The 449,204-nt window shown below is 62.8% G+C and carries 437 protein-coding genes, 8 tRNA genes, 1 other RNA gene and 2 pseudogenes (2 of these 448 cut by a window edge); 208 read left to right on the forward strand and 240 right to left on the reverse strand.

What is annotated here, in order from left to right; all coding sequences use genetic code 11:
* From nusA to AC1RNA_RS03700, 8 genes are all read left to right on the forward strand, one after another.
* Positions 1-199 carry the final stretch of a transcription termination factor NusA gene (gene nusA, locus AC1RNA_RS03665; RefSeq protein ID WP_009338797.1) on the forward strand. It extends 1,409 nt beyond the left edge of the window, so 199 of the gene's 1,608 nt are visible here — the last part of the coding sequence; its start codon lies off the left edge, out of view; it ends in the stop codon at positions 197-199.
* A 15-nt stretch (positions 200-214) separates the two neighbouring features.
* Positions 215-892, forward strand: a complete 678-nt coding sequence (locus AC1RNA_RS03670) for an RNA-binding protein (RefSeq protein WP_009338796.1) — start codon at positions 215-217, stop codon at positions 890-892.
* A 41-nt stretch (positions 893-933) separates the two neighbouring features.
* Positions 934-3,528, forward strand: a complete 2,595-nt coding sequence (infB, locus tag AC1RNA_RS03675) for a translation initiation factor IF-2 (RefSeq protein ID WP_009338795.1) — start codon at positions 934-936, stop codon at positions 3,526-3,528.
* A gap of 152 nt (positions 3,529-3,680) precedes the next feature.
* A complete protein-coding gene (gene rbfA, locus AC1RNA_RS03680) occupies positions 3,681-4,103 on the forward strand; it encodes a 30S ribosome-binding factor RbfA (protein WP_009338794.1) in 423 nt (140 codons plus the stop codon).
* The gene (truB, locus tag AC1RNA_RS03685) at positions 4,103-5,194 is read left to right on the forward strand and encodes a tRNA pseudouridine(55) synthase TruB (protein ID WP_492950304.1); all 1,092 of its coding nucleotides are present in this window, start codon (positions 4,103-4,105) and stop codon (positions 5,192-5,194) included. Before rbfA ends, truB begins: the two co-directional genes overlap by 1 nt.
* Positions 5,195-5,206: 12 nt before the next feature.
* Positions 5,207-5,476: a 30S ribosomal protein S15 gene (gene rpsO, locus AC1RNA_RS03690; RefSeq protein ID WP_009338792.1), complete on the forward strand. Its 270-nt coding sequence runs from the start codon at positions 5,207-5,209 to the stop codon at positions 5,474-5,476.
* 296 nt (positions 5,477-5,772) lie between these two features.
* Positions 5,773-7,917 carry a polyribonucleotide nucleotidyltransferase gene (gene pnp, locus AC1RNA_RS03695; protein WP_048757691.1) on the forward strand — a complete coding sequence of 715 codons (2,145 nt, stop codon included), beginning with the start codon at positions 5,773-5,775 and terminating at the stop codon, positions 7,915-7,917.
* Between the two features lie 148 nt (positions 7,918-8,065).
* On the forward strand, positions 8,066-8,806 hold the full coding sequence (locus tag AC1RNA_RS03700) for a superoxide dismutase (protein ID WP_048757692.1): 741 nt from the start codon (positions 8,066-8,068) through the stop codon (positions 8,804-8,806).
* Positions 8,807-8,839: 33 nt separating this feature from the next.
* On the opposite strand, the gene AC1RNA_RS03705 is transcribed toward AC1RNA_RS03700, so the two are convergent.
* A complete protein-coding gene (locus AC1RNA_RS03705; protein WP_492950305.1) occupies positions 8,840-9,763 on the reverse strand; it encodes a LysR substrate-binding domain-containing protein in 924 nt (307 codons plus the stop codon).
* Between the two features lie 184 nt (positions 9,764-9,947).
* Between AC1RNA_RS03705 and katG the strand changes: the two genes are divergently transcribed.
* Positions 9,948-12,137 (forward strand): catalase/peroxidase HPI, encoded by a 2,190-nt coding sequence (gene katG / locus AC1RNA_RS03710; RefSeq protein ID WP_492950306.1) that lies wholly within the window; start codon positions 9,948-9,950, stop codon positions 12,135-12,137.
* Between the two features lie 130 nt (positions 12,138-12,267).
* The gene (locus AC1RNA_RS03715) at positions 12,268-12,858 is read left to right on the forward strand and encodes a glutathione S-transferase family protein (protein WP_492950307.1); all 591 of its coding nucleotides are present in this window, start codon (positions 12,268-12,270) and stop codon (positions 12,856-12,858) included.
* 3 nt (positions 12,859-12,861) lie between these two features.
* On the opposite strand, the gene fabI is transcribed toward AC1RNA_RS03715, so the two are convergent.
* The 3 genes from fabI to fabA all read right to left on the reverse strand — a co-directional run bounded on the left by fabI (position 12,862) and on the right by fabA (position 15,563).
* Positions 12,862-13,671: an enoyl-ACP reductase FabI gene (gene fabI, locus AC1RNA_RS03720; RefSeq protein ID WP_492950308.1), complete on the reverse strand. Its 810-nt coding sequence runs from the start codon at positions 13,669-13,671 to the stop codon at positions 12,862-12,864.
* A gap of 48 nt (positions 13,672-13,719) precedes the next feature.
* On the reverse strand, positions 13,720-14,943 hold the full coding sequence (gene fabB / locus AC1RNA_RS03725; RefSeq protein WP_048757697.1) for a beta-ketoacyl-ACP synthase I: 1,224 nt from the start codon (positions 14,941-14,943) through the stop codon (positions 13,720-13,722).
* Between the two features lie 89 nt (positions 14,944-15,032).
* Complete coding sequence (fabA, locus tag AC1RNA_RS03730) at positions 15,033-15,563, reverse strand: 3-hydroxyacyl-[acyl-carrier-protein] dehydratase FabA (RefSeq protein WP_009338784.1); 531 nt, start codon at positions 15,561-15,563, stop codon at positions 15,033-15,035.
* Between the two features lie 212 nt (positions 15,564-15,775).
* Here fabA and irrA point away from each other — a divergent pair, with 212 nt between their 5' ends.
* Positions 15,776-16,270 carry an iron response transcriptional regulator IrrA gene (gene irrA / locus AC1RNA_RS03735; protein WP_009338783.1) on the forward strand — a complete coding sequence of 165 codons (495 nt, stop codon included), beginning with the start codon at positions 15,776-15,778 and terminating at the stop codon, positions 16,268-16,270.
* A 97-nt stretch (positions 16,271-16,367) separates the two neighbouring features.
* Here the strand turns inward: irrA and AC1RNA_RS03740 are convergent, their stop codons facing one another.
* Positions 16,368-16,859, reverse strand: a complete 492-nt coding sequence (locus AC1RNA_RS03740; RefSeq protein ID WP_433994122.1) for an SH3 domain-containing protein — start codon at positions 16,857-16,859, stop codon at positions 16,368-16,370.
* 297 nt (positions 16,860-17,156) lie between these two features.
* Between AC1RNA_RS03740 and AC1RNA_RS03745 the strand changes: the two genes are divergently transcribed.
* Complete coding sequence (locus tag AC1RNA_RS03745; protein ID WP_009338781.1) at positions 17,157-18,155, forward strand: 2-hydroxyacid dehydrogenase; 999 nt, start codon at positions 17,157-17,159, stop codon at positions 18,153-18,155.
* Between the two features lie 6 nt (positions 18,156-18,161).
* Here the strand turns inward: AC1RNA_RS03745 and AC1RNA_RS03750 are convergent, their stop codons facing one another.
* A complete protein-coding gene (locus AC1RNA_RS03750) occupies positions 18,162-18,962 on the reverse strand; it encodes a HesA/MoeB/ThiF family protein (protein WP_492950309.1) in 801 nt (266 codons plus the stop codon).
* A gap of 12 nt (positions 18,963-18,974) precedes the next feature.
* Positions 18,975-19,856, reverse strand: coding sequence for a bifunctional DNA-formamidopyrimidine glycosylase/DNA-(apurinic or apyrimidinic site) lyase (gene mutM, locus AC1RNA_RS03755; protein WP_492950310.1), 882 nt, complete (start codon positions 19,854-19,856; stop codon positions 18,975-18,977).
* A 77-nt stretch (positions 19,857-19,933) separates the two neighbouring features.
* Between mutM and ubiE the strand changes: the two genes are divergently transcribed.
* The 11 genes from ubiE (at position 19,934) to trxA (AC1RNA_RS03810) (ending at position 36,863) form a co-directional block, all read left to right on the forward strand.
* Positions 19,934-20,698 carry a bifunctional demethylmenaquinone methyltransferase/2-methoxy-6-polyprenyl-1,4-benzoquinol methylase UbiE gene (gene ubiE, locus AC1RNA_RS03760; RefSeq protein ID WP_492950311.1) on the forward strand — a complete coding sequence of 255 codons (765 nt, stop codon included), beginning with the start codon at positions 19,934-19,936 and terminating at the stop codon, positions 20,696-20,698.
* Positions 20,695-22,263, forward strand: coding sequence for a 2-polyprenylphenol 6-hydroxylase (gene ubiB, locus AC1RNA_RS03765; protein WP_492950312.1), 1,569 nt, complete (start codon positions 20,695-20,697; stop codon positions 22,261-22,263). Before ubiE ends, ubiB begins: the two co-directional genes overlap by 4 nt.
* Before the next feature lie 55 nt (positions 22,264-22,318).
* The gene (gene coaBC, locus AC1RNA_RS03770; RefSeq protein WP_492950313.1) at positions 22,319-23,740 is read left to right on the forward strand and encodes a bifunctional phosphopantothenoylcysteine decarboxylase/phosphopantothenate--cysteine ligase CoaBC; all 1,422 of its coding nucleotides are present in this window, start codon (positions 22,319-22,321) and stop codon (positions 23,738-23,740) included.
* Positions 23,737-24,195: a dUTP diphosphatase gene (dut, locus tag AC1RNA_RS03775; protein ID WP_492950314.1), complete on the forward strand. Its 459-nt coding sequence runs from the start codon at positions 23,737-23,739 to the stop codon at positions 24,193-24,195. The genes coaBC and dut overlap by 4 nt, the downstream gene beginning before the upstream one ends.
* Positions 24,196-24,325: 130 nt before the next feature.
* Positions 24,326-26,830: a sensor histidine kinase gene (locus AC1RNA_RS03780; protein WP_048757703.1), complete on the forward strand. Its 2,505-nt coding sequence runs from the start codon at positions 24,326-24,328 to the stop codon at positions 26,828-26,830.
* On the forward strand, positions 26,827-28,356 hold the full coding sequence (gene tsaE / locus AC1RNA_RS03785; RefSeq protein WP_492950315.1) for a tRNA (adenosine(37)-N6)-threonylcarbamoyltransferase complex ATPase subunit type 1 TsaE: 1,530 nt from the start codon (positions 26,827-26,829) through the stop codon (positions 28,354-28,356). Before AC1RNA_RS03780 ends, tsaE begins: the two co-directional genes overlap by 4 nt.
* Positions 28,357-28,457: 101 nt before the next feature.
* Positions 28,458-28,790 carry a PilZ domain-containing protein gene (locus tag AC1RNA_RS03790; RefSeq protein WP_009338772.1) on the forward strand — a complete coding sequence of 111 codons (333 nt, stop codon included), beginning with the start codon at positions 28,458-28,460 and terminating at the stop codon, positions 28,788-28,790.
* Positions 28,791-28,941: 151 nt separating this feature from the next.
* Positions 28,942-29,664, forward strand: coding sequence for a nucleotidyltransferase family protein (locus AC1RNA_RS03795; RefSeq protein ID WP_492950316.1), 723 nt, complete (start codon positions 28,942-28,944; stop codon positions 29,662-29,664).
* 65 nt (positions 29,665-29,729) lie between these two features.
* On the forward strand, positions 29,730-32,897 hold the full coding sequence (gene addB, locus AC1RNA_RS03800; RefSeq protein WP_492950317.1) for a double-strand break repair protein AddB: 3,168 nt from the start codon (positions 29,730-29,732) through the stop codon (positions 32,895-32,897).
* Positions 32,894-36,385, forward strand: a complete 3,492-nt coding sequence (gene addA / locus AC1RNA_RS03805; protein WP_492950318.1) for a double-strand break repair helicase AddA — start codon at positions 32,894-32,896, stop codon at positions 36,383-36,385. The genes addB and addA overlap by 4 nt, the downstream gene beginning before the upstream one ends.
* Positions 36,386-36,542: 157 nt before the next feature.
* Entirely contained in the window at positions 36,543-36,863 is a 321-nt protein-coding gene (gene trxA, locus AC1RNA_RS03810) for a thioredoxin (RefSeq protein ID WP_002717684.1), read from the forward strand.
* A 63-nt stretch (positions 36,864-36,926) separates the two neighbouring features.
* Here the strand turns inward: trxA (AC1RNA_RS03810) and AC1RNA_RS03815 are convergent, their stop codons facing one another.
* The 11 genes from AC1RNA_RS03815 to aroA form a co-directional block, all read right to left on the reverse strand.
* Positions 36,927-38,255: a bifunctional folylpolyglutamate synthase/dihydrofolate synthase gene (locus AC1RNA_RS03815; RefSeq protein ID WP_492950319.1), complete on the reverse strand. Its 1,329-nt coding sequence runs from the start codon at positions 38,253-38,255 to the stop codon at positions 36,927-36,929.
* Positions 38,252-39,184 (reverse strand): acetyl-CoA carboxylase, carboxyltransferase subunit beta, encoded by a 933-nt coding sequence (accD, locus tag AC1RNA_RS03820; protein ID WP_492950320.1) that lies wholly within the window; start codon positions 39,182-39,184, stop codon positions 38,252-38,254. Before accD ends, AC1RNA_RS03815 begins: the two co-directional genes overlap by 4 nt.
* Before the next feature lie 78 nt (positions 39,185-39,262).
* A complete protein-coding gene (gene trpA / locus AC1RNA_RS03825) occupies positions 39,263-40,099 on the reverse strand; it encodes a tryptophan synthase subunit alpha (RefSeq protein WP_492950321.1) in 837 nt (278 codons plus the stop codon).
* Positions 40,096-41,313, reverse strand: a complete 1,218-nt coding sequence (gene trpB / locus AC1RNA_RS03830; RefSeq protein ID WP_492950322.1) for a tryptophan synthase subunit beta — start codon at positions 41,311-41,313, stop codon at positions 40,096-40,098. The genes trpA and trpB overlap by 4 nt, the downstream gene beginning before the upstream one ends.
* Before the next feature lie 84 nt (positions 41,314-41,397).
* Positions 41,398-42,075 carry a phosphoribosylanthranilate isomerase gene (locus tag AC1RNA_RS03835; protein WP_492950323.1) on the reverse strand — a complete coding sequence of 226 codons (678 nt, stop codon included), beginning with the start codon at positions 42,073-42,075 and terminating at the stop codon, positions 41,398-41,400.
* Between the two features lie 45 nt (positions 42,076-42,120).
* Complete coding sequence (locus tag AC1RNA_RS03840) at positions 42,121-42,495, reverse strand: LapA family protein (RefSeq protein ID WP_009338763.1); 375 nt, start codon at positions 42,493-42,495, stop codon at positions 42,121-42,123.
* A gap of 55 nt (positions 42,496-42,550) precedes the next feature.
* Positions 42,551-42,862, reverse strand: coding sequence for an integration host factor subunit beta (locus tag AC1RNA_RS03845; protein ID WP_009338762.1), 312 nt, complete (start codon positions 42,860-42,862; stop codon positions 42,551-42,553).
* Positions 42,863-43,021: 159 nt separating this feature from the next.
* Entirely contained in the window at positions 43,022-44,002 is a 981-nt protein-coding gene (sppA, locus tag AC1RNA_RS03850; RefSeq protein ID WP_009338761.1) for a signal peptide peptidase SppA, read from the reverse strand.
* A gap of 247 nt (positions 44,003-44,249) precedes the next feature.
* Positions 44,250-45,950, reverse strand: coding sequence for a 30S ribosomal protein S1 (gene rpsA / locus AC1RNA_RS03855; protein WP_009338760.1), 1,701 nt, complete (start codon positions 45,948-45,950; stop codon positions 44,250-44,252).
* A gap of 405 nt (positions 45,951-46,355) precedes the next feature.
* Positions 46,356-46,985 (reverse strand): (d)CMP kinase, encoded by a 630-nt coding sequence (cmk, locus tag AC1RNA_RS03860; RefSeq protein WP_492950324.1) that lies wholly within the window; start codon positions 46,983-46,985, stop codon positions 46,356-46,358.
* Entirely contained in the window at positions 46,982-48,313 is a 1,332-nt protein-coding gene (gene aroA, locus AC1RNA_RS03865) for a 3-phosphoshikimate 1-carboxyvinyltransferase (protein ID WP_492950325.1), read from the reverse strand. The genes cmk and aroA overlap by 4 nt, the downstream gene beginning before the upstream one ends.
* A gap of 152 nt (positions 48,314-48,465) precedes the next feature.
* Here aroA and AC1RNA_RS03870 point away from each other — a divergent pair, with 152 nt between their 5' ends.
* The 5 genes from AC1RNA_RS03870 to ilvD all read left to right on the forward strand — a co-directional run bounded on the left by AC1RNA_RS03870 (position 48,466) and on the right by ilvD (position 52,069).
* A complete protein-coding gene (locus tag AC1RNA_RS03870) occupies positions 48,466-48,882 on the forward strand; it encodes a TIGR02300 family protein (RefSeq protein WP_009338757.1) in 417 nt (138 codons plus the stop codon).
* Between the two features lie 125 nt (positions 48,883-49,007).
* Positions 49,008-49,083, forward strand: a tRNA-Ala gene (locus AC1RNA_RS03875).
* A 218-nt stretch (positions 49,084-49,301) separates the two neighbouring features.
* On the forward strand, positions 49,302-49,727 hold the full coding sequence (locus AC1RNA_RS03880) for an Hsp20 family protein (protein WP_009338756.1): 426 nt from the start codon (positions 49,302-49,304) through the stop codon (positions 49,725-49,727).
* Between the two features lie 48 nt (positions 49,728-49,775).
* Positions 49,776-50,048, forward strand: a complete 273-nt coding sequence (locus AC1RNA_RS03885) for a BQ00720 family protein (protein WP_009338755.1) — start codon at positions 49,776-49,778, stop codon at positions 50,046-50,048.
* Between the two features lie 179 nt (positions 50,049-50,227).
* Positions 50,228-52,069 (forward strand): dihydroxy-acid dehydratase, encoded by a 1,842-nt coding sequence (gene ilvD, locus AC1RNA_RS03890; protein ID WP_492950326.1) that lies wholly within the window; start codon positions 50,228-50,230, stop codon positions 52,067-52,069.
* A 75-nt stretch (positions 52,070-52,144) separates the two neighbouring features.
* Here ilvD and ptsN read toward each other — a convergent pair whose 3' ends face one another.
* The 7 genes from ptsN to AC1RNA_RS03925 all read right to left on the reverse strand — a co-directional run bounded on the left by ptsN (position 52,145) and on the right by AC1RNA_RS03925 (position 58,737).
* Positions 52,145-52,606, reverse strand: a complete 462-nt coding sequence (ptsN, locus tag AC1RNA_RS03895) for a PTS IIA-like nitrogen regulatory protein PtsN (protein ID WP_009338753.1) — start codon at positions 52,604-52,606, stop codon at positions 52,145-52,147.
* 175 nt (positions 52,607-52,781) lie between these two features.
* A complete protein-coding gene (gene hpf / locus AC1RNA_RS03900) occupies positions 52,782-53,387 on the reverse strand; it encodes a ribosome hibernation-promoting factor, HPF/YfiA family (protein ID WP_009338752.1) in 606 nt (201 codons plus the stop codon).
* A 57-nt stretch (positions 53,388-53,444) separates the two neighbouring features.
* Positions 53,445-55,070 (reverse strand): RNA polymerase factor sigma-54, encoded by a 1,626-nt coding sequence (gene rpoN / locus AC1RNA_RS03905; protein ID WP_492950327.1) that lies wholly within the window; start codon positions 55,068-55,070, stop codon positions 53,445-53,447.
* A 140-nt stretch (positions 55,071-55,210) separates the two neighbouring features.
* A complete protein-coding gene (gene lptB / locus AC1RNA_RS03910) occupies positions 55,211-56,377 on the reverse strand; it encodes an LPS export ABC transporter ATP-binding protein (RefSeq protein WP_048757710.1) in 1,167 nt (388 codons plus the stop codon).
* A gap of 135 nt (positions 56,378-56,512) precedes the next feature.
* Complete coding sequence (locus tag AC1RNA_RS03915; protein WP_492950328.1) at positions 56,513-57,265, reverse strand: LptA/OstA family protein; 753 nt, start codon at positions 57,263-57,265, stop codon at positions 56,513-56,515.
* Between the two features lie 31 nt (positions 57,266-57,296).
* Positions 57,297-57,998, reverse strand: coding sequence for an LPS export ABC transporter periplasmic protein LptC (lptC, locus tag AC1RNA_RS03920; protein WP_492950329.1), 702 nt, complete (start codon positions 57,996-57,998; stop codon positions 57,297-57,299).
* 124 nt (positions 57,999-58,122) lie between these two features.
* Entirely contained in the window at positions 58,123-58,737 is a 615-nt protein-coding gene (locus AC1RNA_RS03925) for a ribonuclease D (RefSeq protein WP_492951175.1), read from the reverse strand.
* Between the two features lie 263 nt (positions 58,738-59,000).
* On the opposite strand from AC1RNA_RS03925, the gene AC1RNA_RS03930 reads away from it, so the two are divergent.
* Together AC1RNA_RS03930 and AC1RNA_RS03935 are read left to right on the forward strand one after the other, a co-directional pair.
* On the forward strand, positions 59,001-61,505 hold the full coding sequence (locus AC1RNA_RS03930) for a glycogen/starch/alpha-glucan phosphorylase (RefSeq protein WP_492950330.1): 2,505 nt from the start codon (positions 59,001-59,003) through the stop codon (positions 61,503-61,505).
* Between the two features lie 92 nt (positions 61,506-61,597).
* Entirely contained in the window at positions 61,598-62,335 is a 738-nt protein-coding gene (locus AC1RNA_RS03935) for an NYN domain-containing protein (protein WP_009338745.1), read from the forward strand.
* Here AC1RNA_RS03935 and AC1RNA_RS03940 read toward each other — a convergent pair.
* The 3 genes from AC1RNA_RS03940 to AC1RNA_RS03950 all read right to left on the reverse strand — a co-directional run bounded on the left by AC1RNA_RS03940 (position 62,332) and on the right by AC1RNA_RS03950 (position 64,324).
* Entirely contained in the window at positions 62,332-62,724 is a 393-nt protein-coding gene (locus AC1RNA_RS03940) for a DUF930 domain-containing protein (protein WP_492951176.1), read from the reverse strand. The two genes, AC1RNA_RS03935 and AC1RNA_RS03940, sit on opposite strands and share 4 nt — an antisense overlap.
* Positions 62,725-62,872: 148 nt before the next feature.
* On the reverse strand, positions 62,873-64,057 hold the full coding sequence (chrA, locus tag AC1RNA_RS03945; RefSeq protein ID WP_492950331.1) for a chromate efflux transporter: 1,185 nt from the start codon (positions 64,055-64,057) through the stop codon (positions 62,873-62,875).
* 182 nt (positions 64,058-64,239) lie between these two features.
* Positions 64,240-64,324: transfer RNA gene (locus AC1RNA_RS03950), tRNA-Leu, on the reverse strand.
* Positions 64,325-64,485: 161 nt separating this feature from the next.
* Here AC1RNA_RS03950 and AC1RNA_RS03955 point away from each other — a divergent pair.
* Positions 64,486-65,451, forward strand: a complete 966-nt coding sequence (locus AC1RNA_RS03955; protein ID WP_492950332.1) for a complex I NDUFA9 subunit family protein — start codon at positions 64,486-64,488, stop codon at positions 65,449-65,451.
* Between the two features lie 4 nt (positions 65,452-65,455).
* On the opposite strand, the gene AC1RNA_RS03960 is transcribed toward AC1RNA_RS03955, so the two are convergent.
* The gene (locus tag AC1RNA_RS03960) at positions 65,456-66,262 is read right to left on the reverse strand and encodes an undecaprenyl-diphosphate phosphatase (protein ID WP_492950333.1); all 807 of its coding nucleotides are present in this window, start codon (positions 66,260-66,262) and stop codon (positions 65,456-65,458) included.
* Between the two features lie 203 nt (positions 66,263-66,465).
* On the opposite strand from AC1RNA_RS03960, the gene AC1RNA_RS03965 reads away from it, so the two are divergent.
* Positions 66,466-67,158: a glutathione S-transferase family protein gene (locus AC1RNA_RS03965; RefSeq protein ID WP_492951177.1), complete on the forward strand. Its 693-nt coding sequence runs from the start codon at positions 66,466-66,468 to the stop codon at positions 67,156-67,158.
* Positions 67,159-67,264: 106 nt separating this feature from the next.
* Here the strand turns inward: AC1RNA_RS03965 and AC1RNA_RS03970 are convergent, their stop codons facing one another.
* A complete protein-coding gene (locus AC1RNA_RS03970) occupies positions 67,265-68,056 on the reverse strand; it encodes an alpha/beta hydrolase (protein ID WP_009338700.1) in 792 nt (263 codons plus the stop codon).
* 23 nt (positions 68,057-68,079) lie between these two features.
* Between AC1RNA_RS03970 and AC1RNA_RS03975 the strand changes: the two genes are divergently transcribed.
* The 3 genes from AC1RNA_RS03975 (at position 68,080) to infC (ending at position 70,171) form a co-directional block, all read left to right on the forward strand.
* Positions 68,080-68,229 carry a hypothetical protein gene (locus AC1RNA_RS03975; protein WP_156786858.1) on the forward strand — a complete coding sequence of 50 codons (150 nt, stop codon included), beginning with the start codon at positions 68,080-68,082 and terminating at the stop codon, positions 68,227-68,229.
* Between the two features lie 88 nt (positions 68,230-68,317).
* Positions 68,318-69,520: a glycosyltransferase gene (locus AC1RNA_RS03980; RefSeq protein ID WP_492950334.1), complete on the forward strand. Its 1,203-nt coding sequence runs from the start codon at positions 68,318-68,320 to the stop codon at positions 69,518-69,520.
* A 111-nt stretch (positions 69,521-69,631) separates the two neighbouring features.
* Positions 69,632-70,171 carry a translation initiation factor IF-3 gene (gene infC / locus AC1RNA_RS03985; protein WP_156186952.1) on the forward strand — a complete coding sequence of 180 codons (540 nt, stop codon included), beginning with the start codon at positions 69,632-69,634 and terminating at the stop codon, positions 70,169-70,171.
* An 82-nt stretch (positions 70,172-70,253) separates the two neighbouring features.
* Here infC and AC1RNA_RS03990 read toward each other — a convergent pair whose 3' ends face one another.
* Positions 70,254-70,379, reverse strand: a complete 126-nt coding sequence (locus tag AC1RNA_RS03990; RefSeq protein ID WP_283804987.1) for a hypothetical protein — start codon at positions 70,377-70,379, stop codon at positions 70,254-70,256.
* A gap of 405 nt (positions 70,380-70,784) precedes the next feature.
* Between AC1RNA_RS03990 and rpmI the strand changes: the two genes are divergently transcribed.
* The 4 genes from rpmI to pheT all read left to right on the forward strand — a co-directional run bounded on the left by rpmI (position 70,785) and on the right by pheT (position 75,070).
* Complete coding sequence (rpmI, locus tag AC1RNA_RS03995; RefSeq protein WP_002717744.1) at positions 70,785-70,985, forward strand: 50S ribosomal protein L35; 201 nt, start codon at positions 70,785-70,787, stop codon at positions 70,983-70,985.
* A gap of 66 nt (positions 70,986-71,051) precedes the next feature.
* Positions 71,052-71,411, forward strand: coding sequence for a 50S ribosomal protein L20 (rplT, locus tag AC1RNA_RS04000; RefSeq protein WP_009338696.1), 360 nt, complete (start codon positions 71,052-71,054; stop codon positions 71,409-71,411).
* Between the two features lie 159 nt (positions 71,412-71,570).
* Positions 71,571-72,653, forward strand: coding sequence for a phenylalanine--tRNA ligase subunit alpha (gene pheS, locus AC1RNA_RS04005; RefSeq protein WP_492950335.1), 1,083 nt, complete (start codon positions 71,571-71,573; stop codon positions 72,651-72,653).
* Positions 72,650-75,070 (forward strand): phenylalanine--tRNA ligase subunit beta, encoded by a 2,421-nt coding sequence (gene pheT / locus AC1RNA_RS04010; protein ID WP_492950336.1) that lies wholly within the window; start codon positions 72,650-72,652, stop codon positions 75,068-75,070. The genes pheS and pheT overlap by 4 nt, the downstream gene beginning before the upstream one ends.
* A gap of 20 nt (positions 75,071-75,090) precedes the next feature.
* Here pheT and AC1RNA_RS04015 read toward each other — a convergent pair whose 3' ends face one another.
* From AC1RNA_RS04015 to AC1RNA_RS04025, 3 genes are all read right to left on the reverse strand, one after another.
* The gene (locus AC1RNA_RS04015; RefSeq protein WP_492950337.1) at positions 75,091-76,029 is read right to left on the reverse strand and encodes a hydrolase; all 939 of its coding nucleotides are present in this window, start codon (positions 76,027-76,029) and stop codon (positions 75,091-75,093) included.
* Positions 76,030-76,074: 45 nt separating this feature from the next.
* Positions 76,075-78,510 carry a porin gene (locus AC1RNA_RS04020; protein ID WP_492950338.1) on the reverse strand — a complete coding sequence of 812 codons (2,436 nt, stop codon included), beginning with the start codon at positions 78,508-78,510 and terminating at the stop codon, positions 76,075-76,077.
* A 246-nt stretch (positions 78,511-78,756) separates the two neighbouring features.
* Complete coding sequence (locus tag AC1RNA_RS04025; RefSeq protein WP_009338691.1) at positions 78,757-79,692, reverse strand: LysR family transcriptional regulator; 936 nt, start codon at positions 79,690-79,692, stop codon at positions 78,757-78,759.
* 145 nt (positions 79,693-79,837) lie between these two features.
* Here AC1RNA_RS04025 and AC1RNA_RS04030 point away from each other — a divergent pair, with 145 nt between their 5' ends.
* From AC1RNA_RS04030 to AC1RNA_RS04050, 5 genes are read left to right on the forward strand one after another with little or no spacing between them, the layout of a single operon-like run.
* Complete coding sequence (locus tag AC1RNA_RS04030) at positions 79,838-81,421, forward strand: ABC transporter substrate-binding protein (RefSeq protein WP_492950339.1); 1,584 nt, start codon at positions 79,838-79,840, stop codon at positions 81,419-81,421.
* Between the two features lie 11 nt (positions 81,422-81,432).
* Positions 81,433-82,350 (forward strand): ABC transporter permease, encoded by a 918-nt coding sequence (locus AC1RNA_RS04035; protein WP_492950340.1) that lies wholly within the window; start codon positions 81,433-81,435, stop codon positions 82,348-82,350.
* 7 nt (positions 82,351-82,357) lie between these two features.
* Positions 82,358-83,284: an ABC transporter permease gene (locus AC1RNA_RS04040; protein WP_009338688.1), complete on the forward strand. Its 927-nt coding sequence runs from the start codon at positions 82,358-82,360 to the stop codon at positions 83,282-83,284.
* A 4-nt stretch (positions 83,285-83,288) separates the two neighbouring features.
* The gene (locus tag AC1RNA_RS04045; RefSeq protein WP_492950341.1) at positions 83,289-85,163 is read left to right on the forward strand and encodes a dipeptide ABC transporter ATP-binding protein; all 1,875 of its coding nucleotides are present in this window, start codon (positions 83,289-83,291) and stop codon (positions 85,161-85,163) included.
* A 14-nt stretch (positions 85,164-85,177) separates the two neighbouring features.
* Entirely contained in the window at positions 85,178-86,014 is an 837-nt protein-coding gene (locus tag AC1RNA_RS04050) for an alpha/beta fold hydrolase (RefSeq protein ID WP_492950342.1), read from the forward strand.
* Here AC1RNA_RS04050 and AC1RNA_RS04055 read toward each other — a convergent pair.
* Positions 86,011-87,453, reverse strand: coding sequence for a flavin monoamine oxidase family protein (locus AC1RNA_RS04055; RefSeq protein ID WP_009338685.1), 1,443 nt, complete (start codon positions 87,451-87,453; stop codon positions 86,011-86,013). The genes AC1RNA_RS04050 and AC1RNA_RS04055 overlap by 4 nt on opposite strands.
* A 197-nt stretch (positions 87,454-87,650) precedes the next feature.
* Between AC1RNA_RS04055 and AC1RNA_RS04060 the strand changes: the two genes are divergently transcribed.
* The gene (locus tag AC1RNA_RS04060; RefSeq protein WP_492950343.1) at positions 87,651-88,559 is read left to right on the forward strand and encodes a C40 family peptidase; all 909 of its coding nucleotides are present in this window, start codon (positions 87,651-87,653) and stop codon (positions 88,557-88,559) included.
* Positions 88,560-88,688: 129 nt separating this feature from the next.
* A complete protein-coding gene (locus tag AC1RNA_RS04065) occupies positions 88,689-89,447 on the forward strand; it encodes a sulfate transporter family protein (RefSeq protein WP_492950344.1) in 759 nt (252 codons plus the stop codon).
* Positions 89,448-89,449: 2 nt separating this feature from the next.
* On the opposite strand, the gene nth is transcribed toward AC1RNA_RS04065, so the two are convergent.
* Positions 89,450-90,274, reverse strand: coding sequence for an endonuclease III (nth, locus tag AC1RNA_RS04070; RefSeq protein ID WP_492950345.1), 825 nt, complete (start codon positions 90,272-90,274; stop codon positions 89,450-89,452).
* A 23-nt stretch (positions 90,275-90,297) separates the two neighbouring features.
* Here nth and AC1RNA_RS04075 point away from each other — a divergent pair, with 23 nt between their 5' ends.
* Positions 90,298-90,816, forward strand: a complete 519-nt coding sequence (locus tag AC1RNA_RS04075; RefSeq protein WP_009338681.1) for a DUF2244 domain-containing protein — start codon at positions 90,298-90,300, stop codon at positions 90,814-90,816.
* A 71-nt stretch (positions 90,817-90,887) separates the two neighbouring features.
* A complete protein-coding gene (locus AC1RNA_RS04080; RefSeq protein ID WP_492950346.1) occupies positions 90,888-91,802 on the forward strand; it encodes a methylated-DNA--[protein]-cysteine S-methyltransferase in 915 nt (304 codons plus the stop codon).
* Here the strand turns inward: AC1RNA_RS04080 and AC1RNA_RS04085 are convergent.
* From AC1RNA_RS04085 to dnaK, 7 genes are all read right to left on the reverse strand, one after another.
* Positions 91,799-92,422, reverse strand: coding sequence for a 2,3-bisphosphoglycerate-dependent phosphoglycerate mutase (locus tag AC1RNA_RS04085; RefSeq protein ID WP_492950347.1), 624 nt, complete (start codon positions 92,420-92,422; stop codon positions 91,799-91,801). The two genes, AC1RNA_RS04080 and AC1RNA_RS04085, sit on opposite strands and share 4 nt — an antisense overlap.
* A 28-nt stretch (positions 92,423-92,450) precedes the next feature.
* The gene (gene dapB / locus AC1RNA_RS04090) at positions 92,451-93,263 is read right to left on the reverse strand and encodes a 4-hydroxy-tetrahydrodipicolinate reductase (protein ID WP_009338678.1); all 813 of its coding nucleotides are present in this window, start codon (positions 93,261-93,263) and stop codon (positions 92,451-92,453) included.
* 88 nt (positions 93,264-93,351) lie between these two features.
* Entirely contained in the window at positions 93,352-94,059 is a 708-nt protein-coding gene (pyrF, locus tag AC1RNA_RS04095) for an orotidine-5'-phosphate decarboxylase (protein WP_009338677.1), read from the reverse strand.
* 9 nt (positions 94,060-94,068) lie between these two features.
* Entirely contained in the window at positions 94,069-94,641 is a 573-nt protein-coding gene (locus tag AC1RNA_RS04100; protein ID WP_492950348.1) for an NADPH-dependent FMN reductase, read from the reverse strand.
* Positions 94,642-94,701: 60 nt separating this feature from the next.
* The gene (locus AC1RNA_RS04105; RefSeq protein ID WP_492950349.1) at positions 94,702-95,298 is read right to left on the reverse strand and encodes a class I SAM-dependent methyltransferase; all 597 of its coding nucleotides are present in this window, start codon (positions 95,296-95,298) and stop codon (positions 94,702-94,704) included.
* A 97-nt stretch (positions 95,299-95,395) separates the two neighbouring features.
* Positions 95,396-96,526, reverse strand: coding sequence for a molecular chaperone DnaJ (gene dnaJ, locus AC1RNA_RS04110; protein WP_009338674.1), 1,131 nt, complete (start codon positions 96,524-96,526; stop codon positions 95,396-95,398).
* 99 nt (positions 96,527-96,625) lie between these two features.
* The gene (gene dnaK / locus AC1RNA_RS04115) at positions 96,626-98,539 is read right to left on the reverse strand and encodes a molecular chaperone DnaK (protein ID WP_040297911.1); all 1,914 of its coding nucleotides are present in this window, start codon (positions 98,537-98,539) and stop codon (positions 96,626-96,628) included.
* A 299-nt stretch (positions 98,540-98,838) separates the two neighbouring features.
* Here dnaK and AC1RNA_RS04120 point away from each other — a divergent pair, with 299 nt between their 5' ends.
* Entirely contained in the window at positions 98,839-99,792 is a 954-nt protein-coding gene (locus AC1RNA_RS04120; RefSeq protein WP_492950350.1) for a hypothetical protein, read from the forward strand.
* A 17-nt stretch (positions 99,793-99,809) separates the two neighbouring features.
* Here AC1RNA_RS04120 and grpE read toward each other — a convergent pair whose 3' ends face one another.
* Positions 99,810-100,409: a nucleotide exchange factor GrpE gene (grpE, locus tag AC1RNA_RS04125; protein ID WP_009338671.1), complete on the reverse strand. Its 600-nt coding sequence runs from the start codon at positions 100,407-100,409 to the stop codon at positions 99,810-99,812.
* Positions 100,410-100,497: 88 nt separating this feature from the next.
* Positions 100,498-101,589, reverse strand: coding sequence for a heat-inducible transcriptional repressor HrcA (hrcA, locus tag AC1RNA_RS04130; RefSeq protein ID WP_492950351.1), 1,092 nt, complete (start codon positions 101,587-101,589; stop codon positions 100,498-100,500).
* Positions 101,590-101,792: 203 nt separating this feature from the next.
* On the opposite strand from hrcA, the gene rph reads away from it, so the two are divergent.
* The 3 genes from rph to hemW are packed head-to-tail and all read left to right on the forward strand — an operon-like array spanning position 101,793 to position 104,294.
* Positions 101,793-102,509, forward strand: coding sequence for a ribonuclease PH (rph, locus tag AC1RNA_RS04135; protein WP_009338669.1), 717 nt, complete (start codon positions 101,793-101,795; stop codon positions 102,507-102,509).
* Positions 102,509-103,147: an RdgB/HAM1 family non-canonical purine NTP pyrophosphatase gene (rdgB, locus tag AC1RNA_RS04140; protein ID WP_492950352.1), complete on the forward strand. Its 639-nt coding sequence runs from the start codon at positions 102,509-102,511 to the stop codon at positions 103,145-103,147. The genes rph and rdgB overlap by 1 nt, the downstream gene beginning before the upstream one ends.
* Positions 103,137-104,294: a radical SAM family heme chaperone HemW gene (gene hemW, locus AC1RNA_RS04145; protein WP_009338667.1), complete on the forward strand. Its 1,158-nt coding sequence runs from the start codon at positions 103,137-103,139 to the stop codon at positions 104,292-104,294. Before rdgB ends, hemW begins: the two co-directional genes overlap by 11 nt.
* 9 nt (positions 104,295-104,303) lie before the next feature.
* Here the strand turns inward: hemW and AC1RNA_RS04150 are convergent, their stop codons facing one another.
* Entirely contained in the window at positions 104,304-105,515 is a 1,212-nt protein-coding gene (locus AC1RNA_RS04150) for a penicillin-binding protein activator (RefSeq protein WP_009338666.1), read from the reverse strand.
* A 243-nt stretch (positions 105,516-105,758) separates the two neighbouring features.
* Between AC1RNA_RS04150 and rsmI the strand changes: the two genes are divergently transcribed.
* The 8 genes from rsmI (at position 105,759) to olsB (ending at position 114,631) form a co-directional block, all read left to right on the forward strand.
* Positions 105,759-106,691 (forward strand): 16S rRNA (cytidine(1402)-2'-O)-methyltransferase, encoded by a 933-nt coding sequence (gene rsmI / locus AC1RNA_RS04155; protein ID WP_492950353.1) that lies wholly within the window; start codon positions 105,759-105,761, stop codon positions 106,689-106,691.
* Entirely contained in the window at positions 106,688-107,077 is a 390-nt protein-coding gene (locus AC1RNA_RS04160; protein ID WP_492950354.1) for a YraN family protein, read from the forward strand. The genes rsmI and AC1RNA_RS04160 overlap by 4 nt, the downstream gene beginning before the upstream one ends.
* A 30-nt stretch (positions 107,078-107,107) precedes the next feature.
* Positions 107,108-108,049 carry a glutathione synthase gene (gene gshB, locus AC1RNA_RS04165; RefSeq protein WP_492950355.1) on the forward strand — a complete coding sequence of 314 codons (942 nt, stop codon included), beginning with the start codon at positions 107,108-107,110 and terminating at the stop codon, positions 108,047-108,049.
* Between the two features lie 117 nt (positions 108,050-108,166).
* Complete coding sequence (locus tag AC1RNA_RS04170) at positions 108,167-108,985, forward strand: hypothetical protein (protein WP_492950356.1); 819 nt, start codon at positions 108,167-108,169, stop codon at positions 108,983-108,985.
* Between the two features lie 103 nt (positions 108,986-109,088).
* Positions 109,089-110,627: a YifB family Mg chelatase-like AAA ATPase gene (locus tag AC1RNA_RS04175; protein WP_492950357.1), complete on the forward strand. Its 1,539-nt coding sequence runs from the start codon at positions 109,089-109,091 to the stop codon at positions 110,625-110,627.
* 85 nt (positions 110,628-110,712) lie between these two features.
* Positions 110,713-111,192 (forward strand): hypothetical protein, encoded by a 480-nt coding sequence (locus AC1RNA_RS04180; RefSeq protein ID WP_009338627.1) that lies wholly within the window; start codon positions 110,713-110,715, stop codon positions 111,190-111,192.
* A gap of 118 nt (positions 111,193-111,310) precedes the next feature.
* Positions 111,311-113,548, forward strand: coding sequence for an ATP-binding protein (locus AC1RNA_RS04185; RefSeq protein ID WP_492950358.1), 2,238 nt, complete (start codon positions 111,311-111,313; stop codon positions 113,546-113,548).
* Positions 113,549-113,668: 120 nt separating this feature from the next.
* A complete protein-coding gene (gene olsB / locus AC1RNA_RS04190; protein WP_492950359.1) occupies positions 113,669-114,631 on the forward strand; it encodes a l-ornithine N(alpha)-acyltransferase in 963 nt (320 codons plus the stop codon).
* 3 nt (positions 114,632-114,634) lie between these two features.
* On the opposite strand, the gene coaA is transcribed toward olsB, so the two are convergent.
* The 7 genes from coaA to hisB all read right to left on the reverse strand — a co-directional run bounded on the left by coaA (position 114,635) and on the right by hisB (position 119,366).
* On the reverse strand, positions 114,635-115,591 hold the full coding sequence (gene coaA / locus AC1RNA_RS04195; protein ID WP_009338624.1) for a type I pantothenate kinase: 957 nt from the start codon (positions 115,589-115,591) through the stop codon (positions 114,635-114,637).
* 82 nt (positions 115,592-115,673) lie between these two features.
* On the reverse strand, positions 115,674-116,006 hold the full coding sequence (locus AC1RNA_RS04200) for a phosphoribosyl-ATP diphosphatase (protein WP_009338623.1): 333 nt from the start codon (positions 116,004-116,006) through the stop codon (positions 115,674-115,676).
* Positions 116,007-116,093: 87 nt separating this feature from the next.
* Positions 116,094-116,870: an imidazole glycerol phosphate synthase subunit HisF gene (hisF, locus tag AC1RNA_RS04205; RefSeq protein WP_009338622.1), complete on the reverse strand. Its 777-nt coding sequence runs from the start codon at positions 116,868-116,870 to the stop codon at positions 116,094-116,096.
* Entirely contained in the window at positions 116,871-117,608 is a 738-nt protein-coding gene (hisA, locus tag AC1RNA_RS04210; protein ID WP_048758010.1) for a 1-(5-phosphoribosyl)-5-[(5-phosphoribosylamino)methylideneamino]imidazole-4-carboxamide isomerase, read from the reverse strand.
* Positions 117,605-118,255 (reverse strand): imidazole glycerol phosphate synthase subunit HisH, encoded by a 651-nt coding sequence (gene hisH, locus AC1RNA_RS04215; RefSeq protein WP_492950360.1) that lies wholly within the window; start codon positions 118,253-118,255, stop codon positions 117,605-117,607. The genes hisA and hisH overlap by 4 nt, the downstream gene beginning before the upstream one ends.
* Complete coding sequence (locus AC1RNA_RS04220; RefSeq protein WP_492950361.1) at positions 118,252-118,743, reverse strand: DUF2628 domain-containing protein; 492 nt, start codon at positions 118,741-118,743, stop codon at positions 118,252-118,254. The genes hisH and AC1RNA_RS04220 overlap by 4 nt, the downstream gene beginning before the upstream one ends.
* Before the next feature lie 29 nt (positions 118,744-118,772).
* The gene (gene hisB, locus AC1RNA_RS04225; protein ID WP_492950362.1) at positions 118,773-119,366 is read right to left on the reverse strand and encodes an imidazoleglycerol-phosphate dehydratase HisB; all 594 of its coding nucleotides are present in this window, start codon (positions 119,364-119,366) and stop codon (positions 118,773-118,775) included.
* A 194-nt stretch (positions 119,367-119,560) separates the two neighbouring features.
* Between hisB and hslV the strand changes: the two genes are divergently transcribed.
* From hslV to hslU, 3 genes are read left to right on the forward strand one after another with little or no spacing between them, the layout of a single operon-like run.
* A complete protein-coding gene (gene hslV, locus AC1RNA_RS04230) occupies positions 119,561-120,112 on the forward strand; it encodes an ATP-dependent protease subunit HslV (protein ID WP_492950363.1) in 552 nt (183 codons plus the stop codon).
* Positions 120,109-120,717 (forward strand): DUF2585 domain-containing protein, encoded by a 609-nt coding sequence (locus tag AC1RNA_RS04235; RefSeq protein WP_009338610.1) that lies wholly within the window; start codon positions 120,109-120,111, stop codon positions 120,715-120,717. Before hslV ends, AC1RNA_RS04235 begins: the two co-directional genes overlap by 4 nt.
* Before the next feature lie 40 nt (positions 120,718-120,757).
* Positions 120,758-122,059 carry an ATP-dependent protease ATPase subunit HslU gene (gene hslU / locus AC1RNA_RS04240; RefSeq protein WP_492950364.1) on the forward strand — a complete coding sequence of 434 codons (1,302 nt, stop codon included), beginning with the start codon at positions 120,758-120,760 and terminating at the stop codon, positions 122,057-122,059.
* Positions 122,060-122,176: 117 nt separating this feature from the next.
* Here the strand turns inward: hslU and AC1RNA_RS04245 are convergent, their stop codons facing one another.
* The 3 genes from AC1RNA_RS04245 to AC1RNA_RS04255 are packed head-to-tail and all read right to left on the reverse strand — an operon-like array spanning position 122,177 to position 124,849.
* Positions 122,177-122,779, reverse strand: coding sequence for a Smr/MutS family protein (locus tag AC1RNA_RS04245; RefSeq protein ID WP_492950365.1), 603 nt, complete (start codon positions 122,777-122,779; stop codon positions 122,177-122,179).
* On the reverse strand, positions 122,776-124,167 hold the full coding sequence (gene mltA / locus AC1RNA_RS04250) for a murein transglycosylase A (protein WP_492950366.1): 1,392 nt from the start codon (positions 124,165-124,167) through the stop codon (positions 122,776-122,778). The genes AC1RNA_RS04245 and mltA overlap by 4 nt, the downstream gene beginning before the upstream one ends.
* Positions 124,145-124,849 (reverse strand): Tim44/TimA family putative adaptor protein, encoded by a 705-nt coding sequence (locus AC1RNA_RS04255; protein ID WP_492950367.1) that lies wholly within the window; start codon positions 124,847-124,849, stop codon positions 124,145-124,147. The genes mltA and AC1RNA_RS04255 overlap by 23 nt, the downstream gene beginning before the upstream one ends.
* Positions 124,850-125,113: 264 nt before the next feature.
* On the opposite strand from AC1RNA_RS04255, the gene secB reads away from it, so the two are divergent.
* Positions 125,114-125,590 carry a protein-export chaperone SecB gene (gene secB / locus AC1RNA_RS04260; RefSeq protein ID WP_009338600.1) on the forward strand — a complete coding sequence of 159 codons (477 nt, stop codon included), beginning with the start codon at positions 125,114-125,116 and terminating at the stop codon, positions 125,588-125,590.
* A 43-nt stretch (positions 125,591-125,633) separates the two neighbouring features.
* Here the strand turns inward: secB and dnaQ are convergent, their stop codons facing one another.
* Genes dnaQ through AC1RNA_RS04280 form a run of 4 tightly spaced genes read right to left on the reverse strand, consistent with a single transcriptional unit; the run spans position 125,634 to position 128,435 of the window.
* Positions 125,634-126,326, reverse strand: coding sequence for a DNA polymerase III subunit epsilon (gene dnaQ / locus AC1RNA_RS04265; RefSeq protein WP_492950368.1), 693 nt, complete (start codon positions 126,324-126,326; stop codon positions 125,634-125,636).
* Between the two features lie 19 nt (positions 126,327-126,345).
* Positions 126,346-126,945: a dephospho-CoA kinase gene (coaE, locus tag AC1RNA_RS04270; protein ID WP_492950369.1), complete on the reverse strand. Its 600-nt coding sequence runs from the start codon at positions 126,943-126,945 to the stop codon at positions 126,346-126,348.
* A gap of 9 nt (positions 126,946-126,954) precedes the next feature.
* The gene (locus AC1RNA_RS04275; RefSeq protein ID WP_492950370.1) at positions 126,955-127,563 is read right to left on the reverse strand and encodes a Maf family protein; all 609 of its coding nucleotides are present in this window, start codon (positions 127,561-127,563) and stop codon (positions 126,955-126,957) included.
* Positions 127,564-127,583: 20 nt separating this feature from the next.
* Positions 127,584-128,435, reverse strand: coding sequence for a pyruvate, water dikinase regulatory protein (locus AC1RNA_RS04280; protein ID WP_048757751.1), 852 nt, complete (start codon positions 128,433-128,435; stop codon positions 127,584-127,586).
* 531 nt (positions 128,436-128,966) lie between these two features.
* Between AC1RNA_RS04280 and hemJ the strand changes: the two genes are divergently transcribed.
* Both hemJ and rho read left to right on the forward strand, forming a co-directional pair.
* Positions 128,967-129,389 carry a protoporphyrinogen oxidase HemJ gene (gene hemJ / locus AC1RNA_RS04285; RefSeq protein ID WP_492950371.1) on the forward strand — a complete coding sequence of 141 codons (423 nt, stop codon included), beginning with the start codon at positions 128,967-128,969 and terminating at the stop codon, positions 129,387-129,389.
* A gap of 289 nt (positions 129,390-129,678) precedes the next feature.
* A complete protein-coding gene (gene rho / locus AC1RNA_RS04290) occupies positions 129,679-130,944 on the forward strand; it encodes a transcription termination factor Rho (protein WP_009338589.1) in 1,266 nt (421 codons plus the stop codon).
* 59 nt (positions 130,945-131,003) lie between these two features.
* Here the strand turns inward: rho and AC1RNA_RS04295 are convergent, their stop codons facing one another.
* Positions 131,004-133,055 (reverse strand): thioredoxin domain-containing protein, encoded by a 2,052-nt coding sequence (locus AC1RNA_RS04295; protein ID WP_492950372.1) that lies wholly within the window; start codon positions 133,053-133,055, stop codon positions 131,004-131,006.
* A gap of 101 nt (positions 133,056-133,156) precedes the next feature.
* Here AC1RNA_RS04295 and mnmE point away from each other — a divergent pair, with 101 nt between their 5' ends.
* From mnmE to AC1RNA_RS04320, 5 genes are all read left to right on the forward strand, one after another.
* A complete protein-coding gene (gene mnmE / locus AC1RNA_RS04300) occupies positions 133,157-134,476 on the forward strand; it encodes a tRNA uridine-5-carboxymethylaminomethyl(34) synthesis GTPase MnmE (protein ID WP_492950373.1) in 1,320 nt (439 codons plus the stop codon).
* Between the two features lie 184 nt (positions 134,477-134,660).
* Positions 134,661-136,535, forward strand: coding sequence for a tRNA uridine-5-carboxymethylaminomethyl(34) synthesis enzyme MnmG (mnmG, locus tag AC1RNA_RS04305; RefSeq protein WP_492950374.1), 1,875 nt, complete (start codon positions 134,661-134,663; stop codon positions 136,533-136,535).
* A gap of 69 nt (positions 136,536-136,604) precedes the next feature.
* On the forward strand, positions 136,605-137,228 hold the full coding sequence (gene rsmG, locus AC1RNA_RS04310) for a 16S rRNA (guanine(527)-N(7))-methyltransferase RsmG (protein ID WP_492951178.1): 624 nt from the start codon (positions 136,605-136,607) through the stop codon (positions 137,226-137,228).
* Positions 137,225-138,073: a ParA family protein gene (locus tag AC1RNA_RS04315; protein WP_009338579.1), complete on the forward strand. Its 849-nt coding sequence runs from the start codon at positions 137,225-137,227 to the stop codon at positions 138,071-138,073. Before rsmG ends, AC1RNA_RS04315 begins: the two co-directional genes overlap by 4 nt.
* Positions 138,074-138,224: 151 nt before the next feature.
* The gene (locus tag AC1RNA_RS04320; RefSeq protein WP_156786854.1) at positions 138,225-139,136 is read left to right on the forward strand and encodes a ParB/RepB/Spo0J family partition protein; all 912 of its coding nucleotides are present in this window, start codon (positions 138,225-138,227) and stop codon (positions 139,134-139,136) included.
* Positions 139,137-139,208: 72 nt separating this feature from the next.
* Here AC1RNA_RS04320 and AC1RNA_RS04325 read toward each other — a convergent pair whose 3' ends face one another.
* The 5 genes from AC1RNA_RS04325 to AC1RNA_RS04345 all read right to left on the reverse strand — a co-directional run bounded on the left by AC1RNA_RS04325 (position 139,209) and on the right by AC1RNA_RS04345 (position 147,033).
* Positions 139,209-140,912, reverse strand: a complete 1,704-nt coding sequence (locus AC1RNA_RS04325) for a glycosyltransferase family 39 protein (protein WP_492950375.1) — start codon at positions 140,910-140,912, stop codon at positions 139,209-139,211.
* 123 nt (positions 140,913-141,035) lie between these two features.
* Positions 141,036-142,064, reverse strand: a complete 1,029-nt coding sequence (holA, locus tag AC1RNA_RS04330; RefSeq protein WP_492950376.1) for a DNA polymerase III subunit delta — start codon at positions 142,062-142,064, stop codon at positions 141,036-141,038.
* Positions 142,065-142,073: 9 nt separating this feature from the next.
* Entirely contained in the window at positions 142,074-142,628 is a 555-nt protein-coding gene (gene lptE, locus AC1RNA_RS04335; protein WP_009338569.1) for an LPS assembly lipoprotein LptE, read from the reverse strand.
* The gene (gene leuS, locus AC1RNA_RS04340; RefSeq protein ID WP_492950377.1) at positions 142,615-145,236 is read right to left on the reverse strand and encodes a leucine--tRNA ligase; all 2,622 of its coding nucleotides are present in this window, start codon (positions 145,234-145,236) and stop codon (positions 142,615-142,617) included. The genes lptE and leuS overlap by 14 nt, the downstream gene beginning before the upstream one ends.
* 105 nt (positions 145,237-145,341) lie before the next feature.
* A complete protein-coding gene (locus AC1RNA_RS04345; RefSeq protein WP_048757759.1) occupies positions 145,342-147,033 on the reverse strand; it encodes a diguanylate cyclase domain-containing protein in 1,692 nt (563 codons plus the stop codon).
* Between the two features lie 111 nt (positions 147,034-147,144).
* On the opposite strand from AC1RNA_RS04345, the gene AC1RNA_RS04350 reads away from it, so the two are divergent.
* Entirely contained in the window at positions 147,145-147,834 is a 690-nt protein-coding gene (locus tag AC1RNA_RS04350) for a YggS family pyridoxal phosphate-dependent enzyme (protein WP_492950378.1), read from the forward strand.
* A 71-nt stretch (positions 147,835-147,905) separates the two neighbouring features.
* Here the strand turns inward: AC1RNA_RS04350 and AC1RNA_RS04355 are convergent, their stop codons facing one another.
* Complete coding sequence (locus AC1RNA_RS04355; RefSeq protein ID WP_492950379.1) at positions 147,906-148,475, reverse strand: L,D-transpeptidase family protein; 570 nt, start codon at positions 148,473-148,475, stop codon at positions 147,906-147,908.
* Between the two features lie 121 nt (positions 148,476-148,596).
* Here AC1RNA_RS04355 and AC1RNA_RS04360 point away from each other — a divergent pair, with 121 nt between their 5' ends.
* Entirely contained in the window at positions 148,597-149,283 is a 687-nt protein-coding gene (locus tag AC1RNA_RS04360) for a response regulator transcription factor (RefSeq protein ID WP_002717819.1), read from the forward strand.
* A gap of 65 nt (positions 149,284-149,348) precedes the next feature.
* Positions 149,349-149,789: a cyclic nucleotide-binding domain-containing protein gene (locus AC1RNA_RS04365; protein ID WP_009338556.1), complete on the forward strand. Its 441-nt coding sequence runs from the start codon at positions 149,349-149,351 to the stop codon at positions 149,787-149,789.
* A gap of 108 nt (positions 149,790-149,897) precedes the next feature.
* On the opposite strand, the gene AC1RNA_RS04370 is transcribed toward AC1RNA_RS04365, so the two are convergent.
* Both AC1RNA_RS04370 and AC1RNA_RS04375 read right to left on the reverse strand, forming a co-directional pair.
* Entirely contained in the window at positions 149,898-150,713 is an 816-nt protein-coding gene (locus tag AC1RNA_RS04370) for an exodeoxyribonuclease III (protein WP_492950380.1), read from the reverse strand.
* Positions 150,714-150,726: 13 nt separating this feature from the next.
* Positions 150,727-151,353: a TetR/AcrR family transcriptional regulator gene (locus AC1RNA_RS04375; RefSeq protein ID WP_009338552.1), complete on the reverse strand. Its 627-nt coding sequence runs from the start codon at positions 151,351-151,353 to the stop codon at positions 150,727-150,729.
* Positions 151,354-151,433: 80 nt separating this feature from the next.
* Between AC1RNA_RS04375 and AC1RNA_RS04380 the strand changes: the two genes are divergently transcribed.
* Positions 151,434-152,345 carry an alpha/beta hydrolase family protein gene (locus tag AC1RNA_RS04380; protein ID WP_492950381.1) on the forward strand — a complete coding sequence of 304 codons (912 nt, stop codon included), beginning with the start codon at positions 151,434-151,436 and terminating at the stop codon, positions 152,343-152,345.
* On the opposite strand, the gene AC1RNA_RS04385 is transcribed toward AC1RNA_RS04380, so the two are convergent.
* The 8 genes from AC1RNA_RS04385 to tesB all read right to left on the reverse strand — a co-directional run bounded on the left by AC1RNA_RS04385 (position 152,342) and on the right by tesB (position 162,116).
* On the reverse strand, positions 152,342-153,172 hold the full coding sequence (locus AC1RNA_RS04385; RefSeq protein WP_048758013.1) for an outer membrane lipoprotein carrier protein LolA: 831 nt from the start codon (positions 153,170-153,172) through the stop codon (positions 152,342-152,344). The genes AC1RNA_RS04380 and AC1RNA_RS04385 overlap by 4 nt on opposite strands.
* 112 nt (positions 153,173-153,284) lie before the next feature.
* Positions 153,285-155,726 carry a DNA translocase FtsK 4TM domain-containing protein gene (locus AC1RNA_RS04390; protein ID WP_492950382.1) on the reverse strand — a complete coding sequence of 814 codons (2,442 nt, stop codon included), beginning with the start codon at positions 155,724-155,726 and terminating at the stop codon, positions 153,285-153,287.
* 9 nt (positions 155,727-155,735) lie between these two features.
* Complete coding sequence (locus AC1RNA_RS04395; RefSeq protein WP_492950383.1) at positions 155,736-156,968, reverse strand: aminotransferase class I/II-fold pyridoxal phosphate-dependent enzyme; 1,233 nt, start codon at positions 156,966-156,968, stop codon at positions 155,736-155,738.
* A gap of 253 nt (positions 156,969-157,221) precedes the next feature.
* Positions 157,222-158,697: an ammonium transporter gene (locus AC1RNA_RS04400; RefSeq protein ID WP_492950384.1), complete on the reverse strand. Its 1,476-nt coding sequence runs from the start codon at positions 158,695-158,697 to the stop codon at positions 157,222-157,224.
* A gap of 40 nt (positions 158,698-158,737) precedes the next feature.
* Positions 158,738-159,076 (reverse strand): P-II family nitrogen regulator, encoded by a 339-nt coding sequence (locus AC1RNA_RS04405; protein ID WP_009338541.1) that lies wholly within the window; start codon positions 159,074-159,076, stop codon positions 158,738-158,740.
* 342 nt (positions 159,077-159,418) lie between these two features.
* Positions 159,419-160,729 carry an ammonium transporter gene (locus AC1RNA_RS04410; protein ID WP_492950385.1) on the reverse strand — a complete coding sequence of 437 codons (1,311 nt, stop codon included), beginning with the start codon at positions 160,727-160,729 and terminating at the stop codon, positions 159,419-159,421.
* Between the two features lie 44 nt (positions 160,730-160,773).
* Positions 160,774-161,112 (reverse strand): P-II family nitrogen regulator, encoded by a 339-nt coding sequence (locus AC1RNA_RS04415; protein ID WP_009338536.1) that lies wholly within the window; start codon positions 161,110-161,112, stop codon positions 160,774-160,776.
* A 119-nt stretch (positions 161,113-161,231) separates the two neighbouring features.
* A complete protein-coding gene (gene tesB / locus AC1RNA_RS04420; RefSeq protein WP_048757766.1) occupies positions 161,232-162,116 on the reverse strand; it encodes an acyl-CoA thioesterase II in 885 nt (294 codons plus the stop codon).
* Positions 162,117-162,258: 142 nt separating this feature from the next.
* On the opposite strand from tesB, the gene AC1RNA_RS04425 reads away from it, so the two are divergent.
* Positions 162,259-163,491 (forward strand): ubiquinone biosynthesis hydroxylase, encoded by a 1,233-nt coding sequence (locus tag AC1RNA_RS04425; protein WP_009338533.1) that lies wholly within the window; start codon positions 162,259-162,261, stop codon positions 163,489-163,491.
* Position 163,492: 1 nt separating this feature from the next.
* On the opposite strand, the gene AC1RNA_RS04430 is transcribed toward AC1RNA_RS04425, so the two are convergent.
* Genes AC1RNA_RS04430 through trxA (AC1RNA_RS04440) form a run of 3 tightly spaced genes read right to left on the reverse strand, consistent with a single transcriptional unit; the run spans position 163,493 to position 165,345 of the window.
* Entirely contained in the window at positions 163,493-163,696 is a 204-nt protein-coding gene (locus AC1RNA_RS04430; RefSeq protein ID WP_492950386.1) for a Trm112 family protein, read from the reverse strand.
* A 36-nt stretch (positions 163,697-163,732) separates the two neighbouring features.
* Positions 163,733-164,407: an LON peptidase substrate-binding domain-containing protein gene (locus AC1RNA_RS04435; protein WP_009338528.1), complete on the reverse strand. Its 675-nt coding sequence runs from the start codon at positions 164,405-164,407 to the stop codon at positions 163,733-163,735.
* Between the two features lie 29 nt (positions 164,408-164,436).
* Positions 164,437-165,345 (reverse strand): thioredoxin, encoded by a 909-nt coding sequence (trxA, locus tag AC1RNA_RS04440; protein ID WP_492950387.1) that lies wholly within the window; start codon positions 165,343-165,345, stop codon positions 164,437-164,439.
* A gap of 43 nt (positions 165,346-165,388) precedes the next feature.
* On the opposite strand from trxA (AC1RNA_RS04440), the gene AC1RNA_RS04445 reads away from it, so the two are divergent.
* The 4 genes from AC1RNA_RS04445 (at position 165,389) to AC1RNA_RS04460 (ending at position 166,665) form a co-directional block, all read left to right on the forward strand.
* Positions 165,389-165,532 (forward strand): hypothetical protein, encoded by a 144-nt coding sequence (locus AC1RNA_RS04445; RefSeq protein ID WP_009338524.1) that lies wholly within the window; start codon positions 165,389-165,391, stop codon positions 165,530-165,532.
* A gap of 35 nt (positions 165,533-165,567) precedes the next feature.
* Positions 165,568-165,642 (forward strand) — tRNA-Gly (locus AC1RNA_RS04450).
* 121 nt (positions 165,643-165,763) lie between these two features.
* Entirely contained in the window at positions 165,764-166,198 is a 435-nt protein-coding gene (locus AC1RNA_RS04455; protein WP_009338522.1) for a DUF1810 domain-containing protein, read from the forward strand.
* Positions 166,195-166,665, forward strand: a complete 471-nt coding sequence (locus AC1RNA_RS04460; protein ID WP_009338520.1) for a secondary thiamine-phosphate synthase enzyme YjbQ — start codon at positions 166,195-166,197, stop codon at positions 166,663-166,665. Before AC1RNA_RS04455 ends, AC1RNA_RS04460 begins: the two co-directional genes overlap by 4 nt.
* On the opposite strand, the gene AC1RNA_RS04465 is transcribed toward AC1RNA_RS04460, so the two are convergent.
* The 3 genes from AC1RNA_RS04465 to ggt form a co-directional block, all read right to left on the reverse strand.
* Positions 166,662-167,246, reverse strand: a complete 585-nt coding sequence (locus tag AC1RNA_RS04465; protein WP_492950388.1) for a DUF2239 family protein — start codon at positions 167,244-167,246, stop codon at positions 166,662-166,664. The genes AC1RNA_RS04460 and AC1RNA_RS04465 overlap by 4 nt on opposite strands.
* 72 nt (positions 167,247-167,318) lie before the next feature.
* Positions 167,319-168,200: an SDR family oxidoreductase gene (locus AC1RNA_RS04470; RefSeq protein ID WP_492950389.1), complete on the reverse strand. Its 882-nt coding sequence runs from the start codon at positions 168,198-168,200 to the stop codon at positions 167,319-167,321.
* Between the two features lie 13 nt (positions 168,201-168,213).
* Complete coding sequence (gene ggt, locus AC1RNA_RS04475; protein WP_492951179.1) at positions 168,214-169,896, reverse strand: gamma-glutamyltransferase; 1,683 nt, start codon at positions 169,894-169,896, stop codon at positions 168,214-168,216.
* Positions 169,897-170,033: 137 nt separating this feature from the next.
* On the opposite strand from ggt, the gene AC1RNA_RS04480 reads away from it, so the two are divergent.
* Positions 170,034-171,431, forward strand: coding sequence for an MFS transporter (locus AC1RNA_RS04480; RefSeq protein WP_492950390.1), 1,398 nt, complete (start codon positions 170,034-170,036; stop codon positions 171,429-171,431).
* Here the strand turns inward: AC1RNA_RS04480 and purH are convergent.
* The 3 genes from purH to AC1RNA_RS04495 form a co-directional block, all read right to left on the reverse strand.
* The gene (purH, locus tag AC1RNA_RS04485; RefSeq protein WP_492950391.1) at positions 171,428-173,020 is read right to left on the reverse strand and encodes a bifunctional phosphoribosylaminoimidazolecarboxamide formyltransferase/IMP cyclohydrolase; all 1,593 of its coding nucleotides are present in this window, start codon (positions 173,018-173,020) and stop codon (positions 171,428-171,430) included. The two genes, AC1RNA_RS04480 and purH, sit on opposite strands and share 4 nt — an antisense overlap.
* A gap of 175 nt (positions 173,021-173,195) precedes the next feature.
* Positions 173,196-174,944: a heparinase II/III family protein gene (locus AC1RNA_RS04490; protein ID WP_492950392.1), complete on the reverse strand. Its 1,749-nt coding sequence runs from the start codon at positions 174,942-174,944 to the stop codon at positions 173,196-173,198.
* Positions 174,945-175,059: 115 nt separating this feature from the next.
* Positions 175,060-176,400, reverse strand: coding sequence for an RsmB/NOP family class I SAM-dependent RNA methyltransferase (locus AC1RNA_RS04495; protein ID WP_009338510.1), 1,341 nt, complete (start codon positions 176,398-176,400; stop codon positions 175,060-175,062).
* A 172-nt stretch (positions 176,401-176,572) separates the two neighbouring features.
* On the opposite strand from AC1RNA_RS04495, the gene AC1RNA_RS04500 reads away from it, so the two are divergent.
* Positions 176,573-176,821, forward strand: a complete 249-nt coding sequence (locus AC1RNA_RS04500) for a DUF1674 domain-containing protein (protein WP_492950393.1) — start codon at positions 176,573-176,575, stop codon at positions 176,819-176,821.
* 475 nt (positions 176,822-177,296) lie between these two features.
* A complete protein-coding gene (locus AC1RNA_RS04505; RefSeq protein WP_492950394.1) occupies positions 177,297-177,863 on the forward strand; it encodes a thermonuclease family protein in 567 nt (188 codons plus the stop codon).
* A gap of 43 nt (positions 177,864-177,906) precedes the next feature.
* Here AC1RNA_RS04505 and AC1RNA_RS04510 read toward each other — a convergent pair whose 3' ends face one another.
* From AC1RNA_RS04510 to tsaD, 5 genes are all read right to left on the reverse strand, one after another.
* Positions 177,907-178,431 carry a L,D-transpeptidase gene (locus tag AC1RNA_RS04510; RefSeq protein WP_492950395.1) on the reverse strand — a complete coding sequence of 175 codons (525 nt, stop codon included), beginning with the start codon at positions 178,429-178,431 and terminating at the stop codon, positions 177,907-177,909.
* Positions 178,432-178,737: 306 nt separating this feature from the next.
* On the reverse strand, positions 178,738-180,693 hold the full coding sequence (acs, locus tag AC1RNA_RS04515; RefSeq protein WP_009338506.1) for an acetate--CoA ligase: 1,956 nt from the start codon (positions 180,691-180,693) through the stop codon (positions 178,738-178,740).
* Positions 180,694-180,896: 203 nt separating this feature from the next.
* Positions 180,897-181,310 (reverse strand): EVE domain-containing protein, encoded by a 414-nt coding sequence (locus tag AC1RNA_RS04520; protein WP_009338505.1) that lies wholly within the window; start codon positions 181,308-181,310, stop codon positions 180,897-180,899.
* A 55-nt stretch (positions 181,311-181,365) separates the two neighbouring features.
* Complete coding sequence (locus AC1RNA_RS04525) at positions 181,366-182,406, reverse strand: NAD(P)H-dependent glycerol-3-phosphate dehydrogenase (RefSeq protein WP_492950396.1); 1,041 nt, start codon at positions 182,404-182,406, stop codon at positions 181,366-181,368.
* Complete coding sequence (tsaD, locus tag AC1RNA_RS04530) at positions 182,403-183,476, reverse strand: tRNA (adenosine(37)-N6)-threonylcarbamoyltransferase complex transferase subunit TsaD (RefSeq protein WP_492950397.1); 1,074 nt, start codon at positions 183,474-183,476, stop codon at positions 182,403-182,405. The genes AC1RNA_RS04525 and tsaD overlap by 4 nt, the downstream gene beginning before the upstream one ends.
* Positions 183,477-183,640: 164 nt before the next feature.
* Here tsaD and AC1RNA_RS04535 point away from each other — a divergent pair, with 164 nt between their 5' ends.
* The 4 genes from AC1RNA_RS04535 (at position 183,641) to AC1RNA_RS04550 (ending at position 187,456) form a co-directional block, all read left to right on the forward strand.
* Entirely contained in the window at positions 183,641-184,393 is a 753-nt protein-coding gene (locus tag AC1RNA_RS04535; protein WP_492950398.1) for a uroporphyrinogen-III synthase, read from the forward strand.
* Positions 184,394-184,409: 16 nt separating this feature from the next.
* Positions 184,410-185,621: a COG4223 family protein gene (locus tag AC1RNA_RS04540; RefSeq protein ID WP_492950399.1), complete on the forward strand. Its 1,212-nt coding sequence runs from the start codon at positions 184,410-184,412 to the stop codon at positions 185,619-185,621.
* A 24-nt stretch (positions 185,622-185,645) separates the two neighbouring features.
* Positions 185,646-187,283, forward strand: coding sequence for a heme biosynthesis protein HemY (locus AC1RNA_RS04545; protein WP_492950400.1), 1,638 nt, complete (start codon positions 185,646-185,648; stop codon positions 187,281-187,283).
* Between the two features lie 97 nt (positions 187,284-187,380).
* A tRNA-Thr gene (locus AC1RNA_RS04550) sits at positions 187,381-187,456 on the forward strand.
* Positions 187,457-187,696: 240 nt separating this feature from the next.
* Here AC1RNA_RS04550 and AC1RNA_RS04555 read toward each other — a convergent pair.
* On the reverse strand, positions 187,697-188,269 hold the full coding sequence (locus tag AC1RNA_RS04555; RefSeq protein ID WP_492950401.1) for an NADPH-dependent FMN reductase: 573 nt from the start codon (positions 188,267-188,269) through the stop codon (positions 187,697-187,699).
* Positions 188,270-188,531: 262 nt separating this feature from the next.
* Here AC1RNA_RS04555 and AC1RNA_RS04560 point away from each other — a divergent pair, with 262 nt between their 5' ends.
* Together AC1RNA_RS04560 and AC1RNA_RS04565 are read left to right on the forward strand one after the other, a co-directional pair.
* Positions 188,532-189,806 (forward strand): M20 family metallopeptidase, encoded by a 1,275-nt coding sequence (locus AC1RNA_RS04560; protein ID WP_492950402.1) that lies wholly within the window; start codon positions 188,532-188,534, stop codon positions 189,804-189,806.
* Between the two features lie 130 nt (positions 189,807-189,936).
* Entirely contained in the window at positions 189,937-190,611 is a 675-nt protein-coding gene (locus tag AC1RNA_RS04565; protein ID WP_492950403.1) for a trimeric intracellular cation channel family protein, read from the forward strand.
* Between the two features lie 142 nt (positions 190,612-190,753).
* On the opposite strand, the gene AC1RNA_RS04570 is transcribed toward AC1RNA_RS04565, so the two are convergent.
* Genes AC1RNA_RS04570 through AC1RNA_RS04580 form a run of 3 tightly spaced genes read right to left on the reverse strand, consistent with a single transcriptional unit; the run spans position 190,754 to position 193,959 of the window.
* Positions 190,754-191,653: an efflux RND transporter periplasmic adaptor subunit gene (locus AC1RNA_RS04570; protein WP_492950404.1), complete on the reverse strand. Its 900-nt coding sequence runs from the start codon at positions 191,651-191,653 to the stop codon at positions 190,754-190,756.
* Between the two features lie 30 nt (positions 191,654-191,683).
* The gene (locus AC1RNA_RS04575; protein WP_009338496.1) at positions 191,684-191,881 is read right to left on the reverse strand and encodes a DUF1656 domain-containing protein; all 198 of its coding nucleotides are present in this window, start codon (positions 191,879-191,881) and stop codon (positions 191,684-191,686) included.
* Positions 191,878-193,959: an FUSC family protein gene (locus AC1RNA_RS04580; protein ID WP_492950405.1), complete on the reverse strand. Its 2,082-nt coding sequence runs from the start codon at positions 193,957-193,959 to the stop codon at positions 191,878-191,880. The genes AC1RNA_RS04575 and AC1RNA_RS04580 overlap by 4 nt, the downstream gene beginning before the upstream one ends.
* Positions 193,960-194,151: 192 nt before the next feature.
* Here AC1RNA_RS04580 and AC1RNA_RS04585 point away from each other — a divergent pair, with 192 nt between their 5' ends.
* A complete protein-coding gene (locus AC1RNA_RS04585; protein WP_492950406.1) occupies positions 194,152-194,631 on the forward strand; it encodes a tellurite resistance TerB family protein in 480 nt (159 codons plus the stop codon).
* A 33-nt stretch (positions 194,632-194,664) separates the two neighbouring features.
* On the forward strand, positions 194,665-195,444 hold the full coding sequence (locus tag AC1RNA_RS04590; RefSeq protein WP_492950407.1) for an SDR family NAD(P)-dependent oxidoreductase: 780 nt from the start codon (positions 194,665-194,667) through the stop codon (positions 195,442-195,444).
* 3 nt (positions 195,445-195,447) lie between these two features.
* Here AC1RNA_RS04590 and AC1RNA_RS04595 read toward each other — a convergent pair whose 3' ends face one another.
* Positions 195,448-196,665, reverse strand: a complete 1,218-nt coding sequence (locus AC1RNA_RS04595; RefSeq protein WP_492950408.1) for a bifunctional alpha/beta hydrolase/OsmC family protein — start codon at positions 196,663-196,665, stop codon at positions 195,448-195,450.
* Positions 196,666-196,771: 106 nt separating this feature from the next.
* Positions 196,772-196,847, reverse strand: a tRNA-Ala gene (locus AC1RNA_RS04600).
* Between the two features lie 199 nt (positions 196,848-197,046).
* Between AC1RNA_RS04600 and AC1RNA_RS04605 the strand changes: the two genes are divergently transcribed.
* The 3 genes from AC1RNA_RS04605 to folD are packed head-to-tail and all read left to right on the forward strand — an operon-like array spanning position 197,047 to position 198,583.
* A complete protein-coding gene (locus tag AC1RNA_RS04605) occupies positions 197,047-197,337 on the forward strand; it encodes a YggT family protein (protein ID WP_009338491.1) in 291 nt (96 codons plus the stop codon).
* 24 nt (positions 197,338-197,361) lie between these two features.
* Complete coding sequence (locus AC1RNA_RS04610) at positions 197,362-197,688, forward strand: DUF167 domain-containing protein (protein WP_009338490.1); 327 nt, start codon at positions 197,362-197,364, stop codon at positions 197,686-197,688.
* A gap of 10 nt (positions 197,689-197,698) precedes the next feature.
* Positions 197,699-198,583: a bifunctional methylenetetrahydrofolate dehydrogenase/methenyltetrahydrofolate cyclohydrolase FolD gene (gene folD / locus AC1RNA_RS04615; protein ID WP_492950409.1), complete on the forward strand. Its 885-nt coding sequence runs from the start codon at positions 197,699-197,701 to the stop codon at positions 198,581-198,583.
* Between the two features lie 23 nt (positions 198,584-198,606).
* Here folD and ppa read toward each other — a convergent pair whose 3' ends face one another.
* Together ppa and AC1RNA_RS04625 are read right to left on the reverse strand one after the other, a co-directional pair.
* Positions 198,607-199,143 (reverse strand): inorganic diphosphatase, encoded by a 537-nt coding sequence (ppa, locus tag AC1RNA_RS04620; RefSeq protein WP_009338488.1) that lies wholly within the window; start codon positions 199,141-199,143, stop codon positions 198,607-198,609.
* 87 nt (positions 199,144-199,230) lie between these two features.
* Positions 199,231-199,740: a GNAT family N-acetyltransferase gene (locus AC1RNA_RS04625; protein WP_009338487.1), complete on the reverse strand. Its 510-nt coding sequence runs from the start codon at positions 199,738-199,740 to the stop codon at positions 199,231-199,233.
* A 186-nt stretch (positions 199,741-199,926) separates the two neighbouring features.
* Between AC1RNA_RS04625 and AC1RNA_RS04630 the strand changes: the two genes are divergently transcribed.
* The gene (locus tag AC1RNA_RS04630) at positions 199,927-200,790 is read left to right on the forward strand and encodes an alpha/beta hydrolase family protein (protein ID WP_009338486.1); all 864 of its coding nucleotides are present in this window, start codon (positions 199,927-199,929) and stop codon (positions 200,788-200,790) included.
* On the opposite strand, the gene AC1RNA_RS04635 is transcribed toward AC1RNA_RS04630, so the two are convergent.
* From AC1RNA_RS04635 to AC1RNA_RS04645, 3 genes are all read right to left on the reverse strand, one after another.
* Entirely contained in the window at positions 200,765-202,015 is a 1,251-nt protein-coding gene (locus tag AC1RNA_RS04635) for a flavin monoamine oxidase family protein (RefSeq protein ID WP_009338485.1), read from the reverse strand. The two genes, AC1RNA_RS04630 and AC1RNA_RS04635, sit on opposite strands and share 26 nt — an antisense overlap.
* A gap of 93 nt (positions 202,016-202,108) precedes the next feature.
* Positions 202,109-203,932 carry a translational GTPase TypA gene (typA, locus tag AC1RNA_RS04640; RefSeq protein WP_009338484.1) on the reverse strand — a complete coding sequence of 608 codons (1,824 nt, stop codon included), beginning with the start codon at positions 203,930-203,932 and terminating at the stop codon, positions 202,109-202,111.
* 169 nt (positions 203,933-204,101) lie between these two features.
* Positions 204,102-205,427, reverse strand: coding sequence for a TAXI family TRAP transporter solute-binding subunit (locus AC1RNA_RS04645; protein WP_009338483.1), 1,326 nt, complete (start codon positions 205,425-205,427; stop codon positions 204,102-204,104).
* A 256-nt stretch (positions 205,428-205,683) separates the two neighbouring features.
* Here AC1RNA_RS04645 and AC1RNA_RS04650 point away from each other — a divergent pair, with 256 nt between their 5' ends.
* The 8 genes from AC1RNA_RS04650 to argG all read left to right on the forward strand — a co-directional run bounded on the left by AC1RNA_RS04650 (position 205,684) and on the right by argG (position 212,805).
* A complete protein-coding gene (locus tag AC1RNA_RS04650; RefSeq protein WP_009338482.1) occupies positions 205,684-205,986 on the forward strand; it encodes a 4a-hydroxytetrahydrobiopterin dehydratase in 303 nt (100 codons plus the stop codon).
* 83 nt (positions 205,987-206,069) lie between these two features.
* Positions 206,070-206,447: a YkvA family protein gene (locus AC1RNA_RS04655; protein WP_040298127.1), complete on the forward strand. Its 378-nt coding sequence runs from the start codon at positions 206,070-206,072 to the stop codon at positions 206,445-206,447.
* Between the two features lie 141 nt (positions 206,448-206,588).
* Complete coding sequence (locus AC1RNA_RS04660) at positions 206,589-207,227, forward strand: invasion associated locus B family protein (RefSeq protein ID WP_009338480.1); 639 nt, start codon at positions 206,589-206,591, stop codon at positions 207,225-207,227.
* A 134-nt stretch (positions 207,228-207,361) separates the two neighbouring features.
* Complete coding sequence (rlmN, locus tag AC1RNA_RS04665) at positions 207,362-208,573, forward strand: dual-specificity RNA methyltransferase RlmN (protein ID WP_009338479.1); 1,212 nt, start codon at positions 207,362-207,364, stop codon at positions 208,571-208,573.
* Positions 208,574-208,579: 6 nt separating this feature from the next.
* The gene (locus AC1RNA_RS04670) at positions 208,580-209,062 is read left to right on the forward strand and encodes a hypothetical protein (RefSeq protein ID WP_009338478.1); all 483 of its coding nucleotides are present in this window, start codon (positions 208,580-208,582) and stop codon (positions 209,060-209,062) included.
* Positions 209,059-209,841 carry a phosphatase PAP2 family protein gene (locus AC1RNA_RS04675; protein ID WP_009338477.1) on the forward strand — a complete coding sequence of 261 codons (783 nt, stop codon included), beginning with the start codon at positions 209,059-209,061 and terminating at the stop codon, positions 209,839-209,841. Before AC1RNA_RS04670 ends, AC1RNA_RS04675 begins: the two co-directional genes overlap by 4 nt.
* A complete protein-coding gene (locus AC1RNA_RS04680; RefSeq protein WP_009338476.1) occupies positions 209,838-211,337 on the forward strand; it encodes an ArnT family glycosyltransferase in 1,500 nt (499 codons plus the stop codon). The genes AC1RNA_RS04675 and AC1RNA_RS04680 overlap by 4 nt, the downstream gene beginning before the upstream one ends.
* Before the next feature lie 130 nt (positions 211,338-211,467).
* Positions 211,468-212,805: an argininosuccinate synthase gene (gene argG / locus AC1RNA_RS04685; RefSeq protein ID WP_009338474.1), complete on the forward strand. Its 1,338-nt coding sequence runs from the start codon at positions 211,468-211,470 to the stop codon at positions 212,803-212,805.
* A 61-nt stretch (positions 212,806-212,866) separates the two neighbouring features.
* Here the strand turns inward: argG and AC1RNA_RS04690 are convergent, their stop codons facing one another.
* From AC1RNA_RS04690 to AC1RNA_RS04700, 3 genes are all read right to left on the reverse strand, one after another.
* Positions 212,867-213,652, reverse strand: coding sequence for a class I SAM-dependent methyltransferase (locus tag AC1RNA_RS04690; RefSeq protein WP_492950410.1), 786 nt, complete (start codon positions 213,650-213,652; stop codon positions 212,867-212,869).
* Positions 213,653-213,759: 107 nt separating this feature from the next.
* Positions 213,760-215,544: an OmpA family protein gene (locus AC1RNA_RS04695; protein ID WP_492950411.1), complete on the reverse strand. Its 1,785-nt coding sequence runs from the start codon at positions 215,542-215,544 to the stop codon at positions 213,760-213,762.
* Between the two features lie 228 nt (positions 215,545-215,772).
* Positions 215,773-216,012 (reverse strand): hypothetical protein, encoded by a 240-nt coding sequence (locus AC1RNA_RS04700; protein WP_492950412.1) that lies wholly within the window; start codon positions 216,010-216,012, stop codon positions 215,773-215,775.
* A 127-nt stretch (positions 216,013-216,139) separates the two neighbouring features.
* On the opposite strand from AC1RNA_RS04700, the gene AC1RNA_RS04705 reads away from it, so the two are divergent.
* Entirely contained in the window at positions 216,140-216,517 is a 378-nt protein-coding gene (locus tag AC1RNA_RS04705; protein WP_048758020.1) for an MAPEG family protein, read from the forward strand.
* A 9-nt stretch (positions 216,518-216,526) separates the two neighbouring features.
* Here the strand turns inward: AC1RNA_RS04705 and AC1RNA_RS04710 are convergent, their stop codons facing one another.
* The gene (locus AC1RNA_RS04710; RefSeq protein WP_492950413.1) at positions 216,527-217,003 is read right to left on the reverse strand and encodes a MarR family winged helix-turn-helix transcriptional regulator; all 477 of its coding nucleotides are present in this window, start codon (positions 217,001-217,003) and stop codon (positions 216,527-216,529) included.
* Between the two features lie 154 nt (positions 217,004-217,157).
* On the opposite strand from AC1RNA_RS04710, the gene AC1RNA_RS04715 reads away from it, so the two are divergent.
* Positions 217,158-217,592, forward strand: a complete 435-nt coding sequence (locus AC1RNA_RS04715) for an organic hydroperoxide resistance protein (RefSeq protein ID WP_009338461.1) — start codon at positions 217,158-217,160, stop codon at positions 217,590-217,592.
* 83 nt (positions 217,593-217,675) lie between these two features.
* A complete protein-coding gene (locus tag AC1RNA_RS04720) occupies positions 217,676-218,728 on the forward strand; it encodes an alpha/beta fold hydrolase (RefSeq protein WP_492950414.1) in 1,053 nt (350 codons plus the stop codon).
* Positions 218,729-218,813: 85 nt separating this feature from the next.
* On the opposite strand, the gene AC1RNA_RS04725 is transcribed toward AC1RNA_RS04720, so the two are convergent.
* The 4 genes from AC1RNA_RS04725 to sdhC form a co-directional block, all read right to left on the reverse strand.
* Positions 218,814-219,596 (reverse strand): succinate dehydrogenase iron-sulfur subunit, encoded by a 783-nt coding sequence (locus AC1RNA_RS04725; RefSeq protein ID WP_009338458.1) that lies wholly within the window; start codon positions 219,594-219,596, stop codon positions 218,814-218,816.
* 72 nt (positions 219,597-219,668) lie between these two features.
* The gene (sdhA, locus tag AC1RNA_RS04730; protein WP_009338456.1) at positions 219,669-221,489 is read right to left on the reverse strand and encodes a succinate dehydrogenase flavoprotein subunit; all 1,821 of its coding nucleotides are present in this window, start codon (positions 221,487-221,489) and stop codon (positions 219,669-219,671) included.
* 3 nt (positions 221,490-221,492) lie between these two features.
* Complete coding sequence (gene sdhD / locus AC1RNA_RS04735; RefSeq protein ID WP_492950415.1) at positions 221,493-221,900, reverse strand: succinate dehydrogenase, hydrophobic membrane anchor protein; 408 nt, start codon at positions 221,898-221,900, stop codon at positions 221,493-221,495.
* Positions 221,897-222,292 (reverse strand): succinate dehydrogenase, cytochrome b556 subunit, encoded by a 396-nt coding sequence (sdhC, locus tag AC1RNA_RS04740; RefSeq protein ID WP_040297882.1) that lies wholly within the window; start codon positions 222,290-222,292, stop codon positions 221,897-221,899. The genes sdhD and sdhC overlap by 4 nt, the downstream gene beginning before the upstream one ends.
* Positions 222,293-222,587: 295 nt before the next feature.
* On the opposite strand from sdhC, the gene AC1RNA_RS04745 reads away from it, so the two are divergent.
* Entirely contained in the window at positions 222,588-222,818 is a 231-nt protein-coding gene (locus AC1RNA_RS04745) for a hypothetical protein (protein ID WP_009338450.1), read from the forward strand.
* Between the two features lie 81 nt (positions 222,819-222,899).
* Here the strand turns inward: AC1RNA_RS04745 and AC1RNA_RS04750 are convergent, their stop codons facing one another.
* Positions 222,900-224,426: a malonate--CoA ligase gene (locus AC1RNA_RS04750; protein ID WP_009338448.1), complete on the reverse strand. Its 1,527-nt coding sequence runs from the start codon at positions 224,424-224,426 to the stop codon at positions 222,900-222,902.
* A gap of 241 nt (positions 224,427-224,667) precedes the next feature.
* Between AC1RNA_RS04750 and AC1RNA_RS04755 the strand changes: the two genes are divergently transcribed.
* Both AC1RNA_RS04755 and AC1RNA_RS04760 read left to right on the forward strand, forming a co-directional pair.
* Entirely contained in the window at positions 224,668-225,330 is a 663-nt protein-coding gene (locus AC1RNA_RS04755) for a cytochrome b/b6 domain-containing protein (protein WP_009338446.1), read from the forward strand.
* A 12-nt stretch (positions 225,331-225,342) separates the two neighbouring features.
* Positions 225,343-226,131 carry a molybdopterin-binding protein gene (locus AC1RNA_RS04760; RefSeq protein ID WP_009338444.1) on the forward strand — a complete coding sequence of 263 codons (789 nt, stop codon included), beginning with the start codon at positions 225,343-225,345 and terminating at the stop codon, positions 226,129-226,131.
* A 6-nt stretch (positions 226,132-226,137) separates the two neighbouring features.
* Here the strand turns inward: AC1RNA_RS04760 and AC1RNA_RS04765 are convergent, their stop codons facing one another.
* Positions 226,138-227,328, reverse strand: a complete 1,191-nt coding sequence (locus tag AC1RNA_RS04765) for a YbfB/YjiJ family MFS transporter (protein WP_009338442.1) — start codon at positions 227,326-227,328, stop codon at positions 226,138-226,140.
* Between the two features lie 125 nt (positions 227,329-227,453).
* Between AC1RNA_RS04765 and leuB the strand changes: the two genes are divergently transcribed.
* The gene (gene leuB / locus AC1RNA_RS04770) at positions 227,454-228,566 is read left to right on the forward strand and encodes a 3-isopropylmalate dehydrogenase (protein WP_009338440.1); all 1,113 of its coding nucleotides are present in this window, start codon (positions 227,454-227,456) and stop codon (positions 228,564-228,566) included.
* Between the two features lie 73 nt (positions 228,567-228,639).
* Here leuB and AC1RNA_RS04775 read toward each other — a convergent pair whose 3' ends face one another.
* A complete protein-coding gene (locus tag AC1RNA_RS04775; protein ID WP_009338439.1) occupies positions 228,640-229,014 on the reverse strand; it encodes a hypothetical protein in 375 nt (124 codons plus the stop codon).
* Here AC1RNA_RS04775 and AC1RNA_RS04780 point away from each other — a divergent pair.
* Both AC1RNA_RS04780 and AC1RNA_RS04785 read left to right on the forward strand, forming a co-directional pair.
* Positions 228,983-229,273: a hypothetical protein gene (locus tag AC1RNA_RS04780; RefSeq protein WP_156786853.1), complete on the forward strand. Its 291-nt coding sequence runs from the start codon at positions 228,983-228,985 to the stop codon at positions 229,271-229,273. The two genes, AC1RNA_RS04775 and AC1RNA_RS04780, sit on opposite strands and share 32 nt — an antisense overlap.
* A 60-nt stretch (positions 229,274-229,333) precedes the next feature.
* A complete protein-coding gene (locus AC1RNA_RS04785) occupies positions 229,334-230,368 on the forward strand; it encodes an aspartate-semialdehyde dehydrogenase (RefSeq protein WP_009338437.1) in 1,035 nt (344 codons plus the stop codon).
* Positions 230,369-230,430: 62 nt separating this feature from the next.
* Here AC1RNA_RS04785 and AC1RNA_RS04790 read toward each other — a convergent pair whose 3' ends face one another.
* Positions 230,431-231,120, reverse strand: coding sequence for a carbonic anhydrase (locus tag AC1RNA_RS04790; protein ID WP_009338436.1), 690 nt, complete (start codon positions 231,118-231,120; stop codon positions 230,431-230,433).
* Between the two features lie 115 nt (positions 231,121-231,235).
* On the opposite strand from AC1RNA_RS04790, the gene AC1RNA_RS04795 reads away from it, so the two are divergent.
* Positions 231,236-232,123, forward strand: coding sequence for an HpcH/HpaI aldolase/citrate lyase family protein (locus AC1RNA_RS04795; protein WP_009338435.1), 888 nt, complete (start codon positions 231,236-231,238; stop codon positions 232,121-232,123).
* A gap of 66 nt (positions 232,124-232,189) precedes the next feature.
* Here AC1RNA_RS04795 and leuD read toward each other — a convergent pair whose 3' ends face one another.
* Positions 232,190-232,795 carry a 3-isopropylmalate dehydratase small subunit gene (gene leuD, locus AC1RNA_RS04800; RefSeq protein WP_009338434.1) on the reverse strand — a complete coding sequence of 202 codons (606 nt, stop codon included), beginning with the start codon at positions 232,793-232,795 and terminating at the stop codon, positions 232,190-232,192.
* Positions 232,796-232,972: 177 nt separating this feature from the next.
* On the opposite strand from leuD, the gene AC1RNA_RS04805 reads away from it, so the two are divergent.
* The 3 genes from AC1RNA_RS04805 (at position 232,973) to AC1RNA_RS04815 (ending at position 234,214) form a co-directional block, all read left to right on the forward strand.
* Positions 232,973-233,287 (forward strand): hypothetical protein, encoded by a 315-nt coding sequence (locus AC1RNA_RS04805; RefSeq protein ID WP_009338432.1) that lies wholly within the window; start codon positions 232,973-232,975, stop codon positions 233,285-233,287.
* 197 nt (positions 233,288-233,484) lie between these two features.
* Positions 233,485-233,712, forward strand: a complete 228-nt coding sequence (locus AC1RNA_RS04810) for a hypothetical protein (RefSeq protein ID WP_009338430.1) — start codon at positions 233,485-233,487, stop codon at positions 233,710-233,712.
* A 130-nt stretch (positions 233,713-233,842) separates the two neighbouring features.
* Positions 233,843-234,214, forward strand: coding sequence for a hypothetical protein (locus AC1RNA_RS04815; protein WP_009338428.1), 372 nt, complete (start codon positions 233,843-233,845; stop codon positions 234,212-234,214).
* A gap of 84 nt (positions 234,215-234,298) precedes the next feature.
* Here AC1RNA_RS04815 and leuC read toward each other — a convergent pair whose 3' ends face one another.
* A complete protein-coding gene (leuC, locus tag AC1RNA_RS04820) occupies positions 234,299-235,711 on the reverse strand; it encodes a 3-isopropylmalate dehydratase large subunit (protein ID WP_040297880.1) in 1,413 nt (470 codons plus the stop codon).
* Between the two features lie 139 nt (positions 235,712-235,850).
* On the opposite strand from leuC, the gene AC1RNA_RS04825 reads away from it, so the two are divergent.
* On the forward strand, positions 235,851-236,261 hold the full coding sequence (locus AC1RNA_RS04825) for a VOC family protein (RefSeq protein WP_009338424.1): 411 nt from the start codon (positions 235,851-235,853) through the stop codon (positions 236,259-236,261).
* Between the two features lie 71 nt (positions 236,262-236,332).
* Here AC1RNA_RS04825 and rplS read toward each other — a convergent pair whose 3' ends face one another.
* The 5 genes from rplS to ffh form a co-directional block, all read right to left on the reverse strand.
* Positions 236,333-236,722, reverse strand: a complete 390-nt coding sequence (gene rplS, locus AC1RNA_RS04830; protein WP_009338423.1) for a 50S ribosomal protein L19 — start codon at positions 236,720-236,722, stop codon at positions 236,333-236,335.
* Positions 236,723-236,825: 103 nt separating this feature from the next.
* A complete protein-coding gene (gene trmD, locus AC1RNA_RS04835) occupies positions 236,826-237,545 on the reverse strand; it encodes a tRNA (guanosine(37)-N1)-methyltransferase TrmD (protein ID WP_009338420.1) in 720 nt (239 codons plus the stop codon).
* Positions 237,542-238,084: a ribosome maturation factor RimM gene (gene rimM, locus AC1RNA_RS04840; protein WP_009338418.1), complete on the reverse strand. Its 543-nt coding sequence runs from the start codon at positions 238,082-238,084 to the stop codon at positions 237,542-237,544. Before rimM ends, trmD begins: the two co-directional genes overlap by 4 nt.
* Before the next feature lie 8 nt (positions 238,085-238,092).
* Positions 238,093-238,422: a 30S ribosomal protein S16 gene (rpsP, locus tag AC1RNA_RS04845; RefSeq protein ID WP_009338416.1), complete on the reverse strand. Its 330-nt coding sequence runs from the start codon at positions 238,420-238,422 to the stop codon at positions 238,093-238,095.
* Between the two features lie 41 nt (positions 238,423-238,463).
* Positions 238,464-239,996 carry a signal recognition particle protein gene (gene ffh / locus AC1RNA_RS04850; protein ID WP_009338415.1) on the reverse strand — a complete coding sequence of 511 codons (1,533 nt, stop codon included), beginning with the start codon at positions 239,994-239,996 and terminating at the stop codon, positions 238,464-238,466.
* A 333-nt stretch (positions 239,997-240,329) separates the two neighbouring features.
* On the opposite strand from ffh, the gene AC1RNA_RS04855 reads away from it, so the two are divergent.
* The gene (locus tag AC1RNA_RS04855; RefSeq protein ID WP_492950416.1) at positions 240,330-241,304 is read left to right on the forward strand and encodes an MBL fold metallo-hydrolase; all 975 of its coding nucleotides are present in this window, start codon (positions 240,330-240,332) and stop codon (positions 241,302-241,304) included.
* A 13-nt stretch (positions 241,305-241,317) separates the two neighbouring features.
* Here AC1RNA_RS04855 and AC1RNA_RS04860 read toward each other — a convergent pair whose 3' ends face one another.
* Positions 241,318-242,010: an SIMPL domain-containing protein gene (locus tag AC1RNA_RS04860; RefSeq protein WP_009338412.1), complete on the reverse strand. Its 693-nt coding sequence runs from the start codon at positions 242,008-242,010 to the stop codon at positions 241,318-241,320.
* Between the two features lie 10 nt (positions 242,011-242,020).
* The gene (locus tag AC1RNA_RS04865; protein ID WP_009338411.1) at positions 242,021-242,839 is read right to left on the reverse strand and encodes a GyrI-like domain-containing protein; all 819 of its coding nucleotides are present in this window, start codon (positions 242,837-242,839) and stop codon (positions 242,021-242,023) included.
* 140 nt (positions 242,840-242,979) lie between these two features.
* Here AC1RNA_RS04865 and dapF point away from each other — a divergent pair, with 140 nt between their 5' ends.
* Complete coding sequence (dapF, locus tag AC1RNA_RS04870) at positions 242,980-243,852, forward strand: diaminopimelate epimerase (protein ID WP_009338410.1); 873 nt, start codon at positions 242,980-242,982, stop codon at positions 243,850-243,852.
* 1 nt (position 243,853) lies between these two features.
* Positions 243,854-245,107 carry a tRNA (N(6)-L-threonylcarbamoyladenosine(37)-C(2))-methylthiotransferase MtaB gene (gene mtaB, locus AC1RNA_RS04875; protein ID WP_009338409.1) on the forward strand — a complete coding sequence of 418 codons (1,254 nt, stop codon included), beginning with the start codon at positions 243,854-243,856 and terminating at the stop codon, positions 245,105-245,107.
* Here mtaB and AC1RNA_RS04880 read toward each other — a convergent pair.
* Positions 245,096-245,830 carry an RluA family pseudouridine synthase gene (locus AC1RNA_RS04880; RefSeq protein WP_009338408.1) on the reverse strand — a complete coding sequence of 245 codons (735 nt, stop codon included), beginning with the start codon at positions 245,828-245,830 and terminating at the stop codon, positions 245,096-245,098. The two genes, mtaB and AC1RNA_RS04880, sit on opposite strands and share 12 nt — an antisense overlap.
* A gap of 69 nt (positions 245,831-245,899) precedes the next feature.
* Between AC1RNA_RS04880 and ftsY the strand changes: the two genes are divergently transcribed.
* Together ftsY and AC1RNA_RS04890 are read left to right on the forward strand one after the other, a co-directional pair.
* Positions 245,900-246,856 carry a signal recognition particle-docking protein FtsY gene (ftsY, locus tag AC1RNA_RS04885; protein ID WP_009338407.1) on the forward strand — a complete coding sequence of 319 codons (957 nt, stop codon included), beginning with the start codon at positions 245,900-245,902 and terminating at the stop codon, positions 246,854-246,856.
* 8 nt (positions 246,857-246,864) lie between these two features.
* The gene (locus AC1RNA_RS04890) at positions 246,865-247,467 is read left to right on the forward strand and encodes a septation protein A (RefSeq protein ID WP_009338406.1); all 603 of its coding nucleotides are present in this window, start codon (positions 246,865-246,867) and stop codon (positions 247,465-247,467) included.
* Positions 247,468-247,479: 12 nt separating this feature from the next.
* On the opposite strand, the gene AC1RNA_RS04895 is transcribed toward AC1RNA_RS04890, so the two are convergent.
* Positions 247,480-247,965: a MarR family winged helix-turn-helix transcriptional regulator gene (locus AC1RNA_RS04895; RefSeq protein WP_009338405.1), complete on the reverse strand. Its 486-nt coding sequence runs from the start codon at positions 247,963-247,965 to the stop codon at positions 247,480-247,482.
* A gap of 109 nt (positions 247,966-248,074) precedes the next feature.
* On the opposite strand from AC1RNA_RS04895, the gene AC1RNA_RS04900 reads away from it, so the two are divergent.
* From AC1RNA_RS04900 to AC1RNA_RS04930, 7 genes are all read left to right on the forward strand, one after another.
* A complete protein-coding gene (locus AC1RNA_RS04900; RefSeq protein WP_009338404.1) occupies positions 248,075-249,862 on the forward strand; it encodes a chloride channel protein in 1,788 nt (595 codons plus the stop codon).
* 83 nt (positions 249,863-249,945) lie between these two features.
* Positions 249,946-250,389 carry a PAS domain S-box protein gene (locus AC1RNA_RS04905; RefSeq protein ID WP_009338403.1) on the forward strand — a complete coding sequence of 148 codons (444 nt, stop codon included), beginning with the start codon at positions 249,946-249,948 and terminating at the stop codon, positions 250,387-250,389.
* A gap of 120 nt (positions 250,390-250,509) precedes the next feature.
* Positions 250,510-251,205, forward strand: coding sequence for an RNA polymerase sigma factor (locus AC1RNA_RS04910; RefSeq protein WP_009338402.1), 696 nt, complete (start codon positions 250,510-250,512; stop codon positions 251,203-251,205).
* A gap of 63 nt (positions 251,206-251,268) precedes the next feature.
* A complete protein-coding gene (gene folE / locus AC1RNA_RS04915; protein WP_009338401.1) occupies positions 251,269-251,895 on the forward strand; it encodes a GTP cyclohydrolase I FolE in 627 nt (208 codons plus the stop codon).
* 186 nt (positions 251,896-252,081) lie between these two features.
* Positions 252,082-253,608, forward strand: coding sequence for an FAD-dependent oxidoreductase (locus AC1RNA_RS04920; protein ID WP_009338400.1), 1,527 nt, complete (start codon positions 252,082-252,084; stop codon positions 253,606-253,608).
* A gap of 121 nt (positions 253,609-253,729) precedes the next feature.
* A complete protein-coding gene (locus AC1RNA_RS04925; protein WP_009338399.1) occupies positions 253,730-254,251 on the forward strand; it encodes a DUF4142 domain-containing protein in 522 nt (173 codons plus the stop codon).
* A gap of 35 nt (positions 254,252-254,286) precedes the next feature.
* Entirely contained in the window at positions 254,287-254,604 is a 318-nt protein-coding gene (locus AC1RNA_RS04930) for a cupredoxin domain-containing protein (protein ID WP_009338398.1), read from the forward strand.
* Positions 254,605-254,610: 6 nt separating this feature from the next.
* Here the strand turns inward: AC1RNA_RS04930 and AC1RNA_RS04935 are convergent, their stop codons facing one another.
* The 7 genes from AC1RNA_RS04935 to AC1RNA_RS04965 all read right to left on the reverse strand — a co-directional run bounded on the left by AC1RNA_RS04935 (position 254,611) and on the right by AC1RNA_RS04965 (position 259,308).
* Positions 254,611-255,069 carry a group III truncated hemoglobin gene (locus AC1RNA_RS04935; protein WP_009338397.1) on the reverse strand — a complete coding sequence of 153 codons (459 nt, stop codon included), beginning with the start codon at positions 255,067-255,069 and terminating at the stop codon, positions 254,611-254,613.
* Positions 255,070-255,135: 66 nt separating this feature from the next.
* Positions 255,136-255,609 (reverse strand): redoxin family protein, encoded by a 474-nt coding sequence (locus tag AC1RNA_RS04940; RefSeq protein ID WP_009338396.1) that lies wholly within the window; start codon positions 255,607-255,609, stop codon positions 255,136-255,138.
* Between the two features lie 59 nt (positions 255,610-255,668).
* Positions 255,669-256,103, reverse strand: coding sequence for a YeeE/YedE family protein (locus AC1RNA_RS04945; RefSeq protein WP_040297874.1), 435 nt, complete (start codon positions 256,101-256,103; stop codon positions 255,669-255,671).
* Positions 256,094-256,501 carry a YeeE/YedE family protein gene (locus AC1RNA_RS04950; protein ID WP_009338394.1) on the reverse strand — a complete coding sequence of 136 codons (408 nt, stop codon included), beginning with the start codon at positions 256,499-256,501 and terminating at the stop codon, positions 256,094-256,096. Before AC1RNA_RS04950 ends, AC1RNA_RS04945 begins: the two co-directional genes overlap by 10 nt.
* Positions 256,498-256,842 carry a sulfite-sensing transcriptional repressor BigR gene (gene bigR, locus AC1RNA_RS04955; protein WP_009338393.1) on the reverse strand — a complete coding sequence of 115 codons (345 nt, stop codon included), beginning with the start codon at positions 256,840-256,842 and terminating at the stop codon, positions 256,498-256,500. The genes AC1RNA_RS04950 and bigR overlap by 4 nt, the downstream gene beginning before the upstream one ends.
* Positions 256,836-258,128, reverse strand: a complete 1,293-nt coding sequence (gene blh, locus AC1RNA_RS04960) for a bifunctional sulfur transferase/dioxygenase Blh (RefSeq protein ID WP_009338392.1) — start codon at positions 258,126-258,128, stop codon at positions 256,836-256,838. Before blh ends, bigR begins: the two co-directional genes overlap by 7 nt.
* 223 nt (positions 258,129-258,351) lie before the next feature.
* Positions 258,352-259,308: a glycoside hydrolase family 3 N-terminal domain-containing protein gene (locus AC1RNA_RS04965; protein ID WP_492950417.1), complete on the reverse strand. Its 957-nt coding sequence runs from the start codon at positions 259,306-259,308 to the stop codon at positions 258,352-258,354.
* A 135-nt stretch (positions 259,309-259,443) separates the two neighbouring features.
* Between AC1RNA_RS04965 and AC1RNA_RS04970 the strand changes: the two genes are divergently transcribed.
* Complete coding sequence (locus AC1RNA_RS04970; protein ID WP_009338390.1) at positions 259,444-260,052, forward strand: YdcF family protein; 609 nt, start codon at positions 259,444-259,446, stop codon at positions 260,050-260,052.
* Positions 260,053-263,985 (forward strand): UDP-N-acetylmuramate--L-alanine ligase, encoded by a 3,933-nt coding sequence (gene murC / locus AC1RNA_RS04975; RefSeq protein WP_009338389.1) that lies wholly within the window; start codon positions 260,053-260,055, stop codon positions 263,983-263,985. It abuts the gene before it with no gap.
* A 14-nt stretch (positions 263,986-263,999) separates the two neighbouring features.
* Here the strand turns inward: murC and AC1RNA_RS04980 are convergent.
* The 4 genes from AC1RNA_RS04980 to AC1RNA_RS04995 form a co-directional block, all read right to left on the reverse strand.
* Positions 264,000-264,076, reverse strand: a tRNA-Arg gene (locus AC1RNA_RS04980).
* 51 nt (positions 264,077-264,127) lie between these two features.
* The gene (locus AC1RNA_RS04985) at positions 264,128-264,532 is read right to left on the reverse strand and encodes a YccF domain-containing protein (protein ID WP_009338379.1); all 405 of its coding nucleotides are present in this window, start codon (positions 264,530-264,532) and stop codon (positions 264,128-264,130) included.
* A gap of 30 nt (positions 264,533-264,562) precedes the next feature.
* A complete protein-coding gene (locus AC1RNA_RS04990) occupies positions 264,563-264,826 on the reverse strand; it encodes an Ada metal-binding domain-containing protein (protein ID WP_009338378.1) in 264 nt (87 codons plus the stop codon).
* An 11-nt stretch (positions 264,827-264,837) separates the two neighbouring features.
* Positions 264,838-265,938, reverse strand: a complete 1,101-nt coding sequence (locus tag AC1RNA_RS04995; RefSeq protein WP_009338377.1) for an NADH:flavin oxidoreductase/NADH oxidase — start codon at positions 265,936-265,938, stop codon at positions 264,838-264,840.
* A 94-nt stretch (positions 265,939-266,032) separates the two neighbouring features.
* On the opposite strand from AC1RNA_RS04995, the gene AC1RNA_RS05000 reads away from it, so the two are divergent.
* Complete coding sequence (locus AC1RNA_RS05000; protein ID WP_009338376.1) at positions 266,033-267,181, forward strand: DUF3095 domain-containing protein; 1,149 nt, start codon at positions 266,033-266,035, stop codon at positions 267,179-267,181.
* 6 nt (positions 267,182-267,187) lie between these two features.
* Here the strand turns inward: AC1RNA_RS05000 and AC1RNA_RS05005 are convergent, their stop codons facing one another.
* The 5 genes from AC1RNA_RS05005 to AC1RNA_RS05025 form a co-directional block, all read right to left on the reverse strand.
* The gene (locus tag AC1RNA_RS05005; protein WP_009338375.1) at positions 267,188-267,853 is read right to left on the reverse strand and encodes an MBL fold metallo-hydrolase; all 666 of its coding nucleotides are present in this window, start codon (positions 267,851-267,853) and stop codon (positions 267,188-267,190) included.
* Between the two features lie 61 nt (positions 267,854-267,914).
* Positions 267,915-268,472: a biliverdin-producing heme oxygenase gene (locus AC1RNA_RS05010; RefSeq protein WP_009338374.1), complete on the reverse strand. Its 558-nt coding sequence runs from the start codon at positions 268,470-268,472 to the stop codon at positions 267,915-267,917.
* 19 nt (positions 268,473-268,491) lie between these two features.
* Positions 268,492-268,722: a hypothetical protein gene (locus tag AC1RNA_RS05015; protein ID WP_009338373.1), complete on the reverse strand. Its 231-nt coding sequence runs from the start codon at positions 268,720-268,722 to the stop codon at positions 268,492-268,494.
* 107 nt (positions 268,723-268,829) lie between these two features.
* Positions 268,830-269,402, reverse strand: a complete 573-nt coding sequence (locus AC1RNA_RS05020) for an ActR/PrrA/RegA family redox response regulator transcription factor (RefSeq protein WP_040298113.1) — start codon at positions 269,400-269,402, stop codon at positions 268,830-268,832.
* A 91-nt stretch (positions 269,403-269,493) separates the two neighbouring features.
* On the reverse strand, positions 269,494-270,825 hold the full coding sequence (locus AC1RNA_RS05025) for an ActS/PrrB/RegB family redox-sensitive histidine kinase (RefSeq protein WP_009338371.1): 1,332 nt from the start codon (positions 270,823-270,825) through the stop codon (positions 269,494-269,496).
* A 150-nt stretch (positions 270,826-270,975) separates the two neighbouring features.
* Between AC1RNA_RS05025 and AC1RNA_RS05030 the strand changes: the two genes are divergently transcribed.
* Together AC1RNA_RS05030 and AC1RNA_RS05035 are read left to right on the forward strand one after the other, a co-directional pair.
* The gene (locus tag AC1RNA_RS05030; RefSeq protein ID WP_492950418.1) at positions 270,976-272,301 is read left to right on the forward strand and encodes a polyhydroxyalkanoate depolymerase; all 1,326 of its coding nucleotides are present in this window, start codon (positions 270,976-270,978) and stop codon (positions 272,299-272,301) included.
* Between the two features lie 254 nt (positions 272,302-272,555).
* The gene (locus AC1RNA_RS05035) at positions 272,556-273,395 is read left to right on the forward strand and encodes a M48 family metallopeptidase (RefSeq protein WP_156786850.1); all 840 of its coding nucleotides are present in this window, start codon (positions 272,556-272,558) and stop codon (positions 273,393-273,395) included.
* Between the two features lie 15 nt (positions 273,396-273,410).
* Here the strand turns inward: AC1RNA_RS05035 and AC1RNA_RS05040 are convergent, their stop codons facing one another.
* On the reverse strand, positions 273,411-275,681 hold the full coding sequence (locus tag AC1RNA_RS05040; protein WP_009338366.1) for a transglycosylase domain-containing protein: 2,271 nt from the start codon (positions 275,679-275,681) through the stop codon (positions 273,411-273,413).
* Between the two features lie 103 nt (positions 275,682-275,784).
* Positions 275,785-278,616 (reverse strand): [protein-PII] uridylyltransferase, encoded by a 2,832-nt coding sequence (locus AC1RNA_RS05045; protein ID WP_040297847.1) that lies wholly within the window; start codon positions 278,614-278,616, stop codon positions 275,785-275,787.
* A 178-nt stretch (positions 278,617-278,794) separates the two neighbouring features.
* Here AC1RNA_RS05045 and AC1RNA_RS05050 point away from each other — a divergent pair, with 178 nt between their 5' ends.
* The 4 genes from AC1RNA_RS05050 (at position 278,795) to AC1RNA_RS05065 (ending at position 282,172) form a co-directional block, all read left to right on the forward strand.
* A complete protein-coding gene (locus tag AC1RNA_RS05050) occupies positions 278,795-279,769 on the forward strand; it encodes an aliphatic sulfonate ABC transporter substrate-binding protein (RefSeq protein WP_009338362.1) in 975 nt (324 codons plus the stop codon).
* Between the two features lie 146 nt (positions 279,770-279,915).
* Positions 279,916-280,761 (forward strand): ABC transporter permease, encoded by an 846-nt coding sequence (locus AC1RNA_RS05055; protein WP_040297845.1) that lies wholly within the window; start codon positions 279,916-279,918, stop codon positions 280,759-280,761.
* A 3-nt stretch (positions 280,762-280,764) separates the two neighbouring features.
* The gene (locus AC1RNA_RS05060; RefSeq protein WP_009338358.1) at positions 280,765-281,547 is read left to right on the forward strand and encodes an ABC transporter ATP-binding protein; all 783 of its coding nucleotides are present in this window, start codon (positions 280,765-280,767) and stop codon (positions 281,545-281,547) included.
* Between the two features lie 112 nt (positions 281,548-281,659).
* Entirely contained in the window at positions 281,660-282,172 is a 513-nt protein-coding gene (locus tag AC1RNA_RS05065; RefSeq protein WP_009338356.1) for an OsmC family protein, read from the forward strand.
* 9 nt (positions 282,173-282,181) lie between these two features.
* Here the strand turns inward: AC1RNA_RS05065 and mutS are convergent, their stop codons facing one another.
* Positions 282,182-284,911 carry a DNA mismatch repair protein MutS gene (gene mutS / locus AC1RNA_RS05070; protein WP_009338355.1) on the reverse strand — a complete coding sequence of 910 codons (2,730 nt, stop codon included), beginning with the start codon at positions 284,909-284,911 and terminating at the stop codon, positions 282,182-282,184.
* Between the two features lie 87 nt (positions 284,912-284,998).
* Positions 284,999-286,105 carry a patatin-like phospholipase family protein gene (locus AC1RNA_RS05075; RefSeq protein ID WP_009338354.1) on the reverse strand — a complete coding sequence of 369 codons (1,107 nt, stop codon included), beginning with the start codon at positions 286,103-286,105 and terminating at the stop codon, positions 284,999-285,001.
* Positions 286,106-286,311: 206 nt separating this feature from the next.
* On the opposite strand from AC1RNA_RS05075, the gene AC1RNA_RS05080 reads away from it, so the two are divergent.
* Together AC1RNA_RS05080 and ispG are read left to right on the forward strand one after the other, a co-directional pair.
* Positions 286,312-286,800, forward strand: a complete 489-nt coding sequence (locus tag AC1RNA_RS05080; protein ID WP_040297842.1) for a Fur family transcriptional regulator — start codon at positions 286,312-286,314, stop codon at positions 286,798-286,800.
* Between the two features lie 205 nt (positions 286,801-287,005).
* A complete protein-coding gene (ispG, locus tag AC1RNA_RS05085; RefSeq protein WP_009338352.1) occupies positions 287,006-288,298 on the forward strand; it encodes a flavodoxin-dependent (E)-4-hydroxy-3-methylbut-2-enyl-diphosphate synthase in 1,293 nt (430 codons plus the stop codon).
* Positions 288,299-288,374: 76 nt separating this feature from the next.
* On the opposite strand, the gene AC1RNA_RS05090 is transcribed toward ispG, so the two are convergent.
* Genes AC1RNA_RS05090 through AC1RNA_RS05100 form a run of 3 tightly spaced genes read right to left on the reverse strand, consistent with a single transcriptional unit; the run spans position 288,375 to position 291,671 of the window.
* On the reverse strand, positions 288,375-289,982 hold the full coding sequence (locus tag AC1RNA_RS05090; RefSeq protein ID WP_009338351.1) for a Na+/H+ antiporter: 1,608 nt from the start codon (positions 289,980-289,982) through the stop codon (positions 288,375-288,377).
* A 23-nt stretch (positions 289,983-290,005) separates the two neighbouring features.
* Positions 290,006-290,710 (reverse strand): DUF1345 domain-containing protein, encoded by a 705-nt coding sequence (locus tag AC1RNA_RS05095; RefSeq protein WP_492950419.1) that lies wholly within the window; start codon positions 290,708-290,710, stop codon positions 290,006-290,008.
* Between the two features lie 22 nt (positions 290,711-290,732).
* Positions 290,733-291,671: a polyprenyl synthetase family protein gene (locus tag AC1RNA_RS05100; RefSeq protein ID WP_009338349.1), complete on the reverse strand. Its 939-nt coding sequence runs from the start codon at positions 291,669-291,671 to the stop codon at positions 290,733-290,735.
* A gap of 159 nt (positions 291,672-291,830) precedes the next feature.
* Here AC1RNA_RS05100 and mtgA point away from each other — a divergent pair, with 159 nt between their 5' ends.
* From mtgA to AC1RNA_RS05115, 3 genes are all read left to right on the forward strand, one after another.
* Entirely contained in the window at positions 291,831-292,502 is a 672-nt protein-coding gene (gene mtgA / locus AC1RNA_RS05105) for a monofunctional biosynthetic peptidoglycan transglycosylase (RefSeq protein ID WP_040298111.1), read from the forward strand.
* Positions 292,503-292,634: 132 nt separating this feature from the next.
* Positions 292,635-292,820 (forward strand): 50S ribosomal protein L32, encoded by a 186-nt coding sequence (gene rpmF, locus AC1RNA_RS05110; RefSeq protein ID WP_002718196.1) that lies wholly within the window; start codon positions 292,635-292,637, stop codon positions 292,818-292,820.
* A 113-nt stretch (positions 292,821-292,933) separates the two neighbouring features.
* The gene (locus AC1RNA_RS05115; protein ID WP_009338347.1) at positions 292,934-293,668 is read left to right on the forward strand and encodes a hypothetical protein; all 735 of its coding nucleotides are present in this window, start codon (positions 292,934-292,936) and stop codon (positions 293,666-293,668) included.
* A 10-nt stretch (positions 293,669-293,678) separates the two neighbouring features.
* On the opposite strand, the gene AC1RNA_RS05120 is transcribed toward AC1RNA_RS05115, so the two are convergent.
* Positions 293,679-293,831, reverse strand: a complete 153-nt coding sequence (locus AC1RNA_RS05120) for a hypothetical protein (RefSeq protein ID WP_245258125.1) — start codon at positions 293,829-293,831, stop codon at positions 293,679-293,681.
* A 428-nt stretch (positions 293,832-294,259) separates the two neighbouring features.
* On the opposite strand from AC1RNA_RS05120, the gene AC1RNA_RS05125 reads away from it, so the two are divergent.
* A complete protein-coding gene (locus AC1RNA_RS05125; RefSeq protein ID WP_009338346.1) occupies positions 294,260-295,981 on the forward strand; it encodes a bifunctional diguanylate cyclase/phosphodiesterase in 1,722 nt (573 codons plus the stop codon).
* A 15-nt stretch (positions 295,982-295,996) separates the two neighbouring features.
* Here AC1RNA_RS05125 and AC1RNA_RS05130 read toward each other — a convergent pair whose 3' ends face one another.
* Positions 295,997-296,794 carry an FkbM family methyltransferase gene (locus tag AC1RNA_RS05130; RefSeq protein ID WP_009338345.1) on the reverse strand — a complete coding sequence of 266 codons (798 nt, stop codon included), beginning with the start codon at positions 296,792-296,794 and terminating at the stop codon, positions 295,997-295,999.
* Positions 296,795-296,932: 138 nt separating this feature from the next.
* Positions 296,933-297,526 (reverse strand): polyhydroxyalkanoate synthesis repressor PhaR, encoded by a 594-nt coding sequence (gene phaR / locus AC1RNA_RS05135; protein ID WP_009338344.1) that lies wholly within the window; start codon positions 297,524-297,526, stop codon positions 296,933-296,935.
* A 275-nt stretch (positions 297,527-297,801) separates the two neighbouring features.
* Between phaR and AC1RNA_RS05140 the strand changes: the two genes are divergently transcribed.
* From AC1RNA_RS05140 to yddG, 3 genes are all read left to right on the forward strand, one after another.
* A complete protein-coding gene (locus tag AC1RNA_RS05140) occupies positions 297,802-298,980 on the forward strand; it encodes an acetyl-CoA C-acetyltransferase (protein ID WP_009338343.1) in 1,179 nt (392 codons plus the stop codon).
* A 148-nt stretch (positions 298,981-299,128) separates the two neighbouring features.
* Positions 299,129-299,854: an acetoacetyl-CoA reductase gene (phbB, locus tag AC1RNA_RS05145; protein WP_048757885.1), complete on the forward strand. Its 726-nt coding sequence runs from the start codon at positions 299,129-299,131 to the stop codon at positions 299,852-299,854.
* A 60-nt stretch (positions 299,855-299,914) separates the two neighbouring features.
* On the forward strand, positions 299,915-300,787 hold the full coding sequence (gene yddG / locus AC1RNA_RS05150; RefSeq protein ID WP_009338341.1) for an aromatic amino acid exporter YddG: 873 nt from the start codon (positions 299,915-299,917) through the stop codon (positions 300,785-300,787).
* 3 nt (positions 300,788-300,790) lie between these two features.
* Here yddG and AC1RNA_RS05155 read toward each other — a convergent pair whose 3' ends face one another.
* Together AC1RNA_RS05155 and gloB are read right to left on the reverse strand one after the other, a co-directional pair.
* A complete protein-coding gene (locus AC1RNA_RS05155) occupies positions 300,791-301,234 on the reverse strand; it encodes a cupin domain-containing protein (RefSeq protein WP_009338340.1) in 444 nt (147 codons plus the stop codon).
* Entirely contained in the window at positions 301,234-302,001 is a 768-nt protein-coding gene (gloB, locus tag AC1RNA_RS05160) for a hydroxyacylglutathione hydrolase (protein ID WP_009338339.1), read from the reverse strand. The genes AC1RNA_RS05155 and gloB overlap by 1 nt, the downstream gene beginning before the upstream one ends.
* A gap of 113 nt (positions 302,002-302,114) precedes the next feature.
* Here gloB and AC1RNA_RS05165 point away from each other — a divergent pair, with 113 nt between their 5' ends.
* Positions 302,115-302,858, forward strand: coding sequence for a class I SAM-dependent methyltransferase (locus tag AC1RNA_RS05165; RefSeq protein ID WP_009338338.1), 744 nt, complete (start codon positions 302,115-302,117; stop codon positions 302,856-302,858).
* 13 nt (positions 302,859-302,871) lie between these two features.
* Here AC1RNA_RS05165 and AC1RNA_RS05170 read toward each other — a convergent pair whose 3' ends face one another.
* The 6 genes from AC1RNA_RS05170 to AC1RNA_RS05195 form a co-directional block, all read right to left on the reverse strand.
* Positions 302,872-303,558, reverse strand: coding sequence for a DUF4167 domain-containing protein (locus tag AC1RNA_RS05170; protein ID WP_009338337.1), 687 nt, complete (start codon positions 303,556-303,558; stop codon positions 302,872-302,874).
* Positions 303,559-304,031: 473 nt separating this feature from the next.
* Positions 304,032-304,910 carry a peptide chain release factor N(5)-glutamine methyltransferase gene (gene prmC / locus AC1RNA_RS05175; RefSeq protein ID WP_009338336.1) on the reverse strand — a complete coding sequence of 293 codons (879 nt, stop codon included), beginning with the start codon at positions 304,908-304,910 and terminating at the stop codon, positions 304,032-304,034.
* Positions 304,907-305,989, reverse strand: a complete 1,083-nt coding sequence (gene prfA, locus AC1RNA_RS05180) for a peptide chain release factor 1 (RefSeq protein ID WP_156786849.1) — start codon at positions 305,987-305,989, stop codon at positions 304,907-304,909. The genes prmC and prfA overlap by 4 nt, the downstream gene beginning before the upstream one ends.
* A 46-nt stretch (positions 305,990-306,035) precedes the next feature.
* Positions 306,036-308,303, reverse strand: a complete 2,268-nt coding sequence (gene ptsP / locus AC1RNA_RS05185) for a phosphoenolpyruvate--protein phosphotransferase (protein WP_009338334.1) — start codon at positions 308,301-308,303, stop codon at positions 306,036-306,038.
* A gap of 116 nt (positions 308,304-308,419) precedes the next feature.
* A complete protein-coding gene (locus tag AC1RNA_RS05190; RefSeq protein WP_009338333.1) occupies positions 308,420-309,100 on the reverse strand; it encodes a MarC family protein in 681 nt (226 codons plus the stop codon).
* A gap of 15 nt (positions 309,101-309,115) precedes the next feature.
* Positions 309,116-310,372 carry an aspartate kinase gene (locus AC1RNA_RS05195; RefSeq protein ID WP_009338332.1) on the reverse strand — a complete coding sequence of 419 codons (1,257 nt, stop codon included), beginning with the start codon at positions 310,370-310,372 and terminating at the stop codon, positions 309,116-309,118.
* A gap of 140 nt (positions 310,373-310,512) precedes the next feature.
* Between AC1RNA_RS05195 and AC1RNA_RS05200 the strand changes: the two genes are divergently transcribed.
* The 3 genes from AC1RNA_RS05200 to AC1RNA_RS05210 all read left to right on the forward strand — a co-directional run bounded on the left by AC1RNA_RS05200 (position 310,513) and on the right by AC1RNA_RS05210 (position 312,745).
* Complete coding sequence (locus tag AC1RNA_RS05200) at positions 310,513-310,980, forward strand: PH domain-containing protein (protein ID WP_009338331.1); 468 nt, start codon at positions 310,513-310,515, stop codon at positions 310,978-310,980.
* Between the two features lie 12 nt (positions 310,981-310,992).
* On the forward strand, positions 310,993-311,745 hold the full coding sequence (gene ubiG / locus AC1RNA_RS05205) for a bifunctional 2-polyprenyl-6-hydroxyphenol methylase/3-demethylubiquinol 3-O-methyltransferase UbiG (RefSeq protein ID WP_009338330.1): 753 nt from the start codon (positions 310,993-310,995) through the stop codon (positions 311,743-311,745).
* Positions 311,746-311,848: 103 nt separating this feature from the next.
* Positions 311,849-312,745, forward strand: a complete 897-nt coding sequence (locus AC1RNA_RS05210; protein WP_009338329.1) for a DMT family transporter — start codon at positions 311,849-311,851, stop codon at positions 312,743-312,745.
* Between the two features lie 4 nt (positions 312,746-312,749).
* Here the strand turns inward: AC1RNA_RS05210 and AC1RNA_RS05215 are convergent, their stop codons facing one another.
* The 4 genes from AC1RNA_RS05215 to AC1RNA_RS05230 are packed head-to-tail and all read right to left on the reverse strand — an operon-like array spanning position 312,750 to position 315,215.
* A complete protein-coding gene (locus tag AC1RNA_RS05215) occupies positions 312,750-313,220 on the reverse strand; it encodes a DUF1178 family protein (protein WP_009338328.1) in 471 nt (156 codons plus the stop codon).
* A complete protein-coding gene (locus AC1RNA_RS05220) occupies positions 313,217-314,104 on the reverse strand; it encodes a carbon-nitrogen hydrolase family protein (RefSeq protein WP_009338327.1) in 888 nt (295 codons plus the stop codon). Before AC1RNA_RS05220 ends, AC1RNA_RS05215 begins: the two co-directional genes overlap by 4 nt.
* Entirely contained in the window at positions 314,101-314,376 is a 276-nt protein-coding gene (gene grxC / locus AC1RNA_RS05225) for a glutaredoxin 3 (RefSeq protein ID WP_009338326.1), read from the reverse strand. The genes AC1RNA_RS05220 and grxC overlap by 4 nt, the downstream gene beginning before the upstream one ends.
* A 38-nt stretch (positions 314,377-314,414) precedes the next feature.
* The gene (locus AC1RNA_RS05230; protein ID WP_009338325.1) at positions 314,415-315,215 is read right to left on the reverse strand and encodes a ComF family protein; all 801 of its coding nucleotides are present in this window, start codon (positions 315,213-315,215) and stop codon (positions 314,415-314,417) included.
* 89 nt (positions 315,216-315,304) lie between these two features.
* Here AC1RNA_RS05230 and AC1RNA_RS05235 point away from each other — a divergent pair, with 89 nt between their 5' ends.
* Positions 315,305-316,153 (forward strand): methyltransferase domain-containing protein, encoded by an 849-nt coding sequence (locus AC1RNA_RS05235; protein WP_009338324.1) that lies wholly within the window; start codon positions 315,305-315,307, stop codon positions 316,151-316,153.
* A gap of 13 nt (positions 316,154-316,166) precedes the next feature.
* On the opposite strand, the gene mutT is transcribed toward AC1RNA_RS05235, so the two are convergent.
* From mutT to AC1RNA_RS05250, 3 genes are all read right to left on the reverse strand, one after another.
* A complete protein-coding gene (mutT, locus tag AC1RNA_RS05240) occupies positions 316,167-316,583 on the reverse strand; it encodes an 8-oxo-dGTP diphosphatase MutT (protein ID WP_009338323.1) in 417 nt (138 codons plus the stop codon).
* Positions 316,583-317,818, reverse strand: a complete 1,236-nt coding sequence (gene argJ / locus AC1RNA_RS05245) for a bifunctional glutamate N-acetyltransferase/amino-acid acetyltransferase ArgJ (protein WP_040298110.1) — start codon at positions 317,816-317,818, stop codon at positions 316,583-316,585. The genes mutT and argJ overlap by 1 nt, the downstream gene beginning before the upstream one ends.
* A 185-nt stretch (positions 317,819-318,003) precedes the next feature.
* Entirely contained in the window at positions 318,004-318,900 is an 897-nt protein-coding gene (locus AC1RNA_RS05250; protein ID WP_009338321.1) for a peptidylprolyl isomerase, read from the reverse strand.
* Between the two features lie 355 nt (positions 318,901-319,255).
* Between AC1RNA_RS05250 and secA the strand changes: the two genes are divergently transcribed.
* Positions 319,256-322,090 carry a preprotein translocase subunit SecA gene (gene secA, locus AC1RNA_RS05255; protein ID WP_009338320.1) on the forward strand — a complete coding sequence of 945 codons (2,835 nt, stop codon included), beginning with the start codon at positions 319,256-319,258 and terminating at the stop codon, positions 322,088-322,090.
* Between the two features lie 80 nt (positions 322,091-322,170).
* Here secA and AC1RNA_RS05260 read toward each other — a convergent pair whose 3' ends face one another.
* The 4 genes from AC1RNA_RS05260 to AC1RNA_RS05275 all read right to left on the reverse strand — a co-directional run bounded on the left by AC1RNA_RS05260 (position 322,171) and on the right by AC1RNA_RS05275 (position 325,991).
* Positions 322,171-323,598: a L,D-transpeptidase family protein gene (locus tag AC1RNA_RS05260; RefSeq protein ID WP_009338319.1), complete on the reverse strand. Its 1,428-nt coding sequence runs from the start codon at positions 323,596-323,598 to the stop codon at positions 322,171-322,173.
* A gap of 192 nt (positions 323,599-323,790) precedes the next feature.
* Positions 323,791-324,753 carry an acetyl-CoA carboxylase carboxyltransferase subunit alpha gene (locus AC1RNA_RS05265; RefSeq protein WP_009338318.1) on the reverse strand — a complete coding sequence of 321 codons (963 nt, stop codon included), beginning with the start codon at positions 324,751-324,753 and terminating at the stop codon, positions 323,791-323,793.
* Between the two features lie 116 nt (positions 324,754-324,869).
* Complete coding sequence (gene xerD, locus AC1RNA_RS05270; RefSeq protein WP_492950420.1) at positions 324,870-325,829, reverse strand: site-specific tyrosine recombinase XerD; 960 nt, start codon at positions 325,827-325,829, stop codon at positions 324,870-324,872.
* Positions 325,830-325,844: 15 nt separating this feature from the next.
* Positions 325,845-325,991, reverse strand: coding sequence for a hypothetical protein (locus tag AC1RNA_RS05275; protein WP_009338316.1), 147 nt, complete (start codon positions 325,989-325,991; stop codon positions 325,845-325,847).
* 175 nt (positions 325,992-326,166) lie between these two features.
* On the opposite strand from AC1RNA_RS05275, the gene AC1RNA_RS05280 reads away from it, so the two are divergent.
* From AC1RNA_RS05280 to AC1RNA_RS05290, 3 genes are read left to right on the forward strand one after another with little or no spacing between them, the layout of a single operon-like run.
* A complete protein-coding gene (locus AC1RNA_RS05280) occupies positions 326,167-326,781 on the forward strand; it encodes a shikimate kinase (protein WP_009338315.1) in 615 nt (204 codons plus the stop codon).
* 11 nt (positions 326,782-326,792) lie between these two features.
* Positions 326,793-327,959: a 3-dehydroquinate synthase gene (gene aroB / locus AC1RNA_RS05285; protein ID WP_009338314.1), complete on the forward strand. Its 1,167-nt coding sequence runs from the start codon at positions 326,793-326,795 to the stop codon at positions 327,957-327,959.
* Between the two features lie 5 nt (positions 327,960-327,964).
* Positions 327,965-329,275, forward strand: a complete 1,311-nt coding sequence (locus tag AC1RNA_RS05290; RefSeq protein ID WP_040298107.1) for an HlyC/CorC family transporter — start codon at positions 327,965-327,967, stop codon at positions 329,273-329,275.
* A 21-nt stretch (positions 329,276-329,296) separates the two neighbouring features.
* Here the strand turns inward: AC1RNA_RS05290 and AC1RNA_RS05295 are convergent, their stop codons facing one another.
* The gene (locus AC1RNA_RS05295) at positions 329,297-329,563 is read right to left on the reverse strand and encodes a BolA family protein (RefSeq protein WP_009338310.1); all 267 of its coding nucleotides are present in this window, start codon (positions 329,561-329,563) and stop codon (positions 329,297-329,299) included.
* A gap of 149 nt (positions 329,564-329,712) precedes the next feature.
* On the opposite strand from AC1RNA_RS05295, the gene AC1RNA_RS05300 reads away from it, so the two are divergent.
* Positions 329,713-330,354 (forward strand): J domain-containing protein, encoded by a 642-nt coding sequence (locus AC1RNA_RS05300; protein ID WP_009338308.1) that lies wholly within the window; start codon positions 329,713-329,715, stop codon positions 330,352-330,354.
* An 8-nt stretch (positions 330,355-330,362) separates the two neighbouring features.
* Here the strand turns inward: AC1RNA_RS05300 and AC1RNA_RS05305 are convergent, their stop codons facing one another.
* Positions 330,363-331,004 carry a DedA family protein gene (locus tag AC1RNA_RS05305; RefSeq protein WP_009338306.1) on the reverse strand — a complete coding sequence of 214 codons (642 nt, stop codon included), beginning with the start codon at positions 331,002-331,004 and terminating at the stop codon, positions 330,363-330,365.
* Positions 331,005-331,291: 287 nt separating this feature from the next.
* On the opposite strand from AC1RNA_RS05305, the gene cobS reads away from it, so the two are divergent.
* The 7 genes from cobS to AC1RNA_RS05340 all read left to right on the forward strand — a co-directional run bounded on the left by cobS (position 331,292) and on the right by AC1RNA_RS05340 (position 339,024).
* Positions 331,292-332,290, forward strand: a complete 999-nt coding sequence (cobS, locus tag AC1RNA_RS05310; protein ID WP_156186940.1) for a cobaltochelatase subunit CobS — start codon at positions 331,292-331,294, stop codon at positions 332,288-332,290.
* Positions 332,291-332,299: 9 nt separating this feature from the next.
* Entirely contained in the window at positions 332,300-332,710 is a 411-nt protein-coding gene (locus AC1RNA_RS05315; protein ID WP_009338302.1) for a GNAT family N-acetyltransferase, read from the forward strand.
* A complete protein-coding gene (gene cobT, locus AC1RNA_RS05320) occupies positions 332,707-334,608 on the forward strand; it encodes a cobaltochelatase subunit CobT (RefSeq protein ID WP_009338300.1) in 1,902 nt (633 codons plus the stop codon). The genes AC1RNA_RS05315 and cobT overlap by 4 nt, the downstream gene beginning before the upstream one ends.
* A gap of 7 nt (positions 334,609-334,615) precedes the next feature.
* Positions 334,616-335,656: an esterase-like activity of phytase family protein gene (locus AC1RNA_RS05325; protein WP_009338298.1), complete on the forward strand. Its 1,041-nt coding sequence runs from the start codon at positions 334,616-334,618 to the stop codon at positions 335,654-335,656.
* Between the two features lie 214 nt (positions 335,657-335,870).
* Positions 335,871-336,887, forward strand: coding sequence for a Bug family tripartite tricarboxylate transporter substrate binding protein (locus AC1RNA_RS05330; RefSeq protein ID WP_009338296.1), 1,017 nt, complete (start codon positions 335,871-335,873; stop codon positions 336,885-336,887).
* 73 nt (positions 336,888-336,960) lie between these two features.
* Entirely contained in the window at positions 336,961-337,461 is a 501-nt protein-coding gene (locus AC1RNA_RS05335; protein ID WP_009338294.1) for a tripartite tricarboxylate transporter TctB family protein, read from the forward strand.
* Positions 337,462-337,512: 51 nt separating this feature from the next.
* Positions 337,513-339,024, forward strand: coding sequence for a tripartite tricarboxylate transporter permease (locus AC1RNA_RS05340; RefSeq protein ID WP_009338292.1), 1,512 nt, complete (start codon positions 337,513-337,515; stop codon positions 339,022-339,024).
* 139 nt (positions 339,025-339,163) lie between these two features.
* Here the strand turns inward: AC1RNA_RS05340 and rpmB are convergent, their stop codons facing one another.
* Positions 339,164-339,457, reverse strand: coding sequence for a 50S ribosomal protein L28 (gene rpmB, locus AC1RNA_RS05345; RefSeq protein ID WP_009338290.1), 294 nt, complete (start codon positions 339,455-339,457; stop codon positions 339,164-339,166).
* Between the two features lie 281 nt (positions 339,458-339,738).
* Here rpmB and AC1RNA_RS05350 point away from each other — a divergent pair, with 281 nt between their 5' ends.
* The 5 genes from AC1RNA_RS05350 to AC1RNA_RS05370 all read left to right on the forward strand — a co-directional run bounded on the left by AC1RNA_RS05350 (position 339,739) and on the right by AC1RNA_RS05370 (position 345,942).
* Positions 339,739-340,575 carry a DUF3108 domain-containing protein gene (locus tag AC1RNA_RS05350; protein ID WP_009338288.1) on the forward strand — a complete coding sequence of 279 codons (837 nt, stop codon included), beginning with the start codon at positions 339,739-339,741 and terminating at the stop codon, positions 340,573-340,575.
* 318 nt (positions 340,576-340,893) lie between these two features.
* On the forward strand, positions 340,894-344,079 hold the full coding sequence (locus AC1RNA_RS05355; protein ID WP_009338286.1) for a helicase-related protein: 3,186 nt from the start codon (positions 340,894-340,896) through the stop codon (positions 344,077-344,079).
* Between the two features lie 9 nt (positions 344,080-344,088).
* Complete coding sequence (locus AC1RNA_RS05360; RefSeq protein WP_040297828.1) at positions 344,089-344,358, forward strand: RNA-binding S4 domain-containing protein; 270 nt, start codon at positions 344,089-344,091, stop codon at positions 344,356-344,358.
* Between the two features lie 92 nt (positions 344,359-344,450).
* The gene (gene fdxA, locus AC1RNA_RS05365; protein ID WP_009338285.1) at positions 344,451-344,789 is read left to right on the forward strand and encodes a ferredoxin FdxA; all 339 of its coding nucleotides are present in this window, start codon (positions 344,451-344,453) and stop codon (positions 344,787-344,789) included.
* A 217-nt stretch (positions 344,790-345,006) separates the two neighbouring features.
* Positions 345,007-345,942, forward strand: a complete 936-nt coding sequence (locus AC1RNA_RS05370; protein WP_083801640.1) for a CarD family transcriptional regulator — start codon at positions 345,007-345,009, stop codon at positions 345,940-345,942.
* Positions 345,943-346,029: 87 nt separating this feature from the next.
* On the opposite strand, the gene AC1RNA_RS05375 is transcribed toward AC1RNA_RS05370, so the two are convergent.
* The 5 genes from AC1RNA_RS05375 to AC1RNA_RS05395 form a co-directional block, all read right to left on the reverse strand.
* Entirely contained in the window at positions 346,030-347,517 is a 1,488-nt protein-coding gene (locus AC1RNA_RS05375) for a M48 family metalloprotease (protein WP_492950421.1), read from the reverse strand.
* 3 nt (positions 347,518-347,520) lie between these two features.
* Positions 347,521-348,270, reverse strand: coding sequence for a thermonuclease family protein (locus AC1RNA_RS05380; protein WP_492950422.1), 750 nt, complete (start codon positions 348,268-348,270; stop codon positions 347,521-347,523).
* A gap of 67 nt (positions 348,271-348,337) precedes the next feature.
* Positions 348,338-348,607, reverse strand: coding sequence for a GlsB/YeaQ/YmgE family stress response membrane protein (locus AC1RNA_RS05385; protein ID WP_009338278.1), 270 nt, complete (start codon positions 348,605-348,607; stop codon positions 348,338-348,340).
* A gap of 40 nt (positions 348,608-348,647) precedes the next feature.
* The gene (locus tag AC1RNA_RS05390; protein ID WP_009338276.1) at positions 348,648-349,244 is read right to left on the reverse strand and encodes a YidB family protein; all 597 of its coding nucleotides are present in this window, start codon (positions 349,242-349,244) and stop codon (positions 348,648-348,650) included.
* A 161-nt stretch (positions 349,245-349,405) separates the two neighbouring features.
* Positions 349,406-349,708 carry a DUF6496 domain-containing protein gene (locus AC1RNA_RS05395; protein WP_492950423.1) on the reverse strand — a complete coding sequence of 101 codons (303 nt, stop codon included), beginning with the start codon at positions 349,706-349,708 and terminating at the stop codon, positions 349,406-349,408.
* Positions 349,709-349,959: 251 nt separating this feature from the next.
* On the opposite strand from AC1RNA_RS05395, the gene AC1RNA_RS05400 reads away from it, so the two are divergent.
* Positions 349,960-352,332 (forward strand): efflux RND transporter permease subunit, encoded by a 2,373-nt coding sequence (locus AC1RNA_RS05400; RefSeq protein ID WP_009338273.1) that lies wholly within the window; start codon positions 349,960-349,962, stop codon positions 352,330-352,332.
* A gap of 89 nt (positions 352,333-352,421) precedes the next feature.
* On the opposite strand, the gene AC1RNA_RS05405 is transcribed toward AC1RNA_RS05400, so the two are convergent.
* Complete coding sequence (locus AC1RNA_RS05405; protein WP_009338272.1) at positions 352,422-352,925, reverse strand: hypothetical protein; 504 nt, start codon at positions 352,923-352,925, stop codon at positions 352,422-352,424.
* 241 nt (positions 352,926-353,166) lie between these two features.
* Positions 353,167-353,577, reverse strand: a complete 411-nt coding sequence (locus tag AC1RNA_RS05410; protein ID WP_009338271.1) for a VOC family protein — start codon at positions 353,575-353,577, stop codon at positions 353,167-353,169.
* Positions 353,578-353,832: 255 nt separating this feature from the next.
* Here AC1RNA_RS05410 and AC1RNA_RS05415 point away from each other — a divergent pair, with 255 nt between their 5' ends.
* The 4 genes from AC1RNA_RS05415 to AC1RNA_RS05430 all read left to right on the forward strand — a co-directional run bounded on the left by AC1RNA_RS05415 (position 353,833) and on the right by AC1RNA_RS05430 (position 359,098).
* A complete protein-coding gene (locus AC1RNA_RS05415; protein WP_009338269.1) occupies positions 353,833-355,794 on the forward strand; it encodes a methyl-accepting chemotaxis protein in 1,962 nt (653 codons plus the stop codon).
* A 298-nt stretch (positions 355,795-356,092) separates the two neighbouring features.
* Entirely contained in the window at positions 356,093-357,109 is a 1,017-nt protein-coding gene (locus tag AC1RNA_RS05420) for an outer membrane protein (protein WP_492950424.1), read from the forward strand.
* A gap of 127 nt (positions 357,110-357,236) precedes the next feature.
* Positions 357,237-357,313 (forward strand) — tRNA-Arg (locus tag AC1RNA_RS05425).
* Between the two features lie 159 nt (positions 357,314-357,472).
* On the forward strand, positions 357,473-359,098 hold the full coding sequence (locus tag AC1RNA_RS05430) for an FMN-binding glutamate synthase family protein (RefSeq protein ID WP_040298103.1): 1,626 nt from the start codon (positions 357,473-357,475) through the stop codon (positions 359,096-359,098).
* A 4-nt stretch (positions 359,099-359,102) separates the two neighbouring features.
* Here the strand turns inward: AC1RNA_RS05430 and AC1RNA_RS05435 are convergent, their stop codons facing one another.
* Both AC1RNA_RS05435 and AC1RNA_RS05440 read right to left on the reverse strand, forming a co-directional pair.
* Positions 359,103-361,016 (reverse strand): carbohydrate porin, encoded by a 1,914-nt coding sequence (locus tag AC1RNA_RS05435; RefSeq protein WP_245258146.1) that lies wholly within the window; start codon positions 361,014-361,016, stop codon positions 359,103-359,105.
* A 352-nt stretch (positions 361,017-361,368) separates the two neighbouring features.
* Complete coding sequence (locus AC1RNA_RS05440) at positions 361,369-362,181, reverse strand: creatininase family protein (RefSeq protein ID WP_492950425.1); 813 nt, start codon at positions 362,179-362,181, stop codon at positions 361,369-361,371.
* A 113-nt stretch (positions 362,182-362,294) separates the two neighbouring features.
* Between AC1RNA_RS05440 and AC1RNA_RS05445 the strand changes: the two genes are divergently transcribed.
* The 5 genes from AC1RNA_RS05445 to AC1RNA_RS05465 are packed head-to-tail and all read left to right on the forward strand — an operon-like array spanning position 362,295 to position 366,595.
* Positions 362,295-363,320 (forward strand): ABC transporter substrate-binding protein, encoded by a 1,026-nt coding sequence (locus tag AC1RNA_RS05445; RefSeq protein WP_009338258.1) that lies wholly within the window; start codon positions 362,295-362,297, stop codon positions 363,318-363,320.
* A complete protein-coding gene (locus AC1RNA_RS05450; RefSeq protein WP_009338256.1) occupies positions 363,317-364,084 on the forward strand; it encodes an ABC transporter ATP-binding protein in 768 nt (255 codons plus the stop codon). Before AC1RNA_RS05445 ends, AC1RNA_RS05450 begins: the two co-directional genes overlap by 4 nt.
* A gap of 29 nt (positions 364,085-364,113) precedes the next feature.
* Entirely contained in the window at positions 364,114-364,911 is a 798-nt protein-coding gene (locus AC1RNA_RS05455; protein WP_048758049.1) for an ABC transporter permease, read from the forward strand.
* Between the two features lie 5 nt (positions 364,912-364,916).
* Entirely contained in the window at positions 364,917-365,897 is a 981-nt protein-coding gene (locus tag AC1RNA_RS05460; RefSeq protein WP_009338252.1) for a 2-hydroxyacid dehydrogenase, read from the forward strand.
* A complete protein-coding gene (locus AC1RNA_RS05465) occupies positions 365,894-366,595 on the forward strand; it encodes an AprI/Inh family metalloprotease inhibitor (RefSeq protein WP_009338251.1) in 702 nt (233 codons plus the stop codon). Before AC1RNA_RS05460 ends, AC1RNA_RS05465 begins: the two co-directional genes overlap by 4 nt.
* Positions 366,596-366,608: 13 nt before the next feature.
* Here AC1RNA_RS05465 and radC read toward each other — a convergent pair whose 3' ends face one another.
* From radC to AC1RNA_RS05480, 3 genes are all read right to left on the reverse strand, one after another.
* Positions 366,609-367,328 (reverse strand): RadC family protein, encoded by a 720-nt coding sequence (gene radC, locus AC1RNA_RS05470; RefSeq protein ID WP_492950426.1) that lies wholly within the window; start codon positions 367,326-367,328, stop codon positions 366,609-366,611.
* Between the two features lie 86 nt (positions 367,329-367,414).
* Complete coding sequence (gene map, locus AC1RNA_RS05475; RefSeq protein ID WP_009338079.1) at positions 367,415-368,242, reverse strand: type I methionyl aminopeptidase; 828 nt, start codon at positions 368,240-368,242, stop codon at positions 367,415-367,417.
* A 98-nt stretch (positions 368,243-368,340) separates the two neighbouring features.
* On the reverse strand, positions 368,341-369,690 hold the full coding sequence (locus tag AC1RNA_RS05480) for a mechanosensitive ion channel family protein (RefSeq protein ID WP_009338078.1): 1,350 nt from the start codon (positions 369,688-369,690) through the stop codon (positions 368,341-368,343).
* A 232-nt stretch (positions 369,691-369,922) separates the two neighbouring features.
* Here AC1RNA_RS05480 and AC1RNA_RS05485 point away from each other — a divergent pair, with 232 nt between their 5' ends.
* On the forward strand, positions 369,923-371,716 hold the full coding sequence (locus AC1RNA_RS05485) for a potassium/proton antiporter (RefSeq protein ID WP_009338077.1): 1,794 nt from the start codon (positions 369,923-369,925) through the stop codon (positions 371,714-371,716).
* A gap of 18 nt (positions 371,717-371,734) precedes the next feature.
* Here the strand turns inward: AC1RNA_RS05485 and AC1RNA_RS05490 are convergent, their stop codons facing one another.
* A complete protein-coding gene (locus AC1RNA_RS05490) occupies positions 371,735-372,520 on the reverse strand; it encodes an ABC transporter ATP-binding protein (RefSeq protein WP_009338076.1) in 786 nt (261 codons plus the stop codon).
* Entirely contained in the window at positions 372,517-373,524 is a 1,008-nt protein-coding gene (locus AC1RNA_RS05495; RefSeq protein WP_009338075.1) for a FecCD family ABC transporter permease, read from the reverse strand. Before AC1RNA_RS05495 ends, AC1RNA_RS05490 begins: the two co-directional genes overlap by 4 nt.
* 94 nt (positions 373,525-373,618) lie before the next feature.
* On the opposite strand from AC1RNA_RS05495, the gene AC1RNA_RS05500 reads away from it, so the two are divergent.
* Positions 373,619-374,461, forward strand: coding sequence for an ABC transporter substrate-binding protein (locus AC1RNA_RS05500; RefSeq protein ID WP_009338074.1), 843 nt, complete (start codon positions 373,619-373,621; stop codon positions 374,459-374,461).
* Here the strand turns inward: AC1RNA_RS05500 and modC are convergent.
* From modC to AC1RNA_RS05565, 13 genes are all read right to left on the reverse strand, one after another.
* On the reverse strand, positions 374,458-375,123 hold the full coding sequence (gene modC, locus AC1RNA_RS05505) for a molybdenum ABC transporter ATP-binding protein (RefSeq protein WP_009338073.1): 666 nt from the start codon (positions 375,121-375,123) through the stop codon (positions 374,458-374,460). The two genes, AC1RNA_RS05500 and modC, sit on opposite strands and share 4 nt — an antisense overlap.
* 1 nt (position 375,124) lies before the next feature.
* Positions 375,125-375,820: a molybdate ABC transporter permease subunit gene (gene modB, locus AC1RNA_RS05510; RefSeq protein WP_009338072.1), complete on the reverse strand. Its 696-nt coding sequence runs from the start codon at positions 375,818-375,820 to the stop codon at positions 375,125-375,127.
* A gap of 17 nt (positions 375,821-375,837) precedes the next feature.
* Positions 375,838-376,650, reverse strand: a complete 813-nt coding sequence (gene modA, locus AC1RNA_RS05515) for a molybdate ABC transporter substrate-binding protein (RefSeq protein WP_009338071.1) — start codon at positions 376,648-376,650, stop codon at positions 375,838-375,840.
* 257 nt (positions 376,651-376,907) lie between these two features.
* A complete protein-coding gene (locus AC1RNA_RS05520; RefSeq protein WP_009338070.1) occupies positions 376,908-377,411 on the reverse strand; it encodes a hypothetical protein in 504 nt (167 codons plus the stop codon).
* The gene (locus AC1RNA_RS05525) at positions 377,411-377,620 is read right to left on the reverse strand and encodes a TOBE domain-containing protein (protein WP_009338069.1); all 210 of its coding nucleotides are present in this window, start codon (positions 377,618-377,620) and stop codon (positions 377,411-377,413) included. The genes AC1RNA_RS05520 and AC1RNA_RS05525 overlap by 1 nt, the downstream gene beginning before the upstream one ends.
* Before the next feature lie 195 nt (positions 377,621-377,815).
* On the reverse strand, positions 377,816-378,739 hold the full coding sequence (mepA, locus tag AC1RNA_RS05530) for a penicillin-insensitive murein endopeptidase (RefSeq protein ID WP_009338068.1): 924 nt from the start codon (positions 378,737-378,739) through the stop codon (positions 377,816-377,818).
* Between the two features lie 134 nt (positions 378,740-378,873).
* Positions 378,874-379,056: a YegP family protein gene (locus tag AC1RNA_RS05535; protein ID WP_009338067.1), complete on the reverse strand. Its 183-nt coding sequence runs from the start codon at positions 379,054-379,056 to the stop codon at positions 378,874-378,876.
* A 151-nt stretch (positions 379,057-379,207) separates the two neighbouring features.
* A complete protein-coding gene (lepA, locus tag AC1RNA_RS05540) occupies positions 379,208-381,013 on the reverse strand; it encodes a translation elongation factor 4 (RefSeq protein ID WP_009338066.1) in 1,806 nt (601 codons plus the stop codon).
* Between the two features lie 103 nt (positions 381,014-381,116).
* The gene (locus tag AC1RNA_RS05545; RefSeq protein WP_009338065.1) at positions 381,117-381,413 is read right to left on the reverse strand and encodes an HPr family phosphocarrier protein; all 297 of its coding nucleotides are present in this window, start codon (positions 381,411-381,413) and stop codon (positions 381,117-381,119) included.
* Positions 381,414-381,416: 3 nt separating this feature from the next.
* On the reverse strand, positions 381,417-381,818 hold the full coding sequence (locus AC1RNA_RS05550; protein ID WP_002718288.1) for a PTS sugar transporter subunit IIA: 402 nt from the start codon (positions 381,816-381,818) through the stop codon (positions 381,417-381,419).
* Positions 381,819-382,029: 211 nt separating this feature from the next.
* Positions 382,030-382,473, reverse strand: coding sequence for an HPr kinase/phosphorylase (locus AC1RNA_RS05555; RefSeq protein WP_009338062.1), 444 nt, complete (start codon positions 382,471-382,473; stop codon positions 382,030-382,032).
* Positions 382,470-384,302, reverse strand: a complete 1,833-nt coding sequence (locus AC1RNA_RS05560; protein ID WP_009338059.1) for a sensor histidine kinase — start codon at positions 384,300-384,302, stop codon at positions 382,470-382,472. Before AC1RNA_RS05560 ends, AC1RNA_RS05555 begins: the two co-directional genes overlap by 4 nt.
* 74 nt (positions 384,303-384,376) lie before the next feature.
* Positions 384,377-385,081: a response regulator transcription factor gene (locus AC1RNA_RS05565; RefSeq protein ID WP_009338058.1), complete on the reverse strand. Its 705-nt coding sequence runs from the start codon at positions 385,079-385,081 to the stop codon at positions 384,377-384,379.
* Positions 385,082-385,304: 223 nt separating this feature from the next.
* On the opposite strand from AC1RNA_RS05565, the gene AC1RNA_RS05570 reads away from it, so the two are divergent.
* Positions 385,305-386,042 carry a HugZ family pyridoxamine 5'-phosphate oxidase gene (locus AC1RNA_RS05570; protein ID WP_009338056.1) on the forward strand — a complete coding sequence of 246 codons (738 nt, stop codon included), beginning with the start codon at positions 385,305-385,307 and terminating at the stop codon, positions 386,040-386,042.
* A gap of 159 nt (positions 386,043-386,201) precedes the next feature.
* On the forward strand, positions 386,202-387,818 hold the full coding sequence (locus AC1RNA_RS05575; protein WP_009338054.1) for a phosphoenolpyruvate carboxykinase: 1,617 nt from the start codon (positions 386,202-386,204) through the stop codon (positions 387,816-387,818).
* Between the two features lie 60 nt (positions 387,819-387,878).
* On the opposite strand, the gene AC1RNA_RS05580 is transcribed toward AC1RNA_RS05575, so the two are convergent.
* A complete protein-coding gene (locus AC1RNA_RS05580; protein ID WP_009338052.1) occupies positions 387,879-388,100 on the reverse strand; it encodes a tautomerase family protein in 222 nt (73 codons plus the stop codon).
* Positions 388,101-388,274: 174 nt separating this feature from the next.
* Between AC1RNA_RS05580 and AC1RNA_RS05585 the strand changes: the two genes are divergently transcribed.
* Together AC1RNA_RS05585 and AC1RNA_RS05590 are read left to right on the forward strand one after the other, a co-directional pair.
* Entirely contained in the window at positions 388,275-388,976 is a 702-nt protein-coding gene (locus AC1RNA_RS05585) for a winged helix-turn-helix transcriptional regulator (RefSeq protein WP_009338050.1), read from the forward strand.
* A 157-nt stretch (positions 388,977-389,133) separates the two neighbouring features.
* On the forward strand, positions 389,134-389,577 hold the full coding sequence (locus AC1RNA_RS05590) for a YbgA family protein (RefSeq protein ID WP_009338048.1): 444 nt from the start codon (positions 389,134-389,136) through the stop codon (positions 389,575-389,577).
* 21 nt (positions 389,578-389,598) lie between these two features.
* Here the strand turns inward: AC1RNA_RS05590 and AC1RNA_RS05595 are convergent, their stop codons facing one another.
* The 4 genes from AC1RNA_RS05595 to polA all read right to left on the reverse strand — a co-directional run bounded on the left by AC1RNA_RS05595 (position 389,599) and on the right by polA (position 395,668).
* Positions 389,599-390,399, reverse strand: a complete 801-nt coding sequence (locus AC1RNA_RS05595) for a DUF2865 domain-containing protein (RefSeq protein ID WP_009338046.1) — start codon at positions 390,397-390,399, stop codon at positions 389,599-389,601.
* A 120-nt stretch (positions 390,400-390,519) separates the two neighbouring features.
* Entirely contained in the window at positions 390,520-391,932 is a 1,413-nt protein-coding gene (locus AC1RNA_RS05600; protein WP_009338044.1) for a sodium:proton antiporter, read from the reverse strand.
* A gap of 31 nt (positions 391,933-391,963) precedes the next feature.
* Positions 391,964-392,524: an orotate phosphoribosyltransferase gene (gene pyrE / locus AC1RNA_RS05605; protein WP_009338042.1), complete on the reverse strand. Its 561-nt coding sequence runs from the start codon at positions 392,522-392,524 to the stop codon at positions 391,964-391,966.
* Between the two features lie 117 nt (positions 392,525-392,641).
* Positions 392,642-395,668, reverse strand: a complete 3,027-nt coding sequence (gene polA, locus AC1RNA_RS05610; RefSeq protein WP_492950427.1) for a DNA polymerase I — start codon at positions 395,666-395,668, stop codon at positions 392,642-392,644.
* 127 nt (positions 395,669-395,795) lie between these two features.
* On the opposite strand from polA, the gene AC1RNA_RS05615 reads away from it, so the two are divergent.
* Positions 395,796-396,389: a hypothetical protein gene (locus AC1RNA_RS05615; RefSeq protein ID WP_492951180.1), complete on the forward strand. Its 594-nt coding sequence runs from the start codon at positions 395,796-395,798 to the stop codon at positions 396,387-396,389.
* Between the two features lie 6 nt (positions 396,390-396,395).
* Here the strand turns inward: AC1RNA_RS05615 and AC1RNA_RS05620 are convergent, their stop codons facing one another.
* Positions 396,396-397,457, reverse strand: coding sequence for an acyltransferase family protein (locus AC1RNA_RS05620; protein ID WP_009338037.1), 1,062 nt, complete (start codon positions 397,455-397,457; stop codon positions 396,396-396,398).
* Between the two features lie 181 nt (positions 397,458-397,638).
* Here AC1RNA_RS05620 and AC1RNA_RS05625 point away from each other — a divergent pair, with 181 nt between their 5' ends.
* The 3 genes from AC1RNA_RS05625 (at position 397,639) to AC1RNA_RS05635 (ending at position 402,165) form a co-directional block, all read left to right on the forward strand.
* The gene (locus AC1RNA_RS05625) at positions 397,639-398,949 is read left to right on the forward strand and encodes a UDP-glucose dehydrogenase family protein (RefSeq protein WP_009338035.1); all 1,311 of its coding nucleotides are present in this window, start codon (positions 397,639-397,641) and stop codon (positions 398,947-398,949) included.
* Positions 398,950-398,982: 33 nt separating this feature from the next.
* A complete protein-coding gene (gene hrpB / locus AC1RNA_RS05630; protein WP_492950428.1) occupies positions 398,983-401,457 on the forward strand; it encodes an ATP-dependent helicase HrpB in 2,475 nt (824 codons plus the stop codon).
* 177 nt (positions 401,458-401,634) lie between these two features.
* Positions 401,635-402,165: a TIGR02281 family clan AA aspartic protease gene (locus AC1RNA_RS05635; RefSeq protein ID WP_492950429.1), complete on the forward strand. Its 531-nt coding sequence runs from the start codon at positions 401,635-401,637 to the stop codon at positions 402,163-402,165.
* 10 nt (positions 402,166-402,175) lie between these two features.
* On the opposite strand, the gene AC1RNA_RS05640 is transcribed toward AC1RNA_RS05635, so the two are convergent.
* The gene (locus AC1RNA_RS05640; protein WP_492950430.1) at positions 402,176-402,778 is read right to left on the reverse strand and encodes a DUF938 domain-containing protein; all 603 of its coding nucleotides are present in this window, start codon (positions 402,776-402,778) and stop codon (positions 402,176-402,178) included.
* Positions 402,779-402,918: 140 nt separating this feature from the next.
* Here AC1RNA_RS05640 and AC1RNA_RS05645 point away from each other — a divergent pair, with 140 nt between their 5' ends.
* The gene (locus AC1RNA_RS05645) at positions 402,919-404,418 is read left to right on the forward strand and encodes a phosphomannomutase/phosphoglucomutase (protein WP_492950431.1); all 1,500 of its coding nucleotides are present in this window, start codon (positions 402,919-402,921) and stop codon (positions 404,416-404,418) included.
* Between the two features lie 7 nt (positions 404,419-404,425).
* Here AC1RNA_RS05645 and AC1RNA_RS05650 read toward each other — a convergent pair whose 3' ends face one another.
* The 5 genes from AC1RNA_RS05650 to AC1RNA_RS05670 form a co-directional block, all read right to left on the reverse strand.
* Complete coding sequence (locus AC1RNA_RS05650) at positions 404,426-405,313, reverse strand: LysR family transcriptional regulator (protein ID WP_492950432.1); 888 nt, start codon at positions 405,311-405,313, stop codon at positions 404,426-404,428.
* An 8-nt stretch (positions 405,314-405,321) separates the two neighbouring features.
* On the reverse strand, positions 405,322-406,359 hold the full coding sequence (locus tag AC1RNA_RS05655; protein WP_492950433.1) for a YeiH family protein: 1,038 nt from the start codon (positions 406,357-406,359) through the stop codon (positions 405,322-405,324).
* A gap of 168 nt (positions 406,360-406,527) precedes the next feature.
* Positions 406,528-407,043, reverse strand: a complete 516-nt coding sequence (locus AC1RNA_RS05660; RefSeq protein ID WP_009338023.1) for an Lrp/AsnC family transcriptional regulator — start codon at positions 407,041-407,043, stop codon at positions 406,528-406,530.
* A gap of 85 nt (positions 407,044-407,128) precedes the next feature.
* A complete protein-coding gene (locus AC1RNA_RS05665; RefSeq protein ID WP_009338020.1) occupies positions 407,129-408,067 on the reverse strand; it encodes a PfkB family carbohydrate kinase in 939 nt (312 codons plus the stop codon).
* A gap of 100 nt (positions 408,068-408,167) precedes the next feature.
* On the reverse strand, positions 408,168-408,584 hold the full coding sequence (locus tag AC1RNA_RS05670) for an HIT domain-containing protein (RefSeq protein ID WP_009338016.1): 417 nt from the start codon (positions 408,582-408,584) through the stop codon (positions 408,168-408,170).
* Positions 408,585-408,772: 188 nt separating this feature from the next.
* On the opposite strand from AC1RNA_RS05670, the gene ffs reads away from it, so the two are divergent.
* From ffs to recR, 4 genes are all read left to right on the forward strand, one after another.
* An RNA gene (ffs, locus tag AC1RNA_RS05675) (signal recognition particle sRNA small type) lies at positions 408,773-408,869 on the forward strand.
* Between the two features lie 93 nt (positions 408,870-408,962).
* Positions 408,963-410,813: a DNA polymerase III subunit gamma/tau gene (locus AC1RNA_RS05680; RefSeq protein WP_009338014.1), complete on the forward strand. Its 1,851-nt coding sequence runs from the start codon at positions 408,963-408,965 to the stop codon at positions 410,811-410,813.
* A gap of 20 nt (positions 410,814-410,833) precedes the next feature.
* Entirely contained in the window at positions 410,834-411,151 is a 318-nt protein-coding gene (locus AC1RNA_RS05685) for a YbaB/EbfC family nucleoid-associated protein (RefSeq protein WP_009338013.1), read from the forward strand.
* Position 411,152: 1 nt separating this feature from the next.
* Entirely contained in the window at positions 411,153-411,758 is a 606-nt protein-coding gene (recR, locus tag AC1RNA_RS05690; RefSeq protein WP_009338012.1) for a recombination mediator RecR, read from the forward strand.
* 3 nt (positions 411,759-411,761) lie between these two features.
* Here the strand turns inward: recR and AC1RNA_RS05695 are convergent, their stop codons facing one another.
* The gene (locus AC1RNA_RS05695; RefSeq protein WP_492950434.1) at positions 411,762-413,114 is read right to left on the reverse strand and encodes an AmpG family muropeptide MFS transporter; all 1,353 of its coding nucleotides are present in this window, start codon (positions 413,112-413,114) and stop codon (positions 411,762-411,764) included.
* A gap of 48 nt (positions 413,115-413,162) precedes the next feature.
* Positions 413,163-414,368: a DNA recombination protein RmuC gene (locus tag AC1RNA_RS05700; RefSeq protein WP_009338010.1), complete on the reverse strand. Its 1,206-nt coding sequence runs from the start codon at positions 414,366-414,368 to the stop codon at positions 413,163-413,165.
* Positions 414,369-414,527: 159 nt separating this feature from the next.
* Between AC1RNA_RS05700 and def the strand changes: the two genes are divergently transcribed.
* Genes def through truA form a run of 3 tightly spaced genes read left to right on the forward strand, consistent with a single transcriptional unit; the run spans position 414,528 to position 416,724 of the window.
* A complete protein-coding gene (gene def, locus AC1RNA_RS05705) occupies positions 414,528-415,043 on the forward strand; it encodes a peptide deformylase (RefSeq protein WP_040297801.1) in 516 nt (171 codons plus the stop codon).
* Positions 415,044-415,054: 11 nt separating this feature from the next.
* A complete protein-coding gene (gene fmt / locus AC1RNA_RS05710; protein WP_492950435.1) occupies positions 415,055-415,987 on the forward strand; it encodes a methionyl-tRNA formyltransferase in 933 nt (310 codons plus the stop codon).
* Complete coding sequence (gene truA, locus AC1RNA_RS05715; RefSeq protein WP_492950436.1) at positions 415,987-416,724, forward strand: tRNA pseudouridine(38-40) synthase TruA; 738 nt, start codon at positions 415,987-415,989, stop codon at positions 416,722-416,724. The genes fmt and truA overlap by 1 nt, the downstream gene beginning before the upstream one ends.
* A 39-nt stretch (positions 416,725-416,763) precedes the next feature.
* On the opposite strand, the gene AC1RNA_RS05720 is transcribed toward truA, so the two are convergent.
* From AC1RNA_RS05720 to rpmH, 10 genes are all read right to left on the reverse strand, one after another.
* Positions 416,764-417,327 (reverse strand): phosphorylase family protein, encoded by a 564-nt coding sequence (locus AC1RNA_RS05720; protein ID WP_009338006.1) that lies wholly within the window; start codon positions 417,325-417,327, stop codon positions 416,764-416,766.
* A gap of 10 nt (positions 417,328-417,337) precedes the next feature.
* A complete protein-coding gene (gene dapE / locus AC1RNA_RS05725) occupies positions 417,338-418,492 on the reverse strand; it encodes a succinyl-diaminopimelate desuccinylase (RefSeq protein ID WP_492950437.1) in 1,155 nt (384 codons plus the stop codon).
* A gap of 2 nt (positions 418,493-418,494) precedes the next feature.
* Complete coding sequence (gene dapD / locus AC1RNA_RS05730; protein ID WP_009338003.1) at positions 418,495-419,340, reverse strand: 2,3,4,5-tetrahydropyridine-2,6-dicarboxylate N-succinyltransferase; 846 nt, start codon at positions 419,338-419,340, stop codon at positions 418,495-418,497.
* 100 nt (positions 419,341-419,440) lie between these two features.
* The gene (locus AC1RNA_RS05735) at positions 419,441-420,133 is read right to left on the reverse strand and encodes a pyrimidine 5'-nucleotidase (protein WP_492950438.1); all 693 of its coding nucleotides are present in this window, start codon (positions 420,131-420,133) and stop codon (positions 419,441-419,443) included.
* A 35-nt stretch (positions 420,134-420,168) separates the two neighbouring features.
* Positions 420,169-421,056 (reverse strand): acetylglutamate kinase, encoded by an 888-nt coding sequence (argB, locus tag AC1RNA_RS05740; protein ID WP_009338000.1) that lies wholly within the window; start codon positions 421,054-421,056, stop codon positions 420,169-420,171.
* An 85-nt stretch (positions 421,057-421,141) separates the two neighbouring features.
* Positions 421,142-421,528: a DUF423 domain-containing protein gene (locus tag AC1RNA_RS05745; protein WP_492950439.1), complete on the reverse strand. Its 387-nt coding sequence runs from the start codon at positions 421,526-421,528 to the stop codon at positions 421,142-421,144.
* A complete protein-coding gene (yihA, locus tag AC1RNA_RS05750) occupies positions 421,525-422,190 on the reverse strand; it encodes a ribosome biogenesis GTP-binding protein YihA/YsxC (RefSeq protein ID WP_492950440.1) in 666 nt (221 codons plus the stop codon). The genes AC1RNA_RS05745 and yihA overlap by 4 nt, the downstream gene beginning before the upstream one ends.
* Positions 422,191-422,268: 78 nt before the next feature.
* On the reverse strand, positions 422,269-424,104 hold the full coding sequence (gene yidC / locus AC1RNA_RS05755) for a membrane protein insertase YidC (RefSeq protein ID WP_048758240.1): 1,836 nt from the start codon (positions 424,102-424,104) through the stop codon (positions 422,269-422,271).
* 22 nt (positions 424,105-424,126) lie between these two features.
* Positions 424,127-424,504 (reverse strand): ribonuclease P protein component, encoded by a 378-nt coding sequence (gene rnpA, locus AC1RNA_RS05760; protein ID WP_048758255.1) that lies wholly within the window; start codon positions 424,502-424,504, stop codon positions 424,127-424,129.
* Between the two features lie 29 nt (positions 424,505-424,533).
* Entirely contained in the window at positions 424,534-424,668 is a 135-nt protein-coding gene (gene rpmH / locus AC1RNA_RS05765) for a 50S ribosomal protein L34 (protein ID WP_082157116.1), read from the reverse strand.
* 405 nt (positions 424,669-425,073) lie between these two features.
* On the opposite strand from rpmH, the gene AC1RNA_RS05770 reads away from it, so the two are divergent.
* Positions 425,074-426,507, forward strand: a complete 1,434-nt coding sequence (locus AC1RNA_RS05770) for an ATP-binding protein (RefSeq protein ID WP_492951181.1) — start codon at positions 425,074-425,076, stop codon at positions 426,505-426,507.
* Between the two features lie 176 nt (positions 426,508-426,683).
* Positions 426,684-426,760: transfer RNA gene (locus tag AC1RNA_RS05775), tRNA-Arg, on the forward strand.
* Between the two features lie 36 nt (positions 426,761-426,796).
* Here AC1RNA_RS05775 and AC1RNA_RS05780 read toward each other — a convergent pair.
* The 6 genes and pseudogenes from AC1RNA_RS05780 to AC1RNA_RS05805 all read right to left on the reverse strand — a co-directional run bounded on the left by AC1RNA_RS05780 (position 426,797) and on the right by AC1RNA_RS05805 (position 432,660).
* Positions 426,797-427,186, reverse strand: coding sequence for a hypothetical protein (locus AC1RNA_RS05780; RefSeq protein ID WP_492950441.1), 390 nt, complete (start codon positions 427,184-427,186; stop codon positions 426,797-426,799).
* A 26-nt stretch (positions 427,187-427,212) separates the two neighbouring features.
* A pseudogene (locus AC1RNA_RS05785) lies at positions 427,213-427,334 on the reverse strand (integrase core domain-containing protein); the annotation flags it as partial.
* Between the two features lie 327 nt (positions 427,335-427,661).
* A complete protein-coding gene (locus AC1RNA_RS05790; protein ID WP_009337676.1) occupies positions 427,662-428,081 on the reverse strand; it encodes an EF-hand domain-containing protein in 420 nt (139 codons plus the stop codon).
* Between the two features lie 242 nt (positions 428,082-428,323).
* Positions 428,324-430,924 carry a cation-translocating P-type ATPase gene (locus AC1RNA_RS05795; protein WP_492950442.1) on the reverse strand — a complete coding sequence of 867 codons (2,601 nt, stop codon included), beginning with the start codon at positions 430,922-430,924 and terminating at the stop codon, positions 428,324-428,326.
* Positions 430,887-431,732 carry a universal stress protein gene (locus AC1RNA_RS05800; protein WP_009337674.1) on the reverse strand — a complete coding sequence of 282 codons (846 nt, stop codon included), beginning with the start codon at positions 431,730-431,732 and terminating at the stop codon, positions 430,887-430,889. Before AC1RNA_RS05800 ends, AC1RNA_RS05795 begins: the two co-directional genes overlap by 38 nt.
* A gap of 259 nt (positions 431,733-431,991) precedes the next feature.
* On the reverse strand, positions 431,992-432,660 hold the full coding sequence (locus tag AC1RNA_RS05805; protein WP_244469007.1) for a CBS domain-containing protein: 669 nt from the start codon (positions 432,658-432,660) through the stop codon (positions 431,992-431,994).
* 194 nt (positions 432,661-432,854) lie between these two features.
* On the opposite strand from AC1RNA_RS05805, the pseudogene AC1RNA_RS05810 reads away from it, so the two are divergent.
* Together AC1RNA_RS05810 and AC1RNA_RS05815 are read left to right on the forward strand one after the other, a co-directional pair.
* Positions 432,855-433,003: pseudogene (locus AC1RNA_RS05810) on the forward strand (LuxR C-terminal-related transcriptional regulator); the annotation flags it as partial.
* A 50-nt stretch (positions 433,004-433,053) separates the two neighbouring features.
* On the forward strand, positions 433,054-433,461 hold the full coding sequence (locus AC1RNA_RS05815; protein ID WP_492950443.1) for a response regulator: 408 nt from the start codon (positions 433,054-433,056) through the stop codon (positions 433,459-433,461).
* 83 nt (positions 433,462-433,544) lie between these two features.
* Here the strand turns inward: AC1RNA_RS05815 and AC1RNA_RS05820 are convergent, their stop codons facing one another.
* Together AC1RNA_RS05820 and AC1RNA_RS05825 are read right to left on the reverse strand one after the other, a co-directional pair.
* On the reverse strand, positions 433,545-435,137 hold the full coding sequence (locus AC1RNA_RS05820) for an MBL fold metallo-hydrolase RNA specificity domain-containing protein (RefSeq protein ID WP_492950444.1): 1,593 nt from the start codon (positions 435,135-435,137) through the stop codon (positions 433,545-433,547).
* Positions 435,138-435,146: 9 nt separating this feature from the next.
* Complete coding sequence (locus tag AC1RNA_RS05825; protein ID WP_492950445.1) at positions 435,147-436,706, reverse strand: thymidine phosphorylase family protein; 1,560 nt, start codon at positions 436,704-436,706, stop codon at positions 435,147-435,149.
* Between the two features lie 208 nt (positions 436,707-436,914).
* On the opposite strand from AC1RNA_RS05825, the gene AC1RNA_RS05830 reads away from it, so the two are divergent.
* Complete coding sequence (locus AC1RNA_RS05830; protein ID WP_492950446.1) at positions 436,915-438,141, forward strand: cyclic nucleotide-gated ion channel; 1,227 nt, start codon at positions 436,915-436,917, stop codon at positions 438,139-438,141.
* Positions 438,142-438,148: 7 nt separating this feature from the next.
* Here AC1RNA_RS05830 and AC1RNA_RS05835 read toward each other — a convergent pair whose 3' ends face one another.
* Together AC1RNA_RS05835 and AC1RNA_RS05840 are read right to left on the reverse strand one after the other, a co-directional pair.
* Positions 438,149-438,610, reverse strand: coding sequence for a baeRF12 domain-containing protein (locus AC1RNA_RS05835; protein WP_009337666.1), 462 nt, complete (start codon positions 438,608-438,610; stop codon positions 438,149-438,151).
* Positions 438,611-438,659: 49 nt separating this feature from the next.
* On the reverse strand, positions 438,660-438,902 hold the full coding sequence (locus AC1RNA_RS05840) for a lipoyl domain-containing protein (protein WP_009337665.1): 243 nt from the start codon (positions 438,900-438,902) through the stop codon (positions 438,660-438,662).
* Positions 438,903-439,047: 145 nt separating this feature from the next.
* On the opposite strand from AC1RNA_RS05840, the gene AC1RNA_RS05845 reads away from it, so the two are divergent.
* Complete coding sequence (locus AC1RNA_RS05845) at positions 439,048-439,401, forward strand: c-type cytochrome (protein WP_492950447.1); 354 nt, start codon at positions 439,048-439,050, stop codon at positions 439,399-439,401.
* 46 nt (positions 439,402-439,447) lie between these two features.
* On the opposite strand, the gene AC1RNA_RS05850 is transcribed toward AC1RNA_RS05845, so the two are convergent.
* From AC1RNA_RS05850 to AC1RNA_RS05860, 3 genes are read right to left on the reverse strand one after another with little or no spacing between them, the layout of a single operon-like run.
* Positions 439,448-440,560 (reverse strand): ABC-type transport auxiliary lipoprotein family protein, encoded by a 1,113-nt coding sequence (locus AC1RNA_RS05850; protein WP_492950448.1) that lies wholly within the window; start codon positions 440,558-440,560, stop codon positions 439,448-439,450.
* Between the two features lie 8 nt (positions 440,561-440,568).
* On the reverse strand, positions 440,569-441,348 hold the full coding sequence (locus tag AC1RNA_RS05855; protein WP_009337662.1) for an ABC transporter ATP-binding protein: 780 nt from the start codon (positions 441,346-441,348) through the stop codon (positions 440,569-440,571).
* Between the two features lie 2 nt (positions 441,349-441,350).
* Positions 441,351-442,484 (reverse strand): MlaE family lipid ABC transporter permease subunit, encoded by a 1,134-nt coding sequence (locus tag AC1RNA_RS05860; RefSeq protein WP_492950449.1) that lies wholly within the window; start codon positions 442,482-442,484, stop codon positions 441,351-441,353.
* A 166-nt stretch (positions 442,485-442,650) separates the two neighbouring features.
* On the opposite strand from AC1RNA_RS05860, the gene AC1RNA_RS05865 reads away from it, so the two are divergent.
* On the forward strand, positions 442,651-443,046 hold the full coding sequence (locus AC1RNA_RS05865; protein WP_492950450.1) for a hypothetical protein: 396 nt from the start codon (positions 442,651-442,653) through the stop codon (positions 443,044-443,046).
* Positions 443,047-443,112: 66 nt separating this feature from the next.
* Here AC1RNA_RS05865 and AC1RNA_RS05870 read toward each other — a convergent pair whose 3' ends face one another.
* Positions 443,113-443,586 carry an Hsp20/alpha crystallin family protein gene (locus AC1RNA_RS05870; protein WP_492950451.1) on the reverse strand — a complete coding sequence of 158 codons (474 nt, stop codon included), beginning with the start codon at positions 443,584-443,586 and terminating at the stop codon, positions 443,113-443,115.
* Positions 443,587-443,713: 127 nt separating this feature from the next.
* Between AC1RNA_RS05870 and AC1RNA_RS05875 the strand changes: the two genes are divergently transcribed.
* Together AC1RNA_RS05875 and AC1RNA_RS05880 are read left to right on the forward strand one after the other, a co-directional pair.
* On the forward strand, positions 443,714-444,697 hold the full coding sequence (locus AC1RNA_RS05875; protein WP_492950452.1) for a zinc-dependent alcohol dehydrogenase family protein: 984 nt from the start codon (positions 443,714-443,716) through the stop codon (positions 444,695-444,697).
* Between the two features lie 82 nt (positions 444,698-444,779).
* On the forward strand, positions 444,780-445,508 hold the full coding sequence (locus AC1RNA_RS05880; protein ID WP_009337657.1) for a CBS domain-containing protein: 729 nt from the start codon (positions 444,780-444,782) through the stop codon (positions 445,506-445,508).
* A 126-nt stretch (positions 445,509-445,634) separates the two neighbouring features.
* Here AC1RNA_RS05880 and AC1RNA_RS05885 read toward each other — a convergent pair whose 3' ends face one another.
* Together AC1RNA_RS05885 and AC1RNA_RS05890 are read right to left on the reverse strand one after the other, a co-directional pair.
* The gene (locus AC1RNA_RS05885; RefSeq protein WP_492950453.1) at positions 445,635-445,907 is read right to left on the reverse strand and encodes a hypothetical protein; all 273 of its coding nucleotides are present in this window, start codon (positions 445,905-445,907) and stop codon (positions 445,635-445,637) included.
* A 124-nt stretch (positions 445,908-446,031) separates the two neighbouring features.
* Positions 446,032-447,234 (reverse strand): acetate/propionate family kinase, encoded by a 1,203-nt coding sequence (locus tag AC1RNA_RS05890; RefSeq protein ID WP_492950454.1) that lies wholly within the window; start codon positions 447,232-447,234, stop codon positions 446,032-446,034.
* Positions 447,235-447,443: 209 nt separating this feature from the next.
* Here AC1RNA_RS05890 and AC1RNA_RS05895 point away from each other — a divergent pair, with 209 nt between their 5' ends.
* Both AC1RNA_RS05895 and AC1RNA_RS05900 read left to right on the forward strand, forming a co-directional pair.
* Positions 447,444-448,124, forward strand: a complete 681-nt coding sequence (locus AC1RNA_RS05895; protein WP_492950455.1) for a helix-turn-helix domain-containing protein — start codon at positions 447,444-447,446, stop codon at positions 448,122-448,124.
* A gap of 133 nt (positions 448,125-448,257) precedes the next feature.
* On the forward strand, positions 448,258-449,204 hold the 5' portion of the coding sequence (locus AC1RNA_RS05900) for a phosphoketolase family protein (protein WP_492951182.1). The gene runs 1,423 nt beyond the window's last position; the window shows 947 of its 2,370 coding nt (coding positions 1-947); its start codon is at positions 448,258-448,260; its stop codon lies beyond the right edge, outside the window.

Raw genomic sequence — 449,204 nt, forward strand, 5'->3', positions numbered from 1 at the left:
CGATCTGGTCGGCTGGGTGGAGCGCAAGGACGGCGAAACCGTCAAGCATGCGGGCTTCCTCGATGCGAGCGAAACCTCGCGCGACGAAGCGGAGGCGATCATCATGCAGGCGCGTCTTGCGGCTGGCTGGATCACCGAAGCCGATCTCGCCAAACCTGCGGAAGCGGAAGAAGCCGCGTCCGAAGATCATCCGGCATAAAGGACATGCCCATCGATGTTTGCCACCTCCGAGACAACGGACCTCGATCGCGGTCCCCGGGCCAAGCCCGGGAGCGCGCGGACGTGCGTCGTCTCGCGGCAGGTGAAGGGCACCGATGAGCTGATCCGCTTCGTGCTCTCGCCTGCGGGCGAGGTGGTCCCGGACGTGCGGCGCAAGCTGCCGGGCCGGGGCCTGTGGGTGTCGCTGTCGCGGACCATGGTCGCCGAGGCCGCGAAGCGCGGCCTGTTCGCCAAGGCCTTCAGGCGCGCCGTGATGCTGCCGCCCGATCTGGCGGCGCAGACCGATATCCTGCTGGCGCGCAGCGTGCTCGATGCGCTCGCGATGGTGGGCAAGGCCGGCGAAATCGTCTGTGGTTTCGGCAAGGTCGACGACGCGATCGCGGCCGGCGAAGCCGTGGCGCTGATCCATGCCAGCGACGGCGCCGACGACGGAATCCGCAAACTCGACGCAAAATGGGCCTCCGCTGCGGGGAAAAACCCGCAAATGGCGGATTCACCTAGGATTCAGGGCTTCAAAACCGATGAATTGGATTTGGCCCTTGGGCGGTCAAATGTGGTACATGCAGCCCTGCTTTCAGGGCCTGCGACGAAAACCTTCCTTTCCCGCTGGCGAACCCTCGACCGTTTCCGCACTTCGGACGGCGCGATGGACAGCAAGACGGGTAGCAACTAACGGGCCGCGTCGCGGCGCACCGAACGAGATTGGACTGTTGAATGCCTGATACGAAAAATCCTGGCGACAAGCCGCTGAGCGTCGGTTCGAAAACTCTGTCGCTGAAACCGCGCACAGAGACCGGCGTGGTGCGCCAGAGCTTCAGCCACGGCCGCAGCAAATCGGTAGTGGTCGAGAAGAAGACCAAGCGGCGTCTCGCGGGCGATCCCGCGCCGGCTCCCGCAGCCGAAGCACCTGCCGCTCCGGCAGCCGCTCCTGCCGCGCCGCGCGCGCCCGCGCCGAAGGCCCCGGCCCGCCCTTCCGGGATGGTATTGCGCACGTTGACCGAAGACGAGCAGAGCGCGCGTGCGAGCGCGCTCGCCGATGCGCGCGTCCGCGAGGAAGAAGAACGCCGCGCCGCGGAAGCAGAAGCCGCCCGCCGCAACACCAAGGAATACAAGGAACAGCAGGAGCGCGAGGCCGCCGAGGCACGCCGCAAAGCTGAGGAAGAACGCCATCGCGTCGAAGCCGAGGCCAAGGCCAAGGCCGAGCGCGAAGCCAAGAAGCGGTTCGGCGAAGCTGAAGCCAAGCCGGCGACCGCTGCGGCTCCCGCCGCACGCGCCAGTACGCCGGCCGCGCGCGCGCCTGTCGCCGCCGATGGCTCCGATGAAGACGAGGCGCCGCGCGTCCGTCGCGGACCCGGCGGTGCGATCCGCGCCGTTACGCCACCGAAGACCACACAGAAGCCCGGCCCTGCCAAGCAGCGCGGCCGCCTGACGCTGACCACCGCTCTGAATGCCGACGACGTACGCGAGCGTTCGATCGCCTCGTTCCGCCGCCGCACCCAGCGCCTGACCAAGGGCCACCAGTCGAACGAACCGAAGGAAAAGCTCGTCCGCGAAGTCATCATTCCGGAAGCGATCACGCTGCAGGAACTGGCGAACCGCATGGCGGAGCGCTCGGTCGATCTCGTCAAGCTGCTGATGAAGCAGGGTCAGCTCGTCAAGATCACCGACACCATCGACGCCGATACCGCGCAGCTCATCGCGGAAGAAATGGGCCACACCGTCAAGCGTGTCGCTGCGTCTGACGTGGAAGAAGGCCTGTTCGATGTCGCCGAGGATCGCGCCTCCGACACCACGCCGCGCGCGCCGGTCGTCACCGTGATGGGTCACGTCGACCACGGCAAGACGTCGCTGCTCGACGCGCTGCGTCACGCCAACGTGGTGAGCGGCGAAGCCGGCGGCATCACCCAGCACATCGGCGCCTATCAGGTGACCTCGCCTTCGGGCGCCAAGATCACCTTTATCGACACGCCCGGCCACGCCGCGTTCACCGCGATGCGCGCGCGCGGCGCCAAGGTCACCGACATCGTCATCCTCGTCGTCGCTGCCGATGACGGCGTGATGCCGCAGACCATCGAGGCCATCAACCACGCCAAGGCGGCGAAGGTTCCGATGATCGTGGCGATCAACAAGATCGACAAGCCGGATGCCAAGCCCGAGCGCGTGCGTACCGAACTCTTGCAGCACGAAGTGCAGGTCGAATCCTTCGGCGGCGATGTCGTCGATGTCGAAGTCTCGGCCAAGAACAAGACCAACCTCGACAAGCTGCTCGAGATGATCGCGCTGCAGGCCGAACTGCTCGAACTTAAGACCAACCCGGATCGTCCGGCCGAAGGCACCGTGATCGAAGCCAAGCTCGATCGCGGCCGCGGTCCGGTCGCGACCGTGCTCGTGCAGCGCGGCACCCTGCGCGTCGGCGACATCATCGTCGCGGGCGCGGAGATGGGTCGTGTCCGTGCGCTGATCAACGATCAGGGCCAGACCATTCAGGAAGCCGGTCCTTCGATGCCGGTGGAAGTCCTCGGCTTCAACGGCCCGCCGGAAGCCGGCGACCGTCTCGCCGTAGTCGAGAACGAAGCGCGCGCCCGTCAGGTCACCGAATATCGCGCCCACCAGAAGCGCGAGAAGTCGGCGGCCACCTCGGCCGGCATGCGCGGCTCGCTCGAACAGATGATGAGCCAGCTCAAGACCTCGGGCCGCAAGGACTTCCCGCTGGTGGTGAAGGCCGACGTGCAGGGCTCGCTGGAAGCCATCATCGGCTCGCTCGACAAGCTCGGCACCGAGGAAGTCGCCGCGCGCATCCTGCATGCGGGCGTCGGCGGCATCTCGGAATCGGACGTCACGCTCGCGGAAGGCTTCAACGCCGCGATCATCGGCTTCTCCGTCCGCGCCAACAAGGAAGCGGCGGCGCTCGCCAAGCGCGACGGCATCGAAATCCGCTACTACAACATCATCTACGACCTCGTGGACGACGTGAAGAAGGCAATGTCGGGCCTGCTCGCGCCGACCTTGCGCGAAACCATGCTCGGCAACGCGCAGGTGCTCGAAGTCTTCCACATCTCCAAGGTCGGCAAGATCGCCGGTTGCCGCGTGACCGACGGCACCGTCGAGCGCGGCGCCAATGTCCGCCTGATCCGCGACAACGTCGTGATCCACGAGGGCAAGCTGTCACAGCTCAAGCGCTTCAAGGATGACGCCAAGGAAGTCGTCGCCGGTCAGGAATGCGGCATGTCGTTCGAGAACTATCAAGACATGCGCCCTGGCGACGTGATCGAATGTTATCGCGTGGAGACCATTCAGCGCTCCCTGTAAGTCCAAACCTTACGGGCGCGCTGGAATAAAAGAGGCTGTCATTGCCGGGCTTGACCCGGCAATCCATTGCCTGAAAAGCGGCACTTAAACGGAGAAGATGGATGCCCGGGTCAAGCCCGGGCATGACGCTTCTCATATCAGGAATTCAGCTCATGCCCCGTCATCAGCGCGGCAATTCATCATCGGGACCGGCCGGCGGTTCGCAGCGTCAGTTGCGCGTCGGCGAACTGATCCGGCATGCGATCTCCGACATCCTCTCTCAGGGCGGTGTGCATGACGACACGCTGAGCGGTCACATCATCACCGTGCCCGAAGTGCGGATGTCGCCCGATCTCAAGCTTGCGACGGTTTATGTGATGCCACTCGGTGGGCACGATACGGATGCTGTGATCGCAGCACTTGCGCACAACAAGAAATTCCTGCGTGGCGAGGTTGCGCACCGCGTTAACCTGAAATTCGCACCTGATCTTCGCTTCCGCGCCGACGAGCGATTCGACGAAGCGGAACGGATCGAGAAATTATTGCGAACGCCTGCGGTCCAAAAAGATCTCAACCATGATTCGGATGACACTTGATGACTGCAACACCCGCTCAGGGCACGCGCGAGACGCCACATGGCGATTCTCATGCGGCTTCTGAAAAAAATATTTTGGCGGATACGCCTGCTCATGATCGCACTGACGCAGGCGGGAATCGCCCGCGCCAGAAGAAACAGCAGTTCAAGCGCGACCGCCGCGACGTGCACGGCTGGGTCATTCTCGACAAGCCTGTCGGCATGACCTCAACCCATGCGGTCGCGGTGCTGAAGCGGCTGTTCAACGCCAAGCGCGTCGGTCACGCCGGCACGCTCGATCCGCTCGCCTCAGGCGGGCTGCCGATTGCGCTGGGCGAAGCCACCAAGACCGTTCCCTTCGTGATGGATGGCCGCAAGCGCTATCGCTTCACGGTCCGCTGGGGCGAGGAACGCGACACCGATGACGTCGAGGGCCGGCCAACCCAGACCTCCGATGCCCGGCCCACAGCCGAGGACATCCGGATGATCCTGCCCCGCTTCACGGGCGTGATCCAGCAGACCCCGCCGCAGTTCTCGGCCATCAAGATCCAGGGCGAGCGGGCCTATGATCTTGCCCGTGACGGCGAAACCGTCGTCCTGCAGCCCCGCGAGGTCGAGATTCACGAATTAATCTTTACGGAACAATCGGATAAGGATCATTCGGTGTTCGAGACCGAATGCGGCAAGGGAACCTATGTCCGGGCGCTGGCCCGCGATATGGGCCGCCTTCTGGGCTGCTACGGGCATATTTCGGCACTCCGGCGCACCCAGTGCGGCCCGTTCACTGAGGACGACATGATTCCGCTGGCGGAATTGGAGGCTTTGTGCGATAGAGCCGCGTCTGGCGAGGGCAGCCTCGCCGACGCGCTTTTGCCCGTTGAGACCGCGCTGGACGACATCCCGGCACTGGCCGTCACTCGGGCGGATGCCGCAAGGCTTGCAAGAGGCCAGGCGGTTTTGTTGCGCGGACGGGATGCGCCAATTCTAAACGGCACAGTCTATGTCACCGTCGGAGGAAGGCTTCTGGCCCTCGCCGAGCTTGGCAATGGCGAACTCATCCCCAAGCGTGTGTTCAACCTCACCGGGCTCGTTGCGAACCCGGACCGCAGTTAAGGATATTTGACGATGTCGATTACCGCAGAACGTAAAGCGGAAGTCATCAAGACCAATGCCAAGAAGGCCGGCGACACGGGTTCGCCGGAAGTTCAGGTTGCGATCCTCTCCGAGCGCATCGCCAACCTCACCGAGCATTTCAAGACCCACAGCAAGGACAACCATTCCCGCCGTGGCCTCCTGAAGCTCGTCTCCACGCGCCGTTCGCTTCTCGATTATGTGAAGAAGAAGGACGAGGCGCGCTACAAGGCGCTGCTTGAGAAGCACAACATCCGCCGCTAAAGCCGCGCTACCGGCCGCCACCGGCGCGAACATGGATTCGCATCCGGAGACGGCCGACACTGTACGAACACGCAAAGCATGGCTTGCTTGCGTGAAACCCAGCAGCAATCCGGCGGCTGGGCACGACGGGCAAGGTGCCCGCACCATCGGAAGGATGGCAGCCATCGCAAAATTCAGAAGCCATGGCAGGATCGCCGGACGCTGAAGCCCTCGCGCTCAACGTCTCGCAATCTTGCGCATGGCTTTTGCATTTTCCGGCCAGCCTGATTTTCCGAAAACGATGAAAGAACACTCGAATGTTTAATACCCATTCCGTCGAACTCGACTGGGGCGGACGCCCGCTCAAGCTCGAAACCGGCAAAGTCGCGCGTCAGGCCGACGGCGCCGTAATCGCCACCTATGGCGAAACCGTCGTCATCGCGACTGTCGTCTCCGCGAAGACCCCGAAGGAAGGCATCGACTTCCTGCCGCTCACCGTGAACTACCAGGAAAAGACCTTCGCAGCCGGCCGCATTCCCGGCGGTTACTTCAAGCGCGAGGGCCGTCCCTCCGAGAAGGAAACGCTGGTTTCCCGCCTGATCGACCGTCCGATCCGCCCGCTGTTCATCAAGGGCTATCGCTGCGACACTCAGGTGATCGTCACCACCCTGTCGCACGACATGGAAAACGATCCGGACATCGTTGCGATGGTCGCGGCCTCCGCCGCGCTGACGCTCTCCGGCGTGCCGTTCATGGGCCCGATCGGTGCGGCCCGCGTCGCCTTCGTCAACAACGAGTTCATTCTCAATCCGACGCTGGATGAGATGGCCGACACCCAGCTCGACCTCGTCGTTGCTGGCACTGCCGACGCCGTGCTCATGGTCGAATCCGAAGCCAAGGAATTGCCTGAAGAGGTGATGCTCGGCGCCGTGATGTTCGGTCATCGCCACTTCCAGCCGGTGATCAAGGCGATCATCGACCTCGCCGAGAAGGCCGCCAAAGAGCCGCGCGAGATCGAGACGATCGACAATTCCGAAATCGAAAAGGACATGCGCGCCGTCGGCGAAGCCGAACTGCGTAAGGCCTACGCGATTCCGGTGAAGCAGGATCGCTATGCGGCGGTCGGCGCGGTGAAGAAGAAGGTCATGGACCACTTCTTCCCCGAAGGTCAGGAGCCGAAGTTCGACAAGCTGCGCGTCGCCGGCGTGTTCAAGGAGTTGGAAGCGGACGTCGTCCGCAACAACATCCTCGACACGGGCCTCCGCATCGACGGCCGCGACGTCAAGACCGTCCGCCCGATCGTGGCGGAAGTCGGCGTGCTGCCGCGCGCCCACGGTTCGGCGCTGTTCACCCGCGGCGAGACCCAGGCGCTGGTCGTGACCACGCTCGGCACCGGCGAGGACGAGCAGTACATCGACGCGCTCTCGGGCACGTACAAGGAAACCTTCCTGCTGCATTACAACTTCCCGCCCTTCTCGGTCGGTGAAACGGGCCGCATCGGCTCGCCGGGCCGCCGCGAAATCGGCCACGGCAAGCTGGCTTGGCGCGCGATTCATCCGGTCCTGCCGGCGCACCACGAGTTTCCGTACACGCTGCGCGTGGTCTCGGAGATCACCGAGTCGAACGGCTCGTCCTCGATGGCGACGGTGTGCGGCTCCTCGCTCGCGCTGATGGACGCCGGCGTGCCGCTGAAGCGGCCGACCGCGGGCATCGCGATGGGCCTGATCCTCGAAGGCTCGCGTTTCGCGGTTCTCTCCGACATCCTCGGCGACGAGGATCATCTCGGCGACATGGACTTCAAGGTGGCAGGCACCGACAAGGGTGTCACTTCGCTGCAGATGGACATCAAGATCGCCGGCATCACCGAAGAGATCATGAAGATCGCTTTGACGCAGGCCAAGGACGGCCGCATCCACATCCTCGGCGAGATGGCGAAGGCCCTCACCGCCGCGCGTGCGGAGCTTGGCGAACATGCGCCGCGCATCGAAGTGCTGCAGATCCCGACCGACAAGATCCGCGACGTGATCGGCACCGGCGGCAAGGTGATCCGCGAGATCGTCGAAAAGACCGGCGCCAAGATCAACATCGAGGACGATGGCACCGTGAAGGTCGCTTCCGCCAATGGCGAATCGATCCGCGCGGCGATCAAGTGGATCAAGTCGATCACCTCGGAGCCGGAAGTCGGCCAGATCTACGACGGCACTGTCGTCAAGGTGATGGAGTTCGGGGCGTTCGTGAACTTCTTCGGCCCGAAGGACGGCCTCGTTCACATCAGCCAGCTCGCGGCGAACCGCGTGCAGAAGACCTCCGACGTCGTCAAGGAAGGCGACAAGGTCAAGGTCAAGCTGCTCGGCCTCGACGATCGCGGCAAGGTCCGCCTGTCGATGAAAGCGGTCAACCAGGAGACTGGCGAGGACCTCGAGGCCAAGCAGAAGGCCGAGAACGCCCCCGCCGCCGAGTAAGGCGGTCAAGCGACCAATCAAAAGTTTGCGAAGAGGCGGCATTTTGCCGCCTCTTTTTTGTTGGGATAGCGCGACGCCCGCAGCAGCGCTGGCGTAGCCTCAGCAATCGCGCGACGACTCGCGCACGACCCATCAGGGAGACGTTCGTATGATCAGCCTTTCCCGCCGCCATCTGTTCACCGGGGCTGCCGGCCTTATCGCCACAGCCGCATTGCCCCGCATCACGCTCGCACAGGCTCCCACCGCACCGGCCGCAGCCGAGGGCCCCTTCAAACTGCCGCCGCTGTCTTACGCGACCAACGTGCTTGAGCCGCATATCGATGCGAAGACCATGGAAATCCACCATGACAAGCATCACGGCGCTTATGTCGCCAACATGAACAATTTCGCCAAGACCGCGCCGCAGCTCGGCCAGACGCCGATCGAGACCATCCTCGCCAACCTCGTCAACGTGCCGGACGGCATCCGCGTCGGCGTCCGCAACAATCTCGGCGGCCACGCCAACCACACGATGTTCTGGGAAATCATGGGGGCGAATGGCGGCGCACCGGAGGGCGAGGTTCTTGCGGCGATCAACCGCGACTTCGGCGATCTCGACAAGATGAAGACGGCGTTCAACACCGCAGGCGCCGGCCAGTTCGGCTCCGGCTGGGTGTTCGTCACCGTCAACAAAGAGGGCAAGCTCAGCATCGAGGCGCTGCCCAATCAGGACACGCCGCTGATGTACGGCAAGCGCGTACTACTCGGCAACGACGTGTGGGAGCACGCCTATTATCTGAACTACCAGAACCGCCGCGCCGACTATCTCAAGGCGTGGTGGAACGTGGTGAACTGGCAGAAGATCGGCGAACGCTATGCCGCCGCGAAGGCCGGAACGCTGACGCTCTGAAGTGTTACGTCACATTCCAAAAGGCGGCTGATTTCAGCCGCCTTTTCTTTTGTCGCGGCGAGGCGCGAAGCACTCCTTCACCAGATCGCTGAGAACCTGAAAATCCTGCTTGCGCGGCGAGGTGCGGCGAAACACCAGGCCGATGCTGCGCCCCGGCTGCGGCTCCTTGAACCGCAAAATCTTCACGCGCTCGTCCCGCAATTCGACATCGGCGGCGATTTGCGGAATGAGCGTGATGCCATAGCCGCTCGCGACCATCTGCATCACCGTCGCAAGGCTGCTCGCGCCGAAGGTCATGCCGCCCGCATTGCGGCCGCCGGAAGCGGTGGCACAAAACGCCAGCGCCTGATCGCGCAGGCAATGGCCGTCTTCGAGCAGGATCAAGCGCTCCTGCTCGATGTCGCCTGCCACGACGCGCTTTGTCTCGTCGCGCGGATCGTTCGCCGGAACCGCCAGCAGGAAGGCATCGTCGAACAGGGCAATGCTGTCGATGTCGTTCTCCTGCACCGGCAACGCCAGCATGGCGGCATCGAGCGCCCCGCTTTTTACCTCATCCAGCATTTGCCGCGTCTGCGTCTCGCGCAATTCGAGTTGTAGGTCGGGGAACCGCGCCTGCAGGAGTGGCAGGAATTTCGGCAGCGCATAAGGCGCGAGCGACGGAATCATGCCGAGCGTGAGCCGACCGGCCAGCGGTTGTGCGCGATGGTGCGCAAAATCCACGAGGTCGCGCGCCTTCGCCAGCACGTCCTCGCCCCGTCTCGCGATGTCCCGTCCGGCATCGGTCAGCGTCACCGCCCCCGGGCGGCGCTCCACCAGCGCCAGCCCCAGTTCGCCCTCCAGATCGCGGATCTGCATCGAGAGCGCGGGCTGCGTCACCGCACACGCCTCTGCCGCACGGCCAAAATGCTCGTGCTGCGCCAAGGCAGCCAAATATCGCAGTTGTTTCAGGGTGATCATGTCGATCAGATTATCTTATCGGAGGCCAAAGGCAATTCGACTAGACCTGATATTGGAATAAATCCAAACTCCGGTCACATCCACTCGCCAGACTGACCCTTGGGTCAAAGCGCGGAGGCTGCGGCACGGATCGCAGCCGGGCAGCGCGGCGGACAATCAAAATCAAAGCAATCGGAGAGAATCCATGGACGCCAAAACCGACGACAAAGGCGCGGGCAAATGCCCCGTAATGCACAGCAAGGGCCGCAGCAACCGTGACTGGTGGCCGGAGCATCTCGATCTGAGCATTCTGCACAGCCATACGCCCGCCGCCGATCCGATGGGCGAGGGCTTCGACTACATCAAGGAATTCGAGAGCCTCGATCTCGATGCCGTCATCAAGGACCTGCATGCTCTGATGACCGACAGCCAGGACTGGTGGCCGGCCGACTTCGGCCACTACGGCGGCCTGATGGTCCGCATGGCGTGGCATTCGGCGGGCACCTATCGCATCACTGACGGCCGCGGCGGCGCGGGTGCCGGGCAGCAGCGTTTCGCACCGCTGAACTCGTGGCCGGACAACGTGCTGCTCGACCGGGCGCGCCGGTTGCTCTGGCCGATCAAGCAGAAATACGGCCGCAAGATTTCGTGGGCCGATCTCATCGTCCTGACAGGCAACGTCGCGCTGGAATCGATGGGCTTCAAGACGTTTGGATTTGCAGGTGGCCGCGCCGATGTGTGGGAGCCGGAAGAACTCTATTGGGGTCCCGAAGGAACGTGGCTCGGCGATGAACGCTACAGCGGCGAGCGCCAGCTCTCCGAGCCGCTCGCCGCCGTGCAGATGGGTCTGATCTACGTCAACCCGGAAGGCCCGAACGGCAAGCCGGACCCACTGGCGGCAGCCAAGGACATTCGCGAAACCTTCTTCCGCATGGCGATGAACGACGAAGAAACCGTCGCGCTGATCGCCGGCGGCCACACTTTCGGCAAGACCCATGGCGCAGGCGATGCGTCACTGGTGGGTCCCGCGCCGGAAGCCGCCGCAATCGAGGATCAGGGCCTTGGCTGGAAAAGCAGGTTTGGCACTGGCAAGGGTAGTGACGCAATCGGTAGCGGTCTCGAAGTCACCTGGACCCAGACGCCGACGAAGTGGGACAACAACTTCTTCGAGACCCTGTTCAAGTTTGAGTGGGAGCTAACCAAGAGCCCGGCTGGTGCGCACCAGTGGAAGGCGAAGAACGCTCCCGCCATTACGCCGGACGCTCACGACCCGTCGAAGAAGCATGTGCCGACCATGCTCACCACCGACCTGTCGCTGCGCTTCGACCCGATCTACGAGAAGATTTCGCGCCGCTTCCTTGAGAATCCGGATCAGTTCGCGGACGCGTTCGCCCGCGCCTGGTTCAAGCTCACCCACCGCGACATGGGCCCGCGCGTCCGCTATCGTGGAAAGCTGGTGCCGAAGGAAATCCTGATCTGGCAGGACCCGATTCCGGCCAACGATCGTGCGGCGCTCGGCAGCAAGGACATCGCCGACCTGAAGGCTAAGATTCTCGCCTCCGGCCTCACCGTGCCGCAGCTTGTCTCGACGGCATGGGCGTCGGCTTCGACGTTCCGCACCTCCGACAAGCGCGGCGGCGCCAACGGCGCGCGCATTCACCTTGCGCCGCAGAAGGACTGGGAGGTCAACCAGCCGAAGCAGCTTGCAACGGTACTCGCCAAGCTTGAAGCGATTCAAAAGGAGAGCGGCAACAAGATCTCGCTCGCCGACCTGATCGTGCTGGCTGGCAATGCCGGTGTGGAGAAGGCGGCAAAGGATGCCGGCGTATCCGTCACCGTGCCGTTCGCGCCGGGCCGGATGGACGCCACGCAGGAGCAGACGGATGTAGCCTCCTTCGGGCCGCTTGAGCCGCGTGCCGATGGCTTCCGCAACTACATCGGCAAGACGCATCAGTTCATGCGTCCCGAGGAAGCTCTAGTGGACCGGGCTCAACTGCTGACGCTGACGGCTCCGGAGATGACGGCGCTCATCGGCGGACTCCGCGTGCTCGGCGCCAATTTTGGCGATTCCAAGCATGGCGTCTTCACGCAGAAGCCCGGCACGCTGACCAACGACTTCTTCGTCAACCTGCTCGACATGGGCACGGAATGGCAGCCAGCCGGTGACACCTATGAAGGCCGAGACCGCAAAACCAAGGCCGTGAAGTGGACCGCGACGCGCATCGATCTCGTCTTCGGCGCACACTCGCAGCTTCGCGCTCTGGCGGAAGTCTATGGAAGCGCGGATGCCAAGGAGAAGTTCGTGAAAGACTTCGTCAAGGCATGGGCCAAGGTGATGAATGCCGACCGCTTCGATCTCGCGGACCGGCCGCAGACGCTGCAGGCCGCCGAATAAACTCGGCAGCAGACCGATCAAAAACAAACCTCCGCGATTTTCGCGGAGGTTTTTTATTTTCACCCTCGCTCTTGCCCTTTTGGGACGATTGCCTCAAAGCAGTCGCCAAATTTTGCTTCGGGAGGTTCGCATGAAGCTCTATTGGTCGCCGCGCTCACGCTCCTTCACCACGCTCTGGCTGATGGAGGAAACCGGCGAGCCCTACGAACGCGTGCTGACCGACATCTCCACCGGCGCGAACAAGACGCCGGACTATCTTGCGATCAACCCGATGGGCAAGGTGCCTGCGCTGGCCGATGGCGATGCCGTGATGGCGGAATCAGCCGCGATCTGCACCTATGTCGCGGACCATTATCCGCAGGCGAAGCTTGCGCCACCCATCGGCGATCCGCGCCGCGCCAAATATCTACAATGGATGTTCTTTGCGCCGAGTTGCATCGAGCCTGCTATCCTGCAGGCCTACCTCAAGCTCGAAATCCCCGCTGTCAGCGCTGCATGGGGCAGCACGACGCAAACCTTCGACGTTCTGGATCAGGCTCTGGAGAAGGGACCGTGGTTGCTGGGCGACGATTTCTCCGCTGCCGATGTCGCCATCGGCGCGGGCATCAATTACGCCATCCGCATGTTCAAGATGGTTCCGACACGGCCGAATTTCGACCGCTATCTCGATGCGTGCGCCGCGCGGCCCGCATTCCAGACCGCTGCGAAGCTGACGACCTGAGGCTTAGTCGGCGTTGCCGTTATCCTTCAGCGCATCGGGGTGCGGCATCGAGATGATGTTGTAACCGGCGTCGACGAAATGCGTCTCGCCGGTGACACCACCCGACAGATCCGACAACAGATACAACGCCGTGCCGCCCAATTCGTCGAGCGTCACGCCGCGGCCGAGCGGCGAATGCTTCTGCTGGAACGCAAACATCGCGCGCGAATCGCCAATGCCGGCGCCCGCCAGCGTGCGCACCGGCCCCGCCGAAATCGCGTTGACGCGAATGCCATCGCGGCCGAAATCGGCGGCGAGATAACGAGTCGAGGCCTCCAGCGCCGCCTTGGCGACGCCCATTACATTGTAATTCGGCATCACGCGGGTCGAGCCGCCGAATGTCAGCGTCACCATCGCGCCGCCATCGGGCATCAGCTTCGCCGCGCGCGCCGCCACTTCTGTGAAGGAGAAGCAGGAGATCACCATGGTGCGCGAGAAGTTCGCGCGCGTGGTATCGACATAGCGGCCCTTCAATTCGTTCTTGTCCGAGAAGCCGATGGCATGGACGAGAAAATCCATCTTGCTCCATGCGTTCTTGATCGCATCGAACGTGGCGTCAACGCTGGCGATATCCTCGACATCGCAAGGCAGAACGAGCTTGGCGCCGAGCGATTCCGCGAGCGGTTTCACCCGCTTGCCAAGCGCCTCGCCCTGATAGGTGAAGGCTAGCTCCGCGCCATGCGCGGCAAGGGTTTTAGCAATTCCCCAGGCAATGGAGTGATCGTTGGCGACGCCCATGATGAGCCCGCGCTTGCCATGCATCAATCCCGACATCGGTTCGTCCTAGCAAATGAAAACCCGTCCGGGCGGACGGGTTGAAGATCAGGCATCCAGTCGCTTGAACACCAGCGTGGCGTTGGTGCCGCCGAAGCCGAACGAGTTCGACAGCACAGTGCCGACCTTGGCATTGTCGATGCGCTTGCGCACGATCGGCATGTCGGCGAACACCGGATCGAGTTCCTGAATGTTGGCACTCTCGCAGATGAAACCGTTGTTCATCATCAAGAGCGAATAGATCGCTTCCTGCACGCCAGTCGCACCCAGGGAATGTCCGGTCAGCGATTTGGTGGCGGAGATCGGCGGGCACTTGTCGCCCACGCCGAACACCTTGCGGATGGCATTGATTTCCGGCGGATCACCCGCGGGCGTCGAGGTCGCGTGCGGATTGATGTAATCGATCGGCCCCTTCACGGTGGATAGCGCCATGCGCATGCAGCGCTCCGCGCCTTCGCCTGAGGGCGCGACCATGTCGTAACCATCAGACGTCGCGCCGTAGCCGACGATCTCGCCGTAAATCCTCGCGCCGCGCGCCTTGGCGTGCTCCAGTTCTTCCAGCACCACGACGCCGGCGCCGCCGGCGATGACGAAACCATCGCGATTCACATCGTAGGCCCGCGAAGCGGTCGACGGCGTGTCATTGTATTTCGAGGACATCGCGCCCATCGCATCGAACAGCACCGAGAGCGACCAGTGGAGTTCTTCGCAGCCGCCCGCGAACATCACGTCCTGCTTGCCGTACTGAATCATCTCGTAGGCATTGCCGATGCAATGGTTCGAGGTCGCGCAGGCCGAGGAGATCGAATAGTTCACGCCCTTGATCTTGAACCAGGTCGCCAGCGTTGCGGACGCGGTCGAGGACATCGCCTTGGGCACCGCAAACGGGCCGACGCGCTTCGGTCCCTTGGTACGCGTGGTGTCGGCGGCTTCGACGATGGTGCGCGCGGAAGGGCCGCCCGATCCCATGATGATGCCGGTGCGCACGTTGGACACATCGGATTCCTCAAGGCCGGAATCGCGGATCGCCTGTTCCATCGCGACATGATTCCACGCCGCCCCTTCCGCGAGAAAACGCATCGCGCGGCGGTCCACCACCTCGGCCGGATTCAGAGTCGGCGCGCCCTGCACCTGCGAACGGAATCCAAGCTTGGCATATTCCTCCGCGCGCGTGATGCCCGGCTTCGCCTCATGCAGACTCGCCAGAACTTCCTGAGTGTTGTTTCCGATGGACGAGACGATCCCCATCCCCGTGACGACAACTCGTCGCATGATTTTGCCTCACTCGATTCCGTGTTGTGGCCTTGTGTCCGGCCGTTCACCGGGCCTGGAAGTTTAATCCAGGCACCTCCCGCACTGAATTACTTTCCGGCCTGTGCCGGCGCGTCCTGTTGAAAAAGCCCGACCTTCAGATCGCTTGCGCGATAGATAATCTCGCCATCGGTCGAAAGCCAGCCATCGGCCACGCCGAGCACGAGCTTGGAGCGCATCACACGCTTCATGTCGATGTGATACTGAACCTTGGTGACATTCGGCAGCACCTGACCGGAGAACTTCAGATCGCCAAGGCCAAGTGCCCGCCCGCGTCCGGCGCCGCCAGTCCAGCCAAGGAAGAAGCCGACCATCTGCCACAGCGCATCGAGGCCGAGGCAGCCCGGCATCACGGGGTCGCCTTTGAAGTGGCAGCCGAAAAACCACAGGTCGGGCTTAACGTCGAGCTCGGCCCGGATGACCCCCTTGCCGAATTCGCCACCGGTGTCCGAGATTTCGGTAATCCGGTCGAACATCAGCATCGGCGGCAAAGGCAATTGGGCATTGCCGGGGCCGAATAATTCGCCGCGGCCACAAGCCAGCAAGTCCTCGTAATTATAGCTGTTTTGCCGCTCGCGCATCGAATCTCCCCCAATCGGCCCGATGCCGGTTGCGAACCGGTCCTAACATAGCCATTTCAGCCAGGCAAAGCAGCGATTGGTTTTCCGGAACCCCCGATCAAAGTCTTTGATCCAGTTGCGAAAAACTTGCATGTAGTTGCATCCTTCGCTACGATATGGCATATCTTTGGAAACTTAGTTTCCAAGCGTTGCGTATTTCAGAGGTCCGAAAAGTGAGCGAGATCGACAGCACCGAGGGGCACACCGATGCCGGTCACGTCCATGGATATGTTCATGGCCATGCGCCGGTGCTCACCGGCTGCCCGTGGCATGACGTCAACGAAATGTTGCAATCCGTCGGACTGCGCCCCACCCGCCAGCGCATGGCGCTCGGCTGGCTTTTGTTCGGCAAGGGTGACCGCCACCTGACCGCGGAAATGCTGTACGAGGAAGCGACGCTTGCCAAGGTCCCGGTATCGCTCGCAACCGTCTACAACACGCTGAATCAGCTTACCGAAGCCGGCCTGTTGCGTCAGGTCAGCGTCGACGGCACCAAGACTTATTTCGACACCAACGTCACCGCGCACCACCACTTCTATCTCGAAGGCAATCACGAGCTGGTCGACATTCCCGACCAGAACCTGATGCTGCAGCAGATGCCGGATGTGCCGGAAGGCTACGAAATCAGCCGCGTCGATATGGTCGTGCGGTTGCGCAAGAAGCGCTGAACGGCGCGCTGCGCCGCATCGACAATTTTCAAAAAAACGCCGGCCGGATGATCCGGCCGGCGTTTTTTATTGCGCCTGATTATTTATTTGCTGGCGATCAGTTCACCTTCTCGTCGGCATAAACGCCCCATAGCCGCTGCTGCTCGATCCAGCCGTCAAATCCTTCGCCGGTGATACGGCACCACTTCCCGGTGCAGCGCTTCACCTGCGCGATCACACCGGCCTGCAGGCGCGCCGACACCGCGCTGTCCTCGCTCGGATCATCCCGCAGCGCAGCAAGCTCGCCCTTTGTCTTCATGGTGACGACCGCAGTACGGCGGCCGGACAATAGCGAGTGATACACCCAGCCTTCCGAGCCTTCGGAATCGCGGACGCGCCGCCAGTTCTCGAATTCCGCCGTCACTTCCACCGGCAGCCCCGCACGGGTGTAGATCCAGCTCACGTCCTGATCCTTGGTCGGGCCAACCCGGACATTGACGTGATCGGACTTCAGGCTGACGTAACGCGGCACCGGCAACCCGCTCGTGGTCTGCACATCCTTGGCCGCATGCCCGGTTCCGCCCGTCATTCCCCAGGTTGCGAGCGCCATCAGCATTGCCCAGATCGAAGACCGTAATTCCATCATCCGCATTCCGTAATTTAACCGCAGCACCATGGCCTTAGACGTTCGGACGAGACGCGGGCCATATCCCGCCGCAACTGCCTTCGCCGGGCCATCCTGGTTCTTGTCTTGATCCGGCCTTCTGATAGAGAGGACCGAAGCTTTCAACGCGGGACACCTTGGGCACAGGAACGGGAAACCTTGCAGCCGGAGTCCAATTCGTACATTCGAACACGCCGGTTAATGCGGACTGAACGCCGGGCAATCCGGTCTTAAGGATGAGCAATGTCGGGTAAGAAAAAGCCGCTGATCGTCGTCACGCGCAAATTGCCGGACAGCACCGAAACGCGCATGCGCGAACTGTTCGACACCCGGCTCAACATCGACGATGTCCCGATGACGAAGGCCCAGTTGATCGACGCGGTCCAAAACGCGGACGTGCTGGTGCCGACCGTCAGTGATGAGATCGACGCCGACATTCTCAGCCATGCCAACGGCAAGCTGCGCCTGATCGCTCATTTCGGCAACGGCGTGGACAATCTCGATGTCGCCGCCGCCGTCGCGCGCGGCATCACAGTCACCAACACGCCGAAGGTGCTCACCGAAGACACCGCCGACATGACCATGGCGCTGATCCTCGCCGTGCCGCGGCGACTGATCGAAGGCGCGGCCATCCTCACGAGTGGCGACTGGGCCGGCTGGTCGCCGACCTGGATGCTCGGCCATCGGATCGGCGGCAAGCGGCTCGGCATCATCGGCATGGGCCGCATCGGTCAGGCGCTGGCGCGGCGCGCGCACGCTTTCGGCATGCAGATCCACTACCACAACCGCCGTCCCGTCAGCCCGGCGATCGAGGAAGAACTCGGCGCGACCTACTGGGAAAGCCTCGACCAGATGCTGGCGCGGATGGACTTCATCTCGGTGAACTGTCCGCACACGCCCGCGACCTACCACCTGCTTTCGGCCCGGCGCCTCAAGCTCATCCGCAAGGACGCCTACATCATCAACACCGCGCGCGGCGAGATCATCGACGAGGCGACGCTGGTGAAGCTGATCGAGGACGGCGAGATCGCCGGTGCCGCGCTCGACGTGTTCGAACACGAACCCGCCGTGCACCCCAAGCTGGCGCGCCTCGCCAAGGCCAACAAGGTCGTGCTGCTGCCGCATATGGGCTCTGCCACGATCGAGGGCCGCGTCGACATGGGCGAGAAGGTCATCATCAACATCCGCACCTTCCTCGACGGCCACAAGCCGCCGGATCGCGTGCTGCCGAACATGCTATGATCCACCTCAGCGGTGCGCCGACAAATCCCTGATCGTCGGATGATCGCCGTTGAGCGGATTGACGGGATCGCGCGCATAGCGCAGCGTCTCAAAGCGCATCGCGCGCGCATCGATCATCAATAGGCGGCCGACCAGCCCTTCGCCGAAGCCGACGATCTCGCGAATTGCTTCCAGCGCCATCATCGAACCCAGCACGCCCGCGAACGCACCGACAAGTCCCGCTTCCTCGCAGGTCGGGATCGTGCCCGGCGGCGGCGCTTCCGGAAACAGGCAGCGATAGGTCGGATTGAATTCGCCATCCGCATTCTTCTCATGCGCGCGGATCGTCGTCAGCGAGGCGTCGAAAATCCCGAGCGCGCCTGCAATCAGCGTCTTTCCAGCAAGGTAGCAGGCATCCGAGACGAGATAGCGCGTGGTAAAATTGTCGGAGCCATCGACGACGATGTCATAGCCGCCGATGATCTCCATCGCATTGGAAGCATCAAGCCGCGTCTCATGCGTAACGAACGCGACATGCGGATTGAGCGCGCGAACGCTATCAGCAGCGCTCTGCGTTTTCAGGCGGCCGACATCGGACGTGGCGTGAATGATCTGACGCTGCAAATTCGACAGCGTCACGGTGTCGTCGTCGACGACGCCGAGCGTGCCGATACCGGCGGCGGCCAGATACATCAGGGCCGGTGCGCCAAGCCCGCCCGCGCCGATCACAAGAACCTTCGCGGCCTTGAGCGCGGCCTGCCCCTGCCCGCCGACTTCGCGCAGGACGATGTGGCGGGCATAGCGTTCAAGTTCTTCGGAGGTCAGCATGATATCGGGAACCTACTTCTGACAGCTCGGACACCAGAAGGTCGAGCGGCCGTTCTGAGTAAAGCGTTTCACGGTGCCACGGCAACCTCGCGTGCGGCATGGCTCGCCCTCGCGATCGTAGACTTGAAACGAGTGCTGGAAATAACCGAGTTCGCCCGAAGTCTGGCGGTGATCACGCAGCGACGAGCCACCTGCTTCAATGGCTGCGTTCAGCACCGCGCGAATCGCGGCAACAAGCCGCACGGCATGATCGGTCGGCGCGCCGCTTTTCGTTGCGAGCGTGGACGCCTGACGCTTTGGCGACAGATGCGCGCGAAACAACGCCTCGCAGACATAGATATTGCCAAGCCCCGCGACAACGCGCTGGTCGAGCAGCGCGGCCTTCAAAGATGTCTTCTTGCCCGCGCAAGCCTGCGCCAGCATGGCCGCGTCGAACGCATTGCCGAGCGGCTCCGGGCCGAGCGCCCTGAGGAATGGTTCGCCCTCAAGATCCGCGCGGGGCACGATCTTCATGTAGCCAAAGCGGCGCGGATCGTTGAACGAGATCACCGCGCCGTTGCCCATCTCGAACACGACGTGGTCGTGGGTGCGGTTCTCGCTGCGCGGATGATGAAACACGCCCGGTATCTTGCCGTTGTCACCCTGCATGACGCGAAACGAGCCCGACATGCCCAGATGCATCAACAGCACATCGCCGGAATCGAGGTCAGCCAAAAGATATTTGGCGCGGCGGCCAAGCCCGGTAATGACGTGGCCGTTCAGGCGGGCCGCAAAATCCTTTTGCAGCGGAAAGCGCAGGTCACCGCGATGGGCCGTGACGCGAGCGATTCGCACGCCCTCCATGGCCGGGATCAGACCGCGGCGGACCGTTTCAACCTCGGGTAATTCGGGCATTTCGGATTCACCTTGAGCGCCCAAGGTGATAGCGCCATTGCGCCCGCCACGCTATGGTGCCCGCCGGAGAGCCCAACATGAGCCAAGCGCCAGATAATTCGACACATTTCGGCTATCGGGAGGTTTCGCCCGGCGAAAAGCAGGGCCTCGTCAACGAGGTCTTCCACAACGTCGCGAAGCGCTACGATCTGATGAACGACCTGATGTCGGGCGGGCTGCACCGGGTCTGGAAGAACCTGATGGTGGAAACGCTCAATCCGCCGCGCGGGGAAGCCCCCTTCAGAATGCTCGATGTCGCGGGCGGCACTGGCGACATTTCCTTCCGCGCGGCCAAGGCGGCAGGCCCCAACTTCCATTCCACCGTCTGCGACATCAACACCGACATGCTGGCGGTAGGCCGCGAGCGGGCACAGGCCCAGGGACTGGATGATCGCGTCGATTTCGTCGAGGGCAACGCCGAGGCGCTCGCCTTCGCCGACAACAGCTTCGACGCCTACACCATCGCGTTCGGCATCCGTAACGTGCCGCAGATTCCGCTGGCGCTACGCGAGGCCTGGCGCGTGCTGAAGCCCGGCTCGCGTTTCCTCTGCCTCGAATTCTCCTCGGTTACCATGCCGGGCCTCGACAAGATCTACGACATCTTCTCGTTCAACATCATTCCTCAGATCGGCAAGGCCGTGACGGGCGATGCCGAATCCTATCGCTATCTGGTCGAATCGATTCGCCAGTTTCCGAAGCCCGACACCTTCGCGGAGATGATCCGCGATGCCGGGTTCTCGCGCGTGACCCATGAGATTTTTTCAGGCGGCATCGTCGCGCTGCATTCAGGCTGGCGTCTGTGATTTCTTCGCTCACGCACATCACCCGGCTTGCGCACGCCGCTTTCGTGTTCGCGCGCGAAGGCGTGTTCGGCGTCGTCGACCCCTCGCCCTTGCCTCCACCCGCGCAGGCCGCGATCCGCGCCGCGCGCTTGATCGAACGCCGGGGTACGAAATCCGGCGCGCGGCTGTCGCACGCGTTGACGCGATTAGGTCCCACTTACGTCAAGCTCGGACAATTTCTCGCAACACGCCCCGACGTCGTCGGCGTCGCGATGGCGCGCGACCTCGAGAGTCTTCAGGATCGTCTGCCGCCGTTTCCGCAGGACCAGGCCATCGCCGTGGTCGAGATGGGCTTGGAAAAGCCCATTACATCAGTATTTTCGCATTTCGGCGAATCCGTTGCCGCCGCTTCCATCGCACAGGTGCATCGCGCCGAGGTTTCGGACATCAACGGCACGCGCCCCGTCGCCGTCAAGATTCTGCGCCCCAATGTCGGCGCGCGCTTCAACCATGACCTCAATGCATTCCGCTACGCCGCGCGCAAAGCGGAGGGCGTTTCATCCGAAGCGCGGCGGCTGCGCCTGACCGAGATCATCGAGACGCTGGCGCGCTCGGTCGCCATGGAAATGGATCTGCGCATCGAGGCAGCGGCGCTCTCGGAGATGGCGGAAAACACGCGCGAGGATTCCGACTTCCGCGTGCCAACCGTCGATTGGGACCGCACCAGCCATCATGTCCTGACGATGGAGTGGATCGAGGGCATCGCGCTCAACGACCGCGCCCGGTTAGAGGCCGCAAATCTCGACCTGCCCGCGCTCGGTCGCAAGGTGATCCAGAATTTCCTCCGTCACGCGCTGCGCGACGGCTTCTTTCACGCCGACATGCATCCGGGCAACCTGTTCGTCGACAGCAACGAACGACTCGTAGCCGTCGATTTCGGCATCATGGGCCGGCTCGGGCTGAAGGAGCGGCAGTTCCTCGCCGAAATTCTCTACGGCTTCATCACCCGCAATTATCGCCGGGTCGCGGAAGTACATTTCGAGGCGGGTTACGTGCCCTCGCATCATTCGGTGGAGAATTTTGCACAAGCCATTCGCGCCATCGGCGAGCCGATCCACAACCGCGCCGCCGACGAAATCTCGATGGCGAAATTGCTCACACTGCTGCTCGAAGTCACCGGCCTGTTCGACATGCGGACGCGGCCTGAACTGATCCTGCTGCAAAAGACCATGGTGGTGGTGGAGGGCGTCGCGCGCTCCTACGACCCCAAACTCGACATCTGGAAGACCGCCGAACCCGTGGTGCGTGAGTGGATCGAGCGCAACCTCGGCCCGCTTGGCCGCATCCAGCAGGCCGCGAGCGGCGCGGGTGACCTTGGCCGCATTCTCTCCGGTCTGCCCGCCATTGCCGCGCGCTCGGTCGCCGCGCTGGAGCAATTTGAGGCCATGACCCGCGATGGACTGGTGCTGTCGCCAGATACGATAGCTGCCTTGGAGCGATCGGAGCGGCGCGGGCGGCATTGGGAGACAGTGGCGCTCTGGATCATCGCATTGAGTTTGCTTGGATTTCTCTGGCTCTCCTTCTAAATGCAATCACTCTAAGAAAGTTTGATTGCATTGCAATCAAATGCTAGATTGGCGCATGGCCAGCCTCACCGTCCGCAAGCTCGACGACGACATCAAGACCGCGCTGAAGCTGCGCGCGGCCCAGAGCGGCCGTTCGGTTGAGGACGAGGTTCGGGTGATCCTGCGGCAAGCCGCGGCGCAAGGCGAGGCTTTGCCGGTACGACCCAACTCATCTGTTTTGGAAGTCCCGCACCCTGAGCCGGGACAGGCACGCCACCGCGTCACCCTCATCATCGGCGGCGGCATTGCCGCCTACAAGGCGCTCGACCTGATCCGCCGCCTGAAGGAGCGCGGCTGTGAGGTCCGTTGCGTGCTGACGCGGGCGGCGGAAAAATTCGTCACCGCATTGAGTGCCAGCGCACTCGCGAACAGTCGCTGCTACACCGACTTGTTCGATGCCGAGAGCGAGTTCGACGCCGGGCACATTCGCCTCGCGCGCCATTGCGATCTCGTGGTGGTCGCACCCGCGACTGCTGACCTGATGGCGAAGATGGCGCAGGGCCTGGCCGACGATCTCGCCAGCGCCATTCTGCTTGCAACCAATAAGCCAGTCCTGCTCGCGCCCGCGATGAATCCGGCGATGTGGAACAACGCCGCCACACAGCGCAATGTCGCCCAGCTTGTCCGCGACGGTCGCATCCTCATTGGCCCGAACCGCGGCGAGATGGCGGAAGCCAACGAAGCAGGCCTTGGGCGGATGGCAGAGCCCGTGGAGATCGCGACGCGCGCGCTCGCTTTGCTAAAGCCTGCACACCCTCCAATTTTGCAGGGCCGGCGCGTGCTGATCACGGCGGGGCCCACGCACGAGCCGATCGACCCGGTGCGCTACATCGCCAACCGATCCTCCGGCAAACAGGGCTACGCCATTGCCGCAGCAGCCGCAGAGGCTGGCGCGGAGGTGGTGCTGGTGTCCGGCCCGGTGAACCTGCCCGACCCGCAAGGCGTCAAAACCATTCGCGTCGAAGCCGCACGCGACATGCTGGCCGAGGTCGAACGCGCTCTTCCCGCCGATATCGCGATCTTCGCCGCCGCCGTCGCGGACTGGCGCGTTGCCAGTGCAGGCCCGCAGAAGATCAAGAAAACCGCGCACGGCATGCCGCCGCTCGAAATGGTGGAGAATCCCGACATCCTCGCCACCGTCGCCAAACGGACATCGAACCGGCCGCCACTGGTGATCGGCTTTGCCGCCGAAACCGAGCATGTCGCGGAAAACGCCGCTGCGAAACTCGCGCGCAAAGGCTGCGACTGGATCGTCGCCAACGACGTGTCACCCGCAACCGGTATCATGGGCGGCGACAGCAACGCTGTACAGATTTTCATGAAGGACCGGGCCGCGCCGGAAAGCTGGCCCGCCATGAGCAAGGACGATGTCGCAACGCGCCTGATCGCCCGGATCGCGGACACATTCTCACCCACGGAAAGCATTGCACGCCCATGACCGAGCCGCTGCGGATCGCCGTCACCCAACTCCCGCATGGCGAAGGCCTTGCCTTGCCCGCCTACCAGACCGAGCACGCCGCCGGTCTCGATCTGCTTGCCGCCGTGCCGGAAGACAAGCCAATCCAGCTTGCGCCCGGCGACCGCGTGTTGGTTCCGACGGGCCTCGCGATCGCATTGCCTGTGGGCTATGAGGCGCAGGTGCGCCCGCGCTCCGGCCTTGCCATCAAACATGGCCTGACCGTTCTGAACTCGCCCGGCACCATCGACGCCGACTATCGCGGCGAGATCGGCGTGCCGCTCATCAATCATGGCCGCGAAACCTTCACGATCCGACGCGGCGAACGCATCGCGCAGATGGTGGTGGCACCGGTGGTACAGGTGGCGTTTGAATCTGTCGGGGAACTTCCGCCGAGCGCGCGAGGCGCGGGCGGTTTCGGCTCCACGGGCCGCTGATTCGCGGTTTTCATCCCCGCCGCACGCCTTATTGCCGTTCCTTCCCCACGTTCACGGTCTGGACTCTTACCCCCCGAGTCCCCGGGAGGTTATTGTGTTTTGATTCGCGGGCGGTGGTTGAGAATCAAGAATGTCAGGCGTCCTCCGGACGATGCGTCGAAGCTTGTTGTCATGCACGTCGATCGTGCAGGGCGGCTTCGCCATCCTCGCAGGAACGCTGCCTGCACATGCCGCGGGGAATGGCGCCATCGACACCACACTCGCCATCCTCGGTAACCTGAACCGGCCTGAAATTACGGGGCTCGCGCTGTCGGCCTCCGTGCTCTGCTTCTCGGTGGTGTCAGCGATCCTTTTGATGCGTACGCGGCTGCGCGCGGAAGCGATGGAGGCGCAACTGCGCGCCGACAATCAATCGCTGCAGCATGAATCCGATCGCCTGCGCGCCTTGCTGTTTGCCGAGCCGCAGGTGCTGATCGCGTGGTCCGCCGGCGACGAGCGGCCCGACATCACCGGCGACATCGCGCTGCTGATGCCACAGGGCCAGGCTACGTCCGCCCAGCGCGTTCTGGCGTTCGGCACCTGGCTTTTGCCCGAGCAGGCGCTTGCGATGGATCATGCCGTCGATGCTCTGCGCGAGCGCGGCGAAAGCTTCCTGCTGACAATGTCGGCCTCGAACGGCCGCGCCATCGAGGCGATAGGGCGTGCGGTCGGCGGACAGGCCATCGTGCGCATTCGCGAATTGAGTGGCGTGCGGCTCGAACTCGCGGAGATGACGCAGCGTCATCTGCATCTCATCGAAGAAACCGACGCATTGCGCGCCTTCGCCGCCGAAATCCCGCAACCTCTGTGGGCGCGGCGCGCCAACGGCACGCTGCGCTATGCGAATGCCGCCTACGCCCGAGCGGCGGAAGCAGCAAACCCCTCCGACGCCATTGAGCGCGGTGTCGAACTACTCGACAGCGAGGACCGCGCCGCGATGCGCCAGGCGCTTGCCGAGGGCAAGCCTTATCGCGCGCGTCTGCCGGTCGCAATCGGCGGCGAGCGGCGCATCTTCGATGTGTTCGCCTACAACGTCACCGATGGCAGCGTCGGCGTGGCGATCGATTGCAGCGAGACCGTCGCGTTCAAGGACGCACTGATGCGCATGGCGGATGCGCACCGGCGGATGCTCGATCAATTGTCGTCCGGCGTCGCCGTGTTCGATGCCGACAAACGCCTCGCCTTCTACAACGATTCCTATCGCAGGCTGTGGGATCTCGACCGCGCTTTCCTCGATTCCAACCCGAGCGATTCCAGCGTACTGGAAAAGCTGCGCGCCGAGCGCAAGATTCCCGAGCAGCCCGATTTCCGCGCCTGGAAGGCTCGCCTGCACGAAGCCTACCGCGCCATCGAACCCGCCAAGGAAACCTGGTACTTGCCGGACGGGCGCGCGGTCAGCATCGTCACCACGCCCAATCCCGAAGGCGGCGTGACCTACCTGTTCGATGATGTCACCGAGAGCCTCAAGCTGCAGCGCCAGCACGACGGGCTGCTGCGCGTCCAGCGCGAAACGCTAGACAATTTGTCCGAAGCGGTGGCGGTGTTCGGCGGCAATGGCCGCGCGCAGTTGTTCAACCCGCCATTCGCGCAGCTCTGGAAACTCTCAACCGAAGCGCTTCAGCAGCAGCCTCACATCGAGACCATCGAGCAATGGTGCAGGCCGCTGTTCGAGGATGCCGCAACCTGGCAAGCCATTCGCGCCGCTATCACCGGCATCGACAGCCGCACCGCGCTGCAAACCCGGATCGAGCGCAAAGACGGCAGCGTGCTCGACTGCACCACGATTCCGCTGCCTGACGGCGCCACCATGCTGGCCTTCCAGGACGTCACCGACAGCGTGAACGTGGAGCGCGCGTTGCGTGAACGTAACGATGCGCTGGAGGCCGCCGACCAGATGAAGGTGGATTTCGTCCACCACGTTTCTTACGAACTGCGCTCGCCGCTGACCACCATCATCGGCTTCGCCCACTTCCTCAGCGACCCCGCGACCGGGCCGATGACGGTGAAGCAGAGCGAGTATCTCAACTACATTACCACCTCGACCAACGCGCTGCTCGCGATCATCAACAACATCCTCGATCTCGCCACTATCAATGCGGGCGCGATGACACTCGACCTCGGGCCAGTCGATCTGCGCAAGACCGTCGAGGAAGCGACCGCCGGGCTGCAGGATCGCCTGGTGCACGACAACATCCGGCTCGTGATTGATATCGATCCCTCCGCCGCAGGCTTCATCGCCGATGAGCGGCGCATCGTGCAGATTTTCTACAACCTGCTCGCCAACGCGATCGGTTTTTCGCCCACCAATGGCACAGTCCGCCTCAACGCATGGCGTGAGAACGGCCTCATCTGCTGCGCCGTCGCCGACGCTGGTCCCGGCATTCCGGATGACGTGCGCGACAAGGTGTTCGACTGGTTCGAGAGCCGCGCCAACGGCTCGCGTCACCGTGGCGCAGGGCTTGGCCTGTCGCTGGTGCGCTCCTTTGTCGAACTGCATGGCGGCCGGGTGAGGGTTGACTCGGTGGTGGGTGAAGGCACTACGGTGACGTGCGAATTTCCCGCCGACCAGACCGCCCATCGCAGCGCTGCCGAATGAACGAACCATCATCCTTCTCGGTTGCCCTTCCCAATGAGATCGCGACGGCCCACCTGATGGCCGATCTCGCGCTGCTGGTCGGCCCCGGCGATACCATCACGCTGTCCGGCGATCTCGGCGCGGGCAAGACGACCGCGGCGCGCGCGATGATCCGCTATCTGGCGGGCGACGAGGCCTATGAAGTCCCGAGCCCGACCTTCACGCTGACGCAAACCTACGATCTGCCGCCCTATCCCGTACTGCATGCGGATCTCTATCGCATCGCCGACGCGACAGAGCTGGAGGAGATCGGCCTGTCGCCGCTGCCTGAAGGCACTCTGGCGCTGATCGAGTGGCCCGAACGCGCTCCCGAAGCGATGCCGGACGACCGCATCGACATCGCCTTCAGCCACAGGCCTTCGCTCGGCTCGTCGGCGCGCGCCGCCGAGATCACCGGGCACGGCGAGGCCATCGCCAAGGTCGCGCGCCTCGCCGCGCTGCGGCGTTTCCTCAATCTGTCCGGCCATGCTACCTCTGACCGGCAGCGCATGGCGGGCGATGCCTCGACGCGCTCTTATGCGCGCGTGATTGGCGACCAGGGCTCGCTGGTACTGATGAATTCGCCGCCACGCCCCGACGGCCCCGCGATCCACAACGGCAAATCCTACAGCGCCGCCGTGCATCTCGCCGAAGATGTCCGTCCCTTCGTCGCGCTCGCCAACGGCCTTCGCCGTCAGGGTTTCTCCGCGCCCGCGGTGTATCACGCCGATCTCGACGCGGGTTTTCTGCTGCTCGAGGACCTCGGTGGCGCGACCTTCGTGCAGGGCGAACCGCCCGCCCCCATAGTCGAACGTTATCAGGCCGCCGCCACGATGCTGGCCGCACTTCACGGCATCGACCTGCCCGACACGCTGCCGCTCGCACCCAAGATCACTTATCAGATCCCGCAGTTCGACTTCGAGGCGATGATGGTCGAAGTCGGATTGATGCTGGACTGGTATCTCCCCGATCACGGTGTGACGCTGAGCGGCATGATGCATGCCGACTTCCTCGTGATCTGGAAGGACCTGCTCGGCCGATTTGATACGACGCGCAAGACCTGGATGCTACGCGATTTCCACTCGCCGAACCTGATCTGGCTGAGCGGACGCAAGGACACCAGTCGCGTCGGCCTGCTCGACTTCCAGGACGCGGTGATGGGGCCGGAAGCCTATGATCTCGTGTCGCTGCTGCAGGATGCGCGGATCGACGTGCCCGATACCGTGGAAATTCCGCTGCTCGGCCGCTACGTCGCCGCACGGCGTCAGACAAATCCGGCATTCGACGCCGCAAGCTTCGCCGAGCAGTACGCCATCATGTCCGCGCAACGGAATACGCGCCTGCTCGGCACCTTCGCACGGCTCAACCGCCGTGACGGCAAACCGCAATATCTGCGGCATCAGCCCCGGATATGGGGCTATCTACAGCGGGCTTTCGCTCACCCCGCCCTGAACAGCCTTAAGGATTGGTTTACGGCGAACGTCCCGCCCCCTATCGATCGCATTTGAAACGAAAATTTACGCGCCATTAGGTCGCCTGACGGTATTTTTGGCGGCATCGTCTTGCTGCTGTCATACCGGCCGCAAGACACAACGGGCGGAGACCCCGAATGGCAACAGAACGACGCAAAGGCGAGCGAGTCGTTTTCGAACGCGGCTTTGCAGCTCATATGATGGGCATCGACGGCACATGGCGCCGAAGCTGCCTCGTCGAGGATATTTCCGAATCCGGTGCAAAGCTCACGGTGCAAGGCAACGTGGAAGGACTGGCGCTGAAGGAATTCTTCCTGCTGTTGTCTTCGACCGGCCTTGCCTATCGTCGTTGCGAACTCTGCTGGGTGAACGGCGAACAGATCGGCGTGCAGTTCCTCAAGCAGGACCCGAAGCGCCGCGGCGCCACCACGCGCAAGAACAGCAACAGCAATCAGGTCGTCGAAATCTGATCCTGCGCATCCTCCGCGCAGGAGTCGCATTGCCGTCACAGAAGCGAATTACAGCGGTTCAACGCCCTGCGTCACGCTTGGTGATGACAGGCCGCGCTGCGATGCTCTAGGCTTCGCCCAGATCATCCGGCGATTCGCTTGAGAGACGACGATGCCTTTTCAGCCTCATACCGCCATGGTGCTTGCCGCTGGTTTCGGCACAAGGATGCGGCCGCTGACCGACCACAAGCCAAAGCCGCTGGTCGAGGTCGCGGGCAAGCCGCTGCTCGATCATGTGCTGGACCGCCTCGCAGAAGCAGGCGTCGATAAGGCCGTCGTCAACGTGCACTATCTCGGCGAGCAGATCATCGCGCACACCGCCGCGCGGCAAAAGCCGAAGGTAGTCATCTCCGATGAGCGCAACGAAGTGCTCGGCACCGGCGGTGGCGTGGTCAAAGCACTGCCGCTGCTCGGCACCGATCCGTTCTTCCATCTCAACGCCGACACGTTGTGGATCGACAGCGTCACCCCGAATCTCCAGCGCCTCGCCGATGCCTTCGATCCCGCGCGGATGGATATTCTGCTGCTGATGGCGCCGACCACCGGCAGCATCGGTTATGACGGGGCTGGCGATTTCACCATGCTGACGGATGGCCGCCTGCAACGGCGCAGGGAGCAGCATGTGGTGCCGTTCGTCTATGCGGGTGTCGCGATCCTCTCGCCCACGATCTTCAAGGGCGCGCCACAAGGCGAATTCTCACTCACAAAGCTGTTCGATGAAGCGGCTGCGCGGGAGCGGCTGTTCGGCCTGCGGCTGGAGGGCGTGTGGATGCATGTCGGCACGCCGGACGCCATCGCGGCGGCGGAAAAAGCGTTTTTGGCCAGCGCGGCCTGATTTCCTATATTCTCTCGACAAACCCTGCCCGGCCGTGATCCGCTTGGCCGTCAGTGGAATCCTTCATGCGCGTTTCCAACATTCCCTCATCGGCACCATTTCTGCGCACGCTTTTGAGCGCGCTGGTCGACGGTCGCCTGATCGATGGCTTTCGCGCGCGCGAAGCACCCGAACGCCTGGCACAGGCAACGCTCTATCTGCCGACCCAGCGCGCCTGCCGCATGGCGCGCGAGATTTTTCTCGACGTCATGGGACAGGATGCCGTGCTGCTGCCGCGCATTGTCGCCCTCGGCCATGTCGACGAAGACGAACTCGACTTCGCGCGAGGTGAGGCCGTCGAATTTTTCTCGCTCGCCGTGCCGGAAGCGCTGGATGGCCTGCCGCGCCGGCTGGTGCTGATGCGCCTTGTGGATGCGTGGGCCAAGCGGCTCGGCTCGCGTGAGCTTGCAGCCGCACCTCTGGTCGCGGGCGGACCTGCATCGACGCTCGCTTTGGCCGACGATCTTGCACGTCTGATCGACGACATGACCACGCGCGGCGTCGACTGGAGCGCGCTCGACAATCTCGTGCCGGACGATCTCGACCGGTATTGGCAACTCACGCTCGACTTCCTCAAGATCGCCAAGGACGCGTGGCCTGCTTATCTCGGTGAACAGAACCTCATTGAGCCAGCGCGCCGCCGCGATCTTTTGATTGAGACGGAAGCCGCGCGGATCGCGACATTACCCGGCCCGTTCATTGCCGCAGGCTCGACCGGCTCGATGCCGTCCACCGCGAAATTCCTGCATGCCATCGCGAAACATCCGCAGGGTGCTGTCGTGCTGCCGGGACTCGACATCGATCTCGACAGCGAGTCATGGCGCGCAATTGGCGGCATACGCGATTCCGAGGGACGCTTCACCGAACATCCCTTGTCGAGCCATCCGCAGTATGCGCTGCATGGCCTGCTGGAGTTGCTCGGACTGGAACGGCGCGACGTGATCCCACTCGCCGAACCTGCCTCGCATGGCCGCGAGTTGCTCGCGTCCGAAGCGATGCGGCCTGCCACCGAGACCTCGCAATGGCATGATCGCCTTGCCGAGCAGGACGTTGCCGCGCGCATCGCAAGCGGTTTTGAAACTCTCACCATCGTCGAGGCCGCCAATCCGGAAATGGAAGCGCTCGCCATCGCGGTCGCGATGCGGGAAGCGCGGCAGAAAAACAAAACGGCTGCGCTGGTGACGCCGGATCGCGCGCTGGCACGCCGCGTGATGGCCGCGCTCGGCCGCTGGAAACTGACGTTCGACGATTCCGGCGGCGACTCGCTGATGGATACGCCCGCCGGCATCTTCGCGCGCATTGCGGCGGAGACGATCACAACCGGGCTGTCGCCGCCGACGCTGCTCGCCTTGCTCAAACATCCACTGCTGCGGCTGGGGCAGGCGGAAGGCACATGGACCAAAACGGTCCACGATCTCGAACTCGCGGTGCTGCGCGGCACCCGTCCGGCGCCCGGCTGCGAAGGATTGCAGGCGGCCTTTGCGTGGTTCGTTGATGAATGGGGCAAAGCACGACGTAAGGAGCACTCCGCGCTGCATCGCTCCGAGCCGCGCTGCCGGCTGACACAGGACGACATCGATGGCATTGTGCGCCTTCTCGTTGCGCTTACGGAAGCACTCACGCCGCTGGAAAACATCGCGCGTGGCGCGCATGACCTCGCGACACTGGCGCAGCTCCATCGCGAAACGCTGATCCGTCTGTCCACGTCTGACGATAGCCGCATCGCTGTCTTCGACGGCCATGACGGCCAGCAACTTGCGCAAGCTTTCGACGAACTGCTTCTGCCCAGCGAAGATGCGACTTCCCCCGCGCAAACGCACATCACGCTTGAGATTGCAGATTATCCCGATTTGTTCGCGACCGCTTTTGCCAGTGGCGTGGTGCGGCGGCCGCAAAACGAAGATGCATCGTTGCGGATTTACGGTCTCTTGGAAGCGCGCCTCACGCAATGCGACCGCGTGATTCTCGGCGGCCTTGTTGAAGGCGTGTGGCCACCTGCACCGCGCATCGATCCGTGGCTATCGCGGCCGATGCGCCACGATCTCGGCCTCGATCTGCCGGAACGGCGCATCGGCCTCACCGCGCACGATTTCGCGCAACTGCTCGGCGCGGAGGATGTGATCCTCACTCACGCCGCCAAGGCTGGCGGCGCGCCATCGGTCGCCTCGCGTTTCCTCCACCGGATGAAGGCAATTGCAAAGCCGGAGGCGTGGGACGCAGCGCTTGAACGGGGCGCGCGTTATATCCGCTACGCCGAAGCGCTCGATCATCCCGATAGTATTCAGCCGATTGCACAGCCTGCGCCAAAGCCGCCGGTGACGCTGCGACCGTTGCAGATGTCGGTGACGGAGATCGAGGACTGGCTGCGCGATCCTTATACGATCTTCGCCAAGCGCATTTTGAATCTCACGCCACTCGATCCGATCGATCTTCCTCTGACCGCTGCGGATCGCGGCTCCGCGATCCATAATGCACTCGGGGATTTCACCGAAGCGCACAGCAAAAACCTGCCGGGCAATATTGCGGCAGAACTGCGGTCTTTCGGGGAACGGCATTTCGCGGCGCTGATGGAGCATCCCGAGGCCCGGGCGCTGTGGTGGCCGCGCTTCCTGCGCATCGCGGAATGGTTTGCCGGATGGGAAATCAAACGCCGCGAGGACATCACCGAGATCGCCGCCGAGTTGCGCGGCGAGATTCCGATTCCGCTCGCGAACGGACGCCGCTTCATTCTGAGCGCACGCGCCGACCGCATCGAGTATCGCAGCGATCGCACCTTCGCAATCGTCGATTACAAGACGGGCACGCCGCCGAGCGGCAAGCAGGTGCGGCTTGGTCTCGCGCCGCAGCTCACGCTGGAGGCCGCGATCCTGCGCGGCGGGGGATTCAAACCGTTCCCGGCTCGCGCCAGCGTCAGTGAACTTGTCTACGTCCGGCTCAACGGCAACAACCCGGCCGGCGAAGAGAAGATCGTCGATCTGCGCATCGCGCGCGGCGACGAACTGCAATTGCCGGACGATGCCGCCGACGAGGCGCTCGCGAAGCTGACGGCGCTGATCAAAAAATTCGAGAACCCCGAGCAGGCCTATACCTCGCTCGACCTTGCGATGTGGTCGAACCGCTACGGCACCTATGACGACCTCGCGCGCATCAAGGAATGGTCGGTCGCGGGCCATCTCGGCGGAGGTGGCGAATGAGCAAGCCGCGCGCCAATATTCCGGAAGCCGTCCGCGAAGCGCAGTTGCGCGCCTCGCACCCGCAATCCTCCGCCTTCGTCGCCGCCAATGCGGGGTCGGGCAAAACTTACGTGCTCGTCAACCGCGTGATCCGCCTGCTGCTCGACGATGTCGCGCCGGAAAAGATTCTCTGTATCACCTTCACCAAGGCCGCCGCCGCCAACATGGCGCAGCGCGTGTTTGACACCTTAGGGAAATGGGTCGCTCTCTCCGACGATGAGCTGGACGCCGCGATCCGCAATTCCGGCGCACAGGTCACGCGCGACGTGCGCGCGCGAGCACGCAAACTGTTCGCCTGCGCGCTGGAAACGCCGGGCGGGCTGAAGGTGCAGACCATCCATGCGCTCTGCACCCGCCTGCTGCAGCAGTTTCCGTTCGAGGCCAACGTGCCCGCGCACTTCGCGGTGCTCGACGAGCGCGACCAGACCGACATGATGGAGCGCGCCAATCTCGCGGTTCTGCTGGAGGCCGCGCGCACACCGGACGGCGCGCTCGGCCGCGCGCTCGCTTTCGCCATGGCGCAGGCCGCCGACGTTACCTTCAAGGAGGTGGTGCATGAGGCGTGCCTGAGCCGCGAGCATTTCATGGCGTGGGCGGACGGCGCGGGCAGCATCGATGCCGCGATGATTCAGGTCTGCCGCGCGCTCGGTGTCACCTCCGACGCGCAGCTTGACGCCATCGAGCGCGAGATGGTCGATGGCCCGCATCTGCCGCGCCGCCGCTGGCTCGCGGCGGCGGAGGCCTTCGAGCAAGGCGGCAAGAGCGACGCCACGCAAGGCGCCCGCCTGCGAGCCGCAGCAGCTTTGTCAGGCGAAGCGCAGCTTGATGAATATCTCAGCCTGTTCATCACAGGCGAAGGCGGCGCCCGCAAAACGCTGATGACCAAGGCGCTCGCCGCCGCGCAAGGTGCGCTGGCCGCCGCGCTCATGCAGGAACAGCCGCGCCTCCTTCAACTCGACGAACAGCGCCGCGCCGTGATCCAGCGCGACCGCACCCATGCACTCCTGGTGATCGCAAGCGCGGTCGCGGCGCACTACCGCCGCGAGAAGCAGGCGCGCGGCCTCTTGGATTATGACGATCTGATCGACAAGACCCACACGATGCTGACCGGCGGCTACGCCTCCTGGGTGCATTTCAAGCTCGACCGCGGTATCGACCACGTGCTGATCGACGAGGCGCAGGACACAAGCCCGCGGCAATGGGACATCATCGAGAGCTTCGTCTCCGAATTCACCGCGGGCGCGGGTGCGCGCGACATTCGTCGTACCGTGTTCGCGGTCGGCGACGAGAAGCAGTCGATCTTCTCGTTTCAGGGCGCGGCTCCGCGCGAATTCGATTTGCGCCGCCGCGCGATGATGACGCGCCACGCCCACGCGAAACTTGCCTTCGAATCGGTGTCGTTCAAGCATTCGTTCCGCTCGGGTGCCGCGATCCTCGACTCGGTCGACTACGTGTTCCGGGAGCAGGCGATCTACAAAAGCATCCATAATGACGACGCCTATCCGGTCCACGACGCGCTGCCCGACGCCGCACCCGCGATGGTCGAATTATGGAATCTGGAAGAACCGGATACGCGCAAGGAGATCGAGGGCTGGGATGCGCCGTTCGATACGATCTCCACCACCAGCCCAGATGTGAAGCTCGCGCGCCGCGTGACCGCCGAGATCAAGGCGCTGATCGACGCGGGCACCATGACCGGCACTACGGGCCACCGCCGCAAATTGCGTTACGGCGACGTGATGGTTCTAGTCCGGCGGCGCGGCACGACCTTCGATGCGGTCATTCAGGCGCTCAAGCATGCGGGCATCCCGGTCGCGGGCGCGGATCGGCTCAAACTCACCGAGCACATCGCGGTGATCGACCTGATGCATCTCGCCGATGCGCTGTTGCTCCCACAAGATGATCTCGCGCTGGCGGTGGCACTGAAAAGCCCGTTGTTCGGGCTCGATGACGATGACCTCCTCGCCATCGCGCCTGCCCGCACCGGCTCTCTGCGCGCGGCATTGCAGGCGCATGCGGACACATTGCCGAAATTGAAATCGGCAAACGATTTCCTCATGCAATGCGAGCAGCGTTTTGCGCGCCTCACACCATTCGCCTTTTTCGCATGGTTGCTCGGCGGTGAAGGCGGCGGCAGCGGAGGGCGGGCGAGCATTTTGCGCAGGCTCGGACCGGAAGCGAACGATGCGCTCGACGAATTTCTCGAACTCGCGCTGAGCTATGAACGCAAGGCCGCGGCCTCGCTGCAGGGCTTCATCGCATGGCTGCGCGCCGCCGACACCGAAGTGAAGCGCGACATGGAGATCCTGCGCGACGAGGTTCGCGTCATGACCGTGCACGGCGCGAAGGGCCTCGAGGCTTCCGTGGTGTTTCTGGTCGATACCACCACCTCGCCTTCGGATACGCAGCGCCTGAAGCTGATCCGCATGGCGCACGGCAATGCCGGGCCTGGCGACGTCGTATTGTGGGCTGGCGCGAAGCGCGACGACACAGAAGCCGTAGCGCAGGCGCGCGCCGCGATGCGCGACGACACCGAGCACGAATACCGCCGCCTGCTCTATGTCGCGATGACGCGCGCCGCCGAACGGCTGATCGTCGGCGGCTGCAAGCCCGGTAATCGCAACAATGTGCGCGAGCTGTCATGGTACGATCTGATCGACAAAGGGCTTGGTGCCTCGCCCCTTGTCATGACGGAAATCGAAACGCCCTTCGGTCCCGTCAGGCGCTACACCCGCGCGGGCGATGTCGAGCCCAAGGCCACAGAGGACGTGGCGGCAAAGCCCGCCGCGCCCGCGCCGCTGCCGGACTGGCTGCGCGCGAACGCGCCGCTGGAGATTCCGCGCGAACGATCAATCGCGCCATCCGATGCGAGCGACGATGTGTCCCTGCCCACGCTGGCGCCCGAAGCGGCGCTCCTGCGCCAGCGCGCACGACTGCGCGGCCAGTGGGTGCATCGGCTGCTGCAATCGCTGCCGGACATCGCGTCCGATCAGCGCAAGGCGGCGGCGGAGCGTTTTCTCGCCCGCCATGCGCAGGATGGATTTAACCAGGACGACCTCAATCAGCTCGCGCAACAGGTCGTCGATCTGATCGGAGAGTCGCAATTTGCCGCGCTGTTCGCGCCGGGCAGCCGCGCGGAAGTCTCGATCGCAGGCCGGATCGATATCGGGAACAAGATCGTGCGGGTGTCAGGGCAGATCGACCGCCTCGTGATTACGCCACACGATATTATCATCGTCGATTACAAGACCGGTCCCGCGCCGCGCGCGGAAACACCGCCGCATTATGTCCGCCAGCTCGCGCTGTACCGCGCGGTGCTCGCGAAACTCTATCCCGACAGGACCATTCGCGGCGCGCTGCTGTGGACGGAAACCGCGCGGATGGTCGAGGTCCCATCTGCGACGTTGGACTCAGGGCTGGCGGCGGCCTTGTCCGGGGATACAACCTAGCCATTGATATCATTACACAATATTACGCCCGGCGATTCGGCATAGCAGCAACACGGACGCTTTGCCAGCCTTGACCGGGTTGAAGGGCATTCATACGTTTGCGCCAATCAAACGGGCGCCGATTCTCAATTCGGCGCCTTCATCAACGAGGCAGATCATGGGCGTAGGCAAAGTTTCGGATACCGACTTCGAGGCTGAAGTTCTCAAGGCGGAAGGTCCGGTCGTAGTGGATTTCTGGGCGGAGTGGTGCGGCCCCTGCCGCATGATCGCTCCGGCGCTCGACGAGATCGCAGGCGCGATGGGCGACAAGGTCAAGATCGTCAAGCTCAACGTCGACGAGAGCCCGAAGACCGCGTCGAAGTATGGCGTGATGTCGATTCCGACCCTGATGATCTTCAAGGGCGGCGAGATGGCCTCCCGTCAGGTCGGCGCCGCGCCGAAGCAGAAGCTGCAACAGTGGATCACCGCTGCGGTGTAAGCCGCGCGCATATCCGGATTAAAACAACGGCCGGTGATTTCACCGGCCGTTTTGTTTTGCGGTTTAGGTCGGCAGCGTGCCGTTCTCCGCCAGCACATGGCCCGCGAGATAGAGCGAGCCGGTGATGAGGATGCGTGGCGGGGTCTCGTAGGCCATCGAGGCAATGAAACTCAATGCCTCGGCCACGCCGGGCGCGACATCGGCGCGCATTTCCTGCGCGCGCGCGACGGCCGCGAGTTCCTCCGGCTCCATCGCATTGTCATTCTCAGGAATGGGCACCGCGACCACATGACGGGTCAAGCCCGAGAAGTTCGCGAGAAAGGCCCGCGCGTCCTTGTTGCCCATCATGCCGACAATCAGCACCACGGGACGCTCGATGCGCTCGCCGAGGTCGGCCAGCGCCGCCGCCGTGACGCGCCCGCCATCGGCGTTGTGGCCGCCGTCGAGCCACAACTCGCAGCCTTCCGGCGCGTGCGCGAACAACGCGCCTGCGGGCAGCCGCTGCATTCGTGCGGGCCACTCGGCGCGCGCAATGCCCTGCTCGAACGCGGCAGGCTCGATGGTCAAGGAATCGATGGCGCGCAGCGTGGCAATCGCAAGCCCGGCATTGTCGAACTGGTGGCGGCCGAACAGGCGGGGGGCCGCGAGATCGAGCAGGCCGCGCTCATCGTGATAGACAAGCCGCCCGTGCTCGACGCCGACATGCCATTCTTGTGTCGCGGAAAATAGCGGCGCGCGCATCTTCCGCGCGGTCTGCTCGATCACGGCCTGCGCTTCAGCCTGCTGCTCGGCCGAGATCACCGGCACGCCGCGCTTGATGATGCCTGCCTTCTCGCCCGCGATCTTGATCAGCGTATCGCCGAGGAATTCGGGATGATCCATACCGATGGGCGTAATCACACTCGCCAGCGGCTCATCGACAACATTGGTCGCATCCAGCCTGCCGCCGAGGCCGACCTCGAGCAGGACCAGATCCGCGATGTGCTGCGAGAACAGCACGAAGGCTGCGGCGGTCTCGATTTCAAACAGCGTGATCGGCGCGCCGCCATTGGCGCGCTCGCACTGGGCAAACGCATCCTCGAGCTGCGCGTCGGTCGCAAGCACGCCCGCGATGCGAAAGCGCTCGTTGATGCGCACCAGATGCGGCGAGGTGTAGACGTGGACGCGCAGGCCCGCCGCCTCACAGATCGCGCGCAGGAACGCGACCGTCGAGCCCTTACCGTTGGTGCCCGCGACATGGATCACCGGTGGCAGGCGGCGCTCGGGATGATCCAGCGCCGCGAGGATGCGCTGGATACGCGACAGATCGAGATCGATGCGCTTGGGATGCAGCGCCGTCAGCCGCGTCAGGAGATTGTCGAGCTCGCGGCGCGCAGGTGCGGCGGCGCTCACGCTGATGACGGCACCGCCGAATCCGGCGGCAGCACTTCGACATCCGGCAGCCGCGGCGCGGCGGCCTGATCGGCCTGCGGCGCGGGCGCCTTCATCAGGAGGCGGCACAGCCGCGCCAGCGTGGCGCGCATATCATGGCGGTGCACCACCATGTCGACCATGCCGTGGTCCTTGAGATATTCGGCCCGCTGGAAGCCTTCCGGCAATTTCTCGCGGATGGTCTGCTCGATCACGCGCGCGCCGGCGAAGCCTATCAGCGCGCCCGGCTCGGCGAGCTGCACATCGCCCAGCATCGCGTAGGACGCGGTAACGCCGCCGGTGGTCGGGTTGGTCAGCACCACGATGTAGGGCAGCTTGGCTTCGCGCAGCAATTGAATGGCGACCGTCGTGCGCGGCATCTGCATCAGCGACAGGATGCCTTCCTGCATCCGCGCGCCGCCGGAGGCTGCGAACATGATGAAGGGCGCATGCTTCTCGACCGCGAGCTGCAATCCCTTGACGATGGCCTCGCCCGCCGCCATGCCAAGCGAGCCGCCCATGAAATCGAAATCCTGCACCGCGACCACGGCGGGCGTACTTTCGATCCGGCCATAGCCGACCTTCACCGCGTCGTTCATGCCGGTCTTGGCACGCGCGTCCTTGATGCGGTCGGCATATTTGCGCTCATCACGAAACTTCAGCGGATCGGCCGCGACATCCGGCAGCGCCACATCGAACCACGTCTCGTTGTCGAACACCGACTTCAGCCGCGCGGTCGCACCCATGCGCATGTGATAGTTCGAGCCGGGAATGACGAACTGGTTCGCCTCGACATCCTTGTAGAACACGAGCTGACCTGAATCCGGACACTTGATCCAGAGATTCTCCGGCGTCTCGCGACGGATCATGTTGCGGATTTTCGGACGGACGACGTCGGTCAACCAGTTCATGGGCGGGCTCCCGCTTCAATTCAGCCGATATATGGACGCCCGGCGCGGGCCGGGCAACCCGAACATTTTCAAATAAATCTATTGCGCGGCGGCCTTAAACCCGCGCACGCCGGCGGCCAGCGCCGCCACGAGGTCCGTGACCGCAGGTACCGTCTTCGCGCTCGCCTTGCCGTCGGCGTCGAGTGTGGCGCGCAGCGCATCGATCAGCGCGGAACCGACCACCGCGCCTTCACAGTGGTGCGCGATGCGCGCCGCAGCCTCGGGCGTGCGGATGCCGAAGCCGACGCAGACCGGCAGCTTGGTATGGCGCTTGATCCGCGCCACCGCCTCGCCGACCTGCTTGTCGTCGGCGGAGGCCGAGCCGGTGATGCCGGTGATCGAGACGTAATAGACAAAGCCCGAGGTGTTGGCGAGCACCGCAGGCAGGCGCTTGTCATCGGTCGTCGGCGTCGCGAGACGGATGAAGTTCACGCCAGCCTTCAGCGCCGGAATGCAAAGCTCTTCGTCTTCCTCCGGCGGCAGATCGACCACGATCAAGCCATCGACGCCAGCGGCTTTTGCATCCACCAGAAACTTGTCGACCCCGTAGATGAAGATCGGATTGTAATAGCCCATCAGCACGACAGGCGTCGCGGGCTCGGTCGCGCGGAATTCGCGCACCACCCGCAACGTCTTCTTCAGCGTGGTGCCGGCCTTCAGCGCGCGCAGGCCCGCCGCCTGAATCGCGGGGCCGTCCGCCATCGGATCGGTAAATGGCATGCCGATCTCGATCACGTCGGCGCCCGCCTTCGGCAGCGCCTTGAGAATTTCGAGCGAGGTGGCGAGGTCCGGATCGCCGCACATCACGAAAGTGACGAGCGCGGCGCGGCCCTCTTTCTTCAGTTCGGCGAAACGGGTGTCGAGGCGCGTGGTCATGACTTGCGCCCCCGCAGAATATCGCCGACCTGCGGCACGTCCTTGTCGCCGCGTCCGGAGAGATTGACGACCATCAGATGATCGCGCGGCCGCTTCGGCGCAAGCTCCGAGAGCTTGGCGATGGCGTGCGCGGATTCCAGCGCCGGAATGATGCCTTCCAGCCGCGACAGCAACTGGAACGCGGCCAGCGCCTCCTCGTCGGTCGCGGACAGATAGGTGACGCGGCCGGTCTCGTACAGCCATGCATGCTCGGGGCCGATGCCGGGATAATCGAGGCCCGCCGAAATCGAATGCGCGTCCTGGATCTGGCCGTCGTCGTCCATCAAGAGATACGTGCGATTGCCGTGCAGCACGCCGGGGCGGCCACCCGCGAGCGAGGCCGCGTGCAGATTGGTGAGGCCATGGCCTGCCGCCTCGACGCCGAAAATCTCGACGGAAGGATCGTCGAGGAACGGATGAAACAACCCCATCGCGTTGGAGCCGCCGCCGATGCAGGCGACCAGCGAATCCGGCAGGCGGCCTTCGGCTTCCATCATCTGCGCGCGGGTCTCAACGCCGATCACCGACTGGAAGTCGCGCACCATCATTGGATAGGGATGCGGACCCGCAACCGTACCGATGCAATAGAACGTGGTGGCGACATTGGTTACCCAGTCGCGCAGCGCATCGTTCATCGCATCCTTCAGCGTGCGGGTGCCGGACTGCACCGGCACCACCTTGGCGCCGAGCATTTCCATGCGGATCACGTTCGGCTGCTGCCGCTCGACATCGACCGCGCCCATGTAGACGATGCACTCAAGTCCGAACCGCGCGCACAGCGTTGCGGTGGCAACGCCGTGCTGGCCCGCGCCGGTCTCGGCGATGATGCGCTTCTTGCCCATGCGGCGCGCGACCATGATCTGGCCGAGCACGTTGTTGACCTTATGCGAGCCGGTGTGGTTCAGCTCCTCGCGCTTCAAATAGATTTTCGCGCCGCCGAGATGTTCGGTGAGCCGTTCGGCGAAATACAAAGGCGACGGACGGCCGACATAGTCCTTCAGATAGGCGTTCATCTCCTTCTGAAACGCCGGGTCGGCCTTGGCCTGCGCATAGGCCTTTTCCAGATCGAGGATCAGCGGCATCAGCGTTTCGGCGACGAAGCGGCCGCCGAAAGTGCCGAAATGGCCGCGCTCGTCCGGGCCGGAACGGAAGGAATTTGGTTTTGGAAGACTCATGACTATCCCTGGCGATGACCGAACCCGTTCCGGTCATCCACGTTCTACTTGTTGTAAGCCCCGACCGGTGTCGAGGCCGCGAAATTATCCCGCATTGGCGGTTGCCGTGCGCAGGCTGGCCTCGGCCCCGCGTGCTGCGCCGATGAAGGCGCGGATCATGTTGGCGTCCTTGATGCCGAGCGCGCGCTCGACACCGGAGGACACATCGACGCCGTGCGGCCGCGCGATCCGGACGGCCTGCGCGAGATTGCCCATGTTCAGTCCGCCCGACAGCACAAACGGCTTGGCCAGATCGAGCCCCTCGAGAATGTTCCAGTCGAACGGCACGCCAAGCCCGCCGGGGCGCGTGGCGTCCTTCGGCGCGCGGGCATCGAACAGGATGCGGTCCACGACGGACGCATAGGGCGCCACCTTGCCGAGATCGGCGCGGGCTGCCACCGCAATCGCCTTCATCACCCGCGTATCGTACGTCTCGCGGATCGCCGCCGCGGCCTCGGGCGTCTCAGCGCCATGCAACTGAAACCAGTCGGGGCGAACCTGCTCCGCGATCGCGTCCATGAGCCTGGCGTCGGCATCGACGGTGAGCGCCGCGATCTCCGCGCGCCCGCGCGCCCGCGCTGCCAACTCCGCCGCGTGCGCCAGATCGACATTGCGGGGCGAAGGCGCAAAGAACACCAGCCCGACCATGTCGGCACCCGCATCCAGAGCCGCCTCAAGCGTCTCCGGTTCGGACAGGCCGCAGATTTTCACGATCAGGGACATGGGGTTTGAGCTGATTTTAAGCGATCCAAGCAGTGAAGGCGCGTTCTACAACGTCGCGTGCTGCTTGTCTTGTGCAATGGCCAGCGGCGGGACGCCGGGCCGGGGTGCGGGGGCCGGAAAAGCCGCATTTCGCCGCAGTTCCGCAAGCTCGGCGCGGGTCTGCGCGGCCTCCGCCTCCAGCCGGCGGACCGCCTTGCGGTGGCGGCGCTGCCCGAACCAGACCGCGAGACCACCCGCCAGCACGCCCAGCATCACCGAGGCGATAATGACGACGAACAGCGGCAGGGTCAGCGCCAGCGCGGGATCGCTGGGGTCGAAGGGGTTGAACGACAGGGTGACGAAACGGCGGTTGGCGAGCGCGAAGGCGAGCAACACCAGCGCGAGCGGTACGATCACCACGGTGTTGACGATCTTACGCATCCCGCCCTTTCCGAATGGTCCGGCGTATCAGCGCGCGAGAACGCCGCGCGAACGATCAGGAGGACGCCGCGGCTTCCTCGTCGTGGCCGTTGCGGTTCAGCCGTTCGCGCATTTCCTTGCCGGTCTTGAAGAACGGCACGCTCTTCTGCTCGACGGGGACATGCTCGCCGGTGCGCGGATTGCGGCCCGCGCGCGCCGGGCGGTGCTTCACCGAAAATGCGCCGAAACCTCGCAACTCGACACGATCACCACGCGATAGCGCCGAGACAATTTCCTCGAGGATCGCGTTGACGATGTTCTCCACGTCTCTCTGGTAGAGGTGCGGATTATGCTCGGCAATGCGCTGAACGAGTTCTGATTTGATCATCGGTTCGGGGGCTCGCGGTCGTTGCGGGTGACATTTCCTTGAAAAAGCCTTGAACTGTCAAGTCGCATAACGCCCAAGACGAGAGCGATTTTGCGTGACAATTGAAAGCATTCGCCCCGGCACACAGGCCGCCGGAGCGATGAAACACGATTCAGACATTCAATTCGTGCCTGCTGGCCGCCACAATGCCAGCATGCCTTCGAGTTGCAACTGCTCACTGAGGCTGGCGGCGCCATTTCCGCCGACAAACCGCGCCACCGTGGGCAGCCCGAGCGATTCAAGCGTCGTAGCCGCCGCCGCGCGCAGGAATGTCATGTCGGAAAAGCGCGGTGAGAGCTTGTAATCGCGCACCGGCAGGTCGCCCTTGATCTTGTTCTGGGCTTGCAGCCATTTCACCGCGGTCTTCTCGTCGCCGAGTTCGTCGACCAGCTTCAGCCCCATCGCTTGCCTGCCGGTGAATACGCGCCCGTCGGAGACGGTCTGAAGCGTGGCATCGTCCATGTGCCGCCGCGTCTTCACCAGATCCTTGAACCACGCGAAGGAATCCTTCACCAGCGCGTCGAGCGCGGCGCGCGCTTCCGGCGAAGTCGGCTCGTAGCCGTTCGGCGCGGCCTTCAGCGGTGCCGACTTCACCTCCTCGACCTTGACGCCGACGGTCTTCAACAGATCGGTGAAGTTCGGGAACTGAAACAGCACGCCGATCGAGCCGACCAGCGAGGTCTGCTGCGCGATGATGTGATCCGACGCCAGCGCGGTGATGTAGGCCCCCGACGCGCCAAGCCCCTCGATCACGACGACCAGCGGCTTCTTCGCTTTCAGCCGCGTCAGCGCGTCGAACAATTGCTCGGAGCCCGCCGTGGTGCCGCCGGGCGAATTGATGTGCACGATGACGGCGGCGGCGTCCGACTTCTCCAGCCGCTCCAGTGCTGCGACGCGCTCGTCGTTGCTGCGGATCAGCCCTTCGATTTTGACCCGCGCGATGGCGCTTTTGCCGGTCAGCGCCTGACGTCCGGCAGGCGTGAGCAGCATTCCGCCGCCAACCACCGCCAGGATGACGAGCAGGCCACTGACCACGCGCCAGAACGTCAGCTTGCGGCGAATGCGGCGGCGGTCAACGATCAGGTCGGACTCGAACGACATGCGGTTCTCCGGTGGGCGGCGCGTTATCCCCGCTCAATGCTTGCGATTGAGTGACTTCGATACATCAATTGCCGGGTAATTTGAAGGTATTGAGGCCGCCCGCGATTTCTCGATGTGTCATCACCGGGCTTGTCCCGATCCGGCCACAGTCACCTTCAGCCACGGTGCCGCCCCCAATCACTCAAACAAAAAGGGCCCCGGAAACCGGGGCCCTTTGCAACTGATGGAAGAAACGCCTGAAACAGGCTTACTTCTCGCGCTTCTTCAGCGCGTTGCCGAGAATGTCGCCGAGCGTCGCACCCGAATCCGAAGACCCGTACTGCGCGATGGCTTCCTTCTCCTCGGCCACTTCGAGCGCCTTGATCGACACCTGGACCTTGCGGGCCTTCTTGTCGAACTGGATGACGCGGGCATCGACCTTCTCACCGACGGCGAAGCGTTCGGCGCGCTGGTCGTTGCGGTCGCGAGCAAGCTCGGAGCGCTTGATGAAGGTGGTGAAGTCGGTACCGGCGATCTGCACGTCGATGCCGGCATCCTTGACGTCGAGAATCTCGCAGGTCACGACCGCGCCCTTCTTGACGTCGCCCGGCTCGGCGAAGGGGTCGCCTTCGAGCTGCTTCACGCCGAGCGAGATACGCTCCTTCTCGACATCGACATCGAGCACCACGGCCTTGACCATGTCGCCCTTCTTGAAGTTGTCGATCACCTGCTCGCCCGGCTGCTTCCAGTCGAGGTCGGACAGATGCACCATGCCGTCGACGTCGCCGTCGAGACCCAGGAACAGACCGAACTCGGTCTTGTTCTTGACCTCGCCTTCCACGGTCGAGCCGACCGGGAACTTCTCGACGAACACTTCCCACGGATTGCGCATGGTCTGCTTGAGACCGAGCGAGATGCGGCGCTTGGCCGAATCCACTTCCAGCACCTGCACTTCGACTTCCTGCGAGGTCGAAACGATCTTGCCGGGGTGCATGTTCTTCTTGGTCCACGACATCTCCGAGACGTGGATCAGGCCTTCGATGCCCGGCTCCAGTTCGACGAACGCGCCGTAGTCGGTGATGTTGGTGACGCGGCCGGTGACGCGGGCGTTGAGCGGATACTTCGCCTCGATGCCCTGCCACGGATCGTCCAGCAACTGCTTCATGCCGAGCGAGATGCGGTGGGTCTCGTGGTTAATCTTGATGATCTTGACCTTCACCGTCTGGCCGATGGTGAGAACCTCGGTCGGATGGTTGACGCGGCGCCACGCGATGTCGGTGACGTGCAGCAGGCCGTCGATGCCGCCGAGGTCAACGAACGCACCGTAATCGGTGATGTTCTTGACGACGCCGTCGATCACCTGACCCTCTTCGAGGTTCTGCACCAGCTCCTGGCGCTGCTCGGCGCGGGTCTCTTCGAGAACCGTGCGGCGGGAGACGACGATGTTGCCGCGGCGGCGATCCATCTTGAGGATCTGGAACGGCTGCGGGTTGTTCATCAGCGGCGCGACGTCGCGGATCGGACGGATATCGACCTGCGAGCGCGGCAGGAACGCCACGGCGCCGTCGAGGTCGACCGTGAAGCCGCCCTTGACCTGATTGAAGATGACACCGTGAACCTTCTCGTTGGCGTTGAACGCCTTCTCGAGCTTGCCCCAGCTTTCTTCGCGGCGCGCCTTGTCGCGCGACAGCACGGCTTCGCCGAGAGCGTTTTCGATCCGGTCCAGGAAGACTTCGACTTCGTCGCCGACCTTGAGGGTGTTCTCACGGCCGGGGCCGTTGAATTCGCGAAGCGCCACGCGGCCTTCGGTCTTCAGGCCGACGTCGATGACGGCCATGTCCTTCTCGATCGCCACAACCTTGCCCTTGATGACAGAGCTTTCCTGAAGGTTGCCGCCCGAAAAGGATTCATCGAGCATCGCCGCGAAATCGTCGCGGCTCGGGTTATAGGAAGATGCAGTCGAAGCCATGGATTCTCCAGATGCGGTTGGCCGACAGTGGGTTGATGAACGCATTGCGCATGAAGGGCCAAAGGTTCCGCGACCTTTGACGACCGCCTCGCCAACCTTCACGGTTCACGAGAACGGGCCGGCCGGTGCCTGCACGAGCGATGCGATGATTTTTGTCGCGGGTCTTAAAAAAATTCGACCTCAAAGACCTTCAGAGCGGGCTGTCCTCCAATGACGGCAGGGATCAACCGTGCCGGCCCGCTCGGGAATGGCCTCGATCCTGTCGAGCAACCCGAACCGGGGCGATATAGCCCTCCACGCCTTTTGGGGCAAGGCCGGAATCGCAGCGGATGACCCGGAAACGGCCTTTTGAGCGCGGTTTCGGGCTGTTTTGGCCCTGTGCGGCCCCTAGCGGAGGGAACCGTCTTACCGCGCGGTGCGGACCTTTTCGATGATCGCGATCGCGGCGCGCACGCCGCCTTCGATGTCGAGGTTGGAATTGTCCAGCACATGGGCGTCGGGCGCGCATTTCAGCGGCGCCGTGGCGCGGTTCTTGTCGCGCTCGTCGCGCTTGAGGATGTCGGCGAGCACCAGCGCCTCGTCGGCGGCCTCGCCGCGTCCGCGCGCCTCCAGCGTGCGGCGATGCGCGCGCACTTTTGGATCGGCGACGACGAAAATCTTCACGTCGGCGTCGGGGCAGATCACGGTGCCGATGTCGCGGCCGTCGAGCACCGCGCCGGGCGGGCCGGCGGCGAACTGGCGCTGGAAATTGAGCAGCACCTCGCGCACCTTCGGGATCGCGGACACCACGGATGCGGCATCGCCGACCGTCTGGGTCTTGAGCACGGGATTGCCGAATTTTTCCGGGTCGAGTTCCATCGCCGCCGCGACCGCCGCGGCCTCGTCGGTCAGCGCCGCGCCCGCTTCTAGGAGCGCCTGGGCCACCGCGCGATAGATCACGCCGGTGTCGAGATGGCGGAAGCCGTAATGGTGCGCGAGCCGTTTGCCGAGCGTCCCCTTGCCCGATGCCGCGGGGCCGTCGATGGCGATGATCATGCGAAATCCGCTCCCAGTCTGCGCATCATCGGAATGAAATCCGGGAAGCTCGTGGCGATGAACGCGGTGTCGTCCACTTTGACCGGCGCTTCCGACGCGCAGCCCATCACCAGCGCCGACATCGCGATGCGGTGATCCATGTGGGTTTTGACGAGCCCGCCGCCGGGCACGAAACCTTCGCCATGCACGATCAGGTCGTCGCCGGAAATCTCGACCTTGACGCCGTTGACGCGCAGCATGTCGGCGGTCGCTTCCAGACGGTCGGATTCCTTCACACGCAATTCCTGCAGGCCGCGCATCCGCGTTGTGCCTTCCGCGAACGCGGCGGCGACCGCGAGCACCAGATATTCGTCGATCATCGACGGCGCGCGCTCCGGCGGCACGGTGACGCCGCGCAGTTTTGAGGCACGCACGCGCAGGTTCGCCATCGGCTCGCCGGCGTCACGCACATCGCTCTCCTCGATCAAGGCGCCCATTTCCCTGAGTGTCGTGAAAAGCCCGGTCCGCAACGGGTTTGTCATCACATCGGTGAGGGTCAAATCCGAGTCCGGCACGATCAGTGCCGCGACCAGCGGAAACGCCGCCGAGGACGGATCGGCCGGCACCGCGACGTTTGCCCCGTGCAGCTCGGGCTGGCCGGTGAGCATGATGCGGCGGCCGTGTTCGCCTTCCTTTTCGACGCTGATCTCGGCGCCGAATTGTTTCAGCATCAGCTCGGTATGGTCGCGGCTCGCTTCCGTCTCCATCACCGTGGTCACGCCCGGCGCGGACAGGCCCGCCAGCAGCACGGCGGATTTGATCTGCGCCGACGCCACCGGCGTGCGGTAAGCCATCGGGATCGGATCGCGCGCGCCCGTTAGCGTCAACGGCAGGCGCTTGCCGTCGCCACCCGAGACCTGCGCGCCCATCAGTTCTAATGGGTCGAGAATCCGCCGCATCGGCCGCGAGCGCAGCGAGGCGTCGCCGTCGAAGGTCGCCGCAATCGGCGAGCCCGCGACCGCGCCCATCGCCAGCCGGCAGCCGGTGCCGCTGTTGCCGAAATCGAGCGGCGCGTCAGGGGCCTTGAAACCGCCGACGCCGACGCCGTGCACGGACCACGCGCCCTCGCCGGTCCGCTCGACCTTCGCACCGAGCGCCGCCATCGCCTTGGCGGTGTTGAGGACGTCCTCGCCCTCTAACAGGCCGGTGATCTTCGTTTCGCCGACGGCGAGCGCCCCAAGGATCAGGGCCCGATGGGAGATCGACTTGTCGCCCGGCACCCGGACCTTTCCGGTCAGCGGGCTGGCGCCTCGCGCTTCCAAGGGGGTCGGCTCAACGGACTGGCTCACGGCGGAATTCCTGTACAATTTGAACGGCTCCTACCATGGGTGCCGGGATACGTCACCCGCCCTGCGCGGGCCGCCCAGAGCACTATTGACAGAGCGCTCGCAACCGCCCAAGTGAAGCACCGCTTTTTTCGAAATTCCCAGGATCTTCGCCCGTGGCCAAAGCCGATCTCGGAACCAAACGCACCTGCCCCGTGACGGGCAAAAAATTCTACGACCTCAACAAGACGCCGGTGATCTCGCCCTACACGGGCGAAATCGTGCCGATCGCGCCGGTTGCACCGCCCCGTGGTGCGCGCAATGACGCCGCCGCACGCGCCGCCGCCACCACAGCCTCGCAGGAAACCGAGGTTGCGGAGAACGAGGAGGAATTGGTCTCGCTGGAAGAGGCCGACGCCGAGGAGAATACCGGCAAGGTCAAGGCCGTGGTGCCGGAATCCGAGGACGACATCGAGGTCGACGACACCATCGATGACGACGATGACGATTCCACCTTCATCCCCGATGAAGAGGAAGAAGACGAAGACGTGACCGACATCATCGGCGACGTCTCCGGCGACGAGGAATCCTGAGACAAGAGACTTGAGATACGACCTGAAACGTGGTTTCAGGTCGGTCCTGACGATTCACGGGCACGGCCAGACGGCCGGTTCCGATCGGCAGACGCATCGGACCCATCCGAACGCGGTTTGACTAAGGGGCCATAGCTCAGCTGGGAGAGCGCTTGCATGGCATGCAAGAGGTCGGCGGTTCGATCCCGCCTGGCTCCACCAACCGCCCCTTTCCATCACCCCTCTCTCCATCAAGCAGCTTGTGGTGCATGGCCTGTCCCGCGGGCAGCCACGGTCTTGAACAACTGCCCAAACATCGCCATATCCGTAAAAGCTGGGCGGGCGGGAACGCTCCTCCGGCGAAGGGCGCCGAAAGGGCCCTTGGCGGAAGGTCCATCCGGGCCGGAAGCCGAGCAAAGTCGCTTCGAGAGGACTTTGGAATGTCGCGTGTTCCTTCGTTATCCAGTCCGTTCCTTCTGGGATTCGACGAGATCGAGCGTGCGCTCGACCGCGTCGTGAAAGGCGCCGACGGGTATCCTCCCTACAACATCGAGCGATGCGAGCGCTGTAGCGGCCAGCCCGAAAGGCTGCGCATCACGCTGGCCGTGGCGGGCTTCACCCGCGACCAACTCGATGTAACTATTGAGGAAAATCAACTCGTCATCCGCGGTCGCCAGCAGGACGACAAGACCCGGCAATACATCCATCGCGGCATCGCCGCGCGCCACTTCCAGCGCACCTTCGTGCTGGCGGAGGGGATGTACGTGCTTGGCGCGGACTTGAAGAACGGGCTGCTGTCGGTCGACCTCGCAAGACCAGAACCCGAGCGGATCGTTAAGACGATAGCCATCAATGAACACGAATAATGCAATGGGCGGACTCGACCGCTGTCTGACTTAGAAGGAGTCGAGGACATGGCTACTATTCTGCACCATGAGCCAAGAGACCAATCACCGGTTTCGCTGGAGGCGCTGGCCGCGCTGGGCGAGGGTCATCTCGCCTACGTCAAGCAAATCCGTTCCGAGGATGTGCCGGGCCTGTTCCCGCAGGCACCCGAGATCGCGCCGGGCGTGACGCTGTTCGCGCTGCACGCCGCCGATGGCACCCCTATTATGCTGACCGACAGCCGCGAGGCTGCGATCGCCAACGCCTGGAGCAACGAGCTTCAGACCGTCAGCCTGCACTGACCCCGTTCGACTGAACGGCCTGCTGACAGACCACGAAGCGGCAGCGCGAAAGCGTTGCCGCTTTTTGCTTATCCGGTCTCCTCGCGGCCTTCCGCGTATGGCTGCCATACGGACTTCTTATTGGCTTCCCTCCGGCAGGCGAGTATGGAACCAATCAATTGTCCTTGAGGAATTCCAAAATGCCTCCCTATCGTTCCCGCACATCCACCCACGGCCGCAACATGGCCGGCGCGCGCGGCCTGTGGCGCGCCACCGGCATGAAGACCGAGGATTTCGGCAAGCCGATCATCGCGGTGGTGAACTCCTTCACGCAGTTCGTGCCGGGCCACGTCCACCTCAAGGATCTCGGGCAGCTTGTCGCGCGCGAAATCGAGAAGGCCGGCGGCGTCGCCAAGGAGTTCAACACCATCGCGGTGGATGACGGCATCGCGATGGGCCATGACGGCATGCTCTACAGCCTGCCCTCGCGCGAGATCATCGCCGACAGCGTCGAATACATGGTCAACGCGCACTGCGCCGACGCCATGGTGTGCATCTCGAACTGCGACAAGATCACGCCCGGCATGCTGATGGCCTCGCTGCGCCTCAACATCCCCACCGTGTTCGTCTCCGGCGGGCCGATGGAATCCGGCAAGGTCGTCATCAAGGGCGAGAAGCGCTCCGTTGACCTGATTGACGCGATGGTCGCTGCCGCCGACGACACCGTGACCGACGCCGAAGTGGAAAGCATCGAGCGGTCGGCCTGCCCGACCTGCGGCTCATGCTCGGGCATGTTCACCGCCAATTCGATGAACTGCCTCACCGAGGCACTCGGCCTGGCGCTTCCGGGCAACGGGTCGGTGCTCGCCACCCACGCCGACCGCAAGGGCCTGTTCGTCGAGGCCGGGCATCTGATCGTCGATCTCGCGCGGCGCTACTACGAGCAGGACGACGAGACGACGCTGCCGCGCAACATCGCGAGCTTCAAGGCGTTCGAAAACGCGATGACGCTCGACATCTCGATGGGCGGCTCGACCAACACCGTGCTGCATCTGCTCGCCGCCGCCTATGAAGGCGAAGTGCCGTTCACGATGGCCGACATCGATCGGCTGTCGCGCCGCGTGCCGGTGCTGTGCAAGGTCGCGCCTGCGGTCGCCGACGTGCATCTCGAAGACGTGCATCGTGCCGGCGGCATCATGGCCATTCTGGGTGAACTCGACCGCGCCGGGCTGATCGATACCAGCCTGCCGAGCGTTCACAGCAAGAGCCTGAGGGACGCGCTGGAGCGCTGGGACGTGATGCGCACCAAGAGCGACAGCGTCCGCACCTTCTATCGTGCCGCGCCGGGCGGCGTGCCGACGCAGGTCGCGTTCAGTCAGGAACGCCGTTACGACGCACTCGACACCGACCGCGCCAAAGGCTGCATCCGCGATGCCGAACACGCCTTCCTCAAGGATGGCGGTCTCGCCGTGCTGTTCGGTAACATCGCACGCGACGGCTGCATCGTGAAAACCGCGGGCGTCGACACCAGCATTCTGAAGTTTGAAGGCCCCGCGCGCATCTTCGAGAGTCAGGACGCGGCGGTGGAAGGAATCCTCGGCGGCAAGATCAAGGCCGGCGATGTCGTGCTGATCCGCTACGAGGGCCCGCGCGGCGGACCCGGCATGCAGGAAATGCTGTATCCGACGAGCTACCTGAAATCGAAGGGGCTTGGCAAAGCCTGCGCGCTGATCACCGATGGCCGCTTCTCCGGCGGCTCGTCGGGCCTGTCGATCGGCCACGTCTCGCCGGAAGCAGCGGAAGGCGGCGCCATCGGTCTCGTGGAGGAAGGCGACATCATCAGGATCGACATCCCCAACCGCACGGTGAATGTCGCGGTTGACGATGCCGAACTCGATCGCCGCCGCAAGGCGATGGACGCGCGCGGCAACGAGGCGTGGAAGCCCGCGCCACGCAAGCGCCGCGTCACCACCGCGCTCAAGGCTTATGCCGCGCTCACCACCAGCGCGGCGCTCGGCGCGGTCCGGCGCGTGCGCGACTGAGCGAAGCCGCTTGCGGCCGATCCAGACATTGCAATGAAAAAGAAAAAGCCCGCCGCGCGATCCGCGGCGGCTTTTTTATGCGGCGGTGGCCGGCGGCAGCGCCAGCACCGAATAAAGCGCCTGCGCATCGCTTGAGGCGCGCAGCTTCTTGGCGACTTCCTGATCGCGCAACAGCCGCGCGACCCGCGCCAGCGCCTTGAGGTGATCGGCGCCCGCGCCTTCCGGCGCGAGCAGCAGGAACAACAGATCGACCGGCGCGCCGTCCATCGCCTCGAAATCGATCGGCCGCTCGAGCCGCGCGAACAGGCCGAACAGCTTCTCAAGCTTCGGCAGCTTGCCGTGCGGAATGGCGATGCCGTAACCGACAGCCGTGGTGCCGAGCTTCTCGCGCTGAAGCAACACTTCAAAGATCGCGCGCTCGTTCTGTCCGGTCAGTTCAGCCGCACGCGCCGCCAGTTCCTGCAGCGCCTGCTTCTTGCTGTTGACCTTGAGCGCGGGAAGGATCGCCTCCGGCGCAACCAGATCGGTGATCGTCATGGAGCTGTCCGAGAGTGAAGGGTGAAACCGTAAGCCGTTAAAGGGCATGTAGCCGATTGAGGGCATGGACCGAGCTTGCCCGCCCCTGGTCCGTCGAGGCGGCGGACCATAGGGAGGGCCAAGGAGGGCGTCAAGGTCTTCCTCGGGCTATTTCGGCCCGGAATCCCGACCACGATTACTTCGCCGCGGGCGGATCGATCCAGCCCACATTGCCGTCGGAGCGCCGATAAATGATGTTCACCCGTCCGCTTGAGCCATGCTGAAACACGATGACGGGCGCGCCCGTCATGTCGAGCTCCATGACCGCTTCGCTGACCGAAAAGCGCCGCAGCGTGTGAGTCGATTCCGCGATCACCACCGGATTGAACGCGGTGATCTCGTCATCGTCTTCATCGTAGGAAGGGCCTTCGAGCACATAGCTCGACGCATCGATGCCGTCCAAGGCGATCGCGGCCATTGCTTCGGATTCCGCATGCGCCTTGCGCGCGGAACGATCCTTGAGTCTGCTCTTGTAGCGACGCAGCCGCTTCTCGATCTGGATCAGCGCCTGATCCGCGCTGGCATACGCATCGGCGGCCATCGCGTCGGCCTCCAGCGTCACGCCGGAATCCAGATGCAGCGCGCAGTCCGCCTTGAAACCGAAACCGTCCTTGCTGAAAGTGAAATGCCCCGAATAATTCCCGTCGAAATATTTTCGTAACACCTCTTCCGTTCGACCCGCGACACGACCGCGAATGGCTTCACCGATGTTGATGCTTTTGCCGGAAACTCGAAGCGTCATGGACGCACCTCGTCGTCTTGTTACAACACCACCACAATGCCAAAGCCCGGCAAGCCGTCAAGCGGGAGCTATGTCGCGTGATCGGTCGTTGGAAGAAGGAATTGCACCACCCGAATGGCCAAGCGCGTACCGTTTTTCGCGACGGCGCTGGACGGAAGACGGTATCCGCAGAGCCTCCCGGTACTTCGCGACGGTGCGCCGGGCAATATCAACGCCTTCGGCGCGAAGACGTTCCACCAGCGTGTCGTCGGACAGAACGTCGTTTGCCTCTTCGGCATCGATCAGCTGCTTGATGCGGTGCCGCACGGATTCGGCCGAATGCGCCTCGCCGCCGTCAGCGGAGGCGATCGACGCGGTGAAGAAATATTTCAATTCAAAAATACCGCGATTCGTCGCCATGTATTTGTTGGCGGTGACACGTGACACCGTCGATTCATGCATCTGGATCGCGTCCGCCACCGCCCTGAGGTTGAGCGGACGCAAATGCGCCACGCCGCGCGTGAAGAACCCGTCCTGTTGGCGGACGATCTCGGTTGCAACTTTTAATATCGTGCGCGCACGCTGGTCGAGCGCCCGCACCAGCCAGGTTGCGTTCTGCAGGCAGTCAGCGAAATAGGATTTGTCCTCGTCCTTACGCAGCGTCTTGGTGAGAGTTGCGTAATAGGACTGGTTGACGAGCACCTTCGGCAGCGTGTCGCTGTTGAGTTCCACGAGCGAGCCGCCATCAGGTCCCGGCCGCACATAGACATCGGGCACCACGGTCTGTGTTCGTCCGGTCGCGAATTTCAGTCCGGGCTTGGGATCGAGATGACGAATCTCGCCGATCATGTCGGCGATGTCGTCGTCATCGACGCCGCAGATTTTTTTCAGACCCGCAATATCGCGTTTGGCGAGCAGATCGAGATTCTCGACCAGCGCACGCATCGCCGGATCAAAGCGGTCGCGCTCGCGCAACTGGATCGCCAGGCACTCGCTCAGATTGCGCGCGCAGATGCCCGGCGGATCGAACGTCTGCAACACCGCGAGCACGGCGTCGACGGCTTCCTGCGTGGTGCCGAGCTTGTCGGCGGCCTCGCCGAGATCCGGCGGCAGATAGCCTGCCTCATCGACGAGGTCGATCAGATATTGCCCGGTCATACGCTGCGAGGCGTCGGTCAGCGCGACCGCGAGCTGTTCGGCCAGATGATCCTGCAGCGAGGTCTCGGCGGCGACGAAGGCCTCCAGATTGTAATCTTCATCGCTGGACGCGCCGCCGCCCCATTCGGTGTAGGAGGTCGGCGCGGCATCCTGCGCCGCACGGGTCGCCGTTTCCGAGGGTTCCTCGGTGAAGACGTTGTCCATGCTGGTGTCGAAGGTCTGTTCGATCTCGGCGCGGCTGCCGAGTTCGCGCGACATCCAGTCGTCGGACGGCTCGCCATTGCCGCGACCGCCCTCGCCGCCTGCGCCGCTGTCCGCGCCGTCATCCCCGCCGGAAAAATCCTGTTCCGCCGCCGCGCCTTCGCCGCGCACCGGTGCGTCGTCCTCGCTGCTGCGCTCCAGGAGCGGGTTACGCTCAAGCTCACCCTCGACGAACGCCACCAGATCGAGATTGGACAATTGCAGCAGCTTGATCGCCTGCATGAGCTGCGGCGTCATCACCAGCGCTTGCGATTGGCGAAATTCCAGGCGTTGCGTCAGCGCCATTATGGCATCCAGCTCGAAGAATCGCCCCAATTGGTCCAATTCTTGCTTAGCTCTTTTAGATGCCCCTGTATACGACTTGACGGGACTGAGTTTTTGCCCGCAACGGACAGCCGCATGCCCGCAGGGCGGTACCGCCAGAGCTAGAGGCGGAATTCCTCGCCGAGGTAGAGGCGGCGCACGTCGGGGTCGTTGACGATCTCCTCGGGCTGGCCCTCGGTCAGCACCTCGCCGGCATAGACGATGTAGGCGCGGTCGGTGAGGCCGAGCGTTTCACGCACATTGTGGTCCGTGATCAGCACGCCGATGCCGCGGTTGGTGAGATGACGCACCAACTGCTGGATGTCGCCGACCGCGATCGGGTCGATGCCCGCGAACGGTTCGTCGAGCAGCATGTAGTTCGGCTTGGTCGCCAGTGCGCGCGCGATTTCAACGCGGCGGCGTTCGCCGCCCGACAATGCGATCGACGGCGATTTGCGCAACCGCACGATGTTGAATTCCTCTAAGAGCGAATCCAGCTCGTATTCGCGCTTGCGCCGGTCGGGCTCCGCCACCTCGAGCACGGCGCGGATGTTGTCCTCCACGGAAAGGCCGCGAAAGATCGAGGCTTCCTGCGGCAGATAGCCGATGCCGAGCCGCGCGCGCTGATACATCGGCAGACTGGTGACATCGTAGCCGTCGAGTTCGATGCGTCCCTTGTCGGCCTTGATCAGGCCGGTGATCATGTAGAACGCCGTTGTCTTGCCCGCGCCATTCGGGCCCAAAAGGCCGACCGCTTCACCCCGGCGCACATAGATGTTGATGCCGCGCACAACCTTGCGGGTGCCGAAACTTTTCTCGATGCCGTGCACGGCAAGATAGCCCGCGCGCGGTTGCGAACGCTGCGGCGCGGGCCTGCTTTGCTGTGTCGAACGTTGTTGCGTTTGCCGTTGCTGGGTTGGCCCCGGCTCTGCCTGTCTTGACTCTGTCTGTCTTAACTCTGTCTGTCTTGGCGGCGCGCGGCGCTCCTCGCCCGGCACACGCTGCGGCTCGCCGCGCGGAATCGGCGATGAACGTTCGAACGATGTCGCACCATCATCCGCCAGCATCACGGCCATCTCGCTGTAAGAGGCCCATTGCTGCTGTTGTTCGGTCAACTGAAACGGCTGCCGCGATGCAGGCTGCGGCTGCACGGGCACCTCGCCCTTCGCGCTCTTGAACATGTCGCCCATGCGGGCGCTGAACGAGGTGATGTCGCCGCCGGAGCGGGCAAAGCCCTGCTTGCCCCGCGAAGGGGCACGGCGGCGAAACATGCGCAGGAGATCCACCATCCGCTCGATCGGCCTTTCAAAGGCTGGCTTGCCAGCTTGCGACCCCGCGGCGGAATCGGCGCGCCGGCACCCCGCCTGCACGCCCGCCTGTCAGAATCCGTCCCCGGCCCTTGATATAGGCTCGCGGGCCAAGGTTCAACCGCGCGATCCCGTGCGGCTTTGCAAGTTATTGAGTTTCATCGGCTTTCCGGGAGTACGCGTGGACGGCGCGGTTTCCGTCTTGGGTCCCGAGCCGGGCACGAGGCTGAGCCCGCCGCCATTCTTGTTCGGCGAAGTGGAATTGAACAGCCCGGAGACGCCACGCCCGCCGCTGGATTCGACGCGCGAGACGCCCGTCGTCATGTCCACCACCAGCCGGTCGCCCTTCAGCACGTTCTTGTCCTTGGTCAGCACCACGCCGCCAGTCATCGTCACGGTGTTGGTCTTCATGTCGAAGATGCCGGTCTCGCCCGTCACGGTCTGATCGTTCTGCGTGACGACGACGCCGCCGCGCGCTTCCAGCCGCCGCACGCTCGAATTGCCACCCGGTCCCGGCTGCGCCGTCTTCATGCCGGGCTTCGCGCCCGCCTTGTCCTGATCGTAGAATACCACGAGCGTCTTCGAGCGCATCGTGGTGTCGCCCTGCACCACCTTCACATTGCCGGAGAAGGTCGCGATCTTGTCCTTGTCGCGCACTTCGAGCGACAACGCATCGATCTGGATCGGCTGGCCGCGATTTTTCGAGAAACCCTGCACCGCGTTCGGCACGCCCGACACCGTGCTGGTCTGCGCCTGCGCGGCGGACACACATACAGCGAACGCAAGGAGCGCAGACAGGCCGAGCGTCGCGCGACCGCACACCGCGCGCACCTTCCGACCGCCTGACAGATTGTGTTCTATTACTCGCATCGTGCATCCATATCCGATTTCAATCGTCGCCTCACCGGGATTCCGCCGGCGCATCGGCAGGCGCGCTCCCGGCCGTGGCGTCGGCATTGGTCTTGTCCGCAGGCGGATCGAGCAGCATCGTCACGCCGCCGCCGAACACCGCCGACGCGCCGTGATCGGTGATCCGCAAATTCTGCGAGTTCAGCGTGCCGTTGGTAAGCTTCACTGCCACCGGCTGATCCGAGCTGATGATGCCGGTCGCAAGATCGACGCGCGCCTGCGTGAGCTGCGCCTGATAGCCGGTCGTGGTCTGCAACAGAATCTGGTTGGTGAGATCGAGCAGTTGCGTCTTGGTATCGAAATGGCCGTTCTGCGCATCCACCCGCAGCGTCGACTTGTCCTGCATCTGCACCTGCGCGCGGATGTCGAGCATGTCCACCTTGGTCGGGTCGGTGACGTCCTGCGTCGCCGCCTTCGCCCACACTTCATAAGGCCGCCGATCGGGCAGATAACCCGCAAGATGGGGCGCATCCATCGTGATCTTGGTGCCCGAGACCGACAGCTTGCTGAGATCGATCGGAAGCTTCTTGAGGAAGCGGAACGGATTGAACACCGACGCGCCGATGATGAGTGCCAGCGACAGGATCACCACCGCGGGCACGGCGCGGCGCAGCCAGCGCACGCGGCGGCTGTGGCGTGCGGCGCGCACGAAGCGGGGATCGTCTCCCTGATATGCCGGCGTCTGTGTGGCCACCTTGGTTCCCGGGTTACGCCATCAAGCTTACGCTCTATCGCGACAATATAAGGGCCGCGCCTTGCCGCGCAGGACCCCTGCCCATAACTTTCGGACGTCGCGACTTTCGGACGATGCGCGCTCTTTACGAATGCGCGAAAATATCGGTTTCTTCCCAGCCCTGCAGATCGAGCCTCGCGCGCGTCGGCAGGAATTCGAAGCAGGCCTTCGCCAGAGGCGCGCGGTCCTCGCGCGCGAGCATGGCATCGAGCTTGTCGCGCAGCGCATGCAGATGCAGCACGTCGGACGCAGCGTAGGTCAGTTGCGCTTCCGACAGCGACGCCGCACCCCAATCGCTCGACTGCTGCTGCTTGGAGATTTCGACGCCGAGCATCTCGCGCACCAGATCCTTCAGGCCGTGCCGGTCGGTGTAGGTGCGCACCAGCTTCGAGGCGATCTTGGTGCAGTAGACCGGCTGCGCCATCACGCCGAAGGCATGGTACAGCACGGCAATGTCGAACCGGGCGAAGTGAAACAGCTTGGTGATCGCGGGATCGCCGAGCAGCTTCTTCAGGTTCGGGGCGTCGGTGTGACCCGCCGGTATCTGCACGACATCGGCGCTGCCGTCGCCGTTCGAAAGCTGCACCACGCACAGCCGGTCGCGATGCGGATTGAGGCCGAGTGTTTCGGTGTCGATCGCGACGGAGTGCGTGTAGCGCGAAAGGTCAGGCAAATCGCCGCGATGCAGCCGGATGGTCATCATGCTTTGTTCCAAATCCAATGGCGGGCAGGCTAGCGCGCCAACCCTGAAAAATCCTGAAGCTGAAAAATCCCAATTGGACGAAGAAAGCAAATTTTAGCGGCTATCCGCGCGGAATTTTAAAATAATTCATAATTATCAATAACTTGATTAAGTTTTTCGCCCACAGCTTTCTTCCCCTCACTGGGTCCGATGTCAGCCTATGGCCTTAATCTTTGACTCTGCTGGAACCCATCGCGTGGCTCTCCGGTTTGTTGCGCGGGATGAGTTTGCGATCACGCACCGAGAGTGAGGGTGGCGGCTTGAATATTGCCAAGACTGCGCTCCCCAAGGGCGCGCCCGCGCGGGAGCGGCCGAGCGACTACGATGTGGCGGCCGTTCGCGACGAGATCAGAGCCAAGATCACGCGCGTGCTGGGCCATGAGATCGAGCGCGCAACGCTGCACGACTGGTACCTCGCCGCGGCGCTGAGCCTGCGAGAGCGCATCGCCGCGCGCTGGCTGCCGGACGTGCGAGAGACACGCATTGAGGGAAAAAAGCGCGTCTATTATCTGTCGCTGGAATTCCTGATCGGCCGCCTGTTCACCGATGCGCTGAGCAATCTGCAATTGATGGAAACTTACGTCCGCGCGCTGCGCGACCTCGGCGTGGATTTCGGTGACGTGAAGGACATCGAGCCGGATGCGGCACTCGGCAATGGCGGACTTGGCCGCCTCGCCGCCTGCTTCATGGAGAGCATGGCGAGCCTTGCAATCCCCGCCATCGGTTACGGCATTCGCTACGAGCACGGCCTGTTCCGTCAGGCGATCTCGCATGGCTGGCAGCAGGAATTTCCCGAGCACTGGCTCGAGGGCGACAATCCGTGGGAATTCGAACGGTTTGAGGTGTCCTACGATATCCATTTCGGCGGACGCATCGAACATCATCCGACGCCGCAGGGCGACGCCATCGCCTGGATTCCCGGCGAGACGGTGCGGGCGGCGGCATTCGATACGCCGATCGTGGGCTGGCGCGGCGCGCATATCAACGCGCTGCGGCTGTGGTCGGCGCGGCCGATCACGCCGCTCGACCTCGATGCCTTCAACCACGGCGACTATGCGGGCGCCTCGGAACAGAGAACGCGCGCGGAAGCGATCTCGAAATTTCTCTATCCGAGCGACGAGACCGCCGCCGGCAAGGAATTGCGGCTGCGGCAGGAATATTTCTTCGTCTCCGCATCGCTGCAGGACATCGTCGCGCGGCACCTGCGCGAGCAGGGCAACATCCGCACGCTGGCGTCATATGCCGCGATCCAGCTCAATGACACGCATCCGAGTCTCGCGGTACCGGAACTGCTGCGGCTTCTGATCGATCATCATTATGTGCCATGGCCACAGGCGCGCCGGATCGTGTCGCAGACCATCGCCTACACCAACCACACGCTGCTGCCGGAGGCGCTGGAGAACTGGCCGGTCGAACTGTTCGAGCGGCTGCTGCCGCGTCACCTCGACATCATCTACCGGCTGAACGCCGACAACCTCGCCGCCGCCGAGCGGCAAAGGCCCGGCGACATCCGTTTTCGCGCGGCGACCTCGCTGATCGACGAGACCGGCGGACGCCGCGTGCGCATGGGCCATCTCGCCTTCATCGGCTCGCACCGCATCAACGGCGTCTCGGCGATGCATTCGGAGCTGATGAAGCATACGGTGTTCGCCGACCTCAACACGCTCTATCCCGACCGCATCACCAACAAGACCAACGGCATCACCTTCCGGCGCTGGCTGTATCAGTGCAATCCGGGATTGACCGCGCTGTTGCGCGAGGTCTGCGGCGACCGCGTGCTCGACGACCCCTCGGCGCTGGTGGGGCTTGAGCCCTATGCCAATGATCCGATCTTTCAGGAACGCTTCCGCGCCATCAAGCAGCACAACAAGGTCGCGCTCGCGGGCATGATCGAGCGCACGATGTCGCTGCGGTTCGATCCGGCGGCCCTGTTCGACATCCAGATCAAGCGCATCCACGAATACAAACGCCAGCTCCTCAACGCGCTCGACACCATCGCGCGCTATCTCGCGATCCGCGACAATCCGAACGCCGACTGGGTGCCGCGGGTGAAGATTTTCGCGGGCAAGGCCGCGCCGAGCTACCATCAGGCCAAGCTGATCATCAAGCTCATCAACGATATCGCCGACGCGGTGAACCGCGACGCGACGATCCGCGGCCTGCTGAAAGTGGCGTTCGTACCGAACTACAATGTCAGTGCGGCGGAGGTGATGGTGCCGGCCTGCGATCTGTCCGAGCAGATCTCGACCGCGGGCATGGAAGCCTCCGGCACCGGCAACATGAAGCTCGCGCTCAATGGCGCGCTCACCATCGGCACGCTCGACGGCGCCAATATTGAAATCCGCGATCAGGTCGGCGCGGACAACATCTTCATCTTCGGCATGACCGCCGATCAGGTCATGGAGCGGCGGCGCGCGGGGCTCGATGCATCCGACGCCATCGCGGCCTCGCCGATGCTGGCGCGCGTGATCGAGGCGATCGACCGCGGCACTTTCTCGCCCGACGATCCGGCGCGCTTCGCGCCGATCGCGCACAGCCTGCGCTATCTCGACCACTACATGGTGTCGGCGGATTTCGACGATTACCACCGCACCCAGGCGCTGGTGGACGCGCGCTGGGGACATGCCGCGTGGGAGACATCGGCAATCCTCAACACCGCGCGGATGGGATGGTTCTCGGCGGATCGGACGATCCGCGACTACGCCAACGACATCTGGAAAGTCTAAATTCGTGGCTCCGATCTGGACCCACAGCCACAACGGACTATCCTGAGAGTCTGTTCTTTTGAATCCTACCGCTTTTCACCAAAGGAGTTTTCATGCCCGCCGAATCCCGGCCACCGCGCTTTGCGGTTCTAATCGACGCGGACAATACCTCTCCGCAAATCACTGAAGGCCTGTTCGAGGAGATCGCGAAATTCGGCGAAGCCAGCGTGCGGCGTATTTATGGTGACTTTTCCAGCTCGCGACTCAAATCATGGGCTGACATCTTGCAACGTCACGCTATCGACCCGTACCAGCAATTCGCCTACACGAAAGGCAAGAATGCCTCCGACATCGCGCTGGTGATCGATGCCATGGATCTTCTGCACAGCGGACGCTTCGATGGATTTTGCCTGGTATCATCCGATAGCGACTTCACTCGCCTCGCCTCGCGCTTGCGCGAACAAGGCGCGGACGTTTACGGCTTCGGCACGCAGAAAACGCCCGAGAGCTTCCGCCAAGCCTGCCGCAGATTTGTCTACACGGAAAATCTACTACCTACGCCCACATCGCCAGGCGATTCTACGAAATCGAAACCGCGTGAACCTCTGAGCGCGGCCATCCCAATTCTGATGAAGGCGATTTCGCAAATCGAAAGTGAGGATGGCTGGGTGATGCTCGGCCCTGTCGGCCAGCACATCTCAAATCTGTTTTCGGATTTTGATGTGCGAACCTATGGTTGTTCCAAACTCAGCGATCTCATCCGGAAAACCGGAGCCTTTGAAGTCGAGAAGGTCGAGGGCGGCCACATCCATATGCGCGCCAAGCCGGAGCGGAAATCGCCGTCGCGTTAGCGCCAGAGCCCGTACGACGCCCACTTGGTTTCGGGAATCGGTCCGCCGATCTTGTAGCTGAACGACAGCACCTTGTAGTGGTCCGGCGATCCCTTGCAGACGAAGGAATACGAGTACCACTTGCCCTTGCTGCGGAAGGCGCCGCCATTGCCCTTCACCGTGTCGCCGACATGGCGCGGCGTGCTCAGCACGTCGCTCTTGGCGCGGTCGGGATGATAGGGCGTGGGATCACGATCGATCCGGTTCATCGCCTCGATGTCGCAGACCTGTTCGAGTCTGGTGTCGGGATCGAGCCTCTTCAGGCTGTTATAAAACCGGGCATCGACGGCGGCGGCCGGAGCAGCCCAGAGCGCGGGCACGGCGGCCAGAGCAAGAAGCGCGTATTTCAAAGCCACTCTCAAAGCCACTCCTGGAAGATTCTCTTACAGTAATGTGCTTGCCGAAATCGCGCCCCCAACAACGCATGTCGAGATGGCCCGCAATCAGCGGCGGTGAGGCTCTGTACCCGTTGAACAGAATCTCCGCAACCCCGTCAGTTCACCAATGGGAGAGCCATTGCCCGGCCAGTCCGCAGAGGGCGACCACAAGCCACGGGGGTGCCTTCCATACGAACAGCAGCACGAATGCGCCCAACCCGAGCGCGTAGTCGTAGCTGCTGGTGATGCCCGCGGTCCAAACCGGATCGTAGAAGGCGGCGAGCAGCAATCCGACCACCGCCGCGTTCACGCCCGCCAGCACGGCTTGCGCCGCCGGTTTTCTTCGCAGCGCATCCCAAAACGGCAGCACGCCGATCACCAGAAGAAAGGACGGCAGGAAAATGCCGACAAGACACATGGCCGCGATTGTCCATCCGCCCATGACCGCACCGAGATAGGCGGCGAACGTGAATAGCGGACCCGGAACGGCCTGCGCGGCGCCGTAGCCCGCAAGGAAATTGTCGCCGCTCACAAGGGCCGGGACGACTTCCGCCTTGAGCAGCGGCAGAACGACATGGCCGCCGCCGAACACCAGCGATCCCACGCGATAAAAGATATCGAACAACTTCAGTGATGGGCTGTCGGTTGCCGCCGCGATAAGGGGCAGCCCCGCCAGCAGAACGGCGAACGCAACAAGCATCGCGACGCCAACCCTCCGGCTGACCGGCAGCGGCAGCACGGCCTGATCGGTCGACAATTTTCCCTTGATGCAGAACCAGCCGACACATCCGCCGAGCACGATGCCTGCGATCTGCCCCCACGCCGACGGCAATATGAGCGCCACCGCCATCGCGGCAATCGCAAGCGATACCCGGAGACGATCCGGCGTCAGCGTCTTGGCCATGCCGAGAATAGCCAGCGCCACGACGGCGACCGCGGCAACCTTCAACCCGTGCAGCCAGCCGCCGCCGAAACTGTTCTCGAAGGCCGCGAGCCCATACGCGAAAAGCACGAGCGCGAGCGCGGACGGCAGCGTGAACGCAACCCATGCGGCGAGGGCGCCGAGAGTACCGCCGCGCAACAGGCCGATCGCCATTCCGACCTGGCTCGATGCAGGACCGGGAAGAAACTGGCAGAGCGCCACGAGATCGGCGTAGCTGTCTTCGCTCAACCACTTCCGCCGCTCGACGAACTCGAACCGGAAATAGCCGAGATGCGCGACCGGGCCGCCAAACGAGGTGAGCCCCAGTTTCAGAAAAGCTGAAAATATTTCGGCAGTATTGCTTCCGACCGCGCGACCGCTCATTGCCCCCTGCCCGCTCGCATGCCTCACCTGTCCCTTACCATACAGGCATCAGGCAAACCGCCAGCCCGGCGATTCCATGTTTTGGAGCAAGATTTGCGGAAGCCGCATCGTGTACACCGCAAGGCGGCGGAACAATCCCCCGCGGTGCGGGGAGATCAGCGATAACCGCATGATCTAAAAGATGGTGCCCAGGAAAGGACTCGAACCTTCACGCCTTGCAGCACAGGTACCTGAAACCTGCGTGTCTACCAATTCCACCACCTGGGCGTGGGGCGGTTAGTAAGGATCGGCCGCACGCTTGTCAAATTCCGAGGAAATTTCCCCCGGCGGGTGGCACCATGGCCCCTGTACAGCCAATGGCCGATAGCGTATCGCAAAATTCGCAAATACCCGCGCGGCTTACCCTTAATCGAGGCAGGAATTCGACCATGACAGCCCCCATCGACACCCTCGTCACCGTATTCGGCGGATCGGGTTTCCTCGGCCGTCATGTGGTCCGGGCGCTGGCGCAGCGGGATTACCGGCTGCGCGTCGGCGTGCGCCGGCCCGAACTCGCCGGTCATCTCCAGCCGCTCGGCAAGGTCGGCCAGATCAACCCGGTCCAGGCCAATATCCGCTACCCGGCCTCGATCGAGGCGGCGATGCGCGGCGCACATGTCGTGGTCAATCTGGTTGGCATTCTTTCGGAAGGCGGGGCGCAGCGCTTCAACAGGGTGCATGCGCACGGCGCGCACGCCATCGCGGAAGCCGCCGCGAAAATCGGCGCCCGCATGGTGCATGTCTCCGCGATCGGCGCCGACGTCAATTCCACCTCGCGTTACGCCGTTTCGAAGGCGTTCGGCGAACAGGCAGTGCTGGACGCCGTGCCCGGCGCCACCATCATCCGCCCCTCCATCGTGTTCGGACCCGAGGATCATTTCGCCAACCGCTTCGCCGCGCTGGCGCGGTTGCTCCCGGTGCTGCCGCTGATCGGCGCGGATACCAAGCTGCAGCCGGTCTATGTCGGCGATGTCGCCACCGCGATCGCCGATGCTGTCGATGGCAAGACCAAGCCGGGCGCGGCTTACGAGCTTGGCGGGCCGGAAGTGGTGACGATGCGCGAGGCGATTCAACTGATCCTGCGGATTGCCGAGCGCGATCCGGCGCTGGTGCCGCTGCCGTTCGGGCTCGCGAAACTCAAAGCGGCGTTCCTGCAATTCGCGCCGGGCGATCTCAAGCTGACGCCCGATCAGGTCGAACTGCTCAAGTCCGACAACGTGGTTTCGGATGCGGCCAAGAGCGCAGGCCTGACGCTGGAAGGCCTCGGCATCACGCCGGAATCGATGGCAGCCGTGCTGCCATCCTATCTGTGGCGCTTCCGCAAGACCGGCCAGTTCGCCCACAAGAACGCTTAAAACCTCACGCCCCCAGCGCCAGCGCGATCAGGCCGAGCGTACCGACGATCACGCGCCACCAGGCGAAGAACGTGAAGCCGTTGCGCGTGACGAAATCGAGGAATGTCTTCACCACGATGATCGCGGTGATGAACGATACCACAAAGCCGACCACGATGATCAGCGCGTGATCCATCGTCATGTCGGCGCGGTCCTTGTAGACGTCGTAGGCGAACGCGCCGATCATGGTCGGGATCGCAAGGAAGAACGAGAACTCCGCCGCCGAGCGCTTGTCGGCGCCGAACAGCATCGCCGCCACGATCGAGGCGCCGGAGCGCGACACGCCCGGAACCATCGCCGCGCATTGCGCGATGCCGATGCCGAGATACATCGGCAGCGGAAACGTCATGGCGTTGTGATGGCGCGGATTGACGTCCTGCTGATCGACCCACAATAGCACCGCGCCGCCCGCGATCAGCGAGAAGCACACCACCCACGGATTGAACAGCACTGCCTTGATGAAATGGCCGAAGATCAGGCCGAGCACCACGGCGGGTAAAAATGCGACCAGCACGCCGATCACGAACCGCCGCGCGGCGGGATCGGTGAACATGTGGGTCGCGACATGCCACAGCCGCTGGAAGTAGATGACCAGAATGGCCAGAATCGCACCGAGCTGAATCAGCACCGCGAACGTCTTCCAGAAATTGTCCTGGTCGAGATTGAAAATACGCTCTGCCAGCAGCAGATGGCCGGTGGATGAGACCGGCAGGAACTCGGTGACGCCCTCCACGATGCCGAGGAACAGCGCCTTCAGAAGATCAGCCAACATTGGGAAAATCCATCGTGCCGGGAGGGCCCGCGCGTTTGTGACTTATTCGATGCCCCCCCGCAATGCGGAAAACACGCAAAGATACCTTGCCCCCGGCTCGCGCTCGGTTAGGTTCGACACCTTGCTCGCGGGCCGCCAACAAGCGAGAGCAGAAAGCCTTTTTTAAGGCTCTCTTTAAGAATCTTCCGGCTAACACGGTGCCTATGATTACCCTTTTCCATCACGCCTTCTGCCCCCATTCACGTTTCATCCGTCTCGCGCTCGGCGAATACGGACTGGAATCCGAACTCGTCGAAGAGCGGATATGGGAGCGCGACGAGGCGTTTCTGGCGATGAACCCGGCAGGCACCACGCCGGTGATGATGCTGGACGGCCAGCCGCCAATTCCGGGCGCCGCGATCATCGCCGAATATCTCGACGAGACGCATGGCGAGCGGCTTGGCGAGCGCCGCCTGATGCCCGCCACCTCAACCGGCCGCATCGAAGTCCGGCGGCTGATGTCGTGGTTCAACGACAAATTCTATGACGAGGTCAGCGGACCGCTCGTCACCGAGCGCGTCTACAAGCGCTTCATGACCGCCGAACAGGGTGGCGGCGCGCCTTCGACCGAGGTGATGCGCGCGGCGCGCTCCAACCTGCGCTATCATCTGGCCTATATCGGCTGGCTCGCGCGGACGCGGAATTTTCTCGCCGGCGACCGGCCGACCTATGCCGACCTCGCCGCCGCCGCGCATCTGTCGGCGATCGATTATCTCGGCGACGTGCCGTGGACCGAGGATGACGCCGCGAAAGCCTGGTATGTGCGCATCAAGTCGCGCCCCTCGTTCCGCCCGCTCCTGAACGAATGGCTCCCCGGCCTGCCCGCGCCCGCGCATTACATCGATCTGGATTTTTGACAATCGTCATTCCGGACGGCGAGCGAACGCGAGCCGATCCGGAATCCAGACATGAGAAAAAAGATTCCGGGTTCGCTCGCCGTCCGGAATGACGCTTAAACCAACCTCACCCTTCCGCTAATTCCGTCACTGCCGCGAGGATGCGCGCGATGTCCTGCGGCCGCGACAGGCGGTGATCGCCGTCCTGCACCAGCGTCAGCACCACGTCGTCGCTCGGCAAACAGTGCGTGAGCTTGAAGGCGTGCTGCCAGGGCACATCCTCGTCCTGCACGCCTTGCAGGATGCGGATGGGACAACCAAAATCGAGCATGCCGTCGAGCAGGAGATGATTGCGTCCCTCCTCGATCAGTCGTTTCGTAATCGGATAGGGATCACCGTAGTCGGACGGGCGATACCACACGCCGTTGCGCGCGATCTCCTCGCGCATCTGCGGCGTGAAGCGTGCCCACATCAGATCTTCGGTAAAGTCCGGCGCGGGCGCGATCAGCACGAGGCCCTTCAGCTTCGCGCGTGATTTGGCTTTTTGCGCCGTCATCGCACGCGCGGCCAGCAGCGCCATCCAGCCGCCCATCGAGGAGCCGATCAGAACCTGCGGGCCATCACAGCAGGCCTCGATCACGGCGAGGCTTTCCTCCAGCCAGGCACCGATGGTGCCGTCCTTGAAGTCGCCGCTGGATTCGCCATGGCCGGAATAATCGAACCGGATACAGGCGCGGCCGTGGCTTGCCGCATAGGCGTCGAGTTCGCGCGCCTTGGTGCCCAGCATGTCCGATTTGAATCCGCCGAGCCAGACGAGGCCGGGGCCGCGGCCTTCGCGGCGGCGCACCGCGATCCGGCGCTCGCCATGCGACGTTCTGACATCGATAAAGTCAGGCGGAAGATCGGCGGAAGGGGTCATCGGACAGCCATCATGAAAATTTTGTGGTTCGGTTCTATCGTGCCATCATGATTGGCCGTGTTATTGATGGTGCGATCATGTTCGTCAACGCCCCGGTCACCCTTCCTTCGCATTGCTTCAATCCGCCGCCGGCCGCGCTGCGCGCCCGCCGCGCGCCGATTGCAGTGGTCTGAACGAGACATGCCTCCGATGCCGGACCCTTCCACGGCCAGACAGCACTTTTTGTCCAGTGCGCCCGACGGGACCGCAGATCGGGACGAAATGGCCCGGCCTTCCGGACAAAACTCTCAAACCCGCGCACTCACCGTTCTGATCGCCGTGCCGACGCTGGAATCCGGCGCGTCCGATCTCAATGCGCTGGCGCTCACGCAATATCTCGCCAGCCACGGCCATCACCCGATCGTGGTGTCACAAGGCGGCCGCCTCGTGCCTGAACTGCTGGCGGCGGGTGGCGAATTCATCGAGATGGATGTCACGAGCCGCAATCCTTACCGGATGCTGCATTGCGTGCGGCAATTGTCGCGGCTGATCGCGAGCCGTCGCTGCGACATCGTCCACGCGCTCGGCCGCGCGCCGGGATGGAGCGGCTATCTCGCCGCGCGCGCGCAGCGGCGTCCGTTCGTCACCACATGGTTCAAAGGTTTCCGCGAGCAGAACCGGCTCAAGCGATTCTACAACAGCGTCATGGTGCGCGGCGACCGCATCATCGCCGCGAGCGACGATCTCGCCGACCTCATCCGCGACCGTTATCCAGCCGTACGCACGAGGATCACCACGCTGCCGCTCGGCTTCGATGCAGCCACCTTCGATCCCGACAGCGTCACCGCGGAGCGCATCGCGCACATCCGCCACGCCTTCGGCGCGGGGCCCGACACCCGCATCATCCTCGCGCCGGGCCGCATGGTCCGCCGCAAGGGCCACCACCACATCGTACAGGCCGCCGCATGGATGAAGGCCGCCGGGGTGAAGGATTTCCTGATCGCCTTCACCGGCGAGGATCAGGGCCGCACCCATTTCACCGGACAATTGTGGGATCTCGTGCTCTCGACAGGGACCACCGACGTGGTGCGCTTCGCGGGGCTCAGCGACGATCTCCCGGCGGCGCTTGCTGTCTCCGCGGCGGCGGTGTTCGCCTCGACCCAGCCGGAAGGCGCGTTGCGCACCATTCTCGCGGCGCAGGCGATGGGCGTCCCGGTCGCCGCTTCCGACCTCGCCGCCGGTTCCAGCCTGATGCTGTCGCCGCCGGCCGTCGGCGAGGATCGCATGACAGGCCTGCGTTTCCCCTCCGGCGACATCGAGGCCATGGCAACAGCGTTAACGCGCCTTCTGAACCTGTCGGAGCCGGAGCGGCAGGCCATGGGCGCGCGCGGCCGGGCGTGGGTTTCCGACCTGCAGGAGCCCGCGGCAGTTGCCGAACAGACCCTTCGCCTCTACATGGAACTGACACAGGCACGCGCACCGTGACTGGAATGCGGCTCTCCGGGTTTTTCGCGTGAGCCGTCCTCCGTCGCCTTGCTCGCGCCGAAGAATTCCTTCAAAATCACCGCTTCTTTCAACAATCGTGGAGACCTTCCCATTCGCCGTCCCAACAGAGCCCCGCCCACAGTCGCCAAAGACGGGCCCCGCACCAATGATGAGATCCGCAATCTCGAAGTCCAACTGATCGACCAGCACGGCGTCAACGTCGGCGTCACCGAGACATCGGTCGCCGTGAAGATGGCGATGGATGCCGGCATGGATCTCGTGGAGATTTCGCCGAACAACAACCCGCCAGTCTGCAAGATCATGGACTACGGGAAGTACAAGTTTCAGGCCCAGAAAAAGGCCGCCGAAGCGCGCAAGAAGCAGAAGATCGTCGAGATCAAGGAGATCAAGCTCCGCCCGATGATCGACGACCACGACTACGACGTGAAGATGCGCGCGATGCTTCGCTTCTTCGAGGAAGGCGACAAGGTCAAGATCACGCTGCGTTATCGCGGCCGTGAAATGGCTCACCAGGAGATCGGCACCAAGCTGCTCGACAAGGTGAAGGCCGCCGTCGCCGATATCGCCAAGGTGGAGCAGGACGCGAGGTTCGAAGGCCGTCAGGTCGTGATGGTGCTTGCGCCGCGCTGAGCATCGGACTTCAAGCCGCCGAGACAAGAAAAGGCGCCCAATGGGGCGCCTTTTTCAGTGTGGGGAACTCAAAACGGTCCGCTCAGAAGCCCCGCGCGATCAGCGCTCCGATCACCAGCGCGCCCGCGCCGAGCCATGCGGCCAGACGGGCGGTATCGGCTTGAATCGCGGCAACCTTGGCCCTGGAGCGGCTCCTTGTCTTCGGCATTTCAAATCCTTCCGTCTCGGTGACACCGAAAATATGGGGTTTCGGGGCGATTCTCCAATGCGGCATAACATGCGCAGGCCTCATGGCAGGATGGCGGCAGACGCCGGTTCGTAGCGTTTTCAAGCGAAGTGGAACCCGGTTCGCGTGAAGAAAACGCGTCACCCCAAAAGCGTAGAGTCTGCCGCCGTTTCCATGAAACGGCGGCAGACTCCAGCGTTGCAAATGGGGCCTTCCTCTGCCATAAGCCCCATCTCATCGCCCGGCTGATCAAGGGCTGCCGTGGCGATGTTTTTGCTGGCTTTGCCATACGGGCAAATATCCCAAGCAATTCAACGCTCTAACGAGCATTTAGCCGCTCCGGCGAGCCGTTTCGGCGCGCGGATGGCGGTATCTAAGGAGAGCCAAATGCCCAAGCTGAAGACCAAGTCGGGCGCCAAAAAGCGCTTCAAAGTGACCGGAACAGGCAAGGTGGTGTCGGCCCATGCGGGCAAGCGCCACGGCATGATCAAGCGGACCAAGAAGCAGATCCGCCAGTTGCGCGGCACGCGCGTCCTGTTCAAGACCGACGGCGACAACATCAAGCAGTACTTCCTGCCAAACGCCTGATCCACTTACGCCGCGTCCGCGCGGCGGTCTGTCACCACTCACATTTTCAGATTTAGGAGATCAGTCATGGCACGCGTCAAACGCGGTGTGACGGCTCACGCCAAGCACAAGAAAGTCTACAAGGCCGCCGAAGGTTTTCGCGGTCGTCGCAAGAACACCATCCGCGCCGCAAAGGCCGCCGTCGACAAGGCCGGCCAGTACGCCTTCGTCGGCCGCAAGCTGAAGAAGCGCAATTTCCGCGCACTCTGGATCCAGCGCATCAACGCGGCGGTTCGTCCGTTCGGCCTGACCTACAGCCGATTTATCAACGGCCTCGCCAAGTCGGGCGTCGTTGTCGATCGCAAGGTGCTGTCGGATCTCGCCATCCACGAGCCGGCGGCGTTCCAGGCGATTGCCGAAAAGGCCAAAGCCGCTCTCGCGGCGTAAGGTGGCCTCGGCCGTGCGCGGCCAAGGTCAGCCTGAAGGCTTGCCCCTCTTGCACGAGGCCGGGATGACCGGGACGCCCTGAGGCGTCCCGCTCCGTTCGGCTGGGCCGATTGCACCCCGCCGGGCGGTTTCAAATGAACCGTTCTGCTGGGGCTCTGCATGTCCAATCTCGCCGCACTCGAATCCGAAATCCTGAACCAGATCGCAGCCGCTTCCGATGAAGCTGCTCTCGAAGCCGTGCGCGTCGCCGCGCTCGGCAAGAAGGGATCGATCTCCGCGCTCTTGTCCACGCTCGGCAAGATGTCGCCGGACGAGCGCAAGACCGAAGGTGCTGCGATCAACGCGGCCAAGGACAAGGTGACGGCGGCGCTCACCGCGCGGCGCGACGTTCTGAAAAACGCGGCCCTCGATGCGCGGCTTGCGTCGGAAACCATCGACGTCACGCTGCCGACCCGCGAGACGCCCGCCGAGCAGGGCCGCATCCATCCCATTTCGCAGGTGATGGACGAACTCACCGCGATCTTCGCCGACATGGGCTTCTCGATCGCCGAAGGCCCGGACATCGAGACCGACGATTACAACTTCACCAGGCTGAATTTCCCCGAAGGCCACCCGGCGCGGGAGATGCACGACACCTTCTTCTTTAATAGGAAAGAAGATGGCTCGCGCCCGCTGTTGCGCACCCACACCTCGCCGGTGCAGGTGCGCACCATGCTCTCGCAAAAGCCGCCGATCCGCGTGATCTGCCCCGGCCGCACCTATCGCTGCGATAGCGACCAGACCCACACGCCGATGTTCCATCAGGTCGAAGGCCTTGTCATCGACAAGGGTTCGCACCTTGGTCACCTGAAATGGATTCTCGCGGAGTTCTGCAAGGCGTTCTTCGAGGTCGATAACGTCAACATGCGCTTCCGTCCCTCCTTCTTCCCCTTCACCGAGCCATCGATGGAGGTCGATATCCAGTGCCGCCGCGGCAAGAACGACATCCGTTTCGGCGAAGGCGAGGATTGGCTGGAGATTCTCGGCTGCGGCATGGTGCATCCGAACGTGCTGCGCAACTGCGGCATCGATCCCGATGAGTATCAGGGCTTCGCCTGGGGCATGGGCATCGACCGCATTGCGATGCTGAAATACGGCATCAGCGATCTGCGGCAGATGTTCGAGGGCGACGTGCGCTGGCTCAACCATTACGGCTTCAGGCCGCTCGATGTGCCCACGCTGGCCGGAGGGCTGTCGTCATGAAATTCACCCTCTCCTGGCTGAAAGAACATCTCGACACCACCGAGCCGGTCGAGAAGCTCGCCGAGACGCTGACCATGATCGGCCTCGAAGTCGAACACCTCGAGGATAAGGCGAAGGCGCTGGCGCCTTACGTCATCGCCAAGGTCATCACCGCCGAACAGCATCCCAACGCCGACCGTCTGCGCGTGTGCATGGTCGATACCGGAGAAGGTGCGCCGATTCAGGTGGTCTGCGGCGCGCCGAACGCGCGCGCGGGATTGGTCAGCGTGTTCGCGCCGCCGGGCACCTACATTCCCGGCAAGGACATCACGCTCGGCATCGGTAATATTCGCGGCGTCGAGAGCCGCGGCATGCTGTGCTCGGCCGCCGAACTTGAACTCTCCGAAGATCACGACGGCATCATCGAACTGCCTGGCGATGCGCCCGTCGGCAAGCCTTACGCGGAATGGGCCGGCCTCGGCGATCCGGTGATCGAAATCAACCTGACGCCGAACCGCGCGGACGCGACCGGCGTGCACGGCATCGCGCGCGACCTCGGCGCGGCTGACATGGGCAAGTTTCACAACGATGCGCCGAAGCCGATCAAGGGTACATTCGCAGCACCCGCGGCGGTGACGGTTGAAGACGCCACGCTGTGCCCCGGCTTCGCATTGCGCCTTGTGCGTGGCGTGAAGAACGGTCCGTCGCCGGAATGGCTGCAGCGGCGTCTGACGTCCATCGGACTGCGTCCAATCAACGCGCTGGTCGACATCACCAACTTCATGACCTTCGACCGTGGCCGCCCATTGCATGTGTTCGACGCCGCTAAGGTGAAGGGCAGCCTCGTCGTGCGCCGCGCCAAGGCGGGCGAGAGCCTTGTTGCGCTCGACGGCAAGACCTACGCGCTCGACAACACCATGTGCGTGATCGCCGACAACGCCGGTGTGGAGTCGCTCGCCGGCATCATGGGCGGTGAGGCGACCGGCTGCGACGAACACACCACCGACGTGCTGATCGAATCGGCGCTGTGGAACGAGATCAACATCGCCCAGACCGGCCGCAAGCTCGGCATCAATTCCGATGCGCGCTATCGTTTCGAGCGCGGCGTCGATCCGGCCTTCATGGTGCCGGGGCTGGAGTTGGCCACCAAGCTCGTGCTCGACATCTGTGGCGGCGAGCCGTCCGAGATCGCGCTCACGGGCAAGCCTTACGGCGACGACCGCATGATCGAATTCCCGATCGACGAGGTGAAGCGCCTCTCCGGGATCGACGTGCCGCTCACCGACATCAAGCGTCACCTCACTCATCTTGGCTTCATGGTCGCGGGTCAGGGACCCGTGGTGAAGATCGCGGTGCCATCGTGGCGCGCCGATGTCACCGGCAAGGCCGACATCGTGGAGGAGATCGTCCGCATCATCGGCGTCGATCGCGTGCCGCTGACGCCGTTTCCGCGTGGCGACGCGCCGCGCAAGCCCGTTCTGACCGCGCTGCAATTGCGGACCCGCCGCGCCAAGCGCGCGCTGGCCGCGCGCGGCATGGTCGAGGCCGTGACGTGGTCGTTCCTCTCCAAAACACAGGCCGAGTTATTCGGCGGCGGCAAGCCTGAACTCGCGCTCGCCAACCCGATCGCGTCCGATCTGTCCGATATGCGGCCTTCCCTGGTGCCGGGCCTGATCGCGGCGGCACAGGCCAACGCGGATCGCGGCTTTGGCGATGTCGCTTTGTTCGAGGTCGGACAGGTGTTTCTCGGCGACCAGCCTGAGCAGCAGCTCACCGCCGCGACCGGCGTGCGCCGCGCGATGGCGTCATCCAAGGGCTTTGGCCGCGCGTGGTCCGGTTCGTGGACCGTTGACGCGTTCGATGCCAAGGCCGATGCGCTCGCCGTGCTCGCCGCCTGTGGCGCGCCGATGCAGGCGTTGCAGATCGTGCCTTGCCGCGAAGCAAAGAACGCGCCGCAATGGCTGCATCCGGGCCGCTCAGCCACGATCCAGATCGGACCGCAGAACGTGCTCGGCCATTTCGGCGAACTGCACCCGCGCGTGCTGGATGCGCTCAAGGCCGATGGGCCGCTGGTCGCGTTTGAAGTGCTGCTCGACCGCCTGCCGGAGCCGAAGGCGCGCGCCACGCGCGCCAAGCCGCAGCTTGAACTCGCCGCATTCCAGCCGGTGTCGCGCGACTTCGCGTTCCTCACCGACCACAGCGTCAAGGCTGCCGACATCATCCGGGCCGCGCAGGGTGTGGACAAGAAGCTCATCACCGATGTGACGCTGTTCGACGTCTATGACGGCAAGGGCATTCCCGAAGGCAAGAAGTCGGTCGCGATTGCGGTGACGCTGCAGCCGCGAGAGAAGACGCTCACCGATCAGGACATCGAGGCGGTGGCCGCGAAGATCGTCGCGGAAGTCACCAAGAAAACCGGCAGCACGCTGCGGGAATAATTCCCGCAGCCGATGCGCGTTCAGCGTCGCTCCATCATGGCCGCGGCGGCCGCCGGAGCCATGTCCGCGTCGTCGTGTCCCGCGCCGGGCACTTCGCGCAAATGCCAGGCGAACTTTGCGCCGATGCGCTTGGCGTCCGCAGCCGCGCGGTTGAAGTAGAAATGGCCGCGCGCAAAACGGGTCGTGCCCTGCACGCTGGTTTCCTTGTTGTTGCGGATGATGCCGCCGGTCTGCACGTCGGCCTGTCCGAGCAGCAGCACGAAATCGGTCGCGAATGCGCCGCGCAGCGTCGCCGGGGTAATCGACGTGCCCTGAATGCCGTAAGGATATTTGAATTCGTCATCCGGCAGCATGTACCAGCCGGGGTTCGCCGCAACCGCGCGCGCGATGTAACGGCCGCCGCTGTGGAGCACGTAACGCTGCACCCATTGCGCGCCGCCGCCATGCCCGAAAATGGAAAAGCGCTGGCGATGGCTGCCGGTCATGGCGACCGCGCGCTTGAACGCCATCTCGACCACGGCGAAACCTGAATCCTCCCAGGGCACCGGCTTCAGCGATTTCGTCATGACGTTGCCGAACTGGAATTGCCAAGAGGTCGGCCACGACTGCTCGACGAATTCCGGCACCAGCAGCAGCGCGCCTGCCTTTTCGGCCAGCGGCGCCCAGGTATCGTAATAGTCGAACGCGCTGTGCTCGGCGACATCGCGCTTCTGGCCGTGGATCACAACCCAGATCGGGCTGTTCGGCGTGAAGGATTTCGGACGGTAGGTGAAGACGTTCACCGGTCCGCGCTTGACGACGAGCCTGAACTCGCCCTCGCCGACCGGAATGGTCTTCTTCTCCTGCACGAAGGCATCGCTGGTCTGCGCGGCGGCGCTGCGCACCTGCACCATCCCGCCGATGCATGACGCCAGCACAGCGACGCAGGCGGTGGAAACCAACTTCTTTGTCTTGATCATGTCTCTGCCCTGACTCAAACGGTGCCGCTGCTGGAGATTGTCCGGTTAGAATTTGATCCGTATGCCGGAGAACACAAGGTTGATGTCCTTGATCGGCGCCGGCGATGCGATGGCTCCGCCCGGCGCGCTGCTGCTGTCGCGCAGGCCCTGGATGTTGAAGGAATAGTGGCGATAGCCGAGATAGACCTGCGTGTTGTAGGCGTCGATATCCTGCATCACGCCTGCGCCGACCATGTTCAGCTCGCTCGAGGTGACGACCTTCGGGCCGCCTTCGCGCAGGCCGGTCAGACCATCCTTGGCGAGCGCCGTTTCCGCATAGAACTTGGTATCGCCGAGCGAGGTGAACTCCCTGCGCAGGCCGGTCTTCAGATATCCATAGTTCAGGTCCGGACGAACGGTTCCGGGAATGACGTTGCCGAGAACGTCGACCATGTTCTCGCCGAACACCGCCTGGTTCGATGTATCGAAGCCGCCATACTGGCGCTTGACGAAAGCCGTGGTCAGGAACAGGCCCGTCGGATTGTGAAGGAGGCTGGCGCTGCCTTTCACCTCACGCCGGTCCTGCGTGAAGCCGAGCACCGCACGCGAGCCTGCATCGGTGTCGCGCAGATAGCCAACGCCTGCGCGGAAACGCCAGGTGGGAAGCTCGACGTGATAATTCAATGCCACGTCCCAGAACCGCTCCCAGCCCGCCACGCCGAAGCTGAAGCCTTTGTACTCCGGCGTCTCGTAATGCACGGCGCTGCGGCGCAGAGTATCGATCGTCGCGCCGCCGACGAAATCGCCGATCGAGGTGCGGGTGATGAGACTACCCGTACCAGTATCGAGCGCATCGGCCGCGCGCAGCATGAGGTTGCCGCCGATCATCGCGATATTCGCCGACGCCGCGCCGTTGGTTTCGCTGAGATCGTTCAGGACGACGCCGTCGGTTGCTGTCGAGGTATGACCGACAGTGATCTTGCCATAGCGATTGCTGCGGATGAACCAGTCGAGATAGCGCAGATCAGGCGCCCAGCTGGTTTCGCCGCCGGGCAGATCCTGACTGACTGAAATGGAGCGGGCCTGAAGAAAACCCATCTCCGCGTGGAAACCCGTGGTCCAGCCGCGCGCGATCTCGGCAGCGCCGCGCGCGCCGAAGATGGAAGGCGCCGAATAGTTATCGACGACGCGGGTCTTGCTCTGAACACCGTCGTCCCACGACAAGGCCATGCGGTTGATTTCACCGTAGACCATGAAGGGCAGCGGCGTCGCGCCCTGACTCTCCAGCATCTTCGTTTCCAGATAGCGCTTGCGCATCGGCGGCGGCGAGAACTTCGCGAGCGTATCGAGATCGACGCTCACACCCGCCTGCAGGCCGTAATAGAAAATGCGGTCCTTCGCCCGCACATTACGGTCGCTCAGATCCGTGACGGTCGCATATTGCGGAAACGCGGTGCTGACATTGTTCAGCCAGAGAAATGTGCCGCCCGCGGTGAGCTTCACGCCTTGCATCAAAGGGACTTCGATGCGCGGGTTGAGTTCGTAGCCTTGCGCGAACGCGGTGTCGTTGGTGAAGTTCTGCAGGGCGCGCGACTGGGTCTGGTTGCGCGAAATGTACGAGCGCTCGCGCTCGACCATGTTGGCGAAAAGCCCGACCTTGGCGCTGCCGCCGATCTTGATGCCGCCGCCAATGTCGAACATGCCCTCGAACCCGATCTGCGGGCCGAGCAGGAAGTTGCGGGTCTGCACCGTGACGGCATCGATCGCCGTCGTGGAATTGAACTTCGTGGTGACCGAGTTGAGGTCATCACCGAGATAGATGGACCTCACGCCGAGCATCAGGCCGGGAATACCGAACACGGACTTCGCGTTCGCCTCGGCGCCGAACAACTGGCTGCTGTGGTTGAGATAAAGCTTATCGATCGTTTGCGAGTTGGTGTAGTTGAACGGCGCGCCACCGGGATTGAGACTGGGATCGGCGTAAGTCGTGTTGGTGCGGATCGAAGACGTGCCGCTGCCGGTGCTGAGTCCGCTCAGCGTCAGCTCATTCCGGAATGGCGCGGAATAGAACGCGGAAAACTCGACCGGCGTATCGAAAAGCTCGGCGTCGATGGTGGCTCTAAATCCGGGCGTCGTCTTGTTTCCGCTGTCGACGATGGACGACGACACCGGCACGAAGCGCGAGGGGCCGTTTGCCACCGTCAGCGCAGTCCCTCCCGGTCCCTTGCGCTGAAGCATCAGGTATTCGATGCGCAACCGGGTCGCAGGATCGTCGGTCCAGAGCTTTGGCGCTTTATAGATGCCCGCTTCAACCCCGGGCTGAGGAGTCGTGCTGAAATTCAGGGTCGGAAGCGTGAACCAGGACGGCGGCAGGGTCGCGCCGTCCTGCGCTTGCGCGAAGCTCGTCGTGTTCAGCAGGCCGAGCGCGGCCACCAGACTGCCGGCCGCAACGCCACACCGATAATTCGCGCGAGTTCTGGCGAATTTTGCCTTGGTACGCATGCCCCTCATCCCCGCCTTGGATGCCTGTTAAAACAGCACCCGCTTCCCCCCGAAGCGTTCTTTTGTTGGGGTCATTGTCCGTGAGGGGTTTTCAAAAGAAAATTTGAAATAAGGCAATACTTGCTACGAAAAGCGGAATGGTTGCCTAAATATACAATAATATCAATTATTTGGTGATTACGATAAATATTGCCAAAAGGGTAAATGGCGCTGCCGGGCAGTTACAAGCCGGCATCCGCCTGAGCCTCAATCGAGCGCCTCGATGGAATTGGCGTAGTCCGGGCCTCGCGCGCGCAATTGGGCGACGATCCGCTTCAGGCAATCGAGAAAATGCAGCGCATGCGGTGAGAGCGTCGCGCCACGCTGATAGATGCAGCCGAACGAAATCCAGCGCGCGGGCTCGATCGGCCGCAGCGTGAGGCCTTTCAGATCGATCGCCTGCGCGCAGACACGATCCAGCACCGCGATGCCCGCACCGTCGCGCACCATCTGGCACGCCATCAGCGAGGAGCGTGTCTCCACCGTGTAACTCGGCACCGCGCCGCCTGAGCGGAAGAAATCATCGACCTGCTGACGCCAGATCTGGTTCGGCCATAGCCCGAGCATCGGATAGGGCGCAAGATCGGATGCCGTGAGCTGTTCTTTTTCAGCGAGCGGATGGTCTTCCGGCAGCAGCGCTTCGGCGCGAACGCGCATCAAAGGCTTGTTGTCGATTTCGATCAGCGAATGCGAGACGGGAAGCGAGACGATGCCGAGATCGTAGCGCCGCGTGCCGATGCGGTTTTCGAGATCGAAGCGCGACTGGATATCGACGATGCAGCGAACGCCGGGCGCTTCCTTCTGCATCAAGGCGAGCGCGGGCGACACCAGCCCCTGCCCGATGCGCGGCGCGGTGACGAGACGGAAATTGCCGCCAGTCTTGGCCTTGATGTCTTCGATGATGCGCGGGATTTCGTCGAACCCAGCGAGCAGATGTTCGGCCTGCCGGTAGAAAGCCTCGCCTTCCGGCGTCAGTGTCAGCCGACGCCGCGTGCGATAAAACAGTTGCAGCTTGGCTTCATGCTCCAAAAGCGAGATCAGGCGGCTGACCGCGGGCTGGCTGAGGTGCAATGATTGAGCGGCGGTCGCGAGCGAGCCGTTGATGACGATCAGCCGGAATGCCTTCAGCGCCTTGATATTCATGCCGCCTCGATCCCATCAAGATATTGATATTACTTGATAAGCCTTCGAATCATCATAAACACGAAACCGTTCATTCGTTATTTCACATTTTGTTTCTTATCCGGCCCGCTAACATGGAGGAAGCCCGACAACAAGAGCGGACACCATGCGGAGAGGCGAAACCAGGGAGCGCGTGCGCGCGGCGATTGTCGCTGCGTGCCTGACGATCATCGGCGTGCAGGCCGCTTATGCGGGCCGCGCGGACGATACGCTTGTCGTCGCCATCGAAGGCGAGATCCCGACCCTCGATCATCTCTACACCACCGCGCGCGACACCATCGTCGTCTCCGAACTGACGGATGACGGGCTGTTCTATGTCGATCCCGACACGCTGGCCTATGTGCCGCTCGTTGCGGAGTCGTATGTGCAGGTCGACGACAAGACCATCGACGTCACGATCCGGCCCGGCGTGCGCTTTCACGACGGCTCGCCGCTGACCGCAGACGATGTCGTCTACACCTACAATTGGGTGATCGACCCTGCGACCAACACCAACCGCGGCCGCCTGATCGCGAACTGGCTCGGCAGCGTGGAACGCACCGGCCCGATGACCGTGCGCTTTCATCTAAAGCATCCCTATCCGCTGGCGATCCGCGACATGGCTTTCAGCGTGCAACTGCGCAAGGCGGGCGCTTATCAGGGCGCCGACGGCAAGCCCGATCCGAACGCGGAAGCCTTGAAGCTCAACGGAGTCGGCCCCTACAAGGTGGTCGATTTCCAGCCCGGCAAGAGCGTGACGCTGCAGCGGTTCGAGGACTATTACGCCGCAAGCCCGAAGGGCCGCCCGGCGATCGAGACCGTGATCTTCCGCACCATTCCGGACCTCTCGACGCAGCAGGCGGAGCTTGTCAGCGGCACGGTGGACTGGATGTACAACGTGCCCGCCGATGTCGCGGCCAATATCGGTGCGACCGGTTATGCGGTTCACCTCACCGGCCCGACGCTGCGGGTGAATTTCATTCCGCTCGATGCCGCGGGCCTCACCGGCGCCGACAATCCACTGACCAAGCTCGACGTGCGCCGCGCCATGATCCACGCCATCAACCGGCAGGACATCGTCAAATATCTGGTGCAGGGCGACGCCGAGGTGATCGATTCCGCCTGTCACCCGTTGCAGTTCGGCTGCGAGCAAGACGTGCGTAAATATCCTTACGATCCCGCCGAAGCCCGCCGCCTGCTCGCCAAGGCGGGTTACCCCGACGGCTTTGAGTTCGAATTGTGGGCCTATCGCGAGCGTCAGGTGGCGGAGGCGATCGCCGCCGACCTCGCCAAGGTCGGCATCCGCGCGAAGCTGCGGTTCGTGACGCTGACCACGCTCAACCAGGCGCGCAAGAAACATCGCGTGCCCGCGTTCTTCGCGAGCTGGGAATCCGGCAGCACCGCCGACACCGCGACCATCGCCGAGACGCACTGGTCACTGAAGTCGGATCGTAACTTCTCGAACGATGCCGCCGTGGCGCGCAACATGGAAGCCGCCGCCAGGACCATCGATCCCAATGAGCGCAAGCGCCTCTACAGCGAAGCGCTGCGCCGGATTGCCGACCAGGCCTACTGGATTCCGCTCTACACCTATTCTCAGAATTATCTCGTCTCGAAGGACCTCGCCTATCCGGTGCCGAAGGACGGACTGCCACGGCTGTTCCGCGCGCATTGGCGCCCAGCCAAAACTTCACCAGCCAAAGCCTCGTAAGGGACCATTCGATGCTTCGCTACGCATCCAAGCGCGTTGTCCTGGCCATCCTCGTGGCGCTCGCGGTGTCGTTCGCGGCGTTCCTGCTGTTGAGCGTCGCAACCGATCCAGCCTCCGCCATCGCGGGCGAAGGCGCGGAGCCCGAGGTGATCGAGCACATCCGCGAGCAGTTAGGGCTCAACCGTCCGCTGCTCGTGCAGTATGGAAGCTGGCTGCTGCATGTCTTCCACGGCGATTTCGGCACCAGCTATTACTGGCACCAGCCGGTGGGCATGCTGATCCTGCATCATCTGCCGGTGACGCTGACGCTGGCGCTTTCTGCAATCTTCGTCACGCTGATCGTCGCGATCCCGCTCGGCACCGTCGCGGCGCTCTATCCGAATTCGCTGATCGACCGCCTTTCGCTCGGTATCGCGGTATCGGCGCAGGCGATGCCGTCGTTCTGGCTGGCGCTGGTGCTCATCATCCTGTTCGGCGTGATGATCCCGATTTTTCCGATTTCCGGCGATGCCCATGCCTGGAACTACGTGCTGCCCGCCATCGTGCTCGGCGCGCATTCCGTGCCCGCGGTGATGCGGCTGACGCGTGTGGGTGTGATGGATGTGATGGCGTCCGACTACATCCGCACCGCGCGCGCCAAAGGTTTCTACGGCTACCGGCTGTTGTCGCGGCAGGTGATGCGCAACGCGCTGCTTCCTGTCGTCAGCGTGCTCTCCGTGCAGCTCGGCTACAAGCTCGGCGGCTCGGTCGTCACCGAAACCGTGTTCGCGATGAACGGGCTCGGCCGCTTCGCGCTGCAATCCATCGTCGGCGGCGACATCCCCACCGTGCAGATGCTGGTCGTGCTGTTCGCGATGACCTTCATCGGGCTGACGCTGCTCGCGGACCTCCTCAATGCGTGGCTCGATCCGCGCATCCGGCTGGCATGAGGCCGCGATGACCGAGATGGACCTCTCCTTCAAGGCCGCTGCCGCTTCCGAGACAGGCGGCGAATTGCTCGACGCCGCGCCCGCGCAGCCGAAGATCTGGCGCAACATCCTGCACCACCCCGGCCTCATGCTCGGGCTTGTCATCCTTGCTAGCCTCGTGATCCTCGCCGCCTTCGCGCCGTGGATTTCGCCCTACAACCCCTACGACCAGCAACTGCCGCAGCGGCTGCTGCCGCCGGTCTGGGTGCATGGCGGCAACGCCGCGCACCTGCTCGGCACCGATCACCTCGGCCGCGATTATCTCAGCCGCTTGATCTATGGCGCGCGCGTCTCGCTGCTGATCGGCTTCGGCGCGGCCAGCATCGGCTGCGTCATCGGCGTGACGCTCGGCATGTGCGCGGGCTTCTTCGGCGGCATCATCGACCGCATCGTCTCCTTCATCCTGACCTGCCAGCTCGCGCTGCCGGGCCTGTTGCTGGCGATGGCGCTGGTGTTTTTGATCGGCCCGTCGGTCGGCGTGGTGATCTGCGTGATCGGCTTCCTGCACTGGAGCTATTATTTGGTGGTGACGCGCGCGGCGACGCAGAAGATCCGCGATCTCGAATACATCACCGCTGCCCGCGCCATCGGCTCCAGCCGGCTGCAGATCATGGTCACGGAAATCCTGCCGAATCTATTTAGCGAGATCATCGTGATCTTCTCGCTGGAAGTCGGTGTCGCGGTGCTGGCGGAAGCGGCGCTGTCGTTCCTCGGCGTCGGCATCCAGCCGCCAACCTCCTCGTGGGGCCTGATGATCGCGGAGGGCAAGGTGTCGGTGTTTCTGCGGCCCTGGCTCGTGATCCTGCCGGGCATGTTCATTTTCCTGCTGGTGCTCGCCGCCAATCTCGTCGGTGACGGGCTGCGCGATCTCATGAGCAACGAGAGCAGAAGGTAGAGCGATGGCCGATCGTCCGCTTCTCGAAGTCCGCAACCTCTGCGTCACGCTACCTGTGGGCGAGCGCAAGCTCTATGCCGTGCGCGATGTCAGCTTCGCGCTGGAGCGCGGCGAGGCGCTCGGCGTCGTCGGTGAATCCGGCTCGGGCAAGTCGATGACCTCGCTGGCGCTGATGAACCTGTTGCCGCGCAATGCGATCCGTGAGGCGGACACGCTGCGGCTCGGCGGGCACGACCTGCTCGCCATGAATAGCCAGGAGTTCTCCCGCTCGCTCGCGGGCAAGCGGATGGCGATGATCTTCCAGGAGCCGATGACCTCGCTGAACCCGGTCTACACCATCGGCCAGCAGATCATGGAAATGACGCCGCCGGGCCTTGCGAAAAGCGCGAAGGATATTCGCGACCGCGCCGTCTATCTGCTCGAGCGGATCGGTATTCCCGATGCGGCGGGTCGCCTCAAGCAATACCCGCATGAATTGTCAGGCGGCCTGCGCCAGCGCGTGATGATCGCGATGATGCTGATGAACGAGCCGGATCTGCTGATCGCCGACGAGCCGACCACCGCGCTCGACGTCACCGTGCAGGCGAGCATCCTCAAGCTCCTGATGGAGCTGCGCAAGGAGCTCGGCATGGCGCTCATTCTGGTGAGCCACGATCTCGGCGTCGTGTCGCAGAGCATGGACAAGATCGCGGTGATGTATGCGGGCGAACTGGTCGAGACGGGACCAGTCGCCGAAGTGCTCGGCTCGCCGCAGCACCCGTACACACAGGGCCTGCTCGCTTCGATCCCCGCCGCGCGCGAGGGCGGCGCGCGGCTGCCGAGCATTCCCGGCACCGTCCCCGCATTGTTTGCCGAGCCGAAGGGCTGCGTGTTGGCGCCGCGCTGCATCCATGTGCAAGCCGGGTGCCACACCTCGCGGCCGCCGGAACAATCGTCGGGCAAGGCTCATCTTTATCGCTGCATCATGATGCCGGATTCGCACCGCCTCTCTCTCGCAACTCCACCATCCGCACACGCCATCGCATCGAAGGCGGCATCCGGCACGTTGCTCTCCGCGCGCCATGTCGGCTGCACCTTTGCGATCCGGACAGGACTTCTTGCCAAGAGTCGTGCGCTCACCGCCGTCGATGACGTCTCGCTCGACATCACCGAAGGCGAGATCGTGGCGCTGGTCGGTGAATCGGGCAGCGGCAAGAGCACGCTGGCGCGAATTCTGCTCGGCCTGCAAGCGCCCGATAAAGGCGAAGTGCTGATCGCGGGCACCCCGGTGCAATCCGTGCCGCCGTTCGAGCGCGCCAAGCTGGTGCAGCCGGTCTTCCAGGACCCTTATTCCTCGCTCAACCCGCGCAAGACCATCGGCCAGAGCATCGGCCGTCCGCTCGAATTGCACGGGCAGGATTCGACCGCCGAACGCAGAAAAATCATCGAGCGGACCATGGAGCTGGTCGGCCTGCCAAGGCGGCTGTTCAACAATTATCCGTCGCAACTCTCCGGCGGCCAGCGCCAGCGCGTCGCCATCGCGCGCGCGATCATCCTGAAACCCAAACTCCTGATCTGCGACGAGCCGACCTCGGCGCTCGACGTCTCCGTGCAGGCGCAGATTCTCAATCTGCTGCTCGACCTGCGCGACGAACTGGGGCTGTCGTATTTGCTTATTACGCACGATCTCGCGGTCGTGGACTGCGTGGCGACGCGGATCGCGGTGATGCATCGCGGCCGGATCGTCGAATTGGGAAGCAAGGACGATGTCCTTTCGGCGCCGCGCGATCCCTATACGCGGACGCTGCTTGGCTCCGTTCTGAAAATCGATATGCCTGCCCTGAAGGCGCGCGCCGGTCACGCGCCGGGCTTGCAGGATCACGAAGGATTATTGCGTTAATTTCGAGGGATGACATGAATCAAGTCACGATGGGCGTTCTTGAACAGCCGCTTCCGGAGCGGAAGACGGTTCAGACGCCGGGCGGCATCATCAGCTATCGCGAGGCCGGGCGTGGGCCCGCGCTATTTCTGCTGCACGGGATGAACGGCAATTCGCGAAGCTGGGCGCAACAGCTCAAGGCACTGTCGGATTCCTATCGCGTTATTGCATGGGACGCGCCCGGCTACGGCGAGTCCGATCCGGTCGCGCCCGATGCCGATGCCTATGCCGCGCAGGCCGCTCATCTTCTCGATCAGCTCAAGATCGAGCGTGCCCATGTCGTCGGCCACTCGATGGGTGGCGTGATCGCCGAACGGTTCTGCGCCCGTCATTTGAAACGCGCGACATCGCTCGTGCTGTCCGGCACGCATTGGGGTAACGCCGCACCCGAAGGCGCGCCGCTTGCCGCGAAGTACGCACGGCGGCTGCAGGAGCTCGAGGACATGCCGGCGGAAGAATACGGCAAGGTCCGCGCCGAAAAGATGCTGCCGTCCTCGCCGCAGCCCGATGTGTTCGATCAGGTCGCCCATGTCGCCTCGGAAATGCGCCGCGAAGGATTGCTCAACGGCGGGCAGATGGTCGAGAAGACCGACAACCGTCCGTTTCTTCCCGCGCTCAAGCTGCCCGTGCTGATCATTACCGGCGACCGCGATCCCGTGGTGAAGCCGCAGCGTTCCGAAGCGATGATGGACTATCTGCCGTCCGCGCGCGCTGTGAGCCTGCCGGGCGTCGGCCATGCCGCCTATCTGGAAGCGCCGGATGTGTTCAACCGGGCGGTCCGCGAGTTCTTCACATCAATTGAACAGGCTTAGCGGCCAAAGCCCGGCCAGCGCATGCCGCCAGACGGGGCGGGATGCGCGGGCGCTTGATGATGCTTCTGGCGGGGCGCGCGTTTTCCGCCCTTCGCAGCCGCGGGCCGCTCCGCCTTGCCGCTCGTGACCTTGCGGAGCGCGGCATCCGCCGCCCGCTCGCCCGAGATCCACGCGCCGCCGACTGTGCCGCCAAGCTGCTCGTGCAACGCCTCGCCCGCGAAGAACAGCGGCCCCAGAGGCTCAGCGAGAATCCGCCGTGCCGGTTGTCCGCCGGGCGACGCCACCGACATCGCGCCCATCACATAAGGCTCGGCGTTCCAGCGCGTCACGCTGGAACGCGTCACCGCTTTCTGGACATCCCCGCCGAACAGATCGCGCAGCCATGTTTGCGCGAAGTCCACCATCGCGGCCTCGCCCTGCGCCGACAATTCGCGGCCGAACGCGCCGCCGACATCGACCTGACACAATGACGAGCCGCCGGTGTTGGCAAGCAGAAGGCCGGTGCGCGGCCCGCTGCTCTGCTCAATAAACACTTCGTCGCGGCCAAGTCCGAGCGGATTGCCGGGCAGATCGAGCGCGATGTGGTCGTAGCTGCCGAGCGTGAGATGCGACAACGCCTCCGCCTGCCGCTTTGGCAGCTCGGGCGTGAACTTGATCTTGCCTGCGTTGAGCACATTCACCGACGCGGTGACGATCACCGCGCGCGCGCTCAAGGTCCCGGATCGCGTTTCGAGCTCCGCGTCGCGGCCGTTCCAGCGCACGCTCGTCACCGGCGTCTCCAGCGCGACCGGCAATTGTCCCGCGAGGTGTGTCATGAACGTACCGAGCCCCTGACGGCAGACCATCGCCGGATCGCGCGGCGCGAAACTCAATGTATCCGCGGTCGATATGCGGTCGAGCTGGCCGCCATTTGTCAGCGGGCCGAACTGGAACTCCACAGTGCCGCGCCATTCGCGCAGATCCTGCGGCAACGCCTGAGCAACCGCGAGATCCCCCTTGCCGCGCACGGCTTCGCCCATCGCGCGATTGACGCGCACCATCAGCGCCAGAAAATCTTCCGTCTCGCCCGCACGCGCATTGCGCCGGCCGACGCGGATGCGTTGCCCGCGCGCGGCCTGCGTGACCTCCATTCGTTCGAGGCGTGCAAGCCCGACGAGCGGATTGAAGCTGCTATAGAGCCATCGCGCACCACGGTCGAACGGCACGCCGAAGGTCGTTGCATCGGTGACGCAGCGCCCGCCGAGCCGGGACGATGCTTCCAGCATCAGAACCGAACGGCCCGCGGCCGCGACCTTTCGCGCGGCGGCGATTCCGGCGGCCCCGGCACCGATGATCGCGACATCGACCTCGCGCGGCAAGCCGGCGGCGAATGCACGGCGCGGCGTTGTCACTGCCAGCAAGGCCGCCGCCGCCATCAGCTCGCGGCGCGTCAATTTCATTGTCATGGTTTCCGAAACTTCAATCGCGCGGGGAGGTCTGACCGCAACTTGCCGCAATGACACGGCTTTCGCAACGGTCATGGTGAATTGTGCGTGAACCTCGGACCCTGTGTCATCAACGAAGTTGCAATCGCTTTCCGCAACACTTACGACCGAAACTGGCTGGCATGAGCGCATCATGCCCGGGGGAGACCAGAATGGGCTTCGTGCTCGATACTGTTGGCAAGCTGCTTGCGCGCTACCTGCAAAAGGAAGCGCCGGGCGCCGAGCCATTTACGTCGAGCGATCCGGAGCGGCTGCGCAATCTCCTGCAGGAAGGCGACGTGCTGCTGATCGAGGGCAGCAACCGCATCGCCGGCATCATCAAATACCTGACACAATCGACATGGTCGCACTCGGCGCTGTATGTCGGGCCGATCGAGGGCGCGATGGAGCCGAACGGCGAGCCGCATGTGCTGATCGAGGCCTATGTCGGCGAGGGCGTCATCACCGCGCCGCTGTCGAAATACGACACATACCACACCCGGGTCTGTCGCCCGGTCGGGCTGTCCTTCGAGGACCGCAACACGGTGTGCCGCTATGCTATCAACCGCATCGGCTTTGGTTACGACACCAAGAACATCATCGATCTGCTGCGCTATCTGTTTCCGTTGCCGGTGCCGCAGCGCTGGCGGCGGCGGATGCTGGCGCTCGGCTCAGGCGATCCGACCAAGATCATCTGCTCGGCGCTGATCGCGCAGGCTTTCGGCGCGGTACGCTATCCAATCCTGCCGCGCATCGCCCGTGCGGGCAGCCGTCAGGCGCGTCTCGAGATCCTCTACATCCGGGATTCCTCGCTCTATACGCCGCGCGACTTCGACATCTCGCCCTATTTCGAGATCGTCAAGCCGACCATCGAATACGGCTTCGACTACACCAAGCTGCACTGGGCCGACACGCCCAAACCGCCCCGGGAGGTGGCGGCTGAAGACGATCCCTTTCCAGAGGGAGTCTTCGAAGGCCCCCAAGGTGCACCGGCCCTACGGCTTGCCGTAGACGGCGAACTGGCGACGCTGGTGCCGGCGAACGAAAACGCGGCAGCGACCGTCCCGGAAGCAGCCGAATAACGCGCGGCTGCGGCCTTTTCACAAAACCAATCATTTTGAATATCGCGCGGCTAGCCTCAGGGTTTGCCTCGACACTTGCTCTCGCACGTGCGCGTCGCCATCTTTCCCCACGAGGAGAGGGAGACAGCCATGCTCGATGCCGCCATCCGCGCGCTCGCGGAGATTTTCTCGAAGCCCATGCGCGCGATCCTGTGGAAGTCCATCGGACTTGCGCTGATCCTGATCGTGGTCGGCGCCATTGCCCTGCAGCGCGTGCTGAACTGGCTCGCGGGCGCGGGCGAGGCCTGGGCCGAGCAGATGGCGGGCGGAAGTTTTCACGGCACGCTGGAAGCATTGTCGTGGATCGTGTCGATCGCCGCCGGTTTCGGCGTGGTGTTCGGCGCGGTCTTCCTGATGCCGGCGGTGACATCGCTGGTCGCCAGCGTGTTCGTCGATGACGTCGCCGACCATGTCGAGCGCAAGGACTATCCCGCAGAGATGCCGGGCAAAGCCCTGCCGATCGTGCGCGCGCTGATCGAAGGCGGCAAGACCGCAGGGCTCACGGTGCTGGTCTATCTGGTGGCGCTGCCGTTCTTGTTCTTTGCGGGCGTCGGCCTCGTGGTGTTCTTCCTCGCCACCGCATGGCTGCTCGGCCGTGAATATTTCGAGCTGGCCGCGATGCGCTTCCGCTCACCAGCCGAGGCCAAGGCGATGCGCAAGCATCACGGCACGCAGGTGTTCATCGCCGGGCTGTTCATCGCCGCGTTCGTGTCGATTCCAATCGTGAACCTCGCGACACCTTTGTTCGGCATGGCCTTCATGGTGCACATCCACAAGCGGCTGTCCGGGCCGCGGCCTGAGCTGCTGGAGCCGGAACGTAAGGCGCGGCTGCAAACCTTCACCGAATAGGCTTAGGCGTTTTCTGCCGCTTCCATGAACGTGGTCTTTTCCGGCCAGCGGCACAGATCGTTGATGATGCACACTTCGCAGCGCGGCTTGCGCGCGATGCAGGTGTAGCGCCCGTGTAGAATCAGCCAGTGATGGGCGTGGCGCATGAACTCGTCCGGCACCACGCGCAATAATTCCAGTTCGACCTCCAGCGGCGTCGCGCCCGGCGCGAGATAAGTACGGTTGCCGACACGAAACAGATGCGTGTCCACCGCGATGGTCTTTTCACCAAAGGCGATGTTGAGCACCACATTCGCGGTCTTGCGGCCGACGCCGGGCAGCGTCTCCAATTCCTCGCGCGTTCGCGGCACCTTCCCGCCATGCTGCGCGATCAACTGCTCCGACAGCGCGATGACGTTCTTCGCCTTCGCGCGGTAAAGCCCGATGGTCTTGATATGCTCGCGCAGGCCGGCTTCGCCGAGCTCCAGCATTTTTTCCGGCGTGTCGGCGATCGGAAACAGATTGCGCGTCGCCTTGTTGACGCCCGCATCGGTTGCCTGCGCGGACAGCACCACCGCGACCAGCAGCGTGAAGTGATTGAGGTGTTCGAGTTCGCCTTTCGGATCGGGGTTGGCCGCACGGAACCGCGCGAAGGCGGTGTGAACCTCCGCCTCACTCCAGCGTTTGAGCTTTGGAGCGGATGTCTTCGCAGCCGATGTCTTCACAGCCGGTTTTTTCAAAGCCTTGGGCTTCTTTGCCGTGGGCTTCGATTTGGCCTTCTTGGCAGCGGCCTTCGCCGTTGTGCCGGGTTTACGAAGGTGTGAGGCGTGCGCCGCTTTTTTTGCCATGAAGAGGGATATACTGAACAGCCATGAGAGACGGCAACGATTTTCACGACGCCTTCGAGAAGCCGATTTTCACGGCCGAGTTGACGCCGCATCGCTCGCTCGGGCGCAGCGGCTTTCTCGCGCTGATGCTGTTTCTGAGCATCGTCAGCTTTATTGCCGGCGTCGTCTTCCTGCGCATGGGCGCATGGCCGGTGTTCGGTTTCTTCGGCCTCGACGTGCTGATGATCTACTGGGCGTTCCGCGTGAACTATGCCCGCGCCCGCGCCTCCGAGCATCTGGTGTTAACGCCGCATGAATTGCGGCTGCGCCGCGTCAGCCATCGCGGCCATGTCATGGAGTGGACCTTCAATCCGCACTGGGTGCGGCTCGACCAGGAGGAGCACGAGGAATTCGGCATCGAACGGCTGTATCTGCGGTCGCACGGCCGCAGCGTCGCCGTCGGCAGCTTTTTGAGTCCCGATGAAAAGGCAAGCTTTGCCAAGGCCTTGCGTCTTGCGCTGCAGGACGCCAGACGCGGCCCGACCTACAATCCATTGACTTGAGTGTTTTCAGGAATCGGGTGGATAGCAGGCTGCGGCGCGCCTAGCTTTCCCCGATGATGATACAAAACCCCATGACTGCATTCGAGCCGGCCTCCGCAAAATCGCTGCGCGCGCAGATCGCGCAGGCACCCGCTGCCAGCGAGAGCTTGCGCGATTACGAGACCGTCCACCGCGCCATCGCCTTCATATCGGAGCATTGGCGCGGCCAACCGACCATCGAGGAGATGGCGGAAGCCGTCAGCGTCACGCCGGATGAGCTGCATCACCTGTTCCGCCGCTGGGCCGGGCTGACGCCGAAGGCGTTCATGCAGGCGGTGACGCTCGACAACGCCAAGCGGCTGTTGCGCAAGTCCGGCAACATTCTCGATGTCGCCTACGATTCCGGGCTGTCGGGCCCGAGCCGCTTGCACGATCTGTTCGTGACGCACGAAGCGATGTCGCCGGGCGAGTGGAAGAAAGGCGCGGCGGGCCTGACGCTGCGTTACGGCTTCCACCCCTCGCCATTCGGCACCGCCGTCATCATCGCCACGGAGCGCGGGCTTGCGGGACTGGCCTTCGCCGATCCCGGCGAGGAGATCGCGGCGCTGGAGGACATGCAGGAACGCTGGAGGCTCGCGACCTATATCGAGGATCACGCAGGCACCGCCGCGCTGGCGAGACGCATCTTCGAATCATCACAATGGCAGGCGGAGCGGCCGTTGCGCGTGGTGCTGATCGGCACCGATTTCGAGATCCGGGTGTGGGAAACGCTGCTGCGCATTCCGATGGGCAAGGCCACCACTTACTCTGATATCGCACGCACCATCAGTGCGCCGAAGGCCTCGCGCGCGGTCGGCGCGGCGGTCGGCAAGAATCCGATCTCGTTCGTGGTGCCGTGCCATCGCGTGCTCGGCAAGAGCGGCGCCATCACCGGTTATCACTGGGGCCTGACGCGCAAGCGCGCGATGTTGGGATGGGAAACCGCGCGCACCAATAGCTGCGATTAGCCAGCGAGATCGGTCTTCGATTCTACCGTCGCATCGGCCCTGAGCCGATAGATGATCGGCACGCCGGTGCCGACCTCGCGCTTGAGGATTGCCTCCGGCGACAGCTTCTCCAGCACCATGATCAGCGCACGCAACGAATTGCCATGCGCAGTCACCAGCGTCCGCTCGCCGCGCAGAACGCAGGGGAGAATCTCCTGCACGTAGTAAGGCAGCGTCCGCGCCAGCGTGTCCTTCAGGCTTTCGCCGCCGGGCGGCGCAACATCGTAGGAGCGGCGCCAGATATGCACCTGCTCGTCGCCCCATTTCTTGCGCGCCTCGTCCTTGTTGAGACCGGAGAGATCGCCATAGTCGCGTTCGTTCAGCGCGATGTTCTTCGTCACCGGAATGCCGGTCTGCCCAAGCTCATCAAGCATCAGCGACAGCGTGCGCTGGGCGCGCGTCAGTTCCGAGGTGAAGGCGACATCGAAGACGAAGCCTTTCTCCTTGAGAAGCTTGCCCGCGCGCTTGGCTTCCTCGACGCCCTGCGCGGTAATGTCGGGGTCCTTCCAGCCGGTGAAGAGGTTCTTCAGATTCCACTCGCTCTGACCGTGGCGGACGAGCACGAGAAGACGATCACTCATACCTTTTGACTCTCATTCCGGGATTTCATCAGCCGCCGATGCCGAGCACGTCGGCCATCGAATAGTGACCGGGCTTGCGGCCGCGCGCCCAGCACGCGGCCTTGATCGCACCGCGCGCGAAGATCATGCGGTCCTCGGCGCGATGAGTCAGTTCGATGCGCTCATAGGGGCCCGAGAAGATGACGGTGTGCTCGCCGGTGACGGTGCCGCCGCGCAACGTCGCGAAACCGATGTCGCCACGGTTGCGCGCGCCGGTGTAGCCGTCGCGCGAGCGCACCGACTTGCCTTCGAGCGCAATGCCGCGCCCCTCCGCCGCCGCCTGGCCGAGCAGATAGGCTGTGCCGGACGGCGCGTCGATCTTGGCGCGATGGTGCATTTCCAGAATTTCGATGTCGAAATCGTCGTCGAGCGATTTCGCGACCTGCTTCACCAATGCTGCGAGCAGATTGACACCGAGGCTCATATTGCCGGACTGCACCACGATGGCGCGCGAGGTGACGCTCTTGATCACCGCGTTGTCGGAGGCCGACAGGCCGGTGGTCCCGATGACATGCACAAGGCCGCGCTCGGCCGCGATCGCGACATTGGCGATGGTCGCCGCGGGGACGGTAAAATCGAGAATGCCGTCGGCATCTTTCGACAGGGTCCACAGGTCGGCCGACAACGGAATGCCGTTCGGCGCAAGCCCGGCCAGCACGCCGGAATCCTCGCCGAGCAGTTCGGAATCCGGCGCTTCCAGCGCACCGACCACCGTCGCGCCCTCGGTTTCGTGCAGCGCGCGAAGCAGCGTCCGGCCCATCCGGCCGCCCGCACCTGCAACGATCAAACGCATATCCGACATATCTCGGCCTCACATTGCTTTCGGGGTATAGCGGGGGCGGATGGCGTCGGCAATCCGCTATCCGGCGCAGGTATTTCGGGAAATCGGCTCAGGACGCCGCAGCGATCTCCGCGACGATGGCCTGCGCCGCCGCTTTCGGGTCGGCGGCCGCAACAACCGGACGGCCGACCACGAGGTAATCGGACCCGGCGGCGATGGCACGGGCGGGCGTCATCACCCGCTTCTGGTCGCCGGCGGCGCTTCCGGCAGGACGGATACCGGGCGTCACCAGCGCGATGTCGCGCCCCAGGATGGCGCGAAGATTGGCCGACTCTTCGGCCGAGCAGACGATGCCGTCGACGCCGATCGCCTGCGCCTGCCGCGCACGCTGCGCCACCATCTCGGCCACGCCCAGCGTGTAGCCCGCTTCCTTGAGATCATCGTTGTTGTAGGAGGTCAGCACCGTGACCGCGAGGATCTGAAGACCGGAGCCCCGGCTCGCCTCGACCGCCGCCTTCATGGTCTGCGGATAGGCGTGCACCGTGAGGAATGTCGCGCCGAGTTTTGCGATGCCCGCGACGCCGTTCGCCACCGTGTTGCCGATGTCGTGCAGCTTGAGGTCGATGAACACCTTCTTGCCGGCGCGAACGAGATCGTGCGCCATCGGCAGCCCGCCCGCATAAGCGAGCTGATAGCCGATCTTGTAGAAGCTCACGGTGTCACCCAGGGTGGCGACGAGTTTTTCCGCCTCCGCCACGCCCGGCACATCGAGCGCCACGATCATCCGGTCGCGCGGATCGGTCGGTGTCTTGGTCACGTCATCTCCTCACATCATGCGTTGCGCGGCGTCGATCAACGCCCGCACCAGGTTCTGCATCGCGGCAAATTCGTTATCGTCCTGCAAGCGGTCCATCCGGTCGAAAGCCTCAACGCCGCGCGCCACGATCAATTGCGGCGCGATCACATCCGCATTGAAGCCCGCCGTCAGCATCTGGCGTAGCGTCAGCGCGGCGTAGATGCCGTCATTGCGGTCCGAGACGGAGGCGATGGCGAACGGCTTGCCGCGAAATGCCTGCAACGGCGATTCATTGCGCTCCCGCACCGACGCAAGCCAGCTCATCGCGTTGAGCAACAGCGGCGGCGGCAGCGCATGACGTTCCGGCGTCACCAGCATCACCGCATGATGCGCGCCGATCATGCGCTTGAGATCGAGCGCGGCGGGCGGCGTTTCGCCATTGCCCAAATCCTCATGCAGCGGCAGCATAAAGTCCGCGAGCGAGATTCGCGTCGCCTCGTGATCGCTGAGCGCGATCTCCTTGACGATGGCGGCGGCGAGACGCACATCAGCCGCGCTTTCGCGAACCGAGCCCGGAATGACGAGAATTTTGACGGCTGCCATATGCGCAGCCCTAAAGTGTTTTGACAGAGAGGAAAAGCCGAGCGGAGCGCGGGCGCGGCCTCATGCCTTGCGATAGACCCAGACGCGGGCCGGCGGCACATTCATCCAGATCCGCTCGGAGGCCTGCGTCAGCACGCCCGGCAACGATTTCGGAATCGGCGGCGCGACGGAATAAGTAAACTGCACGAAGGGCGCGCCGGGGATCAGCTTCATGAAGGCTTCGCGCATCAGCCGCAGCCGCGTCAGCATCGGCTTGGTGACGAGCGGCAGGCCCGACACCACCGCGCTCGCTGGCTGTACGATCGCAGCGAGCGTCTTGTCGAGCTGATAGGCATCGCCCTGCACCACGGTCGCCTGCGGATAGCGTTCACGCAACAGCGCGCAGAAACCGGGATTGAACTCGACGAGGACGAGACGTTTCTGTTCGATGCCATGCGCCACCAGCGCGTCGGTGATCGCGCCGGTGCCCGGACCAAGTTCGATGACAGGCGCCTCGGAATGTTTGTCGACGTAGCTCGCCATCGTGCGCGCGAGCATCCTGCCCGATGGCATCACCGCGCCCATGTGCAGCGGCTTTTCAATCCAGGAGCGAAGGAAACGAACCTCATCGTCGAGACGGAGAGGTTTTTTGAGAACGCGCGCGGACTCTGCAGCCATGGCGGGGGTACCAGCGGGGAGCCCGACGAGCCCGGGCTTTTTCAAATTTTCTTCATAAAGACGTACAGGAGACAGGCCAGAACGGTCAAGTTCCGGCTCAGGCCGTACCCGCCCTGTTGCCGAAGAAGTCCTTGACCATTTTGAAGAAACCCGCAGCCTCGGGTTGGGTTTCACCGGACGACAGTTTTTCGAACTCCGCCAGCAATTCCTTCTGCTTTTTGGTCAGATTCTGTGGCGTTTCGACCACAACCTGGACGTACATGTCGCCCGTCTGGCGCGAGCGAAGCACCGGCATCCCCTTGCCAGCGATGCGGAACCGGCGGCCGGACTGGGTGCCGGAGGGAACCTTGACTCGGGCCTTGGTGCTGTCGATCGCAGGAACCTCGAACTCGCCGCCGATGGCCGCGGTCACCATCGAAATCGGCACCCGGCAATGCAGATCGGCGCCGTCCCGCTGGAAAAGCTGATGCGAGCCGACGGACAGGAAAATATAGAGGTCGCCCGCCGGGCCGCCCTGCACACCCGCCTCGCCCTCGCCGGAGAGGCGGATGCGGGTGCCGTCCTCGACGCCGGCGGGAATATTCACCGACAGCGAGCGGTCTTTCTGGACGCGGCCCTGACCCGAACAGGACGGGCACGGCGTGTCGATGCTCTGGCCTCGGCCATGGCAACTTGGGCAGGTCCGCTCCAGCGTGAAGAAGCCCTGCGCCTGCCGCACGCGGCCGGCACCGCCGCAGGTCGCGCAGACTTTCGGCTTGGTGCCGGGCTTGGCGCCCGAACCCGAACAGGCCTCGCAGGCCACCGCGACCGGAATGTTGATCTGCGCGGTCTTGCCGAGGAAGGCCTCCTCGAGCGTGATTTCCATATTGTAGCGCAGGTCGGCGCCGCGCTCGCGGCCACCACCCCTGCCGCGCCCGGCCATGCCGAACAGGTCTTCAAAAATATCGGAGAAGGATGAGGCAAAGCCCGCGCCGAAGCCGTGGCCACCGCCGCCCATGCCCTGCTCGAACGCGGCATGGCCGTAGCGGTCGTAGGCGGCGCGCTTCTGGCCGTCCTTGAGAATCTCGTAGGCTTCGGAGATTTCCTTGAACTTGTGCTCACACGCAGGATCGCCCGGATTCTTGTCCGGGTGCCATTTCATCGCGAGCTTGCGGAATGCGGTCTTGAGACCAGCCTCATCGACCGTGCGATCGACTTCCAGGGTCTCGTAGTAGCAAGTCTTAGCCATGAGCGATCAAATGCATGGGTATCTGAGTCTGAGAAACCTGAGAACAGGAACTCTCCCTGCAAAAACCTCCCCGCAAGGGGGAGGTTTTCCGTGAAGCGCTTACGCTGACTTCTTGTTGGTCTTGTCGTCGTCGACTTCGGTGAACTCCGCATCGACAACATCATCGTGGGCGGCGTCCTTCGCCGCGTCGGCCTTGGCATCGGCTTCGGCCTGCTGCTGATACATCGCCTCGCCGAGCTTCATCGAAGCCTGCGCCAGCGTGTTGGACTTCGCCTTGATGGCTTCCGAATCGTCGCCCTTCAGGGCTTCCTTCAGATCGGCCAGCGCATCCTCGATCGCCTTGCGGTCGCCTTCGGACACCTTGCCGCCATGCTCGGCCAGCGCCTTCTCGGTGGAATGCACCAGCGCGTCGGCATGGTTCTTGGCGTCGACCGCCTCGCGGCGCTTCTTGTCCTCGGCGGCGTTCGCCTCGGCATCCTTGACCATCTTCTCGATCTCGGATTCCGACAACCCGCCCGACGCCTGGATGCGAATCTGCTGTTCCTTGCCGGTCGCCTTGTCCTTGGCCGAGACGTTGACGATGCCGTTGGCGTCGATGTCGAAGGTGACCTCGATCTGCGGCATGCCGCGCGGCGCCGGCGGAATACCCATCAGGTCGAACTGGCCGAGCGCCTTGTTGTCCGCGGCCATTTCGCGTTCGCCCTGGAAGACGCGGATCGTCACGGCGCCCTGATTGTCCTCGGCTGTCGAGAACACCTGGCTCTTCTTGGTCGGGATCGTAGTGTTGCGCTCGATGATGCGCGTGAACACGCCGCCCAGCGTTTCGATGCCGAGCGAAAGCGGGGTCACGTCGAGCAGCAGCACGTCCTTGACGTCGCCCTGCAGCACGCCTGCCTGAATGGCCGCGCCGATGGCGACGACTTCATCCGGGTTGACGCCCTTGTGCGGCTCCTTGCCGAAGAACTGCTTCACGATCTCCTGGATCTTCGGCATGCGGGTCATGCCGCCGACCAGAACCACCTCGCCGACTTCGCCAGCCGAAAGACCGGCATCCTTCAGCGCCTTGCGACAGGGTTCGATCGTCTTCTGCACGAGATCGTCGACCAGCGCCTCGAACTTGGCGCGGGTGAGCTTCATGGTCAGATGCTTCGGGCCGGTCGCATCCGCCGTGATGAACGGCAGGTTAACTTCGGTCTGCGTCGTCGAGGACAGCTCGATCTTGGCTTTTTCCGCAGCTTCCTTCAGGCGCTGCAGAGCGAGCTTGTCGTTGCGCAGGTTGATACCCTGCTCCTTCTGGAATTCGTCGGCGAGATAGCCGACGAGGCGCATGTCGAAATCTTCGCCGCCGAGGAAGGTGTCGCCGTTGGTCGACTTCACCTCAAACACGCCGTCGCCGATCTCAAGGATCGACACGTCGAACGTGCCGCCGCCGAGGTCGTACACCGCGATGGTGCCCTGCTTCGACTTGTCGAGGCCGTAGGCGAGCGCTGCAGCGGTCGGCTCGTTGATGATGCGCAGCACTTCGAGGCCGGCGATCTTGCCGGCGTCCTTGGTGGCCTGACGCTGGGCATCGTTGAAATATGCGGGAACAGTGATGACCGCCTGATCGACCTTCTGGCCGAGATGGGCTTCAGCGGTCTCTTTCATCTTCTGAAGGATGAAAGCGGAAACCTGCGAAGGCGAGTAGGTCTGGCCCGAAGCCTCGACCCAGGCGTCGCCGTTCGATGCCTTCATGATCTTGTAGGGGACGAGCTTCTTGTCCTTTTCGACGGTCGGATCGTCGTAGCGGCGGCCGATCAGGCGCTTCACGGCGAAAATCGTATTTTCCGGATTGGTGACGGCCTGGCGCTTGGCCGGCTGACCGACGAGGCGCTCGCCGTCATTGGTGAAGGCGACGATGGACGGGGTCGTCCGCATGCCTTCCGCGTTCTCGATAACTTTCGGCGATTTGCCATCCATGACGGCAACGCACGAATTGGTGGTGCCGAGATCGATCCCAATGACCTTTCCCATTGTCCCTCTATCCTTCTTTTGCGGCGGATTGGCCGGGCCCTGACGGCGCACCGCACCCAACCCCCTGAGAATCCAAGCGCGCCGCTCTGCGACGCTCCGCCTCATATAGGAGGGGCGGTAGGGGCCGCAAGGACCGAAGGGGGTGAAAGCCGTTATTCGGCGGCATTTGTTTTCACCGGTTAACATCCCGGAGAGGCCATTCCGGGAACGGCGCGCCGGGCCTGTCGGCGCATCCTGGAAGCTGCTATCGAACCCCCCATCCATCGATCCGCCTCAATCGCGCGTCAGGGAGCTTAGCGATGATGACCCTTTCCATGACCCTCCGCCGGGCGGTGCTGGCGCTCCCTGCTCTCCTCGTTCTGGCCCTCCCCGCGCGCGCCGCCGAAGCCGTTTTCCCGGCGGGAGTCCGCGTCGGCCTCGTGCCGCTGGAGGGACTTGCGGCCTCGACCCAGTTTTCCGGCTTCATCAGCTCCGACCAGAAGGTGCGGGTCGGCCTATCGGAAATCCCGGAGGCCGCGTTCACGGCCGTCGAGACCGCGCTGAAGAACAACTCCACGCCGGCGGGCTCACCAAAGCCGCAAGCCTTCTCCACCACCGCGCGGCAGGGTTATCTGCTGACTGAAACCGGCAAGGACGGCGACACCGAGGTGTCGAACTACACGCTGCTGCTGCCAGGCAACAAATTCACCGGCTACGTCATCGTGCAGGTGCGCGGCGACGCGGGCGACGCCTATTCCGAGGCCAATATCCGCAAGATGCTCGCGAGCACGGTGACGCGCGCCGAAATTCCGGTCGAGGAGCAACTGTCCCAGCTCAACTTCAAGCTCGGCGATCTCGCGGGCTTCAAGCATGTGCGCACCATCGCACCGCGCTCGGCGGTGCTGCTCAGCGATGGCGGCGACGATGCCAAGCTCGACAGCTCCGCCTACATTATGGTCGGCATCATGCAGGGTGGACCCACTCAGGTGGAAGATCGCGGCCGCTTCGCGCGCGATCTCGCCGCCAACATCGCGGGCCTGCGCGACGTCAAGATGACCAACAACGAGCCGCTGCGGATCGACGGCAGCCCCGGCTTCGAGACTCGCATCGAAGGGGTCACCGGCAAGAATAACACGCCGGTGCGGGTGGTGCAGTGGCTGCGCTTCGGCTCAGGCTCCGCGACTCTGCGCATTGTCGCCAGCGCCCCGCAGTCCGAGTGGTCGGAGGCGTTCACGCGCTTCCGCACCGTCCGCGACGGCATCAGCGCAAAGTAAGAGTCGGAACGCTTCGATCAGTTGGCGGGTTTGGGCTCGGCCTTAGAGACCCCGACCAGTGCCGGACGGAGCATCCGGTCGCCGATCATGTAGCCGGTCTGGATCACCTGCACGACGGTGCCGGGCGCAACCGAATTATCCGGAACCTCGTACATCGCCTGATGCACATTCGGATCGAACTTCTCGCCCATCGGATCGAACTTCTTGACGCCGTTCTTCTCGAGCGAACGATGCAGCGAGCGCTCGGTCAACTCGACGCCTTCGATCAGCGCCGTAAGGCCTGCATCCGCCGTGGCACGCGCTTCCGCAGGCACCGCGTCGAGCGCGCGCTGCAGATTGTCGGCGATTTCCAGAATATCGCGCGCGAAACCGGCGATGCCGTAGGCGCGCGCGTCCGCGACCTCGCGCTGGGTGCGCTTGCGCAGATTCTCCATCTCCGCCAGCGTGCGGAGCATCTTGTCCTTGGCTTCAGCGGCTTCCTTGACGAGCGCCTCGGAGGGCGTCTCCTCCGGGTCGTCGGGCATGATGTACGGCTTGGAGACGCGCGGTTCGCCGGGCTTGCTGCCCGCGTTCTCCGCCGCTTCAGAAAATTCCTTCCGGCCGTCGTTATCGGTCATCACGCTTCCACTGTCTGATTAAGGGTGTACGGCTGGCATATCGTCGTTTGGCCGCCAAAAATCAAGCGCGGACGCCCGCCCAAAATACCTATTTGCCGAGCATCTGGCTGACGATGCGCGCCGCATAATCCACCATCGGGATGACGCGCGCGTAGTTCAGCCGCGTCGGGCCGATCACGCCGAGCACGCCGACGATGCGGCCGGAACTGTCGCGATAGGGCGCGGTGATGGTCGAGGAGCCCGACAGCGAAAACAGCTTGTTTTCCGAGCCGATGAAAATCCGCACGCCGTCGCCGCGTTCCGCAAGGCCGAGCAGGTCGGCGACGCCCTTCTTGGTCTCCAGGTCGTCGAACAACAGCCGTACCCGCTCCAGATCCTCCATGGCGTGAAGGTCTTCGAGCAGATTGGCATGGCCGCGCACGATCAAACGGCGCTCGTCGTTTGAGCCGCCCGACCATGATGCGACGCCGGCGGAAATGATCTTCTGCGTGAGCTGATCTAGCTCGTTGCGGCTCTGCGCCAATGCCGCTTCCAGATCGGCGCGCGCCTCGCTCAATGTGCGGCCACGGATGCGGGCGTTGAGGAAGTTCGAGGCTTCCACCAGCGCCGAGGACGGCACGCCCGGCGGCAACGCGAGAATACGGTTTTCGATCTGGCCGTCTTCGGCGACCAGCACGACGAGCGCCTGCTCGGGCTCCAGCCGCACGAACTCGATATGTTTGAGCCGCGTGTTCGATTTGCCCGTCAGCACCACGGCGGCGGCGCGCGTGAGGCCCGACAGGCGCGTCATCGCATCGCTCAGCGTGGCTTCGATCGATTGCTGCTTGCCGATGGCGGCCAACTGCGCCTGGATCGATTGCCGCTCGTCCTCGGTCAGGTCGCCGACCTGCATCAGCGCATCGACGAAAAAGCGTAACCCAAGCTCGGTCGGCAGCCGTCCTGCGGACGTATGCGGCGCGTAAATCAGGCCGAGATGTTCGAGGTCCGCCATCACGTTGCGCACGGAAGCAGGCGACAGCGGGACCGAGATCATTCGCGAGATGTTGCGCGAACCGACCGGCTCGCCGGTGGCGAGATAATTCTCGACAATTTGCCGAAAAATATCGCGGGAACGCTCGTTGAGCTGGGACAGCGCCGCGCTCGGGGTAATCAGCGAGCCTTTCGGATCGTGGTGAGACAACCTTTGCTCCTGTGGAGACATCAATCCAAGAACTTATCAGTTCAAGGCTTAATGTGTTCCCGCCGCGCGCGGCTGACAAGCACCTTGCACCCCCCCTTGCACCGCCTGTTCGGCCTTGCCGCGCGCGGCGGGCGCCCCTAAAAGCAGCCCAAGATCGTTCTTAAGATCATTCACAAGATCATTTCCTGCTTTTGGAGAAAAACATGCGTCCCAGCGGCCGCGCGCCCGACGAACTGCGCCCCGTCTCACTCGAGCGCGGCGTGGTAAAATACGCCGAAGGTTCCTGCATGGTGAAATTCGGCGACACCCATGTGCTCGTCACCGCGACGCTGGAGGAGCGGCTGCCGCCATGGCTCAAGGGCCAGGGCCGAGGCTGGGTCACCGCCGAATACGGCATGCTGCCGCGCGCCACCCATGACCGGGTCCGCCGCGAGGCTTCGGCCGGCAAGCAGAGCGGGCGCACCGTGGAAATCCAGCGCCTGATCGGCCGCTCGCTGCGCACCACCGTCGATCTCGTCGCCCTTGGCGAACGCCAGATCACCGTCGACTGCGACGTGATCCAGGCCGATGGCGGCACCCGCACCGCGTCCATCACCGGCGCATGGGTCGCGCTCGCCGACTGCCTGCAATGGATGAAGGCGCGCAACATGCTCAAGAACGACAATGTGCTGCGTGACAACGTCGCCGCGATCTCGTGCGGCATTCACAACGGCACCCCGGTGCTCGACCTTGACTATGCCGAGGATTCGGAAGCCGAGACGGACGCGAATTTCGTCATGACCGGTGACGGCCGCCTCGTCGAGGTGCAGGGCACTGCGGAGCGCACGCCGTTCTCGCAGGATGAATTCCTCAAACTGATGGCGCTGGCGCAAAGCGGCGTCGGCCGTCTCGTGGAATTGCAGAAGATCGCGATGGCGTAATGCCCAATCACCGCCACATCACCGGCCGCCTCGTCATCGCCACCCACAATTCCGGCAAGCTCGCCGAGATGCGCGAACTGCTCGCGCCTTACGGCATCGAGGCCGTATCGGCAGGCGAATTGAATCTGCCCGAGCCGGAAGAAACCGGCACCACGTTTGCCGCCAATGCGCGCATCAAGGCGGAAGCTGCGGCGAACGCAACCGGCCTGCCAGCCTTTGCCGACGATTCCGGCCTGTGCGTCGATGCGCTCGACAGCCAGCCGGGAATCTATTCGGCGCGCTGGGCGGGACCATCGAAGGATTTCATGGCGGCGATGGCGCAGATCGAGCGGCTGTTGCAGGAGCGCGGCGCGACCGCCCCGGCGCAGCGCAAGGCGCATTTCGTCTCCGCGCTGTGCGTGGCGTGGCCTGACGGGCATCTCGAGGAAGTCGAGGAGCGCGTCAACGGCGCGATGGTCTGGCCGCCGCGCGGCGACGCCGGTTTCGGCTACGATCCAGCCTTCCTCCCGGACGGCCATGGGCGTACCTTCGGCGAGATGACAAGCATCGAGAAGCACGGCCTGCCGCCACTCGGCTTGGGCCTGTCGCATCGCGCGAAGGCCTTCGTGAAGCTTGCGGAGATCTGCCTTGCCCGCTGACGCGCAAAATGCCTTTGGCGTTTATGTGCACTGGCCGTTCTGCCTGTCGAAATGTCCGTATTGCGATTTCAACAGCCACGTCCGCCACACCGCGATCGACGAGGAGCGTTTTGCGCGCGCTTTCGCGCGCGAGATCGCTACCACGGCGGCGCGCACGCCCGGCCGCACGGTAACGTCGATTTTCCTCGGCGGCGGTACGCCGTCGCTGATGAAACCGCAGACGGTCGGCGCGGTGCTCGATGCCATCGGACAGCACTGGAATGTCGATAAGGGCGTCGAGGTCACGCTTGAAGCCAACCCCACCAGCGTCGAGGCGACGCGCTTTGCGGGTTATCGCGCAGCGGGCGTCAACCGCGTTTCGCTTGGCGTGCAGGCGCTCGACGACGCTTCGCTGAAAGCGCTGGGCCGCATGCACAGTGCCCGCGAGGCGCTCGATGCGGTCGCCATCGCGCGCCGTTCGTTCGACCGCTATTCGTTCGACCTGATCTACGCGCGCCCAGACCAGAGCGCGGACGCATGGACGCGCGAACTTAAAGTGGCAATCTCGGAAGCCGCCGAACATCTGTCGCTGTATCAATTGACCATCGAGGAAGGCACGCCGTTCTTCGGCCTGCACCGCGCGGGCAAATTGAAAACACCTGACGAGGACCTCGCGCGCCAACTCTACGACGTGACGCAGGAGGTCTGCGCCGCGCATGGCCTGCCTTCTTACGAGATTTCCAATCACGCGCGGCCCGGCGCGGAGTGCCGCCACAATCTCGTCTACTGGCGGGGCCAGGAATATGCCGGTATCGGCCCCGGCGCGCATGGGCGGCTCGATATCGGCGGCATCCGTCACGCGACCGCAACCGACAAGCGGCCGGAAGCATGGCTCACGCGCGTGGAGGAAGACGGCCACGGCATCGCGACCGAAGATTTGCTCGACAGCGAACAGCGCGCCGATGAATTTCTGCTGATGGGCCTGCGCCTTGCGGAAGGCATCGATCCGAAGCGCTATGCGGCACTCGCCGGACGCCCGCTCGATCCACACCGCATCGCCGCGCTCAAGGAAGACGGCGCCATCGTGATGGACGAGAGCGGGCGACTGCGCGTGACGCAGGACGGCTTTCCTCTGCTCGATGCCGTGGTCGCCGACCTCGCGGCGTAATCCGAAAAATTACGCCCCGAAACTTTTCGGCGAGGCCGACGCAATCTGTCCACCGCTCGCCGCCACGCGCAGCACGGCGAGACCGCGCTCGTTGGTGCCATTGGGACGAAAGCGAAACAGCCCGTCGATGCCGGTGAATCCCGACACATTCGTGAGCACTTCGGCCGAGAAGCGCGGCCCGCCGCCGGAATTCACGCGCGACAGCGCCGCCACCAGCGCCACCGCATCATAGGCCAGCGTCGCGGTGCGCACCGGGTCCTGCCCGTATTTGCCGCGATAGCGCTTGGCGAAGGCGCGATAGCCGGACGGATCGGGAGCCGCGTAATAGCCGCCCTGCAGATGCTGATCGGCGAATACTTTCGGGTTGTCCCACAGCCCGGTGCCGAGCAGTTGCACGCGCTTGAGATCCGCACCCGCACCGGCAAGTTGCGATGACAGTTGGACCAGCACGTCGCCGTCATCGGCGAGCAGCAGCGCGTCTGCGCCGCCCAGCGCCTGCGCGACGTTGCGTACGGCGGTCTGCACCTGATTCGGATCGCTCGTGTACTTTTCAAAAGCGATCATGCGCGCGCCCTTGCGCGCCACCGCCTGCTTGAACGCGGCCTCGACAACGTTGCCGTAGGCATTCTCCGGCAACAGCGCCGCGAAGGAGCGCTTGCCGGTGCTGGTGGAATAATCGGTGATGCGGTTGACGTCGGATTCCGGCAGGAAGCTCAACAGATAGACGCCCTGCCCGGCAACGCTGGCGTCGGTGGAAAACGCGATCACCGGAATGTTGCGCGACCGCGCCTGCTGCGCCACGCCCGCGACCGAAAGCCCGAACAGCGGCCCGAGAATGATCTCCGCGCCTTCGCCCAGCGCCTGTTGCGCGGCGGTTTGCGCGCCTTGCGGGGTACCGGCATCGTCCTTGATGAGAAGCTGGATGTCGGGATTCTGGAATTCCGCCAGTGCCATCTCGGCGGCATTCTTCATCGAATTGCCGGCGATGCCCGCATTGCCCGCGCCCGACAAAGGCAGAATCAGCCCGACCTTGACCTGCCCCTTGCCGACGGCAATCGCTTCCTGCTGCGGGCCCGAAGGGCCCGGCGGCGGCTGATCGGTGCCTGTCAGCCCGGACATGCCCGCGCATCCGGCGAGCAGCGGCGCACCGAGGATCAGCCCGACAGCGCTGCGGCGGGTGGTCAGGAGGCTGGATTTTGAAGGATGGGTCGGGACCGTCATCAATTCTCTTTCAGACCGGCTCCTTGATCGGCCCGGACACCATGACGGACCGATCTGGAGCCAAATTCAGACTTCTTGGCGACCACCATACGGGAAAACGAAGAATTTGTGACCCCTGCGAATTTCCAAGCCTTTGGAATTCTAAGCTTTGGATTCTGAAGCTTTTGAAATTCTGAAGTCTGGATCGTTCATTCCTTGCGCGTGCAGCAAGACGATTCCGCGCGGACAGGCTACACTGACCTCATGTCTCGCCCGTCCCCCCGCCCGGATACCGACACCACCGCCGTTTCGCGACAGATTCTGGTGGCGGGGCACGCCATCATCGTTCCGAAAGCGCCACCGGGACTGTATCTCGCCGCCACGCCGATCGGCAATCTCGGCGACATCACGCTGCGCGCGCTGGAGACACTGGCGGGCAGCGACGTGATCTGCTGCGAGGACACCCGCGTCACCCGCAAGCTCCTGGACCGCTACGGCATCACCGTGCCGCTGTCGCCCTATCACGAGCACAACGCGGCAGCGATGCGGCCGAAGATTCTCGCGCGCCTCGCGCAAGGGGAGTCGGTCACGCTGGTGTCGGATGCCGGCACGCCGCTGATTTCCGATCCTGGCTTCAAGCTGGTGCGCGAGGCCTGCGCCGTGGGCTTCGCGGTTCACGCGCTGCCGGGCCCTTCCTCAATTCTCGCAGCGCTGTCGGTCGCGGCATTGCCGACCGACCGTTTCTTCTTCGAGGGCTTCCTGCCCGCCAAGGAAGGCGCGCGCCGCAACCGCATCACCGAGCTGGCGCGGATCGGCGTCACACTGGTGCTGTTCGAATCCGGCGCGCGGGTGCAGGACTCTTTGCGCGATCTCGCCGACATTCTTGGGGCCCGCGATATCGCGATCTGCCGCGAGATGACCAAGCTGCACGAGGATATCCGCCGCTTCTCGCTTGCAGATGTCGACGCGCAGGCTGCCCAACTGGAAACGCGCGGCGAATTCGTGCTGGTGATCGGCCCGCCCTCGGAAGACACCGGACGCATGAGCGAGGATCAGCTCGACGCGCTTTTGCGCGAGCAGCTTGCGCATGGCAGCGTCAAGGATGCGGTTGCCGCCGCGGTCGAACTGTCGGGCCATCCGCGCCGCGAGGTTTATGCGCGCGCGCTGGCGCTGGCTCACAAGGATGAGCCCGAATGAGCGCGCCGCCCGACAATCCTGCAGCCGAGCGCGTCACCGCATTTCAGACCGGCCTGTCCGCCGAGCGGCGCGCTTGTCTCTATCTCAGTGCAAAAGGCTACCGCGTCCTGGCGCGGCGCTACCGCACGCCGCATGGCGAGATCGACGTGGTGGCAAAGCGGCGCGCAACGCTGGCGTTCGTCGAGGTGAAGGCGCGCAACACGCTCGACGATGCCGCCTATAGCGTCACGCCGCGCCAGCAGCAGCGCATCGCCGCCGCAGCCTCGCTCTGGCTCGCCGCGCATCCCGACCATGCAAATCTGGACTGCCGTTTCGACGTGATATTGATTGCGCCGAGGCGGCTTCCGCGCCATCTGGAAGCAGCGTTCGAGACTTCCTCTTTCTGATTATCGATTCATCCCACAGCCGGACCGACCATGACCTTGAAAGTTGCCGTTCAGATGGACCCGATCGCGCGCATCAACGTGCGCGGCGATTCGACCTTCGCGATGTTGCTGGAAGCGCAGAAGCGCGGGCACGAATTATTCTATTACACGCCCGAGCGTCTCTCGCTGTCAGGCAAGGATGTGGTGGCCTTCGTGCAGCCGCTTCAGGTGCGCGACGAACCCGGCAATCATTTCACGCTCGGCGAAGCCAAACGCACCAACATGCAATCCTTCGACGTGGTGCTGTTGCGGCAGGACCCGCCGTTCGATCTCGCCTACGTCACCACCACGCATCTGCTCGAGCGCATCCATCCCAAGACGCTGGTGGTGAACGATCCCACGAGCGTGCGCGATGCGCCGGAAAAAATCTTCGTGATGGAATTTTCCGACCTGATGACGCCGACGCTGATTTCGCGCGACAAGGAGGAGATCGAGCTGTTCCGCAAGGAGCATGGCGACGTGGTGTTCAAGCCGCTCTACGGCCACGGCGGTGCGGCCGTGTTCAGGATCGCCGCGCAGGACATGAATTTCGGTTCGCTCTACGACCTGTTCTCGGTGACCTTCCGCGAGCCGTGGGTGGTGCAGAAATTCCTGCCCGGCGTGAAGGCAGGCGACAAGCGCATCATCCTCGTGGACGGCGAATTCGCGGGCGCCATCAACCGCGTCCCGGCGCCGGATGACCTACGCTCGAACATGGTGCGCGGCGGTGCCGCGAAGGCGACCGACCTCACCCCCCGCGAGCGCGAGATCTGCGAGCGCGTCGGCCCCAGCCTGAAGGAAAAAGGCCTGCTGTTCGTGGGCCTTGACGTGATCGACGGCCATCTCACCGAGATCAACGTCACCTCGCCCACCGGTATCCGCGCCATCGCCAATCTCGGCGGGCCGGACATCGCCGCCCATATCTGGAATGCCATCGAGGCCCGGCGACGATAGGTTTTTTCGATCCCCCTTTAAGGAATTACTGATAATCATCTGCCAGATTGTTGCCCGCCTTTACCTTGGGTTTATTGCTGGTAAGCGGCGTCGTCTTCAATTGCAGATTGTTGATTTATGTCCCTCGAGGTTTTCAGCGGCACATCGATTCCGCGCGAGCTCACGACGGCCGCGATGGAATTCCTGTGGGCCAAATGGAAAACCCTGCAAGCCACCGGCGACCTGACATTGCAGCGTCTCACCGAGGAATCGAGTTATCCGCTGCGTGAGAACCTCGTTTACCTGATGACCGCGGGCGACGACTTCGTCTACACCTATGTCGGCGAAGCCGTGCAAAAGGCGATCGGCCGCGACCGCGCCGGGGTCCTGTTGTCGGCCAGCGGCAATCCGATGAGCCGCGAATATGCACAGGTCTATCGCAAGGTCGCCGACAGCCTGATCCCCGCCTGCCTGCGCTACACGCTGCCGACCTCGCAGAACGGCAAGATCTGGCAGCGCCTGGTGCTACCCGTGCCGGTCGGCGACGCCGCCGTCTGCATCGTGGTCTATTCGGAACTGATCGATCATCACCGGGAAGTCTACGACCAGCTTTTCAAGACCGCGCCGGACGCCATGGTGGTGGCCTGCCCGATTGCCAACGATGTCGGCCACACCAAGGATGGCTGGGTCATCATGATGAATGATCGCGCTCGCGAGATGCTGAACTTCACCGGCAGCATCGGCAATCTGCGCCTCTCCCAGGTGCCGCAATTCGCCAGGATCGACGTCTGGGGCCGGCTCTATGGCCCCAAGGCTGCCAGTGAGGCGATCCCGATTCCCGCCGCCGATTTCGATATCGAGCTGATGCGCTTTCCGCACGTCTTTGGGCTGAAACTGCGGCCCAAGGTGCCGAACCTCGCGGCAGGGAATGTGACTCTGGCGCCTGCCCTGACCTGAGCCTTTTAGGTCACACAATCCACATTTGTTCTTTTAATGTTCTTGCACTGATCTACCAAAAGGGTAGAGTTCCACCAGCTAGTCCCGGCGAGGTGGGCTTCTGATGGTTCAGCACGTCTCCACCATGGCGTTTGAGGGCATCGAGGCGAGCGCCGTCGATGTGCAGGTTCAGGTCGCGCCGGGGCTGCCCGCTTTCTCCATCGTCGGGCTGCCGGACAAGGCCGTCTCCGAAGCCCGCGAGCGGGTCCGCGCGGCGCTGATCGCCTCGGGCCTTGCGCTGCCCGCGCGCCGCATCACCGTCAATCTCGCCCCCGCCGACCTGCCGAAGGAAGGCAGCCATTACGACCTTCCCATTGCACTCGGCCTGATGGCGGCAATCGGCGCGATCCCCGCCGACGCATTGTCGGATTTTACCGTGCTCGGCGAGCTCGGCCTCGACGGCTCAATCGCGCCGGTCGCGGGCGTACTGCCCGCCGCGATCGGCGCCAATGCGCGCGACCATGGCCTGATCTGCCCTGCGGCCTGCGGCGCGGAAGCCGCGTGGGCGAGCCCCGAGCTTGAGATCATCGCCGCCGCCTCGCTGATCCAGATCGCCAACCACTTCAAGGGCACGCAGGTGCTGTCGCGGCCCCAACCCAGAATCGCCGAACAGGCGAGCGAGACGCTCGACCTGCGCGACATCAAGGGCCAGGAAAGCGCGAAGCGTGCACTCGAAATCGCCGCCGCGGGCGGGCATCATCTCCTGATGATCGGTGCCGCCGGTGCGGGCAAGTCGATGCTCGCCGCGCGTCTGCCCTCGATCCTGCCGCCGCTGTCGCCATCCGAGCTTCTGGAAATTTCGATGATCGCTTCCGTCGCCGGACAGATCAACGGCGGCGCGCTGACCTCAAAACGGCCATTTCGCACGCCGCATCACTCCGCGAGCATGGCAGCCCTCACCGGCGGCGGCATGCGCGCGAAGCCCGGCGAGATTTCGCTCGCCCATCACGGCGTGCTGTTTCTCGACGAGCTGCCGGAATTCGACGCGCGCGTGCTCGACTCGCTGCGTCAGCCGCTGGAAAACGGCGAAGTCTCGGTGTCGCGCGCCAATCATCGCCTGACCTATCCCGCCCGCTTCATGCTGGTGGCGGCAATGAATCCGTGCCGCTGCGGCCATGCCTATGAGCCGGGTTATTCCTGCAAGCGCGGGCGCGTCGATCGTTGCAGCGCCGATTATCAGGCACGTCTGTCGGGGCCGCTGCTCGACCGCATCGATCTGCGCATCGAAGTGCCTGCGGTGACCGCCGCCGATCTGATTTTGCCGCCGCCTACGGAGGGATCGCGCGAGGTCGCGGCCCGCGTCGCCGCCGCGCGCGACATTCAACTCAAGCGCTATGCGGCGCTCGGCCTGCCGCACATCCGCACCAATTCGGAAGCGCCCGCGTCCGTGCTGGAGGAGATCGCGACGCTCGATACACAGGGTAGCACGCTGCTGCGCGAAGCCGCCGATAGCATGCGGTTGTCCGCGCGCGGCTATCATCGCGTGCTGCGGGTGGCGCGCACGCTCGCCGACCTCGACGGCGCGGACAAAATCGGCCGCGTGCATCTCGCCGAAGCGTTGTCGTACCGCATGCTGGCCGAAGATCTGCAGCGCGCCGCCTGATAACGCGAAAGTAACGATCGCTCTTTACAGTTTGCCAACCATGGCCGCAGTCCGGCCTGTTGTTTTGTAAGCGTTGAGTAGCGTCATGTTGCACTTCCGGATGCTGGCGTCAGCCATTCCCCTTCTTGCCGTCGGCATTCTGGCTGGCGGGCAGTTCACCTCCGCCTCGCAGCCCTGTATCGCGCTCGGCCGTTCCTCCGTGCAGCTCGCCACCGGGCCATGGCAGTCACCGCAGCATGTCTCCTTCACCGACGATGCAAGCCGCGCCACCGTGCGCGTGCAGCTTGTCGACCGCCCCGAGCTTGCGGATTTCACGGTGGCCGACGATGTCGACGCCTCCGATGATGCCGCACCAACACGGAAGGGCTGCCCGATCACGGCGGCGACGCGTTACGTCACCATCGCAGCCCATGAAAAATCATCCGATCCGGTCATCTATCTGTCGGAACAGCCCGGCGATTATCGCCTCTACGTGAACTCGGCCAAGATCTCGGTCCGTGATGCCGCAGCTCTTCTGGTCGGAGCCGCGCCGCGCCCCGGCAAGCTGGTCCTGTCCCAGCTTTAAGACTTCATTAGCCATCTTCTCATCTCGCGTAGCGGGAGTCTGCCGCCTCAAGCCATTCGCAAGGGAGGAGCGGCAGTCTTTCACCGGGTGATCGGGGTGACAAAACGGGGATGCTGCCATGAACACTGCGATGGGCGGGATGAAGCGTTTGAAAGCGCGGCTGCGTAGATTCTCCCGCCGCCACCGCCGGATCGCGAGCGCCATCCGCTCATTCCTGATCTTCTCTGCGACTTTCGGCGGCGGTTACGGCTTCGTGCGCGGCAGCCTCTCGCCATCGGCGAATTACGACCCGCAGACGTTCGCTGTCGGCATCAGTTTTCTGTTCGCGCTCGCCTGCCTCGCGCTCGCCACCTTGAGCATGCGGATGCGCTGGCTGAAGAAGAGCATGCGCAAAGTCGCGCTTCACAACGAAGCGCTGATCGACCGCAACTGGGAACTGAAGGAAGCCGAAGAGCGCGCACGCAGCCTGTTCGAATCGCAAAGCGATCTTGTCGTGCTGCGCGACGCGAGCCAGCGTCTCACTTTCGTCAACGATACCTTCTGCGCCTATGCCGGCAAGCCGCGCGCGGAGCTGATCGGCACCCCCTATCTTCTGCCAGTGATCGAACAGGGCGACGACGCCACCGAGCCGGGCGGCACCCGCATCCACGACCAGAAAGCGCAGACCGCGTTCGGCCCGCGCTGGATCGCCTGGCGCGAGACTCTCGTCCGCCCTCATGCCAACGAGCCCGCGGAATTCCAGTGCGTCGGCCGCGACGTCACCGACCGCACCGAGAGCGAGCACGCACTCGGCCTTGCCCGCGATCATGCGGTCTCGGCCAACCGCGCCAAGTCGAAATTCCTCGCGGTCGCCTCGCACGAAATCCGCACGCCGCTCAACGGCATTCTCGGCATGAGCACCTTGCTGCTCGACACCCCGCTCAACCCCGAGCAGGCCGCCTACGCCAAGGCGGTGAAGACCTCTGGTGAAGCGCTGATGTCTCTCGTCGAGGAGCTACTGGATTTCTCCAAGATCGAGGCGGGCAAGATCGATCTCGAACATCGCCCCTTCCATCTCGCCGGCATGATCGAGGAGATCACCGAATTGCTGGCGCCGCGCGCACAGGCACGGCAGATCGAGATTGCCTGCTATATCGACGAACGCCTGCCGCTCGAAGTGGCGGGTGATGCAGCGCGGCTGCGGCAGGTGCTGCTGAACCTCGCCAGCAACGCCGTGAAGTTCACCTCGCGCGGCGGGGTCGCCTTGATCGTCGAACCGGGAATCTGGCCGAACGAAATCAGCTTCATGGTGCGCGATACCGGCATCGGCATCGCGCCGGATGCGCAGCAACGGATTTTCCGCGAATTCGAGCAGGCCGACGAACACATCGCCCGCCAATATGGCGGCTCGGGGCTCGGCCTCGCCATCAGCGAACGCATCGTGCGCCGGATGGGCGGCCGCATCGCGCTGGAAAGCGTGCCCGGCGAAGGCACGACGTTCGAGGTCTCGATTCCATTGCAGGCTTCCGACACTTCGGCGATAACCACATGGCGCACGCCGGACCTCACCGGCAAGGCGGTGATGGTGGTGATGCCGCAGACAATCGGCGCATCGCTGGTGACGCGGCGGCTCGGGCGCTGGGGCGCACAGACCTGCGAAACATCCGATCTCACCGTCGCCGAAGCGCTGCTGCCCGAGCGCGCCTGGCACGCCGTGATCATCGATCATGCCCTGGGCGCAGACGCCGTGCAGGCTTTCGGCGAACGCGCGATCCCCCACGCCACACACCGCCTTGCGATGTTCACGCCCGCGGAGCGCCACGATCTGCGGCCCGCCGAAATGGCGGCCTTCACAGGCTATCTCGTCAAGCCGGTGCGCGCGGCCTCGCTGGCGGCGCGGCTCTTGCCGGAAGCACCGCTTGCGCCGGAGCTGCCGGACGATTCCGACGTGACCCGCACGCCTGCAGCGGCCAAGAAACTTTCGATTCTCGTCGCCGAGGACAACGAGATCAACGCGCTGCTGATGCGCTCGCTGCTGACCAAGCTCGGCCATCAGCCGGTGATCTGCATCAACGGCCGCGAGGCGCTGGAATCCTGGATCGCGGCTGAGACGGCGGGCGCGCGTTACGACGTCGTGCTGATGGACGTACAGATGCCCGAGATGAGCGGCATCGCGGCGACGCGGATGATCCGCGCCCGCGAATCAGAGCGCGGCCTGTCGCGCACGAAAATCCTGGCGCTGACCGCCAACACGCTGGTCGAGGATCGCTATGCCTGCTTCGAGGCGGGAATGGACGGCTTCCTCGTCAAGCCGCTGGATCGCGAGAAACTTGCGCAGGCGCTAAGCGATATATCACCCGCGCATCTCGCGGCCTGAAACGTCATCGAAACGTCGCATGCGGACTTGCCCGCCGCTGTCATAAAACCATTGGGCTAGGCGTGCTTAATCCGCCGCGAAACCGCTTCTGACCGATTCGAAGCGTCGCGGGGAAGAAGGATGCGTGGCGACAATGATGCCGGGTTGATACCCGGCGCGGTCCAAAACTGGTTCAAGCCTGAACTCGCGCGCACTGCGGCGCTCGCCGCTGCGAACTGGCTGAAACCCGCCCGCCGCGGCATCGACATCCTCCGCCCCGATTTCGCGGCACCACACTTCGATACGCTCGGGCGCCTCGGCTCGCTTGAGGTCCGGCTCGCCACATCGCGGGACGACATCAAGCGCGCACAGAAACTGCGCTACAAGGTTTTCTACCGGGACGGCACCGCGATCGCGGATGCACCGACGCTGCTGGCCCGACGTGACAAGGATATGTTCGACAAGATCTGCGACCATGTCCTTGTTATCGATCACGACGCGCCGCTGACGCGGCGCGGCAAACAGCAGGTGGTCGGCACCTATCGCCTGCTGCGCCAGGAGATCGCGCGGCCCCATGGCGGCTTCTACACCGACGAGGAATTCGACATCTCCGCTTTGATGGAACGCCATGCGGGGCTGCGCTTTCTTGAACTCGGCCGCTCCTGCGTACTGCCGCCCTATCGCACCAAGCGCACGGTGGAATTGTTGTGGCACGGCATCTGGACCTATGTCCGCCGCCACCGCATGGATGTGATGATCGGCTGCGCGAGCCTGCCCGGCACCGATCCGAACCGTCTGGCGCTGCCGCTGTCGTTCCTGCATCACTATGCGGCAGCACCCGAGGAATGGCGCGCGCGGGCGCATGCTTCGCGCTATGTCGCGATGAACCGGATGGCGAAGGATGCGATCGACGCCAAGGCGGCGTTGCGCGAACTGCCGCCGTTGATCAAGGGTTATCTGCGGCTCGGCGCCTTTATCGGCGACGGCGCCGTGATCGACCATCAGTTCGGCACCACCGACGTGCTGGTGGTGATGCCGGTCGCCGCGATCGCCTCGCGCTACATCGGCCATTTCGGCATGGATGCGAGCCGTCACGCGGCCTGAGGCTTAAAGCCGCCGCAGCGAGACTTTCTCCACCACATGATCGCTGCCCTTCTTGAGGATCAGCGTCGCGCGCGGCCGTGTCGGCAACACGTTTTCATGCAGGTTGACGCGGTTGATCGTATTCCAGATCGAGAGCGCCTTCTTGCGCGCCTCCTCGTCGTTCAGTCCCGCGTAGCGGTGGAAATAGGATCGCGGATCGTTGAACGCGGTGTCGCGCAACCTCAGGAAGCGCGTGACGTACCACTCGCGGAGCATGTCCTCGTCGGCATCGATAAACACCGAGAAGTCGAAGAAGTCGGACACGAACGGAATCGCTTGGCCGTCGGCGGGCAGCCGGCCGGTCTGCAGCACATTCAGTCCCTCGACGATCAGGATGTCCGGCTGGTCGATCTCGACGGTCTTATTCGGCACGATGTCATAAGTCAGATGCGAATAGACCGGCGCGCGCACGTTGGGACGGCCGGCCTTGATGTCGGACAAAAACGCCAGCAGCGCGCCGAGATTGTAGCTTTCGGGAAAGCCCTTCTTGTCCATCAAGCCTTCGCGCTCAAGATACGCGTTGGAATGAAGGAAGCCGTCGGTGGTGATGAGATCGACCTTCGGCTTCGGCGACCAGCGCGCCAGCAGCGCCTGCAGCACACGAGAGGTGGTGGACTTGCCGACCGCAACCGAGCCCGCAACGCCGATAATGTAGGGCATCTTGCGATCGCGGATGCGCAGGAAGCGGCGTTCGGATTCGAACAGCCGCTGGGCCGAGCTGACGTAATAGGACAACAACCGCGACAGCGGCAGGTAGATTTCCTCGACCTCCTTGATGTCGAGGCGGTCGAGCATCGAGTGCATCCGCTCGATCTCCGCCGCCTTCAACGTCATCGGCGTATCGTCACGCAGTTTCGCCCATTGCGCGCGCGTGAACGACCGATAAGGATCGTATTTCTGTAGTTCGGCCCCCGTCGTCATGGCCCCGGTCTCTTTTCTCTCTCATTCCGGAACGGCGAGCCGCGACGGATACGCAAACAAGTTTGGCGCGCTTCACTCAGCCTTATCGGTCCGGCTTGCGCGACGCCTTTTCTTCCAGCCCCGACATCTGTGTGCGGCGGGCAAGCTCAGCCTCGACTTCGGACAGCGCGATGCCGCGCGACTTCAGCAGCACCAGAAGATGGAAAAGCAGATCGGCGCTCTCCGCCACGATATGTTCGCGCGTACCGCCACTCTCGACCGACGCGATCACCACCTCGATCGCCTCCTCGCCGAGCTTCTTGGCGCAGTGCTCGGGCCCCTTGTCCAAGAGCTTGCGCGTATAGGACACGTCTCCGCTGGAGGCGGCGCGGGCATCAATGACGCCAGCCAGATCGTGAATGGTGAAACCGCTCATCGCATTATCCCTGGGGCTTTCCCGGTGTCCGACCGGCCAGCCAATCTCATTTTACCGTCTGCCATCCTAGCAAAGACCCGACGGCGCTCATGGGTCAAGCCGCATCGGCAGCCCGGCGCGAGCCATGTGCTCCTTGGCCTGCCGGATGGTGAACTCACCAAAATGGAAAATCGAAGCGGCGAGCACGGCGGTGGCGTGACCCGAGCGGACGCCTTCCACCAGATGATCGAGATTGCCGACGCCGCCCGAGGCAATCACCGGCACGGAAATGCTGTCGGCGATCTGCCGTGTCAGCGGAATATCGAAGCCCTGCCGCGTGCCATCGCGGTCCATCGAGGTCAGCAGGATTTCGCCAGCACCAAGCGAAACCACTTCCTGCGCGTATTCGATGGCGTCGATGCCGGTCGCCTTGCGCCCGCCATGGGTGAAGATTTCCCAGCGGTCGGAATTGCCCGCGCGCGGCACGCGCTTGGCGTCGATGGCGACCACGATGCATTGATTGCCGAACTTCTCCGCTGCCTCTTTTACGAATTCGCGACGGCTGACGGCGGCGGAATTGATCGACACTTTATCGGCGCCGTGATTGAGCAGCGTACGGATGTCATCCACCGTGCGCACGCCGCCGCCGACGGTCACCGGCATGAAGCAGGCTTCCGCCGTGCGCTTCACGACGTCGAGAATTGTGCCACGGTTCTCATGCGTCGCGGTAATGTCGAGAAAGCAAAGCTCGTCCGCACCCGCCGCGTCATAGGCGATCGCCGCTTCCACCGGATCGCCGGCGTCGCGCAGATCGACGAAGTTGACGCCCTTGACGACACGGCCGTCCTTGACGTCGAGACAGGGAATGACGCGGGCCTTGAACATCTAGGCCGCCTTTGCTGCCGCGATCAACGCCAACGCCTCTGCCGGATCGATCCGCCCGTCATAAAGCGCACGGCCGGAAATCGCGCCTTCAAGCTTTTTGGCGCGCGGCGTGAGCAAAGCCTTCACGTCATCAATCGAAGCGAGACCGCCGGAGGCAATCACCGGAATTGAAATGGCTTCCGCGAGCGCAATCGTCGCATCGAGGTTGAGGCCCTTGAGCAGGCCATCGCGCGCAATGTCGGTGAAGATGATCGCGGCAACGCCCGCATCCTCGAACCGCTGCGCGATCTCGAGCGCGGTGACGGTCGAGGTTTCCGCCCAACCCTCCACCGCGACCTTGCCATCGCGCGCGTCGAGCCCGACCGCGACGCGGCCGGGATATTTTTTCGCAGCTTCCTTCACAAAGGAAGGATCACGCACCGCCGCGGTACCGATGATCACGCGCGCGATACCCTTGCCGAGCCAGGCCTCAAGAGTGGCCATGTCGCGAATGCCCCCGCCAAGCTGCACCGGCATTTTCACGACCTTCAGGATCGCCTCGACCGCCTGAGCGTTCTGCGGCTTGCCCGCGAACGCGCCGTCGAGATCGACGATATGCAGATACGCGAAACCCTGCCGCTCGAACGTCGCCGCCTGCGCGGCCGGATCGAGGTTGAACACGGTGGCGCGCGCCATGTCGCCCTGCTGCAGGCGCACGCACTGGCCGTTCTTCAGATCGATGGCGGGAAAAAGGATCACGGCTTCCACTTCAGAAAATTGGCGATCAGAGCGAGCCCGAAACGCTGGCTCTTCTCGGGATGAAACTGCGTGCCGAACATGGTGTCCTTGGCGACGATCGCGGTGAGCGGCCCGCCGTAATCAGCGCGCGCGATCACATCGCCCTCGCTCGTGGCGTTGAGGTGATAGGAGTGCACGAAATAGGCGTGGCGGCCCTTGTCGCCGAGCGGCAAGTTTTCCAGCACCGGATGTTCGCGGATAAGGTCGAGCGTGTTCCAGCCCATGTGCGGGATCTTCAGGCTCTCATCCCGTGGCGCGATTTTTTCGACATCGCCGGAAATCCAGTCGAGGCCCGGCGTGGTGACATGCTCCTTGCCCTGTGTCGCCATCAACTGCATGCCGACGCAGATACCGAAGAACGGCCGCGCCTTGCTGCGCACCGCTTCCGTCATCGCATCGACCATGCCGTCGAGCGCATCGAGCCCCTTGCGGCAATCGGCGAAAGCACCAACGCCGGGGAGAACAATACGATCCGCACGATAGACCGTTTCCGGATCGCGGGTGACGACGACCTTCTCCGGCAATTCAAGCGCACGCGCGGCCCGCTCGAAAGCCTTCGCCGCCGAGTGCAGGTTGCCGGAACCGTAATCGATCAGAGCGACGCTCACCGTGAACCATCCGGCATCGGAAAGAATCCCGCCGCGTCCTGCGCGACGATGGACGAGCGTGGCATCGGGACGACGGAGGATGTCTTTGCGGGATAGGCAAAGCCATCCTGCGAAATTTGCTCGAAGAACCGCCGCTCGGCGGCTTCCTCGTCATCCGCCGCGACAAGACCAATCTGCTGCCACTTGCGGCGCGACAGCGTCCAGCGGCGCAGCGAGCCTGCTTCGCTGCCCAGGAACAGCGCGATCACCAGCATCACCACGAAATGCGCGAAGCTGGAAGCATGCGCGAGACGCAGCATGATCTCGGCCCCGATCTGCACCACGATGTAGCCGAGCAGCACCCGCCACAGCCTGCGATAGATCAGCCAGATGAAACCGAGCAGGAAAGCCCAGACGTGAAAGCCGTCGCGCACGAACACGACCTTTTCCGGCGCGGCACGGACATCGTTGCCGAGGCTTTTCGGGGCGTGAACGGTGTAGACCGGCATGACTCTTCTCCGGCGGCGCGCTTAAAGCGCTATCCGCCCAACTGACCCTTGGTCGAGGGCACCGCGCCGTTGGCGCGCGGATCGATCGCGACCGCGGCGCGCAGCGCGCGCGCAAGCCCCTTGAAGCAGGACTCCGAGATGTGATGGCTGTTCTCACCATACAAGGTCTCGACATGCAGCGTGATGCCCGCATTCATCGCGAACGCGTGGAACCACTCGCGCACCAGCTCGGTGTCGAACTCGCCGATCTTGTCGCGCGGAAACTCCACCCTGAACACCAGCACCGGGCGGCCGGAAATATCGATCACGACGCGCGACAGCGTCTCGTCCATCGGCAGGTGCACGCCGGCATAGCGGGTGATGCCCGCCATGTCGCCCAGCGCCTGCTTCACCGCCTGGCCGAGCGCGATGCCGACATCCTCGGTGGTGTGGTGGTGATCGACATGCAAGTCACCCTGCGCCTTCACCGTGATGTCGATGCCCGAATGGCGCGCCAAGAGATCCAGCATGTGGTCGAAGAAGCCAATGCCGGTCGCTACATCGGAGACGCCCTTGCCGTCGAGATTGACGCTGACGGCGATATCGGTCTCCTTGGTCTTGCGCTTGATCGTGGCCGTGCGCATGAAATTCGCTCCAGAACCCAATTTTGAGCGCCTTTTAACAGGCAGATGACGCCTTCGCTACTGCAACAGTGGCCAGGAGGCCTCCCAATCGCGTCTATGGTGACCGGATTTTTCCGGATTCCGGGCTTCCCTGGCCGCCGTTTGCATCCAAGGCTGGAGCTTCCTAAATGGGAGCCTGTCAGGGGATAGATCATATGCAGAATTCGCAAGCCGAGAGCTGGCACGGCACCACGATCCTCACCGTCCGCAAAGGCGGAAAGGTGGTGGTGGGCGGCGACGGCCAGGTCTCGATCGGCCAGACCGTCATCAAATCCAACGCCAAGAAGGTCCGCAGGCTCGGCAAGGGCGACGTGATCGGCGGCTTCGCCGGCGCCACCGCCGACGCCTTCACGCTGTTCGAGCGGCTGGAGAGCAAGCTCGAACAATATCCGGGACAACTGACGCGCGCCTGCGTCGAACTCGCAAAGGACTGGCGCACGGATCGTTACCTGCGGCGACTGGAGGCGATGATGATCGTAGCCGACAAGGACGTCTCGCTGGTGCTCACCGGCACCGGCGATGTGCTGGAGCCCGAAGACGGCATCATCGCGATCGGCTCCGGCGGCAATTATGCGCTTGCCGCCGCGCGGGCATTGTCCGACTCCTCACAGGATGCCGAAACCATCGTGCGCCGCTCGCTCGAGATTGCAGCCGACATCTGCGTCTACACCAACCGTAACCTGACCATCGAAACACTCCTCGCATGAGCGCGGCGAAAGTCGCAACGACGTCTGCGACAGTCGGATTGTCGATACGTCAGGGACTCCTTCTAGGCGCGCTTCTACTCGCTCTGCAGGCGGCAGGACTTTACGCGATGGGCCGCGTGCCGATCTGCACCTGCGGTTATGTCAAGCTGTGGCACGGCGTGGTGCAGAGTTCGGAGAACTCCCAGCACATCGCCGACTGGTACACCTTCTCGCACCTCATTCATGGCTTCCTGTTTTATGCCCTGACATGGTTGATGCTGCCAAAGACACCCTGGATCGCGCGGCTTCTGATCGCAATGGTCGTCGAAGGCGGCTGGGAACTTCTGGAAAACTCGCCGATCATCATCGAGCGCTACCGCGCAGGCACGATTTCACTGGACTACTATGGCGATAGCATCGTCAATTCGGTGTCGGACACGCTGGCGATGGTTCTGGGCTTTGTGGCCGCACGGACAATGCCTCTCATGGCGACAGTCGCCATTGCCATCTTGTTCGAAATCGCGGTCGGCCTGCACATTCGCGACAACCTGACGCTGAATATCATCATGCTGACTCACCCGTTTGAGGTAATCAAACAGTGGCAGGGCGGCCCGCCGATTATCTAGCTCGCTTGCGAAACCGATCATTCAACCTAACTGAAATGCCATGACCGACTTCTCTCCTCGCGAAATCGTCTCCGAACTCGACCGCTTCATCGTCGGCCAGCACGACGCCAAGCGCGCGGTCGCCATCGCGCTGCGCAACCGCTGGCGGCGGCTGCAACTCACCGGAAGCCTGCGCGAGGAGGTGCTGCCGAAAAACATCCTGATGATCGGCCCGACCGGCGTGGGAAAGACCGAGATCGCGCGGCGGCTCGCGAAACTCGCAGGCGCGCCGTTCATCAAGGTGGAAGCTACGAAATTCACCGAGGTCGGCTATGTCGGCCGCGATGTCGAACAGATCGTGCGCGACCTTGTCGATGTCGCCATCGCGCAAACCCGCGAGAAGAAGCGCAAGGATGTCGAGGCGCGTGCCGAACTGGCCGCCGAGGAACGCGTGCTCGATGCGCTGGTCGGCGCCAATGCCTCCGCGAGCACGCGGGATTCGTTCCGCCGCAGGCTGCGCGCGGGCGAACTCAACGACAAGGAAATCGAAGTCGAGACGCAGGCCGGCGGCGGGCCTTCGATGTTCGAGATTCCTGGCATGCCCGGCGCGCAGATGGGCGCGATCTCGCTCGGCGATATTTTCGGCAAGATGGGCGGGCGCACCAAGATGCGGAAGCTGACGGTCGCCGATTCCCATGAAGTGCTCGTCAACGAAGAGTCCGATAAATTGCTCGATGACGAAGCGCTGACGCGCGACGCCATCCATGCGGTCGAGAACAACGGCATCGTGTTCCTCGACGAGATCGACAAGATCTGCGTGCGCGAGGGTGCGCGCACCGGTGACGTGTCGCGCGAAGGCGTGCAGCGCGACCTGCTGCCGCTGATCGAAGGCACCACGGTGTCCACCAAGCACGGCCCGGTGAAAACCGACCACATCCTGTTCATCGCCTCGGGTGCGTTCCACATCGCCAAGCCGTCCGACCTGCTGCCGGAATTGCAGGGCCGCCTGCCGATCCGCGTCGAGTTGCAGGCGCTGGTGCGGGACGATCTCCGCCGTATCCTCACCGAGCCGGAAAGTTCGCTCATCAAGCAATATGTGGCGCTGATGGCCACCGAGGGCGTGACGCTCGATATCACCGACGATGCCATCGACGCGCTGGCCGATGTCGCGGTCGCGGTGAACGCGAGCGTGGAGAATATCGGCGCACGCAGGTTACAGACCGTATTGGAACGGGTGCTCGACGAGACCTCGTTCCACGCGCCCGACATGCACGGCCAGACCGTCACCATCGATGCCGCTTACGTGCAGAAGTACATCGGGGACCTCGCGAAGAACGCGGATCTTTCAAGATTTATTTTGTGAGGTACGTCATTCCGGGGCGCGCGTAAAACGTGCGAACCCGGAATCTATCCCGAACAATACAAAGTTCCGGATCATCCCGCTCCACGGGATGTCCGGAATGACGCCTGCGTTGGCAGCCTACCTTGCCCGCCGCAACCGGACATAGAGCGCGCCCGCGCCGCCATGGCCGATGGAGGCTTCTTCAAAGCCGACGACGAGGCTGCGGAATTCCGGCAGGCCCAGCCATTCCGGTACCTGACGCCGCAACACGCCGCGCTCGGAATCAAGCGCGCCGCTGCGGCCCTTGCCGGTAATCACCAGCACGAAGGTCAGCCCATCCTCGCTGGCGCGCGACAGAAACGCAATCAGCGCGCGGTGCGCGCGCGCTTGCGTCATACCGTGCAGATCGAGCCGCGCCTCGATTTCCTTGCGGCCTCGCGCGAGATGCGATCGCTCGCGGCGGCCGAACGGAGCCAGCGGCGGCGGTGAATTCTTCGGCCGAGGCGCGACTGTGGTTTGTTTCGGTGAAGCAGCAGGCCCTGACGGGCGACCCGCGACTTCTTTTGTGACGGCGTCTTCTTCGCCCTGCGCACTACTCTCGGACTTTTCGACTTTGGGCCGCCGGCGCAGCGGCTTGATCTGTTTTGTCACCGTCTCCCACAATTCGCGCTCTTCGGAATCGAGAGCGCGGCGGCGGCGCGAGGGCGGTGGCGACAAGTCCGGCTGGCGAGAGCGCTTCATGAGTTGTCCGCCTGACGGCGGACGCGCCGTTTGGGCCTGGGCTTCTCCTCGGCCGGGCGGGCATCCGGCAGCGGCACGGTTCTGCCGTGCGCGACCGGGTCCAGAGACTTCGGCAGCAGGATGGTGAAACGCGCCGCGTTCTTGATGCGACCCGCGATCTTGCCCGCCTCCGTGCCCGCGCCGAAATAGAGATCGGCGCGCGCGGGGCCGACAATCGCCGAGCCGGTATCCTGCGCGATCATCAGCCGGCGGAACGGCGTATTCGAGGTGTCGCTTTCGATCGGCAGATCGCCGTCGATGAAGAACGGCGTGCCATAGACATGCAGCGCCTTGTCGACCGCAATCGAGCGGCCCGCCGTCAGCGGTACGCCCTGCGCGCCGATCGCCTCATCATCCGCCTTCAGCGGTACTTCGTGGAAAAAAATATAGGAGCGGTTCTGCCGCCGCAATTCATCCGCCGCGCCGGGATTCTGCTCCATGTATTCACGGATGCGCTGCATCGACATCTGGTCTTTGGGAATGATGTTGCGCTCGATCAGCACGCGCCCGATCGGCGTATAGGGAAAACCATTATGCGAATCGTAATTGATCCGCACCATCGAACCATCCGGCAACTTGATCCGGGCCGAGCCCTGAATCTGGATGAACAGAAGATCGGTCTGGCTCTTCAGCCAAACGATTTCCAGCCCGCGGCCAGCAATCGCGCCATCCTCGATCTGGGCGCGGTCATAGTACGGCACCAGCTTGCGGCGGCCGATCTTGCGGAACACATCGCCCTTGTTTGGCAGGCTCGGCGAAGCCTGACTGTATCCGCGCACGAACAGATTCGAGGGACGGCGATAGACCGGCACCGTGTAGACATCGGTCTTGGTACGCGAGCCTTCGACGATGGGTTCGTAATAGCCGGTGACGAAGCCTGCATCCTCGCCAAGACGCGAGATCGTCACCGGCGCGAACTGCTCCTCGAAAAATGCGCGCGCGGATGCGGCATCATGAACCTTCGCTCCGCGTGCAGCGAGACAGGGTTCGCGCAGCGCATCGCCCAGAAATTTGTCGGGGGTATCGTCCGGCTTCTTCGTCTTGCGCGCGAGGACAGGCGCGCAGCTTGCCTTGAATGTCTTGAACGCCTTGAACTGGTCGTCATCCGCCCAGCCGCGCAGATCGCTCCAGGCGACGGGATTATATTGCACGCCTGGTATAACAAGCGGCCAGTGGATGCTTTCGGGGCGCGGTCGCACATGGTGCGTGGCCTCGACCTCTGGCCGGGAAGCGCGACGGTGACTGCGGGCATCCGCGACCGCGCTGCATGTCAGAACCGCCGCCGCGAATACCAATGCCGCGGCGGAGCCGAAGGGGAAGCGTCCGTCAGTGTCCGCTTTCCGTTCCAACCAGCTTCCAATTCGGATCGCGGGAGGAAACGTCACGTGAGAACGTCCAGACATCGGTGACATCGGTGAGTTTTTCAGGGTTGCCATCGATGACCGCACCGTCCTTGTCGCGCGTGGCGGTGATCATCTGCGAAACAAACCGAACGGTGAGGTGCGCGAGCTTGTCCCGGACACCGGCACTGACGAGTTCAGCCTTGTCGATCGAAGCAAACTTGGTCTCGACCTTTTCGCCCTGCTGTTCGCGGCCCTTGATGACGGCTTCAAACCCATCATAGACATCGGAGGACAGCAGGTCCTTCAGCGTGCGGCGGTCGCCATTGGCGAAGGCCAGCACGATCATCTCATAGGCGCTTTTCGCGCCGGAAATGAAATGTTGCGCATTGAAGGACGGATCGGCGGCGGCAACCTGATCGAGGCCGCTGGCCAGCTCCGAATCGGGAGCAGCGATGCCCTTCCAGCGCTCGCGGGGCGAAACCGGATCGGCGGAAGGTGCCAGGGTCGCTTGATCGACGGCGGCGCCGGGCATGCGGACCACATTATTGTCGTTGCCCGTCGGTGCGACATCGCGCGTCACGCGGTCATAAGGCGGCCGCTCGCTGCCGGTGCGCTGTCCAAGAACGTTGCGCAGCCGCAGGAAAATAAAGACGGCCAAGGCCAAAAAGATGATGGTGTAAATGTCCACGTTACGTCACTTCCGATCTGGCGTGTTCCCGTCCGGTACGGGGTTATGTAAGCACGAAAGATAGCCGCGCCACCGTGTCTTAAATCCTTAACGTGGCGGCCGTCCGGCTCCCGATTGCGGTAATTGTTGCGATTCTAGCCCAATCCCTTGCTCCCAGCCAAGCTTTTGGCCCTGATTCGGACAGCCGTCCTTGTCGAGAGCGGCAGCCCTATGATAGCCACTGCGCCCAAACCAGCTTCCCAAACGAGATTGCAGGAGAGATCGATGACTGACACCAATGCCGCTCCGGCCGAGGCCGCCGGTCCTCCGCAGCTTGGCGTTCTGACGCAATATATCAAGGATCTCTCCTTCGAGAATCCGAATGCACCTGCATCATTGTCGCAGCAGGACAAGCAGCCGGAAATCTCGATTCAGATCAATGTCGGCGCCACCAATCTCGGCGGCACCGATTTCGAGGTTCTGCTCGCCATCGAAGGCAAGGCCATGAATGGCGACAAGGTGCTGTTCGCATTCGAACTGGCCTATGCCGGCGTGTTCCGGATCGAGAACGTGCCGCAGGACAGCCTGCATCCATTTGTAATGATCGAATGCCCCCGGCTTTTGTTCCCGTTCGCCCGCGAAATCGTCGCGACCGCAACCCGCAATGGCGGTTTCCCGCCTCTGATGCTCGATCCGGTGGATTTCGTCGGCCTCTATCGCCAGAACATGGCGCGGCAGGCCGAGCAGGCCAAACCGAACTAAGCCTAACCAGGCTGAAGAAAAGCGGGCCATGTGGCCCGCTTTTTTATTCCGCGTCGGAAAATTCCCGCCAGATCGGATTATCGCCCAGCGTGGCAACGAAGGCGCGATGCGCTTCGATCTCTTCCGGCGTCATGCGCGGCGGCAGCGGTACCTCACGCACACGCCGTTCGACCTCGACCACGCGGATCGATGTGGTTCGCGTTTCCGCGAGAATGAGCGAGGACTGCCGCGCGCCGATCAGATCGATATAGACTTCGGCAAGCAGTTCGGCGTCGAGCAACGCGCCGTGCTTGGTGCGCCGCGAATTGTCGATCGCATAGCGCGAGCAAAGATCATCGAGCCTGTTGGAGACGCCGGGATGCTTGCGGCGCGCCAGCAGGAGCGTATCGACCAGACGCTCACGCGGAATGGCCGCGCGCTTGACGCGCTCCAGTTCCATGTTGATGAAACCGATATCGAATGACGCGTTGTGAATGATGAGCGGCGCGTCGCCGATAAAAGTCAGAAAATCTTCCGCGACGGTGGCGAACAGCGGCTTGTCCGCGAGGAACTCGGAGGACAGGCCATGCACCGCGAAGGCTTCCTGCGGCATGTCGCGCTCGGGATTGATGTAGACGTGATAGGTCTGCCCGGTCGGCATGTGGTTGAGCATCTCGACACAGCCAATCTCGACCAGCCGGTCGCCGCGCAGCGCATCGAGGCCGGTGGTTTCGGTATCGAGAACGATTTCGCGCATCTCTCAATATCTCTTGGAATCAGGAACGCCGTCGCGGCATGGTAGCGACTTTCGCAAGCACATGGCGGATTTGTTCGCGCGCGGACTCAAGCCCGTTCGACGTATCCACCACAAAATCCGCACGCGCCCGCTTGTCGGCATCGTGCATCTGCCGTGCTAGAATCGTCTCGAGCTTGGCAGCCGTCATGTTCGGCCGCGCAAGAATGCGCGCATGCTGCACCTCTTCCGGCGCGCTCACGACCAGCACCGCATCGACACGATTTTCGGCACCGGTCTCGAACAGCAGCGGAATATCCAGCACCGCAACCGGCGCGCCGGCCTGTTCTGCACCGGTCAGGAACTCTTTTTCGTGCGCTCGCAGCATCGGATGCACGATCGATTCGAGCCGCTTCATTGCCGGCGCGTTGCCGACGACATGCGTGGACAGTTTCTCGCGGTCCACGCCTTTGGTGCCGGTCGTTCCCGGAAAAGCCTGTTCGATCGCCGCAACTGCTTCACGTTCATACAGGCGATGCACGGTCGCATCCGCGTCATAGACTGGCACGCCCAGCTCAGTGAACAACTGCGCCGTGGTAGACTTGCCCATTCCGATCGATCCGGTCAATCCGAGCACGAACATCGGTGAACCTCAGGGCAGCGGCGCGAGGCCAAGCCCGCGCAGAAAACCGAGCAATGGCAGCAGCGGCAGGCCGAGTATGGTGAAGTAATCGCCTTCGATCCGCTCGAATAGATGCACGCCTGCACCCTCAAGCTGATAGCCGCCGACGCTGGCGGTGACCGCTTCGCCCGCAAGATCGAGATAGGCTTCCACCTGAGCGTTGCTCAGGGGCCGCATGGTCATGCGCGCGGTCGAGATGGATTCGAACAAGATCTGATCGCCTTTCGCGACAGCCACCGCCGAATGCAGATCGTGCGTGCGGCCGCACATGGATTTCAACTGCGCGCGCGCCTGTGCCCGATCTTCGGCCTTGGCAAAAATCTGTGGCCCAAGCGCCAGCGTCTGATCGGCTCCGATCACGTAAGCGCCAGGATTCGCGCGGCTGATATGCAGCGCTTTTTCTCTTGCAAGCAATGCGGCAACGGCGGGCGCATCGGCAAGTCGGGACGATTGCTCGATTGCGCGCTCATCGATGTTTGCGGGCAGCGCCTCGAATTCGACTTTCGCCCGGCGCAACAAGGCCTGCCGCGCGGCACTCTGCGAGGCGAGGATCAGCCGGGATGATGGATTGTCCGCCATATCTTACGTGCACTCATGTCTTATGTGCGCTGACGCTGCCGATCGGCGTGAAGCTTCATCACCGCGGCGGCCGTCTCTTCGATGGAGCGGCGGGTGACATCGAGCAGCGGCCAATCGTATTTGGCGCTGAGCTTGCGTGCGAACGCAACCTCCTCTGCCACCGACTGGCGCTCGACATAAGCATCCTCGCCGATCCGGCCGAGGCCGCCCGCCGCGCCCATGCCGAGCAGTCGGTTCTGCCGGACCTGCACCAGCCGCTCCGGCGTGGCGTGCAGACTGACCACCAGCGGCTTTACCAGCGTCTCAAGCTGCGGCGGAATCGGAATGCCGGGCACCAGCGGCACATTGGCCGTGCGGATACCGCGGTTGGCGAGATAGATCGAGGTCGGCGTCTTCGACGTGCGCGACACGCCAACCAGCACGACATCGGCCTCCTCCAGGCCTTCGACGTGCTGTCCGTCATCATGCATCATGGTGTAGTTCAAGGCGTCGATGCGCTTGAAATAATCCGCATTGAGCATGTGCTGCGCGCCGACGCGCTGGGACGTTTCGCGTCCAAGGTAGGCGCGGAACAATTCCATCACCGGCCCGATGATCGACAAGCTCGGAATGTTGATTTCCTTGCACTTGGCTTCCAGCCGCTCCACCAGATCCTTTTCCAGGAGCGTAAACAGCACGATGCCCGGCGCTTCCTCGATCTCGGCGAGCACACGGTCGAGCTGCTTCTGGCTGCGCACCAAGGGGTAGACATGCTCCACCGGCGTGACGTTGGAATATTGAGCAGCCACCGCACGCGCCACCATGATGATCGTCTCGCCGGTGGAGTCCGAGATCATATGAAGATGAAAATAATTATTGGCGGTCGCCGGCATCGTGTTTCAGTCCCCCACCCTGTTCGCGGTTTTCGCTCTGTGCATTGCTGTGAATCCGTGTGGGCAGATCGGCCTGTTGGTTGGTCACCCGAGAGGGCCTGCGTAAAACCCTGCCGGTTGTTCACACCACTGTTTTCGGGATGTAACCGGCCGGTCTGAAAAAGTGTAACGGGGTTATGTGGATTTGTCTCGAACAATGCGGCTGGAATAATCTCGCAAAGCCTTGCGATGAATACTGTTTTATCAACCGCTACCGATAACGCTGGAATCGGGGACAATATTTGCGGGTGTTGAAAACAGACTAAGAAACACAGGACGGTTTTGAACCGTCGCAATCCACTGTTACGCAGACTCAAACCTTAAGAATCTAAAAGATTGATAGAGGAAGGGGTGGATACGGAAAGAGCTGTTTTGCGGCTCCCTCCGTAACAGCCTTGCGATGGGATCATCCTGGAAAATCACGATGAGCGGTTGCAGGGTATCGGATTTTTGGCGATATCAAGCCCTACTCTCCCGACGAAGGCTGTCCCGATGTATGAGTGGATCAAGGCGCTGCATATCCTTGCGGTGATTTCCTGGATGGCCGGGATGCTCTATCTGCCCCGGCTGATGGTCTATCACTGTGCTGCCGAGATCGGCTCGAAGCAGTCCGAAACCTTCAAGGTCATGGAGTGGCGGCTTCTGAAGATCATCATCAACCCCGCGATGGTGGTCACCTGGCTCGCTGGATTATGGCTGGTCTGGCAAGGGAGCTGGTACATGTCGGGATGGTTTCAGGTTAAATTCGCTCTCGTCATCGTGATGTCGGGGATTCACGGCATTCTGGTGCGCCGGGTGAAGGATTTCGCCGCCGACCGCAATACGCGCAGCGGCAGATATTTCCGGATAATCAACGAAGTGCCGGCCGCCTTGATGATTGGTATCGTCATTCTAGTGGTAGTGAAGCCATTTTAAGGTTTTCTCCGCCTTTTCGCCTTCATCCTGCGCAAATCCGTGGCTCTGTTGCCTCAAGGATGTTCTTGCGCGGCGGGGACTGATTTTCTATATTCGTCCCATCCTTCCGAACGCAGGCGGATGTGACGCGCTCCGGTTCTCGCCGGCCGCCACATCAAGCTCGAAGCCGCCCGGCACCTTTCTCAGCCCAAGTCTTTCAGACAGGCCCTGCGCTAACCGAGACCTTTCCTTTCGCATTTCGCAGGCGAAAACCCCCTTCTTCTCTCTACTTCTTCATCAGGATACTCCCATGCGGGAAATGAAACTTCAGGACCTCAAGGCCAAGACGCCGGCTGAACTCGTCTCGTTCGCCGAAGAACTTGGGGTCGAAAACGCCAGCACCATGCGCAAGCAGGAGCTGATGTTCGCCATTCTCAAGCTGCTGGCGAGCCAGGAAACCGACATCATCGGCGAAGGCGTCGTCGAAATTCTCTCCGACGGCTTCGGTTTCCTTCGGTCCTCCGACGCCAACTATCTGCCCGGCCCGGACGACATCTATGTCTCGCCATCGCAGATCCGCCGCTTCGGCCTGCGCACCGGCGACACCATCGAGGGCCAGATTCGCTCGCCCAAGGAAGGTGAACGCTACTTCGCGCTGCTCAAGGTCAACACCCTCAATTTCGAAGATCCGGAAAAGTCCAAGCACAAGGTCAATTTCGACAATTTGACGCCGCTGTTCCCGGACGAGCGATTCAAGCTCGAGCTTGACGATCCGACCCGCAAGGATCTGTCGCCGCGCGTGATCGATATCGTCGCCCCCATCGGCAAGGGCCAGCGCGCGCTGATCGTGGCGCCGCCACGCACCGGCAAAACGGTGCTGATGCAGAACATCGCCCACGCCATCACCACCAATCACCCGGAATGCTACCTGATCGTGCTTCTGATCGACGAGCGTCCGGAAGAAGTCACGGATATGCAGCGCTCGGTGAAGGGTGAGGTTGTGTCCTCGACCTTCGACGAACCGGCAGTGCGTCACGTTCAGGTCGCCGAAATGGTGATCGAGAAGGCCAAGCGTCTGGTGGAACATGGCCGCGACGTGGTGATCCTTCTTGATTCCATCACGCGTCTGGGCCGTGCCTACAACACGGTGGTGCCGTCATCCGGCAAGGTGTTGACCGGCGGTGTGGATGCCAACGCGCTGCAGCGGCCGAAGCGCTTCTTCGGCGCCGCGCGTAACATTGAGGAAGGCGGCTCGCTGACGATCATCGCGACCGCGCTGGTCGATACCGGCAGCCGTATGGACGAAGTGATTTTCGAAGAGTTCAAGGGCACCGGCAACTCCGAGCTTATCCTCGACCGCAAGGTGTCCGACAAGCGCACCTTCCCGGCGATCGACATCGCGCGCTCCGGCACGCGCAAGGAAGAGCTCATCACCGATCCGCAGCTTCTCAAGAAGATGTACGTGCTGCGGCGTATCCTCAACCCGATGGGCACGATGGATGCAATCGAGTTCCTGCTCGACAAACTGCGCTCGACCAAGAACAACGCAGAGTTCTTCGATTCAATGAACACCTGAACAGCATCGGGCTGTTCGTTCTCAAGGCCCGGCCTCGCGCCGGGCCTTTTGTTTTGGGATTATTGCAGACGATGGTTTGCGGAAGACGCGTCCTCGCGAAGAACGAGCGCGGTCAATGCATCCGGCTCCATCACTGGCAGCGAGCAGGTTTGTCCACGGCAGACGAAGGCAGCGCCGCCGCTCGGCGCAACCTTGTCGGCTGCCGGATGATGTGGCGGCAGCTTTGCGGGATCGGGCACATGCAGGACGATGGTGGTGGCATGCGGCAAGGCGCGCGCGGCTTTTAAGAGCGCCTCAACGCCCTCCCCCTGTCCTGTCACCACGATCTCGCTGCCTGCGAGATACAGATCGAGCGCATTGAGCAGCGACAAGTGCCCGAACATGTTGGCGGCCGCGACCGGCAGCATGTGCTTGAACAACATGTCGAGTTGTCGCCGCCAGCGCTCATCCCCGGTGAGCACGGCGAGGCGCGCGAGATTCTGCGCGGTGAGGCCAACGTGGTTGGGGATGGCGTCGTCCACGGTGGAATGCGGACGCAGGATCAAACCCTCCGCATCGTCCGAGGTGAGAAAATAACCGCCATGCTGCGGGTCGCCATAGTGTGTGTCGAGATCGGCCTGCCACAGGATCGCCTGATCGAGAAACAGATGGTCGCCGGTGGCTTCATACAGCGCCAGTGCGGCGCGGATCATCGCCGCGTGGTCGGATGCCAATGCTGGCTGCAGCAATTTTCCCGCGCGCCATGAGTGACCGAGACGATCGCGCCGGCTCATGGTGGTGGTGACGAACCCGAACGCGGTCGCGGCCAGCGTCAGCCAGTCGGGCCGATTGAAGGCGTTGGCGGCGTGCGCCAGCGCGGCGATGGTTAGTCCGTTCCAGTCGGCCAGCACCTTGTCGTCGAGGCCGGGGTGGACGCGCTTCTCGCGCGCACGGAACAGGATCGCACGCAACGCGGCCAATTGTTCGGCTTCCGTCGCGGTCTCGCTTCCGTCATCGAGCCGATTGAGAATGTTGTGGCCCTCGAAATTGCCCTCGGCGCTGACGCCGTATTTCGCGGCGAAGAATGTCGCGTCATCCGGGCCCAGCAGATGCGCGATCTCCGCCTGTGACCAGACGTAGAATTTTCCTTCCTCGCTTTCGCTGTCGGCGTCGAGCGAGGATGCGAAGCCGCCCTCTTTCGTCAGCATCTCGCGCTTGAGCCAGCCGACAGTCTCTTCGGCGCGCTGGCGATAAAGTTCATTGGGCGCGCGCGCGTGCTCCAGCGCCAGCATGTCGAGGATCTGCGCGTTGTCGTACAGCATCTTCTCGAAATGCGGCACCAGCCAGCGCGCATCGACCGAATAGCGTGCATAGCCGCCGCCAAGATGATCGTAGATGCCGCCCTGGCTCATCTGCGTGAGAGCGAGATTGGTGGTGATGAAATAGCGCTCGTCGCCGGTGCGCGCGCCAGCACGCCAGAGAAATTCGAGCATCGAACATTGCGGAAATTTCGGTGCGCCGCGCAGCCCGCCATTGGTCGGGTCGGTTGCACGCGCGATCGATCCCGCGGCGTTGTCGAGTTCGTTGAGGCCGATGGACGCGGCATCGGCGCTGCTGCGCTGGCTCAGGCTTTTTTCGATCGCGGCCTTGTTGGCGGCGATCTTGTCGGGCTCGTCGCGGAAAATCCGGGCGAGTTCGCGCAAGACCTCAACGAAAGCAGCGCGGCCATATTGCGCGGTTTTCGGAAAATAAGTTCCGCCCCACACCGGTGCGCCATCGGGTGTGAGAAACATCGTCAGCGGCCAGCCGCCCTGCTCGCCCAACAGATGCAGCGCGTTCATGTAGATCTGGTCGATGTCGGGCCGTTCCTCGCGGTCGACCTTGATCGGGACGAACAGTTCGTTCATCACCGCCGCGGTGGTTTCGTCCTCGAAGCTCTCATGCGCCATGACGTGGCACCAATGGCAAGCAGCATAGCCGACGGAGAGCAGGATGGGTTTGCCGGTCCTCTGGGCCTCGGCCAGGGCTTCTGGCCCCCACGGCCACCAATCGACAGGGTTGTGCTGGTGCTGAAGCAGATAAGGGCTGGTTTCACCGGCCAAACGGTTTATGTGCAATGCAACATCACTCATGCTGCGGCTCCTTCAGCAATATGTTGCGCCGCAGCAATACGGCGAAACCCCTCGAACGCGGTTTTTGGTTGCCCTCCCCCGCCCTGTCGAACAAATAAGCCATGCCGTTCCAACTACCAACCATTTACGCGCTGGCCTCGGGCCGCCCGCCTTCCGCCATCGCCATCGTCCGCGTGTCGGGTTCGCGCGCGGCGGCGGCACTTGAGAGTTTGTGCGGCCGCCTGCCTCCCCCGCGCATGGCGACCCTCACGACCCTGATCTCGCCCGAGACCGGGCCGATCGATCAGGCGGTGGCGCTGTGGTTTCCCGCGCCCCACAGCGCGACCGGCGAAGACGTCGCCGAATTCCAGCTTCATGGCGGCCGCGCGGTGATCGCGGCGCTGTTCGCAGCACTGGAAAAAATCGAAGGCTTGCGTCCGGCGGAGCCCGGCGAGTTCACGCGCCGCGCATTCGAGAACGGCAAGCTCGATCTGACCGAAGCCGAAGGCCTCGATGATCTCATTCACGCCGACACCGACCGGCAGCGGCGGCAGGCATTGCGTCATCTGCAAGGGCTGCTTGGCCATCGCGCGCAGACCTGGCGCAAGCAGATCATCGAGGCGATGGCGCTCGTTGAAGCGGGCATCGATTTCTCCGACGAAGGCGATGTGTCGGCGGAGTTGATGGCGCCAGCCATGCAACGTGTTGCTGCGCTGAAAAGTGAAATTCAAGAAATACTTGCGGCATCGGCGCAAAGTGAACGCCTGCGCGAAGGCTTGCAGGTCGCGATCGCGGGTCCGCCGAACGCAGGCAAATCGACTCTGCTCAATCGCTTAGCGCGGCGCGAGGCCGCGATTGTTTCGCCGTACGCCGGCACGACGCGCGACGTGATCGAGGTCCATCTCGATCTCGACGGCTATCCGGTGACGCTGATCGACACCGCAGGCCTGCGCGAGACCAACGATCCGGTTGAGCAGGAAGGCGTGCGCCGTGCGCGGGCGCGCGCGGAATCTGCCGATCTTGTTTTGTGGATGTGCGAGGCGGGCGACGACGCGCCGCCGCCGCTTGCGGACGGTGCGCCGCTTTGGGTGGTCCGCAACAAGATCGACCTGGCGGCAACGCCAACCAAGGGCGAGGGCGGCTTTGCTATTTCGGCGGCGACCGGGCAGGGCGTCGATGCGGTGGTCGGATCGTTGGTCGATTTTGCGCGGGATACTTTCGGCGGCGGTGAGGCGGCGCTGGTCAGCCGCGCCCGGCACCGCGCCTTACTGACGGAAACGGTCGAGGCGTTGGAGCGGGCGGGCCAGCGGGGGGGCGAGGGCGATGAGATCCTCGCGGAGGAGCTCCGAATCGCGATTCATGCACTGGGACGGCTTTTGGGCCGCGTTGACGTCGAGGAGATTCTGGATTCGATCTTTCGGGAGTTCTGCATTGGTAAATGAAGGGTTGTTTCACGTGAAACGATATAACGTCCTGGGGCTGATTCATGCGTGACAAATGGGAACTGCCCCCTGTTTCACGTGAAACAGATGGAACCGGACCCTCGTTTCACGTGAAACAGGCTTCCAACTCCTGAAATCAATATTGTTTTGGACGGTTTTCCGCTCTCGCTGTAGAAGGGGCGCCATGCGCGCGACATTCGACGTCATTGTGGTGGGAGGGGGGCATGCCGGCTGCGAGGCGGCCGCGGCTTCCGCGCGCTTTGGCGCCAAAACTGCGCTTTTGACCCATCGTTTCGCGACCATCGGGGCGATGTCGTGCAATCCGGCGATCGGCGGGCTCGGCAAGGGCCATCTGGTCCGGGAAATCGATGCGCTGGACGGCCTGATGGGCCGGATGGCGGACAAAGGCGGCATCCAGTTCAGGGTTTTGAACCGCAGGAAGGGTCCGGCGGTGCGCGGCCCCCGCGCCCAGATCGACCGCGCGCTCTATACGGCTGCGATGCAGGCGGAAATCCGAGAAACGCCCAATCTCACGGTGGTCGAGGGCGAGGCGGACGAGCTTTTGCTGGAAAATGGCCGGATCAGCGGCCTTCGGCTGGCCGATGGCCGGGAGTTCGCTTGCGGAGCGGTGGTCATCACCACCGGCACGTTTTTGCGCGGGATCATCCACCTCGGCGAAAAGAACTGGCCGGCTGGGCGTATCGACGAGGCCCCGGCAGTGGGGCTTTCGGGGTCGTTCGAGCGGATCGGCTTTACGCTCGGGCGACTGAAAACCGGCACCCCGGCGCGGCTCGACGGCGCCACCATTGACTGGAATGCGGTCGAGCGGCAGCCTGGCGACGATCCAGCTGAGCCGTTTTCGACGCTCACCGACAAAATCACGACCCCGCAGGTCGAATGCGGTATCACCCGCACCACGGCGGCGACCCATGAGCTGATCCGGGCCAATGTCCACCGCTCGCCGATGTATTCCGGCCAGATCAAGAGCACGGGCCCACGTTATTGCCCGTCGATCGAGGACAAGATCGTCCGCTTCGGTGACCGCGACAGCCACCAGATTTTCCTCGAACCTGAGGGACTTACGGATTCCACGGTCTATCCGAACGGAATTTCGACCTCGCTGCCGGAAGAGGTGCAGAAGGCTATTCTGACGACGATTCCGGGGCTTGAACGGACGCGGATGATCCGCCCGGGTTACGCCATCGAATACGACCACGTCGATCCACGTGAACTCGCACCGACGCTGGAGACAAAACGCGTGCCGGGCCTTTTCCTGGCCGGGCAGATCAACGGCACCACGGGCTATGAGGAAGCGGGAGCGCAGGGCCTTGTGGCGGGCCTGAATGCGGCGCGGATGGCCGGAGGCGGCGAGGGCGCGGTGTTCGACCGGGCCGACGGCTATCTCGGGGTGATGATCGACGACCTGACCTCGCGCGGCATCACCGAGCCGTACCGGATGTTCACCTCGCGCGCCGAATATCGCCTGACATTGCGGGCGGATAATGCCGACCGGCGGTTGACGGAGCGCGGCATCATGCTCGGCATCGTCGGATCAACCCGCCAGACCAGCTTCGCTGCGAAGATGCAGACGCTCAACGCCGCCAAAGACGCCGCGAAGTCATTGTCGCTGACGCCGACCGAGGGCATCCGCCATGGTCTTGCGCTCAACCGCGACGGCCAGCGCCGCAGCGCCTTTGAGCTTCTGGCTTATCCGGAAATCGGCTGGGTGGAGGTCGCGCGAATCTGGCCGCAACTGGCCGAAGTGCCGCCCGCCATAGCCGAACATGTTGAAATCGATGCGAAATATGACGTGTATCTGGCCCGCCAGGCGGCCGATGTCAGCGCCTTCCGCCGCGATGAGGCGCTTGTCCTGACTGGCGTCGATTACGCCGAGGTGCCGGGGCTATCCAACGAGGCGAGGCAGAAGCTGCAAACCGCGCAACCGCGCACCATCGGGCAGGCCGCGCGCATCGAGGCGATGACCCCGGCGGCGCTGGGCATTCTCGCCGCCTATCTGCGGCGGCAGTCCCGTCATCGGCGTGACGCCAAAGCCGGATAGGGGTTTGCCGTGAGCAAGGCCAAGCTCCCAGAGCTTAACTCCGCGGACAAGGCCGCCGCGCTGGCGCTGATGCCTGTTTCACGTGAAACACTGACGCGGCTGGAAGCCTATGTCGATCTACTGCTGCAATGGCAGGCCGTGACCAATCTGGTTGCGCCCTCCACGCTGCCGACCCTGTGGACCCGGCACATCGCCGATTCGCTGCAGCTTCTCGATCTTGCTCCCAACGCCAAAACCTTCGCCGATCTCGGCAGCGGCGGCGGCTTTCCCGGCATCGTGCTGGCCTGCGTGCTGGCGGACCGGCCTGGTGCCCGGATCGATCTCGTCGAGCGCAACGCCAAGAAGGCGGCCTTCCTGCGGGAGGCGTTGCGAATCACCGGCGGTGCCGGTGAAGTTCACCACAGGGACATCGTGGATTACGTGGATAGCCGCACCGCCCCTGTCGATTGCGTCACCGCACGGGCGCTGGCCCCGCTACATCAGTTGCTCGGCTTCGCGGAACCCTTGGTCCGGAACGGTGCCAAAGCCTTGTTTCTCAAGGGTCAAGATGTAGAGAGCGAATTGACTGAAGCCACTAAATATTGGACAATTAAAAGCACCTTGCACCCAAGCCGCACCGGCGGCGATGGGTGTGTGGTCGAGGTGACGGGAATTGTGCGTCGCAACATAGCTGCGACGGGAGGGGCGAGATGAACGGGATCGACGGGATTTTTCAGGACACGCCATCGGATCGCGCCGGGCAGCCGCGAATCATCGCCCTCGCCAACCAGAAGGGTGGCGTCGGCAAGACCACGACCGCGATCAACCTCGGCACCGCCCTCGCCGCGATCGGCGAGCGGGTGCTGATCGTCGATCTCGATCCGCAGGGCAACGCCTCGACCGGCCTCGGCATCGATCGCCGCAACCGCAACTGCTCGACCTATGACGTGCTGATCGGCGAAGCGAGGCTCCGCGAGGCCATCGTGCCGACCGCCGTTCCTCGCCTGCATATCGCCGCCTCGACGATGGATCTGTCCGGCCTCGAGCTTGAACTCGGCACCGCGCGCGACCGCGCCTTCCGCCTGCGCGATGCGATCTCCGATCTCAACACCGATGCGCCTGAGGGAGCCGACTACACCTATGTGCTGGTCGATTGCCCGCCGTCGCTGAACCTCATCACCGTCAACGCGATGGCGGCGTCGCACGCGATCCTGGTTCCTCTTCAGTGCGAGTTCTTCGCGCTCGAAGGTCTGTCGCAGTTGCTGCAGACCGTGGAGCAGGTACGCTCGACGCTGAATCCGACGCTGTCGATCCATGGCATCGTGTTGACCATGTTCGACTCGCGCAACAATTTGTCCAATCAGGTTGTCGCCGACGTGCGGCAGTTCATGGGCGACAAGGTCTACGACACCATGATCCCGCGCAATGTGCGCATTTCCGAAGCACCGTCCTACGGCAAGCCGGTGCTGGTCTACGATCTGAAGTGCGTCGGCAGCGATGCGTATCTCAAGCTCGCGACCGAGGTGATCCAGCGCGAGCGCGCGCTGCGGGTGCATTGAGCGACAAGGCGACGTCATTCCGGGGCGCGAGCTGCGCGAGCGAACCCGGAAACTCGAAAGTGAATTTGGAAGCGTTGATGTCGCCGCGAGATTCCGGATTGATCCGCAAGGGTGCGGATTGTCCGTAATGACGGTGCAAGGAGTGCGTGAGATGAGTCCGAGGGAGGCAGCGATGGCCGAGGAGCGTTCGCGACTGGGTCGCGGTCTGGCAAGCCTGATCGGCGATGTCGGCGGGGAAGCCGCGCATGTCGAGCGTCCCTCGCGCGCCGCTCGCAAGGTGCCGATCGAATTCATCAAGGCCAATCCGAACAATCCGCGCCGGACGTTTGCCGATGCCGAGCTCGATGAGCTGTCGGCTTCGATCAGGCAGCACGGCGTGATCCAGCCCATCGTAGTGCGCACGGTAAAGGGCGCGACGGACCGGTTCGAAATTATCGCCGGCGAGCGGCGCTGGCGCGCCTCGCAGCGCGCGGGCCTGCATGAGGTGCCGATCGTCACCGTCGAGGCCAGCGACAGTGCCGCACTCGAGATCGCGATCATCGAGAACGTACAGCGTTCAGACCTGAACGCGATGGAAGAGGCCCTCGGCTATCACGCCCTCGCCACCACCTACAATCACAGCGCCGACGACATCGCCAAGCTTGTCGGCAAGAGCCGCAGCCATGTCGCCAACACTATGCGGCTGACGAAGCTGCCGGATAGCGTGCAGGCGCTGATCTCGGAAGGCAAGCTCTCGGCCGGCCATGCCCGCGCGCTGATCAACGCCAAAGACCCGGCGGCCGCCGCGAAGCAGGCGGTCGAGCAGGGCCTGTCGGTGCGTCAGGTCGAGGCGCTGTCGCATGAGGAGGGCGTACCCTCGCGCGGGGCGCAGAAGGCGCGCGGCAAATCGTCAGGTGCTGCGAAGAAAGACGCCGACACACTGGCGCTGGAAAAGCGCATCAGCGACGTGCTCGGGCTCAAGGTCAGCGTCGATCACCGTAATCCCGGCGGCAGCGTGCATATCGCCTATCGCGACCTCGACCAGCTCGACGAGATTTTGCGCCGCCTCGAAAGCGGCGGCTAAGAAGCATTCAATATCGGAAGTGGAAAAGGCCCGGTTTGCGGGCCTTTCTGTGTTGGTCTCCAATGGAGGCTATTACTCGGCTTCCACCAAAGCGGGCCGGGTGATGCGGCGGCGGTCCTTCACCACGCCGATCAGCGTGTTGTCTCGCTCGATGGTGGCGATGGTCCGGCCCTTGAGAAGCTCGTCGCAATTGCCGTGGGTCGGAGCGATGAAGAAGTCGGCGTGGTCCCAGTCGTCGGTCCAGCGCAGGCGCTGGGTCAGATGCTGTACCCTGAGTTCGCGCTCAAAGGCGTGACGGTCACCGCAGACATCGACATTGTAGACAGGCGGCACCGGCTTGCGGTTGCCCTCGGTGCGGTTGAGGAACGCGGCCAGTTGCGCGACCGAGGCCGGCATTGTCTCGACCCAATAATCCATCACATAGCGTCGCGCCGCGCCGTGCACACCGCCGACCAGCCGGTTGTAATAGAGATATTCGTAAGGATGCAGCTCATAGAGCTGCCGCGTGTTCCAGCCGGCATTCGCCACCACCAGCGTAAAGGCGGCTGCGGCCAAAGCGAGATGTTTACGTCCCAGCGAAGCGATCACCGCGTCAAGCGCGATGGCGGCCAGCACCGCGAGCAGGGGCACCACGAACAAAAAGTGCCGCATGCCGGTGAAGGCCGGGCCGTGCCCGATCACCTGGCAGGCTAGCGGAAACAGCACCATGAAGATCACCATGGCGGTTTCACGCCGCCGCTGTTGCGGCAGCAGGCGTGCCACGGCCTGCGGCAGCATCACGAAGGCGAGCGAGAGTGCGGCGGCGCCGAGCACCAGCAGCGGAAGGCGGATCGCGAGATAGATCGGCACATAGAGGCGCGGCGCGGTCGCCATCTCGTAGCGCTGGCCGTCGAGCCACGTCTCGATGTGGTAGTGGAATTCGGCGAACTGAAACAGGCCGCGGACCGGATTGAGAGGGGACAGCGCGGCCCAGGGCCATGCCGCGAGCATGATGGAATAAGCGATCAGCAGCGCGGGCAGGAAGCGCAACACACAGCCGCCGACGAAGCGGAAGCCCTCGCGGGCGGTTGTCGGGCGCGGGATGCTCGTCAGGATCAGCACGCCGGCATAGCCAATCAGCAACAGGCCCAGCACCTTGATGCCGAGCGCGAGCCCGGTAAAAAGGCCGAGCCCGATCACGTCGCGCCAGCGCGGCTTCGGCAGATCGCGCGCGGTGCGGATCAGGAACCAGCTCGCCGTGGTCATCATCGCGGCGAGCGGAATGTCCTTGGTGTGGTTGAACATGGTACCGTACCATGCTCCGCAGGTCGCGAGCAGCAAGGCGGCGAGGAATCCTGCGCGCGGCCCGGCGATCTGCCGCGCAAGGGCGGCCGCCGCAGCAATGCCGCCGATGCCGCACAATCCCGTCATCAGATGGCGCAGGTCATAGACCTCCAGCGGCACGACATGGCTCAGCGCCACCGCGACGATGTCGAACAGCCCGCCATACAGATAGAGATTGTCGAACTGAAACATGGCGCGGTCGGTGAAGCCGCTTTTGTAATAATTGAGGATCAGCTCACCGTAATGATGCTGCACCCACTCGTCGTTGGTGACGGCGTAGACGTGGAAGGTCATCACCACGAGGACGAACAGTGTTGCGAGCAGCGCCAGCGTGGCGAGATCGAAGCGGGACAGGTTGACGCGAGGCAGAGACGGCTTGGCGTTCGGCGATTTATCGGCTCGCCGCAGCAACACACCATCACTCTCTTGCCGGTCCCTTTCGAGAACGGTCATCAATGCACACAGGCAGACAAGGGGATCCCCGGCAGATCTGCAATCAGGCGCGCGCAGCCAATCACAGCGCGGGAACCCTGACAATTCCTTTGATGTGTTCGTTTCAGGGTGACAGACGAAAGGTTAATGCCGCTGGCGTGCGTTCACCGCGATCGCCATCAGGGCACGCTGGCCGATGGTGGCCGCGAGGTCGGCCTGCCGGCGCATCTCGAGGGCGGCATCAGCCAGAAGCGTGATGATCCGCAGCAGCCGCTCGGAGGAAAGATTTCGCAATGCGGCCTCGACGGGTGTGCGGCGCGAAAAATGCAACCTGGGAAAGCCGCCATCGAGCGCATCGCTGTCGCTGCGGCCGTCTTCGAGGGCGAGGCGCGCCTTGTGCAGTTGCGCGGCATGGCGCTGGGCGGAAGCGATGATCTGGCCGGGATAGGTGCCTGCCGCGATCGCCTTGGTGTAGGCCGCTTCCATCACCGCGGCCTTCCCCGCGAAGGCGCCGTCGATGATCGGATCGAGCGCCAGCGCGGAAGCGTCAGTGACCACGGCCGCGACATCGGCCAGCGTCACTTCCTTGGCGCCATGGGCGTAAAGCGCGAGCTTGCGGATTTCGTTGCGCGAGGCCTGCCGGTCGCCACCGAGCAGGCCGACGAGGGCGGCACGAGCGTCGGACGAGATGGTCGCGCCGATCGGCCGCAGTTCTTCGTCGATCAGGCGGGCGAGGTCGCGCTCGGTGTCGGCATAGCAGGCGATCGCAACAGCGGTGCGCGAGCGTTCGCAGGCCTTGCGCAGAGGCGCGTCGGGGCGCAATTCGCCTGCCTCGATGACGATGCGGCAATCCTTCGGCGGCATATCGGCAAGCGTGTCGATGCCGCTTGCGAAATTGCGAGAGCCCGCGCGAATGCGAATTGCACGGCGGCCGCCGAACAGCGGCACCGTCATCGCTTCATCGACAAGGCGCGAAGGATCGGCGGCGAGCTCGTCGCCGTCCATCTTCACCATCGAGAACGGATCGTTGGGATCGTCCACGGCGGAGGCGAGCAGCGCATCGGCGCGCTCGCGCACGAGGCCCGCGTCAGGCCCATAAAGCAGGATCACGGGTCGCGCGGGATCTGGCCGGGCGAGGAAGGAATCGATCTCTTTGCCGCGCAGCGCCGTCACGGCTGCGAGTTACATGTTCGAGAAGAAGTACGAGGCAAGGCGCGTGGAAATATTGTCCGCGATTTCCTTGGCTGCACGATCCTCGGCGTCACGCTGGGCGCGTTGTTGGGCGAACCGCTGCTCCTGGCCGGGAATATCGTAGGAGACGCGTGCCGTCGTGTTGCCGTTCACCAGCGGTTTGTTGGTCTCGATATCGCGCAGTTCGTAATAAGCGTCGATGCCGTAGTTTTCGACATCGGGCCGCGCTGTGTTCGGATTGATGATGATCGACAGCCGCTGCGTGGAGAGGCGGAGCGTCAGCTTGTAGCGCGGCGGCAGGCCGGTGGCGGCGCCATAGGCATTGAACATCATGGCGTTGCGGATCGCGACGCCGATGCGCGCCTCGCGCGAACCGTTGCTGACGTTGAGCGGTACGAACTCGACTTCCTGCAGCTTCTCGCGCAGGCCGGGTCCGCCATTGGCGGTATGTTCCGCATACATCGGCTGGAAACAACCGGCGGTCAGCGCCCCGAGCAGGGCAACAGCCGCGAGCCGCGCGGCGATGCGGGCGTTAAACCACGACATTCACGATCCTTTGCGGAACCACGATGATCTTGCGGGGAGTGGCCCCGGCAAGGGCGGTTTTTACCGCATCGAGGGCCAAAACGGCAGCCTCAATTTCCGGATTCGGCGCATTTCGGCCGACCGTGACATCGGCGCGCTTCTTGCCGTTGATCTGGACCGGCATCGTCACGGTGTCCTCGACCAGCAGCGCCGGGTCCGCTTCCGGCCAGGCGGCTTCGGAGACGAGCCCGTGCCCGCCTAACGCTTCCCAGCATTGCTCGGCGAGGTGCGGCATCATGGGGGAGATCATCCGGATCAGGATGTCGAGCGCCTCGCGAACGGCGGCGGCCCATGCCGGATCGGTTTTCAGCCGGGGATTATCGATGGCCTCCGCCAGCGTGCCCACGAAGGTATAAAGCTTGGCGATGGCGGTATTGAAGCGCAGCCGCTCGATGGCCTGCGAGACATCGGCTAGCGTGCGGTGGGCGCTCGCGCGCAACGGTTTGACGTCGCCATTCCCGCTGGGGACGGCCGATGCTTTCGGCAGATGCGGCGCGGCGAGATTGACCAGACGCCATACCCGCTGCACGAAGCGGTTGGCGCCCTGCACGCCTTCCTCGCTCCAGATCACGTCGCGGTCGGGCGGCGAATCCGACAGCATAAACCAGCGCGCGGTATCGGCGCCGTAGGTGCCGATGATGTCGTCGGGATCGATGGTGTTGCGCTTCGACTTCGACATCTTCTCGATCGAGCCGATCTCGACCGGCGCGCCGCCGTCGAGCAGCGTGGCGCGGCGGTCAGCGCCCATGCCTTCGATCGCAATTTCGCTCGGCGCAGCCCAGCTACCATCCGCTTTCTTGTAGGTCTCGTGCACCACCATGCCCTGCGTGAACAGGCCGGCGAACGGCTCGTCGATACCGACATGGCCGGTCGCCTTCATCGCGCGGGTAAAGAAGCGGGAATACAGCAGGTGCAAAATCGCGTGCTCGATGCCGCCGATATATTGATCGACCGGCATCATCTTGTCGGCGACCGCGCGCGTGGTCGGCGCGGTCTCGTTCCACGGATCGGTGAAGCGCGCGAAGTACCACGACGAATCGACGAAGGTGTCCATGGTGTCGGTTTCGCGGCGCGCCTTGCCACCGCACTGCGGGCAGGCGACATGCTTCCATGCCGGATGGCGGTCGAGCGGATTGCCGGGGCGGTCGAATTCGACATCGTCAGGCAGCTTTACCGGCAGATCCTTGATCGGCACCGGCAAGACGCCGCAGGTCTCGCAATGGATAATCGGGATTGGACAGCCCCAGTAACGCTGACGCGAGATGCCCCAGTCGCGCAGGCGATAGTTCACCTGGCGCTTGGCGACAGCACCATTGCCGAGCGTCGCCGTCTCCAGCCGCTTCGCCACTTCCTCCTTCGCTTCCGCGATGGTCATGCCGTCGAGAAAGCGCGAGTTAATCATGCGGCCATCGCCATCATAGGCGGTGTCGGTGATGACGAAGGTCTTCGGGTCCTGCCCGTCGGGGCAGACCACGGGCGTATTGCCGAGCCCGTATTTGTTGACGAAGTCGAGGTCGCGCTGATCGTGCGCGGGGCAGCCGAAGATCGCGCCGGTGCCGTAATCCATCAGCACGAAGTTCGCGACATAGACCGGCAGTTGCCAGTCCGCATCGAACGGATGCTGCGCGCGGATGCCGGTGTCGAAGCCCATCTTCTCGGCGGTGTCGATTTCCGCCTGCGCGGTGCCGTGGCGGCGGCATTCCTCGATGAAAGTCGCGAGCGCGGGATTGGTTTTCGCCGCTTCCGCCGCGAGCGGATGATCCGGCGACAGCGCCACGAACTTCGCACCGAACAACGTGTCGGGGCGCGTGGTGAAAACCTCAACCTCGCTCTCGCCGTTCGGCGCAGTTTTGGAATCGAGCGCGAAGCGCACCAGCAGGCCTTCGCTGCGGCCGATCCAGTTGCGCTGCATCAGGCGCACCTTGTCCGGCCAGCGGTCGAGCGTATCGAGCGCGCTCAGCAATTCCTCGGAATAGTCGCTGATCTTGAAGAACCATTGCGTCAGCTCGCGCTGTTCGACGAGCGCGCCAGAACGCCACCCGCGGCCGTCGATCACCTGCTCGTTGGCGAGCACGGTCTGGTCGACCGGGTCCCAGTTCACCTTCGACTGCTTGCGCTCGACCAGTCCCGCCTTCAGGAAGTCGAGAAACATCCGTTGCTGGTGCTTGTAGTATTTCGGATCGCAGGTCGCGATTTCGCGCGCCCAGTCGAGCGACAGCCCCATCGACTTGAGCTGCTTCTTCATCGTGGCGATGTTGGCGTAAGTCCACTTCGCCGGATGGGTCTTGTTCTGCATCGCGGCGTTTTCCGCCGGCATGCCGAACGCGTCCCAGCCCATCGGGTGCAGCACGTTGTGGCCCTTGGCGCGGCGGTAGCGCGCGACCACGTCGCCCATGGTGTAGTTGCGGACGTGGCCCATGTGGATGCGCCCTGACGGGTAGGGAAACATCTCAAGCACATAGTATTTGGGCCGGGGATCGTCGTTTCGGGAGGCGAAAACCCCTTTTTCGTCCCAAATCTGTTGCCAGCGAGATTCGGCCTCGCGGGCGTTGTAGCGTTCAGTGCTCATAAGGATAAGACGGCCTGGATCGGAGGAGAAAACCTGACCATCTCATAAAGGGTTTCGGCGGTTGAGGAAACCGCCTCAAACCGGGTCGCGGAACTGTTCGGAGGGCTAGCTTGCCAGCGACAGCGGCTTTTCGTCCGACCGGATCAGGGCATGGGCGACCACATTGTTGCGGCCGCGATGCTTGGCGACATAAAGGGCGGCGTCCGCCGCTTCGATCAGGTCCTGCACCGAGGCCGCCTGTCCCGGCGCCACGGCCGCCATGCCCGCACTGACGGTGACCTGCTGGAACGCACTCATGCTATGCGGAATGTTCAGGGCTTCGACCGCCGCACGGACCCGCTCGCCGATTTCCATCGCGGCGATGCCGTTGGTCTTGGGCAGCAGCAGACAGAATTCCTCGCCGCCGTAACGCGCGGCGAAGCCCGTGACCTCGCCCGCGATCGCCGCCAGCGCCTCGCCGATCTGGCGCAGGCACTTGTCGCCTTCGAGATGGCCGTAGGTGTCGTTGAACAGCTTGAAATGATCGACGTCGATCATGATGAGCGACACCGGACCGCCGGTCTGTTCGGCTTTCCTCCATTCGAATTCGAGCCGGTTCTGCAATCCGCGACGGTTGGCGAGGCCGGAGATCATATCCACCGAGGCCATCACCTGAAGACGGTCATTGGTGGCAACGAGCTCGCGTTCGCGCTCGCGCAACTGCATCGCCATACGGCCGAAGGACCGCGCGAGGGGCTGGAATTCAGGCGGCAGCCGCATGTCGGATTCCGGCGAGGACAGATCGCCCTGCCCGAACCGGTCGGCGAGGCTGGTGATGATGCTGATCGGACGGATAATCAGCCGTTCGCCCGCGAGCCAGCCGCCGAGAAGGGCGAACAGCACCAGAAGCCCAAGCTGCATGTAGGCGGTGCGGATACTGCGGTCGATATCGCCGAGCAGTTCGGTTTCGTTGATCGAGACGATCATGCGCGCCTGCGTGCCGTCGACTCGGGCGAATGTAATTTCCTGCTTTCCGTGCTCGGACTGAAAGAGAAGTGAACCGGAATCCTTTGCCGTGTCGATCTCGTGATTTGTCACCGCCGTCAGCAGTTTCTTTTCCTGAAGCGGCTTTCCGATCAGGGATGCATCCTGCGGGCGCGACGCAGCCAGAACGACGCCGTCATTGCCGACAAGCAGGGCGGAGAGACCGGCACGCTCGGTGCGGCGCCTCATCAATTCGGAGATCCATTTCAGATCGATCGCGGCGATCATCACCGAATGCTCGCCGGTTATCGAATTGGCTGCCGGAAGCGCGGCCATGATGGTGGGAAGATTGGCGGCCCGACTGAAGATGTAGTCGCTGACTACGAAGCTGTTCGCACTCCGTGCGCGGATAATATAATTGCGATCGGCCAGATCGAGGCCGACGATATGATCGGAGGTCGAGCAGGAGACGGTTCCCGAATCGCCGACGACTGAAATGCTTCTGATCCAGGGCAGGTCCGAACGCATGCTGGCGCGCAGGATGGTGCAGGCGCGATCTGGCGAGCGGGCCGAGCCGTAGATGAAGGCTGACGATTTCAGGACGGCCTGTACGGTGAGAATGATTTCGCGTTGCGCGTCTGCAGTGTGGCGCGCAAGCTCCGCGAGTTCGTTGCTGGCGATTTTGACCTGTTGCTGGCGGCTTTCCTCAAGCAGCCGCACGCGGTCGAACATCATCGGCACGATGAGGATGAGCGCGAACAAAATCAGGCGTGCACGAATGCCGACGAGCGCCTTTATTTTTGACGTGCCGCCGGTGAAACTGGTAATCGACATGACCTTCCCTGCCCCAGATAAAGACTCTAGGGGCAAAGGCCTCAAGAAGAGTTTCCCCGATCCGATAAAATTTGAGCTAACTCTTGCTTGTCGTCGGATTTGCGAGGACTGATGACCGATCATAAAGCATCTTCGGTAACGCCGGATTCACCAGAGGGCCTTGCGTCCGTCGAGCAGGAGATTTTGCGTGCTTGCGCCGATGCACGGCGCGACCGTGCTTCGGTGGAATTGATTGCCGTCTCCAAGACATTCGATGCGGCCGCGATTTCTCCCGTCATTTCAGCGGGGCAGCGCGTGTTCGGTGAGAACCGCGTGCAGGAAGCGAAAGCGAAATGGCCGGAGCTTATGGCGGCGACGTCCGGTCTCAGGCTGCACTTGATCGGACCCTTGCAATCCAACAAGGCGCGCGAAGCGGTGATGCTGTTCGATGCGATCCATTCAGTGGACCGCCCGAGCATTTGCGAAGCGTTAAGCAAAGAAATCAAATCGCGGGAACGAAATCCTCTATTGTTCGCGCAGATCAATACTGGCGAGGAGCCGCAAAAGGCCGGTGTCATCCCGCAGGAGGCAGATAGCTTTCTCGCCGCTTGCCGCGATCGCTACGGGCTGACCATTTCCGGTCTGATGTGCATTCCGCCGGTGGATGAAGCGCCTGCGCCGCATTTCGCGCTCACCGCGAAAATCGCGAAGCGCAACGGCCTGAAACTGTTGTCGATGGGCATGAGCGCCGACTTCGCGGTGGCGATACAATTCGGTGCGACCCACATTCGCGTCGGCTCGGCGATTTTCGGACACCGGTGAAAGTCATTCCGAGGTGAGAGCAAAGCGAGCGAACCCGGAATCTTTTTCAGTCGTGCGGGGTGACACGGGTTTTAATCGATCACGATTCGCGTTTCCGGCCCGAGACGCGTCAGCAGTCGTAGCATCGCGCGTTTCGTCATGCCGACGCATCCGGCGGTGGCCGCGAAATTGTCGCGCGCCAGATGCAGGAACACGGCGCTGCCGCGCCCGGGAATCCGTGGCCGGGTGTTGTGGTCGATCTCGATGATGAAGTCATAGAGATGATCTTCGCGCTTCAAGCGGTCGCCCGGTTCGCCATCCCTGATCTGGATCGGCTGGTTGTAGCGCCGGTCGGCGGGATCTTCCGACCAGGCGTCCACGACGGTGATGCGGCGGACCGGCAAAGCCGTACGTGGCCGCGCATGCCGGTCAGCCCGCCACCATAGCCGCACCGGATGAAACACCCCGCGCGGTGTCCCGCCGTCCCCCTCGCGCTTGTCGGTCAGGATGCCGCCGCGCCCGAGCGCCACCGGAATGGCCCGGCCATCAAGCTGGAGCCAGCCGCGCTGCCGATTCCCGGCCGCCGTCCGGATGGTAATTTCCCGCACCGGACAATCACGCGGGATTGTCTGATAAGTGTATGTATTGGCTCGGCTTCTCATGAATACGCCGAACTCCTATCTTGCGTCGTGAGCGCCAAATGCTATCCCGGACATTGTTTTGCCCCGGTTCAGCGTCTTTGGTCGAGCTTCTAATTTTCATTAGTCTCAAAGGATTGAATGTATGCCCACCGCTCGCAAGATCCTGATCGTGGACGATGACAACGATCTGCGCGAGGCGCTGATGGAGCAGCTCGCGCTGCATGAGGAATTCGAGCCGACCGCCGCCGAGACCGGGGCGAAGGGCGCGCATGCAGCAAAGACCGAAGCGCCCGACCTCGTGCTGATGGATGTCGGCCTGCCCGACACCGACGGCCGCGAAGTGGTTCGCGGCCTGCGCAAGAGTGGCTTCAAGGCGCCGATCATCATGCTGACCGGGCATGACGGCGAATCCGACACCATTCTCGGGCTGGAATCGGGGGCGAACGACTATGTCGCGAAGCCCTTCCGCTTTGCCGTGCTGCTGGCGCGAATCCGCGCGCAACTGCGCCAGCACGAGGCGAGCGAGGATGCGGTGTTCACGGTCGGGCCTTACAGCTTCCGCCCCGGCTCGAAGATGCTCACCGGCGCCAACGCCAAGAAGGTGCGGCTGACGGAGAAGGAAACCGCGATCCTGCGCTTTCTCTATCGTGCCGGTCAGCAGCCGGTGACGCGCGAGACGCTGTTGCAGGAAGTGTGGGGCTACAACTCCGGCGTCACCACGCACACGCTGGAAACCCACATCTACCGGCTCCGCCAGAAGATCGAGAAGGATGCCGCCAATCCCGAAATTCTGGTGACAGAGTCCGGCGGCTACAAACTTGTCCCCTGATTTGTGGCATAGCATGATGCGGGGTTCGCATCGCGGCCCCGCAGGCCGCCAGTGTCCGGGACCTCATGTCGATTGAAGACGATATAGCTCTGCTTGCCCGCGTGCCGGCGCTGAACCTGCTCGGCATGGCCGCATTGCAGGTGCTGGCGATCGGCGCGGAGCAGCGCGACTATGGCTATGGCGATGTGTTGTTTCACCAGAACGATATTGCCGATGCCGGCTATGTCGTGCGGCGCGGTTCGTTCCGCGTGGCTGCGGAAGATGGTCCCGAGGTGGTGGTGGGCGCTGGCGAATTGATCGGCGAGCTTGCGCTGATCGTCGACATGCGCCGTCCCGCGACTGCGACCGCGCTGGAACACTCGACGGTGGTGCGCGTGTCGCGCACGCTATATCAGCGTGTGCTGGAAAGCCATCCTGAAGCGGCGCGGCGCATTCGCGACGATCTTGCCGCGCGCACCAACGCGGCGGCGACTGCGATCGCGCGGCTGACATCGAAACTGGTGTGATTGAAATGCTTGGAGTGTCATTGCTGGGCTCGACCCGGCAATCCATCTTCTTTTAAAAAGATGGATGCGTGGATCAAGTCCGCGCATGACGAACATGAGATGGTAGCCCTAAATATCCAGCACCGCCGTCACTGGTACATGGTCCGAGGGCCGTTCCCAGCTTCGTGCGTCACGCATGATCTTGAAGTCGCTGACCTTGTCGCCGAGCGCGGGCGAGACCCAGATGTGATCGAGCCTGCGGCCGCGATTGCCGACGGTCCAGTCGGCGGCGCGATAGCTCCACCACGTATAGACCTTCTCATCCATCGGAATGCGCTGGCGCGCGATATCCACCCAGTTGCCCTGTGACTGCACGGCGAGCAACTTCTCGCATTCCACCGGCGTGTGCGAGACGACGTTGAGCAATTGTTTGTGCGACCACACGTCATGCTCGTGCGGCGCGACGTTGAGATCGCCGACCAGGATGTGCCGCGCATCGCCCTGCGGATGCAGCGGTCCGCAGTCGCGCATCTCATCAAGAAAGGAGAGCTTGTGCTCGAATTTCGGATTGGCGGCGGGGTCGGGAATGTCGCCACCCGCGGGGACATAGAAATTATGCAGCACCAGCGGTGCCGAGAGGCCCGCGCTTTCGCCGAATGCGACGGAGATATGGCGCGAGTCGATCTTGCCGCAGAATGTGCGCACGTCCTTGGAGACGAACGGCCGCTTCGAGACGATGGCGACGCCGTGATAACCCTTCTGTCCGTTCAGCGCGATGTGCTCATAGCCGAGCCGCTGAAAACGCTTCAGCGGAAAGGCATCGTCGATGCACTTGGTTTCCTGCAGGCACAGCACATCGGGCCGCCGGCTTTTCAAAAACTTGGCGACCAGATCGATACGCAGGCGAACGGAATTGATATTCCAGGTGGTGAGCGTGAAGGGCATGAGTGCATGCGATCTATCGGATTGCGCGGGGCCGGGCAAGCGCCTGCCGTCCTTTTGGCTTGCCAGAGATGACGGCGGCCTGCCGGATGAGTGTATGAGCTGCGTTGCCTGCGGCCTCCATGTAAGAGGCATCGCGATGCAGAAGTCCGTCCGCGAATGCGCCGTCGAGCAGCAGCACGATCTGGCGCGCCAATTCGGCAGAGCGTCGCGCCAGCCCGTCTTGCGCCAAAACATCGGCAAGCCACGTCTCGACTCGTTTCTTGTGAACGCGGCTGGCGAGCAGGGCGGGGTGCCCGGGCATGTTGATGAGTTCGGCCGAAGTGCGCAGAAAGCCGCAACCCCTCCACTTCGGATGGCGCAGACTTTCCGTCAGGCGTGAAAAGATAGCGCGGATTTTGTCTGCGGTGTCGCCATCCGCTTGCGCGAACCAGTCCTGAAACAGAGTGAGGTTCGGTTGATCGCGGGCCTCGAGATAAGCCGCGATCAGATCGTCCTTGCTTCTGAAATGATAGTACAGCGTCCGCTTGGTGACACCAGCTTTCCTGGCAACCGCGTCGACACTCACGGCACGAATGCCCTCGCTGTAGAAGAGCTTTGCCGCCGCTGAAAGAATGCGTTCCCGTGTCGCTGATTGCGTCATGACTTATGTATACCGAACAGTGAATATACCGGGCTGGTGCCCGATGTTACGCCGTCTTTCTCCAGGGAAGAAGGACTGGCGTGACCGTCGAGAGTGGAAATATCGTCCGGATCGTCTGCGACGACGATGTCGTGCTTGGTGGTCACGTGTGGCGTGGCGCGGCGCCGGTTTGCGGCGCGGTTGCCATCAATTGCGCGACCGGCGTTCTCGCCAGTTATTATCACTACTACGCCAGATTTCTTGCGGATCGCGGGTTCGTCGTCCTCACCTATGATTACCGGGGGATCGGCATGTCCCGGCCAGAACGGCTGCGCGGTTGCGGTTATCGCTGGCGCGATTGGGGCGAAAAGGATTTCGACGCGGCATTGCAGTTTCTGCGTCAGCAGGCGCCGAACCTCCCGCTGCATGTCGTCGGTCATAGTTTCGGCGGCTATCTGCCGGGACTTGCCGGGCATGCGGCGCTCATCGACAGAATGCTGACCGTTGGCGCGCAATATGCGTATTGGCGCGACTATGCGGCTCGCCGTCGCGCGGCGCTTTTTCTGAAATGGCATGTGGTGATGCCGGCGATGACGGCTTTATGCGGCTATTTTCCGGGACGCAGACTGGGTTGGCTCGAGGATTTGCCGGCCGGCGTCGCCAATGAATGGAGCTTCCGGCGCGCACGTATGGAGATGGGTCACCCGCGCAGACAAAGAATGGAGGTGCAGCGCCGGTTCGCGGCCGTGAACGCGCGGATCGTTGCGGTTTGCGTCGAGGATGATGAACTGGGAACACCGGCCGCGATCCGCCGCTCGCTTGCTTATTACAAGAACGCGAAGGTGATGGAGGCTGCCCTGACGCCGGCGGATTACGGTTGCGATCGGATCGGCCATTTCGGCCTTTTCCATGCGCGTCACAGCGGCGATTTTTGGCTCGACACGCTGTTGTGGCTGCGAGATGGCATCAATCCCTGGCCCGACCGGCGATTTAGGTGCGATGCAGGCGTTTAGTTACTCCCCCCCTGGTAGTTGGTGTAGTCGATCTTAAACAGCGCCGGATCGAGCTTCTTGGTGGTGTCGAGATTGTAGACCGCGACGGTGGTGTCGTAGCCCTGCGGATCGGTCACGGTCCACTGTTTGAGCTTGCCGTCCTTGGCGCCGACCATCAGTGTCAGGCGGCTGGTGCCGGTCACCGCCTGCTTCTCCTCGATGGTGATGCTGATGTAGAGATCGTCGGCGCTGATGCTGGTGACGTTGGTGTCGCGCAAGAGATCGAGCTTCGAGGCAAGCAGGTAGCGCAGCGGCGTCTGCGACAGCGGATAGACATCCTGCGTCGCGAGACGGCGGTCGCGCACGATCACGCTGGTGCCGTCAGCAACGAGCGCGATCGGTGAGGGATCGTCATACTCGAAACGGATCTTGCCGGGCTTCTGCAGATAGAAATTGCCGGTGGTGCGGCTGCCGTCGGGGCCGACCTGCACGAAATTCCCCGACAGGTTTTGCAGCGACGACAGATAGGCGCTGACCTTGTCCGCGAGCGCACGCTGGTTGGCGTCGAACGCCTGTAGCTTGGGCGCCGGACTGTCGCCGCCGAACAGCTTTTTCAGCGTCGGCATGATCGGATTCGGCATCGGTTCGGATGCCGGCTGCCGTGGCGCGTTGTTGATTGCGGCGGGCGGAGCAGGCGCCGCCGGTTCGGATGCTGCGACCTGCATATCGCGGGCTTTCGGAGCGGGTCGTGGTAGCGGCACGGCCTGCGCCTGCGCGATGGACGCGGCCACAAAAACGGCTGCGAGTGCAACGCGCTGCCAGTTCGCAAAAGCAGGAATGCCGGGCATGAAAAGGAGGCCGTTCTGGTGTTTCAAGGAAGGTCCTGCTGGACGGTGGATATTGGTCACATTCATCTAGCAGCGAGTAATGGCGTTTTCACGGCCCATTGTCCCGCTACGCTCAAAAACCTTCCTCCTCGGGCACCAGAATCTCACGTTTTCCGGCGTGATTGGCCTGCCCCACGATACCGGCTTCCTCCATCCGCTCCATCAGCGTTGCAGCCTTGTTGTAGCCGATCTGCAACCTGCGCTGGATGTAGCTCGTGGAGGCCTTGCGGTCGCGTTTGACGATGGCGACGGCCTGCTGGAACAGATCGCTCTCGCCGCCGCCCATGCTGGTGTTGTCGAACACCGCGTTGCCGTCCTCGTCGGTTTCTTCCTCGGCCGTGACGGCTTCGAGATATTCCGGGACGCCTTGCGTCTTGAGGTGACGGACGATCTTCTCCACCTCTTCGTCCGACACGAATGGGCCGTGGACGCGGCTGATGCGTCCGCCGCCCGCCATGTAGAGCATGTCGCCCTGGCCGAGGAGTTGCTCGGCGCCCATTTCGCCGAGAAGCACGCGACTGTCGATCTTCGAGGTGACCTGGAAGGAGATGCGGGTCGGGAAGTTAGCCTTGATGGTACCGGTGATGACGTCGACCGAGGGACGCTGCGTGGCGAGAATGACATGCAGGCCCGCGGCGCGCGCCATCTGCGCGAGGCGCTGCACCGCGCCTTCGATGTCCTTGCCCGCGACCATCATCAGGTCAGCCATCTCGTCGACGATGATGACGATATAGGGCAGCGGTTCGAGGTCGAGCCGTTCCTCCTCGTAGATCGCCTTGCCGGTTTCCTTGTCGAAGCCGGTCTGCACCGTGCGGGTCAGTTCTTCGCCTTTTGCCTTGGCTTCGGCGACGCGTGTGTTGTAGCCGTCGATGTTGCGCACGCCGAGCTTCGCCATGTTCTTGTAGCGTTGCTCCATCTCGCGCACCGCCCATTTCAGCGCGACGACCGCCTTCTTCGGGTCTGTCACGACGGGTGTCAGCAGATGTGGGATGCCGTCATAGACGGAGAGTTCGAGCATCTTCGGGTCGACCATGATGAGGCGACACTGGTCGGGCCTCAGCCGGTAGAGCAGCGACAGGATCATGGTGTTGATGCCGACCGACTTGCCTGAGCCGGTGGTGCCGGCGATCAGCAGATGCGGCATGCGCGCCAGATCGACGATGACCGGCTCGCCGCCGATGGTCTTGCCAAGGCACAGCGGCAGCTTGGCGGTGCTGCCGGTTGCCTCCTTGGATGTCAGAAGCTCGCGCAGATAAACCGTCTCGCGCTTGGCGTTCGGCAGCTCGATGCCGATGGCGTTGCGGCCGGAGACGACGGCGACGCGCGCGGAAACCGCGCTCATTGAGCGCGCGATGTCGTCGGACAGGCCTATCACGCGTGACGACTTGATGCCTGGCGCGGGCTCGAGTTCGTACAGCGTCACCACCGGTCCGGGGCTCGCTTTCACGATTTCGCCACGTACGCCGAAGTCCTGCAGCACGCCCTCGAGCGAACGGGAATTTTCCTCCAACTCATCCTTGCTGAGCGTGAAGCGGTCGGACGCCTTGGGCGCGGTGAGCACTCCGATCGGCGGCAATGCGAAGGCGGAGGATCTGCGCGAGGAGGTTTTAGCGACGCGCTTGCGCGGCGCGGGTTCCTCTTCCTCTTCTTCCTCCTCCTCCTCTTCGTCCTCGTATTCTTCGTCGTCTTCTTCCTCGTCCTTCGGCACCAGCGGTGGGCTTGCGCGGCCGCGCAAGCTCGGCTCGGTACGCTCGAAGGAATGACCCCGCGCGGATTCGTTACGGCCGACCGCAAGCGAGAACAGCGCCTTCAGAAAGCGGCCGATCCGCGCCTTGGTGCTGATCGCGGCGTGCAGGAAGAAGCCGAGCGAGAAAAGGCCGGGCGCGGCGTCTTCCTCGAATGCTTCCTCGTCGTCATCGATGGCAACATCGTCTTCCGGATCGGCTTCACGCGCACCGTAGCCGCCCGCGATGGCGCAGGTGAAGATGACGCCGATGCCGAGCAGCAGCCCAAGACACATCCGGTACAGAAGGCCGGGCGGCCCGAAGATCACGGCGGGCACGCGCACGATGGCGTCGCCGACCACGCCGCCGAGGCCGGTCGGCAGCGGCCATGACATGCTGTGCGGCCAGCAGCTTGCGAAGCCGGACGCCAGCACGGCGCACAAAATCCAGCAGCCGATGCGCACCGCCTCGCGGTCGAACGGCCGGTGCGTCAAGAGCCGCCAGCCCCACACCGCGACCGGTAGCACGAACATGATGGTGCCGAGGCCGAGAATCTGCATCAACAAATCGGAGCCGATCGCGCCGGGCCAGCCGATCAGGTTGCGAATCTTGCCGGAGGTCGCGTGGCTGAGGCTCGGATCCTGCACCGACCATGTCATCAGCGCAGCGGCGACGACACCGGCGAAGACAATCACCGCAAGGCCGATCAGCTCGCGCAGACGCCGCATCAGCATCTCGCGGATGGGGTCGGAGAGCTGTCCGACCAAAGGAGCGACGCGTTCGATTGCCATATCCCGCCCTCAACCCCGCGGTTCGTGATCGTTCAACACAGCCACCATGCGCGTGAGCGCCTCTTTGGTGGCGTCGGCGGCCTGTACCAGCGCAAGGCGGATATAGCCCGCGCCGGGATTCGAGCCGTCGGCACCGGGCCGGGCGAGATAGCTGCCCGGCAGCACTCGCACCCCGCCGTCCCGGAAAAGCCGGATCGCGGCCTGCTCGTCGCCGCCATGGGCGGAAACATCGAGCCAGGCGCAGAAACCGCCCGCCGGCCGCTGATAGCCGAAACGCGTGCCGAGGATGGCGTCGGCGTGATCGAACTTCAGGCCGTAGAGGCGGCGGTTTTCGTCGACATGCGCTTCGTCACCATAGGCGGCGATGCCGACATGCTGCAGCGGCACCGGCACCTGAGGGGCCGCGATGTTGCGCCATTCATGGAAGCGGCGGATGAACGCTTTGTCGCCCGCGACGAAGCCAACGCGCAGACCCGGCAGGTTCGAGCGTTTCGAGAGCGACTGGAAGGCGACGACGTTTTTGAAATCGGCGCCCGCGTTCTCAAGAATGCTGCCGGGCGGCGTGCGAGTGTAGATCTCCGAATAGCATTCGTCGCTCAGCACCATGAAGCCGTGGCGGTTGGCGAGTTCGCTCAACCGCGCGAAGTAGGCGGGCGTTGCGACCGAACCTTGCGGGTTCGCGGGTGAAGCGAGATAGAACGCGACCGTACGCGACAGCAATTTGTCGTCGAGCGCGTCGAGGTCGGGAAGAAAGCCGTTCGCGCGCACGGCCGGCAGGAATATCGATTCGCAGCCCGCGCCGCGCGCGCCTGCGGCGTAAGCCGGATAGAACGGGTTCGGCATGAGGATCGCGGGCGCGCCGTTGCGTTTGCCGACATAGGCTGCGGCCGCGATCGCAGCGTGAAACAGCCCCTCGCGGCTGCCGTTCAGCACCAGAACCTCGCTGTCGGGATCGACCGCGCGCGGCAGGCGGTAGCGCCGCGACAGCCAGCCGGCGGCGGCGGCGCGGAAAGCGGGAATGCCGTTCGACGCCGGATAGTGACCGAAATCGGCAAGGCTTTGCATCAGCACCTCGCCGAGAAACGGCGGCATCGGATGCTGTGGCTCGCCGAGCGACAGGTTGATGAGCTTTTGACCGGGCTGATAGGGCGCAAGCAGCTCCGTCAGCCGCGCAAACGGAGAGCGTTCGCCGGCCGCGGGCGCGGCGGCGGTCTCCGGGCGGGAGGAAGCGGACGAGACCATTACGAAAAGCCCAGCACTTTCAATCAGTCAGCCATCACCGGCAGATAGGGAAATGGATCGTCCCACCATAGCGGCGGTGAGGTTAAGGCGCGATTAACCATCGGGCGGCGCAGCGATTTTAGGCCAAACAGGAAAGGCGGCCGGAAGACGTCCGGCCTGCGGCAAAAGAGAGAGGGCCCCGGTTTTAAGCCGGAGCCCTCCGCAGTCGGGGCGTTGCCGGGAAACAGGCCCCGACCGTGTCAGTGGCGTGCGCTTACATGTTGTAGGCGCGCTCGCCGTGGTCGGTGATGTCGAGGCCTTCGCGCTCGGCATCGACCGGCACCCGCAGACCGACGATCAGGTCGACGACCTTGTAGAGGATCGCCGAACCGATACCCGACCACAGCAGCGTGGCGATCACCGCCTTGCCCTGCGCGATCATCTGGGTGACGAGGTCGTAGGTGCCGGCATTGTTGCCGGTGATGTTGGTGTAGTCGGTGATGCCGACGCCCCCGAGCGCGGGGTTGACCAGGATGCCGGTCATCAGCGCGCCGAAGATGCCGCCGATGCAATGCACGCCGAACACGTCGAGCGCGTCGTCATAGCCGAGCGCGTTCTTCACGGTGGAGACGAAGAACAGGCAGATCGGCGAGACCAGAAGACCGAGCACCAGTGCGCCCATCGGACCGCAGAAGCCCGCCGCGGGCGTGACCGCGACGAGACCTGCGACCGCGCCCGAACAGATGCCGAGCAGCGAGGGCTTGCCCTTCGCCATCCATTCCACCATCAGCCAGGAGAACGCAGCGCCTGCGGTCGCGACCATGGTGTTGACGAAGGCAAGCGCAGCGCCGCCGTTGGCTTCGAGGTTGGAGCCGGCGTTGAAGCCGAACCAGCCGACCCACAGCAGCGAGGCGCCGATCATGGTCATGGTCAGCGAATGCGGAGCCATGATCTCGCGGCCGTAGCCGACGCGCTTGCCGACCATCAGGGCGCCGACAAGACCGGCGATGCCGGCGTTGATGTGAACCACGGTGCCGCCCGCAAAGTCGAGTGCGCCAGCGCCTGCAAGCCAGCCGACCGAACCGGTGACGCTGTCGAGTTTCGCCTGTGCCGCAGCCTTTGCCGCGTCACCGCTTGCCGCTGCAAGCGCCTTGGCGGCGGCAGCGATATCGTCAGGCGCCGCGACGTACCAGACCCAGTGCGCCAGCGGGAAGTAGATGATGCTCACCCACAGGAACACGAACAGCAGCGCCGCCGAGAACTTGATGCGTTCGGCGAACGCGCCGACGATCAGCGCGGGCGTGATCATCGCGAACGTCATCTGGAACACCATATAGGCGTATTCGGGAATCACGACGCCGTTGGAGAAGGTGCCCACGGTGGAGTTCGCATCGACGCCTGCGAGGAACGCCTTCGAGAGGCCGCCGACATAGTTGGTCAGGCTGCCGCCGTCGGTGAAGGCGAGTGAGTAGCCGTAAAGCGTCCAGATGATGCCGACCATCGCGACGATGGCGAACACCTGCGTGAGGATCGACAGCATGTTCTTGGCGCGCACGAGGCCGCCATAGAACAAGGCAAGACCGGGGATCGACATCATCAGCACGAGCAGTGAGCTGACGAGCATCCAGGCGGTGTCGCCCTTGTTGGGAACGGGTGCGTCAGCGGCAAAGGCTGCGCCGGTGCATCCGATCACGGCAATTGCTGCGATCAGTGCGGCCGATCCCAGACGTGCGGGACGGTGAAAACTCATGGTGAAGACTCCTGATTGAATGGGATGGAAGGCGTGGAAATCAGAGGGCTGCGTCATCGGCTTCGCCGGTGCGGATGCGCACCGCGTGCTCGAGGCTGGTGACGAAAATCTTGCCGTCGCCGATCTGGCCGGTCTTGGCGGCCGAGGTGATGGCCTCGATGGTGCGGTCGACCTGGGCATCGGCGACCGCGACCTCGATTTTGATTTTGGGCAGGAAACTCACGGCGTATTCAGCACCGCGATAGATTTCGGTATGGCCCTTCTGGCGGCCGTACCCCTTCACTTCCGTCACCGTGAGGCCATGAACGCCGATGGCGGTCAGGGCATCGCGGACCTCTTCCAGCTTGAACGGCTTGATGACAGCCATCACGATCTTCATGTCTGTTCCCCGCTTGGCCCGGCGTGCCGGGCGCTTTTGATCGGGACTCACCGCGCGAAGAAGGACACTTCGCGGGCACCCGCCGGAACATGACGAATCAAAAGCTGTGCCAGAGCGCAGCTACGGCCTATCTATTTGATAAAACACGTAATTCCTTCGCCGCCCGGTGCGGTCGGAATGCGCTGCACAAACCGCCGCTTAAAATGGCGACAGCGCCGCCTGCAAAATAGGCAGGACAGGAATTTGCCGCAAAGCTGCCCATGAGGCGGGCAGCAGGTTACGGCATCCTTAAAAAACCATCCGCAGCCAAGGCATGGTCTGGGGAAGTCGCAGCCCAGGGAATTACTGCAAGGCTTCGCCGTGCTGGGTGATGTCGAGGCCCTCGACCTCGTGCTCGTGCGAGACCCGGGCGCCGACCCGTGCATCGATCAATTTCAGCAGCACGTAGGTCGCGCCGCCCGACCACACGATGGTGACGACGATGCCCACGATCTGCGCCAGCAGAAGATGGGGATTGCCTTCCAGCAGTCCGGCAACGCCGCCGATGGATTGTGTGGCGAAGATACCGGTCATCAGCGTGCCGATCATGCCGCCGATGCCGTGAATGCCGAACACGTCGAGCGTGTCGTCGTATTTGTAGCGATGCTTGAGGCTGGTGCAGGCCCAATAGCAGATGCCGCCCGCGATCACGCCGATCAGGATGCCTTGGCCCGGCGTGACGAAACCTGATGCTGGGGTGATGGTGCCGAGGCCCGCGACCGCGCCGGAGATCATGCCGAGCACGGACGGCTTGCGGCGCTTGATCCATTCGATCGCGCTCCAGGTCAGCGCGCCCGCGCAGGCGGCGAGATGCGTCGAGAGGATCGCCATCACCGCGCGCGAATTCGCCTGCAGCGCCGAGCCGCCGTTGAAGCCGAACCAGCCGACCCACAACAGGCCGGTGCCGATCACCGCGAGCGACAGGTCATGCGGCGCGAGATTTTCCGAGCCGTAACCGCGCCGGCTGCCGAGCATCACGGCGGCGACAAGACCGGCGCTGCCCGCGCTCAGATGAATGACAAGACCGCCCGCGAAATCCAGCACGCCGAGTTGCGCGAGAAAACCGCCGCCCCAGATCCAGTGCGCCAGCGGAATGTAGGCGAGCGTGAACCAGCCTGCACAGAACAGCATGTAGGATGAGAAACGCATGCGGTCTGCGACCGAGCCCGCGATCAGCGCCACCGCGATCACGCCGAACGTCATCTGGTAAAGCACGAACAGCGATTCAGGAATCGTCTTGGCGAAGGGATTGATGCTGTCCATCGTCATGCCCGAGAGCATGAAACGATGCAGTGTGCCGAGGCCGCCGCCACCACCCACGAATGTCAGGCTGTAGCCGTAAGCCACCCACAGGATCGAGATCGCGGCGACAGCGCCGAGGCTTTGCGCCATCGTCGCCAGCACGTTCTTCTTGCGCACCATGCCCGCGTAAAACAATGCGAGGCCGGGGACCGTCATCATCAGCACGAAAGCGGTGGCGACGATCATCCATGCGGTGTCGGTGGGGTTGATCCCGGTCGCGCTATCTTGCGCGAAAGCCGGGCTTGCCAGTGCGGAAAGGATCAGCGCGCCAAAGCCTGTTGCGGCGGTGCGGTTACGAAGCCAAGTCGTCATGGGAAAATTCCGGCAATCGTTGGAAATAAAACAGGGCGGGCGGCTTAGAGGGCGTCGGCGTCGGTCTCGCCGGTACGGATGCGTACCGCGTTTTCGATGGGCGTCACGAACACTTTGCCGTCACCGATCTGTCCGGTGCGTGCGCTGCCCGTGATGATCTCAACCGTCTTGTCGGCGAGGTCGCTGGTGACCGCGACCTCGATCCGCAGTTTCGGCAGAAAGTTCACGGCATATTCGGCGCCGCGATAAATCTCGGTATGGCCTTTCTGGCGGCCGTATCCCTTCACCTCGGTGACGGTCATGCCGTGGATGCCGATATTGGTGAGGGCCTGACGGACCTCGTCGAGCTTGAAGGGCTTGATGATCGCGGTAACGAGCTTCATGGGCGCGCCGGTCCTTCTGCTGCAAGCGGCTTCGCGTCTTTATAAAAACGCGGGCAACTCTGCCATCGATTTCATCAGGCCGGGCGAAAAAAGAGCAGTCGGGGAGGGTGTCTTCCGGCTCAACCGGCAGGCTTGGGCCGCCGTACCCGGACGGAGCCTTCCTGCGCCACGGAAGCGACCAGCGTGCCGTCGGCCCGGAAGATCTCGCCGCGGGAGAAGCCGAGCCCATCATGGGCGTTCGGGCTGTCCTGAGAATAGAGCAGCCATTCGTCGGCCCGGAACGGGCGGTGAAACCACAGCGCATGGTCGAGGCTCGCGCCGCTGATGCCGTTCTCGAACACGGTCCGGCCATAGGAGGCCAGCGAGGCGTCGAGCAGCGAGAAGTCGGAGGCATAGGCCAGCGCGCACATGTGCAGGGCCGGATCGTCCGGCAGCGGCTTTGCCGCTTTCAGCCAGATGGTGACATGGCCGTCGTCGATTTTTTCGCCGACATATCGTTTCAGATTGGTCGGGCGCAGTTCGAACGGCATCTCGGCCTCAAAAAAACGGCGGATGAAGTTCGGCATCTCGCTTTGCTGCTTTTCGTCGAGCACCTGATGGAGATCGAGCGACCTGACCTCATCCGGCGATGGCACCGGCGGCATCGCGGCCTGATGTTCGAAGATGCTGTCCTCATGCGCATGGAATGAGGCGATCATGGAAAAGATTTCGGCGCCCTTCTGCGAGGCGATGACGCGGCGGGTGGAGAAGCTGCCGCCGTCGCGCAGCCGCGCCACGTCATACTCGATCGGAACGGCGGGGTCGCCGGGCAGGATGAAATAGGCGTGCAGCGAATGCGGCAGCCGGCCCTCCACCGTGCGGCAGGCCGCGACCAGCGACTGGCCGACGACCTGACCGCCGAACACGCGCTGCCAGCCGCTTGGCGGACTGAAGCCACGGAATCTGTCGCTCCCCAGCGTCTCGAGATCGAGAATGGAGATCAGATCGGCGAGGGAGGCGGGCATTGCTTTACCTTCTGCGCGTGTCCGGCGCGGGTGACGGGGCCGCGGAGGTATCCGCAGGGGAGGCAAAACGTTATAAAACGCTCAAAGCCGGGCTCCGCAAGCGGTCTCGTGCGTTGAGGTAACGGTATTTGTTGGAGTGGCGATGACGAAACCGCAGGGCATCGTGCAAGGCATCGTAATCGGCGGCGGTGGGCTGACAGGGTTGTCGCTCGCGCTCGCATTGCGTCAAGGGTTGGGCCCGGACATTCCGGTGATCGTCGCCGATCCTGCTTTCGCGGTGCGCCCGAGCCGCGACCAGCGCGCCTCCGCGATCGTCGCGGCGTGCCGCAGGCTGTTCGAGACGCTCGGCGTGTGGAGCGAGGTCGCGCCGGATGCGCAGCCGATCCTCGACATGGTTGTGACGGATTCCAGATTGCACGATGCGACACGGCCTGCGTTCCTCACTTTCGCGGGCGAGGTCGCAGGCGGCGAGCCGTTCGCGCATATGGTGGAGAACCGCCATCTGATCGACGCACTGACCAATCATGCCGAGGCCAGCGGCGTAGAATTGCGCAGCGACACCGTGGCGACCTATGAAGCGAACGACAACGGCGTGCAGGTTGCGTTCGGCAGCGGCGACATCATCACGGCGCGGCTGCTTGCCGCCGCCGACGGTGCGCGCTCGAAATTGCGCCAGCGCGCGGGCATCGCCACCCATGGCTGGGATTACGATCAGGCGGCGATTGTCGTCACGGTAGGGCATGAGCGCGATCATGAGGGGCGCGCGGAAGAACATTTTCTGCCCGCGGGCCCGTTCGCGATCCTGCCGCTCACAGGCAAACGCTCGTCATTGGTCTGGACCGAGCAGCCCAGGGAGGCCGCGCGGATCGTGGCGCTCGGCGCGGAGGATTTCAAAACCGAACTCGAGACGCGCTTCGGCCTGCATCTCGGAGAGCTTGAGGTGCTCGACAAGCCACGCACCTTCCCGCTCGGCTATTTCGTCGCGCGCTCCTTCATCGCGGATCGGCTCGCGCTGGTCGGCGATGCGGCGCACGTCATCCACCCCATCGCCGGGCAGGGCCTCAACATGGGTCTGAAGGATGTTGCGGCGCTGGCGGAAGTCGTGGTCGACGCGGCACGCCTCGGCACGGATTTCGGCGCGGCCGACGTGCTTGAGCATTATCAGCGCTGGCGGCGGTTCGACACCATGGCGATGGGGCTTGCCACCAACGTCCTGAACGGAATGTTCTCGAACGATTTCGCGCCGTTGCGCGCGGTGCGCGATATCGGGCTCGGTCTCGTGGACCGGATGCCGCCGTTGAAAGGCGCATTCATCCGTCAGGCGGCGGGCCTCACCGGCGAAGTGCCGCGGCTGCTGCGCGGCGAGGCGCTGTAGGTCAGTCGATCTTGCGCGCCTCTTCCGGCAGCATGATCGGAATGCCGTCGCGGATCGGATAAGCGAGCTTCGCACCGCGCGAAATCAATTCCTGTTTCACAGCGTCGTATTCCAGCAGGCCTTTGGTCACCGGGCACACCAGGATTTCCAGAAGCTTCGAGTCGACGGGATCGGAATCGCGCGCGGGCGGAATGTTGGTCGTCATCTTCAATCCATCGTTAAAAGAAAAGCCTCGATTTTTTTACTGCACCGGCGGATCGCCCGAGGTCTGTTTCTTGGCGAGGTCCATTTGCGTCACCGCGATCAGGATTTCGGCACGCGTCTTGAGGTCGGGGGCTTCCAGCAGCGCCTGCTTCTCGGCGGGGCCGTAAGGCGACATCATCGCCAGCGCGTTAACCAGCGCCTCGTTGGGTGCTGCGCGAATGCCGTCCCAGTCCACCTTCAGCGAGTTGGCCTTCAGGAATTTGGTGAGTGTGTCGAGGACGGCGTCGCGGTCGACGTCTTCCTCGCCCTTGCGCGCGACGAAATCGTCGACGAAGGGAAAGAAGTCGACCTTGCACTGACGATACGGCGTCAGCACGGTCAGCTCCTCAACCACCTGAAAGCGCGCAATTCCCGTGAGCTCGAGAATGTAGCGCCCGTCACCGGTCTCGCCGAACTGCGTGATCCGGCCGACACAACCGATGCGAAACAGCCTCGGGTGCTCCTCGCTTTGCGAATGCGCGGCGTCGGGCTGGATGATCCCGATCATGCGGTGCCCGTCGCGCAGCGCGTCATCCACCATTTCCAGATAACGCGGCTCGAAAATATTCAGCGGCATCTGCCCGCGCGGCAGCAGGAGCGCGCCGGGCAGCGGAAACACCGGGATGGTCTCGGGCAGATCGCCGGGCCCACGATATTCGGAATTGATGGCCATTCGATGTAATCCCCGATGGCTTTAAGCGATCACGAGAACAGAATGGTGGAGAGGCGCTTGCGGGCCTCCACGGTGGCCTCATCCTCGCCGCCCCATGCCTCGAAGAACTGCAGCAGCTGCTTGCGCGCGCCGTCGTCGTTCCATTTGCGGTCGCGCCTGACGATCTCCAGCAAATGATTGGCGGCGTCGCTGCGCGCGTGCTTGGCGTTCAGCGCGATGGCGAGGTCGTAGCGGGCCTGATGGTCGAGCGGGTTTGCGGCAATCTTTTGCTCAAGCTCCGCGACCGGGCCGACTGACTGTGCCTGCTCGGCGAGATCGAGCATCGACTGCACGGCAGTGACGGAGGCATCGCCGCGCTTGGCCTCCGGCACCATCGCCAATGTCTGCTTGGCCTGCTCGAGCGAGCCCGCGACCACGTAGCAGCGCGCGAGACCCGCCATCGCCGGAACATTGGTGGCATCCTGCGCCAGCACTTCGGCGTAGATCTCGGCGGCGGTGGCCGCATCGCCCTCGGCGAGATGAGCTTCGGCCTCCGTTATCAGGTCGGCATCGCCGCCCGGCATGCCCTTGGTCAGTTTGTCGATGAAGGCGTTGATCTGGGCTTCCGGCTGCGCGCCCATGAAGCCATCGGCCGGCTGGCCGTTGACGAAGGCGATCACGGCCGGAATCGACTGGATGCCCATCTGGCCGGGGATCGCCGGATGCTCGTCGATGTTCATCTTGACGAGCTTGACCTTGCCCTTGGCGGCTCGCACCGCCTTCTCGATGATCGGGGTGAGCTGTTTGCACGGGCCGCACCAGGGCGCCCAGAAATCGATCAGCACCGGCTGGTGCTTGGATTCCTCGATCACGTCCTTCACGAAGGTCTGTGTCGTGGTGTCCTTGATGAGGTCTGGCGCAACGCTGCCCGCGGCGGCGTCATTGTCGAGTATCGTCACGTCGTTTCATCCCGGCTGATTGCTGCATTTGCGGACATTTACCATGCCCGGCCCTAAAATGGCGGCGAAAGTGACGATTTCAATCGCGGAAGCGCTTGAAATCGTTCCCGAACATGAACTTAAAGCCGATCCGGGGGTGAAAAAGGCCGCCTTTCTCTGTTGCATTGCCGCGCCGGGTTTGGCATAGGTTGCGCCCGGCGGCGCAAGCCGCCCATTTCTGATGCGGGTGTAGCTCAGGGGTAGAGCACGACCTTGCCAAGGTCGGGGTCGAGGGTTCGAATCCCTTCGCCCGCTCCAGAATCTTCAAACAACGAAGAAAATTGGCAACCACGCAAGCCGCCGCAAGGCGGCTTCGTCGTGTCTGGCCTCAACTTTTGGTTCCCTTCGGCGTTATCCTCCACGGGACTGAGGAGGCAGCATGACGGGACGAGATGCGGGAGATCTGCAGCGCTTCATCGACGCGCAGAGGCCGCTTTACGACCGGGTGCTCTGTGAACTGCGCGGCGGACAAAAGCGTACACACTGGATGTGGTTCATCTTTCCGCAGATCGAGGGCTTGGGCCACAGCGCGATGGCGCAGAAATATGCCATCGCCTCGCGCGAGGAAGCGGCGGCCTATCTCCGACATCCCCTGCTCGGCGGGCGGCTGGAGGAATGCACGGCGCTGGTCAACGCGATCGCGGACAAATCCGTCTACGAGATTTTCGGTTCTCCTGACGACATGAAGTTCGGCTCCTCGATGACATTGTTCGCGCAGGTCGCGAAAGGGCACAGCCTGTTCAAGGAGGCGGTTGAAAAATATTTCGGCGGACGCTTCGATGATGCGACTCTCGCAAGGATCGAAAGGTCATGAAAATCAGCGGACACCGCTCGCGGATTCCCAGTGCCAGGCCCGAACTCATCGCGACATCGACGCTGACGGTGACGACGCCGCGGCGCGGCTTCTTCGACATCACCACGGAAGCCCGGGATTTCCTGCAGGAGGCGCAGGCGGCGGTCGGCGCGCTGACGCTGTTTGTCCGGCACACCTCGGCATCGCTGACGATTCAGGAAAATGCCGATCCCGACGTGCTGACTGACCTCACCGATGCGCTCGACCGTCTTGCGCCGGAAAACGGCGGCTGGATTCACGGCAGCGAAGGCCCGGACGACATGCCCGCGCATATCAAGACCATGCTGACGTCATGCAGCCTGCAGGTGCCGGTGGAGAGCGGCGAGATGATGCTCGGCACTTGGCAGGGCATCTATCTCATCGAGCACCGTGCGCAGCCACACCGCCGCGAGATCGTGCTGCAATTCATCGGCAGCGTATCGTCCTAGATCGTTGTGGTGACGTAAGCTCCGTCGAACAAATCCGACGCCAGCCGCTCGAGATGGCGGCGCACGTCTGTCGGCCAGTCGGCAATCAGCGCATGAAAGCGCGCGCCGTCATTGGCGTAGAGCGCGCGGAGCACATCCTCGTAATGCGGCTTGTTGCCCGCGATGGCCGACAGAAAACGATGCACCGATTCCTGCCGCTCGCGTGCTTCATCCTTGGCGGCGGTTTTGCGCCGCGCGTCCTCGATCAACTTTCGCAGCGTCACCGACGCGCCGCCGGGTTGGGCAGCGAGCCATTCCCAGTGTCGTGGCAGCAAGGTCACCTCGCGGGCGACGACGCCGAGCTTTGGCCGGCCGGGACCGCGTGGCGCCGGTTCGGAAGACAATGAGTTTTTGAGGCGGGTGGTGACGTCCGCGACCGAGCCGCGAAAGTCGATTTCGACCGGGCGGCTGGTCTCAAGGTCGAACAGCAAGATCTGACTTTGGGGCGAGAGGACCTGTTTGACCCGCGCCGCCACGTCCGCGATGTCGCCGGAGGCGATGCAATGGTCGCCGTCGAAGGCGATAATCTGGACGGAAGGCATGACAAACCAATGGGTTGTGACGATGCCAATAATATACCCGGGTAAAATTAGTCTGTCAATATTACCCGGATATTATTTGGAGAAGCCCGGCAGCTTGCCCAGCGTGACGCCCGGCGGCGGCACATCATCGTCAGGCACGAAAATATCCGGCATCAGCGGCACCGAGGGATCGACCCGATAGGGCTGGAAATCGGTCACGCCTTCGGCGGCGAGAATTTTGTCGTCGATGCAGAACTGCCCGGTGAAGTCGCGCGACGACTTGGTGAGAATGATGTGCGCCGCGTCCGCGACGATCTCCGGCTTGCGGCTGGCGCGGATCATCGCCTCGCCGCCGAGCAGGTTGCCGACCGCGGCGGTGGCGATCGTCGTGCGCGGCCACAGCGCGTTCACCGCGATGCCGTCGCCTTTCAGTTCACCGGCGAGACCGAGCACGCACATGCTCATGCCGAACTTCGCCATGGTGTAGGCGGTCGAGGGCGCGAACCATTTCGTTTGCATGTCGAGCGGCGGCGACAGCATCAGGATGTGTGGATTCTCTGCTTTTTTCAGATACGGGATGCAGGTCTTGGAGACGAGGAACGTGCCGCGCGTATTGATCGCCATCATCAGGTCGAAACGCTTCATCTCGGTCGCCTGCACCGGCGAAAGGCTGATCGCGCTGGCATTGTTGATTGAGATGTCGATGCCGCCGAATTCCTTCACCGTCTGATCGACGGCGGCGATCACCTGCGCCTCGTCACGGATGTCGCAGGCGATGGGCAGCGCGCGTCCGCCCGCATCCTCGATCTCTTTCGCGGCGGTAAAAATCGTGCCTTCGAGTTTCGGCTGCGGCGCCGTGGTTTTCGCGGCGATGGCGATGTTGGCGCCGTCCCGCGCCGCGCGCTTGGCGATCGCAAGGCCGATGCCGCGGCTGCCGCCGGTGATGAACAGCGTCTTGCCTTTGAGGGATGTCATATAGCCTCCCGTATTAATAACCTGCCGCTTCCGCGCCGCGCGTGCGCGGGTCGGCTGCGCCCAGCCAGCCGTCCTTCGTGGCGGCAATCGAATTCGCCGAGGTCTGGCCCATCGGCGTCACGAGCGTGTGGCCCATGGCGCGCAAGGCGTCGCGCGTCGCCTGCGGAAAGCCATGCTCGATCCGCACTTCATCCGGCATCCATTGATGATGCAGCCGCGGGATGCTGACGGCCTGCGCGATGTTCAAGTGATAGTCGAGCGCATTGACGATGACTTGAAGGGTGGTCGAGATGATACGGCTGCCGCCCGGCGAGCCGGTGACGAGCACGGGCTTGCCATCCTTCAGCACAATCGTCGGTGTCATGGAGGACAGCGGCCGCTTGCCGGGGCCGGGCAGGTTCGCTTCATAACCGACCAGCCCATAGGCGTTGGATGCGCCCGGCGCGGCGGTGAAGTCGTCCAGCTCGTTGTTGAGCAGCACGCCGGTGCCTTCCGCGATGAGGCCGACGCCGTAGCTGAAATTCAGCGTGTAGGTGTTGCTCACCGCATTGCCTTGTGCGTCCACCACCGAGAAATGCGTGGTGTTGGTGCCTTCGTGCGGCTGCGCGGCGGCGGCCGCCTTCACCGGCGTCGATGTGTCGAGGCTGATGTCCGCGCGCAGTTGCGTGGCGTAATCCTTCGACAATAATCGTGTCAGCGGCGCTTTGCTGAAAGCTGGATCGCCGAGGTAGCGTGCGCGGTCGGCATAGGCGCGCTTCATCGCTTCGATCAGCACATGCAGCGAGGCGGGCGTCTGCGCACCCATTCTGTGCAGGTCAAATCCTTCCAGGATGTTCAGCGTCTCGATCAGTACCGTGCCGCCGGATGACGGCAGCGGCATCGACACGATGTCGTAGCCGCGATAGGTGCCGCGTACCGGCTTGCGCCAGACCGGGCGATAGGATTTCAGGTCGTCGCGGGTGATGATGCCGCCGGCGGCCTGGATGCCTGCGGCGAGTTTGTCCGCGACCGGGCCATCGTAAAATCCATCTGCGCCGTGATCGGCGATAGCCTGCAGCGTGTTCGCAAGATCAGGCTGAATGAGTTTGTCGCCTTCGCGCAGCGGCGTGCCGTCCGCGCGTGCGAGGAGCTTGGCACTCGATGGCCATGGCGCAAACCGCTGCCGCGCATCGGGCAGCGTGTCGGCGATGTCGTCGGTGATGATGAATCCGTCGCGCGCAAGTTTGATCGAAGGCGCGAGCAGATCCCTTAGAGAGAATTTTCCCGAGCCATAGCGATGCAGGGCTTCGGCCAGTCCGGCCACGGTGCCTGGCACACCGATACCGAGCGCACCATCGCGCGATTTCTCAGGATCAGGCTTGCCGTCCGGCCCCAGAAACATCGTCGGCGTCGCGGCTTTAGGTGCAGTCTCGCGATAGTCGAGCGCGATGTCTTTGTTCTTGCGCGCCAGATGGATCACCATGAAGCCGCCGCCGCCGAGATTGCCCGCGCGCGGATAGGTCACCGCCATCGCGAACCCGGTCGCGACCGCCGCATCCACGGCATTGCCGCCACGTTTGAGCACGTCGGCGCCAATCCTCGTGGCGATCTTTTCCTGCGCGACCACCATGCCGTGGCGTGCGAACACCGGCTGTGCGTGAGTCGGCAGCGACGAGATGCGGGCATCCTGTGCCAATCCGGCGGCAGGCAGCAGCATCAGCAGCAAGGCAAGAGCAAAACGGTTCAAAAGCAGGCTTTCCTGTTTCGGAGGAATGGTGGAGCGCGATAATCATCGCGAATTGATCTATAAGATGGCGACAAGCTAACCCGCCCGCCGCGTTCCCGCCAACGAACATGAAGGTGAAGATGACGTCCCTTGCGCCAGCCATGCAGCGTACCTATCCGCCGCGTTCGGCGGTGATCGGCTGGATCTTCTTCGACTGGGCGGCGCAGCCTTATTTCACGCTGATTACCACCTTCGTGTTCGCGCCCTATTTTGCAACCCGCGTTGCGCCCGATCCCGCCACCGGCCAGTCGTTGTGGGGCTTCGCCACCTCGATCGCCGGATTCCTGATCGCGTTTCTGTCGCCGGTGCTGGGCGCCATCGCCGATGCGGGCGGGCGGCGCAAGCCGTGGATCGCGGCGTTCGGCGCGCTGCTGGTGATAGGCTCATCCATGATGTGGATCGGCAGGCCCGGAGATCCATCTGTGATCGTACCGGTGCTGATCGCGTTCGGCATCGCCACCATCGGTGCGGAATTCGCCACCGTGTTCAACAACGCGATGATGCCGTATCTGGTGCCGCCGGAGAAAATCGGCCGCCTGTCCGGCACCGGCTGGGCCACGGGCTATATCGGCGGCATAGTGAGTCTTGTCCTGGTGCTGGGCTTTCTCGCTGCCAACGAGGCGACCGGCCGCACATTGTTTGGTCTCACGCCGTTGTTCGGGCTCGATCCGGTGATGCATGAGGGCGACCGCATCTCGGGGCCGCTGACGGCGGTGTGGTTCGTCATCTTTGTGCTGCCGATGTTCCTGTTCACGCCGGATCACGCCTCGAAGAAACCCGCGCTCGGTGCGGTGCGCGAAGGTCTGCGCGAATTGCGCGAGACGCTGCGCGCGCTGCCGTCGCAACCCAACATGGCGACATTCCTGATTGCCAACATGGTCTACACCGACGCACTGGTCGCGCTGTTTGCGTTCGGCGGCATCTATGCGGCGGGCACGTTCGGCTGGCAGACCATCCAGATCGGCACGTTCGGCATTCTGCTCGCGGTGAGCGGCACGCTCGGCGCGTGGGTCGGCGGCAAGCTCGACGACCTGCTGGGGCCGAAGACCGTCATCACCGGCGCGATGGTGATCCTGCTGCTGGCGATCCTCGCGATCCTGTCGATCGACCGCGACACGCTGTTCTTCGTCATTAAAGTCACCCCTCCCGCGCCGGGCGGCGGGCTGTTCGCGGCGCCTGCCGAGAAGGCCTATCTCGGGCTCGGGTTGTTCATCGGCTTTGCGGCGGGGCCGTTGCAGGCGGCGTCGCGCACGCTGCTCATTCGCCTCGCGCCGCATGAGCGCATCACGCAGTTCTTCGGGCTGTTCGCGCTGTCGGGAAAAGTCACGTCATTCTTCGCGCCGCTTGCGGTCAGCATCGTCACCGCCGTCACCGCCAGCCAGAAGGCCGGCATGGCGGTGCTGATCGTGTTCTTCGTCGCGGGACTTGCGCTGCTGTCGCGGGTGAAGGAGCCCGCGCGGCCTTAATGCTTGAAGTGCCGCGTGCCGGTGAACACCATGGCGATGCCATGTTCATCGGCTGCCGCGATCACTTCCGCATCGCGTACCGAGCCGCCCGGCTGGATCACCGCCGTCGCACCGGCCTCAATGGCAACCAGCAGACCATCGGCGAACGGGAAGAACGCATCGGACGCCACGACCGAACCTTTGGTCAGCGGATCTGAGAGGCCGAGTTCTTTCGCCGCGTCTTGCGCCTTGCGCGCGGCGATGCGCGCGGAATCGACCCGGCTCATCTGGCCCGCACCGACGCCGACGGTGGCGAGGTCCTTCGCATAGACAATCGTGTTCGACTTCACATGCTTGGCGACGCGGAAGGCGAAGCGCAGGTCCGCGAGCTCGGCATTGGTCGGTGCGCGCTTGGTCACGGTGGTGAGCGTCATGTCGTCGACCACGGCGTTGTCGCGTGACTGAACGAGTAGGCCGCCCGCGACCGTCTTGGCGATGAAACCCTTCGCGCGCGGATCGGGCAGTTTGCCCGCGAGCAGCAGCCGCAGATTCTTCTTCGCCGCGATGATCTTGATCGCTTCCTCGCTGGCATCGGGCGCGATGATGACCTCGGTGAAGATGCCGGTGATCGCGCGCGCGGCCTCCGCATCGAGCGGGCGGTTCACCGCGACGATGCCGCCGAACGCGGAGGTGGAATCGCAGGCCAGCGCCTTCTTGTAGGCGCTGACGATGTCATCGGCTTCCGCCACGCCACACGGGTTGGCGTGCTTGACGATGACGCAAGCCGCGCTCTTGGCCGGATCGAATTCAGCGACGCATTCGTAAGCCGCGTCGGTGTCGTTGATGTTGTTGTAGGAGAGCTGCTTGCCCTGCACCTGGCGCGCAGTGGCGACACCGGGGCGCTGTTCGGCGCTGACGTAGAAGGCCGCACTCTGATGCGGGTTTTCGCCATAGCGCAAGGCTTCGGCAAGCCGCCCGCCGATGGCGCGGAAATCCGGCGCGTCGATTTTCAGTTCGGCCGAGAACCAGTTCGAGATCGCTGCGTCATAAGCGGCGGTGCGCGCATAGGCCTTCGCGGCAAGCCGCTTGCGCAATGAAAGTGTCGTCGCGCCCTTGTGGGCTGCGAGTTCATCGAGCACGGCCTGATAATCCGAAGGCTCGACGACGACGGCGACATCGCCGTGGTTCTTCGCGGCGGCGCGGATCATCGCGGGGCCGCCGATGTCGATGTTCTCGATGCAGTCTTCTTCGCTGGCACCCTTCGCCACCGTCGCTTCGAACGGGTAGAGGTTGACGACGAGGAGATCGATCGGCGCGATGCCGTGGTCCTTCATCGATTTGGCGTGCTCGGCATTGTCGCGGATCGCGAGCAGGCCGCCATGCACCTTCGGATGCAGCGTCTTCACCCGGCCGTCCATCATCTCCGGAAAGCCGGTGAGGTCGGACACGTCCATCACCTTCAGGCCCGCATCCGCGATCGCCTTGGCGGTACCGCCGGTGGAGACGAGATCGACGCCATGGGCGGCGAGAGCTTTGGCGAAGTCGATCAGCCCGGTCTTGTCGGAAACGGAAAGCAGGGCGCGGGTCACGCGGCGCGGATGGTCGGTCATGCGATGGTCCAGGAGCAGGAAAATGATGGCCCGTGAGCGGTATTCCGCAAGGGAAAACCCACTTTGAGCCTGCGCCTACGCGCTAACATAGTTTGCGCGCCGGCAAAACCTCGCTCATAGCGTTTTCAAGCGAAGTGGGGACCGGTTCGCGTGAAGAAAACGCATCAAAACAAGCCTACAGCGGTAATTCCGGTTCGCGGCGCGGGTCGCGCTTGGCGTTGGCCGCGGCCGAACTGGCGGATTTGGCGAAACTCCAGTGCACGGTCGCCACCTGCCGCGCATGCTGGCGGATCACGATCTGGGTGGTCCGGCGCGGGCCGTCCGATCCGGCCAGAAACACGCTGTCCTCAAGGTCGATTTTCTGGTCAGGCGCCTCGAAGGTCCAGACGTCGCGGTTGGGCAGCATCAGCATGGCACCGCGGCCGTCGGTCAGGCGGCTGACCTTGACGGAGGGATGCAGGTGAAAGCGGATGGCGTAGTCGTCCATGCTGCCGCGAAATGCCGAGCCGGGCTCCTTCGCCAATTCGTCCTCGCCGTCGATGCGGCCGCCATCGGCGGCGACGGTCAGGACGCGGCGATGGATGAAGCCGAACTGCTTGCGGTAGCCGTCATGCGACATCGTCAGCGTGGTGCCTTCCGAGGTGACCTCGCGATAGGATTCGACGGTCTCCGGGCCCGCGACGATCGGCGAGCCTTGCAGCATCCGTTTCATCGCCGACCGTTCGACGAACTGGCAGGACGATGTTTCGGCATAGGTCAGCGTCGAATGCGCGGCCGTGGAGCGCGCGAAGCTGCGCCAGTTGTCGCGCCCGGTCGAAGGCATGCCGCAATTGATGACGATGCGGTTGGCGCCGCTCGACATCTCGAACGACAGGCATCCTGCATGCGCGTCGCGGCTGAGCGAGGGCGGTGGCGGCGGGCCGGTGTCGGCGATGATGGTAAGCGTGCCTGCGTCGAGCCGCTGGAAGCCGGTGTGTGGCATGTGCGGCATCGGCGTGCCGTGGGTGTCGTCATAGGCGAGCAGCGTGGCCAGCACGCCGGGGGCCGCCGCGTTCATGCCGTTGAACAGCGCGAACGAGCCGTCGTCGTGGCGGAAGAAGCGCAGCATCGGCATCATCCGGTCGATGGCGTTGAGCAGCGCGGGCGGCGGGGCGATGTTGCGCGCCGCGAAGGTCTGGCGCAGCGGCAGAAGATCGAGCAGCAGTTCGACCAGTGCGTCCGGGTTGCGCGAGATGTGGCCGCCGTCCGGCAGGATCTGGCGCTGCAATTCGTCGGAAAGCTTTTTCGTGGCGCCTTTGATGTGCTTGGCCTGATTGGCGAGGCAGAGCGAGGCGTAGCACAGCGCGATCAGAACCTGCAGCCGCGCAAGGCCATCGGGGATGTCGGCCTTGGTGTAGCGCAGGAAGCGGATTTCGCGCGTGAGGTTTTTCAGGAAGCGGCGATAGAAGCGCGCATCGGCATCGTGCAGCACCAATGGCGCCTGCGACAGCAGCGAGATGATGCGGCGCCCCACCACATCGGCGCGCTTCGCCACGGCACTCTTGCGCGGATGCGCGAGCCAGTCATCCAGCAGCGCGCGGGCGTTGGCGCGTGTGATCGCCGAATCCGCCGCGCGCAGATGGCGCAGCCAGCCAAAGCCGAGCAGGGAGACTTCCCATTCCTCGGAAGGCGGATCGAGTTCGAACACCGAGCGGCCGTGGCAGGTGACGATTTTCCCCGCGAACACGAAGCGGCCCGAATAGATTTCGGCGGCGCGGGTGGCGTCGGTGGTGCGCAGATCGTGCGGAGCGATCAGCAAACGGTCGGAGCGGCCGGGCAGGAGGCGCGTTAGAGCTACCGATGTACCGCTGGCGCGCGCCATCACCTTCCGCCCGACTCGTCCGAGCAGAAGTCCCGATATGCGCCTTTGTCCGGTAACCGACATCGTCCCCGTGCCGGAGGGAATCTCCGTGTCTCCTTTTTAGTCTGGAATTCCAGACAAGGCACGTCCGCATGGGGACAAAAGGCGGGAGGCGTCTGTGTGAAAAGGAGAAATCAGGTCAGGCCTTGACCAGGCGGGCGGCGTAAAAGCCGTCGAGCCCCGACAGCTTCGGATCGGCATGGGGCAGGTGGCAGGGCAGCGTGCGGACATCGCCATCGGCGGTGATGAGTTCCGACAGCCCGGCGAGTTCGCCGGGCGTGACGGGCATCCGCTTCACCTGCGGTTCGGAGGCGAGCAGCGATGCGATCGCCTGTTCGCCTTCCTCGGGTTCCAGCGAACAGGTGCAGTAGACCAGCATCCCGCCGGGTTTCAGCAGCGTCACGCTTTTCTGCAACAGGCGTTTTTGCAGGGCGTTGAGCGCGCCCATATCGGCTTCGTTCTTCAGCCAGGCGACGTCGGGATGACGGCGGATGGTGCCGGTCGCCATGCAGGGCGCATCGAGCAGGATCGCATCGAACGGGCCGCCGTCCCATTCGGTCGCATCCGTCGCCACACAACTGGCTTCGAGCGAAAGCCGCGCAAAATTGTCTTTCAGGCGCGCAAGCCGTCCGGCGGAGCGGTCGACCGCGGTGACATGGGCGCCCGCCTGCGCGAGCTGCGCGGTCTTGCCGCCCGGCGCCGCGCACAGATCGGCGACGGATTTGCCGGTGATGTCACCGAACAGCCGCGCAGGGATGGCGGCGGCGGCGTCCTGTACCCACCATGCGCCCTCGGAAAAGCCGGGCAGCATCGTGATCGGCCCATGCAGTTGCGTGCGCACGGTGCCGGTCGGCAGCATTTCGCCGTGGAGCCGCGTCGCCCAGCTTTCGGAATCGGTTTTTACCGTGAGATCGAGCGGCGGCTCGTGGCCGATGGCGCGGGCCATCGCGCGTGCATTATCTTCGCCGTAGGCCTTGATCCAGCGCGCCACCAGCCACGGCGGCAGGTCGATCATGCCATCCTTGACCTCTTCGACCAGCGGCAACCCTTCGCGCGCGCAACGGCGCAGCACCGCGTTGACGAGTCCCGCATACTTTGCCGCGCGACGGTCGGCCTGTACGAGACGGACCGACAGATCCACGGCGGCGTGATCGGGCACGTCCATCCACAGAATCTGCGCGGCGCCGATCAGCAGCGCACTCTGCGCGCGGGGTGCATCGCTTGGAATCCCGCGATCGAGCAGCCGCGACAGCAGATGGCCGAGCGTGCCGAGACGGCGCAGCACGGTCGCGACGAGACGGCGCATCAGCGCGCGGTCGCGGTCGGACAGCGTCTTGAGAACGGGATGGGCGGCAGGACCTTCAAGCTGATCGTCCAGCGTGCGCCGTTTGTGGAGAACGCCGTCGATGATATCGGCGGCTATGCGGCGCGCGGCGAGGCCGGGCACCTCGGTCGGCGGAACGAATCGCGAAGGCTTCATGGAATACTGTACAACCAAAGCAGGGAAGAGCGGGCATGCCGCAACGAAGACGCAGGGATGACATGCGAATATGCCAAATGTAAGAATCGTGACGCGGCTTAAATAAGACGCGGGACGATTATGAAGCGGCCATGTGCATCGCCGCTTCGCACTGAGTGATATGGAGGCGGATATGGCGGACGAGCCGAAGACAGACAATGCGGATGCGATGCCGCCGCGTCGCCCCTTGCCACCAGCCGCCCAGCGCGCGTTGGCCGAAGCCGAGGCCCGGAGGGCGGAAGCCGTGAAGGCCAAGGAAAAGAATAAGGAAAATGATCCCGCATCTGACCCCAACGATCCGAAAGAGATCAATGGACCGAAAGGCCCGGAGCCCACGCGCTACGGCGATTGGGAAATCAAAGGGATAGCCTCGGATTTCTGAGGGTTGAGGTCGCGGTGAGATCGGTTCAAATTATTTGAATGTAACTTGCCACAATGGCTTGCGGCGCATGTACACTAGATGCACATTCTGCCTGTAACCGTAACGGTTACAAATTGACAAAGGCTCGCCGGGGTGAACCGACGAGCCTTTGCTAAAACCCTCAAGTTCGCGAACGAGAGGGAGTGCGAAATTCCGGTGTGGCTGATCCAAACTTGCAGGCAAGGTCAGTCATCCGACTCGCACCATAATCGTGCTGCCCTTGCCATGTTGGTGCAAAGGTTTTCGACCTACTACAGCTAGTTGTACCCAATACTCACAAGGCACTGTGAATAAGCCAAATATGTCGGAAAACCCCCATAGAGTTTCGAGTCATCCCTTGACTCTGCTCATCGGCGGTTCCAGCGGAACGTATTGTCCCCCTACGTAGAACCGCTCATACGCTTGCTCGACAGAGGATCGCGCGGTATCTAGGGATATGTTCCTAGATACGCCGAATCGCATGGCAACCCGCTCCGCGCAGCGCCGCGACCGCCTGTGGGCGGGGACGCTGCTCGCGCTGATGTTCAGCGCGGGGCTCATTGCAGGGGCATGGCTTCCGCACAGCAGGTTCAACACATCGGCGGGCGATACCGAGCGGGCGGACCGCGACCGGCTGGTGGAAGCCTCGCGCAGCGGCGACGCAGGCGTCCGACAGTCCGCGCAGGTCATGTATGTGATCGACGGCGATACCTTCGAGGCGCGGGTGCATCTGTGGCAGGGGCTCGACATCACCACGCGCGTGCGGCTGCGCGGCGTCGATGCGCCGGAACTGAAGGCGCGGTGTCTCGCTGAATCACGCATGGCGCAGGCGGCGCGTGAGGCGCTCACCACATTCCTCAAGGAGGGCAGCGTCACGATCTACAACGTCGGACCCGACAAATATAACGGCCGTGTGGTTGCGGACGTTGCGACGCGCACGACGCCGAATGTCTCGGCCGCGCTGATCGCCACCGGGCACGGCCGTCCCTATAACGGGGGCCATCGTGCCGGATGGTGCGGTTAGCGCACCATCGCTCATGATATGAAAAACGCCGGAACGGCAGGCCTTATCGCGATGTGACCACGACCGGCGTGCCGACCGAGACGCGCTCGAACAGGTCGGTGATGTCGGGATTGTACATCCGCACGCAGCCATAGGAGACGTAGCCGCCGACCGACTTCGGCACGTTGGTGCCGTGGATGGCGTACTGGCCGCCCGCGAGCGTCATCGCCGCGACGCCCATCGGGTTGCGTGGCGAACCGCCTTCGATCACATCGGGAATGTTCGGATGATCGCGCTTCACATCATCGGGCGGCGACCATGCGGGATTACGGTACTTGCCGCTGATGCGCGTCTCACCCGCCCATTCCTTGCCGCGCTTGCCGACGCCGACCGGGTAACGGATCGCGTGCTGCTCATCGAGAATGAGATAGAGGCGGCGCTCGCTGGTCTTCACCACGATGGTGCCGGGCGAATAGCCCGCCGGTGCGCGGACCATGTCGGGATGCGCGAAGGCCGGCGCGGTGCCAGCGGCGAGAATAAGCGAACCGGCGGCAAAAGCGGCTGCAACGAATGAGGCGAACGGGCGCATGGCAATCAGTCTCCGCAAAATCCATTCAGGCGGCGCGGCGTCCCAAAACCTGCTTCTCAAGGCTTGTTTTTCAAGGCCCGCGCTTAGCCTACGCCGCACAAATGAGCGAACCGTTTCCGCTCGCCGTGCGACTGCGCGCCATAAAGGAAAAATCGGCGGCGGTGTAAATGTCCGCAAAACAACAGTTGCGGTTAAACCGCCGCGTGGCGGCGGGGGTTGCCTAACAATGCCGTGATGCCGCGCGCGCCCAAGAAAAAGGCCTCTCCCCGAAGGGAGAGGCCTGGATGCGAACGGCTTGAGGCCGGATCAGGCGTGAGCGGCCTTCTTGTTCTGGCGGTTGTTGACGAGGTCGGTGACGACGCCGGGATCGGCGAGCGTCGTGGTGTCGCCGAGGCTCGACGGTTCGTCCTCAGCGATCTTGCGCAGGATGCGGCGCATGATCTTGCCTGAACGGGTTTTCGGCAGGCCCGGCGCGAACTGGATCAGGTCCGGCTGCGCGATCGGGCCGATGTCCTTGCGCACCCACGCCACCAGTTCCTTGCGCAGCGCCTCGCTCGGCTCCACGCCGGCCATCAGCGTGACGTAAGCGTAGATGCCCTGGCCCTTGATGTCGTGCGGATAGCCGACGACGGCGGCTTCCGACACGCTCTCATGCGCGACCAGCGAGCTTTCGACTTCCGCCGTGCCCATGCGGTGACCGGAGACGTTGATGACGTCATCGACGCGGCCGGTGATCCAGTAATAACCGTCGGCATCGCGGCGGCAGCCGTCGCCGGAGAAGTACTTGCCCTTGTAGGCGGAGAAGTAGGTCTTCTCGAAACGTTCGTGGTCGCCGTAGACGGTGCGCACCTGGCCCGGCCACGATTTGGCGATGCACAGGTTGCCGCTGCATTCGCCGTCCAGCACCTTGCCGTCGGCATCGACGATCTGCGGCACCACGCCGAAGAACGGCTTGGTCGCCGAGCCCGGCTTCTGTGCGATGGCGCCCGGCAGCGGCGAGATCATGATGCCGCCGGTTTCGGTCTGCCACCAGGTATCGACCACCGGGCAGCGGGAATCACCGACCACGCGGTAGTACCATTCCCAGGCTTCCGGGTTGATCGGCTCGCCGACCGAGCCGAGCAGCCGCAGCGATTTACGCGAGGTCTTCTTCACCGGCTCGTCACCGGCCTGCATCAGCGCGCGGATCGCGGTCGGCGCGGTGTAGAAGATGTTGACCTTGTGCTTGTCGATGACATTCCAGAACCGCGAATTGTCCGGATAGTTCGGCACGCCTTCGAACATCATCGTGGTCGCGCCGTTGGCGAGCGGCCCGTACAGAATGTAGCTGTGGCCGGTGACCCAGCCGACGTCGGCGGTGCACCAGTAGATGTCGCCGTCGTGATAGTCGAAGACGTATTGGTGCGTCATCGACACGAAGATCAGATAGCCGGCGGTGGTGTGCAGCACGCCTTTCGGCTGTCCGGTCGAGCCCGACGTGTAGAGGATGAACAGCGGATCTTCCGCGTTCATCGGCTCGCACGGGCATTCGCTTTCGACCACGGCGGCGGCCTCGTGGTACCAGACGTCGCGCTTCGGATCCATGTTGACCTTGCCGCCGGTGCGCTTGACGACGACCACCCAGTCCACCTCGCCGTTGACCTTCTCGATCGCGGCATCGACGTTGGCCTTCATCGCGATGGTGCGTCCGCCGCGCAGACCCTCGTCGGAGGTGATGATGACGCGCGACTTGCAGTCGCGCAGGCGGCCGGCGATGGAGTCGGGCGAGAAGCCGCCGAACACCACCGAGTGGATCGCGCCGATGCGCGCGCAGGCGAGGATCGCATACGCCGCCTCCGGGATCATCGGCAGATAGATGGTGACGCGGTCGCCCTTCTTGACGTTGCGCAGCCGCAGGATGTTGGCCATCTTGCAGACTTCGTCGTGCAGTTCGCGATAGGTGATGTGGCGCGATTCAGACGGATCGTCGCCCTCCCAGATGATGGCGGTCTGGTCGCCGCGCTTCTCCAGATGCCGGTCGATGCAGTTGTAGGCGGCGTTGAGAACGCCATCCTCGAACCATTTGATCGAGACCTTGCCGAGTTCGAACGAGGTGTTCTCCACCTTGGTGAAAGGCTTGATCCAGTCCACCCGCTTGGCCGCCTCGCTCCAGAACCCGTTCGGGTCCTTGATCGAGCGCGCGTACATGTCGTTGTACTTTGCCTCATCGACATAGGCGCGTTTGGCCCACTCTGGCGTGACTGGATGGATAGTCTCGGACATTGTCTTCTCCCGGATCGCCCATGAACGCGGGCGGTTAATCTTATTGACCGGGATTATGCGCCCCCCGAGGGGAGGGGGACAAGTTGGAAGATTTAGGACTTTTGTCGAGACACGATTGAAATCTTTCAAGCGTTTGAGCGGCGAAGCCGGACGAAACGCCGCAGACCAGGAAACATTCGGAGAAAATGGCGTGGTTGCGGGCGTCAGACGCCGCCCATTTTGCATACGATCGCCCATTGTTGAGGAGTCACGGCCTGCACTGACAAGCGTGACAACCGCAACAACTCCATGTCGGCGAGCTTGGCCTCGGCTTTTACCGCGACCAGCGTCACCGGCGTCTTCAATGGCTTCCTGGCGGCGATATCGACGCAGACGAATTTGCCGGATGCATCGGTCGGATCGGGATAATGCTCGCGCACGATCTCGACGATGCCGACGATCTCCTTGCCCTCGTTGGAATGATAAAAGAAGGCCAGATCGCCCTTCTTCATCTTCATCATGTTGAGCTTGGCGGAGTGATTGCGCACACCGGTCCAGGCCTCGCCTTTGTTGCCTTTGGCGACCTGCTGGTCCCACGACCATGTCGAGGGTTCGGATTTGACGAGCCAATAATTCATCGTACTTCCTGTACAATCGCCGATGAGCAAAAGCGATGGTAGCAATCGAGATTGCCTATCCTTCCGCCTTGAAGGGGCGGGTCAGCAGCATCTCGATCGCCTCGTTGATCGTGATCGCGCCGCCAAGCACATGCGCGACCGCCTGCGCCACCGGCATTTCGATTTTCTTGTCACGCGCGATCTCGATCAGCACCGGCGCGGTGAATTGCCCTTCGCTCAGGATGCCGGGAGAAAATGTTTCGCCACGCCCGAGCGCCATGCCGAAGGCGAAGTTGCGCGACTGCGGGCTCGAGCATGTCAGGATCAAATCGCCGAGACCGGACAAGCCCGAAATCGTCTCGCTGCGCGCACCGCAGGCGAGGCCGAAGCGCATCAGCTCAGCGAAGCTGCGCGTGGTCAGCGCGGCAAGCGCCGACGCGCCGAGCTGTTTGCCGGCGGCAATGCCTGCCGCGATCGCCAGTACGTTCTTCACCGCGCCGCCGATCTCGACGCCGCGCACGTCGGTGGTGTGGTAGGGCCGCAACGATGGCGAGCCGAGCGCATGCGTCAATGCGACGGCAAGCGATTCCTCCGCCGCGGCGAGCGTCACCGCCGTCGGCAGGCCGCGTGCGACGTCGCTGGCGAAACTCGGACCCGACAGAATCGCGGGCCGTGCTTGCGGCAACACTTCCGCTGCGATCTCGGTCATGAATTTATGGGTGCCGCGCTCGATGCCCTTGGCGCAGATCACGACGGGCGTTCCTTGCGTGACGTATGGCGCAAGCCCCGTCATCGCTGCGCGCAGGCTTTGCGCCGGTGTGACCAGCAGAAGAATATCGGCCTTCGCGCTGTCTCCGAGATGGCCGGTCAATTGGATGGCCTGATCGAGCTTGATGCCGGGCAGGCGCGGGTTCTCTCGGCTCTGTTTCACCACATCGAGCGCGGCCGCGTCGCGGCCAAACAGCGTCACCGCGCGGCCCGCGCGCGCGCAGGCGTTGGCCAGCGCCGTGCCCCATGCGCCTGCGCCGATGACCGAGATGGTGTTGAAGGGTGCCATGAGCCTGCTTTGGCGTTGTGTGGAGTGCGATTGAGGAACAGTTTCGCGGCGCCGCGTCAATGCCGCGCGCGGGTGTTGATGAATTTTGTCGGTGTCTCGGTGGCTTCGTCTAGTTTCCAGCGCGCACGCGGCGGCGCCGCCATGGCGTCGGTGAGGCCGAGCGCGAGCCGCTCCGCCCCCGCCCATGCGATCATCGCGCCGTTGTCGGTGCAAAGCTGCGGCGGCGGCACGATCATGGTGATCTGGTCGTTGGCGGCGATTTCCTGCAGCGCGTTGCGGATCGCGACATTGGCGGCGACGCCGCCGGCCGCGACCAGCGCGCGCGGCGCGCCGAACTGTTCGCGAAACAATCTCAGGCCTGAGCGAATCCGGTCGGCGGTGGATTCGAGCACCGCGGCCTGAAAACCCGCGCACAGATCGGCGACGTCCTGCGGCTCGAGCGGTTCAAGCCGCGAGGCCTCGTTGCGCACGGCGGTCTTCAGCCCGGACAGCGAGAAATTCGCATCTTTCCGTCCGAGCATCGGGCGCGGAAATGAAAACCGCTCCGGGTCGCCGTCGCGCGCGGCGCGCTCTACCTGCGGCCCGCCGGGATAGGGCAGGTCGAGCATTTTCGCGACCTTGTCGAAAGCTTCGCCCATCGCATCGTCGACCGTGGTGCCGAGCCGGACATATTCGCCGACGCCCAGTACGGCGACGATCTGGGTGTGGCCGCCGGAGGCGAGAAACAGGCAGTAGGGAAACGCCAGCGGCACCGTGAGGCGCGGCGTCAGCGCATGCGCTTCGAGATGATTGACCGCGATCAATGGCGTGTCGTGCACAAGCGCGATAGCCTTGGCGGTGGTGAGGCCGACGATGACGCCACCGATCAACCCCGGACCGGCCGCCGCGGCCACGCCGTCGAGTTGCGAAAATTCAACGCCTGCCTCGGTCATGGCTTTTTCAACCAGCACGTCGAGCATTTCGACATGGGCGCGCGCCGCGATTTCCGGCACCACGCCGCCGAACGGCGCATGTTCGGCGATTTGGGAGCGTACGATATTGGAAAGAATCCGGCCCGAACCGTCCGCATGGCGTTCGATCACGGCGGCTGCGGTTTCGTCGCAGGTCGTCTCTATTCCCAAAACCAGCATTGCGGAGTCTTGCGCCAAAATCAGCCTTCAAGCCAAGTGTAAGCCATGTCGCCGGGTGGATCGGCCGGAGCACTTGCGTTTACCGCCAAAGCGGCGTTCTGCTTGGTTCTCGGGTAGCATTAGCGGGCGTCCGGTAAAAGTGGGTTCCGCAGATTGAGGTATGAATGGCGATACTGGTGATGCGGCCTTTTCCGGACAACGAGGCGACCGCGGCGGCCCTGCGCGAGGCCGGATACGGCGTTTTGCTGTCGCCCGCGCTGCGGTTCGAGCCGATCGCCATCCGCGACGAGCCGGATGCACATTATAATGCGGTCATCGTCACCAGCGCGAATGCCTTGCGCGGCATCGTCGGGCAGCCGCTGCTGGAGCGGTTGCGCGACACGAAGGTGTTTGCCGTCGGCGATGCCACCGCGGAGGCCGCCCGTGCCTTCGGCTTTTGCGATGTCGAAAGCGCGTCCGGTGATGCTGTGGCCCTTTGCGAACTGGTGGAGGCGCGGCTGCGTGGCTCGGGTCAGATTTGCTATCTCGCGGGCGCCGACCTCAGCCGCGATCTGGGAACGGATTTGGGTACGCGCGGGTATAACGTCACCACGCTGACAACCTATCGGATGACGCCGCTCGTGCATTTTTCGGAGGCCGTCGAGGCGGCCTTTGGCGCTGGCGACGTCGAGGCCGTGCTGCATTACTCGCGGCGCAGCGCGCAATCGTTTGTCGGCGCGGTGAAAGCTGCGGGGCTGGAGATTTCCGCGCTGGCCTTGCCGCAATGCTGTATTTCGGATGTGGTGGCTGCGGTGTTGCGCGAAGCCGGTGCGTCGCGGGTGCTGGCCGCGGCGTCACCTGACGAAAATGCAATCTTCGAGACGCTTTATCGGGCGATTCCGGTGAAGCGGCGCGCGGCCAAATCTGGTAAAGGATAGGAAAACCGGGCGGACCATGGCCACAGACGACGATCAGCGTGAGACCGACGAGGCCGCCGCCCGCAAGCGTGCCGCGCCGACCATTGATCTTGATCCCTCCGAGGTGACCGACACCACGCCCGGCGCTGAAGAGAAAGTCGAGGCAGACAAGCCGCGGGCTGGCTGGCGCGCCCGCTTCGGCGGCGGGCGTTCATCGAAAGACAAATCTGAGTCGGGAGAGGCCGCGGCCCCGGCGGCCGTCGTGCCGTCGCGGATCATTCTGGCCGCAATGTTCAGCGCCGCCGTGGTGGCGCTGCTGGTGAGCGGCTTGTGGAATGTTATCTCGCCGGGCAATTCCGATCCGGACATTCCTCCCGCGCAGACGTCAACCATCGAAAATCTGAATACGCGCGTAACCAACCTCGAAGACAAGCCGGCCGCGCCTGTCGATGTCAGCGCGCTGACGAAACGCCTCGATGCGCTCGATACGTCGCTGACCACGATCCGCAAGGATGTGACGGCGCTGCGCCAGCAGGTGCAGGATGCGTCCGCCAAGATCGCGGCTCTGGAAAAGGCCGCTGCATCGGCAGCGCCTGCCGAGAAGGCCGCATCCGCGCCGGATATGTCCGGCATCGAAGGCCGTCTCTCGAAGCTCGAACAGCAGCTTGTCGCCGCTGGTGCTGAAGCGGCGGCGGCAGCGAAGCCTGCTGCGCCGAAGCTGCCGGACGATACCGCGCTGCGCCGCGCACTCGCGGCCTCCGCGCTCGATCAGACCGTGCAGCAGGGCCTTCCCTATGCGACAGCGCTGGCCACCGCCGCGCGGTTTGGTGACGGTGCGGTCGATACGCTGAAGCCGCTTGAGGCCTTTGCCGCGACCGGCGTGCCGGGTGCCGACGCCTTGAGCCGCGAATTGCTGGCGCAATTGCCGCGTCTTGAGGCCAAGCGCGAGAGTGCGCCGGCGGCGAGCGGATGGCTCGACCGCTTGCGCAACAGCGCCGCGCATCTCGTGCGCGTGACGCGGATCGATGACGCAGGCTCGGATCGCGCGGCGTTGCTGTCGCGCGCGAAGACGGCGGCGGAACGCAGCGATCTGCAGGAGGCGCAAAAGATCGTCGCGCAATTGCCGGAGCATGATCGCGGCGTGTTGCAGGGCTGGATCGACAAGGTTCATGCGCGCGCGGCCGCGCTTGCGGCTTCGCGTGCCTTCAATCAGGCCGCGACGGCGGCGCTGCCGTCATCGTCCCATTGATGTAGCGTTGCGATCGGAATCCGTATGGTTCGCATCTTCTCCTTCCTGATCCTGCTGACGGTGGCGGCGCTGGGCGCGACATGGGTCGCCGATCAGAGCGGCGGCGTTGTTCTGTCGTGGAACGGCTGGCGGGCCGAGACCTCGCTCCCGGTTCTTGCGCTCCTCGCCCTCATCCTTGTCATCGCGGCGATTCTGGTATGGACGATTGTTCGTGCATTCTGGAAGACGCCTGCGCGGTTGCGCCGTTACCGGCACGAGAAGCGCGAGGCCAAGGCGCGTCACGCCATCACGCAAGGCTTGATCGCCGTCGGCACCGGCGATTCATCGCTCGCGCATCGTCATGCGGGAACGGCGAAGCGGCTGGCGGAGCATGATCCGCTGACGTTGCTGTTGCAGGCGCAGACCGCGCAACTGGAGGGTGATCGCCCCGGCGCACAGCACGCGTTCCATGCGATGGCCGAGCGGCAGGACATGCGCCTTCTCGGCCTGCGCGGGCTTTTCATCGAGGCGCAACGCAACGACGATCTTCATACGGCGGTCGCGATGGCGGAAGAGGCCCTGAAGATCGCACCGAGTTCGCCCTGGGCCTCGCATGCGGTGCTCTGCTTCCGCTGCGCGCAAAGCGATTGGGACGGCGCGCTTGCTCTCCTCGACAGCAATTATTCGGCAAGCCTGATCGAGAACGCGCCGTATCGCCGCCAGCGGGGCGTGCTGCTGACGGCGCGTGCGCTCGAGCTGGAGGAACGCGATCGCGATCTGTCGCGCAAGAGCGCGATGGAGGCGATCAAGTTCGCGCCGCAACTCGTGCCTGCTGCTGTATTGGCCGCAAAGTTCTACAGCGAGGACAATCAGGTTCGCCGCGCCATGCGCACCATCGAAGTGGCGTGGAATGCCAACCCGCATCCCGATCTTGCCGATGCTTACGCGCATGTCCGGCTCGGCGATTCCGCGCGCGAACGCCTTGCCCGCGTCGAGCTCCTTGCACAGAAGGCGCCCGATCATCGCGAGAGCCGGCTTGCGATTGCGCGCGCCGCGATCGAGGCGAGCGAATTCGGCCGTGCGCGCGAAGCGCTCGCGCCGCTGCTCACAACCATGACGCAACGCGTGGCGCTGTTGATGGCGGAGCTTGAGCGTGCCGGAAATCATGATGAAGGCCGCGCCCGTGAATGGACGGCGCGTGCGGTGCGCGCAGCACCCGATCCGGCGTGGACGGCGGACGGCTATGTGTCGGATCGCTGGCGGCCGGTGTCGCCGGTCACCGGACGGCTCGATGCCTTCCAGTGGGTCACGCCGGTGGCGGCCCTGACCTCCGATCATGTGGACGTCGCGGCGGAAGCGTCCCATCTTCCGGAAAAGCTGCCTGAGCCGGCCTCCGTCGCGATCGAATCGAAAGTCGCCCCCGCCGAGCCAGAACCCGCTGTCGAAAAGGCACCCGTGGAAGCAGCCCCCGCGCCGGTCAAGCCGGACAATGTGGCCCCGCCGGTGTTCCGGGCGCGTCCGGCAGGTGAGGCCCGCAGCCCCGCGCCGTCCGCCATTATTCCGCTGGTGCGCGCGCCCGACGATCCGGGTGTTCCCGAGGACGATTTTTCGGATGATCCGGATGCCGCCCATGACCGTCAGCCCGGCGGCTGGCGGGGATTCGTGTCGCGGCTTGGGGGCTGACCTGGCGGCTAAACCGGCCCGGAAATCTTGCAAAACCGGGCTGCGACCGATAAACACGCGCCTGTTCGCACCGGATTCCGGCCAGCGATCAGGGTTCGCCGCAATAGCTCAGTTGGTAGAGCACGTCATTCGTAATGACGGGGTCGGGGGTTCGAGTCCCTCTTGCGGCACCACCTTCCTCACAATCAAAAATTGGTCTGGATGGTAACGGGAGCGTACTCCCGTGCAATCCGGGATTGCAGCGCGTGGCATTGGCCGTGCAGACCGGCAGTCGTGGTTACACGGTGGTTACCGTTGTTGATGCTCGCCAATAATATTTTGGTGCCATGCCGGGGTTGTCATACGTGGCCCTGACAGAAGAAAAGGCTCGGAAGCCACCTCCAGTGTGACGGCTTTTCGACAACGGGTATGCGCTACGCATCCTTCGGCAGTACAGACCGAACCCGTGCGATGAATGTATGGAACTCCCGCATGAAGTTGCGAAGAAATTCAGCAGTGCTGTCGTTCGTAACTTCCCCATTGTCGGTGATGAGGCCCGGTGTGAACTGGATATAGGCCTCGGGGGCGTTCATCTGGGGCGAGTTACAGAAGCCGAGTACACTACGCAGGTTCTGCTGGGCAACGGCGGTTCCGATTGAGCCCGGAGATGTTCCGATGACCGCCGAAGGCTTGTGCGCGAACGAATTGGTGCCATAGGGGCGGCTGGCCCAGTCGATCGCATTCTTCAGCCCGCCGGGTATTGAACGATTGTACTCGGGAGTGACGAACAGCACGGCATCGACAGCCGCGATGGCATCCTTGAAAGCCTTGCCGGCCGGGGGATAGTTAGCGTCATAATCATAGCTGTATATCGGCAGATCCTTGAACGAAATCTCCGACATCTCAAGTTCCGGCGGGGCGAGCCGTGACAGCGCCTGGGCGAGCTTGCGATTGATTGAGCCCTTGGCGAGGCTGCCGATGAGATAGCCTACCTTATGCGTGGTCATGGGTTCCTCCTCTTCCGTAAACGAGGCAGTCCGCTGCGACCGGATTATACGCCGTGCGATTGTTTCCCTATTCAAGCCGCCTGTCATCTTGATTGTGCTTCGACACCGACAGAGCCTGCCATAAGGCTGCCCGCTTCCGAGAGAATGACCGTCCTTATCCGATTGCGGGATCCGGTTTATGGTCGACCTTGCGGTTGCAGTTGGGGCGCGTGATTATCCTTCACTCTCACGCCAGAGAAGAGCAGCTTGATCGGAGATTGTCATGGCCACGCAGGCTTCGCTTCAAGGAGCTTCAGTCGTCCTACGAGACCTGAGCAAACTGCTACCCGATCTCGAGGCGCTCTATAAGGACGTCCACTCCCACCCCGAATTGTCGATGCAGGAGACGCGAACGTCGGGTATTGCCGCCGATAGACTGAAGAAGGCTGGCTACGAAGTGACAGCCGGAGTGGGTAAGACGGGTGTCGTTGGGCTGCTCCGCAACGGCGAAGGGCCAACGGTGATGCTGCGCGCGGACATGGACGCGCTGCCGATCGCAGAAAACACCGGCCTTGCCTATGCCAGCAAGATCACAGCGATTGATGCTGAGGGAAATAGCGTGCCAGTGGGCCACATGTGCGGCCACGATATGCATGTCGCGTGGCTGGTCGGTGCAGCAACACTGCTATCGCAGGTCCGCAATGCCTGGAAGGGCACATTAATGGCCGTCTTCCAGCCAGGCGAGGAAACCGCGCAAGGTGCGCAAGCCATGATCGATGACGGTCTGCTTAAACGCTTTCCCGCACCCGATGTCGTGCTTGGCCAGCACGTCATGGTCGGCCCTGCTGGTACTGTCGCTGGAAGCGCGGGGCCGATCACTTCTGCGGCGGACAGCCTGCAAATCCGGCTATTCGGGCGTGGCGCGCATGGATCGATGCCACAGGCCAGCATCGATCCGGTCGTCATGGCGGCATCTATCGTCCTGCGGCTCCAGACAATCGTGTCCCGCGAGGTTGCCGCTACCGACGCTGCGGTGGTGACGGTCGGCGTGTTGCAGGCTGGCACGAAGGAGAACGTCATCCCCGACGACGCCATCATTAAACTCAATGTTCGGACCTTCGATGCCAGCGTACGCAAGCACGTCCTTGAGGCCATCGAGCGGATCGTGATTGCCGAGGCTGAAGCCTCTGGTGCCCCGCGTAAGCCGGAGATCACGCCGCTCGACCGCTATCCACTCAATGTGAACGACGAGGCTGCGAGCAACCGTATCGCCGAGGCATTCCGTAACTACTTTTCTCCCGACCGAGTGAGGCATACCGGCCCTGCGCCGGCGAGCGAGGATTTCGGCTGCTTCGGCACCGCGTGGCAGGTGCCATCGGTGTTCTGGTTTGTGGGTGGCAATGATCCCAAGACTTATGCCGAGGCAAAGGCGGCAGGTAAGCTGAACGAACTACCGGTCAATCACAGCCCACAATTCGCGCCAGTCCTGCATCCCACTATGGAGACTGGCGTCGAAGCCCTGGTCGTGGGCGCGCTAGCCTGGCTTGGTACAGGCTAAATTATTTGCATCAGCTGGACACCGAATGCGTTGTGGGTGGTGTCCAACTGGTGGCCAACGGTTAAATTTATCCTGGTTATCACTTCGTAGGCCCGGCTCGATACGGTAAGCTTTCGGGAACGGAGCTGCCATGATCGCCATCGAAACCTTCGTGCATACTCTTGATTTGGGCGGCACATTTGTTTTCGCAATTAGCGGGGCCGTTGCCGCAGTCAATCGCCGGCTCGACATTTTCGGCATCCTCGTCTTGTCTTTTGTTGCGGGGAATTTTGGTGGAATTACCCGCGATTTACTGATCGGCGCAGTGCCGCCGGCCGCCTTGACCGATGGCAGGTATTTGCTGGTTTCTGCCCTGGCCGGGCTCATTACCTTCTTCTCTTATGCGGGCGTCGATCGGCTCCGCACTCCCGTGCTCATATTTGACGCGGTAGGACTGTCATTCTTTGCCGTAGCTGGTGCGCAAAAGGCGATCGCGTTCGGGTTGAGCCCGGTCATGGCTGCTCTCTTGGGCATGCTAACCGGCATCGGTGGCGGCATGATGCGGGACGTTCTCCTCACCGAGATTCCGCAGGTACTGCGTTCCGATCTGTACGCCGTTGCAGCACTGGCTGGCGCCTCCATCGTGGTCGTCGGTCATTTACTGGGTTTCCCCTATGCCGCCTCGGCGTTCGCTGGCGGTGCTTTGTGCTTCGGTCTTCGCTTCATGGCGATCCGATACCGCTGGCATTTGCCGGTCGCTCATCTTTCCGCGCGAGGACGTGCGGCGGTAAGCCCATCGATAGATGAGAAGCCACACTCCAACTGAGGAAGTGAGATTAGAATAAACGGGCTTCGTAACTCGGTCTGCTTACAAACGCGCCCGTGGCGCCGTTGCGGGAGATCTGATGGTCCGGAAGAAGATTTGCGCCAACGGCAAGTTTGTCGTGCTGAACGAGCGACTAAATCGCTCACGGGGCCTTGGATGACGCGCGCTTCGCTTCGCCGGAGCCCGTCACCACCACGGTCGCCGTCATGCCGGCGCTCAGTGTGATGTCTGGTGGCACGTAATCGATTGCGATGCGCACCGGAATACGTTGCGCAAGCCGCACCCAGTTGAATGTCGGATTGACGTTGGCGATCAATTCGCTTCCCGGCAGATTGTCACGGTCAGTGATGGCGCGCGCAACGCTTGCGACATGGCCGCGTAATTCGGGGCTGAAGCCGAGAAGCCGGATCGAGACGTCGTCGCCGATATGGATCGAGCGCAGTTTCGTCTCCTCGAAATAGCCGGCGACGTAATAGGAATCGCTGTCGACCACGGCCACCATCGCCTTTCCTGCCGTGGCGTAGTCGCCCTTGTCGAGCAGCAGGTTGGTGACGTGACCGTTGACTGGCGCGCGCACCTGGGTGCGCGCAAGATTGAGCTTGGCGATGTTGAGGGCAGCCTGCGCCTGATCGTAAGCGGCCTGCGCGGAGAGGGCGGCGCTATGAGCCTGCGCAAGGGCTTCATCCGAGATCGAGGCGGAGGAAAGCCTTTGCCGCCGCTCGTATTCCTGCTGCCGCTGGTCACGCAGGCTCTCGGCTCCGGCGAGGGCGGCTTCGGCGTTCGAGAGCGCGAGCTGGAAACGTGCCTGGTCGATGACGAACAACACGTCGCCCACCTTGACGCTCTGGTTGTCCGTGACGCGGACGTCGATCACGACGCCGGAGACATCCGGCGTCACCTGCACCACATTGGCGCGCACCCGTGCGTCGCGCGTCCATGGACTGTCTTCGTAAGTACGCCACAGGAACCAGCCCGCGACCGCCGCAGCGGCGAGGGTAAGCAAGGTCACGGAAAGACGCAGGATCGGCAGGCGTTCGGACATCCCAACATTTCCAGTTAAATCGGTTTCCGGTTAGAGCGTTGCGACGACAACGATGCTGAGCAAAATGACGTAGAGGGCGGTATTGAACAAAGGTGGATGCCAGATGAAACGATAAAGGCCGGTGCGCGACAGCGCAAAGCGCGTGGCCAGCCAAAGCAATGCGGCCACGAGTCCATATCCCATCAGGGGCGGCAGCAACACGCCTGCGAAGTTGATTTCCTTGATCATGCGGTCACCGTCTCCATTCGTGGAGATTCATCCCTGGGCGGCTGGCCGAAAAACACCGCATGCCGTTTCATCAGCATGTCGATGTTGTAGAGCGCCTCGGCGGCACGCAGCGTCACCGCGCTGCCGTCGCAATGCAGAAGCTCGGCGCTGGCCGCGCCGAGCGAAGGCAACGGCGTTCTACCCGCGCGGTTGCGCGCGGCGCGTGCGAAGTAATCCGATATATCCCTGCAAGCCGCGGTGACGACACGCGCGGCCGACGGCGGCAGATGATGCTGCAGCGAGTGCAGAACCATCACGTTCAGCCCGAGGCGAAGGCTGCCGAGTCCGCCCTGGATCGTTGCGCGTTCGTCCGCCTTCATCGGATTGAGCCGGGCGAACAGTGCATTGTTGCGATCGAACATCCGGCTCTCGAACGCAGCGCGGTCGGCATGCTCGTTCCGGCTGATTGCGGTGAGGTCGCGAAACATGCCCTGCTTGAGCCGCTGCACCGCCCAGTCGGTCCGCAGCGGCCAGAGCAGCCCGAGCGAAGCGACACCGATGGCGATGCCGGTGACATAACCGAGCGCGCTGTTGAAAAAGGTGGCGAAGTCGTAGGTCATGGTGTTGACGATCGGCATCAGGCCACCTGCGGTCAGGATCAGCGGCAGGGTGAAGCGCACCGCCTGCGGGACCGCGAGAAAGGCGCCTGCGATAAGGTAGAACGGCGCCAGCGCAACCGCCAGCGCGATGAATCCGGACAGCGGCGGCAGCACCGCGAACAGATAGAACGCGGCGATGGCGATGCCGGCGAAGCTCATCCAGAGAAACACCGCCGAGGCGGCGGCCGGGTTGTCGCGGCCACCCATGATCGCACAGATGATGGCGGCGAAGGTGACGGCGGTCGGGCCGTTCGGCCAGGCCGAGAAAATCCAGAAGGCGCTCGCGAACAAGACGGCGAATGTTGCGATCGCGCCGCCGAGCAGCGCGGCGGACAGATCGCGGTAGGGACGGAAGGACGGCGCGGGTTGATTGCCGGGAAGGCGGCGCCCGCTGACGATATGGGTGCGCAGCCAGACCGCATCGCGCCAGAGATCGAGCACGTCGCCGAGCCGCAGCAGCATGCTGCGCACGAGGAAAGAGCGGGTGTCGGCGCGCAGGGTGGCGATATCCGGCAGATGGGCGTCGATCTCGCGGTGAAGTTCTGTCTCGTCGAAGCGTTCCGCCTGCGCGTCGGCTGTGGTTTTCGCCCCCGCCGATTGCGCCATGTGTGCTGCCGCCTTCTCCAGTAACGGCCGCAGCGCATCGGCCGTGGCGGGGCGCTCCTGCACCAGCGCGGCGAAACGATCGTATACCGACATCAGCATCGCCAGCAGCGCCAGCAACTTGCCTTCGAGCTGGCGGATCGCCGGGTCGACCACCCGGATCTCGGGCGTATCGAAGATCGCGAACACTCGCAGCGAATCCAGCGACACCACGGCGTTGAGAATGCGGCGGCGGTCGAGCAGACCGGTGATCTCGTTCTGCTGGCCTTGCAGCGCGTCCTGCGCCCAGCGCGCCATGCTCGGCAAGGTCGCGTTCAGCGCCCTGCGCAGCGCGTCGCCGGCACGCTGCGGAAAGATCAGATGATGCATCAACGTGGCGCAGCCGATGCCGATGGAGATTTCCAGACAACGCGACACTGCATAGTCGAAGGCGGTGTCCGGCGCGAGCGCGGCGGGCAGTCCGATGATCGCCGCCGAATAACCCGACAGCATGCCGACATAGGCCTGCGGGGCATCGCGCAGATAGATCGTGATCGTGGTGCCGAGCCCAATCCAGAGCGCCAGAGCAAGGCAGAACAATTCAGGGCTGTTGTTGAAGAGTGCCACGAACACCAGAGAGGCGATGGCGCCGATCACGGTGCCGAGCACCCGGTAAACTGATTTTGACAGCACCATGCCGGCGAGCGGCTGGCTGACGATATAGACGGTCGTGACCGACCATATCGGCTGGGAGAAATTGAGCCGCAGCGAAATATAGAGTGCCAGGACGGCCGCCGCGAAACTCTTCAGCGAGAACACCAATTCGCGCCAGGTCAGGTTTCGAAAGACTTGCAGCATGGCGGGCGGGGCTCGAACCGGAGAGGCCAGAATACGTCTTAATCGGTGAATCGTAGATTCAGAAGGCCTGTCCGGGCGCGGGAAAGCCCTGGAACATGGCTTCATTGCCGGAGTTTCATGTTCCCGCCATGAAATGACAAGACGGCGCGAAATAGGGTAAGAACGCCGTTCCCCATTCGAGGACCACCCCGGATGCTAGATAGATTGCGCCAGTTCATCACCGATGTCGTGTCTCCCACGGGGGCGGGACAAGCCGGTTTTGCCGACGATGACTATCGTCTGGCGGCGACCGCGCTGCTGATTCATGTCATTTCGCTCGATGGCGAGCCGTCGGCCGCCGAGAAGCGCAAGCTGCATGCCCTGCTGGAATATCGCTTCAATCTCGATCCCGGAACCGCTGACGTGCTGGTTCGCGATGCCATGCGGGTCGAGGGCGAGGCGGTCGATCTCTATCATTTCACCAGCGTCATCATGCGTTCGGTGAGCGAAGAGGGGCGGCTGCGGATCGTCGAGATGATGTGGGAACTGGTCTATGCCGACGGCCATGTCAGCGAGTTCGAGGAAAACGTGATCTGGCGTGCCGCTGATCTCCTCGGCGTGTCCACCCGCGATCGGGTCAATCTGCGCCAGCAGGTGCAGGATGGCGCACTGGATTCCGACGCCGTAAGCTGACCCCTGTTTTACCCCTGACAGGCGGAAGCCCGGATGACCGAGCGCGTGACATTGATTACCGGGGCGTCGTCCGGCATTGGGCTTGAGTTGACTCGCATCTTTGCCGCGAAAGGGCACACCTGTGTGCTGGTCGCGCGCCGGGCAGACCGGCTCTCGGAGTTGGCGGAAATTGTTGCGGCCACCGGAGCCAAGAAGCCGGTCGCCATCGCCTGCGATCTTGCGGCGGAAGGCGCCATCGCGCGGCTGGTGGAAGACGTCGCGGCGCTCGGTTTCGAAGTGGAAATTCTCGTCAACAATGCGGGCTTCGGGCTGGCGGGAGCGGCGCTGACGCTCGATCGTGCGCAGCAGCTTGAGATGATCGACCTCAACGTCCGCGCGCTGACTGATCTCACGCTGCGCTTTGCCGACAGCATCATCCGTCATCGCGGCGGCATTCTGAATGTCGCATCGATCGCGGCTTTCCTGCCGGGACCGGGGATGGCGGTGTATTACGCGACCAAGGCGTTCGTACTCTCTTTCACCGAGGCGATGCGGGCCGAACTGCGCAAGAGCGGTGTGCGCGTCACAGCTTTATGTCCGGGTCCGGTGCCGACCGAATTCCAGTCGCGCGCCGGATTCGTTCCGGGAATGGATTCGAAACTGCTGAAGGTGTCGGCCGTTGATGTTGCCCGTGCCGGATATGAGGGTTTGATGGCGAACCGGCGGGTGGTGCTGCCAGGCTTCGCTGTTCGCAGTATTCCGCTGTTGCTGCGGTTTGTTCCGCGCGCATGGGTGCTGGCGGCGGTCGCGAAAGTGCAGCAACGCCACCGCTAAGATTCAATCGGCTGCGATTGTGACGATATCGATCTCCGATGTCAGCGTGCGATGCACCGGACATTTATCGGCGATCTCCATCAGTTTGCCGCGCTGTTCGCCATCGAGCGCGCCCTCGATGGTGATGACACGCTCGATCCGGCTGATCATGCCGTCCCTGGTTTCGCAGTCCGCGCAGTCCTTGGCGTAGATGCGCGAATGTTTGAGTTTCACGGTGACGCGATCGAGCGGCAGCGCCTTACGCTCGGCATACATCCGCATCGTCATCGAGGTGCAGGCGCCTAACCCTGCAAGCAGCAGGTCGTAAGGGCCGGGGCCGCTGTCGAGGCCGCCCACGCCTACCGGCTCATCGGCGATGAGCGTATGACGGCCGGCCGTGACAAGCTGCTGGAAGCGGCCTTCGCCGGTTTCCTGCACGGTGACGCCTTCCTTGTCCGCAAGCGATTCCGTGATCACCGGCGCGGCGTCGAGGTAGCGTTCCGCCCACGCCGCCACCATGTCGGCGACGTAGAGCGCATCTTCCCGCTTGGTCAGCAGATGGTCCGCCCCGGCGAGCGAAATGAAGCTCTTGGGATGCTTGGCCGCGACGAAAATCTGCGTGGCGTTCTCGATGCCGACCGTGTCGTCGGTCGGCGCATGGAAGATCAGCAGCGCGCGCTTGAGGTTGGCGATGTGATTGGCGAGGTTTTGGCTTGCGACATCGTCAAGGAAGCTGCGCCGGATTTTGAAAGGACGTCCGGCGAGAGACACCTCGGCTTCGCCTTCGGCACGGATGGCCTCGACGTGATCCTTGAACAGCCCGGCGACATGAGCGGGATCGGAGGGTGCTGCGATGGTGACGACGGCCTTCGCTTCAGGGATCCGTTCCGCCGCCGCCAGTACGGCCGCGCCACCGAGACTGTGGCCGATCAGCAAAGCGGGCGCGTGATGCTCCGCGCGCAGATGGTCGGCCGCCCGGATCAGGTCCGCGACGTTGGATGAGAAATGCGTGTTGGCGAATTCGCCCTCGCTGTTGCCGAGGCCGGTGAAGTCGAACCGCAGCACCGCGAAGCCGCGCCGCACCAGCTCGCCGGCAATGCGGCTCGCCGCAAGATTGTCCTTGCTGCAGGTAAAACAGTGAGCGAACAGCGCGGTGGCGCGGGGCGTGCCTTCGGGCCTGTCGAGCGCGGCGGACAGAAGCTGCCCCTCCGCGCCCGGAAACTGGAAACGCTCGATCGGCAAGGCAACCTCCATTGTGCGGCAAGTCCGGCGCAGGATGCCAGACAAACGGCATCGGCGCGAGGCAGGTCGATACCGGCGCGGATCAATCTGGAAGGAGGAAGGGAATTGGTGGAGCCAGGCGGGATCGAACCGCCGACCTCGTCATTGCGAACGACGCGCTCTCCCAGCTGAGCTATGGCCCCGTCGGCCGGTGGGTCGAACCCGGCAACGGGCGCCATTTACAGTCCGGGCCAACCCCAAGTCAAGAACTCCGGTCGGGCTTCCGATCTGGCTGAAAAGACCACATTTAAGGCCGTGGCACGGACCGCCGCAGGGCCTTCCAGCTCTCTTGTTTGGTTCCCCCTGAGGCGATATGAGGAGCCTTCAACTGGAAAACTCGCCATGCGCGCCGTTCTCGATATCGTCCTTATCGTTCTCGACCTTTACGTCTGGCTGCTGATCGCCTCCGCCGTCCTCTCCTGGCTGATCGCATTCAACGTCGTGAATACGCGAAACCAGTTCGTCGCCTCGGTCGCGGAATTTCTCTACAAGATCACCGAGCCGGTGCTGCGGCCGATCCGGAACATGATGCCGAATTTCGGCGGCCTCGATATCTCGCCAATCATCGTCATCCTCATCATCATGTTTCTCCAGCGGGTCATCACCTATTACATCTACCCGAACGTGATCTGATCGTTAGCGGGCGATGGCCGACCTATGACGGATCCCTGGCGCTATGCGGCGCACGGCGTCATGGTTGCGGTGCGGGTGACGCCACGCGGCGGGCGCGACGCGGTGGATGGCATCGAAGAACTCGCCAACGGCAAGTCCGTCGTCAAGGTTCGCGTGCGGGTGGCGGCGGAAGGCGGCGAAGCCAACCGCGCGGTGACCGAGCTTTTCGCAGAATTGCTCCGCGTTCCGAAAAGCAAGGTGCGCGTCGCCTCCGGCGTGACCTCGCGCGTCAAGCAACTGACGATCGAGGGCGACCCCAAACAACTCGGCGAGGCCCTGAAGGCTGCAACCGCCGCAACCGACAAGGATTGAAAGGACATCGATGCCGGCCAGTGTGATCGACGGAAAGGTGATTGCGGCGAAGCTGCGCGAGGACGTGGCGGCGGAAGTGGCGCAGCTGAAGCGCTATCACAATCTCACGCCCGGTCTCGCCGTGGTGTTGATCGGCAACGATCCGGCAAGCGAGGTCTATGTCGGCAGCAAGACCAAACAGACCCACGCTGCCGGGATGAACTCGTTCGAGCACAAATTGTCCGCCGACACGCCGCAGGCCGATGTGCTGGCGCTGATCGACAAACTCAACCGCGATCCAAGTGTTCACGGCATCCTGGTGCAGTTGCCATTGCCCAAGGGGCTGGACGCCAACACCATCGTCAATGCCATCGATCCGGCGAAGGACGTGGATGGATTGCACCCGGTCAATGCCGGGCGGCTCGCGAGCGGGCTCTCGGCGCTGACGCCGTGCACGCCGCTCGGCTGCATCATTCTCGCCAAGACCGTACATGCCTCGCTCGAAGGCATGAACGCCATCGTGCTCGGCCGCTCCAATCTCGTGGGTCGTCCCTTGGTGCAGTTGCTGCTCAATGAAAACGCGACGGTGACCATTGCGCATTCGCGCACCCGCGATCTGCCCGCGTTGTGCCGCCAGGCCGATCTGGTGTTCGCCGCCGTTGGGCGTCCGGAAATGGTGAAGCGCGACTGGATCAAGCCGGGCGCGACGGTGATCGATGTCGGCATCAATCGGCTGCCGGGCGAAGGCGGCAAGAGTCGTCTTGTGGGTGACGTCGCCTATGCCGAGGCGATGGAGGTGGCGGGCGCGGTGACGCCGGTGCCGGGTGGCGTCGGCCAGATGACGGTGGCGTGCCTCTTGGTCAACACCGTGCGCGCGGCCTCCGCTATCCACAAGCTGCCGAAGCCTGCGGTCTGACCGCAGGCTTCACATAGTTTCTTTTACTTCTTCTCGTTCTTGGCGCGGGCAATGCCTTCGAGAATGAGCTTCTGCGCTTCTTCCGCGCCGCCCCAGCGCACGATCTTCACCCATTTGCCGGGCTCGAGATCCTTGTAGTGTTCGAAGAAGTGCTGGATCTGCTCCAGCGTGATTTCCGGCAGATCGCTGTAGGTCTTGATGCGATTGTAGCGCTTGGTCAGCCTCGGTACCGGCACCGCGACAATCTTCTCGTCGCCACCAGCCTCGTCTTCCATCAAGAGCACGCCGACGGGGCGTACCGCCATCACCGCGCCCGGCACGATGGCGCGGGTGTTGGTGATGATCACGTCGCACGGATCGCCATCCTCGGACAGCGTGTGCGGGATGAAGCCGTAATTGCCGGGGTAGCGCATCGCGGTGTGCAGGAAGCGATCGACCACCAGCGTGCCTGCGGTTTTGTCGAGTTCGTATTTGATCGGCTCGCCGCCGATCGGAACTTCGATGATGACATTGACTTCGTGCGGCGGGTTGGCACCCACCGAAATGGCGTCGATATTCATGGATAACCTTGGATTAGGAATAAAGGCCGCGAACGGCGCAGCCGATGGGCGCTGTTTAGTCGTTTTTGCGGGCGAGGGAAATGGCGCTCAGTTGCCCCAGGCGAAGGCCACCTTGTCGAGCGCCTTGGCGCCGAACTGTTCCGAGGAACGCGCCACCATGCGGCCGCCGAGGCTCTGGTAGAAGCCGACCGCCGGATCGTTGTCCGACAGCGCCCAGATCACCATGCTTTTCAGCCCGCTCTGGGTCAGGTCGCGCTTGGCAGCGGAGAACAGGCGGCGGCCGAAGCCCAGCCCCTGAAATTCCGGGCGCAGGTACAATTCGTAGATTTCGCCGTCGAAATGCAGGCTGCGGGCACGGTTGCGGCCATAATTCGCATAGCCCGCGATCTTGTCGCCGAACGACAGCACGCTGACGCGGCTGCCCTTGCGGATGGCGCCGTTCCACCATTGCGGGCCGCGCCGGTTGATGAGCTTTTCCAGTTCCGCGCCGGGAATAATGCCCTGATAGGCCGAGCGCCACGCCTCGTCATGGGTGGCAGCAATCTCGGCCGCGTCAGCCGTCCGGGCTGGCCGGACTTCGATCAGGATCGTGCTCATAAGATAATCAAAGCAACTCGCCGGGCGCTCGACAAGGTCTATCGTTAATTATCGGTTAACATGTGGGGTTTTTGCACCACGCCCCCGTGACGTGTCTCGAAACAGGACACTGTTGCCGGTGAAGCGATTGGACCGGCGGCTTGGCGCGCCGCGCCGCAAATCCGATAGTGCGGCAGGGCGGAGCGCATGATCACACGGGCGGTATTGCTTGCAGGTCTGACGGTGGCGGCGGTTGCGGCAAACGCGCAGACGCCCGCATTCGGCCCATCCGGGCCTGAAGGCGAGCCTGCACGGCGGCAGGAGTGGCGCGTGCCGACGCCAGACGCCTCAATCGCCTCGCATGCGCTGCTGCTTCGCCCGCAAGGCGAAGGACCATTCCCTGTCGCGGTCATCGCGCATGCGTCGGTCGAGAACGAAATCCAGCGCGCACGGATGCAGCAGCCGGACTATGTGCATCTCGCTTTGGCATTGGTGGCGCGCGGCTTCGCGGTGCTGGTGCCGCAGCGGCCCGGCCATGGCGCAACCGGTGGTCCCTATCTCGAAGGCCAGGGCGGCTGCGATGCACCGGACTATCTTCGTGCCGCGCAGGCCGCGGGCCGCGAGATCGGCATGGCGCTGGATTTTCTGCGCACGCAATCCTTCGCGCGAAAAAATGGCGCCGTGATCGTGGGGCATTCAGCCGGTGGTTTCGGCGCGCTGGCGCTGGCGCAACGCGATCCGCGCGAGATTGCCACGATCGTCGCATTCGCGCCGGGCCGTGGCGGACATGCGCATGGCCGACCTAACGAAGTCTGCGCACCGGACAAGCTGATCGCGGCAAGCAAGGCGCTCGGGCAAAACGCGCGCGTGCCGGTGACGTGGCTGGTGGCGGAGAACGATTCCTATTTTTCACCAGCGCTGTCGAAGCGCATGGCGGATGCGTTTCGCACAGGCGGCGATCGCGTGACGTTCAGGATTCTGCCGCCGCATGCGCGCGAAGGGCATTGGCTTGCGGAGAGCGGAAGCACGGCGCTGCTCGCTTCGATCATCGCGAACGCAATAAAGCGATAGCCGTCATCACTTCCTTCGCCGCGCGAAAGCCGCTTTCCAGCGCGCCGTGGGCGGTGGAGAAGAAATTCGGCGAGGTGGCTTCGCCCGCGAAGAACAATCGCCCATCGACAGGTGCCGCCAGCACGGCGCGGTCGCCCGCATGTCCGGGCAGCGCGTGCGAATAGGAGCCGCGCGCGAATTCGTCATGCGCCCAGCGCGACGATGCCAGCGGCGTCAGCTTCTTGCGAAAATCATTGCCGAGCAGGCCCGCGATCTCGTCGATTGCCGCCTGCGCCAGCGCGCCGTCGCCAGCATCCTCAAGCTCGCGCGCGTAAGCGCCGCCGAAATAGCCCTCGATGCACGCCATGCCCTGCGGCCGCAGATGATAGGCGCCGGTTTTCACAGTGCCGCTGCGTCCGCGCAGGTTGCCGTCGGCGGGCAGATCATCCGGCGTCGCCAGCGCCAGCATGACCTTGTCGGCGAGCCCGAGCGGCAGCCCGGCAGCGGCATTCACCTTGTCGGGCAGCGCGGGCGTGAAGCGGATTTTTTCCTGCGCCAGGAGATCGGTCGAGACCGTGATGATCACCTTGTCGGTGGTGAGCGTGCCGCGCGAAGTGTGCAGTATGATACGCGGGCCTGAATGATCGATCAGCGTCACGCGCGTGCCGAGCGCGAGATTGCAGACCGCGCCATAGGCCGCGATCAGCGCGCCGTAACCCTTGGCCACACGCCAGTTGATCTCGGTATCCTCATACGCCGCCATGTCGTGGATCGAGACCTGATCGAGTTCGCAGCCGTTGATGTAGGTCGACACCGCATCGATCTGTGCGTTCCAGCGATTGCCGGGAATGAGGACATCGCTCGCCGGACGGTCGGATTTGTCGGCGGCATCTTCTGCGCGCTCGAAGAAATCGTTCATCGCAGCAATGAAGTCCTCGCGCTCCGCGCGCGGGAAACCGGCGTCGAAGGTCTGCTGCTGCCATGGCGGGCGATGTCTGTTGATGGCGAAACCGAGTTTCTCCGCGATCGCCACGAACGGGTTCTTGTCGGCGGAATGCAGCCAGCCGCATCCGACATCGAAGATCACATTGTTGGGGAGAGAAATGGTCTGCGAGCGCCCGCCGATCCGGTCCCTCGCTTCCAGAACAAGTGTCGATTGGCCGGAGCCTTGCAACGCATGCGCCGCGCCAAGCCCGGCCGCACCTGCGCCGATGATCGCGACATCGATATGAGAGGGAAGTGACATGGGGCGGAACCGGTGAGATGCCCTGGACGTATGAGACGAAAATGCCCGGCACAAGGCCGGGCACTTCAGGAATATTCGCAGTGAGGAAGGCGATCAGCTCGCGAGAGCTTCCTTCTGCTTCTCGGCGCGCTTGCGCTCGTTCGGGTCGAGGTGGCGCTTGCGCAGCCGGATCGACTTCGGCGTGATCTCCACCAGTTCGTCGTCCTCGATATAGGACAGCGCCTTTTCCAGCGTCATCTTGATCGGCGGCGTGAGGCGCACGGCCTCGTCCTTCGAGGTGGTGCGGATGTTGGTGAGCTGCTTGCCCTTGAGCACGTTGATCTCGAGATCGTTCTCGCGCGTGTGTTCGCCGACGATCATGCCCTTGTAGACCTTCCAGCCGGGCTCGATCATCATCGGGCCGCGATCTTCCAGCTTGAACATCGCGTAGGCCACGGCTTCGCCCTGCTCGTTGGAGATCAGCACGCCATTGCGGCGGCCCTGGATATCGCCCTTGTAAGGCAGGTAGTTGTGGAACAGGCGGTTCATGATCGCGGTGCCACGGGTGTCGGTCAGAAGCTCGCTCTGGTAGCCGATCAGGCCGCGGGTCGGCGCGTAGAACACCAGCCGCAAACGATTGCCGCCGGAGGGCCGCATCTCGATCAGCTCGGCCTTCCGCTCGCTCATCTTCTGCACGACGACGCCGGAGAATTCCTCGTCGACGTCGATGACGACTTCTTCGACCGGCTCCAGCAACTGACCGTTCTCATCCTTGGTCAGCACCACGCGCGGGCGCGAGACGGAAAGCTCAAATCCTTCGCGGCGCATGTTCTCGATCAGAATGGCGAGCTGCAATTCGCCACGGCCGGACACTTCCATCGAATCCTTGTCGGCAGCCTCGACGACGCGCAGCGCGACGTTGCCTTCGGCCTCGCGCAACAGGCGGTCACGGATCAGGCGGCTCGTGACCTTGTCGCCTTCGGTGCCCGCCAGCGGCGAGTTGTTGACCATGAAGGTCATCGACACGGTCGGCGGATCGATCGGCTGCGCCTGGATCGGCATCTCTACGGTCGGATCACAGAAGGTGTCGGCGACAGTGCCCTTGGACAGACCCGCGATGGCAACGATGTCGCCGGCTTCGGCGAGCTCAACCGGCTGGCGCTCGAGGCCACGGAACGCGAGAATTTTTGAGATGCGGCCGGTTTCCACCGTCTTGCCGTCGCGCGACAGCACCTTGACGTTCTGGTTCGGCTTCACCGAACCCGACGCGATGCGGCCGGTGATGATGCGGCCGAGATAGGGGTTGGCTTCGAGAATGGTGCCGAGCAGGCGGAACGGGCCTTCCTCAACCACCGGCGGCGCGACATGTTTGATGACCAGTTCGAACAACGGCTTCATGCCCTTGTCGTTCTCGGTTTCGCTGTTGCCCATCCAGCCGTGCTTGCCCGAGCCGTACAGGATCGGGAAGTCGAGCTGCTCGTCGGTGGCATCGAGCGCTGCGAACAGGTCGAACACCTCGTTGAGCACTTCGGTGACGCGCGCGTCAGGACGATCCACCTTGTTGATGGCGACGATCGGCTTGAGGCCAAGCTTGAGCGCCTTGCCGACCACGAACTTGGTCTGCGGCATCGGACCCTCGGCGGCGTCGACCAGCACGATGACGCCGTCGACCATCGAGAGGATGCGCTCAACCTCGCCGCCGAAATCGGCGTGGCCGGGGGTGTCGACGATGTTGATCTGGGTCTCGCCCCAATGCACCGATGTGCACTTGGCAAGAATGGTGATGCCACGCTCGCGCTCGATGTCGTTGGAGTCCATGGCGCGCTCGACCTGCCGCTGATTCTCGCGGTAGGTGCCGGATTGCTGCAGCAGCTTGTCCACCAGTGTGGTCTTGCCATGGTCGACGTGCGCGATGATCGCGATATTACGCAGGTTCATAAATCATCCTGGGGCCGCCTTGGCGGCGTTCAATCGGGCGGCCAAATCGCGGCCCGAAAAAGCGGTGCCCGGCTCTGTCGAACCGGGCACGCGTTGCGGCGCAATATAGTCAGGAATCGCTCAATAACAACGAATAATTCGCCAAAACTGGCGGGTATGCGAAAAATGCTTAAGCGACCTGGATGGGGGGTGCGGAACGTGGCCCCCGGGGCTTTTCCGGTAGGTTGATCAGGAACATCTTCCGGTCCGCGACCGCATTATGGAACTGTTCCAGCGCGATGCTGAAGGCCGTGAGCGAGCCCTCCTCGATGGCCCCGTCCTCGAAGCAATGCAGCGTTTCCCGCATGATGGTGTCAGCCTCGGCCTGCATGGCATCGAGTTCCTCGACCGAATTGCTGGTCCGTGCGGCAGTGAGCATTTCAAGGAGCCGTTCGCGCAGGCCCGAATTGGTGATGCGCTCATCCCTGCGCAGATAGCCGCCGAACCAGGCGATGACCGAGCCCATCACCGAGAGCAGCATGATGCCGCCCCACATGTAGTCGCTGTACTTGTCGAGGAAGCTCTTTTCCTCGCCGTCCACGAAGGCGGCGGCACCCGGATGCGCGGGAATGGCGGCATCCTTGTCGGTGTCGGGAGTTTCGATCTTGGCCGATTGCGGGAATTCGTTGATGACGGCCTGCCGCGCGCCGAACAATTGGCGGGCGAATGTGGCGATCGTGGTATCGGGCAGCGAGCGCCGCGCCATGAAGTGATGGCCGACGGTGATGGTGCTTACGGTGTCGTCGGGCCGCGGCGGCGCGGCGTTGAAGGTGCCCGCGGGAATTTCACCGGAATCGTAGGCGGCGAATTTCTGCGCGATCGCATCCGCCGTCTCGAGCGACAGGAAGCGCGGCTCGGCCCCGGCGCGCGATGTCGCCGCGATGGCCTCGGCGGTGATGCGGCTGTTGAGCGGGCCCACCGCCATGTAGGCGTCGAGCTTGCTGTTACGCAGGGCCTCGGAAATGCCGGCGGTCGCGAACTGGGTGACGTTCACCGATTCCGGGGAGACCCCGGACTGATCGAGAATGACGTTGAGTAAATTGATGTTGGCCTTGGTGCGCCCGATCACGCCGATCTTCTTGCCGACGAGCTGCTTGATGCTGGTGATCTTCGGTTTCTTCGAGCTGCCGCCCGGCACCCAGATCACCGCGAAATTCTTGCGCAGGAACGCGACAGCGCCAGCGTTCTTCGGCAGATCGACATCGGCGCGCACGATGGCAAGATCGGTTTTGCCTTGCGCGAGATCGGCCGCGCTTTGCGCGGCACCCTCTGTGATGACCGGCCGCAGGCGGATGTGGGCATGGTCGCGCGCGAACGCCTGGCTGAGCGCCTGAACCACCTTGACGTCGTCGCTGCTCTGGGGTCCGACCGCGATGCGCAATGTAATTGGCCGCAGCACGTAATAGGTGATGCCGCCCGCAAGCGCGAAGAACGCGAGCACGGCGGCGATCGCCATCAGGACTCCGCGCATGCGCCTGCGTGTCCGCGAGGAGGAGACTCCCTGCGGCTGCAACGTCGGCCGTGCCAGCAGATTGTCCTTTACCATGCTCCACCAGGGGGTCGCCGCCCGGGGCTAGGCGTCGAGGACCGTGGACATTATCGTACCAGAGATTGAGGCGGAATACGGCCGGAACCGGGATGTTGGTTAAGTCACGGAACCACCGGGACCACCCCGGGTTCACCGGATGCGGGACAGTCAAGGAGACGTAGGAATGGGCGGTTTGCTCTCGGAGGCGGCACGGAAAGATGCGCTGGCAGGTTTAAGCGGCTGGAGCGAGGCCGCGGACGGCAAGGCGCTGAACCGCACCTTTACGTTCCGCGACTTCAACGAGGCGTTCGGCTTCATGGCCCGCGCGGCGCTGGCTGCGGAGAAAAGCGACCACCATCCCGATTGGCGGAATGTCTACAAAACTGTCGAGGTCAGCCTTTCCACCCATGATGCCGGGGGTGTCACCGCGCGCGACGTCGCGCTCGCCAAGACCATGAACGAGATCGCAATGAGGCTCGGCGTGTGAGGAGCACCGTGCATTGGCGGCTTGCCGCGCCCGCCGCGCATTCCCATCTAACGGATGCGGATGAAGGAGCCGCGGACGTCACCATGGCCCGATCGGAACAGAGCATCGAGTTCGACACCAACGCGCTGGTGAGCAATCCCGAGCGGTTGCGCGAGAGCTTCTGGAAGAAGCTCAAGCGGGTGGCGGCGCAACTGCCTTTCGCCGAAGAATTGCTGGCGGCCTATTATTGTGCGTTCGACCGGGAGACCCCGCGTCATGTGCAGGTGGCGCTGTTAGGGGCCATCGCCTATTTCGTGCTGCCGTTCGATTTCATGCCGGACATGCTTCCGGTGCTCGGTTTTACCGACGATGCGGCCGTGCTCGCGACCGCGATCAGGCTGGTTTCGGGCCATATCACCTCCGAACACCGGCAAGCCGCGCGCGCCGCGCTGGGGCGTGGCGTTGAGGATACACAGCCTTAAGTTTTTCAGCCCCAAAAGCGGCACATTGCTGCGGTTTGGCTGATCGGCGGAATCAGTGCAAACTGCGGGCAATCTTCGCCGATTCCCGTTTTCGACAAGGCCGGGCGGCGCTTTCGCGAAGCCCGATCAAAGAGGTTCTTCATGATGTTGCGGATGCTGGCACCTGTGACCGCGGTCGCGCTCATTGGATGGATGGCCGTGCCTGTTTCGGTGCAGGCCCAGACTCCCAAGACTCAATCGTCCAAGTCTCATTCGTCCAAAGCCAAGCCGGCTGCAAAATCCAGCAAGTCGAAATCGACTGCGAAACCTGCGGCGGCGCATGCCGGTGGCGCAGAACCGACGCTGGTCGGCCAGTATGCGACCTGGGGCGCTTATGTCGCGACACCGAACGGCAAGAAGGTCTGCTTCGCCCTGGCGAAACCCTCGTCCTCGAAAACCAACCCGCCGAACCGGCCGCGCGATCCCGGCTACGCCTTCGTCTCAACCCGCCCCGCCGAGAAGGTGACGAACGAGGTGTCGATCATGATCGGCTACCAGATCAAGCCGGGGTCTGATTCCACGCTCAATATCGGCAACGCGCATTACGCGATGTACGCGCAGGGCGACGGCCTGTGGATCAAGAATGCCGCCGAGGAAGACCGGCTGATCGACGCGATGCGCAAGGGCGCGGACGCGACGGTGAAAGCGACCTCCTCCAGGGGCACCGAGACCACTGACGTGTTCTCGCTGAAGGGACTGTCCCAGGCGCTCGACAAGGTCGCGCAGGAATGCCGGAAATAGGCCGGTTCCCGGGGCCTCCTCCGTCCGGAGGGCGCGGATTTTTGATGTCTCCGGCTAAGAATCTTTAAGCCTGGAGCCTGAATCGCCCCGGCTGCGGCTTTCCTCGGCTGCGTGAAAAGCCTATTTGAAGCGCCATGAACCCGACGACGCCCGCCCTCGCGCGCACCGACGCGCCTTTGGAAAAGACCGCGCTTGAAGTCTATGTCGCGCCCGACAGGCCCTCGCTGATCGGCCTGTCGCGGGCGGAGCTGATGGCGTGTCTGGGCGAACTCGGCGTGCCCGAGAAGCAGCGCAAGATGCGCGCGCAGCAGCTCTGGCACTGGATGTATGTGCGCGGCGCGCAGACCTTCGCCGACATGACCAACGTGTCGAAGGACATGCGCACGCAACTCGAAGCACGCTTCACGGTGGACCGGCCGGAAGTCGTCGCCGAACAGATTTCCAATGATGGCACCCGCAAGTGGCTGCTGCGCCTGCCGGGCGACGGCGTCGGCCGCGCCCATGAAGTCGAGTGCGTCTACATTCCTGAAACCGACCGCGGCACGTTGTGCGTGTCCTCGCAGGTCGGCTGCACGCTGAACTGCTCGTTCTGCCACACCGGCACGCAGCGGCTGGTGCGCAACCTCACCGCCGGAGAAATCGTCGGTCAGGTGATGGTGGCGCGCGACCGCCTGAACGACTGGGTTGATCGCGAGACGCCGAACGGCAACCGCCTCGTCACCAACGTGGTGATGATGGGCATGGGCGAACCTTTGTACAATTTCGATGCGGTGCGCGACGCGCTCAACATCGTGATGGACAATGAAGGCATTGCGCTGTCGCGCCGCCGCATCACGCTCTCCACGTCCGGCGTGGTGCCGAACATCGGGCGGATGGGCGAGGAGACCGGCGTGATGCTGGCGATCTCGCTGCATGCGGTGCGCGATGAACTGCGCAACGAGCTGGTGCCGCTGAACAAGAAATATCCGCTGGCGCAATTGCTCGATGCCTGCCGCAACTATCCCGGTGCGTCGAACTCGCGCCGCATCACGTTCGAATATGTGATGCTGAAGGGCGTCAACGATTCGCTCGACGATGCGAAACTGCTGGTGAAGCTGCTCAAGGGCATCCCGGCCAAGATCAATCTCATTCCGTTCAATCCATGGCCCGGCAGCAAGTACGAATGCTCGGACTGGGAGCAGATCGAGAAATTTTCCGAATACGTCTTCAACGCCGGCTATTCCTCGCCGGTGCGCACGCCGCGCGGGCGCGATATTCTCGCGGCCTGCGGGCAGTTGAAATCGGAGACGGAGAAATTGTCGGTGCGCGAGCGCGACGCGCTGCGTGCCATGGCGATGACGGACTAACCCTCCATGGCCCTGATCGGACGGCTGTTCGCGACCTTCTTTGGTTTCCTTGCGGCCTGCTTCGTCGCGGGAGCGGTGGTGGTGTATGCGCTGCTGTTTCCCGAAATGGATTTGCAGACGCTCGATATCGACAGCGGCACGGTGAACGTGATTTTCGGGATCGGCTTCATGCTGATCAGCGGCTTTGCATTGCTGCCCGCGCTGATCGCGGTGCTCGTCACCGAGGCGTTCTCGATCCGCCATATCCTCGCTTATGCGATCTTCGGCGCGCTCGCGGGGCTTGGCTGCTACCTCGCCTTCATCCCGTTCGACACCGTGACGATGACGTTCGAGGGCATCGTACGGCGTCACGCCGAAGTGATGGTGGGCGCGGGCATTCTTGGCGGCGTGGTCTACTGGCTGATCGCGGGCCGCAATGCCGGAGCATGGCGGGAGCGCCCATCGCCATCCTTCCCCCCTTCAACGCGGTCTGATAGTCAGGCGCGATGAACAGGACGGGCCTTCTGATTGCTCTCGCCGTCGGTGCCGTTGTGGGCGCCGTATTCGGCATATTTCCCCAACTCGATCTGAAGATCGCGTCGCTGTTCTATGATCCCGTGACCCGGCGTTTCCCGATGCAGGCTTCGCATGTGGCCGGCATTGTGCGCGACGCGGCGATGTGGGTGACTTGGGCGTTTGCGCTGCCTGCGCTGGTTTCGCTGGCGCTGAAGATCGTGTGGCCGCGCCGCCGGATGTTGATTTCTCCGCGTGTCACCCTGTTTCTGTCGCTCTCTATCATTCTCACCGCAGGGATCATCTCGAACGCCGGATTCAAGACCTATTGGGGGCGTCCTCGCCCGGTGGCGACGGCCGAGTTCGGTGGGCCATGGCAATTCAAGGCGTGGTGGGATCCGCGCGGCCAATGCCCGCGCAACTGCTCGTTCTATTCGGGCGAAGCGACGACAGCGTTCTGGACCTACGCGCCTGCCGCGCTGGCGCCGCCGCAATGGCGGCCGCTCGCTTATGTCGCCGCCACGATCTTCGGTCTTGTGACTGGCGTTCTGCGCATGTCCTTCGGCGGCCATTATTTCACCGACGTGATCTTCGGCGGGGTGATGGCATTCCTGATCGTGTGGGTGATGCACGGCTTCTACTATCGCTGGCGCACGCAGCAGAGCGATGAGGAGATCGACGCCCGCCTCACGCGCTGGTTTCTGCCGGGCTTCAATGCCGTCAGCGCGCTGTTCAGGCGGCTTCGGGACCGTTCTTCCCGAAAGACCAGCGCATGAGCGTTGCTGCTCAAACGGAGGTTCGCGGCAGGTGGGTTGAACTGTTCGCGGCTTTCGTCGTGGTGCTGACCATTGTCCGCCTCATCGGCCTGCACTTTTCTGTCGTGGATCTGTTCTTCGACGAGTCGCAATACTGGGCGTGGGCGCAGGCCCCGGACTTCGGTTATTTCTCCAAGCCGCCGCTGCTTGCGTGGATCATCGGCGCGTCGCAGGCGGTGTGCGGAGCATCGGAAGCCTGCATCCGCGCGCCGGCGCCGCTGCTGCACGGCGCCACGGCATTTCTGGTTTATGCGACCGCACAAAGGCTGTTCAGCGCCCGCGCCGCCTTCTGGTCGGGACTGATCTACCTGCTTGCGCCCGGCGTCGTGTTTTCGACGCGGATCATCTCCACCGACGTGCCGCTGCTGTTCTGCTGGGCGCTGGCGCTTCTGGCCTTCGTCGAATTGCGCCGCGCGCCGCGCTGGAGCTGGGCTGTCGTGCTCGGCCTCGCGATCGGTTTCGGCATGCTGGCGAAATACGCGATGATCTATTTTGTCGCCTGCGCCGTGCTGGCCGCGATGATGGACGAAGACTCCCGACGGCTGTGGCGCACGCCGCAGCTCTGGGCCGCGCTGGCGATCGCCGTCGTGGTGCTGTCACCCAACCTGATGTGGAATGCGGCGAACGGCTTCGTCACCTTCAAGCACACCGGCGACAATGCCCGTGGTCACGGTCTGGTATTCAGTCTTCCGCAGGTTGCCGAGTTTGTCGCCAGCCAGTTCGTCGTCATGGGCTTCATCACCTTCGGCGTATTCCTCGCGCTGCTGGTGCGTCCGCGCCATTATATGCGTGATGCCGACATGCGGATGCTGATGGCGTTTTCGCTGCCGCCGGTTGCGATCATCGCGGTGGTGGCTTTTCTCACCCATGCCAATGCCAACTGGGCCGCGCCATCGGCCATCGCCATGACCATTCTGGCAACCGCCATTCTGGTGGCGGAGGAGCGCCGCCGCTGGCTGATGGCAAGTGTCGTCATTGGGCTCGTGGTGCAGGCCGTGCTGCTGACCGGCGATCATATCGCCGACCGCGTCACGATTCCCGGCATCCGCAACGGTGACGTTTACGCCCGCACCATGGGGTGGCATCGTCTTGGTGACGATGTTGCCGTCACCGCCAAGGCTCATGGCGCACATGGCATCGCGGCCGACACGCGTGATCTCGTCTCGTCGCTGATCTATTACACGCGCGACAGCGGGCTGCCGGTTTTCGCATGGCCGCCGTCGATCGTGCCGAGTCATGAGTTCGATATTTCCCGGCCGTTGAAGGCGACGTCGCCGGCGCCGATCCTGTTCGTCACGGAATGTCCGCTGCCGGCCCGGCTCACTGCGCAGTTCGGCAGCGTCACCTCTCTCGGGCCGGTGACGATGGTGCGGGGGCCGACCTCGCGGCGGAGCTTCTCGCTGTTTCTGCTGGATCAGCCGAAGGGGGCGCTTGGGCCACTCGCTGGCTGCGGCTAGGCGACCACGCTGGCCGGGACGACGAAAATGAGCCTTTTCGGGGCCTCCCAATCTTTCTATAGAAAGCCGGTCTAATCCGAGCGCGGTCCAGCGCCTCAGCCACTCAACGAAACGGCCCGAAGGAAGTCCCATGAGCACGATTCTGAAAAACCTCCCCAAGGGAGAAAATGTCGGCATCGCGTTCTCGGGCGGGCTCGATACCAGCGCGGCGCTGCTCTGGATGAAGCAGAAGGGCGCGCGCGTGTTCGCCTACACCGCCAATCTTGGCCAGCCCGACGAGGCTGATTACGATGCGATTCCGCGCAAGGCGATGGAGTTCGGCGCCGAGAAGGCTCGCCTCGTGGATTGCCGCACGCAACTGGTTCACGAAGGCATCGCCGCCATTCAGTCGGGTGCCTTCCATGTCTCGACCGGCGGCATCGCCTATTTCAACACCACGCCGCTTGGCCGCGCCGTGACCGGTACGATGCTGGTCTCCGCCATGAAGGAGGACGGCGTCAACATCTGGGGCGACGGCTCGACCTACAAGGGCAACGACATCGAGCGGTTCTACCGCTATGGCCTGCTGACCAATCCGAATCTGCGCATCTACAAACCCTGGCTCGATCAGCAGTTCATCGACGAACTGGGTGGTCGCGCGGAAATGTCCGCGTTCATGACCGCGCATGGTTTCGCCTACAAGATGAGCGCCGAGAAGGCGTATTCGACCGACAGCAATCTCCTCGGCGCGACGCATGAGGCCAAGGATCTCGAACACCTCGACAGCGGCATCAAGATCGTCAACCCGATCATGGGCGTGCCGTTCTGGCGTGACGACTGCGACGTGAAGGCTGAAAAGGTTTCGGTGCGCTTTGTGGAAGGCCAGCCCGTTGCGCTGAACGGCAAGACCTTCGCCGATCCCGTCGCTCTGTTCCTCGAGGCCAATGCCATCGGCGGGCGCCATGGCCTCGGCATGAGCGACCAGATCGAGAACCGGATCATCGAGGCGAAGAGCCGCGGCATCTATGAAGCGCCCGGCATGGCGCTCTTGCACATTGCCTATGAGCGCCTCGTCACCGGCATTCACAACGAAGACACCATCGAGCAATACCGGATCAGCGGCATGCGGCTTGGCCGCTTGCTCTATCAGGGACGCTGGTTCGACTCGCAGGCGTTGATGCTGCGCGAGACCGCGCAGCGCTGGGTGGCGCGCGCGATCACCGGCGAGGTGACGCTCGAGTTGCGTCGCGGCAACGACTACTCGATCTTGAACACCGAGAGCCCCAACCTGACCTATGCGCCGGAGCGGCTCAGCATGGAGAAGGTCGAGGACGCGCCGTTCACGCCGGGCGACCGCATCGGTCAGCTGACCATGCGCAACCTCGATATCTCCGATACGCGCGGCAAGCTGGATCTCTATACCAAGACAGGCTTGCTCTCGGCCGGGCAGGGCTCCCACATCCCCAAGCTCGGCAGCGACAAAAACTGAAAAGAAATCCTCGGTGTCGTCCCGCGAAGGCGGGAATGACTCGTAAGTGAGCGTTGCCGCGCTAGCCCGTCTTGTCCGCCCAGTAGACGACCGTGTCGTAGGGAACGGTCACGCTGTCCTTGCCTGCAAGCTCAGGTGTTGACGCGATCAGGGCACGAATGGCTGCCGCAACCTTGGCTTCCTCGTCGGGAGGCAGTGCTGCGATGAAACTCGTCGAGCGGAAGCGGTTGACGATCACATCCTCCGGCGCGCCGGTATGGCCCGGATGAGGAAAGCGGTTTGCATGCAGCGGTCCGAATCCGTCACATGGAAACACCGAGTTCAGGGTCTTCGCGGTGAAGCGTGGCGTATCTCCCTGATAGGGCGCGAGGATGTCCCTCAACTGGGCGACCCACGGCACGGACTCGTCGCGCCTGTTCCAGACGAGCGCGAGTTTGCCCCGTGGTTTCAGCACGCGATGGAATTCGGCGAGCGTCGCCTTGGTGGCGAACCAGTGAAACGATTGCGCGCAGGTCAGCGCATCGACTGAATTGTCGGGCAGCGGAATTGCGGTGGCGATGCCTTCGAGGACTTCGATCCCGGGCAACCGCTTGGCAAGCTGTTCGCGCATCTGCTTCACCGGCTCCACAGCAATGACGTGCGCACCGGTCTCAACGAGATAGCGGGTGAACTTGCCGGTGCCTGCGCCGATATCCACGGCGGTCTTACCGGCCTCGATGCCGAGGTGCTGCTGTAGCCAGCCCACAATCTCGGGCGGATAATCGGGGCGGCTTTGCGCGTACATCTCGGCTTTGGAGGTGTAGCCCTTGGCGGCGGCGTGGTGGATCGGTCCGGCAATATCGTTCATCGCAAGCTCCTGTCGGCCGCATCATGCGCCCGATCCGCCGGATGAGGCCAGATGCAAAAACGGCCGGGAGAATGTCCCGGCCGTTGTCATGTCGATGATGCCTCGCCTCAGCGCGGGGCCGCGTTGGCCTCGCCGCCGTTGAGCAGCGGCGTGATGTTGCGCACCGTGACGCGGCGATTACGGCGTTCGGGCCCGTCGGACGGGACCTTCAGGTACTGCTCGCCGTAACCCTGCGAGGTGAGATTCTCCGCAGGCACGCCGAACTGCTGCGTGAGCAACTCCGCGGCGGATTCCGCGCGGCGATCCGACAGCGACAGGTTGTCGACGTCATTGCCGACCGCGTCGGTGTGGCCCTCGATCAGGAACACCGTCTGCGGGTTGTGCTGGATGGCGCGGTTCATGCCGTCGGCGATGACCTGCAGTTTTGCGGCCTGATCCGGCGAGATGTCCCACGATCCGGTCTCGAAATTGATGGTGTCGAGATCGATCGACGGCATGCGCTGGCGCACCGATGGGCTGTAGCGGATTTCATCGAGCGAGTAGGGCCGCTCGATGCGCTCCACTGGCGGTGCGGTCAGCGTGTCGTAGATCAGGTCCGGCGGCGCGCCGTCGGCTTCGACGATGTAGCGATCCTGCGGAATGTGCAGCACGGGCGGCGGCAGCGAGACGAAGTAGCCGCCGATAGCGCCTGCCACCATGCCAGCCGCGAGGCCAGCCCCGAAACCGGGGCCGCCGTGACGCCGGTTGTCGATGATGACAACCTCGCGTCCGTCCGGTCCGCGGCGGCTGCGGCGCAGCAGGCTACCACGCTCATCATTGATGGTGATGATCTGCGAGCCGTCAGGCCGCACGACGACAGTGCGGGTGTCGTTGCCCTGCCGGTCGACACGCACATCACGCGCGCCGTAGCGGAAGCGATCGACATCGTTATGCCGCACGAAGGATTGCCCGTTCGGATCGCGCACGATCACGCGGCCCGGTTCGGTGATGATCGTGCGGCCGCCTTCGGTGCGCTCCTGGCGCTTGCTGCGGAAGTCTTCGATCCGTCCGCGCTGCGTCGTCGCATCTCGCGCCGGCAGTGGAGTCGTGGCCGCAGCCGGTGCAGCCGGCAGCGGTGCCGCGATCGGAGCTTTTGCCGGAGCCGCCGGTGTCCCTGCCGGAAGGCCGGGCGGTGGGCCACGCCGTTCGCTGCGTTGTCCATTGGCGCCGGGTGCGGGTGCTGCGTTGGGCGCAGCATTCGGCGCGGGCGGGGTGCCGTTCGGCAATGGATGTCCGCCGGGCGGCGTCTGAATCGCATTGGGACGCGCGTTCGGAGGTGCTGCCGGAGTTGGCGCGGCGTTCGGGGCCGGAGTGGGTGTCGCCGGTGCACGCTGCGGAGTTACATCGCGAACGCTGGGCGCGACCGGCGGGGCGTTCGGCGCGCGCGGGGCTTCGCCGCGTGGCGCAGGCGCCTGTTGTGGAGCAGGTGGTTGTTGCGGGCGTGGAGCCTCACCCCGATGCGGCGGTTGAGGCGCAGCCGCGGGCGGAGTTGGCCGCGCGGGTGCGCCGGGCGGATGCGCTTGCGGCGGCGGCGCGGCATGGGGAGCGGGTGGAGGCGTCGCGGGACGGGCCGCAGGTGCCTGCGGTGCCGCTGGCGGATGCGGAGGTGCGGCCTTCGGAGCCTGAGGCGGCACAGCCCTGGGCGGAGGTGGCGGTGCGGCTTTCGGCGGCGCAGGAGGCGCCGGCCGTGGCGCGACATGCGGCGGGGCCTTCGGTGGCGTCTTGCCTTCCGGAGCCTTCTGCTGATCGGGAGCGGCCTGCGCCATCAGAAATGATGGCGATGGTTCGGCATGAGCGAATTGCGACATGGAAAATGCGGAGGTCGCGAGCAGTATCAATCTCAGCTTGTTCATATCCACCCTTTGATGGTTGTCCGTCAGCAAGGTTCATCGACGTCACGAGACGTCATGCACGATGGATCGATAATGGTGAGGCGGCAATGTGGCGAGACGCGCGGTGAAATGAATTATTGTCATGCCGCGCGATGATATTGCGAAATATCGCGCGCGGAAATGAAGGGCTGTTCATCGGGATGAATTGCTCCTGAACCGAATGCGATACATCGCGCCGTTTCGCTTGCGTCAGTCGTGCAGCGGTTCTGGCGGCAACGGTGAAGGCGGTCCACGCAGCGGCTCTTCGCTCGGGGTGTCGCCGGGCAATTCCTGAGGGGTCTGCGGCGAATCCGGTTCGTGCACCGGCGGGGGGATGTCCGGCTGAGGATTGGCGGGGGGCATCTCGCGCGGCGGCTCTGTCGGCGTGCCCGGTGTTGCGGGTGGCACTTCCGGGGGATCGCCCTGCGGTGTTTGCGGTGTCGGCGCCATTCGGTTTCCTTCGTGTCGGATGAAAGCAACGAACGCCTTTGCCGCATGTTCCGTGCGTGCTGCCGGCGATGCAGTTGACTTTGCGCCTCTGCGCCGACGAAATGCGGCTCTCAAGGGGGAGACAACGATGCCGCTGGCCTATTGGTGCGTTCTGGTTGCCGCGCTGCTGCCGCTGTTCTGGGCGGGATATGCGAAGGCGGGCGGCACTGTCGATAATCACTGTCCGCGCGAATCGACCGGCGATCTGCCGCCGAAACATCGGCGCGCTTATGCCGCCCACTACAATGCCTACGAGAATCTTCCGTTCTTCGCGGCGGCCGTCATCATCGCGGTGACGCAAGGGGCGGCGATCTCGACCGTTAACATGCTCGCGGTGATGTACGTGGCGCTGCGCGTGGTGCACGGCATTCTGTACGTCATCAACCAATCGACCGCGCGCTCGATCGTTTATGGTCTGGCGCTGCTCGCCAACATCGTGATTTTCGTCTTGCCCGTGTTCAAGTAGCGGGGTGTCTCACGCCCGCTGGTTCTTCGCCGCCCTGGCGAGGTTGTTGCGGAGCGCGACGATTCCCTTTTGCAGGTGCCGGAAGTCCTCGGGCGACAGGCCGGTCTCCTTGACGAGGTTCATGCACAGACCTTTCTCCCGCAGGCGGCGGCCCGCCTCGGTGAGATGCACGATGACCTGGCGCTCGTCGGCGGGATCGCGCTTGCGCTGCAGATAGCTCAGCTCCTCGAGCTTTTTGAGGATCGGCGTCAGCGTGTTGGATTCGAGAAACAGTTTTTCGCCGAGCCCGCCCACGGTCTGGTTGTCCTGCTCCCACAGCGCGACGATGGCGATGTACTGCGTGTAGGTAAGGCCGAGCTTTTCCAGAATCGGTTTGTAGGCCCGCCCGAACGCGAGATTGGCCGAATAGACCGCGAAGCACATGAAATCCTCGAGCCGTGGTGTCGGCGCGGCAGGAGTTGTAGCGGGGGCGGTCTTTGCGGTCATGGCGGCGGGCTCCTCACCCGGATGTGATCTCTCGGGCAGTATATATATCGGTTCCGATTAAATCGGAAGGCTTGACACCTCGGTTGGTTGGTTTATTTAGATCGCATCCGATTAGATCGGTAATGATTAAAAAACGACCGCAAAGGACCTCGCCATGACTTCCTCTCAGACCGCCAGCCAGATCGAAAAAGTGCTCTACACCGCCAAGACCCACGCCACGGGAGGCCGCGACGGGGCTGCCCGTTCCTCCGACGGCCGCCTGGAGGTGAAGCTGTCGCCTCCCGGCTCGAACGGCCAGGGTACCAATCCGGAGCAGTTGTTCGCTGCGGGCTGGTCGGCCTGCTTCATCGGCGCGATGGGCCGCGCCGCCAGCGCGCAGAAGGTCAAGCTTCCTGCGGATACGGCGGTCGATGCCGAGGTCGATCTCGGAACGGTGGGCGACGGTTTCCAGCTTCAGGCCCGCCTCAGTGTCAGCCTGCCGGGCCTCGATCGCGAGGTCGCCGAAGCGGTGGTGAGTGCCGCGCACCAGATATGCCCGTACTCGAAACTGTCACGCGGCAACATCAATGTTGAGCTGACCGTGCTCTGAATCGTTGAAGGCTGCTCCGCGCCGCATCACTGGCGCGGAGCAGGCCGCGAGCTTCCCTCACACTGAAATTCCGGAAAGCAGCCATGTCCGATCTCATCAATGCGAACCGACGCAACTTCCTCCAGATCGCCTCGACCGGCGCCGCCGCGTTGACCGCAGAGGGATTTGGATTGCTCCAGCCCGCCCGTGCGCAGAGCGCATCCGCCTCGCGCGCCATTGCTTCCCCGAACAATGCAGCCACTCTCGCTCCGATCCGGCAGATCAAGGCCGGCGTTCTCGACATCGGCTATTACGAAGCCGGTCCTGCGAACGGCCCCGTGGTGCTTCTGTTGCACGGCTGGCCCTACGACATTCACAGCTTCATCGAGGTGGCGCCCTTGCTGACCGCGAAGGGTTACCGCGTCATCGTTCCGCATGCGCGCGGTTACGGCACGACGCAATTCCTCTCAAGCGACACGATGCGCAACGGCCAGCCGGCCGCGCTCGCGGTGGATGCGATCGCACTGATGGACGCGCTCAAGATCGAGAAGGCGCTGGTCGCGGGTTACGATTGGGGTGGACGCACGGCGGGCATTCTCGCCGCCCTCTGGCCCGAGCGCGTCAAGGCGCTGGTCGCCGTGTCGGGGTACCTGATCGGCAGCCGTGCGGCGAACGCAAAGCCGCTGCCGCCGAAAGCCGAACTGGCGTGGTGGTATCAGTTCTATTTCGCGACCGAGCGTGGCCAACTCGGCTACTCGCAGTACACCCATGAATTTGCAAAACTGATCTGGCAGTTGGCTTCGCCGCAATGGAAATTCGATGACGCGACCTTCGCGCGCAGCGCAAAGTCGCTCGACACTCCCGATCATGTCGCGATCTCGATCCACAATTATCGCTGGCGGCTTGGTCTGGCCGAAGGCGAATCGAAGTACGACGCCATCGAGGATCGCCTCGCGCAACTCCCGACCGTCAGTGTGCCGACGATCACGATGGAAGGCGACGCCAACGGCGCACCGCATCCCGCGCCGGAATCCTATGCGAAGAAATTCACCGGCAAGTATCAGCATCGGCTGATCACTGGCGGCATCGGCCACAACCTGCCGCAGGAAGCGCCGCAGGCGTTCGCGCAGGCGGTGATCGACGTCGACAAGTTCTGATGTGAGCCGCAACCGGTCCTGAAATGAAAAGGCCCGCCGCGTTTAGCGGCAGGCCTTTTTAATTGGAGACGATAGTTGTGCCGATTTACACCTGCCGTTCGACCATCTTGGCCTTGAGGTCGGCAATGGCCTTCGCCGGATTGAGGCCCTTCGGGCAGGCCTTGGTGCAGTTCATGATGGTGTGGCAGCGATAGAGTCGGAACGGGTCTTCCAGATTGTCGAGCCGCGCGCCGGTGGCTTCATCGCGGCTGTCGTTGACCCAGCGGTCGGCCTGCAGCAGCGCGGCGGGGCCGAGATAGCGGTCGCTGTTCCACCAGTAGCTCGGGCAGGAGGTCGAGCAGCAGGCGCAGAGGATACACTCGTAGAGTCCGTCGAGCTTGCTGCGCTCCTGAATCGATTGCCGCCATTCCTTCTGCGGTGTCGCGGTGGTGGTGTGCAGCCACGGCTCGATCGACGCATACTGCGCGTAGAAGTTGGTGAGGTCCGGCACCAGATCCTTGACGACCGGCTGGTGCGGCAGCGGGCGGATGGTGATCGGGCCGCTGTCGACTTCGTTCATCGCGCGGGTGCAGGCCAGCGTGTTCTGCCCGTCGATGTTCATCGCGCAGGAGCCGCAGACGCCTTCGCGGCAGGAGCGGCGGAACGTCAGCGTCGGATCGACGTGGTTCTTGATCCAGATCAGGCCGTCGAGAATCATCGGGCCGCAATCGGCGGTGTTGACGTAATAGGTATCCATTCGCGGGTTCTGGCCGTCGTCCGGCGACCAGCGATAGATGTGATATTCGCGCGTCTCGCCCGCGGCCTCCGGCTTCGGCCAGGTCTTGCCGTCCGTGACGGTGGAGTTTTTCGGCAGCGCGAATTCAACCATGACGTAAAGCCTTTGTCCTTGTCAGTCCCGGGCATAGACCGTCTCGGACGGTCGTAAACGCCCGGCAATTGCTCAATACACGCGCGCCTTCGGCGGAATGTACTGAATGTCGTTGGTCATCGTGTAGCTGTGCACTGGGCGATAATCGATCGTGGTGTTGGCCTTGGGGTCGATCCACGCCAGCGTGTGCTTCATCCAGTTCTTGTCGTCGCGCTCTGAGTAGTCCTCGCGCGCATGCGCGCCGCGGCTCTCGGTGCGGTTGACGGCGGAATCCATCGTCACCACCGCCTGCACGATGAGATTGTCGAGTTCGAGCGTCTCGATCAGATCGGTGTTCCAGATCAGCGAGCGGTCGGTCACGCCGATGTCGGCGAGGCCGCCATGGACCTTGTGGATCAGATCCTTGCCCTCGGCGAGCACCTCGCCGGTGCGGAACACGGCGCAGTTGTTCTGCATCACGCGCTGCATCGAATCGCGCAGCTTCGCGGTCGGCGTGCCGCCGGAGGCGTTGCGGAAATGGTCGAGCCGGGCGATCGCCTTGTCGGCGGAATCGGCGGGCAGTTCGGGCTGCTTGCCGTCCGGCGTCAGCTTCTCGGCGCAGCGCAGCGCCGCGGCGCGGCCAAACACCACGAGGTCGATCAGCGAGTTCGAGCCGAGACGGTTGGCGCCGTGCACCGACACGCAGGCGGCTTCACCGACTGCCATCAGGCCCTGCACCACCGCATCGTCGTCGCCATGCTTCTTCACCACCACCTCGCCGTGGAAGTTGGTCGGGATGCCGCCCATGTTGTAGTGCACGGTCGGCAGCACCGGAATCGGCTCGCGGGTGACATCGACGCCGGCGAAAATCTTCGCGGATTCGGAAATGCCCGGCAGGCGCTGATGCAGCACTGCGGGATCGAGATGGTCGAGATGAAGGAAGATGTGGTCCTTCTTCTTGCCAACGCCGCGTCCCTCGCGAATTTCGATCGTCATCGCGCGCGAGACGACGTCGCGTGAGGCGAGGTCCTTCGCGGATGGCGCATAGCGCTCCATGAAGCGCTCGCCTTCGGCGTTGACGAGATAGCCGCCTTCGCCGCGCGCGCCTTCGGTAATCAGGCAGCCAGCCGGGAAGATGCCGGTCGGATGGAATTGCACGAATTCCATGTCCTGCAGCGGCAAGCCTGCGCGCAACGCCATGCCGCCGCCGTCGCCGGTGCAGGTGTGGGCCGAGGTGCAGGACTGATAGGCGCGGCCATAGCCGCCGGTGGCGAGAATCGTGGTCTGGGCGCGGAAGCGATGCAGCGTACCGTCGTCCAGCTTGAGCGCGACCACGCCGCGGCAGACGCCCTGATCGTCCATGATGAGGTCGATGGCGAAGAACTCGATGAAGAATTCCGCCGAATGGCGCACCGCCTGGCCGTACATCGTGTGCAGCATGGCGTGGCCAGTGCGGTCAGCGGCGGCGCAGGTGCGCTGCGCCTGGCCCTTGCCGTAGTCGCGGGTCATGCCGCCGAACGGGCGCTGGAAGATCTTGCCGTCTTCGGTGCGCGAGAACGGGACGCCCCAATGTTCGAGTTCATAGACGGCGGCGGGTGCGTTGCGCACCATGTATTCGATGGAGTCCTGATCGCCGAGCCAGTCCGACCCCTTCACGGTGTCGTACATGTGCCAGCGCCAGTCGTCGGGATGCATGTTGCCGAGCGAGGCGGAGATGCCGCCCTGCGCCGCGACGGTGTGCGAGCGCGTCGGAAACACCTTGGTGATGCAGGCAGTGCGAAGGCCGGCTTCGGAACAGCCAACCACGGCGCGTAATCCCGCGCCGCCTGCGCCCACCACCACCACGTCGTAGGTGTGATCCTCGATCGGATAGGCCGGGCCCGCGGCCGCGGCCGTCTTGCCGGTTGCTGTCATGATTTAACTCCCGAACGAGAGCTTGAGGATCGCGAAGCTCGACGCAAGCCCGACGGCGAACGAAAAGAAATTGTTGGCGATGATGGCGAGAAGCTTGAGCGCTTCGCTGTGCACATAGTCCTCGATCACGACCTGCACGCCGATTTTCATGTGCAGGCAGCCCGCGACGATGAAGAGCGCCAGCAGGATGGCAACGATGGGCGATCCGAGAAGCTGCGCGGCGGCGGCCTGATCGCGTCCGGTCAGCATCAGGACGATGATCGCGACCGGGATGATTAACAGCGCCATCGCAATGGCCGTGACGCGCTGGCGAAAGAAATCGGAGGTGCCGGCATGGGCGGCGCCGAGGCGGCGCACACGCGCGAGCGGGGTGCGCATGGAAACGGTTTTGCCGGTGTCGCGTGCGCTCATCGGCCGGCTCCGATCAGATAAAAGCCGATCCACAGTGCGGCAGTGGCGACAACGCCAGCTATGAGGGCCGCCTGCGTCAGCCGTTCGCGGGCCTCGACGCCGAAACCGTGACCGGTGTCCCAGACAAGGTAGCGCAACCCGCTGAAGGCGTGATGCAAGAGTGACCAGGTGAAGCCGATTTCGATCAGACGACCGATCCAGCTCGCCGTGAAACTCTGCAGGCAGGCATAGGCGGCAGGGCCGGATGCGGTGGCGATCAGCCACCAGGCCAGCAACAGCGTGCCGGCATAAAGTGCGAGCCCGGTGATGCGGTGGATGATCGACATGATCATCGTCAACGTCCACCGATAGGTCATGAAGGGTGAGAGCGGACGTCCTGTCTGTGCGGCCATCGGTGACTTTTCGAGAATTTCGGCGAAGGGATTTCTGCGCGCCCGAGGGTTAGAGATTTTCTATTTACGGACAGGAAGGAATGAGCGCAATGCGAAACTATGATAATTGAGAATATTGATTCAGTTTTTAGTTGTGCCGATTAGTTGTGTATTTTGTATACCAGTACAAATACGCACAATATGAAAATGATCTCGGGTTCACTCCTTCATCCTCCCCGCAGCTCTGGCGGGGACGCGATTTGCTCGCAGCCCCGTTTGTGGCTAACCTGCGACAAATTAACGCAGTAGGTTGTTGATGCCGCTTCCTGAAATCCCGACCAACCCGCCGGCCCGCAGGCCCGACCCGGACTTCAAAAAGGCCCCGTTCATGGGCATCTTTGGCTTCTCCATCGTCGGATTGTTGCTGTGCCTCATCCTGACGAGGATGCCGATCTCGCGGACTTACCTGCCGTTGGAGATTTGTTTGATCTGCATTGCCGGCCCGCTTGCCGCATGGCTCGGCTTTTCCCTTGGCGGTGGCGAGTAGCGCCTCTCGAGACGCAGGCCTTCTTGTTCCGCAGACCGGGCATGCCTCATCTGCGGAACTCACGGCGGATGAACCGCCCGCCTACTTCGCGTCGGCGTAGAGCTTTCCGTATTTGTCGCGCAGGATGTTCTTCTGCACCTTGCCCATGGTGTTGCGCGGCAGCTCATCGATGAACAGCACGCGCTTGGGCAATTTGAATTTCGCGAGTCTTCCATCGAGCGCGCGCAGCACGGCGGCCTCATCCAGCGGCGTCTTCTTGTCGGGCACCACCACGGCGGTGACGCCTTCGCCGAAGTCCGCGTGCGGCACGCCGATCACCGCGCTCTCGATCACGCCGGGAATGGCGTCGATCTCGCTCTCGATTTCCTTCGGGTAGACGTTGAAGCCGCCCGAGATCACGAGATCCTTGCCGCGCCCGATGATGTGGACATAACCGCGCGGGTCGATCTTGCCGAGGTCGCCGGTGATAAAGAAGCCGTCGCGGAATTCAGCCTTGGTTTTCTCCGGCATCCGCCAGTAGCCCTGGAACACGTTCGGGCCCTTGACCTCCAGCATGCCGATCTCGTCGCGCGGCAGCTCGCGGCCGGTTTCGGGATCGGTGACGCGCATGGTGACGCCCGGCAGCGGGAATCCGACCGCGCCCGGCACGCGATCGCCATCATACGGGTTCGAGGTGTTCATGTTGGTTTCGGTCATGCCGTAGCGCTCCAGCACGGCGTGGCCGGTGCGCGCCGACCATTCGCGATGGGTCTCGGCGAGAAGTGGCGCGGAGCCGGAAATGAACAGCCGCATATGCGAGGCGGCTTCTTTCGTCAGGCGCGGATTATGCAGCAGCCGCACGTAGAAAGTCGGCACGCCCATCAGCACGGTCGCGCGCGGCATCAGGTCGATGATGCGGTCGGTGTCGAGCTTCTTGAGGAAGATCATCGTCGCGCGCGCGAACAGGCAGGTGTTGATCGCCACGAACAGGCCGTGGGTGTGATAGATCGGCAGCGCGTGGATCAGCACGTCTTTGTCGGTGAAGTGCCAGTATTTCACCAGCGTCAGCGCATTCGACGCCAGATTGTCGTGCGACAGCATCGCGCCCTTCGAACGGCCGGTGGTGCCGGAAGTGTAGAGGATCGCGGCGAGATCGCTGCCCATGCGCGCGACGGTCTTGAAGTCCGGAGAGGAGTTCACCGCGCCGTCCTTGAGCGAGCCATGCCCATTGGCATCGAGCGTGTCGACCTTGGCATTGATCTTTTGCGCGACCTTGCGAATGTCGTCGGCCTTAGAAGGATCGCAGACGATCAAAGACGGCTCGGCGTCGCCAAAGAAATATTCAAGCTCGTTGAGCGTGTAGGCGGTGTTGAGCGGCAGGAACACCGCGCCCGCACGGATCGTTGCAAGATAGAGAACGACGGCGGCGAGTGACTTTTCGACCTGGACCGCGACGCGGTCGCCGGGCTTGACGCCCTGGGCGGCGAGATAATTGGCCGTTCGCGCCGTGAATTCCTCCAGCTCGCGATAGGAAACTTCGCGGCCCTCGGTTTCGATCGCGGTTTTGAGAGGGTCCTTCAATCCGTCAAACAGGCGGGCGTAGAGATTGGCGTTGGCGGATGAGGTCATAGGCGAAGATCCGGAAAAACAAAGGAGAGTTCGGCTTTACCAAAGCCGCGCTGCACAATGCAATGCAGACCATGGGCGGTTATCCGGCCCGGCCAGAGGCCGTGTAACCGGAATTGCGGATTGAGTGGCCGTTCCTCCCACGTAGTGCGGGCGTAAAATGAAACAATCGCCCGGCTCTGCCGTGTAACAATCGCGCCGCCGTCTACGTTGAGGGATCGAGGCTCAAAAACGAGGGATGCAGATGTCCGGCACCACGGTAAATCCGAGCGACAGCCTGTCAGGCATAAAATCCGCGGGCGGCGGTGCCGAATCCGGCTCCCGCAAGCTTCTGCAACCCGCATGGGTGCGGATCGTGCATTGGGTCAACGCCATCGCGATGGTCATGATGATCATGTCAGGCTGGCAGATCTACAACGCCTCGCCATTGTTTCCGTTTTCGTTCTCGCGCTCGATCACGCTGGGCGGCTGGCTGGGCGGAGCATTGCTGTGGCACTTCGCGGCGATGTGGCTCTTGATGGTGAACGGGCTGGTCTATCTGGTGCTGGGCCTTGCGACCGGCCGCTTCCGCAACAAGCTTCTGCCACTCAGTGCGCGTGGTGTGTTCGCCGACACCAAAGCGGCGCTCGCGGGCAAACTCTCGCATGACGATCTGTCCACCTACAATCAGGTGCAGAAACTTCTGTATGGCGGCATCATCGTCGTCGGAATCCTGATCGTGCTGTCCGGCCTGTCGATCTGGAAGCCAGTGCAGTTTCAATATCTCACCGCATTGTTCGGCGGCTACGATGTCGCCCGCTACGTGCACTTCGTCTGCATGGCGCTGATCGTCGGCTTTCTCGTGGTCCACATCGCGCTCGCGATCATGGTGCCGAAGAGCCTGCGCGCCATGATCGTCGGCCGCTGAGGGAGACGTGCGATGCTGAAATTCAAGCGGACGAAACTTATTCCCGGCGTGGACAGGCAGCTTCTCATCAAGGATGCTGTCCGGCAGATGCCCGACCTCACGCGCCGCCGTTTCATCACGGGTGGTGCGAGCCTCGGCGCGTTGACGCTTTTGACAGGTTGTGATGTCAGCGACAGCGCCTCGGCGGAAACGCTGCTGGCGAAAATCTCCAAATTCAATGACGCCGTACAGGCGGCAATCTTCAACCCCAACACGCTGGCGCCGACATTCGCTGAAAGCGCGATCACGCGGCCGTTTCCCTTCAATGCCTATTACGGTCTCGACGACGCGCCGAATATCGACGCCAAGGACTGGAAGCTCGAGGTGCGTGGCCTTGTCGAGAACAAGAAGCCGTGGACGCTCGAAGAACTCTATCAACTGCCGCAGGAAAAGCAGATCACGCGCCATGTCTGCGTCGAGGGCTGGAGCGCGATCGGAAGCTGGACCGGCACGCCGCTGCGACATTTCCTGAAACTGGTCGGCGCCGACACGCGCGCGAAATATTGCTGGTTTCAGTGCGCGGACATGGACGGCTATAACTCACCGCTCGACATGGAAACCGCGCTGCATCCGCAGACCATCATGGCCTTCAAGTTCGACGACAAGATATTGCCGCGCGCTTATGGCTTTCCGATGAAGATCAGGGTGCCGACCAAGCTCGGGTTCAAGAATCCGAAATATGTCGTCTCGATGGAAGTCACAAACGACTACAAGGGCGGCTATTGGGAAGACCAGGGCTACAATTCGTTCAGCGGAAGCTGAGGGCCGTCATGCGCCGCGACTGAAGGGCAGCGCGCGTTGAAAGAGACTGACCAGTGCGCCCAGCGCCAGCGCCGCCGCGGAGACGGCGAGCGCGGACGACAGCGTCCCGGTGAGATCGGTGATCACGCCGGTGACGAGAGGCCCGAGGATCTGCCCGACGCTGAAGATGATGGTGATGATCGCGATCACGCGCGGCCAGGCCTGTTCGGGATAATTGAATCGCGTGAAGGCGGTGGTCGCGATCGTGGTGGCGAGAAAGCCGTTGCCGAAAATCAGCGCCGACGCGGCGAAAATCCACGGCGAGGAGCCTGCGAGCGGGAGCCCCGCGCCGATCGCGGTGATCCCGATCATCAGCGCCATGGCGAAGCCGCTTTGTCCGCGCGCCATCAGGCCGCGCCAGATCCATGGCGCGCTGATGCCGCCCAATCCGATCAGGCACCAGAACGCGCTCTGCGCCGCGGCACCCCCGCCATCATCGCGGATGTAGGCGATCATGAAGGTGAGATAGGCGATGTAGCCTGCGCCGTAGAGGAAATAGCCCGCGAGGTAGGGCAGGATCGGCATGACCGATGAATCCTGCCTGGTCGTGCCGACGCTGACCGAATGCACGCGGATACGCAGCAGCGGCACCGCCATCACCGCCGAGATCGCGGTGAGAACGATCCACACGATCCACCACGAGCCGCGCCCGAAACCTTGCAGCAGGAACGGCGAGATCGATCCTGAAATGATCAGACCCATCGCCGGGCCGTTGTAGAACAGTCCGATCAGGAGGGCTGCGCGCATGGGGTGCATCTGCGCGATGGAGGCGGCGAGTGCGCCGCCGCAGATCAGCGCGAACGCCCCGCCGATGCCTGACAGAATCCGCGCAAACCCGAACGGCACCGGCGCGCCGGAGGCCGAACTGATCGCGAGCGAAACAAGGCACATCGCGATGCCGAGATGGATCGCTTTCAGCAGGCCGATGCGTTTTGCCACCGGCGCCGCCAGCAGCGCGCCGGCGAGATAGCCCGCGGCATTGACCGTGTTCATCGCGCCAGCCGTGGCGTAGGACCAGACCAGCGTGTCACGCATATCTGGCAACACCAGAGAGTAGGCGAAACGGCAAATCCCGAGGCCGATGGCCGGTCCGATCGCCAGCGTCAGAACGGCCAGAGCGGGGCGATGATCGGCAATCGTCGGGGAGCGCGTGGTCATGCAAACCGCTCAGAGAGCCCTGCAAATGCCGGTGTTTGGCCGATGCAGCTTGCAAAAGGCGCAGGGGGAATCTAGCAAGGCCGCGACTTCCCATACCCGGCAACCAGCGACAGGACAATTCTACTATGGCACCGCACAAATTATTGCTTCTCCCCGGCGACGGCATTGGCCCCGAGGTGATGGGAGAGGTGAAGCGCCTGATCGACTGGCTGAACGCGCAGGGCATCGCCAGCTTCGAGACCGAAACCGGTCTCGTCGGCGGTTGCGCTTATGACGCGGACAAGGTCGCGATCACCGACGCCACGGTGGCGAAGGCGAAGGCGGCGGACGCCATTTTGCTCGGCGCGGTCGGTGGTCCGAAATGGGACCCTGTGCCGTTCGATGTGCGTCCCGAAGCGGGTCTTCTGCGTCTGCGCAAGGATCTCGAACTGTTCGCCAACCTGCGCCCGGCGATCTGCTATCCGGCGCTCGCCGATTCCTCGAGCCTCAAGCGCGAGATCGTCGAAGGCCTCGACATCATGATCGTGCGCGAACTCACCGGCGGCGTCTATTTCGGCGAGCCGAAGGAAATCACCGATCTCGGTAACGGTCAGAAGCGCGCGGTCGACACGCAGGTCTACGAGACCTACGAGATCGAGCGCATCGCCGCTGTCGCCTTCGACCTCGCGCGCAAGCGTAGCAACAAGGTGACGTCGATGGAAAAGCGCAACGTCATGAAGAGCGGCCTGCTCTGGAACGAGGTTGTGACCCGCGTGCACGCCGAGAAGTACAAGGACGTGAAGCTCGAGCACCAGCTCGCCGATTCCGGCGGCATGCAGCTCGTGCGCAACCCCAAGCAGTTTGATGTCATCGTTACCGACAACCTGTTCGGCGACGTGCTGTCCGATATCGCCGCGATGCTGACCGGCTCGCTCGGCATGTTGCCGTCGGCTTCGCTCGGCGCGGTCGATGCCAAGACCGGCAAACGCAAGGCGCTGTACGAGCCGGTGCATGGCTCCGCGCCTGACATCGCCGGCAAGGGCCTCGCCAATCCGCTGGCGATGCTGGCTTCGTTCGGCATGGCGCTGCGCTATTCGTTCGACATGGGCAAGCTCGCCGACACCATCGACAAGGCGATCGCCAACGTGCTCGACAAGGGCATTCGCACCGGTGACATCGCGTCCGCTGGCACCAAGGGCGTCTCCACCTCGCAGATGGGCGAGGCGGTGCTGAAGGAAGTGCAGGCGCTGCACGGCTGATCGCCGGACGCGTTGCAGGAAATAAAAATGCCCGGCGCGAGCCGGGCATTTTGATTCGAGAGTTAGGCTGCGATCAATACAGCGGGAACGCGGTCGGATAGCCGCCGAGATCGTAATTGTCGGACAGCGGATTGCGGCCCATGTTCAGCCGGTCGATGGTGCGGCCGTAATGATAGCCGGGCGCCAGCGCGTAATCGGTGAACTTGCGGTCGCCCGGCAGCACCTCGGTGCCGCCATCGAGCCAGGAACGGCGGCTGATGAAAACGCGGGTGCGCGGGCCGGCCCGGTAGGAATAGTTCACGCCACGGCCATCGCGGGAAGCCACCACGGTCTGCTTCTTCTTCGGCGCGGCGTTCGCCTCGCTGGTGCCAATCCCCACAACAGCGGCCACCGCCAGCGTCGCCAGTGCGGCCGCCATGACGTTGGTGCGCATCATTTTCAAAACCATCGTGCCCTCGCGAATTTCAGAGTTGAGGACAATTTACCTGTTCCGGGGGCGCCGCCACAAGGTGAATTGGGCCACAGTCGGACTGAATAACTTCGGCGCAGGCGAAAATGTTTCAAAAGGTCAGCAATTTACCGGCCGCCACCCCATATGGCTGGAGGAGGCGGCGGCGGAAGCCCGTGCCTCCGATGAGGCGCAGGCCCGGCGTTCATCTGCCGCCTGTTGCATTCATGGCGTTGTATTCACGGCGTTTTTCGCATAGATACCCGGCGTTACCGCCCTGGGCAGATCGCCGGGCGGTACAGTCCTTTGGAGAATCAAAATGGGTTTCAAGGTCGCCTGCGTGGGAGCTACCGGCAATGTGGGCCGGGAAATGCTCAACATCCTGGACGAGCGCGCCTTTCCGGCCGACGAAGTGGTCGCGCTGGCGTCGCGCCGCAGCCTCGGCACGGAAGTGTCGTTCGGCGACCGTACCCTGAAAGTCAAAGCGCTCGAGAACTACGATTTCAGCGACGTCGATATCTGCCTGATGTCGGCGGGCGGCGACGTGTCGAAGGAATGGTCGCCGAAGATCGCGGCGCAGGGCGCCGTGGTGATCGATAACTCCTCGGCCTGGCGTTACGATTCCGACGTGCCGCTGATCGTGCCGGAAGTGAACGCCGATGCGGCTGCTGGCTTCACCAAGCGCAACATCATCGCCAACCCGAACTGCTCGACCGCGCAACTCGTCGTCGCCTTGAAGCCGCTCCACGATGCCGCGACCATCAAGCGCGTCGTGGTCTCAACCTATCAGTCGGTGTCGGGCGCGGGCAAGGATGCGATGGACGAACTGTTCTCGCAGACCAAGTCGGTCTACACCAACGACGATCTGGTGACGAAGAAGTTTCCGAAGCGGATCGCCTTCAACGTCATCCCGCAGATCGACGTGTTCATGGAGGACGGCTACACCAAGGAAGAATGGAAGATGGTGGCCGAGACCAAGAAGATTCTCGACCCCAAGATCAAGCTCACCGCGACCTGCGTGCGCGTGCCGGTGTTCATCAGCCATTCCGAAGCCGTCAACGTCGAGTTCGAAAAGCCGATCACGCCGGATGAGGCGCGCGAGATTTTGCGCAAGGCGCCGGGCTGTCTCGTCATCGACAAGCGCGAGCCGGGTGGTTACGTCACGCCTTACGAGGCGGCGGGTGAGGACGCGACCTATATCAGCCGTATCCGCGAGGACGCGACGGTGGAGAACGGTCTGGCATTCTGGTGCGTGTCGGACAATCTGCGCAAGGGTGCGGCGCTGAACGCGATCCAGATCGCCGAAGTGCTCGTTAACCGCAAGCTGCTGCAGCCGAAGAAAAAGGCTGCCTAACAGGCAGCCTTCGGGTTCTTTGCGAAACAAGCCGCCTTCGGGCGGCTTGTTTTTTATACAGCTTAGTGTGAGGCCGAGTGAGGCCGGGCGCTCTCATAGCCCACCGGCAACGTCTGGGTCACAGTCTGGAAGTCGCCGGTCGCGCGGTCGAGAATCGACAGCGACCCGTGCGCGACGCCGAAATAGGCGCCGTGAAGCTGCATCTTGCCGCGCTCGACCTGAATTTTCACGCACGGGAACGTCATGAGATTGTCGAGGCTGGTCGAAACCGCTCTCTTCTCCATGCGGGTGATGTAGTCGGAGTCAGACTCGCCGGGCTGGCGCGGCGTGGCATCGCGTGTCGGGGTCAACAGCGACATCCACTTGCCGATGAAATCGCTGGGCGAGAGCGGCGCGGAAGGATGCACCAGCGTCTTGATGCCCCCGCACTGAGCATGACCGAGTACAACGATGTGCTTGACCTTCAACACCTGCACCGCGAATTCCAGCGCGGACGAGACGCCGTGGGCCTCGCCGTCTGGCGCGTAGGGCGGCACCAGATTGGCGACGTTGCGCACCACGAACAGTTCGCCCGGTCCCGCGTCGAAGATCACTTCGGGAGATACGCGCGAGTCGCAGCATCCGATCACCATCACTTCCGGCGATTGGCCGATGTCGGACAGTTCATTATAGCGCGCCTGTTCGGTCGGCAGACGGTGGGCCGCAAATGTGCGGTATCCGGAAATCAGTTGTTTCGGAAATCTCTCTGGCATGGCCACTCCCGCATGATTTTCATTGGCTAACCACGATCCCCCGCATGGAGCAAGGCTTTCCTCCCTCTATTACCGGTGATACGCCTCTCTTAGTTATGTGTCTGGAGCAATGCCGATGATCCGCCCGCGCCGCAGCGTTCTGTTCATGCCGGGTTCGAATGCGCGCGCGCTGGAGAAGGCGCGCAGCCTCGCCGCCGATGGCATCATTTTCGATCTCGAGGATTCGGTTGCGCCGGACGAAAAGCCGAACGCGCGGGCACAGATCGCGAAGGCTCTGTCTGATGGCGGGTTTGGCGGACGCGAGCGTATCATCCGCACCAATGCTCCCGCGTCTTCCTTCTGGCAGGACGACAGCGCGCTTGCGGCGCAGGCGCGCCCGGATGCCATTCTGGTTCCGAAGATCGCGGGCCCGGAGGATATCGCGGCCATCGGTGCGCGGCTCGATCAACTGGGAGCCGATCCCGCGATCAGATTGTGGGTGATGATCGAGACGCCGCTTGCGGTGCTGCGCATCGCGGAGATTGCGGCGTGTGCGCATGCCAAGGACGCACGGCTCTCCGCTTTCGTGATCGGGCCGAATGACATTTCGCTCGATACCAGGATTCGCATGAAACCGGGGCGCGCCGAGATGGTGCCGCTGTTTCTTAATTGCGTCGTCGCCGCGCGCAGCTATGGCATCGAGATTCTCGACGGGCCCTTTAGCGATTTCAGTGATGCCGCGGGGTTCGCGGCGGAATGCGAGCAGGCGCGCGATCTGGGCTTCGACGGCAAGACGCTGATTCATCCAGCACAGATCGAAGCCGCCAATCGAATCTTCAGGCCATCGGGCAATGAACTCGCCGAGGCGCGCGGCATCATCGCGGCGTTCGAGCAACCGGAAGCGGCGGGCAAGGGTGCGATCCGCTATGAGGGTCGCATGGTCGAGCGGCTTCACGCCGAGATGGCGCGCCGGACGCTGGCGATGGCGGATGCGATCGGCGCGCTTGAGAAGTCAGCGACGTGAGCGCCTCAAACAAATAAGCCGCGCTGGCGGCGCGGCTTATTAAATCCGTGTTGGGCGATGACTGACTTACAGCCAGGGACGCGCGACCTTCTCGCGGGCCTCGAAGGTGTCGATCGACGACTTCTTCTGCATGGTCAGGCCGATATCGTCGAGGCCGTTGAGCAGGCAGTGCTTGCGGAACGGATCGATCTCGAAATTGATCACACCGCCGTCGGGGCCGCGAATTTCCTGCTTCTCGAGGTCGATCGTCAGCGTGGCGTTGGCGCCGCGCTCGGCGTCGTCGAACAGCTTGTCCAGTTGCTCGTGGGTGACGCGGATCGGCAGCAGGCCGTTCTTGAACGAGTTGTTGTAGAAGATGTCGCCGAACGAGGTCGAGATCACGCAGCGGATGCCGAAATCGGCGAGCGCCCAGGGTGCATGCTCGCGGCTCGATCCACAGCCGAAATTGTCGCCCGCGACGAGGATCTGGGCGTGGCGATAGGCCGGCCTGTTCAGCACGAAATCCGGGTTCTCGCTGCCGTCGTCCTTGTAGCGCTGCTCCGAGAACAGGCCCTTGCCGAGCCCGGTCCGCTTGATGGTCTTGAGGTACTGCTTGGGGATGATCATGTCGGTGTCGACATTGATGATCTTCAGCGGCGCGGCCACGCTGCTTACAACAGTGAATTTTTCCATCGTCTCAACCCGTTGAGGCCTATGAAAGGCAGGCCAATTTGGAACGGTTCTTATCGTGAATGGAGGATTTGGCAAAGGCCTATTGGACGCATGGCTGAATGCGCTGCGAGCGAGGGTTATTGACGCGGGAGGGCCAATCGGAGACGTTTCGGGCTTCTTGAGCGGGGCAGGCGGATAATGCGGCATTCATTGTTAAGCATGGCGGGGGCGATTTTGCTGGTGACGCTCCATACGGGCGGAAAGGCCGCCGCCGAGCCTGCGCAATCCGGTGCTGTGGCTATGCCTGCTGCCACCGCAACGCCACGGGTGGAGGAGTTTTCCGCGCAGAGCCGGGAGACGACGCGGCATCGCAAGCCTCGCCGGGTCCATATCTACACACCGCGCGGGCCGGGGCCGAACTCCGTGAGAATCTGTCACTCCTATTATGAATACGAGTATCGCCTGAGCGGGACGGTGATCGTGCCGCGCGAAAGCTGTTACTGGCAGGGTTGAGTCCTTCGGCGTTTTCAGCCGGCTGTTTTACCGGCGCCATTTTGTAGCCCTGATTCATTCAGCGTGAGTTCACCGTTCTGCTTTCAGGCTGACCATGCCTTCCCGATCGGGAACCCTTGTGGTTCGCACGGGTTATCAGGCGTGAAATTACGGTCGTCGGATGACGGCTGTTGCATTGGTCATAGGAGAGCTTGACGATGAAGAAACTTCTCGGACTTCTCGCAGTCGCGGGTCTGATGTTTGTCGCAACCCCGTCGCAGCAGGCAAATGCGATGTCGCTTGCGGCACCGGGCACCGCTGCAGTTGCCGATCATGCCGCTGCCGGCCTGACGACGGAGGTCCACTATCGTCGTCATTGGCATCCCCGCCGTCACTGGCATCCCCATCGCCGCCATTGGCGTCATCACCACTACCGTCACTGGTAAGCTCTCCACTGGATCACGAGCAGGCCCTTCACCGGGCCTGTTTTCGTTTTGGAATGATTGGAGTCGGCATCGGTTCAGGGAACGTGATATCGCTATGATGGGGGCCTGAGGCAGATCAAAGGAGGATTTGATGAAATTAAATCTTCAAACATTACTCGCCGCCGGAGCCGTGTTGCTTGGGGCCGCACTGGCGGCGCCATCCGCACAGGCCGCCACGCCACAGTCGCAGGCGGTTTCGCGGCCGGCACATCATGCCAAGACAACGATGACGGATATCAGTGCGCGGCGTTACCATCGCTACTACCACCGCCACTACCATCCACGGGTCTATTATCGCCCGTATTACCGGCCCTACTATTACGGCCCCAGATATTATTACGGGCCGGGCTACTACCGTCCGTATGGCTACTACCGCCCGTATTATCGTCCCTACGGTTACTACTACGGCGGACCGGGCTATTATGGCTGGGGTCGCGGCATCGGCTTCAGCTTCGGTTTCTGAAGCTCGCAGATCAACGGACATGACAAACAAAACGGGCGCTTTTCAGCGCCCGTCTTTTATTGAGTCCGATGTGATGAAGGATGCTTACGCGGCCTTCCAGTCGCGGATGTCGACGAAGTGGCCTGCAATCGCCGCCGCAGCAGCCATCGCGGGCGACACCAGATGGGTGCGGCCCTTGAAGCCCTGACGGCCCTCAAAATTGCGGTTCGATGTCGAGGCGCAACGCTCCTCCGGCGACAGCTTGTCGGGATTCATCGCGAGACACATCGAGCAGCCCGGCTCGCGCCACTCAAAACCGGCCTTGAGGAAAATCTTGTCGAGGCCCTCGGCTTCCGCCTGCTCCTTCACGAGGCCCGAGCCCGGCACCACCATGGCGTTGACGTGTCCGTTGACGGTGTGTCCGTTGACCACCTTCGCCGCCGCCCGCAAATCCTCGATGCGGCCGTTGGTGCACGAACCGATGAACACGCGGTCGAGCTTGATGTCGGTGATCTTGGTGCCGGCTTTCAAGCCCATATAGGCGAGCGCGCGCTCCTTCGACAGCCGCTTGGCTTCGTCTTGGATCTTCGCAGGATCCGGCACGAAGCCCGCGACCGAAGCGACGTCTTCCGGTGACGTGCCCCAGGTGACGATCGGCGGCAGGTTCGCGGCGTCGAGACGAATCTCGGCATCGAAATGCGCGCCGTCGTCGCTGCGCAGCGTGTCCCAGTAGCGCACGGCTTCTTCCCACCGCGCGCCCTTCGGCGACAGCGGACGGCCTTTCAGGAATTCGTATGCCTTCTCGTCGGGCGCAACGAGGCCCGCGCGCGCGCCGCCTTCGATCGACATGTTGCAGACCGTCATGCGGCCTTCCATGGTGAGCGCGCGGATCGCGTCGCCGGCGTATTCCAGCACGTAGCCGGTGCCGCCCGCGGTGCCGATCTCACCGATGATGGCGAGGATGATGTCCTTCGCGGTGACGCCTTCAGGCAGCTTGCCGTCGACGACGGCTCGCATGTTCTTGGCCTTCTTCTGGATCAGCGTCTGCGTGGCGAGCACATGCTCGACCTCGGAGGTGCCGATACCATGCGCCAGCGCGCCGAACGCGCCATGCGTCGAGGTGTGGCTGTCGCCGCACACGATGGTGGTGCCGGGCAACGTGAAGCCCTGCTCGGGGCCGATGACGTGAACGATGCCCTGACGCTTATCGAACTCGTTGAAGTACTGCACGCCGAACTCGCGCGCGTTGGTGGCGAGAGCCGCGATCTGCTCGGCGCTCTCCGGATCGGGGTTGGGCTTGGAGCGGTCGGTGGTCGGCACGTTATGATCGACCACGGCCAGCGTCTTTTCCGGCGCATGCACCTTGCGGCCAGCGGTACGCAATCCCTCGAACGCCTGCGGCGAGGTCACCTCGTGGACGAGATGCCGGTCGATGTAGAGCAGGCAGGTGCCGTCGGGCTGCTCGTCAACCAGATGATCGTTCCAGATCTTGTCGTACAGGGTGGTCGGTTTGGCCATTGTGGTTTTCGCTTTACTCGGTTTTCGCTTGTGCCGGGTCGGACGCTTTCCGTAGGCGCCTGTTGCAGCGGGCTTTTTACTCGCATAAGGGGCCACGGGAAAGTATCCTCGCCATATAAGAACTGCATGGGGCTCCTCAATGTCTGCACGGCCGCCGGTTGCACCCTATTTGACGGTTTCGCCCGCAGCGGGCGCCATCGCCTTCTACAGCGCCGCCTTCGACGCCAAGCAGAAAGCCCTGATGCCCGCGCTGGATGGCCTGCGCATCATGCATTGCGAACTGGAGATCAACGGCGGCACGCTGTTCCTGTCGGATGCGTTCCCGGAATTCGGCACCGCCCGCCCGCCGCTGCCCGGCGAGCCGGTGACGGCCTCGGTCAGTCTGGAATTTGCAACCTCCGAGGAGGTGGACGAGGTGTTCGCGCGCGCGACCAAACTCGGCGCGAAAGGCGAAGTCGCGCCGACGAATTCGTTCTGGGGAACGCGCACGGCGATCGTGCGTGATCCGTTCGGCCATCGCTGGATCATGAACGGTCCGCTTTCGACGTAATCTCTGTCGCATTCAGGCATGAAAAAAGCCCCGGCGAACCGGGGCTTTTTTGAATTCGTGAAAGGACCGAATTATTCGGCAGCCGCAGCAGCGGTCTGGCGCTGGTCCTGCTTCTCGACGATGCGGGCCGACTTGCCGCGCAGGCCGCGCAGGTAATACAGCTTGGCGCGACGCACCTTGCCGCGGCGCACGAGCTTGATCGAGTCGATCATCGGCGAATAGATCGGGAAGACACGCTCGACGCCTTCGCCGTACGAAATCTTGCGCACGGTGAAGCTCTCGTTGATGCCACCGCCGTTGCGGCCGATGCAGACGCCTTCATAGGCCTGCACGCGGGTGCGGTCGCCTTCCTTGACCTTGACGTTGACGGTCACGGTGTCGCCCGGCCCGAAATCGGGAATGGTCTTACCGGCGGCGAGCTTTTCCAGCTGCTCTTTCTCGAGCTCTTGGATGAGATTCATAGCAAAACTCCATCGGGCGGCGCGCCCGAAAGGGACTGCGCGAAATTTCGTATCCAGCACATGCACGGATTGGGCGGTCCTATACGCCAAACCGCACCCGTTGTCACTGGTCCGTCGTGTTTTTTGGCGTCTTTGAGCCGATTCTGGCCGCCCAGAGGTCCGGGCGGCGGTTTTGGGTCAGGGATTCGGCCTGCGCCCGCCGCCAAGCCTCGACCCTGGCGTGGTCGCCCGAGGTCAAAACCTCAGGAATCCCATGGCCTTCGAAGGTCTGGGGCCGGGTGTATTGCGGGTATTCCAAGAGGCCGTCGGAGAAGCTTTCCTCGGTTCCCGAAGCGAGCTTGCCCATGACCCCCGGCAGCAGCCGCACGCAGGCGTCGATCAGCACCATGGCCCCGAGTTCCCCGCCGGACAGCACGTAGTCGCCGATCGAGACCTCCTCGAGGCCGCGCGCCTCGATCACGCGCTGGTCTACCCCCTCGAACCGCCCGCAGACGATCAGCGGGCCGGGCCCCTCCGCCAGTTCCACGACCCGCGTCTGGGTCAATGGCCGACCGCGTGGGCTCATCAGGAGGCGTGGATGGCTGGGATCGAGCGCAATTGCGTCGATAGCGGCCGCCAGAATATCGGCGCGCAGCACCATGCCCGGCCCGCCCCCGGCCGGGGTGTCATCGACGCTGCGGTGTTTGTCGGTCGCTGAATCGCGAATGTCGCGGACGTCGAGCTGCCAGATATCGGAAGCAAGCGCGCGGCCCGCGAGGCTGACGCCGAGCGGCCCCGGAAACATCTCCGGAAAAAGCGTGAGGACGGTGGCGCGCCAGGTCATGGCGCAGAATCCGTCGAGTCAGGGCCGTCGCCCTCGATCTCGTTCGGCAATTCGACGATGACATGCCCCGCCGCAAGATCGACGGTCGGCACCACGGCGTTGGTGAACGGCAGCAAGAGCGATGGACCGCTTTTCGGCGCGATCTCGATGATGTCGCCCGCGCCGAAATTATGGATAGCGGTCACAGTCCCGAGGGACGCGCCCTGCGCATCGATGGCGGCAAGGCCGATCAGGTCGGCATGGTAATATTCGCCGTCGTCGGTTTCAGGCAGCGCGTCGCGGGAAATATAAAGCTCGATGCCGTTGAGGCGCTCTGCGGCGTCGCGGTCCGCGACTCCTTTGAGCGTCGCGACCAGATGATCCTTGGCGGCGCGGGCGCGCGCCACTTCGAATTGCCGCGCGCCGTCCTTGGTCGAGAGCGGGCCGTAATGCAGCACCGCCAACAGGTCTTCGGTGAACGGCCACAACCGCACCTCGCCGCGCACACCGTGCGCGGCGCCGATTTTCGCAACGCAGATTTTTTGCGCTGCCTTCGCCACGAAAACGCTTAAGCCTTGGCGGCTTCAGCGGCGGCCTTGCGCTCCTTGCGCGGCACGGCCTTCTCGGGGTTGTTGCGCGCGGTGCGCTTCGCAACACCAGCCGCATCGAGGAAGCGCATCACGCGGTCGGACGGCTGCGCGCCCTTGGCCATCCAGGCCTTCACCTTGTCCATGTCGAGCTTGAGGCGAGCCTCGTTGTCCTTCGGCAGCAGCGGATTGAAGTGGCCGAGGCGCTCGATGAAGCGGCCGTCGCGCGGGAAGCGCGAGTCGGCGACGACGACGTGATAGACCGGGCGCTTCTTGGTGCCGGCGCGGGCGAGACGAATGACGACTGACATGGTGTTCTCCGTTGTGTGTTCGAAAGTGTGAAAATGTCTGGCTATTTCTTCTTGCCAAGCCCCGGAAATCCTCCGAGGCCCGGCAATGTTGGTTTTCCGAGGCCGCCCAATCCCGAGGGCAGGCCTGGAAAGTCTTTCGGCAATGACGGCATGCCGCCGGGGCCTTGCGGCAACCCCTGGGGCATCTGGTCCTTCAATTGCTGAATCTGTTCGGGCGACGGCATGCCGCCGCCAAAGCCCATCATCTGCGCGAGGCCTGCCATCGGCCCGCGCTTGCCCTGACCCATGGCCTTCATCATGTCGGCCATGCCCCGGTGCATTTTCAGGAGCTTGTTGACGTCCTCGACCCTGACGCCCGCGCCCGCGGCGATGCGCTTCTTGCGGCTCGCCTTCAGGATGTCGGGGGTCTTGCGCTCGGCGCGCGTCATCGAATCGATCACCGCCATCTGCCGCTTGATGATCTTGTCATCGAGATTGGCAGCGGCGAGCTGGTTCTTCATCTTGGCGACGCCGGGCATCATGCCCATCAGGCCGCCGAGACCACCGAGATTCTGCATCTGGGCCAGTTGATCGCGCAGATCGGCAAGATCGAACTTGCCCTTGCGCATCTTCTCGGCGGTGCGTGCCGCCTTCTCCGCGTCGATATTGGCGGCGGCTTTTTCGACGAGCGAAACAATGTCGCCCATGCCGAGAATACGGCCCGCGATGCGCGAGGGATGAAAGTCTTCCAGTGCGTCGGTCTTTTCTCCGGTGCCGATCAGCTTGATCGGCTTGCCGGTGACGGCGCGCATCGACAGCGCAGCACCGCCGCGTCCGTCACCGTCCACTCGCGTGAGCACGATGCCGGTGAGGCCGACGCGCTCATCGAACGCGCGCGCGAGATTGACGGCGTCCTGACCCGTTAGCGAATCCGCGACCAGCAGCACTTCATGAGGATTGGCGGCGGTTTTCACCGTCGCGGCCTCGCGCATCATCTCTTCGTCGAGCGTGGTGCGGCCTGCGGTGTCGAGCAGCACGATGTCGTAGCCGCCGAGCTTGGCGGCCTGCAGCGCGCGCTGCGCGATCTGCGGCGGCATCTGGCCTGCGACGACGGGCAGCGTCTCGATGGAGAGGTCGCGGCCGAGCACCGCGAGCTGTTCCTGCGCCGCCGGACGGTAGACGTCGAGCGAGGCCATCAAAACTTTTTTCTTGTCGCGCTGCGTGAGGCGGCGCGCGAGCTTCGCGGTGGTGGTGGTTTTACCGGAGCCCTGCAGGCCGACCATCATGATCGCGATTGGCGCGGGCGCGTTGAGGTCGATGGTCTGGCCGTCGGAGCCGAGCGTCTCCACGAGTTGATCGTGAACGATCTTCACGACCATCTGGCCCGGTGTCACCGATTTGACGACGGTGGCGCCGATCGCCTGCTCGCGGACCTTGTCGGTAAACGAGCGCACGACATCGAGCGCCACGTCCGCTTCCAGCAGCGCACGGCGCACTTCGCGCATCGCGGCATCGACATCGGCCTCCGACAGCGCGCCGCGCCGCGTCAGCTTGTCGAGAATGCCTCCGAGCTTTTCCGACAGATTGTCGAACATCTCAGCGTCGTATCCCGTTGCGCTCCGGATGGAGCAATGATCCAAACAATTTTGCGCCCGAGGGCGCACAGCGCTGTCGGGCGTTGACCTCCGGCGTCTCGCACCGGTCGGCGGGTCGAAAAGAAAACCTTTTCGAGAAGTGGCGCGGTTAAAGCCTCCCCGGCCCGGAAAGTCAAGAAAAGAGCGGAAAACGCGGTTTTTATGGCCGGAAACGCGCTTCGCGGAGCCGTTATTTGCCTTCGGGCGGCATTTCGGGCCTATCGCGGCCATGAAATTCACCCGCTGCGGCTTTTATGGAACCGCCGCGAGCGGTTCTTGGCATGGGAAGCCCGGATGAAGACTTACAACGGCCCGGTCTCGGATCATTTCGACGGCCTGCGCTTTTTCGATCCCGATGGCACCCCGCCCCATACCTTCGCGCAGATCATGCGCTGGCAGAGAACCCGCAAGGCGGCGAAATGGCCCGCGCGCGCGCCGAGCGGGTTTGCCGATGTGCCGCCGCCGAGCGTCACGGGCAACAGGGTCCGGCTGTCCTTCGTCGGCCATGCGAGCTGGCTGATCCAGACCGCAGGGCTGAACATCCTGATCGATCCGGTGTGGTCGCAGCGCGCTTCGCCTTTCACTTTTGCAGGCCCGAAGCGCGTCAACGATCCCGGCATCGCCTTCGAGGCGTTGCCAAAGATCGACGCGGTGCTGGTGTCGCACGGCCATTACGATCACCTCGATGTCCGCACGCTCTCAAAGCTGGCGGGGAAATTCTCGCCGCGCGTGATTGCGCCGCTCGGCAATGATGTGACGATGCGCGCGCATGACGCTGCGATCCGCGCGGAGGCTCATGACTGGAATCGGCGTGTCGAGATCGACGATGGCGTCGCAGTGACGCTGGTGGCGACGCGGCACTGGTCGGCGCGCGGCCTGTTCGACCGCAACAAGGTGCTGTGGGCGAGCTTCGTGCTGGAGACACCTGCGGGGAAAATCTACATCGTGTGCGATTCAGGCTATGGCGACGGCAAGCATTTCCGCCGCGTGCGCGAGGCACACGGCGCGTTGCGTCTCGCGATCCTGCCGATCGGCGCCTACGAGCCGCGCTGGTTCATGCGCGACATGCACATGAATCCATCGGACGCAGTGAAGGCCCTGGCCGATTGCGGCGCCGAGCAGGCACTGGCGCATCATCACGGCACGTTCCAGTTGACCGACGAGGCGATCGACGCGCCTGCCCACGCGCTCGACGCGGCGCTGGGAGAGGCGAAGCTGCCGCGCGAAAAATTCGCCGCACTGAAGCCGGGTCAGGTGTTCGAGATCTGACCGCTTTCGCCGCTTACGGCTTCGGCTTGATCTCGTAGCTCACATGAACCGACACCCGCAGCGTCTGCTCGCCGGGCACGATCGGAGTCGGAGCCGCTGCGAGGCTGGCGTTCATCTTGCGGAATGCGATCGGCGGAGGCACGCCTTCTTCCGCGATGCTCAACGGTCCGCCCAAAGTTATGCCTGCAGATTGGGCATAAATGGCGGCCTTGCGGTGGGCATCATCGATGGCCCTGGCACGGGCTTCATCGAGCAGTTTCGAGGATTGCGAGACGGAAAAACTGACGCCGCCAATATCATTGGCGCCAGCGGCCACCAGAGCATCGAGCGTGTCGCCGATCTTTGCGGTGTCCCGCAGAGTGACGCTGACGCGATTGGTCGCGCGATAGCCGGTGATCTGCGGCGGCGCGCTCGAATTGTTGCGGCTGGCCATCTGCGGTTGCAGCGAGATTTGCGAGGTCTGGATGTCCTTTTGCGCGATGCCGGTTTGTTTCAGGGCGGCGAGCACCGCGTTCATCGCCTTGGCATTGGCTTCGCTCGCGGCGCGCGCGGTTTTGGCTTCCGTGGTCACGCCGGCTTCGATCTCCGCCAGATCGGGTGCGGCCGACACGGTCGCCTGACCGTTGACCGAGATCGAAGGCGTCAGGGCGTCAGCGAATGCGGGCGAGGCAAGCGCGAGGCATGCGGCGATGACGAGGCAGCGCATGATGGACTCCTTACTTCAGGGGAACGAAGACGTTGATGATGAGCTTGTCTTCTTCGGTCTTGAGCGGGTCGGTGACGTATTCCTCGATGAAGCTGTCCTTGGCCTCCAGCTTCTTCTCGTCGAGATAGTTGGTGATCGCCTCGTAGGTGTTGTCCATGTTGTCGTAGGAGCCGCGATGGACGAACTTCAGCACCTTGCCTTCGGGCGATTGGCCGATGCTCATGGTCTTGGGAAGATTTTTCGGTTCCTGATTGACCGGCATTTCGGCCTGGAAGGTGAAACCGGCGTCGTCGGTCGAGGTGTAGACGATCAGCACGGGGCCTGCGGGATCGATCTTCTGCTTGGCGAGCAGGGTGTTCAGCGCCTTGATCGAATCCGTCAGCGTCTCGAAAGCCGAGTCCCACACGGCCTTGCCTTTCAGCACGACGACCTTTTTCGCGGTCAGCGTGGTTTCTTCCCCGAACGGGTCGGCGGCCTGCACCTTGGCGGGAGGTGTGGCCTCGGTCGCGGGTGAAGAGGGTGCGGGTGTGGTTGCCGCAGGCGGCGTGGCGGGAGCGGCGGGAGCCGCAGGCGCGGATGATTCGGGCGGCGTCGCCGGAGCGGGTGTCGCTGCCGGAGCAGGGGTGACCGCAGGTGCCGGGGTGGTCGTGGGGGCAGGAGCGGGCGCAGGCGCAGGTGTCGCGGGAGGCGTCACCGGCTTGTCGGCCGTCGCGGGCGCGGGAGTCGCGGGAGCTGCGGGCGCTTGTGCGGAGACCGGAAGGACCGCCATGGAGGCCGCCGCGAGAGCGATCGGGACCAGCAAAACCAGTCGGGTCGGGCGGGACGTCATCCGGAAATCTCCATTTTATGGGGGTTTGCGTGAGAGAAGCGTAGCATGGCGCGATAGGGGCGTCAGGTCATCGAAAAGCGAGTGGTTGGCGGGCTGGTCATTGCCGCCATCCTCGCCATATAAAGCGCCTGGATTTTGACATGACCGTGCTCGCAAACCATAGCTTCGCCAAGATGAACGGAATCGGAAACGAGATCGTCGTTGTCGATCTGCGCAAGTCCGATTCACAGGTCAGTGCGGCCGAGGCCCGCGCCGTCGCCGCGCCGAATGGCGTGCCTTACGATCAATTGATGGTGTTGCAGAAGCCGAAGCTCGCCGGCACCAGCGCCTTCATCCGCATCTATAATAATGACGGCTCGGAGGCGGGTGCCTGCGGCAACGGCATGCGTTGCGTGGCCAAGCGCGTGTTCGGCGAAAACGGCGAGCGCGCCGCGACCTTCGAGACCCGCGCCGGACTTCTGAATTGCTGGCAAGGGCCGTCACCCGATCTTTACACGGTCGACATGGGCGCGCCGAAGTTCGGCTGGCAGGACATTCCGCTGGCGGAAGAATTCCGCGATACCCGCTACATCGAATTGCAGGTCGGGCCGATCGATTCGCCGGTGCTGCATTCGCCGTCCGTCGTCAGCATGGGCAATCCGCATGCGATCTTCTGGGTCGATGACATCGACGCCTACGACCTCGAACGGTTCGGACCGCTGCTGGAAAATCACCCGATCTTTCCCGAACGCGCCAACATCACGCTCGCCCATATCGTGGACCGCGATCACATCCGGATGCGGACCTGGGAGCGTGGCGCGGGCTTGACCAAGGCGTGCGGTTCGGCGGCGTGCGCCACGGCGGTCGCGGCGGCGCGGCTCAAGCGTACCAACCGCATCGTGCAGATGAGCCTGCCCGGTGGCGATCTCACCATTGAATGGCGCGAGCGCGACGATCATGTGCTGATGACCGGGGCCGCCGTGCTGGAATATGAAGGCGTGTTCGATCCGGCGCTGTTCGCCGCACTCGCCTGACATGCCGGTCGAACTCGTCACCTTCGGCTGCCGTCTCAATCTGGCTGAATCGGAGACGATGCGTGCCGAGGCCGATGCCGCCGGCGTGCAGGATGCGGTGATCGTCAACACATGCGCGGTGACCAATGAGGCGGTGGCGCAGGCGCGCCAGACTATCCGCCGCCTGCGGCGCGATCATCCGGCGCGCAAGATCATTGTCACCGGTTGCGCGGCGCAGACCGATTCCAGAATGTTCGCGGAGATGCCGGAAGTCGATCGCGTGCTCGGCAATGACGACAAGATGCGCGCGCATGCGTGGCGGGATACGCGCCGCGCGTTCGATCTCGATGACGGTGAGAAGGTTGCGGTCGCCGACATCATGGCGGTGCGCGAGATGGCGCCGCATCTGGTGGAGGGATTTCACAGCGGCCAGCCGCGTGCCTTCGTGCAGGTGCAGAACGGCTGCGACCATCGCTGCACGTTCTGCATCATTCCGTATGGGCGCGGCAATTCGCGCTCGGTGGCAATGGGCGCCGCGGTCGAACAGGTGCGCAAGCTGGTGGAAGGCGGCTGTCCCGAGATCGTGCTGACGGGCGTCGACATTACAAGCTATGGCGCGGATTTGCCGGGTGCGCCGAAACTGGGTGCACTGGTCAAGCAGATCCTCAAGCATGTGCCGGAATTGAAGCGGCTGCGGCTCTCGTCAATCGACTCGGTCGAGGCGGATCGCGATCTGCTCGATGTGATCGCGGACGACGAGCGATTGATGCCACATCTGCATTTGTCGCTGCAGGCGGGCGACGATCTCGTTCTCAAGCGCATGAAGCGGCGGCACTCGCGCGCCGACGCCATCGCGTTCTGCGATCAGGCGCGGCGGCTGCGGCCGGACATTGCCTTCGGGGCCGATCTCATTGCGGGCTTTCCGACCGAGACGGATGACATGTTCGAGCGGTCGCTTGCGTTGGTCGAGGACTGCGATCTCACCTTCCTGCACGTGTTTCCGTACTCGAAGCGTCCCGGCACGCCGGCGGCGAAGATGCCGCAGGTGGAAGGCCGTACCATCAGGGAGCGGGCAAAGCGGTTGCGTGACGCGGGCGAGGTGGCGCTGCGGCGCAGGCTCGCGCGTGAGGCAGGCAAGACCCGTCATGTTCTGGTTGAAAGCACGACGCAGGGCCGCACCGAGCATTTCCTGCCCGTCGCGATGACAGGTGGTGTTGCGGGCGATGTGCGGGCCATGACCATTGCGGGTCATGACGGCGCGCGCCTAAGCGTGTGACACGACCTGTTCGGGTGCGAGCGCTTCTTCGCCATTCCACCCGCATGCGCGCAGCCGCTCATGCAAGTGTTCGGGCACAGGTGCGACCACGCGCACCGGCGGCTTGTTCTTCGACAGCGGCACGACGATCTCGCGCGAATGCAGATGCAGGCTCGGCTCGCCGAAGCGCGGGCCGTTGCCGTAGATGTTGTCGCCGACGATGGGAAAGCCCATCGCCGCGCAATGCACGCGCAATTGATGGGTGCGGCCGGTGATCGGCTCGAGTGCGAGCCAGGTCAGGCCATCGCCACGCCCCATCACGCTCCAGCGGGATTGGGACGGCAGCCCGTTCGGGTCGGGCTTCTGCCACCAGCCGCGCGTTTCATCGAGCCGCCCGAGCGGAATGTCGATTTCGCCTTGGTTCTCCGCAGGGCCGCCTTCGACCACGGCCCAATAGGTCTTGCCGATCTTGCCGTGCTTGAACAGAAGCCCGAGCGAGGCGGTCGCCTTGCGGTGGCGGCCGAGCACGAGGCAGCCGGAGGTGTCGCGGTCGAGCCGATGTGCCAGGACCGGCGGGCGCGGCAAACCGTAGCGCAACGCATCGAACGAGGCTTCAAGATTGGGCCCGCCCTTCGGGCCTTTATGCACGGCAATTCCGGCCGGCTTGTCGATCACCAGCATCAGGCCGTCGCGATGAAGCACGCGTGCCTGCATCTCCTCGGCGGTCGGCTGTGGCGTATCCATAATGACGTGCGGCTTTCGTTTTTGGCGTGAACCGGGTAACACACCCCCCGCAATGTTGACAGTCCGCATATGACAGATACGCCGCAGGATAAACCGAAGCAGAGCTGGTGGCAGCGGCTGTCCGCCGGCCTCAAGCGCACGTCCGGTTCGATTGGTGGCGCGCTCACCGATCTCGTCAGCAAGCGCAAGCTCGACCGGGCCATGCTCGAGGGTATCGAGGATGTGCTGTTACGCGCCGATCTCGGAACCGAAGTCGCGGCGCGGATCGCGGCGAAGGTCGGCGAGGGCCGTTACGACAAGGATGTGTCGGCGCAGGACGTCCAGGAGATTGTCGCCGCCGAAGTCGAGAAGGTGCTCGCGCCGGTGGCGAAGCCGCTGGTGATTGACGAGAGCCAGAAGCCATTCGTCATTCTGGTCGTCGGCGTCAACGGCTCGGGCAAGACCACGACCATTGGCAAGCTCGCTGCGAAATTAACGGCGGAAGGCCGCCGGGTGATGCTTGCCGCAGGCGATACATTCCGCGCGGCCGCCATCGAGCAATTGAAAGTCTGGGGCGAGCGCACCGGCGTGCCGGTGGTTGCGCGCGCGCACGGCTCGGATTCGGCGAGCCTTGCCTTCGATGCGGCGAGCGAGGCGAAGACGGACAATCGCGACGTGTTGCTGATCGACACCGCCGGGCGATTGCAGAACAAGGCCGAACTGATGGTCGAGCTGGAGAAGGTCGCGCGCGTCATCAGGAAGGTCGATGCCAGCGCGCCGCATGCGGTGCTGCTGGTGCTGGATGCCACCGTGGGACAGAACGCTCTGTCGCAGGTCGAGGCGTTCCGCAAGACGGCAGGCGTCACCGGGCTTGTGATGACCAAGCTCGATGGCACCGCGCGGGGCGGCATCCTGGTTGCGATTTCAGAAACCTACAAGCTGCCGGTGCATTTCATCGGCGTCGGCGAGGGCATCGACGACCTCGCGCCGTTCACCGCGCATGATTTCGCGCTGGCGATCGCGGGCAAGGATTTGGGGCAGGGATAGTCAGGATCATGGACAAGCGCGCACCCCATCCGTTGTTCAAGCTCGCGACCGAGCTTGGTCCGCTGCTGATCTTCTTTGCCGCCAACGCCAAGTTCAATCTGTTCGTGGCGACGGGCGCGTTCATGGTCGCGATCGTCGCGGCGGTGATCGCGTCCTATGTGGTGGTGCGGCATGTGCCGCTGATGGCGCTTGTCACGGCGGTGATCGTGCTGGTGTTCGGCGGCCTGACGCTCGTGCTGCATGATGAGACGTTCATCAAGATCAAGCCGACCATCATCTACGCGCTGTTCGCGCTGACGCTGTTTGTGGGTCTGATGCTGGGGCGATCGTTCATCGCCGTTTTGTTCGATCAGGTCTTCAATCTCACGCCGCAGGGCTGGCGGCTGTTGACGATCCGCTGGGCGCTGTTCTTCGCGGCCATGGCGGTGCTGAACGAGGTCATCTGGCGTACCCAGAGCACGGACTTCTGGGTGGCGTTCAAGGCGTTCGGGGTGGTGCCGTTGACGATGGTTTTCGCCATGGCGCAGATGCCGCTCGTCAAGCGCTACCAGATCGAGGAAGCGACGGCGGAAGCACCCGATAGCGAGCGCGGCGATATCACGCCGCGCTGAGCGCCGGAATTATCAGCTCAACTGCTTCAGCAGTTTGATCATGCCCGGTGCGTTGCGGCGGATTTCCGCCATGTGAATGCCGGACAGCCCCTTGAGCGCGGCGTTGGCCTTCCCGGTCAGGTTCAGCAGCACGCGGCGGCGGTCTTCCCGGTCGGTCTTGCGCACGACAAGCTTGGCCCGCACCAGCCGGTCTACCAGTTCGACCGCCGTATGGTGCTTGAGGTGAAGATGCTCGGCGAGGTCGCCGACCGTGACGCCGTTCGCATCCTCAAATCCGCGAATCGCCAGGATCGCCTGATGTTGCTTCGGCGTCAGGCCGCGATTTTGCGCCGCCTGCTCGCTGAAATTGAGGAAATTGCGCAACTCGCGGCGGAACGAGGCCAGCACGAAATAGTCCTTGTCCTTGATAGCCACGCTATGGGGCAGGGCAGATATGCGCTTTTGTGCCGAAATGCGAAGTTGTGCTGATTTTACGGATTTCTTTGTTGATTTAGCCATCCCTGACCCCGTTGCCTTCTATCGTATAGCGATATATTGACGTGACCCGCCCGAAAGGCCTTACCGCGCGCTTTCGGTAATTTCAATCCTATTTCGGATCCTTACGAATATGTCACGTTCTTCCAATGTGGCGCCGAGGCTCGGTGACTTCACCGCCGACAAGCGCGTGCTGGTTCTGGTCGCGATGGCGCTTCTGGTCGGCAGCGGCGGTGCAGCCTCCGCCTGGGTTTTGCTGCACATGATCGCGCTGGTCACGAATCTGGTTTGGTTGCAGACATTTAGTACGGCGAATCTGTCACTTGCGGGGCTTAAGCCGAGCCTCTGGATGGTGCTCGCGCCGGGGTTGGGCGGGCTCATCATCGGCCTGATGGCGCGTTACGGATCGGAGAAAATTCGCGGTCACGGCATCCCGGAAGCGATCGAGGCCATCCTGATCGGCGGCAGTCGCATGCAGCCAAAAGTCGCAGTCTTGAAACCGCTGTCGTCGGCGATTTCGATCGGCAGCGGCGGCCCGTTTGGCGCCGAAGGGCCGATCATCATGACCGGCGGCGCGATCGGCTCGCTGTTCGCGCAGTGCTTCCATATGAGCGCCGCGGAGCGGAAGACGCTGCTGGTGGCGGGTGCGGCTGCCGGCATGACCGCGATCTTCGGCACGCCGATCGCGGCGATGCTGCTGTCGGTCGAACTCTTGTTGTTCGAGATGAAGCCGCGCAGCCTCATTCCCGTGATCACCGCCTGCGTGGTGTCCGCGGCCTGGCGTCCGTTCATCATTGGTCACGGGCCGCTGTTTCCGTTTTCGGGCCATCTCGACCTGCCGTGGTGGGGCGTCTTTCTTTATATCGCGGTTGGTATTGTGGGCGGCCTGCAATCGGGCCTGATCACCGCAGTGCTCTACAAGGCCGAGGATTTGTTCGAGCGGCTTCCGGTTCACTGGATGTGGTGGCCGGCGATCGGCGGCCTGCTCGTCGGGCTGGGCGGCCTGATCGAGCCGCGCGCGCTCGGTGTCGGCTACGATATTATCGCGGGCCTGTTGAACGATAAGATCGTCACCTCGCAAGTATTGACGATCCTGATCGTCAAATCGGTCATCTGGATCATCGCGCTGGCCTCGGGCACCTCCGGGGGCGTGTTGGCGCCGCTCCTGATCTTCGGCGGATGCCTCGCATGGCTGGAAGGCCTGTTCCTGCCGGGGGACACCGGGGCATGGGCCTTGCTCGGCATGGCGGCGATGATGGGCGGCACCATGCGTTCGCCGCTGACCGGCATCATGTTCGCGGTGGAACTGACGGGCCATTTCGGCCTGCTCGAACCATTGCTGGTCTGCACCGGCGCCGCCTATGCGCTGACGGTGCTGTTGTTGAAGCGTTCGATCCTGACGGAGAAGATCGCGCGGCGCGGCCAGCATGTCGTGCGCGAGTACAGCATCGATCCGTTCGAGTTGCTGCGCGTGTCGGACGTCATGGTGAAGAACGTCGATACATTGCCCGCAAGCATGCGCGTGGACGAGGCGGTTGCGTTCTTCTGCGGCGATACGCCGCCCCTCCATAAATCCTATCCGTTGATCGATGAAAATGGCGTGGTGGTTGGTGTTGTCGGCCGCCGCGACATTTTGCGCTGGCGTGCGGAGAATCCCGAAACGGACGAAACTTTGTTTGATTGCATCTCGGATTCGTCGGTGGTGATAGGTTATCCCGATGAACAGGTGGCTGTGCTCGCTGATCGGATGGTGGCGACGGAAGCAGGCCGCGTGCCGATTGTCGATCGCGTCAGCGGACGGCTGGTCGGACTGATGACGCGCAAGGATCTGATGCGCACGCGCGGCAACGCCATCTCGGCGGAAACCGACCGGCTGTCATATTTCTTGCGCAGGAAGAAGCTGTCTGCGACAACAGGATAGCTGAGACGCCGCGACCGTAGACAAAAGATTGCCCGGCCTGATCGACGCCTTTGCCAGGTGGAATTGTATCAGGGGTATCAATCATGGACTTTCGCACGGCACTCGGAGACGCCATCCTCTCCTCGGAATCGGACGCCATCATTGCGACAGGCAAGGATGGCCTCATCACCTTCTGGAATCCGGGTGCGACGCGAATCTTCGGGTTTGCCGAGAACGAGGCTGTCGGGCAGTCGCTCGATATCATCATTCCCGAGAACCTCCGGGCGCGGCACTGGGAAGGCTATGACAAGGTCATGGAAAGCGGGCAGAGCCGCTATTCGCATGGCGACCTTCTGGCGGTGCCGGCGCTGATCAAGGCGGGTACCCGCATTTCCGTCGAATTCACCATGGTGGTGCTGCCAGGCCCGGACGGCAAACCGGCCGGCACGGCCGCGGTGCTGCGCGACGTGACCAAGAAATTCGAGGAAAACCGGGCGCTGCGCAAAAAACTTGCCGCGGCGCAGAATGCGGCAAGAGAGAATACCTAAGCGTTCGCGGGGACTTCATTGGTTAAGAGGATTCCGGTTCCTGTTTCGGGCGCAGAAAAACAACTTTGTGTGTAACCTTTTCCGTGTGGCTCCATCTAACAGGCAGCATGGAGAACAGGGATGACCGACTCTCATAGCCAGGCGCGGCTTCCGGCGCTGGATGAAACCACAAGCGACGAGGTGCTGGTCCACGCCGCGCAGGGCGGCGACGCACGAGCCTTTCGTGCGATCCTCACCAAGTACAACCGCAGGCTTTACCGGATTGCACGGGGTATCCTGCGCAACGACACCGAGGCGGAAGACGCGGTGCAGGAAGCCTATGTCAACGCCTTCACGCATCTCGCGACCTTTCGCGGCGAGTCCAGTCTGTCGACCTGGCTGTCGCGCATTGTGATGAACGAATCACTTGGCCGTCTGCGCAGCCGCCGCCCGATGGCCGAGTTGGCCGAGGTCGAGACGCCCAATCAGGCGGCCGAGATCATTCAATTTCCAAACACCGCCAGAACCGATCCGGAACGCACCATGGCCCAGCGCGAGCTTCTTCGTCTTGTCGAGCGGGTGACCGATGAGTTGCCGGATGTCTATCGCACGGTGTTCGTGACGCGGGTGATCGAGGGCATGAGTGTCGAAGACACGGCTGAACTGCTCGGCATCCGCATCGAGACGGTGAAGACGCGGCTGCATCGCGCACGCAAGCTCGTCCGCGAGCATCTCGACCGAGAGATCGGCCCGGTGATGCTCGACGCGTTTCCCTTCGCGGGCAAGCGCTGTGAGCGCATGACGCAGAATGTCATGCAGCGGCTCGGCCTGGTTTGATTCATCCCTTTTTGTCCAATCATCAGATGAACGCGGCGCACGGCGCCGAAGGAGACGGTCGTTATGATTTCCAACGTCAAGGTGCTTGAACGCGAGCGTAGTATGACGGATGTCTCGGAGCGGCCGGATCGCGCCGAGGTGGAAGATGCGTTCCGCACCATCATCCGCTGGACCGGTGACGACCCGAAGCGCGATGGCCTGATCGAGACGCCGAGTCGCGTCGCCCGCGCCTTCGAGGAATTTTTCATCGGCTACAGCCAGAACCCGGTGACGGTGCTGCAAAAGACCTTCGAGGAAATCGAAGGCTATGATGAAATGATTACGCTGCGGGGCGTTCGCTTCGAGAGCCATTGCGAACACCATATGGCGCCGATCGTCGGCAAGGCCTGGGTCGCCTATATCCCGAACGGCCGTGTTGTCGGCATCAGCAAGCTCGCCCGCGTCGTTGAGATCTACGCCAAGCGCCTGCAGATTCAGGAGAAGATGACCGCGCAGATCGCCAACACCATCAATGACGTGCTCAAGCCGCAAGGTGTTGCAGTGCTGATCAAGGCGCAGCATCATTGCATGACGACGCGTGGCATCCACAAGCCCGGCACCGATCTCGTCACCAGCCGGATGCTCGGCTGCTTCCGCGACAACCCGGCCACGCGGCAGGAATTTTTGAGCATGACCGCGGAGCGGGACTAGTGTCCCGAATCCGAAGTTCGCCTCATCGTGAAGCAGTTTTCGAAGCGAACTTCGGATTCGAAAAGACACTAGCAAATCTATCATTCTAGTGTGGTTTAGGTTCGGAAGTTCGCTTGAAAGACTCGCGGAGAAAATGAAGCGAACTTCTGAACCACCACACTAGGCTCAACAGCGGAGGTAGTTGCCATGCAGCAGGATGATGCACCCAAAGGCCCGGATCTCGCCGGCGGCGTCGAGCTGGCGCAATTGTCCGACGGCAGGTTGCTGGGTCATGTCGGCGACGAGGAAGTTCTGCTGGTCCAGTCCGGCGACGACATCTTCGCGGTCGGCGCGCACTGCACGCACTATCATGGGCCGCTTGCGGACGGACTGGTCGTCGGCAACAGCATCCGCTGCCCGTGGCATCATGCCTGTTTCGATCTGCGCACCGGCGAGGCGACACGGGCGCCGGCTTTTGACCCGATCGCACGGTTCAAGGTGGAGCAGCGCGACGGCAAGGTGTTTGTCGGCGACAAGGTTGCGCCCTGTCCGATCAGGCCGCGAAGCCTGAAGGAAACGCCGGAAAAAATCGTCATCGTCGGCGGCGGCGCGGCGGGGTTTGCCGCGGCTGAGATGCTGCGCCGTGAACAGTTCGCGGGCGAGATCGTCATGCTGTCGAGCGAGGCCGAAGCGCCGGTCGACCGCCCCAATCTGTCGAAGGATTATCTTGCCGGCAGCGCGCAGGCGGACTGGATTCCGCTGCGCTCCGGGGACTTCTACCGTGATCTGAAAATCGATCTGCGGCTTGGTGTCGAAGCCGACAGCATCGATGTCGCGGGCCAGGCGGTTGTGCTGAAGGATGGCGCGCGGCTGGCCTATGACAGGCTGTTGCTGGCGACGGGCGCGGAGCCGAATCGCCTTCCGGTGCCCGGCGCGGATCGTCCCAATGTGCATGTGTTGCGTACGCTGGCCGACAGCAATGCGATTATCGCCAGTGCGAAGGATGCGCGCCGCGCGGTGGTGATCGGCGCGAGTTTTATCGGGCTGGAGGCTGCGGCGTCACTCCGGGCCAGAGACATCGAAGTCCATGTCGTCGGCCCCGAGAAAATTCCGATGGAGCGGGTGCTTGGTCCCGAGATGGGCCGGTGCGTGCGTGCCCTTCACGAGGAGCATGGCGTGATCTTCCATCTGGAAGAAGGTGTCAGCGCGATCAACGAGCGCGGCGTCGTGCTCAAGAGCGGCGAGGTAATTGCGGCGGATCTCATCGTGTCCGGCATCGGTGTCAAGCCGCGGCTTGCACTTGCGGAGAAGGCCGGACTCACGATCGATCATGGCGTTGTCGTCGACCGCACTCTGCAAACCAGCGCGCCCGGAATCTATGCGGCGGGCGATATCGCGCGCTGGCCGGACCCACATTCAGGTGAGAACATTCGCGTCGAACATTGGGTGGTGGCGGAACGTCAGGGACAGGTGGTCGCGCGCAACATGCTCGGTGCTCGCGAGGTGTTCGATGCCGTGCCGTTCTTCTGGAGCCAGCACTACGATATTCCGATCAACTATGTCGGCCATGCGGAAAAGTGGGATGAGATCGTCGTGCATGGTGAGATCATGGCGCACGATTGCCTCCTCGAATACAAACTCAACGGCAAGACGCTGGCGGTGGCCTCGATCTTCCGTGATGCCGACAGCCTGAAGGCGGCCGCCGCGATGGAGGAGGGCCGCGCGCCGGTATGAGGCGCCGGGCTGAAAATAATTTTCAAATTTGCGTAACCTTTGCCGCGCGACTGCATCCAATGGACATACGACCTCGTGTCGTCGTCCGCCGTTATTCCACGGCGGCCACAGGAGCAGTACCATGTTCGCCAAATTCAGCGCGGCTCTCGCCGCTGTTTGCCTTTTGGGCACACCCGCTTTCGCGCAGGGCGCGAAGCTCACCGATCCGCAGATCGCCCACATCGCCTATACCGCGGGCGTTATCGATGTCACGGCCGCCAAGCAGGCGCTGTCGAAGTCGAAGAACAAGGAAGTGATCGCCTTTGCCAAGGACATGGTTCGCGATCATGAGGCGGTCAACAAACAGGCGCTCGATCTCGTCAACAAGCTGAAGGTCACGCCGGAAGACAACGACACCAGCCGCGCGCTCACCAAGCAGGCGGCGGACAAGCAGGCTGAACTCGCCAAGCTGAGCGGCGCCGCCTACGACAAGGCTTATGTCGCGAACGAAGTGGCCTTCCATAAGACGGTCGATGGCGCGCTCGAGAAGCAGCTCATTCCCTCGTCGAGCAACGCCGAACTGAAGAGCCTGCTGGAAACCGGCCTGAAAATTTTCGAAGGCCATCTGCAGCATGCCGAGCACACGCTCGCGGATTTGAAGTAACGCGTCATCCCTGCCACGAGCGAAAGGAAAATAGCATGCTTTCGGCGCGCTATTGGCTTGTGCCCATGGTTGTCGCGACTGTACTCGGCAGCGCTTCGGCGCATGCCGAGACGGTGCGCGTGACCATCGACAAACTGGTGTTTTCGCCGGGGGTGGTGAAGGCCAAGGTCGGCGACACCATCGAATGGGTCAACAACGACATTCTCGCTCACACCGCGACGGTGAAGGGTGACTGGGATGTGCTGATTCCGCCGAAGAAGTCGGCGACGCTGGTGATCAAGAAGGCGGGAGAGGTCGAGTACTACTGTCGCTTTCATCCCAACATGAAAGCCAAGATCGACGTCACGAACTGACGCCGCTCAGGAAACGGAAGATTCGACTCGCTTGAAGCGGGCGCCTCTGGCCAGCATCACGCCATTGGCGCCCGCGATCCCCAGTTCGAGGCTTTCGGCGATGCGCCGCGCGCGCTCCATGAAGTGCTCGGCAGCCTTCGGCGTGCAGAGATCGTTCACGGTCTCCTGGAACAATTGCAGCCAGCGGTCGAAATGCTGCGCGTCCACCGGCAGCGGCAGATGCTTGCGCATCGGCTGGCCGTGATATTCCCCGCTCATCAGCGCGACCGAGGACCAGAACGCCTTCATCTGGCGCAGATGCGGACCCCAGTCGGCGATGCGCGTGTTGAAGATCGGGCCGATCAGCTCGTCGTTGCGGACACGGGTGTAGAACTCGTCGACGATGCGATCGATCAGGGCTTCGTCGATTCCCGTCTCGGCGCGGATCGCGCTGGTAATCTCGGCGCGCCGTTCGGCCGCTGACATGACAGGTTCCGACATCATTTACCCTTGATCTAATGATGCATCCTATATGCATCTTTCTAAGGAAAATCAACCCGCTGGCCAGGGTTCCGCGGTCAACAGGGCGATATCGGCGCCCACCCGCAGGTCGTCTTCGGCCCCCAGCGTGTGCTTGCGGATGTTGCCCGCCCGGTCGATCAGCACCAGGCTCGGCGTTCCGGTCATGCCATAGGCCGCCATGGTGTGGGGGATCGGCGTGCCGTCGCCGGGCCGGTCGACCGCGACCGGAAAATCGACGCGGTATTCATGCAGAAATGCCTCCAGCGCGACGGGCGTCATGGCGGCGTGATGCTCGAACACCGTGTGAAGTCCGATCACGACAACCTTGTCGGGAGAGAAGATATTGGCAATGCGCTGGGCCTGCGGAATGCCGGCCTGAACGCAGCCCGGACACAGCATCTGGAAGGCGTGAAGAACGACGACCCGGCCGCGCAGTTCTTCGAGCGTCAGCGGCGCGGCGACATTGAACCATTGCGTGACGGCAAGTTCGGGAGCGGGGGTCATGACGGCAACCTCATCGGCAGCCGAGCATAACGCCAAACGCCTTGTCCGGCCACTTTCGGTTATTTCCGGGCGAGCATGTGATCGTGCAGCACCATGCCCGCAGCCATCGCGGCTGCGAAGACGAAGGGCGTCGTCAAGCCGATCGAAAGTGCCGTCACGGCGGGGCCGGGGCAGAACCCGGCGAGCCCCCAGCCCGCTCCGAAAACGGCAGAGCCGACAACGAGCCGCGGATCGATGATGGTGGCTGTTGGGAGATGAAAGCAATCATCGAGCGCAGGCCGCGCCAGCCGTCGCTGGATCGCCATGCCGGGGAGCGCCACCAGCAATGCGCCGCCAAGCACGAAGGCGAGGCTCGGGTCCCAGTGGCCGCTTGCGACATTGAGAAAGCCGATCACCCGCGCGGGATCGACCATGCCGGATAGCGACAATCCAAATCCGAAGATCGTGCCTGCCGCGAAAGCGACGAGAAGACGGAGTAGAGCACTCATCGCCATGCGCCCATGGTGGTTGCGACGATGATTCCCGTTGCCAGAAAAACCGATGTCGCGACAAGCGAGCGTTTCGAGAATCGTGCCAGCCCCAGAATGCCGTGACCGGAGGTGCAGCCCGATCCCATGCGGGTGCCGATGCCGACGAGAAGGCCTGCGAGCACGAGGATCGAAGTGGAGGCGGCAATCGTCACCGGCGGCAGGTGCCCGGTCACGGCTGCATAAAGCCACGGCCCGCACAGAAGCCCGGCAATGAAAGCGGCATTCGTTCCGATCTGCTGGCCGTCGAGCAGGCGGCCGACGATGCCGCTGATGCCCGCGATCCTGCCGTTGACGAACAGCAGAAGCATGGCGGACAGGCCGATCAGCATGCCACCGATCAGCGATGGCCAATAGGATATCATCGCCGTTTTCCTTTCCGGCAGTAGATCGCATGCAGGGCTTCGATCAGTTGCGCGGCCTTGGCCTCCGTCAACCGGTAGAAGATCTGCTTGGCCTCGCGCCGCGTCTTCACCACGCCGGCGTCGCGCAGGATGCCGAGCTGTTGCGACAGGCTTGGCTGATGAATGCCAAGCCGCTCTTCAAGCGCGCCGACGGAATATTCGCCTTCGGCAAGCGCGCAGGCGAGTGCGAGGCGGCCCGGATGACTAAGGGTTTTCAGAAGCGCCGCCGCCTCGTTGGCGTTGGCTTCGATATCTGTCGGGGGCGGGAAAGCCCGCGCCGCTGCTCCCGCGCGGCTCACCATGCCGATCCCTCCAGCGCATCGAGCGGAAACTTGAGGTAGCGCCTGCCGTTGGCTTCGGGTTCTGGCAGGCGCCCGCCGCGAATGTTGACCTGCAGCGCGTGCAGAATGAGCTTTGGCATCGGCAGGATCTTGTTGCGTGCTTCGCGCAACTGGATGAACGCGGCCTCGTCGATTCCGGCAATGTGAGGATTGGCGTGCTTCTGTTCGCCGACGGTGCTTTCCCAGCGGGCATGACGCCCATGGGGCTGGTAGTCGTGGCCGGTGAACAGGCGCGTGTCGTCCGGCAGCGCCAGAATCCGCTGGATCGAGGCCCACAATGTTTGCGCGCTGCCGCCGGGAAAGTCGGTCCGCGCCGTACCGGAGTCCGGCATGAAGATCGTATCGTGCACGAAGGCGGCATCGCCGATCACGTAGGTGATCGAAGCGAGTGTATGGCCCGGCGAAAACAGGATGCGCCCCTCGATCGTGCCGATCCTGAAGGTGTCGCCATGATTGAACAACCGGTCCCATTGCGATCCGTCGGCGGGAAAGTCGGGCCAGTTGTAGATGGCCTTCCATAACTTCTGCACGTCGGTGACATGCGCGCCGATTGCGGTGGGCGCGCCGGTTTTTGCCTTGAGATAATGCGCGGCGGAGAAGTGGTCGGCGTGGGGATGGGTGTCGAGAATCCATTCCACCGTCAATCCCTCGCTGCCGATATAAGCGAGGATCGCATCGGCATTCGTGGTGCCGGTTGCGCCGGACTTCTCATCGAAATCGTAGATAGGATCGATGATGGCGCAGCGTTTGGTGGCGGGGTCGGAGACGACGTATTGGATGCTGCCGGTGCGGACGTCATAGAAGCCCTTCACCGCCGGCTTGTAGGCCGACTGGCGCGCGAGCCAGCGCGCCGCGCGGGAGAGATCGAAGCCGCGCGCCTTGCCGAAGGCCTCGACCTCCTCGCGCCGCATCCGTCCGTCGAGAACCTCGCCGAGAACGTAGAGCGTCAGCACGCGCGTGCCGCCCTTGCAATGGGCGTAAACCGGGCCGTCGGCTGAATTCATCGCGTGCTGGAAGGCGCGGATATCAGCTTCGGTGATCGTCGAGCCTGTGACGGGTAGGAACGCGTAGCCGAGCTTGGCATCGGTGGCCGCCGCATGCTCCGCACTGTTGCCGGGCTGGGCCGCATCCTCGCCATCGGGACGGAGGTTGATCAGGGCGGCGTAATCCCTTGCGATATCGGCGAAGCTGCCGATATCGGGCTGGCTTGCAACCGTCAGACGGTCGGTGATCTTCACGGCGCTCATGGGGTCTCGCTGAATTCATCAATATACAATCTATTAAACTATATATTGTTGGAACGCCAGATTTAATTATGCGCTCACGGAAATGTCAGGCTGGAACAGGCAGCGCCTCGACCCGGCGGGCGGAGGCGGCGATGGCCTCGCGCGACAGGGTTCCCCTTGCGACGGCCTCCTCCACCCATTGCACGGCATGCAGAGGGAAATTGGGGTCGTGATCGGTGACGTTCTACACCATGATCAGATCGTTGCCGGCGGCGAGGGCCGCGATGAACGCCGATTTGCGGTCCATGTCTTTGGCAAGCGCGGCCATGTCGATGTCATCGGTCATGATCACGCCTTGAAAGCGCAGCTTCTCGCGCAGCAGCCCGGTCGTGATCCGGCGGGACAGTGTTGTGGGTAGACGTGGGTCGAGCGAGGTCAGTTTCAGATGCGTGCCCATGATGAGGTCGACGCGGCCGTTGTTCATGAGGGCCGTGTATGGCTCCAGGTCGCGGGCCGACCAGGTTTTGGTGATGTCGGGAAGCTCGTCGTGGTTGTCTTCCATGACGTTTCCATAACCGGGAAAATGCTTCAGGGCGCACACGATGTGCGAGGCATGGAAGCCGTCGATGAAAGCGCGCGCATAGGTGGCGATGATATTCGGGTCAGACGAAAAGGCGCGTCCGAATTTTGCGATTGCCGGATTTCCGGGCGCATAAATGTCGATCACCGGCGCGAGGTTGATGTTGAAACCGGTCGCGGCAAACTCGGCGCTGACCTGTGTGTACAAATGGAGCGCCTCCGACGGGCTCATGCGTGCCGGAATATCGAACGCTTTTGGAATGCGCCTGCAGCCGTGAATCGGGATCAGCCGCTGGACCAGGCCGCCTTCATGATCGATGGCGAGGCGCAGGCGGGGCCGCGCGGCCTTGAAGCCTGCGACAAGGTCCTGAAGATCCCGATTGGACCCGACATTATCCTGGACGAAAAATACCGAGCCCACATGGCCATGACGAATGTGCCGGGCCAGCCGGATGGCGGAGGGCGAATGGGGGTTCGACCCGGCAAAGCCGACCATCAACAGGGATGCAACGTCGGAGGCGAGGGAAGCGGGTGGCTGAGCCGCCTTTGCCGCAAAAGTAGCAACGCCAGCGGCAGATGCTATAAAGGCACGGCGGCTTATCCGTGAATTGAAACGCGGCACTCAATCCCCAATCAGGCACATGATACGCTCTCACATTAAACCTGAAGCGTTACGAACCGTCGATAGTGGCAAGGACACACAGAGGATTGCGCTGTACCGATCCCTGCCGGTTACGCGGTAACGGGAGAGGCTCCGATGGAGTCCAGCCGCGACATACGCGTTGCAGAGGTCCGGGCGGCTGTCGCGCGGTTCCTGCATCTCGAGGATGAGCCTCAGCCGGTCGATCTGAGTTTCGTTCTGGGCAGCGCCACGCCTTCGAACATCGATCCCGCGATTGATCTGTTCAAGGCCGGGCTGACGAAGCGGATATGGATTTCCGGGAAGGGCCCCAAACCCCGGCGATGGCGGCCTTTCAAGAAAAACAAGGCCGAGCCGGAAAGCAGGATCTATCAGCGCATCGCGATCGAGCGCGGCATTCCCGCGGAGGCGATCTGGGTCGAGGATCGCTCCAGCAACACGCTGGAAAATTTTGTCTTCTCTGCGGAGATGATCGAGGCCGCGTTCGGCTGGACCAATATCCGCACGGTTTCCTTGACCGCGAAGCCCTATCATATGCGGCGCGTGCTGATGACTGCCCTCAAGGTCTGGCCGGCGCATCTGCGCTATGTGATGCGGCCGTCTTACGCCGAAGACGACCCGCCGCTGGACGTTTGGTGGACATCGCCAGTGGGTCGCTACTGGGTGATGAAGGAACTGCAGTCCATCGGCGCATATGCCATGAAAGGGGACATCGAGGGCTTTTAGGTGCGTGATCTTCCCCAGCACATTCACTTGATTGGCATCAACGGCTCCGGAATGACCGGGCTTGCCGAATATCTGGTCGGCCTTGGCAAGACGGTGACGGGCAGCGACCTCAATGCGCCGCATGATGGTTCTCTCGTGCAGAAGGGCGCCACGGTTTTTCACGGCCATCATGCGGATCACGTCAACGGCGCCGGAATGGTGGTTTACAGCGACGCCATCCCGTTCTCGAACCCCGAGCTTGCCGAAGCGCGGCTTCGGCAGATTCCGATCGCGAAGCGTGCCCAATGTCTGGGGTTGCTGCTTGAACATTCGCGCGCGGTGGCGGTGTCCGGCTCGCATGGCAAATCATCCACCACGACGATGATCGCGAACATCCTGCGCGCGAGCGGGCAGGATGTCTCCCATGTCGTCGGCGCGCCCTCGGAATGTCTCGACAATATCCAGGGGCGGTGCGGCGCATCGGACATCTTCGTGGCCGAGGCCTGCGAGGCATTTCAGAATCTCGCGCCGTTGTCGCCGGACATCGCGCTGATCCTCAATATCGACGACGATCATATCGAGCATTATGGCTCGGTGGAAAAACTGCACGGCGCGTTCCGGGATTTCGCCGGGCGAATCCGCAATGGCGGCGCGCTGATCGTCAATGGCGAGGATGCGCGGGCGCGGGACATCGCGGCAAGTGCAATCGCGCCGGTCACGACGTTCGGCTTTGCCGCCGGGTTTGATGTTCATGCCGCTCATATCGCAATGGACGGTGGCGGCTCGACATTTTCCGTGATCGCTTATGGCGCAGAACTTGGAACCCTGCGGCTGAAGGTGCCTGGCCGGCATATGATCGGCAATGCGCTGGCGTGCGTTGCCGCATGTCTCGCGCTCGACGTGTCGTTTGCAGGAATCCAGCGCGGTTTCGAGCAATTCACCGGCGTGTCGCGGCGATGGCAGATGCACGGGGAGGTCCATGGCGTCCGCCTGATCGACGATTATGCGCATCACCCGACGGAGCTGAGAGCCTGCCTGGAAACCGCAAGGCTGATCGCCGCTCATTCCGGGAGCCTTTGTATCGCGTTTCAGCCGCAACTTTATTCGCGCACGCGGCGCCTGCTTGGCGAATATGTCGAAGTGCTGAAAGGGTTCGACCGCATCGGACTCGTTGAAATCGACGGCGCCGGTGAAAAGAACACGTTCGGCGTCAGCGTCCATCATCTGGCGGATACATTGCGCGAGGCCGGGAAGACAGTGTGCGCCTTCCCGGATGCCGGAGAACTGCTGCAGAACATATCGAGCCTTGCCTCGACGGGCGACACGCTGATCTTTGCCGGTGCGGGCAACATCCGGCAGGCGGCGACGGATTTCGCAAAGGGCGGATTCGCCTTAGCGCCGGTGCCGCAATCAGGCGCGCTGCCCGATGCTGCGAACGAAACTGCATCCCTGACCGGGAAGGTGCGGGCTTTTTCCGTTCCGGAGGACGACGCTGGCGAGCGCAAGATGGGCTGGCTCGGCCATGCTCGCCCGAAGACCGTGCTCGATTTTTTCAATCGCCATGTCAGGCGACGCCCCGATGCGCCTGCCGTGTCCGGCGAGGCTGGAACGCTGACCTATCGCGAGCTGGATCGTTCGGCGGCGCGTCTTGCGGTGATCCTGCTGGAACAGGGCATTCAGCCCGGTGCGGCCATAGGCGTGTCGCTTTCGTCATCCGTCGAACTGATTATCGCGATCGTCGCCATCGCGAAAATCGGCGGCGTTTATCTTCCGCTCGATTCCAGTCTGCCGCCCGAGCGGGTGAAGTACATGCTCAAGGCTTCGCATGCGTCGCTGCTGCTGACGCGGGCGCAATCCGCACACGATCTGCCGGCCTTCGGAGTGAGGCGAAGCTATATTGAGCAGTGGCTACGTGAAACCCCGGTGGGAAATCCTGATCTGGAGAGCCTCGCGCCACGTGGCGGTGATGCTGCCTATATCTGCTTCACATCGGGCTCAACCGGCAGACCGAAAGGCATCGCGATCTCCCATCGCTCGCTGTTTCTGTTGTGCAAGGACATCACGAGGCGATTCAAGGTCCGGCCCGGCGCGCGGGTGTCGATCAACACCTCGATCAGTTTCGACATCTCGCTTGGCGAAATCTGGATGTCGCTCACAGGCGGCTCGCAGGCTTGCGCGACCGACTGGATCAAGCCGCTGGTCGGCCAGCGTCTGGCCGATTTCATCAACGACAAGAAGATAACCCATCTGTCGGTCACGCCGAGCATCCTGATGAGTGTCCCGGTGCAGACGCTGCAGTCGCTGAAATGCATCGTTTCGGTGGGTGAGGCATTGCCGGAAGTTCTGGTGAGGCGATGGGCGAGGGGCCAACACCTTATCAATGCCTATGGCCCGACCGAGGCGACGATCTATGCGACCGCCGCTCTGTGCCGCAGAAAGCGGCCGGTGACGATCGGACGGCAGCTTGGGCATGTGCGCGCCCTCGTTCTCGATCAAAACCTTTCGCCGGTGGCGAGAGGCGAGATCGGCGAGCTGTGTCTTGAGGGGCCCGGTGTCGCACGGGGCTATATCGCGGGCACCGAGGGCAGCTCGAACAATTTCGTCGCGAGGGGTGAAGTAGGGCGCGAGACCGTTCTGTACCGCACCGGTGACATGGTTCGCAAAGATCGTTGGGGCCGCCTTCTCTATCTTGGCCGCGCCGACAATCAGATCAAGATCAACGGCAACCGGATTGAACTTGAGGAGGTCGAGTCCCGCCTGAGGGAAGCCCCCGGCGTGCGCGATGCCGTCGTCTGTGTTCAGACCGCGCGCGAGCAGAAGGATTTGATCGGCTTCGTCGTGCTTGAGGCGGACGCAGACCTGCAATCGATCCGCGCACGCCTATCGTCATGGCTTCCGGAAGCGATGCTGCCGAAGCAGATCATCGAGGTGCCTGAAATCCGCCTGACGCCGAGCGGAAAGAAAGACCGGAACTGGGCGCTGACGAATTTCGGCAGGCGCGCGGTGAGCCGGCCGATCTATGCTCCGCCGGAAAAGGAGATTGAAAGGCAACTGCTCGGGATCTGGAAAGCGGTGTTGGCGTCGGAATTCGATCTGGGCTTGTCCGATTCGTTTCACCGCCTTGGCGGCGATTCGCTGCAGTTTCTGCTGATGATCGAGGAGGTCGAGCGCACGTTTGGCGTGCGGGTGCCTCCCGGTGCGTTTCACGCCGGCCTCAACGCGCTGGAAATGGCGGCTGCCATCGAAACCCTGGCGCAGGACAAATCCGGCGACCTGCCTGCGGATGGATCGTTCGAAAGCGGGCTTCTCTACAAGCGGCTGAAGCAGTTGACGTTCGGCTGGGGCGGCGAGCGGAAAACGCCCGGCTCCCTCATCATGTCGCATGTCTCGCCGCGCGCTCGCTACCAATTATTCATTTGCGTGCAACTCGATGAAGAAATCGAGATGCTGGCGCATGCCTTGGGGCCGGATTTTTCCGTGCACGGCATGCGCTCGGGCAGTCTCATGATGGAGTACAGCGAGGCGCAGGTGACCGCATTGGCCGAATATTATCTTCAGGAGATGTTGCCCCTGTTAGACGGCGGTGAGATTGTGATGGCGGGCATTTGCCAGGGCAGCCTGATCATGCGCGAGATGACGCTGCGTCTGACGGAGCTCCATCAGCCGCCGAAATTGTTCGCCGTGATCGAACAGGCACGGCTGTTCGCCTACCCCGGCCCTATCGCATTCTTCTATTCGGAAGACGGCTTCCTCAACCCGATGCGGCGGTTCGAGAGCGAGCTGGAGCGTTACGACCAGATTTACGGCGATTCCTACACCGTCGATCTGGTGCCTGGCGTCCACGGCGACTTCCACCGCGAGCCGAACGTGCATCATTTCGCCCGCGCGCTGCGCGCGCGGCTCGATGCCGCGCCTGCCGCCCGAGCCGGACAGCGCGTGGGACAATTTAGCTAAATTGTTGAATTTGCTGGCGCACCCGACACGATTCGAACGTGTGACCTTTGCCTTCGGAGGGCAACGCTCTATCCAGCTGAGCTACGGGTGCCTGATGTCCCTTTATCGGATCGCGCCGGTCTCGGCAACGCGAACCTGAGGGTTACGCCGGGACGATGGTCTTGCCGATCGGCCACAGCGCGATGCCCGCGAGCTTGAGGTGCGCCCACGCAAACGGCAGGCCGACGATGGTGATCGCCATCAAGAGTGCGGTGCCGAGATGGCCGAGCGCCAGCCACCAGCCCGCCAGAATGAACCAGATAATGTTGCCGATCACCCCGAGCGGCCCGGTACCGACATCGGAACGGCCGGTGACCATTTCACGAGAGATCGCGCGCTGGCCGAACGGAAACAGCGTGTAGCCCGCAATCGTCATGGCCGCGCGCGCCCATGGGATGCCGATGATGGTGATTGCCATCAGCACGGCCGCGACCATCCAGCCGACCGCCATCCAGAAGCCGCCGAGCACGATCCAGAGAATGTTCAGGAGAAGCGAAACCGGAGACATGTGCGGCCCTCGTGGTTTGCGTTGCGCGCGTCACGTTTTTCGTGCGCGCCACGCTCGATATTGGGTCGGCAGGCAGACCGCGCAAGGACGGTATCCGGCGCCAATCGCGCTGGCCTCGTCGGCGAAGAACACCCTGTGCCGCCGGTAGGTGTCGCCCTTGGTGAGTGCAAGGGTGGCGGTGCGGCAATCGAGGCGGCCATAGATGCGCTGCTTTTTATGACCACCGAACTGCCCCGGTGCGGTGCTGTCATAAAACGCGCCGTCAGGCCCGAGCAGGCGATAGGTTTTGGGCATGCCGGTCGCCGTCAAGGCGCGTCGAACAAATCCGAATGGCCGTGCGGGGCGCAGCGCAGATATTGCGGCGGTGCGTGAACATGATCGCCAAGCTCGGCGGCGGCGTGCCACGGCCAGCGCGGATCGTACAGCGCGGCGCGTGCCAATGCGATCGCATCGGCCTGACCCTTGGTGAGAATCTCTTCCGCCTGCTTGGGCTCGGTGATGAGACCGACCGCGATGGTGGGAATGCCGGCCTCGGCGCGGATGCGCTCGGAGAAGGCGACCTGATAGCCCGGGCCGAGCTTGATCTGCTGCGAAGGCGTCAGCCCGCCGCTGGACACGTGGATCACGGGGCAGCCGCGGGCTTTCAATTGTTTCGCGAAGGCAATTGAACCATCGACATCCCAGCCGCCATCCGCCCAGTCGGTCGCGGAGAGGCGGACCCAGACCGGTTTGTCCGCCGGAAATGCCGCGCGCACCGCGTCATAGATTTCGAGTGGAAACCGCATCCGGTTCTCCAGGCTGCCGCCATATTGATCGGTGCGTGCGTTGGAGAGCGGTGACAGGAACTGATGCAGCAGATAGCCGTGCGCGGCGTGAATCTCGATGCCGTCGAATCCGAGTTCGGCTGCGCGCTTTGCCGCGCGCACGAAATCGTCGCGCACGCGCGCAAGTCCCTGTGCATCGAGTGCGGTCGGCGGATTTTCTCCTGCCGCGAAGGGAAGTGCGGAGGGCGCTTCGGTCTGCCAGCCGTCTTTCCCGCCCGGCGGAATCTGCCCGCCGCCTTCCCACGGCACCTTGGTCGAGGCCTTGCGGCCGGCATGGGCGAGCTGGATGGCGACCTTGATCGGCGAATAAGCGCGCACCGCATGTAGCACGCGCGCCAGCGCCTTCTGATTGGCATCGGAGTAGAGGCCGAGATCCTGCGGCGAGATGCGGCCTTCGGGCGATACGCCGGTGGCTTCCAGAATGAGGAGGCCCGCACCGGATAGCGCCAGATGGCCGAGATGGATCATGTGCCAGTCGGTGGCGCTGCCGTCCTCGGCGGAGTATTCGCACATCGGTGCGATGATAATGCGATTGGAGAGGGCAAGCTGGCCCAGGTGCCAGGGTGTGAACAGTTCACTCACGTGTGATCTCACTATCGTTGGTGCGGCGGACTTGGTAGCAGACCGCACCGCATGATCCAAATGAGACAGAAGAATGAACCGGAGCGAAAACGGAATGAATCGGGACAATGATGCCGCGTTCTATTCCGGCATTCCGGTATTCGATGATTTCGGCCGGCTGATGGAGCCGTCGTTCTACCGTCCGCTGCCGGACGGCTGGCTGATCGGCACCGCCGACATCGTGCGTTCGACGGAGGCGATCGCCAATCAGCGGTACAAGGCCGTGAACATGGCGGGCGCGGCGGTGATCGCGGCGATGACCAATGCGATGGAGTTGCGTGATTTTCCGTTCGTGTTCGGCGGCGACGGCGCGAGCTTCGCTGTGGCGGCCGCCGATCGCAAGATTGCCGAACGTGCCCTCGCAGAAACAGCCGCATGGGTGAAGGAGGCTCTCGATCTCACCATGCGCGTCGCGCTTATTCCAATCGAGGCGATCCGCGCGGAGGGGCTCGATGTGAGCGTGGCGCGCTATGCGCCGTCACCCAATGTCTCTTATGCGATGTTCGAGGGCGGCGGCCTCAAATGGGCCGATGCCGCGATGAAGCGGGGCGCGTTCGCGGTGCCGCAAGCGCCGCGTGGCAGCCATCCCGATCTCACCGGCCTGTCCTGCCATTTCTCCGAGATCATGTCGGCGCGCGGTGTGATGCTGTCGATTCTCGTCGTGCCGCATGGCGAGGATAAATCTGCATTCCGTGCGGTGATCGAAAGAATGCTGGCGCTGGTGGAGATGAGCCCGGAGGGGGGCCGTCCGATCCCGCCGCAAGGCCCGCCGCGCCGCTGGCCTGCGCCGGGCGTGGACTACGTCGCGCGCACTCGCCAACGCGGCCCCTTGTGGTGGCGGCGCATCGCCGTCACGGGATGGACGCTGTGGCTCTACGTGCTGTTTCGCTTCAATCTGCGCGTCGGTGGATTTTCCGCGCCGGTCTATATGCGCGAGGTGGTCGAGAACTCCGACTTCCGGAAATACGACGACGGCTTGCGCATGGTGATCGATTGTTCGCCGCCGACCGCGCGCGCGATCGAAACGCTGCTGACCCGCGCGGCGGACATGGGCACGATCCGCTACGGCCTGCACCGGCAGGATGCCGCGCTGATGACCTGCTTTTCGCTGCCGCAGGCGCAGGCCGGGCATTTCCATTTCATCGACGGCGCGCGCGGCGGCTATGCCTCGGCGGCGGTCGCGCTCAAGGCCGCGATGGAGTGACGGCGCTCACGCCATGCCGGTGAGGAACGGATTGGTCAGCCGTTCCTGGCCGATGGTCGAGCCCGGGCCGTGGCCGCAGATGAAGCCGACCTCGTCGCCGAGCGGCAGCACCTTGTCGCGGATCGAGGCCAAGAGCGTCTCGTGATCGCCGCCGGGCAAATCGGTGCGTCCGATCGAGCCGTTGAACAGCACGTCGCCCATGATCGCGAATTTCATGGCCGGGTTGAAGAACACCATGCTGCCCGGCGAATGGCCGGGGCAATGCAGCAGCTCGAACGTCAGTTCGCCGACGCTGACCTTGTCGCCTTCGCTGAGCCAGGTATCCGGCGTGACGTCGCGCAGGCCGGTGAGGCCGTAGCGCCGCGCGCTGTCCACGACATGATCGAGAAGAAACTTGTCGGCGATGTGCGGGCCGGTGATCGGCACCTTGAGATGCTCGCGCAGCTCGTCGGCGCCGCCAACATGATCGACATGGCCATGGGTGAGCCAGATGTGCTCGACCTTGACCCCGGCCTGCTTGATCGCGTTGAGGATGTCGAGCACGTCGCCACCGGGATCGACCACCACGGCCTTTTTCGTTTGCTCGCACCACAGCAGCATGCAGTTCTGCTGGAACGGCGTGACGGGAATGATGGTTGCGCCGGCCTTGGGCGCTTCGGTCTGCTCGGTCATGCGGCCACAAAGCGCATTTTCCGCTCCCGGCCAAGTGAATTTTAGCGAGTCAATTCGCTGGCTATTCGGCGGCGGTGCTGACGATCGGCACCAATGCGCTCTCGAACATGCCGAACGCAATCTCGGCGCCCTGCACCACGGATCGCGGGTCGTTGAGCGCGGCCGGATGGGTTTCCAGCGCGTCGAGGAATGTCGGCCACAGCCGCTGGCCGAAACCATGCCGCAGATATTTCGTGGCACCGATCGAGCAGGAGTCGGGATATTGCGCGAGGCGCGACAGCATCACGCGCGCGCCCATGCGCAGGGCTTCCAGCACATAGACCGTGCCGAACATTTGTGCAGGGTTGTCGAGATGCGGCTCGGGCAGCGGATCGCAGGACGCATCCATCACGATCAGGTCGTGCTCGAGCGCGGCGGTGCGGGCGCGGCGCGGCCAGTCAGACAGGATGAATGCGACGCCGTTGCGCTCGAGCGCGGCTTCTATGGGGAACAGGGCCTCGGCCTGCCCGCGCAGAAAACTGGCGTAATAGCGCGGCTTGCTGAGGTCGAGCCACGACAGCGCAAGGTCGAGACGCCGGTGGGAGGTGTGGGTCGCTTCGCGGATGAGATCGTGGATCATGGCCCGCTCGCGGATGGTCTCAGGCCCTGGAGGGTCGCGTGACGACGATCTCGCGCGCCGGCACCAGTTCGGCGAGAAGGTCTGCGATATAATTCTTGGTGATCTGCGCGGGATAGGACGGGCGGCCGCACACGGTGACGCGGGGCGCGCCCAGCGGCTTGTCCCAGTCCACGCGGTAGTCTTCCAAGAGGCCGAGCCGCTTGGTGGCTTCGAGACGCGTCGAGATGTCGATGTGGCGGGCTTTGCGCATGGACCGTCGATTGCTCCCTGAATTCACCGGTGCAACGCGGAGCAGCCCAAAAAAGTTCCGGCCCGCTGCGAGCGGGCCGGATGACGAATTCGGATTTGAATTTTGGCTTAGCGCGGCGCGCGCTTGGCCAGAATGCGCTGGAGCGTGCGGCGGTGCATGTTCAGCCGCCGCGCGGTCTCCGAGACGTTGCGGTCGCACATCTCGTAAATCCGCTGGATGTGCTCCCACCGCACCCGGTCGGCCGACATCGGGTTCTGGGGCAATTCCGACTTGGCACCGCCGACCGCGAGCAGCGCGGCGGCAACTTCGTCGGCATCCGCCGGCTTGGCGAGGTAGTCGACCGCGCCGAGCTTCACCGCGGTCACCGCGGTGGCGATGTTGCCGTAGCCCGTCAGCACGATGGCGCGGGCACCCGGGCGCTTGCTTTGCAGCGCGGCCACGACATCGAGCCCGTTGCCGTCACCGACGCGCAGATCGACCACCGCGAAGGCTGGCGGTGACTGTTCGATGGCGGTGAGGCCCTCGGGAACGTTGTCGCAGCTCGTGACGGTGAACCCACGGGTTTCCATCGCGCGCGACAGGCGCTCGAGAAAGGCCTTGTCGTCCTCGACGATCAGCAGGGTGCGGGGCGCGGGCTCGACAGGCAACTGATAGGAAGACGATTGGGTGGCTGCGTACATGGCTTTTCCTTTGTCCATGGTCATCCTATTCCAAATTGATCCGGCAATATGTCGGGTCCCTGCGTCAGAACGCCTCACCCGAGCTTAGTCCTTAAGTAGGACCGCTGACACCGGTTTCAAAGCGCTCGCGCGGCCAGGAAATGGTGACGATCGCGCCATGGTCCGGGAACGGCCGATTGGCAAAACCGACCTTGGCGCCGGTCCGTTCCAGCAGGGTACGGGCGATGAACACCCCGAGCCCCAGTCCGCGATGGCCGCTCCGGCTGTCGCCGACGGCCCGGCGGGAGAGGTAGGGTTCGCCGATCTTCTTGAGGAGGTCGGGCGGGATGCCCGGGCCGTCGTCGGAGATGACGATGTTGACCTCCTCCAGACTCCACCATGCATTGATCTCGACCGCGTCGCGGGCAAAGTCGACCGCGTTCTCGACGAGGTTGCCGATGCCGTAGAGCACCGCTGGATTGCGCAGGCCGACGGGTTCGGGCGGGCTGCCGCCGGAGATGCGGATTTTCAGGTCGATGCCGAATTCGCGATGCGGCGCCACCACCTCCTCGATCAGGTTGGTCAGTGGCATGCGGTCGAACGGCGCGCCGCTTGATGAAAGCTGGGTGATCTTGGCGAGGATGTCGCGGCAACGTTTCGCCTGTTCGCGAATGGTGGCGACGTCGGTGATCAGCGGATCGTCCGGCGCCCGATCCTTCGCGGCGTTCTGCAATTCATTGGCGATCAGGAAGATGGTCGACAGCGGCGTGCCGAGTTCATGGGCTGCTGCTGCGGCGAGCCCGTCGATCTGGGTGAGATGCTGCTCGCGGGTGAGGACCAGCTCGGTGGCGGCGAGTGCGTCGGAGAGCTTGCGGGCTTCCTCGGTCACCTGGAAGGCGTAGAGGCTCGTCACCACCAGCACCATGATGATCGAGAGCCAGACACCAAACATATAGGTTGGCGGCAGCACCAGCGGCTCGTCGCCATTCCACGGCAGCGGCAGATGGAAGAAGCCCAGAATGGTGGCGCAGGTTGCGGCCAGTAGCCCGAGCGCGATGGTGTAGCGGGTCGGCAGCGCCGTCGCCGAGATCAGCACCGGCGCGAGGAACAGAAACGAGAACGGATTCTGCAATCCGCCCGTCAGCATCAGGAGTGCCGCGAGCTCGACGATGTTCATGGCCAGCAGTGCTGCGGCGAATACCGGATCGAGCCGATGCGTCGGCGCGAAGGCGATTTGCAAAGCGAGGTTCAGGCCTGCCGAAAGGCCGATGACGATGAGGCAGGGCAGGATCGGGACTTCGAAGTCGAAGCCCTGCGCCACGATGAAGATCGCGGCGAGCTGTCCCAGAACGGCAAGCCAACGCAGCCGCAGAATCGTGTGCAGACGCACGTCCGGCCGGGGATGCCGGAAATCCGAGTGGAGGGTGTCGCCCATGACCGTCATTTATACGTCAACCCTCGATTGCGGAAAGTTCCGAGTGCCTGAGGCACGCATGATTAAGGGTGAGAAAGCCGGTCGTCACTCCATACGGCGGATTGACGCAGCGAAATGCTGCCATCATGCTATTGCAGCGCAAAATCGAAAGGATTCGCGATGCCGATTGGAGAATTCGGGCGGCCGCCGTCTTTACCAGAGGATGTAGGCGCGCCTGTCGTCTCCCCCATGTACTGGATGTACGAAATGGGACAGGCGTCTCTCAGCCCGGCACGCGCTTTCGCCGACGCCACCAAATTGATGTTCCAGAGCCCGCTCAACCCGCTGGCGAGTACCGAGATCGGCAAATCGATCGCGGCAGGCTGCGAAGTGTTCGAGCGCACGACGCGCCGTTACGGCAAACCGGAATGGCACATCGACCATACTGAGGTGCAGGGCGTCTCCACGCCGGTGGAAGTCAGGACGGTCTGGGAAAAGCCGTTCTGCCGCCTGCTGCATTTCAAGCGCAAGTTCTTGCGGCCGCTGCGCGAGCCGCAGCCGCGCGTGCTGATCGTCGCGCCGATGTCCGGCCACTACGCGACGTTGCTGCGCGGCACGGTGGAAGCGTTCCTTCCCAACCACGAGGTCTACATCACCGACTGGGTCGATGCGCGCACGGTGCCGCTCGCGATGGGACGTTTCGATCTGGACGATTACGTCGACTACGTGATCGAGATGCTGCACGGACTTGGCGGAAACGTGCATGTCGTGGGGGTTTGTCAGCCTTCGGTGCCGGTGCTTGCGGCGGTTTCGGTGATGGAGACGCGCAAGGATCCGTTCGTGCCCGCGTCCATGATCCTGATGGGCGGGCCGATCGATACGCGGCGCAATCCGACCGCGGTGAACAATCTCGCGGCCGAAAAAGGAATGGAGTGGTTCCGCAACCACGTTATCAGCAGAGTGCCGTTCCCTCATCCTGGCTTCATGCGCGATGTCTATCCGGGCTTTCTGCAACTGACCGGATTTGTCAGCATGAATTTCGATCGCCATCTCGAGGCGCATCACAAGCTGTTCGACAATCTGGTCAAGGGTGACGGCGACCTCGTCGACAAGCACCGCGAGTTCTATGACGAATATCTCGCGGTGATGGACCTTACTGCGGAATTCTACCTCCAGACCGTCGAGGAGGTGTTTGTGAAGCATTCGCTGCCCAATGGCAAGCTGATGCATCGCGGTACGCGGGTTGACCCGTCGAAAATACATCGTGTCGCGCTGATGACGGTGGAAGGCGAGAACGACGACATCTCCGGGTTAGGTCAGACGGAAGCAGCGCACGACCTTTGCACCTCGATTCCAGCCGAGCTGCGGGTGCATTACATGCAGAAGGGCGTCGGTCATTACGGTGTCTTCAATGGTTCGCGGTTTCGCGCCGAGATCCTGCCGCGGATCGCCGATTTCATCGTCTCGGTTCCCGTTGCCGCGAGTTCCAGAGTGGCCGCCGAATAGCCCAGTTGCGAGCAAGATTCGCAGGAAGTGCCGATTTGACGGCCATTTCTGGCTCCGAAGCGCTGCCGTGCGCCGCTCAATTGCTGTAAGTTATTGAATCCTTATCGCTTTCGGCGCTTAAATTCTGTGGCATCAAAGTGACCAGTCTGGATGTCCTGGAATTCGGGTTTTCGGGTAAGAATGAATAGCGAATCTCTGTTCCTTGCCCCCTGATATGGGAGAGGAACCCTCAGGTCCCACGAGATATTGGGCAAATGATTTGTTTTAGCCAAAGCGGATTTCCCTGGCGGCGGATATGGCAGAATCCGGGCGTTCTTCTCGCCCCCGGATCTCCTGACATGGCTTTTCGCGCCCTCCTTTATCGCCGTCCCACCGAACCTCGCACGCTCGCTGTCAAAATTGGCGCAGCGATTTATGCGGTTCAGTTGCGAAGGCACAGGCGCGCGAGGCGATATACCCTGCGCATCCATCCCAGCCGCCGCGAAGCCATCCTGACCATGCCTCCGCGTGGCAATCTGGCCGATGCGAGGGATTTCGCGCAGCGTCATGGCGCCTGGATCGCGGCGCGTCTCGGCGGGTTGCCGAAGGCTGCGCCATTTTCGCCCGGTACCTCGCTGCCGCTGCGTCATGTCGCGCACAAGATCGTGCATCGCGCCGGCGAACGCGGCACCGTCTGGATGGAGACGCGCGACAGCGGCGAGAAGATTTTGTGCGTGGCTGGCGGCGTCGAGCATGTCGAGCGCCGCGTGCTCGATTTCCTCAAGCGCGAGGCGCGGCGGGAACTGACGCGCGCCTCCAACCATTACGCCGAGATGCTGGGCGTGAAGGTGAAGCGCATTTCGATCCGCGACCAGTCGAGCCGCTGGGGATCGTGCACGTCGGCGGGCGCGCTGTCCTACTCCTGGCGGCTGATCCTCGCGCCGCCTTACGTGCTGGATTATCTCGCCGCGCATGAAGTGGCGCATCTGGTTGAAATGAACCATTCCACGCGGTTCTGGCGGGTGGTCGGGAAAATCTGCCCGCAGACCGAACGCGCCAAGAAGTGGCTCGATGCCCATGGCAACGATCTGCATCGCTATGGCGTGAAGGACTAGGCGAGCTGCTTCAGTCTATCGACCGCCGAACAGCCTATCCATCAACCAGCCGCCGCCGGACAACCCGGCGTCGGCTTCCGGCCGTCCCGAGGTTTGCGCTGGTTGTGGTCGCGCATTGCCGTTGCGAGGCGGGTAGGCAGGCTGGCTGTAGCGCCCCGCGCCATACGACGGCTCCCTCGCATAGGTGGCCTGATCCGTCGGAGCCGGGCCGAGATGCTGTGTCGGCGCACTGCCGCCGTGCGAGAACGACTGGAAGAAATCGCTGACCGGGTTGCCCGATTGCGGCACCGGCAGGTTCGCGACCGGCACGCCCTGATGCGCGGCCCTCATGAACCGCGTCCATACTTCGACCGGCAGGCCGCCGCCCGTGGCCTTCTTGGTCGGAGAACTGTCGTCGTTGCCGAGCCAGACGCCGGTGACGAGATGCGCGGTGTAGCCGACGAACCAGGCGTCGCGGAAATCCTGGCTGGTGCCGGTCTTGCCTGCGGCATACCACCCCGGAATGTCAGCCTTCTTCGCGGTGCCGATCACCAGCGTCTCGTGCATCATGCCGTTCATCATCGCGACGTAGCGCGGGTCGATCACCTGCGAGGCGGGATCGAGCGGACGTACATAGAGAACCTTGCCGGTGTCGGCAGCTTTGATGCGCGTGATGACATGCGGCGAGACGGCGATGCCGTTATTGGCGAAGGTAGCGTAAGCGCCGACAAGTTCAGTCGGAGAGACTTCCGAGGTGCCGAGTGCGATCGTGGCATTCGGCTCGAGCTTGGAGGCGATGCCGAGACGATGCGCGGTGCGTACCACGTTTTGCGGGCCAACTTCGAGGCCGAGCCGTACCGCCACAGTGTTGAGCGACATCGCCAGCGCCTGCGTCAGCGTGACGGGTCCGAAATACTGGTGGCTGTAGTTTTCCGGCTTCCATCCCTTGACGTCGATCGGCGCGTCCTGACGGACGGTGTCCGGCGTCAGCCCCGCTTCCAGTGCGGTGAGATAGACGAACGGTTTGAACGCCGAGCCCGGCTGCCGCCGTGCGGTCACCGCGCGGTTGAACTGGCTTTCGGCGTAGTTGCGCCCGCCGACCATGGCACGCACTGCGCCATCCGGCGTCATTGCGACCAGCGCGCCCTGGCTGACATTGTACTTCACGCTCTTGGCGGCAAGCTCGTCGATGATGGACGCTTCCGCCACGCTTTGCAGTTTCGGATCGATGGTGGTTTCCACCACGATGTTCTGGTCGACCTGGCCGATCAGGTCGTCGAGCACTTCGCCGATCCAGTCCGCGACGTAGTTGATGGTGCCCGCGCCCGTCGGCTTGATCGCGAAGGACGGATGCGCGAGGGCCGCCTTCTGCTTCGCGGGCGTGATCAGCTTGGCGTCCACCATCGCTGCGAGGACGACATCGGCGCGCTTCTCCGCGCCTTCCGGATTGCGGTTGGGCGCAAGCCGCGACGGCGATTTGACGAGGCCGGCGAGCATAGCCGCCTCGTACAGCGTCACGTCCTTCGCGGGCTTGCCGAAATATTTCTGCGCCGCCGCTTCGACGCCATAGGCGCCGGAGCCGAAATAGACGCGGTTGAGATAAAGCTCGAGGATCGTCTTCTTGCTGTATTTGCGCTCGAGCCACAGCGCGAGTTCGGCTTCCTGCAGTTTCCGCTGCAGCGTGCGCTCCTGAGTCAGGAACAGGTTCTTGGCGAGCTGCTGCGTCAGCGTCGAGCCACCTTGTGAAACGCCGCGGTGCAGCACGTTAGCGATCGCGGCACGCACGATGCCGATCGGATCGATGCCGAAATGCGAATAGAAGCGCCGGTCCTCGATAGCGATGAAGGCGTTCGGCAGATAGGGCGGCAGATCCTTCAGCGAGACGTTGGCGCCTGGCATCTCGCCGCGCGTGGCGATGACGGAACCATCGGTTCCAACGATCTGGATCGTCGGCGGCCGCTTTGGAATTTCCAGCGAACTGATCGAAGGCAGGTGTGCGCCAACCCAGATCACGCCGCCGACGGCGGCGATCATCGCCCACAGGCCAAGGACGACGCCCCAATAGGCGATGCGGCCGAAGCGCTTGCGGAAAGGAACCTTGCTGGCGCGGCTGGATCGGCTTTTGGAGGCCTTGCGTTCGCGGGGTTCGGGTTTCTCGCGGCGCGCACGCACAGGCGGCTCGTCCTCCTCGTCCTCAAAATCGCTGTTGTCGCCGACGCGGTCGCTGCGGTTCAGGCGCAAGCCGTCGAGGGACGCCTTGCCCTCGAATTTCGGTTCGCGGCGTCCGCCTGATTTCTTCCGCGCCATCCGCTGTGTCCGTGCCTCTCTCCGGTGACCGGGTTGGAAGCTAACGGCGGCGGTTTAAGGGCAGGTTACTGGCTGGTTAACGCCGGTTAGCACTCTGGGCCACTTACGCCACGCCTCGGGTCGTATCGGGATTGGCAAGAAGGTGCACCAGCGCCCGCTTGATCGCGGCCTGCCGTGTCGGCGCGGTGATCTGCGCACCCATCAGGTCGGTGACATAGAACACGTCGCGGACGCGCTCGCCGAAGGTCGCGACATGCGCCGAGCCGATGTTGAGGCTGAGCTTCGAGATCGCGGTGGTGAGCTGATAGAGCAGGCCGGGCCGGTCGAGGCCGGTGACCTCGATCACGGTATAGACATCCGACCACTGGTTGTTGATGACGACCTCCGGCTCGACCACGAACACTTTGGTCTTCGCCCGAGCCTGCGTGCGGCGCGCCATCACCTCGGGCAGGCGCACCTTGCCTTCCAGAACCTGCTCGATCATCTCGCCGATCCGCGAGGCACGGCGGGCTTCGTCTTCGTTGCGGTCGTATTCGCGCGAGATCGCGATGGTGTCGAGCGCGAGGCCGTCGGTGGTGGTGTAGATCTGCGCGTCGACGATATTGGCGCCATTGGCCGCGCAGGCGCCCGCGACGATCGAAAGCAGCCACGGATGGTCCGGCGCGAGCAATGTGAGTTCGGTGACGGCGCGGCCTTCCTCGAAGCCGACTTCGATTGCGAGCTTCTTGCCGCTGGCGTCGGCGCTCTTGATGAAGCGCGCGTGATGAATCTTGCGCGGCAGATCGACCTTGAGCCAGTAGGCCGGATATTGCCGGCTGATATAGGCGTCGAGTTCGGCTTCCGGCCAGTCACTGAAGGCGTTGCGGAATTCGGCATGCGCAACGTCGACGCGGCGGGCGCGATTGACCTCGGAGAAGCCGCCGGTCAGCGCAGGTTCGGTTTCATAATAGAGCGTACGCAGAAGCTGCGCCTTCCAGCCATTCCACACGGCGGGACCGACGCCCCGGATGTCGGCGGTGGTGAGGATGGTGAGCAGTTTCATCTGTTCGACCGATTGCACGACAGCCGCGAAGTTCTCGATAGTCTTGCGGTCCGACAGATCGCGCGACTGCGCGACGGTGGACATCGTGAGGTGCTCCTGAATGAGCCACGCGATCAGTTCGGTCTCGGCGGCGTTGAAGCCGAAGCGCGGGCACAGTCGCCGCGCGACCTTCGCGCCGGCGATGGAGTGATCCTCGGGCCGGCCCTTGGCGATGTCGTGCAGGAACACGGCCATGTAGAGCACCGAGCGATGCTCAGGCCGGATCTTTTTGAACAGGTCGTTGGCGAGTGCGAACTCCTCGTGGGTCCCCGCTTCGATCTCTTGCAGAATACCGACGCAGCGGATCAGGTGCTCGTCCACCGTGTAGTGATGATACATATTGAACTGCATCATCGAGACGATCTTGCCGAAGGTGCGGATGAACTGTCCGAGCACGCCGGTCTCGTTCATGCGCCGCAACACCGTCTCCGCGTCCGGTGAGGTGAGGATCTCCATGAACAGAGCGTTGGCTTCGGGGTTGTCGCGGACCTGTGGCGTAATCAGGTTCAGTGAGCGCGTCACCGCGCGCATCGCATCGGGATGGAAATCGAGGTTGTTCTTCTGCGCGAGGCGGAAAATGCGGATCAAGTTGACCGGGTCGTGCTTGAAGACATTCGGGGCCGCGAGATTGATGCGGGCATTGTCGACGATGAAGTCCTCGGTGCCTGCGATCTTGCCGCGACGCTTGTGGGGCCGCAGCCGCGCCATCACGCGGTTGAGCACCGGTGCGGGTTTGGCTTCCTGTTCCTCCAGCTTGGCGCACAGGATCGCGGTGAGGCCGCCGACCTGCCGGGCTACCATGAAGTAATGCTTCATGAAGCGTTCGACATCCTGCATGCCGGGATGCTCGGTGTAACCGAGCCGTTGCGCGATCTCGCGCTGGATGTCGAACGACAGCCGCTCTTCGGCGCGGTTGGTCTGGAAGTGGATGTTGCAGCGGACCGACCAGAGGAAATCCTCGCAGCGGCGGAAGGTGCGATATTCGACGGCGTCGAAAATACCGCGCTTGACCAGTTCACTGGCGTCGCGGACGCGATAGACGTATTTCGCGATCCAGAACAGCGTGTGCAAATCGCGCAAGCCGCCCTTGCCGTCCTTGACGTTCGGCTCGACCAGATAGCGTGATTGTCCGGCGCGGGTGAGCCGCTCCTCGCGTTCGGCGAGCTTGGCGGCGACGAATTCGGACGCCGTGCCCTGCACCACATCCTTGTCGAAGCGCATCATCAGCTCGTCGTAGAGGTGCCGGTCGCCGATCAGATAGCGGCTTTCGAGGATAGCGGTGCGGATCGTCATGTCGGCGAGCGCCTGACGAATGCACTCGTTGACGGTGCGGGTGGCGTGGCCGACCTTCAGTCCCATGTCCCAGAGACAATAGAGGATGACTTCAGCGACCTGCTCGCCCCACGCGGTCTGCTTGTAGGGCAGCACGAACAACAGATCGATGTCGGATTCCGGCGCCATCAGGCCGCGCCCGTAACCGCCAGTGGCGACGATCGCCATCCGCTCGGAATCGGATGGCGTCGGCGAGCGATAGAGATGCTTCGTCGCCGTCGTGTAGAGAATGCGAATGATCGCGTCGTGCAGCGCGCACAGCCGTTCGGCGGTGCGCCGGCCGTGCCGCTCGTTGAGCAATTCGGCCTGCGCGACGTCGCGGGCGCGCACCAGTTCGGCTTTCAGCAGCTGGGCCATTGCCGAACGGAACGTGTCATCGTGCCCTTCGTGTTTTTCGGCGAGCGCATCGATCCGGCTCATCACCGCTGCGGAATCGAATCCGAGCACGGGTAGCTCGCTGCCGCGTTCGCGCGTGCTGTCGGGCAGGGAGATTTCAAGAGCGGAAGACGACGTGGGGGTCATGGCGCTAGCTGCAAAATAATCGGACTGACGAAGCCCTGGCGCGGGCAAGAACATTCTCTTGTCCGGGCGGGCTTGGAGGCAAACATTCTTCCAGTTGACTCTTGACGATAACGCCTTGAAGAACAAGCGTAATCTTTAGTCACCCTCGCATTAAAATCTTGTCTGATTGGAGCTTCCCATGACCACTCTGTCCCGGCGCATCTTTACTCTCGGCGCCGCCATCGCGCTGCTCGCGCCGGGCGCGGCCCTGGCTGCCGACAAGCCTACCCAGATCGCGATCGATTGGGCGACCTACAATCCAGTTTCGATCCTGTTGAAGAAGCAAGGCCTTCTGGAAAAGGAATTCGCCAAGGACGGGATCAAGATCGTCTGGGTGCAGACGCTCGGTTCGAACAAGGCGCTCGAATTCCTCAATGCGGGCTCGATCGATTTTGGCTCGACGGCGGGATCGGCGGCGCTGGTCGCGCGCATCAACGGCAACCCGATCAAGTCAGTCTACACCTATTCGCGCCCCGAATGGACCGCGCTCGTCACCACCAAGGATTCCAAGATCAAGACCGTCGCGGACCTGAAGGGCAAGCGTGTCGCGGTGACGCGCGGCACCGATCCGCACATCTTCCTGGTGCGCGCGCTGCTCGACGCCGGCCTGACCGAAAAGGACATCACACCGGTGTTGCTGCAGCATCCGGACGGCAAGACCGCGCTGATCCGCGGCGATGTCGATGCCTGGGCCGGTCTTGACCCGATGATGGCGCAGGCGGAAATCGAGGATGGTGCGCGGCTGTTCTATCGCAAGCCCGAGGCCAATACCTTCGGTATCCTCAATGTCCGCGAGCAGTTCCTGAAGGAGCATCCGGATATCGTGAACCGCGTCCTCGCGGTCTATGAGGAAGCGCGCAAATATTCGCTGACACACTATGACGAGTTGAAGGCCGACTTCATCGCAGTGACCAAGCTGCCTGACGCGGTGGTCGACAAGCAGCTCAAGGAGCGCACCGATCTTACCTTCAGCAAGATCGGCGCGCCGCAGCGCGACGCGATCCTTCAGGCGGGTCTGGCGCTGCAGAAGGCTGGCGTCATCGCCGCCGATGTCGATGTGAAGAAGAACACCGACGCGCTGCTCGACGCGGACGTCCAGTTGCCTTCGAACTAAAACAGAGACCCGCCTGCCGTGCCCAATGGGCACGCAGGCGGGAGGCTCCGCATCGATCCCGCCGGCCATGGGCCCGGGCCCCATGCGGAATGGATGATATGCGACGCAAGCCGCCTTGCATTTCGGACCGATAAGCGATCTTTGCTATGGTCATGACGCTTGAAACCTCCACGGCCCCGGCTGCTGAACCAGCCGCGACGGCGCCAAGCCGCCCGCCGCGCTGGATCAAGCCCGCGCTCGGCCTGATCGTGCCGCTCGTGGTCGGGATCGGCTGGGAGATCGCGGTTGCGCGCGGCTGGTCGAACGGCCGTCTGGTGCCGCCGCCGAGCAAGATTTACGAGATGCTGGCGCAGCTTGCCAAAAGCGGCGAACTGAGCCGGCATGTTTTCATCACCACATGGCGTGTCGGCGCGGGGTTTGGGTTGGGCGTGGTATCCGGCACGCTGCTCGGCGCGCTGTGCGGTTATTCGCCTCTGGCGCGGCGGCTGCTCGATCCGACATTGCAGGCGCTGCGTGCGATCCCGTCGATCGCCTGGGTACCGCTGTTCGTGCTGTGGCTCGGCATCTTCGAAATGTCGAAGGTCGCGCTGATCGCGATCGGCGTGTTCTTCCCGATCTATCTCGGGGTGATGGGCGCGGTGCTGAGCGTCGATCGCAAGATCGTCGAGGTCGGGCGCATCTTCCGTCTCTCCGGCCCGGCGATGATCCGGCGCATCCTGCTGCCTGCGGTGCTGCCCTCCTATGTCGTCTCGTTGCGGCAGGGGCTTGGCCTCGGCTGGATGTTCGTCGTCGCCGCCGAATTGATGGGCGCGTCGGAGGGCCTCGGCTATCTCCTGATCGACGGCCAGCAGCTAGGCAAGCCTGCGGAAATTCTGGCGGCGATTATCGTGTTTGCGCTGCTCGGCAAGACCACCGACTGGCTGGTCCAGCTCGCCTTCGCGCCGTTGCTGCGCTGGCAGGATGCCTTCTCCTCGCAGGCAGGAAGGGCATAAGCGATGCTCGTGCTCGATCATGTCGGCAAAACCTATCCGAACGGCGTCAAGGCGCTGCAGGGCTTTTCCGCGCGCATCAAGATCGGCGAGATCGTCGCCGTTATCGGCGGCTCGGGCTGCGGCAAGTCCACTTTGCTGCGCGCCATCGCGGGACTCGATCCCGCGACTTCCGGCGCGATCACGCTCGATGGCGAGGCGATCAAGGCGCCGCACGAAAAGATCGGCATTATCTTTCAGGAGCCCCGGCTGCTGCCATGGCTGTCGGTCGCGGAGAATGTCGCGTTCGGCCTGTCGGACGGCACGCGCGCGCAGCGGCGCGAGCGCGCGGCGGCGGCGCTGGCCCGTGTCGGCCTGCTCGACAAGGCGGCGGCGTGGCCGCGCGAACTCTCCGGCGGACAGGCGCAGCGCGTGGCGATTGCGCGCGCGCTGGTGCCACGGCCTGAAGTGCTGCTGCTCGATGAGCCGTTTTCTGCGCTTGACGCTTTCACCCGTGCCGATCTGCAGGACCATCTGCTCGATCTGTGGGCCGACACGCAGCCGACGCTCGTTCTCGTCACCCATGATGTCGATGAAGCCGTGGTGCTGGCGGATCGGATTCTGGTGATGAAGCCGCGGCCGGGGCGCCTGTTCGAGGAAGTGCGGGTCGATCTCGCGCGCCCGCGCGATCGCGCCGCCCCTGCATTCGAGGCGGTCAAGCTTCAGGTGCTGGAGGCGCTCGATCGTTCGCTCGATCGCGAGAAGCGCCATTCCGTCGACGATCTGCTGACGGCGGGCGAGGGAATTTAGTCGCCTGTGCCGGTGTTATGAATCGGCGCACGGTCTTGTGCCGAAGCTTCCCGCCATTATAGGAAGAGATGAAAACCGGATGGCCGCTGTGGCCATGACGAGGAGACATGCGATGGATTCGAGCGAACTTCGCGCCATGCAGGCGCCGATCAAGAGCCGCTACAAGGAAGATCCGAAGACGGCCCTGATTACCCTGAAGGCCAAGGGTTCGATCGACAATGAAGGCATCGCCTGCAAGGTCGAGACGGGCCGCGCGCTCGCGGTGGCGGGCCTGCATCCGGCGACCGGCGGTTCGGGCCTGGAATTGTGCTCGGGCGACATGCTGCTGGAAGCGCTCGTGGCCTGCGCGGGCGTGACGCTGAAATCGGTGGCGACCGCGATCGACATTCCGTTGAAATCCGGCAATGTCAGTGCCGAGGGCGATCTCGATTTTCGCGGCACATTGGGCGTGGACAAGGAAGCGCCGGTGGGCTTTGCGGAAATCCGCCTGCGCTTCGATGTCGAGACCGACGCGCCGCAGGAAAAACTCGACCAGTTGCTGAAGCTGACCGAGCGTTATTGCGTGGTCTATCAGACCATCAAGAACGGGCCGAAGGCTACGCATGTCTCGATCAACAGGGTGTAAGCATCCGGCCTAGCTGGTAAGCTTCGCCTTCAGCGCGTAGAGCGCGTCCAGCGCTTCGCGCGGGGTCAGTTCATCTGGCTGGATGGCGTTGAGCGCTTCGATCAGCGCTGAGGCCTCGGGCGAGGGCGCCTGCTCGTTGTCGCTCGCACGCGACGTGACCGCAAACAGCGGCAGATCGTCGATCAATGCTTGCGCGCCGTTGCCGCGATCCTGTGCTTCGAGTTTGGCCAGCACCGTTTTGGCGCGTGCGATCACAGCGGGCGGCAGGCCTGCGAGCTTGGCGACCTGAATGCCGTAGGAGCGATCAGCCGCGCCGGGCAGCACCTCGTGCAGGAACACCACGTCGCCGTGCCATTCCTTGACGCGCACGGTGGCGTTGAACAGGCGCGGCAACTTGGCCGAGAGCGCGGTGAGTTCGTGGTAATGCGTCGCGAACAGCGCGCGGCATTTGTTGGCGTCGTGCAGATGTTCGATCGAGGCCCATGCGATCGACAGGCCGTCGAAGGTCGCGGTGCCGCGCCCGATTTCATCCAAAATCACCAGCGCCCGCTCGCCCGCCTGATTGAGGATCGCCGCCGTCTCCACCATTTCGACCATGAAGGTCGAACGCCCACGCGCCAGATCGTCGGCGGCGCCGACGCGCGAGAACAATCGGTCGATCACGCCGATCTTCGCGCGTTTCGCTGGTACGAAACTGCCGATCTGTGCGAGCAATGCGATCAGCGCGTTCTGGCGCAGGAAGGTGGATTTGCCCGCCATGTTCGGACCGGTGAGAATCCAGATCTGGCCGGAGGTCTGCGTTGGCGCAGGAGAAAGATCACATGTGTTGGCGATGAAGGGCTGGCCGTCGCGTTTCAGCGCGCGCTCCACAACCGGATGCCGCCCGCCTTCGATAGAAAAGGCGAGCGAGCCATCGACTTCGGGACGGACGTAATTTTCATCCATCGCGAGCCGCGCCAGCGAGGTGGCGACATCGAGCACGGAGAAGGCATGGGCCGCGGCGCGCAGATCGTCACCGATAGCGACGGTTTGAGCCACGAGCCGCTCGAAGATTTCAAGCTCCAGTCCCAGGGCGCGGTCGCCTGCATTGGCGATCCGGGCCTCGATCTCGCCGAGTTCGGATGTCGTGAAGCGGACCTGTCCCGCCAGCGTCTGGCGATGGATGAAGGTTGCGTTCAGCGGCGCCGACATCAGCTTGTCGCCGTGTTGCGCGGTGACTTCGACGAAATAGCCGAGCACGTTGTTGTGCCGGATTTTCAGCGCCTTCACGCCGGTGTCGTCGGCATAGCGCGCCTGCATCGAGGCGACCACGAGGCGCGAGGCGTCGCGTAACGAGCGGGTTTCGTCCAGCGTTGTGTCGTAACGCTCGCGCACGAAGCCACCGTCGCGTTTCGACAGCGGCAACTGCTCGGCGAGCGCGCGGGAAAGTTCCTCGGCCAATGCGCGCGAAGGTTTGCGCAGCGATTCAAGAGCGGCGGCGATCTCCTGCGGTGGCGACTCCATGCGCTGAAGCCGCGCGATGGCGGCATCGGCCGCGACGATGCCGTCACGCAGTCCTGCAAGATCGCGCGGCCCGCCGCGCCCGACCGAGAGCCGCGCCAATGCGCGTGACATGTCTGGTGCTTCGCGCAGGATCGCGCGCAGATCGTCAGCAGCGGCCGGATCAGCCACGAACGCCGCTACCGCATCGTGGCGTCGTGTAATGGCGGCGATGTCGGTGAGCGGAGCCGCGAGCCGTTGCGCAAGAAGCCGTGAGCCCGCCGCGGTCACGGTCAGATCGATCGCGTCAAGCAGCGAGCCGCGGCGTTCGCCCGCGAGCGTGCGGGTGAGTTCGAGATTGGCGCGTGTTGCCGGATCGATGACGAGCGTGGTGCCTGCGAGTTCGCGCGCAGGCGGAGACAGCGGCGGATGCTTGCCGACCTGCGTGCGCTCGACATAGGTGACGGCGGCGGCCGCGGCGGTGGCTTCCAGCCGCGACAGCGTGGCGAGGCCGTCCATGGTGGCGACGGCGAAATACGCGCACAGCCGCTGTTCGGCATTGGCGCTGTCGAACACGTCGCGGGTCAGCGGGGTCACGGCGGTATGCTCGCGCAGGATCGGGCCGAGTGTCTCGTCACCGAAGATCGCGTCCGGCACGACGATCTCGTTCGGGCTGACGCGCGCGAGCGTAGTGGACAATTCGCCCGCGCTGCATTCGGTGATGGTGAATTCCGAAGTCGAGATGTCGATCCATGCGAGTCCAAGGCGGTCGTCGCCGCTGGAGGCGCGAACGCGCGCGATCGCCATCAGATAATTGTTGGCCTTGGCGTCGAGGAGATTGTCTTCCGTCAGCGTGCCCGGTGTGACGAGGCGCACCACGTCACGGCGCACCACGCTCTTGGCGCCGCGCTTCTTCGCCTCGGCCGGGTCCTCCATCTGCTCGCACACCGCAACGCGATGGCCAAGTGCGATCAGCCGGTGCAGGTAGTCGTCGGATCGCTCCACCGGTACGCCGCACATCGGGATGTCTTCGCCCTGATGCTTGCCGCGCTTGGTGAGCATGATGCCGAGCGCGCGCGAGGCGGTCTCCGCGTCCTCGAAGAACAATTCGTAGAAATCGCCCATCCGGTAGAACAGCAACAGGCCCGGATTGGCGGCCTTGATCTCGAGGTATTGCTCCATCATCGGCGTCACGCGCGCAGCCGTGTCTTTGGGCTCGGCAGGCGCGGTCGTTGTGGGGGATGGGGCGTGCATCGTCATGGCGCGGGCACGCTAGCAAAATTAAGGGTGGGCTTCACACCCGGAACGGCCACGGAATCGGGGTTTTCCCCGTTCCGCGCCGGGATTTTATGCCCATTCCACGCCGGATTCGGCGGCAAGGTCGAGCGTGCCGCGCTCGCCGATATCGTCGAAATGGCTGTCGAGAAACGCAGTGGCGGCGCGCACGCCTTCCTCATGCAGCGATTCGAAGAAATCGTAATCGTTCTTCAACTTGCTGAGGCCATCGAGGTTGGATGCGAATGTGCCGAGGTCGATCCGGTGAATGTTCAGCCGCCGGTACTGGTTGTGCTCCTTGCCGCGCGGCAGCCGTCCGTCATCGATCAACTGGTTGACAAAATCCATCGTGCGCAGTTCGGAGATCAGCGCGGAATTGAAGGTGATCTCGTTCAGCCGCTTGACGATCTCGGCGGAGGTTTTCGGTGTGACCTCCTGCGACACCGGGTTGATCTGCACCACCAGCACGTCCTCGCTGTCGGTGGCCTGCAGGAACGGAAAAATCACGGGATTGCCCATGTAGCCGCCGTCCCAATAGGGCACGCCGTCGATCTCCACGGCGCGGAACAGATAGGGCAGCGCGGCGGAGGCCATCACCACGTCGGCATTGACAGAGTTGCGGCAAAATACCTTGAGCCGCCCGGTGTGGACGTTGGTGGCGGAGATATAGAGCGCAAGGTCGCTGGCGTGGATCGCGTCGAAATCGACGAAGCGTGCAATCAATTCGCTCAACGGATTGATGTTGAGCGGGTTGAAATCGTAAGGCGAAAAATAATGCGACATCGTCTCGAACCAGTTCTGCACCGGTGAGGTCGAGAAGGGAAAGATCGAGAACAGCCGATCGGCGATGGCGCGCTGCACTGGCGGCAGGTCTCCACCGACGCTCGCCGCGCGCCAGAACTCGGCGAGGCGCTTACGTGCTTCCTCGGGGCCGCCGCGCGCGAGGCCATCGGCGACCATCACCGCATTGACCGCTCCGGCCGAAGCACCGGACAGGCCGGTGACTTCCAGCCGCCCGTCGGAGAGAAGATGGTCGAGCACGCCCCAGGTGAAAGCGCCGTGGGCGCCGCCACCCTGCAAAGCGAGGTTGATCTTCTTGACGCTCGGCCGGGTGCTCCGGTTGCCGGCAACCACCCAGGGGGCGAGGCTATCGAGATAGGATTTCAGGTTTGATGCCACGGCGGCCTGCTTTCTGTGATCCCAGCATTTATTATATGATCTGCATGTTACCGCGGCGGTGCGGCCACCGACAAAAGCTAGGCCAGTTATGTTGCAATGCAATAGCAACGATGTGAATCCTGCCTTTCAGTAAGGTTGATTCCAGTTAAGCTATTGATATTAAAAGTTATGTTGCGCAGCATAGCTGCAATAAAGAAAGCGTTCCCATGCCTCTGAAGCCCGCTTTTCCGGCACCGGATCATGATCACGGACGCTGTGCGGCGGACGCGATGTCCCATGCGGAACAGCAATGCGCGGCCCGGGGGCAGAAATTCACGCCGATTCGCAGGCGGGTGCTGCAGGCGCTGCTGGCAAGCCACAAGCCGCTCGGAGCCTATGAAATCATTGACGATCTGGCCCGTATCATGCCCCGCCCGGCGCCGATCACGATCTATCGCGCCCTCGAATTTCTCATGGAAAACGGCCTCGTGCACCGCATCGAGAGCCGCAACGCCTTTCTGGCCTGCGTGCACAGTCATGACGCCACGCCCGTCGTGGCGCTCCTGATCTGCGACCGCTGCGGCTCGGTCGGCGAAATTCCCGCCGCCACGCTTGCCCGGAGCGTCGCCGAGATGGTCGATGGAACCGGATTTTCACCAAAACTTTCGGTGGTGGAGATCACCGGTTTGTGTGGCCATTGCCAGCGGGCGGCCTGAAAACGGCACCGAAACCGCGAAAAGGTCCTTTGCAAAGCCATTTTTGACGCCCATTTACTTAAGGGTATCGAAGAAAGCCCTGGTTCGCGCGATCCGCCTTCGCTGGCATTTGCCAAGGCCTTTAAGTTACACAGGCTTTTCTGGTAGATGTCTCCATTATGCCGGCAGATGGCCGGCTGTCACACAAAGCTGATATTTCAACGCCATGACCGATGCCGATTTGCTAGCCCGCCCGCAGGACGTGAAAGAAATTCAGGCTGGCCCGAAGGGCCGCCACAAGACCGTTCAGGTCACGGTCGGCAACGTCAAGGTCGGCGGCGGCGCGCCCATCGTCGTGCAGTCGATGACCAACACCGACACCGCGGATGTCGAATCCACGGTGACGCAGGTTGCGGCTCTCGCCCGCGCGGGCTCGGAGATGGTGCGCATCACGGTGGATCGCGAGGAAGCAGCGGCCGCTGTTCCGCACATCCGCGAGAAACTCGACAAGATGGGTGTGGACGTGCCGCTGATCGGCGACTTCCACTACATCGGCCACAAGCTCCTGGCCGAATACCCGGACTGCGCGGCTGCGCTCGCAAAATATCGCATCAATCCCGGCAATGTCGGCTTCAAGAACAAGCGCGACAGCCAGTTCACCGACATCGTCGAGATTGCCATCAAGAACAACAAGGCGATTCGTATCGGCGCCAACTGGGGCTCGCTCGATCAGGAATTGCTGACGCGCCTGATGGAAGACAACGCCAAGTCGCCGAATCCGATCGACGCCCGCGCGGTGACGCGCGAGGCTATGGTGCAATCGGCGCTGTTGTCGGCCAAGCGCGCCGAAGAGATCGGCCTGCCGAAGGACAAGATGATCCTATCGGCGAAGGTGTCGAACGTGCAGGATTTGATCGCGGTGTACCGCGAACTGGCCTCGCGCTCCGATTACGCGATCCATCTCGGCTTGACTGAAGCGGGCATGGGCTCGAAGGGCATCGTGGCGTCATCCGCCGCGCTTGGCATTCTCCTGCAGGACGGTATCGGCGACACCATTCGCGTCTCGCTGACGCCTGAGCCCGGCGGCGACCGTACGCTGGAAGTGAAGGTCGGTCAGGAAATCCTGCAAACCATGGGCTTCCGCACCTTCGTGCCGTTGGTCGCGGCGTGCCCCGGCTGCGGCCGCACCACTTCGACCGTGTTCCAGGAACTGGCGCGCGACATCCAGAGCTTCATCCGCGACGAGATGCCGAACTGGAAGACGCGCTATCCGGGCGTCGAGCAGCTCAACGTCGCGGTGATGGGTTGCATCGTCAACGGCCCCGGCGAATCCAAGCATGCCAATATCGGCATCTCATTGCCGGGTACTGGCGAGACGCCGGCCGCGCCGGTGTTCGTTGATGGCCAGAAATTCCGCACCCTGCGCGGGCCGACCATCGCAGCCGATTTCAAGGCGCTGGTGATCGATTACATCGACCAGCGTTACGGCGCGAACGCCAAGGTCACGGCGGCGGAATAGTTTTCGGCGGTTTTGAGAATTCGGGATTGTCGGTGGCCGGGCTTCGTCCCGGCCATTTTCGTTTAGGCGGTGTGTTCTAAAGCGGCGAGTTCTTCTCGCGGTTGTCGACCACGGCTTCTTCCAGATCGAGGTCGCGCTCGATCCGTCGACGCGTCTCGTCGGTGATCTTTCCCTCGCGCAGCAGCTTGTGCAGCAGCTTACGCTCAATTGAGATGATCTCCCGCACCATGATCGCGCCGCGGGTCGCCGGTGTGAACTCGCCGTCCTTGGCGGGCGGGTCGGGCAAAGCGCGCACGCGCATCTCGTGGCGCGTTTCAAGAAATCGCGCGAGACCTTCCGGCAGTTGGCGTTCCTTGACGATCCGGTTCAATTCCTTGCGCGAGGCCGCGACAAGCTCGCGCCGTGCCGCGATCTCTTTTTCGCGCTCGTGTTTTGCCTCGAAATGCCCGTACTCGGTCACGCCGAGCACCCGCGCGACGAAAGGCAGCGTACTCCCAATCCCGACCACGGTGAGGAAGATCACGCCGAACGAGACCAGCAGGATCAGGTCGCGATGCGGAAACGGGTCGCCATTGTCCAGGGTCAGCGGCAGGGCGAGCGCCACCGCCAGCGAGACCACGCCGCGAATTCCAGTGAAGCCGACAATGGCAATGCCGCGCCATGGCGGGGGCTCTTCGCGCGCCCGGATGCGCTTGCTGAGCAGGCGCGGCAGGTAGGCGCCGGGAAACACCCAGATGAAGCGCGCGACAATCACGATGACGGTCGTGATGGCGATGGCGGAGATGATGTCATGGACCGGAAGCGACTTCGATGCCTCGACGAGCGCGCGCGTCTCGAATCCGACGATCAGGAACAGCACGCCTTCGATCAGCCAGGTCGCGAAGTCCCAGAAGAAGATGCCTTGCAGGCGCGTTGCCGCCGAAATCAGCAGCGGGCCGTTCCAGCTCACATAGAGACCGGCGACCACGGTGGCGAGCACGCCCGATCCACCGGCGTGTTCGGGTACCCAGAAGGCGAGGTAGGGCGTGAGCAGCGATAGCGTGATCTCGACGCGCGGATCGCCTGCCCATTGCCGCAGCCGAAGACTGAGCCAGCCCACCGCGATGCCGAACAGCAATTCGCAAATCACGATGGCGACGAAACTGCCAGCGGCCGACGACAGCGAGAATGCCCCGGTGGATACCGCCATGACCGCGAAGCGGTAGAGGATGAGCGCGGTCGCATCGTTGGCGAGTCCTTCGCCTTCGAGCACCACCAGGATGCGGTGAGGCAGGCCGAGGCGGCGCGCGATGGCCAGCGGCGCGATCACGTCGGGCGGCGAGACGATGGCGCCGAGCACGAAGCCGACTCCCCATGGCAGGCCCAGCATGTAATGCACGGCAACGGCAACCGCGCAGGTGGTGAAGATCACGCAGCCGACCGCGAGCAGCGCGATGGGGCGCAGGTTGAATTTGAATTCGCGCCAGCTCATCGACACGCCGGCCGAGTAGATCAGTGGCGGCAGCACCAGAAGCAGCACGCCCTCCGGTTTCATCTCGATCGGCGGAAAGCCCGGCATGAAAGCGAGCACGATGCCGACGATGAGGAAGACGATGGCGGGTGTCAGTTCGAGCCGCCGCGCCATCGTCGCCGATGCCGCGAGCACGCTCAGAACGAGAAGGAAGGTCAGAAAGGCGTGAGTCACCGGAAAGCGTTATCCTAATCAGATTAGAGAGCGCTGGCGGCGATGTTGACCATCAATGCCAGCAGCGCGGTATTGAACACGAATGAGACGATACCATGCACCGTCGCGGTGCGACGGATCATCCTGTCGGTGATGCCGACATCGGACACCTGCGCTGTCATGCCGACGACGAAGGAGAAGTAGATGAAGTCCCAGTAATCGGGACCGTCTTCATCGCCCGGGAAGGCTAGCCCGCGGGTGTCCTCGTGGTAATACTCGCGCGCGTAATGCAGCGCGAAGGTGGTGTGAATGGCGGCCCATGACAGCGTGATGGTGACGATGGCGAGGCCCAGTTGGTAGGGCGCACGCTGCGCCTGCCCAAGCTCGAAGATGATCGCGGCGAGAGACGCGAAGGCCGCGATCAACGTGATTGCGAGAACGAGAAACCGCCCGTCGTCGATGGTTGCGGCGAGGCGGCGGATGTAACGAGGGCCGCCGAGAAAGGCGGGGATATAGGCGAGCAGCAGATACAGCGAGACCGCGATATCCCACGCCAGCAACAGGCGGGTTGCCGCGCGCAGCGAGGTTGGCAGCAGGAACAGAAGGACAAGTCCGACCGCGATCGACATGAAAAAACGCGGCCGGGCATAAACGATGCGCAAAAATTTCGGCATGCGCTGAAAACGGGCGAGATTGTCGTTCTCGCGAGACGCGCTTCGGGACGGGGAAGCGGTTTTCTTTTGCGCCATGCGATCCTTGGTTTTGCGATCCCTAGTTCTGCCGCTCGGCGACGAAGCGAGCCGCTGCGCGCAGTACGTCGCCCTTCGCGCCGAACGGCGCAAGTGCTGCGTCGGCCTGCTTCAGCAAATCTTGCAGGCGGCGCCTGGCGCCATCAAGTCCCAGTTGCGTGACGAAGGTAGTTTTGCCGAGTGCGGCGTCCTGACCCGCCGGCTTGCCGAGCGCCGCCGCGTCGCCTTCGACGTCGAGCAGATCGTCGGCAATCTGGAACGCTTCGCCGAACGCATGACCATAAGCATCGAGGGCCGCGTATTGCTCCTTCGAGGCCTGGCCGAGCAGCGCGCCGGCGATGCAGCCATATTTCAAAAGCGCGCCGGTCTTCATCTGCTGGAGTTTGGCGACATCCGGAGGCTCCTTGTCGCCGAAGCGGCCTTCGCCCGCGAGATCCATGATCTGCCCGCCGGCCATGCCGCCAATGCCAGCCGCGCGCGCCAGCGCCCGCGTCAGCAACAGCCGCACTGTCGGGTCGCGGTGTACCTCGTCGCGGGTGATGATGTCGAAGGCGAGCGTGAGCAGCGAGTCGCCCGCGAGGATCGCGGTCGCGTCGTCGAATTTCTTGTGCGAGGTCGGGCGGCCCCGGCGCAAATCCGAATTGTCCATTGAGGGCAGGTCGTCGTGGATCAGCGAGTAGCAATGGATGCACTCAAGCGCCGCGCCCGCGAGCAGCGCGCCCTGACGCGGGACGTCGAACATCGCCGCACTCGCCACCGCGAGAAACGGCCGCAGCCTTTTGCCGCCGTTCAGGCTGGAATAACGCATCGCCTCGATCAGCCGCTTGGGGCGGAGGATTTCACCCTGCTCGGGCCGCTCCGAGAGCAGCCGGTCCAGCAGCGCCTCGGTGTCGGCGGCAGTGGCATCGAGCAGCTTGTTGAAGTCCTGGGTTGAGGTGGTCGAGGCAGAGGCCGTGGTCATCGAAAACTCCGAAATTTGGCCGGACCATGCCTTTATGGGGGCGCTCCCGTCAATTCTGCCATGCGATGGAATTGCCGGATTCGGTGCCTCTCGCAGCTTCTGCTATGGGGAGGGGATGGATTGCTTCCGCCCTATTGGCTCTTGCAACGCCAGCTGCCGATGAAACGTCCGCTCCGCGCGATCCTGCTTGTGGTGGTGGCCCTGCTTTTGCTGCCGTATCTGCTGGTACCGGTTTACTCGGTCGGCCATCCGATTTCGGTGCTGATGGTGGGGCGGTTCCTGACGGGCAGCCCAGTGTCGCGCACCTGGGTGGACCTCGGCGCGATGTCGCCCGCAATGCCCCGCTCGGTGGTGGCGGCGGAAGACGCGCGGTTTTGCAGCCACCATGGCGTGGATTGGGATTCCCTCAGCGACGTGCTGGAGGACGCGGAGGACGGAGAGGTCGTCCGTGGCGGTTCCACCATCACCCAGCAGGTGGCGAAAAACCTGTTTTTGTGGCCAGGGCGCAGCTACATCCGCAAGGGTTTGGAGTTCCCGCTGGCGCTTTGGATCGACCTCGTGCTGTCAAAAAAACGAATTCTTGAGCTTTATCTGAATGTTGCAGAGTTCGGGCCGAGCGGGCAATTCGGGGCCGAGGCGGGTGCCCGCTATGCTTTCGGTCGGGGTGTATCGACCATTTCGCCCCACCAGGCAGCGCTTCTGGCGGCGGTTCTGCCCAATCCGGTGACCCGCAGCGCCCGGATGCCCAGCGCCCATATCCGCCGTCTGGCCGGGACCTACACGGCGCGCGCCCGTTCGGCGGCGATTTCGGCCTGCTGGACCCGGAATTGAGGATTTTGAAGCATTTTCAGCTGGTCCGGCCCTAGCGCTGACCGCCTTCATCCTCTATAAGCGCGGCCTCAACCGAAATTCTCCAGAAAGCTCCCGAGGGCGGGCTGCTTTCGCTTGAAGGACGACGATCCAATGGCCGTTCCCCGCAGAAAAACCTCGCCATCCCGTCGCGGCATGCGCCGCTCAGCCGATGCGCTCAAGAAGCCGACCTATGTCGAAGACAAGGACTCGGGTGAATTGCGCCGTCCGCACCATCTCGACCTGAAGACCGGCATGTACAAAGGCCGTCAGGTTCTGAAGGTGAAGAAGGAAGACTAAGCGATCTCTCCAATCGCGGCGCAAGCCGCGATTGTGTCTGCCGCGGGGTATGAGGTTCGGCAGTTTTCGGAGTATCGTCTCGGAAGACCGCCAGCCCACAGAAGGCTTCGCCGATGCCTACAATCGGTTTCCCGCTCCTTCTCATTCCGATCGCAATCTACAACATCGTCGTATTTCTGATGCCCGGCGCGGCGTTCACCGCGCCGCTGTTCACGTTGCCGCTGTTGTCCGGCGTGGCGTGGGGCGTCAGCTTCAATGATCTGATACTGGCGCTCGGCATCATCCTTCTGCTGTTCGAATTCGCCCGCGCTTCAAGGCCCGGCGCGAAATATGTGATGGATCACATCCTCTCGCTGGTTGTGCTCGGCGCGGCGGGTGCCGAATTCCTGTGGCTCGCGCCGTTCGGCACCTCGGCCTTTTTCCTGCTGGTGCTTCTCACATTTGTCGATTTCCTGGGCGGTCTGACGCTCAGCCTGCGCCATCGTGCGGCGCGCCGCGCGATGCTGCGTACCGCCGGATATGAAGCCGCACCCGCGCCCGCACCGGCCCCCGTTCCTGCCGCGCCGCCGCCTTCCGCGCCCGCGCCTGTTCGCACCGAACCTCCGCCACTCGCCACTAAACAGCCGCCGCCCTCTCATCCGCAGATGGAGGTCATCACGCCCGAGGTCGACAGCCCGCCGCAACATGTGCAGCCGGATGCGGCGAAGTCCGGTGACGTTGGCGGTGTGGTGAAGGAGCCCGCGCACAAAAGCGTTTCGGACTGGAGCGCGTCCGATCTCGTGCGCGATCATGACGAGCAGGCGACGGATAGACCGGCGTCTCCCCCGATTGTGCCGCGTCGCGACTGATCTCACAAAATCAGGCGATGTCCTTGAACCGCGATCCGTTGGAGGCGCGCGGCTGGACCGCGACGCGCGTTGCGGCGTAGCGCGCTACGCCGTCGCTCGCGGTAGCTTGCCGTAGCCTGCGGGTCTGCGGAGCGTGGCTGGCGGTCGCGATCAGATGCATCACGAAGGATGGATCAGGACGGAGCCTTGGGCTGTATGGTCGGCTCGCGGGCTGCACCGGAGCAACGGGCACCAGAGCCGTTGATGTAAGCGATGTCGCTGACGCTTCGGCATGATGCGAATGGCCCTTGAGGGGCTCCGCCGCCAACCCTTGCCGTGGTGAAATTGCCGATACCATCGCCGCTATTCCGATGCGCCATCTGTCCCGGTATGGGACAGCCGCGCTGCTTCGATGGAAACCTCGCAAGGATTATGCCGGACATGGCGGCAGCGTCTTACCCTTTGCGGTATCGCCGGGAATCCGCGCTTTTTTGGATTGTTTAAGGAACGCCACCTAGGCTCGGAGTCCACGAAGGCTCTATGCTTCCGAACAAATGATTCGAATCTGTCCCGGATCGAGGCGCTGTGTCCGCAATTCAAACGTCTTCCGCGATGTCCCTGCCAGAGAAGGCCCCCGGCCGCCTCGAAGAATCATCCGTGGACACGGTTCTGGCATGTCTGGGACAGGCAGCCTTTACCTGGGATATCGCCAGCGACGCGCTGTCGTGGAGCGCGAATATCAATGAGGTCCTGCCCGGTGTTCCATTGGACGCGATGGAGTTGGGTGCGGAATTCGCCAAGCTGATCGAGCCGCAGCCGCATATCCGTCGTGAAGCGGTGATGCATGGCTCGGCGCAGGATATGGGACAGGGTGTTCACTATCAGATCGAATACGGGCTGCGCGCGCGGATGTCGGCGCCGGTCGTCTGGGTTGAGGAGACCGGCCGCTGGTTTGCAGGTGCCGATGGGAAGCCCGCTTATGTGCGGGGCATCCTGCGCATCAACAACGAGCGCCATGCCCATGAAGAACAGTTGCGCAAGCTCTCGCAGCGCGATCCGCTGACTGGGGATCTCAACCGGACCCATCTCGTCGCAGCGCTTGCGGAAGCAGTGGAAGAAGCCGCGCGTTTCCGTTCCTCCTTCGCCTTCATGCTGATCGGCATCGACCATCTGGCGCGCCTCAACGAAGCTTTCGGCTTCGATGTGGCCGACGAGGTGATCTGCGAGGTGTCGCAGCGGATTCGCGCGCGGCTGCGCGGCGGCGATGTGCTGGGACGGTTTTCCGGCAACAAGTTCGGATTGATTCTGAAGAACTGCACCGCCGACGACATGCAGGTGGCCGCCGAGCGCTTTCTCGCCGGCATCCGCGATGAGATCGTGCCGACCGCCTCCGGGCCCGTGTCGCTGACAGCCTCGATCGGGGCGGTCAATGCGCCGCGCTACGCGCGCACCGCGGACGAGGCGATGAGCCGGACTCAGGAAGCGCTGGAGACGGCAAAGGCTCGCCGCCGCGGTTCGTTTCATGCATGGCATCCGAATGTCGAGCGCGATGCGCAGCGCCGCGTCAATATTCGCGTCACCGACGAGATCGTGGCCGCCTTGAACGAGCACCGCATCGTCATGGCATTCGAGCCGGTGGTTGAGGCGGTCTCACGCCAGCCTGCGTTCTACGAGTGTCTGGTGCGGATGCGGCATGGCGAGGGCGAGTTTTCGCTGGCGCCCGATATTGTCCCGGTAGCCGAGAAGCTCGGTCTCATTCGCCTTGTCGATCATCGCGTGCTCGAACTTGTGGTGGAAGAGCTCGCGCAGTCGCCTCAGGTTCAGCTCAGCCTCAATATTTCGCCCGACACCACAATGGATCCGAACTGGTGGGCGAGCATCGAGTCCCTGTTCCGCACCTATCCCGGCGTGGCGGAGCGCATGATCGTGGAGATCACCGAGACGGTGGCGATCCAGGATCTCGACGACGTGCGCGGCTTTGTGAACCGGCTGAAGGATTTCGGCAGCCGTATCGCGATCGATGATTTCGGCGCAGGCTACACGTCGTTCCGGAATTTGCGCAAACTTGGCGTCGATATCGTGAAAATCGATGGCGCCTTCGTGCAGAACGTCGCGCGCTCGGCGGACGATCGTGCCTTCGTGCAGACCATGATCGATCTGGCGCATCGGCTCGGGCTCAAGACCGTCGCCGAATGGGTGCAGGACGAGGAAGCCGCGAAGCTCCTGCAGGGCTGGGGCTGCGATTACATTCAGGGCCGGCTGACCGGGCTCGCCACGACGCAGCGGCCGTGGGATCTGGCCGCTGTCCCGCATCCTGTTGCGGGAGCGCGATGAGCCGCACGTCCACCGCTACTGCTGGTTGAGATCGCCGAGCGTCTTGTCGGATTGGTGAATCGCCAGCACATTGATGCCGGCCTTGGTGATGGTGTAGCCCTGCCGCTCCAGCCACTGCTGTAATTGTTCGCGATCGGTTTTGATCGATTCGATCAGCATGATTGGATGGCTTCGCCCGATCGTTTGAGCGGCTCCTTCCAGCCCCTCCATTTCCATGCCTTCGATGTCGATCTTGATGAAATCGACGCGCGGCAGGTTGAAGCCGTCGATGGCGAGCTTGCGGACCTCGACGGTGCCCTCCGCAGAATAGTCGATCGGCTGGCCAATGAATTCGTTGTTCGGGCTTTGACGCATCTCAAGGCTGCCGAAACTCGCAGCAGTCAGATAGTCGGGATTGGGAATTCGCAGCGTGCCGTTTTCCGAAGACACCGCCGCATTGATGGCAATCGCATTGAAGCAGTTGTTGATCGCGATATTGCCCGCCAGCGCGTAGTAGATGCGCTCCTGCGCCTCGATCGACAGCACCGATCCCCAGCCTGTCATGGAGGCCGCCCATTCGATGGTATGGACGCCGATATTGGCGCCGCAATCGATGGCGACGACGCCGTCACCGTAATGGCGCCGCCGCAAATGCAGAATCTGGAGCGCGAGATCGACCTCCGAAGGATCGAAGGCGGCGGTTTCGAGAATTTGGTATCCGACGCCGTAGCCGGTGTCGGCGTTGACCATGTGGCGGTCCATCCGGTTCACGATCATCGTTCCATGGCTCGATGACACGAGAACGAATGCGAGCTTGCGGCCTGGGTTGTGCATGAAGGCTCCGGAAGATCGATCGGGAGGCGAATCGTCGTGCCGCGATTCTATCCGGCTCCCGAAAGGGCAGCCATGCCTGGCACACATAAAACAAATGGCCGGGACGAGCCCGGCCATTTGATGGAATTTATGTAAATCTCAGTTGTCGCCGCCGGAGGGCTTCGACATGCGCTCCAGCCGCTCCTGCATTTCCTTCATCTGGCGCTTCAGTTCGTCGATGTCGTCGGGCTCGCTGCCGGACGGAGGCGTCTGCGTCTCCGTACCGTTGCGTGTCGCGGGCGCCGCGAACGGCTTGAACATCGCGAAGGTCCGCTCGAACATTTCCATGTTGCGCCGGACGTGCTCCTCAAGCGGCGCGAACGGCGTGCCGCTGAAGGTGTTGGTCATCTGCTTGCGGAACTTTTCCTGCTCCCGGGTCAGCGTGTCGATCGACTGCTCGAGATATTTCGGCACCACCATCTGCATGCTGTCGCCATAGAACCGGATCAACTGGCGCAGGAAGGTGGTCGGCAGCAAATTCTGTCCCGCCTTGTTTTCCTGCTCGAAAATGATCTGAGCCAGGACCGAGCGGGTGATGTCGTCGCCGGTCTTGGCATCGTAGACGAGAAAATCCTCGCCCTCCTTGACCATGCTCGCGAGGTCTTCGAGCGTCACATAGGTGCTGGTACCGGTATTGTAGAGTCGCCGGTTGGCGTATTTCTTGATCGTAATGGGCTGGTCGGATTTCGCCATGAACTCACACGCCGCAGAATTGAGAAGACAAGAACCTCGCACAGCAAATAGTGCGATGCGGAAAGTAAGCACGTTCAGCCGGGCTCGGCTACCGTTTTGTGAATGGCAGGTTAACGGCGGTGCGGGACCACAGCCGCTTATTCTCGACGAAAGTAGAGAGATGATGTCTGGCCGTTTGACTGGAAAGGATTAAGCTAATGGGTCCGGCGTCCCCCATGCCGGATCAACCCAAGTCCCACGCTCAAGCCTCGCGCTTCAATGTCAAGGAGAGTCCCATGTCAGACGATGTCGTCATCGTCAGCGCCGCCCGCACCCCGGTCGGCTCGTTCAACGGTGCTTTTGCCTCTGTGCCGGCGCATGATCTCGGTGCAGTTGCGATCAAGGGGGCTCTCGAGCGCGCTGGCGTCGATCCCTCACAGGTCTCGGAAGTCATCATGGGTCAGATTCTGACGGCGGGACAGGGCCAGAATCCGGCGCGTCAGGCCTCGATCAAGGCCGGAATTCCGGTGGGAAGCCCGGCCTGGGGCGTCAACCAGCTCTGCGGCTCGGGCCTGCGGGCGGTTGCGCTCGGGTATCAGGCGCTGAAGAACGGCGATTCCGAGATCGTCGTGGCCGGCGGCCAGGAATCCATGAGCATGGCCCCGCATGCGCAATATCTGCGCGCCGGCGTGAAGATGGGCAATACTGAGCTCGTGGACACGATGATCAAGGACGGCCTGTGGGACGCCTTCAACGGCTACCACATGGGCAACACCGCCGAGAACGTCGCCAAGCAATATCAGATCACGCGCCAGCAGCAGGACGAGTTCGCGGTCGCCTCGCAGCAGAAGGCCGAGGCCGCGCAGAAGGCCGGACGCTTCAAGGACGAGATCGTGCCTTTCATCGTCAAGACCCGCAAGGGCGACATCACCGTCGATACCGACGAGTATCCCCGCCACGGCGCGACTCTGGAGGCCATGGCGAAACTGCGGCCTGCCTTCGACAAGGAAGGCTCCGTCACCGCGGGCAACGCGTCCGGCATTAATGACGGCGCTGCCGCCATCGTGCTGATGACGGCCTCGCGGGCCGCGAAGGAAGGCAAGAAGCCGCTGGCGCGTATCGTCTCCTGGGCACAGGCCGGTGTCGACCCCGCGATCATGGGCACCGGGCCGATTCCGGCGTCCCGCCGCGCCCTCGAGAAGGCCGGATGGAAGGCCGATGATCTCGACCTGATCGAGGCCAACGAGGCGTTCGCCGCGCAGGCCTGCGCCGTCAACAAGGACCTCGGCTGGGATACCACGAAGGTCAACGTCAATGGCGGTGCCATCGCGATCGGTCATCCGATCGGCGCCTCCGGCGCGCGGGTCCTGATTACCCTGCTCTACGAGATGCAGAAGCGCGATGCCAAGAAGGGTCTCGCGACGCTGTGCATCGGCGGCGGCATGGGAATCGCGATGTGCGTGGAGCGCGATTGATCTGGTATACACAGAACGACGCGCAGATACCTGACGATACGACGAATGCCCGGTTCAAAGCCGGGCATTCTTTTTTGGTTTGACGTTTGATCGTGAAACTGTCGTGATGGACGGTTAGTGCAACGACTAAGAGACTGAGGAGGACGTCATGACTCGCACGGCATTGGTGACAGGCGGTACCCGCGGCATCGGAGCAGCTATCAGCAAGGCACTGAAGGGCGCGGGCTACAATGTCGCGGCGAGTTATGCGGGCAATGACGAAGCCGCCGCGAAGTTCAAGGCGGAGACCGGCATCGCCGTTTACAAGTGGGACGTCGCCTCGTTCGATGCTTGTGCCGCTGGCGTCAAGAAGGTCGAGGCGGAGGTTGGCCCGGTCGATGTGCTGGTCAACAATGCCGGCATCACGCGCGATACGCCCTTCCACAAGATGACGCTGGATCAGTGGAATGCTGTCATCAACACCAACCTCGGCTCTTTGTTCAATATGTCGCGTCAGGTGATCGAGGGCATGCGCGCCCGCAAGTTCGGCCGCATCATCAACATCTCCTCCATCAACGGGCAGAAGGGACAGTTCGGCCAGGTGAATTATTCGGCCTCGAAGGCGGGCGACATCGGCTTCACCAAGGCGCTGGCGCTGGAGACAGCACGCGGCGGCATCACCGTGAATGCGATCTGCCCCGGCTACATCAACACCGAAATGGTGCAGGCGGTGCCGAAGGATGTGCTGGAGCAGAAGATTCTGCCGCTGATCCCCGTCAACCGGCTCGGCGAACCGGAGGAGATCGCGCGCGCCGTGGTGTTTCTGGCGGCGGACGATTCGGCCTTCATTACCGGCTCGACGCTGTCGGTGAATGGCGGGCAGTATTTGGCGTGATGACGTCACGTCACCGGCGGCACCGTTGACTGAAGCGCGGCGATGCCGCCTGTGTGACCCATGCGTTCTTCCACTGCGACCCTGATCGGCCTTGTGGCGTTGGTGCTGTGGTCCGCACTTGCCGCGCTGACGGTCGCGACGGGGGCGATCCCCGCATTTCAGTTGCTGGCGATGACGTTCGCCATTGGCGCGCTCGCGGGCATGGCGGGCTGGTTGTTTCGGCCTGCCGCGATGGCCGCCTTGCGCCAGCGGCCGGTGGTGTGGCTTGTCGGCGTGGCCGGGCTGTTCGGCTATCACGCGCTGTATTTCCTGGCGTTGCGTTTTGCGCCCGCGGCGGAAGCGGGGCTGCTGAACTATCTTTGGCCGCTCCTGATCGTGCTGATGTCGGCGTGGCTGCCGGGAGAGCGGCTCGCCTTGCACCACATCGTCGGTGCGCTCCTCGGCTTCGCGGGTGTGGTGATGCTGTTCGGCGGCGATCTGTCGGGCGCGGTTCAGGGGCGTTATGCGCCGGGATTTCTTGCAGCACTCTGCGCGGCTTTTGTCTGGGCGAGCTATTCGGTGCTGTCGCGCAAATTCGGCACAGTGCCGACCGATGTGGTGACGGGCTTCTGCATCGCGACCGCCGTGCTGGCTGCGCTGGTGCATTTCACTTTTGAGCCAACAGTGATGCCGCAGACGGTGACGCAATGGCTGGCGATCGTCGTGCTGGGGCTTGGCCCGGTCGGCTTTGCTTTCTATGCGTGGGATATTGGCATGAAGCGCGGTGACATCCGCTTGCTGGGTGCTGCGTCCTATGCGACGCCGTTATTGTCGACGCTGCTGCTGATTGTCGTCGGCTATGCCGAGCCGACATCGTCGCTCTGGCTCGCGGCCTTTCTGATCGCGGGCGGCGGTCTGCTCGCGGCAAGGGATGCGTTTCGCGCGAAGCGCTGAGGCTTAAATCGTGAGTCCCGGATTGAAGTCCGGCGGCGCAAGCTCGAAGCCCGTGAATTCGAATCCCGGTGCGACGGTGCAGCCGACGAGCGTCCATGCCCCGAGGCAACGTGCGGCCTGCCAGGCGTGCGGCGGCACGATGGCCTGCGGAATTTCGCCTGCGCCAAGGTCGCCGCCGAGCGTGATGTCGCGCCGCGCGCCATTCTCGACGATGCTGAGGATCAGCGGAGCGCCCGCGTAATAATGCCAGGTCTCTACCGCATCGACGCGATGCCAATGCGACCGCTCACCCGCCGCCAGCAGGAAATAGATCGCGGTGGAACGCGCGCGCCCATCCGGCGTGGTGGCCGTGTCGCGAAAGGTCTCGCGGAAATGGCCGCCCTCCGGGTGCGGGGCAAGGCCGAGGCGGGCGATCACCTCGGCCGCGGTGAGCGGCGTGTGGTTCATTACGCGCGGTTCTTGCGCTCGCGGATTTCGCCGAACACTTCCGCCGGCGTCTTGCCGCTCATGCCGAGCGAAGCCGCGACGGCAGGCACGTCGGCACGCAGGAACACATTGGCCTCCTTCTCATCGCGCATCAGTGAGGGGATGGTGAGCTTGCCTTCGGCGCGCAGTCTGGTCACTTCGTCCGCGCGCTTCTTCAACGCCGGATTGTTCGGCTCGATGCCGAGCGCGAATTTGACGTTGGAGGCGGTATATTCGTGGCCGCAATAGACGCGGGTGTCGTTCGGCAGCGCGCGCAGCTTCAACAGCGAATCCCACATCATCGGATAGGTGCCCTCGATGACTCGGCCGCAGCCGATGGAAAAGATCGTGTCGGCGCAGAACAGCGCGTGCGCTTCGTCGAACATGTAGCTGACGTGATCGAGCGTGTGGCCCGGTGTCTCGAACACCCGCGCGGTGAGATTGCCGACCTTCACCGTGTCGCCTTCCTTGACGTGGATGTCGAGCCCGTCGATATGCGCGCGCTTTTCATAGGGACCGACGACGCGGCATTTGTATTTGGCCTTCAGCTCGGCGATGCCGTCGGTGTGGTCGGCGTGATGGTGGGTGATGAGAAGGTCCGTCAGCCGCCAGCCCTCGCGCTCCAGCGCAGCGATGATCGGCTTGGCTTCCGGCGCGTCGATGGCGGCCGTCGCCTTGGTTGAGGGATCGTGAATGAGGTAACCGATATTGTCGCTAAGACACGGGAATACGCGGATTTCAGCAGCCATGGTCGCTCCGGCAATTTCGAGGGCGGCCGTGTTTAGCATGCCGCAGGGGAGGGGTTAACCCTGCATTCCGGTCGCAGGCTTATGCAAGCGCGAGCGGCGTGGTAAGAAATTGCATGACCATCGACGTCATCGATCTTCGCGGGTTCTATTCGCAGCGCGTCGGCGCGGTGGCGCGGCGCCTGATCAGCCGCGGCATTACGCGGCACTGGCCCGATGCGGAAGGGCAGCGCGTGCTCGGCCTCGGCTATTCGACGCCTTACCTCGGGCTGTTCCGCGACAATTGTGAACGCTGCTTCGCGTTCATGCCGGCCGCGCAGGGCGTGCTGAAATGGCCGACGGCGAGGCCGACGCTGTCCACGCTGGTCGACGAATTCTCGCTGCCGCTGCCGGATGCGGCGGTGGATCGCATCCTGCTGGTCCATGCGCTAGAGATGTCGGACGATCCGGACAGTTTCATGCGCGAGGTGTGGCGGGTGCTCGCACCGTCGGGCCGGATCATGATGGTGATTCCGAATCGCCGCGGCGTCTGGGCGCGCGGCGACAACACGCCGTTCGGGCACGGCCAACCTTATTCGCGCAGTCAGATCACGCAATTGCTGCGGCGGACGTGGTTCACACCGATCGCGTGGAGCGAGGCCTTGTTCGTGCCGCCGATCGACAGCGGGTGGATGCTGCGTTCGGCGATGGCGTGGGAAAAAATGGGCGCGGCGCTGTCGTCGCCGTTTCCGGGAGTACTGCTCGTCGAGGCGACGAAGCAGGTCTATCGCGGTATCCCGGCGAAGCGCGAACGCACGCGCCTCATTCCATCGCTGGAGCCCGCACTGGTGCCAAGGCCGCTGCGACGGCAGCGGCCCTGATCCGTTAAGTGAATTACTCGCTGGCGATGTCGCCGCTTTCCTGCACCGGAGCCTGTCCCTCGGGGCGCGGGCCACGCGGACGGCGGCGGCGATGGGCGAAGCGTTCGCCCTGCGGCGCGCCGTTGGAGTCCAACCCTACTGCGGGCTGTGGGGCGCCGCCGGTGATGAAGGACGGCAGCCGATCGACTGCGCCGGTTTCCTGCGGCTGGATTTGCGGCTGACGGTTCTCGCGCGGCTCACGATATTCACGCGGCTGCGGTTGTTCGCGCGGGGCATAAGAAGGCTGTGGCTGCTCGCGCGGCGCGAACTGCTGCGGCTGCGGAGCGAAGCCCGGCTCAGCGCCGAAGTTCGAATAATTGTCGTCCTCGCCGGCGTCCTCGCCGAGATCGTTGTCGAGGCGCGGCTGTTGCTGCTGCGGCTGGTTCTGCCGGAGCTGTTCCTGCGCAGCGGCGATCAGGCGGAAATAATGCTCGGCGTGCTGGTAGTAGTTCTCGGCTGCGACCGGGTCGCCCGAGGAGCGCGCGTCGCGTGCAAGCTGAACGTATTTTTCGGCAATATGAGATGCGGTGCCGCGGATCTTGATGTCTGGTCCGTTGGATTCGAACACCCGTGTCATCGGGTTCTGGCTGCGGCGGTTGTTGTGGTTGTTGTTATTGTTGCGACCGCGCATACGCTTGTTGTTGTTCTGACCGTTCCTCATGTCGTGCCTTTTACCGATCCTTGATGGTGTTGATCGAAATGGAGCAATTCCGCGTCTCGTCCGTACTCGATGACGATGTACCGTTGAGCGTAACCCGGACATATCGTCCGGCGTTCAGCAGCACATAGCGTCTGCAAGCCATGTCACTATACGGCCATGGCACGCCGCCATGGCGGGTTGACCTCAATTCCTGCCCTGAGCGTTAAGCGGGCAGTTGCCGATGTCATGGTTGAATGTTCAAGCCTAAACAGCTTTCATTTGCTGGAAGCGGGCAGCGCGGCTCTGTCGCCCTTCGCGCCCAAATCAATCCGCTTTCGGAACCCCTATCCGGTGGTCCTCTGTTTCCCGAAAGAGTTCCCCGAGGACTTCGCCCTTCCATCCGCTTTGCGGAACCGGAGGGCCAACCGATATATCCGGAACCTAATCGCTCTTAAGCCAATCGCCAAGTGATTTTTTTATATCCGGAAACCCCTTTAAACCAAGGGTTTCCTACCTATGACGGCCCTCGGAATCCGGCCTAGGTCGGCTTTTACGGAGACCTCTGCATCAAGCCCGGCACCGGCCGTCAGGCGGGCCACATCGCGCTCCTGGCCCTGTCCAATTTCAAGGATAACAACGCCGCCGGGCACCAGAAGTTCGAAGGCTGCGGGCGCTATCACGCGATAGGCATCGAGCCCATCGGGGCCGCCATCCAGCGCAAGGCGCGGATCGTGCGCGCGCACCTCGATCGCAAGATCGTCGATGTCGCGCGAGGGAATGTAGGGTGGGTTCGAGACGATGAGGTCGAACGGTCCGCGCAAGGCGTCGGCGTAATTGCATTCGATGAAGCGCGCGCGCCCGTTCAGGCCAAGTGCTGCGGCGTTACGCGTGGCGGTGTGAATCGCATCAGGATTGATGTCGGTGCCGATGCCTTGTGCATTCGGCAGTTCGGACAACAGCGCGAGCAGGATCGCGCCTGAGCCGGTGCCGATGTCGGAAATATGCAGCGCGTCGTTCAGGCGGCCGTCTTGTTTGAGGATATCGAGCGCTGCCTCGACGATGGTTTCGGTGTCGGGGCGCGGCACCAGTGTCGCAGGGGACAATGTGAAAGAAAGTCCCCAGAATTCCTTGTGGCCGAGAATCCGCGCGATCGGTTCTCCGTCGATCCGGCGCTGAACGCGAGATTCGAGCGCTGCGGTTTCATTTGCATTGAGCGTGCGCGCGGCGGCGGCGATCAGCCCGGTGAGGTCGAGCTGAAGAACATCGCCCAGCAGCAGCCGCGCATCGAGTTCGGGTGTTTCGATTCCCGCAGCCTCGAGCCGCGCGCGGATGTCGCGCCGCGCCTCATCGAGGGAGCGGCCTGCGGTGCTCACGCGGCCGTCTCGGCGGCCAGCAGCGCGGCCTGATGCTCGGTCGTCAGCGCATCGACCAATTCGCCCAGTGCTTCGCCTGCGATCACCTGCGGCAGCTTGTAGAGCGTCAGGTTGATGCGGTGATCGGTGACGCGGCCCTGCGGAAAATTATAGGTGCGGATACGCTCGGAGCGGTCGCCGGAGCCGACCTGTCCGCGCCGGTCGGCCGAGCGTTCGGCGGCAGCGCGCTGGCGTTCACCGTCGAGCACGCGCGAGCGCAGGATATTCATCGCGGAGGCACGGTTTTTGTGTTGCGAGCGGCTGTCCTGCATCATGACGACGATGCCGGTCGGGATGTGGGTGATGCGAATCGCGGATTCGGTCTTGTTGACATGCTGGCCGCCCGCACCCTGCGCGCGCATTGTCTCGATACGCAGATCGCTGTCCTTGATGTCGATGTCGACGTCCTCGGCTTCCGGCAGCACGGCCACCGTGGCGGCCGAGGTGTGGATGCGGCCGGAGGCTTCGGTATCCGGCACGCGCTGGACGCGATGCACGCCGGATTCGAATTTCAGTTTGGCGAACGCGCCGCGGCCCTGCACTTCGGCGACGATTTCCTTGTAGCCGCCCATGGTGCCTTCGCTGGCGGACATCACTTCGACCTTCCAGCCCTGAAGTGCGGCGAAACGCTCGTACATGCGGAACAGGTCGCCCGCGAACAATGATGCTTCGTCACCGCCGGTGCCGGCACGGATTTCCAGCACGACGTTGCGCTCGTCCATTGCATCCTTCGGCAGCAGTGCGACGCGAATCTGCTGTTCCAGGCTCTCTTGCCTCTCAAGCAGAACGGGGCGTTCGCTTTCCGCCATCGCCCGCATATCGGCGTCCGTCGCGGGGTCGGCAATCATCGCCTCCAGGTCAGCGATCTCTGATGCGCCTGCGCGATAGGCCTTGACGGCTTCGACCACAGGCGAGATTTCTGCGAGTTCGCGGGTCGCGCGCACGTAAGTCTCGGCGCTGACCTGTGCCATCAGCTCCGCTTCGAGGGCGGCATGCCGGGCGAGCAGGATGTCGAGTTTGGCGTCGGGTAACATGGGAATGGTCTCACGAAGGCAGCGGGAATGGTGCAGGCGGGCGTGAACCTCGCTACAACGGCAGACCTTCCGCCTCGGCGAACGCCGTCAGCTTTTCGCGAATCGGCACGAGGTCATAGGGCGTGTCGAGCCATGTCGCCATCTCGGCTTCGATCTTGGCGGCATCGAGTTCGAGGATCAGGGCCTTCACCGGACCATGGGCGGTGGCGTTCACCGACATCGAACGATAGCCGAGCGCGATCAGCGCCAGCGCGCCGAGCGGCTGCGACGCCATCTCGCCGCACAGCGACACGGATTTCCCGGCTTCCTTGCCCTTGCGCGCAATGTGACGCAGCGCCCGCAGGATCGGTGCCGACATGGTATCGAAGCGGTCGGTGACGCGCGCGTTGCCGCGATCCACCGCGTACAGGAACTGGAATAGGTCGTTGGAGCCGACCGAGACGAAATCGACGCGCTCGAACAAATCGTCGAGTTGATAGAGCAGCGCCGGCACCTCGATCATGGTGCCGACATCGATGCGCTCGGGCAGCGTGTGGCCGTGCTGGCGCAGATAAGTCAGTTCGCGCTCGACCATGGTCTTGGCTTCGTCGAATTCGCGCACAACCGTGACCATCGGGAACATGATTCGCAGCGCGCGGCCCGCCGCAGCGCGCAGCAAGGCGCGGATCTGGCCGCGCAACAGGCCGGGCCTGTCGAGGCCGAGCCGGATCGCGCGCCAGCCGAGCGCAGGGTTCTCCTCGACGATCGTATCCATGTAGGGCAGCGCCTTGTCGCCGCCGATGTCGAGCGTGCGGAACGTCACCGGCTTGTCGCCTGCGGCGTCGAGCACGGTGCGGTACAGCGCGAGCTGCTCGCTGGTGCGCGGCAGGCTGGTCGAAACCATGAACTGCAGTTCGGTGCGGAACAGGCCGATGCCGGCGGCGCCCGCATCCTCGATATGCGGCAGGTCGATGACGAGGCCTGCGTTAAGCATCAGTTCGACCGGCTGGCCGTCTTTGGTCCGGCACGGCTTGTCGCGCAGTTCGCGGTACTGTTCCTGCCGCCTGGCGCGGAAGCGCACGCGCTCGGCATAGGCCGACTGGATTTCCTGCGACGGTCGCACATAGATCGAGCCGGAGGTGCCGTCGACGATGATCGCGTCACCGGGATCGGCGAGGCCCGGCGCGTTGGCGACTTCGCCGATCGCCGGAATGCCGAGCGCGCGCGCCACGATCGAGACGTGGGAATTCGCGGTGCCTTCCTCGAGTACGAGGCCGCGCAGCTTGTTGCGGTCGTAATCGAGCAAAGCAGCGGGTCCCATCGCGCGCGCGACGAGTATCGCATTGTCGGGCAATTGCTCGCGCGAGGGCGCGTGATCGCGGCCGACGAGCTGGCGCATCAGGCGATGGCCGAGGTCTTCGAGGTCGTGCAGGCGGTCGCGCAGGTAAGGATCGGTCGAACGCAGCATCCGCGCGCGGGTATCGGACTGCACGCGTTCGACGGCGGCTTCGGCGGTGAGGCCGGTGGCGACGGCTTCGCGCAAGCGATGCTGCCAGCCCTGGTCATTGGCGAACATGCGGTAGGCTTCGAGCACGTCGCGGTGGTCGCCGCCCTCGGCCATGTCGCCGCGCTCCAGCATGCGGTCGAGGTCGGCCCGCAATTTGGTGACGGCGCTGTCGAGCCGCTTGATCTCGCGCGGCACGTCCTCGGCGATGTAGTTGGTGATGACGACGCGCGGTTCGTGCAGCACGACGTGGCCGAGCGCGATGCCGTCCGACAGGATCGAGCCGGACTTGTGAACCGAGATGCGGGCGGCGGGCTCGGCGCCGGGCTTGGCGAGCGAGGACAATTCGCCCGAGGCGATCATCTCCGCGAGCACCATCGCGGTGGTCTGCAACGCCTCGACTTCTTCCTCGACATAGGTACGCCGTGCGCGGTTCTGCACCACGAGCACGCCGAGGGTGTTGCCAGCGCGCAGGATCGGCACGCCGAGGAAGGAGTGGTAGATTTCTTCGCCGGTTTCCGGGCGGTACGAATAGGCCGGGTGGTTCTGCGCGTCGGACAGGTTGAGCGGCTGGGCCTCGCTCGCTACCAGGCCGACGAGGCCTTCATGCGCGTTGAGCACGGTCTTGTGAACGGCGTCGGGGTTGAGACCCTCGGTGGCGTAGAGTTCGAGGGTGTTGTCCACGCGCAGCACGTAGGTCGAGCAGACCTCCGCCACCATGTTGGCGGCGATCAGCACCACGATCTTGTCGAGGCGATCCTGCGCGCTGACCTGTTCGGCCATCACTTCGCGCAGCCGCCTTAACAAGACGCGGGGGCCTCCCAGCGCGCTGCGCATCCGCTCGTTCCTCGCTTCCGACATGGTTTGGGCGTCACCTTCGCCTTTACAGGCTATAGCGAATTGGGCCTCCCTTTGCCAAGCAAAAGGCCTGCCATTCCGGCGGTATGGAAGGGTTACAGGGACAGGCCCAGCGAGGCGAAGGTGGCCGGAGGAACGAGGCTGCGCAACCCGCTCCAGATGATCTGAATGCCGATGCAGAACAGCAGAAATGCCGATAATCGCATCATCACGCTGGTGCCGCGCTCGCCGAGCACGCTGACGATGTTGCTGGCGAAGCGGTAACAGACATAGATCGTCGCGGCGACCGCCAGAAGTCCCGCAAGAGCGCCGCCGCCGAGCATGGCAAGCTGGGTGAGGTCGGCCTCGGAAGCCGGCCGCTGGCTGCCGAGCGTGATCGCGACCGAGATCGAGCCGGGGCCGACGGTCAGCGGCATGGTGAGGGGATAGAAGGCATCGACCGTGCTGCGGGGGCCGGGGTGTTCGCGCGTTTCGATGTCGTCGCCCTGGTGCAGAAGCTGCCAGCCGAACGCCGCGACCACGATGCCGCCGGCGATGCGCACCACCGGCAGCGTTATACCGAAGAACACCAGCACATGCGAGCCGATGAACAGCGAGCCGAGCAGCAGAAGGAAGCTGTTGATCGCGACGCCACGGGCGAGCGCGGGCAGCCGCGCTTTCGGAATGCGATTGGTCAGCCGCAGGAAGATCGGTGCGCCGCCGACCGGATTGACCACGGGAAACAGCGCCGCGTAGACCAGCAGAAACGCATTCACGATCTCTGCAAAATTGTTCACGCAGGCTGGCCTGTGTCAGGTTTTGGCGTCTAGTCCGTAGAGCGTATGCAGTGTGCGGACCGCAAGCTCGGTGTAGGCGGCGTCGATCAAGAGTGAGAACTTGATTTCCGAGGTCGTGATCGCGCGGATGTTGATGTTGCGCTCCGACAGCGCCGCGAAGGCGCGCGCGGCGACGCCGGCGTGACTGCGCATGCCGACGCCGATCGCCGAGATTTTGGCAACATCGGTCGCGGTGTCGACCCGCTCGTAGCCGATCTTGTCCTTGGCCTTGGCGATCACGTCCTGTGCGCGGGTGAAATCCACGGCCGGCACCGTGAAGGTGAGGTCGGTGAAGCGGCCGTCTTCCGACACGTTCTGCACGATCATGTCGACGTTGATGTTGGCATCGGCCAGCGGTCCGAAGATCGAAGCCGCGACGCCGGGCTTGTCCTGGATGTGACGCACCGAAATCTGGGCTTCGTCCTTGGAGAAGGCGATGCCGGTGACGACTTGGCTTTCCACGATTTCCTCCTCGCTGCAGATCAGCGTGCCCGGCGGTGTGCCGTGCGGGTCGATGTCTTCTGGCTTGTCGAAACTGGAGCGGACGAACACCGGCACGTTGTGCACGAGGCCGAGTTCGACCGAGCGGACCTGCAGCACCTTGGCGCCCTGCGAGGCCATTTCCAGCATTTCCTCGAACGCCACCTTGTCGAGACGGCGCGCCTTCGGCACCACGCGCGGGTCTGTGGTGTAGACGCCGTCGACGTCGGTATAAATATCGCAACGGTCCGCATGGATCGCGGCCGCGATCGCCACCGCCGAGGTGTCGGAACCGCCGCGGCCGAGCGTGGTGATGCGGCCGGTGTCCTGATGGATGCCCTGGAAGCCGGCGATGACGGCGACTTCCTTGTTCTCCTTGAAGCGCTTGATCAGTTCGCTGCCGTCGATGCCGGTGATGCGCGCGGAGGCGTGGGCATCGCTGGTCTCGATCGGAATCTGCCAGCCCTGCCAGGACCGGGCCTGGATGCCGAGCGCCTGCAGCGCGATGGCCAGCAGTCCCGACGTCACCTGTTCGCCGGAGGCGACGATGGCGTCGTACTCGCGCGCATCGTGCAGGGCTGAGGTCTGCTGCGCCCAGCCGACCAGTTCATTGGTCTTGCCCGACATCGCCGAGACGACGACGGCGACGTCATGCCCGGCATCGACCTCGCGTTTGACGTGGCGGGCGACGTTCTGGATACGCTCGATGTTGGCGACGGATGTGCCGCCGAACTTCATGACAAGGCGGCCCATGGAGTGGCGCAGTCCCGTTATGGTTCAGGGTGGAGGATCGGTTCCGCTCAAAACCGCAGCGCCGCTCCGAAAACGCGGCTATACATACCTGCGCCGCCCGGGGCAAGCCATGAGTTCCGGGGACTGGGAGAGTGGGCACGATGGGCCGTTATGTCGACGAGATTTTGCAGCCGGGCGAACAGCTTCGCTATTCGACGTCGATCCACGGCATCGTCTATGCGCCGGGGCTGATGTGCCTCGTTCTGGCGGCGGCGGCCCTGATCGGGGCATGGGCGACAACCGAAGGGACCCTGGTCGCCGTGCTGATCGGCGTCGCCGCGGTTCTGGCCGCCCTGGCCCTCGTTTTGCTGTTGAGCGCGTGGTTTCGCCGCTGGACCACGGAAACCGATGTCACCAGCCTGCGGGTGGTGCACAAGGAGGGTTTCATCAAGCGCAACACGTTCGAGATGAGTCTGGACAAGGTCGAAAGCGTCGATGTTGCCCAAAGCATTCTGGGGAGAATTTTCGGTTGGGGCGATGTGACGGTGAAGGGCGTCGGCGAAGGGCATAAAACGATGAACATGATCGCCTCGCCGCTGCAATTCCGCAATTCCATTACCGCGCACTGAGGGCGGACACCCATGACCGACACCTCTCACGCCACTGCTTCTCCGAGCGTCGATCCCGCCGAGATCGCGCGCTTCTCCAAGCTCTCGGAGACATGGTGGGACCCGAATGGCAAAATGAAGCCGCTGCACCGGATCAACCCGCTGCGGCTCGCCTATATCCGCGACGCCGCCTGCCGCAAGTTCGAACGCAATCCCAAAAGCCTGAATTGCCTGTCGGGCCTGCGGATTCTCGACATCGGCTGCGGCGCGGGCCTGCTGTGCGAGCCACTGGCCCGGCTCGGCGCGCAGGTCGTCGGCATCGATCCGTCCGAGACGAATATTTCGGTGGCGAAGCTGCATGCTGAGCGCGGCCATCTCAGCGTCGATTACCGCTGCACCACGGTCGAACAGATCGATCTGCGCGAGCGGTTCGATATCGTGCTGGCGATGGAAGTGGTCGAGCACGTCACGGACGTCGGTGCGTTTCTCGCGCGCTGCGCGGCGGCGATGAAGCCCTCCGGGCTGATGGCGGTCTCGACGCTCAACCGCACCTGGAAAAGTTTCGCGCTCGCCATCGTCGGCGCCGAATATGTGCTGCGCTGGCTGCCGCGCGGCACGCACCAGTGGGACAAGTTCGTGACGCCCGAAGAACTCACGAACTATCTAGACGCGTGCAAGCTCGGCATCACCGAGCAGACCGGCGTGGTGTTCAATCCACTCGCCGACCGCTGGGGCCTGTCGTCCGATATGGACGTCAACTACATGGTGATCGCGGAGAGCCTGTAAGGCCGCTGTGGTTTCGCGGTTCTGATATGCAGGCGGCTCGCTTGACGGCAACCGCAGCATCATAGCCTTTTGCAGCGATGAAAGATCACCGCTGCGGTTGCTCATGACCAATCTGACCTGGCTCTGGATACCCTTCACGCTGGTGGGCGCGGTTGGCCAGGTGGCGCGCAACGCCATGCAGCGCGGGTTGACCGGGCCGCTCGGCACGCTCGGCGCGACGCATATCCGTTTCCTGTTCGGCTTTCCGTTCGCGGTCCTGTTTCTGGGCGCGATCCTTTTCGCCACCGGCGAGCATATCGGCTGGCCGGCTTCCGGCTTTGTTCCGTGGCTGCTGGCGGGGAGTCTCGCGCAGATCGCGGGCACCGCGCTGATGCTCGCGGCGATGCACGAACATTCCTTCGTCGTCACAACGGCCTATCTCAAGACGGAAGCTATACAGGCGGCGATCTTCGGCTTCGTGTTTTTGGCGGATCATCTCACCGGCATGAAGGTGGCGGGTATCCTGATCGCGACCGCTGGCGTGGTGCTGACGGCGTTGCGACCGGGCGCGAAAGGATTCGGCAGTTTGCGCCCGACGCTGCTTGGACTGTTCGCGGCCTCCTTCATGGCGCTCTCGGCCGTTGGCTATCGCGGCGCAATCCTCGAGGTGAAGGGCGTGAGCTTCATGGCCGCGGCGAGTTTTACGCTTGCGGTGGCCTTGCTGTTGCAGACGCTGGTGCTCTCGGCCTATCTGATCGCGCGCAAGCCGGGCGTGATGACGTCGATCTTCCGGCTGTGGAAGCCATCGATGTTCGCGGGCTTCATGGGCGCGTTCGCGTCGCTGTTCTGGTTTCTCGCCTTCGCGCTGACCCCTGCTGCCAATGTGCGCACGCTGGCGCTGGTCGAAGTGCTGATCGCGCAGGTGGCGGCGCATTACGGCATGAAGCAGTCGATCACAGCGCGGGAAGTGGCGGGCGTGCTGCTGATCCTGATCGGCGTGACGGCACTGGTGGCGGGCTAGAAGTTCAGTTCCGCTCGTCCGGCAGAAGCGGCAGCGGCATCACCTCAACGCCTTCATCAAGCAGCGAACGGGTTTCTTCCGCAGTGGCCTGACCGTAGATGGCGCGGTGTTCGGAATCTCCATAATGAATCTTGCGGGCCTCGTTGGGGAAGCGACGGCCGACATTTTCTGCGTTCTTCTCCACATGCTCGCGCAATTCGCGCAACTTGGTGACAAGCTCCTGCACCTCGGGCGCCATCGCCAGAGGCGAGGTTGCCGCAGGGGTATCCGGCGTTGCCGCCGGTTCGGGCGCTGGCGCAGCCTTCGTGCCTTTCGAGGCAAGGCGAGGGGCCATGATCGCCTTCTCGACCTTGGCGGACTCGCAGGCCGGACAGGTCACGAGATGCCGCCTGTGCTGTGTCTCATAGGCGCTGGAGCTTTGAAACCAGCTCTCGAAGGTATGGCCGCATTCGCAGCGCAGCGCATAGCGGATCATGACGATCCCCTGACAGCGCGCAGATAGTCGGGATGCTGGCCCGGGTCGCGAACGCTGAAGCGACGGCCATGCTGGAGCGACGGGATGCTCTTGCGTACGGCAACGACCCGCGCGGGATCGATCTCCGCGGCGATGATGCCAGGCTCGGTGCCGCCCTCGGCAATCACCGTGCCCCACGGATCGATGATGAGCGAATGACCGAAGGTCTCGCGCTTGTTCTGGTGCAGGCCGCCTTGCGCGGCAGCGAAGATGTAGCAGCCGTTCTCGATCGCGCGGGCGCGCAACAGCGCGTGCCAGTGGGCTTCGCCGGTGCGCTTGGTGAAGGCGGCGGGTACCGAGATGAACGATGCGCCTGCCTCTGCGAGCGCACGGAACAGCGCCGGAAAACGCAGGTCGTAGCAGATGGTGAGGCCGAGACGGCCCCAGGGCAGATCGGCCAGCACCGCGGTTTCGCCCGGCTGATAGTTGGCGGATTCGCGGTAGCTTTCGCCGTTCTCCAGATCGATGTCGAACATGTGGATCTTGTCGTAGCTGGCGAGAACGTCGCCGCTCGGCCCGATCAGGAACGAACGGTTCACCGCGCGCTCCGGCGAAGCCTTCAGCGCCAGCGAGCCGATATGCAGATGAACCTTCAATTCCGCCGCGAGGTCCTGATACGCCTTCAGCGAGACGTCATCGGCCTCGCTCGCGAGCAGTTCGAACAGCGCCGTGCGGTTCTCCTGCATCACGTTGGTGACTTCCGGCGTCTGGATGTATTGCGCGCCCTGTGCCGCCGCCTCGCGGATGAGTTGCGTGGCCTGCACGAGATTTTCGGCGGGCATCAGGCCGGTGCGAAGCTGGACCAGCGCCGCCTTGAAGGGCGTGACGGAAGCCGTCTCGGTCATGTGGGCTCTTTCTCTCCGTTCAGCAGGGCGTCGAGCCTGCCTGCATCGTCGAGCGCATACAGGTCGTCGCAGCCGCCGACATGGAAGCCGTCGATGAAAATCTGCGGGAAGGTGGTGCCGCCATTGGCGCGCGCCAGCATCTCCTGGCGGAAGTCCGGATTCTTGCCGGCGTCGAATTCGGTGAAGTCGACATGCTTGCGCTTCAGCAGCGCCTTGGCGGCCGAGCAGTAGCCGCAACCCGGCCTGGTATAGATTTCGACAGCGGCGGACATTGTGCATTCCATGGAAAATATCGGGGCTGATGAGTTGATTATATGGGAGGGCGGAACGCCTCCACAACCCGCGCAAACACCAGCACATCGACCGAGGCCGCCTTGGCGCGCAACAGCGCGCGGGCGCAGGCATCGACGGTTGCACCCGAGGTCAGCACGTCGTCCACCAGAATGAGGTGCCGCCCCGCGACGGACGCGCGCTGGTCATCGCCGACTGCGAATGCGCCTTGCATGTTGCGGGCGCGCTCGGCCCGCGACAGGCCGACCTGCTGATGGGTAGCGCGGGTGCGTTGGAGGAGGTCCGCCCGTACGGGGATCTTGGATTGGCGGCCGATGACATTGGCCAGCGCTGCCGACTGGTTGTAGCGCCGCGACCAGCCGCGCTTCCAGTGCAGCGGCACCGGGATCAGCGTATCGGCGTCATGCAGCAGTTCTGCCCCGGCGCGTGCCATCCAGCGGCCCATTGCGGGCGCCAAATCTGTGCGATCCTGATATTTCAGCGCATGGACGAGCGTGCCCGCGACATCGTCATAGCGCACGGCGGCGCGGGCGCGGTGATAGGCGGGTGGAGCGGCGATGGCCTCCATCGACAACAGGCCGGGGCCGGGATCGTACACGAACGGAATGCCGAGCCGCGCGCAGTAAGGCGGCGCGATGAAGGAGAGTTTTGCCCAGCAGGCAGGGCAGAGCCCCTCACCCGAAACCGGCTCGCGGCAGGAAATGCACAGCGTCGGCAAGGCAATATCGAGCGCGAGTCGTGCGACGCGGCGACCTACATCGTGGCAGGCGTTCCACGCGCCACGCAAGAAAGGCCGCATCGGCATCGGCTGCATCGGCATGGGTCGAGCCTAGCCTTGCCGATGAGACCGCTCAAGCCGGTTCGCGCCCGCGATTGAATGCAGGCGGCGTTGGGCGTAACAAGCGGCCCATGACATCCACGTCACCGCCGAAAGTGTTCGATCTCGCGCTGCTCAAGAAGCGGCAGACGCGTGCTGCGAAAGCCGGTGCGGAGACGTTCCTGCTCGACCGCGTCGTGGAAGACTTAAGCGAGCGGCTTCATGCCGTGGTACGCGATTTTCGGAACGCGGTCGATCTCGGTTCGCCGGGGCATGGCGTCTCGGATGTGCTCGCGGCCTCGGTCAAACAATCGCGACATGTCGATTGGTCTGTAGGCGAGCAGGAGGCGCTGCCGCTTGAAGCGAATTCGCTCGATCTCGTCGTCTCCGCGCTGGGGCTGCAATTCGTCAACGACCTGCCGGGGGTGCTCGCGCAGATTCGTCGGGCATTGCAGCCGGACGGCTATTTCCTCGCCGCGACGGTTGGCGGCGACACGCTCACCGAGCTACGTCAGTCGTTCGCCGAAGCCGAGGTCGCACTTGATGGCGGCCTGTCGCCGCGCGTCATTCCGATGCTCGATCTGCGCGACGCCGGTGCGCTGTTGCAGCGCGCGGGCTTCGCACTGCCGGTGACGGATGTCGATCGCGTCACCGTGCGCTACGACAACATGTTCGGGCTGATGCGCGATCTGCGGCGGATGGGCGCGACCAACATGCTGGCGGATCGCCGCCGCACGCCGCTGCGCCGCGCGACGCTTTTGCGCGCCGCTGAAATCTACGCGCAGCGCTTTTCCGATGCCGACGGCCGCATTCGCGCAACGTTCGACATCGTCTGGATGGCGGGCTGGTCGCCGGATGCAAGCCAGCCGAAGCCGCTCAAGCCGGGCTCGGCAAAGATGTCGCTGGAGGAAGCGGTGAAGAAGGCGGGCGCGCGCAAATAGGCGCAGTGCACGGCTACAGCAACAAATCCGTCAGATGCGAGATCAGCGGAATGTCGGCGGGCGGCATCGGATAGTCGCGCAGTTTATTCGCGCGCACCCAGGCGATCGGCTGGCCTTCGCGGCCTGTCACGGTGCCTTCCCAGCGCCGGCAAATGTAAAGCGGCATCAAAAGATGGAAGGTCTCGTAGGCGTGGCTCGCGAACGTCAGCGGCGCGAGGCAGGATTCCTGCACTGTAATGCCGAGTTCTTCGTGAAGTTCGCGGATCAGCGCAGGCTCGGGCCGCTCGCCCGGCTCGAGCTTGCCGCCGGGAAATTCCCATAGCCCGGCAAGCTGCTTGCCCTCCGGGCGCTGCGCGATCAGCACGCGGTTGTCGGTATCGATCAGCGCGCAGGCGACGACGAAAACCAGTTTCGTGGCGGGCTTGTCCATCACGACCTGTAATCGCCGTTGATCGCGACATATTCCTTGGTGAGGTCGCAGGTCAGCACCCGGTCGCGGCCCTTGCCGAGGCCGAGCGCGACCTTGATGGTGATCTTCGGCTGCTTCATCAGCGATGACACTTCCGCTTCGTCATAGGATGGATCGCGCATGCCCTTGTGGGCGACACGCACGCCGTTGAAGTAGATCGCGAGCTTATCACGATTGGCGGGCTCGCCGGCTTTTCCGACAGCCATCACCACGCGGCCCCAATTGGCGTCCTCGCCTGCGATCGCGGTCTTCACCAGCGGCGAGTTCGCGATCGACATCGCAATCTTTCGCGCGGACTTCTTTGAAGTCGCGCCTTCGACCAGCACCTCGACGAGCTTGCGCGCGCCTTCGCCGTCGCGCGCCACCTGCTCGGCGAGATCGGCGAGCACGGCGCGGAAGGCTTTCACGAAGGCCTTCAGGCGCGGGTCGGATGCGCGGGTGATTTTCGGCGCGTTTGTCGCGGTGCCGGTGGCGAACGCGAGCAGGGTATCGGAGGTCGAGGTGTCGCCGTCGATCGTCACCGCGTTGAACGTGTCCTCGACGCCGCTCTTGAGCAGCGCCTGCAATGCGGTGGCTGAAATCGGCGCGTCGGTGAACACGAAGGACAGCATCGTCGCCATGTCGGGCGCGATCATGCCCGCGCCCTTAGCGATGCCGTTGATGGTGACCTTGGCCTTGCCGAGTTTCACGGTTCTGGTCGCGAGCTTCGGGAAGGTATCGGTGGTCATGATGGCGCGCGCGGCCTCATTCCAGCCGCCGGGTTCTGCCTTCTGCGCGAGGTCGTCGAGGACGCCGTTGAACTTGGTGGCGTCGAGCGGCTCGCCGATGACGCCGGTGGAAGCGAGGAAAATCTGGTCGGCGCTGCCGCTGGTCGCGCTTGACGCGATCTTCGCGGTCAGCGCGGTCGCGGTCTTGCCGGTCTTGCCAGTGAAGGCGTTGGCGTTGCCGGAATTCACCACCAGTGCGCGGGCAACACCCTTCTTCAGTTTGGCGCGGCACCAGTCGACGGCGGCACTCGGACATTTTGATTTGGTGAAGACGCCTGCGACCGTGGTGCCCTTGTCGAACAGCGCCAGCAGCACGTCGGTGCGGCCCTGATAGCGGATGCCTGCGGCGGCGGTTGCGAGCCTGACGCCGTCGATGACCGGCAGTTCGGGGACGGAGGTCGGTGCGAGGGGGGAGACGGCGGTCGACATGAGATGGGATGCCTTGATGTCCAGGATCGAACGTGAGCGGCCGGTTTGGGCCATACACGTCTTACATCCTTGTCGATGAAGGCTCCAAGACCTGATGTTTAAAAGACCTGATGTTTAAAACGTGCATGCCCGGCACAAGGCCGGGCATGATGTCAAACCACCATAGGGAGCTTTGCGAAGTCGATTTACTTCTTCGCGGGTGCCGCCGGTGCGGCCTTCGGATCGGCGGGCTTGGCCGCGTCGGTCTTCTGGTCGAGCCGTTCGATCTTGGCGTCCGAGCGCAGCTTGGCGACGTACTCGGCCTGCGCCTTGCGGATGACGAAGGCTTCAAGCTGCGGCTTCACCTGTTCGAAGGGCGGAGCCTTGCGGGCGCGCTTGTCCTCGACCTTGATGACGTGCCAGCCGAACTGCGACTTCACCGGTTCGGAGATCTTGCCGGGCTCCAGCGCAAAAGCGGCGGCGGAGAATTCCGGCACCATCTGGTCCTTGGTGAAGTAGCCGAGGTCGCCGCCATCGGATGCACCCGGGTCCTTCGATTTCTTCTTCGCGAGTTCGGCGAAATCGGCGCCCTTCTTCAGTTCGGCGATGATCTCCTTGGCCTCGGCCTCGGTCCCGACCAGGATGTGACGGGCGTGAACTTCCTGCTCGCCGGAAATCTGCTTGGCGGCGTCGTCATAGACCTTCTTCAGGGCCGCGTCGGTGACGGCTGCCTTGCCCTCCTGATCGAGCAGGGTGTCCATCAGGAGCCGGCTGCGGGTGAAGGCGAGCTTCTGCTTGAAGTCCGGCGTGTCGGCGATCTTCTTGTCTTCCGCGGCCTTGGCCACGAGTTTCAGGTCGATCAGGAGCTGCACGACGCTGGCCTGGCGGGAGGCCGGGTCGAGCTGGGCGAGGCTCGGGCCGATGTCCTTTTCCGCAGCGGTGACATCGCTTTGCCGGATCTCGGACCCGTTAACCTTGGCGAGGACAGGATTGTCGTCGGCGCGCAGCGGCTGGGCCGCCATCAGGGTCATGGCCATGCAAAGCGCGGCGGTCGAGAGCAGGCCAAGGCGCACGGCAGATGTCGTGCGGGTCGGGAGGGTCATGGAATATCCTTTTCTGATCAAAAGCGGAGAACAGCGAAGTCGCGGGACACTCGCTCAACCGCCCGCCGATGGCAACGCGAAAACCCGTCAAAATCATGAAATCCTTGAGAGGTTGGCGCGTTGACAAGCCCTTGGGGGACCCATATCTCTCCCGGCAACCGGCTTTTGGCGCAGGGGTTTTTACCGCGCGCCCTTGGACTGGTGATCTTCAGCATTTTGCTGCTCCACACCCTGCAGGCATCCGCCCGCAAGGACCGGTCGCAAAAAGGCCATGCGTGCAGTCTTGATGACGGATGGCCTTAACGGACGATCCGGCTTCGGGGTCGCAAGTCAAACTGACAGACGGGATTAAACGATGATCGGCGCGCTCGCCCGCAAATTATTCGGCTCCGCCAACGACCGGCGGGTGAAGGGATATCAGGCGAGGGTCGATGCCATCAATGCGCTGGAGCCTGAGCTTGTCGCGCTCTCCGATGAGGCGCTGAAGGCGCGCACCGCGGAGTTCAAAGAGCAACTCGCAGGCGGCAAGACGCTCGACGACATTCTCGTTCCGGCATTCGCCACCGTGCGCGAGGCTGCCAAGCGCACGCTTGGCCAGCGCCATTTCGACGTGCAGTTGATCGGCGGCATGGTGCTGCACGAGGGCGACATCGCCGAGATGAAGACCGGCGAAGGCAAGACGCTGGTGGCGACGCTTGCGGTCTACCTCAACGCGCTCGCGGGCAAGGGTGTCCATGTCGTCACCGTCAACGATTACCTCGCCAAGCGTGACGCCGAATGGATGGCGCAGGTGTACGGCTTCCTCGGCCTCACCACCGGCATCATCGTCCACGGCCTCGACGACGCCGAGCGGCAGGCGGCCTACGCCTGTGACATCACCTACGGTACTAACAACGAATACGGTTTCGACTATCTGCGCGACAACATGAAGTATCGGCTGGAGGACATGGTCCAGCGCGAGCACTTCTTCGCCATCGTCGACGAAGTCGACTCGATCCTGATCGACGAAGCGCGCACCCCGCTCATCATTTCCGGTCCGCTCGACGACCGCTCCGAATTCTACAATACCATCGACACCTTCATGCCGAGCCTCGAGAAGGTCACGGATTTTGAGGTCGACGAGAAACAGCGCACGGTGACGCTCACCGAGGCGGGTATGGAAAAGATCGAGACGCTGTTGCGCGACGCTGGGCAGCTCAAGGGCGAGTCACTCTACGACGTCGAGAACGTTTCCGTCGTCCATCACGTCAATCAGGCGCTACGCGCCCACTCGCTGTTCACGCGTGACAAGGACTACATCGTGCGCGATGGCGAGGTCGTCATCATCGACGAGTTCACCGGCCGCATGATGCCGGGCCGCCGCTATTCCGAAGGTTTGCATCAGGCGCTGGAGGCGAAGGAGCACCAGCCGGTGCAGCCGGAGAACCAGACGCTCGCCTCGATCACGTTCCAGAACTACTTCCGCATGTACAAGAAGCTCGCGGGCATGACCGGCACCGCGGCGACGGAAGCGGACGAATTCTACGACATCTACAAATTAGAGGTGGTCGAGATTCCGACCAACCTGCCGATCGCGCGTCTCGACGAGGATGACGAGGTCTATCGCACCTCGCGGGAGAAATACGCGGCGATCCTCGCCGAGATCGAACGCGCGAATTCGCGGATGCAGCCTGTTCTGGTCGGCACCGCATCCATCGAGAAGTCCGAGGTGCTGGCCGACTTCCTCAAGGAGCACGGCTACAAGCAGATCGATTTTGCCAATCCGAAATCGATGGCCAAGCTCTATGACGCGGCGCGCGCGGGCAAGCCGTCGAAACTGTTCGCGGTGCTGAACGCGCGCTTCCATGAGCAGGAAGCCTACATCGTGGCCGAAGCGGGCGTGCCGGGCGCGATCACCATCGCGACCAACATGGCGGGTCGCGGCACCGACATTAAACTCGGCGGCTCGCTGGAAATGCGCGCAGCCGCCGCGACCGCTGGTATCGAGGATGCGGCGGAGAAAGAAAAGATCGTCGAGGGCATCAAGGCCGATATCGAGAAATTCAAGACCATGGTGCTCGCGGCGGAGGAAACCGTCGAACTCGATCCCGGCAAGCCCGGCGGTAAGACGATCCAGAAGCCGGGCGGTCTCTATATCATCGGCTCCGAGCGCCACGAGTCTCGCCGCATTGATAACCAGTTGCGCGGCCGCGCCGGCCGTCAGGGCGACCCCGGCCGCACCAAGTTCTACCTGTCGCTCGACGACGACCTGATGCGCATTTTTGGCTCGGACCGCCTCGACAGCATGCTGCAGCGCCTCGGCCTCAAGGAAGGCGAGGCGATCATCCATCCGTGGATCAACAAGGCGCTGGAAAAGGCGCAGCAGAAGGTCGAGGCGCGCAACTTCGACATCCGCAAGAACCTGCTGAAATACGACGACGTGCAGAACGATCAGCGCAAGGTGATCTTCGAACAGCGCATCGATCTGATGCGCGACCAGAGCGTCAGCGAAACCGTCACCGACATGCGCCATGGCCTGATCGAAGGTCTGATCGCCAAGCACATCCCCGAGCATGCCTATGCCGAGCAGTGGGATGTTGCCGGGCTGCATGAGGAACTGAAGCGCGTGCTCGATCTCGATCTGCCGGTCGAGGACTGGGCCAAGGAAGAAGGCATCGCCGACGAGGAGATGCTGGCGCGGCTTGAGAAGCACGTCGACGAACACATGGCGGCGAAGTCCGCGCAGTGGGGTCCCGACGTGATGCGCTACGTCGAGAAGACCATTCTGCTGCAGACGCTCGACCATCTGTGGCGCGAGCATCTCGTGATGCTCGATCATCTGCGTCAGGTGATCGGCCTGCGCGGCTACGGTCAGCGCGATCCGTTGCAGGAGTACAAGTCGGAAGCGTTCGAGCTGTTCGAATCGCTGATCGCGCATTTGCGCGAGGCGGTGACCGCGCAGCTGATGCGCGTCGAGATTGTGCCGCCGGACGAGCAGCCGCCGATGCCGGTGATGGAAGCGCACAAGTTCGATCCGAACACCGGCGAAGACGAGGTGGCGCGCGTGCAGACGGCGATGGCGGCGGCGCAGGTGTCGCCGTCGCAGCGCGATCCGTCCGATCCGGCAACGTGGGGCAAGGTTGGGCGTAACGAGGATTGCCCTTGCGGCTCGGGCAAGAAGTTCAAGCACTGTCACGGCCGCTTCGCGTAAGCGTGCTGCGATTGCTGTGCCAATAAAAAACGCCGGTCGAAGGACCGGCGTTTTTTATTGACGGCTGGGATTGATGCGGCTTACTGGAAGCTCGACCAGCGGCTGTTGAACGAATTGGCGGGCGCGGTGGGTTGTGCGCCGGCGATCGTTTCGGGCGGCACCGGAGCAGAGGACTTCGTTTCCGAAGGCTTGGTCTCGGGCCCGGCCTGTGCCGTGCGGTTGAGCGGAATGATCCGGGGCTCGGGCATCCTGACTTCCGGCGCGCGTGCGGGCGCCACGTTCTTCGCGATGGCCTTCGACTTCGGCGCAGGAGTGGGCTTTGGCGCGGGCGCAGCCTGCGGTTCGGCGGGTTGCTCGCGCTTCCAGCCGACCTTGCTGGCGAGGGCCGAGAAAACATTCGGGCCGCCGGTCTGGCTCGTCGTCTCGGACGAAGAGCTCGTCGCGGCTGTTTCCATCACCGCGCCTTCTGGCGCGCGCGGCGGATTGACGTAAGAGGGGATCGTCCCCGGTGCAGGGCCCGTGGCTGAAATGGTGTAGTCGTTGACGTCGCTCATCGCGATCGATTGGGCGTCCGGCAGTTTGGTGGCGAACACCGGATGCATGCCGCCGTCGATGCCCGCGCGCGACTTCGCGAGCCGTGCGCCATGCGAGATCAGCTCGGCGAGCTTGCTGCGGTCGGCGCGCTCCTTGTCCTGAAGCGCCTGGGCGACTTCCGGGTTGAGCTGATAGGCCGGGCACTTGCCGGTGGGGTTGAAGGTCAGCGGCTTGCCGCCCGGCAGGGGTTCGGCATCGAAGACGTATTTCTTGTCGCAGACATCGACCTTCGGCTCGGTCTTGGTGACCTCGAAGATGTCGTTGCCTTCCTTCAGCATGCGCCAGAACGGCATGTTCGGATTGTCGCGATACTTCGCCATGTTCTGCGGCGTCATCCGGAACGGATAGGCCTGCACCTGGAACGCCGTCTGGCCGCCGAAGAAGGATTCGCGGCCGAGCGAATAGATTTCCGAGATCTGTTCGTCCGTCATCGCGTAGCAGCCGCGCGACGAACAGTCGCCATGCACCATGAGCTGCGAGCCGGTGCGGCCCCAGGCGCGGTCATAGGCGTTCGGATAGCCCATGTTGAAGGAGAGATAGTAGGCCGAGGCCGGGTTCATCTGCCCCGGCGTGATGGAGTAGAAGCCTTCCGGAGTCTGGCGGTCGCCCTCGCGGATCTTCGGGCCGAGATCGCCGGACCAGCGGCAGATCGCATAGGTCTTCAAGAGCGCGAAGCGTCCGCTGCGATCCTGCTTCCAGACTTCGAGTTCGGATTCCTGCTTGAACAGGCGCACCAGGATCGGCGAGCCCTTGTCCATGTTCTTGGCTTCCATCTCGGCCAGGAGTTTTTCAGGAATAGGCTTGGTGGCCTTGGCGCTCTGCGCAAGGTTCTCGCCGTTGCAGCCGGCCAGTAAAGTGCCGGTCGCCAAGGCTGCGGAAACCATCAATGCGCGGATGAGGGAACGGTTGATCAAGATGCACCCTGCGCTTCGGATTCCACGGCGCGAATGCCGCGGCGTGCGGGAACCTGAACGAGCGGATATTTCCGATTATTATCCTTAAAGAACCTTCACCCGCAAGCTGGAGGGGTGTGAGGAACCCGCTCCATAGTGAAAGTAAAGTTAAGTCAAATTTCACGAAAAAGCCACGATTGCGGCGGGACGCCTTCAGCCGAGGCGGCGTCCGATATCGAGAAACTTCTGCCGCCGCTGAGTGCGGATCGCCACCGGATCGAGTGAGCCGAGGTCGCGGAGTGATTGCGCGATGGCATCACCCGTGCGCGCGATCATGTCGGCGGAGTCGCGATGCGCGCCGCCCGGCGGTTCCTTCAGGATCGTGTCGATGATTCCGAACCGTGCGAGGTCCTGCGCGGTGATCTTCAGGTTGGTGGCGGCTTCCTGCGCTTTGGTGGCGTCGCGCCACAGGATCGAGGCCGCGCCTTCCGGCGAGATCACGCTGTAGACCGCATGCTCCAGCATCAGCACTCGGTTGGCGGTGGCGATCGCGATCGCGCCGCCCGAGCCGCCTTCGCCGAGAATGACGGCGACGTTCGGCACTGTGAGGTTGAGGCACGCTTCCGTCGAGCGCGCGATGGCTTCGGCCTGTCCGCGCTCCTCCGCGCCGATGCCGGGATAGGCGCCTGCGGTGTCGACGAGTGACAGCACCGGAATGCCGAAGCGGTCGGCCATCTCCATCAGCCGCACGGCCTTGCGATAGCCCTCGGGGCGCGCCATGCCGAAATTGTGCTTGAGACGGCTCTCGGTGGTGGAGCCTTTCTCCTGGCCGAGGATGCAGACGCTTTCGCCGCGGAAACGTCCGAAGCCGCCGATCATGGCATCGTCGTCGCTGAATTTGCGGTCACCCGCGAGCGGCGTGAATTCGGTGATGAGGCCTGCGATATAATCGACGCAATGCGGCCGCTGCGGATGCCGCGCGACCTGCGTCTTCTGCCACGGTGTCAGGTTGGCGTAGAGATCGTGCAGCGCGATCTTCGCCTTGTCCTCGATCCGCGAAATTTCCTCGCCGATGTCGCTGCCACCGGCTGCGAGCGTGCGCAACTCGTCGATCTTCGAATCGAGTTCGGCGACGGGCTTTTCGAAGTCGAGATAGCTGCGGATCGGATCGGCCATGAAAACAAATATAGGATGGAATGAAGGGATGTGTGCGGCGGGCGGAAACTGGACTTAGGACCCTCTCAAGTCAAGCGCGGCGGAACGAAAGATAAACGCCTGATATATTTGAAATATTATTTTTCGGCGAGCGGGTGAAGATCGCGCACCAGACTCTTCAATCTCTCCTCCGCCACATGGGTATAGATTTGCGTCGTGGAGATATCGGTATGGCCGAGCAGCGTCTGGACGATACGCAGGTCGGCGCCGTTGTGCAGCAGGTGGCTTGCGAAGGCATGGCGTAGCACGTGCGGGCTGATAAGACGGGGAGAAATTCCAGCCGCGACCGCAAGCTCTTTCAGATCGCGTGCAAAATGCTGCCGTGTCAGATGTCCGCTTTCTCCCGAGGACGGAAACAGCCATTTTGAAGCGGGTTCAGATTTGGCCTTCTCGCCCTTTTCCTCCTTGGCGGTACCGGCGGCAGCGAGGTAGGCGGCCATTGCATCGCGTGAACTCTGGTTGAGCGGAACGAGGCGTTCCTTGTCGCCCTTGCCGCGCACCACGATCATTCGTGCATCGCGCCGCGCCGCTGACAGCGGCAATGCCACCAGTTCCGAGACGCGCAAGCCGGTAGCGTAGAGCACTTCGAGCAGGCACCACAGCCGCATCGCGCGCACCTTCTGGAGTGGCGGCTGGTCGCGGTCCGCGAACTCACGGGCCTTGCCAAGCAACCGGTCGACGTCGGCGATGGACAAAACTTTCGGCAGCGCGCGGCCGCGCTTGGGGCCGGAGAGGATCGCGGCGGGATCGTCGGTTCGCTTGCGCTCGTTGAGCAGGAAACGAAACAGATGTCGCATCGACGATAGCCGCCGCGCGACGCTTGAGGATTTGAAGCCGCGCTGGTCGAGGTCGGCGAGGTAGTCGCGTAGAACCTGCGTATCGGCGTGCGCAAAATCCTGTTTGGCGCGTGCGAGGAAGGCTGCGAGATCCTCGAGGTCGCTGCGATAGGCGTTGAGCGTGTTGTCGCCCGCGCCTTGTTCGGCGGCGAGCATGTCGAGGAACAGATCGATCGTTCTTGCGTCGGAGGATGCGGCCATCACGCCTCCCGCCCGTTACTTCTTCTGGAACTTGTCCGGAGAGATGTTGATCGTCATCTCGCGGGGCGTCGGCTTGACGAAATTCGCCAGCGCGTACACGGCGCCATAAATGAGGCCGCCGATGATCGCGATCACGCTCAGGAAGCGAAACAGACTTGGCATTGGCTCTCGGCGTTGGTCTTCTGCCGTCCCATCTCCGGCCGCCCGGGCAATCTCGGAGCGTTAACGACATCCACCATGTTCGGGCCGTTTCAGCAAGCCTTCCATAATGTCCCCTATGGCAAGGCGGCCGAAGGCGGTAAGATGGCTGCATATGAGCCCTGACGAGCCTGCGGAAATGCCCGAAATCCTTGCCCGGCAAGGTGTTGCCCAGAACCAGATCGCCGACATCCTGTCGGCGCTCGGGCCGAGGGCGATTGTCTTTGTGGGCATGATGGGATCGGGAAAATCCACCGTCGGGCGGCGGCTGGCCGCGCGTCTGCGGTTGCCGTTCGTCGATGCCGATCATGAGATCGAAACGCGGCACGGCGGCATGACGATCACCGAGATTTTCGCGAATCACGGCGAGCCGTATTTCCGCGAGGGCGAGGCCAAGGTGATCTCGGCGCTGCTCGATGGCGGCGCGCAGGTGCTCGCGACCGGCGGCGGCGCCTTCCTGCGCGAGGATACGCGCGCGCGAATTCGCGACAAGGCGGTATCGATCTGGTTGAAAGCGGATGGGCCGACCGTGCTGCGCAGGGTGAAGCGGCGCTCCGATCGCCCGCTGCTGCAGACCGAGGACCCGGCCGCGACCATCGAGCGCCTGATTGCCGCACGCGAGCCGTTCTACGGCCTCGCCGATATTTCCATCGTGTCGCGCGACGTGCCGCACGATAAAATTGTCGATGAATGCATCGATGCTCTCCATGAATATTTGTGCGGAACGCCTATCGCTTTCGCAAATAAGACTTAAATAGGATACCGATGCCCGCCGCCGCTGAAACCAAATCCCGTTCCGACGATACGACGATGCTTGAGGTCGGCCTCGGTGCGCGTTCGTACAACATCGCGATCGGGCGCGGTCTGCTGCCCTCGCTCGGTGAACGCATCAAGGCGCTCCGGCCCGGCGCGCGTACTGCCATCGTCACCGACCGCACGGTGGCGAAGCACTGGCTGGCCCCGGCGATGGATGCGCTTCAGTCCGCTGGCGTTGAAGCGGCGCAGCCGATCATCGTCGAGGATGGCGAAGGATCAAAAAGCTACGGCGTGCTTGAGGATGTCAGTGAAGGGCTGATCGCGGCCAAAATCGAACGCAACGATCTCGTGGTCGCGCTCGGCGGTGGCGTGGTCGGCGATCTCGCAGGTTTTGCGAGCGCCATCGTGCGCCGCGGCGTCGATTTCGTGCAGGTGCCGACCTCACTGCTCGCGCAGGTCGATTCTTCCGTCGGAGGTAAGACCGGGATCAATTCGCCGAAGGGCAAGAATTTGATCGGCGCATTCCATCAGCCGATTCTAGTGCTGGCCGACACCGCCGTGCTCGACACGCTGTCGCCGCGCCAGTTTCGCGCGGGCTATGCGGAAGTCGCGAAATACGGGCTGCTCGGCGATCTCGGTTTCTTCGAATGGCTCGAGAAAAATCACGACGGGATTTTCTCAGGGAATACGGCGCGCGAACATGCGGTCGCCGCAAGCTGCCGCGCCAAGGCGGGGATCGTCGCGCGCGACGAGTTTGAGACCGGCGAGCGCGCGTTGCTCAACCTCGGCCATACCTTCGGCCACGCGCTGGAAGCCGCGACCGGATTTTCCGATCGTCTGTTCCATGGCGAGGGTGTTGCCGTCGGCATGACGCTTGCCGCGGAATTTTCCGCGCGGCGCGGGATGATTTCTCAGAACGACGTGGCGCGCGTACAGGCGCATCTGGCTGCCGTCGGCCTGCCGACGCGGTTGCAGGATATCGCAGGCTTCACCCAGGAAGGTGTCGGCGATGCGGATGCGCTGCTGTCGCTGATGTTCCAGGACAAGAAGGTCAAGCGCGGCAAGCTCACCTTTATCTTGTTGGAACAGCTTGGCCGCGCCGTCATCGTCAACGATGTCGACCCGGCGTCGGTGCGCGATTTCCTGAGCGAGAAACTGTCGCAAAAACCCAACTGATGAGCATGGGCTGGATCACGTTCTCCATCGTTATTGCCTGTCTGCTGGTCTCCGCATTCTTCTCGGCGAGCGAGACCGCGCTGACCGGTTCGTCCCGCGCGAGCATGCTGCGGCTGAAGACGCAGGGCAGCAGTCAGGCCGGCATCGTCACGCGGCTGCTTGAGAACCGCGAGCGCATGATCGGCGCGCTGCTGGTCGGCAATAACCTTGCAAACATCGGCGCGTCCGCGCTCGCCACCGGCGTGTTCACGGCATGGTTCGGCGAGGTCGGCGTGTTGTACGCGACCGGCGTGATGTCGGCGCTGGTCATCATTTTTGCCGAAGTGCTGCCGAAGACGGTGGCGATCAATGCGCCGGATCGGGTCTCGCTGCTGGTCGCGCGGCCGATGCAGTGGGTCCTGCTGATCCTCAGCCCGCTCCTCACCGTGATCGACGTGGTGGTGCGGCTGTTGATGAAGCTGCTGCGTATTCCGATCGGCGCGCACCAGAACCTGTTGTCGCCGACCGAACGGCTGCGCGGCGCGGTCGATCTCATGCATCATGAGGGCGGTGTGGAGAAGCAGGACCGCGACATGCTCGGCGGCCTGCTCGACCTCAAAGACCTCGATGTCTCCGACGTCATGGTCCACCGCACCGAGATGGTGATGATCAACGCCGACCTGCCGGCGGAAGAACTGGTGCGCGAAGTGCTCGCCACCGAATACACCCGCATCCCGCTGTGGCGCGACAAGCCGGAGAACATCATCGGCGTGTTGCACGCCAAGGATTTGTTGCGCGCGATCCGGGTGACGGAAGGCGATACCTCCAAGGTCGATGTCAGCGCGATCGCATTGCCGCCATGGTTCGTGCCGGAAATGCGGCCGTTGTCGGAGCAGCTGAAGGCTTTCCGCCGCCGCAAGACGCATTTCGCGCTGGTGGTGGATGAGTACGGCGAAGTGGAAGGCCTCGTCACGCTGGAGGACATTCTGGAGGAAATCGTCGGTGACATTTCCGACGAGCACGATGTCGTCGTGGCCGGCGTGCGCGTTCAGCCCGACGGTTCGGTGATCGTGGACGGCACGGTTCCGATCCGCGATCTCAACCGCGCGATGGACTGGAAGCTACCGGACGAGGAGGCAACGACCATTGCGGGCCTCGTCATTCATGAGGCGCGTTCGATCCCGGACCGTGGCCAGATCTTCACCTTCCACGGTTTTCGTTTCCGGGTGCTCCGCCGCGAGCGCAATCGCATCACCGCGCTGCGCATCTTCCCGCTGCCGCCGGCAACGGACGAGCCGATGCCGCGCCGTGCGGGCCGGGCGTTCAGTTTTTTCTAGGATTTACGGCAGAATGCGCGGCTATTCGCCGGGCGCCAGCGTCTTCAGCGCCAGCGCATGAACGCCACCCGCGAGATCGTCCGCCAGAATCGCGTTTATCATCCGGTGGCGCTCGACGCGGCTCTTCCCTTCGAAGGCGCGAGACACAATATGAACCCTGAAATGCGTTTCGCCGCCAGGGCGGTGCCCGGCGTGCCCTTCATGCAGATGAGATTCATCGATGACGCTGAGGCTTTCCGGATGGAAAGCGTCGGTCAGTTTTTTGGCGATCGTGTCTTTGGCGGTCATGATATGCGCAATATCGTGCGTTATTGAGCGCCGTCAATGCGCTTGATGCGCGACCCCTATGATTTGCGGTCTGCGGTCTCGGCGATGTATAGTCCGCGGTTCGCGAAATTCGCGATTTCCCGTCCTCTTGAGCCACGTTGTCCGAGCTGATGTCTTTCGATTCGAAATATTTTGACAAGATCCGCATCAAGCCTGCCGCGAAGGGAAAAGCCCGCGTCAAGGAAGAGGCGGTGATGTGCGAATGGCCGGATTGCAAAAATCCTGCCCCGCATCGTGCGCCGAAGGGCCGTGGCAAGGAGCGCGAATATTGGCACTTCTGTCTCAACCACGTTCGTGAATACAACCAGTCCTATAATTTCTTCTCAGGCATGAGCGACGAGGCGGTCGCGCGTTATCAGAAGGATGCGCAGACCGGCCATCGTCCGACCTGGAAGATGGGCGCGAACACCGGCAAGGGCAAAGGTAAGCCCGGCGTGGAGGACGAGTTCGAGGGTGCGCTCGATCCGTTCGCGATGTTCCAGGAAATGAACGGGCGGGGCCGCTGGCGTCCGGGCCCGGGTGCCAAGGCTGAAACCAAGACCGAAACGCGGAAGGTGATGAACGCCGAGCGCAAGGCGCTGCAGGTGATGGGGCTGGGTGCGGACGCGACGCTCGAGATGGTCAAGACGAAATACAGGCTTCTGGTGAAGCAACATCATCCCGACGCCAATGGTGGCGATCGCTCGACCGAGGATCGCCTGATCGAGATCGTCAAGGCGTATAATTATCTGAAGACCGTGGTTCGTCCGTAGGCTGACGGTTATTTGCAGGGCGTGGCGTGCAGTGCACGGCGGCGCGCTCGCCAGCAGCGAAACGCCCATATCGCCGCGCCGATCACGAGCAAGCCGCCGACCAGCGGCAGCGCGTAATGTTCGGCTTTCGCGCCCCATTGTTCGACCGCGGACCCCGCCAGCACGCCGGGCAGGATCATCGCGGGCGCCCAGGCCAGAACGGCCAGGACATCGATGGCGAAGAACTTTGGTGGCGGCATGTCGAGCGCGCCTGCCGTGATCGGCACGAAAGCCCGGATCGGCGGCACGAAGCGGGCGAAGAACACCGCGAACGTGCCGTAGCGCAGGAAGAAGCGCTCGCTCTCCGCGATCAGAGCTGGGTATTTCGACATCGGCCACAGCGACAGCACGCGCCGCTTCTGCGTGTAGCCGAGCCAGTAAGCGAGGCCGTCGCCCAGTGCCGCACCGGCGATGGCGGCAATGAGAATGGGCGCGAGCTTCAGGTTCCCACTTGGCACCAGTGCACTCAAGGCCAGGATCACCGTCGATCCGGGCACGACGGAGCCCGCCAGCGGCACGGCTTCCAGCAGGGCGGATAGGAAAATGACGACATAAGCAACGGCGCCATGCGACGACACAAAGGCGACGATGAGATCGAGATACTGGCTCACGCACGATCCAAAATGTGGAATGAAGGAACGGTCGGACCGCCTATAGGTGGGAACGCAGAGAAGAAAACCAATGCGGGGTTGCAAATCTGCAGGCCCTGCCCGGCAAACATGCGGTACCGGGGGCCCTTCAATAATTCCGATAAATGGACTATGTTTTTGATGTAACGAAAGAACTTTTAGCAGCCGCAAGGCTTCTGCCGTTTGCGGCTCTCTGCTAGGTTCACCCCGCATCCCACCCGCGCGAACAATGCACGTCTGGTTTCGGGAGCATCCGAGACCACGGAGGAATGATGACTGCTGCCACTTTGCAATCGCAGGAAACCACGCGACTGCCGGACATGAAGGTGTCCGTGCGCCAGGTTTTCGGCATCGACACCGATCTTGAGGTCCCCGCTTATTCGGAAGTCGATCCCCATGTGCCGGATGTCGATCCGGATTATCGCTTCGATCGCGCGACCACGCTCGCGATTCTTGCGGGCTTCGCCAAGAACCGCCGCGTGATGGTCACGGGCTTTCACGGCACCGGCAAATCCACGCATATCGAACAGGTAGCCTCGCGGCTGAACTGGCCGTGCGTGCGCGTCAACCTCGACAGCCACATCAGCCGCATCGACCTTGTCGGCAAGGATTCGATCGTGGTGCGCGACGGCAAGCAGGTTACGGAATTCCGTGACGGCATCCTGCCGTGGGCGCTTCAGAACAACATCGCATTGGTGTTCGACGAGTATGACGCTGGTCGTCCCGACGTGATGTTCGTGATCCAGCGCGTACTGGAAGTTTCCGGCCGCCTGACGTTGCTTGACCAGAACAAGGTCATCAAGCCGCATCCAGCGTTCCGCCTGTTCGCGACCGCCAACACCATCGGTCTCGGCGACACGTCGGGCCTCTATCACGGCACCCAGCAGATCAACCAGGGCCAGATGGACCGCTGGTCGATCGTCACCACGCTGAATTACCTGCCGCACGACGAAGAAGTCGAGATCGTGCTCGCCAAGGCGAAGCACTATCGCAACGACGCCGGCCGCGACATCGTCAACAAGATGGTGCGGCTTGCGGACCTCACGCGCAACGCTTTCGCCAATGGCGATCTCTCCACCGTGATGAGCCCGCGTACGGTCATCACCTGGGCCGAAAACGCGGAGATCTTCGGCGACCTCGGCTTTGCGTTCCGGGTCACCTTCCTCAACAAGTGCGACGAACTGGAGCGCCCGCTGGTGGCTGAATTCTATCAGCGCTGCTTCAACGTCGATCTGCCGGAAAGTGCTGTCAACGTCGCACTGAGCTGAGCTGAATAGATGCCCAAGATCGCTGTCGAGCGGACTGTCGGCGAGACGAACAGAGCCGTGCTGAAGGGGCTTTGGAGCTACAATACGGAGAAGTTGGGAAAACACCGGCATAAACGGTTTGCCGTCTCCCTGCGCGAAAAGAATGTCATCGTCGGCGGCGTCACCGGCGAAGTCTGGATCAATGTGTTGTTCATCCAGATGTTCTGGATCGAAGCGCGGCTTCGCCGCAAGGATTACGGCACCAGGCTCATTGCAGCGATCGAGGACGCGGCAAGAAAGTTCGGCGCCGTGCGTGCCTATGTCGACACCATGAGCTTTCAGGCTCCCGGTTTCTACCGATCGTGCGGCTATAAGGAATTCGGTTCGATCGACGGTTATCCGCAAGACACGACGCGTCACTGGTTCACGAAAAAGCTATGAGCACCGCGACGACAAACAAGTTCAAGACGGGTCCGAAGGAATCTCCGGCGGAGCCGTTCAAGCGTGCGGTGACGTCCTGCCTGAAGGCGATCGCCAAGAAATCCGAGCTTGACGTTACGTTTTCCGCGGAGCGGCCGGGCATCGCGCCCGGCAAGGCGCGGCTGCCGGAGCCTTCGCGCAAGCTGACCCGGAAGGACGCCGCGATCGTGCGCGGCCATGCGGATTCGATCGCGCTGCGGCTCGCCTGTCACGACCCGAAACTTCACCGCAAGCTTGCGCCGAGCAACCAGCAGGCGCGCGCGGTGTTCGAGGCGATGGAGCAGGCGCGTGTCGAAGCCATCGGTTCGAAGCGGATGGCGGGCGTCGCCAAGAACCTCAACGCGATGCTCGACGACCATTTCCATCGCGGCAAATATGACGAAATCACCGACCGCGCCGATGCGCCGCTGGCGGATGCGCTGGCGATGCTGGTGCGCGAACGCCTGACAGGGCAGGCGCCGCCGGTGGCGGCGCGCCGGATCGTCGATCTGTGGCGGCCGACCCTGGAGGAAAAGGTCGGTCACCGGCTCGATCAGTTGCAGAGCCTCACCGAAGATCAGGCGAAGTTCGGCGAATCCATCCAGGACGTGCTGACCGCGCTCGAACTCAGCGATGAACGAATCGCCGAGCCGGACGAGGATGAGAACGAGGAAGAGGACAAGAAGGGCGGCGACAAGGGCGAGGCCGGTCAGGAGGCTGAGGCCGACAAGGACGAGACGGACGAGATGTCCGCTGACCAGTCACAGTCGCAGAGCGAGGATGCCTCGTCGGACAGCGTCGTCGATGCATCGCAACTCGCCTCCAGTGAGGACTACGACGAAGGCGATATGGGCGAAGAAGAAACGCCCGGCGACGCCACGCGGCCGCACCAGCATGGACGCAACGAGCCAAAAGGGCCGGAATATCATGCCTTTGCGCCGAAATTCGACGAGGTCATTTCCGCAGACGAACTGTGCGACGCCGAGGAACTGACGCGGCTGCGCGGCTATCTCGACAAGCAGCTTGCGCATTTGCAGCATGTGGTCGCGCGCCTTGCCAACCGCCTGCAGCGCCGGCTGATGGCGCAGCAGAACCGGGCATGGGAATTCGATCTTGAGGAAGGCATGCTCGACCCGGCGCGGCTGTCGCGCGTCGTCACCGATCCGTTCCATCCGCTCTCCTTCATGCACGAGAAGGAGGCGACCTTCCGCGATACCGTGGTGACGCTGCTGCTCGACAATTCCGGCTCGATGCGCGGTCGCCCGATCACAGTGGCGGCGACTTGCGCCGACATTCTGGCGCGGACGCTGGAGCGTTGCGGCGTCAAGGTCGAGATTCTTGGCTTCACCACGCGGGCCTGGAAGGGTGGACAATCGCGCGAGGCGTGGCTTGCGGCAGGCAAGCCTGCCAATCCCGGCCGGTTGAACGATCTGCGCCACATCATCTACAAGTCGGCGGACGCCCCGTGGCGTCGCGCGCGGAAGAATCTCGGCCTGATGATGCGCGAGGGGCTTCTCAAGGAGAACATCGACGGCGAGGCCCTCGATTGGGCGCACAAGCGTCTGCTTGCGCGCCCCGAGCAGCGCAAGATTCTGATGATGATCTCGGACGGCGCGCCGGTTGACGATTCAACGCTCTCGGTGAACTCCGGAAACTATCTGGAGCGGCATCTGCGCTGGGTCATCGAGGAGATCGAGACACGCTCGCCCGTGGAATTGATCGCCATCGGCATCGGCCATGATGTCACGCGCTACTACAGACGTGCGGTCACGATCGTAGACGCGGAAGAGCTCGGTGGCGCGATTACCGAAAAGCTCGCCGAACTGTTCAGCGAAACCCATGGCGCGCCTCCGGCAGACCGTCGCCGCAAACTGCACTGAGCAGGCCATGGCGCGCTGCATTTCCCGCCGCGCGTTTCTGGGACGAGCGGTTGGCGGCCTCGCCGCTGCGCAGATCATTCCTTTATTTCAGAACCGTGCGCAGGCGCGACCCGCGGACGCCATCGTTCCGGTCGAAGTCAATGCGCGGGCGATGGGTTCCTTCGACCTGCGCGATCCCTCGCATGTCCGCTTTGGTTCGTTTCAATTCCGCAGCGGATTGGTGCTGACTTCGCCATTCCGCAAATTCGGCGGGCTGTCATCGCTGCATCTCGATGCCGCCGGCGAAAATTTCGTGATGGCGAGTGACAAGGGCGACTGGTTCAACGGACGCCTTGTCTATAGCGGCGATGCTCTGAGCGGCCTGGCCGATGTGAGGTCGGCGCCGATGCGCGACCGCGACGGCCAGCCGCTCGCGGCGAAAGGCTGGTTCGATACCGAATCGCTGACCTTTGATGGATCGATCGCTTATGTCGGGATCGAGCGGGTCAACAAGATCGTGCGGTTCGATTTCGACAAGGGCGGTATCCTGGCGCGTGCGGAGGAGGTCGCCGCGCCGCCGGAAATCGCAAAACTGCCTTATAATCGCGGGCTGGAATCGCTCGTTTATATCGGCAAAGGGCATCGGCTCGCCGGTACGATACTTGCGATTTCCGAACGCTCGCTCGATGCCGACGGCAACATCGCGGCCTTTCTGATCGGCGGTCCTTCGCCTGGTATTTTTCATATCAAGCGGTCGAATGACTTCGACGTCAGTGATGCTACACTGTTGCCGTCAGGGGATGTCCTGCTGCTGGAACGGAAGTTTTCCCTGACCAAGGGAGTTGGCATCCAAGTACGTTGTATACCAGTTTCGACATTTGCCCCGGGTTCACTGGTTGATGGGCCCGTTCTCTTCGCGGCTGATTTAGGTGCTGAAATCGATAACTTCGAAGGCATCGCAGCTCATGTGGCGCGATCCGGAGAGACAGTTATTACATTGATTTCAGATGATAATTTTTCAGTGATCCAAAGAACGCTGCTGGTCCAGTTCACGTTGCTCGACCGGTAAATGCCGCTCTTTGCGCAATTGCAGCAAAATGATGCTCTGCAATAAAATTAAAGGGGGGTGCGACAGAACGCCCTGCGACAGATCGTCTCATCCCCCCATCTGGCATATGTAAAATCTTTCCAGTCCGTTGCACGATCCCTATCGCGGTAGTGCCAATTACCGTTCCAAAATAATCCGGCATCCAAGACCGGCTGGTGTTTCAGGGAGGATATGCATGAGTGTACGTACGAAGACGAGTTATGCCCTTGCCGCATTGCTCGGTGCTGCTGCTTTCGGGCTGGCGCCGATGTCTGCAATGGCGGCGTGGGAGCCTACGCGTCCTGTTGAACTGGTCGTGCCGGCAGGCACGGGCGGCGGCGCCGACCAGATGGCGCGCGTCGTTCAAGGCATCATCAGCAAGCACAATCTGATGAAGCAGCCGATGATCGTCGTGAACAAATCGGGCGGCGCGGGTGGCGAAGGCTTCCTCGACGTCAAGGGTTCGCGCAACAATCCGCACAAGCTGATTATCACGCTGTCGAACCTGTTCACCACGCCGCTCGCGACGGGTATTCCTTTCTCCTACAAGGATCTCACCCCGGTCACGATGATGGCGCTGGATGAATTCATCCTCTGGGTGAATGCGGACAAGCCGTACAAGACCGCGAAGGAATACATCGACGCGATCAAGGCTGCGCCGGATGGCCAGTTCCGCATGGGCGGCACCGGTTCGAAGCAGGAAGACCAGATCATCACCGTCGCGCTTGAAAAGGCGACCGGCAAGAAGCTCACCTACATCCCCTATAAGGGCGGTGGCGAAGTTGCCGTTCAGCTCGTCGGCAATCACATCGACTCCAGCGTGAACAACCCGATCGAAGCCGTGGCGCAGTGGCGCGGTGGCAAGCTGCGTCCGCTCTGCGTGTTCGACAGCAAGACGCTCGCCTACAACGACAAGGTGGCGGGTGATCAGGCCTGGTCCAGCATCCCGACCTGCAAGTCGCAGGGCCTGGACGTTGAATACCTGATGCTGCGTGGTTTCTTCATGGCTCCCGGCGCAACGCCGGAGCAGGTCGCCTACTATGTCGACCTGATGAAGAAGGTGCGCGAGACTCCGGAATGGGCCCAGCTCATGAAGGACGGTGCCTTCAACCAGACCGCCCTCAGCGGTGCTGAGTACCTGAAGTGGGTCGACAATGCTGAGAAGACCCACGAGACCCTGATGAAGGACGCGGGTTTCATCGCGAAGAAGTAAATCATCACAACTGTGAACCCGGCGAACATGACTGTTCGCCGGGCGAACTCTTTCCGCGCAAGGATTCGACTCAATGAGCGAAGCATCACATGACCAGTCGGGCGGCCCGGCTCATCGCACCGTGGAGATGGGTGTTGCCGTTGCCTGCATCATTTTTGGCCTCATCACAATTATAGGAAGCATGCAGGTCGGCATCGGCTGGGGCGCCGAAGGTCCGAAGTCCGGCTTCTTCCCGTTCTATCTCGGTATCATCATCGTGCTGTCGAGCTTGATGAACCTGAACAGCGCCCGCACCATCGATGGCGAGCGCGAGTTTGCCACCTGGTATCAGCTGAAGCAGGTGCTGGCGGTGATTGTTCCGACCGCCGTGTATGTTTTCGTGTTGCCCTACACCGGCATCTATATCGCATCGATGGTGCTGATCGGCGGCTTCATGATGTGGCTCGGTAAATACCCACTGTACAAGGCAGTCCTGTACGGCGTGGGCGTGCCGGTCGGAATCTACTTCATGTTTGAAAAGTGGTTTCTCGTTCCGCTGCCGAAGGGCCCGATCGAGTATTGGCTCGGCCTGTGACGCGAGCAGTGCGCTCGAAACGATAAAAGAGATTTAGGTAGGAAAACGTCCATGCTCGCAGATATCGCCAATCTGTTTCACGGCTTTGCCGTCGTGTTACAGCCATCCAATATTCTGCTGATGATCATAGGCATTTTGCTTGGTGTGATCGTCGGCGTGCTGCCGGGACTAGGCGGCGCCAACGGCATCGCAATTCTGCTGCCGTTGACTTTCAGCATGACGCCGACCGGCGCGATCATCATGCTCTCCTGCATTTACTGGGGAGCGTTGTTCGGCGGAGCCATCACGTCGGTGCTGTTCAACATACCCGGTGAACCGTGGTCGGTGGCCACGACATTCGACGGCTATCCGATGGCCCAGCAGGGCCGCGCGGGTGAGGCGTTGACTGCAGCCTTCACCTCGTCGTTCGTCGGTGCGCTGTTCGCGGTCATCGTCATTACCTTGGTGGCGCCGCTGGTCGCAGAGTTCGCTCTCGAATTCGGTCCGGCTGAAAAGTTCTCGGTGTACTTCCTCGCCTTCTGCAGCTTCATCGGCATGGGTAAGGAACCGCCGTTCAAGACGGTCGCCTCGATGATGATCGGCTTCGCGCTGGCGGCAGTCGGTCTCGATAGCGTCACCGGCCAGTTGCGCCTGACGTTCGGCTTCACCGACCTGCTCAACGGCTTTGACTTCCTGATCGCGGTTATCGGCCTGTTCGGCATCGGTGAGATTCTTCTCACGATGGAAGAAGGCCTCGCGTTCAAGGGCAAGGCTGCGGGCATCAATCCGAAAGTGGTCTGGCAGACCTGGAAGGAGCTTCCGCGCTACTGGATGGTGTCGCTGCGCTCCTGCCTGATCGGCTGCTGGATGGGCATTTCGCCCGCCGGTGCGACGCCGGCCTCGTTCATGAGCTACGGCATCGCCCAACGCATCTCGAAGCGTGGCCATAATTTCGGCAACGGCGAGATCGAAGGCGTGGTTGCACCGGAAACTGCGGCGCATGCCGCGGGCACTTCCGCGTTGCTGCCGATGCTGGCGCTCGGCGTTCCGGGTTCGCCGACGGCTGCGGTGCTGCTCGGCGGTCTCCTGATCTGGGGTCTGCAGCCGGGACCGCTGCTGTTCGTCGAACAGCCGGACTTCGTCTGGGGCCTGATCGCTTCCATGTACCTCGGCAACCTCGTCGGCCTGATCCTGGTGCTGACCTGCGTGCCGTTGTTCGCGGCGATCCTGCGCATCCCGTTCAGCATCATCGCTCCGGTCATTCTCGTGATCTGCGCGATTGGTGCCTACACAGTGCACAACTCCAGCTTCGACGTGATCCTGATGCTCATCTTCGGCATCGTCGGTTACTTCATGAAGAAGACGGGTTATCCGCTCGCGCCGATGGTTCTGGCCATCGTGCTCGGCGACAAGGCGGAAGAAGCGTTCCGTCAGTCGCTGTTGGCCTCGAGCGGCCACCTCAGCGTCTTCTTCTCGAACGGGCTGGTCTCGACGATCATGGTTCTGGGTCTCGTCGCCCTGTTCTGGGGTGTGATCTCTGACCTCTGGGCGAAGCTCCGCAAGCCGGCGAAGGCTGCGGCCTGATCTGCACTCAATCTCCTCTCGAGGCGAAAGCCTCGGGAGGATCAAATGCCACCAACAACGAAAAAGCCGGATCGAACGATCCGGCTTTTTTTAATGCTGTCTGCAGGCTATCGAAGCGCAGAGGCCGCCTTGTCCAGGCTCAGTTCGCTGCGGCGAGCTTCTTCTTCTCGATCTGACGCTTCAGATCAGCGGCCTTCGGCGACAGGGTCGCCACATTGGCCTTGAGCAGGAAGGCATCGAGGCCGCCATTGTGGTCGACGCTCTTCAGCGCGTTGGTGGACACCCGCAGGCGCACCGACTGGCCGAGCGTCTCGGAGATCAGCGTGACGTTGCACAGGTTCGGCAGGAACCGGCGCTTGGTCTTGATGTTCGAATGGCTGACCCTGTGGCCAACCTGCGGCCCCTTGGCCGTCAACTCGCAGCGCCGTGACATGGCGAAATCCTTGTGTCTCCCGGAGCCAGAAAAGGCCCGCGCGGGGGTTGCTACCGTCCATTTCAGGAACCGCGGACGTATAGTCGGAGGGTGGCTCAGCGTCAAGACGGCGGAGGCGCCGAAATGCCCGAAAACGCCGGGAGAATAGCGATTTTATGAACAAAGCCAAGCATTTCCCAACATATAATCGGCGCAATCAAGCGGAAGACAATGCTTTTGCCGGTTCCCGATTTTGTTGCCGGCGGTGACGCATTGCCCGGACGGATCAGGACTCTCATTTGATGGATTTTTTCGATCGAGGCCTCTGGAGCCGGCTGCTTTACGTCGCGCCGATGCTTCTTCTGAGCGGCCCTGCTCATGCGCAGGGCCGGCTGGACGCCAAATATCAGGCGACCTTGAGCGGAATCGTCATCGGCAAGGGCAACTGGACGATCGTGATCGGTGACAAGGATTATTCGGGATTGACGTCCGGCGGCACCACGGGGCTCGTCAAGGCCATCGGCGGCGGGCACGGCACGGGATCTGCGCAAGGCAAGGTGCTCGCGGGCCGATTGGTGCCGGAGGCCTATCTGAGCTCGGTGTTCTACGGCAAGAAGAACGAGACCATCCGGATCGCCTTTGCCGGTGAGCGCGTGACGGCTTCGACCATCGAGCCTGAACCGCCTCCGACGCCGGATCGTATTCCGGTGATGGATGCCCAGCGGCGCAGCGTGAGCGACCCGATGTCGGGGGTGATGTTTGTAGCGCCGGGCAAGGACGAACTGCCCAGCCCGCAAGGCTGCGCCACCGGGGCGGCGATCTTCGACGGGCGGATGCGCTACGATCTGCAGCTCGCCTTCAAGGCGCTGGAGACGGTGACGCTGGCCAACGGCGCAAGGCTTTCGACGGTCGTCTGTTCGGTGAGCTTCAAACCGCTGGCGGGCTATGTGCCGTCGCGCGCGGCGATCAAATATCTGGTCAAGCGCCAGGACATGGATGTGGCGCTTGCGCCGATCGCGGGCACACGGGTGATGGTGCCGGTGCGGGTGCGGATTCCGACACCCATTGGCCTTGGTATGGTGCAGGCGACCGAATTCAACACCGCAGCGCAGTCGCAGGCATCGAAGCGCGCCAACTAGATTCTCGCCTCGCGATGGCTTGACTCACAGGGCAAACGGAGTCCTCCGTGCAATTAAGGAATCGCCGCGTGTTACGCTCAATTCATCGCCCCGGAATCCGCGATCTGGTGGCAGAGCAATACTGCTCACACGACATCTTGCGGTGAACGAAGCCGGACACGACATGAGTCAGCGATTCGGGCTGCTTTCGTTCCGGACTCGTTCCAATCCTGAATTCTCAAGGCATTCCGAGCCGAAAAGCGTCGCGTTGTGAAACACTCCTCTCCTTCAACCACTCATCTTCGGCCAGATCGGGCGCCCGGCGCAGGGGTGACGGCCGTGTTGGGCCCGACCAACACCGGCAAGACGCATCTGGCGATCGAGCGGATGCTTGCGCATTCCTCGGGGATGATCGGCCTGCCGCTGCGGCTTCTCGCGCGTGAGGTCTACAACAAGATCGCCGCGCGCGTCGGCGCGGACTCCGTGGCGCTGATCACCGGCGAGGAGAAGATCAAGCCGCCGAAGGCGCGCTATTGGGTATCGACCGTCGAGGCGATGCCGCGCGATCTTGATGTGTCGTTTCTCGCGGTCGATGAAATCCAGATCGCGGCCGATCTCGAACGTGGCCATGTCTTCACCGACCGCATGCTGCATCGGCGCGGCCGCGACGAGACGCTGCTGCTCGGCGCCGCGACGATGCGGCCTTTGATTGAGCGGCTGTTGCCCGGCGCGAATATCGTGACGCGGCCGCGATTGTCGCTTTTGGAATTCGCGGGCGACCGCAAGATTACGCGCCAGCCGCGCCGCACCGCGATTGTCGCGTTCTCCGCAGATGAAGTGTATGCCATCGCCGAACTGATCCGGCGCCAGCATGGCGGCGCGGCGGTGGTGCTGGGTTCGCTGAGCCCACGCACCCGCAACGCGCAGGTGGAGATGTTCCAGTCCGGTGATGTCGATTATCTCGTTGCCACGGACGCGGTGGGGATGGGCCTCAACCTCGATGTCGATCACGTCGCCTTTGCATCGGACCGCAAATATGACGGCTATCAGTTCCGCCGTCTGACGCCCGCCGAATTCGCCCAGATCGCGGGCCGTGCGGGCCGCGCTACGCGCAATGGTACGTTCGGAACGACAGGACGCTGCGCGCCGTTCGAGCCGGAATTGGTGAACGCGTTGCAGAATCACACCTTCGACAGCGTGAAGATGCTGCAATGGAGGAACACCGCGCTCGACTTCTCGTCGCTCGCGGCGTTGCAGGTGTCGCTCGCGGCGGCACCGGGACACGAGGCATTGACGCGCTCGCCGCTCGGCGAAGACCAGCGCGTGCTCGATCATGCGTCGCGCGACCCTGAAGTGCGCGACATGGCGGTGGATGCAGATGCGGTCGAGAAGCTATGGGAGGCCTGTCTGGTTCCCGATTACCGGAAATTATCGCCCGCCGCTCATGCCGAACTCGTCACGGCGCTGTTTACCTTTCTGATGCGCAAGGGCCGGATTCCGGATCAATGGTTCGCGACCCAGGTGGCGCAGGCGGACCGGATCGACGGCGATATCGACACCTTGTCCGCGCGGATTTCACAAATCCGGACCTGGACCTTTGCCGCCAACCGCCCCGACTGGCTCTCCGACCCCCTTTATTGGCAGGAAACCACCCGTGCGGTGGAGGATAAATTGTCTGATGCACTGCATTCGAGGCTAACTGAGCGTTTCGTTGATCGCCGGACCAGTGTATTGATGCGCCGCTTGCGGGAAAACACGATGTTGACGACTGAAATTGGAAAGACCGGCGAAGTCACCGTTGAGGGCCATGTGATCGGCCGCCTCGATGGCTTCATGTTTGCGCCAGATGCCGCCGAGGCGGGATCCGAGGCGAAGGCGTTGCAGGCCACCGCGCTCAAGGCGCTGGCGGGCGAGATCGATGCGCGCGCGGAGAAGCTCTCTGCGGCTGCCGACGATCAGTTCGCGCTGGCCTCCGATGGCACGCTGCGCTGGACCGGCGATGCGGTCGGCAAGCTCACCGCCGCGGACGATGTGTTGCATCCGCGTATCCGCATCATTGCCGACGAGCGCCTCACCGGGGCATCGCGCGATGCGGTACAGGCGCGGCTCGATCTGTGGTTCAAGACCCATGTCGAAAAGATTCTCGGGCCGATGTTCGACCTCTCGAAGGCCGAGGATGTCACCGGCATCGCGCGCGGCATCGCCTTCCAACTCGTCGAGGCGCTCGGCGTGCTGGAGCGGCCGAAGATCGCGGCCGAGATGAAGGATCTCGATCAGCCGTCGCGCGCAACATTGCGCAAATACGGCGTGCGGTTCGGCGCCTATCATATTTTCTTCCCGGCGCTCTTGAAGCCCGGTGCACGCACGCTGGCGTCGCTGTTGTGGGCGCTGAAGCAGGACGAGATTGACATGAACGCGCTTGGCGGCGCGCAGCATCTCGGGGCCTCGGGCCGTACATCATTCCCGGCGGACAAGGCGTTGTCGCAGGATGCCTATCGTGTGCTCGGCTACAAGCTCGCGGGTGAGCGCGCGGTCCGCGTCGATATTCTCGAGCGGCTGGCCGATCTTATTCGTCCCGCTCTGTCGTGGCGTCCCGGCACCGGCGCGGAGAGGCCCGCAGGTGCGTTCGACGGCCGCTCGTTCACGGTCACGCAGGCGATGACATCGCTCACCGGTTCAGCAGGTGAGGATTTTGCCTCCGTGCTGCGCTCGCTCGGCTATCGCATGGACCGCCGCGCGCCGTTGCCGGAGGAGCCAAAGCCTGCGGAAACACCTGCCACTGCCGCGACCGAAACCGAATCCGCTGCTTTGCAGGCAGATGCCACCCCCGAAGCGGCAACCGAAACTGCTGCTGTCGAGACTGCGTCAGTGGAGGCCGAGGTGGCGGCAGAGACCGCCGTCGATCTCGCGAGCGCTACGAAGTTGCCGGAAGTCGCATTCGCACCGGCAGAGGCTGAACCGGCAAGTGAGGAAACGCCTGCCGCAGAAGGCGTGGAAACATCGCAGCCCGATACGGCAGCAACTTCCGTAGAAGCTGCTTCGTCCGACGGAACTGTACCCGCCGCCACACCTGCGGAGCCGGAGCTTGTCGAAGTGTGGCGTCCTGCGGGTCGCCACGACGAGCGCCGTCATCACCATGATCGCAACCGTCATCACCGCCACCAGCCGCGCGCGGCGACGCCGGAGGGAGGAACTGCCGAGGCGGGAGACAAGGCCGAGCGTTCGGGTGGACCGCGTCGCCATCACCGCGATCGTGCGCGGGAAGACCGCAAGCCGCGTCCGGAAGGAGAGGGCGCTCAGGCGCGTGGTCCGCGCGAGGAGCGCGGCGATCGTCCACATCAGCGCTTCAAGGGCAAAGGCAAGTTCGAGGGCAAGCGCGAGGGCCGTGACCGCAAGGACAACGGTTCAAACTTCCGCACCTTCGCGACCAGCGCGCCGCGTGAGCGCGAGCGCGTGGCCGATCCGAACTCGCCATTCGCCAAGCTCGCCGCGCTTAAGGAACAACTCGGCAATCGCAAGGACTGACACGCGCATTTGGATCGCCAGCGTCTCGACAAATGGCTATGGCATGCACGGATCGTGCGCACGCGTGGCGATGCGGCGAAACTGGTGTCGGGTGGCCGGGTCCGTCTCAACAGCCTGCGGCAGACTTCACCCGGCCATGCGTTGAAATCCGGTGATGTGCTGACGGTGGTGCTCGATACGCGGGTCCGTATCTTGAGGGTCGCCGCTTTCAGCGAACGGCGAGGCGATGCGCCATCAGCGCAGAGCCTCTATGACGAATTGAACGGGAAAGAGAAGTAACTATCTGCGATAGCAGAGGCTTCATTCTCTTGCGGCGCTGCATATCCTGCGCTAGGCCAACACCCGAATTTAGAAAGGTTCCGGAGATCTGGATGACTTACGTCGTCACCGAAAATTGCATCAAGTGCAAATACATGGACTGCGTTGAGGTGTGTCCCGTCGACTGCTTCTACGAAGGCGAGAACATGCTCGTGATCCATCCGGACGAATGTATCGATTGCGGCGTGTGCGAGCCGGAATGCCCGGCGGAAGCGATCAAGCCCGATACCGAGGCCGATCTGGAGAAATGGCTCGGCGTGAACGCCGAATACGCCAAGACCTGGCCCAATATTACCCAGAAAAAGGACGCGCCTGCCGACGCCAAGGAGTTCGATGGGGCCGAGGGCAAGTTCGATAATTATTTCTCGCCCAACCCCGGCACCGGGGACTGAAACGGCCCAAGCACGGAATCCTCTTAACCGTAGTTGGTGGCGCACCTTCCGGCGACGGTATCGATACACCTCAACTGTCCATAAACCTTTGATTTTTGCGGAAAATGTGCTATTATTGGCACATTCCGTCGGTTGTTCACGCCTTGTCCGCTTCCGGATACCGGCGTCGAAGGGCAACCGGGTCGATCAGGGGCGTGGCGGTTCCACGCAAGGCGCCGTGGCAGACAAATCGCGTCATAACAAAACCAAAGCAACCAAAGACAAGCACTCCGGCAAGACGCCCGCCCGTGGCGCCTCCGGCAAGAAGGCTGCCGCCGTGGCAGCCAGCACCTCAAAAAGCAAAAGAAGTGTAATGCCAGCAAAGAAGACCACCAAGCCTGCCGCGAAGTCCCCTGCCAAGGGAGCGGCGAAGCCGGCCGCTGCCAAAACCAAACCGGCCGTCAAGCCGGTTGCCAAGGCCCCCGTCAAACCCGCCGCGAAGGCTGCGCCGAAGCCGGTGGTGAAGCCGGCCGCCAAGCCGGTGGCGAAGGTGGAGGAACCGAAGAAGGTTCTGACGCAGCGCCAGGGCTTCAAGACCAATGAATTCGTCGTCTATCCGGCGCACGGCGTCGGTCAGATTCTTGCGATCGAGGAGCAGGAGATCGCGGGTGCGACGCTGGAGCTGTTCGTTATCAGCTTCATCAAGGACAAGATGACGCTGCGCGTGCCCACCGCGAAGGTCATCAATGTCGGCATGCGCAAGCTGTCGGACCCTGCACTCGTCAAGCGTGCGCTGGAGACGTTGAAGGGCCGTGCGCGCATCAAGCGGACGATGTGGTCGCGCCGCGCGCAGGAATACGAAGCGAAAATCAATTCGGGCGACATCGTCGCCATCGCCGAAGTCGTGCGCGATCTTTATCGCTCGGAGTCGCAGCCCGAACAGTCCTACAGCGAACGCCAGCTTTATGAAGCGGCGCTCGATCGCCTGTCGCGCGAGATCGCGGTGGTGCAGCACATCACCGAGACCGAAGCGGTCAAGGAAGTCGAAGCCAATCTCGCCAAGAGTCCGCGCCGCGGTGCGGCCAAGGCGGAAGCCAGTGCCGATGCGGTGGGCGAAGCCTCCGACGACGATGGCGACGACGACGATTCCCTCAGCGAGGACGAGGCGGCCTGAGTGCAGCCATCCGATCGATTTAAAAACCCGGCCTCGCGGCCGGGTTTTTTATTGCCTCGCAGAAAATGAAAGCCGCTTGTGGGGGCTTCAATCCACGACGATCTTGACGCGGTCGTTCGGCCTGAGCGCCGCGCGCTGGTCCAGACCGTTGATGATCCGGAAACGCTCCAGCGGGCGGTCGACGCCCTGCATCCGCCGCGACATCGATTCCACGGTGTCACCGGGCTTCACCAAGACGATCTTGACGCGCAGCGGCCGGGCCGCCTGGATTTCGGCGAGAGTCAGGCGGCGGAACGAATTGACCGTCTCCCGGAACGACTTCTCGGCATCTCCCGTCTTGTCCTTCGCCGCGAAAATGAAACGATAGACATCGCCGCCGACACGCAGCGCGTAGATGCGGAATTGCCACTGATCGCTGCTGGCGGCTGCGGTCGCGGCAGGATAGCCGCCGATGGTGCTTTCCTCGACGGAGCTTTTGTCGACGTTCTCCATCCAGCCGGAATTGAGATAGGACGACAGCGGCAATTCCTGCGGCACACGCACCACGTCGAACCGCAGCGCCTGCGTGCCGCCCTCGCGGACGCCGACCACGGCCTGCGCGGTGTTGTCGAGCGTATAGGCCTCGGGTGCGACGAAGGTGAAGCCGAGCTTGGGATGCAGGAAGCGCCGTCCGCGCACGAAGCCCTCGCTGGGGTCTTCGCCGTAGACAAGATTGTCGATCGCGCTGAGATAGGCGTTGCGGTCGCGCTCATGGCTGCCTGACGCGGCATATTGCTTGGCGCTGGTTTCGGCATTCTCCACGCGCTCGGGCGTTGCCGGATGAGAGGACAGGAAATCCTGCGAGCGAGGGTCCGCGGTGTGCGATGTCTTCAGCGCGGCATTGCGCTCCATCGCCGAGAGGAAGCGGGCCGCGCCGTAGGGATCGAAATTGGCCTTCGCCGCAAGTGCTACGCCGATCGCATCGGCTTCGAACTCCTGCGCGCGCGAGAAGCTCGCCATCGTCAGTTTGGTTTTTGCCAGCGCCAGCGCCTGCATGTTGGCGTCGCCGCTGTCCACTTCGCCGACCATATTGTTGACGAGGGCGGCGCGCTTGGCCTGTTCCTCGCGGATCGAGGCGTGCTTGGCGAGCACATGCGCCATTTCATGCGACAGCACGCTGGACAATTCCGAGGTGTCGCTCGCCAGCGCGAGCAATCCGCGTGTGACGTAAAGCTGGCCCGTCGGAAGTGCGAAGGCATTCACCGCGCCTGAATTGAGGATCGTCACCCGATAGGAGAAGTCCGGCCGGTCGGAAGCCGCGACGAGGCGATCCACCGCCTTGGTGATCAGGGCCTGAAGTTTCGGATCGTTATAGGCTCCGCCATAGGAGGCGAGGATGCGCTGATGCTCGCGGTCGGTCGCGCTGGTTTCCGGGGAGGGGCGTGTCGCCTTGATGGTTGGTGGCGGCTTCTCGTTGCCTGAGACCTGGAAGCGGCCCATGTCGGTACAGGCGCTCATTCCGAGCGCAAGGCACAGCACAGCCGCTGCCGCGAAGCGGCCTGCTCCATCATGGTGCGTCAGCGCCTGTCGTCCCACGCGTTATTTGCCTCCGGCCGCAGCCGTCCTTGTGTCGCTGACGAACTCGATCTGGCTGGGGAGCCTCGCTTCCATGCGCGGCCCGCCATGCTGCGAGATCCATCCCCGGACCCGAACCCGCTTCCCCTGCAACGTGGCGGGGGTCATTCCCGCAGCCGCAAAGCTCGCCATCATGCGACGGGAAACGGTCACGGCAAAGCCTTGAATCCGCCGCCGGTCAAAATTCAGATAAACCGTCGCGCCAGCCTGCCGGACGGATAATATTGTACCCTCAACGAGGGCAAAACGGCCAATATATTTCAAGATACCGGCTGTCGCGGCAGCCTCCTGAACGAAGGCGGGCTGTGACCAGACGCCGAGCCGGGAACCCTCGGCACGTGATTCCGCCTCCCTCAATTCCGCCGTGCAGGTCCTATCGCGGGGACTGGCTGATACGATGGCGTGTCCTTCCCCGACGAGCGCGCTCTGCAATGTCATCTCACTGCCGTCGAGCAGCGCGAATGCATGCTGCCGCCCGTAGCGGTCCGGTGCATCATCGATGCCGCGCAAGGTGATCTTTTGCCTGAGGGCATGTTCGCGAAGCCATGCCGTGCCCGCAATCTCGGCAGACTTCGGAACTTCGATTCCGCTCAGGCGAACCTCGCGGCCATCGTCAAGCCGCAGCGTGCGGGCATCGAGAATGGCGGATACCTGTCCCTCGCCCTGAAGGGGACTGTCGCAAGCCGCTTGCGCGGCTGCGCCCGCAAGCGTCACGCTCGATATCGTGGCAAGAAAAAAGAAAATGCGCCGGCAGATCGTTGAGACGCCGGCGCGCATGATGTCAGCGATTGCCCGGATCGGAAATCACACCGCGGGCAACGAGCCTGTTCCAGATGAACAGCACCAGCAGCGCGCCGATCGTTGCGGTGATGAATCCCGCGCCTTGATGGGGACCGTAATGACCGATCGCCTGACCGATCCATGTTGCGACGAAGGCGCCGACAATGCCGAGCACGGTGGTCAGGATAAATCCTGACGGGTTGTTTGGGCCGGGAGACAAAAAGCGCGCTAGGATGCCGGCAACGAACCCGACCAGAATGATGTAGAGCATTGCGAATTCCTTTTGCAAAAGACGGGGAGACACAGCTGGCTTACAGCCAGCGCGACACTTCCTGTGCGTTCGGCAGCCGGCCATCGGGCGTGAGCTGATGGATGATGTTCGGGAGCTGCTGCGCCAGTCCTTCGAGCAGTTCATCGCGTGACAGACCGGTCTGGGTGGTCAGTGTGTTGATCTGGTCGGCGCCGAGTGCGCTCGCCAGATCGCCCGATGAAATCTGTTTGTTGGCGCCGGGCCCGACCCAGGAATTGGCGGCGTCGCCATGGCCCGCATCCTGGAATTGTTTGAGCAGGTCATTGAGGCCGCCGCTCAGCACGCTGCCGGCCGCGCCACCGGCCAAGAGGCCGCCGAGTACGCCACCGAGATTGCCCTGCAGGAGTCCCCCGAGGCCGCCGCTCAGGCCCCCGGTCGCCATGCCCCCACTTGGAGCAGTCGTGCTTCCGGGCAAGGTTGAGTTGCCGCCCGTGGGCGCGGTCGCCGTGCCGGTCGAGCCGGTGACATGCTTGACGGCTTTGTAGGCAAGCAGGGCCAGGACTGCCATGGTTATTGGCGACATGCCGCCGGAGGCGGTGGGGTCTTTCGGGCCGCGCGGCCCATTCTGCATCCCGTTGAGAACATCAAGCAAACCCATGACAACCTCCTTCGGTACCTAGTTCCATTCAGGATAGGTGCGACTAAAACACCCGACAAGGGAATGGCTGGCTACAATTTGCACAATGCCGCCACGACAGTGTGACGCCTTCAAGACGTCGATACCATCGACTGGAGGAGGGGGCAGGAGCGAGACTTCGCTCAGCGCCGGCGCTTGCGGGCTGCCTTGCGCTTTTGCACCGGACGCTTGGAAGTCTTGCGTGCCGTCTTTCTAGTGGCCTTCTTCGCGGTTTTCCGGGTGCTCTTTTTGGCCGCTTTACGGCCGGTCTTTTTCTTGGGGACTTTCTTGCCTGCTTTGCGTGCCTCGGAGAGCCCGATGGCGATCGCCTGTTTGCGGCTCTTCACCTTCTTTCCGCTGCGGCCGCTCTTGAGCGTGCCGGCCTTGCGCTTCTTCATCGCGCTTTCAACCTTGCGGGCTGCGCCCTTGGAGTATTTTCTCGCCATGTCATGCTCCTGTTGGTTGAAATAAAATCCGCAGGCTCCCGCCTGGTTCCCAATTTCCAGATTTCGCCGTCAAGTCGAGGTATCTTTGGTCCCAAGGATAGAGGTCGAGAGGGGATGTCCGCTGGCGAGAGTGGAACCGCTCTGGTATCAACGTGCGGCGCACCGCGAAGATCGAAGTGTTTCGCAGTTGCGTCGTCAGCCGTTGATCGATCGCGTCCGAATTCCGTTCTCAATCGTCACCCGGATCACCTATGACCGTTCCTCCGCCAAACACCTCTTCCGTTCCGGCCGACCCTCGCCGTAACTTTTCGATTGCCTTCGGCCTCGAGCGGATCGGCCTGATCGCAGTCAAGGCGCCGGTCCTGTCGCTGGTGATCCTGGTTGCCTTGTGCGTCGGGGCATTCTTCGGCCTTCAGCGCATCAAGATCGACGATTCGCTCAGCCAGTTGTTTCGCTCGGACACCCCCGAATACAAGCAATATGAGGAGGTGACGAAGCGCTTCCCCTCCAGCGAATACGACGTGCTGGTGGTGGTCGAAGGCAAGTCGCTACTCGCGCGCAACTCGTTGGAGAAGTTGCGCGACCTCGTCACCGACCTGCAGCTTGTAGATGGCACCCGCGGCATCATCTCGCTGTTTTCCGCGCGTCAGCCGCCCGAGAACGGCAATCTGCCGGCGGCGCTTTTCCCTGAGACGCTGCCGCAGGGGCAGGCGTATCAGGACTTCATTGCCAAGGTCAGAAGCAACGAGGTCATTCGCGGCAAGCTGTTGTCCGAAGATGGCACGCTGGCGCTTGTGGTGCTGGCGCTCGATCCGCAGGTCGTCAGCAGCAAGGGTCTTGGCAAGACCGTTGGCGACATCCGCAAGCTGATGAGCGAAGATCTTGCCGGGACCGGACTGACAAGCCAGTTGTCCGGCGTGCCGGTCATGCAGCTCGAAATCCGCAATGCCGTCGAGCGGGATGGCCTCACCTACAACATCGCGGGAATTCTGGCGGGCTGCCTGATCGCTATCGTGTTCTTCCGGCGAATATCATTCATGGTCGCGGCGGCGTTTCCCCCGCTGCTGGCGATCCTGTTGGCGCTCGGTACGCTCGGCTGGCTCGGCTTCAGCCTCAATATGTTCCTGAACGTGATGACGCCGCTCATCATGGTGATCAGTTTCGCCGACTCGATGCAGCTCACCTTCGCCGCGCGCGACCGCCTGATCGCGGGCGAGGACAAGCGCACGGCGTTCCGCAATGCCGTGCTGGTCGTCGGCCCGGCCTGCGTGCTGACGCATGGCACTGCGGCGCTGTCCTTCATCGCGCTGCAATTTTCCGATTCGGACCTGATCCGGAAATTCGGAGAAGCCGGGCTGTTGGCGACGATCATCGCGCTTGTTGCGGTGCTGTCGCTGGTGCCCGTATTCGGCGTGCTGCTGGTGCGCAAGGAGAATGTGTTCGCCACCAAGATCAAGGGCGCCGACGCCGGCGTCGAGGCACTACGCTCGTTCTGCCGCTGGATTGCCGTGCGCATGGTCGGACGGCCCGGCTTTTTCAGCCTGATCGCGCTGCTGGTGGTGGTCGGCCTTGGCACGATCTACGCCCATTTGCAGCCGCGGTATCGTCTCGCCGATCAGGTGCCGGACAAAAAGCAGGCGGTCGAGGCATCGAGCCGGCTCGACGCCAAGCTGACCGGCGCCAATCCAATCGATGTGCTGATCGAATTCCCCAAAGGCGAAAGCCTGTATTCGCCGCAGACCTTGCAGGTGATCGCTGACGTTCACAGCATTGTCGAGAAGCAGGCCGGTGTCGGCAATGTGTGGTCGCTGGAAACGCTGCGCCGCTGGCTTGCCGAGAAGGCGGGCCGCTCCGATGTCGCCACGCTCAAGGAATATGTCGACATGCTGCCGAAGCATCTGGTCGGCCGTTTCATCTCCCCCGATCATGATGCCGTGGTAGTTTCGGGCCGTGTGCCGGATCTCGATTCCAGCCAGATCCTGCCGACCGTCAACAAGCTCGATGCCGCGATGGCTGCGGTGCGGCAAGCTCATCCGGGTTACCAGATAGCTGTCACCGGACTGTCGGCGATTGCGGCGCGTAACAGCGCCAGCATGATCGACAAGCTCAACCATGGTCTGACGATCGAGTTCGGCCTGGTAGCAGCCTTCATCGGCCTTGCGTTCCGTTCGCTCACCGTGATGTTCGTGAGCATCCTGCCCGGCATTTTCCCGGTGGTGCTGTCCGGCACGGTGCTGTGGCTGATGGGGGAGGGGCTGCAATTCGCCAGCGTGGTGGCGCTGACCGTCTCGTTCGGGTTGGGCCTTTCCGCGACGATCCACTTCCTCAATCGTCTGCGGCTGGAGGAGCAGCCCGGCGTGGATGAAGGGCTTGCGGTGGAGCGCGCCACGGTGCTGGTCGGGCCGGCGCTGATCCTGACCACGGTGGTGCTGGCCTGCGGACTGGTGGTGACGGTGTTTTCGGATCTGCCGTCGCTGCGGCTGTTCGGCTGGCTCAGCGCCTTCTCGATGATTGCCGCGCTGGTCGCGGACCTGTTCATCCTGCGCCCGACGGCGATGTTCCTCATCAGTCTGTCGAACCGGTTGCGCGGCGAGCGTCGCACCGATCCGAAACCCGCCGAGTGAGGCAGGTTCGGTTTGAGGCAGGTTTTCAAAACGAAAAATCTCCGGGCCCGAAAGCCCGGAGATGTTTTTTGACTGTCAGTTCGGAAGGCTTATTTGGTCAGCGAGATATTAACCGCGCGCAGTTCGCCCTTCGAGGCGATGGCGATCGACTGCTTGTTGCCGCGCGTTGAGATGTTGAAGGTCGCGGCATATCCGTTGGTCTGCACTAGAGCGGTCACCTGTCCGCCGGATACGCGTCCTTCGACGCTGCCGTTCACCCCGCGGCTCGTTTCCGTCCATGAGCCGCTTAACTGGCCGCCACTGGAGCGCACTTCGCTTGCGAGGTCGAAGCGGTAGCTGTCGCTCGCGCAACGCAGATTGATGTTCACGACATTATTGCCGCTGCTGGTCGTATATTGTCCGCGGCAGCGGATCCGCTCGTTGCTGGTGCCGTTGTTGGAAGCAATGGTGATCGTGCCGTTGCCGGACCAGTGGCCGGCATAATCGGCGAACGCACCGCCATCGGCGTAGCTGGCCGAACATGGCAACAGCATCGCGGCGCCAAGTACGACGGCGGCGACAGTGCCCGGCAAAGTTCTTGAAAAACGAATCATGTGGCGAGTTCCTGCAGTGAACGTGTTTGCTGTTGTTCCGCGAACCGATATGGCTAGTTTCAGGCCGCAACGTGAGTTGGGCCGCAGCACATGGATGACTGGCCCGGAGGATATAGGAACCGGCTCGGGAGCGCCAAGGGGTAAGGGTCGCAGGCTCCCGGTTCGCCTCCATGCTCATAAGTCGGCAGAACCGGGAAAAGGTTCAAAGGATTTTACATGGCCCGGACGTCCGGGAGAAAAACTATCCGTCGTATGATGAGATTTCGATCAGGCTGCCGTCGGGGTCGCGGCAATAGACCGAAGTGAGGGTGCCGAGCGCGCCCTGTTTTTTCACTGGGCCTTCCTCGATGGCGACGCCGCAGGCCCGCAGATGGGCGATGACAGCCTCCGGCCCGGCGGAGGTGAGGAAGCACAGGTCATCGCTGCCCGCAGCTTCGTGATCGGCGGTGAACCATTCTACCTTGTCGGTTGTGACTGGCCGCAGGTTGATCTTCTGCCGCCCGAACCGCATGGAAATGCGCGGGGCCTTGCCGTGTCCGGGGTCGAAGACGACACGGGCCATGCCGAGCACGCGCTCATACCATTCGGCGGATGCGACGGCATCCGTGACATTGACAACGAGATGATCGAGCGCATCGACGGTGATTGTCATGTGATCTCCATAATTGACGGCTGCCCGGGGGATGACGAATTTTGCGGCAACCTTGAATCGGTTGGCAACAGTGCGGCGGCGCTCGCCTCACGACATATTCCGGAAATCAGCGATCACGAAGCTTACATGTCGTGCAAATTCTGAAAAATGGAATCGGCTCGCGAATTGAATTCGTCCAAGGCTGACGGCGTTAATTCGTTATTGAGTCCCCTTCTCTACTGTGTCGCCGGGCATTGTATCGGATGGTTGGGGGCAATGGTGAAATTCAAGTCCATTTCGGTTCGCATCATGGTGGCGATTTCTCTCGTCGCCGCAGCTTCATGTGTGGTTTTGGGTGGCTTCGGCCTGTGGCGCCAGCAGGCGACGGTCGACACGGCGCTGGAGCGCGAATCGCGCGCCGATTACGCCAACCTGACGGCGGCTCTCGATGCGGACACGCGCACGACGCTTGCCGTGGCAAATTCTCTCGCCGTCATTCCCGAACTCAAGGCGCTGGTGAGTGCCGGCGACCGTAACGGTACGATCGCACTGACGCAGAAGGTGCTGGATAAGATCAAGCCGTTGGGTCTTGAGCTGATCACGATCCAGACGCCGCCCTCGATCTCCTTCATGCGCGCTCATGCCCCGAAGGTGTTCGGAGACGATGTGGGGCCTCGCCGCAAAATGGTGGTCGAGGCGATGGCCGACAAGAAAGCCATTGGCGGCGTCGAGGTGGGTCGCGAAATCCTGAACGTGTTCGGTTCGTCGCCAATGATCGATGGCGACAAGGTGATCGGCAATGTCGATATCGGCGAACCCTTTGGCGACGCCTTTGTGAAGAACATGAAAGCGCGGTTCGGCGTCGATGTCGCGATCCATCAAATGAACGGCGACAAGATGAAGACGCTTGCGACCACGCTCACGGATTCCGCGACGAGCGTGGACGACGTCAAGCGCGCGTTGAGCGGCGAAGTCTTCACGCGCCAAGGCGAGCAGGCGGGCCGTCCTGTCGGCACCGCCTTCGGCCCGATCAAGAGCTATTCCGGCAAGCCTGTTGCGGTGTTTGAAATTGTGCGCGATGCCTCGGCTTATGCCGCGCTGAAGCACAGCTCGGCGATGTGGCTCGGGCTGATGACACTCGCCGCGGTGCTTCTCGCCGGTCTGGTCTCGGTATGGATCGGGCGCGGGCTTGCCCAGCCGATCCGCGCGCTTGAAGGGGCGATGCGCGCGATCACCGCGGGCGATCATGAGCTTGTGGTGCCGGGCGCCCAGCGGGCCGACGAAATCGGCTCCATGGCGGCTGCGGTCGAGGTCTTCAAGGACAGCCTCGCGGAAACCGGACGTCTGCGCGCCGCGCAGGAAGAGCAGCGCGCCGCGTCCGAAGCGGAACGGCGCCAGACGCTGCACGCACTGGCGACCCGGTTCGAGGAAGGCGTCGGCCAGATCGTTTCCTCGGTCAGTTCGTCGGCGGTCGATCTGCGCGGGACGGCGGAATCGATGGCCAGCACCGCCGAGGAAGCGACCAGCCAGACCGACCTCGTGGCGCGCGTCTCCGAAGATGTGTCGCGCAGTTCGCAGGCGGTTGCGGCGGCGATCGAGGAGATGAACGCCTCGATCAATGAAATCGCCCAGCAGGTCAACGAATCGACCAAGGTGACGGGCGATGCGGTGGCGCAGGCCAATGAGACCCATGCCGGCGTTCGCGATCTGGCGCAGGCCGCGCAGCGGATCGGCGACGTGGTGAAGCTGATCAGCGAGATCGCGGCGCAGACCAACCTGCTGGCGCTCAACGCCACCATCGAGGCGGCGCGCGCGGGCGATGCGGGCCGTGGCTTCGCGGTTGTCGCGTCCGAGGTCAAGGAGCTTGCGACCCAGACGTCGAAGGCGACCGACGAGATTGCGGCGCAGGTGGCGGCGATCCAGTCTGCCACGCGCACCTCGGTCGATGCGATCGACGAGATCACGCAGACGATCGGCCGGGTGAACGAGATCGCCAGCGCGATCGCGTCGGCGGTCGAGGAGCAGGGCGCGGCAACGCGCGAGATCGCCAACAACGTCTCCCAGGCGGCGGAAGGTACCAGCGAGGTGTCGAGCAACATCGCAGGCGTGCGCGATGCCGCGCGCGAGACCGGCGTTACCGCCGGGCGCGTGGTCGATGCGGCGTCGGCATTGTCCGAAAACGGCGAGACGCTGAAGCAGCAGGTCCAGGCCTTCCTCAACGAAGTCCGCGCGGCCTGATCACCAACTTTGCCAATCCTTGCTGGCGGCGCTTATGCCGCCGCCAGCGTCTTCCGTCTCCGGGAAGCAGGCTGAGCGTCAGAGATATTTCATAGGCCGGCTCAAACGCTTCTCGTCCCCGCGTTGGCGCGATGTCTTCTCCAGTGCGCATGCAGGCGCATGTCGCCCAAAATCCACACTGCGTTTGAAATCTGCAGTTTGCACCTGAAACGCTCGCTGCTGAGAACGTGATGCCTTTGCGCGTTTCCGGCCCAGTTCCATAGTGCCAGCGGTAACGGGGATCAAAAGGGGCAATCAAATGACAGCGCGCAAGTGTTTCATCGTGGCTGCAGGCTTGATGACGGCGAGTGCCGCACATGCCGAGCAGATTCCATCCAATGCAGAGCTATTTCGCATGCTCAAAGCGCAGCAGCAGACCATTTCCGAGCTGCGCGCCGAATTGAGGCAGGCGAAACAGGAGCGGCACGCCGAAACTTTGAGAAGGGCCCGCCAGGCGGCACCGGCAGCCAAGCCATCGGGACACGCCGTCGCCGTGGCGGCAACTCCGCCGGCTCAGGCCTATGCGATGTACACCAAGGGAGCTTCAGTTTTGCCGGCATCCAGCCGCGGCGCCTATGTTGGCGTTTTCGGTGGTGGGGGCAGTCGCAGCGGTACCAGCGTCAGTCAGTCCGGCACCGCCTTTTTCACCGAGGCCCAGGGAGGGCCCCTGGCTGTCGATGCCAGGGGGCGGATCAATAGCGGTGGCGTCGGGTTCGGTGGCGCGCATGTCGGTTATGAATGGTCGTATGGCAAATATTTGCAGCCGGCTCTGGAGCTCGAAGGGTTCTATCTGGCAGGCAACCAGCAACGTGCGACACTGGCGAATTCCACAGCCCGGCTTGACGAGCACACCTTCAGCGACACTTTCCCGGCCCGCACCACGGTGCTTCTGGCGAATATGGTTGTCGGCTTCCGCACGCCCTATCAGGGCTTCACACCCTATATCGGCGGCGGCATCGGAGCAGCCAATGTCTCCATCAAGGGCGCCACGTCGACTCAGACCGATCCGGCGGAGCCAGGCATCAACCACTTCAATGCAAACCCCGATGCCTCAGCCTGGACTTTTGCGGCACAGGCAAAGGTTGGTGCGCGTATGCCCCTCGGCGACAGCGGGGCTTACCTGTTCGGCGAGTATCGCTATTTGTATGTCGGCGCGGTGAATCAGGTTTTTGGCTCGACCGTGTATCCCACACATGTTGCGACGAGTCCGTGGACGGCCAGCTTCGACGGGACGTCTCACCATCTGGCAGCGGCTGGCGTCGGCTTCAGCTTCTAGCGGAGTAGTGTCAGCGTTTAGATCATTGCGATGGTCCAGCGAGCGCAGGGCGGGATTCCTCGCCCTGCGCCGGCAGAGGTGTCCCCCGTAGCCTCCCTGCCTCTCCTCTGCTATCAACGGCCTCGCCGGTCCCGTAGCTCAGCCGGATAGAGCGACGGTTTCCTAAACCGTAGGTCGGAAGTTCGAGTCTTCCCGGGATCGCCATGAACCCTGATATGGCCCTCCAGGTGGTTATCAGGCCCATTTGCTGGTTCGGGCGCCATTTCGCCGGGGTCAATCGCTCTTTGCCGTGACGCCGTGATCCATGAGAGGGTAAAAGCTCTCAGGTCATCTCGCATGCCTGTGATTCTCTCCGAGGCCTACATGCGGACGCTGCTGCTACCTTTCGCCCCACGCTTCATCCTCCTCACCATTTGCACGCTCGCCACGCTGGTCCTGCTTGGCGCGGGCCTAGCGAACGGAGAGTTGCCCGCCGCCCTGTGGGTGGCGGTCGCGATATTCGCCGGCTTCACCTGTATCGGCATCAACGATTTGATGCAGCGGAGCCATTCGGTGCTGCGCAACTATCCGATCACGGCGCATTTCCGTTTTCTGCTCGAAAAAATCCGCCCTGAGATGCGGCAGTATTTCTTCGAGAGCGAAAAAGATGGCAGGCCGTTCAGCCGCGACACGCGCGCGATCGTTTATCAACGCGCGAAGATGGCACTCGACAAGCGGCCCTTCGGCACTCAGCTGGATGTCTATTCCGATGGCTTTGAATGGATGCACCATTCGATCACGCCGAAGGCGCCGGCGGAATCGGACTTTCGCATCGTTATCGGCGGAACAGAATGCGCCAAACCGTATTCAGCTTCGATCTTCAACATTTCGGCGATGAGCTTCGGTGCGTTGAGTGCAAACGCCATTCGCGCGCTCAATGCCGGTGCGCGTCAGGGCGGCTTTGCGCATGACACCGGCGAGGGTGGTGTCAGTCCGTATCATCGTGAGAATGGCGGCGATATCATCTGGGAGATCGGCTCGGGTTATTTCGGCTGTCGCACCCGCGACGGGCAATTCGATCCGGAAGCGTTTGCGCGCGTTGCGTCCGACGACCAGATCAAGATGGTCGAGCTCAAGATCAGCCAGGGCGCGAAGCCCGGTCATGGCGGTGTGCTGCCGGCCGCGAAAGTATCAGAGGAGATTTCTCTGATCCGCGGCGTGGCGATGGGCGAGGATTGCATTTCGCCCGCCTATCATCGCGCCTTCTCCACCCCCGTGGGGTTGATGCAATTCATCGGCGAGATGCGCAGGTTCTCCGGCGGCAAGCCCGCGGGCTTCAAGCTGTGCATCGGCCATCGATGGGAATTTCTCGCGATTTGCAAGGCGATGCTGCAGACCGGTATCTATCCTGATTTCATCGTGGTCGATGGCAAGGAAGGCGGCACCGGCGCTGCGCCAATCGAGTTCGCCGATCATATCGGCATGCCGATGCGCGACGGTGTCAATTTCGTCCATAACGCACTGATCGGTATAAATGCCCGCGAGCGAATCCACATCGGCGCATCGGGCAAGATCGCGACCGCCTTCGACATGGCGCGGGCAATGGCGCTCGGTGCGGACTGGTGCAACTCCGCGCGCGGTTTCATGTTCGCGCTGGGGTGCATTCAGTCGCTGAGCTGTCATACTGACCGCTGTCCGACCGGTGTTGCCACACAGGATCCACAGCGTAGCCGCGCGCTGGTGGTCGAGGACAAGAGGGTGCGGGTTGCGAATTATCACGGCGCCATGGTGCGCGCGCTCGCCGAACTGATCGCGGCCGCAGGGCTCGAGCATCCCAGCGAGATCAGGCCGATCCATTTCTCGCAGCGCATTTCCGGCAACGAGGTGGTGTCGTTCGCGCAGCTTTACCCGCAGCTTCAGCCGGGCGAGTTGCTGTCCGGCACCGAGAACGCGTGGTTCGGTGAAGCGTGGGAGCTTGCGCAGGCCGAGACGTTCGCACCGAAGGTGTGAGATTTTAGAACTCGCCGTGCAGCCGCGCGGAGAAGATCGACACCGGCCCACGGTCGGCGTTGTAGGCGGGGTTGACGACAAACTGATAATCGGCGGTTGCCGTCAGCTTTGGCGTGATGGCGTAGGCGTAATAGGCCTCCATCAGCCGCTCCTGGCTGTAATTCAGCCGGCCGTCGCCAATGAGAACGCCCATGCCGCCCGCCGCGATAAAATCGCGATGGTCGCGCGACAGAGCGTTGATCGCGCCGCCAAGCCCGATGGTGTCGTTGGGGCGGCCCCATGACTTGCCCTTGATCGACAACCCACCCGAGAGGCTCGCATCGATGTCGGTGAAGGCCATGATCTCAGTCTTGCCGTCGTTCCAGCTCCAGCGGCCGAACAGGCCGACGGTGTCGCTTAACGCCTGTTCGAGGTTGACGACATAGCCGTATTTGATGCGGCCTTCACGCGTGGCGGCGATATCGAGATTAAGCGCGGGATTGTCGAGCGTCGCGCGGTAGCTGCCCGAGAAGGCGCTGTTGATCCATCCGATCGTGCGCAGTTTACCCGGTTGGCCGAACAACATGTAGCGCTGCTCGAATTCCGCGACGTATTCGCCCCGGCGGAAAAGATGCATGTCGAAATTATTGGAATTGGATTCGGCATCCATCAGGAAATAGCCGAAACGCAGCGCCCAGTTTTTCTGGTTCAACTCGGCAGTCGCGCCGTAGCTCAGGCCGACCTTGTCGGCGGAGTAGTCGAACGCGCCTGGTGCCCAGATCGACCAGTTCATGAAATCCTTGCGCGGATCTTTGGCATAGGCGTTGCCGTCAAAGATATCGAGCACGGCGAACTTGCCGACCTGCACCGTCAGGCGGGAGACGTTGGCCTTGCCACCAAGCTGGTTCGGGCCGCTTTCAAGAGTCTCCTGTTCGCCGCCGAAGCCGAAGGTCTGGCGAAGATACATGCGCGATGGGTTGAAGCGCGGATAGGGAAAGTTCGATTTTTGCGCTTCGCCGCTGGAGAATCCGCCCAGCCCGACCGTGTCGCTGAGGCCGAAGCCCTGCACCAGTTCGGGATTGAAATACAGCTCGCCGCCGTCCCAGAGCCGCGCGTTGATATAGAGGCTGTTGCTCCATGTCGCCTTGGCTTGTCCATTTGGGGCAAGGCTGTTCAGGCCGGAATAGGGCGCATGGAAGGCAGGATAGGCTTGCGCCAGATAGGTCGATTGCCCGGAGATTTCCAGATTTGACGGCAAGCCGTCACCGAAGTTGCTGTCGTTCCCGGTGAAGTCGATCTTCCGGTTGAGCCCAAGACGGATGGTCTGGACATCGAACGTGCTTGCACTTTGCAGGCCGGAGCCGAGTTGCACATGGTCGCGGCCGTAATCGCTGTACAGATATTCGACTCGCGCACTCCATTTCGGGCCGATCGCGTATTCGGCGCCGACGCCCGCGATCCATCCTGTGCGCAGCGACAGCTTCTTGTCGTCGAAAGCAGGCGATGTGTATTCGAAGCGTTCGCCCGCGAACGCAAGACCGCCGGTGACGTAAAGCAACCAGCGCGGCGCGGCGTAACCAAGCCGCGCGCGCAGCGAACCGGCATAATCCAGCCGTTCGGTAAGAGTGCCATTCATCGTCGGTGTCACGGCGACGCCGCCGCTGGACTCGATGTAGTTCGGAAAGCTCAGGTCGGCTTCGACGCCGAGCAGGACGCGTGACGGCAGCACCACATTGTAACCGGCCTGCACGCCTGCGGTGGCGGTGCCGAAATGGTTGCGTGTGTTGAAGCTGGCGCCATCGAACACGCTCGCGTGCGAGGAGCCAAAGCCATATGCAAAATGGGCGCCGACATAGGCGCCGCTCCAGTCGAAGACCGGCGCAGCTTTGACCGGGAAGTCGGCGGCGAAGGCGATGGCGCACGGCGAGGCTGCTGCCATCGTCGCTGCAAGCGCGCAGGTGGCAGGCGTGCCGATCGATAAACGGGGCCGACGAATCGCGATCATTGGCCACAGGTGCCATGCCGCCAACCGCCGCGCCACAGGCCGTTGCGTTGTGTGCACTGTCGTCAGGCCGTCACGGACCTGCTGCAAAAAATGGTTGCTCCCCATGACCGCTAAGAACAATAATTGCAAATGATTGTCAATAGCATTGAGAGTGATTTGCAACTGGAAGCAACGGAACGGCTGTCCAGACTTGATGGAAGCTGGTCGAAGTGAGGGCATGCGCTTTCATTGCCGCGATCCGGGATGATCGCAGGCTGAAGCCGAATTTTGCGGAGCAGAAATTTCGTCAGGTCGCGGGACGGTTCGCGAGCCGCGCCATGTCAAAGCCATGGACGTCGGCGAGCAGTTCGCAGAACGCCTTGGCGCCGTGCTCGATCAATTGCCGGCCCTTGTCGGCGCTGGCCAGTGTGGCATCGCCCGCAACGCCGCTCGGGTGCAGGTCCTGCGCCGCCCATGCGAAGGGCGCGGGACGGTGCGGCGACAGCCAGCGGAATTCACGCGCCATCGCAACGCTTGCGGGCTCGAAGTTGGCAATCTTGTCCTTGCGCACCAGATCAGGCTGCGCCGCCAGCATGATCGAGGTCTCGACCGCGCCGCCATGAATGCCGTGAGCGATTTCCTCATGCGGGAAAAGCCCTTCCGGCGTACCGAAACGGTGCCAGTTGGTCGTGACCGCCAGCATCCCGAGGCGGGCACGCAATTCCTGCGCGACAATCGCCATCGGCGCGCTGTTGCCACCATGGCTCGTCACCATGACAAGCTTCTTCACGCCGCTGCGCGCGACACTTTCCCCGAGCGACATCCAGTGGCGGATGGCGACATGATAGGGCAGCGTCACCGTACCGGGGTAGTCGATATGCTCGATTGAAAAGCCGACGCTCTGGACCGGCAAAAATGAGGCCGGAACGTGTCCGGGAAGCAGCGCCTGCACGCGCGCAAGATAAGCCTCCGCGATGAAGGTATCGGTGCCGACCGGCAGATGCGGGCCGTGCTGTTCGGTGGCGGCCAGCGGCAGCACCGCGATCCATTCGCTCGCGGCTGCGGGATCGGTCTCCGGCCAATGGATGGTCGTCCAGTCGCGGGGTGGTGTGGCGCTCATGAATGAAGATATCTTTGGATGCGGTGGAGCTGATCGATTAGAAGGCGATGGGCTCTTTCAGACCAGAGCCCTCGGCTTCTATCATGAGCCAGAACGACCAGCGGAGTCCAATCATGCAGCCTGCCCTTTCGTTACGAGCGTTAACGGCGGCCGGGCTACTGATGTCGATGCTGATACCCTTGCAGGCACAAACCCCGCAAAAGCTCGACAAGGTTGCCTTCGGCACCAACTGGCTGGCGGAGGGCGAGCAGGGCGGCTTCTTCCAGGCGCTTGCGGACGGCACCTACAAGGCATACGGCTTGGATGTGACGATCGTGCCGGGCGGACCCAACGTCAATAACCGCATCCTGTTGCTGTCGAAGAAGCTCGATTTCGATATCGCCGCCAACAATCTGCAGTCGCTCGATGCGGTCGCGAACAAGGTGCCGGTGGTTGCGGTCGCGGCGATGTTCCAGAAAGACCCGCAGGTTTTCATTGCGCACCCGCAGTCGAGAGTCAAAACGCTTGACGATCTCAAGCCGCTGACGCTGTTCGTCTCGAAGGAGGGGATGCCGACCTATTTTCAGTGGCTGAAAAGCGAGCACGGCTTCAGCGAAGATCGCGTCAAACCCTACACCTCCAACGCGCAGCCGTTTCTGGCGAACCGCAACAGCGCGATGCAGGGTTATGTGACGTCCGAGCCCTTTGCCATCGAGCAGAAAGCCAAGTTCAAGCCGACCGTGATCCTGCTCGCCGATTACGGCTTCAACGCCTATTCGACCTTCATCGAGACCAGAACCGATCTGGTCGAGAACAAGCCCGATCTGGTGCAGCGTTTCGTCGATGCCTCGATCATCGGCTGGTACCACTATCTCTACGGCGACAACACAGCCGGCAATGCGCTCATCAAGAAGATGAACCCGGACATGACCGATGCGATTCTGGATTACTCGGTCGCCAAGATGAAGGAATACGGCATCGTCGATTCCGGCGACACGCTCAAGAACGGGATCGGCGCGATGAGCGATGCGCGCATGGAGGATTTCTTCTCGACCATGGTGCATGCCGGTGTCGTGAAGCGGGAGGTCGATTTCCGCAAGGCCTATACGTTGCGCTTCGTCAACAAAGGCGTCGGCCTCGACCTGCGTCTCGCGAAATGACGGCCATCAGTTGCAAGGGCGTCACGCGGCGCTATGCCAACGGCACGGAGGCGCTCGGCCCGGTCGATCTGAAAATCCGCGAAGGCGAGTTCGTCTCGCTGCTCGGCCCTTCGGGTTGCGGCAAGTCGACCTTGCTGCGGATCATCGCAGGGCTCGATGCTCCGAGCACGGGGAGCGTCGCTGTCGATGCACGCGCGCGATCGTCGCGCGGGATCGGTTTTGTGTTTCAGGAGCCGACACTGATGCCGTGGGCGAGCGTGCGCGACAATGTCCGCCTGCCGCTCCGGCTGACGGGAGATGACAGCCCGGCAGGCCATGCGCGGATCGACGATTGTCTCGCCCGCGTCGGCCTCACCGAATTCGCCGAAGCCTATCCGCGCCAATTGTCCGGCGGCATGAAGATGCGGGCGTCACTTGCCCGCGCGCTGGTGACGGACCCCGATATCCTGCTCCTGGACGAGCCGTTCGCGGCGCTCGATGAAATCACCCGCTTTCGCCTCAACAACGACCTGCTGGCGCTGTGGCGCGACCTGCGCAAGACGGTGGTGTTCGTCACCCATTCGGTGTTCGAATCCGTCTTTCTGTCGCAGCGCGTGATTGTCATGACCGCACGGCCCGGCCGGATTTTCGCGGAACACCGGATCGATGCACCCGAGCCGCGCGGCGAGAGCTTCCGCACCTCGGCATCCTATGCCGGCTTCTGCCGCGAGGTTTCCGCCATGCTGGGGCAGGCGAGCGTGCAGGACAGCGGACGGGTTGCCTGATGGGCAAGGATCAAGAGCAAACCAGAGCGATGCCCTCCCAAGATCGCCCGTTGCCGCAGGCGCTGCGCGTGCTGCTGCCCGTGATCGTCTTTGCCGTGCTCATGGGGCTTTGGGAGGCGACGGTCCGCCTGCGCGAGATCCCGCCTTACATCCTGCCCGCCCCGAGCCTGATCGTGCAGACGCTGGTGAAGGACTGGGGCATCCTGTTTGCCTCGCTGCTGACCACGCTGCGCGCAACTCTGGAGGGGTTTCTCGCCGCGGTCATCGGCGGCGTCGGCCTTGCGTTGCTGTTCAACCGCGCAAGGTGGGTGGAGGATGCATTCCTGCCCTATGCGGTGATCCTGCAAGTTACGCCGGTTATCGCTATCGCGCCGCTGTTGCTGGTCTATCTGCCGCAGCATCTGGCCGTGGTCGCCTGCGCCTGGATCGTGGCATTCTTTCCCGTGCTGTCGAACACGCTGCTCGGGCTCAAATCTGTCGACCGGAATCTGGCTGGATTGTTCGCATTGTACGATGCCTCGCCGGCGCAGAAGCTGTGGCGGCTTCGTTTGCCCTCGGCGCTGCCCTACATCATGGGCGGCTTGCGGATCGCGGGCGGCCTGTCGCTGATCGGTGCAGTGGTCGCGGAAATTGCGGCGGGCTCCGCCGGCTCCGGCTCGGGCCTTGCCTTCCGGATCGCGGAGGCGGGCTATCGCCTCGACATTCCGCGGATGTTTGCGGCACTGGCGCTCTTGTCGGCTGCCGGGATTGTGATTTATGCCGGGCTCTCGGCGGTGTCGCGCCTCGTGCTACGACACTGGCATGAGAGTGCGGTGGAAGGAGATTGACGACGATGGCGAACGAGACGGCGAAGCCCGACATCCTGATTTATGGTCCGAAGAAGCCTCTGATCGAGCGGGGTCTCGCCGAGCGCTTCAATGTGCACATCTTCCACCACCCGGATGACCTCGCCAAACTCTCGCCCGAGCAGGCCCAAAACATTCGCGGCATGGCGATCACCAATCTGGTCAGGGCCGACCGCGCGATGCTGGCGCGTTTCCCGAAGCTCGAAATGATTGCCTCCTTCGGCGTCGGCTACGATCACGTCGATTTCCGCTATGCGGCGGAGCACAACATCGTTGTCACCCATACGCCGGACGTGCTGACCGATGAGGTCGCCGACACGGCGATCGGGCTGTTGATCGCAACGCTGCGCGAATTCATCACCGCCGACCGTTATGTGCGCGAAGGCCGCTGGGCCAAGCAGAGTTATCGTCTCAGCCCCGGATCGCTGCGCGACCGCACCGTCGGCATTGTCGGCATGGGCCGGATCGGTCAGGCGATTGCAAAACGTCTGGACGCTTTCGGCGTGCCGATCGTCTACCACTCGCGCAATCCGGCGGCGGGTGTCTCCCACAAGCACTATCCGAACCTGATCGAGATGGCGAAGGCGGTCGATACCCTGATCGCCATCACGCCGGGCGGCGCTTCGACATTGAAGATGATCAATGCCGAAGTGCTGAAGGCGCTGGGGCCGCGCGGTGTGTTCATCAATGTCGCGCGCGGCTCGGTGGTGGACGAGGAGGCGCTGATCGCGGCCCTTCAGGATGGAACGATCATGGCCGCCGGGCTTGATGTCTTCGCACATGAGCCAAATGTGCCGGAGGCATTCTGGTCGATGGACAATGTGGTGTTGCTGCCCCATATCGCGTCGGCCTCGGTGGCGACGCGAGACGCGATGGATCAGCTTGTGGTCGATAATCTGCTGAACTGGTTCTCCGGCAAGCCGGCGTTGACGCCGGTGCCCGAGACGCCTTTCGGGAAGCGTGCATGATCTGCCGTGCCGCCGTTCTGGCTGTCTGTGTCGCCGCAGGCTTTTGGCCTGCGACGGCGGCGTTCGCGCAAGAGGATGGCGCGGCCCAGACCAAGGCCATGTTAGGCCAGTGGGAACTGGCCACGGCGGGGCGCGACCGGACCTGCGTGGTGACGCTGAAGAACGACACCGTGCCGCTCGGCATGAAACTCGATCTGGAGAAGGGATGTGCGGAAGCCCTGCCGTTCACCGGCGCGATTGCGTCATGGACGGTGAAGGGCCTCGACATCGTCCGTTTTCAGGATGCGAAGGGTGCCTCCGTGCTGGATGTCACCGAAGTCGAGAACGGCATTCTCGAGGGCGTGCGCAGCGGCGAGGGCGTCTACATTCTTCAAGGCCTGGCGGCGGCGCGTGCGCTGTCGAAATCGACCGACCAGATGATCGGCGACTGGGCGATGGTGCGCGGCAACGGCAATCCGATCTGCGGCCTGACGCTCACCAACAACGAGGCGGGCAATCCCGAGAACTTCCAGGTCTTCCTTAAGCCGAAATGCGATCCGCTGGTGAGTCGCTTCGGACCGGTGATGTGGCGGCTTGAGCGCGGCGAGATGCTGCTGATCTCATCAAGCGGCGAAGTCTGGCGGTTCGGTGCCGACGATCATGCGCAATGGCGGCGGATTCCCGACAGCGCCGATCCGTTCATCATGGTGCGCCAGTAAGCCTGCGCGCGACTTACATCAGCTTCATGCCCTTGAGGCTCGAATGGCCGTTCTTGCCGACAATGATGTGGTCGTGCACGGAAATGCCGAGCGGGGCCGCGATGGCGACGATGGATTTCGTCATCTGGATGTCGGCCTGTGATGGCGTCGGATCGCCCGAGGGGTGATTGTGGACCAGGATGATCGCGGTTGCCGACAATTCCAGCGCGCGCTTGACCACTTCGCGGGGGTAGACCGGCGTGTGATCCACGGTGCCAACCTGCTGCAGTTCGTCAGCGATCAACTGGTTGCGCTTGTCGAGAAACAGGATCCGGAATTGCTCCTTGTCGGCAAACGCCATGGCGGTGCGGCAATAGTCGATCACGTTCGACCATGACGACAGCATGGTAGGCTGCTTGACCTGCCCCTTGGCGACGCGGCTTGCGGTTGCCGCGATCAGCTTCATCTCGGTCACGGCGGCATCGCCCAGTCCGTTGATTTCGCGCAGCCGCGCTTCCGGCGCATGGACCACCTCGGCGAATGAGCCGAACCTCGCGATCAGCGTTTTCGCCAACGGCTTGACGTCGCGCCGCGGCAGCGCGCGAAACAGCACCATTTCCAGCAGCTCATAATCGCTGAGGGCATCGGGGCCTGCATCGCGAAAGCGGTCCCGCAATCGCTCCCGATGGCCGTGATAATGCGGCGCTTCGGAGAAGCCGGACTGGTCTGACGGATCGTCAGCGTTTTCAGACATGGGGGCACGGTCGCGAACTGACTGTGGCCACCATGCCGTGCCTGCCATCTTTTGCAAGAAGCAATTGCGGCGCGTCCGCTACGAAATCAGGCCGCGTTGTAGGGAGGCTTGTCGAGCTTGCCGGGGGAGAGCGTGAAAATCTCGACGCCGTCCTGCGTCACGCCGACGGAATGCTCGAACTGCGCCGACAGCGAGCGGTCCCGCGTCACCGCGGTCCAGCCGTCGGAGAGAATTTTCACGTGCGGCTTGCCGAGATTGATCATCGGCTCGATGGTGAAGATCATGCCGGGGCGCAGCGCCACGCCTTCTCCAGGCTTGCCGATATGGATGATGTTCGGCTCGTCGTGAAACAGCCGGCCGAGGCCATGGCCGCAGAAATCGCGGACCACGCTCATCTGCTGCGGCTCGACGAAGCTCTGGATCGCATGGCCGATGTCGCCGGTGGTGGCGCCCGGCTTGACGGCGGCGATGCCGCGCATCATCGCCTCATAGGTCACGTCGATCAGCCGCTCGGCGCGCCGTGAGATCGCCCCCGCCGTGTACATGCGGCTGGAATCGCCGTACCAGCCGTCGACGATCAGGGTGACGTCGACGTTGACGATGTCGCCTTCCTTCAACTGGCGGTCGCCGGGGATGCCATGGCAGACCACATGGTTGATCGAGGTGCAGGTCGAGTGGCGGTAGCCGCGATACATCAGCGTCGCGGGAATGGCGTCATGCGCGATCGCGAACTTGCGGACGAATTCATCGATCTGCGAGGTGAAGATGCCCGGCCGCACGATCGGCACCAGCTCGTCGAGGCATTGGGCGGTCAGCGCACCGGCCTTTCGCATTCCGGCAAAGCCAGCCGGGCCGTGCAGCTTGATCTGGCCGGTCTTGCGCGCGGCAGCCTGGGTAGCGTCAACGTAATTCATGGAAAGTCTGACTTCGAAGGGGTTGCGGGCACGCTGGCCGGATCACGCTAATTTAATGCCTTGCCGCCAATTCGCAACCTTTGCGCCCGGGGTGCGGGTCATTCCGCGCCGGGCTTGGCGGCGGGGCCGGAATTGTCCGATGGAACCTCGAGGATGGTTTCCACCGGCAGCGCGCCGCTGCGGACACGGAGTTCGCGCACCGGGTAGGGCACGCGGATGTTTTCGTTCTTGAAGGCGGTCCAGAGCCCCTGCATCACGTTGCTGCGGACATTGTCCATGCCGACATCGAGATCGGCGACCCAGAAGGTCAGCGCGAACTTCATTCCGGTTTCGGCGAATTCGGTGAGCAGGCAATTCGGCGCCTTGAAGGTCGCGACGTTGTGCGTGTTGCGGGCGATGTCGACGGCCAATTCGCAGACCCGGTTCGGGTCCGCTTCGTAATTGGTGGCGAAGTTGACCTTCACCAGCATGGTCTTGTCGGTATAGGTCCAGTTGATGACGCGCTGGGTGACGAGATCCTCGTTCGGAATCAGAATCTCGCGCCCGTCGCCCGCCGCCACCGAGATGTAGCGGGTGTTCATCGAGCTGATTTTCCCGGTGCTGTCGCCGATGGTGACGAGATCACCCGGCTTGACCGATTTGTCCGCGAGCAGGATCACGCCGCTGATGAAATTGGCGATGATCTTCTGCAGGCCGAAGCCGAGACCGACGCCGATCGCCCCCGAGAACAGCGCGAAGGCCGACAGATCGATGCCGACCGCCGACATCACCATGGCGATGGCGGCGACGACGAGCGCGACCCGCACGAGCTTGATCAGCAGGACCTGAACCGACGGGGTGAGGTCGCGCGAGTGGGCGATCCGGGCTTCGATGAAATTGCCGGCCGCGCTGACGAGCCACATCGCGATGGCGAGCAGCACGCCCGCCTTGATCAGCACCAGCGGCGTCAGCCGCAGCGTGCCCATGGTGATCGAGATCGAATCGAGCGCGCTGGACACATCGTCGAGGCGGCCGATGATGCTGAGCGCGGCCACGGCCCATGCCGCGATGGACACCACGCGGACCACGAATTCGTTGCGGATTACGCTGGTGGCGATGCGGATGATGAGCCAGGCGGTCGCGAGATTGACCGCCGTCGACAGCACGTAACCGCGATAGAGCAGCCCGGTCTGGACCATGACCACCCGCGATATTTCGGCCAGCAGCGCGAAAATGATCGTGCCGGCGCGTTGCATCACGGTCCGGGCGAACAGCCGCAGCGGCGCCGGCCAGCCCATCGTCAGCGAGGTCACGTCGAATCGGGCCCGCAGGCTGCTTCCCAAGGCCAGCGAGATACCGGCGGCGACCAGGATGATGCCGAACTGCAGATAGAACCACGGCGAGGTGATTTCCCCGCCGATGGATTGCAGCGCGCGATTCAGGGCGTCTCGCAGGTCGTCCCAATCCATTGGCAGGTCCCGTCAGGTGAAGCAGGGGGAATTCGTCTTCTCATGCGTCCTTGCGACGCAGGCGTCAATATCGGCAAGGCTTGCGCAAGGGTCGCACATGGCGCGCGCCGGTCGCGATGCGATGCGTTTAGCGCCGGGAATCCGGCGCATTTATGATGCCGAGATTTTGTTTGGCGATCCGCCGTGACACCTATAAGCAGATTGAAGCGCAAGTCGAAAGCCCCCGCCGCCCATGGCCATCCTCGATTCCGTCAGTCTCACGATCCTGCTCGGCTCCGTGCTGATCATGGCTGGCATATTGTCGAGCTTGCTGGCCCTCCGCTTCGGCGCGCCATTGTTGCTGGTCTTCCTTGGTCTCGGCTTGCTCGCGGGCGAAGGCGGCCTCGGCAAGCTGAAATTCGACGATGTGAGGATCGCCTATCTGGTCGGCTCCACGGCACTGGCGCTGATCCTGTTCGACGGCGGACTGAAGACGCGCTTCCAGAGCATCCGCGCGGTCCTCGCGCCCTCGGCGGTCCTCGCCACCGTGGGCGTCCTTCTGACGGCGCTGCTGACGACCCCGGTCGCCAAATACGTACTCGATCTGAACTGGCCGGAATCCTTCCTGCTCGGCGCCGTGGTCGCCTCGACCGATGCCGCGGCGGTATTTCTTCTGGTTCATGCGCAGGGCCTGCGTCTTCGTCCGCGCATCGGCGCGACGCTGGAGGTCGAATCCGGCACCAACGATCCGTTCGCCGTGTTCCTCACGATGGTGCTGGTGGAATTCCTGTCGCTCGGGAAAGGCTCGGCATCGCACATCTTCTGGCAGTTCACGCAGGAGGCCGTGCTCGGCATCGTCATCGGTCTGGTCGGCGGGCGGCTCGTGGTGTTCGCGCTGAACAAGATTTCCCTGCCGCAGGGTCTGCACGCGCCGTTCGTGACGACGGCGGCGCTGGTAATTTTCGGCTTCGCGCAGATCGATCACGCCTCCGGCTTTCTCGCGGTCTATCTCGCCGGGATCGTGATCGGCAACCGGCCCACGCGCGCGCACAATTCGGTGCTGACGTTTCTCGACGCCGCGACATGGCTTGCGCAGATCGTGATGTTCGTGCTGCTCGGCCTTCTCGCGTCGCCCGACAAGCTGGTGGCGGTGGCGCTGCCCGCGCTGGTGGTGGCGCTGGCGCTGATGTTTGTCGCACGCCCCGTGGCGGTGTTTCTCTGTCTCGCGCCGTTTCCTTTTCAATTGCGGGAAAAAATATTCATCTCATGGGTCGGCTTGCGCGGCGCGGTTGCGATCTTCCTTGCGTCGATTCCGCTGCTGCTGGACCTGCCGAAGGCGCAGATCTATTTCAACGTGGCTTTCATCGTCGTGATGGTGTCCCTGTTGCTGCAGGGCTGGACGCTCGGTTTCGCCGCGAGGAAATTGCATGTCGCTCTGCCGCGCACCGATCGCGGCCCGCGCCGTATCGAACTGGACCTGCCCGGACAGCTTGAGCAGCAACTGGTCGGTTACGCCGTGCGGCCGAACAGCCTGTTCCTGAAACGGGGCCTCATTCCATCATGGTCGAAGCCGACGCTGGTGATCCGCGAGGAGAAGATTCTCTCCGCGGCCGAAGCGGCGCCGGTGCAGAAGGGCGATTATCTCTATCTGCTCGCGCCGCCGGAGAAAGCCGGCGCGCTCGACCGCTTTTTCGTCGACATGGCGCCCGCCACGGCTCCCGATCCGAATTTGCTCGGGGACTTCATGCTCGCGGGAGACGTGACGCTGGAGGCCGTCGGCGAGGTTTATGGCATCGATGTCCCGGCGGACGTGAAGCCGCTGACGCTGGCGGATTATTTCGACATCCATCTGGACGGCGCGCCGCGGGTCGGCGCGGCGTTGCCGCTCGGCTCCATCGCGCTGGTGGCGCGCGGCATCGGCGGCAACCGCGTCAATGTCATCGGTCTGCGGCTGTCGCAGGATGAAAGGCCGATCCGCGTGCCGCGGCGTATCCCGGCGATCCAGCGCAAGGTCCTGCGGCTCTGGAAGAGGCTGTCGAGTACTTAGTGGACGGAATCTTCAGTTTTAGAGCGCGCGCGAGGGGATCAGCAGCGGCCCATCCGGAGTCTCGATCCGGTGCACCGAGATATTGAAGATCTGTGCGATGCGTTCCGGCGTCAGCGCCGCCACCGGCGTGTCGTTGGCGATGATGCGACCCTCGTTCATCAGCACCACGCGGTCGGCGAACCGCGCCGCCAACGTGAGATCGTGAATGATCGCCAGCACCGCCGCGCCCTGATGGGCGATGCCGCGCAGCAATTCCATGACGATGAGCTGGTGACGTTCGTCGAGCGCGGCGATCGGCTCGTCGGCGATCAGCACGGAAGCCCGTGTGGCGAGCGCACGCGCGAGCGCGACGCGGGCCCGTTCGCCGCCGGACAGCGTGGTGACGATGCGGGTGGCGAGCGCGTCGGTGGTGGTTGCTTCCATCGCATCCAGGATGGCGGCGCGATCCTCGGGCGTCACTTGCGAGAACGGATCGGCATGCGGCTCCCGGCCCAGCGCCACGATGTGCTCGACGCTCATCGGCCAGTGGAATTCGTGGCCCTGCGGCAGATAGGCCAGCGCGCGGGCGCGTTCGCGTGCACTCATGGCGGCGAGCACGGTGCCGTCGAGGCTGACATTGCCCTGCGAGGGAATAAGCCCCGCCATGGCGCGGGCCAATGTGGTCTTTCCGGCGCCATTCGGCCCGGCGAGCACGGTCAGCTCGCCCGCATTCAGAACGAGATTGGCACCGGTGACGATGATGCGTGCGCCACGATGGACGGTGAGGTTGTCCGCGCGAAGGCGAGGGGCGAGGTCGGGTTTCATGCCGATTCCTCCAGCACCTGACGTTCGCGGAAGATCATCGCGATGAAGAACGGGACGCCGATCAACGCGGTGATGACGCCGATCTTGATTTCCAGCGGGCCGGGCACCAGCCGCACGATGATGTCGGCGGCGAGCAAAAGTGCCGCGCCTGCCAGTGCGGACGGCAGCAGCGTGCGCGCCGGGTCGGAGCCGTAGAACCGCCGCACCAGATGGGGTGCTACGAGGCCGACGAAGGAAATCGCGCCCGCGACCGACACGGCGGCGCCGACGCCGAGCGCCACGCCGATCACGACCCAGATTCGCACCCGCCCGACGTTGACGCCGAGCGAGGAGGCTGCATCCTCGCCGAGCGTCAAGGCGCGAAAGGCGCGGGCATTCGCGGCAAGCACGATCCAGCTCGCGATCATGAACGGTGCCGCGATCCAGACATGGATCATGCTGCGGTCGCGCAGCGAGCCGAGCAGCCAGAATGCGATCTCCAGCGCGATGTAGGGATTGGGCGCGAGGTTGAGGACGAGCGCGATGGCGGCACCTGCGAGGCTTGCAAGCGCGAGGCCCGCGAGCAGCGTCATGGTCAGCGAAGCGCGACGGCCCGCGATGGCGACCAGCGCGCCGACCGAAAGCAATGCACCAGCGATGCCGCCGAGCGGGACCGCGAGCGAGACAGGGCTGACCAGCCCGAACGCCATCAGGCCTGCGGCGGTCGCGGCGGCGGCCTGTGGTGCGCCGAACAGCGACGGTTCGGCAAGCGGGTTGCGCAGCAATCCCTGCAGCGATGCGCCCGCGATCCCGAACGTGGCGCCGATCAAGGCAGCGAGCAGCGTGCGCGGCAGGCGCACGTCGCGGACGATGATCGAGGCGACTCCCTGATCGGAGACCAGAGATTTCGCCACGGTCTCCGCGCCAAAATGGGCGGGGCCCGTCATCAACGACGCCGCGAACAGCACTGTGACGAGTGCTGCGAGCAGAAGCGTGAGCAAACTTCCCGGTCGGTCGAAGGCCATCTCATTCCGGCTGATTCAGCGCGCCAAAGGCTGGCGCGACAGGGTGGGCGTGGCATAACAGGGTGCTGCGATCAAGAAAATGGCGATCAGGGCAATGCCGGTCTGGAAAATGTCGATCTGGAAAGCGTCCCTGGGCGTTTGTCTCCTGCTGCTTGGCAGCGCCGGTTGCAGGGCCGCTCCCCCCAAGCATGTGGTGTCTTTCAACCTTTGCGCGGACCAGTTGCTGCTGGCGCTGGCCGACCCTTCGCAGATCGCGGCCCTGTCGCCCTATGCGACGGACGGCACGCTGTCGGTCATGGCGAAGCAGGGCGCGGCCTTTCCGAAGATCGACTGGAATTCGGAATCGATCGTCAATCTCGCGCCCGATCTGGTGCTGTCCGGGTTCAGCGATCGCCCGACGCAGACGATTCTGGCTGCGACCGGCCTGCGCGTGGTGGAGGTCGCGCTGGTCCGCAATCTGGATGAGGCGCGCGCGCAGGTGCGCGAGATCGCAGCGCTTCTCGGTCATCCCGAACGCGGCGAGGCGCTGGCCGACAAACTGCAACGCGCCGAAAACGATCTCAAAGCCGTGGCGCTGAAGCCGCCACGCACCGCCATCGTTTTGCAGCGGGAAGGTTATACGGAGGGCACCGAGAGCCTTGTCGCATCGATGCTGGCCACGGCCGGATTGAAGCCGCCGCCGAATGCGCGTGGTGGCATCGGCGGCTTCATGGACATGGAAACGCTTTTGACGGCCGGGCCGGATATTCTGGTGTTGCAGGAGACGGCGAGCCACGCCACCGATCAGGGCGCGCTGTTTCTCACCCATCCTGCGTTGCGCGCGCGCTACGACGAGACCAGGCGCATCAGCCTGCCGTCGCGCTACACGCTGTGCGGCGGCCCGGCCTTGCTCGAAGGCCTCGGCGTGCTGAAGGATGAGCTGAAGAAACTTCGTTAAGCGGGAAGAATCTCCGGGCCGCCCTGTGCGACGATGCGTCCGTGTTTGAGCATCACCACATGGCCTGCGAGACGGCGCGTCTCGTCCGGATCGTGGCTGACATAGACCATCGGGATGTTTTCCTCGTCGCGCAGCCGCTCGAGATAGGGCAGGATTTCCGCCTTGCGATCCTGATCGAGCGAGCCGAGCGGTTCATCGAGCAGAAGCAATCGCGGCTTTGACAGCAGCGCACGGCCGAGCGCGACGCGCTGGCGTTCGCCGCCGGACAATTGCCCTGGCCGCCGGGTCTGGAGATGGCCGATGTCCAGCAAATCGAGGATGCGCTTGAGATGAGTGGGGTCCGGCGCGAGCTTGTTCATGCGCCGGCCGTAATCGAGATTCTGTGCGACGTTGCGATGGGGAAACAGCCGCGCGTCCTGAAACACGTAGCCGATGCGGCGGCGATAGGGCGGCACATGCAGGCCCTTCGCGGTGTCATCAACCGTTTCGCCGCCGATGACGATGGTGCCGCGGTCGGGCTTCGACAGGCCTGCGATCATGTGGATGATCGAGCTTTTGCCGGCACCGGACGGCCCGAACAGGCCGATGACGGGACTGTCGCTCTGGAACGCGGCTTCGAGCTTCAGTGTGCCGAGCTGCTTGGTGACATCGACGTTCAGCATGTCACAGCCCGTGAACGCGGCGCAGCGCCCGCCGCGCGAAGAATTCCGACGCAACCAATGCGCCGATGGCCATGATGGCGGAAATGATGACGAGCCGCAGCGCGGGCAAATCGCCATCGGGCGTCTGGATCAGCGAATAGATCGCCGATGAAATGGTTTGCGTCTCGCCGGGAATATTCGAGACGAAGGTGATGGTCGCGCCGAATTCGCCGAGCGCTTTGGCAAAACCCATAATCATCCCGGCAACGATGCCGGGCAGCGCGAGCGGCAGCGTCACGGTGAGAAACACCTGCCAGGGTGTTGCACCGAGCGTGCCCGCGGCCTGCTCCAGCCTGCGGTCGATCGCCTCGATCGACAACCGCATCGGCCGCACCAGCAAGGGAAAAGACATCACGCCGCAGGCGAGCGCCGCGCCGGTCCAGCGGAACGAGAAAACGATGCCGAGATAGTGGTCGAGGAATTCACCGACCGGCCCTTTCCGCCCGAAGCTCAGCAGCAGGAGATATCCGGTGACGACGGGCGGCAGCACCAGCGGCAGATGGATCAGCGCATCGAGGAGCGCCTTGCCCCAGAAATCGCGGCGCGCCAGCAGCCACGCCACGGCGATGCCGATTGGCGTGGATACCAGCGTGGCGACGACGGCGACACGAAGCGAAAGCTCGATCGCCGTCCATTCTTCGGGGGTGATATCGAACACGCGACGGACAATATCACTTATGAGGTCGGCTTGATCAGGTAACTGAAGCCGTACTTCTCGAACGTGGCTTTTGCCGCCGAACTCTTCAGGAACGCCAGATAGTCCGCGGTGCCGTCCTTGGCGGTGGCGGTCGCCGCCACCGGATAGATGATCGGGGGATGCGAATCCGCCGGGAAGGTGCCGACGATCTTCACGCCGGGATCGACCTTGGCGTCGGTGGAATAGACGATGCCAAGCACGGCTTCGCCGCGCGACACCAGCGCCAGCGCGGCGCGGACGTTTTCAGCCATCGCCATTTTCGGCTCGACGGCCTGCCACGCGCCGAGCTTCTCCAGCGCGGCCTTGGCGTATTTTCCGACCGGCACGGCCTTGACGTCGCCGGTGGTGACCTTGCCGTCACCGGCGAGCTTGGCGAGATCGAAGCCCTGCTTGATGTCGACGTGGCTGATCTTGGAATCCTTCGGTGCGATCAGGACGATGCTGTTGCCAAGCAGGTCGATGCGGGTGGCGGGATTCACGCTCTTGTTCTTGATGGCGTAGTCCATCCAGGCGGTGTCGGCCGAGATGAAGACGTCGGCAGGCGCGCCCTGTTCGAGCTGCTTGGCGAGCGCGGACGAGGCGGCGTAGCTTGCGGTGACCTTGTTGCCGGACTTCGCGGCATAGGCGGCGTCGACATCGTCGAGCGCGTTCTTCATCGAGGCTGCGGCGAAGTTGATGAATGTCTTGGCTGAGGTTGCGGCGGCGGGCTTGGCATCCTGGGCGAAGGCCTGCGTGGCGAGCGGCGCGCTAACCAGCGCAGCGGCAAGAAAAATCCGGGAAAACAATTGCATGAGGCGCTCCATATCCCTCCGTCTGAAAAATCTGGACGGAGTCCTGATGTCGGATGGGAAGATAAGAAATTGGAAGCGCCGTTCCAAAGGCCTTGGCGGGCTTACGGCGGGCCAAAGCGTCGTGCGAGGCGCACCATATCAGGCAGGACGGGCGCGTAAAGGGTCGGTGCTGCCGCACTTTGGCGGGTTGTCCAGCCGCGCCAATGTTCTGGCCGGGTACAGGGCAATGGGTTGCGTGCCGCGATGCGGTGGTCTCCTCAATCGGAGGAGGGCACCACCGCGAGCTTGATCGCATTGGCCGCGACACCGCTGATCTGCACGGTCGTGGAGCCGGCAGCGAGACTGAATTTCATGGTCCTGCGGATGCCGTTGCAGCCGGTCACGCCGCTGAATTCTGTCGGCTTGAGATAGTTGCCGTCCTGAATGACATCGACCCATGCGGAATCCGAGACGCTGACGGTATAGATTCCGCCGGGAATCTGGCCGAGGCGCAGGTATCCGGCAAAGGTGCCCGGCTTTTGCGTCCGTTCGGAGGGTTTCGGCAATCCCGCGTCCGCCACGGGGGGCAACGACAACGTTACCGCGAGAGGCGGCAGCGTCGGCGCATCCACGCCCGATTTCAAAGTGGGAAGATCGGGCGTGGTCAGGAGCGCGCGCTCGCGCGTCACCGGCCATTTGAAGTGCTCGCAGCCGGCAGGCTCGGCCGCGTAAGCGGGCGCAAGGCCTAGCATCAGGATGGCGAGGGCAAGAGGCTTGCGCATCAGTTCACCGCGATCATCACGTCGGACGCCTTGATGACGGCGATCACGTTATCGCCCTTCTTCAGGGCGAGTTCATCGACCGCTTCGTTGGTGATCGCCGAAGTGACGATCTGGCCGCCGCCGATATCAACGCGGACATGAGACGTGGTCGCACCCTTGGTCACTTCGACGACTTTTCCCTTGATCTGGTTACGGGCACTGATGCGCAAGTGTGTCTCCTTATGAGGTTCGTCGGCTTCGGAATGGAGGGTACGCTCCGAAAAAATGGCAGGATTGTGTGTGCCGGAAAGTTGCAGGATGCGGCATGACGCTCGGATGAGCAAGCGGCGCGCGGCGTCTTCAGAGGCTTTATACTTTAGAATTTTCTAAACTAATGACAGGGGCGATGAGACCGCGATCTTCAGTCAGCGCGCATGAAGAACCGTGCGGCATGCGGCGGGCAGGTCCGCCAACGTCAAGGGCGGCCTCGGTTTCGGCGGCACCTTCGGAGGTCTCGGATGCAGCACCGCGTCGCTGAACCAGTAGGCGAAATCCTTGGGCGCACAATGCTCGTTGTGATCCGGCGGCGTTTGCGGCTCGCAGCCCGCGCTGCCCGCCGGGCATTTGATGCGGATGTGGAAATGATAGTCGTGGCCATACATCGGACGGATCTTCGAGAGCCAGTGCCGGTCGCCGGTGGCCTCGCGGCACAGCGCTTTCTTGATCGCGGCGTTGACGAAGATGCGCTCGACCTGCGGCGCTTCGGCGGCGGCGCGAATGACCTTGAGATGTTCGGGCGTCCAGACGCTCGGATCGATGTCGAGACGATCCTTCCGCACCATCTGCACCGCGGACATGTTTTCGCGCTCCATGCGCGTGAGCGTGCGGTTCGGCATCGGCGTCAGCCAGATGTCGGCATCGAGCCCGATCTGGTGGCTGGCGTGCCCGGTGAACATCGGCCCGCCGCGCGGCTGCGACATGTCGCCGACCAAGAGGCCCGGCCAGCCGAGCTTGTGCGCCCTGGCCGCGAGCTTTTCCAGAAAGGCAATGAGTGCGGGGTTGCCCCAGTTGCGGTTGCGCGACAGCCGCATCACCTGCCAGGTCGGCCCGTCGATCGGCAGCGCCTGCGCGCCCGCGAGACAGCCCTTGGCGTAGAAGCCGATCGAGCTTGGCGCGAGTTTCGCCGGCGCAAGTTCGCGCCCGAACAACTGCTTCGCGGCGAGATGCGGATCGTTCGGATTGGCGAGCGGCGGCAGAGGTTGCGGATGCAGCGTGCCTTTGTCCTGCGCGAGCGTCGCGAAGGGTGCGAGAGAGCAAGCGAGAGCGAGAATCAGGCGCACGAATCTCATGCCGCTTTATAACCCATCACGCAATTCCAAACGAGGCGAAGCGGCCGGTGTGAAGCTTTCAAGGTGTGTCATTAAAAAATCCCCGGCGGGAACCGGGGATTCTCAATCGATAAAACACATTCAAAATGAAAAGGCTATTTGGCCTGATCGTCGATGGTTGCTCCCGGCGCGTGCTGCTTGATCGAGTCGATCGCGTGTAATGCAGAGGCCTTTTGCGCGTAACCTTCCGAACTGCACATCGTTTCGCCGTTCGGCGCCTTGAAACGAAACCGGAATTCTCCGGCCTTGTCCTTGTAGACTTCAAACCTGTAGGCCATCGCTGCCTCCGTTGCTTGAGATACATGCGGAGGCAAGCGTCGGGGCATGGCGGAGCGGAGTCAAGGCGCGTTGGATCGGCGCGCGGTATGATGTGCCGGTCTTGATGAAATCATTCAACCGGAATTTTGCCGGTGAGAATGCCGATCTCTCTCAGCTATCGACCTTCAGCGCGGCGATGAAGGCTTCCTGCGGAATGTCGACCTTGCCGAACTGCCGCATCTTCTTCTTGCCTTCCTTCTGCTTCTCCAGAAGTTTGCGTTTACGCGTGATGTCGCCGCCGTAGCACTTCGCGGTGACGTCCTTGCGCAGCGCGCGCACGGTTTCACGCGCGATCACCTTGCCGCCGATCGCCGCCTGAATCGGGATCTGGAACATGTGTGGCGGAATCAGTTCCTTCATCTTCTCGACCATGGCGCGGCCACGGCCCTCGGCGCGCGAGCGATGCACCAGCATCGACAGCGCATCGACCGGCTCGTTGTTGACGAGGATCTGCATCTTCACGAGGTCCGCCGCCTTGTAGTCGGTGAGGTGATAGTCGAACGAGGCGTAGCCTTTGGAAACTGATTTCAGCCGGTCATAGAAATCGAACACCACTTCGTTGAGCGGCAATTCGTATTTCGCCATCGCGCGACTGCCGACGTAAGTGAGTTCCTTCTGGGTGCCGCGCCGCTCCTGACAGAGCTTGAGCACCGAGCCGAGGTATTCGTCCGGCGTCATGATCGTCGCTTCGATCCACGGCTCCTCGATCTCGGCGATCTTCACCACGTCCGGCATGTCGATCGGATTGTGAATCTCGATCTCCTGCCCGTCGGTGAGGTGCATCTTGTAAATCACGGACGGTGCGGTCGCGATCAGGTTGAGATTGAACTCGCGCGACAGGCGCTCCTGAATGATCTCGAGATGCAACAGGCCGAGGAAGCCGCAGCGGAAGCCGAAGCCCAATGCCGCGCTGGTTTCCATCTCGAACGAGAAGCTCGCGTCGTTGAGGCGCAGCTTGCCCATCGCCGCACGCAGCGTTTCGAAGTCATCGGCGTCGACCGGGAACAGGCCGCAGAACACCACCGGGATCGCCGGCTTGAAGCCCGGCAGCATTTCGGTGACCGGTTTGCGATCGTCGGTGATGGTGTCGCCGACGCGGGTGTCAGCGACTTCCTTGATCGCCGCGGTGATGAATCCGACTTCGCCGGGGCCGAGTTCGTCTACCTGCGTCATCTTTGGGGTAAAGAAGCCGACGCGCTCGACGTCGTAGGCGGCACCCGTGCCCATCATACGGATACGGTCGCCCTTCTTCATCACACCGTCGACGACGCGGATCAGAACGACGACGCCGAGATAAACATCGTACCAGCTATCGACCAGCAGCGCCTTCAGCGTCGCGTCGCGATCGCCTTTCGGCGGCGGCAGGCGCGTGACGATGGCTTCCAGCACGTCGGGAATGCCAATGCCGGTCTTGGCCGACACCATGATGGCATCGGACGCATCGATGCCGATCACGTCCTCGATCTGCTGCTTGACCTGCTCGGGTTCGGCGGCGGGAAGATCGACCTTGTTCAGGACCGGAACGATCTCGAGGTTGTTGTCGATGGCCTGATAGACGTTGGCGAGTGTCTGCGCTTCCACGCCCTGCGAGGCATCGACCACGAGGAGCGCGCCTTCGCAGGCGGCGAGGCACCGGCTGACCTCGTAGGCGAAGTCGACATGGCCGGGCGTGTCCATCAGGTTGAAGATGTAGTCCTTGCCGTCCTTGGCCTTGTAGTGAAGGCGAACGGTCTGCGCCTTGATGGTGATGCCGCGCTCGCGCTCGATGTCCATAGAATCGAGCACCTGTTCCTTCATCTCGCGCTCGGCGAGCCCACCCGTCGTCTGGATCAGGCGGTCGGCCAGCGTCGATTTGCCATGGTCGATATGGGCGACGATGGAAAAGTTGCGGATGTTCGATATCGGGGTGGTTGTCATGCGCGCGGGGATAGCATTTGCAGCATTTTCCGGCAAAGGCCGAATGCCGCTTTGGGAGATAAAATGACGGATATGCGGGGGCGGGCCGTGCGAGGGAACGGCGTTACTCTTCGTCGAACTTGTTCGTCACCAGCGTGGTGATGGCCTCGACCGCTTCGCGAGCCTCGCGGCCGGTGGCGGCGACGGTGATCGAGGTTCCGATGCCTGCGGACAGCATCATCAGGCCCATGATGGAGGTGCCGCCGACGCTCTCGCCGTTGCGCGTGACGGTGATCTCGGCATCGAACTTCTCCGCCGTCTGCACGAACTTGGCGGATGCCCGCGCATGCAGGCCGCGTTTGTTGGTGATGGGAATTTCCCGGACGATGGCATCGGCCTGTGACGTCTGCTCGCCCGCCATGACCTATTTTCCTGCCAGAACGCGGCTGGCAATGGTGACGTATTTGCGCCCGGCTTCCTGAGCGGCCGCGATCGCATCGGGCAGCGACTTCTCCTCGCGCACCTTGGCGAGCTTCACCAGCATCGGCAGATTGATGCCCGCAAGCACTTCCACCTTCGGGCGGCTCATGCAGGAGATCGCGAGGTTCGAGGGCGTGCCGCCGAACATGTCGGTGAGAATCGCAACGCCTTGCCCGCTGTCGGCGCGCTTGACGGCTTCGATAATATCGCTGCGACACAAATCGGCATCGTCTTCCGCGCCAATTGTGATCGTTTCGATTTGCTTTTGCGGACCCATGACATGCTCAAGCGCCGCCTTGAACTCGTCGGCGAGACGCCCGTGGGTCACCAGAACCAGACCTATCATCAAAGACTCCTCGCGGGTGCGTTATGGTGCACCGCACGAAAGGGCCACATGTTGACCATCCCGCGCTTGGGCGCAAGAGGGTCAATGGCATTGCCCCCGCTCAAACCGCAGGGAGCCGTGCCGGCTAAACTGGAGGTTATAGTGGGATTTATATGGTTACCAAATCCCTTCCGGCAATCCGAATGAGCCCTGCGGCCAGATGACCGGAAGGTTAATTCGTGGTGAGGAACCCAAGCACCAGCGGCAACGGGTTTTTTCCAGCAGCGACTGGAATCCGGGGTAATTCGACCCCTGAAATCAAGGTTTTGAGCCGCTCGGGCGGGGGCAGCCGCACTGCGTCGGGGGCCGCCAGATCGACCACCAGCGCGACTGCGGCCTCGGGGACGAATGCGCAGCGGCGGATGCCAAGGCCGCGAATTTCGATCATGCCCTCAAGCTCCGGCACGGCGTGCGCGAAGAGACGGCCGTCTCGCGTATCGAGACGCACGCGATCGTCGCCGATCAGCAGCGTCTCCGCGATGACGCCGGTGCGGCCCGCGAGAATGAGATCAAGCGTGAGGCGCGACTTGCCGGTGCCGGAGGCGCCGCGAATGAGAATGGCCTGTTCGCCGACACAAACGGCGGAGGCGTGAACGCTGGCGGGTGGCGGCGTCATGTCGCGGGTAGCCGCACCACGAAGCGCGCGCCGGCGACGCGCGTGTCGCCGTCGGCATTGGACGGACCGGCACGATTCTCGGCCCAGATCTTTCCGCCATGCGCCTCGATGATCTGTTTCGAGATCGACAGACCCAATCCGGAGTTCTGGCCGAAGCCCTGATGCGGCCGGTCGGTGTAGAAGCGCTCGAAGATTTTCTCGAACGCGCCGGGGCGAATGCCGGGACCGTCATCGTCGATCACGATCTCGACCTGATCGCGGCGGCGGCGGCAGGTGACGCGGACCTTGCTGCCGGGGTTGGAGAAGGACTGGGCGTTGGCGAGGAGATTGGCGATCACCTGGCCGAGGCGCGAATCGTGGCCGGGCACCGAGAAGGCATCGAACGCCGTGCCCTCGAAGCGGGTTTCGACCTTCACCTCATGACCCTGCTGCGTCTCGTTGGCGACGGAGGTCAGCGTTTCCAAGAGGCGGCGAATGTCGACCGGCTCGGCATCCTGACGCTGCAATTCGGCGTCGAGGCGGCTTGCGTCCGAGATATCCGAGATCAGGCGGTCGAGGCGGCGCACGTCGTGCTCGATCACAGCGAGCAGGCGGCCACGGCTGTCGTCGGATCGCGCCAGCGGCAGCGTCTCGACGGCCGAGCGCATCGAGGTCAGTGGATTTTTCAGCTCATGCGCGACGTCGGCGGCAAACCGCTCGATGTCGTCGATGCGTTTATACAATGCGCCGGTCATGTCGCGCAGCGCCTGCGACAGATGGCCGATCTCGTCGCTCCGCTGGGAGAAGTCGGGAATTTCGACGCGGGTCTTGATGCGCCGTCGCACGCGCTCGGCGCTGTCGGCGAGGCGGCGTACCGGGCCTGCGATGGTCGAGGCGAGCAGCAGCGACAGCGCGATCATCACAATGGCGGCGATGCCGAACACTTTCAAAATCGCAAGACGTTCGGCTGTGACCATTTCATCGATGTCGTCGCCCTGTGTCGACAGCATCAGCGCGCCGCGCACCGCGCGGAATCGCTGTACCGGCACCGCGACCGACACGATCACCTCGCCGCGGTCGTTGATCCGCACGCGGCTCGCGCTCTGGCCGTCGAGCGCCTGCTGCACCTCTCCGTAGCCGTTGCCGTTCTCGGGCCCCAACTCGCGATACAGCGGCAGGTCGCCGCGATTGAGCCAGGTGCGGATGGCGATCACCGTGCGCTCCCACAGGCCGGGCTTGCTGTCGGATGGCGCGGGGAGTTCGAACCGCAGCACGTCGCCGCGTCCGTACAGGCTGCGGCTGTCGAGCAGCAGCACGCCGTCGCGGTCGTAGATGCGCGCGCGCGTCTTGGTCGGCGAGATCAGGCGGCGCAGCACCGGGGCGACGCGTTCCGGGTTGATCGGAAAGTCCATGCCGGACAGGGTTTCGTCGTTCGGCCCATAGCTCTCGCCGGTCTTGAGGTCGCCGAGGCGATCCGGATCGACGGTGATGGCGTTGGTCTCGACGGTGGCGGAGGCGGCGATCGCGCCCGAAATGATTTCAGCCTGCACCAGAAGGCTCTGCGCGCGCGCGTCGATCAGTCCGGCGCGGAATTGCGACAGATAGAGAATGCCGACCACCAGCACGATCAGTCCCGCGAGATTGAGCGAGACGATGCGCCGCGTCAGGCTGGAGAATGTCAGGGCAAGGAAATAGCGGCTGGCGCGCTGGAACACGCTGAGCGGTTTGGCGCGAGTCTCGGCGGGCGCGAAATCCTCAACGGTGTCGTCAGCCGCGAAGTCGGCCGGTTCAGCACCGCCGGTGGTCTTCGATTGATCTGATTGCGTGCGATCGAGCAATCGTAAACCCATTCGCCTATCGTTGCGGCGGGCACCTTGATGTCAGGAAGCCCGCCGTCAGCTTCGATTGCAAAGTGGACAGCCGCTCAGGCGGCTTCCTTGAAACGATAGCCTACGCCGTAAAGCGTTTCGATCATCTCAAAATCGTCGTCGACGACCTTGAACTTCTTGCGCAGGCGCTTGATGTGGCTGTCGATGGTGCGGTCGTCGACATAGACCTGATCGTCATAGGCGGCGTCCATCAGCGCGTTGCGGCTTTTCACGACGCCGGGGCGCTGGGCCAGCGCCTGCAGGATCAGGAATTCGGTGACCGTCAGCGTCACCGGTTCGTTCTTCCAGGTGCAGGTGTGGCGCTCGGGGTCCATGCGCAGCATGCCGCGCTCCAGCGCCTTGGCGTCCAATTCCTTCTGCGTGGCGGTGGGGTCCTTCGGCACCGCGCGGCGCAGCACCGCCTTCACGCGCTCGACCAGGAGGCGCTGGGAGAACGGTTTGCGGATGAAATCGTCGGCACCCATCTTGAGACCGAACAGTTCGTCGATCTCCTCGTCCTTGGAGGTGAGGAAGATCACCGGCAGGTCGGATTTCTGGCGCAGGCGCCGCAGCGTCTCCATGCCGTCCATGCGTGGCATCTTGATATCGAGGATCGCCATGTCCGGAGGGCTGGTCTTGAAGCCGTCCAGCGCGGAGGCGCCGTCGGTATAGGTCATGATCCGGTAGCCTTCGGCTTCCAGCGCGATCGAGACAGAAGTGAGAATGTTGCGATCGTCGTCAACGAGAGCGATTGTTGGCATGGTCTGGTTTCCGAGCGTTTTGATGCGTCTGGTTGAGACCCTGATGCCGAGCAAAATAAGGCAATCGGGATAATCCACGAGCAATGCAAGCTGGGCTGAAATGTGACCGGGTTCCACACCCCCGGCAAATCAACCTGATTTCACTCATATAATGCGCGAAACCACGAAAAGAACCACCTTTTGCTCGGAAAAAGTCCTTTAATTTCAAGAAAGGTTCTGGACCATGAAACCGTCGTTATCGTCCGATTCCGCCGGAATGGTCCGCGACTTGCTCCGATCCAGCCGCCAGGGCGCACTGGCGACGCTGATGGCGGACAGCGGGGCCCCCTATTGTTCGCTGGTTAACGTGGCGCCGGACGCCGATGGCGCGCCGCTCCTGCTGGTGTCGGCGCTGGCGCTGCATACCAAAAATATCGCCTCGGACTCCCGTGTCTCCCTGATGCTGGACGAGCGCCGGGAGGGCGATCCGCTCGAGGGCGCGCGGATCATGCTGGCGGGCGAGGCTAGGGCGGCGGCGCCGGACGATCTGCCCCGGATCAGGCGGCGGTACCTCGCTTTTCACCCCTCGGCCGCGGATTTCGCCGGCTTCGCCGATTTCTCCTTTCTCAAGGTCTTTCCCACCGGCGTGCATCTGGTCGCGGGGTTTGGCCGCATCGTCGATCTGCCGCCGTTCCGGTTTCTGACCGCGATCGACGATGCGGGAAGCCTGCTGGCGGCGGAGGAGGCGATCGTGACGCATCTTAATACCGATCACCGCGATACGATGAATTTGTACGCTGTCCATCTCGCAGGCGCCCCGGCGGCCGACTGGCACTGCGTGGCCTGCGATCCCGATGGCCTCGATCTCGCCTCGGAAGGGCGGTACTTGCGGTTGGCGTTCCCGAAGCGGGTGACCACTCCCGAGGTCCTGCGGATGGTTCTGAAGGAGTTGGCCGCGCAAGCGCGTGCAAAGGCCGGTTGATCGAAATCGCTTGATTTACCGCCAACGCTTTAGGCACGACTAAAGGCGAAAGGCGGGTTCGTCGTCAGCCCGTTTTCGAGGCGATAATGTCGCCCATCAAGTTGAACGACCGCAAATGAACGACTGCGTAAAATGCGCGGCACAAGGGGAGAACATTCCGTGGAGCAGAGTGGCGTACATAACGGCGCGTTCGGCGTCGACAAGTTCGGTCTCAAAGACCTCAAGGCCGTGCATTGGAATCTCGGCACGGCCGCCCTCTACGAACATGCGTTGCAGAACTATGAAGCGGAGCTGACGCAAGAGGGTGCGCTGTGCGCGGAGACCGGCGAGTTCACCGGCCGCAGCCCGAAGGACAAGTTCACGGTGCGCGATGCGCTCACCGACACGACGATGTCGTGGAGCACCAACCAGTCGATCACGCCGGAACAGTTCGCAACACTTCACGCCGACTTCATCAAGCATGCCGAGGGCATGACGCTTTACGCGCAGGATCTCTATGGCGGCGCCGATCCGAAATTCCAGATCAGGACCCGCGTCTACACCGAGCTTGCCTGGCACTCGCTGTTCATCCGCACGATGCTGCGCAGGCCGGAGACGGCGGCGCTCGCGGACTTCGTGCCCGAACTCACCATCATCGACCTGCCGAGCTTCCGCGCCGATCCCGCGCGTCACGGCGTGCGCTCGCAAACGGTGGTGGCGATCGACTTCACCCGCAAGATCGTGCTGATCGGCGGCACCCATTACGCGGGCGAGATGAAGAAGTCGGTGTTCACCACGCTGAATTTCTATCTGCCCGAGCAGGGCGTGATGCCGATGCACTGCTCCGCGAATGTCGGCCCCAAGGGCGACGCGGCGGTGTTCTTCGGCCTGTCCGGCACCGGCAAGACGACGCTCTCCGCCGACCCGGGGCGCACGCTGCTCGGCGACGACGAGCACGGCTGGGGGCCGGATGGCGTGTTCAACTTCGAAGGTGGCTGCTACGCCAAGACCATCCGCCTCTCGCGTGAAGCGGAACCTGCGATCTACGACGCCAGCCTGCGGTTCGGCGCGATTCTGGAGAACGTCGCGGTCGATCCCGCGACTCGCGCCGTGGACTTCGACGACGGCTCCAAGACCGAGAACACCCGTTCGGCCTATCCGCTCGACGCGATTCCGAATGCGTCGCCGACCGGCCGCGCCGGGCAACCGAAAAATATCGTGATGCTCGCCGCCGACGCCTTCGGCGTATTGCCGCCGATCGCGAAACTCACGCCGTCGCAGGCGATGTATCACTTCCTGTCGGGCTACACCGCCAAGGTCGCGGGCACCGAGCGGGGCCTGGGCTCTGAGCCGCAGCCGGAATTCTCCGCCTGCTTTGGCGCGCCGTTCCTGCCGCGCGACCCGACCGTCTACGGCAAGATGCTGCGCGAGCTGATCGCCGAGCACAACGTCGACTGCTGGCTGGTGAACACCGGCTGGACCGGCGGCAAGTTTGGCGTCGGCCATCGCATGCCGATCAAGGTGACGCGGGCGCTTCTGACTGCAGCACTCGATGGCTCGCTGCGCGACGCCAAGTTCCGTACCGATCCTTATTTCGGCTTCGCGGTCCCCACGTCACTCCCCGGCGTGCCGGCCGACATCCTCGATCCCGTCACGACATGGAAGGACAAGGCCGAGTTTGCGAAGACGGCGCAGGGCCTGGTCGGCATGTTCCAGAAGAACTTCGCCAAGTTCGAAAAGCTCGTCGATGCCGACGTGCTGGCCGCCGCGCCCGAGTTCAAACAGGCCGCGGAGTAGGGATGTCATTGCAACGAAAGGGCGGCTTTGCAGCCGCCCTTTTTTATTGGCCTGTGCGGGTCATGCGCTCTTGCGCTGCATTCCCTTGACGTCGGCTGCAGAGAGGCTCTTGCCGCCGATGGCCCAGTTGCCGCCCGGAAGCTCGTGCACGCGGACCCATGTGACGCCGCGCATCGCTTCGCCTTCGATCGCCACCATCGCATCCGTGACCTTGCGGATCATGTCCTGCTTCTGGCTTGTGTCGAACACGCCTTCGATGAGTTGAATATCGACCAATGGCATTGGAACGTTCCTTCGTTGCCTGCCGCGAGACGATCTCGCCGCTGTCGCTGCATTCCCACGCCGCCGCCGGCCCGGCCAGTTCAGGAACTGAATCGCCCCGGTACAGAATCTGAACTGGAGACAGCGGTTGGAGAGGCGTAAAACACGGGCCTTCCATGACCTGCGGAGGGATCGATGGCCGAAGGCAGCTATAACCAGTTCTGCCCTGTCGCGATGGCATCCGAAATCCTGTGCACGCGCTGGACGCTGATCGTGTTGCGCGAACTCGTTTGCGGATCGACGCGCTTCAACGAATTGCGCCGCGGCGTGCCGCGGATGTCTCCGGCGTTGTTGTCGAAGCGACTCAAGGAGCTTGAAGCCGCAGGCGTCGTCACCCGGACAAAATCGGCGGCCGGTCCAGACCTTTACGAATACCGGCTGACACCGGCCGGAGAAGAATTGAAGCCGATCATCGAGCATGTCGGCGTGTGGGGGCATCGCTGGGTGAGCACGAAATCGTCGCTCGACAATCTCGATCCCAATCTTCTGATGTGGGACATCCGCCGCCGGATCGCGCCGAAGTCGATGCCGCCGCAGCAGCGTCACACGATCCAGGTCATCCTGACCGACCTGGTGGAGAGCAAGCGCAACTGGTGGCTGGTTGTCGGGCCTGGCGACGAGGTCGATTTGTGTTCGATTGATCCCGGCTTCGAGGTCGATCTTTATCTCGTCACCGACCTGCGCACGATGACGGAGATCTGGATGGGCTACACGACCATCGCCCGGGCCAAGTCCGATGAAAGACTGGTCGTGACGGGCAGCCGTGAACTCGAGGCCGGTCTGGAGACCTGGCTCGGGTTGAGCAGCTTCGCCAAGGTTGAGAAGCGCGTGGCCTGAACACGCCGGAGGCCGCCCGGAATGCGCCCGGATGCCGAAAACCGGCGCTCCTGCGGGCCTTTAGCGAAAAGAACAAATATAGAACATTTTTAACGATTGCTGTAGCATGGTGATTCGCCGGGCGCCGCTGGAGGCGCCCCTTTGTTTCGAGGGTGCCATGTCCGATATCGCGTCCAATACCGCGCTCAATGCCGTCGCCATGACCCGGATAGCCGATTTCGCGCGGACACTGACACGCCTGCATGCCGCCGCACGTCATCAGATGATCGACGACGACCAGATCGACCGTGCCTTCAACGCGGTCTGCATGTCGGTGTGGGGCTACACCATCGAGGATATTTCCGACGACATGCTCTCGGTGGAGGACCACGAGTTTCTCGACACGCTCGACGAGTATCGCGCACGCCTGTTCGCGGCCGAGCACGGTTACGATCTGCTCGGCGACGAGGGCATCCTCACCGATTGGTGGGGTTATTGCTGGATGATTCTCGCGGAAAAGCGCGGCCTGCTGACGCCGGAAAACCGCACGGCTGCACGGCTCGAATGGGAAGATCGTTTCCGTTCGGTGCCGAACGTGATCGGTGTCATCGTCAGCCGCTAGGAAACGGCTTCGCCGCGATCTTCAATAAAGCGCCGCGCGCGTTTTCGGCATCGCGATCTTTGGCGCGGCCCCGTTCGCATGCACAGGTTGGACAGCCGGCAGCGTGCCGGTGATCTCGACGCTTGAATTCGGCGCGACCTCGCTGACGTCGACCCGGACCGGCGCGACCTTCATCTCGCCGAGCTTGGCGCGCAGTTCCGGCGTCAGGCCCGGATAATTCGCGACCGGCGTGAATTCGGCGGTCTGCCCATTGATCGGCGAGACGCCTTTATAGGCGACAAGACCGTCGGTGGTGGCGACGATATCGCCGGGGCGCAGCGTGGTGTCGAGCGACAGATCGATCGGCGCAAGCCCCGCCGGATCGCGGCCGTTGCAGGTGCAGTCCGCCTTCAGCGCCTTGCGGTAGGCGAAGGCGTGCGGCAGGTCGGCATAGCGTTCGCCGTTCGGGCCGAGCGCGGTGTCGATATTGCCGCCGAAATAGACCTTGGTGGCGCTCGCCGGGCAGAACGACTGGCACATCTGGGCTGGTGTCATGCCCGCGTGCGACGACAGCGGGAAATACTTCCCGTCGCAGGTGCGCACGCAATAGGACGCGGAACGTCCGCTGCTCACGGGCGCGACCGCTGTCGGGCCCGGATCGATCGGATTGCCGAAGAAATCGGTCTGCGGAGTGGGCGAGGAGGGCTGCGCCGCGCGGGGCGCACGGTCGCCGCCGAACAGGAAATCGAAGAAGCCTGCGGAAGCCGGACGCGGCGTGAGCGCCAGCAGGGATAAAGCCAGCAGCGCGGCGTGACCGGGCCTGAATGCGGAACGCAAACGCAACGCTTACTCCACCGACGCGACGGGAATGTCAGCCAGCCGCCTGCGGCGCCAGCGTCAAAACATTATCGCGGGATGGTAAATGGAGCGTTTAGACGCCTGCGTTGGAGCCTGCGCGGGTCTCTAGAAGAAAATCCAGGTGACAAGCAGGAAGGTCGGCAACAGCACGAGCGAAGACCAGGCCATGTAGCCGAAGAAGCTCGGCATTTTGACGCCGTTCTCGCGGGCGATGGCGTAGACCATGAAGTTCGGCGCGTTGCCGATATAGGTGTTGGCGCCCATGTACACCGCGCCGGAGGAAATCGCGGCGAGCAGCGCCGATTGCGCGGTCATCAGCGTGTGCGGGTCGCCGCCGGCAAGCTGGAAGAACACCAGATAGGTCGGCGCGTTGTCGAGGAAGGACGACAGCGCGCCCGTCAGCCAGAAATAGGCGGCCGGGTTGCCCGAGCCGTCTGCCTTGCTCACCAGCGTCAGCAGGTTCGCGAACGGGCCATGCGAGCCGGCCTGCAGCATCGCCATCACCGGGACGATGCAGATGAAGATGCCCGCGAACAGGATCGCGACTTCCTTGATCGGTCCCCAAGAAAAGCCGTTGGCGGTGCGTACGTCCTTCGCCGTGATGCGCACAGAGGCGATCGCCACCAGCAGGAACACCAGATCGCGCAACAGATCCTGCAATTGCAGATCGACGCCCGCGACATGGAAGGCGATGCCGGGCTTCCATTTGGCGCTCATCAAAATCGCCGCGATGATGAGAACGAGCAGCAGCAGGTTGGCTTTGCCATGCAGCTTGAGCGGTTTGTCCGGCGTCGGGTCGGAGACGCGCGCGAAGCGGCCTTCGCGATGATGGAAATAAAGGTCGAGTGCGCAGAACACCGCCAGTACGATGGCCGCCGTGGTCAGCGTCTCCAGCCACAGATGCTGCGTGGTCCAGAAGAAATCGACGCCCTTGAGAAAGCCGATGAACAGCGGCGGATCGCCGAGCGGCGACAGCGCGCCGCCGATATTGGCGACGAGGAAGATGAAGAACACCACGACATGGGCATTATAGCGGCGGTCGTCGTTGGCGCGGATCAGGGGGCGGATCAGGATCATTGCCGCGCCCGTGGTGCCGACGACGCTCGCGATCAGCGCGCCGAACGCGAGCATCACCGTGTTGGTGAAGACGCTGTCGTGCAGGTTGCCCTCGAGATAGATACCGCCCGCGACCGTGAACAAGGCCAGCAGCAGCAGGATGAACGGGATGTACTCGAGGAAGGCGGTGTGCGCGAGCGCGCCGGTGACGGTCGCGATGTCGGTGGTCGCCAGCAGCGCGATCACGATCAGCGCCGACCAGAACGCGGTGAACTTTCCGAAATGATGCTCCCACAGATGGGGATAGAGCACGGGTCCGGTGGCGATGGACAGAAGGATGCCGACGAACGGCAGGCCCCACCACAGCGAAAGGCTCGCGCCGTTCAGGCCCTCGGCGGCGAAAGCCGGAGAGGGCAGGCAAAGCGCAAGCAGGACAAGGGAAAGGCGGCGGAGCGATGTCATCGGCGCGAACCTAGCATCGCGCACCGATTGTTCAAGGACGAAGAAACTCTGTCGCAGTATAGAGCGCGCGCAGCGTAAGACCGGCTTCTTTGAAGTTCTCGCTCGCGCCTTCCTCGCGGTCCACCATGGTTAGCACCATCACCACATCGCCGCCGGCGTCCTTCACCGCTTCAATGGCCTTGATGGCGGAGCCGCCGGTGGTGGTGACGTCCTCGACAATGACGATGCGTTTGCCCTTGAGGCTTTCGCCCTTGGCGAGGCCTTCGACTGCGAGCCGTGCGCCATGCTCCTTCGGCTTCTTGCGGACGAAGAAGGCCGCGATCGGATTGCCCTTCATCCACGAGAGCTGCGCGATGGCGCCGGCAAGCGGCACCGCCCCCATCTCGAGCCCGCCGATGTAATCGATCTTCTCGTCCTTGATGGCGTCGTACGACAGTTCCGCCAGCAGCGTCGCGCCTTCCGGGTCGAGCATGGTCGGCTTGAGGTTGAAATAGAAATCGCTCTTGCGGCCCGAGGCGAGGGTGATCTCGCCGCGCCCGAACGAGCGGGTGCGGATGATGTCGGCCAGGCGGGCGCGGGAAGGTGTGGACACGGACGGACTCGCTGAAAGGAATGAAACGCCCGAACTTCTTAGCCAGACCCCGGCAGTGAAGCCAGCACAGATCGCAGGCGTTCACTGCGAAATTACGGCGCAGCCACCGGAGATCAGCTAGTGCGCCTCGTCCCAGTTATGGGCCGCGCGGGCATCGACATGCAGCGGCACCGACAACCGGGCAGCCGGGAACGCTGCGTTCTCCATCACCTCCTGGATGACGGGAATCGTATCGCCCACCTCGCTGTCCGGTACTTCGAACACCAGTTCGTCGTGCACCTGCAAAAGCATCCGTGCGGCGAGCTTCTTCTCCGCGAGCGCGTCCTCCATCCGGATCATGGCGCGGCGGATAATGTCGGCGGCGGTACCCTGCAGGCGTGCGTTGATCGCGGCACGTTCGTTGAACGCACGCAGCGAGGCGTTCGACGCCTTGATGTCCGGATAGTGGCACTTGCGTCCGAACAGGGTCTCGACATAGCCGTGCTCGCGGCAGAAATCGCGCGTCGCATCCATGTAGGCGCGGATGCCGGGGAAGCGCTCGAAATATTTCTTGATGTAGGCACCGGCCTCCTCGCGCGGAATGCCGAGTTGGTTGGCGAGGCCGAATGCCGAGATGCCGTAGATGATGCCGAAATTGATCGCCTTGGCGCGGCGGCGCACTTCGGCGGGCATGTCCTTCACCGGCACGCCGAACATTTCCGACGCCGTCATGGCATGAATGTCGAGCTTGTCGTGGAAGGCCTGCTTCAGCACCGGAATGTCGGCGATCTCCGCGAGCAGCCGCAATTCGATCTGCGAATAGTCGGCAGAGACCAGCTTGTGGCCTTTTTCGGCAATAAACGCGCGTCGAATCTTGCGGCCGTCCTCGGTGCGCACCGGGATGTTCTGCAGGTTCGGCTCGTTCGACGACAGCCGCCCCGTCGTGGTGGCGGCGAGCGCGTAGGTGGTGTGAACGCGCTGCGTCTGCGGATTGACGTAGTTTGGCAGCGCGTCGGTGTAGGTCGATTTCAGTTTCGATACCTGCCGCCAGTCGAGAATCTTGCGCGGGAAGACGTGACCTTCCTCGGCGAGGTCTTCAAGGATCGAGGCGGATGTCGACCATGCGCCGGTCTTGGTCTTCTGGCCGCCGGGCAGGCCCATCTTGCCGAAGATCACATCGCCGAGTTGTTTCGGGCTGCCGGGGTTGATGTCCTCGCCCGCGATCTTGCGGATTTCGTCTTCAAGCCGGGAGGCTGTTTGTGCGAAATCGCCTGACAGGCGTGAGAGAACCTGCCTGTCGATCATGATGCCGCGTCGTTCCATGCGCGCCAGCACGCCGATCAAAGGCCGCTCCAGCGATTCATAGACGTTGTTCATGCGTTCGGAAATCAGCCGCGCTTTCATCAGGAGCCACAGCCGGATGATGATGTCGGCGGTCTCGGCGCCGTATTCGGTGGCGCGTTCGATCGTTACCTGATCGAGCGACAGCTTGTTACGGCCGCTGCCGATGACGTCGCCATGCTTGATCGCCGCATGGGCGAGCCATTTCTGGGCTAGCGATTCGATGTCGTGCGCGCCGCGCCCGGCGTCGAGCGCGTAGGACATCAATTGCACGTCGTCGGTCGTGCGCAGCGTGATCTTGTGTTGCGCCAGCATGACCGAGATGAATTTGATGTCGAGGCCGGATTTCAGCACGGCCTCGGATTCCATCAGCTTGCGAAGCACATCGAAGGCCTTAGCCGCCTCGATCTGTCCTTCCGCGAGGCCGCTGGCGAACAGATCCTCGCCGCCGCCGGATTTCTTGTGTCCAAGCGGAATGTAGCAGGCTTCATTGGGCGTCAGAGCCAGCGCGATGCCGCAGATGTCGGCCTGCATCGGATCGATCGAGGTCGCCTTGATGTCGATCGCGACATGGCCGAGATCGTGCGCGCGCGTGATCCAGGCGTTGAGTTCGTCGAGCGTGCGGATGGTTTGATACTTGCCGCGGTCGATCTTTCCCGTTGCGGCCTTTTCGATGCGGACTGCCGCCAGCGCCTGCGGCGAATGCGCCGTCGCGGGTGCCGCGCCTGCGCTGGTCGCGGACGTCGCGGATGTACCTTTGGCCCGCGCATCCGGCTCGCCGCCGAGCGGCAGGGTTTGCGGCGAATCCTGACCGACGACTGTTGCAAGCGGGCTTTTCAGATGTTCGTCGGGACTGACATCGGCGGCGTCGATCTGGGCGTATTCGGCCACGCGCCGCGTCAGTGTGGAAAATTCCATCGCCTTGAGGAACGCGATCAGCTTGCGCGAGTCCGGCTCGTGCACCGCCAATTCGTCGAGCGGCACGTCGAGTTTCACATTATTATCGAGCAGCACGAGTTCGCGGGAGATGCGCGCCTTAGCGGCATGTTCGATCAGTGACTCGCGCCGCTTCGGTTGCTTGATTTCGCCCGCGCGCTGCAGAAGCGTTTCGAGGTCGCCATACTCGGTGATGAGCTGGGCGGCGGTCTTGATGCCGATGCCCGGAACGCCCGGCACGTTGTCGACGGAATCGCCCGCCAGCGCCTGCACTTCAACAACCTTCTCCGGCGGCACACCGAATTTCTCGATCACCTCGGGAATGCCGAGGCGGCGGTCCTTCATGGTGTCGTACATGGTGACGCAATCGGTCACCAGTTGCATCAAGTCCTTGTCCGAGGAGACAATGGTGGCGGTCGCGCCGCGTTCGCAGGCTTGCCGCACATAAGTGGCGATCAGATCGTCTGCCTCGAAGCCGCCCTGCTCGAGGCACGGCAGGTCGAAGGCGCGCACGGCTTCGCGGATCAGCGCGAATTGCGGAATGAGATCGTCCGGCGCGGGCGGGCGATGCGCCTTGTATTCGGGATAGATCTTGTTACGGAACGTGACTTCGGACTTGTCGAACACGATGGCGAGATGCGTCGGCCGATTGTCCGGCGGCATGTCGCGCATCAGCTTCCACAGCATGTTGCAGAAGCCGAGCACGGCGTTGACCTGCAATCCGTCCGACTTGCGGTTCAAGGGTGGCAGCGCGTGATAGGCGCGGAATATGTAGCCCGAGCCGTCGACCAGAAAGACATGGTCGCCCTTGCCGGGAGGTTTCACCCCGGCGGGCGTGCGCGCCTGCGGAGTTGTGGATTTTGCGGAGGACTTTGCCATGGCGCTCATATAGGAGGGAACCTAGGCAATATCACCCTGAACCGGAGACACGCTACCCGGAAATGCCGGGGAAATAGTCTTGGCGGGCATTTTCCAAGGCGGGCATGCCGTGGCGCCGGCCGCGAAGGAGGCCATGATGGATGCGCAATTGTCTGAGTTGTTCGATAAACTTCGGGCGGCCGAGGCCGACATCGAAGCGGAATTGACGCGACGGCGCGAAGCCTTCCGTTATGAACTGCATAATCGACGTGTCGTTTTCGGGCAGGAAGTTCTGAATTTTCATCGCGCGATGAAGACCCATGCGCTGCGTTATCTGTTTGAGGCCAATCTGCTGGTGATGCTGACCGCGCCGGTGATCTATTCGCTGATCGTCCCGGTGATCATTCTCGACATCTTCGTGATGGTCTATCAGGCGGTCTGCTTTCCGATTTATGGAATCCCGAAAGTGCGCCGCAGCGACTATCTGGTGTTCGACCGTCATCACCTCGCTTATCTCAACATCATCGAGAAGATAAATTGCGCCTATTGCTCATATTTCAATCAGGCTATCGCATTCATTCGCGAGGTGGCTTCGCGCACCGAAATTTACTGGTGCCCGATCAAGCATGCCCGTCGCGTACTTGGCCCGCATCCGCACTATGTGGGCTTTGCCGATTTTGGTGACGCCGATGCCTACCGCGAGCGGGTCTCCGAGATGAAGAATGGCGTGACGCCTGAGATGCTGCGTTAGAGCAGGCTATTCCGCCGGCTGGAGTGCAGCCCGCTGTTTCGGCGGTGCGATCCAGAACGTCGCCGGTCGCGTGAACAGGAAGCCGAGCCGCGTGTTGCGCAGCGTCCACCAGATCAAGAGCGAACCGGTCACGCCGACGGCGGTGACGATCAACGAGATCCACCCGATGTCCGTAATGAGATGCGTTTTCAGCAGCAGCGTGCGGGTCGATGCCATCGGCAGGAAGAAGGCGAGGTAGATCACGATCGAATGTTCGCCGCAGTAACGGATCGCATCGATCCAGTTCATGCGGGCGAGCAGCGTGGCGATGGTGATGATGGCGCATGCGCCGGCGATGCCGAGGGCCAGCGAAATTACCGGCCATTCGCTCATGCCGACATAGACGAGGCCGGCATCCGTCAGCGCCCAGACGCCGATCCCCGCGAGCGCGAGTCTTGGATTGCGACGTACGGCTTCCGCGAGAGCGAACACATGCTTCGAGAACAGGTAGCCTGTGTAGAAATAGACGAAGCGCGAGGCGAATTCGTCGATCGTGGTCCAGCCGGTATTGAGGTGCGAGGACTCCAGCAGCGCGGCGATAATCCAGATCGCCCAGGCCGGCACACGCAGCGTCGCCTTGGTGACGACGAAGAAGATCGGCAGGAGATAGATGAACCAGAGCGTGCCGAACGGGTCGATGAAGGTTTCCAGATACATCACGCCGACATGCGACCAGCTTCCACCTTCGGCAGCGAAATGCGGCGCCTTGAAGCCGAACTGGATCGCGGTCCAGAGCAGGTAGAAGTAGAAGAAATGCACCACCTTGCGGTCGAGATAGGTGCGCCAGTCGCGGTTGATGACGAGCGGCAGGAACAGGCCCGAGATCAGGAAGAAGTCCGGCATGCGGAAGGGCTTCGCAAAGGCCACGATCAGATGCATGAAGCCGGTCTGGCCGGTGGCCGCTTCCACGCCGAGCGTCGAATGCATCATCACCACCATGATGATACAGATGCCTTTGGCGTAATCGACCCAGTCGACGCGCTCGGCATTCACGCGAGGTGTGGCTTGTGTCTCGTTTTTGCTCACCATTGTCCCATGTCCGGTATACTGACGGCACATTCGGCGCCGCCGGTTTCATTCCGGTTTATTCATTCAAATGTCATGCCGGATTGCTCCTAAGGCCTGCGGTATGGGTTTTCTCTCGTTACCAAAACCGCTAAGAGGCAATGGAATTCGGCAGGCGGGCGTTAACCATGAGGCGGGTTGAGCAATGCGGATAACGATGATCGGGACGGGCTATGTCGGGCTTGTTTCGGGGGCCTGTTTCGCCGATTTCGGCCATCGCGTGACCTGCGTCGATACCGACGCCGCCAAGATCGCGGCCCTTCATCGCGGCGAGATGCCGATCTTCGAGCCCGGCCTCGACCAGCTTGTCGAGGCGTCGGTGAAGGCGGGCCGCCTCGATTTCCAGACCGACCTTGCGGGACCCGTCGGCGAAGCGGATGCGGTGTTCATTGCGGTCGGCACGCCGTCGCGGCGCGGCGATGGGCACGCCGATCTGAGCTACGTCCATGCAGCCGCACGCGAGATCGCAGCCGCGCTGAAGGGCTTCACCGTTGTCGTCACGAAATCGACCGTGCCGGTGGGCACCGGCGACGAGGTCGAGCGCATCATCCGTGAAACCAATCCGAACGCGGATGTGGCGGTGGCTTCGAATCCGGAATTCCTCCGTGAGGGGGCTGCGATCCGCGACTTCAAGCATCCGGATCGCATCGTGGTCGGTGCCGATGAAGAACGTGCGCGCAAGGTGATGGGCGAGGTCTACCGGCCGCTTTATCTCAATCAGGCGCCGATCATGTACACCGCGCGGCGCACCGCCGAGTTGATCAAATACGCCGCGAACGCGTTTCTCGCGACCAAGATCACCTTCATCAACGAGATCGCTGATCTGTCGGAGAAGGTCGGCGCGGACGTGCAGGAGGTCGCGCGCGGCATCGGCCTCGATAATCGTATCGGCTCGAAGTTTCTCAATGCGGGGCCGGGCTTCGGCGGCTCGTGCTTTCCGAAAGATACCCGCGCGCTGGTGAAGACCGCGCTCGATCACGATGTGCCGCTGCGCATCGTCGAGGCGGTGCTTGCGGTGAACGACAACCGCAAGCGCGCGATGGCGCGCAAGGTTGCGGCGGCGGCGGGCGGCAGCCTGCGCGGCAAGACGGTGGCTGTGCTCGGCCTCACCTTCAAGCCGGAAACCGACGACATGCGCGAGGCGCCGTCGATTCCGCTGATCACGGGCCTGCTCGATCTTGGCGCCCATGTGCGGGCTTACGATCCGATCGGCATGGAACTGGCGAAGCACGATCTGCCGGACATTGCCTATGCCGTCGATCCTTACGACTGCGCCAAGGGCGCGGATGCGCTGGTGATCGTCACCGAATGGGTACAGTTCCGTGCGCTCGATCTGGTGCGGCTGAAAGAGGAGATGGCGCATCCGGTAATCGTCGATCTGCGCAATATCTATCGCCGCGACGAGATGAAGGCGCTCGGCTTCATTTATGAGAGCGTCGGACGCGGGACGATTTGAAACTGTCCGCGCGGGGACGGCGCTGATGACGCAATGAAATTCACCACGCCCCTTCCCATTGATGCGGTTCTCAGCGAACTGGGTGAGACGCTCTCGCGCGGCAACACCGCCGTGCTGGTTGCGCCGCCCGGCGCGGGCAAGACCACGCGGGTGCCGCTGGCGCTGCGCGATGCGCCATGGGTGGGCGCGGGCAAGATCATCGTGCTGGAGCCGCGCCGCATTGCCGCGCGCGCTGCCGCCGAACGGATGGCGCAGACGCTGGGCGAGAAGGTCGGCGACAGCGTCGGCTATCGCGTGCGCTTCGGTTCCAAAATCTCGCGCAAGACGCAGATCGAGGTGGTGACCGAGGGCATCTTCACCCGCCAGATTCTCGACGATCCCGAACTCAAAGGCGTCGCGGCCGTGCTGTTCGATGAATTTCACGAACGCTCGCTTGATGCCGATCTCGGGCTGGCGCTGGCGCGCGACGCGCAAAGCGGGTTGCGTGAGGATTTGCGCATTCTGGTGATGTCGGCGACGCTCGATGGCGCGCGGGTCGCGAAACTTTTGGGCGATGCGCCGGTGGTGGAAAGCGAAGGCCGCGCTTATCCTGTCGAGACGCGCTATCTCGGCCGCAAGCCCGACCAGCAGATCGAGCGGCAGATGGCGGATGCAATTGCGTCCGCGTTGCGCGCGGATACCGGCTCCGTGCTCGCGTTCCTGCCGGGCGCTGCCGAAATTCGCCGGACGCAGACTTTTCTTGCCGAACGTGTCAGCGATCCGAATGTGGAGATAGTGCCGCTGTTCGGCGCGCTCGATGCCGCCGTACAGGATCGCGCGATTGCGCCTTCGCCGAAAGGCATGCGCAAGGTGGTGCTCGCGACCTCGATCGCGGAAACCTCGCTCACCATCGAAGGCGTGCGGATCGTGGTCGATTCCGGCCTCGCGCGCGTGCCGCGTTACGAGCCCGACATCGCCCTGACGCGGCTGGAGACCGTGCGGGCTTCGCGCGCGGCGGTCGATCAGCGCCGCGGCCGTGCAGGGCGAACCGAGCCCGGTATTTGCTATCGGCTGTGGGACGAGCCGCAGACGTCATCCTTTGAAGCGTTCACGCGTCCTGAAATCCTGTCCGCCGATCTGTCCTCGCTGGTGCTCGATCTCGCGCATTGGGGCGTGGCTGATCCAGCAACGCTGGCATTTCTCGATTCTCCGCCGCCGGTCGTGCTCAAGGAAGCGTCCACGCTGTTGCGCGAACTCGATGCGCTGGATGCCGATGGCCGCATCACTGTGGAAGGGCAGGCGCTGCGCGCACTGGCGCTGCCGCCGCGCCTCGCGCGCATGATCGTCGACGCACATCGTCATGGCGCTGGGGAAGAGGCGGCGCGGATCGCCGCGATCCTGACCGAGCGCGGGCTCGGCGGCGACAGCGTCGATCTCGATGCGCGGCTGGAGAATTTCGCACGCGACCGCTCGCCGCGCGCGCAAAGCGCACGGCAACTGGCGCAGCGATGGATCGCGCAGGTGAAGGAGAGCGCGGCAGCGGTCAACGACACGGCGGAAGGGCTGTCGACCGGCGCGATCCTCGCGCTCGCTTTCCCGGATCGCGTCGCGCGCAATCGCGGCAAGGCGAGCTTCACGCTGGCGAACGGGCGCGGCGCCAATGTCGATCCGGCCTCGGCGCTGGCGAAAGCGCCCTATATTGCGGTTGCCGAACTCACCGGCACCGCCGCCAGCGGGCGCATCTTGCTCGCAGCACCCGTCACGCAGGACGAGCTCGAAACGCGCTTTGCCGGTCACATCACGATTGAGGATGAAACGAGCTTCGACAAATCCGCGATGGCGTTGCGCGCGCGGCGGCGCAAGCGGTTGCACGCGATCACGCTGTCGGAACAGAACCTGCCGGTGGCGACATCTGAACAGACCGCGCAAATTCTCGCGGATGGGCTCGCCGCAGCAGGCTTTGACCGCCTGCCATGGTCGAAGCCACTGAAGCAATGGCGCGATCGCGTCATGTTCCTGCGCGCCACGTCGCCCGACGAGTGGCCGGATCTGTCGGATACTGCTCTCGCCGCGAGCCGCAGAGAATGGCTCGTGCCTGCACTGATGGATAAGATCTCGCTGTCCGATATCTCTCCGGGCGATCTGTCGGATGCGGTGATGGGGTTGTTGCCATGGGACAAGCGCGCCCGGCTGGAGCGCGAGGCGCCGACCCATTTCACCGCGCCGACCGGCACGTCATTGCCGATTGATTATGAAGCCGAGCAGGGGCCGACCATTGCCGTCCGGCTGCAGGAATTATTCGGCCTGAATGTCCACCCTTCGATCGCGAACGGAAGGCTGCCGCTGGTGGTCGAACTGCTGTCGCCCGCGCACCGGCCGGTGCAGGTGACCCGCGATCTGCCGGGGTTCTGGCGCGGCTCCTATGCCGCCGTGCGGGCTGACCTGCGCGGCCGTTATCCGCGCCACCCCTGGCCGGAAGATCCGGCCTCGGCGGAACCGACGCGCCGGGTGAAGCCGCGCGGAACCTGAAAGGGGCGAGTACCGGCCCCAAAATTAAGACTTTGCTTACCCTATTGCCCGAAACAGGACCGGTGCCTGCCGGGAAGGGCATTTTTGTTAACGCCTCCTGGCCGGGAGTCGGCGTGCCCTGATCGGTGTGAAGCGGATTTCGGCGGGCCATGGTTTTGAGAAAGCAGGCGTTGGCGAATGCGTACTGTCCTGATCGTTGCGGTCATCATGGCCGCCTCCGGCAGCTATATGGCCAAGGTTGCCGAGCGGCTGGATCTTCCGCTGCCGGCGAAGGCCGATAGCCAGTCGTCGAAGGCGATGAATGCCTATGCCGCGATGCCGGAAGCATCGAGCGGGTCGCGCCGGGTATCGCTGCGCTCCGACCGCAGCGGACATTTCCGGACCGAGGCGCGGGTCGATGGCCGCGATCTCGATTTTCTGGTCGATACCGGCGCGACCGTGATCGCGCTGACGCAGAAAGATGCGGAGCGGATCGGCATCCGCCCGTTTCTCAGCGACTACACCACCAGCGTGAACACCGCGAACGGTCCGGCGAAGGCCGCACGCGCTCGCATCGGCCGCATCGATATCGGCGGCGTGGTGGTGCGCGATGTCGATGCGCTGGTCATGCCCGAAGGCGCGCTGCAGCAGAACCTGCTCGGCATGGCGTATCTGTCGAAGCTCAAGCGGTTCGAATACAGCAGCGGCAATCTGGTGCTGGAGCAGTAATCGCGCCTGCTTACATCCGCCGAAACACCACGCTGAGATTGTTGGCCGGCATCGGCGTTACCGCCGGTCCTGAAAATCCTGCCTCGCGTGCCAGCGCCGCAACATCGTCGAGTTGGCGAAGTCCCCATTGCGGGTTACGCGATTTCAGATCGGCATCGAACGCTTCGTTGCTGTCCGCAGTCACGACGTCCTTCTGCCGGTAAGCCCCATAGAGATAAAGCGGAGCGCCTTTTGAGAGAATGCGCCCGGCGTTGCGCATCAGCGCCTGCGTCGCCTCCCATGGCGAAATGTGGATCATGTTGATGCACAGCATCGCGTCGGCCTGCGCGATCGGCCACGGCTCGCGCCGCACGTCGATGGCAAGCGGCGGACGGATGTTGGAAAGGCCGGTCTCTGCGGTCCATGCCGCGATGCTGAGGCGCGCGGCATCTTCCGGGTCGGAGGGCTGGAACGTCAGGCCGGGCATCGCGTTCGCAAAGTGCACGATATGCTCGCCCGAGCCGCTCGCGATCTCCAGCACCAGCCCCGAAGGCGGCAACACGCCACGCAGCACCTCAAGGATGGCGTCGCGGTTGCGTTGGGTGGCGGGGTATTGCAGGCGATGGCTGGTCATATCAGAAAAATCCGCTAGACATCTGTTCGGAGTATGGCTGCCAAACTGCCGCAATTCATTGCTAAAAGCTACGTCCCGCCTTTTCTCAGGCCGTCGCGCTCGCTATGGCTTGTCCCCGTTCCTTCCACGAGGCCTTTTTCATGTTTCCGAAGCCGAAAGCCGAGCTGAAGCCCAACACCTATGCCTACGAGTCCGAGCCGATGGTGAAGGCCACCGGCTTCCGCGAATATGACGCGCGCTGGCTGTTCGGCAAAGAGATCAATCTGATGGGCATCCAGGCGCTCGGCATGGGGCTCGGCACCATGATCGGCGAGATGGGCGTGAAACAGGAGATCGTGGTTGGGCACGATTTCCGCGGCTACTCGGCCTCGATCAAATACGCGCTGATCTCGGGCCTGCTGGCTGCGGGCTGCAAGGTGCACGACATCGGCCTCGCGGTGACGCCGATGGCCTATTTCGCGCAGTTCGATCTCGACGTGCCGTGCGTCGCGATGGTCACGGCCTCGCACAACGACAATGGTTGGACCGGTGTGAAGATGGGCGCCAACCGTCCGCTCACTTTCGGCCCCGACGAGATGACGCGGCTTAAGGAGATCGTGCTGGGCGCCGCGTTCAAGCTGAAGCCTGCGGGCGGCTACCAATTCCACGAGAATTTCCCGGCGCGCTACATCGCCGATCTCACCAACCGCAAGCCGTTCGGGCGCCGCATCCGCGCGGTGGTGGCCTGCGGCAACGGCACCGCGGGCGCGTTCGCGCCGCAGGTGCTGGAAAAGCTCGGCATCGACGTCATTCCGCTCGACACCGAACTCGACCACACCTTCCCGAAATACAATCCCAATCCCGAAGACCTGGAGATGCTGCACGCGATCCGCGACGCGGTGCTCGCCAACAAGGCTGATGTGGGCCTGGGTTTTGACGGCGACGGCGACCGCTGCGGCGTGGTGGACGACACCGGCGAGGAAATCTTCGCCGACAAGGTCGGCGTGATGCTCGCGCGCGACATGTCGGCAGTTCACAAGAACGCGCAGTTTGTGGTGGACGTAAAATCGACCGGCTTGTTCGTGACCGATCCGGTGCTGCAGAAGCAGGGCGTCCATGCGACCTACTGGAAGACCGGCCATTCCTACATGAAGCGGCGCACGCACGAACTCGGCGCGCTGGCGGGCTTCGAGAAGTCCGGCCATTTCTTTTTTAACCCGCCGGTCGGGCGCGGGTATGACGATGGCCTGGTGTCAGCGATCGCGATCTGCGAGATGCTCGACCGCGCAGGCAACAAGAAGATGTCCGACTTGAAGAACGCGCTGCCGAAAACATGGTCGTCGCCGACGATGTCGCCGCACTGTGCGGACGAAGCCAAGTACGGCATCGTCGCCGATGTGGTGAAGCATTTCGAAGCGGCGCAGGCGAAGGGCGAGAAGGTCGCCGGTCAGCCGATCCGCGACCTCGTCACCGTCAACGGCGTGCGGGTCACTTGCGAGGACGGAAGCTGGGGTCTGGTGCGGGCGTCATCGAACAAGCCCGAGCTTGTCGTCGTGGTCGAAAGCCCGGTGTCCGAACAGCGTATGCGCGACATGTTTGAGGCGATGGATTCCGTGCTGCGCACCCATCCGGAAGTCGGCGAGTACAACCAGAAGATTTGATTGTCACTTACTGCGGCGTGTCGGTGATCAGCTTCTCAAGCTCGCGCTCGGCCTGCGTGACGTGATGCTCCTTGTGGCGCAGCAGGAAGAAGCGCCGCGAGGGCATCGGGATTTTCAGTTCGACCAGCGCGCCGGAGGTCAAAAGGTTCGCGACCACGATGCGCGAGATGATGGTGGCGCCCGCGCCCGCGACAACGGCGGCGCGCACCGATTCATTCGACGGCAGTTCGAGCGCGATGGAGATCTCGTTGCGGGCGATGCCGAGTCCGGAGAGAACCGTCTCGAGTACGTGGCGGGTGCCGGAGCCTGGCTCGCGAACGACCCATTTTCCGTCCTTAAGATGCGCGGCTGTGGGCTTCGTCATTGCCGCCCAAGGATGCGTGGCGGCGACGACCAGTACAAGCTCGTCATTCGCGACGTTGCTGATCGACAGTCCGCTATCTTCGATGTCGCCTTCGATGAAGCCGAGATCGGCGAGCCCGCTGTGCACCCATGCCGTGACCTGTTCGGTGTTGCCAATCTTCAGCGTTACGTTGATGCCGGGATAGCGCTGGTGGAAACGGTGGATCAGCGGCGGCAGCCAGTAATTGCCGACCGTCTGGCTCGCCGCGAGCGCGAGCGAGCCGCGGGCGAGGCCGGTGAGATCGGTGAGGACGGCTTCGGCGGCGGCGGCGCGCGCCAGCACCGCGCGGGCCTCGATGACGAATTGCCGCCCGGCATCGGTCAGCCTGATACTGCGGCCGATCCGGTCGAACAGTTTGATCGCATAACGATCCTCAAGGGCTGCGATGGCAGCACTTGTCGCCGATTGGGTGAGATTGAGAACGCCGGCGGCACGGGTCATGTGCTCCTGCTCCGCAACCGCAACGAAGATCCGAAGCTGCTCCAGCGTCATCCGTTACCTTACGACGTCAACTTGATCAGCGTCAGGCTGAGCACTGAGATGAAGACCGAGGCGACTGCGCCGACGGCCAGCGGGCGAAGTCCTTTAGCATAGAGTTTGGCGATGTCGGTTTCGAGTCCCATCGCGGCCAGCGCCATGGTGAGCAGGAAGGTGGTGACGGAGATGATCACCGACTTTGTCTCGGGCGGAATGGTGACGACGCTGTTGAGCGCGATCATCGCGATGAAGCCGAGCACGAACCAGGGCATCGGCGCGCGGGCGCTGGAGGTGCCGCTGCGGCGGCTGGCTGCGGCGACGCCGAGCGCGATCACCAGCGGCGCCAGCAGCATCACGCGGGACAGCTTGGCGATGGTGCCGAACTCGCCGGCCTGACGTCCTTCCTGGAAGGCTGCCGCGACCACCTGAGCGATCTCATGGATCGAGGAGCCCGCCCACAAGCCGTAGGCGCGCGGATCGAGATGAAGCAGGGTGCCAAGCGTCGGGTAGGCGAACATCGCGATCGATCCGAACACGGTGACACAGGCGACCGCGTAGGCGACGTCCTCGTCATGGGCGTCGGTCACAGTGTTGGTCGCGATCACGGCGGATGCGCCGCAGACCGAGGTGCCCGCGCCGATGAGCTGGGCGAGCTTGGGGTCGATGCCCATCACGCGGCCGAACCAGCCGGTGAACAGGAAGGTCGCGGCCAGCGTTACGGCAATGATGGCGATGCCGGTCGCGCCGACCTCGCCGATCTGCATCGCGGTGAGTTGCAGGCCGAGCATAATGATTGCGAACCGCAGAATCCGCCGCAGCGAAAAGGTGACGCCGGGCTTGGCGCTGGCAGGCGTGCCGACGACGTTGTGAAAGATCATGCCGAGCAGGATCGCGAGGATCAGCGGGCTGAAGGTCGAGACGACGGGCAGCAGGTGCACGCCGTAGGAGGCGCAGGCGACCAAGGTCGTCAGGAACAGGCCGGGCCAGATGCCTGTAATCTGAAAGTGAGCTTTGGAGCGGGCCTGATCCTGGTCCGCGGCGGTGTAAGTGATGGTAGACATTGGCCGAACTCCTTGAATGCGGCCACTGATCGCAAATAGCGATCAATCGTTCAAACGCATTATATATGTATATCCAATCGATAAAAACGATCAAATTATCGGTCGTGCAAAAGCAAACGCGCCGCTGTCGAGGCGGCGCGTTGGGCAGAACAAAATAACAGGCAGACGTCAGGCGGGATTCAGGGCCGGCACCGGCAGGGCTGTCACCGATTTGATCTTTTCCATCGCAAACCGCGAGGTGACGTTCTTCAGCGCCACGGCGCTGATGAGCTTTTTGTAGAAGACATCGTAGTTCTGCATGTCGGCGACGACGACGCGCAGCATGTAATCGACATCGCCCGCCATCCGGTAGAATTCCATGACCTCGGGCATGGCACTCACGGCATTGGCGAATTTCTTCAGCCAGGCATCGGAATGGTCGCCGCTCTCCACCGAGACGAACACGGTGATGCCGAGGCCGATCTTGTTCTGATCGACCAGAGCGACGCGGCGCAGGATAATGCCTTCAGCCTCCAGCCGCTGGATTCGCTTCCAGCAGGGCGTCGACGACAGGCCGACGCGGTCGCCGATTTCGGCAACCGAAAGGGAGGCGTCATCTTGCAGCACAGTCAGGATCTTGCGGTCGATGGCATCGAGCCGACGCGGGGCGTCGAGCACGGCAGGTGCGAGGTCGGCGTCTGACATTGGAAACATTCTTCTATTGAGAGGAAGTATGCCAATATCATATAGAAGAATATTCTAACCGCAAGTCCGGATTCCGGAATATTCGTCAGGCGAAGTGCGGAGCCGCCGATTTAGCCAAAAATGCTTCCACTTCAATACGTTGCGGTGAACCAAATGCGCCGCCGTGCCGGGTGCATTTCAGCGCGGCGGCGGCGGCGGAAAATCGCATCGCGGCTTCGATGGAGCGCCCTTCGGCAATCGCCAGCGTGAACGCGCCGTGGAACACGTCGCCCGCGCCGAGCGTGTCCACCGCGGCGACAGGGAAGGCTGCCATGTGGCGGGCCTGTCCGCCTTCAAGCCATGTCATGCCGCCTGCGCCGTTGGTGACGCCGACGAACGCAGGTGTCAGTGCAGCGATTGCACGCAACGCCGCGGGGTCATCGTCCGCCCCGGTGGTTGCGTGCAGCGCTTCGGCGGAAAACACGATGTGGGTGGAAGCTTGCAGCAGAGGTTCGTCCAGCGACATCGCACGGTCGGCATCGAGGATGACCGGAATGCCGCGCCGCTTGGCCTCGAAACAGAGGTCACGCACGAAAACGCAGCGGTTCTCGGTGAGAATCGCCTCGCAATCCTTCAGCAATTCGTCGGTATCCGGCAATGTCACGTCCCACATTTTCGGATCGCGATAGGTGACGATGGTCCGCTCGCCGGTGGTGTCGATCATGATGTTGGAGATCGGCGTCACGAGGCCGGGCATCCGCACCATGGCGCTACCGTCGATGCCTTCCCGCGCGAGATCCTCGAAAATCTGCTCGGCGGCTTTCTCGCCGGCGTGGCCCATCGGCCCCGACATCAGGACGCGGCCGCCAAGCCGCGCGATGGCGATGGAGGCATTCAGCGCGTTGCCGCCACTGTATTCGGTGAAATGCGTGGCGCGCATCTTGTTGCCGCGCGCCGGGATATTCTCGACGCGAAACACCAGATCGCGCACGGGCATGCCGACGCAGAGAATATTCGGGGCGGCCGGTCGGGGCTGTGCGGTCATGAGGGTTCCCCCAAATCAGGCGAGGCGGCTGAAGGAAAACAGCCGAAGCACGGGCAGAGTTCCCTCGTGAGGCGTCATGCCATCGTGACGAATAGGCGGTTCAGGTAATCCAGATTTTCTCGCGCAATGCCTGCGTGAATCTCGCGGCTTCCGCAGGATCGTAAGGCGCGGGTGGCACCAGCCCCCACACCGGGCGCGGCCATGCGGCGTCGCTGATGCGGCGCGCGATGATGTGCACATGCAGTTGCGGCACGACATTGCCGAGCGCCGCGACGTTTAGCTTGTCGGGCTTGGTGATGTCTTTCAGCGCGCGCGAGACGCGATTGATCTCGGTGGTGAGCTGCGCCTGCTCGACCTCGTTAAGGTCAATCAGGTCGGAAGCGCCGGAGCGGCGCGGCACCAGCAAAAGCCACGGATAGTTGGAATCCTTGATGATGAGGAGACGCGACAGCGGCAGGTCGCCGACATCGAACGTATCCTTCTGAAGCTGGTGGTGGAGCGACCACGACGACGGCATGCGGGCCTCGAAACTGATTCTGCAACACGCTCACTCTAGCAGGCGCAGGCATGCGCGTGAGGAACTTGCGTATCCGCCGGAATACGCATCCGGGCACCTTCCTGAGTGAGTCCTGATGGCCGTGTAAAGCGGTAAAATAGCCTATGGCTTGCTTGCTTTCCCTCCGGTTTGGCCCCAAATAGGCGTCGGGAGATTGGCGGTGGACGAGCCACTCGCCAACCGGGTCAGGTCCGGAAGGAAGCAGCCCTAACGAGGTCCGGATCGGGTCGCTCGTCAGTCTCCTACCTCTTTTCATGCCGGGGCTGGCGCGATGCCGGCCGACTGCCCGCCATTTTGCGTGGCAGAGCGGCGCGCCCGATAACCGATGCGGATCGTTCGATGCCCGATTCCGACCTTCCAGGCCTGAGTGCGGGCGATCAACCGGGGCTTGAGAAGGGCCTTGGCCTTGCTGATACGGGCGGAGGCGCATCCGGCTACCGCGTTCTGGCGCGCAAATATCGTCCCTCGAATTTCAACGACCTGATCGGTCAGGAAGCGATGGTCCGCACCGTCTCGAATGCGTTCGAGACGGGACGTATCCCGCAGGCCTGGATTCTCACCGGCGTGCGCGGCGTCGGCAAGACCACGACCGCGCGCATTCTCGCCCGTGCACTGAACTACGAATTGCCGGACGGCTCGGTGAAGGCGCCGACCATCACCATGCCGACGCCCGGTGTGCACTGTCAGGCGATCATGGAAAGCCGGCACATCGACGTGCTGGAAATGGACGCGGCCTCGCACACCGGCATCGACGACGTGCGGCAAATCACCGACGGCGTGCGCTATGCGCCATCAAGTGCGCGCTACAAAGTCTACATCATCGACGAAGTCCACATGCTGTCGGAGAAGGCGTTCAACGCCTTCCTCAAGACGCTGGAGGAGCCGCCGGAGCACGCCAAGTTCGTGTTCGCCACCACCGAAATCCGAAAAGTGCCGGTCACGGTGCTGTCGCGCTGCCAGCGCTTCGATCTGCGCCGCGTCGATGCCGACGTGCTGATGTCCCACCTCGCCAACATCGTGACGCGTGAAGGCGTCGAGGCGGAGCCCGAGGCGCTGGGTCTGATCGCGCGCGCGGCCGAGGGTTCGGTGCGCGACTCGCTGTCGCTGCTCGATCAGGCCATCGCGCATGCGGCGGGCCTCGTGCGCGCCGAGGACGTGCGGCAGATGCTCGGCCTCGCAGATCGTTCGCGCGTGATAGACCTGTTCGAACATCTGGCCAAGGGCGACATCGCCAGCGCCTTCGCGGAATTCCGCGAGCAATACGACACCGGCGCCGATCCGGTGGTGGTGCTCAGCGACCTTGCGGAGTTCGTCAACTTCGTGACGCGCGTGAAGGTTGTGCCCGCGACGGCGGACAATGTGGCTCTTGGAGAAGCCGAGCGTACGCGCGGCCGCGAATTTGCAACCAAGCTCTCGATGCGCGTGCTGTCGCGGATGTGGCAAATGCTGCTCAAGGGCATCGCCGAAGTGCAGAACGCCACGCGTCCGCAGGCCGCCGCCGAGATGGTGCTGGTGCGCATCGCCTATGTCGCGGACCTGCCGACGCCGGACGAAGCGATCAAGATGATTGGCGAGGGTGGCGGTACGCAGTCGGCACCATCGTCCGCTTCCGGCAGCAACGCTGCGCCCCGCGCGCCCGCGCCTGCGTCGTTCGCGCAATCGTCTGCGCTCCGCACGATGCCGCCGCAGCGCTCGTCAGGCGAAACCGTGGCGCGGCAGCAGCCGCAGCCGGTGGAATCCGTCGCGCCGCAGTCGGTCCCCACGCGGCGGCTGTCGAGCTACCCCGAAATCGTCGCGCTCGCGAGCGAGAAACGTGATATTGCGCTCAAGGCCGCGCTGGAAGCCGATCTGCGGCTGGTACGCATGGAAGACGGCAGGCTGGAGATCGCGCTTGAGCGCAGCGCCGCGCGTTCGGTGGTCAACGATCTGCAGCGCAAGCTTGAGCAATGGACCGGCCGCCGTTGGGCTGTGGTCGTGTCCAACGAGGAAGGCCAGCCGACGCTGCGCGCGCAAGCGCAGGAACGCAAGGACAAGCTCACCGAGAACGTGCAGGCCGACCCGCGCGTGCAGGCGGTCATGGCGGCGTTTCCCGGTGCACAGGTGGTCGATGTGCGGCGACTGGCGCCGGAGCCGCCACCCGCGGTGATGCCGATCGAGGACGATGTCGACGGCGACGATGATGATCTCTGAGATTGTGAAAAGGATAATTCATGGCTGATTTTCTCGGCATGATGAAGCAGGCCGCTCAGCTTCAGTCGAAGATGAAGGAAGTGCAGGAGCAGCTTGACCAGATCGAGGTCGAGGGTTCGGCCGGCGGCAACATGGTCACGATGCGCATGACCGCGAAGATGGAGTTGAAATCCGTCTCCATCGATCCATCGCTGATGAAGGCGGAGGAGCGCGAGGTGCTGGAGGATCTGCTCGTCGCAGCCCAGAACGACGCGCGCCGCAAGGCGGAAGACGCGATGCAGGAGCGGATGAAAGCCATCACCGGCGGCTTCAACATTCCGGGGCTGGGCCTGGGCTGAGATGGCATCCACGGTTGCCGGACCCGAGATCGAGCGGCTGATCCAGTTGCTGGCGCGGCTGCCGGGCCTTGGCCCGCGTTCGGCGCGGCGCGCAGCGCTGCACCTCATCAAGAAGCGCGAAGCACTGATGACGCCGCTGGCTTCCGCGTTGCAGGTTGCGATCGAGCGCATTCAGGTGTGCCATACCTGCGGCAACATCGACACGCAGAACCCGTGCACGATCTGCACCGACACGCGCCGCGATCCGTCGATCATCGTGGTGGTGGCGGATGTCGCCGATCTTTGGGCACTCGAGCGGGCCGCCGCAACGCACGGCCGTTATCATGTACTGGGCGCGACGCTGTCGCCGCTCGATGGCATCGGGCCTCAGGATCTGACGATCGATGCGCTGGTGGCGCGCGCGCAGGCTCCCGAGGTGACGGAGATCATTCTCGCGCTCAACGCCACGGTCGATGGCCAGACCACGGCGCATTATGTGACCGACATGTTGCAGGAGGCCGGTGTCAAGGTGACGCGGCTTGCGCATGGCGTGCCGGTCGGTGGCGAACTCGATTATCTCGACGAGGGCACGCTGTCGGCGGCGATGCGCCAGCGGACGCTGTTCTGACGCTCAGGTTTTGACCGGCGCGGTCAATGCCTCGAAATGTCCCCTAGCCTGCAACCAGGCCAGCAGCATGAAGCTCGGCACGGCCACCACCATACAGATCGCGAAGAACCACGCCCAACCCGTCGCCGCTGCGACATAACCCGCGCCGGACGACAGATAGGTGCGCCCGATCGCGGCCAGCGCGGTGAGCAGCGCATACTGGGTCGCGGTGTGCGCGGGATTGCGGCACAGCGCGGAGAGATAGGCGACGAAGATCACGGTGCCGACGGCGCTGGTGAAGTTCTCCGCGGTGATCGCAAGCGCCAGCGCGTAATGATCGATGCCGACGATGGCGAGCCAGGAGAACGACAGATTGGCGATCGCTTGCAGGAAGCCGCCGATCCAGAGGCTGGCGACCAGTGAGTAGCGGCTGGCGAGAAAGCCGCCCGCGAAGCCGCCGATCAGCGTGGCGGCGAGGCCAAGCCCCTTCACGATGGCGGCGTAATCGTTGCGGGTGAAGCCGAGATCAATAACAAAAGGCGCCGTCATGGTGCCGGAAAACGCATCGGTGAACTTGAACAGCACGACGAAAGCCAGAATGGCCCACGCGTCCTTGTAAGCCGCGAATTCGGTGAAGGCGCCTGCCGCTGCATGAACGATGCGCCCAAACGTCCGCTCGGTGCTGGCTTCGGCCACGCGGGAGGCTTCCGGCTCGGTCGCGAACAATGCGGTGAGGATGCCGATGACGACCAGCGCCGCCATCGCGATGTAGCCCCACTGCCAGGCAGCATGGCGGTTCAGGCCCGCGCTCTCGAACCCGCTGACGAGAAACAGCGCGCCCGCGGTGGAGAGCAGCATGCCGACGCGATAGGCCGCGACATAGGATGCCATGCCGGCGGCCTGCTCGTTCTCCGGCAGGCTTTCGACGCGGAAGGCATCGATCACGATGTCCTGCGTCGCGGACGCGGCGGCGACGAACAGCGCGGCGAGCGCGACACCGAGCGGTCTGGTCGGATCGCTCAGCGCCAGCAGCACGATGGCGACCATCAGCAGCAATTGGGAAAAGATTAGCCAGGCGCGCCGCCGCCCGAGCAGGCGCGTCAGGATCGGTACATGCAGTGCATCGACGAGAGGGGCCCAGAAGAACTTGATCGTGTAGGGCGTGCCGACCAGCGCGAACAGCCCGATGGTCTTGAGGTCGACGCCCGCTTCGCGCAGCCACACCAAAAGCGTCGAGCCCGAGAGTGCGAGCGGCAAGCCGGACGAGAAGCCGAGAAACAGCACCACCAGCACACGCGGCTGCAGATAGACCGCGAACGCGTCGCGCCACGAGGCGCGCGGGTTAGCGGGTGTCTCGACGCTCTCAGGTGATGTCATGGAGCGGTGTTAGCAGATTCGCGAGGCTTCCCGTGAGAAGCGGCGCGGCTATTCGCCCGCCTGCAGCTTTCGCGGCTGTACGGGGAACAGGCTCGGTGCCGGCGTGCCTTCCGCCCGCGGCGGGGGATCGTCATGCGTGGTGAAATCCAGTTCCTCGATCCGGCCCGCGCGCTTCTCGATCTTGTCGGCGGAAATCAGGATTTGGCGGACGTCCTCGTTCGCCTGGTTGAAATGGTTCTGCAGCTTCAGCACCCGCTCGCGCAGGCGGGCGAGGTCGTCCGACATGGTCATGACCTCGGTGCGGATCTGCCCCGCGGCATCGCGCATCCGCGCGTCCTTCATGATCTGCTGCATCACCTGGATCGCGAGCATCAACAGTGAGGGCGACACCAGCACGATGCGGGCGCGATAGGCCTTCTGCACCACGTCGTCGAAGCCGTCGTGAATCTCGGCATAGACGGATTCGGACGGCACGAACATCAAGGCTGTGTCCTGCGTCTCGCCGGGGATGAGATATTTGTCGGCGATGTCGGCGACATGCTTCATCACGTCCTGCCGCAGGCGCTGCGAGGCGAACTTGCGCTCGTCGTCGCTCTTGGCCTCGCGCAGCGCGGTGACGGCTTCGAGCGGAAACTTGGCATCGATGCACAGCGGCCGCTGGTCGGGCAGAAACACCACGCAATCCGGGCGTTTGTTGTTGGTCAGCGTGTGCTGGAACGCGAACGAGCCCTTCGGCAGGCCATCCTGTACGATGGCTTCCATGCGCGCCTGCCCGAACGCGCCGCGCGCCTGCTTATTGGCGAGCACGTCGCGCAGCGTCGTGACTTGGGTGGTGAGGTCGGTGAGATTCTTGTGCGCGTTGTCGATGATGCCGAGGCGCTCGTGCAGCGCGCGCAGGCTGTCCATGGTGTTGCGGGTGGTCTGCTCCATGGACTGGCCGACGCGGTGCGTCACCGAATCCAGCCGCTCGTTGACTGCGCGCGCCATCTCGGCCTGCCGCCCGACCAGCGCCTGTCCCATCTCGTGCACGCGCCCCGCGGCTTCGTTCTGGATGCGCAGCACTTCGCTCAGGCGCTCCTCCAGTTCGTCCGCGCGGATCGCCTGCGCCATGGCGAGGGCGGCGGTTTTGCGTCCCGAACGGGACATGATGAGCGCGATGATTGCGAGCAGGAGCAGCGCGAGCACGCCGAAGCCGAGCAGGGCAGCGCCGGTGCGAACGGGGACGTCCCCGATGGAAAACAAAATTTCATTCATTGCGGCACTGTAGCCCGATTCGCGGCGAAAATGGAACGAATAGGGAACATTTATGGTTAATAATGTCTTGATGCACCGGTTTTCCGCACTGGAAAGACAGTTGTTTTGAGGGCTCAATCGCCGTTTGACCCCGGCAGGCAGTCCGATTACATCGCGGGCATGGCCATTCGTGAAATCATCAGCATCCCGGACAAACGCCTGCGTCTTGTCTCAGAACCGGTCGACAAGATCACACCCGAAATCCGCGCGCTCGCCGAGGATATGTTCGAGACCATGTATGACGCGCCGGGCATTGGCCTTGCCGCCATTCAGGTGGCGGTGCCGCTGCGGCTCATCACCATGGACGTCTCCAAGAAGGAAGGTGAGAAGGTGCCGCGGGTCTTCATCAACCCGGAGATTCTGTCGAAGTCCGACGACGTTTCGGTGTACGAGGAAGGCTGCCTGTCGATCCCGGAATATTACGAGGAGGTGGAGCGGCCCGCATCCGTGCGTATCCGTTACATGGACCTCGACGGCAAGGTGCACGAGGAGGATGCGGAGGGGCTGTTCGCCACCTGCATCCAGCACGAGATCGATCACATCAACGGTGTTCTGTTCATCGACTACCTGTCCAAGCTCAAGCGCGATCGCGTGATGAAGAAGTTCACCAAGGCCGCGAAACTCGCGGCCAAATAACAGCGAGCCTCATGCCGCTTCGTCTGATCTTCATGGGCACGCCGGACTTCGCGGTGCCGACGCTGCGCGCGCTGCATGCGCACGGTCATGAGATCGTGGCGGTCTATACCCGTGTGGCGAAGCCTGCGGGGCGCGGGATGAAACTGCAGCCGACGCCGGTGGAGCAGGCGGCGCGTGAGCTCGGCCTTCCGGTGCTGACGCCATCGACGCTCAAGACCCCGGAGGCGGAAGCCGAGTTTCGTGCTCACAAGGCCGATGCCGCCGTGGTCGTCGCCTATGGCATGATCCTGCCCGAAAATATTCTCAACGCCGTGCCGCGCGGCTGCTTCAACCTTCATGCTTCGCTGTTGCCGCGCTGGCGCGGGGCCGCGCCGATCCAGCGCGCCATCATGACCGGCGATGCCTGCTCCGGCGCGATGGTGATGAAGATGGATGTCGGGTTAGATACCGGCGATGTGGCGATGACGGATCGCCTTCCAATCACCGATGCGATGACCGCGCAGGACCTGCACGACGCGCTCGCGCCGCGCGGTGCGAGCCTCATGGTGCAGGCGATGGCGGCGCTGGAACAGGGCGGTCTTGATCTCGTGCCGCAGGATGAAGCGGGCGTCACCTATGCCGCCAAGATCGGCAAGCTTGAGGCGAAGATCGACTGGGCGAAGCCCGCGCATGAGGTGCTGCGCCACATCCATGGCCTGTCGCCGTTTCCCGGCGCATGGTTCGAGATTGCGATTGAAGGCGTGCCTGTGCGCATCAAGGTGCTGCGCTGCGAGGTGGTGAAGCAATCGGGCACGCCGGGTGCGCTGCTCGACGAGCATCTGACGATCGCCTGCGGCAGCGGCGCGATCCGTCTGTTGCAGGTGCAGCGCGCGGGCAAGCAACCGATGACGGTGCCGGACTTCCTGCGCGGCACGCCGCTCGTGCCGCCCCTGGCTGTGATCTGATGCCGCGCTACAAGCTCATCATCGAATATGACGGCACGCCGTTCTGCGGCTGGCAGTATCAGGACAACGGCCCTTCGGTGCAGGGCGCGCTGGAAGAAGCGGTCATGGCGATGACCGGCAGTCGCGTCCGCGTGCACGGTGCGGGGCGTACCGATGCCGGCGTTCATGCGTTGGGGCAGGTCGCACATATCGATCTCGAGAAGACCTATCGCGCCGACCGGGTGCGTGACGCGCTGAATGCGCATGTGCGCCCGCATCCCATCGGGATTTTGTCGGCGGAGATCGTGCCGGAGACATTCGAGGCGCGGTTCTCGGCGCTGAAGCGCCATTACATCTATCGCATCAGCAATCGCCGGGCGAACCTCGCACTCGATGCCGGGCGCGCGTGGCGGGTGGCGCGGCCGCTTGATGTGGCGGCGATGAACGAAGCCGCGCAGGTGCTGATAGGCAAGCACGATTTCACCACGTTTCGCGATACCGAATGTCAGGCGAAGTCGCCGGACAAGACACTCGACCAGCTCGATGTCATCCGCGACGGTGATACCGTCAACATCGTCACCTCGGCGCGCTCGTTCCTGCACAGTCAGGTGCGCTCGATGGTCGGCTCGCTGGTCTGGGTTGGGCATGGCCGATGGACGGCGGCTGATATGCGCAAGGCGCTCGATGCACGCAACCGCGCCGCCTGCGGCCCCGTCGCGCCGCCGGACGGATTGTATCTGGTGAAGGTGGATTATTGAGTCCTTCTTACCTCTCTCCGCAAGTGCGGGGCGAGGAAGTCAGGCCGGTGCGATTTCCTTCATCGCGTCCCAGAACAAATCCTCGCCGTCTTTCACATTGTCCTGCCAGTGATCAGCGGCGTTGTCGTCGGCTTCATCGGTGATGAACTTGAACGCGCGCCACGGCAGCGAATGCCGCTGACAGACATGGGCGATGGCGTAAAGCTCCATGTCCACAATGTCGATCTTGTTCTCGACGAGCCACGGATCGGTTGTAGTGACGAAGCTGTCGCCGGTGCCGCAGGTCACACCTTTGTGCCCTGACGACAGGCGATCGATCTCCGGCGAGAACGGCGTGCGGCCGCGCGGCGCCAGCGGCATCGCCATCATGTCGCGCTGCACGGCATGGGCGACCTCGACGAGACCGTTGTGCATTTTGTGAATCTTGCCCGCGGTGCCGTAGTTGACGACGAGACGCGGGCGCAGCACAAGCAGCGCGAGCGTCGCGGCACTCGCCGCATTGACCTTGCCGACGCCGGTGTAGATCACTTCGACGCCCTCCGGCGCGCGTGCTTTGTCGAGTTCGTCGTCGATGGCGGTGAGGACGAGGATGTTGCCGCTCATGCGCGCGCCCTCACTTGAAATAGCGATCCAGCACGCTGCGATAGATTTTCGTCAGCGCCTCGATGTCGGCGACCGGCGTGCGCTCGTCGATCTGGTGCATGGTCTGGCCGACGAGGCCGAATTCGAGCACCGGGCAGTAATGAACGATGAAGCGCGCATCCGACGTGCCGCCGCCGGTATCGAGCTTCGGCCGCCGCTTGGTCACCTCTTCGATGGCAGCGACGACGAGATCGGTGAAGGGGCCGGGCTGCGTCAGGAAGGCGTCGGCGTTCGACGGCTCCCATTCGACGCGCGCGGTGGTGTGGTTGCCGGAGAGCTTTTCGACGCGACCCTCGATCAGCGCGCGCAGCGAATCCTGCGTGCGGTAGTCGTTGTGGCGGATATTGAAGCGCGCCCGCGCCTGAGCGGGGATCACGTTCCATGCCGGGTTGCCGGTGTCGATGGAGAGAAACTCCAGATTCGACGGCGGAAAGTGATCGGTGCCATGATCGAGCGGATCGGCGTTCAGTGCGCTGACCAGAGCTGCGATGTCGGGCAGCGGATTATGCGCGCGGTCGGGATAGGCGACATGGCCCTGCTTGCCCTCGACGATCAGCGTGCCTGATAGCGAGCCGCGACGCCCGACCTTGATGCAGTCGCCGAGCGCATTGACGTTGCTCGGTTCGCCCAGCACGCAATGATCGAACTTTTCGCCGCGCTTCGCCGCCCAGTCGAGCAGCTTCACCGTGCCGTTGACGGCGGGACCTTCCTCGTCGCCGGTGATGAGAAAAGAAATCGAGCCCTTTGGCTGGCCGCCGTTCGCTTGCAGATAATCCAGCACGGCGGCGACCGAACAGGCGATGGCGCCCTTCATGTCGACCGCGCCGCGGCCATAGAGCACGCCGCCGTCCACATCGCCCGCGAATGCATCGTGCGACCATGCTTTGTCGTCGCCCGGCGGCACCACGTCGGTGTGGCCCGCGAAGGTGATGTGCGGGGCAGCGGTGCCGATGCGGGCATAGAGGTTGTCGGTGTCGGCCGCGCCCGGCTCGGTGAAGGTGAGGCGATGGGTTTCGAAACCGGCGTCCTTCAGGAGCTTTTCAAGAACGCCGAGCGCGCCCGCATCCGCAGGCGTCACCGAAGGGCAGCGCAACAGATCGCGGGCGACGTCCAGCGCCTTGGTCATTGTCAGTCTCGCAGCAGTTCGTTGATGCTGGTCTTGGAACGGGTCTTCTCGTCCACGCGCTTGACGATCACCGCACAGTAGAGCGACGGGCCGGGTGTGCCGTCCTTCATCGGCTTGCCTGGCAGGGAGCCCGGCACCACCACGGAATAAGCGGGGACTTCGCCGACAAACACTTCACCCGTGGTGCGGTCGATGATCTTGGTCGATGCGCCGATGAATACGCCCATGGAGAGCACCGCGCCCTTGCGCACGATCACGCCCTCGGCGACTTCCGAGCGCGCGCCGATGAAGCAGTCGTCCTCGATGATGACCGGGCCCGCCTGCAAAGGCTCCAGCACGCCGCCGATGCCGACGCCGCCGGAGATGTGGACATGCTTGCCGATCTGTGCGCAGGAGCCGACGGTGGACCATGTGTCGATCATGGTCGCTTCGTCGACATAGGCGCCGAGATTGACGAAGGACGGCATCAGCACGACGTTCTTGCCGATGAAGGCCGAGCGGCGGACGATCGCACCCGGCACCGCGCGGAAGCCGGCTTCACGGAAGCTCTGCTCGGAATAGTCCTCGAACTTCGAGGGCACCTTGTCCCACCAGTGCGCGCCGCCGGGGCCGCCGGGAATCGGCGCCATGTCGTTGAGGCGGAACGACAGCAGCACGGCCTTCTTTAGCCACTGGTTGACCTTCCACGCCCCATTCGCCTGCGGCTCCGCGACCCGCGCCTCGCCCTTGTCGAGCATGTCGAGCGCCAGCTCCACGGCATCGCGCACCTCGCCCTTGGTGGAGGCGTTGACGGTGTCGCGGGCGTCGAAAGCGGTGTTCAGCGTGGTTTCGAGAGCGGAGAGAGACATCGGTTTCCTTGGAAAATCAGATGGATAGGAATTGCAGATCGTCTGCATAATTGCAGACGATCTTTGGCGGAATTTTCCCGGGAGAGCAAGGCGGGCGCGATCAGGACTTCGCTAATTGCGCCAGAAATCCCGTCAGGTCTTCGGTGACATGGTCGACATGCGGGGCGTCGCGCCCCTCCATTTCCCAGGCTTCGCGCACGACCTTTTGGGTGCCATCGGGCACCACCAGCACGGTGGTCATGCCGAACTCATGCGGGATCGCGAGGTTGCGGGCGAGGTCCTCGAACATCGCCGCGCGCTCTGCGTCAACATCGTGCAGATCGAGGAAGCGCCGGTAAGTCTGGCGCGCGGGCTTCGGCTCGAACTCGGCCGAGATGATGTCGAACACGCCGTCGAAGGTGACGCCGAGCGCGAGCCGCTCCAGAACCTTCTCGGCATGCGCGACGGACGCGTTGGTCAGGATCAGCTTGCGGCCAGGCAGTTTGGCGAGTGCCTGTCCCATCGCCGGGTTCGGCTCGAGCGGGGAATGGTCGATGTCGTGGACGTAAGCGAGGAAATCATCGGGGCTGACGCCGTGCTCGGTCATCATGCCACGCATCGTGGTGCCGTAGCGGCGATAGTAATCCTTCTGGATCCGGAACGCCTCGGCGGCCTCGACCTTCAGTTGCTGCGCGACGAAATCGCGGATACGGCCGTCGACCTGCTGCCACAGATTGACGTGGTGCGGATAAAGAGTGTTGTCGAGGTCAAACACCCAGGTGTCGATATGGCCGAAGCCGCGTTTGTCGGTCATGATTTTTTGGGAAGCAGCGCGGTGCGCTCGCTCCGTCACTTGTACATCAGCGTGCCGGTGCCCTGATTGGTGAACAGCTCCAGCAGCACGGCATGCGGGGTCTTGCCATCCAGAATGACGACACCTTCGACGCCCGCTTCGAGCGCGTAGATGCAGGTCTCGACCTTCGGGATCATGCCGCCGGAAATGGTGCCGTCCGCGATCAGCCGCCGCGCATCCTTGATCGACAGTTCGGGGATGAGCTTCTTCGACTTGTCTAGCACGCCCGGAACGTCCGTCAGCAGCAACAGCCGCTTCGCCCGCAGCGCGCCCGCGACAGCACCCGCGAAGGTGTCGGCGTTAACGTTGTAGGTTTGTCCATCGGAGGACACCGCCAGCGGGGCGAGCACGGGAATGAGCTCGTGGCCGATCAACTGATTGAGCAAGGCAAGATCGACTTTGTCGGGCTCGCCGACGAAGCCGAGATCGATCACCTTCTCGATGTTGGAGTCCGGATCGATCATGGTGCGGGTCGCCTTCACGGCGGTGACCATGTTGCCGTCCTTGCCGCTTAGACCCACGGCCTTGCCGCCCGCGGCGTTGATGTGGCTGACGATCTGCTTGTTGATCGAGCCCGCCAGCACCATCTCGACGATCTCGATGGCGGAGGCATCGGTGATGCGCAGACCGGCGGCGAATTCGGACTTGATGCCGAGGCGCGACAGCATGGTGGCGATCTGCGGACCGCCGCCGTGAACGACCACCGGATTGATCGCGGTCTGCTCCAGAAGCACGATGTCGCGGGCGAACTCGCGGGCGAGGTTTTCTTCGCCCATGGCGTGGCCGCCGTATTTAATGACGATGGTTTCCTCGTCGTACTGCTGCATATGCGGCAGCGCTTCGGACAGAATGCGGGCCTGATCCTGCGGGCTTATCTCGGACATGAAGCGAACCTTGAATGGCGGGTGGCCCAGGAGATTTGGCTGGGCGGAAAGGGTTTAGCCGATTGATGTGACGGTGCAAAGCACCTCAGGCGCGGGGCGTCCGGTCCGGCACGAGCGCTGCGACGGCGAGCATCAGCCAGCAGACGATGAACAGGGTGCCGCCGGTCGGCGCCGCCATCGGGAAAAGGCCGTGACCGGCATATTGCAGTGACACGAGGTCGCCGCCGAAAAGGATACCGGCGAGCACGAAGCCATAGGCTGCCGTCAGCCCAAGCCGCCGCCTCACCAGACCTTGATCGACGAGCAGCACCGCGCCGATCACCGCGCAGGCGTGGAACAGCAGCATCGAGGATGCGATGCCCAGCCGTCTCGCGTCCGGCATATGCGCGGCAGTCGCCGCGAGCGCGACGCCGGTGGCGCCCATCAGGCCCGCAAAGACGACGGCGATCCGCAGCGACAGGGTGGACATCATGCCCGCTCCCTCAACAGCTTGACGATGGCCGCGCGCATTTCAGCCATACCGCCGCCGTCGCGCGAGGAGGTCACCAGCATCTCGGGAAAGGCGGCCGGGTGCTTGCGCAGGCTCGAAGCCATCGTGGCCATGGTCTGCTCAAGCGCGGCTTTCTTCACCTGATCGGCCTTGGTCAGCACGATCTGATAACTGACGGCAGCTTTGTCGAGCGTGGTCAGCACCTCGTTGTCGGCATCCTTGAAGCCGTGGCGGGAATCGATCAGCACATAGACGCGCGCGAGGCTGGCGCGGCCGAGCAGGAAGTTATGGATCAGCTTGGTCCATGAGGCGATCTGGGTCTTTGGCGCGGAGGCGTAACCGTAGCCCGGCATGTCGACGAGCCGCAGTTCGGGCGTGCGCGCGTCGAGCGGCCCCGGCCCCTTGAAGAAGATCAGCTCCTGCGTGCGCCCCGGCGTGTGCGATGTGCGCGCCAGCCCATTGCGGTTGGTCAGCGCGTTGATCAGGCTCGACTTGCCGACATTGGAACGCCCGGCGAAAGCGATCTCGACGCCCTGCATCGGCGGCAGCGTCTCGATGGAAGGAGAGGCCCAGAAGAACTGCCAGTCGCCGGCGAACAGCTTGCGGCCGGATTCGATTAGTTCGGCGTCGGGTTCGGTCATCATGGTCTTTCGAGACTATAAAAACGTGCATGCCCGGGACAAGCCCGGGCATGACTATGAGAAGCGTACTGGATCGGCGGGCTACCCTGGTTTCTTGCCGCCCGCGAAGGTCGATTTCAGATTGTCGAATAGTTCGATCTTCACGCCGTTCTTTTTCATGATCGCGCTCTGCTGGATCACCGAGAGCGTGTTGTTCCAGGCCCAGTAGATCACGAGACCGGCGGGGAAGGACGCCAGCATGAAGGTGAAGATCACGGGCATCCAGTCGAAGATCATCTTCTGCGTCGCATCCGGCGGCGCGGGATTGAGCTTCATCTGGAACCACATCGTCACGCCCATGATCAGCGGCCATGCGCCGATTGCGAGATAGTGGCCGATAATCGGCACCGCGCTCGGATCGTAAGGCAGGAGGCCGAACAGGTTGAAAACGTGCGTCGGGTCCGGCGCGGAAAGATCGTGGATCCAGCCGAAGAACGGCGCGTGGCGCATTTCGATGGTGATGAACAGCACCTTATAGAGTGCGAAGAAGACCGGGATCTGAATCGCGATCGGCAGGCAGCCCGCGATCGGATTGATCTTCTCCTTCTTGTAGATCTCCATCATCTCCTGCTGCTGCTTCACCTTGTCGTCGGGAAACTTCTCCTTCAACGCGGCGAGCTGCGGCTGCACGGCCTTCATCTTCGCCATCGAGGCATAGGACTTGTTGGCCAGCGGGAAGAAGATCGCCTTCACGATCACGGTGACGAGCAGAATGGCGACGCCGAAATTGCCGAACAGGCGATACAGGTGATCGATCGTCCAGAACATCGGCTTGGTGATGAAGTAGAACCAGCCCCAGTCGATCAGCAGTTCGAAGCGGTTGAGCTTGAGCTGCTTGTCGTAGGCATCGACGGTCGCGACCTCCTTGGCGCCCGCGAACAGGCGCGTGGTGGTCGTCGCATGGCCGCCGGCCTGCACGGTGACCGGATCGAGCAGGTAATCGGTCTGGTAGACGCGGGTGGTGCCGGACAGTTTTGACGAGAAGCGCGCGGTCAGCGAGGCGGCAGGGTCGGGCAGCAGCGTCGCCGCCCAGTATTTGTCGGTGATGCCGAGCCAGGCATTGCTGACCTTGAATTCGGAGGCCTTGGTCTCGTCCATCTTCTTGTAGGTGTATTCCTGCAGGCCCTTGTCGCCCAGAACGCCGATCGGGCCTTCATGCAGGATGTAATAGCCGGAGGTTTCCGGCAGGCCGTGCCGCGAGATCAGGCCGAACGGATAGAGCGTCGCAGGCGCGGTGCCAGAATTGGCGACTTCATCCTTGATGGTGAAGACATACTTCTCATCCACCGAAAGGGTGCGGGTGAAGACGAGACCTTCGCCATTGTCGTATGTCAGCACGACCGGCGTCGTGGGCGTCAGCGCGTTCGAGCCTTGCTGGGTCCAGACCGTATCGAGGCCCGGCAGCTTGGCGCTTGCGCCCGCGGCGGGCACGAAGCCGAACTCTGCGTAATAAGGTGCCTTGGTCCCTGTGGGCGAGAACAGCACTTCCGCCGGAGATTTCGGATCGACGGTCTCGCGGTATTTCACAAAAGCCACGTCGTCGATGCGCGCGCCCTTCAGCGCGATGCTGCCGATCAGGCTCGGCGTGTCGATCTTGACGCGCGGCGACGAGGCGATCACCTCGGCACGGTCCTTCACCGGGGCGGCCTGCTGCTGCTCAGCGCCCGGAGAAGCGGGGGTGGGCGCGGCGCTGCCGGCCGCAGGCGTCTGGGTGGTTGCTGCCGGTGCCGATGAATTGGCCGGGTTGGCGGCCTGCGTCTGGGTCTGCTGCGCGGCGCGCTGCTTCTCCATCTGCGGCATGTTGTAGAAATACTGCCAGGCGAGCAGGATGAGGCCGGACAAAACTACGGCGATGATGGTGTTACGATTGTCGGTCATCGGTCAGGTCTCGTGGGTAGACTTAAGAGTGTTTCGGTGAAATGCGGGTAGGACGGGGATCGCCAGCGCGATCCTTCATACGGGTCAGACGCATCAGCGCGGAACGGAAATCCTCGATCATGACGGAGAATTCATGATCCAGCGCGGCGCGCCGGCCGACGATGACGTAGTCGCGGGGGGAAGGCGGCGCGATGACGCCGGCCAGTCGGACCATCTCGCGCAGCCTGCGGCGAACACGGTTGCGCTCGGTCGCGGTGCCGACTTTTTTGGTGACGGTGAAGCCGATGCGGGTGGGCCCGGTGTCGTCGCGAAGGCGCGACTGCACCACGAAAGCGGGCCTGGCAATGCGGGGGCCTTGGGCTGCGGCGATGAAATCCGCGCGTTTTTTCAACCGGTCCATGATGTCAACCGGCGCATCGTGATGCCGGTTCAGGCGCTCAGACGCTTGCGGCCGCGCGAACGGCGAGCGGCGAGAACCTTGCGGCCGCCGGTCGTGGCCTGACGCGCACGGAAGCCGTGACGGCGCTTGCGCACCAGTTTGCTGGGTTGATAAGTCCGCTTCACGGTCGTTCTCCGCTGCCGGGCGCCCGCCGATTGCGGTGTCGCCCCAGTGAGTGCCGAGCAAATTCAAATTGCCGAGCAAGTTTCAATGGTGTCGTCCGGGTTCAGCCGGGGCCGGGGTCTTGAGTGACCAAGGTCCTTAAATGAACCGGCCCGGTCGAGCCGGGCCATGACGGACAGTTGGCCGGGCTTATACGGGAGCGGGCTGTTTTCGTCAACGGAGCGTGCAAATTGCCCCAAGCCCGGCGGTTAGCCGGGGTTGCCCTGAAATATCCATAGATTTCAGGTATTTCTGGGGTTTGACGAGGCCAGCCGCAGGTGCGACTGTGGCGACGCGGAAGATCGAAAATCAAGAGCCGGATCGTGACTGAAAGCGTGCCGCCGATGACGTCGCAGGAGAGGCCGGCCATGCCGCGCGGGCGGCTCAACCTGTCCGGCAAGCTGCTGCTGCTGACGATCCCCTTGGTGATGATCGCCGAAGTGCTGATCTACGTGCCTTCGATCGCCAATTTCAGCGTCAACCGCCTGAATGATCGCATCGCCGCCGCCAATACCGCGGCTTTGGTCCTCGATGCCGCACCTGCGGGCATGGTGCCGGATTCACTGGCGCGCAGCATCCTGCAAAGCATCGGCGCGCGCGCGGTGGCCATCAAGACCGGCCAGCAGCGCCGTCTGCTCGCGGTGGCGGACATGCCGCCCGCGGTGGTGCGCGACATCGACATGCGCACCATGAACGTGTGGGAAGCCATCGTCGATTCATTCTCGATGATGCTGGAGCGCGGCGACGGCGTGATCCGCATCATCGGCCCGGCGCCGCAGGGCGAGCAGTTCATCGAGGTGGTGGTGGATGAAGCGCCGCTGCGCAAGGCGATGTACCGCTTCTCGTCGAACGTGCTGCTGCTGTCGTTCGGCTTCGCCATCGCCACGGCAGGACTGATCTATCTCGCCTTGCATTTCCTGTTCGTGCGGCCGATGCGCCGGATGACGGCGAATCTCATCGCTTTCCATGAAAACCCTGAAAGTGCCGACCGCGCGATCGTGCCCTCGAACCGCGGCGATGAAATCGGCATGGCGGAGCGCGAACTCGCCGACATGCAGCACGATCTCGTCTCGATGCTGCATCAGAAAAGCCATCTGGCGGCGCTCGGACTTGCGGTGTCGAAGATCAACCACGATCTGCGCAATCTTCTCGCGTCCTCGCAGCTTTTGTCCGACCAGCTCGCGAGCGTGCCGGATCCGCGCGTGCAGCGGTTTGCGCCGAAGCTCTTGCGTTCGCTGGAGCGCGCCATCGCGTTCTGCCAGTCGACGCTGTCCTACGGCAAGGTGCAGGAGGCGCGGCCCGAGCGGCGGATGGTGGCGGTCGAGCCGATCATCAACGAGGTGCGCGAATCCGCGGGCATCGCCACCGATCCCGATATCGTCTGGAGCAACGCGATCGAACGCGGCCTCGTGGTGGATGCCGATCCGGATCAGTTGTTCCGTGTCCTCCTCAACCTCGTACGCAATGCTTTTCAGGCGCTCGAGGGGCAGCCGCACGCTGACATCGCGCCGAAGCAGATCCGCATCGCGGGCCGCCGGGAAGGCGCCGTCGCCGTGCTGGAAATTTCAGATACCGGCCCCGGCATTCCGGAGCAGGCGCGGGCCCATCTGTTCGAAGCGTTTCAGGGGTCCTCGCGCGACGGCGGCACGGGGCTCGGTCTTGCGATTGCCGCCGAACTGATCCGTGCCCATGGCGGCCAGATCGATCTGGTGGAGGGGACGATCGGCGCGACGTTCCGGATCGTCATTCCCGACCGGACCATTCCACTGCATCAACTCCGTCAGGAGCGTTCCCGCGCCTGAAAAGGCGGAAACCATGGGCCGCCTTGGGCGGATTCCTGGGAGAATCCCGAGGAAAGTCCTTGAGAAACGGGCCGTACGGCTTCGACATAATCCTGTCAAAACCGATCTTGCCAATCAGCACCGGAGCCGTTAGCTATGCCCCCTCGCGAGGGCATCTCCGCCCATATCCGCGACACGCGCCCGTAGCTCAGCTGGATAGAGCACCAGACTACGAATCTGGGGGTCAGGAGTTCGAATCTCTTCGGGCGCGCCATTAAATCAAAGACTTACGTCAGTTTTCAGCGCCGTGTTACGATAAGGTGCAAATACGCCTTACGATAAGGCTTATTGCCCGCATCACTTGCTGAGGCGTGTGAGTTTGCCGCTTGGCTTCGCGATGCCGCTGGCGCTGTTCGTGTGACCTTCGTGAGACCTCCAGACCGTCGCGCGTATAAACTTCCTGCACCATCACTTTGTCCACGTGGCCAGTCTGCTTGATGATGTCATCGTCGGAGACGCCAGCTTCGGACGCTTCGGTTACGCCCGAGGCGCGGCTGTCCATGTTTTTGACGTTGTCGGGAATTCCCGCCGCGCGTGCAGTTTCGCGCCAATCCCTACTGAACGACTGCCTGTCTGGCCAAGGCGATCCGTCTTTGCGCTGCGCAACAGGGCCGTCAGTTTCAGTATCGATCTTTTTCAAACATGCACGACAAGTCGGCAGGCAGAAAAGATTTCACCGTTTAGGCATTCGTCACGCAGCTTGCCGTTGAAGGACTCGCAATAGCCGTTTTCCCATGGGCTGCCCGGCGCAATGTAGAGCGTTTTGCCCCCAGCTTTGCGAACCAGTTGCGTACGATATTAGCTGTCATCTCCGCACCATAAAGCTTGGTCCAAAAAAGCCAGGTCAGCTCAGGCGTGATTTTTTTGATTTGGCCAATCGCTAAATGCCACGATCCAAAGTGCTAATAGATTGAGGATGGGTATGAACGCGAGCACAGACCAAAGCGGAGATAGCCCGATTCTATTAAGGATACGGCCAATTGGATAAATCACCAGCGCTATCAACGCTAAGAAAAAGAGCAAGTGGGTCGGTTCAGAAAATCCCATCGTATCGGACCACCCATACATCATCATTTGTTCCTCCGATTCATGTAGTGGCTCTTATTTCTGGATGGCTATCGCAGCGAGCCCCCATCCATGCTCGAGTGCATGAATGCTCCTATTTCTTCCGGAGTAAGCTTGCTGTCCTTGTTGCTATCCATTGCCTTGAAGAGTCGTTCGTGAGCGGCCTGAAACTCTGATAATGAGATGGCTCCGTCGCCATCGGCATCCATTAGTGCAAAAATCATACGAAACATAATGGGTGAGCCTGCCATGTGGCCGCCCATTTTAGTGCGCTCCTTCATGCTATGCTTCATCATTTCCATCATGCCATCTCGCTCTCCTGATTGATCGCCAGGACAGGTCGTTTGCGCGGGGCCTTCCACTTGGTCCTGGCGCCCATGATGGCCATTGTGATCGGCTGGCGATTGAGCATGCGCGGGATAAGTCAAGGCAGTGAACAGAAGCGCCGTGAAAATAGCTAAGCGTTGCATGGAATTTCTCCGACCTCGATATGAAGCAACAACGATGCCCGTCCGCAGCGAGTTCGGTTTGACCTAGATCAACATCACGAGCATCGGCGAGCACAGCAGTTTTCCTCTTTCACCGTGTGATTGCCGATCCGATAATGTCGTAGTTTCGGAGTTTGTATCGCGACTTATTTGATGCGGCTCATCATGCGCGCTTTAAGCAGCCTGCTCGGGTAACGAGGCCACCGTTCGTATTCAAGTCGAAGCTATGGCTTGTCGTCGATTGGGACCGGTTTGCGGGTTATCCAGAAAATATATTTGGTCATTCCGAACCACCCGCCCAGTATGATTGAGCTTGCGCTAACTAAAGCCAAAATAGGAAGAGACGGCGCCGAGATCTGCATTATTTGGCTTATACTGGGCACCATAAGGATGATGAGGATTGCGAGTAAAACTAGTCCCAGAATTGCCCAGAACACCATTCGGCGGCGATCGAAGAACTGTGTTCCTGCCTCTGCGGATTCCGCAAAAGCGAGCGTACAATTGCTGAAAATAAGGGTGATAAAGGCTGCGGCGCGGGCTTCAGCAGGCGAGAAATCGCTGCGGAGCATTAAAACGTAGATCGCGAGGGTCCCAAATAAAATTACGCTGCCCTGAACCGCACTCAGGAGCAGCTCGCTGCGGCCGAACAGCGTGATTTTGGTGTCGCGCGGCGGTTGGTTCATGCTGTTTGGTGCCCCCGGTTCTGCCTCGAAAACCAGCGCGCAGAGGGGATCGATTGCCAGTTCGAGCAGAATAATATGAACAGGGAAGAAAAGCGGAGGAAGCCCTAAGAGCAAGGGCAACAAGGCCAGCCCCGCAATCGGAATATGCGTAGCGGTAATAAAAATGAGTGCTTTGCGAAGATTTACGAAGATTCGTCGACCGAGCTCGATACCTTCCATAATCGAGATAAAGCTATCATCGAGCAGAACGATATCCGCAGCTTCTCGCGCAACGTCCGTTCCTCTGTTTCCCATGGCAATGCCGACATGAGCCGCCTTTAAGGCAGGTCCGTCATTCACGCCATCTCCAGTCATGGCGACAATCTTTCCGTCCTCTTTCAGCGCTTGGACTATCAACAATTTCTCTTCGGGCATGACCCGGGCAAAAACGCGCACAGTCCGCAAACATTCCCGACGATCTGCGACCGTCATGGCGGCGATTTCAGAGCCGTTAATGACGCCCGCGCCCACTGAAATACCTGCGGCCTTTGCGATTGCCCGAGCGGTGGCGGAATGGTCGCCCGTGATCATATAAACCGAGATACCGGCGCGGCGAGCCGTGGAAATTGCATTCGCGATGCCCGAGCGCACGGGGTCTCGAAAGCCGACCAATCCTCCAAATTCAAATGTCGGTTCTGCTAGGTCATTCGGCGCGACGCCTGAGAGAGTGCGGGAAGCCACACCGAGCACACGCAGTCCCTCATCGGCCATCTGCTTGACAGTTTTCAATAGTCGATCGCGTAAATCGGCCTCCATTCTGCAAATTTCAAAAATGGCTTCCGGTGCTCCCTTTGCTGCGAGCAAAGTGTCACTGTGTCTTCGCCAAGCGTTGATCACCGCAAGAAGCTTTGGCTCAAGAGGATGCTCGGAGTATGGATCACTGTCGGTCACTTGGAGATCAGTTGCGGCCGACGGCGTCGCTTGATGAAGGGCGATATCCATCGGATCTAGCGGATGAACCGGAGAAGCGAGGGCGGCTACCGCTAACACCGTCGCTACGTCCGACTGAGGATCGGTGGCAGAATGGAAATTTCCATTTACCCATATGCTTGCTACTGACATCCGATTTTCGGTGAGCGTGCCGGTCTTATCGACGCATAGTGAAGTTATGGCACCGAGCGTTTCAACAGCCGCTCCCCGGCGAACGAGAACGCGCTTTTTTGCCAGTCGCCATGCGCCTAAAGCCATGAAGACGGCGAGCACCATGGGAAACTCTTCAGGAATGAGAGCGATCGAGAGTGTAATTCCGGCTAGAGCGCCGCCCATCCAGTCGTTCAGGACGGTCCCGTAGACAAAAATGATGAGCAGACAAAAGATAATGGAAAGCAGCCCCAACTGCCGTACCAATTTCATTGATGTCTGTTGCAATGGTGTAGGCTCGGATTGCACGCTTATGAGCGATGCGCCAATTCTTCCGAGCTGTGTCTGAGGACCCGTCTCAGTTACGCGGATGATGCTTTCACCTTTCACGACCAGGGTTCCGGCGAAGGCCCTTGTGCTTTGATCGGAGAAATCATCCCTGATGCTTGCCGTGGCAAATTTAATGAGTGGGACAGACTCGCCACTGAGTAAAGACTCGTCCACGGTAATCGGTTGTTCTGATAGAATTTCACCGTCGGCAGGTATCCGTTCGCCAGCCGCGATCAGCGCAATATCGCCAGGGACGACTTCAGAAGCACGGATTCGATGCGTCCTGCCAGCGCGGATGACTCTGGCATGGGGTTCGGCTAGCGCATTGAGGGCGCGCAAGGCGCGTTCAGTGCGCGTTTCCTGGAGGATGACTAATCCTAATGAAGCGAGTGCACCCGCGGATATAAACAGGCCCTGACCAATATCGCCGAATATCAGATAGAGGCCAGCAGCTATGATTAGCAGAACGAATGTCGGCTCGTGCATCGTGTCTTTGACGATGTCCAGGAGCGTTCTTGATCGAACGTTGCGAAGAAGGTTAGGGCCGACGCGAAGAAGGCGCTCCTTTGCCTCTCGCTCGCTCAGGCCTTCATTGATCCGTGTTTCAGCGCCATCCGCGATAGGCACAAATGCCCCCTCGATGTTGGCTTCGACGTCAATGTGAAAGCAACAAAGGAACGGGCGGATTGGCAATCATGGATCTCGTCGCGCCTCCAAGGACGAATTCTCGAAAGCGAGAGTGGCCGTAGGCTCCCATCACCAATAAGTCCAGCCTATGATGATTGGCGAAATCTTTCAGCACTTCGCCGATAGATTGCCCGGCGGAATCAATTCCGTGAACTTCAACGTTCACTTGATGCCGAGCTAAATAAGCCCCGATTTCGTGTGTCTTCCGAGTAACGTCAAAGTCTTTCTCGTTGAGAACGATAACAACGTGCACCTTTTTTGCGAGCCTGAGAATAGGCATTGCATCGGCCACGGCACGAGCGGCTGCACGACTGTAGTCCCAGGCAACCCCGATCGAGTCGATGGATGCATTTGGAGAGGTAGCCCGCTCTGGCAACAGCAGAACCGGTCGAGCGGAGTTAAAAATAATGGTCTCGGTATCCCACTGGTCGACGAGGTCATTCTGGCTAACGGGCAGAAGAATCAAATCCTTCAGGCGAGCATACTCAGCCGTCAAAGCGGGAATCCGGCCTGCGAGTTCTCGTTCCTTTATGACTTCGTGCTGTATCCCATTTCGTTCTGCTAAATCGCGAAAGAGCTTGATAAGAGTGGCCGCGTTTCGTTTGCTCTTGTCCATCTCGAGAGCCGCCATTCCCGAGATGTTTATCAGAGAATTCCCCAGAAACGAGCCCGGCACTTGAATCAGGGTTTCTGGCACAAAAGCAGAGATGCGGCAGTTGAGCGATCCAGCCAACTGAATTCCAGAAGCGATGACCTCTTCACTGGTGGGTGTCGGATAGGCCTTTAGCACCAACATCGCATCTTGAATTATCATTTTGTCCTCCTCGCAAACGCGTGGTCAAATCTGTGGGAGAGCGGTATTCACAAGCCAGCCGTGTTCAAAACTTTAGCGGGTCATCCGATAAAGCTTTTGAGTGAGATCAAGTGACGCTTCGGATGAATCGGATTGTGCATTTGTAGGTGCGAGCCGACGATCTGACGTTTTCTTGGATCTGCAGTGAGATACCGAGATATGCGACTGCAATAGCGCAATCTGCTTTGTCGATGTGCAGTCATAGCTGTCAGCCTGCAGGCTAACCATCCTCCATGGGGCGCGCCACCACGCGCAAGTTATTCGCTACGACTCCCACGCCGGGTGTATTTTCAGCCGCTATGCGGATCGCATCACGTTCGTTATCGTTATAAACGATCCCGGTTATGTCCACATTGCCATTGCTGACGCAGATGCTGAATGGGCGACGAGCCCAAGGCTGCTCTGCGATCCTGTGGTCGATTTCACGCTTTATCATGGCGTCCGTGTCGCGCGGCAAGGGCAGCTCTTTTGTGTTGGCAAGAGCCTGCACTAAGTTCGCTCTAGTAATGATACCAATCAGGTGTCCATTTTCGATCACGGGCAGCCGCTTGATGTGATGCTTCTCGAAACGTCTGGCGACGTCTCCGAGAGTATCGTCTGGAGATGCAGTGAGAACTTTGGTGGTCATGACGTCTCGCACCATTCGGGAGTTTGATTTTACGTAATCGGCCGCGAGGTCGCGATCAGATGCGAATAGGTCGAGCCACCAGGAGCGGCGCGTCTCTGTATTCAATTCACGCCGGTGCAACAAGTCGCCTTCAGAAAGAAGGCCGACAAGAGATCCGCGCTCGTCGACAACGGTCAGTGCGCTAATTCCATTGCCGACCATCATTTTAGCCGCCTCGCGCACATGTACATTGGGCAGAACGCTCACCAGATGCTTGGTCATAACGTCTCTTACTTTCATCGGAGCGTCTCCTCTGTTAGCTGTTTGCCCCATGTAGATTGGCAGCGCATGAAGGAGTGCCATTGATGCAGATCAATGGCATGAGGGCCTCTGCGTGAGCTGATGCGACGCAGACTGTTAGAGGCAGCCGCGCGGGTCCGATCACTGGCCAACGCGAGCGGTAGGTTATGCAGTGATTGGCCGAAGGCTTGTCGAACAAGATGATCGCGGCAATCTCGACATCAGCCCAAAGACCGTTGAAGTTTATCGGGCAAACGTCATGGCCAAGCTGCAAGTCGGCAGCCTCTCTGAGTTGGTCCGGTTTGCACCGCAGCGGAATGATTGAGGGTTGAGCGAGATCAACACTGGCTAGTTCTTCAAATTCTAAATGAAAATATGGAGATTCAAGAGAAGTGGAAGCATCATTGTCGTTCAGAACTTATTTTTGTGGTTGATGATGACTATGACGTGCGCCAATCGCTCACCTTTTTTCTCGAAGTCGAGGGATTCCAGGTTTTGGCTTTTCCGAATGCCAAGAAGCTCCTGAATTTCAATGAATGCGGCAACGCCGAATGTTTTATCATCGATTACAAAATGCAGCCGATAGACGGCATCGAACTTGCTGAGAGTCTGCGCCATATCGGGATAAAAGCGCCCATCATTCTCATCACGGGTTTCCCCGACATGCGCATTGAGGCCAAGGCCAAAGCTGTGGGCGTGTCGACGGTGCTGCTGAAACCTCACCTCGAAGACAGCGTTGTTCGATCGGTGCGAGAGGTGCTTGCAGCCAAGGAGTCTCTGTAATGGAGATCAGGAGTTTAATTGATCTTGATAAGAGTTCGCTTGTCGTGAAGCACTACTTGGAACTCGCCATTCTCTCATAGTTGTTATGGCAGCTCATCGAGCGTTTTATTAAGTCGCCTGATAATGAGGCGCCGTGCGCGCTCATCGGCCGCTGCTTCGATCTTATCATTGAGGGCCAGAATAAATTTCGACATGTCGTTATGGGAATCGAGACGGATGACGGCTTCCGGCTGGAGGCGCCGCCGGGTCGAAGGCACTGACCGTGCCTCCTGTGGATCAAGCGCGTAGATTTCGTCGAGGACGGGTGCAAAAATCTGATTCGTTGGAATGGCGGTGTCCGCGATTCTTCCTCGGAGGCTTTCAATCGCAGCATCCTCACCGTGGGAAAGAAACAATCCGCTTCGGATCGGAAGTCGAGCTCTGATCCAGTTCTCAAGCTCCGATCCATCGGCGTGGCCGGAGTACTCATCCATCTTGCGTATGCGCGCGTTCACTCGAATTTCTTCTCCCTGAATGCGGACCGCCTTGGCGCCGTCAAGGAGAATGCGTCCGAGCGTCCCGTATGCCTGAAAGCCAACCAGAAGCACGGTCGCCTGCTTGCGCCATAGCCAGTTTTTGAGGTGATAACGAATCCGCCCGGCTTCGCACATGCCGCTTCCGGCCAGAATGATATGAAAACCCGAAAGTCTCTCGATGGCTTTGCTTTCTCCCACGTCCCTGGTGAATCGTAGTTGAGGTGAGTGCAGAAGCCGTCCGGCGTCCGTATCCGGCTGCAGAGCGGCGGAGTGCTTACGAAACACTTCGGTCGCATGAATGGCGAGGGGAGAGTCGAGAAAGATCGGGCAACGCGGTATTCTATCGTGCTCCATTAGATCGACCAGATCGACGATTAACTCTTGCGTTCGCTCAACGGCAAAGGCCGGAATGATTAGTGGGCCTTTTCCAGCAGCCGCTTCATGAGCCTCCAGGGCAAGGCGGGCGCGCCGCTCCTCGGTTGTAGAATGTGGGCGGACGGTATCGCCATAAGTCGACTCGCAGACGACATAGTCGAGCCCGCTTGGCCCCGAAGGAGCCGATTGAAGAAGCTTCTCGCTTGGACCAATATCACCCGACATTAAAATTCTGAGTGGTGGCTCTTGCGCTCCATTATCGATCTCGATTTCAATTGATGCTGAACCGAGCAGGTGGCCTGCATTCCAGTACCGCGCGCGGACGCCTTTTGCCGCTTCGACCCAGGTTTCGTATCTCACTGCGTCGAAGGCCTGGAGCGAGTTTATTGCGTCTTCCTCGGTATAGATCGGAGTGACTGGCGCTCTTCCACGAGCCTGATTGCGGGGATTGAGACTTTTAACCTCCATTTCCTGAATGCCGCCGGCATCCGGCAGCATGTAAGAGCACAGATCAATGGTTTCCTGAGTGGCCAGGATCCGGCCCTTGAACCCGCTCTTTATGAGTTTTGGAATAAGCCCGCTATGATCGATATGTGCATGTGTGAGAAGAAGGACGTCCAACTCACGGGGATCGAAGGGGAAGGGACCATAGTTCATGGACTTCAAGGTTTTCGAACCTTGGAACATCCCGCAGTCCACCAGAAAGCGGGCCTGACCGGTGTTGAAAACATAACAGGAGCCCGTAACGGTGTGGGCCGCGCCGCAGAATTGAAGAGTCGTATTCATGACGCGTCCTCACTGAGGTTCCGGGCGGTCGTCTATGGAAAACCCATTTTGTTCAAATGATGCACGAAGGGCGAGATCGTAGCCCGACGCCTCGGAAGCAAAGATCCGATACAAAGGATCGCCTGGAGAAACGTGTTCTCCAATTTTTTTGAAGATTTGAATGCCTGCTCCTTTGTCGATCGGAGCGCCTGCCATATGCGCAATACGGTTTATTCTCAGGCAGTCGATGTTGCTGACGATTCCGTGCTTCGATGCAATGATATCTCTTTGCAGATGCCCGAGACTTGCCGCATAGGGTGGCTCACCTTGTGCTGTGATAATGCTCTGTAATTTTCGAAGAGCTGCGCCGCTTTCCAATAATTCAAGGGCCCGTGCGTAGCCGGTGCCGCCACGCAGGGCCGGGTCATATTCTAGGAGCCGGGCAGCGAGATTGAGCGATTTTTCCCGAAGGTCCTGTGGCGCATCCGGTCTGTTCTCAAGCACGGACATCACATCATGGACCTCCAGCAAGGGTCCGACACCATGCCCAATCGGCTGCCGACCTTCTGTGGTGACGACTTCCACGGCGATACCGAAATGATCTCCCACCAGTTCGAACAGTTTTCTCAAGCGTAGTGCTTCTGCGGGCGTGCGAACCTTCGACGAGGAGCCAACGGGAATATCAACGAGAAGATGAGTAACGCCGGCGGCTATCTTCTTTGACATGATGGAGGCCACCATCTGCTCGATGGTGTCCAGACCCAGAACGCGCTCCACGGAGATGAGAATATCGTCCGCCGGTGATAGATTAACGTGTCCGCCCCAGATCAGACATGCTCCGCATTTGTCGACCACTCGTTTCATGTGATCTGTATCAATATCGACTTTGGCCAGAACCTCCATTGTATCGGCTGTACCTGCTGGCGAGGTGATCGCTCGCGAGGAAGTTTTCGGCATGGTAAGGCCGTGCGCCGCGACGATCGGGACTACGATCATCGAGGTTCGGTTACCGGGAATCCCTCCGATGCAGTGCTTGTCAACGATCATTGGCTTCTGCCAATGGAGCCGAGTGCCGGCGTCAACCATTGAGGATGTCAACGCGAGCAATTCGCTGGCCGTCATCAAACGGGCAGTCGCTACGAGGAATGCAGCAATTTCCAGTTCCGAATATCGATGGTTTGTCAGATCGTCGACGATAGCTGCGATTTCAACGGCATCGAGAATATCGCCCTGAATCTTCGATCGGACAAAATCCAGACTCTTTGGAGGCGGCGCGGGCGAAACGGTCGCAAGCGTATTTTCGGGCTCGTTCATCCTTCTGAAAGCCGGAGTGGCAAGCCCGAGTTCGTTCGTCCCGACAAGGGACTCATCGTCCGTGATCAACAGGGTTGCGAGAAGCAGCTTATCCCCGCATTGGATTTGAATCCGACTGAATCCACAGAAGACGTCAGGACGGAGTGCCTGGGATCGTCGCGAGATAACGGCGATGTTCTCGCGGCCGGTATCCAAATTAACGAAACGGATCTTGAGCGGAGGGCGGCCAACCTCATCGGCCGAGGTTATAATTCCCGTTGGTGCAATCTTTCCCATTTTATCTTCGATCCCGCGCTTGTTGTGGAAGCGCGATGATCTAAATCAAGCACCGTGACCCTTGGGGAACGGCGGACTTGATTTACCTCAACCCGTTTCACGTGTTGATGGGGCGGAATCCCCAAGGTCGAAATGAAATCATCCCTAGTGTCGTCGACCCGTCTCTCTGGCAGATACGAAGGATTGAAGCGGCGATCAGATGCAATCAATGGCCTCACGCAAAGGAGCTGTTCTGTCTGCGTCCAAGCGGTCACGCAGCCATCTTTATCAAGCGCTCGAAGCCAGATCAGACGAAGATGGGCTCGGGTATATTCTGAATTGGTCTATTGGAATATTCATTTTCGTCAGCGTTCTTGCAACAATTTTGGAATCTGTTCCTGAACTGTATGCGCGTTACACTGTTATTTTTCGCGGAGTCGAGTTTATAAGCGTCTCGGTCTTCAGCCTTGAATATTTGGCCCGTATTTGGATCGCGCCGGAACACATTCCCTACCGGGGGAAGTCGACGCTTATGGCTCGTCTTCGCTATCTGGTCAGCCCTTGGGGGCTGATCGATCTGTTGGCCGTTGCGCCGCTCTGGCTCTCGATCTTTGGCGACGCCGATTTGAAAGGATTGGTGGTTTTCCGGACGATGCGAATTTTAAAACTGGTCCGCTATTCGCCCGGTATGAGTTCGCTCATGGAAGTGTTATGGGCCGAACGCTGGGCGCTCGGCGCGTGCTTGATCATCTTGATATGCTGCACTGTTATTTCAGCCAGCCTCATGCACATGCTTGAAGGGGAGGTGCAGAAAGACAAGTTTGGTACAATTCCAGATGCTATGTGGTGGTCGCTCGTTACGTTGACCACAATAGGCTATGGTGATGTCGTCCCGCTGACAGGAGTAGGCAAGTTGGTTGCCGCCGGCACGATCATAGGCGGCTTGATCATGATCGCTTTACCGGTTGGCATCATCGCCCACGCTTTTTCAGATGTCATTCACCGCCGCGATTTCGTCATCACCTGGAGCATGATCGCTCAGGTCCCCGCGTTTGCCCATCTCAAGGCAGAAAATATTGCAGAAGTTATGGGGCTGTTGCGTGCGCGCCGCTATGAAAAAGGCGAGGTCATTGTACGCCGAGGGGACCCGGCACATGCCATGTACTTCGTCGCAAGTGGGACGATAGAAGTCGTGCTTTCAGATAAGCACAAAATTCAACTCAGCGCGGGTCAGTTTTTCGGGGAGCAGGCTTTACTGAGCAGGACAAAGCGTTCGGGGACGGCGAGAGCATGTACGAGAGCGAAGCTATTGGTCCTCGGCGCTGGCGATCTGGAACTATTGATGGAGCGTGAGCCTCGTATTGCCTCGCACATCCGGCGAATTGCATCGCAGCGTGCGGAAAATGCTCCAGTGGCCGGTACTTCGAAGGAGCCTCCGGCCGTCGATCTCGACTGACCTCATTTCAGCCGGGGAGAAAATAATCCGTGAGGTATTTTTCGATCTCATGAACCGGCTGGTTCGTCAGGTCTTTTTCGATTTCAGCGAGAATATGCTTCCGGATATTTTCAGGCAGTGTCGCGCGGAGGGCGCCAACTACTCGTGGCGGGGCGACGATAACGATGCTTTTGACGCCTTCATCCTCAATGTATCGTTCGAGGGAAGCCGCTGTTGCTTCTACGAACTTATGTTTCTCGACAATATGCCAGTCTGTCGTTTCAACCTGACTGCGCCTTGAGGTCGCACTCTCGTGGACACGTCCCGGGCGGTCGGTTCCCTGATCTCTGGTCGGAGGATTGTTGTCTTTGAACGCGTGCGCGACGATGAGATTTGGAAAGACCTCGTCTCCGGCGTTTCGAAGAAAAAGCGCTTTCGTGCCGTCGGCCACAAGGACCAGCGAGGCAGGGCGCAGCTTGAGCTTGGTCATGTAAAACGCATCCCTTCTGGCGAGGGCGAGTGATCTGCCCGACTGTACTTTAGGCAGCCTCGACCCTGCCTATCACCATGCCCGGTTCCACGACGCTATTTTGTGGCGCGTAGATCGTCAGCCGCCCGGTATCAGGTGACTTCAACCGTCTAAGCTGATTTTCGATCCGAACATCGACAAGGGGGTCGTCCGAAGTAACGTTTGCGCCATCGGCGACAAGCCACTTCTCGACGATTCCTTCGGGAAGCATTCTGGTCACCCAGAGATTTGGTTGAACGATCAGATCGGTCATAATTGATCCTCCGCATACGGGTCATCGTGAACAATTATATTGATACGCGGAAAGGGTCGGGCCGCCTTGACGTTTATCAAGGTGTGCCTCGTTCTCGAATGGCAATATTATAAGACAGTCATAAGGCGGATGGGTCGGTGCTCTCATGGAAAAAGACAGAGGTTTTCTGAGGTTGAAGGACATATCCCTTGCTGCTTTTTTCGCCTCCGGACTGATTAGTTCGTGCTGGGCGATGGAAGATCCGGCAGTGCAACGTGGAAGGACGTTTGCACGGGTCAACTGCGCTCAATGTCATTCGATCGATCGCGTGACCGCCAGTCCGCTCAAGATAGCGCCGCCGTTCCGCACCCTGCACACGCGATACCCCGTCGAGACGCTTGCTGAGGCGCTTGCGGAGGGCATTTCGACCGGGCATCCGAGCATGCCGGAATTCCGGCTGGATCCTGATCAAGTCGGAGACTTCATCGCGTTTCTGAAGACCTTCGAGAACAGCCGGTGAATCCGCGCGGCTCGTTCCAACATTCCTAGACGCCGTCGCGCCGATCTCATTTAAGATTACCGGCGGTCCATGTCACGATCTGTTTGGTCACGTCGCTGAAGGCCCAGTTCAGGGCCGACACGACAGTCTTCGCATCAAGATGTGCCACCGGCTGACTGGCTCGGAAAATGCGGGAAGCCACGATCTTCCCCGACTTGCCGACAATCTTGACCGCGAGGGACACTTCGGCAGTTGGGTTGCCGGTCATGTCGACCTGAAACCGCTGGATCTCACTCAACAGCGTCGCATCGACCTGTACTCCTTCGGTAGGACGAATCGGCGCTCTCTCCTCACTGTAATTCGCAAAGCTCTCGATTAACCTCGCTTGGACGAGCTTGGGAATGCTGTCGGCCCATTGCGCTTGCACGATCGAGGGATCAAGATTCTCGCTCTCCGGCGTTATGACCAGGCGCTGCGTATCGAGGGCCAGGATCACGGTCGGCTCAGGAATGGCGAGCTGTAGCGCGAGAGGGCTTCTGGCGACATATGTCTGAACGGCTTCCAGATCGTAGATGTGCTTCTTTGTCTCTGAAGCACCCCCTCCCGTCATCCTTTCCAATCCCGCGATGATGCCATCGAGACGCCCCGTATTACGGGCCAGCCCTTCAGCAAACGTACTCAGATTGACGATGGTGTCGTGGAGCGGCTGCGAATTGTCGCTGAGAACGGAGTCGATTTTCCTGAGCGCCTCGCGGGCCGCCTGCGTCATGCTTTGGCCCGCTCCAGGTGAGGCAATCAGAACGCCGATAGGTGCTGTGGAGAGCGTATCCTTGTTTCCTTCCAAGGCTACCACCGGCACGCCGGTCAGGCCCTGAAACTCCAACCCAACCTTGGTGTCGGCGCGAACGGGCGTATCTGTCAGAACGCTGACGGATGCATTCACCCGGCGGGGACTTTGCGGATCGAGCGCAAGCCGTGTCACTTCACCCACGCGTATTCCGTTGAACAGAACGCCTGCGCCGACCAGCAATCCCGGCACCGGTTCGTCGAACCGGACCTGATAGACGCTGCGCGCGCCGAGGCCGCCAGCATTGTTCAGCCAGTAGACGAAGCCGAATATCGCCGCCGCGATCGAGAGGACAAACAGACCGACGATGATGTATGGGGCGCGGGTCTCCATCAGGATCCTCAACTGTTGTGGGGTTGTAGCATTTCGGAGCGGGCGCCATGGAAATATGCGCGCACCCATGGATGCGTTGCTTCGAGGAGGGTGCTCATGGGGCCGATCGAGACGATCTTGCCGTCGGCCAGAGCGGCGATCCTGTCGCAGACGGTGTGGAGGCTGGCCAGATCATGCGTCACCATGAACACGGTGAATGCCAGCGTCTTCTGCAAGGTTTTGATCAACGCGTCGAAATCACCGGCTGCAATGGGGTCGAGCCCGGAGGTCGGTTCATCGAGAAATACGATCGCAGGATCCAGGGCCAGCGCGCGCGCAAGCGCAGCGCGCTTCGTCATTCCGCCTGACAGTTCCGAAGGGTATTTGTCACCGTCGGCCGCGCTCAGGCCGACCATTTCGAGCTTTGCATCGGCGACCTCATCCATCAGTTCCTGAGACATAGACAGGTGTTCGCGCATCGGCACCTGTATGTTCTGCCGGACATTCAATGACGAAAATAGCGCGCCTTGCTGAAACAGGATGCCCCAACGGGCGGCCGATTCTTGCGTCTGCCTGTCGTCGGCACCGTGAATTTCGGTACCCATGACGTCGACAGTACCGCTTTGCTTGGGAAGCAGCCCGATGATGGTGCGCATCAGCACTGACTTGCCTCCGCCCGAGGCGCCGACTAGGCCGAGAATCTCCCCGCGCCGGACATCGAGCGAAAGACGGTCCAGGACTGTATGCTTGCCGAACGCGACGATGAGATCGCGGACGTGAATGGCAATGTCGGAGTGCTGATCGGTCATGGTCACATTCCGATTGATGCAAAGAAGACCGCGAACAGGCCGTCGAGGACGATAACGAGGAAAATCGATTTCACGACCGATGTCGTGGTTTGTCGCCCCAGAGACTCGGCGCTTCCCTTGACACGCAATCCTTCGCTGCTGGCGACGATGCCGATGACGAGCGCCATGAAAGGCGCCTTGATCAGGCCGACTTCAAAATGAGTGACGGACACCGCCTCGTGAAGTCGGGCGATGAAAATCGCGGGGCTCATGCCGCCGTAAAGCCATGAGATCAGGCCGCCACCGTAGAGCGCCGCAATCGATCCGATGAATGCCAGAATCGGTAACGCGATGACCAGGGCGAGCACACGCGGCAGCACCAGCACTTCGAGCGGATCGAGGCCCATCGTGGTTAGAGCATCGATCTCCTCGCGCATTTTCATGGAGCCGAGTTCTGCGGTATAAGCGCTGCCAGACCGGCCAGCGACCATGATGGCGACGATCAGCACACCGATTTCCCGCAAGACGAGAATGCCGACCATATCCACGACGTAGGCATCGGCGCCGAACTTCCGGAAATGGAAGATGCCTTGCTGGGCGATGATGGCGCCGATTAAAAATGTGATCAGCACCATGATAGGCACTGCCTGCCATCCCACTTTGTGCAACTGATAGATCGTGGACGTCAGACGCAAACGACCCGGCTTGAAAGCCAGTCTTGCAAGAACGCTGCCGAGCCGGCCGAGCATTTCGAGGAAGACCAGCAATTCCTGCAGAGAGGCAACTGTCGATTGGCCGATCTGATAGAGCTTAAGCAGAACGGCATTCTGACGCTCGTGGACCGGAGGGTGCAGATTGACAGATCGCAGTTCGTCGATCAGTCCTGCGAAACGTTCGTGGATGCCCACAGTCCGGATTTCTGAGCCTGCCTGGTGGACACGACGGATCATGCGCTCGAGAAGCCATGCGCCTATGGTGTCGATCTGGTCGACCGCGGACATGTCGAGTTGCAGGACCCGTGCACCCGATACATTGTGTATTGCCGCATTCACCACGGGTTCGAGTGAGGAGACCTGAGATGCGGTCCATGAGCCGGCGGCGTAAAGCTGTGCACTGCCATCGACTAGGTTTGTCGTCAGTGTTGGTGCGGCACTCATGGTCTGCCTTCAGCCTTGTTTTCGACAGCCAGTAAGCGGATTGGCCCACGGGGGGTGTTGATTTGTCTCAAGAATGCCAATTGGAGCGGCTTGACGAAGGTCAATTCCGGAAAGATTGCGAGAATTAGCCTGCTTGGGCTTGGTTCGATCAACAATCAGAGGCCCCATGTCGAAACTTGATCCGATATTGAACACCAGTCTGCCGCCTGCCTTCCGCAAAGTTCGTCTGACCCTTGCCCGTGAACGGGGTCATCCTGTCGGTGACGAGGAAGTCGGCTATGTGCTCGTTATGCCGCTGACTCCCGAAGGAAACATCGATCACGAGCTATGGCGGCAGCATAAGGAAGCTTGCCGCATTTCACGATTGAGGCCTGATGAGCGCGAAGCTCATGGCCATCTGGTTCGTCGTCCGGGCGGCTCCTGGGCGTTCCACTACGATATGGGCCCCGATGAGGCGGGTTATCATTTCGAGGACGAGCGGTTCGTCGAAGGGGAGTATGTCTCAATCCGAGAGGAAGGTGAGACCCATCCTTTCCGCGTGATGAGAGTGGAACGTCTCTAACGCAGTCGCCCCAAAAAAAGAGCGGCATGGTCCACGCCACGCCGCTCTTTTTGTTCATTCGCTTATTTACGCCGCGGTCTTGACCTCGATCTTCTTTACTTGCGAGGGTGCGGGTTTCGGCACCGTCACTTTCAGGATGCCTTTCGAGATCGTCGCCTTGATGGTGTCGAGATTGACACCCGCCGGCAGCTCGACGGTGCGAAGGAACGAACCGTAGCTTCGTTCCACCAGATGATAATCTTTGTCTTTCTCTTCGCGCTGATTTCTCTTCTCGCCGCGGATGGTGAGCAGATTGTCGGCTACGTTGATCTGAACGTCCTTTTCCTCGAGTCCAGGGAGTTCAGCCGTGATCTCGATCTCCTTGTCGGTCTCGGCGACATCCATGTTGGGAACAACCGGATTTTGCGAGAACGGCGCGAAGCTACGCGTAAAGCCGTCGAACAGACGATCAATCTCATGTTGCAGCAAGGAGAAGGGATTCTGCTCCCGGCGGGCAACGGCGCGGTCCTGCGTTACGGGAATTACCGATTTCGTTGTCATCATAGCCTCCGTTTCAGAGCACATGCTCTAAAATCATTTTTGCGCGGCTAATTAGTTTGATGTTGAGCAGCGTCAAGGTTCATTCGACGGGCAGTCCTAGGAACTGAGCAAGCCAAGAGGTTTGCGAATGCGCGCGATGGTTCTCAACAGGCCGGGAACGGAACTCGTGATGACCGAGCTTCCGGACCCCGTGCCACAGCGAGGTCAGGTCCGCGTGAAGATCGGCGCTTGCGGCGTCTGCCGAACCGATCTGCATGTTCTGGATGGCGAACTGCCGCACATCAAATATCCGATCGTTCCTGGACATGAGATTGTCGGGCGCGTCGATGCTGTCGGACCCGGCGTTTCCAGCCATCGCCTTGGTGAGCGCGTCGGCATTCCCTGGTTGGGCCACACCTGCGGAGAGTGTTTCTACTGCAGGAGCGAAATGGAAAATCTCTGCGACGAGCCTTTGTTCACGGGCTATACGCGCGATGGCGGATTTGCGTCTCACACCGTTGTCGATGCCGATTTCGCGTTTCCATTGGGCGAAGAAGGTAGCGACGAGGCGCTTGCCCCATTGCTTTGCGCGGGCCTCATTGGCTGGCGCTCCTTGATCATGAGTGGAGATGCAAAGCGTCTTGGCATATATGGGTTCGGCGCGGCCGGCCATATTGTCGCTCAAGTGGCGAAGTGGCAGGGCCGCTCGATTTATGCATTCACTCGCGGCGGCGATACGACAGCGCAGACATTTGCAAAAGAACTGGGCGCGGTATGGGCCGGATCGTCCGACGCGCTGCCACCGGAACCTCTCGATGCAGCGATCTTGTACGCGCCTGTCGGCTCGCTTGTTCCTGCGGCACTGCGTGCGGTGCGGAAAGGTGGCCGGGTCGTCTGCGCAGGCATTCATATGAGCGACATCCCGTCCTTCCCATACAGCCTGTTATGGGAAGAACGACAGATTGTTTCGGTTGCAAACCTCACGCGCCACGATGGAGTTGAGTTTCTCAACATCGCTCCACAGGTCAAGGTTCGGACGCACACCACCACCTTTCCGCTGGAGCGGGCCAATGAGGTATTGGCCATGTTGCGAAGAGGCGATCTTGTCGGAGCCGCGGTACTCAAGCCGTGATCGCGCGTAATCGTCCGCTTGATCCGTATCAAAACGACAGCTTCTCGCTGAGCTACTCCTTCTTCAACCGAAGGAGAGAAACATGCGTGCGCATCAGGTCATGACACGGAATCCGATCACCGTCACCGAAGGCACCTCTTTGAGAGAGGCAGCTCTTTTGATGTTGGAGAACCGGATCAGCGGCCTTCCCGTCGTTGATAAGTTCGGCAAGCTCGTCGGTATTATCACGGAAGGAGATTTCGTTCGCCGAGCGGAGATCGGCACTCAAACAAGACGCGCGCGATGGTTGGCTTTTTTCGTTGGTCCGGGTAGAGCCGCGACCGAGTTCGTTCACGAGCAGGGTCGCAAGGTTGGAGAAGTGATGAACGCACAGCCCGTGACAGTCACCGAGCAGACCAGCCTTGAGGAAATAGTGCGCCTTATGGAGAAGCACAACATCAAGCGGCTGCCGGTAGTGCGGGGACTGCAGCTCCTGGGAATTGTCACACGCACGGACCTATTGCGCACTGTCGCCAGCTTGGACCGTGAGGTTCCTGATCCGACAGCGGATGACGACCACCTTCAGCAGCGGATCGTCCGGGCAATCCAGGAGAACCCTTGGCGACCGATCAGTTTCGGTATTCGCGTACGTGATGGAGTCGTCCAGATAGACGGTATCATCACCGATGAGCGATCGCGACAAGCCTCCATTGTCGCCGCCGAGAATATTGAAGGCGTCAAAGAGGTTCACGATCATCTCTGCTGGATCGAGCCGATGTCCGGTCTGAGCCTTTTGTCTCCGGAAGATGAGAGCGCCGCGACCCGTAGCTGATCAAGGCCAAAGGCGGTTGGGCGGTCTGTAGCTGGATGCCGGTGGGAGTGTGATTACAGACTGAGGCCGGTGGCTGGGAAATCCACCTCCGCTGGTCTTGGTCTGTGTATTTTATAGCCTCAGGCTTTATAGTCTCAGCCTTGCGCGCGAACCGATTTTTCGAGGTGTTTTGGTGAGGGTGCTGTGCGTAAGATAGTCCTTTGCATAGCACAGCCGTTCGATTTCATCGCGCGTATAGGTGATACCGGCGCTTTTCATAAGCGCGTTGTTCTGCTCGCACGGCGAGAGTCTTTGAAATTCAACCGCAGCCTCCGCAAGGGTCGGATATTGTATGACGATCCTTCCCCTGATGAGATCGGCGGGTTGCTTTGCATCGACGAGGATGTTGTCGAGGTGCATTTGCCTTCTCCTGGAATAAGGCCCCGAAGCTGTGCAACGGGCTCGTTTGCGTTAGGATAGTGCGCCAGGAGAATGCGTATTTGATCTTGCGCAAGATGATGGCCCGCCCTGCCGGGCTAGGCTGCTACTCATTCTCGAGTTCAGGATACCTCTCGGCAGCGACACGGAAGGTGTGTCGCGCGATCACAAGCTCTTCGTTGGTGGGAATGACCAGGATTTCAACTCGCGTGTCCGGTGTGCTGATCGTCGTGGCATTATGTTGATTGCTCTGCGCATCGATCTCAACGCCGAGCCATTTAAGCTGGTCGCAAACCATCTGCCTGATTTGAAAAGCGTGTTCGCCGACGCCGGCGGTAAACACTAGACCGTCAAGCCCGCCCAGGACGGCAGTCAGCGCGCCGATCTCCTTCACGATCCGATAAACAAACAGTTCGATCGCATCTTTGGCATGCGGGTCCTTGCTCTCGAGCAATACCCTCAAGTCACCCGACAACCCAGATACGCCCAGCAGGCCAGATTTGGTGTAGAACAGCTCCGAAAGTTGGGCAGGTGTCATTTTCTCCGTCTGGGCGAGGAATAAAACCGCGCCCGGGTCCAGACTTCCGCACCGCGTACTCATCAGAAGCCCGTCGAGAGCAGTGAATCCCATCGTTGTCTCGATGCTTCGACCGGCCTTCAGTGCGCAAAGGCTCGCGCCGCTGCCAAGATGCGCGGCGATAACGCGACCATTCGCCAGACGTGCCGAAGCGGTGCCAAGCCTTTCCGCGATGTATTCATATGACAGGCCGTGAAAGCCATAACGGCGCAGTCCGTCGGCTTCGTAGGTCCGGGGCAGTCCGAAGCGGGTCGCCACTGGCGGGAGGCTGTGATGAAAAGCTGTATCGAAACAGGCAACCTGAGGCAGACGGGGACGCAGAGCGGCAAGCAGATGGATCGGATGGAGGTTGTGCGGTTCGTGAAGGGGAGCGAGTGGGGTGAGGTGGGTGAGGGTGTCCAGGAGCTTCGGCGTTATGAGTTCGGGACAGGTGTGATCCGGTCCGCCATGGACCACGCGATGCCCTACGGCGAACAGAGTATCCGTGCCGAGAAGGGCTTCAGAACGCTCCATGACGGCTGAGAGAATTTCGGAGAACTCTGGACACCGGTCCCATGTCTGATCACTGACCTGACTCCCCGAGGCGTCCTTGATTTTCAAGACGGGAATTTTATCGAGGGGGCTTACTACACCCTCAAAATTCAGGCTCAACTCGCTTTGATCATTGATGCGATATATTGAAAATTTCAGACTGGAGGAGCCTGCGTTGATCGTCAGAATTGCCTTTCCCACTTCGCGCTCTCCGGTCCGGTGTCTGTATCTTGAAGATAGAGCAATGATTTCAATAGGCCCTCCTTCAGTATAGGGAAGAGAAGCCTATCCTAGGTATTGAATCCATAAAATATATCGTATCCGGTAAACCCCTTAGGATATCGACCTGAATTTAAGCGAATGGCCAGGAGACCTAGAAGACGGGCCCATGTGTTCCCGAGGAGGTCGCCATGCAGATCCAGTCCAGTGCCCTGCGCTTGAAGCAACTGCCACCGATCCCGCCGCCTTCCGACCGTTTCAGCATCATCGCCGATCACTGCGGGTTGGTTGCGACGGAGTTTAACTACGGGAAGGACGAGGAAATTTATGGCGAGGAGGAGGCCGCTGAATTCGTCTATCAAGTCGTGCGCGGAGCGGTTCGAACGTACAAGCTGATGAGCGATGGCCGCCGGCATATTGGCGCTTTTCATTTGCCGAGTGATGTTTTCGGTCTGGAATCGGCTTCGGCGCACCGGCTCAGCGCCGAAGCCATCATCGATACGACCGTTCGCCTGGTCAAGCGAAGCAGCCTGGATACATTTGCCGAAGCGAATGCGAAGGTTGCGCACCATCTGTGGACGATCACGGTTGCCGACCTCAAACATGCAGAAGACCACATGCTGCTGCTCGGGCGAAAAACCGCCATGGAACGCGTCGCAACATTCTTGGTCGAGATGGACAAGCGGCTTTCCTCGGCCGGTATGATGGGGTTGCCGATGAGCCGCCGTGATATCGGTGACTATCTGGGGCTAACCCTTGAGACGGTCTCTCGCGCCTTGTCTCAACTCAACGATGAGGGCGTTCTGGCATTTTCAGGGGCCCGACACATCACGCTTCGCGACCGCAACCGTCTGGCAAGCATGCTGGAATGATAAGGCGATTGCCGGATTAAACGTCAGCCTGCGATGGAACCCTATCGCGTGCTAACTCTTGCCGGGCAGACAGCCTTGTTATGTCGGCCCGGCGATCAAAAATATTCCCTCCTGTGTGCGTGCCGGAGGTCAAATGGTAGCGGATACACCTCTGACGGACCACGAGTTGGGTCTTATCGACGCTTGGTGGCGGGCCGCCAACTATCTTTCCGTCGGGCAGGTTTACCTGCTCGACAATCCGTTGCTGAAAATCCCGCTTGCCATCGAGCATGTTAAGCCGCGGCTCCTGGGTCACTGGGGAACCGTGCCCGGGCTGAATTTCATCTACGCGCACCTCAATCGTCTGATCAAGGCGCGAGACCTGAACATCCTGTTCGTGACGGGGCCCGGCCATGGCGCGCCGGGCATCGTCGCGAATGCCTATCTTGAGGGCACCTACAGCGAACTCTATCCAGCCGTCACGCAGGATCTTGAGGGCATCAAGCGCCTGTTTCGTCAGTTTTCGTTTCCGGGTGGGATCCCGAGCCATACCGCGCCTGAAACACCCGGCTCCATCCATGAAGGCGGCGAGCTCGGCTACTCGCTATCCCATGCCTTTGGAGCTGTGTTCGACAATCCGGACTTGATTGTTGCCTGCGTCGTGGGAGACGGCGAGGCCGAAACCGGGCCGTTGGCGACGAGCTGGCACAGCAATAAATTCCTCAATCCGGCCTCGGACGGGGCGGTGTTGCCCATTCTCCATCTCAATGGCTACAAGATCGCGAATCCAACCGTGCTTGCGCGGATTTCTTCTGAGGAAATCCGTTCTTTGTTTCAAGGTTATGGTTATGCGCCGATCTTTGTCGAAGGTGATGACCATTTCGAGATGCACCGGAAGATGGCAGCCGCGCTGGCATCGGCATTTTCGGACATTGCCAAAATTCAAAAGCATGCCCGAGATCAGATCGTGCCGGAGCGTCCTCGCTGGCCCATGATTGTTCTCAGAAGCCCGAAGGGGTGGTCCGGACCGAAGACGGTGGATGGCCAGAAGGCCGAAGGATCGTGGCGGTCACATCAGGTCCCTTTCGGCGACATGAAGAA

Source organism: Afipia sp. GW821-FHT14H12, from assembly GCF_058803465.1.

Bases quoted from the DNA above. Each gene is read 5' to 3' on its own strand.
- AC1RNA_RS03670 (WP_009338796.1), top strand. From the start codon at position 215: ATGTTTGCCACCTCCGAGACAACGGACCTCGATCGCGGTCCCCGGGCC.
- infB (WP_009338795.1), top strand. From the start codon at position 934: ATGCCTGATACGAAAAATCCTGGCGACAAGCCGCTGAGCGTCGGTTCG.
- rbfA (WP_009338794.1), top strand. From the start codon at position 3,681: ATGCCCCGTCATCAGCGCGGCAATTCATCATCGGGACCGGCCGGCGGT.
- truB (WP_492950304.1), top strand. From the start codon at position 4,103: ATGACTGCAACACCCGCTCAGGGCACGCGCGAGACGCCACATGGCGAT.
- rpsO (WP_009338792.1), top strand. From the start codon at position 5,207: ATGTCGATTACCGCAGAACGTAAAGCGGAAGTCATCAAGACCAATGCC.
- pnp (WP_048757691.1), top strand. From the start codon at position 5,773: ATGTTTAATACCCATTCCGTCGAACTCGACTGGGGCGGACGCCCGCTC.
- AC1RNA_RS03700 (WP_048757692.1), top strand. From the start codon at position 8,066: ATGATCAGCCTTTCCCGCCGCCATCTGTTCACCGGGGCTGCCGGCCTT.
- AC1RNA_RS03705 (WP_492950305.1), bottom strand. From the start codon at position 9,763: ATGATCACCCTGAAACAACTGCGATATTTGGCTGCCTTGGCGCAGCAC.
- katG (WP_492950306.1), top strand. From the start codon at position 9,948: ATGGACGCCAAAACCGACGACAAAGGCGCGGGCAAATGCCCCGTAATG.
- AC1RNA_RS03715 (WP_492950307.1), top strand. From the start codon at position 12,268: ATGAAGCTCTATTGGTCGCCGCGCTCACGCTCCTTCACCACGCTCTGG.
- fabI (WP_492950308.1), bottom strand. From the start codon at position 13,671: ATGTCGGGATTGATGCATGGCAAGCGCGGGCTCATCATGGGCGTCGCC.
- fabB (WP_048757697.1), bottom strand. From the start codon at position 14,943: ATGCGACGAGTTGTCGTCACGGGGATGGGGATCGTCTCGTCCATCGGA.
- fabA (WP_009338784.1), bottom strand. From the start codon at position 15,563: ATGCGCGAGCGGCAAAACAGCTATAATTACGAGGACTTGCTGGCTTGT.
- AC1RNA_RS03740 (WP_433994122.1), bottom strand. From the start codon at position 16,859: ATGGCGCTCGCAACCTGGGGAATGACGGGCGGAACCGGGCATGCGGCC.
- AC1RNA_RS03745 (WP_009338781.1), top strand. From the start codon at position 17,157: ATGTCGGGTAAGAAAAAGCCGCTGATCGTCGTCACGCGCAAATTGCCG.
- AC1RNA_RS03750 (WP_492950309.1), bottom strand. From the start codon at position 18,962: ATGCTGACCTCCGAAGAACTTGAACGCTATGCCCGCCACATCGTCCTG.
- mutM (WP_492950310.1), bottom strand. From the start codon at position 19,856: ATGCCCGAATTACCCGAGGTTGAAACGGTCCGCCGCGGTCTGATCCCG.
- ubiE (WP_492950311.1), top strand. From the start codon at position 19,934: ATGAGCCAAGCGCCAGATAATTCGACACATTTCGGCTATCGGGAGGTT.
- coaBC (WP_492950313.1), top strand. From the start codon at position 22,319: ATGGCCAGCCTCACCGTCCGCAAGCTCGACGACGACATCAAGACCGCG.
- dut (WP_492950314.1), top strand. From the start codon at position 23,737: ATGACCGAGCCGCTGCGGATCGCCGTCACCCAACTCCCGCATGGCGAA.
- AC1RNA_RS03780 (WP_048757703.1), top strand. From the start codon at position 24,326: ATGTCAGGCGTCCTCCGGACGATGCGTCGAAGCTTGTTGTCATGCACG.
- tsaE (WP_492950315.1), top strand. From the start codon at position 26,827: ATGAACGAACCATCATCCTTCTCGGTTGCCCTTCCCAATGAGATCGCG.
- AC1RNA_RS03790 (WP_009338772.1), top strand. From the start codon at position 28,458: ATGGCAACAGAACGACGCAAAGGCGAGCGAGTCGTTTTCGAACGCGGC.
- AC1RNA_RS03795 (WP_492950316.1), top strand. From the start codon at position 28,942: ATGCCTTTTCAGCCTCATACCGCCATGGTGCTTGCCGCTGGTTTCGGC.
- addB (WP_492950317.1), top strand. From the start codon at position 29,730: ATGCGCGTTTCCAACATTCCCTCATCGGCACCATTTCTGCGCACGCTT.
- addA (WP_492950318.1), top strand. From the start codon at position 32,894: ATGAGCAAGCCGCGCGCCAATATTCCGGAAGCCGTCCGCGAAGCGCAG.
- trxA (WP_002717684.1), top strand. From the start codon at position 36,543: ATGGGCGTAGGCAAAGTTTCGGATACCGACTTCGAGGCTGAAGTTCTC.
- accD (WP_492950320.1), bottom strand. From the start codon at position 39,184: ATGAACTGGTTGACCGACGTCGTCCGTCCGAAAATCCGCAACATGATC.
- trpA (WP_492950321.1), bottom strand. From the start codon at position 40,099: ATGACCACGCGCCTCGACACCCGTTTCGCCGAACTGAAGAAAGAGGGC.
- trpB (WP_492950322.1), bottom strand. From the start codon at position 41,313: ATGAGTCTTCCAAAACCAAATTCCTTCCGTTCCGGCCCGGACGAGCGC.
- AC1RNA_RS03835 (WP_492950323.1), bottom strand. From the start codon at position 42,075: ATGTCCCTGATCGTGAAAATCTGCGGCCTGTCCGAACCGGAGACGCTT.
- AC1RNA_RS03840 (WP_009338763.1), bottom strand. From the start codon at position 42,495: ATGCGTAAGATCGTCAACACCGTGGTGATCGTACCGCTCGCGCTGGTG.
- AC1RNA_RS03845 (WP_009338762.1), bottom strand. From the start codon at position 42,862: ATGATCAAATCAGAACTCGTTCAGCGCATTGCCGAGCATAATCCGCAC.
- sppA (WP_009338761.1), bottom strand. From the start codon at position 44,002: ATGTCGTTCGAGTCCGACCTGATCGTTGACCGCCGCCGCATTCGCCGC.
- rpsA (WP_009338760.1), bottom strand. From the start codon at position 45,950: ATGGCTTCGACTGCATCTTCCTATAACCCGAGCCGCGACGATTTCGCG.
- cmk (WP_492950324.1), bottom strand. From the start codon at position 46,985: ATGATCATCGCCATCGACGGCCCCGCGGCATCGGGCAAGGGGACGCTC.
- AC1RNA_RS03880 (WP_009338756.1), top strand. From the start codon at position 49,302: ATGTCGCGTGTTCCTTCGTTATCCAGTCCGTTCCTTCTGGGATTCGAC.
- AC1RNA_RS03885 (WP_009338755.1), top strand. From the start codon at position 49,776: ATGGCTACTATTCTGCACCATGAGCCAAGAGACCAATCACCGGTTTCG.
- ilvD (WP_492950326.1), top strand. From the start codon at position 50,228: ATGCCTCCCTATCGTTCCCGCACATCCACCCACGGCCGCAACATGGCC.
- ptsN (WP_009338753.1), bottom strand. From the start codon at position 52,606: ATGACGATCACCGATCTGGTTGCGCCGGAGGCGATCCTTCCCGCGCTC.
- hpf (WP_009338752.1), bottom strand. From the start codon at position 53,387: ATGACGCTTCGAGTTTCCGGCAAAAGCATCAACATCGGTGAAGCCATT.
- rpoN (WP_492950327.1), bottom strand. From the start codon at position 55,070: ATGGCGCTGACGCAACGCCTGGAATTTCGCCAATCGCAAGCGCTGGTG.
- lptB (WP_048757710.1), bottom strand. From the start codon at position 56,377: ATGGTGGATCTCCTGCGCATGTTTCGCCGCCGTGCCCCTTCGCGGGGC.
- AC1RNA_RS03915 (WP_492950328.1), bottom strand. From the start codon at position 57,265: ATGCGAGTAATAGAACACAATCTGTCAGGCGGTCGGAAGGTGCGCGCG.
- AC1RNA_RS03925 (WP_492951175.1), bottom strand. From the start codon at position 58,737: ATGACCATCCGGCTGCATCGCGGCGATTTGCCTGACCTTTCGCGCTAC.
- AC1RNA_RS03930 (WP_492950330.1), top strand. From the start codon at position 59,001: ATGAGTTTGCGATCACGCACCGAGAGTGAGGGTGGCGGCTTGAATATT.
- AC1RNA_RS03935 (WP_009338745.1), top strand. From the start codon at position 61,598: ATGCCCGCCGAATCCCGGCCACCGCGCTTTGCGGTTCTAATCGACGCG.
- chrA (WP_492950331.1), bottom strand. From the start codon at position 64,057: ATGAGCGGTCGCGCGGTCGGAAGCAATACTGCCGAAATATTTTCAGCT.
- AC1RNA_RS03955 (WP_492950332.1), top strand. From the start codon at position 64,486: ATGACAGCCCCCATCGACACCCTCGTCACCGTATTCGGCGGATCGGGT.
- AC1RNA_RS03960 (WP_492950333.1), bottom strand. From the start codon at position 66,262: ATGTTGGCTGATCTTCTGAAGGCGCTGTTCCTCGGCATCGTGGAGGGC.
- AC1RNA_RS03965 (WP_492951177.1), top strand. From the start codon at position 66,466: ATGATTACCCTTTTCCATCACGCCTTCTGCCCCCATTCACGTTTCATC.
- AC1RNA_RS03970 (WP_009338700.1), bottom strand. From the start codon at position 68,056: ATGACCCCTTCCGCCGATCTTCCGCCTGACTTTATCGATGTCAGAACG.
- AC1RNA_RS03980 (WP_492950334.1), top strand. From the start codon at position 68,318: ATGGCCCGGCCTTCCGGACAAAACTCTCAAACCCGCGCACTCACCGTT.
- AC1RNA_RS03990 (WP_283804987.1), bottom strand. From the start codon at position 70,379: ATGCCGAAGACAAGGAGCCGCTCCAGGGCCAAGGTTGCCGCGATTCAA.
- rpmI (WP_002717744.1), top strand. From the start codon at position 70,785: ATGCCCAAGCTGAAGACCAAGTCGGGCGCCAAAAAGCGCTTCAAAGTG.
- rplT (WP_009338696.1), top strand. From the start codon at position 71,052: ATGGCACGCGTCAAACGCGGTGTGACGGCTCACGCCAAGCACAAGAAA.
- pheS (WP_492950335.1), top strand. From the start codon at position 71,571: ATGTCCAATCTCGCCGCACTCGAATCCGAAATCCTGAACCAGATCGCA.
- pheT (WP_492950336.1), top strand. From the start codon at position 72,650: ATGAAATTCACCCTCTCCTGGCTGAAAGAACATCTCGACACCACCGAG.
- AC1RNA_RS04015 (WP_492950337.1), bottom strand. From the start codon at position 76,029: ATGATCAAGACAAAGAAGTTGGTTTCCACCGCCTGCGTCGCTGTGCTG.
- AC1RNA_RS04020 (WP_492950338.1), bottom strand. From the start codon at position 78,510: ATGCGTACCAAGGCAAAATTCGCCAGAACTCGCGCGAATTATCGGTGT.
- AC1RNA_RS04025 (WP_009338691.1), bottom strand. From the start codon at position 79,692: ATGAATATCAAGGCGCTGAAGGCATTCCGGCTGATCGTCATCAACGGC.
- AC1RNA_RS04030 (WP_492950339.1), top strand. From the start codon at position 79,838: ATGCGGAGAGGCGAAACCAGGGAGCGCGTGCGCGCGGCGATTGTCGCT.
- AC1RNA_RS04035 (WP_492950340.1), top strand. From the start codon at position 81,433: ATGCTTCGCTACGCATCCAAGCGCGTTGTCCTGGCCATCCTCGTGGCG.
- AC1RNA_RS04040 (WP_009338688.1), top strand. From the start codon at position 82,358: ATGACCGAGATGGACCTCTCCTTCAAGGCCGCTGCCGCTTCCGAGACA.
- AC1RNA_RS04045 (WP_492950341.1), top strand. From the start codon at position 83,289: ATGGCCGATCGTCCGCTTCTCGAAGTCCGCAACCTCTGCGTCACGCTA.
- AC1RNA_RS04050 (WP_492950342.1), top strand. From the start codon at position 85,178: ATGAATCAAGTCACGATGGGCGTTCTTGAACAGCCGCTTCCGGAGCGG.
- AC1RNA_RS04055 (WP_009338685.1), bottom strand. From the start codon at position 87,453: ATGAAATTGACGCGCCGCGAGCTGATGGCGGCGGCGGCCTTGCTGGCA.
- AC1RNA_RS04060 (WP_492950343.1), top strand. From the start codon at position 87,651: ATGGGCTTCGTGCTCGATACTGTTGGCAAGCTGCTTGCGCGCTACCTG.
- AC1RNA_RS04065 (WP_492950344.1), top strand. From the start codon at position 88,689: ATGCTCGATGCCGCCATCCGCGCGCTCGCGGAGATTTTCTCGAAGCCC.
- nth (WP_492950345.1), bottom strand. From the start codon at position 90,274: ATGGCAAAAAAAGCGGCGCACGCCTCACACCTTCGTAAACCCGGCACA.
- AC1RNA_RS04075 (WP_009338681.1), top strand. From the start codon at position 90,298: ATGAGAGACGGCAACGATTTTCACGACGCCTTCGAGAAGCCGATTTTC.
- AC1RNA_RS04080 (WP_492950346.1), top strand. From the start codon at position 90,888: ATGACTGCATTCGAGCCGGCCTCCGCAAAATCGCTGCGCGCGCAGATC.
- AC1RNA_RS04085 (WP_492950347.1), bottom strand. From the start codon at position 92,422: ATGAGTGATCGTCTTCTCGTGCTCGTCCGCCACGGTCAGAGCGAGTGG.
- dapB (WP_009338678.1), bottom strand. From the start codon at position 93,263: ATGTCGGATATGCGTTTGATCGTTGCAGGTGCGGGCGGCCGGATGGGC.
- AC1RNA_RS04100 (WP_492950348.1), bottom strand. From the start codon at position 94,641: ATGGCAGCCGTCAAAATTCTCGTCATTCCGGGCTCGGTTCGCGAAAGC.
- AC1RNA_RS04105 (WP_492950349.1), bottom strand. From the start codon at position 95,298: ATGGCTGCAGAGTCCGCGCGCGTTCTCAAAAAACCTCTCCGTCTCGAC.
- dnaJ (WP_009338674.1), bottom strand. From the start codon at position 96,526: ATGGCTAAGACTTGCTACTACGAGACCCTGGAAGTCGATCGCACGGTC.
- dnaK (WP_040297911.1), bottom strand. From the start codon at position 98,539: ATGGGAAAGGTCATTGGGATCGATCTCGGCACCACCAATTCGTGCGTT.
- AC1RNA_RS04120 (WP_492950350.1), top strand. From the start codon at position 98,839: ATGATGACCCTTTCCATGACCCTCCGCCGGGCGGTGCTGGCGCTCCCT.
- grpE (WP_009338671.1), bottom strand. From the start codon at position 100,409: ATGACCGATAACGACGGCCGGAAGGAATTTTCTGAAGCGGCGGAGAAC.
- rph (WP_009338669.1), top strand. From the start codon at position 101,793: ATGCGTCCCAGCGGCCGCGCGCCCGACGAACTGCGCCCCGTCTCACTC.
- rdgB (WP_492950352.1), top strand. From the start codon at position 102,509: ATGCCCAATCACCGCCACATCACCGGCCGCCTCGTCATCGCCACCCAC.
- AC1RNA_RS04150 (WP_009338666.1), bottom strand. From the start codon at position 105,515: ATGACGGTCCCGACCCATCCTTCAAAATCCAGCCTCCTGACCACCCGC.
- rsmI (WP_492950353.1), top strand. From the start codon at position 105,759: ATGTCTCGCCCGTCCCCCCGCCCGGATACCGACACCACCGCCGTTTCG.
- AC1RNA_RS04160 (WP_492950354.1), top strand. From the start codon at position 106,688: ATGAGCGCGCCGCCCGACAATCCTGCAGCCGAGCGCGTCACCGCATTT.
- gshB (WP_492950355.1), top strand. From the start codon at position 107,108: ATGACCTTGAAAGTTGCCGTTCAGATGGACCCGATCGCGCGCATCAAC.
- AC1RNA_RS04170 (WP_492950356.1), top strand. From the start codon at position 108,167: ATGTCCCTCGAGGTTTTCAGCGGCACATCGATTCCGCGCGAGCTCACG.
- AC1RNA_RS04175 (WP_492950357.1), top strand. From the start codon at position 109,089: ATGGTTCAGCACGTCTCCACCATGGCGTTTGAGGGCATCGAGGCGAGC.
- AC1RNA_RS04180 (WP_009338627.1), top strand. From the start codon at position 110,713: ATGTTGCACTTCCGGATGCTGGCGTCAGCCATTCCCCTTCTTGCCGTC.
- AC1RNA_RS04185 (WP_492950358.1), top strand. From the start codon at position 111,311: ATGAACACTGCGATGGGCGGGATGAAGCGTTTGAAAGCGCGGCTGCGT.
- olsB (WP_492950359.1), top strand. From the start codon at position 113,669: ATGCGTGGCGACAATGATGCCGGGTTGATACCCGGCGCGGTCCAAAAC.
- coaA (WP_009338624.1), bottom strand. From the start codon at position 115,591: ATGACGACGGGGGCCGAACTACAGAAATACGATCCTTATCGGTCGTTC.
- AC1RNA_RS04200 (WP_009338623.1), bottom strand. From the start codon at position 116,006: ATGAGCGGTTTCACCATTCACGATCTGGCTGGCGTCATTGATGCCCGC.
- hisF (WP_009338622.1), bottom strand. From the start codon at position 116,870: ATGTTCAAGGCCCGCGTCATTCCCTGTCTCGACGTCAAGGACGGCCGT.
- AC1RNA_RS04220 (WP_492950361.1), bottom strand. From the start codon at position 118,743: ATGCCGGTCTACACCGTTCACGCCCCGAAAAGCCTCGGCAACGATGTC.
- hisB (WP_492950362.1), bottom strand. From the start codon at position 119,366: ATGCGCACGGCCACGATCAAGCGCAAGACCAAGGAGACCGATATCGCC.
- hslV (WP_492950363.1), top strand. From the start codon at position 119,561: ATGCAGAATTCGCAAGCCGAGAGCTGGCACGGCACCACGATCCTCACC.
- AC1RNA_RS04235 (WP_009338610.1), top strand. From the start codon at position 120,109: ATGAGCGCGGCGAAAGTCGCAACGACGTCTGCGACAGTCGGATTGTCG.
- hslU (WP_492950364.1), top strand. From the start codon at position 120,758: ATGACCGACTTCTCTCCTCGCGAAATCGTCTCCGAACTCGACCGCTTC.
- AC1RNA_RS04245 (WP_492950365.1), bottom strand. From the start codon at position 122,779: ATGAAGCGCTCTCGCCAGCCGGACTTGTCGCCACCGCCCTCGCGCCGC.
- secB (WP_009338600.1), top strand. From the start codon at position 125,114: ATGACTGACACCAATGCCGCTCCGGCCGAGGCCGCCGGTCCTCCGCAG.
- dnaQ (WP_492950368.1), bottom strand. From the start codon at position 126,326: ATGCGCGAAATCGTTCTCGATACCGAAACCACCGGCCTCGATGCGCTG.
- coaE (WP_492950369.1), bottom strand. From the start codon at position 126,945: ATGTTCGTGCTCGGATTGACCGGATCGATCGGAATGGGCAAGTCTACC.
- AC1RNA_RS04275 (WP_492950370.1), bottom strand. From the start codon at position 127,563: ATGGCGGACAATCCATCATCCCGGCTGATCCTCGCCTCGCAGAGTGCC.
- AC1RNA_RS04280 (WP_048757751.1), bottom strand. From the start codon at position 128,435: ATGCCGGCGACCGCCAATAATTATTTTCATCTTCATATGATCTCGGAC.
- hemJ (WP_492950371.1), top strand. From the start codon at position 128,967: ATGTATGAGTGGATCAAGGCGCTGCATATCCTTGCGGTGATTTCCTGG.
- rho (WP_009338589.1), top strand. From the start codon at position 129,679: ATGCGGGAAATGAAACTTCAGGACCTCAAGGCCAAGACGCCGGCTGAA.
- AC1RNA_RS04295 (WP_492950372.1), bottom strand. From the start codon at position 133,055: ATGAGTGATGTTGCATTGCACATAAACCGTTTGGCCGGTGAAACCAGC.
- mnmE (WP_492950373.1), top strand. From the start codon at position 133,157: ATGCCGTTCCAACTACCAACCATTTACGCGCTGGCCTCGGGCCGCCCG.
- mnmG (WP_492950374.1), top strand. From the start codon at position 134,661: ATGCGCGCGACATTCGACGTCATTGTGGTGGGAGGGGGGCATGCCGGC.
- rsmG (WP_492951178.1), top strand. From the start codon at position 136,605: ATGCCTGTTTCACGTGAAACACTGACGCGGCTGGAAGCCTATGTCGAT.
- AC1RNA_RS04315 (WP_009338579.1), top strand. From the start codon at position 137,225: ATGAACGGGATCGACGGGATTTTTCAGGACACGCCATCGGATCGCGCC.
- AC1RNA_RS04320 (WP_156786854.1), top strand. From the start codon at position 138,225: ATGAGTCCGAGGGAGGCAGCGATGGCCGAGGAGCGTTCGCGACTGGGT.
- AC1RNA_RS04325 (WP_492950375.1), bottom strand. From the start codon at position 140,912: ATGACCGTTCTCGAAAGGGACCGGCAAGAGAGTGATGGTGTGTTGCTG.
- lptE (WP_009338569.1), bottom strand. From the start codon at position 142,628: ATGTCGTGGTTTAACGCCCGCATCGCCGCGCGGCTCGCGGCTGTTGCC.
- leuS (WP_492950377.1), bottom strand. From the start codon at position 145,236: ATGAGCACTGAACGCTACAACGCCCGCGAGGCCGAATCTCGCTGGCAA.
- AC1RNA_RS04345 (WP_048757759.1), bottom strand. From the start codon at position 147,033: ATGTCGATTACCAGTTTCACCGGCGGCACGTCAAAAATAAAGGCGCTC.
- AC1RNA_RS04350 (WP_492950378.1), top strand. From the start codon at position 147,145: ATGACCGATCATAAAGCATCTTCGGTAACGCCGGATTCACCAGAGGGC.
- AC1RNA_RS04355 (WP_492950379.1), bottom strand. From the start codon at position 148,475: ATGAGAAGCCGAGCCAATACATACACTTATCAGACAATCCCGCGTGAT.
- AC1RNA_RS04360 (WP_002717819.1), top strand. From the start codon at position 148,597: ATGCCCACCGCTCGCAAGATCCTGATCGTGGACGATGACAACGATCTG.
- AC1RNA_RS04365 (WP_009338556.1), top strand. From the start codon at position 149,349: ATGTCGATTGAAGACGATATAGCTCTGCTTGCCCGCGTGCCGGCGCTG.
- AC1RNA_RS04370 (WP_492950380.1), bottom strand. From the start codon at position 150,713: ATGCCCTTCACGCTCACCACCTGGAATATCAATTCCGTTCGCCTGCGT.
- AC1RNA_RS04375 (WP_009338552.1), bottom strand. From the start codon at position 151,353: ATGACGCAATCAGCGACACGGGAACGCATTCTTTCAGCGGCGGCAAAG.
- AC1RNA_RS04385 (WP_048758013.1), bottom strand. From the start codon at position 153,172: ATGCCCGGCATTCCTGCTTTTGCGAACTGGCAGCGCGTTGCACTCGCA.
- AC1RNA_RS04390 (WP_492950382.1), bottom strand. From the start codon at position 155,726: ATGGCAATCGAACGCGTCGCTCCTTTGGTCGGACAGCTCTCCGACCCC.
- AC1RNA_RS04395 (WP_492950383.1), bottom strand. From the start codon at position 156,968: ATGGTCTCGTCCGCTTCCTCCCGCCCGGAGACCGCCGCCGCGCCCGCG.
- AC1RNA_RS04400 (WP_492950384.1), bottom strand. From the start codon at position 158,697: ATGAGTTTTCACCGTCCCGCACGTCTGGGATCGGCCGCACTGATCGCA.
- AC1RNA_RS04405 (WP_009338541.1), bottom strand. From the start codon at position 159,076: ATGAAGATCGTGATGGCTGTCATCAAGCCGTTCAAGCTGGAAGAGGTC.
- AC1RNA_RS04410 (WP_492950385.1), bottom strand. From the start codon at position 160,729: ATGACGACTTGGCTTCGTAACCGCACCGCCGCAACAGGCTTTGGCGCG.
- AC1RNA_RS04415 (WP_009338536.1), bottom strand. From the start codon at position 161,112: ATGAAGCTCGTTACCGCGATCATCAAGCCCTTCAAGCTCGACGAGGTC.
- tesB (WP_048757766.1), bottom strand. From the start codon at position 162,116: ATGCCCGCCTCCCTCGCCGATCTGATCTCCATTCTCGATCTCGAGACG.
- AC1RNA_RS04425 (WP_009338533.1), top strand. From the start codon at position 162,259: ATGACGAAACCGCAGGGCATCGTGCAAGGCATCGTAATCGGCGGCGGT.
- AC1RNA_RS04430 (WP_492950386.1), bottom strand. From the start codon at position 163,696: ATGACGACCAACATTCCGCCCGCGCGCGATTCCGATCCCGTCGACTCG.
- AC1RNA_RS04435 (WP_009338528.1), bottom strand. From the start codon at position 164,407: ATGGCCATCAATTCCGAATATCGTGGGCCCGGCGATCTGCCCGAGACC.
- AC1RNA_RS04445 (WP_009338524.1), top strand. From the start codon at position 165,389: ATGCCCGGCCCTAAAATGGCGGCGAAAGTGACGATTTCAATCGCGGAA.
- AC1RNA_RS04455 (WP_009338522.1), top strand. From the start codon at position 165,764: ATGACGGGACGAGATGCGGGAGATCTGCAGCGCTTCATCGACGCGCAG.
- AC1RNA_RS04460 (WP_009338520.1), top strand. From the start codon at position 166,195: ATGAAAATCAGCGGACACCGCTCGCGGATTCCCAGTGCCAGGCCCGAA.
- AC1RNA_RS04465 (WP_492950388.1), bottom strand. From the start codon at position 167,246: ATGCCTTCCGTCCAGATTATCGCCTTCGACGGCGACCATTGCATCGCC.
- AC1RNA_RS04470 (WP_492950389.1), bottom strand. From the start codon at position 168,200: ATGACATCCCTCAAAGGCAAGACGCTGTTCATCACCGGCGGCAGCCGC.
- ggt (WP_492951179.1), bottom strand. From the start codon at position 169,896: ATGCTGCTGCCTGCCGCCGGATTGGCACAGGATGCCCGCATCTCGTCG.
- AC1RNA_RS04480 (WP_492950390.1), top strand. From the start codon at position 170,034: ATGAAGGTGAAGATGACGTCCCTTGCGCCAGCCATGCAGCGTACCTAT.
- purH (WP_492950391.1), bottom strand. From the start codon at position 173,020: ATGACCGACCATCCGCGCCGCGTGACCCGCGCCCTGCTTTCCGTTTCC.
- AC1RNA_RS04490 (WP_492950392.1), bottom strand. From the start codon at position 174,944: ATGTCGGTTACCGGACAAAGGCGCATATCGGGACTTCTGCTCGGACGA.
- AC1RNA_RS04495 (WP_009338510.1), bottom strand. From the start codon at position 176,400: ATGAAGCCTTCGCGATTCGTTCCGCCGACCGAGGTGCCCGGCCTCGCC.
- AC1RNA_RS04500 (WP_492950393.1), top strand. From the start codon at position 176,573: ATGGCGGACGAGCCGAAGACAGACAATGCGGATGCGATGCCGCCGCGT.
- AC1RNA_RS04505 (WP_492950394.1), top strand. From the start codon at position 177,297: ATGTTCCTAGATACGCCGAATCGCATGGCAACCCGCTCCGCGCAGCGC.
- AC1RNA_RS04510 (WP_492950395.1), bottom strand. From the start codon at position 178,431: ATGCGCCCGTTCGCCTCATTCGTTGCAGCCGCTTTTGCCGCCGGTTCG.
- acs (WP_009338506.1), bottom strand. From the start codon at position 180,693: ATGTCCGAGACTATCCATCCAGTCACGCCAGAGTGGGCCAAACGCGCC.
- AC1RNA_RS04520 (WP_009338505.1), bottom strand. From the start codon at position 181,310: ATGAATTATTGGCTCGTCAAATCCGAACCCTCGACATGGTCGTGGGAC.
- tsaD (WP_492950397.1), bottom strand. From the start codon at position 183,476: ATGCTGGTTTTGGGAATAGAGACGACCTGCGACGAAACCGCAGCCGCC.
- AC1RNA_RS04535 (WP_492950398.1), top strand. From the start codon at position 183,641: ATGGCGATACTGGTGATGCGGCCTTTTCCGGACAACGAGGCGACCGCG.
- AC1RNA_RS04540 (WP_492950399.1), top strand. From the start codon at position 184,410: ATGGCCACAGACGACGATCAGCGTGAGACCGACGAGGCCGCCGCCCGC.
- AC1RNA_RS04545 (WP_492950400.1), top strand. From the start codon at position 185,646: ATGGTTCGCATCTTCTCCTTCCTGATCCTGCTGACGGTGGCGGCGCTG.
- AC1RNA_RS04555 (WP_492950401.1), bottom strand. From the start codon at position 188,269: ATGACCACGCATAAGGTAGGCTATCTCATCGGCAGCCTCGCCAAGGGC.
- AC1RNA_RS04560 (WP_492950402.1), top strand. From the start codon at position 188,532: ATGGCCACGCAGGCTTCGCTTCAAGGAGCTTCAGTCGTCCTACGAGAC.
- AC1RNA_RS04565 (WP_492950403.1), top strand. From the start codon at position 189,937: ATGATCGCCATCGAAACCTTCGTGCATACTCTTGATTTGGGCGGCACA.
- AC1RNA_RS04570 (WP_492950404.1), bottom strand. From the start codon at position 191,653: ATGTCCGAACGCCTGCCGATCCTGCGTCTTTCCGTGACCTTGCTTACC.
- AC1RNA_RS04575 (WP_009338496.1), bottom strand. From the start codon at position 191,881: ATGATCAAGGAAATCAACTTCGCAGGCGTGTTGCTGCCGCCCCTGATG.
- AC1RNA_RS04580 (WP_492950405.1), bottom strand. From the start codon at position 193,959: ATGCTGCAAGTCTTTCGAAACCTGACCTGGCGCGAATTGGTGTTCTCG.
- AC1RNA_RS04585 (WP_492950406.1), top strand. From the start codon at position 194,152: ATGCTAGATAGATTGCGCCAGTTCATCACCGATGTCGTGTCTCCCACG.
- AC1RNA_RS04590 (WP_492950407.1), top strand. From the start codon at position 194,665: ATGACCGAGCGCGTGACATTGATTACCGGGGCGTCGTCCGGCATTGGG.
- AC1RNA_RS04605 (WP_009338491.1), top strand. From the start codon at position 197,047: ATGCGCGCCGTTCTCGATATCGTCCTTATCGTTCTCGACCTTTACGTC.
- AC1RNA_RS04610 (WP_009338490.1), top strand. From the start codon at position 197,362: ATGACGGATCCCTGGCGCTATGCGGCGCACGGCGTCATGGTTGCGGTG.
- folD (WP_492950409.1), top strand. From the start codon at position 197,699: ATGCCGGCCAGTGTGATCGACGGAAAGGTGATTGCGGCGAAGCTGCGC.
- ppa (WP_009338488.1), bottom strand. From the start codon at position 199,143: ATGAATATCGACGCCATTTCGGTGGGTGCCAACCCGCCGCACGAAGTC.
- AC1RNA_RS04625 (WP_009338487.1), bottom strand. From the start codon at position 199,740: ATGAGCACGATCCTGATCGAAGTCCGGCCAGCCCGGACGGCTGACGCG.
- AC1RNA_RS04630 (WP_009338486.1), top strand. From the start codon at position 199,927: ATGATCACACGGGCGGTATTGCTTGCAGGTCTGACGGTGGCGGCGGTT.
- AC1RNA_RS04635 (WP_009338485.1), bottom strand. From the start codon at position 202,015: ATGTCACTTCCCTCTCATATCGATGTCGCGATCATCGGCGCAGGTGCG.
- typA (WP_009338484.1), bottom strand. From the start codon at position 203,932: ATGAACCTGCGTAATATCGCGATCATCGCGCACGTCGACCATGGCAAG.
- AC1RNA_RS04645 (WP_009338483.1), bottom strand. From the start codon at position 205,427: ATGGCGATCGCCGCCGTGCTCGCGTTCTTCGCGCTTGCGGGCGGCATC.
- AC1RNA_RS04650 (WP_009338482.1), top strand. From the start codon at position 205,684: ATGGGCGGTTTGCTCTCGGAGGCGGCACGGAAAGATGCGCTGGCAGGT.
- AC1RNA_RS04655 (WP_040298127.1), top strand. From the start codon at position 206,070: ATGGCCCGATCGGAACAGAGCATCGAGTTCGACACCAACGCGCTGGTG.
- AC1RNA_RS04660 (WP_009338480.1), top strand. From the start codon at position 206,589: ATGATGTTGCGGATGCTGGCACCTGTGACCGCGGTCGCGCTCATTGGA.
- rlmN (WP_009338479.1), top strand. From the start codon at position 207,362: ATGAACCCGACGACGCCCGCCCTCGCGCGCACCGACGCGCCTTTGGAA.
- AC1RNA_RS04670 (WP_009338478.1), top strand. From the start codon at position 208,580: ATGGCCCTGATCGGACGGCTGTTCGCGACCTTCTTTGGTTTCCTTGCG.
- AC1RNA_RS04675 (WP_009338477.1), top strand. From the start codon at position 209,059: ATGAACAGGACGGGCCTTCTGATTGCTCTCGCCGTCGGTGCCGTTGTG.
- AC1RNA_RS04680 (WP_009338476.1), top strand. From the start codon at position 209,838: ATGAGCGTTGCTGCTCAAACGGAGGTTCGCGGCAGGTGGGTTGAACTG.
- argG (WP_009338474.1), top strand. From the start codon at position 211,468: ATGAGCACGATTCTGAAAAACCTCCCCAAGGGAGAAAATGTCGGCATC.
- AC1RNA_RS04690 (WP_492950410.1), bottom strand. From the start codon at position 213,652: ATGAACGATATTGCCGGACCGATCCACCACGCCGCCGCCAAGGGCTAC.
- AC1RNA_RS04695 (WP_492950411.1), bottom strand. From the start codon at position 215,544: ATGAACAAGCTGAGATTGATACTGCTCGCGACCTCCGCATTTTCCATG.
- AC1RNA_RS04700 (WP_492950412.1), bottom strand. From the start codon at position 216,012: ATGGCGCCGACACCGCAAACACCGCAGGGCGATCCCCCGGAAGTGCCA.
- AC1RNA_RS04705 (WP_048758020.1), top strand. From the start codon at position 216,140: ATGCCGCTGGCCTATTGGTGCGTTCTGGTTGCCGCGCTGCTGCCGCTG.
- AC1RNA_RS04710 (WP_492950413.1), bottom strand. From the start codon at position 217,003: ATGACCGCAAAGACCGCCCCCGCTACAACTCCTGCCGCGCCGACACCA.
- AC1RNA_RS04715 (WP_009338461.1), top strand. From the start codon at position 217,158: ATGACTTCCTCTCAGACCGCCAGCCAGATCGAAAAAGTGCTCTACACC.
- AC1RNA_RS04720 (WP_492950414.1), top strand. From the start codon at position 217,676: ATGTCCGATCTCATCAATGCGAACCGACGCAACTTCCTCCAGATCGCC.
- AC1RNA_RS04725 (WP_009338458.1), bottom strand. From the start codon at position 219,596: ATGGTTGAATTCGCGCTGCCGAAAAACTCCACCGTCACGGACGGCAAG.
- sdhA (WP_009338456.1), bottom strand. From the start codon at position 221,489: ATGACAGCAACCGGCAAGACGGCCGCGGCCGCGGGCCCGGCCTATCCG.
- sdhD (WP_492950415.1), bottom strand. From the start codon at position 221,900: ATGAGCGCACGCGACACCGGCAAAACCGTTTCCATGCGCACCCCGCTC.
- sdhC (WP_040297882.1), bottom strand. From the start codon at position 222,292: ATGGCCGCACAGACAGGACGTCCGCTCTCACCCTTCATGACCTATCGG.
- AC1RNA_RS04745 (WP_009338450.1), top strand. From the start codon at position 222,588: ATGCCGCTTCCTGAAATCCCGACCAACCCGCCGGCCCGCAGGCCCGAC.
- AC1RNA_RS04750 (WP_009338448.1), bottom strand. From the start codon at position 224,426: ATGACCTCATCCGCCAACGCCAATCTCTACGCCCGCCTGTTTGACGGA.
- AC1RNA_RS04755 (WP_009338446.1), top strand. From the start codon at position 224,668: ATGTCCGGCACCACGGTAAATCCGAGCGACAGCCTGTCAGGCATAAAA.
- AC1RNA_RS04760 (WP_009338444.1), top strand. From the start codon at position 225,343: ATGCTGAAATTCAAGCGGACGAAACTTATTCCCGGCGTGGACAGGCAG.
- AC1RNA_RS04765 (WP_009338442.1), bottom strand. From the start codon at position 227,328: ATGACCACGCGCTCCCCGACGATTGCCGATCATCGCCCCGCTCTGGCC.
- leuB (WP_009338440.1), top strand. From the start codon at position 227,454: ATGGCACCGCACAAATTATTGCTTCTCCCCGGCGACGGCATTGGCCCC.
- AC1RNA_RS04780 (WP_156786853.1), top strand. From the start codon at position 228,983: ATGACGTTGGTGCGCATCATTTTCAAAACCATCGTGCCCTCGCGAATT.
- AC1RNA_RS04775 (WP_009338439.1), bottom strand. From the start codon at position 229,014: ATGGTTTTGAAAATGATGCGCACCAACGTCATGGCGGCCGCACTGGCG.
- AC1RNA_RS04785 (WP_009338437.1), top strand. From the start codon at position 229,334: ATGGGTTTCAAGGTCGCCTGCGTGGGAGCTACCGGCAATGTGGGCCGG.
- AC1RNA_RS04790 (WP_009338436.1), bottom strand. From the start codon at position 231,120: ATGCCAGAGAGATTTCCGAAACAACTGATTTCCGGATACCGCACATTT.
- AC1RNA_RS04795 (WP_009338435.1), top strand. From the start codon at position 231,236: ATGATCCGCCCGCGCCGCAGCGTTCTGTTCATGCCGGGTTCGAATGCG.
- leuD (WP_009338434.1), bottom strand. From the start codon at position 232,795: ATGGAAAAATTCACTGTTGTAAGCAGCGTGGCCGCGCCGCTGAAGATC.
- AC1RNA_RS04805 (WP_009338432.1), top strand. From the start codon at position 232,973: ATGCGGCATTCATTGTTAAGCATGGCGGGGGCGATTTTGCTGGTGACG.
- AC1RNA_RS04810 (WP_009338430.1), top strand. From the start codon at position 233,485: ATGAAGAAACTTCTCGGACTTCTCGCAGTCGCGGGTCTGATGTTTGTC.
- AC1RNA_RS04815 (WP_009338428.1), top strand. From the start codon at position 233,843: ATGAAATTAAATCTTCAAACATTACTCGCCGCCGGAGCCGTGTTGCTT.
- leuC (WP_040297880.1), bottom strand. From the start codon at position 235,711: ATGGCCAAACCGACCACCCTGTACGACAAGATCTGGAACGATCATCTG.
- AC1RNA_RS04825 (WP_009338424.1), top strand. From the start codon at position 235,851: ATGTCTGCACGGCCGCCGGTTGCACCCTATTTGACGGTTTCGCCCGCA.
- rplS (WP_009338423.1), bottom strand. From the start codon at position 236,722: ATGAATCTCATCCAAGAGCTCGAGAAAGAGCAGCTGGAAAAGCTCGCC.
- trmD (WP_009338420.1), bottom strand. From the start codon at position 237,545: ATGACCTGGCGCGCCACCGTCCTCACGCTTTTTCCGGAGATGTTTCCG.
- rpsP (WP_009338416.1), bottom strand. From the start codon at position 238,422: ATGTCAGTCGTCATTCGTCTCGCCCGCGCCGGCACCAAGAAGCGCCCG.
- ffh (WP_009338415.1), bottom strand. From the start codon at position 239,996: ATGTTCGACAATCTGTCGGAAAAGCTCGGAGGCATTCTCGACAAGCTG.
- AC1RNA_RS04855 (WP_492950416.1), top strand. From the start codon at position 240,330: ATGAAGACTTACAACGGCCCGGTCTCGGATCATTTCGACGGCCTGCGC.
- AC1RNA_RS04860 (WP_009338412.1), bottom strand. From the start codon at position 242,010: ATGCGCTGCCTCGTCATCGCCGCATGCCTCGCGCTTGCCTCGCCCGCA.
- AC1RNA_RS04865 (WP_009338411.1), bottom strand. From the start codon at position 242,839: ATGACGTCCCGCCCGACCCGACTGGTTTTGCTGGTCCCGATCGCTCTC.
- dapF (WP_009338410.1), top strand. From the start codon at position 242,980: ATGACCGTGCTCGCAAACCATAGCTTCGCCAAGATGAACGGAATCGGA.
- mtaB (WP_009338409.1), top strand. From the start codon at position 243,854: ATGCCGGTCGAACTCGTCACCTTCGGCTGCCGTCTCAATCTGGCTGAA.
- AC1RNA_RS04880 (WP_009338408.1), bottom strand. From the start codon at position 245,830: ATGGATACGCCACAGCCGACCGCCGAGGAGATGCAGGCACGCGTGCTT.
- ftsY (WP_009338407.1), top strand. From the start codon at position 245,900: ATGACAGATACGCCGCAGGATAAACCGAAGCAGAGCTGGTGGCAGCGG.
- AC1RNA_RS04890 (WP_009338406.1), top strand. From the start codon at position 246,865: ATGGACAAGCGCGCACCCCATCCGTTGTTCAAGCTCGCGACCGAGCTT.
- AC1RNA_RS04895 (WP_009338405.1), bottom strand. From the start codon at position 247,965: ATGGCTAAATCAACAAAGAAATCCGTAAAATCAGCACAACTTCGCATT.
- AC1RNA_RS04900 (WP_009338404.1), top strand. From the start codon at position 248,075: ATGTCACGTTCTTCCAATGTGGCGCCGAGGCTCGGTGACTTCACCGCC.
- AC1RNA_RS04905 (WP_009338403.1), top strand. From the start codon at position 249,946: ATGGACTTTCGCACGGCACTCGGAGACGCCATCCTCTCCTCGGAATCG.
- AC1RNA_RS04910 (WP_009338402.1), top strand. From the start codon at position 250,510: ATGACCGACTCTCATAGCCAGGCGCGGCTTCCGGCGCTGGATGAAACC.
- folE (WP_009338401.1), top strand. From the start codon at position 251,269: ATGATTTCCAACGTCAAGGTGCTTGAACGCGAGCGTAGTATGACGGAT.
- AC1RNA_RS04920 (WP_009338400.1), top strand. From the start codon at position 252,082: ATGCAGCAGGATGATGCACCCAAAGGCCCGGATCTCGCCGGCGGCGTC.
- AC1RNA_RS04925 (WP_009338399.1), top strand. From the start codon at position 253,730: ATGTTCGCCAAATTCAGCGCGGCTCTCGCCGCTGTTTGCCTTTTGGGC.
- AC1RNA_RS04930 (WP_009338398.1), top strand. From the start codon at position 254,287: ATGCTTTCGGCGCGCTATTGGCTTGTGCCCATGGTTGTCGCGACTGTA.
- AC1RNA_RS04935 (WP_009338397.1), bottom strand. From the start codon at position 255,069: ATGTCAGCGGCCGAACGGCGCGCCGAGATTACCAGCGCGATCCGCGCC.
- AC1RNA_RS04940 (WP_009338396.1), bottom strand. From the start codon at position 255,609: ATGACCCCCGCTCCCGAACTTGCCGTCACGCAATGGTTCAATGTCGCC.
- AC1RNA_RS04945 (WP_040297874.1), bottom strand. From the start codon at position 256,103: ATGGCGATGAGTGCTCTACTCCGTCTTCTCGTCGCTTTCGCGGCAGGC.
- AC1RNA_RS04950 (WP_009338394.1), bottom strand. From the start codon at position 256,501: ATGATATCCTATTGGCCATCGCTGATCGGTGGCATGCTGATCGGCCTG.
- bigR (WP_009338393.1), bottom strand. From the start codon at position 256,842: ATGGTGAGCCGCGCGGGAGCAGCGGCGCGGGCTTTCCCGCCCCCGACA.
- blh (WP_009338392.1), bottom strand. From the start codon at position 258,128: ATGAGCGCCGTGAAGATCACCGACCGTCTGACGGTTGCAAGCCAGCCC.
- AC1RNA_RS04970 (WP_009338390.1), top strand. From the start codon at position 259,444: ATGGAGTCCAGCCGCGACATACGCGTTGCAGAGGTCCGGGCGGCTGTC.
- AC1RNA_RS04985 (WP_009338379.1), bottom strand. From the start codon at position 264,532: ATGTCTCCGGTTTCGCTTCTCCTGAACATTCTCTGGATCGTGCTCGGC.
- AC1RNA_RS04990 (WP_009338378.1), bottom strand. From the start codon at position 264,826: ATGCCCAAAACCTATCGCCTGCTCGGGCCTGACGGCGCGTTTTATGAC.
- AC1RNA_RS05000 (WP_009338376.1), top strand. From the start codon at position 266,033: ATGAATCGGGACAATGATGCCGCGTTCTATTCCGGCATTCCGGTATTC.
- AC1RNA_RS05005 (WP_009338375.1), bottom strand. From the start codon at position 267,853: ATGACCGAGCAGACCGAAGCGCCCAAGGCCGGCGCAACCATCATTCCC.
- AC1RNA_RS05010 (WP_009338374.1), bottom strand. From the start codon at position 268,472: ATGATCCACGATCTCATCCGCGAAGCGACCCACACCTCCCACCGGCGT.
- AC1RNA_RS05015 (WP_009338373.1), bottom strand. From the start codon at position 268,722: ATGCGCAAAGCCCGCCACATCGACATCTCGACGCGTCTCGAAGCCACC.
- AC1RNA_RS05020 (WP_040298113.1), bottom strand. From the start codon at position 269,402: ATGTACGCAGCCACCCAATCGTCTTCCTATCAGTTGCCTGTCGAGCCC.
- AC1RNA_RS05025 (WP_009338371.1), bottom strand. From the start codon at position 270,825: ATGACGGTCATGGGCGACACCCTCCACTCGGATTTCCGGCATCCCCGG.
- AC1RNA_RS05030 (WP_492950418.1), top strand. From the start codon at position 270,976: ATGCCGATTGGAGAATTCGGGCGGCCGCCGTCTTTACCAGAGGATGTA.
- AC1RNA_RS05035 (WP_156786850.1), top strand. From the start codon at position 272,556: ATGATTTGTTTTAGCCAAAGCGGATTTCCCTGGCGGCGGATATGGCAG.
- AC1RNA_RS05040 (WP_009338366.1), bottom strand. From the start codon at position 275,681: ATGGCGCGGAAGAAATCAGGCGGACGCCGCGAACCGAAATTCGAGGGC.
- AC1RNA_RS05045 (WP_040297847.1), bottom strand. From the start codon at position 278,616: ATGACCCCCACGTCGTCTTCCGCTCTTGAAATCTCCCTGCCCGACAGC.
- AC1RNA_RS05050 (WP_009338362.1), top strand. From the start codon at position 278,795: ATGACCACTCTGTCCCGGCGCATCTTTACTCTCGGCGCCGCCATCGCG.
- AC1RNA_RS05055 (WP_040297845.1), top strand. From the start codon at position 279,916: ATGGTCATGACGCTTGAAACCTCCACGGCCCCGGCTGCTGAACCAGCC.
- AC1RNA_RS05060 (WP_009338358.1), top strand. From the start codon at position 280,765: ATGCTCGTGCTCGATCATGTCGGCAAAACCTATCCGAACGGCGTCAAG.
- AC1RNA_RS05065 (WP_009338356.1), top strand. From the start codon at position 281,660: ATGGATTCGAGCGAACTTCGCGCCATGCAGGCGCCGATCAAGAGCCGC.
- mutS (WP_009338355.1), bottom strand. From the start codon at position 284,911: ATGACGATGCACGCCCCATCCCCCACAACGACCGCGCCTGCCGAGCCC.
- AC1RNA_RS05080 (WP_040297842.1), top strand. From the start codon at position 286,312: ATGCCTCTGAAGCCCGCTTTTCCGGCACCGGATCATGATCACGGACGC.
- ispG (WP_009338352.1), top strand. From the start codon at position 287,006: ATGACCGATGCCGATTTGCTAGCCCGCCCGCAGGACGTGAAAGAAATT.
- AC1RNA_RS05095 (WP_492950419.1), bottom strand. From the start codon at position 290,710: ATGGCGCAAAAGAAAACCGCTTCCCCGTCCCGAAGCGCGTCTCGCGAG.
- AC1RNA_RS05100 (WP_009338349.1), bottom strand. From the start codon at position 291,671: ATGACCACGGCCTCTGCCTCGACCACCTCAACCCAGGACTTCAACAAG.
- mtgA (WP_040298111.1), top strand. From the start codon at position 291,831: ATGAAACGTCCGCTCCGCGCGATCCTGCTTGTGGTGGTGGCCCTGCTT.
- rpmF (WP_002718196.1), top strand. From the start codon at position 292,635: ATGGCCGTTCCCCGCAGAAAAACCTCGCCATCCCGTCGCGGCATGCGC.
- AC1RNA_RS05115 (WP_009338347.1), top strand. From the start codon at position 292,934: ATGCCTACAATCGGTTTCCCGCTCCTTCTCATTCCGATCGCAATCTAC.
- AC1RNA_RS05125 (WP_009338346.1), top strand. From the start codon at position 294,260: ATGTCCCTGCCAGAGAAGGCCCCCGGCCGCCTCGAAGAATCATCCGTG.
- AC1RNA_RS05130 (WP_009338345.1), bottom strand. From the start codon at position 296,794: ATGCACAACCCAGGCCGCAAGCTCGCATTCGTTCTCGTGTCATCGAGC.
- phaR (WP_009338344.1), bottom strand. From the start codon at position 297,526: ATGGCGAAATCCGACCAGCCCATTACGATCAAGAAATACGCCAACCGG.
- AC1RNA_RS05140 (WP_009338343.1), top strand. From the start codon at position 297,802: ATGTCAGACGATGTCGTCATCGTCAGCGCCGCCCGCACCCCGGTCGGC.
- phbB (WP_048757885.1), top strand. From the start codon at position 299,129: ATGACTCGCACGGCATTGGTGACAGGCGGTACCCGCGGCATCGGAGCA.
- yddG (WP_009338341.1), top strand. From the start codon at position 299,915: ATGCGTTCTTCCACTGCGACCCTGATCGGCCTTGTGGCGTTGGTGCTG.
- AC1RNA_RS05155 (WP_009338340.1), bottom strand. From the start codon at position 301,234: ATGAACCACACGCCGCTCACCGCGGCCGAGGTGATCGCCCGCCTCGGC.
- gloB (WP_009338339.1), bottom strand. From the start codon at position 302,001: ATGGCTGCTGAAATCCGCGTATTCCCGTGTCTTAGCGACAATATCGGT.
- AC1RNA_RS05165 (WP_009338338.1), top strand. From the start codon at position 302,115: ATGACCATCGACGTCATCGATCTTCGCGGGTTCTATTCGCAGCGCGTC.
- AC1RNA_RS05170 (WP_009338337.1), bottom strand. From the start codon at position 303,558: ATGAGGAACGGTCAGAACAACAACAAGCGTATGCGCGGTCGCAACAAT.
- ptsP (WP_009338334.1), bottom strand. From the start codon at position 308,303: ATGCGCAGCGCGCTGGGAGGCCCCCGCGTCTTGTTAAGGCGGCTGCGC.
- AC1RNA_RS05195 (WP_009338332.1), bottom strand. From the start codon at position 310,372: ATGGGCCGCCTTGTCATGAAGTTCGGCGGCACATCCGTCGCCAACATC.
- AC1RNA_RS05200 (WP_009338331.1), top strand. From the start codon at position 310,513: ATGGGCCGTTATGTCGACGAGATTTTGCAGCCGGGCGAACAGCTTCGC.
- ubiG (WP_009338330.1), top strand. From the start codon at position 310,993: ATGACCGACACCTCTCACGCCACTGCTTCTCCGAGCGTCGATCCCGCC.
- AC1RNA_RS05210 (WP_009338329.1), top strand. From the start codon at position 311,849: ATGACCAATCTGACCTGGCTCTGGATACCCTTCACGCTGGTGGGCGCG.
- AC1RNA_RS05215 (WP_009338328.1), bottom strand. From the start codon at position 313,220: ATGATCCGCTATGCGCTGCGCTGCGAATGCGGCCATACCTTCGAGAGC.
- AC1RNA_RS05220 (WP_009338327.1), bottom strand. From the start codon at position 314,104: ATGACCGAGACGGCTTCCGTCACGCCCTTCAAGGCGGCGCTGGTCCAG.
- grxC (WP_009338326.1), bottom strand. From the start codon at position 314,376: ATGTCCGCCGCTGTCGAAATCTATACCAGGCCGGGTTGCGGCTACTGC.
- AC1RNA_RS05230 (WP_009338325.1), bottom strand. From the start codon at position 315,215: ATGCCGATGCAGCCGATGCCGATGCGGCCTTTCTTGCGTGGCGCGTGG.
- AC1RNA_RS05235 (WP_009338324.1), top strand. From the start codon at position 315,305: ATGACATCCACGTCACCGCCGAAAGTGTTCGATCTCGCGCTGCTCAAG.
- mutT (WP_009338323.1), bottom strand. From the start codon at position 316,583: ATGGACAAGCCCGCCACGAAACTGGTTTTCGTCGTCGCCTGCGCGCTG.
- argJ (WP_040298110.1), bottom strand. From the start codon at position 317,818: ATGTCGACCGCCGTCTCCCCCCTCGCACCGACCTCCGTCCCCGAACTG.
- AC1RNA_RS05250 (WP_009338321.1), bottom strand. From the start codon at position 318,900: ATGACCCTCCCGACCCGCACGACATCTGCCGTGCGCCTTGGCCTGCTC.
- secA (WP_009338320.1), top strand. From the start codon at position 319,256: ATGATCGGCGCGCTCGCCCGCAAATTATTCGGCTCCGCCAACGACCGG.
- AC1RNA_RS05265 (WP_009338318.1), bottom strand. From the start codon at position 324,753: ATGGCCGATCCGATCCGCAGCTATCTCGACTTCGAAAAGCCCGTCGCC.
- xerD (WP_492950420.1), bottom strand. From the start codon at position 325,829: ATGGCCGCATCCTCCGACGCAAGAACGATCGATCTGTTCCTCGACATG.
- AC1RNA_RS05275 (WP_009338316.1), bottom strand. From the start codon at position 325,991: ATGCCAAGTCTGTTTCGCTTCCTGAGCGTGATCGCGATCATCGGCGGC.
- AC1RNA_RS05280 (WP_009338315.1), top strand. From the start codon at position 326,167: ATGCCCGAAATCCTTGCCCGGCAAGGTGTTGCCCAGAACCAGATCGCC.
- aroB (WP_009338314.1), top strand. From the start codon at position 326,793: ATGCCCGCCGCCGCTGAAACCAAATCCCGTTCCGACGATACGACGATG.
- AC1RNA_RS05290 (WP_040298107.1), top strand. From the start codon at position 327,965: ATGGGCTGGATCACGTTCTCCATCGTTATTGCCTGTCTGCTGGTCTCC.
- AC1RNA_RS05295 (WP_009338310.1), bottom strand. From the start codon at position 329,563: ATGACCGCCAAAGACACGATCGCCAAAAAACTGACCGACGCTTTCCAT.
- AC1RNA_RS05300 (WP_009338308.1), top strand. From the start codon at position 329,713: ATGTCTTTCGATTCGAAATATTTTGACAAGATCCGCATCAAGCCTGCC.
- cobS (WP_156186940.1), top strand. From the start codon at position 331,292: ATGATGACTGCTGCCACTTTGCAATCGCAGGAAACCACGCGACTGCCG.
- AC1RNA_RS05315 (WP_009338302.1), top strand. From the start codon at position 332,300: ATGCCCAAGATCGCTGTCGAGCGGACTGTCGGCGAGACGAACAGAGCC.
- cobT (WP_009338300.1), top strand. From the start codon at position 332,707: ATGAGCACCGCGACGACAAACAAGTTCAAGACGGGTCCGAAGGAATCT.
- AC1RNA_RS05325 (WP_009338298.1), top strand. From the start codon at position 334,616: ATGGCGCGCTGCATTTCCCGCCGCGCGTTTCTGGGACGAGCGGTTGGC.
- AC1RNA_RS05330 (WP_009338296.1), top strand. From the start codon at position 335,871: ATGAGTGTACGTACGAAGACGAGTTATGCCCTTGCCGCATTGCTCGGT.
- AC1RNA_RS05335 (WP_009338294.1), top strand. From the start codon at position 336,961: ATGAGCGAAGCATCACATGACCAGTCGGGCGGCCCGGCTCATCGCACC.
- AC1RNA_RS05340 (WP_009338292.1), top strand. From the start codon at position 337,513: ATGCTCGCAGATATCGCCAATCTGTTTCACGGCTTTGCCGTCGTGTTA.
- rpmB (WP_009338290.1), bottom strand. From the start codon at position 339,457: ATGTCACGGCGCTGCGAGTTGACGGCCAAGGGGCCGCAGGTTGGCCAC.
- AC1RNA_RS05350 (WP_009338288.1), top strand. From the start codon at position 339,739: ATGGATTTTTTCGATCGAGGCCTCTGGAGCCGGCTGCTTTACGTCGCG.
- fdxA (WP_009338285.1), top strand. From the start codon at position 344,451: ATGACTTACGTCGTCACCGAAAATTGCATCAAGTGCAAATACATGGAC.
- AC1RNA_RS05385 (WP_009338278.1), bottom strand. From the start codon at position 348,607: ATGCTCTACATCATTCTGGTCGGGTTCGTTGCCGGCATCCTAGCGCGC.
- AC1RNA_RS05390 (WP_009338276.1), bottom strand. From the start codon at position 349,244: ATGGGTTTGCTTGATGTTCTCAACGGGATGCAGAATGGGCCGCGCGGC.
- AC1RNA_RS05395 (WP_492950423.1), bottom strand. From the start codon at position 349,708: ATGGCGAGAAAATACTCCAAGGGCGCAGCCCGCAAGGTTGAAAGCGCG.
- AC1RNA_RS05400 (WP_009338273.1), top strand. From the start codon at position 349,960: ATGACCGTTCCTCCGCCAAACACCTCTTCCGTTCCGGCCGACCCTCGC.
- AC1RNA_RS05405 (WP_009338272.1), bottom strand. From the start codon at position 352,925: ATGATTCGTTTTTCAAGAACTTTGCCGGGCACTGTCGCCGCCGTCGTA.
- AC1RNA_RS05410 (WP_009338271.1), bottom strand. From the start codon at position 353,577: ATGACAATCACCGTCGATGCGCTCGATCATCTCGTTGTCAATGTCACG.
- AC1RNA_RS05415 (WP_009338269.1), top strand. From the start codon at position 353,833: ATGGTGAAATTCAAGTCCATTTCGGTTCGCATCATGGTGGCGATTTCT.
- AC1RNA_RS05420 (WP_492950424.1), top strand. From the start codon at position 356,093: ATGACAGCGCGCAAGTGTTTCATCGTGGCTGCAGGCTTGATGACGGCG.
- AC1RNA_RS05430 (WP_040298103.1), top strand. From the start codon at position 357,473: ATGCGGACGCTGCTGCTACCTTTCGCCCCACGCTTCATCCTCCTCACC.
- AC1RNA_RS05435 (WP_245258146.1), bottom strand. From the start codon at position 361,016: ATGGCAGCAGCCTCGCCGTGCGCCATCGCCTTCGCCGCCGACTTCCCG.
- AC1RNA_RS05440 (WP_492950425.1), bottom strand. From the start codon at position 362,181: ATGAGCGCCACACCACCCCGCGACTGGACGACCATCCATTGGCCGGAG.
- AC1RNA_RS05445 (WP_009338258.1), top strand. From the start codon at position 362,295: ATGCAGCCTGCCCTTTCGTTACGAGCGTTAACGGCGGCCGGGCTACTG.
- AC1RNA_RS05450 (WP_009338256.1), top strand. From the start codon at position 363,317: ATGACGGCCATCAGTTGCAAGGGCGTCACGCGGCGCTATGCCAACGGC.
- AC1RNA_RS05455 (WP_048758049.1), top strand. From the start codon at position 364,114: ATGCCCTCCCAAGATCGCCCGTTGCCGCAGGCGCTGCGCGTGCTGCTG.
- AC1RNA_RS05460 (WP_009338252.1), top strand. From the start codon at position 364,917: ATGGCGAACGAGACGGCGAAGCCCGACATCCTGATTTATGGTCCGAAG.
- AC1RNA_RS05465 (WP_009338251.1), top strand. From the start codon at position 365,894: ATGATCTGCCGTGCCGCCGTTCTGGCTGTCTGTGTCGCCGCAGGCTTT.
- radC (WP_492950426.1), bottom strand. From the start codon at position 367,328: ATGTCTGAAAACGCTGACGATCCGTCAGACCAGTCCGGCTTCTCCGAA.
- map (WP_009338079.1), bottom strand. From the start codon at position 368,242: ATGAATTACGTTGACGCTACCCAGGCTGCCGCGCGCAAGACCGGCCAG.
- AC1RNA_RS05480 (WP_009338078.1), bottom strand. From the start codon at position 369,690: ATGGATTGGGACGACCTGCGAGACGCCCTGAATCGCGCGCTGCAATCC.
- AC1RNA_RS05485 (WP_009338077.1), top strand. From the start codon at position 369,923: ATGGCCATCCTCGATTCCGTCAGTCTCACGATCCTGCTCGGCTCCGTG.
- AC1RNA_RS05490 (WP_009338076.1), bottom strand. From the start codon at position 372,520: ATGAAACCCGACCTCGCCCCTCGCCTTCGCGCGGACAACCTCACCGTC.
- AC1RNA_RS05495 (WP_009338075.1), bottom strand. From the start codon at position 373,524: ATGGCCTTCGACCGACCGGGAAGTTTGCTCACGCTTCTGCTCGCAGCA.
- AC1RNA_RS05500 (WP_009338074.1), top strand. From the start codon at position 373,619: ATGCCGGTCTGGAAAATGTCGATCTGGAAAGCGTCCCTGGGCGTTTGT.
- modC (WP_009338073.1), bottom strand. From the start codon at position 375,123: ATGCTGAACGTCGATGTCACCAAGCAGCTCGGCACACTGAAGCTCGAA.
- modA (WP_009338071.1), bottom strand. From the start codon at position 376,650: ATGCAATTGTTTTCCCGGATTTTTCTTGCCGCTGCGCTGGTTAGCGCG.
- AC1RNA_RS05520 (WP_009338070.1), bottom strand. From the start codon at position 377,411: ATGCGCAAGCCTCTTGCCCTCGCCATCCTGATGCTAGGCCTTGCGCCC.
- mepA (WP_009338068.1), bottom strand. From the start codon at position 378,739: ATGAGATTCGTGCGCCTGATTCTCGCTCTCGCTTGCTCTCTCGCACCC.
- AC1RNA_RS05535 (WP_009338067.1), bottom strand. From the start codon at position 379,056: ATGGCCTACAGGTTTGAAGTCTACAAGGACAAGGCCGGAGAATTCCGG.
- lepA (WP_009338066.1), bottom strand. From the start codon at position 381,013: ATGACAACCACCCCGATATCGAACATCCGCAACTTTTCCATCGTCGCC.
- AC1RNA_RS05545 (WP_009338065.1), bottom strand. From the start codon at position 381,413: ATGGCGGGCGAGCAGACGTCACAGGCCGATGCCATCGTCCGGGAAATT.
- AC1RNA_RS05550 (WP_002718288.1), bottom strand. From the start codon at position 381,818: ATGATAGGTCTGGTTCTGGTGACCCACGGGCGTCTCGCCGACGAGTTC.
- AC1RNA_RS05555 (WP_009338062.1), bottom strand. From the start codon at position 382,473: ATGACGCCGCCACCCGCCAGCGTTCACGCCTCCGCCGTTTGTGTCGGC.
- AC1RNA_RS05560 (WP_009338059.1), bottom strand. From the start codon at position 384,302: ATGGGTTTACGATTGCTCGATCGCACGCAATCAGATCAATCGAAGACC.
- AC1RNA_RS05565 (WP_009338058.1), bottom strand. From the start codon at position 385,081: ATGCCAACAATCGCTCTCGTTGACGACGATCGCAACATTCTCACTTCT.
- AC1RNA_RS05570 (WP_009338056.1), top strand. From the start codon at position 385,305: ATGAAACCGTCGTTATCGTCCGATTCCGCCGGAATGGTCCGCGACTTG.
- AC1RNA_RS05580 (WP_009338052.1), bottom strand. From the start codon at position 388,100: ATGCCATTGGTCGATATTCAACTCATCGAAGGCGTGTTCGACACAAGC.
- AC1RNA_RS05585 (WP_009338050.1), top strand. From the start codon at position 388,275: ATGGCCGAAGGCAGCTATAACCAGTTCTGCCCTGTCGCGATGGCATCC.
- AC1RNA_RS05590 (WP_009338048.1), top strand. From the start codon at position 389,134: ATGTCCGATATCGCGTCCAATACCGCGCTCAATGCCGTCGCCATGACC.
- AC1RNA_RS05600 (WP_009338044.1), bottom strand. From the start codon at position 391,932: ATGACATCGCTCCGCCGCCTTTCCCTTGTCCTGCTTGCGCTTTGCCTG.
- polA (WP_492950427.1), bottom strand. From the start codon at position 395,668: ATGAGCGCCATGGCAAAGTCCTCCGCAAAATCCACAACTCCGCAGGCG.
- AC1RNA_RS05615 (WP_492951180.1), top strand. From the start codon at position 395,796: ATGGATGCGCAATTGTCTGAGTTGTTCGATAAACTTCGGGCGGCCGAG.
- AC1RNA_RS05620 (WP_009338037.1), bottom strand. From the start codon at position 397,457: ATGGTGAGCAAAAACGAGACACAAGCCACACCTCGCGTGAATGCCGAG.
- AC1RNA_RS05625 (WP_009338035.1), top strand. From the start codon at position 397,639: ATGCGGATAACGATGATCGGGACGGGCTATGTCGGGCTTGTTTCGGGG.
- hrpB (WP_492950428.1), top strand. From the start codon at position 398,983: ATGAAATTCACCACGCCCCTTCCCATTGATGCGGTTCTCAGCGAACTG.
- AC1RNA_RS05635 (WP_492950429.1), top strand. From the start codon at position 401,635: ATGCGTACTGTCCTGATCGTTGCGGTCATCATGGCCGCCTCCGGCAGC.
- AC1RNA_RS05640 (WP_492950430.1), bottom strand. From the start codon at position 402,778: ATGACCAGCCATCGCCTGCAATACCCCGCCACCCAACGCAACCGCGAC.
- AC1RNA_RS05645 (WP_492950431.1), top strand. From the start codon at position 402,919: ATGTTTCCGAAGCCGAAAGCCGAGCTGAAGCCCAACACCTATGCCTAC.
- AC1RNA_RS05650 (WP_492950432.1), bottom strand. From the start codon at position 405,313: ATGACGCTGGAGCAGCTTCGGATCTTCGTTGCGGTTGCGGAGCAGGAG.
- AC1RNA_RS05655 (WP_492950433.1), bottom strand. From the start codon at position 406,359: ATGTCTACCATCACTTACACCGCCGCGGACCAGGATCAGGCCCGCTCC.
- AC1RNA_RS05660 (WP_009338023.1), bottom strand. From the start codon at position 407,043: ATGTCAGACGCCGACCTCGCACCTGCCGTGCTCGACGCCCCGCGTCGG.
- AC1RNA_RS05665 (WP_009338020.1), bottom strand. From the start codon at position 408,067: ATGACCGCACAGCCCCGACCGGCCGCCCCGAATATTCTCTGCGTCGGC.
- AC1RNA_RS05670 (WP_009338016.1), bottom strand. From the start codon at position 408,584: ATGCCGTCGTCGTGGTCGCTCCACCACCAGCTTCAGAAGGATACGTTC.
- AC1RNA_RS05680 (WP_009338014.1), top strand. From the start codon at position 408,963: ATGCCCGATTCCGACCTTCCAGGCCTGAGTGCGGGCGATCAACCGGGG.
- AC1RNA_RS05685 (WP_009338013.1), top strand. From the start codon at position 410,834: ATGGCTGATTTTCTCGGCATGATGAAGCAGGCCGCTCAGCTTCAGTCG.
- recR (WP_009338012.1), top strand. From the start codon at position 411,153: ATGGCATCCACGGTTGCCGGACCCGAGATCGAGCGGCTGATCCAGTTG.
- AC1RNA_RS05695 (WP_492950434.1), bottom strand. From the start codon at position 413,114: ATGACATCACCTGAGAGCGTCGAGACACCCGCTAACCCGCGCGCCTCG.
- AC1RNA_RS05700 (WP_009338010.1), bottom strand. From the start codon at position 414,368: ATGAATGAAATTTTGTTTTCCATCGGGGACGTCCCCGTTCGCACCGGC.
- def (WP_040297801.1), top strand. From the start codon at position 414,528: ATGGCCATTCGTGAAATCATCAGCATCCCGGACAAACGCCTGCGTCTT.
- fmt (WP_492950435.1), top strand. From the start codon at position 415,055: ATGCCGCTTCGTCTGATCTTCATGGGCACGCCGGACTTCGCGGTGCCG.
- truA (WP_492950436.1), top strand. From the start codon at position 415,987: ATGCCGCGCTACAAGCTCATCATCGAATATGACGGCACGCCGTTCTGC.
- AC1RNA_RS05720 (WP_009338006.1), bottom strand. From the start codon at position 417,327: ATGAGCGGCAACATCCTCGTCCTCACCGCCATCGACGACGAACTCGAC.
- dapE (WP_492950437.1), bottom strand. From the start codon at position 418,492: ATGACCAAGGCGCTGGACGTCGCCCGCGATCTGTTGCGCTGCCCTTCG.
- dapD (WP_009338003.1), bottom strand. From the start codon at position 419,340: ATGTCTCTCTCCGCTCTCGAAACCACGCTGAACACCGCTTTCGACGCC.
- AC1RNA_RS05735 (WP_492950438.1), bottom strand. From the start codon at position 420,133: ATGACCGACAAACGCGGCTTCGGCCATATCGACACCTGGGTGTTTGAC.
- argB (WP_009338000.1), bottom strand. From the start codon at position 421,056: ATGTCCGAGATAAGCCCGCAGGATCAGGCCCGCATTCTGTCCGAAGCG.
- AC1RNA_RS05745 (WP_492950439.1), bottom strand. From the start codon at position 421,528: ATGATGTCCACCCTGTCGCTGCGGATCGCCGTCGTCTTTGCGGGCCTG.
- yihA (WP_492950440.1), bottom strand. From the start codon at position 422,190: ATGATGACCGAACCCGACGCCGAACTAATCGAATCCGGCCGCAAGCTG.
- yidC (WP_048758240.1), bottom strand. From the start codon at position 424,104: ATGACCGACAATCGTAACACCATCATCGCCGTAGTTTTGTCCGGCCTC.
- rnpA (WP_048758255.1), bottom strand. From the start codon at position 424,504: ATGGACCGGTTGAAAAAACGCGCGGATTTCATCGCCGCAGCCCAAGGC.
- AC1RNA_RS05770 (WP_492951181.1), top strand. From the start codon at position 425,074: ATGCCGCGCGGGCGGCTCAACCTGTCCGGCAAGCTGCTGCTGCTGACG.
- AC1RNA_RS05790 (WP_009337676.1), bottom strand. From the start codon at position 428,081: ATGCAACGCTTAGCTATTTTCACGGCGCTTCTGTTCACTGCCTTGACT.
- AC1RNA_RS05800 (WP_009337674.1), bottom strand. From the start codon at position 431,732: ATGATAATTCAAGATGCGATGTTGGTGCTAAAGGCCTATCCGACACCC.
- AC1RNA_RS05805 (WP_244469007.1), bottom strand. From the start codon at position 432,660: ATGACCAAGCATCTGGTGAGCGTTCTGCCCAATGTACATGTGCGCGAG.
- AC1RNA_RS05815 (WP_492950443.1), top strand. From the start codon at position 433,054: ATGGAGATTCAAGAGAAGTGGAAGCATCATTGTCGTTCAGAACTTATT.
- AC1RNA_RS05820 (WP_492950444.1), bottom strand. From the start codon at position 435,137: ATGAATACGACTCTTCAATTCTGCGGCGCGGCCCACACCGTTACGGGC.
- AC1RNA_RS05825 (WP_492950445.1), bottom strand. From the start codon at position 436,706: ATGGGAAAGATTGCACCAACGGGAATTATAACCTCGGCCGATGAGGTT.
- AC1RNA_RS05830 (WP_492950446.1), top strand. From the start codon at position 436,915: ATGGCCTCACGCAAAGGAGCTGTTCTGTCTGCGTCCAAGCGGTCACGC.
- AC1RNA_RS05835 (WP_009337666.1), bottom strand. From the start codon at position 438,610: ATGACCAAGCTCAAGCTGCGCCCTGCCTCGCTGGTCCTTGTGGCCGAC.
- AC1RNA_RS05840 (WP_009337665.1), bottom strand. From the start codon at position 438,902: ATGACCGATCTGATCGTTCAACCAAATCTCTGGGTGACCAGAATGCTT.
- AC1RNA_RS05845 (WP_492950447.1), top strand. From the start codon at position 439,048: ATGGAAAAAGACAGAGGTTTTCTGAGGTTGAAGGACATATCCCTTGCT.
- AC1RNA_RS05850 (WP_492950448.1), bottom strand. From the start codon at position 440,560: ATGGAGACCCGCGCCCCATACATCATCGTCGGTCTGTTTGTCCTCTCG.
- AC1RNA_RS05855 (WP_009337662.1), bottom strand. From the start codon at position 441,348: ATGACCGATCAGCACTCCGACATTGCCATTCACGTCCGCGATCTCATC.
- AC1RNA_RS05860 (WP_492950449.1), bottom strand. From the start codon at position 442,484: ATGAGTGCCGCACCAACACTGACGACAAACCTAGTCGATGGCAGTGCA.
- AC1RNA_RS05865 (WP_492950450.1), top strand. From the start codon at position 442,651: ATGTCGAAACTTGATCCGATATTGAACACCAGTCTGCCGCCTGCCTTC.
- AC1RNA_RS05870 (WP_492950451.1), bottom strand. From the start codon at position 443,586: ATGACAACGAAATCGGTAATTCCCGTAACGCAGGACCGCGCCGTTGCC.
- AC1RNA_RS05875 (WP_492950452.1), top strand. From the start codon at position 443,714: ATGCGCGCGATGGTTCTCAACAGGCCGGGAACGGAACTCGTGATGACC.
- AC1RNA_RS05880 (WP_009337657.1), top strand. From the start codon at position 444,780: ATGCGTGCGCATCAGGTCATGACACGGAATCCGATCACCGTCACCGAA.
- AC1RNA_RS05885 (WP_492950453.1), bottom strand. From the start codon at position 445,907: ATGCACCTCGACAACATCCTCGTCGATGCAAAGCAACCCGCCGATCTC.
- AC1RNA_RS05895 (WP_492950455.1), top strand. From the start codon at position 447,444: ATGCAGATCCAGTCCAGTGCCCTGCGCTTGAAGCAACTGCCACCGATC.